Source organism: Paenibacillus sp. BIHB 4019, from assembly GCF_002741035.1.
Lineage (GTDB): Bacteria > Bacillota > Bacilli > Paenibacillales > Paenibacillaceae > Pristimantibacillus.
Window position 1 is genome coordinate 6,578,441 of sequence record NZ_CP016808.1, and the last position, 446,560, is coordinate 7,025,000.

The 446,560-nt window shown below is 49.0% G+C and carries 351 protein-coding genes, 4 tRNA genes, 1 rRNA gene, 6 pseudogenes, 2 CRISPR repeat arrays, 2 riboswitches and 1 other annotated feature (2 of these 367 cut by a window edge); of the genes and pseudogenes, 56 read left to right on the plus strand and 306 right to left on the minus strand.

Features of this window, described 5'->3' with window-relative positions:
* Positions 1–948, minus strand: the 5' portion of a protein-coding gene (locus BBD42_RS28595; RefSeq protein ID WP_046230396.1) for a PhoH family protein. Its footprint begins 384 nt before the window's first position; 948 of the gene's 1,332 nt are visible here — the first part of the coding sequence; the start codon lies at positions 946–948; its stop codon lies off the left edge, out of view.
* A gap of 115 nt (positions 949–1,063) precedes the next feature.
* Here BBD42_RS28595 and BBD42_RS28600 point away from each other — a divergent pair, with 115 nt between their 5' ends.
* Positions 1,064–1,687: a YhcN/YlaJ family sporulation lipoprotein gene (locus BBD42_RS28600; protein ID WP_099520918.1), complete on the plus strand. Its 624-nt coding sequence runs from the start codon at positions 1,064–1,066 to the stop codon at positions 1,685–1,687.
* Positions 1,688–1,690: 3 nt separating this feature from the next.
* Here BBD42_RS28600 and BBD42_RS28605 read toward each other — a convergent pair whose 3' ends face one another.
* The 13 genes from BBD42_RS28605 to BBD42_RS28665 form a co-directional block, all read right to left on the minus strand.
* Positions 1,691–1,900, minus strand: coding sequence for a hypothetical protein (locus BBD42_RS28605; RefSeq protein ID WP_099520919.1), 210 nt, complete (start codon positions 1,898–1,900; stop codon positions 1,691–1,693).
* Between the two features lie 81 nt (positions 1,901–1,981).
* Positions 1,982–3,040 carry an LCP family protein gene (locus BBD42_RS28610; RefSeq protein WP_099520920.1) on the minus strand — a complete coding sequence of 353 codons (1,059 nt, stop codon included), beginning with the start codon at positions 3,038–3,040 and terminating at the stop codon, positions 1,982–1,984.
* 130 nt (positions 3,041–3,170) lie between these two features.
* Positions 3,171–3,494 (minus strand): YlaH-like family protein, encoded by a 324-nt coding sequence (locus BBD42_RS28615; protein WP_056041674.1) that lies wholly within the window; start codon positions 3,492–3,494, stop codon positions 3,171–3,173.
* 32 nt (positions 3,495–3,526) lie between these two features.
* The gene (typA, locus tag BBD42_RS28620) at positions 3,527–5,368 is read right to left on the minus strand and encodes a translational GTPase TypA (protein ID WP_099520921.1); all 1,842 of its coding nucleotides are present in this window, start codon (positions 5,366–5,368) and stop codon (positions 3,527–3,529) included.
* A 58-nt stretch (positions 5,369–5,426) separates the two neighbouring features.
* Positions 5,427–5,909, minus strand: coding sequence for a hypothetical protein (locus BBD42_RS28625; protein ID WP_099520922.1), 483 nt, complete (start codon positions 5,907–5,909; stop codon positions 5,427–5,429).
* 202 nt (positions 5,910–6,111) lie between these two features.
* Positions 6,112–6,789 carry a TerC family protein gene (locus BBD42_RS28630; RefSeq protein ID WP_099520923.1) on the minus strand — a complete coding sequence of 226 codons (678 nt, stop codon included), beginning with the start codon at positions 6,787–6,789 and terminating at the stop codon, positions 6,112–6,114.
* 179 nt (positions 6,790–6,968) lie between these two features.
* Positions 6,969–8,198: a tRNA uracil 4-sulfurtransferase ThiI gene (gene thiI, locus BBD42_RS28635; protein ID WP_099520924.1), complete on the minus strand. Its 1,230-nt coding sequence runs from the start codon at positions 8,196–8,198 to the stop codon at positions 6,969–6,971.
* A 1-nt stretch (position 8,199) separates the two neighbouring features.
* The gene (locus tag BBD42_RS28640) at positions 8,200–9,354 is read right to left on the minus strand and encodes a cysteine desulfurase family protein (protein ID WP_099520925.1); all 1,155 of its coding nucleotides are present in this window, start codon (positions 9,352–9,354) and stop codon (positions 8,200–8,202) included.
* A 189-nt stretch (positions 9,355–9,543) separates the two neighbouring features.
* A complete protein-coding gene (locus BBD42_RS28645; RefSeq protein ID WP_056041684.1) occupies positions 9,544–10,218 on the minus strand; it encodes a lytic transglycosylase domain-containing protein in 675 nt (224 codons plus the stop codon).
* A gap of 234 nt (positions 10,219–10,452) precedes the next feature.
* Complete coding sequence (locus BBD42_RS28650; protein WP_099520926.1) at positions 10,453–11,052, minus strand: nitroreductase family protein; 600 nt, start codon at positions 11,050–11,052, stop codon at positions 10,453–10,455.
* Between the two features lie 197 nt (positions 11,053–11,249).
* Positions 11,250–12,875, minus strand: coding sequence for a DUF2339 domain-containing protein (locus BBD42_RS28655; RefSeq protein WP_099520927.1), 1,626 nt, complete (start codon positions 12,873–12,875; stop codon positions 11,250–11,252).
* A gap of 85 nt (positions 12,876–12,960) precedes the next feature.
* Positions 12,961–13,653 (minus strand): response regulator transcription factor, encoded by a 693-nt coding sequence (locus BBD42_RS28660; RefSeq protein ID WP_099520928.1) that lies wholly within the window; start codon positions 13,651–13,653, stop codon positions 12,961–12,963.
* Between the two features lie 86 nt (positions 13,654–13,739).
* The gene (locus BBD42_RS28665) at positions 13,740–15,149 is read right to left on the minus strand and encodes a sensor histidine kinase (protein WP_099520929.1); all 1,410 of its coding nucleotides are present in this window, start codon (positions 15,147–15,149) and stop codon (positions 13,740–13,742) included.
* A 291-nt stretch (positions 15,150–15,440) separates the two neighbouring features.
* On the opposite strand from BBD42_RS28665, the gene BBD42_RS28670 reads away from it, so the two are divergent.
* Positions 15,441–15,809 (plus strand): DUF6713 family protein, encoded by a 369-nt coding sequence (locus tag BBD42_RS28670; RefSeq protein ID WP_099520930.1) that lies wholly within the window; start codon positions 15,441–15,443, stop codon positions 15,807–15,809.
* Positions 15,810–16,727: 918 nt separating this feature from the next.
* Here the strand turns inward: BBD42_RS28670 and BBD42_RS28675 are convergent.
* The 5 genes from BBD42_RS28675 to BBD42_RS28695 all read right to left on the minus strand — a co-directional run bounded on the left by BBD42_RS28675 (position 16,728) and on the right by BBD42_RS28695 (position 21,705).
* Positions 16,728–17,897: a sn-glycerol-1-phosphate dehydrogenase gene (locus BBD42_RS28675; RefSeq protein ID WP_099520931.1), complete on the minus strand. Its 1,170-nt coding sequence runs from the start codon at positions 17,895–17,897 to the stop codon at positions 16,728–16,730.
* A 102-nt stretch (positions 17,898–17,999) separates the two neighbouring features.
* Positions 18,000–18,743, minus strand: a complete 744-nt coding sequence (locus tag BBD42_RS28680) for a hypothetical protein (RefSeq protein ID WP_099520932.1) — start codon at positions 18,741–18,743, stop codon at positions 18,000–18,002.
* A complete protein-coding gene (locus BBD42_RS28685) occupies positions 18,740–19,438 on the minus strand; it encodes an ABC transporter ATP-binding protein (protein WP_099520933.1) in 699 nt (232 codons plus the stop codon). The genes BBD42_RS28680 and BBD42_RS28685 overlap by 4 nt, the downstream gene beginning before the upstream one ends.
* A 19-nt stretch (positions 19,439–19,457) precedes the next feature.
* Positions 19,458–19,832, minus strand: a complete 375-nt coding sequence (locus tag BBD42_RS28690; protein ID WP_099520934.1) for a GntR family transcriptional regulator — start codon at positions 19,830–19,832, stop codon at positions 19,458–19,460.
* A gap of 166 nt (positions 19,833–19,998) precedes the next feature.
* Entirely contained in the window at positions 19,999–21,705 is a 1,707-nt protein-coding gene (locus tag BBD42_RS28695; protein ID WP_172455663.1) for a methyl-accepting chemotaxis protein, read from the minus strand.
* 153 nt (positions 21,706–21,858) lie between these two features.
* Positions 21,859–21,942: riboswitch (cyclic di-GMP riboswitch) on the minus strand.
* Between the two features lie 164 nt (positions 21,943–22,106).
* Here BBD42_RS28695 and BBD42_RS28700 point away from each other — a divergent pair.
* The 3 genes from BBD42_RS28700 (at position 22,107) to BBD42_RS28710 (ending at position 22,589) form a co-directional block, all read left to right on the plus strand.
* Positions 22,107–22,316: a YrzA family protein gene (locus BBD42_RS28700; protein WP_056041703.1), complete on the plus strand. Its 210-nt coding sequence runs from the start codon at positions 22,107–22,109 to the stop codon at positions 22,314–22,316.
* 114 nt (positions 22,317–22,430) lie between these two features.
* Positions 22,431–22,506, plus strand: a tRNA-Thr gene (locus BBD42_RS28705).
* 9 nt (positions 22,507–22,515) lie between these two features.
* Positions 22,516–22,589, plus strand: a tRNA-Pro gene (locus BBD42_RS28710).
* Between the two features lie 132 nt (positions 22,590–22,721).
* On the opposite strand, the gene BBD42_RS28715 is transcribed toward BBD42_RS28710, so the two are convergent.
* From BBD42_RS28715 to BBD42_RS28765, 10 genes are read right to left on the minus strand one after another with little or no spacing between them, the layout of a single operon-like run.
* Positions 22,722–24,200, minus strand: a complete 1,479-nt coding sequence (locus BBD42_RS28715; RefSeq protein WP_099520936.1) for a phytoene desaturase family protein — start codon at positions 24,198–24,200, stop codon at positions 22,722–22,724.
* Positions 24,197–25,393 carry a glycosyltransferase family 2 protein gene (locus BBD42_RS28720; RefSeq protein WP_099520937.1) on the minus strand — a complete coding sequence of 399 codons (1,197 nt, stop codon included), beginning with the start codon at positions 25,391–25,393 and terminating at the stop codon, positions 24,197–24,199. Before BBD42_RS28720 ends, BBD42_RS28715 begins: the two co-directional genes overlap by 4 nt.
* Entirely contained in the window at positions 25,369–26,061 is a 693-nt protein-coding gene (locus tag BBD42_RS28725) for a lysophospholipid acyltransferase family protein (protein ID WP_099520938.1), read from the minus strand. The genes BBD42_RS28720 and BBD42_RS28725 overlap by 25 nt, the downstream gene beginning before the upstream one ends.
* Positions 26,062–26,092: 31 nt before the next feature.
* Positions 26,093–26,818: a carotenoid biosynthesis protein gene (locus BBD42_RS28730; protein WP_099520939.1), complete on the minus strand. Its 726-nt coding sequence runs from the start codon at positions 26,816–26,818 to the stop codon at positions 26,093–26,095.
* A complete protein-coding gene (locus tag BBD42_RS28735) occupies positions 26,815–27,687 on the minus strand; it encodes a phytoene/squalene synthase family protein (protein WP_099520940.1) in 873 nt (290 codons plus the stop codon). The genes BBD42_RS28730 and BBD42_RS28735 overlap by 4 nt, the downstream gene beginning before the upstream one ends.
* Positions 27,671–29,194 carry a phytoene desaturase family protein gene (locus BBD42_RS28740; RefSeq protein ID WP_099520941.1) on the minus strand — a complete coding sequence of 508 codons (1,524 nt, stop codon included), beginning with the start codon at positions 29,192–29,194 and terminating at the stop codon, positions 27,671–27,673. Before BBD42_RS28740 ends, BBD42_RS28735 begins: the two co-directional genes overlap by 17 nt.
* On the minus strand, positions 29,191–30,690 hold the full coding sequence (locus BBD42_RS28745; protein ID WP_099520942.1) for a phytoene desaturase family protein: 1,500 nt from the start codon (positions 30,688–30,690) through the stop codon (positions 29,191–29,193). The genes BBD42_RS28740 and BBD42_RS28745 overlap by 4 nt, the downstream gene beginning before the upstream one ends.
* 49 nt (positions 30,691–30,739) lie before the next feature.
* Entirely contained in the window at positions 30,740–31,327 is a 588-nt protein-coding gene (locus BBD42_RS31930) for a glycosyl-4,4'-diaponeurosporenoate acyltransferase CrtO family protein (protein ID WP_172455664.1), read from the minus strand.
* Positions 31,324–32,493, minus strand: a complete 1,170-nt coding sequence (locus tag BBD42_RS28760) for a glycosyltransferase family 2 protein (RefSeq protein ID WP_099520945.1) — start codon at positions 32,491–32,493, stop codon at positions 31,324–31,326. The genes BBD42_RS31930 and BBD42_RS28760 overlap by 4 nt, the downstream gene beginning before the upstream one ends.
* Positions 32,490–33,905, minus strand: a complete 1,416-nt coding sequence (locus BBD42_RS28765) for an aldehyde dehydrogenase family protein (protein WP_099520946.1) — start codon at positions 33,903–33,905, stop codon at positions 32,490–32,492. Before BBD42_RS28765 ends, BBD42_RS28760 begins: the two co-directional genes overlap by 4 nt.
* Before the next feature lie 242 nt (positions 33,906–34,147).
* Here BBD42_RS28765 and BBD42_RS28770 point away from each other — a divergent pair, with 242 nt between their 5' ends.
* The 3 genes from BBD42_RS28770 to BBD42_RS28780 all read left to right on the plus strand — a co-directional run bounded on the left by BBD42_RS28770 (position 34,148) and on the right by BBD42_RS28780 (position 38,270).
* Complete coding sequence (locus BBD42_RS28770) at positions 34,148–35,662, plus strand: phytoene desaturase family protein (RefSeq protein WP_099520947.1); 1,515 nt, start codon at positions 34,148–34,150, stop codon at positions 35,660–35,662.
* Positions 35,663–36,298: 636 nt separating this feature from the next.
* On the plus strand, positions 36,299–37,228 hold the full coding sequence (locus BBD42_RS28775; protein WP_269467258.1) for a tyrosine-type recombinase/integrase: 930 nt from the start codon (positions 36,299–36,301) through the stop codon (positions 37,226–37,228).
* 43 nt (positions 37,229–37,271) lie between these two features.
* Positions 37,272–38,270, plus strand: coding sequence for an ATP-binding protein (locus BBD42_RS28780; protein ID WP_099520948.1), 999 nt, complete (start codon positions 37,272–37,274; stop codon positions 38,268–38,270).
* Between the two features lie 5 nt (positions 38,271–38,275).
* Here the strand turns inward: BBD42_RS28780 and BBD42_RS28785 are convergent, their stop codons facing one another.
* From BBD42_RS28785 to BBD42_RS28855, 15 genes are all read right to left on the minus strand, one after another.
* Complete coding sequence (locus BBD42_RS28785) at positions 38,276–40,777, minus strand: tetratricopeptide repeat protein (RefSeq protein ID WP_099520949.1); 2,502 nt, start codon at positions 40,775–40,777, stop codon at positions 38,276–38,278.
* 413 nt (positions 40,778–41,190) lie between these two features.
* Positions 41,191–43,965, minus strand: coding sequence for an alpha-mannosidase (locus tag BBD42_RS28790; RefSeq protein WP_099520950.1), 2,775 nt, complete (start codon positions 43,963–43,965; stop codon positions 41,191–41,193).
* Positions 43,965–47,261, minus strand: a complete 3,297-nt coding sequence (locus BBD42_RS28795) for a beta-galactosidase (RefSeq protein WP_099520951.1) — start codon at positions 47,259–47,261, stop codon at positions 43,965–43,967. Before BBD42_RS28795 ends, BBD42_RS28790 begins: the two co-directional genes overlap by 1 nt.
* Positions 47,258–48,577 carry a glycoside hydrolase family 125 protein gene (locus BBD42_RS28800; protein ID WP_099520952.1) on the minus strand — a complete coding sequence of 440 codons (1,320 nt, stop codon included), beginning with the start codon at positions 48,575–48,577 and terminating at the stop codon, positions 47,258–47,260. The genes BBD42_RS28795 and BBD42_RS28800 overlap by 4 nt, the downstream gene beginning before the upstream one ends.
* 27 nt (positions 48,578–48,604) lie before the next feature.
* A complete protein-coding gene (locus BBD42_RS28805) occupies positions 48,605–49,522 on the minus strand; it encodes a carbohydrate ABC transporter permease (RefSeq protein WP_056041728.1) in 918 nt (305 codons plus the stop codon).
* Positions 49,523–49,593: 71 nt separating this feature from the next.
* Complete coding sequence (locus BBD42_RS28810; protein ID WP_056042068.1) at positions 49,594–50,502, minus strand: ABC transporter permease; 909 nt, start codon at positions 50,500–50,502, stop codon at positions 49,594–49,596.
* A 108-nt stretch (positions 50,503–50,610) separates the two neighbouring features.
* Complete coding sequence (locus tag BBD42_RS28815; protein ID WP_056041730.1) at positions 50,611–52,086, minus strand: ABC transporter substrate-binding protein; 1,476 nt, start codon at positions 52,084–52,086, stop codon at positions 50,611–50,613.
* A gap of 127 nt (positions 52,087–52,213) precedes the next feature.
* Positions 52,214–53,740, minus strand: coding sequence for a response regulator transcription factor (locus BBD42_RS28820; RefSeq protein WP_099520953.1), 1,527 nt, complete (start codon positions 53,738–53,740; stop codon positions 52,214–52,216).
* Entirely contained in the window at positions 53,733–55,553 is a 1,821-nt protein-coding gene (locus BBD42_RS28825; protein ID WP_099520954.1) for a sensor histidine kinase, read from the minus strand. Before BBD42_RS28825 ends, BBD42_RS28820 begins: the two co-directional genes overlap by 8 nt.
* 314 nt (positions 55,554–55,867) lie before the next feature.
* Positions 55,868–56,569, minus strand: coding sequence for a class I SAM-dependent methyltransferase (locus BBD42_RS28830; RefSeq protein ID WP_099520955.1), 702 nt, complete (start codon positions 56,567–56,569; stop codon positions 55,868–55,870).
* A 74-nt stretch (positions 56,570–56,643) separates the two neighbouring features.
* Positions 56,644–57,414: an ATP-binding cassette domain-containing protein gene (locus BBD42_RS28835; protein WP_099520956.1), complete on the minus strand. Its 771-nt coding sequence runs from the start codon at positions 57,412–57,414 to the stop codon at positions 56,644–56,646.
* On the minus strand, positions 57,407–58,474 hold the full coding sequence (locus BBD42_RS28840) for an ABC transporter ATP-binding protein (RefSeq protein WP_099520957.1): 1,068 nt from the start codon (positions 58,472–58,474) through the stop codon (positions 57,407–57,409). Before BBD42_RS28840 ends, BBD42_RS28835 begins: the two co-directional genes overlap by 8 nt.
* 5 nt (positions 58,475–58,479) lie before the next feature.
* Positions 58,480–59,298: an ABC transporter permease gene (locus BBD42_RS28845; protein WP_099520958.1), complete on the minus strand. Its 819-nt coding sequence runs from the start codon at positions 59,296–59,298 to the stop codon at positions 58,480–58,482.
* Positions 59,295–60,236, minus strand: coding sequence for a nickel ABC transporter permease (gene nikB / locus BBD42_RS28850; RefSeq protein ID WP_099520959.1), 942 nt, complete (start codon positions 60,234–60,236; stop codon positions 59,295–59,297). Before nikB ends, BBD42_RS28845 begins: the two co-directional genes overlap by 4 nt.
* A 1-nt stretch (position 60,237) precedes the next feature.
* The gene (locus tag BBD42_RS28855; RefSeq protein ID WP_237163264.1) at positions 60,238–61,866 is read right to left on the minus strand and encodes an ABC transporter substrate-binding protein; all 1,629 of its coding nucleotides are present in this window, start codon (positions 61,864–61,866) and stop codon (positions 60,238–60,240) included.
* Between the two features lie 168 nt (positions 61,867–62,034).
* A riboswitch (cobalamin riboswitch) is annotated at positions 62,035–62,232 on the minus strand.
* Between the two features lie 129 nt (positions 62,233–62,361).
* Between BBD42_RS28855 and BBD42_RS28860 the strand changes: the two genes are divergently transcribed.
* The gene (locus tag BBD42_RS28860; protein WP_099520960.1) at positions 62,362–63,480 is read left to right on the plus strand and encodes an NADH-dependent flavin oxidoreductase; all 1,119 of its coding nucleotides are present in this window, start codon (positions 62,362–62,364) and stop codon (positions 63,478–63,480) included.
* A 145-nt stretch (positions 63,481–63,625) separates the two neighbouring features.
* Here the strand turns inward: BBD42_RS28860 and BBD42_RS28865 are convergent, their stop codons facing one another.
* Positions 63,626–63,919, minus strand: coding sequence for a hypothetical protein (locus tag BBD42_RS28865; RefSeq protein WP_099520961.1), 294 nt, complete (start codon positions 63,917–63,919; stop codon positions 63,626–63,628).
* Between the two features lie 149 nt (positions 63,920–64,068).
* On the opposite strand from BBD42_RS28865, the gene BBD42_RS28870 reads away from it, so the two are divergent.
* Together BBD42_RS28870 and BBD42_RS28875 are read left to right on the plus strand one after the other, a co-directional pair.
* Positions 64,069–64,380, plus strand: coding sequence for an ArsR/SmtB family transcription factor (locus BBD42_RS28870; RefSeq protein WP_099520962.1), 312 nt, complete (start codon positions 64,069–64,071; stop codon positions 64,378–64,380).
* 86 nt (positions 64,381–64,466) lie between these two features.
* Positions 64,467–65,570, plus strand: coding sequence for an NADH:flavin oxidoreductase (locus tag BBD42_RS28875; protein ID WP_099520963.1), 1,104 nt, complete (start codon positions 64,467–64,469; stop codon positions 65,568–65,570).
* Positions 65,571–65,914: 344 nt separating this feature from the next.
* On the opposite strand, the gene BBD42_RS28880 is transcribed toward BBD42_RS28875, so the two are convergent.
* Genes BBD42_RS28880 through BBD42_RS28905 form a run of 6 tightly spaced genes read right to left on the minus strand, consistent with a single transcriptional unit; the run spans position 65,915 to position 77,846 of the window.
* The gene (locus tag BBD42_RS28880) at positions 65,915–66,655 is read right to left on the minus strand and encodes a nucleotidyltransferase family protein (RefSeq protein WP_099520964.1); all 741 of its coding nucleotides are present in this window, start codon (positions 66,653–66,655) and stop codon (positions 65,915–65,917) included.
* 27 nt (positions 66,656–66,682) lie between these two features.
* Positions 66,683–67,867 carry a GHMP family kinase ATP-binding protein gene (locus tag BBD42_RS28885; protein WP_099520965.1) on the minus strand — a complete coding sequence of 395 codons (1,185 nt, stop codon included), beginning with the start codon at positions 67,865–67,867 and terminating at the stop codon, positions 66,683–66,685.
* A gap of 52 nt (positions 67,868–67,919) precedes the next feature.
* On the minus strand, positions 67,920–68,786 hold the full coding sequence (locus tag BBD42_RS28890; RefSeq protein WP_099520966.1) for a hypothetical protein: 867 nt from the start codon (positions 68,784–68,786) through the stop codon (positions 67,920–67,922).
* Positions 68,776–74,349, minus strand: coding sequence for a non-ribosomal peptide synthetase/MFS transporter (locus tag BBD42_RS28895; RefSeq protein WP_172455665.1), 5,574 nt, complete (start codon positions 74,347–74,349; stop codon positions 68,776–68,778). Before BBD42_RS28895 ends, BBD42_RS28890 begins: the two co-directional genes overlap by 11 nt.
* Positions 74,342–75,673, minus strand: a complete 1,332-nt coding sequence (locus BBD42_RS28900; RefSeq protein WP_099520968.1) for a glycosyltransferase family 4 protein — start codon at positions 75,671–75,673, stop codon at positions 74,342–74,344. The genes BBD42_RS28895 and BBD42_RS28900 overlap by 8 nt, the downstream gene beginning before the upstream one ends.
* Positions 75,674–75,680: 7 nt before the next feature.
* Entirely contained in the window at positions 75,681–77,846 is a 2,166-nt protein-coding gene (locus BBD42_RS28905; RefSeq protein WP_099520969.1) for an HAD-IIIC family phosphatase, read from the minus strand.
* A gap of 297 nt (positions 77,847–78,143) precedes the next feature.
* Between BBD42_RS28905 and BBD42_RS28910 the strand changes: the two genes are divergently transcribed.
* Positions 78,144–78,533 (plus strand): VOC family protein, encoded by a 390-nt coding sequence (locus BBD42_RS28910; protein ID WP_099520970.1) that lies wholly within the window; start codon positions 78,144–78,146, stop codon positions 78,531–78,533.
* A 2-nt stretch (positions 78,534–78,535) separates the two neighbouring features.
* Here BBD42_RS28910 and BBD42_RS28915 read toward each other — a convergent pair whose 3' ends face one another.
* The 15 genes and pseudogenes from BBD42_RS28915 to BBD42_RS28985 all read right to left on the minus strand — a co-directional run bounded on the left by BBD42_RS28915 (position 78,536) and on the right by BBD42_RS28985 (position 102,384).
* On the minus strand, positions 78,536–80,203 hold the full coding sequence (locus BBD42_RS28915; RefSeq protein WP_099520971.1) for a pectate lyase: 1,668 nt from the start codon (positions 80,201–80,203) through the stop codon (positions 78,536–78,538).
* Between the two features lie 119 nt (positions 80,204–80,322).
* Positions 80,323–80,509: pseudogene (locus tag BBD42_RS32435) on the minus strand (DMT family transporter); the annotation flags it as partial.
* Positions 80,510–80,539: 30 nt separating this feature from the next.
* Positions 80,540–81,487, minus strand: a complete 948-nt coding sequence (locus BBD42_RS28925) for a glycoside hydrolase family 43 protein (RefSeq protein ID WP_099520972.1) — start codon at positions 81,485–81,487, stop codon at positions 80,540–80,542.
* Between the two features lie 631 nt (positions 81,488–82,118).
* Positions 82,119–82,238, minus strand: a pseudogene (locus BBD42_RS28930) (MGMT family protein); the annotation flags it as partial.
* 154 nt (positions 82,239–82,392) lie between these two features.
* Positions 82,393–82,674: pseudogene (locus BBD42_RS28935) on the minus strand (sigma factor); the annotation flags it as partial.
* A 52-nt stretch (positions 82,675–82,726) separates the two neighbouring features.
* A complete protein-coding gene (locus tag BBD42_RS28940; RefSeq protein ID WP_237163265.1) occupies positions 82,727–84,433 on the minus strand; it encodes an RICIN domain-containing protein in 1,707 nt (568 codons plus the stop codon).
* Positions 84,434–84,526: 93 nt separating this feature from the next.
* Entirely contained in the window at positions 84,527–89,413 is a 4,887-nt protein-coding gene (locus tag BBD42_RS28945; RefSeq protein ID WP_099520974.1) for an S-layer homology domain-containing protein, read from the minus strand.
* A 223-nt stretch (positions 89,414–89,636) separates the two neighbouring features.
* The gene (locus BBD42_RS28950; protein WP_237163266.1) at positions 89,637–90,527 is read right to left on the minus strand and encodes a carbohydrate ABC transporter permease; all 891 of its coding nucleotides are present in this window, start codon (positions 90,525–90,527) and stop codon (positions 89,637–89,639) included.
* Positions 90,524–91,408: a carbohydrate ABC transporter permease gene (locus tag BBD42_RS28955; RefSeq protein WP_216364889.1), complete on the minus strand. Its 885-nt coding sequence runs from the start codon at positions 91,406–91,408 to the stop codon at positions 90,524–90,526. The genes BBD42_RS28950 and BBD42_RS28955 overlap by 4 nt, the downstream gene beginning before the upstream one ends.
* Before the next feature lie 84 nt (positions 91,409–91,492).
* Entirely contained in the window at positions 91,493–92,785 is a 1,293-nt protein-coding gene (locus BBD42_RS28960) for an ABC transporter substrate-binding protein (protein WP_216364891.1), read from the minus strand.
* Positions 92,786–92,907: 122 nt separating this feature from the next.
* Positions 92,908–94,425, minus strand: a complete 1,518-nt coding sequence (locus BBD42_RS28965) for a response regulator (RefSeq protein ID WP_099520975.1) — start codon at positions 94,423–94,425, stop codon at positions 92,908–92,910.
* Positions 94,422–96,176, minus strand: coding sequence for a sensor histidine kinase (locus BBD42_RS28970; protein ID WP_172455666.1), 1,755 nt, complete (start codon positions 96,174–96,176; stop codon positions 94,422–94,424). Before BBD42_RS28970 ends, BBD42_RS28965 begins: the two co-directional genes overlap by 4 nt.
* Positions 96,177–96,305: 129 nt before the next feature.
* Entirely contained in the window at positions 96,306–98,315 is a 2,010-nt protein-coding gene (locus BBD42_RS28975; RefSeq protein ID WP_099520977.1) for a glycoside hydrolase family 31 protein, read from the minus strand.
* Positions 98,316–98,326: 11 nt separating this feature from the next.
* Entirely contained in the window at positions 98,327–99,271 is a 945-nt protein-coding gene (locus tag BBD42_RS28980; RefSeq protein WP_099520978.1) for an aldose epimerase family protein, read from the minus strand.
* 329 nt (positions 99,272–99,600) lie between these two features.
* A complete protein-coding gene (locus BBD42_RS28985; RefSeq protein ID WP_099520979.1) occupies positions 99,601–102,384 on the minus strand; it encodes an adenosylcobalamin-dependent ribonucleoside-diphosphate reductase in 2,784 nt (927 codons plus the stop codon).
* 417 nt (positions 102,385–102,801) lie between these two features.
* Here BBD42_RS28985 and BBD42_RS28990 point away from each other — a divergent pair, with 417 nt between their 5' ends.
* From BBD42_RS28990 to BBD42_RS29000, 3 genes are all read left to right on the plus strand, one after another.
* Entirely contained in the window at positions 102,802–104,544 is a 1,743-nt protein-coding gene (locus BBD42_RS28990; RefSeq protein WP_237163570.1) for a DEAD/DEAH box helicase, read from the plus strand.
* Positions 104,537–105,736 carry a YqhG family protein gene (locus BBD42_RS28995; protein ID WP_237163267.1) on the plus strand — a complete coding sequence of 400 codons (1,200 nt, stop codon included), beginning with the start codon at positions 104,537–104,539 and terminating at the stop codon, positions 105,734–105,736. The genes BBD42_RS28990 and BBD42_RS28995 overlap by 8 nt, the downstream gene beginning before the upstream one ends.
* 157 nt (positions 105,737–105,893) lie before the next feature.
* A complete protein-coding gene (locus tag BBD42_RS29000) occupies positions 105,894–106,811 on the plus strand; it encodes a hypothetical protein (protein WP_150131616.1) in 918 nt (305 codons plus the stop codon).
* Here the strand turns inward: BBD42_RS29000 and BBD42_RS29005 are convergent.
* Complete coding sequence (locus BBD42_RS29005; protein WP_056041798.1) at positions 106,802–106,996, minus strand: YqzE family protein; 195 nt, start codon at positions 106,994–106,996, stop codon at positions 106,802–106,804. The genes BBD42_RS29000 and BBD42_RS29005 overlap by 10 nt on opposite strands.
* A 194-nt stretch (positions 106,997–107,190) precedes the next feature.
* Here BBD42_RS29005 and BBD42_RS29010 point away from each other — a divergent pair, with 194 nt between their 5' ends.
* Positions 107,191–107,928: an N-acetylmuramoyl-L-alanine amidase family protein gene (locus BBD42_RS29010; protein WP_237163268.1), complete on the plus strand. Its 738-nt coding sequence runs from the start codon at positions 107,191–107,193 to the stop codon at positions 107,926–107,928.
* On the opposite strand, the gene BBD42_RS29015 is transcribed toward BBD42_RS29010, so the two are convergent.
* Positions 107,893–108,663, minus strand: coding sequence for a divergent polysaccharide deacetylase family protein (locus BBD42_RS29015; protein WP_099521857.1), 771 nt, complete (start codon positions 108,661–108,663; stop codon positions 107,893–107,895). The two genes, BBD42_RS29010 and BBD42_RS29015, sit on opposite strands and share 36 nt — an antisense overlap.
* A 365-nt stretch (positions 108,664–109,028) precedes the next feature.
* On the opposite strand from BBD42_RS29015, the gene BBD42_RS29020 reads away from it, so the two are divergent.
* The 3 genes from BBD42_RS29020 to BBD42_RS29030 all read left to right on the plus strand — a co-directional run bounded on the left by BBD42_RS29020 (position 109,029) and on the right by BBD42_RS29030 (position 110,876).
* Positions 109,029–109,859 carry a hypothetical protein gene (locus BBD42_RS29020; RefSeq protein WP_099520982.1) on the plus strand — a complete coding sequence of 277 codons (831 nt, stop codon included), beginning with the start codon at positions 109,029–109,031 and terminating at the stop codon, positions 109,857–109,859.
* A gap of 60 nt (positions 109,860–109,919) precedes the next feature.
* The gene (locus BBD42_RS29025; protein WP_099520983.1) at positions 109,920–110,678 is read left to right on the plus strand and encodes a hypothetical protein; all 759 of its coding nucleotides are present in this window, start codon (positions 109,920–109,922) and stop codon (positions 110,676–110,678) included.
* A gap of 114 nt (positions 110,679–110,792) precedes the next feature.
* Positions 110,793–110,876, plus strand: a tRNA-Leu gene (locus tag BBD42_RS29030).
* 81 nt (positions 110,877–110,957) lie between these two features.
* On the opposite strand, the gene BBD42_RS29035 is transcribed toward BBD42_RS29030, so the two are convergent.
* Positions 110,958–111,971 carry an LLM class flavin-dependent oxidoreductase gene (locus BBD42_RS29035; protein ID WP_099520984.1) on the minus strand — a complete coding sequence of 338 codons (1,014 nt, stop codon included), beginning with the start codon at positions 111,969–111,971 and terminating at the stop codon, positions 110,958–110,960.
* A gap of 366 nt (positions 111,972–112,337) precedes the next feature.
* Between BBD42_RS29035 and BBD42_RS29040 the strand changes: the two genes are divergently transcribed.
* Positions 112,338–112,754 (plus strand): MarR family winged helix-turn-helix transcriptional regulator, encoded by a 417-nt coding sequence (locus tag BBD42_RS29040; protein WP_099520985.1) that lies wholly within the window; start codon positions 112,338–112,340, stop codon positions 112,752–112,754.
* Positions 112,755–112,935: 181 nt separating this feature from the next.
* On the opposite strand, the gene BBD42_RS29045 is transcribed toward BBD42_RS29040, so the two are convergent.
* The 16 genes from BBD42_RS29045 to pelA (BBD42_RS29120) all read right to left on the minus strand — a co-directional run bounded on the left by BBD42_RS29045 (position 112,936) and on the right by pelA (BBD42_RS29120) (position 129,982).
* Entirely contained in the window at positions 112,936–114,126 is a 1,191-nt protein-coding gene (locus BBD42_RS29045; RefSeq protein ID WP_099520986.1) for a Ger(x)C family spore germination protein, read from the minus strand.
* The gene (locus BBD42_RS29050; RefSeq protein ID WP_099520987.1) at positions 114,119–115,222 is read right to left on the minus strand and encodes a GerAB/ArcD/ProY family transporter; all 1,104 of its coding nucleotides are present in this window, start codon (positions 115,220–115,222) and stop codon (positions 114,119–114,121) included. The genes BBD42_RS29045 and BBD42_RS29050 overlap by 8 nt, the downstream gene beginning before the upstream one ends.
* A gap of 26 nt (positions 115,223–115,248) precedes the next feature.
* Positions 115,249–116,931 carry a spore germination protein gene (locus tag BBD42_RS29055; protein WP_481855903.1) on the minus strand — a complete coding sequence of 561 codons (1,683 nt, stop codon included), beginning with the start codon at positions 116,929–116,931 and terminating at the stop codon, positions 115,249–115,251.
* A 120-nt stretch (positions 116,932–117,051) separates the two neighbouring features.
* Complete coding sequence (locus BBD42_RS29060) at positions 117,052–117,234, minus strand: hypothetical protein (protein WP_056041814.1); 183 nt, start codon at positions 117,232–117,234, stop codon at positions 117,052–117,054.
* Between the two features lie 192 nt (positions 117,235–117,426).
* The gene (locus BBD42_RS29065; protein WP_099520988.1) at positions 117,427–117,735 is read right to left on the minus strand and encodes a hypothetical protein; all 309 of its coding nucleotides are present in this window, start codon (positions 117,733–117,735) and stop codon (positions 117,427–117,429) included.
* A gap of 251 nt (positions 117,736–117,986) precedes the next feature.
* Positions 117,987–119,183 carry a staphylopine family metallophore export MFS transporter CntE gene (gene cntE, locus BBD42_RS29070; RefSeq protein ID WP_099520989.1) on the minus strand — a complete coding sequence of 399 codons (1,197 nt, stop codon included), beginning with the start codon at positions 119,181–119,183 and terminating at the stop codon, positions 117,987–117,989.
* A 62-nt stretch (positions 119,184–119,245) separates the two neighbouring features.
* Positions 119,246–119,989: an ABC transporter ATP-binding protein gene (locus tag BBD42_RS29075; RefSeq protein ID WP_099520990.1), complete on the minus strand. Its 744-nt coding sequence runs from the start codon at positions 119,987–119,989 to the stop codon at positions 119,246–119,248.
* Positions 119,976–120,797, minus strand: coding sequence for a staphylopine uptake ABC transporter ATP-binding protein CntD (gene cntD, locus BBD42_RS29080; RefSeq protein ID WP_099520991.1), 822 nt, complete (start codon positions 120,795–120,797; stop codon positions 119,976–119,978). Before cntD ends, BBD42_RS29075 begins: the two co-directional genes overlap by 14 nt.
* 4 nt (positions 120,798–120,801) lie before the next feature.
* The gene (cntC, locus tag BBD42_RS29085) at positions 120,802–121,695 is read right to left on the minus strand and encodes a staphylopine uptake ABC transporter permease subunit CntC (protein ID WP_099520992.1); all 894 of its coding nucleotides are present in this window, start codon (positions 121,693–121,695) and stop codon (positions 120,802–120,804) included.
* The gene (opp1B, locus tag BBD42_RS29090; RefSeq protein WP_099520993.1) at positions 121,696–122,628 is read right to left on the minus strand and encodes a nickel/cobalt ABC transporter permease; all 933 of its coding nucleotides are present in this window, start codon (positions 122,626–122,628) and stop codon (positions 121,696–121,698) included. It abuts the gene before it with no gap.
* Positions 122,629–122,651: 23 nt separating this feature from the next.
* Positions 122,652–124,286, minus strand: coding sequence for a staphylopine-dependent metal ABC transporter substrate-binding lipoprotein (gene cntA, locus BBD42_RS29095; protein WP_099520994.1), 1,635 nt, complete (start codon positions 124,284–124,286; stop codon positions 122,652–122,654).
* A gap of 31 nt (positions 124,287–124,317) precedes the next feature.
* A complete protein-coding gene (locus BBD42_RS29100; RefSeq protein ID WP_099520995.1) occupies positions 124,318–125,631 on the minus strand; it encodes an opine metallophore biosynthesis dehydrogenase in 1,314 nt (437 codons plus the stop codon).
* Between the two features lie 166 nt (positions 125,632–125,797).
* Positions 125,798–126,640, minus strand: coding sequence for a methyltransferase domain-containing protein (locus tag BBD42_RS29105; RefSeq protein ID WP_099520996.1), 843 nt, complete (start codon positions 126,638–126,640; stop codon positions 125,798–125,800).
* Between the two features lie 27 nt (positions 126,641–126,667).
* Entirely contained in the window at positions 126,668–127,501 is an 834-nt protein-coding gene (locus BBD42_RS29110) for a histidine racemase CntK family protein (RefSeq protein ID WP_099520997.1), read from the minus strand.
* Positions 127,502–127,795: 294 nt separating this feature from the next.
* On the minus strand, positions 127,796–128,815 hold the full coding sequence (locus BBD42_RS29115; RefSeq protein ID WP_237163270.1) for a DMT family transporter: 1,020 nt from the start codon (positions 128,813–128,815) through the stop codon (positions 127,796–127,798).
* Between the two features lie 216 nt (positions 128,816–129,031).
* Complete coding sequence (gene pelA, locus BBD42_RS29120) at positions 129,032–129,982, minus strand: pectate lyase (protein WP_099520998.1); 951 nt, start codon at positions 129,980–129,982, stop codon at positions 129,032–129,034.
* Between the two features lie 269 nt (positions 129,983–130,251).
* On the opposite strand from pelA (BBD42_RS29120), the gene BBD42_RS29125 reads away from it, so the two are divergent.
* Together BBD42_RS29125 and BBD42_RS29130 are read left to right on the plus strand one after the other, a co-directional pair.
* Positions 130,252–131,043 carry a helix-turn-helix domain-containing protein gene (locus BBD42_RS29125; RefSeq protein WP_099520999.1) on the plus strand — a complete coding sequence of 264 codons (792 nt, stop codon included), beginning with the start codon at positions 130,252–130,254 and terminating at the stop codon, positions 131,041–131,043.
* 50 nt (positions 131,044–131,093) lie between these two features.
* Entirely contained in the window at positions 131,094–132,098 is a 1,005-nt protein-coding gene (locus BBD42_RS29130) for an alpha/beta hydrolase family protein (RefSeq protein ID WP_099521861.1), read from the plus strand.
* A gap of 107 nt (positions 132,099–132,205) precedes the next feature.
* Here the strand turns inward: BBD42_RS29130 and pelA (BBD42_RS29135) are convergent, their stop codons facing one another.
* The 7 genes from pelA (BBD42_RS29135) to BBD42_RS29165 form a co-directional block, all read right to left on the minus strand.
* The gene (pelA, locus tag BBD42_RS29135) at positions 132,206–133,156 is read right to left on the minus strand and encodes a pectate lyase (RefSeq protein WP_099521000.1); all 951 of its coding nucleotides are present in this window, start codon (positions 133,154–133,156) and stop codon (positions 132,206–132,208) included.
* A gap of 161 nt (positions 133,157–133,317) precedes the next feature.
* A complete protein-coding gene (locus BBD42_RS29140) occupies positions 133,318–133,815 on the minus strand; it encodes an EVE domain-containing protein (RefSeq protein ID WP_099521862.1) in 498 nt (165 codons plus the stop codon).
* Positions 133,816–134,024: 209 nt separating this feature from the next.
* Entirely contained in the window at positions 134,025–134,630 is a 606-nt protein-coding gene (locus BBD42_RS29145; protein WP_099521001.1) for a pentapeptide repeat-containing protein, read from the minus strand.
* 21 nt (positions 134,631–134,651) lie between these two features.
* On the minus strand, positions 134,652–134,972 hold the full coding sequence (locus BBD42_RS29150) for a hypothetical protein (protein ID WP_099521002.1): 321 nt from the start codon (positions 134,970–134,972) through the stop codon (positions 134,652–134,654).
* Positions 134,973–134,976: 4 nt separating this feature from the next.
* Positions 134,977–137,514, minus strand: a complete 2,538-nt coding sequence (gene uvrA, locus BBD42_RS29155) for an excinuclease ABC subunit UvrA (protein WP_099521003.1) — start codon at positions 137,512–137,514, stop codon at positions 134,977–134,979.
* Between the two features lie 153 nt (positions 137,515–137,667).
* Positions 137,668–139,095, minus strand: a complete 1,428-nt coding sequence (locus tag BBD42_RS29160; protein ID WP_237163271.1) for a DHA2 family efflux MFS transporter permease subunit — start codon at positions 139,093–139,095, stop codon at positions 137,668–137,670.
* Positions 139,096–139,158: 63 nt separating this feature from the next.
* Positions 139,159–140,010, minus strand: a complete 852-nt coding sequence (locus tag BBD42_RS29165) for an SDR family oxidoreductase (protein WP_099521004.1) — start codon at positions 140,008–140,010, stop codon at positions 139,159–139,161.
* 141 nt (positions 140,011–140,151) lie between these two features.
* On the opposite strand from BBD42_RS29165, the gene BBD42_RS29170 reads away from it, so the two are divergent.
* Positions 140,152–141,096 carry a helix-turn-helix transcriptional regulator gene (locus BBD42_RS29170; RefSeq protein WP_099521005.1) on the plus strand — a complete coding sequence of 315 codons (945 nt, stop codon included), beginning with the start codon at positions 140,152–140,154 and terminating at the stop codon, positions 141,094–141,096.
* 94 nt (positions 141,097–141,190) lie between these two features.
* Here BBD42_RS29170 and BBD42_RS29175 read toward each other — a convergent pair whose 3' ends face one another.
* The 5 genes from BBD42_RS29175 to BBD42_RS29195 all read right to left on the minus strand — a co-directional run bounded on the left by BBD42_RS29175 (position 141,191) and on the right by BBD42_RS29195 (position 145,561).
* On the minus strand, positions 141,191–141,742 hold the full coding sequence (locus BBD42_RS29175) for a methylated-DNA--[protein]-cysteine S-methyltransferase (protein ID WP_099521864.1): 552 nt from the start codon (positions 141,740–141,742) through the stop codon (positions 141,191–141,193).
* A 90-nt stretch (positions 141,743–141,832) separates the two neighbouring features.
* Entirely contained in the window at positions 141,833–142,237 is a 405-nt protein-coding gene (locus tag BBD42_RS29180) for an Rrf2 family transcriptional regulator (protein WP_099521006.1), read from the minus strand.
* A gap of 94 nt (positions 142,238–142,331) precedes the next feature.
* Entirely contained in the window at positions 142,332–144,098 is a 1,767-nt protein-coding gene (locus tag BBD42_RS29185; RefSeq protein ID WP_099521007.1) for a sensor histidine kinase, read from the minus strand.
* Positions 144,095–144,775, minus strand: a complete 681-nt coding sequence (locus BBD42_RS29190) for a response regulator transcription factor (RefSeq protein ID WP_099521008.1) — start codon at positions 144,773–144,775, stop codon at positions 144,095–144,097. Before BBD42_RS29190 ends, BBD42_RS29185 begins: the two co-directional genes overlap by 4 nt.
* A gap of 234 nt (positions 144,776–145,009) precedes the next feature.
* Entirely contained in the window at positions 145,010–145,561 is a 552-nt protein-coding gene (locus tag BBD42_RS29195; RefSeq protein WP_099521009.1) for a hypothetical protein, read from the minus strand.
* A gap of 163 nt (positions 145,562–145,724) precedes the next feature.
* Here BBD42_RS29195 and BBD42_RS29200 point away from each other — a divergent pair, with 163 nt between their 5' ends.
* Positions 145,725–146,255 carry a TetR/AcrR family transcriptional regulator gene (locus BBD42_RS29200; RefSeq protein ID WP_237163272.1) on the plus strand — a complete coding sequence of 177 codons (531 nt, stop codon included), beginning with the start codon at positions 145,725–145,727 and terminating at the stop codon, positions 146,253–146,255.
* A 71-nt stretch (positions 146,256–146,326) separates the two neighbouring features.
* Here the strand turns inward: BBD42_RS29200 and BBD42_RS32925 are convergent, their stop codons facing one another.
* Both BBD42_RS32925 and BBD42_RS29210 read right to left on the minus strand, forming a co-directional pair.
* Positions 146,327–146,656, minus strand: coding sequence for a ClbS/DfsB family four-helix bundle protein (locus BBD42_RS32925; protein WP_481855904.1), 330 nt, complete (start codon positions 146,654–146,656; stop codon positions 146,327–146,329).
* 90 nt (positions 146,657–146,746) lie between these two features.
* Positions 146,747–147,322, minus strand: a complete 576-nt coding sequence (locus BBD42_RS29210) for a GNAT family N-acetyltransferase (protein WP_099521011.1) — start codon at positions 147,320–147,322, stop codon at positions 146,747–146,749.
* Between the two features lie 244 nt (positions 147,323–147,566).
* Here BBD42_RS29210 and BBD42_RS29215 point away from each other — a divergent pair, with 244 nt between their 5' ends.
* Complete coding sequence (locus BBD42_RS29215; RefSeq protein ID WP_172455667.1) at positions 147,567–147,797, plus strand: hypothetical protein; 231 nt, start codon at positions 147,567–147,569, stop codon at positions 147,795–147,797.
* Between the two features lie 57 nt (positions 147,798–147,854).
* Here BBD42_RS29215 and BBD42_RS29220 read toward each other — a convergent pair whose 3' ends face one another.
* The 5 genes from BBD42_RS29220 to BBD42_RS29240 all read right to left on the minus strand — a co-directional run bounded on the left by BBD42_RS29220 (position 147,855) and on the right by BBD42_RS29240 (position 150,180).
* Positions 147,855–148,280 carry an Rrf2 family transcriptional regulator gene (locus BBD42_RS29220; RefSeq protein WP_099521865.1) on the minus strand — a complete coding sequence of 142 codons (426 nt, stop codon included), beginning with the start codon at positions 148,278–148,280 and terminating at the stop codon, positions 147,855–147,857.
* A 14-nt stretch (positions 148,281–148,294) separates the two neighbouring features.
* Positions 148,295–148,867 (minus strand): xanthine phosphoribosyltransferase, encoded by a 573-nt coding sequence (locus BBD42_RS29225; RefSeq protein ID WP_099521012.1) that lies wholly within the window; start codon positions 148,865–148,867, stop codon positions 148,295–148,297.
* A 3-nt stretch (positions 148,868–148,870) separates the two neighbouring features.
* The gene (locus BBD42_RS29230) at positions 148,871–149,095 is read right to left on the minus strand and encodes a hypothetical protein (RefSeq protein ID WP_099521013.1); all 225 of its coding nucleotides are present in this window, start codon (positions 149,093–149,095) and stop codon (positions 148,871–148,873) included.
* A gap of 112 nt (positions 149,096–149,207) precedes the next feature.
* Positions 149,208–149,528, minus strand: a complete 321-nt coding sequence (locus tag BBD42_RS29235; protein WP_046229684.1) for a hypothetical protein — start codon at positions 149,526–149,528, stop codon at positions 149,208–149,210.
* A gap of 82 nt (positions 149,529–149,610) precedes the next feature.
* Positions 149,611–150,180, minus strand: a complete 570-nt coding sequence (locus BBD42_RS29240; protein ID WP_056041884.1) for a xanthine phosphoribosyltransferase — start codon at positions 150,178–150,180, stop codon at positions 149,611–149,613.
* Between the two features lie 231 nt (positions 150,181–150,411).
* Here BBD42_RS29240 and BBD42_RS29245 point away from each other — a divergent pair, with 231 nt between their 5' ends.
* Positions 150,412–151,125: a hypothetical protein gene (locus tag BBD42_RS29245; protein ID WP_150131617.1), complete on the plus strand. Its 714-nt coding sequence runs from the start codon at positions 150,412–150,414 to the stop codon at positions 151,123–151,125.
* Between the two features lie 2 nt (positions 151,126–151,127).
* On the opposite strand, the gene BBD42_RS29250 is transcribed toward BBD42_RS29245, so the two are convergent.
* Entirely contained in the window at positions 151,128–152,417 is a 1,290-nt protein-coding gene (locus BBD42_RS29250; protein ID WP_172455668.1) for an ArsB/NhaD family transporter, read from the minus strand.
* A 123-nt stretch (positions 152,418–152,540) separates the two neighbouring features.
* Between BBD42_RS29250 and BBD42_RS29255 the strand changes: the two genes are divergently transcribed.
* Positions 152,541–153,584 carry a YkvI family membrane protein gene (locus BBD42_RS29255; protein ID WP_099521866.1) on the plus strand — a complete coding sequence of 348 codons (1,044 nt, stop codon included), beginning with the start codon at positions 152,541–152,543 and terminating at the stop codon, positions 153,582–153,584.
* A gap of 55 nt (positions 153,585–153,639) precedes the next feature.
* On the opposite strand, the gene BBD42_RS29260 is transcribed toward BBD42_RS29255, so the two are convergent.
* Complete coding sequence (locus tag BBD42_RS29260) at positions 153,640–154,773, minus strand: glycosyltransferase family 4 protein (RefSeq protein ID WP_056041890.1); 1,134 nt, start codon at positions 154,771–154,773, stop codon at positions 153,640–153,642.
* A gap of 227 nt (positions 154,774–155,000) precedes the next feature.
* On the opposite strand from BBD42_RS29260, the gene BBD42_RS29265 reads away from it, so the two are divergent.
* Both BBD42_RS29265 and BBD42_RS29270 read left to right on the plus strand, forming a co-directional pair.
* The gene (locus tag BBD42_RS29265) at positions 155,001–156,170 is read left to right on the plus strand and encodes a GGDEF domain-containing protein (RefSeq protein ID WP_099521016.1); all 1,170 of its coding nucleotides are present in this window, start codon (positions 155,001–155,003) and stop codon (positions 156,168–156,170) included.
* Positions 156,171–156,345: 175 nt separating this feature from the next.
* A complete protein-coding gene (locus tag BBD42_RS29270; RefSeq protein ID WP_099521017.1) occupies positions 156,346–156,939 on the plus strand; it encodes a YdeI/OmpD-associated family protein in 594 nt (197 codons plus the stop codon).
* Between the two features lie 101 nt (positions 156,940–157,040).
* Here BBD42_RS29270 and BBD42_RS29275 read toward each other — a convergent pair whose 3' ends face one another.
* From BBD42_RS29275 to BBD42_RS29310, 8 genes are all read right to left on the minus strand, one after another.
* Positions 157,041–158,315: a rhamnogalacturonan lyase family protein gene (locus BBD42_RS29275; RefSeq protein ID WP_099521018.1), complete on the minus strand. Its 1,275-nt coding sequence runs from the start codon at positions 158,313–158,315 to the stop codon at positions 157,041–157,043.
* Positions 158,316–158,320: 5 nt separating this feature from the next.
* Positions 158,321–159,136 carry a polysaccharide deacetylase family protein gene (locus tag BBD42_RS29280; RefSeq protein ID WP_099521019.1) on the minus strand — a complete coding sequence of 272 codons (816 nt, stop codon included), beginning with the start codon at positions 159,134–159,136 and terminating at the stop codon, positions 158,321–158,323.
* A gap of 2 nt (positions 159,137–159,138) precedes the next feature.
* Positions 159,139–159,813, minus strand: a complete 675-nt coding sequence (locus tag BBD42_RS29285; RefSeq protein ID WP_099521020.1) for a DUF1961 family protein — start codon at positions 159,811–159,813, stop codon at positions 159,139–159,141.
* Positions 159,810–162,635: an exo-rhamnogalacturonan lyase family protein gene (locus BBD42_RS29290; protein WP_237163273.1), complete on the minus strand. Its 2,826-nt coding sequence runs from the start codon at positions 162,633–162,635 to the stop codon at positions 159,810–159,812. The genes BBD42_RS29285 and BBD42_RS29290 overlap by 4 nt, the downstream gene beginning before the upstream one ends.
* A gap of 305 nt (positions 162,636–162,940) precedes the next feature.
* Positions 162,941–165,292, minus strand: a complete 2,352-nt coding sequence (locus BBD42_RS29295) for a helix-turn-helix domain-containing protein (protein ID WP_237163274.1) — start codon at positions 165,290–165,292, stop codon at positions 162,941–162,943.
* 327 nt (positions 165,293–165,619) lie between these two features.
* Positions 165,620–167,212: an extracellular solute-binding protein gene (locus BBD42_RS29300; protein ID WP_099521021.1), complete on the minus strand. Its 1,593-nt coding sequence runs from the start codon at positions 167,210–167,212 to the stop codon at positions 165,620–165,622.
* Between the two features lie 120 nt (positions 167,213–167,332).
* Complete coding sequence (locus tag BBD42_RS29305) at positions 167,333–168,217, minus strand: carbohydrate ABC transporter permease (RefSeq protein ID WP_099521022.1); 885 nt, start codon at positions 168,215–168,217, stop codon at positions 167,333–167,335.
* 66 nt (positions 168,218–168,283) lie between these two features.
* The gene (locus BBD42_RS29310; RefSeq protein ID WP_099521023.1) at positions 168,284–169,243 is read right to left on the minus strand and encodes an ABC transporter permease; all 960 of its coding nucleotides are present in this window, start codon (positions 169,241–169,243) and stop codon (positions 168,284–168,286) included.
* Between the two features lie 311 nt (positions 169,244–169,554).
* Between BBD42_RS29310 and BBD42_RS29315 the strand changes: the two genes are divergently transcribed.
* Entirely contained in the window at positions 169,555–171,594 is a 2,040-nt protein-coding gene (locus BBD42_RS29315; RefSeq protein ID WP_099521024.1) for a beta-galactosidase, read from the plus strand.
* 350 nt (positions 171,595–171,944) lie between these two features.
* Here the strand turns inward: BBD42_RS29315 and BBD42_RS29320 are convergent, their stop codons facing one another.
* The 6 genes from BBD42_RS29320 to BBD42_RS29345 form a co-directional block, all read right to left on the minus strand.
* Complete coding sequence (locus BBD42_RS29320) at positions 171,945–172,634, minus strand: YjjG family noncanonical pyrimidine nucleotidase (RefSeq protein WP_099521868.1); 690 nt, start codon at positions 172,632–172,634, stop codon at positions 171,945–171,947.
* Between the two features lie 45 nt (positions 172,635–172,679).
* Positions 172,680–172,946, minus strand: coding sequence for a DUF2164 domain-containing protein (locus BBD42_RS29325; protein WP_099521025.1), 267 nt, complete (start codon positions 172,944–172,946; stop codon positions 172,680–172,682).
* Between the two features lie 3 nt (positions 172,947–172,949).
* Positions 172,950–173,750: a PhzF family phenazine biosynthesis protein gene (locus tag BBD42_RS29330; RefSeq protein ID WP_099521026.1), complete on the minus strand. Its 801-nt coding sequence runs from the start codon at positions 173,748–173,750 to the stop codon at positions 172,950–172,952.
* Positions 173,751–173,861: 111 nt separating this feature from the next.
* Positions 173,862–174,314: a GyrI-like domain-containing protein gene (locus BBD42_RS29335; protein WP_099521027.1), complete on the minus strand. Its 453-nt coding sequence runs from the start codon at positions 174,312–174,314 to the stop codon at positions 173,862–173,864.
* A 96-nt stretch (positions 174,315–174,410) separates the two neighbouring features.
* Positions 174,411–174,935 (minus strand): peptide deformylase, encoded by a 525-nt coding sequence (gene def, locus BBD42_RS29340; protein WP_099521028.1) that lies wholly within the window; start codon positions 174,933–174,935, stop codon positions 174,411–174,413.
* Between the two features lie 4 nt (positions 174,936–174,939).
* Positions 174,940–175,182 carry a helix-turn-helix domain-containing protein gene (locus BBD42_RS29345; RefSeq protein WP_099521029.1) on the minus strand — a complete coding sequence of 81 codons (243 nt, stop codon included), beginning with the start codon at positions 175,180–175,182 and terminating at the stop codon, positions 174,940–174,942.
* Between the two features lie 174 nt (positions 175,183–175,356).
* Here BBD42_RS29345 and BBD42_RS29350 point away from each other — a divergent pair, with 174 nt between their 5' ends.
* Positions 175,357–175,929 carry a GNAT family N-acetyltransferase gene (locus BBD42_RS29350; protein ID WP_172455669.1) on the plus strand — a complete coding sequence of 191 codons (573 nt, stop codon included), beginning with the start codon at positions 175,357–175,359 and terminating at the stop codon, positions 175,927–175,929.
* A gap of 64 nt (positions 175,930–175,993) precedes the next feature.
* On the opposite strand, the gene nrdF is transcribed toward BBD42_RS29350, so the two are convergent.
* The 3 genes from nrdF to nrdI form a co-directional block, all read right to left on the minus strand.
* On the minus strand, positions 175,994–176,950 hold the full coding sequence (gene nrdF / locus BBD42_RS29355; RefSeq protein ID WP_099521031.1) for a class 1b ribonucleoside-diphosphate reductase subunit beta: 957 nt from the start codon (positions 176,948–176,950) through the stop codon (positions 175,994–175,996).
* Positions 176,951–177,042: 92 nt separating this feature from the next.
* Entirely contained in the window at positions 177,043–179,127 is a 2,085-nt protein-coding gene (gene nrdE / locus BBD42_RS29360; RefSeq protein ID WP_099521032.1) for a class 1b ribonucleoside-diphosphate reductase subunit alpha, read from the minus strand.
* Entirely contained in the window at positions 179,114–179,473 is a 360-nt protein-coding gene (gene nrdI, locus BBD42_RS29365) for a class Ib ribonucleoside-diphosphate reductase assembly flavoprotein NrdI (protein ID WP_056041929.1), read from the minus strand. The genes nrdE and nrdI overlap by 14 nt, the downstream gene beginning before the upstream one ends.
* Before the next feature lie 266 nt (positions 179,474–179,739).
* On the opposite strand from nrdI, the gene BBD42_RS29370 reads away from it, so the two are divergent.
* Positions 179,740–179,961: a hypothetical protein gene (locus tag BBD42_RS29370; protein WP_099521033.1), complete on the plus strand. Its 222-nt coding sequence runs from the start codon at positions 179,740–179,742 to the stop codon at positions 179,959–179,961.
* Between the two features lie 213 nt (positions 179,962–180,174).
* The gene (locus BBD42_RS29375; protein WP_099521034.1) at positions 180,175–180,807 is read left to right on the plus strand and encodes a thymidine kinase; all 633 of its coding nucleotides are present in this window, start codon (positions 180,175–180,177) and stop codon (positions 180,805–180,807) included.
* 147 nt (positions 180,808–180,954) lie between these two features.
* Here BBD42_RS29375 and BBD42_RS29380 read toward each other — a convergent pair whose 3' ends face one another.
* From BBD42_RS29380 to BBD42_RS29500, 25 genes are all read right to left on the minus strand, one after another.
* On the minus strand, positions 180,955–181,719 hold the full coding sequence (locus BBD42_RS29380) for a class I SAM-dependent DNA methyltransferase (RefSeq protein WP_099521035.1): 765 nt from the start codon (positions 181,717–181,719) through the stop codon (positions 180,955–180,957).
* Between the two features lie 14 nt (positions 181,720–181,733).
* On the minus strand, positions 181,734–182,696 hold the full coding sequence (locus BBD42_RS29385) for a CvfB family protein (RefSeq protein ID WP_056041938.1): 963 nt from the start codon (positions 182,694–182,696) through the stop codon (positions 181,734–181,736).
* Positions 182,693–183,040: a ribosome silencing factor gene (gene rsfS / locus BBD42_RS29390; RefSeq protein ID WP_056041940.1), complete on the minus strand. Its 348-nt coding sequence runs from the start codon at positions 183,038–183,040 to the stop codon at positions 182,693–182,695. The genes BBD42_RS29385 and rsfS overlap by 4 nt, the downstream gene beginning before the upstream one ends.
* A gap of 3 nt (positions 183,041–183,043) precedes the next feature.
* Positions 183,044–183,616, minus strand: a complete 573-nt coding sequence (gene yqeK / locus BBD42_RS29395) for a bis(5'-nucleosyl)-tetraphosphatase (symmetrical) YqeK (protein WP_099521036.1) — start codon at positions 183,614–183,616, stop codon at positions 183,044–183,046.
* Positions 183,594–184,196 carry a nicotinate-nucleotide adenylyltransferase gene (gene nadD / locus BBD42_RS29400; protein ID WP_099521037.1) on the minus strand — a complete coding sequence of 201 codons (603 nt, stop codon included), beginning with the start codon at positions 184,194–184,196 and terminating at the stop codon, positions 183,594–183,596. Before nadD ends, yqeK begins: the two co-directional genes overlap by 23 nt.
* Before the next feature lie 55 nt (positions 184,197–184,251).
* Entirely contained in the window at positions 184,252–184,566 is a 315-nt protein-coding gene (yhbY, locus tag BBD42_RS29405; RefSeq protein WP_099521038.1) for a ribosome assembly RNA-binding protein YhbY, read from the minus strand.
* A gap of 43 nt (positions 184,567–184,609) precedes the next feature.
* On the minus strand, positions 184,610–185,488 hold the full coding sequence (aroE, locus tag BBD42_RS29410; protein WP_237163275.1) for a shikimate dehydrogenase: 879 nt from the start codon (positions 185,486–185,488) through the stop codon (positions 184,610–184,612).
* A gap of 70 nt (positions 185,489–185,558) precedes the next feature.
* A complete protein-coding gene (gene yqeH, locus BBD42_RS29415) occupies positions 185,559–186,686 on the minus strand; it encodes a ribosome biogenesis GTPase YqeH (protein ID WP_046229654.1) in 1,128 nt (375 codons plus the stop codon).
* Positions 186,683–187,207, minus strand: a complete 525-nt coding sequence (locus tag BBD42_RS29420) for a YqeG family HAD IIIA-type phosphatase (protein WP_099521039.1) — start codon at positions 187,205–187,207, stop codon at positions 186,683–186,685. The genes yqeH and BBD42_RS29420 overlap by 4 nt, the downstream gene beginning before the upstream one ends.
* 149 nt (positions 187,208–187,356) lie before the next feature.
* Positions 187,357–189,600 (minus strand): DUF4129 domain-containing transglutaminase family protein, encoded by a 2,244-nt coding sequence (locus BBD42_RS29425; protein WP_099521040.1) that lies wholly within the window; start codon positions 189,598–189,600, stop codon positions 187,357–187,359.
* The gene (locus tag BBD42_RS29430; protein WP_099521041.1) at positions 189,597–190,844 is read right to left on the minus strand and encodes a DUF58 domain-containing protein; all 1,248 of its coding nucleotides are present in this window, start codon (positions 190,842–190,844) and stop codon (positions 189,597–189,599) included. Before BBD42_RS29430 ends, BBD42_RS29425 begins: the two co-directional genes overlap by 4 nt.
* 1 nt (position 190,845) lies before the next feature.
* Positions 190,846–191,805, minus strand: coding sequence for an AAA family ATPase (locus BBD42_RS29435; protein WP_099521042.1), 960 nt, complete (start codon positions 191,803–191,805; stop codon positions 190,846–190,848).
* Between the two features lie 150 nt (positions 191,806–191,955).
* On the minus strand, positions 191,956–192,306 hold the full coding sequence (gene spoVAE / locus BBD42_RS29440; RefSeq protein WP_056041954.1) for a stage V sporulation protein AE: 351 nt from the start codon (positions 192,304–192,306) through the stop codon (positions 191,956–191,958).
* 4 nt (positions 192,307–192,310) lie between these two features.
* Entirely contained in the window at positions 192,311–193,324 is a 1,014-nt protein-coding gene (spoVAD, locus tag BBD42_RS29445) for a stage V sporulation protein AD (RefSeq protein ID WP_099521043.1), read from the minus strand.
* A gap of 1 nt (position 193,325) precedes the next feature.
* On the minus strand, positions 193,326–193,817 hold the full coding sequence (spoVAC, locus tag BBD42_RS29450; RefSeq protein WP_099521044.1) for a stage V sporulation protein AC: 492 nt from the start codon (positions 193,815–193,817) through the stop codon (positions 193,326–193,328).
* Between the two features lie 425 nt (positions 193,818–194,242).
* A complete protein-coding gene (locus BBD42_RS29455) occupies positions 194,243–196,273 on the minus strand; it encodes a beta-galactosidase (RefSeq protein ID WP_099521045.1) in 2,031 nt (676 codons plus the stop codon).
* 114 nt (positions 196,274–196,387) lie between these two features.
* On the minus strand, positions 196,388–198,082 hold the full coding sequence (locus BBD42_RS29460) for an ABC transporter substrate-binding protein (RefSeq protein ID WP_099521046.1): 1,695 nt from the start codon (positions 198,080–198,082) through the stop codon (positions 196,388–196,390).
* Between the two features lie 101 nt (positions 198,083–198,183).
* A complete protein-coding gene (locus BBD42_RS29465; RefSeq protein WP_099521047.1) occupies positions 198,184–199,074 on the minus strand; it encodes a carbohydrate ABC transporter permease in 891 nt (296 codons plus the stop codon).
* A 12-nt stretch (positions 199,075–199,086) separates the two neighbouring features.
* Positions 199,087–200,049, minus strand: a complete 963-nt coding sequence (locus BBD42_RS29470) for an ABC transporter permease (protein ID WP_099521048.1) — start codon at positions 200,047–200,049, stop codon at positions 199,087–199,089.
* Positions 200,050–200,359: 310 nt separating this feature from the next.
* Complete coding sequence (locus BBD42_RS29475; protein WP_099521049.1) at positions 200,360–201,007, minus strand: cyclase family protein; 648 nt, start codon at positions 201,005–201,007, stop codon at positions 200,360–200,362.
* Positions 201,008–201,051: 44 nt separating this feature from the next.
* Positions 201,052–202,620, minus strand: a complete 1,569-nt coding sequence (locus tag BBD42_RS29480) for a response regulator transcription factor (protein ID WP_099521050.1) — start codon at positions 202,618–202,620, stop codon at positions 201,052–201,054.
* Positions 202,613–204,421 carry a sensor histidine kinase gene (locus BBD42_RS29485; RefSeq protein WP_237163276.1) on the minus strand — a complete coding sequence of 603 codons (1,809 nt, stop codon included), beginning with the start codon at positions 204,419–204,421 and terminating at the stop codon, positions 202,613–202,615. Before BBD42_RS29485 ends, BBD42_RS29480 begins: the two co-directional genes overlap by 8 nt.
* 371 nt (positions 204,422–204,792) lie before the next feature.
* On the minus strand, positions 204,793–207,690 hold the full coding sequence (locus tag BBD42_RS29490) for a glycoside hydrolase family 3 C-terminal domain-containing protein (RefSeq protein ID WP_099521051.1): 2,898 nt from the start codon (positions 207,688–207,690) through the stop codon (positions 204,793–204,795).
* A 55-nt stretch (positions 207,691–207,745) separates the two neighbouring features.
* Positions 207,746–210,154 carry a glycoside hydrolase family 95 protein gene (locus BBD42_RS29495; protein ID WP_237163277.1) on the minus strand — a complete coding sequence of 803 codons (2,409 nt, stop codon included), beginning with the start codon at positions 210,152–210,154 and terminating at the stop codon, positions 207,746–207,748.
* A 257-nt stretch (positions 210,155–210,411) separates the two neighbouring features.
* Positions 210,412–212,733: a beta-galactosidase gene (locus BBD42_RS29500; protein ID WP_099521052.1), complete on the minus strand. Its 2,322-nt coding sequence runs from the start codon at positions 212,731–212,733 to the stop codon at positions 210,412–210,414.
* Positions 212,734–212,908: 175 nt separating this feature from the next.
* Between BBD42_RS29500 and BBD42_RS29505 the strand changes: the two genes are divergently transcribed.
* Positions 212,909–213,793 carry an AraC family transcriptional regulator gene (locus tag BBD42_RS29505; protein WP_099521053.1) on the plus strand — a complete coding sequence of 295 codons (885 nt, stop codon included), beginning with the start codon at positions 212,909–212,911 and terminating at the stop codon, positions 213,791–213,793.
* A gap of 359 nt (positions 213,794–214,152) precedes the next feature.
* On the opposite strand, the gene BBD42_RS29510 is transcribed toward BBD42_RS29505, so the two are convergent.
* The 14 genes from BBD42_RS29510 to BBD42_RS29575 form a co-directional block, all read right to left on the minus strand.
* On the minus strand, positions 214,153–215,721 hold the full coding sequence (locus BBD42_RS29510; protein ID WP_099521054.1) for a M56 family metallopeptidase: 1,569 nt from the start codon (positions 215,719–215,721) through the stop codon (positions 214,153–214,155).
* On the minus strand, positions 215,718–216,086 hold the full coding sequence (locus BBD42_RS29515) for a BlaI/MecI/CopY family transcriptional regulator (RefSeq protein ID WP_099521055.1): 369 nt from the start codon (positions 216,084–216,086) through the stop codon (positions 215,718–215,720). Before BBD42_RS29515 ends, BBD42_RS29510 begins: the two co-directional genes overlap by 4 nt.
* A 159-nt stretch (positions 216,087–216,245) precedes the next feature.
* On the minus strand, positions 216,246–217,754 hold the full coding sequence (locus BBD42_RS29520; protein WP_099521056.1) for a DHA2 family efflux MFS transporter permease subunit: 1,509 nt from the start codon (positions 217,752–217,754) through the stop codon (positions 216,246–216,248).
* Positions 217,755–218,032: 278 nt separating this feature from the next.
* Positions 218,033–219,334, minus strand: coding sequence for a pyrimidine-nucleoside phosphorylase (locus tag BBD42_RS29525; RefSeq protein ID WP_099521057.1), 1,302 nt, complete (start codon positions 219,332–219,334; stop codon positions 218,033–218,035).
* 54 nt (positions 219,335–219,388) lie between these two features.
* Positions 219,389–220,096 (minus strand): purine-nucleoside phosphorylase, encoded by a 708-nt coding sequence (gene deoD / locus BBD42_RS29530; RefSeq protein WP_046233744.1) that lies wholly within the window; start codon positions 220,094–220,096, stop codon positions 219,389–219,391.
* A 30-nt stretch (positions 220,097–220,126) separates the two neighbouring features.
* Positions 220,127–221,332, minus strand: a complete 1,206-nt coding sequence (deoB, locus tag BBD42_RS29535) for a phosphopentomutase (RefSeq protein ID WP_099521058.1) — start codon at positions 221,330–221,332, stop codon at positions 220,127–220,129.
* 116 nt (positions 221,333–221,448) lie between these two features.
* The gene (locus tag BBD42_RS29540; protein ID WP_099521059.1) at positions 221,449–222,630 is read right to left on the minus strand and encodes a NupC/NupG family nucleoside CNT transporter; all 1,182 of its coding nucleotides are present in this window, start codon (positions 222,628–222,630) and stop codon (positions 221,449–221,451) included.
* A gap of 152 nt (positions 222,631–222,782) precedes the next feature.
* Positions 222,783–223,451 (minus strand): deoxyribose-phosphate aldolase, encoded by a 669-nt coding sequence (gene deoC, locus BBD42_RS29545; protein WP_099521060.1) that lies wholly within the window; start codon positions 223,449–223,451, stop codon positions 222,783–222,785.
* 350 nt (positions 223,452–223,801) lie between these two features.
* Positions 223,802–225,544 (minus strand): phosphoenolpyruvate--protein phosphotransferase, encoded by a 1,743-nt coding sequence (gene ptsP / locus BBD42_RS29550; RefSeq protein ID WP_099521061.1) that lies wholly within the window; start codon positions 225,542–225,544, stop codon positions 223,802–223,804.
* A complete protein-coding gene (locus BBD42_RS29555; RefSeq protein WP_099521062.1) occupies positions 225,541–225,810 on the minus strand; it encodes an HPr family phosphocarrier protein in 270 nt (89 codons plus the stop codon). The genes ptsP (BBD42_RS29550) and BBD42_RS29555 overlap by 4 nt, the downstream gene beginning before the upstream one ends.
* A 31-nt stretch (positions 225,811–225,841) precedes the next feature.
* Positions 225,842–226,297 carry a PTS sugar transporter subunit IIA gene (locus BBD42_RS29560; protein ID WP_099521063.1) on the minus strand — a complete coding sequence of 152 codons (456 nt, stop codon included), beginning with the start codon at positions 226,295–226,297 and terminating at the stop codon, positions 225,842–225,844.
* Positions 226,298–226,322: 25 nt separating this feature from the next.
* The gene (locus BBD42_RS29565) at positions 226,323–227,702 is read right to left on the minus strand and encodes a PTS fructose transporter subunit IIC (RefSeq protein WP_099521064.1); all 1,380 of its coding nucleotides are present in this window, start codon (positions 227,700–227,702) and stop codon (positions 226,323–226,325) included.
* Between the two features lie 42 nt (positions 227,703–227,744).
* A complete protein-coding gene (pfkB, locus tag BBD42_RS29570) occupies positions 227,745–228,686 on the minus strand; it encodes a 1-phosphofructokinase (protein ID WP_099521065.1) in 942 nt (313 codons plus the stop codon).
* Between the two features lie 4 nt (positions 228,687–228,690).
* Positions 228,691–229,479 (minus strand): DeoR/GlpR family DNA-binding transcription regulator, encoded by a 789-nt coding sequence (locus BBD42_RS29575; protein ID WP_237163278.1) that lies wholly within the window; start codon positions 229,477–229,479, stop codon positions 228,691–228,693.
* A 368-nt stretch (positions 229,480–229,847) separates the two neighbouring features.
* Here BBD42_RS29575 and BBD42_RS29580 point away from each other — a divergent pair, with 368 nt between their 5' ends.
* On the plus strand, positions 229,848–230,396 hold the full coding sequence (locus BBD42_RS29580) for a GNAT family N-acetyltransferase (protein ID WP_099521066.1): 549 nt from the start codon (positions 229,848–229,850) through the stop codon (positions 230,394–230,396).
* Between the two features lie 110 nt (positions 230,397–230,506).
* Here the strand turns inward: BBD42_RS29580 and BBD42_RS29585 are convergent, their stop codons facing one another.
* The 6 genes from BBD42_RS29585 to BBD42_RS29610 form a co-directional block, all read right to left on the minus strand.
* The gene (locus BBD42_RS29585) at positions 230,507–230,917 is read right to left on the minus strand and encodes a hypothetical protein (RefSeq protein ID WP_099521067.1); all 411 of its coding nucleotides are present in this window, start codon (positions 230,915–230,917) and stop codon (positions 230,507–230,509) included.
* A 226-nt stretch (positions 230,918–231,143) separates the two neighbouring features.
* Positions 231,144–234,179 carry a beta-galactosidase, LacZ type gene (lacZ, locus tag BBD42_RS29590; protein WP_099521068.1) on the minus strand — a complete coding sequence of 1,012 codons (3,036 nt, stop codon included), beginning with the start codon at positions 234,177–234,179 and terminating at the stop codon, positions 231,144–231,146.
* 93 nt (positions 234,180–234,272) lie between these two features.
* The gene (locus BBD42_RS29595) at positions 234,273–235,097 is read right to left on the minus strand and encodes a carbohydrate ABC transporter permease (protein WP_046233755.1); all 825 of its coding nucleotides are present in this window, start codon (positions 235,095–235,097) and stop codon (positions 234,273–234,275) included.
* Entirely contained in the window at positions 235,090–235,986 is an 897-nt protein-coding gene (locus BBD42_RS29600) for a carbohydrate ABC transporter permease (RefSeq protein WP_046233756.1), read from the minus strand. The genes BBD42_RS29595 and BBD42_RS29600 overlap by 8 nt, the downstream gene beginning before the upstream one ends.
* Before the next feature lie 131 nt (positions 235,987–236,117).
* Complete coding sequence (locus BBD42_RS29605; RefSeq protein WP_099521069.1) at positions 236,118–237,413, minus strand: ABC transporter substrate-binding protein; 1,296 nt, start codon at positions 237,411–237,413, stop codon at positions 236,118–236,120.
* Positions 237,414–237,920: 507 nt separating this feature from the next.
* Entirely contained in the window at positions 237,921–238,592 is a 672-nt protein-coding gene (locus BBD42_RS29610) for a TetR/AcrR family transcriptional regulator (protein ID WP_099521070.1), read from the minus strand.
* Between the two features lie 170 nt (positions 238,593–238,762).
* On the opposite strand from BBD42_RS29610, the gene BBD42_RS29615 reads away from it, so the two are divergent.
* A complete protein-coding gene (locus tag BBD42_RS29615) occupies positions 238,763–239,704 on the plus strand; it encodes an aldo/keto reductase (protein ID WP_099521071.1) in 942 nt (313 codons plus the stop codon).
* A 124-nt stretch (positions 239,705–239,828) separates the two neighbouring features.
* Here BBD42_RS29615 and BBD42_RS29620 read toward each other — a convergent pair whose 3' ends face one another.
* From BBD42_RS29620 to BBD42_RS29630, 3 genes are read right to left on the minus strand one after another with little or no spacing between them, the layout of a single operon-like run.
* Entirely contained in the window at positions 239,829–241,631 is a 1,803-nt protein-coding gene (locus tag BBD42_RS29620) for a sensor histidine kinase (protein ID WP_099521072.1), read from the minus strand.
* A 3-nt stretch (positions 241,632–241,634) separates the two neighbouring features.
* On the minus strand, positions 241,635–243,206 hold the full coding sequence (locus tag BBD42_RS29625; protein WP_099521073.1) for a response regulator transcription factor: 1,572 nt from the start codon (positions 243,204–243,206) through the stop codon (positions 241,635–241,637).
* Between the two features lie 49 nt (positions 243,207–243,255).
* Complete coding sequence (locus BBD42_RS29630) at positions 243,256–244,158, minus strand: ArsR/SmtB family transcription factor (protein WP_099521074.1); 903 nt, start codon at positions 244,156–244,158, stop codon at positions 243,256–243,258.
* A gap of 161 nt (positions 244,159–244,319) precedes the next feature.
* Here BBD42_RS29630 and arfA point away from each other — a divergent pair, with 161 nt between their 5' ends.
* A complete protein-coding gene (gene arfA, locus BBD42_RS29635; protein ID WP_099521075.1) occupies positions 244,320–245,831 on the plus strand; it encodes an arabinosylfuranosidase ArfA in 1,512 nt (503 codons plus the stop codon).
* Between the two features lie 192 nt (positions 245,832–246,023).
* On the opposite strand, the gene BBD42_RS29640 is transcribed toward arfA, so the two are convergent.
* Positions 246,024–246,299, minus strand: coding sequence for a hypothetical protein (locus tag BBD42_RS29640; protein ID WP_099521076.1), 276 nt, complete (start codon positions 246,297–246,299; stop codon positions 246,024–246,026).
* A gap of 287 nt (positions 246,300–246,586) precedes the next feature.
* Between BBD42_RS29640 and BBD42_RS29645 the strand changes: the two genes are divergently transcribed.
* Positions 246,587–246,985: an SET domain-containing protein gene (locus BBD42_RS29645; RefSeq protein WP_099521077.1), complete on the plus strand. Its 399-nt coding sequence runs from the start codon at positions 246,587–246,589 to the stop codon at positions 246,983–246,985.
* A gap of 89 nt (positions 246,986–247,074) precedes the next feature.
* On the opposite strand, the gene BBD42_RS29650 is transcribed toward BBD42_RS29645, so the two are convergent.
* On the minus strand, positions 247,075–247,608 hold the full coding sequence (locus BBD42_RS29650) for an HPP family protein (RefSeq protein WP_099521078.1): 534 nt from the start codon (positions 247,606–247,608) through the stop codon (positions 247,075–247,077).
* A 166-nt stretch (positions 247,609–247,774) separates the two neighbouring features.
* Between BBD42_RS29650 and BBD42_RS29655 the strand changes: the two genes are divergently transcribed.
* On the plus strand, positions 247,775–248,752 hold the full coding sequence (locus BBD42_RS29655) for a GntR family transcriptional regulator (RefSeq protein ID WP_099521079.1): 978 nt from the start codon (positions 247,775–247,777) through the stop codon (positions 248,750–248,752).
* 37 nt (positions 248,753–248,789) lie between these two features.
* On the opposite strand, the gene pflA is transcribed toward BBD42_RS29655, so the two are convergent.
* The 8 genes from pflA to BBD42_RS29695 all read right to left on the minus strand — a co-directional run bounded on the left by pflA (position 248,790) and on the right by BBD42_RS29695 (position 258,319).
* Complete coding sequence (pflA, locus tag BBD42_RS29660; protein WP_099521080.1) at positions 248,790–249,578, minus strand: pyruvate formate-lyase-activating protein; 789 nt, start codon at positions 249,576–249,578, stop codon at positions 248,790–248,792.
* A gap of 16 nt (positions 249,579–249,594) precedes the next feature.
* Complete coding sequence (gene pflB / locus BBD42_RS29665) at positions 249,595–251,868, minus strand: formate C-acetyltransferase (protein WP_099521081.1); 2,274 nt, start codon at positions 251,866–251,868, stop codon at positions 249,595–249,597.
* 69 nt (positions 251,869–251,937) lie between these two features.
* Complete coding sequence (locus BBD42_RS29670) at positions 251,938–252,567, minus strand: hemerythrin domain-containing protein (protein WP_099521082.1); 630 nt, start codon at positions 252,565–252,567, stop codon at positions 251,938–251,940.
* A 37-nt stretch (positions 252,568–252,604) separates the two neighbouring features.
* Positions 252,605–252,973 carry a nitrite reductase small subunit NirD gene (nirD, locus tag BBD42_RS29675; protein ID WP_099521083.1) on the minus strand — a complete coding sequence of 123 codons (369 nt, stop codon included), beginning with the start codon at positions 252,971–252,973 and terminating at the stop codon, positions 252,605–252,607.
* Between the two features lie 15 nt (positions 252,974–252,988).
* A complete protein-coding gene (gene nirB / locus BBD42_RS29680; protein ID WP_099521084.1) occupies positions 252,989–255,415 on the minus strand; it encodes a nitrite reductase large subunit NirB in 2,427 nt (808 codons plus the stop codon).
* A 196-nt stretch (positions 255,416–255,611) separates the two neighbouring features.
* Complete coding sequence (locus tag BBD42_RS29685; protein WP_099521085.1) at positions 255,612–256,622, minus strand: Gfo/Idh/MocA family protein; 1,011 nt, start codon at positions 256,620–256,622, stop codon at positions 255,612–255,614.
* A 42-nt stretch (positions 256,623–256,664) separates the two neighbouring features.
* Complete coding sequence (locus tag BBD42_RS29690) at positions 256,665–257,513, minus strand: sugar phosphate isomerase/epimerase family protein (RefSeq protein WP_099521086.1); 849 nt, start codon at positions 257,511–257,513, stop codon at positions 256,665–256,667.
* A gap of 164 nt (positions 257,514–257,677) precedes the next feature.
* Positions 257,678–258,319 carry a carbohydrate-binding family 9-like protein gene (locus tag BBD42_RS29695; RefSeq protein WP_172455670.1) on the minus strand — a complete coding sequence of 214 codons (642 nt, stop codon included), beginning with the start codon at positions 258,317–258,319 and terminating at the stop codon, positions 257,678–257,680.
* A 172-nt stretch (positions 258,320–258,491) separates the two neighbouring features.
* Here BBD42_RS29695 and BBD42_RS29700 point away from each other — a divergent pair, with 172 nt between their 5' ends.
* On the plus strand, positions 258,492–259,397 hold the full coding sequence (locus BBD42_RS29700; RefSeq protein ID WP_099521088.1) for an AraC family transcriptional regulator: 906 nt from the start codon (positions 258,492–258,494) through the stop codon (positions 259,395–259,397).
* A 113-nt stretch (positions 259,398–259,510) separates the two neighbouring features.
* On the opposite strand, the gene BBD42_RS29705 is transcribed toward BBD42_RS29700, so the two are convergent.
* The 6 genes from BBD42_RS29705 to BBD42_RS29730 all read right to left on the minus strand — a co-directional run bounded on the left by BBD42_RS29705 (position 259,511) and on the right by BBD42_RS29730 (position 266,797).
* Positions 259,511–260,551 (minus strand): LacI family DNA-binding transcriptional regulator, encoded by a 1,041-nt coding sequence (locus BBD42_RS29705; protein ID WP_099521089.1) that lies wholly within the window; start codon positions 260,549–260,551, stop codon positions 259,511–259,513.
* A gap of 223 nt (positions 260,552–260,774) precedes the next feature.
* On the minus strand, positions 260,775–262,280 hold the full coding sequence (locus BBD42_RS29710; RefSeq protein ID WP_481855991.1) for a right-handed parallel beta-helix repeat-containing protein: 1,506 nt from the start codon (positions 262,278–262,280) through the stop codon (positions 260,775–260,777).
* A 238-nt stretch (positions 262,281–262,518) separates the two neighbouring features.
* Positions 262,519–263,883, minus strand: a complete 1,365-nt coding sequence (locus tag BBD42_RS29715) for an ABC transporter substrate-binding protein (protein WP_099521090.1) — start codon at positions 263,881–263,883, stop codon at positions 262,519–262,521.
* A gap of 58 nt (positions 263,884–263,941) precedes the next feature.
* A complete protein-coding gene (locus BBD42_RS29720) occupies positions 263,942–264,784 on the minus strand; it encodes a carbohydrate ABC transporter permease (protein WP_099521091.1) in 843 nt (280 codons plus the stop codon).
* Between the two features lie 10 nt (positions 264,785–264,794).
* Positions 264,795–265,688: a carbohydrate ABC transporter permease gene (locus tag BBD42_RS29725; RefSeq protein WP_099521092.1), complete on the minus strand. Its 894-nt coding sequence runs from the start codon at positions 265,686–265,688 to the stop codon at positions 264,795–264,797.
* An 8-nt stretch (positions 265,689–265,696) separates the two neighbouring features.
* Positions 265,697–266,797: a Gfo/Idh/MocA family protein gene (locus BBD42_RS29730; protein WP_099521093.1), complete on the minus strand. Its 1,101-nt coding sequence runs from the start codon at positions 266,795–266,797 to the stop codon at positions 265,697–265,699.
* A 657-nt stretch (positions 266,798–267,454) separates the two neighbouring features.
* Here BBD42_RS29730 and BBD42_RS29735 point away from each other — a divergent pair.
* Positions 267,455–269,449 carry a DUF4832 domain-containing protein gene (locus BBD42_RS29735; RefSeq protein ID WP_099521094.1) on the plus strand — a complete coding sequence of 665 codons (1,995 nt, stop codon included), beginning with the start codon at positions 267,455–267,457 and terminating at the stop codon, positions 269,447–269,449.
* 179 nt (positions 269,450–269,628) lie between these two features.
* Here the strand turns inward: BBD42_RS29735 and BBD42_RS31645 are convergent, their stop codons facing one another.
* The 14 genes from BBD42_RS31645 to BBD42_RS29800 all read right to left on the minus strand — a co-directional run bounded on the left by BBD42_RS31645 (position 269,629) and on the right by BBD42_RS29800 (position 290,327).
* The gene (locus tag BBD42_RS31645; RefSeq protein ID WP_150131618.1) at positions 269,629–269,916 is read right to left on the minus strand and encodes a hypothetical protein; all 288 of its coding nucleotides are present in this window, start codon (positions 269,914–269,916) and stop codon (positions 269,629–269,631) included.
* A gap of 186 nt (positions 269,917–270,102) precedes the next feature.
* Positions 270,103–270,730: a CRISPR direct-repeat array (repeat unit 32 nt; unit sequence GTTTCAATCCACGCTCTCGCACGGAGAGCGAC).
* A 261-nt stretch (positions 270,731–270,991) separates the two neighbouring features.
* Entirely contained in the window at positions 270,992–271,285 is a 294-nt protein-coding gene (cas2, locus tag BBD42_RS29740; RefSeq protein ID WP_099521095.1) for a CRISPR-associated endonuclease Cas2, read from the minus strand.
* A gap of 12 nt (positions 271,286–271,297) precedes the next feature.
* Positions 271,298–272,326 (minus strand): type I-C CRISPR-associated endonuclease Cas1c, encoded by a 1,029-nt coding sequence (cas1c, locus tag BBD42_RS29745; RefSeq protein WP_099521096.1) that lies wholly within the window; start codon positions 272,324–272,326, stop codon positions 271,298–271,300.
* A gap of 23 nt (positions 272,327–272,349) precedes the next feature.
* A complete protein-coding gene (cas4, locus tag BBD42_RS29750) occupies positions 272,350–273,066 on the minus strand; it encodes a CRISPR-associated protein Cas4 (protein ID WP_216364894.1) in 717 nt (238 codons plus the stop codon).
* A 21-nt stretch (positions 273,067–273,087) separates the two neighbouring features.
* Positions 273,088–274,002, minus strand: a complete 915-nt coding sequence (gene cas7c / locus BBD42_RS29755; protein ID WP_056042045.1) for a type I-C CRISPR-associated protein Cas7/Csd2 — start codon at positions 274,000–274,002, stop codon at positions 273,088–273,090.
* Between the two features lie 57 nt (positions 274,003–274,059).
* Complete coding sequence (gene cas8c, locus BBD42_RS29760) at positions 274,060–275,964, minus strand: type I-C CRISPR-associated protein Cas8c/Csd1 (RefSeq protein ID WP_099521097.1); 1,905 nt, start codon at positions 275,962–275,964, stop codon at positions 274,060–274,062.
* On the minus strand, positions 275,961–276,671 hold the full coding sequence (gene cas5c, locus BBD42_RS29765; protein WP_237163279.1) for a type I-C CRISPR-associated protein Cas5c: 711 nt from the start codon (positions 276,669–276,671) through the stop codon (positions 275,961–275,963). The genes cas8c and cas5c overlap by 4 nt, the downstream gene beginning before the upstream one ends.
* Positions 276,652–278,991: a CRISPR-associated helicase/endonuclease Cas3 gene (locus tag BBD42_RS29770; RefSeq protein WP_099521099.1), complete on the minus strand. Its 2,340-nt coding sequence runs from the start codon at positions 278,989–278,991 to the stop codon at positions 276,652–276,654. Before BBD42_RS29770 ends, cas5c begins: the two co-directional genes overlap by 20 nt.
* Before the next feature lie 760 nt (positions 278,992–279,751).
* Positions 279,752–282,513: a CRISPR direct-repeat array (repeat unit 32 nt; unit sequence GTTTCAATCCACGCTCTCGCACGGAGAGCGAC).
* A 240-nt stretch (positions 282,514–282,753) separates the two neighbouring features.
* Positions 282,754–283,572, minus strand: a complete 819-nt coding sequence (locus BBD42_RS29775) for an SPL family radical SAM protein (RefSeq protein ID WP_099521100.1) — start codon at positions 283,570–283,572, stop codon at positions 282,754–282,756.
* Between the two features lie 85 nt (positions 283,573–283,657).
* Positions 283,658–284,353, minus strand: coding sequence for a DNA alkylation repair protein (locus BBD42_RS29780; RefSeq protein ID WP_099521101.1), 696 nt, complete (start codon positions 284,351–284,353; stop codon positions 283,658–283,660).
* Positions 284,354–284,804: 451 nt separating this feature from the next.
* Positions 284,805–286,064 (minus strand): tyrosine--tRNA ligase, encoded by a 1,260-nt coding sequence (gene tyrS, locus BBD42_RS29785; RefSeq protein WP_099521102.1) that lies wholly within the window; start codon positions 286,062–286,064, stop codon positions 284,805–284,807.
* Positions 286,065–286,383: 319 nt separating this feature from the next.
* Positions 286,384–286,606: a binding site (T-box leader), on the minus strand.
* A gap of 245 nt (positions 286,607–286,851) precedes the next feature.
* The gene (locus tag BBD42_RS29790; RefSeq protein ID WP_481855992.1) at positions 286,852–287,730 is read right to left on the minus strand and encodes a carbohydrate ABC transporter permease; all 879 of its coding nucleotides are present in this window, start codon (positions 287,728–287,730) and stop codon (positions 286,852–286,854) included.
* 51 nt (positions 287,731–287,781) lie between these two features.
* Complete coding sequence (locus BBD42_RS29795; RefSeq protein ID WP_099521104.1) at positions 287,782–288,723, minus strand: ABC transporter permease; 942 nt, start codon at positions 288,721–288,723, stop codon at positions 287,782–287,784.
* Positions 288,724–288,818: 95 nt separating this feature from the next.
* Entirely contained in the window at positions 288,819–290,327 is a 1,509-nt protein-coding gene (locus BBD42_RS29800) for an ABC transporter substrate-binding protein (RefSeq protein ID WP_099521105.1), read from the minus strand.
* 181 nt (positions 290,328–290,508) lie between these two features.
* On the opposite strand from BBD42_RS29800, the pseudogene BBD42_RS32450 reads away from it, so the two are divergent.
* Both BBD42_RS32450 and BBD42_RS29805 read left to right on the plus strand, forming a co-directional pair.
* Positions 290,509–290,748, plus strand: a pseudogene (locus tag BBD42_RS32450) (IS1595 family transposase); the annotation flags it as partial.
* A 67-nt stretch (positions 290,749–290,815) separates the two neighbouring features.
* Positions 290,816–291,136, plus strand: a complete 321-nt coding sequence (locus tag BBD42_RS29805) for a hypothetical protein (RefSeq protein WP_099521106.1) — start codon at positions 290,816–290,818, stop codon at positions 291,134–291,136.
* Positions 291,137–291,151: 15 nt separating this feature from the next.
* Here BBD42_RS29805 and BBD42_RS29810 read toward each other — a convergent pair whose 3' ends face one another.
* From BBD42_RS29810 to BBD42_RS29865, 12 genes are all read right to left on the minus strand, one after another.
* Positions 291,152–292,723 (minus strand): response regulator transcription factor, encoded by a 1,572-nt coding sequence (locus BBD42_RS29810; protein WP_099521107.1) that lies wholly within the window; start codon positions 292,721–292,723, stop codon positions 291,152–291,154.
* On the minus strand, positions 292,698–294,536 hold the full coding sequence (locus BBD42_RS29815) for a sensor histidine kinase (RefSeq protein WP_099521108.1): 1,839 nt from the start codon (positions 294,534–294,536) through the stop codon (positions 292,698–292,700). The genes BBD42_RS29810 and BBD42_RS29815 overlap by 26 nt, the downstream gene beginning before the upstream one ends.
* A 121-nt stretch (positions 294,537–294,657) precedes the next feature.
* Positions 294,658–297,456 carry an endo-beta-N-acetylglucosaminidase gene (locus BBD42_RS29820; RefSeq protein ID WP_099521109.1) on the minus strand — a complete coding sequence of 933 codons (2,799 nt, stop codon included), beginning with the start codon at positions 297,454–297,456 and terminating at the stop codon, positions 294,658–294,660.
* Positions 297,457–297,819: 363 nt separating this feature from the next.
* Positions 297,820–300,396, minus strand: coding sequence for a glycosyl hydrolase (locus BBD42_RS29825; protein WP_099521110.1), 2,577 nt, complete (start codon positions 300,394–300,396; stop codon positions 297,820–297,822).
* Positions 300,397–300,825: 429 nt separating this feature from the next.
* A complete protein-coding gene (thiM, locus tag BBD42_RS29830; RefSeq protein ID WP_099521111.1) occupies positions 300,826–301,662 on the minus strand; it encodes a hydroxyethylthiazole kinase in 837 nt (278 codons plus the stop codon).
* A 190-nt stretch (positions 301,663–301,852) separates the two neighbouring features.
* Positions 301,853–303,025 (minus strand): benzoate/H(+) symporter BenE family transporter, encoded by a 1,173-nt coding sequence (locus tag BBD42_RS29835; RefSeq protein ID WP_099521112.1) that lies wholly within the window; start codon positions 303,023–303,025, stop codon positions 301,853–301,855.
* Between the two features lie 98 nt (positions 303,026–303,123).
* The gene (gene ptsP / locus BBD42_RS29840; protein WP_099521875.1) at positions 303,124–304,836 is read right to left on the minus strand and encodes a phosphoenolpyruvate--protein phosphotransferase; all 1,713 of its coding nucleotides are present in this window, start codon (positions 304,834–304,836) and stop codon (positions 303,124–303,126) included.
* Positions 304,829–305,101, minus strand: coding sequence for an HPr family phosphocarrier protein (locus BBD42_RS29845; protein ID WP_056035297.1), 273 nt, complete (start codon positions 305,099–305,101; stop codon positions 304,829–304,831). The genes ptsP (BBD42_RS29840) and BBD42_RS29845 overlap by 8 nt, the downstream gene beginning before the upstream one ends.
* 35 nt (positions 305,102–305,136) lie before the next feature.
* The gene (locus tag BBD42_RS29850) at positions 305,137–306,594 is read right to left on the minus strand and encodes a glycoside hydrolase family 1 protein (RefSeq protein WP_099521113.1); all 1,458 of its coding nucleotides are present in this window, start codon (positions 306,592–306,594) and stop codon (positions 305,137–305,139) included.
* Between the two features lie 38 nt (positions 306,595–306,632).
* Positions 306,633–307,469: a BglG family transcription antiterminator LicT gene (gene licT, locus BBD42_RS29855; protein ID WP_099521114.1), complete on the minus strand. Its 837-nt coding sequence runs from the start codon at positions 307,467–307,469 to the stop codon at positions 306,633–306,635.
* 32 nt (positions 307,470–307,501) lie between these two features.
* A complete protein-coding gene (locus BBD42_RS29860; RefSeq protein WP_099521115.1) occupies positions 307,502–309,430 on the minus strand; it encodes a beta-glucoside-specific PTS transporter subunit IIABC in 1,929 nt (642 codons plus the stop codon).
* A gap of 255 nt (positions 309,431–309,685) precedes the next feature.
* Entirely contained in the window at positions 309,686–310,573 is an 888-nt protein-coding gene (locus BBD42_RS29865; protein ID WP_099521116.1) for a glycoside hydrolase family 43 protein, read from the minus strand.
* Positions 310,574–310,818: 245 nt separating this feature from the next.
* Here BBD42_RS29865 and BBD42_RS29870 point away from each other — a divergent pair, with 245 nt between their 5' ends.
* Positions 310,819–312,120 carry a hypothetical protein gene (locus tag BBD42_RS29870; RefSeq protein WP_099521117.1) on the plus strand — a complete coding sequence of 434 codons (1,302 nt, stop codon included), beginning with the start codon at positions 310,819–310,821 and terminating at the stop codon, positions 312,118–312,120.
* A gap of 124 nt (positions 312,121–312,244) precedes the next feature.
* Here the strand turns inward: BBD42_RS29870 and BBD42_RS29875 are convergent, their stop codons facing one another.
* The 3 genes from BBD42_RS29875 to azlC all read right to left on the minus strand — a co-directional run bounded on the left by BBD42_RS29875 (position 312,245) and on the right by azlC (position 314,593).
* Positions 312,245–313,318 (minus strand): hypothetical protein, encoded by a 1,074-nt coding sequence (locus BBD42_RS29875; protein ID WP_099521118.1) that lies wholly within the window; start codon positions 313,316–313,318, stop codon positions 312,245–312,247.
* Positions 313,319–313,553: 235 nt separating this feature from the next.
* Positions 313,554–313,880, minus strand: a complete 327-nt coding sequence (locus BBD42_RS29880) for a branched-chain amino acid transporter permease (RefSeq protein WP_481855993.1) — start codon at positions 313,878–313,880, stop codon at positions 313,554–313,556.
* 2 nt (positions 313,881–313,882) lie between these two features.
* Entirely contained in the window at positions 313,883–314,593 is a 711-nt protein-coding gene (gene azlC, locus BBD42_RS29885; RefSeq protein ID WP_099521120.1) for an azaleucine resistance protein AzlC, read from the minus strand.
* A gap of 109 nt (positions 314,594–314,702) precedes the next feature.
* On the opposite strand from azlC, the gene BBD42_RS29890 reads away from it, so the two are divergent.
* A complete protein-coding gene (locus BBD42_RS29890) occupies positions 314,703–316,097 on the plus strand; it encodes an aminotransferase-like domain-containing protein (RefSeq protein WP_099521121.1) in 1,395 nt (464 codons plus the stop codon).
* 22 nt (positions 316,098–316,119) lie between these two features.
* Here BBD42_RS29890 and BBD42_RS29895 read toward each other — a convergent pair whose 3' ends face one another.
* The gene (locus tag BBD42_RS29895; protein ID WP_099521122.1) at positions 316,120–316,632 is read right to left on the minus strand and encodes a GNAT family N-acetyltransferase; all 513 of its coding nucleotides are present in this window, start codon (positions 316,630–316,632) and stop codon (positions 316,120–316,122) included.
* 135 nt (positions 316,633–316,767) lie between these two features.
* Between BBD42_RS29895 and BBD42_RS29900 the strand changes: the two genes are divergently transcribed.
* On the plus strand, positions 316,768–317,685 hold the full coding sequence (locus BBD42_RS29900) for a LysR family transcriptional regulator (protein WP_099521123.1): 918 nt from the start codon (positions 316,768–316,770) through the stop codon (positions 317,683–317,685).
* 96 nt (positions 317,686–317,781) lie between these two features.
* On the opposite strand, the gene BBD42_RS29905 is transcribed toward BBD42_RS29900, so the two are convergent.
* From BBD42_RS29905 to BBD42_RS29925, 5 genes are all read right to left on the minus strand, one after another.
* Positions 317,782–318,924, minus strand: coding sequence for a Gfo/Idh/MocA family protein (locus BBD42_RS29905; protein ID WP_099521124.1), 1,143 nt, complete (start codon positions 318,922–318,924; stop codon positions 317,782–317,784).
* A gap of 83 nt (positions 318,925–319,007) precedes the next feature.
* Positions 319,008–319,892, minus strand: coding sequence for a TolB family protein (locus BBD42_RS29910; RefSeq protein WP_237163280.1), 885 nt, complete (start codon positions 319,890–319,892; stop codon positions 319,008–319,010).
* A 64-nt stretch (positions 319,893–319,956) separates the two neighbouring features.
* Positions 319,957–320,469, minus strand: a complete 513-nt coding sequence (locus BBD42_RS29915) for a VOC family protein (RefSeq protein ID WP_099521125.1) — start codon at positions 320,467–320,469, stop codon at positions 319,957–319,959.
* 289 nt (positions 320,470–320,758) lie between these two features.
* Entirely contained in the window at positions 320,759–321,772 is a 1,014-nt protein-coding gene (locus tag BBD42_RS29920) for a LacI family DNA-binding transcriptional regulator (protein ID WP_172455671.1), read from the minus strand.
* An 83-nt stretch (positions 321,773–321,855) separates the two neighbouring features.
* Positions 321,856–322,710 carry a helix-turn-helix transcriptional regulator gene (locus BBD42_RS29925; protein WP_099521127.1) on the minus strand — a complete coding sequence of 285 codons (855 nt, stop codon included), beginning with the start codon at positions 322,708–322,710 and terminating at the stop codon, positions 321,856–321,858.
* A gap of 169 nt (positions 322,711–322,879) precedes the next feature.
* Here BBD42_RS29925 and BBD42_RS29930 point away from each other — a divergent pair, with 169 nt between their 5' ends.
* The 4 genes from BBD42_RS29930 (at position 322,880) to BBD42_RS29945 (ending at position 333,785) form a co-directional block, all read left to right on the plus strand.
* The gene (locus BBD42_RS29930; protein ID WP_099521128.1) at positions 322,880–324,607 is read left to right on the plus strand and encodes a glycoside hydrolase family 2 protein; all 1,728 of its coding nucleotides are present in this window, start codon (positions 322,880–322,882) and stop codon (positions 324,605–324,607) included.
* Between the two features lie 251 nt (positions 324,608–324,858).
* Positions 324,859–325,647 carry a class I SAM-dependent methyltransferase gene (locus BBD42_RS29935; RefSeq protein ID WP_216364895.1) on the plus strand — a complete coding sequence of 263 codons (789 nt, stop codon included), beginning with the start codon at positions 324,859–324,861 and terminating at the stop codon, positions 325,645–325,647.
* A gap of 195 nt (positions 325,648–325,842) precedes the next feature.
* On the plus strand, positions 325,843–332,472 hold the full coding sequence (locus BBD42_RS29940) for a DUF7507 domain-containing protein (protein WP_237163281.1): 6,630 nt from the start codon (positions 325,843–325,845) through the stop codon (positions 332,470–332,472).
* The gene (locus tag BBD42_RS29945) at positions 332,469–333,785 is read left to right on the plus strand and encodes a DUF11 domain-containing protein (RefSeq protein WP_099521130.1); all 1,317 of its coding nucleotides are present in this window, start codon (positions 332,469–332,471) and stop codon (positions 333,783–333,785) included. The genes BBD42_RS29940 and BBD42_RS29945 overlap by 4 nt, the downstream gene beginning before the upstream one ends.
* 113 nt (positions 333,786–333,898) lie before the next feature.
* Here BBD42_RS29945 and BBD42_RS29950 read toward each other — a convergent pair whose 3' ends face one another.
* The 28 genes from BBD42_RS29950 to BBD42_RS30085 form a co-directional block, all read right to left on the minus strand.
* Positions 333,899–334,798 carry a nicotianamine synthase family protein gene (locus BBD42_RS29950; protein WP_172455672.1) on the minus strand — a complete coding sequence of 300 codons (900 nt, stop codon included), beginning with the start codon at positions 334,796–334,798 and terminating at the stop codon, positions 333,899–333,901.
* 123 nt (positions 334,799–334,921) lie between these two features.
* Positions 334,922–336,427, minus strand: coding sequence for an ABC transporter substrate-binding protein (locus tag BBD42_RS29955; RefSeq protein ID WP_099521132.1), 1,506 nt, complete (start codon positions 336,425–336,427; stop codon positions 334,922–334,924).
* Between the two features lie 56 nt (positions 336,428–336,483).
* Positions 336,484–337,365, minus strand: coding sequence for a carbohydrate ABC transporter permease (locus BBD42_RS29960; RefSeq protein ID WP_099521133.1), 882 nt, complete (start codon positions 337,363–337,365; stop codon positions 336,484–336,486).
* Positions 337,366–337,385: 20 nt separating this feature from the next.
* Positions 337,386–338,318, minus strand: a complete 933-nt coding sequence (locus tag BBD42_RS29965) for an ABC transporter permease (RefSeq protein ID WP_099521134.1) — start codon at positions 338,316–338,318, stop codon at positions 337,386–337,388.
* 205 nt (positions 338,319–338,523) lie between these two features.
* Positions 338,524–340,125, minus strand: a complete 1,602-nt coding sequence (locus BBD42_RS29970) for a helix-turn-helix domain-containing protein (protein ID WP_172455673.1) — start codon at positions 340,123–340,125, stop codon at positions 338,524–338,526.
* Positions 340,126–340,142: 17 nt separating this feature from the next.
* Positions 340,143–341,873 carry a sensor histidine kinase gene (locus BBD42_RS29975; RefSeq protein ID WP_099521136.1) on the minus strand — a complete coding sequence of 577 codons (1,731 nt, stop codon included), beginning with the start codon at positions 341,871–341,873 and terminating at the stop codon, positions 340,143–340,145.
* A gap of 104 nt (positions 341,874–341,977) precedes the next feature.
* On the minus strand, positions 341,978–344,359 hold the full coding sequence (locus BBD42_RS29980) for an alpha-L-arabinofuranosidase C-terminal domain-containing protein (protein WP_099521137.1): 2,382 nt from the start codon (positions 344,357–344,359) through the stop codon (positions 341,978–341,980).
* 257 nt (positions 344,360–344,616) lie between these two features.
* Positions 344,617–346,632 (minus strand): amino acid adenylation domain-containing protein, encoded by a 2,016-nt coding sequence (locus BBD42_RS29985; protein ID WP_099521138.1) that lies wholly within the window; start codon positions 346,630–346,632, stop codon positions 344,617–344,619.
* A gap of 204 nt (positions 346,633–346,836) precedes the next feature.
* Positions 346,837–347,721 (minus strand): cysteine peptidase family C39 domain-containing protein, encoded by an 885-nt coding sequence (locus BBD42_RS29990; RefSeq protein WP_099521139.1) that lies wholly within the window; start codon positions 347,719–347,721, stop codon positions 346,837–346,839.
* Positions 347,718–347,978 carry an acyl carrier protein gene (locus BBD42_RS29995; RefSeq protein WP_099521140.1) on the minus strand — a complete coding sequence of 87 codons (261 nt, stop codon included), beginning with the start codon at positions 347,976–347,978 and terminating at the stop codon, positions 347,718–347,720. The genes BBD42_RS29990 and BBD42_RS29995 overlap by 4 nt, the downstream gene beginning before the upstream one ends.
* A gap of 40 nt (positions 347,979–348,018) precedes the next feature.
* Positions 348,019–349,083: a phosphotransferase enzyme family protein gene (locus tag BBD42_RS30000; protein WP_099521141.1), complete on the minus strand. Its 1,065-nt coding sequence runs from the start codon at positions 349,081–349,083 to the stop codon at positions 348,019–348,021.
* Positions 349,080–350,123 (minus strand): hypothetical protein, encoded by a 1,044-nt coding sequence (locus BBD42_RS30005; protein WP_099521142.1) that lies wholly within the window; start codon positions 350,121–350,123, stop codon positions 349,080–349,082. Before BBD42_RS30005 ends, BBD42_RS30000 begins: the two co-directional genes overlap by 4 nt.
* The gene (locus BBD42_RS30010) at positions 350,101–351,165 is read right to left on the minus strand and encodes an LLM class flavin-dependent oxidoreductase (RefSeq protein ID WP_099521143.1); all 1,065 of its coding nucleotides are present in this window, start codon (positions 351,163–351,165) and stop codon (positions 350,101–350,103) included. Before BBD42_RS30010 ends, BBD42_RS30005 begins: the two co-directional genes overlap by 23 nt.
* Before the next feature lie 5 nt (positions 351,166–351,170).
* Positions 351,171–351,437 carry a phosphopantetheine-binding protein gene (locus BBD42_RS30015; RefSeq protein WP_099521144.1) on the minus strand — a complete coding sequence of 89 codons (267 nt, stop codon included), beginning with the start codon at positions 351,435–351,437 and terminating at the stop codon, positions 351,171–351,173.
* Positions 351,424–352,719: a UDP-glucose dehydrogenase family protein gene (locus tag BBD42_RS30020; RefSeq protein ID WP_099521145.1), complete on the minus strand. Its 1,296-nt coding sequence runs from the start codon at positions 352,717–352,719 to the stop codon at positions 351,424–351,426. The genes BBD42_RS30015 and BBD42_RS30020 overlap by 14 nt, the downstream gene beginning before the upstream one ends.
* Entirely contained in the window at positions 352,716–353,810 is a 1,095-nt protein-coding gene (locus BBD42_RS30025) for an NAD-dependent epimerase/dehydratase family protein (protein ID WP_216364897.1), read from the minus strand. The genes BBD42_RS30020 and BBD42_RS30025 overlap by 4 nt, the downstream gene beginning before the upstream one ends.
* A 7-nt stretch (positions 353,811–353,817) precedes the next feature.
* Positions 353,818–354,612 carry a glucose-1-phosphate cytidylyltransferase gene (gene rfbF / locus BBD42_RS30030; protein WP_099521146.1) on the minus strand — a complete coding sequence of 265 codons (795 nt, stop codon included), beginning with the start codon at positions 354,610–354,612 and terminating at the stop codon, positions 353,818–353,820.
* Positions 354,613–354,753: 141 nt separating this feature from the next.
* Complete coding sequence (locus BBD42_RS30035) at positions 354,754–355,557, minus strand: ABC transporter permease (protein ID WP_237163282.1); 804 nt, start codon at positions 355,555–355,557, stop codon at positions 354,754–354,756.
* A 5-nt stretch (positions 355,558–355,562) separates the two neighbouring features.
* Positions 355,563–356,372, minus strand: a complete 810-nt coding sequence (locus BBD42_RS30040; protein WP_099521147.1) for an ABC transporter permease — start codon at positions 356,370–356,372, stop codon at positions 355,563–355,565.
* Complete coding sequence (locus BBD42_RS30045) at positions 356,359–357,351, minus strand: ABC transporter ATP-binding protein (protein WP_099521148.1); 993 nt, start codon at positions 357,349–357,351, stop codon at positions 356,359–356,361. Before BBD42_RS30045 ends, BBD42_RS30040 begins: the two co-directional genes overlap by 14 nt.
* Before the next feature lie 14 nt (positions 357,352–357,365).
* Positions 357,366–358,400: a Gfo/Idh/MocA family protein gene (locus tag BBD42_RS30050; RefSeq protein WP_172455674.1), complete on the minus strand. Its 1,035-nt coding sequence runs from the start codon at positions 358,398–358,400 to the stop codon at positions 357,366–357,368.
* A 14-nt stretch (positions 358,401–358,414) separates the two neighbouring features.
* Positions 358,415–359,605: a radical SAM/SPASM domain-containing protein gene (locus BBD42_RS30055; protein WP_099521150.1), complete on the minus strand. Its 1,191-nt coding sequence runs from the start codon at positions 359,603–359,605 to the stop codon at positions 358,415–358,417.
* A gap of 79 nt (positions 359,606–359,684) precedes the next feature.
* The gene (locus BBD42_RS30060; RefSeq protein ID WP_237163283.1) at positions 359,685–360,794 is read right to left on the minus strand and encodes a radical SAM protein; all 1,110 of its coding nucleotides are present in this window, start codon (positions 360,792–360,794) and stop codon (positions 359,685–359,687) included.
* Positions 360,791–361,960, minus strand: a complete 1,170-nt coding sequence (locus BBD42_RS30065; RefSeq protein WP_216364899.1) for a UDP-glucuronosyltransferase — start codon at positions 361,958–361,960, stop codon at positions 360,791–360,793. The genes BBD42_RS30060 and BBD42_RS30065 overlap by 4 nt, the downstream gene beginning before the upstream one ends.
* Positions 361,961–361,987: 27 nt before the next feature.
* Positions 361,988–363,322, minus strand: a complete 1,335-nt coding sequence (locus BBD42_RS30070; protein WP_099521153.1) for an ATP-grasp domain-containing protein — start codon at positions 363,320–363,322, stop codon at positions 361,988–361,990.
* Positions 363,319–363,558 (minus strand): acyl carrier protein, encoded by a 240-nt coding sequence (locus BBD42_RS30075; RefSeq protein WP_056035458.1) that lies wholly within the window; start codon positions 363,556–363,558, stop codon positions 363,319–363,321. Before BBD42_RS30075 ends, BBD42_RS30070 begins: the two co-directional genes overlap by 4 nt.
* Positions 363,559–363,560: 2 nt before the next feature.
* Positions 363,561–364,403 carry a class I SAM-dependent methyltransferase gene (locus tag BBD42_RS30080; protein WP_237163572.1) on the minus strand — a complete coding sequence of 281 codons (843 nt, stop codon included), beginning with the start codon at positions 364,401–364,403 and terminating at the stop codon, positions 363,561–363,563.
* Positions 364,404–364,599: 196 nt separating this feature from the next.
* Positions 364,600–365,631 (minus strand): hypothetical protein, encoded by a 1,032-nt coding sequence (locus BBD42_RS30085; RefSeq protein WP_099521155.1) that lies wholly within the window; start codon positions 365,629–365,631, stop codon positions 364,600–364,602.
* A 254-nt stretch (positions 365,632–365,885) separates the two neighbouring features.
* On the opposite strand from BBD42_RS30085, the gene sigK reads away from it, so the two are divergent.
* Entirely contained in the window at positions 365,886–366,584 is a 699-nt protein-coding gene (gene sigK, locus BBD42_RS30090; RefSeq protein WP_046234276.1) for an RNA polymerase sporulation sigma factor SigK, read from the plus strand.
* Positions 366,585–366,623: 39 nt separating this feature from the next.
* Here the strand turns inward: sigK and speE are convergent, their stop codons facing one another.
* The 13 genes from speE to BBD42_RS30155 form a co-directional block, all read right to left on the minus strand.
* On the minus strand, positions 366,624–367,451 hold the full coding sequence (gene speE, locus BBD42_RS30095) for a polyamine aminopropyltransferase (protein WP_099521156.1): 828 nt from the start codon (positions 367,449–367,451) through the stop codon (positions 366,624–366,626).
* Between the two features lie 30 nt (positions 367,452–367,481).
* Positions 367,482–367,796, minus strand: a complete 315-nt coding sequence (locus BBD42_RS30100; RefSeq protein ID WP_099521157.1) for a DMT family transporter — start codon at positions 367,794–367,796, stop codon at positions 367,482–367,484.
* The gene (locus tag BBD42_RS30105; protein WP_099521158.1) at positions 367,797–368,141 is read right to left on the minus strand and encodes a DMT family transporter; all 345 of its coding nucleotides are present in this window, start codon (positions 368,139–368,141) and stop codon (positions 367,797–367,799) included. It lies immediately after the preceding gene.
* A gap of 1 nt (position 368,142) precedes the next feature.
* Positions 368,143–368,823, minus strand: a complete 681-nt coding sequence (locus tag BBD42_RS30110) for a TetR/AcrR family transcriptional regulator (protein ID WP_237163284.1) — start codon at positions 368,821–368,823, stop codon at positions 368,143–368,145.
* A 110-nt stretch (positions 368,824–368,933) separates the two neighbouring features.
* Complete coding sequence (locus BBD42_RS30115) at positions 368,934–369,530, minus strand: hypothetical protein (protein WP_099521159.1); 597 nt, start codon at positions 369,528–369,530, stop codon at positions 368,934–368,936.
* A gap of 17 nt (positions 369,531–369,547) precedes the next feature.
* Entirely contained in the window at positions 369,548–372,223 is a 2,676-nt protein-coding gene (locus BBD42_RS30120; RefSeq protein WP_099521160.1) for a YhgE/Pip domain-containing protein, read from the minus strand.
* 635 nt (positions 372,224–372,858) lie between these two features.
* Positions 372,859–373,599: an oxygen-insensitive NADPH nitroreductase gene (nfsA, locus tag BBD42_RS30125; protein ID WP_099521161.1), complete on the minus strand. Its 741-nt coding sequence runs from the start codon at positions 373,597–373,599 to the stop codon at positions 372,859–372,861.
* Between the two features lie 114 nt (positions 373,600–373,713).
* Complete coding sequence (locus tag BBD42_RS30130; RefSeq protein WP_099521162.1) at positions 373,714–374,301, minus strand: TetR/AcrR family transcriptional regulator; 588 nt, start codon at positions 374,299–374,301, stop codon at positions 373,714–373,716.
* An 86-nt stretch (positions 374,302–374,387) separates the two neighbouring features.
* A complete protein-coding gene (locus tag BBD42_RS30135) occupies positions 374,388–376,007 on the minus strand; it encodes a response regulator (RefSeq protein ID WP_099521163.1) in 1,620 nt (539 codons plus the stop codon).
* 2 nt (positions 376,008–376,009) lie between these two features.
* Positions 376,010–377,815, minus strand: coding sequence for a sensor histidine kinase (locus BBD42_RS30140; protein ID WP_099521164.1), 1,806 nt, complete (start codon positions 377,813–377,815; stop codon positions 376,010–376,012).
* Positions 377,816–377,853: 38 nt separating this feature from the next.
* Positions 377,854–378,696 (minus strand): carbohydrate ABC transporter permease, encoded by an 843-nt coding sequence (locus BBD42_RS30145; protein ID WP_099521165.1) that lies wholly within the window; start codon positions 378,694–378,696, stop codon positions 377,854–377,856.
* A gap of 3 nt (positions 378,697–378,699) precedes the next feature.
* A complete protein-coding gene (locus BBD42_RS30150) occupies positions 378,700–379,629 on the minus strand; it encodes a carbohydrate ABC transporter permease (RefSeq protein ID WP_099521880.1) in 930 nt (309 codons plus the stop codon).
* Positions 379,630–379,726: 97 nt separating this feature from the next.
* Positions 379,727–381,070: an ABC transporter substrate-binding protein gene (locus BBD42_RS30155; protein WP_099521166.1), complete on the minus strand. Its 1,344-nt coding sequence runs from the start codon at positions 381,068–381,070 to the stop codon at positions 379,727–379,729.
* 864 nt (positions 381,071–381,934) lie between these two features.
* Here BBD42_RS30155 and BBD42_RS30160 point away from each other — a divergent pair.
* On the plus strand, positions 381,935–382,630 hold the full coding sequence (locus tag BBD42_RS30160; RefSeq protein WP_099521167.1) for a uracil-DNA glycosylase: 696 nt from the start codon (positions 381,935–381,937) through the stop codon (positions 382,628–382,630).
* Between the two features lie 381 nt (positions 382,631–383,011).
* Here the strand turns inward: BBD42_RS30160 and BBD42_RS32705 are convergent, their stop codons facing one another.
* From BBD42_RS32705 to BBD42_RS30205, 10 genes and pseudogenes are all read right to left on the minus strand, one after another.
* Complete coding sequence (locus BBD42_RS32705) at positions 383,012–387,598, minus strand: rhamnogalacturonan lyase family protein (protein ID WP_099521168.1); 4,587 nt, start codon at positions 387,596–387,598, stop codon at positions 383,012–383,014.
* A gap of 1,055 nt (positions 387,599–388,653) precedes the next feature.
* Entirely contained in the window at positions 388,654–389,781 is a 1,128-nt protein-coding gene (locus BBD42_RS30175) for a response regulator (RefSeq protein ID WP_099521170.1), read from the minus strand.
* A gap of 16 nt (positions 389,782–389,797) precedes the next feature.
* Complete coding sequence (locus tag BBD42_RS30180; RefSeq protein WP_099521171.1) at positions 389,798–392,887, minus strand: hybrid sensor histidine kinase/response regulator; 3,090 nt, start codon at positions 392,885–392,887, stop codon at positions 389,798–389,800.
* Positions 392,888–393,082: 195 nt separating this feature from the next.
* Positions 393,083–393,868, minus strand: coding sequence for a cellulose binding domain-containing protein (locus tag BBD42_RS32470; RefSeq protein WP_237163574.1), 786 nt, complete (start codon positions 393,866–393,868; stop codon positions 393,083–393,085).
* A pseudogene (locus BBD42_RS32475) lies at positions 393,854–394,996 on the minus strand (glycoside hydrolase 5 family protein); the annotation flags it as partial. The pseudogene BBD42_RS32475 and the gene BBD42_RS32470, both read right to left, overlap by 15 nt.
* A gap of 197 nt (positions 394,997–395,193) precedes the next feature.
* Positions 395,194–398,136, minus strand: coding sequence for a cellulose binding domain-containing protein (locus BBD42_RS30190; protein ID WP_099521173.1), 2,943 nt, complete (start codon positions 398,134–398,136; stop codon positions 395,194–395,196).
* Positions 398,137–398,385: 249 nt separating this feature from the next.
* Positions 398,386–399,084, minus strand: coding sequence for a vWA domain-containing protein (locus BBD42_RS32480; RefSeq protein ID WP_481855994.1), 699 nt, complete (start codon positions 399,082–399,084; stop codon positions 398,386–398,388).
* 159 nt (positions 399,085–399,243) lie between these two features.
* A pseudogene (locus BBD42_RS32485) lies at positions 399,244–399,843 on the minus strand (TerD family protein); the annotation flags it as partial.
* 66 nt (positions 399,844–399,909) lie between these two features.
* Positions 399,910–401,196 (minus strand): cellulase-like family protein, encoded by a 1,287-nt coding sequence (locus BBD42_RS30200; RefSeq protein ID WP_099521175.1) that lies wholly within the window; start codon positions 401,194–401,196, stop codon positions 399,910–399,912.
* Between the two features lie 208 nt (positions 401,197–401,404).
* A complete protein-coding gene (locus BBD42_RS30205; RefSeq protein WP_099521176.1) occupies positions 401,405–402,316 on the minus strand; it encodes a LysR family transcriptional regulator in 912 nt (303 codons plus the stop codon).
* A gap of 105 nt (positions 402,317–402,421) precedes the next feature.
* Between BBD42_RS30205 and aroA the strand changes: the two genes are divergently transcribed.
* Positions 402,422–403,774, plus strand: a complete 1,353-nt coding sequence (gene aroA, locus BBD42_RS30210; protein WP_099521177.1) for a 3-phosphoshikimate 1-carboxyvinyltransferase — start codon at positions 402,422–402,424, stop codon at positions 403,772–403,774.
* A 19-nt stretch (positions 403,775–403,793) separates the two neighbouring features.
* Positions 403,794–404,849, plus strand: a complete 1,056-nt coding sequence (gene aroC / locus BBD42_RS30215) for a chorismate synthase (RefSeq protein WP_099521178.1) — start codon at positions 403,794–403,796, stop codon at positions 404,847–404,849.
* Between the two features lie 118 nt (positions 404,850–404,967).
* Here the strand turns inward: aroC and pckA are convergent, their stop codons facing one another.
* The 23 genes from pckA to BBD42_RS30335 all read right to left on the minus strand — a co-directional run bounded on the left by pckA (position 404,968) and on the right by BBD42_RS30335 (position 431,366).
* Positions 404,968–406,536: a phosphoenolpyruvate carboxykinase (ATP) gene (gene pckA, locus BBD42_RS30220; RefSeq protein ID WP_481855995.1), complete on the minus strand. Its 1,569-nt coding sequence runs from the start codon at positions 406,534–406,536 to the stop codon at positions 404,968–404,970.
* Positions 406,537–406,541: 5 nt separating this feature from the next.
* Positions 406,542–406,763, minus strand: a complete 222-nt coding sequence (locus BBD42_RS30225; RefSeq protein WP_172455675.1) for a GapA-binding peptide SR1P — start codon at positions 406,761–406,763, stop codon at positions 406,542–406,544.
* On the minus strand, positions 406,745–407,776 hold the full coding sequence (gene gap, locus BBD42_RS30230; RefSeq protein ID WP_099521181.1) for a type I glyceraldehyde-3-phosphate dehydrogenase: 1,032 nt from the start codon (positions 407,774–407,776) through the stop codon (positions 406,745–406,747). The genes BBD42_RS30225 and gap overlap by 19 nt, the downstream gene beginning before the upstream one ends.
* A 452-nt stretch (positions 407,777–408,228) precedes the next feature.
* The gene (locus BBD42_RS30240) at positions 408,229–409,899 is read right to left on the minus strand and encodes a ribonuclease J (protein WP_099521183.1); all 1,671 of its coding nucleotides are present in this window, start codon (positions 409,897–409,899) and stop codon (positions 408,229–408,231) included.
* Between the two features lie 121 nt (positions 409,900–410,020).
* Positions 410,021–410,656 (minus strand): spore coat protein, encoded by a 636-nt coding sequence (locus BBD42_RS30245; protein WP_099521881.1) that lies wholly within the window; start codon positions 410,654–410,656, stop codon positions 410,021–410,023.
* 256 nt (positions 410,657–410,912) lie between these two features.
* The gene (locus tag BBD42_RS30250) at positions 410,913–412,583 is read right to left on the minus strand and encodes a glycoside hydrolase (RefSeq protein WP_099521184.1); all 1,671 of its coding nucleotides are present in this window, start codon (positions 412,581–412,583) and stop codon (positions 410,913–410,915) included.
* Positions 412,584–412,592: 9 nt separating this feature from the next.
* Complete coding sequence (locus BBD42_RS30255; RefSeq protein ID WP_237163285.1) at positions 412,593–413,588, minus strand: carbohydrate ABC transporter permease; 996 nt, start codon at positions 413,586–413,588, stop codon at positions 412,593–412,595.
* Between the two features lie 41 nt (positions 413,589–413,629).
* Positions 413,630–414,529 (minus strand): carbohydrate ABC transporter permease, encoded by a 900-nt coding sequence (locus tag BBD42_RS30260; protein ID WP_099521185.1) that lies wholly within the window; start codon positions 414,527–414,529, stop codon positions 413,630–413,632.
* Positions 414,526–417,087: a DUF5696 domain-containing protein gene (locus BBD42_RS30265; protein WP_099521186.1), complete on the minus strand. Its 2,562-nt coding sequence runs from the start codon at positions 417,085–417,087 to the stop codon at positions 414,526–414,528. Before BBD42_RS30265 ends, BBD42_RS30260 begins: the two co-directional genes overlap by 4 nt.
* A 16-nt stretch (positions 417,088–417,103) precedes the next feature.
* Complete coding sequence (locus tag BBD42_RS30270; protein ID WP_099521187.1) at positions 417,104–417,727, minus strand: YIP1 family protein; 624 nt, start codon at positions 417,725–417,727, stop codon at positions 417,104–417,106.
* Positions 417,705–419,153, minus strand: a complete 1,449-nt coding sequence (locus BBD42_RS30275; protein WP_172455676.1) for a gluconolactonase — start codon at positions 419,151–419,153, stop codon at positions 417,705–417,707. The genes BBD42_RS30270 and BBD42_RS30275 overlap by 23 nt, the downstream gene beginning before the upstream one ends.
* A gap of 19 nt (positions 419,154–419,172) precedes the next feature.
* Entirely contained in the window at positions 419,173–420,036 is an 864-nt protein-coding gene (locus BBD42_RS30280; protein WP_099521189.1) for a carbohydrate ABC transporter permease, read from the minus strand.
* Positions 420,037–420,041: 5 nt separating this feature from the next.
* Entirely contained in the window at positions 420,042–420,914 is an 873-nt protein-coding gene (locus BBD42_RS30285; RefSeq protein WP_442952539.1) for a carbohydrate ABC transporter permease, read from the minus strand.
* Positions 420,915–421,029: 115 nt separating this feature from the next.
* Complete coding sequence (locus BBD42_RS30290) at positions 421,030–423,894, minus strand: extracellular solute-binding protein (protein ID WP_099521884.1); 2,865 nt, start codon at positions 423,892–423,894, stop codon at positions 421,030–421,032.
* Between the two features lie 161 nt (positions 423,895–424,055).
* Positions 424,056–425,465: an ABC transporter substrate-binding protein gene (locus BBD42_RS30295; protein WP_237163577.1), complete on the minus strand. Its 1,410-nt coding sequence runs from the start codon at positions 425,463–425,465 to the stop codon at positions 424,056–424,058.
* 37 nt (positions 425,466–425,502) lie between these two features.
* The gene (locus BBD42_RS30300; protein WP_099521191.1) at positions 425,503–425,700 is read right to left on the minus strand and encodes a hypothetical protein; all 198 of its coding nucleotides are present in this window, start codon (positions 425,698–425,700) and stop codon (positions 425,503–425,505) included.
* 30 nt (positions 425,701–425,730) lie between these two features.
* A complete protein-coding gene (locus BBD42_RS30305) occupies positions 425,731–426,780 on the minus strand; it encodes a LacI family DNA-binding transcriptional regulator (protein WP_099521885.1) in 1,050 nt (349 codons plus the stop codon).
* Between the two features lie 192 nt (positions 426,781–426,972).
* Positions 426,973–427,054: transfer RNA gene (locus tag BBD42_RS30310), tRNA-Leu, on the minus strand.
* Between the two features lie 113 nt (positions 427,055–427,167).
* Positions 427,168–428,625: a DHA2 family efflux MFS transporter permease subunit gene (locus BBD42_RS30315; protein ID WP_099521886.1), complete on the minus strand. Its 1,458-nt coding sequence runs from the start codon at positions 428,623–428,625 to the stop codon at positions 427,168–427,170.
* Between the two features lie 67 nt (positions 428,626–428,692).
* On the minus strand, positions 428,693–429,277 hold the full coding sequence (locus tag BBD42_RS30320) for a TetR/AcrR family transcriptional regulator (RefSeq protein ID WP_099521192.1): 585 nt from the start codon (positions 429,275–429,277) through the stop codon (positions 428,693–428,695).
* Positions 429,278–429,413: 136 nt separating this feature from the next.
* The gene (locus tag BBD42_RS30325; RefSeq protein WP_099521193.1) at positions 429,414–429,965 is read right to left on the minus strand and encodes a nucleotidyltransferase family protein; all 552 of its coding nucleotides are present in this window, start codon (positions 429,963–429,965) and stop codon (positions 429,414–429,416) included.
* 271 nt (positions 429,966–430,236) lie between these two features.
* The gene (locus BBD42_RS32595) at positions 430,237–430,371 is read right to left on the minus strand and encodes a hypothetical protein (protein WP_257790757.1); all 135 of its coding nucleotides are present in this window, start codon (positions 430,369–430,371) and stop codon (positions 430,237–430,239) included.
* Between the two features lie 38 nt (positions 430,372–430,409).
* The gene (locus BBD42_RS30335) at positions 430,410–431,366 is read right to left on the minus strand and encodes a carbon-nitrogen hydrolase family protein (protein WP_099521195.1); all 957 of its coding nucleotides are present in this window, start codon (positions 431,364–431,366) and stop codon (positions 430,410–430,412) included.
* Between the two features lie 140 nt (positions 431,367–431,506).
* Between BBD42_RS30335 and pdxR the strand changes: the two genes are divergently transcribed.
* Positions 431,507–433,003, plus strand: coding sequence for a MocR-like pyridoxine biosynthesis transcription factor PdxR (pdxR, locus tag BBD42_RS30340; RefSeq protein ID WP_237163287.1), 1,497 nt, complete (start codon positions 431,507–431,509; stop codon positions 433,001–433,003).
* A 76-nt stretch (positions 433,004–433,079) separates the two neighbouring features.
* Here the strand turns inward: pdxR and BBD42_RS30345 are convergent, their stop codons facing one another.
* The 8 genes from BBD42_RS30345 to BBD42_RS30380 all read right to left on the minus strand — a co-directional run bounded on the left by BBD42_RS30345 (position 433,080) and on the right by BBD42_RS30380 (position 441,941).
* A complete protein-coding gene (locus BBD42_RS30345) occupies positions 433,080–434,162 on the minus strand; it encodes a diguanylate cyclase (protein ID WP_099521197.1) in 1,083 nt (360 codons plus the stop codon).
* Between the two features lie 61 nt (positions 434,163–434,223).
* On the minus strand, positions 434,224–435,237 hold the full coding sequence (locus tag BBD42_RS30350) for an HD-GYP domain-containing protein (RefSeq protein ID WP_099521198.1): 1,014 nt from the start codon (positions 435,235–435,237) through the stop codon (positions 434,224–434,226).
* Positions 435,238–435,363: 126 nt separating this feature from the next.
* Complete coding sequence (locus tag BBD42_RS30355) at positions 435,364–436,521, minus strand: GNAT family N-acetyltransferase (RefSeq protein ID WP_099521199.1); 1,158 nt, start codon at positions 436,519–436,521, stop codon at positions 435,364–435,366.
* A gap of 31 nt (positions 436,522–436,552) precedes the next feature.
* A complete protein-coding gene (locus tag BBD42_RS30360) occupies positions 436,553–437,866 on the minus strand; it encodes a F390 synthetase-related protein (RefSeq protein ID WP_099521200.1) in 1,314 nt (437 codons plus the stop codon).
* Positions 437,863–438,708, minus strand: coding sequence for an MBL fold metallo-hydrolase (locus BBD42_RS30365; protein WP_099521201.1), 846 nt, complete (start codon positions 438,706–438,708; stop codon positions 437,863–437,865). The genes BBD42_RS30360 and BBD42_RS30365 overlap by 4 nt, the downstream gene beginning before the upstream one ends.
* Positions 438,705–439,703 (minus strand): NAD-dependent epimerase/dehydratase family protein, encoded by a 999-nt coding sequence (locus BBD42_RS30370; RefSeq protein ID WP_099521202.1) that lies wholly within the window; start codon positions 439,701–439,703, stop codon positions 438,705–438,707. Before BBD42_RS30370 ends, BBD42_RS30365 begins: the two co-directional genes overlap by 4 nt.
* 17 nt (positions 439,704–439,720) lie before the next feature.
* Entirely contained in the window at positions 439,721–440,932 is a 1,212-nt protein-coding gene (locus BBD42_RS30375) for an ATP-grasp domain-containing protein (protein WP_099521203.1), read from the minus strand.
* Positions 440,922–441,941, minus strand: a complete 1,020-nt coding sequence (locus BBD42_RS30380) for a beta-ketoacyl-ACP synthase III (RefSeq protein WP_099521204.1) — start codon at positions 441,939–441,941, stop codon at positions 440,922–440,924. The genes BBD42_RS30375 and BBD42_RS30380 overlap by 11 nt, the downstream gene beginning before the upstream one ends.
* Before the next feature lie 789 nt (positions 441,942–442,730).
* Here BBD42_RS30380 and BBD42_RS30385 point away from each other — a divergent pair.
* Positions 442,731–443,510: a YheC/YheD family protein gene (locus tag BBD42_RS30385; protein WP_237163288.1), complete on the plus strand. Its 780-nt coding sequence runs from the start codon at positions 442,731–442,733 to the stop codon at positions 443,508–443,510.
* 34 nt (positions 443,511–443,544) lie between these two features.
* Here the strand turns inward: BBD42_RS30385 and BBD42_RS30390 are convergent, their stop codons facing one another.
* Positions 443,545–444,816 carry an MFS transporter gene (locus tag BBD42_RS30390; protein WP_099521206.1) on the minus strand — a complete coding sequence of 424 codons (1,272 nt, stop codon included), beginning with the start codon at positions 444,814–444,816 and terminating at the stop codon, positions 443,545–443,547.
* Between the two features lie 361 nt (positions 444,817–445,177).
* Positions 445,178–446,560 (minus strand): 23S ribosomal RNA (locus BBD42_RS30395) (it continues 1,550 nt past the right edge of the window).

Genomic DNA, 446,560 nt, shown 5'->3' on the forward strand with positions numbered 1-446,560 from the left:
CTGCATCCAAGGCCGCAGCTTCTCCTCCTTCTCCCCTGGCAAATACCCGATATCTTTGCCCATTGGAACGACCGGACGGGCAATTAACAGTTTTTTGTATTTATGCTCATCTTCTACCTTGAGCAGGCCCGAAGCCAGAGCAAGCAATGTTTTGCCTGTGCCAGCTTTACCCGTTAAGGTGACAAGCGGAATTTCATCGTTAAGCAGCAATTCCAGCGCCATGCGCTGCTGCGCGTTGCGGGCCGTAATGCCCCATACCGGATCATTGCTGAGGAACAGCGGCTCCAGCTTAACCCCATCCTGCGACACTTTGAGCAGCGCGGACTTGGAGGTGCCCATTTCATCTCGCAAAATAACGAATTCATTCGGATTCAGCCTGCTGCCAAGCTGCAAATTTTTCACCGTCAAAAACCGGTACGAATAAAACTCGTCGATAATCGAAGGATGAACGAACAACGTCACATACCCGGCGTATACGTCAGAAGGGGCTACAATGCGGTCAGACATATAATCTTCTGCCATCAGGCCGAGCACATCGGCTTTAATGCGAACGAGTACATCCTTGCTCACCAGCACGACAGAGCTTATTTCCTGACGATCCAATTGCTCCAAGTGATAGTTCAGTGCAACCGCCAATATTCGGTTGTCATTAGACATCTCGCCAAACATTTCCTGCACCCGCACGAAGCTGCGGTGATTTAATTCTACCTTGAGAACGCCGCCGCCAGGCAGCGGAATACCTTCGTGAAGCCGTCCTTGCTCACGCATTTTATCGAGCGTACGCGAGATAGAGCGGGCGTTGCGGCCAAGCTCGTCTGCCAATCTTTTCTTGGAGTCAATCTCTTCCAATACCACCGCGGGAATGATTACTTCATTATCGCCAAAGGCGAAGATCGCTTGCGGATCATGAAGCAGTACATTTGTATCGAGCACGAATATTTTTTTCATGAAAAACCCTCCCGGCGTGGACATTCAATTGAAAGGCCTATACATAGCCATACTATACTGCGGGTACACTAGGTTCTGAATAACGATCTGCAACAAGAAAGACGAGGTGGCTCACGTGTATAAACGGTTATTGGTTTTGATCGCAATCGCTGTTATTGCGGCTGGTTGCAGCACCGTCAAGCGAAACGAAATGGCATCACCCTCTCCACAGAAAAATCATGCGAATGGCGCTGTAAGGGCGCAGCAGCTTGCGGAAAAATCCGTTAAACCATTGAAATCGAATAAGGAAGTTGCTGATCATCTTGAAAAGCTTGCAAAAGGCGTCCGCGGCGTAAGCAACGCGCATTGCGTCGTCCTCGGTAAAACAGCCGTTGTCGGCATTGATGTCGACAGCAAGCTGGATCGCGCTCGAGTCGGTACGATTAAATATTCCGTGGCCGAAGCTTTCCATAAAGATCCTTACGGAATGGACGCTGTCGTGACAGCCGATATGGACGTCTCACAGCGCCTGAAGGAAATGGGAGCCGATATTCGGCGCGGAAAGCCGATCAAGGGCTTCGCTGAAGAAATGGCTGATATTATCGGCCGTATCGTGCCGCAAATCCCACGCAATGTGACGCCTCATCAGCCGGAGCTGCCACAGACGCAATCGCACACCCAGTCTCGCATGCAGGAGCAGGAGCATCAGCTCCATGAGAAGCAAATCCAAAAACACGCAACGCATGTGGACAAGCATTAACCGCTAGCGCAAACGCACAGAAAGCCTGACGACCCTATGATCGTCAGGCTTTCTTATAGGCGTACATACTTGTTCACGAGAAGTACAGATAACCGAAATGACGTTTGGACAAGCTTCTGCCGTCATAGCCACACCAGCAAAACCACGTTTAAAACGAGGCATGCAATCAGCTTCGATGAGTTGCTCGAAATTGGCGGCTAAGAATACGGTCATCAGCATGACCTCCTTCTAACAGGAATAGCATTCGGTATCCTTAGCTCCTATTATAGCCATTATTGAATCCAGCGTCTATGGTTATTCAGCCATTTTTGCCTGAAGTACCGCACGCGCCTCCTCAAGCGATGTGGAATCAACATATACATATGGGCTCTTCCACGTTCCGTTTAACGCTTGGAACGTAATATCGGAGCTGCCCATACCCAAATATGTACTGAGCATATTTTTAATTTCAGACGGAGGCATATCGAGCGTCAAATTGCTGCCGACTGCGCCGATGACCTTATCGTATTTCGTAACGCCCTCAAACGATTTCATTTTATCAAAAATCGCCCCAATGACTTCCATTTCCCGACGATTGCGGTCGAAGTCGCTGGATTCGGCTGTTCCCTGATTCGATTTGCGATAGCGCACATAATCGAGGGCATTTTTCCCATCCAGCACCTGCTGGCCCTTGCTCAAATTAATGTTAGTGCCATCGGCTGTATCCCGGTAACGCATGTCCATCTCTACATTCACCTCAACGCCATCAAGCGCATCAACAACATCGGTGAAGCCTTTAAAGTTAATAATACCGGTATACTTCAAATCAACGCCAAAATATTTGGACAGCATTTCGCGAATTTCCTTTTTTGCTTCCTTCTCTGCCGTTTCTTTGTCCATATTTTTCTCAGAACGGGCATTGTTGAAAAAAGTGCTGTAATTCGCATTCGCCTTCCGCTCGCGATAACCATCTACCTGCAGCACCGAATCCCGTGGAATCGAGATGACGGAGGCTGATTTTGTATTTGGATTAAAAATAGCGACCAGCATCACGTCGGTATTTAAACCGCCGCCTTTTTCACGCGAGTCAATACCAAGCAGCACCATGCCTGTAGGCTTTTTCTTAACAGATTCTTCTTCCGGCACGACAATATTGTTCGCCGTTCCAATCGTATCAACCGCATTGGTAGCCACGTAAGCGAGATAACCGACATATAGCATAATTAAAATAAGAACGGAAAGCACAGCAAACATAATTTTAATCCAAACGCTGCCTTTTTTCTTTTTCTTCTTAGGCTTTGGAGCTGTTTTCTTGGCCCCGCCCGGCCTGCTTGCAGCCGTTCTAGGGGGTAATCCTTTAGAGCCTTCGCTCATAGCAACCACCTTCAAATCCTTTGGATTTCGTTTCTGTCCTCATTTACGCAAAGAAGCAGCGATACCCACGAATTCTCGCGGATATCGCTGCTGCAGAAGGCAGATCCGATCTTAAGAACACGCTAACGTCTCATATGCCGTTACTTCCGGAGTCTGATTCCTTTACAGCGTGCTTGCCTGCCCGTTTACTTTGCAGCTTGTCATACAGCTGGCGACCGCGAAGCATAAGCATCATTAATACAGCAATTCCCATACATTGAATAATCGGCAGCGAATCCACCTGTAAAATCCAAAGTACGAAAGAACCGAATACGATCAAAATGTAAACCAGTACTTCCTTTAGAATTGGCAGCTTCGCATTATTCGCCCGAAACACGGTATTGAAAATATAGATCGTGAATCCTAAAATGAGCAAATAAGAAACGACCCAATGATCACTAAACCATTGCTGCATGCCGTTAAACCTCCAATCAGGCGGCTAGCGCCTTAAACGCCAGCTTGTGATGTTTTGCGTTGTTTTTCTGCACGCTCGCGCTCGCTTTTGTTCAAGATCTTTTTGCGAAGGCGAATCGTCTTCGGCGTAATTTCGCAATATTCGTCATCGTTCAAATACTCAAGCGCGCTCTCCAGGGAGAACAGACGAGGTGTTTTAAGCTTAACCGTATCATCTTTACCAGCGGAACGAATATTCGTCAATTGCTTTTCTTTACAAATGTTAACGACGATGTCGTTGTCACGCGTATGCTCGCCAACGATCATGCCTTCGTAAATTTCTGTACCTGGCTCCAGGAACTGAATACCACGATCCTCCACGCCCATCATGCCGTAGAAAGTCGTTACGCCGTTCTCAGTAGCGACCAGCACGCCTTGGTGACGTCCACCAACGCCAGCACCAGCAAGCGGACCATAGCTGTCAAACGCATGGTTCATAATGCCGTAGCCGCGTGTAAGCGTAAGGAAAGAAGTACGGTAGCCGATCAAGCCGCGAGCTGGGATAATGAACTCCAAGCGAACTTGGCCTGTGCCGTTGTTCACCATGTTGACCATTTCAGCTTTACGGGAGCCAAGGCTCTCCATAACCGCGCCCATGCTTTCTTCCGGCACGTCAATGATCAGACCCTCGTAAGGCTCTTGCTTCACGCCGTCAATTTCCTTAACGATTACTTCCGGTTTCGATACTTGCAGCTCAAAGCCTTCACGACGCATGTTCTCAATCAGAATCGTCAAGTGAAGCTCACCGCGTCCCGATACGATAAAAGCATCCGGGCTATCGGTTTCATCTACGCGCAAAGCAACATCCGTCTCAAGCTCTTTGAACAGACGCTCACGGAGTTTACGGGAAGTAACCCATTTGCCTTCGCGGCCAGCAAAAGGACTGTTGTTGACAAGGAACGTCATTTGCAGCGTCGGCTCGTCAATTTTCAGAACCGGCAATGCTTCCGGATTTGCTGGATCAGCAATCGTCTCGCCGATGTTAATATCTTTAATACCTGCAATCGCTACAATGTCGCCAGCGCCTGCTTCTTCGATTTCAATCCGTTTCAGACCTTGGAAGCCGAACAGCTTCTCGATTCTAGCCTGCTTCTTGCCGCCATCACGCGTCATAACGGCAACGGTTTGTCCTTGGCGAACGATACCACGGTTTACACGGCCAACCGCAATACGACCCAAGTATTCATTATAGTCAAGCAGCGTCACCAAATATTGCAGCGGCTCCTCTACATTTTCTGTTGGCGAAGGAATATGGTTGATGATCGTTTCATACATCGCTTCCATGTTCTCATCTTGTTTGTCAGGGTCAAGGCTGGAAGTACCCATCAATGCGGAAGCATAAACGACATTAAACTCCAGTTGCTCATCACTTGCACCCAGCTCGATGAACAGGTCAAGCACCTCATCCACAACTTCTGATGGACGAGCATTAGGACGGTCAATTTTGTTCAATACTACGATTGGCTTCAGGTTCGATTCCAATGCTTTGCGCAATACGAATTTCGTTTGCGGCATGCAGCCTTCGAAAGCATCAACGACGAGCAATACGCCGTCAACCATTTTCATAATACGTTCAACCTCGCCGCCAAAGTCAGCATGTCCTGGTGTATCAACGATGTTGATCAAATAATCCTTGTACGTAATCGCAGTGTTTTTCGCCAAAATGGTAATGCCGCGCTCACGCTCTAGATCGTTGGAATCCATCGCACGCTCCTGAACCGCTTCGTTCTCACGGAAAGTTCCTGATTGCTGAAGCAGTTTGTCAACCAATGTTGTTTTGCCGTGGTCAACGTGCGCGATAATCGCGATGTTCCGAATGTTCTCTCTTGCTTGCATAACTAATAATCCACTCCATTTGTCTAATTTTGTATAATCCTAACCGATTGCTTGCCGTCTACCAGCGGGATCGTTTCCCCATCATCATCCATGCTCCGGCCGCAATCAGGATAATAGCAATCGCATATATCCCCCAGCTCCAAACGAGCGCCAAAATCAGCAGTACAGCCGATGTAACAGCGAGAATGGCGGAGGCGTTAAAAAAAACGCGTTCGCGGGATGCGCCGAACAAGTGGTACTCGTACAGCCCAACCGCTACACCCGTTATAAACAGCGGCCAAACATATTTGAGCGTATCCCATCCGAACATGATACAAAGCACGAACAAAATCGAATAAACGATCAGCATGCCTCCTGGAATAAGCACAACTGCCGGAAACAACCTGCCGAAATACAGCACATGCAGCAGAATTCCCGGAATAAGAACGAGAAGCGGCCAAAAATTGGATCCCAAAAAGCTGAACACACCCAGTTTGCCAAGCAATATTACGATACCAGCCAGCAGCACAATAATTCCAGCGGAATATTTGTTGTTAGGCATCCGCGCTTCCGCTCCTTACAACGCCTTACGCATATCCTGACGAAAGACGACAGTTTTTATCTTTACTAGTTTAAAGGAAGTGAAGTAAAAATACCAGTGCAACAAGTGCAACATGAAAAAAAAATTAGCAAACCGCTTCTATTAGCCGCTCGAAGCCTGATTCTAGCACGCTTCATTGCTGCCTATCGACAGGGATGGAAGCTTAGGCCAGCGCCGATCGGCGCATCAGGATGCCGATAATAATGACGAACGGGATGCTGAGCAGCGGAATCGCTTCAATTGCGGTTGCTGAACTGCTGAACAGCAGACGATGCATGCCCGGGTCATGGACAAGCATGCCGCCCGCCGCAAAGCCGAGCAAGCCCGCTCCAATATATATAAGTGAAGGGAATTTTTGCAACAGCTTCGTCAGGATTTGGCTGCCCCAAATAATCATCGGAATGCTTAGTGCAATGCCGAGCAGCAGCAGCAGCGTCTGCCCTTTGGCCACAGCGGCTATCGCCAGCACATTATCCAGGCTCATTACAAAATCAGCCGTCACAATCGTCCATATCGCAGCAGGCAGCGATGTTGCCCGCTTCACCTTATGAGAGGCCGCGCCTCCTCCGCCGGACTCGCCCGCATCGGCCAGCAATTTGACAGCAATATAAAACAGCAGCACGGCGCCAATCGCCTGCAAGAACGGCGTCTGAAGCAAGGAAATTGCCGCCAGCGTCAGCACGCAGCGCAGGACAACAGCAGCCGTTGTCCCCCACCAGATCGCCCGTTTGCGCTGATGCTCCGGCAGATGCTTGCTCGCCATTGCGATTACAATAGCATTATCGCCGCTTAGCAGAAGATTAATCAGAATGATTTGTATAAATATGAAAAAGCTGTCCATAGTACTCGCCCCCTATACTACCACCTGTATGTCCAAGCTGGGGCGAATATGCCGGAAAGGATAGTGCAGGGTACTGCCCTCTCTTCACTTTTACGAAAAAAAAAGGCCGCCCACCATTTCACATGGCAAGTCGGCCTATGTCTTAAAGCGGCTTACAGCAAGCCGTTAATCGTTGCTTTTTAGAACCAGCGGTCTTCACCGGCACTTGCTTCCGGCTCAGGATCTTCCGGCGTCAGCAGCAGCACCTCTGTTTGCTGAACGGCCTCATCCAACAGCTGCTCCAGATTTTTTTGCTGATTCAGGTAGCCTTCCACCTTTTCTACAAACCGCAAATTCGGTTTAATGCTTGGGGATTTCGGCAAAAACAGCGTACAGCAATCCTCATATGGCAAAATCGACGTCGCAAACGTGCCCAAACGCTCCGCTTCATTAATAATTTCCTGTTTATCCATCATAACAAGCGGCTTCAGCAGCGGCAGCACAGTCGCACGTCCAATGACATCCATGCTGACGAGCGTTTGGCTCGCTACCTGGCCCAGGCTTTCGCCCGTCACGATTCCATGAGCTCCGTTCTTCTCGGCAAGGCTCTCCGTAATGCGAAGCATCGCCCGGCGCATCAGCGTAATAATAAGCGGGTCCTGTCCCGACTGGGCAAGCGTCGTCTGAACTTCCGTAAAAGGCACCAGATGCAGCCTCAGCGGAGCGCCGCTGTAATAGGATAACCTTCTCGCAAGCTCGATCACTTTCTCCTTCGCCTTCTCGCTCGTAAACGGGTAGCTGTGGAAATGGACCGCTTCCAGCTCCAGCCCTTTGCGCATCGCCATCCATCCCGCTACTGGACTGTCAATGCCGCCAGACAACAGCAGCATCGCCTTGCCATTCGTGCCGAACGGGAAGCCGCCGGGGCCGTCAACAACCTCGTTGAAAATATAAGCCGCTTCCTCCTGAATATCGACCTTCAGCTCCACCTCGGGCCTTCGCACATCAACCTTTAAGTTGTCCATCGCACGCAGGACGTGGGCCCCAACCAAATGATTCATCTCCTGCGACGTATGCGGGAACTTCTTCCATGCGCGCTTTGCGCTCACTTTAAAGGTAGCGGGCTCCTGCGGGATCGCCTTCATTAGCGCAAGCGCTGCCGCCCGAATTTCCTCCAGCTCCGGTTGAACGCTTACGACGGGACTAAAGGTAGAAATACCGAAAACGTCCTTGACCTTCTCAGCGATAAGCGAGTAATTTTCCCCATTCAAATTAATATAAAGCCGACCGAACATTTTTGAATACGTCAGCGCGGAAAAATCCTTCAATCGCAACTGAAGCTGCTGGAGCATCCGCTTCTCAAACATTCCGCGATTGCGTCCCTTCATTGCCAGATCACCGTAGCGAATAATAATTTTATCATACATCACTTTACCTTGCGCTCCTTTCAAGCGGCTTAAGCTTGCTTATTGTAAGGCGCAGCATTTCGCACAGCTGCAAAATATGCTGCTCCGTATGCTCGTCGCCCAGACTAATTCTCACGCCGCTGGCTGCCCGTTCCTGCCCCAGTCCCATTGCAAGCAGCACCCGGCTTGGCTTATTGTCGCGCGAGGAGCAAGCCGACTTCGTAGAAGCGATAATGCCATGCTGCTCCAGCATATGAACGACAACCTCCGGCTTCATGCCTGGATAGGAAAAATGGACAATATGCGGCGCCATGCTTTCCGGCGCCCCGCCATTCAATACCAGCTCCGGCGCAGCCTCAATGAAATCCGTCAATTGCTGGCGCAGGCGATACATCCGCTCGCGCCGCTCCGGTGCCGACTGCATCGCCATGCGCAGCGCCTTGGCCGATGCCACGATGCCGGGCACATTTTGCGTTCCTGCCCGCATGCCATGCTCCTGCGAGCCGCCGGTAAGCAGCGGCGTCAAGGTTACGCCCTCTCGGACGTACAAATAGCCGATCCCTTTAGGCCCGCGCAGCTTATGCGCAGAGCCGCTAAGCAGATCAATGCCCCAGCCTTGCACATCAATCGGCAGCTTGCCGATGCTTTGCACGGCGTCCACATGCAGCAGCGTGCGCGGGTACCCTTGAAGCAGCTTGCCAATATCTGCGAGCGGCTGCACGCTGCCAACTTCATTATTCACATGCATAATGCTGACGAGAATGGTGTCGTCCCGCAAAGCCAATCGCAGCGCTTCCAGCACTACCTGCCCCTTCTCGTCAACGGGCAAATAAGTAACCTCGTAGCCTTCCTGCTCGAGCTGCTTAAACGTATCGTAGACGGAGGCATGCTCCATTTGGGTCGTAATCAGATGCTTTCCCCGGCTTTGGTACTGCTTTGCCGCTCCTTTAATCGCGAGATTGTTGCTCTCCGTGCCGCCAGAGGTGAACAGCCACTCCTCAGCCTTCACAGCGAACAGCTCGCCAAGCAGCGAACGCGAGCGGGAAATGAGCTTATCTGCATCTGCGCCGGCATGGTGAATCGATGATGGATTCGCATAATGCGCCTTCATCACCTCAGCCAGCGTATCAATAACCTCCTCGTAAGGCGGCGAAGATGCGCAATGATCGAAATATAACATGAGCCAAACGTTCCTTTCCTACTAGAAAAAATAAAAAGATCAGCGACGGCAAGCTTAGTTGCCATTCGTGATCTAAAAGAAGTGCTTTTACAGCCTGCGACGGAATAAAGTACCGCTAATTTGTTGACAAAACTCCCAAAACCGTGGAGATGTTGCCAACAAAAGCGGTTCTAATTTCCTCGCAGTTCCTTAATAACGCGCTGCTTGTACTTTCACAATATAGCGCTGCGTTTCCTCAGGAAGCTTGTCCAAATTCGCCATCAGCTCGCTGTCTGTCGTAATACCGAGGCGGTCGATACGGCCCGGACCGGCATTGTACGCGGCTAGAGCTACTTGCTCATTGCCATTGTACTTGCGAAGCAGAAAGGATAAATAACGGGTTCCGCCATCGATATTTTGCTGCGGATTTAACGAATCTGTCACGCCAAGGCCGCGTGCCGTGCCGTCCATCAGCTGCATGAGCCCTTTGGCTCCTGCGCCGGAAACGACATCTGGCTGGAAGCCGGACTCTGTGCGAATGACGCCGCGGATCAAGGCGGGATCTACGCCATATTGGGCTGCAGCCTGGGCAATCATCGCATCATAGTCGGTGGAGCCAGCTGCAAACGTCTCGCCCTCAGCCTGATAAGCGTTATTCAAGCTGGCAAGCTGCGCCAGCGCCTCGGACGCTTGAGCGGATACATCCGTGCCTTCACTTGAGCCGTTCGAAGCTTCATGCATATATTGGGACAGCAGCATGTCGAACAACGAAGTTACACTTTTGTCCTTATTCGTGCCTAGCGGGTTCGCTACTGTCTTAAAGTCAAGATTAGGAGCAAGCTGCGTCTTGATCATTTGCTTCATAATGCGCGGATCGATACTCATAATTTCCTCCTTGAACCAAATCGCTTGGCTCTGCTGGTCTAAAAAAGCTCTATAATGATGTATCGGTTTTTATTGTACATGTTTTTACCCCTATTCGCCAGCAAATCGTAAAATACGGAAGTTTATTCGGTTCGAGGAGTAAAAAACAACACAAAAAAACAACCTCCGAAGCTGCTTCGAAGGTTGGTCGGTTCTATTTAAACGATTTATTGCTTATCCGTACTATATTAAAGCTTATTTGAATACTTTAACGCGTTCTTCAAGCGGCTGGAATGTTTTTTCGCCTGGCTCTGCTGTCGGCTTGCCGAAAGGCATTTGGGCAATCAGGCCCCATGATTCTGGCAGGCCAAATGTCGCTTTTACTTTTTCGTCGATAAGCGGGTTGTAATGCTGCAGGGAAGCGCCGAAGCCTGCCTCTTCCAGCAGATTCCATACTACAAATTGCAGCATGCCCGAGGATTGGTGCGACCAAAGCGGGAAGTTGTCGGCATACGAAGGGAATTGCTGCTGCAAGCCTGCAACCACATTGTGATCCTCGAAGAACAAAATCGTGCCGTAGCCATTATTGAAAGAAGCAATTCTGCCTTCTGTCGAAGCGAATTGATCAGCAGGAACGATTGCGCGAAGTGCTTCGAGCACAATGCTCCACAATTTATCATGATTTTCGCCGAGCAGGACAACTGCTCTAGCACTTTGAGAGTTAAAGGATGAAGGTGAATGCTTAACGGCTTCGTTAACCAATTCTACGATTTTCTCATCAGAAACAACGGATTCTTTGCTAATTCCGTAGTAAGTACGTCTGGCTTGCACAGATTCCAAAAAGCTTTGTGACATAATCAAATACCTCCAGTTAAATGGTTTAGTTCAATGCTTGATTAGATGCACACCAAAGTAATATTAATTACTTTACGTAAGTAACAATAATATATTACTTCTCATTTTGTCAAGCTTTTCCGCTGGCTTTTTATCAAAATAAGCCTTTCGCACCGCTTTATTCATTCCCCAATTGTTCCTCTTTCATTAGCCGAAATTTACACCTTATCTTTCTTCATATCCGTATCTGTACCATGCTGCTCCCAAGACTGCTCGCCAAGCTCTCTCACTTTATTCCATTTGCCATTGATCCAAGCGATGAGGAAGGAGATTCCTCCGAGCAATAGCAGCACCAGCACCTTGTATAAGCTTTCCTGGCCGTTCAGGTCGAAGAAAATCGCTTTAATCGCCGTCAGTCCCAAAACCGAGAAACCGAACCAGCGGAACACCGATTGCCCGCGATTAACGCCCCACAATACGAGCAGCAAAGCATATACGCCCCATGAAGCCGACAGGCTGAGCTGCACATAGAAGCTTGGAAGATCGTAAAGATGCTCCTGAAACAACCGAATCATTTGGACGGTCAACAAGCCGCCAATGATTAGATGCGAGCACAACGCATACATATTCCCCATCACGCGATTGCCTGCATCGCCCAGTGACGCAAACTTCTGCCTCGTCGAATAATAGAAGCCCAATGCGGCGAGCGCCAGCCACGCCATTGCCCCCCAGTTCAGAAACGGAATGAAGACGCCGAACCATTCGCCGCGCGGTGTAAACCATGTAATGACGTACCAATAACATACCGTCGTAAACCATATAATGAGCGAGGCCAGATTCAAAGCTTGCCAGCGAAATCTTTTGCCCACTAAGACAAGCAGCGCGGCCACCGCCGACCATAGAAATACATTGAAGATCGGTTTGACCGCGAGACCGCTGCCGACCTGATTAAGCGCAAGCAGCATCAGCAGCACACCAGCAGAACCATACGTAGCCGAAGCCGGCTCCATGCGCTTCACATGATAGTGGATAAACCAGCTGGCAAGCAGCAGCACAAAGCCGATAAACGCCAGCGGATAAGCATAATGCAATTCACCATGAATGAGCAGCAGCGACCAGAAGCCAAAAATAACGCCATTGGACAGACCCGCATACATGTTCATCCCGTCAAAGCTTTGTTTATTGGCCCGCGAGGCAAGCAGGAAGCCGATCTGATAAAATAGGAATGCAGCAAGCGCGTAGCGCAGCGGCAAATTCCATACACCCTCCACCACGGGATCGAAGGTAAAAAAGTAGACGATATACATGATCCAGCTTCCGATAAACGATGTCAGTCTGAGCTCATTCCAGCTCTTCACCGTGCTGAGCCAGAAAAAAGCGGAATTGAGCACGAGCATATACAAAAATAAAGTAAATACTTGATCCGTTTCCGGACGCATCAGCAGCGGCGACAGCAGGCCGCCCGTCAAAGCAATGTTTATGAGCAGACGCGATTCAAAGCGGTAAGCATAAACCGTAAGCGCCGCAGTAACAGCCGTCATGCCCAGCAGCACCGTCATCGAGTCCCACATTTCATAATAGACACCGGCAAAAGCGGCCGTCGTATATAGCAGGCAGGCGCCTAGTCCGATTAAAAGCTCGCCGACGAGCGGCCATTTTTCCCGCTTAATCAGCGAAAACCCTGCTGCGGCAAAGCCTGCACCGCTCAGCAGTCCCAGCCCGATTTTCATCGCATTCGTTACCCAGCCCTGCTCCACCGTATATTTGAACAAAGTGATGAATGCTGACAGGACAAATAACACGCCGAGCAGCAAAGTCCATTGTTTGCGAATCCATATATTCATTGGTTGTACCTCCGTTTAGCTGCATTTTTATGACTTGGTCTTAGTTCTATTTTAGAAAAATAGGGCAAAAAAAATAGTACCAAATTTACGTGGTACCATTTCCATCCTTATTTTCTTTTTCTAATAGGCCAAGTGCTTTCACCTGCTGCGCAGCCTCTTTCGAACCGCCCAGCTGCAGCTTCTTGAGTATATGGTTAATGTGGTTTTTGACCGTTCGAATGGAAACGAACAGCTTATCGGCCATCTGCGACTGCGAATAGCCTTGATCGACAAGCTCCAGCAATTGCAGCTCCGCAGGCGTAATCAGATCGCGAACCTTCTTCACTTCAAAATCCCGTTCCAGCTGCTTCAGCCTGCGGAATTCCTCGCGCATCTGCTCCGCCGCCGCCGCGCTGATCGGGGACTGGCGCTTCGCCGCCGCCGCAATCGCCGCTGGCAGCGCTTCAAAGTCGGATTTGATCTGGTAATCGATCGCTCCCACCTGAAAAGCTTGCAAAATCAGCTCCTTCTCCTCCATCGACGTCAGCATAATGACCCTCGCGCCCGTCGACATCGCCGTCGCCTCCGCCAGCTCAATGCCCGCCGGCTCGTCACCGAGCATAATATCCATGAGTACAACATCTGGCGCTTGGCGCTCTCCAGCAAGCGCTTCCCGCACTTCCTGCGGATTATCCGAGGTAAATACGACTTCAATGTTCGGCTGGGCTGCCAAAAAAGCTTTCAGTCCGCGCAGCCAGTCCTTGTCGTCCTCTACGATCCACACTTGTATGTTATCCATCGGCATGTTCCCCTTCTCTCAGCCTTATCTCTCTTTATATCTCTGTCTCTTTCTATTTCTGTATCTATTTCTGTTTCTAATTCTCTTTATCCCTCTGCCGTTTTGTGCTCGTAATTCGGGCTTGCTCCCGCAGTATACTGCGCCTGAATCGCCTTTTTCTTGAATATCATCGATACGAGCGTGCCTGCTCCCAGCCTGCTCTGAATATGCAAAGAGCCGCCATGCTTGCGCATCACATGATACGCATACGGCAGTCCAAGCCCGAAGTTTGTACTGCCCCCGCGTTTGGTCGTATAAAAAGGCTCAAACGCTTTGGCTGTCTGCGTACGATCCATACCCGGCCCCGTATCGCGCACCTCGATCATTATATCCCGTTTCGTCTCTTTCATTATAAGGCTCAGCGTGCCTTTGCCGTCCATTGCTTCAATGGCGTTTGAGATTAAGTTGCCAAGTGCCTCGGTAACTTGCGCACGATCAATCATACAGCTCCAGCCCTCCGGCAGGCTGCTTGAGAAACGAACGCCTTCAGCGATCAGCTTATACGGCTCAAGCGTCATGAGCAGCAGCTCGCCAAGGTCTTCCCGCGTAGGCTTAAGCGCCAAATCCTCGGTGCCGTGATGGACACGGCCAATCATTTCCTGGATGTGCCGCGTCGTCCGCAGCACGGTCTCCGCATCGGCAAGCAGCTCCTCCTGGTTCGTGGATGCCGCGTATGCGCGCATCTTCTCGCCGAAGAGCCGCATTTTGCCGACATCATTTTTGATCGCATGGTTGAGAATAGCTGTACCCGATGTAACTGCCCGCAATGTCGAATCAAGGCGGCGACGGTCGATAAATACACGTACCCCAAGAAAGCCGTAGGTGAACAAGCCTATGACAAATACGAGTGCTCCTATGCCTACGAACCATGTATTGTACACCCACATCCGCAGGAAACCGAGGCTTGGCAATACATAATTCATCGTGGCGCTAAACAGCACCGGTGTCAGCACAGATGTGCATACGATCCAGTGGCGTCTCGCCTGGGCCAAATAGCCTGGATTTTTAAGTAAAATATTAACCGCTCCGACCGCTACATAAGGCATTGCCCACCAGACGACTACCGAAAATGTAATCGGATACGTTTCATTATAACCCGGTGTAAACAGCAGGCAGGCCGCAATCGGAATAAACAGCAGCAGCGGCAAAATACGCTCATAAGGCTGCAGTCGGTCGATAGGGCGATAAGCCAGCGCAAACAATAGGAAGGTGTATGGCAAACCGTAGTAGGACAGCAGCGAACAAAATGCTTGCAGCATATACAGCAGCTGATCTGCCGTTTCGTTCATATAATGCTGGCTCACATAAGGAATAATTCGCTCATCCAGCACGACCGACATCGCGCCGGCTCCGCCCGTAAAAGGTACCCCGCTGAGCCGCCTGCTCACAACCGAGCGTGGGTCGGACAGCATCAAAATAGAAGCGATTCCCCATAAGGCAATTAGGACAAATAGCACGCCGCAGCCCTCTTCTCTCTATATACTCTCTTTAATGCTCTGCTCTAACCATATAGCGGAGCGCGGAAAGCGTCAACCCTCTGAGAAAATATGTGCGGCGAATGGCATAGGACTGCCCGCCTATTCATGAGATTAGGAGTTCCGCTAATGATTGTACATACCTCAAAATGGTTATTTTGCAACGTTGTCGTCATTTATACGTATATGGAAGGCGGAATTTTTATTTTTTACATAAAATAAAGCTGTAGTATCTGGAATACCGTACTGTTATCAAATTGTAGGGGGCTGCCTATGCCGGATTTTTTACTTGTGCTATTTTTGTTCAATTTATGTTTATTTCTGTTGCACGAAATGGATGCGATCCGCCATTCTGAATGGAGATTGTTTATCTTTCTTAAGGATATGGAGGATTCGAAAGCCTATAAGGTGTTCACCTTTATCCATCTTCCGATGTATACGGTTATACTCGCTCTGCTTTTCAGCGATTATCAGACGGTTACGTTTTGGGTGCTGGATATATTTTTTATTATCCATGCCATTCTACATCTCTTTTTTGAAAAGCATCCCCGCAATGGCTTCAAAAACACGTTCTCCCGATCCTTTATTTATCCAATGGGAATGATTGCGGCGATTCATTTGTTGCTGATGGTTATGAAGTGAGCGGCGAATACGTCCGGCTAGGCTGGGACAGAAGGAATCGATTATGTCTCAGACGAAGCACATGGGAACTGTTTCCTTTTTCTAAGGACTGAGGTTCCGCTGTTTTAGCCTTTTATACGATTTCAGCCCGTAAGCGGACAGGAGAACCGCTATTGCCCTCATAATCGCGTCAAAATGGCGAGTGGCGGAGCATTAGCGGCTCCTGTGTCCGCCTAATTCTCAATTAACCGTTATCCGGTTAAATAGCGGTTTCTGTGTCCGCCAAGTTTCTAACACTCCATTATCGTTTGCATACTCTCCCTGGTATAACAAACCATGCAATAGCTCCAACGCCCCAACAAAGCGCCATCATTCGAAACCAGTGTGGCTTATTGCCCAAAATCCCCCCTCCAGCTAGCTATTAATTTAATAAGAAAGTGTCATCTATTTGAGATGCAAATTTCGGCTGCTAGTCGTGTTACAAAAACAAAAAAAAGCCTTATATTCCAAGGCTTCTTGCGTTCTTAAATATGGAACTGCACTTAGTTCGTAGACTCCCTACTCTTCAAAATAGTGCTCTTTTAAAGTACGGCCTCGGTCTGCCGCATCAACTTCTGCCTTCCCCTTGTTTCCTTCCACACACTCATATAGAGTTCCACAACAATTTCAAATGTTGGACTTTATCAAAGATTGGTTTCAATCCACGCACCCACACAGAGTACGAAGGCGAAAAATAGATAAATAAGTGCCATTACGGCATTCATTTATCTAAATCACACGAAAATAATATTATAACGTCAGCAGAAAATGATTAACTTTTAAAGAATTTACTCATTTTATGTATGATTCAACAAATTTCGAGGTGCGAATCTCCTAGGCTTCTTATGGGAGCTTCACATTCGCACCACGACCCAACTCTATTCTCTATCTATAAAAATATTACTTTCCCGCCCCTTCGTTATACGCTCTCAGCAGCGTGTAACGATTAGGCCGCACTAAATGCGCCTCACTCAAGCTGCGGGCCAGCAGCTCGTCGCTCACACCTAGCTCATCCGTGGTCGATGGCCCACCAACTTGCTTCAGCCAGCCGCGAATGGTGTCCTCATTCGGAATTTCTGCGATCAGCTGGCTGATGCGTTCCGCATGCTCTGTTCCGCTAATGGCAGGCACCTGCCCATCCGCCAAGCGATGATACAGCCCCGAAATTTCCGCACATGCGACGCCAACCTTCGCTCCATGCAGCAGCTGGCGGTTGCCGAGGCGAATATATTCCATTTCCCAGTAATGGGACAAATGATGCTCTGCGCCCGAAGCCGAATGGGATTGCCCGAACAGCAGCATCGCAAGGCCCGATTCGATCAAAGCGCTGATCAGCGCGCGAATGCCCTCTTCGCTGCGCGAGGCAATCAGCTCTACATTTTCCACACACTGCATTAAAGCATCACGCGTAATCGTCGCTACGATATCCGAATAAGCTTCCTCTCCCGCAAGCGAGCCGTAGGACCAATCGAACAGGGACGTATATTTGCCAAGCATATCGCCAAAGCCAGCGGCGACCATGGCGACAGGAGCCTGCGTCAGCACATCGAGATCGGCAAAAATCGCGTCTGGGCCAATCGCGGCGATCGTAATCTTTTCACCCCGAATAATAATCGGTGCTCCCTTGGAATTGAAGCCGTCTACGGACGGAGCGGTCGGCACGGATACAAACGGTATGCCCGCCGTATAAGCAGCATAACGCGTAATATCATGAAGCGTGCCAGAGCCAGCCGCTATGACTACTTCCGCAGCGTAATGCTGAATATCAAGCAGCAGCTGCACTATGGATACTTCGTCCGCAATGACGTCTCCCTGTTGGTTAGGCTTAATGAGCGTTGCCTTAACCGCAATATCTTGCGCAGCAATTGCCGCTTCCAATTGTTTTCCAGCTATTTCATATGTGATGCTGTCGGACACGATTAAAACGTTGCGATAGCCCTTTTGTACCAAATAAGGTGCGACCTGCTGAGTGGCTCCACGTTCAATAAGCAGCGGTTCAATTACGATGGACTGGACGGCGGAGGCGTCATAGCCTGCGGCAGCCAGCTTGAATTTTTCCATTAGCGTCATGAGTTCGTTGTCCCTTCTATCTTCAAAGTTATACACGAACATTGTCACGCGCTATTGGCAGGTTTGTCAACCTTTGGCTAGCAGGCTTCGCCGCACCTTCCTCTAAGCATCCAGCTTTTTGTTCAGCAAGTACAGCATAATGCTCACAAGAATAGCACCGATCGCGATTTCAAACGCCATAACGCCCCAGTTTCCAATCGAAATATCGCCTGTTGGAGACATAAAGAAAGACAAGCTTGAAGAGCTAGGCTCTGAGGCCATCGTGCCGAATAAATCATCGTTAAACAAAAATTTTTCCGCATAGCTAATGACAAATTGCATCAGAACGAACACCGCTATTGCCACCCATGGAAAAAGCTTTTTATTAAATAGATGCCCTACTGTTATCGAAAAATAGACCATCAGCATCAAAAATAGGAGCATCCAAAATATTAAAATAAAAAACAGGACGCCCGTCTCGAAATTAGGCGGACCCACTGCATCCAGCGAGGCGCTTGGAGACAGCCATTTAAACAGCCCGACATGAAGCAGCACGAGCCCACTCAGCGCAGCCGATAATACGAATTGCAGCAGAAGCGGCGAAGCGATTGTTTTCCACGTGGCCAGCGGCAATAAGCGGCGACCGTACGATTTGAGGTTGTGGGAGTACGTCTTTGAGGAAAATATGATCAACATGAGGGCAACGAATAAATAACCCATGAACATTAATGTAAGCGACAATGCAGGCTGCCAATTGCGAGCTGCACTAAAAAAGGAAAGTGCTCCCTCCAAAATAATAAGCGCAGCAGCCGAGCCCATAATTAAATTCGCATTGCGTTTCCAGTCATATTTCAATAAGTTTATCATTCTGAAAATACCTCCCTGAATAGTTCATCTACACTTTTGCCATGCTTGGAGCGTATGCTCTCCACATCCTGACGCAGTGAAACTTCACCGTTTTGAATAAAAATGACTTCATCGAAAACCCGTTCAATGTCGGTAATTAAATGCGTCGAGATAAGCACGCAGCTGTCTTCATTATAAAACTTAACGATGGCGTCCAAAATTTTGCCCCGCGCGACGGGATCAACACCGCCTATCGGCTCATCGAGCAAATAAAGCTTAGCTTGGCGCGACATCGCCAGCGTGAGCTGCAGCCGCTCATTCATCCCTTTGGATAAGGAACTAATGCGATCATTGCGATCCAGCTTCAAAAAATCGAGCATGCTTCCCGCTTTCTCCTGATCGAAGTCCTTATAAAAGTCACTGAAAAAACGAAGGGCATCCTTCACCCGCATCCACGACTCGGTTACCGGCTGATCCGGCATAAAGGACGTAACGGCCTTCGTCCCGATGCCAATCGGCTCTCCGCAAATTCGAACGCTTCCTGAGGTTGGCTGAATGAGTCCTGCCGCCAGCTTCATGAGTGTACTCTTGCCGCTGCCATTGCTGCCTAGCAGACCTATTATTTTGCCAGCTTCCAGGTTTAAATTAATATTATGCAGCGCTTTTCTCGATCCGTAAGTTTTCGTTACGCCTTGCAGTTCAACAATCTTCTTCATTCGTTTATTCTCCCCCCGCCTATTTGTGCTCTTCCTTGCTAACCGCTTCCGTAACAATCGCTACAATGTCATCCTTCTTAAAGCCCAAATCGCGCATCCCCTGAATGAAACGTCCGAGCAAGTCAGCTGCCATTTCTTTCTTAATGCTCACTATCGCCGCCTCCTCGCTCGTTACATATCTTCCAAGTCCCCGTCTTGTTTCGACGATGCCTTCACGCTCCAGCTCCTGAAAAGTACGCTGGATCGTATTCGGATTGATTTGCAGCTCCACTGCAAGCTCGCGCACCGAATCGATTTTATCGCCGGGATTAAGCTTCCCGCTAATAATTTGCTGTTTAATATAGTTCATGATCTGGATGTAGATCGGCTGGTTGTTGTCAAATTCAATCGGCATAAGTCACCTCCGTGTTAATGTGTTAGTGTCATATTTAAATAGTACACTAACATTCTGTTGTTGTAAAGAGCTGGATAAAAAAAGGCTGCCTCCAATCGCCCACGGGCGCTGAAAGCAGCTATGCCATTGTTGCTATTCCCTTTTCCAAGCCGCTCTAAAGGCTAGCTTACACCTTGAATACAGCCGCTTTTTCGCGCAAATTAGTGGAAGAACCCTGCAGTTTCTCAGCCAGCTCTTGAAGCTGGATCGATACCTCGAACTGATCTTCGGACATACCGCTCATCTGCTCCATTTTGCCATTTACCTCGGAGGAGGTTTGCAGCAGCTTGTCAACTGAGCCAACAATATCGGTAATGCCTTTTGTAATTTCATCAATGCCGACCGAAATTTCGCCCATTTGCTCGGACAATACGCTGCTTTGGTTTTCCAGACCATTAAACATTTCGCTAGCTGTCACCGATGCCTGCTTCGTCGTTTCAATCACTTCCGAGAAGCTGCTCAAGCTTTGGCTGCTGTCTGCAAAATCGTTCTGAATAAGCTTAAGCTCCTTCGTAATATCTTTGGAAATGATATCCGTCTGGCTCGACAGCTTGCGAATTTCCTCCGCTACTACAGCAAAGCCTCTGCCATGCTCGCCTGCACGCGCCGATTCAATCGAAGCATTCAGCGACAATAAATTCGTCTGTGTGTTCAAATCCTGAATGCCGCCCAAAAACTTCGTTACATTATTGTAGCGTTCATTGATTCGGTCGAAGGACTCGGTAACACGGGCAAATTGCTGCACCGTCTGATTCACCATCTGCACAACGCCCTTCATATCGGTGGAGCCAGTGCGCGATGACTCTCTCATTTCTTTCATATCGCGATTAATATATTCGGTTGAAGCCGCAATTTGCTGCGAGCTTGCCGATATTTGCTCCGTTACGGCCGAGATCGAAGTTGCATCATCATACTGGGTCATCAAAATCGTTTTGCCGTTTCCGATCTCCTCCTTCACCTGCTCGGAAGCGTTCTGATTGCGAACAATCATATCGCCCATATTGCGCGAGGCTTGCAGAACAACCGTGCTTACATCCATAGTCGAACGAAGGGTGTCACGAAGCGCACTACCCATTTGCGCCAGCGAGCGGTCAATTTGACCAAATTCATCTTGGCGATCCAGCTTCTCATCATAGGTGAAATCGTTATTCTGATACGCGGCAATACGCTTCGTTAAACCAACGATGCCTTTTTTTACGTTCCGGCTTAATGAATACGACATGAGGAACGGCAGTACTGCCAGCAAAACAATATTGATGATAATGATCGTATTTGCAGCTGCGATACTTTTATTTAATGTCTCCTGTGTAGCGACCGTATCTACTTCCAGCCAATTTTCTACTGTTTCATTCGCAAAGCTAAGAACAATCGTATATGTACTGACAAGCTGTTTGACCTTGGCGGAGCGGTCTTCAATGGTGAGCAGGCTGTGATTGCCGTTTTCTTTATTAAGCTGCTCCAGTGCAAGGCCAAACACATTGCCTTGGTTCGAATAGGCGGTGCCGTTATCCCCATGAGGATATTTTTCATCCAGGTACGCTAGTGTAACCTTCAATTTTTCTACCCGCTCGGGCATCGACTTAAGTGCCAAGTTGATTCCATCGTCGCCGGTGCTGCCGTTTTCTACGGCATCAATCATCGAAAGCAGCGTGCGCAGCATCGAATCCGATATCCCTTGATATTCTTTTTTGGCCTCCTGAAGCTCATTGGAAGCTTTCACTGCACTTCTAACCGAAGCATTTTGCATAAAAATCCACCCGCCAGCGACGACGTTGAACAAGGTGATTAATGAAGTGATAAACAACAGCTTCGTTGTAACCTTTTGTTTCTTCAAGAAATCAGAAATCCTTGATGTCCATTTTAACCATTTTGCCTCTCTCAATCGGTTAATCATCATTTTCTCTCCATCTCTCCTATTACACTGAAAAAACAAAAGCTATCCAATCACCGCCACGAATTGAACAGCTGAATCAGCCTATAGTCCTGTACCGGTGGTTTGGCTGCCATAGTTCAATACCTTAGGCCCATAACTTTGCGCCCTTATTTTTCAATAAGTTTGCCTTTTTCAGTATGTAATTTTCTATTTATTTCGACACTTTTAAAGTATAATTTAGGAAAACCTTTTTGTAAATTATAAAAAGCGAGATTATCTGACATGATACTTTGAAACTAGTGCCTAACAACGTTATAATATTAGCGAATGCTAGCTATTAAAGAGATTTTAGGGGGGACAAGATGGATTTTCGACTGGATTTAATTGAGGATAAAATCGAATTTTTTGAGGCTTTTGACTTACGAACGCTGGAAAAGCACATTGACCAGCAAATTGAAGCGAATAAAGCACTGCTATTACAAGTTCATGCGATTAGTCATCATGCCGTGTTTCATCCCGATCGCGGGAAAATGCTGTACAGCGCAGTCGTTCATTTTAAAGTTAAAAAATAGGCCAATTCGGGCATTTGACCGCTGCCCGAATTTTTTTCAAAAAAATTTAAAAAAGGTATTGCATCCTCCTAAAGTTCTGTGGCATAATACATCTTGTGTCCGATACATAACCGCGCCGTTGTAGCTCAATTGGTAGAGCAACTGACTTGTAATCAGTAGGTTGGGGGTTCAAGTCCTCTCGACGGCACCATTTTTTTCCCGGGACGTAGCTCAGCTTGGTAGAGCACCTGGTTTGGGACCAGGGGGTCGCATGTTCAAATCGTGTCGTCCCGATATTTCATAAGTTGTTTCAAGCAGGCCCTCTAACTTAGAAGGGTTTTTTATTTTTTTCATTTAAGAAAAGCCGCGCTTAGCTGGAAGTTTTGCTGCCCCCGCTAAGCGCGGCTTTTCTTTTGCCCAATAGATTCATGAATGATGCTGCCGAATCATCGCCTCTGCGGTGAGCAGCCCCGACAGAGCAACCATCGGCGTTCCCCCGCCGGGATGGGTCGTTCCGCCCGCAAACCATAGTCCGCGCAAATCCGCACGATTGGACGGCCGCAAAAATGTCTGCTTTGCTGAGTTCGAGGAAATGCCATAGATCGCGCCGCGAAATGCCGACGTATCCCGCTCCAAATCCTCCGGTGTATACGAAGCAAGCTGCTCCGCTTCCCGGTCCAGTCCCTCCAAGCCATAGGCAGCCAGCTGCTTCAATAGACGGCCCTGATAGCGCTCCGCCTCCCTCTCCCAGCTCCAAGCGCCCGACGTATACGGGGCATTCGCCAAAATAAACAGGTTGCTGCCCCCTTCCGGCGCCAGTTCCTGTTCCGAATAGGCGGAGCAGCATACATAAATCGCAGGATCGGCAGGAGCCTCGCGGCGCGCGAAAATCGCCGAAAATTCCTCCCCATACCTTTCCGGATAAAATACAGTATGATGCCGCAGCTTATCGTAACGTCTGCGAATGCCTGCAAGAATGACAAAGCCGGACAGAGAAGGCTCGTAAGTTGAAATATGGCGATTCGTCATGGCAGGCCGCAGCTGCTCGCCGAGCAAATCGCGGCATACGGACAGCACATCTCCGTTCGCGAGCACCAGATCGGCTGGCACAAAACCGCATTCCGTCTCTACTCCGCTTACGCCGCCGCCTTTTGCAGCAATCCGCTGCACACGCAACGAGGTGCGTATTTCCGCCCCCATTTCCTCCGCAAGCTGGCGCAGCCCTTCAACGATGCTGTAGGTGCCGCCTCGAACACCAAAAACGCCAAGCTCTGTCTCGACATGCGGCAGCATCGCGAAGATTGCTGGCGCCCGATCAGGCGCAGATCCGACATAGGTCGCATAACGTCCAAACAAGGCCAGTGTGTTGGGATGGCTAAAATAGCGGCGCAGCAGCACGGACAGCTTTGTCAGCGGGCGAATGCGGATGAATGCCGCAGCTAGCGCAGGACTTAGCTTATCTTTCCAGGAAACCAGCATTTTGTTCATAAAATGACGCTCCGCCTGCCCATACAACGCCGCGGCCTCGTTCATAAACGCCCGATACCGCCGGGCATCCTCCGGGCTGTAACGGGCAATTTGCTCCTCCATCTCAGCCGGATCAGCGGATAAATCCACGACCGAGCCATCTGCAAAGCAATTGCGCGTCCCATGCTCCAGCCGATAAAAATCGATATAGTCCTCGATGTCGCGGCCTACAGAAGCAAACACTTTACGAAAAGCATGCGTCATCGTAATCGTGCTTGGTCCCCGGTCGAAGCGGTATTCCCCCAGCTGAATGCGCTGGAGCTTGCCTCCTACTTTCTCCTGCTGCTCCAGCACGGTGACCGCATAACCTGCATGCGCAAGGCGCGCTGCTGCGGATAAGCCGCCGATGCCGCCGCCAATGATGACAACCCGCTTCATAGGTAACGCCTGCCTTTCCATATGTATCCTTCTCCGCTAGCAGCCGCACGCCACGATGCCGCCGCAATGCCCATAAGCATAACAATGCCAGCCGGCAGCAACAAAGCATGCCATAACGGCAAGCGTCCGCGATGATCAATTGCTCCTTTAATGATGATGGCGAGCAGCCAGCCTATCGCCGCCGGAAGCAAACAGGCGGCAAGCGTGTTTGCCAGCTCCCCCGCCGGAAAAGCTGCATAAGCAAGCAAAGCTGCGATGAACATAACAGGCGGCAGCAAATAAACGAGCGCATAAAATAAACCAAGTGCCGCGAGCAGGCCTATTTGGCGACCTGTCCCGGCAAAAATATTTTTCTTGTAGCCGTTCCATACACCTGCTGCATCCGTATACATGCGCATGCTCACCTGCTGCGATACGTCGGCGAGCGTCATCGGCAGGCCCGCCCGCTTCACCGCTCGCGCCAGCTCCATGTCATCGAGCAGCTTGGATTTGAAGCTCTGGTGTCCGCCAATCGCCGCATAGCTGCCGGCATGGATCAGCAGAAAAGCGCCATGCGCCGCCACGAATTTGGCGTCGGCAGAGCGGCGTACCAGCCGGATCGGCAAATGGCAGGCGATGGTGAAGTTCATGAGCGGCACGATGAGCCGCTCCAGCCAAGAGCCCGTCTGCTGATGGGGGAAGCCCGTTATCAGCCCCTTCCCTTGACGCAGCGCCGTGTCCAGCGCGGCAGCCAGCGCTCCTGGCCGCAGCGTCGCATCCGCGTCCAGAAACAGCAGCCATTCGCCGCGCGCCTCCTGCGCCAGCTGCTGGCAAGCATGCGACTTGCCCAGCCAGCCGTCTGGCAAGTCCGCTCCCCGCAGTACGCGCAGCCGCGCATCTCCTTGCGCGGCCAGCATCGCCACGTCAGCCGTGCCGTCGGCGGACTGATCATCCAGCACAAGCACCTCAAGCAGCGGCGAGGGCTCCGCTGCCAGCACGGCCTGCACGCAGGCCGCAATTCGCTCCGCTTCATTGCGCGCCGGAATGAGCACAGACAGCCTTGGCGGCGAATCAAGTGCTGCCCCATCGGCTCCATCAAGCCAAAGCCTGCCTGCCCCTGTGCCGCCAAGCTGCGGCAGCTGGCGCAAATTCCAGAGCACGAACAGCAGCTGCAGCACCAGAATGGCCGCTATCGTCCAAAAAAAGATTTCCATCTCGCCGCCCTCCCCTTCATCTGGTCGAACGTCTCATTGACCGAGCGTCCGGTTGCCAGCAGCGGCCGGAAGCCATCCCGCTCGCCGTCTGCACCGGCAATAACGGCCAACCGGTGCTCGTCCAGCTGCTCCTCCAGCTTGCGTTCGAGCAGCATGGCCGCTTCCTTGCGCCCCAAAGCGCGCCAGTCGTCCTCGATCCTGCTGCCAATAGAGAAGGTCGCAGACGCCTTCTGATGCAGCCCCATCGTATAATACAAGCTGACTGGCAGCACAGCAGCGTCCGGGCAGCGCTCCAGCAAATAGCCGATTCCCGTCTGAAATTGCAGCGGACGGCTTTCCAAATGAAAAATATCGCCTTGCGGAAACAGCCAGACCGCCCCGCCGCTGCGCAGGAGCCCTGCCGCATAACGCAGCGAGGCCGCCATCTCCCGCAAATTTTCCTTATTGACCGAAAAAGCGCCAATGCGGCGAAAAAAAGCATATCGCTTCATCTGCCGCTCATCCATCATCATATAATGGCGCCGCTGCGACTCGCTCCGAATCATATGGTAGACGAGCAGCCCGTCCCACCAGCAGCTGTGATTCATAATGAGCAGCAAAGGACGATCGGCCGGAACTTGGTCCAGCTCCCCTCGCATCGATACGGCATGAAAATGTCGTTTCAGCAAATAGTGTTTATTGTAGCGGGAAAATACCGCCTCAAACCACCTGCTCTTTTGCGATGTAATGATAACGAATCACGGCTCCTTCCAGCACAGCTGATGCAGCTGCGGCTATGAGCATCGGCACATACAGCCCTTCCTTCATGCCAAGCACCCCGAACATGAGCAGCATGAGCTGGCCCAGTCGAGCCGCTTCCCGGCGCACGGCATATGTCGTCTCGCGAGCTGGAAACAGCAGGGAAAGCGCCGCTGAGATCATAAACCAGCTAATGAAATTCGTCGCTGGAATGCCAAAATAAGCACCGTCTCCTTCCCACAGCCAGTAGCCCCTCGCATAAGAAACAGGATCGAGCACCAGATCCAGCGTGACGGTGAACAGACCGATTTGCAGCGCCCGCAGCCAGCGATTACTGCCCCTTGCCAGCAGCATGCCGTTCAGAAACACGCCTACCCAAGCGCAGGCAATCGTTACAGGCACGCTGCCAAGCAGAAAACCGAGCACCGGCGTATAGCTGTATTCGCCAAACGGCCACCCTGTTGTGACGCTCAGCCATTCTACGCCGAACGTCGAGAGTCCAACCAAGGCGATGCGCCCCCAGCCCCAGTAAGTTCGTTCCCGCAAGCCTTGCTCCAAGCTGACCGCATACATCGCATAAAAGACGAGAAACAAGCCGTTCGAGAAGGCCAGTGGCGCCGGAACGCCGATCGTCAGCATAAGAAGGATGCCAACCGCATACCAGAATAGAAACAGCTTTCGCATCATAATGATACAGCCCCGCTCTCCAGCACAACGTCCGCCATATATTTTTCTTTGATCGATTTGTATATTTTCAGCTTCGCCAGCGGCCCAACGACCGCCCGCTTCGCAAACACCTCATAACGGTTAGCGATCACCTGATCCAAAATAGCCCCGTAAAAACCAGCCGCAAGTTCTACCGCAAACGCGCTTGCTGGCGGATAGCTGCTTATATTCGCCAACCCTTTGAGAAACCAATCCTTCGCTTGGCGCTCCAGCGCATGAATAAGCGACCGGAAATGATCGTCAATGACGCCAGCCTCGAAGCTTTGCTCGCTGTAGCCATGCTGCTGCAGCAGTTCAAGCGGCAAATAGCGGCGGCCCAGGCCTTGATCCTCGCCGACATCGCGCACGATGTTGACGATTTGCATCGCCTTGCCCAAATAAATGCCAGCCTCTACAATTTGCTCGTCAGGATGGTTGTGCAGGACGGGCAGCAGCATTTCGCCAACCGTACCCGCCACCAAGTAGCAGTATTCCTCAAGCTGCTCCATCGTCTCGTAATGCGTCAGCACCAGATCGCGGCGCTGTCCTTCCATTTGGCGGAAAAACGGCTGCTTGCTGACCGAAAAATGATGAAACAGCCAGCGCAGCGCCGGCCATATGAAATGCCCGTCCGCCTGCTCCAAATGGGTAAACTGCTCCTCCAGCTCGTCTATCGTGTACGGAGACTGCTCCGGCTCATCGACTGCGTTGTCTATCATCCGGCAAAAGGCATAAATGACGTAAACCGCTTCTTTCCGCGGGCTTGGCAAAAATCCAAACGCCTTATAAAAGCTGGATGAACCTTTGCGAATCATCGCCTCGCATTGATTTAGGCTAAATGCTGCTTCCATCCGGCACCTCCTGAATCATGGCGGGTTTTGCTGTTGCTGCTTGAACGGCCACGGCGGCAGATAAATGCTGGGCGAGCAGCCTTGCGCCCTGCATAACAATAGGCACGCCGCCGCCGGGATGAACCGAAGCACCTGCGGCATAGAGTCCTTCGATGCCATACGGCACAATTTGCGGACGGAAGACGGCGGACTGAAGCAGCGTCGGCGCAATACCGAAGCTGCCTCCCTTGTACAAGCCGTCAGCCTCGGCATCTGCAGGCGTGCGGACCTGCTGCCAGCGAATCGCTTCCCGCAGCCCAGGAAAACCGCGCCGCTCCGCTTCGCGGAGCACCTGCTCGACCAGCTTAGGCGTTTCCTGCTCCCAATCAACATGCGGGGCGGCTGGCGATGGAATCAGCACATACATCGCGCTCTCCCCCGCTGGCGCAGCGGTATCATCGAAGGCGGTCGGATAAAAAATATAAAAAGACGGATCATCCGGCAGCCGATTTTCCTTGAAAATTTCTCCAAGCCCCTTCTCCAGCGAAGGCGGCAGAAAAAACTGATGGGCCACCGCTTCCGGCCACTGCTTGTTCAAACCCAAATAGATGAGCACGCAGCCGGATGAAGGCTTGTAGTCCTTCCTTTTATTTTTCGGTCGGGCCGCCTCTCCCACCGGCAATACGCCAGCAATAGAGGGAAATTCGCCATTGAAGACAACCGCATCATAGCTCGTCTCCCCTTCGGCAGTCCGTACGCCATAGCAGCGTCCATCGCTAATAAGAAGCTCTTTTACGGCCGCCTTCTTTTTCACAGTAACGCCTTGGCGCGCAAGCTCCTCCTCCAGCAGCGGAATGAGGCTTGCATAACCTCCCTTCAAGCACCAGACGCCAAACTCATGCTCGGCATACGGCAGCAGCGAATACAATCCCGGCGCCTCGAACGGCGCGCCCCCGATGTACAGCGTTTGCAGCGAGAAAGCATCGTGCAGCCGCTTATCCTTAAAATATTCGGCAGCGAGGGAGCGCACGCTTTTGTAAGCCCGCAGCTTGGCCAGCAGAGCAATATTGCGCACGGTGAAAAAATCGCGTTTGCGCAAAAACGGCCGCTCCAGAAAAGCTTTTTTCCCCTGAACGAAGGAACGCTTCATCTCGGCCATATAGCGAATAAAACCTTCCTGCTCGCCCGGGGATAACCGTCCAAGCTCCTCCAGCATGCGCTCTCTATCGCTCCATTTATGCAGCACAGTGCCATCCGCATAATGGATGCGGTACATCGGATCACAGCGCACGAGCGGGACCCGCGAGCGGTCAATACCCGCCTCGGCCAAAATGTCGAGCAGCATTTCCGGCAGCAACACAATCGTTGGCCCTTGATCGACACGGTATGTCCCATTTTGCTCGAAAGCGAGCCTGCCTCCGAGGCGGTTCATCCGCTCATAGATCGTTACAATCTTGCCTTGGCGACTGAGCAGCAGCGCCGCAATAAGGCCGCCGATTCCACCGCCTGCAATAGCAACCTTGTTCATATAGCCCCCTCCTTCAGCCGATCCTGCTCCATAAGCAGCCTGGTGCTGATTCGCGCGGATTCAAAAATCGTCGGCAGCCCGCTGCCGGGATGCGTACCGCCCCCAACGAGCCAGCAGTTGCCATATTCCTCGAAGCGGTTATGCGGACGCAGCATCATCATTTGATTAAAGGAATGCGCCAAATTAAATGTGGCCCCCTCATAAACGCCATGGCCCTGCTGCCAATCCTCTGGCGTAATCATCGCTTCGGTTTCAATATGCCGGGAAAGGCCGCGCATTTCCGGCTCCTGCTCCATGCGCTGCAGCATTTTTTCCCGTATGCGCGCGCCCTGCTCCTGCCAGTCGATGCCGCTAGTCATATTCGGCACAGGCATGAGAGCGTACAGAGCTGTTTTGCCCTTCGGTGCGAGCGTCCGGTCATGAATGCCGGGATTATGGACATAGATCGACGGATCTGCGGAAAGCCTCTTCTGCGCCATCATTTCATTGACATTCGTTTTATAATCGCCGGCAAACAGCACCGTATGATGAGGCATATGGATTTCTTTATTGATGCCAAGGTAGAGCATATACGTTGAGCAGGAATACTTTTTCTTGGCAAGCTTCTGCGGCGTATATTTCCTCAGCTCCCCCGGCTCAAACAGCTCGTTCATTGCCGTAGCAAAATCCGCATTCAAAATCACATGATCAGCAGCTATCTTCTCGCCATTATCCAGCCATACGCCGTTTGCCTTCCCGCCCTTCGTCAGCACACGCTTGACGCCCGTTCCAGTCGAGATAACGCCGCCATACTCCCGAATCACCTCGCCCATCGCCTCGCAAAGCCGGTTCAAGCCGCCTACCGGATGAAACAACCCATATTTATGCTCCATATAGGATAAAATCGTGAAGGTGCCCGGACATTCCCATGGCGACATCCCTAAATATTTCGCTTGGAAGGTAAAGGCGTATTTAAGCCGCTCATCCTTAAAATATTTGGATAACCGGTTATACACCGTATCCGTCGCATGCAGGCTGGGCAGCGCAGCAAGCACATCGCGGGCCATATAGTCGCGCGGCTTGCTGAAAGGACGCTGCAGCAGCGGGGACACGCGGCCAAACTTGAGCTCCTCATCGCGCATAAACCGCCTATAGCCAGCTCCGTCACCGGGAAACAGCCGTTCAATTTCCGCATGTGTCTGCTCCATATTGCGTGAGGGCTCAAATGCCGAATCACCAAACTTCAACCGGTACAGCGGGTCCAGCTCAAGCAGTTCCACGTAATCCGCAAGCTTTCGGTTCACTGCCGTAAACAACTCCTCCAGCAAATGAGGCATCATAAAAAAAGTCGGGCCGCGGTCAAACTTGAAATCCCCCACCTGCAGCAGCGAAGTTCGGCCCCCAATGTAAGGCTGCTTCTCCAGCACCGTAACTTTATAGCCGCGACCTGCCAGCAGCATAGCAGCAGCAAGCCCTCCCGGTCCGGCGCCTACAACAGCAACATGCCTTGTCTTCATTTATAGTCTCTTCCTTCCCATGCTAGAATCAGCTTTCTATAAATGCCCGTCATAGACGGCTCGATCCGCAAATGCGCCTGAGCCGCAGCCGGTTATAACGCAAAATCGCTATAAACGGCAAATTGGCCGCCAGCGCGTAGCCTACCATTAAATAGCCATACAAAGGCTCGTTCCAGATGAAAAATAACGGCGCGGGCACGATGGACAGCCAGTGCGTCCATTCGCCTCTAAGCGTTTCCACCATGTACTCCTGGTAATAGGCTTGGCCTCGCTTAGCAAGCCTTTTCTTCTGGAATCCCCTGCGGAACAAAAAGCTGCCATCCGGCACGCTGTCCTTCCAGGAGCGGATGAAGAGCACCTGCTCGTAGAAACGCTCCTCGCCGCTTTTATCACGCTGCTTCGGCTCTGCTCCTCTGCCGAAGTGCTGCTTCTCCTTGCTGCGCTCCGCTTTGCGCACGGTCCCGCCTGCTCCTGCTCCTGCTCCTGCTCCTGCTGCTGTGCCTGCTCCTGATCCTAGTCCTGCAAACCAGCGCTGTGGCAAGCTCGTATGCAAATAGGAGACGCCGAGATGGACGAGCAGCCAGCCGCCAATATTCATAGCGAGCACAGCCAGCGACGGCAATGCCTGCGCGCTCATAGCTTGCCTCGTTCCCGGCTGCCTATGGAAACGACTCGCCCTTTCCAAGAAACCTTCCTCCTAATGAAGGTCGAGAACAGCGAATAAGCGAAAAATAACATAAACAAACTAAGCGGCAGCGGGTACAGCAGTGCCGTCCAGCCCTTAAAACTCCCCGTTTTGCGCAGCCATAGCGCAAGCTGCAAGCTGTACGCCGCATAGCTGGCGGCACCTGTCCCCAGCAGCCAGTAATCCGCTTCGCCCTGCCCCTTCAGTGAAGAGAGCATAAGAATTACAGCCGATACGGCCCCCGCCAGCCACAGCGATACAGCGCAGGCTACGAAGGGCGCGGTCGATGCAGCGCCTGCTGCGAAGCTTTTGCTCCAGCCGCGGAACATGCTGCCCAGGCCATCCGGGTACATTCTAAAGGAAATTTTTTCGCAGCCCATAAAATTGGACACCGGCATTTGATCAGAGCTAAAGGCTCGCCCCAGCTCGAAATGCTCCAACACTTTGCCGCGTACCGCCTCATGCCCGCCGATGCGGAAATAGTCATCCCGGCGGCATATGAGGCAAGGCCCAAACGCTCCCGCCCGGCTGTCGCCGTCGCCAACCGAAGCGATGACAATCAGATTAAAGAAAGCAGACAGCTGCTCATAAGCACGCTCCATTCGGTGGTAAGGCTGCACCGATACGAGTCCGCCAGCCTCCTTCTGGCTGGCGGCCAGCAGTTGTAAAGCATCCTTTTCCAGTTCCACATCCGCATCCAGAAAAACAAGCAGCTCGCCTTGCGCTGTTTTGGCTCCCGTCCAGCAAGCCCAGCTTTTGCCGATCCAGCCGTCTGGCATCTCCTCCGCCCGAATGACGAGGGCGCCATTCGCGGCAGCAAGGCTTGCCGTTGCATCCTCCGAGCCGTCATCGACAACGATCACTTCTGCATGACTTAGCATCTGATGGTTCAAGTCGTGCAGCAGCTTGCCGATATTAGCGGCTTCATTGCGGGCCGGAATAATGACAGAAATGGAGATCGGAACAGCGCTATTTTTCATGCCAGCTCCATTCGCATCATCTGCCCCATTCCATTCATCCCCCTCATGAATAAACCAATCCGGCAGCCGGCTTACCCGATTTTGCAGCAGCAGGCCGCACAGCCAGCCGAAAACAGCCCAAATGATCGAGAGACTCATCGCCTCCCCCTCCTTCTCCCGTACATATAGCCAATCGCCTGCTTGAGGCCGCTAAATGCCTGCTCCCGGTAAGGAAACCAATTGATTTGCGAACTGCTGCGCCCAGCATTGACCATAACCGACTTTGAGCGGCAAAAGGCAAGCAGCCCTTCTTCGCCATGCGCACGGCCGAAGCCGCTCGCCTTCACCCCGCCAAAGGGCAAATGCATGTTGCCAATATGCCTTACAACGTCATTAATCGAGCAGCTTCCCGTCTCCAGCCGGGCTGCGAGCGCTAGCCCTTTTTTTCGATTAGCCGTAAAAATGCTTGCGCTAAGCCCGTAAGGCGAAGCATTCGCCAGCCGGATTACCTCATCCTCTGACTGAAAGGCCATAATCGGCAGCAGCGGGCCGAAAATTTCCTCCTGCATAAGCTGCATCTCCTCCGTCACTCCGGTGAGTACGGTCGGCGGAAACAGCGGCGGCTCCGCTCCGGGCGGCAGCCCTCCTGCCGCAATGCTGGCGCCTTTGGCTACAGCATCGTCCAGCAGCCGTTTCACTTTATGCCAGCCTTCTTCCGTTGCTAATGCTCCAATCTCGGACCAAGAACCGCCTTCGGCCTGCCTTAGCTCCCGCGTATATGCGACGACCGCGGCCAGAAAGGCTGCATAAATGCTTTCATGAACGTAAACCCGCTCCACGCTAATACATACTTGCCCGCTGTGCAAAAAAGCACCCCATACAGCTGCGCGAGCGGCTCTCTCGATGTGGGCATCGGCGCATACGATCATCGGGTCCTTGCCGCCAAGCTCCAGCACGCAAGGAATGAGCTGCGCCCCTGCTCGCGCCAGCACACTTCGCCCGGCCGCTTCGCTTCCGGTAAACCACAGCTTGTCAGGCCGCGCATCAATTAAGCGCTCCGCTTCCGCCTGCCCGCCTTCAACCAGTTGCAGGACGCCTGGCGGAAATGCAGCCTCCTCGATAAGGGCCGCAATGCGCTTGCTTAACAGCGGCAGCTTCTCCGATGGCTTGAGCAGCACTGTATTCCCTACAGCGGCTGCCGCGAGTGCCGGAATGAGCGTCAATTGAAGCGGGAAATTCCATGGGGCAATGATAGCCGCCACGCCGCAAGGCTCATATGCAATGTGCGAGGAGGAGCCTGCGAGCCACAGCGGGGTGCGAACGCGTCGGGAGCGCAGCAGCTTGGCCGTATTTTTTTCATAATAAGCAATAGCTTGAATGACCGTCAGCAAATCCGTCGTCAGTGCATCCATCGGGGTCTTGCCTGCCTCTTGGCCAAGCAGCGCAATCCACTCGTCCAAATCACGAACGAGCAGCTGCCGCACAAAGCGGATAGGCTGCATTCTATCCCGCACAGGAAGCGCCCTCCAGCCCGGAGCCGCTGCGCGGGCAGCAAACATTTCTTTCATCATTCAATCCCCCCACAGCAAGGGCCGCCTTTATATGATTGGCAAAATGATCCTAGCAGGTTTTAATTCGCCAATAATGGGCAACACCTTAAATACAGGACATACAGGAATGTTACTGCTAGATTTGAAGCTAGCTAACTATTAATTAACCTTACGGTATATTATAAAACATCTTTTTCGTTTATATAACCAAGTTTTTAAAAATATCCATTTGGCTTTAGTAAACAGGGAGGCGGAAACGAGCGATGAGTAAAAAAATCGTAGTTATTGGCGGAGGCTTAGGCGGCCTATCCGCTGCCATCAGGCTAACCGTTGACGGCAATCATGTCACCGTCCTGGAACAGCAGGAACGTGCAGGAGGCAAGCTGAATATCCGCTCGGGCAAAGGCTTTTCCTTTGATACGGGACCGTCGATTTTGACGATGCCCTGGGTGCTGGAGCAGCTGTTTGCTAGTGCGGGCAGACGTTTGGAGGACTATATGACGCTGGAACGGGTAGAGCCGCAGTGGCGGACTTTTTTCGAGGATGGATCGCAGCTTGACGTGACTGGCGATCTGCCGATGATGCTGGAGCAGCTTAGCAGCGTATCGCGAGAGGATGCCAAGGGCTTTCTGGCCTATTTGCAATACTGCCAGCAAATGTATGAGCTCAGCATGAAGAGCGTTTATGGCAAAAGCCTCAGCGGCCTGCAGGACTTGCGGGGGCAGCATAGCATGAAGGAACTGCTGGCGATGGACCCGCTTCGCACGATGCATCAGAGCACGAGCCGTTTTTTCAAAGACAAGCGCTTGCGCCAGCTGTTTGATTTTTTCATTATGTATATTGGTTCATCGCCTTATGCAGCCCCAGCCGTGCTATCTCAGCTCATCCATGTGCAGCTTGGACTCGGCATTTATTACGTCAAGGGCGGCATGTACAATATTGCGCTGGGCATGCTGAAGCTGCTGGGAGAGCTTGGCGTGGAGGTGCGGACGAATACGCCTGTCGCAGCAATCAATACGCTGGGCAAGGCGGCAACGGGCGTTACCCTTGCAGATGGCACGGTGCTTGCCGCCGATCTCGTCGTCTCCAATTTGGAGGCGATTCCGACCCATCGCAAGCTGCTCAGCCATCATCCGGGCGCTGCCGCAGAGACAAGCGGCATGAGAAAATATGCCCCAACCGTATCCGGCCTCGTGCTGCTGCTTGGCATCGACAAAACCTATGAACAGCTGCGCCATCACAACTTCCTGTTCTCGCGCAATCCAGAACGGGAGTTTCAGGATGTGTTCGTCTCCGGCATCCCTTCGCCTGATCCGACCGTCTATATTGGGGTGTCCAGCATTTCCGACGCAACGCAGGCGCCAGCAGGCCAGCAAAATTTATTCGTGCTGACCCACGTTCCCCCGCTTAAGCCCGGCGAGGACTGGGAAATTTACAAAGAAACGTACCGCGAGCTTGTGCTGGATAAGCTGGAGCGAATGGGACTGGACGACCTGCGCTCGCACATAACGTTCGAATACAGCTTTACGCCAAATGACTTGGAGCAGCTCTATGGCGCTAACGGCGGTTCGATCTATGGCGTTGTCACCGACCGCAAGCTGAACGGCGGCTTCAAAATTCCGAGCAAAAGCGAGCTGCTGGACAACTTGTATTTCGTCGGCGGCTCCACTCATCCCGGCGGCGGCGTGCCAATGGTTACGCTGTCAGGGCAGCTTACGGCTGACCTCATTAAAGAGCAGGCGAATAGCCGCTCTGGGGGCAGGTTTACTGCGGGGTAGGCTTTTAGTTTTAGAGTTAACCTTCGAACATCGCAAACGAGGGGCGACAGGAATGCGTGAGGGGTTTATGCTAAACTGATCAGCTTCGATTTTAATAGCATATTGGCTAAAAGGTGGCGGCTCTGGACGGTGGCTACTGAACTTCGGCGGCCACAGGAGCCGTTATTTCCTTCAAATGTCGTTATTGGAGAGGCTGGCGGACACAGAATCCGCTAAGGGCTCCCGAATCGCCTTTTTATCGCGATGATTGAGGAAATAAGCGATTTCCAGTCCGCTCACCTGCCAAAATGGGGAAAAACGCTTCATTAGCGGAACGTCAGTCCGCCAAAAGCGAGGGCATCTCCTATCCATGCTGCCCCAAAGTCAGAGCTATTCTCTTTTTTGTCTACCTTATCGATCGTCGATCGTCAACCTGTGCTGATTCTTGATAAGGGTTCCCTTTCATCATTAAATTAATATACAAATAAGGTATTTCCCTAGTGAAAGCTTCTGGGGCAATACCTTTTTTCATGAGGAATCTATTCTATATGCACTGCTAAATATCTGCTTTAAGTAATACATTCCTAAGGCTAAACGACAGAACGCTATGCGGGGTGTTACAATAGCAAAATCGACAACTAGCGGAGGAATGCAACTTTGAACGTTACCGATCTATCTGCCTATGCACAATCTTATTTACAGCAAATCAAGATGGAACGCAATTTAACCGACAAAACGATAAAAGCTTATTATTATGATTTAAGCGACCTCATTAAATGGATTAGCGATACCGCTCAAGGCGATATTGAACCCCAGCATGTCAATTCGTATTTCCAATCGTTGCAGGCTAAGCAAATGAAAGAAACGAGCATTAAACGTAAGCATTTTTCCATAAAAGCTTTTATCAAATATTTGGCTACACAAGGCGTTGCCTTTGAATTACCTAGTGCCATTGGCAAATCCAGCTTTAAGCTATCAAAGCGGATTCCCAAAACGTTAACGATAGCAGATGTGACTACCTTACTACAGACGACAGAAAAAGAAATGCTGCATCCGCGCACAAATTATCGCAAAATTATGAGCAGTCGCAATTCCGCCATTATAGAGCTCCTATTTGCCACAGGAATACGCATTGGCGAGTTAGTTGGCATTCAGCTTGAGGATCTTAATCTTCAAGAGCAAACGCTGCTGATTTACGGCAAAGGTCGAAAAGAACGCCTGCTCTACATCGCTAGCCATGAGGTGATTCATAAGCTGGAGCGCTGGCTTTCGCTTCGATCACATCTGGAGCCAAAAGCAAAAGCTTTTTTCATTAACAAATACGGCAACGCTTTATCCATTTATGCTATTGAAGATATTTTTTATAAGTACCGGGATATAGCGAAAATCAACGAAAGAGCAACACCTCATTACTTGCGCCATACGTTTGCCACTCACTTGCTCAATAACGGCGCCGATTTGCGTTCCGTCCAAGAAATACTCGGCCATTCCAGCGTCAGCACTACCGAAATCTACACCGAAGTTTCAATCGAACGAAAAAAACAAGTGCTAACTAAATATAACCCAAGAAACAGCCTTGAAATCTGAGAAAAAACCTCCTAATAACTATAAATTATTTGGAGGTTTTGTTGTGTTTCAAATCGAACTAGTTTGTGATTTTAGAGAATCATTTCCTTCAAAATTCGTTGATTGTGTAGAAGTTTTTAATGATCATCCAAAAAAAGACAGTGTCCTTGAAATTCTAGATGCCATTAATGAGATAGGGTACCCTTGTAATATTTTCGGCGGAGTTCCTGAACTACTAAAAGCTAGTCAAAACAATAATCGTTATGAAGATAAAATATTTATCAATCTTTCTGATGGACTCAATCAATCCTACAGTCGAGTTCAGGTACCCATGTTGTGTGAGATCCTAAAAGTAAAATATAGTGGTTCTCCTCCCTTTGTAGCAGCCCTTATGAACAATAAACATTACTCGAAGCTTGCATTAAATGATCTTAATGTCCTTATACCAGCTGGTCTTCTCATAAATAAACATACCCAATTGAAGACTGAGCTTTTTAATCGCTTGAAATTTCCGATTATAGTAAAACCCAATACAGAAGGTTCCTCTCTAGGCATCACTTTAAAAAGTGTTTGCGATACTATTGAGGAAGCGCACTTGCAAATCGAAAATTTGTTAGCAGAATTTGAAGAGATTCTTATAGAAGAATATATTGCAGGATATGACGTTACTAATCTAGTTATAGGTAATAAAGATGATATCAAATTAAATGAAGTTATTGTCATTCAAACACATCAGGGACTTATTAATTATAGAGAAGTTTTTGGTATATATGAAAAAGCTAATAAGCTGTCCACACGCTTAATTGGAGAGGAAGTATTTTCTTCTGAACAAATCACAAAAATTCAATTAACGTCTGAAAAAATTGCTGCACATATTGGTGCTAGAGATATTTGTAGAATTGATTATCGTGTTACAAATTCAGGTGATATATACTTCCTAGAAATTAATTCAGTTCCAAGAATTAGTACAAGCAGTGAAGTTGGTTTTATTTGCAGTAAAAGAAACATTTCCTTTAAAGATGTCTTACAGTATTATATAGAATCAGTTTTAAGCAGGTTCTAAAAACTTTAATCATGTGTAAATGTAATAAACCAAGGTTCAAAAATAGCTTCTAGACAATATGTACCCCCAGTTTCACTGGTAGTGTTTATACCAGCAAAGTGGGGGGACAATTCTTTAATGAGTTGATTTGCTCTATAAGCTGTAGACGTGTTTTGCGCATATGCGTAACCCATTTCAATACATTCCTTAGCCAAATCAATTTTGCCTAACTGTTTATTTATAATCGCTAAGTTTATGCATATCTTTCTTATAATAGTAGAATCTATGACATTTCCTGATTTGATTATTTCATAGAGCTTATCGATCTCTGTACCAGCCTTTTCATATTCTTTCTCTTGGCTGTAACAAACAGCTAAATGAGTTTTTATAGTCAACTCGGCGTACTTTGAATTGTTCCAGAATTTTGCTTTATTCAAATACTTAATTGCTTCAGCATATTTCCCTTTTACCATTGAGCAAACAGCAAGATTGTTTAACGGGTAGGATATTTCATGAATTTTGATTGGCGAAAGCAGCTCAATTGAATTGTTAAAAGCATCACAAGCTTCCGTAGATTTGTTTTGTTTGAACCATTCAAATCCCTTATTGTTTTGTATAAATGCTTTCTCAACGCTATCTTGATTAAGTTCAGCAATCTTCTCAGCAGCCTCTAAAAAATCAATAGCTTTATTGCCGCTATAGAAGTTTATACATGTTCTTAATAAATAACCAGTTGCTCTACTCTGCATACGCTCTTCCGTTAAGTTTAATGCTATGTCATTAAATATTTTCAAAGCGCCTTCCCGACCATTGGGCGTCTCTAGTAATGCTAGTTGCTTCATGTTTAGTGACATGATTTCCTTTTCTTGTTCCCCTTCAGCATTATTTAAAGCTTGCTGAAAATAATTAATTGCTACTTGTTTATTCATCAGCATGTTTTCAGTTTTTCCATAAAAATAATAATAATTGTAACGAAGTTTTGTTTCCAGAGATTCTGCATCTATGAAATTAAAAATATCTTTTGCATCAGCATATTTACCATTTTCATAATAACAAGTAGCTATTTCAAGTAAGTTCTCATTCGTAAAGTTTCTAAAATGAGCTTTTAGTCTGTCAAATATTAATATAGCATCGTTAAACTGGTTATTTTGAAACCTGCTTAAACCATACTTAAGATTTATCTCCTCCCAATTGCTTACTTCGCCCCTAAATGCATGCCATGCAATTAGATAGCTAATATCGTCATTCGATAAATTATTTTCCTTCAAAAATACAACATTCATTTCTAAGAAGTTATATAAATAGAAATTTACTAGCGGTTGGTAAATAGGACTCTCTAATCGCATTATCAATGTTCGATAAATTAAATCATGTTCTATTCTAACTTTTTTAACATTATTTTCGATTGAAATATTTATAATTTTAGTATTGCTTAATTTTTCTAAAGACATCAAAAAATCTATATGTGTTATTTCACTCATTTTAAACAGTTTTTCGTTCAGAAAACGTGTAATTTCCTCTAACACGTTAGTATTAATTATTTTTCCAAACCCAAGAATCCCTCTTAAGATCATTTTTTCTACTTCTGATAGCTTATCTACATCAAGAAATGTAGTTTTCTTTGATATAATTTCTTTGAATTTATCAGCCACAATTCTTGCATTATTTTTCTCTACGGACCCTGTAATGCCATCATGATAATATAAATTGCGTAGTGTTGACCGTAATTTTTCCGGTGAACCTTCACATGCTGAAAAAAGAGCGGATAGATCTTCATCATCAGTATGATTTAAATCAAAAATATGAAGTAGTATCTCATTAAAATATTCTTGATTAGAGAACGGATTTATTTTTAAATGTTCAAGTTTAATTTTTTCAATTAGTATTTTGGAAATATCAGTTCTTTCATTGAATTTTTCGTTAGTTGTCGTGAGCAGGAAGCAAATCCCAGAATTACCTATGTATGAACCAAGCAATTCTGAGATAATTTCTAATGACTTACTATCACAATTCGTAAAGTTATCTATGTATATAATCATGTTTCCTTCAGAGAGGATATGATTTATATAATTTTGTATTACTATAAATCCTGATTGATGTTTTTGTTTTTCGTTTTCAACAAATGCAGCAGTTTTATCAAAAACAAAATTCAACAAACCATCTATATCTACGTCTATTCCTTTTGTTTTAAACAATATACTAATAACATTTTTTGTAATATCAAGGACGGAAGTATAATTATTTTTGATAAAATCCTTAAAGGACAGCTTTGTGCTATCTTGGAGTAAACTTAATAATTGTTTAAGACAGTTAATATTTTGGTCTGCACTAGATAGATCCAGCCGAATTATTTTTTGATTCGATACTTGCTTTAAAGTATGTTCAATTAAATAGGATTTTCCAACTCCGCTAGGTCCAGAAAGCCACATTACATTTGAGGATAATTCATGATTATAAAAAGATTTTAGTTTTTCTTGTTCTAATTTTCTATTTACAAATTTAAAATTAAAAAACTTTGTGTTATCCATAAAAACGCCCCTTAAACAATATTTTAAAAACTCAAAACCTCCAAATAATTTATAGTTATTAGGAGGTAATCAGCCCGACACCGCCTTAGCCTTCTCAACCTGTTAAAGTTAAAGGTAGTGAATTCGGCCTAATTACACCCAGCTTGTTACAACTAACGACAAAATTTACTCTTTATCCCTAGATTATAAGTCACAAATCTTCAATTGTTTGTCGCTTTTTGTCACATCATTAAAATATTCCTTATGAACGTAATCTGCTATCCCCACTCCTTTTCACCTATCTCATTCTTTTTCGTAAAGTTTCAGCTAAACTAATAGTTCTCTCAAAAAAGCACAAAAAGGCCCTTATGCCTCAACACTACAGGCAATAAGGGCCTTCCTTCTAATCTTTTTGAATCATACTTTCTGATTTGTTACAGCTTAAACCCAACCGTCACAATCTCACAAGGACCAACCGCCAAGGCTGCACCCTGCTCCGCGCTCACTTCGATTGCTTCTCCAGCACGCTCCAACACGTCGCTCTTATAAAGCTGCTTGAACGCATCAGCGTTGCCGCCGCCAAAGCCTGCATCCGACAAGCTAAGCTCTGCTACCTGCTGCTTCATATTAAACCAGCGAAGCACAGCATCACCAGACTGCTGGCTTACTTTCAGCGAGGAGAACGCAATGCTGTCGCCTTCCCAAGCAAGCAAGCCCCCAACTGGTGCAAGCACGCCTGCATGAACCGCTGTCTGGCTCGCCGTCCAAGGCACTTGGAACTGATAAGCCTGCGCATAAGCGCCTGATGAAGCGCCATCGCCGTTATGCGGAATGATCGACAAACGGAAGCTTTGCTCGCCCAGACACTGGGCTTCTGGTGTCGGGAATACGCCCCAGTCGCCAAGCTCGGAAACTGAACGAAGCAGCGTAACGGCAATCGTATTGCGGCCATCGCGCAGCACTTCGTATTCATTCAAGCCAAGGTTCGCTACAACAAGGCCGCCCTGCTCGCCGCTCACATCAACAAAAGCTTGCTGATGCTGCGTATTGCTCGGATTTTCCCACTCGGCCGAAGGCTCATTGTCACGCACAGCTACTTCAAAAATCGAATCCACATGATGAACCGCTGTCTCTACATCCGTCGGGAACAATACGCGCACGCGATGATCCTTCGCCTGATTATTGAACGAAGCTTGTAAGTCTAGGCTTCTGGAGCTGCTGGAAAGCGCAATAACCGTCTTAATCGTCAACGGTACCATGTCCGCAACACGCTGTGCTTTGCGCTCAGGGTAATAAACAGCCTCCTGCTTCTCGATCTCAAACGTTTCATCGGCAGAAGCCGGAACCGCCCATTCATGCACGATTTCATAAGCAGTACGGTAAGCGCTTTGCTCCACCAGACGAATCGCTGCTTTCACGCCTTGCGTCGTAATCGCCTGCTCGCCATCCGGCTGCTTGTACATATATTCATTGCCGATATCGCCTGTGTTCTCATACACGCCAAGACCGCGATACACTAGACCGCTCTGCTTGTCCGTCAAATCGAACGAGCCATCTTCACCGATGGCGACATGCAGCCATTCATTTTCCAGCACGACCGAATCCGCACGCTGAGCCGCTGCAACCGCAGCCGCTTCGCCTGCTGGTGCTGCAGCTTCTCCAGCGCCATTGCGAACCCATGCATAAGACGACAGTCCAAGCGCTGGCACGTTCACCGCATCAAACGTCAGCTTAACTCGGCGGCACATATAAGGCTGGCGGAACTTGTCATCCGGCAAGTCGTACCCAAATTGCAGCCCCAAATCCTCCACAGAGCAAGCAACCGCTTCGCCGTTATGATCGACAAGCACTCTTCCAGTAACATCGACGGCATTCATCCGGCGATTGACTTCTGGAAGCGGCAAGCCTTCGCGGAAGTACAGACGCTCGACATCAAGCTCGATTTCAACAACGCCGCTGCGAGCCCAGCCTGTCGTGTTATAAACAACGAACGGCAGCGCAGCTTCGCCATACGAAGCAAATACCGATGTATCCACCGCTTCGGCAATCGCCTGCGTGCTATCGGTAACGATTGTTTCAGCGACATGGCGGCTCTTGTCAAAACGAGTAACCATCTCGCGGTGAACCTCATCCACACTGCAGCCGCAAATGCTGTCATGCGGATGGTTTTGCATTAGTGTTTTCCACGCATACGTAAACAAATGATGCGGGTATTCCTGTCCAAGCTTGTGCGCAATCGTCGCAAGCGGCTCCGCTACCTTTTCGAGCATCGCTTGGCCAAGCTGATTCATTTGCTTCAAATAAACACGAGCCGAAGCCGTGTTCACAAGCGTAGACCAGCCATCCGTACGTTGGCTGCGCAGCTCGCCCTTCACGACCGAAAGCTCGCGGTCAAGTCCGCTGTTTACCGCTGCCAAATAATCCTCAAAGTTGGAGTGGATAAAATCCGTATCCGGATACAGCTTTCTTGCTGTCGCCAGCGCCGCAGACAGATCCTGCTGAATAGGCTGATGATCACAGCCGTTCATGAACAGCAGCTCGCCAGTAGCCGCATATTTCTCGGCTTCCTCCAGCTTTTTGTCCCAATAGATCTTCGCCTCTTGCTCGTCTACCGGAACCTCCATGCCGTTGCAATACCAGTTGGCAAAAAGAATACCCAACACGCGCGAGCCGTCAGGACCTTCCCATTGCAGCTCGGAGAATGAGGACTCATAGCCCGTATCCGCTACTGTATTGTTAAAGCCCGTCGGCTTCACGCCTCTGCCAAATACCGCATTATCAATGCCTGCTTGACGCAAAATTTGCGGCGCCTGGCCGATGTTGCCGAAGGTATCCGGGAAATAGCCGACCTTCGCAATGATGCCGTAACGGCTCGCATCCTGATGGCCGAGCTGCAAATTGCGCAAATTCGCTTCGCTGCTCGTCAGGAAGGCATCCTGCAAAATGTACCAAGGGCCGATCGGAATACGTCCTTCTTTAATATATTTTTCAAGGCGTTCCCGATTTTCCGGGCGAACCTGCAAATAATCTTCGAGAATGATCGTCTGGCCGTCCAAATAAAAGCTTTTGAAATCGGGGTCCGTATCCAGCGTATGAAGCAGCGTATCCATCAGTTTAACGAGGAGCACATGATGCTTCTCATACGGCAAATACCATTCGCGATCCCAATGTGTGTGGGAAATAATGTGGGCCTTTCTTTTAGAAGCCATTACTGCGCACCTCTTCTTTCTTCATGTTGATCGGGCAGCGTAACCGCTACCTCTACTTGATGCGGGCGATAGACGGCGAGCAGCTTGCCGCTTGCATCCGTTGCGAACAGCACAGAGCGTTCCTTTTCCAGTGAAAAAGCGTACCGCCCCTCCGTCGCCGGGTCTTGCACTTCAATTCTCGCGTCGAATCCGGATTCGGATACGAATACGAATAGCGCGCCGCTCTTAAATGTAAGCTTGCGCCCATAAACGCCAGGCAACTGGCCGCCTTGCAGCCAATTCAGCTCCTGCTCGCAGCCTGCCGAGTCAAGCGCATAGCGATACAGCTCCTTAATCGGCTCCGTACGCTCGTTCAGCTCCAGCGGCAGCGGGCTCCATAACAGGCGTCCCTTGCCTACGGTCAGCTCAACCAGTTGGTCGCCATCATTCGCTGCTCGATGAACAGCGGAAGCATCAACGGCAGCCGCTTCACTCGAAGCAGCACTGCTAATCGGAACCTCTTTCCATACTTCGGCTATCCGGCGATTGCCATATGAAACAGGGAAAGTGGCTTCGCCAATGCGCAGCTGTTCCTCGCGCTGCACATTGCGCAGCTCCGCCCTGCCAAGCAGCCCAGAGCAGCGATCGCTCGCTTTCCAGTAAGCGTCCAAGCTTATTGGTCCCATCCATAATAACGTAACGCCCGCTCGCTCTACAAGTGCAATAAGGCGACCAAATGCCGCATCATCTAAGTTATGCGCACTCGGCACAATGAGCAGCTTCGGCGGATTCGCCTCCAGCTCCTGCAGATGATATTCCGATGCGCCGCGGAATGGCGTATTTAGCTCATAAGCCAGTACCCGCGTCGCGCGCGTTGTCGCATCAAACGCCAGCTTGCGATTGGAGAAATCGTTGGAATACGGGAACAATACCGCCGTATTCTCCAGCTGGCGATCCTCGAATAAGTCCCGAATTTGCTCCATAAAGCTGCCAAAATCATACGATACATCCGCTTCCGGCTTTTCCGTTCCATCTGCTCGCAGCGCGCCGATATGCGATTCATTGGCATTGTCCATATAGAAGTTCGTATTCCAAATCCACTGCACTGCCCCAGCTCCGCCTGTCGCAAAAGCATACGCATATTTGCGCTCCAGCAGGCTGTGAAGCTCAGCTTCCGAACGCTTCGCTCTGCCATCTGGCGTCTCCACATACATAATGCCGGTTTCCTGAACGACATTTGGTTTGTTTGCTGTTTTGGCAAACAAGCTGTCCCACACGAGATTGTCGTTGAGCCACCAGGAGTGGACTGTCGTATAATCAGCGGCTTCCTCGTAGAAAAAGGGCGAAGGACGCTGTGCGCCAAGCGCCTCATCCTGGCCGACCGTTACCATATGGTTCGGACATTCGTCTTTAATCGCCTCATACAATTGCTTCGCCCAGCGATTGTGCATGTCCATCGAGAACAGCACATAATCGAGCCAGCGCGTGCCATTTTTCCCTTGGTGCATATCCTGCACATCGAAGTTGATTTCTTCCGGCTCTGGCGGTACAGCCGCTTCATAGCTAGGCAGCTGCTCCGGGGACATATTCCACAGCTCTTGAAGCTGTGCAAGCGATCCATGGCGCTTTTTCAGCCAAGCGGTATAGGCCTTCTGTTCAAAAGGGTCGCGCGCTGAACGAGGTCCATTCGAGAAAATGCGCGGCGGATCAAACATCGATGGCTCATTGATCAAATCCCAGTCGACATTCATCGTCTGCTTGTGGCGGGAAACGATCGCGCGCACGAAGCGCTTCTGCGCCTCGACGCTGCGCGGATCGAGATAAGGGTTTAACCCTTCCCACGTTTCCGGCGTAAAGGAGAAGAAGGTAAAGGTTACCTGCAAGCCATGACGTTTTGCCGTCAGCAGAAAAGCATCAATCGAACGCAGCGCCTCTTCTGACGCATGCCCATCCACCTGCATCACATTGCGGTACGCGGTCCAAATGCCCGTGCGAATCCAGTTGATGCCCGCTTTGCGCATTTGCGCCATGTCGCGGTCCCATACTGAAGCATTCGGCAGAAACAGAAATTTCCGCGCCACGTCCGACGTCATATACGTCATGCCGACTACAGGCAGCGGACGCCCATCCTTCTGAAAATAATCCCGTCCGCTCGTCACCGGGCTTCCCTGAGCAAGCAGCTCCTGGTCAAAGCCCCAGAAGCCTTGGCGCAAAATCCGCACCTCGCCCAAAGTCGATTCTGCTCGGCACACAACCCTATAGTAGCCGCTTTGCAGCTCAAGCGGCACGGGCAGCCTTAATATCTGCTGCTGCTTGCCTGCCCTCTGCTGCAAGCGGTATGCCCATTTCTGCTGCGAGTTTTCATGCTCGACCGTTATAGCAAAATCCCACTCCGCGGCTGGGTACAAGTCAGCCTGTCCAACACTAGCCGCTTGCTGCCTTGGAGCAGCCTCATTATCAGCTGGCTGGAGCTTTGTCTCCTCAAATGCCGAAACCTCGCCGCACTCAAGCTCGCGGCGAAGCTGCTGCACCTGCAGCGTCAGCATCGCCCGCTCGCCAGGCTCGAAGGAAGCATAGTTCGGCTTCAGCCACAGCTCTGTTACGCCAGCGGCACAAAAAGCGGCCCAACGGCCCAGCTCGGCTGCTCCGCCTTCCTGCCAGAACGCATTCGTCAGCGGCTGGTTAACGAACAGCCAGCGTGCGCCAGCGAATGCTCCCTTCGTATTCTCCCACAGCACCACAGGCGCTGCTACCTCGCGCCCTGTGGCGGAAATGCCTTTCAGCAGCGGATAAATATGCGCGTCCATCGGCCCGGCAGAGCCCATTTGATGCGGCAAATCGCTGCTTTTTGTCACATGCGGCACCAGATTCCAGGTTGGCGTCACACTAAACAGCGCTTCCCTGCCTGCCAGCAGAGGAAGATCCTCCGCGGCTGCAAGCGCAGCTATCGGAGCAGCGGCCACTGGCAGCATTTCATGAATATGAAGCTCGCGGTGATAGGCTGTCTGCTCCGACTCTACCAGCCACTCGCCTGCCTCGCCGCGGCGAACGGGGCGCTTGAACGGCGCGCCGCCCAAGCTGATCAAGCTGCCGCCGCGCCGCAAATAGCCGATAATCGCGCTCCATGCTTGTTTTGGAAAATAAGGGGCGTGCATATTAATGAAGCAGCCTTCTTCCGCAGTACCAAGCGCTTCCGCAAGCTCGTCTGCCCGGACAACGCGGCCTGCTCCTGCGAGCAGACCATCTAACTGGGCAGAAGGTTCCAAGGCTATCGGGAAGGACGAATCATAAAAAATGATGGCATGGCGCTTGCTCATAGCAGTCCATCCTTCATCGCCCGATAAACGAGCTGCGAGAACAAGCTGTTCGACCAAGCGAACCATTTCCGCGTGAATATGGCTGGATCGTCCGAATGGAAGCCTTCATGCATAAAGCCGGTATCGGCATCAGTTGCTTCCAGCATGGCAATCATGGCCAGCTTTTCCTCGTCGTTATCCGCAGTAATACCCTGCATCGAAAGCGCCATATGCCAAATATAGCCTGGCGGCGTATGCGGGCTTCCGATGCCTTTGGCGATTTTCCCTTCATAATAAAAAGGATTTTCTTTGCTCAGCGCGAATTTGCGCGTGTTTTGGTAAATTGGATCATCAGCGGTCGTGTAGCCCAAATAAGTAATCGAGAGCAAGCCCGGCGTTCCAGCGTCATCCATCAGGCAATAGTTGCCGAATCCGTCCGTCTCATAAGCATAAATAGGGCCAAACTCCGGGTGACGGTAAATGCCATACAGCTGAATGCCATGCTCGACATCATCTTCAAGCTGCTTAAGCTCCTTCACAAAGTCCATATCGCGGAATACCCACTCGGCCATCTCTCTCATCTGCCGCAGCGTTACAACCGCAAACATGTTCGCCGGAATGTTGTAGTGGAAGTCGCAAGCGTCGTCGCTTGGGCGGAAGCCCGACCAGATCATTCCGGTATAATTGACCGGCATGCCCATTCCGCTATTGCGCAGCGAATCGGTAGGAATGCCATTGTCCCTTACAAAACGGTAAGGGGAAAGCTCGAAGTGGCGCTGCTCGGTTTTCCACAGCTCCACAATGCGGCGCATCGCTGCCTTAAAGCCCGAGTCAAAAATATCGGTCAGCTCTGTCTCTTTCCAATACGCATAAGCTAGGCGCATCGAGAAGCAGATCGAATCCAGCTCGAACTTGCGCTCCCATACCCAAGGCGACATGTCCGTCTCATCCGTCGTATTCCAATGCCAGTCATTGGCCGACTCATTAAAGGCATTCGCATAAGGATCAATCTGAATATTGGCCATATGGCGCTTGATCAAGCCGCTAATGATACGCTGCAGCTCCACATCATTTTTCGCCAGCGGCACATAATGAATGACCTGCTCGACCGAGTCGCGCAGCCACATCGCGGGAATATCTCCCGTAATGATGAAGGTTGTGCCATCATCCATTTTTTTCGTCGTCGTTTCCAGTGTGTTAGGAAAGCAGTTTTTGAACAGCTGAAGCAGCTTCGGGCGGTGCGCCAGCTTCTGCTCGGCTTCTTGCAATACCTCTTGAACCGCTTGCGGCAGAGCAAGCTCTGGCAGCGGGATTTTTGGCAATCTGAATTGTTCCATGGTGGGTGTAGCTCCTTTGACTATTATTTATTCCTTAACAGCGCCTACCGTCAAACCTTGAATGAAATAACGTTGGAAGAACGGGTAAGCGAATACGATCGGTCCGGTTGCCAGCACAACCATCGCCATCCGCGATGTATCCTGCGGCATCGATTGCAGGACGCCTACGCTTAGCGACGCATTTTGTGAGTTTTTCATAATAAACTGCATGCTGTTCTCAATCCGCATTAGCATCGATTGCAGCGGCACCAAATTTGGCGAATCAATGTACAAGAGCGCATTAAACCAGTCATTCCAATAGCCTAGTGTACAGAACAGGCCAATGGTCGCAAGACCTGGCAGCGATAATGGCAGAACAAGGCGGAAGAAGATGCCGAACTCGCCCGCGCCGTCGATTTTGCCTGATTCAATAATCGCATCCGGCACCATCGTCGAGAAAAATGTCCGCAAAATCATAATATAAAAGGCATTGACCGCAAGCGGCAAAATGAGTGCCCACAAGGAATCCTTCAGCCCCAGCAGCTGCGTCATGACGATATAAGTAGGTACAAGACCGCCATTAAACAGCATCGTGAAGAAGGCAAAGAAGGCGAAAAAGTTGCGATATTTAAAGTTGCGCCGTGATATCGCATAGGCAAACAATGCTGAGCATACGACACCGATAATCGTGCCTACAATTGTAATCGTAATCGTCACGCCATAGGAGCGGAGCAGTTGGTCGCCTGCCTTGAATAAATAGCGGTAAGCTTCCACACTCCATTTCTCCGGAATAATCTGATAGCCATTGCTTGCCAGCGTCGCCTCATCCGTGAAGGAAATAATCGTCACGAACAGGAAAGGAAATACGCATAACAAGGCAAAAATACCGGCCACGGCATGAAAAATAAAATTCCACGCTGGCGAGAGCTTATGAAAATCACGGCTCTTAATCGTTCCAACAGACACAGCCGTTTCCCCCTTTTGTTTTGGACTTCTGTTCCGAGAAAATTTGTTAAGCAAGGTTGCTGACGTCCATCCTAAAACAATGCGTTGTCTTTATTGAACTTGCGTACAATGCCATTGGATGTAATAACAAGAATGAAGCCGATAATCGACTGGTACAAGCCGGCAGCCGTCGTCATGCCAATTTCTCCCGTCGATTTAAGCCCGCGGTAAACATAAGTGTCAATAACGTTCGTCACGCTGTAGAGCGTACCCGAATCGCGCGGCACTTGGAAAAAGAGGCCAAAATCGGCATAGAAAATTTTCCCGATCGCCAGCAGCGTCAGAATCGTCATAAGCGGCATCAGCATCGGAAGCGTCACATTGCGAATTTGCTGCCATTTGTTGGCCCCGTCAATCATCGCCGCTTCATAAAGCGACTTGTCGATCCCCATAATAGCGGCCAAATAGATGACGCTGTTATAGCCGACCGATTTCCATAGGAAGACGACGACAATCATAACCGGCCAATAACCCGGGCTCGAATACCAGTTTACCGGGTCCATGCCCAGCATCTCGGCGATTTGGTTGAACACCCCTCTGTCCAAGCTCAGAAAGCTGTAGACGAAGTAGCCTACGATAACCCACGATAGAAAATAAGGCAAAAACATGCCCGTTTGATAAAGCTTGGCGAGCCGCTTGTTCGTAATTTCGGCAAGCATAATCGCCATCGCTACCGCAATGACAAGGCCCAGCACAATAAACACGACATTGTACAGCACCGTATTGCGGGTAATGATATAGGCGTCATTCGTGCTAAACAGAAACTTGAAGTTTTGAAAGCCGACCCATTTGCTCTCGATAATGCTGGACAGAAAGCCGTTACGGCTGTAGCGGTATTCCTTGAAGGCAATAATCATGCCCGCCATCGGCAGGTAGGAAAATAGAATAAACCAGGCTGTAGCTGGAAGCACCATTAGCAGCATAGCGGTATTTTTGTTCATATCCTTGAAAAAACGTCCTATAGCTCCCACTTTCTTCACCTCTTCGCAGTCGGATTAATGAGAGAAGGCATGAAGCGAATACGATCCATTCGCCCCACGCCTTCCGCTTTACTTGCCGTTCGCGGCTCTCCACTCATCAAGCTGGCGCTGCGCTTCCTCAATAATTTTATCCAGGCCTGCCGCTTTAAACTTCTCATTGGCACGCGGCAAATAAACTTCAGGGTCAACCGTACCGGTCATTAGAGCTGCCCAGTACTCTTCTTTTACGTTTTGTACGGAAGCAATTTCGGTTGTCACTTTCGATGTATCAAAGTTGAAGCCAAGCAGCGGGGCTACTGTACCCGCATCATTAAATTTCTTGAACTCTTCCCATTTGTTCGTCGGATCTGTCGTATTCAAATACGTAATCATCAGATTGCCGAGCGAGAAGGTTGGCATATCGTAGTTTTTCGACTCGTCCAAATTGTCCATGACGGTGTCGCTTACTTTTTTGTAATGCACGCCTTCAATACCGGAATCGATCATATTGCGCAGGACAGGGTCCGTATTAAGCAGGTTTAGGAACTCCATCGCTTTTTCTGGGTAAGCCGAGTTAGCCGAAATAGCTTGCATCGAGCCCATAACCGACCAGTTGTAAATGAGCGCATCGCTCGCTGGCGTCGATACAACCGGGTAGCCGTAGCTTGCCGACCATAGATTGTCCGCGAATGGCTGCGAAGTGGCACGGTCTGCAAACCATTTGCCCGTCGTTTGCGCATCCGTCATGGAATCCATCGTTGCGGCTTCCGTCGGAATGTAGCCTGCTTTGTAATATTTGTGCATCGTGCCGAGAATTTGCTTCATCTCTGGCGTGTCGAGCACGTTTACGATTTTGTAATCTGTCGTGTCCAGTGCAACCGCCATTGGCAGCTTCTCAATAATGTAGTCATACTTCACATACGGCATTTGGTTCTTATCTACCGCAAGCGCGTATACGTCTGGTTCATTTTCTTTAATCGTTTTCAGCAGCGGCTCCAGGCTTTCCAGCGTGTACACGCCGGACATGTCCAGCTTGTACTTGTCGAGCAGCTGTTTATTGAAGCGCCATACTTCCTGTGCTGGCAATTCTTTATTGGCAGGGATGCCGTAATTGTGGCCATCCACCTTCGAGCCTTCCAGGAAAGCCGGGTCCAATGCGCTAACGATGCCTTGGCCTTTCTCCTTCAGCAAATCGTCGATTTGCAGGAAAGCGCCTTTTCTCGCATTTTGCACATAATCAAATGCCCATGACGCTGTGAACATAATGTCAACCGGATCGCCGGACGCTGTCATGACTTGCAGCTTCTGAGCGTAATCGCCCCAGTCCACCATATTCATTTTAATCGTAACGCCAATTTTCTCAGCCGTGTATTTGCTCACCTCGGCCATAACTTTATCTACATCTTTTTGCGGCGTGCCAATGGTGTACCAGATGAGTTCAACCGGCTTTTCAGCTGTTCCCTCTTCACCGCTGCTTTCGTTTTTACTTCCGCAAGCGCCAAGCACAAGCGATGCAACCATCAGCAAGGCAAGCAGCGGCATAAATCTTTTTCTCTTGTTACTCATTATGTTTCCTCCCCAAACTATGTTCTGTACTCTATGTTTTAAATTAACGGATGCGGCTATTTTCATATAGACCACAAACTAAAGGTATGATGTACAAATTAAAGAAAAAAACTACTCCATCCAGCGATTAGAGTAGTCCTTTGTATTCCGTCGGGGAAATTCCGACGTATTTCTTAAATTGTTTGTAGAAATAGCCTGTCTCCCAATAACCGACGGTTGCTGCAATTTCCTGCACCTTGAGCTGCGTCTCCTTCAGCAGCTGCTGGGCTTTGCCAATACGGTATTTATTAATATATTCGGTGAACGTTTCATTCGTTTCCTTCTGGAACAGATGTCCGAGGTAAACCGGATGAATATTATATTGCTGGCTCAGCAGCTTAAGCGACAACGGCTGGGCGTAATGCTCATGCACCTCGCTCAGCACCAGTTGAATGACCGGGCTTTTCACATCCTTCAGCAGCGATTCCACCGTCAAAGTCGCCGCTTCCTTCACAACCGCCATCAGTCCGTCAATCGAAGGAAGCTGCATAATTTTCGTGAAGCCCGCCTCATAAAGCTCCGGCTGATCGGCTTGCTTGATTTCCTTGAGCTCCATCTTGAAGCGGATCATCAGCTCAATCGCCATGCTTTGCATAAAAGCAGGGGTAATGCCCTCCCTGGCGTGGCAGCGCTCGAATTCGGCCTCAATGGCCTCATGCAGCTTCTCTACATCCCTTCCCTTAATCAGCTTCGCAAAGGTTGGCCAATCGAGCGGTGCAGCGGCCTCATTCGCCGTCCCCGGCGGCCCTGCCTGCACAAGCAAATCGTAATCCAATATTTCAGGGTCATCATATAGCAGAAAATATTCCTGCGCTTTCTTCGCATTCGCATAGCTGCGCGGTGCTTCTTCCCCCATCGGTTCAGCGCTGCCGATGGAGAGGCGCATGGCGCTATGTGCCAGCTTCGGCTGCATGCCGCGCAGCTTCTCTATCGCCTCGCGCTTGCCCGTCTCTGGCTCATCGAGCATAAATACGATGACCAAGTCGCCATCGATATCGACAAACGGCAGCATCGATGGGTCTTGCACAGCCAATCGCTCAGCCGCTTCATACGCTGGCGAGGCCGTCTCGTCCGTCCGCACTACAGCGGTTACCACATAGGGCCGGTCAAGACTGAGCTGCAATAATTCCATTCTCTCCTGCAGCTCACTGGGCGCAATGCGTCCCGTCAACCAGCGATACAATATATTATCGCGCAATATACGAATATCGTATTCGCTGAACAACCGATCCGCCTTGCTTGCATTCAGCTTGTCAATCGTGCCGGCGAGCGTTTCCTGCAGCTCGTCGAGATTAATCGGCTTGAGCAAATAATTTTCAACGCCAAGCTTGAGACCCTCTTTTATATAATCGAATTCATTATAGCCGCTTAAAATAATAACTTTAAGATCCGGGCGAAATTTACGCGCTTCCCGAATGAGGGCGAGGCCATCCATCGTCGGCATTGAAATATCTGTCAGCAAGATGTCTGCGGGCAGATCCATTAAAGCCGCCAGTGCCTCCTGGCCATTTTCCGCGCTGCCGACGATTTCCAGGCCGAAGGCCGACCAGTCAATAATGTCATATAGCCCATCAATAATGAACGGTTCATCATCCACAATGAATACTCTATACATGCTCTGCCTCCTTGTCATAGGGAAAGGACAGCGTGACCGTCGTCCCCTCCCCTTCTTTGCTGTCGATATCGAGCCCGTATTCGCTTCCGTAGAGCAATTGCAGCCGCTCATGCACGCTTCTAAGCCCGAAAGAGCCGCCTCCGGCTTCCTCTGGCAGCGCCAGACTTTGCCTGATTTCTTCCAGGCGCTTGCTGCTGATGCCGCTGCCGTTATCGGCAATCGTCACCCAAATGCGCTCCTCCTTGCGCCGCACCTCCAATTGAACTTCATTATCCATGCTGCGCGGCCGCAGGCCATGTACGACATAATTTTCAATAAGCGGCTGGAGCGCCATCCGCATCACCTGTTTGTCGCCGAGCCCCTCCTCGCAGCTGATCGCAAAGGAAAGCCTGTCTTTATAGCGAATGCGAAACAGCTCCAAATAAAGGCGCGCCGTTTCCAGCTCATCCTTTAAGGTGTTGCTTCCCTTCGGCTGCACAAAGCTCTTGAACAGCACCGACAAGCTGTAAATCATCTCTCCCACATCCTTCGCCCCTTGCGAGACGGCCCGCATGCGAATAACCTCCAGCGTATTATATAGAAAATGCGGATTGACCCGCGCCTGCAAAGCCGCAAGCTCCGTATGCTTTTGCTTGATTTCCGCCTTGTACACCGTGTCGATATGGCGGCTCAGCTCATCGAGCATATCATTGAAGCTGCGCGAAATTTGCCCCAGCTCATCGCCCCGGTCATCCTGGATACGCGCGGTAAGCTCGCCGCTTTCCACCTTGCGCATGAAGCGAATAATTTTATTCGTCCGTTTGGCAAAATTGACGACGGCTAGCGTCGGCACCAGCAGTACGACGGCAATGCAAAGCGCGCTGATCAGCATAATCATCTGCTTCAGCCCGTGGGCCGCTGCCGCGACCTCGGCCTTCGGCGCGACACCGACGACGATAAAACCCGCCTGATTTTGCGTCAGCGTCGTGACATAAGACTCCTGCTCCAGCATCGCCGTTCCATAGAGCGTGTCCAGCTTATCCATATAGGGATATATTTTTCCATAGTACGTATCCGAGGAATCAAACAGCACTTCCCCAGCCGGGTTCAGTACAACAATGTAGCCTTTTAGCTGGCCCTCATAATTTTTCAGCGCCTGCCTAATTTGATCCGATTTATAGTAGACGAGCAATTGGCCTAGCCCCTTCAGCGTCTGCTTGTCATTAATCGGGAGCCGAAAGGCATACAGCTCGGGATCACTTTGCTCAATGGCGCGCCGCACCCAAATATTTGGAACGGACACACGGGTGTCTTCCTGTGCCATCGCATCGGGAATATAGGAGCGCGAGGCGTTGGACGAAATCAGCTTCGTGACATGATTTTTCTTATACACATATAAAAACTGCCGATTGGAGCTATACAGCAGCAAATTTTCGATATCCGGGTCGTCTTCCAGCTTATTATCAAAATAGTCGAGCCCTTTCGGCAAACTTGTACTCGTCTCATCGATATTTTGGTCGAGCCTGAATTTCATATAGTCATCGAAGGGATTTTGCAAAAAATAAGATAAGTTCAGCGACAGCGGCTCATTGCGGTATACATCCACCATCATCGACTGGACAGAATCATATTTGCGGGTCATATAGCTGTTTACGCTGTCCATCGCTTTTTTCTGGTTTTCCAGCTCATTGCGGACGATCGATTGCGACATAAAATCATACATAAAATAGGCGAAGGTGACAATCGTCCCCGTCGTAATCAAAACAAACAGCAAAATCATTTTCATAAACAGATTATTTCTGACGTATTGGTCGTACAGCCGTTGCAGCTTCAATAGCAGGCTCCCTCCTTGCGCAGCACTTGAGGAGCCTGCACATGCATTATAAGTTATTACTATACTCTGAGTTGCAAGAAATCGACAAGTACCCGGGTGCAAAACGGAATAGATGCTTTCGTACTAGCGTAAACGGCTTTCGCCATCCTCTGGCAGCAAAGCTAACGTTTCGTGGTGAAATATAAGCCCATTATAAGGGTTCAGCTTATCACTTCTTATATTTTAAAAAAAGCAGCAGATGCTAGCGATATTCGCTCACATGCTGCTGCTTCTTCAACTTGAACTCTATGGTATAGTATGCAATGTCTGGTACGCTACGTATCCCAGGAAATCAGGGCAACATCATGAATCGCCCCGCTTTTGCGCTGCACAGCGAACGTGTCCATTTGATGGGCGATTTCCATTTCCTGCAAAATATCGCAAAGCACCTGTGCGCGGCTGCGTTCCAGCTGCTTTCCGCCATACATAACCCGCAGCGGATGGGCAAAAGGCAGCCCGATCGACTGCACGAGATAGACGCGCCTCCTCGCAGTAAGATTCATCTGGGCAAGGCTCTCCTTCATATCGCGTATCCGGTAAAAAGCATTGGCGCTGAACAGCACATCGCAAGCCAGCCCCGAAGACTCTTCCCACTTCGCATGTATCGCCTCCGGCACAGCTTGCGCCAAACCAGACTGCTCCCAGCTTCTTGCCAGTATTTCATACATCGCCGCCGAAGGCTCCACAACAGTAAGCTTGCCCACATATGGAGCAAGCAGCTGCGTAAATCCGCCCGTTCCCGGGCCTACTTCAAGAAGTTCATCCCCGCTCCGCAAGCTTGCTATAACGGTGCCCATCAGCTCCGCCGTATACGGAGCAAGCGGATTGCGTTCATCATAAACAGGCGCATGCTGCTGCCAGTAGCTTTCCTCCTCGGCATCATTGCCGACGCGGGAATCGCTTTGGGCTGCCTGCTCCCAAGCGAGCGTCCAGTAGGCTGCTGGCGTCAAGCCAGCTTCGCTGTACCATTCCTTCATCCCGCACACGCTCCTTTCCTTATGCAAAGTCTATATATAAGTTGAACGATTGATTAGCATGAGGGCTATGGTCATCACTGCGAGAAAGCTTGAAAAGCATTCACCAGCTGCTGCGTATAAGGATGCTGCGGGCGCTCCATGATACACTCGCTCTCATTAAGCTCAACGATACGTCCCTCTTTCATAACCGCAATTCGGTCGCACATATGCCTCACCAGCGCCAAATCATGCGAAATAAACAAATAAGTCAGCCCATATTCCTTGCGAATGCGCTGGAGCAGTTGGGCAACCTGCGCCTGCACCGAAACGTCAAGCATCGATGCCGGCTCGTCCAGCACGAGAAACTTCGGCTCCAGCATCAAGGCCCGCGCAATGACGATTCGCTGAATTTGCCCGCCGCTTACCTGATGGGGATACCGCGTCAGCACCTCTGCCCGCAGCCCGACAACCTCCATTAGTTCAAGTGCCTTCTCCCTGGCTGCTGCCTTATTCATGAGTCTATGCAGCAGTACTGGCTCAAGCAGGCTTTCCAGCAGTGTCTGCCGGGGATTAAGCGCGGAGTGCGGATGCTGAAACATGATTTGCAGCTCCCGGCGCAGCGGCCTCATCTGCTTCATGGAATACCCGCTTATATCGGTTCCTCTATATATAATACGGCCGCCATCAGCCGAAATCAGCTTTAGCAGCAGCCGCGCAAGCGTTGATTTACCGCTGCCGCTTTCCCCAACTAGCCCCAGCGACTCGCCTTCAGCGATATGAAAGGATGTTGGCTCCACCGCCTGATGACCTTTGCCTGTTAGCCAGCTGCTGCGATACCGTTTGTGCAGCTCAATGATTTCAAGCATACAGGAAGCACCTCGCTTTGTGCTGGGAGACTGCTTGCGGGACGGCTGCATGCAGGGCGGTTGTATGCGGGGCTGCCGCATGCTGGCCCTCAGCATTGCCGCCTACTTGGTCAACTGCCTTATTCGTTATGTTGGTGTGAGCTGCCTTGTATAAGCCAGGCCGCTCGGCTTTGCAGCGCGGCATCGCAAAACTGCAGCGCTCATAAAACTTGCAGCCAGCAAGCTTATCCGTCAAGCTTGGCGCTGTTCCAGCTATCGGTATCATTCCTCTGCTCGGCATGGATGCGATTAAGCCGCGCGTATAGGGATGCATCGGCTGTGCAAACAGCTCCTTCGCTGGTCCCTGCTCAATGATTTGACCAGCATACATGACGCCCACTTCATCGCAAAGCGCCCGCGCTGCATCCAGATCATGCGTAATGAGCAGCAGCGCCGCACCTGTGCGCCTCGTTATATTGGCCAGCATGTCCGTCACCTGGACACGGATTAAAGCATCAAGCCCTTTCGTCGGCTCATCGGCAATAAGCAAAGACGGGCTCCCGGCAAGCCCCATTGCCGCCAGCACTCGCTGTTTCATTCCACCGCTCAGCTGAAAGGGATAACGCCGCAGCTGCTGCTCGGCATCCGGCATATGCATGGCATGCAATAGACCAGCAGCCTGTGCGTTAAGCTGCTTGTTCCCCGCTCTGCCTGCATAAGCGCGAATCGCCTCGCGCAGCTGACTGCCGAGCGTCATCACCGGATTGAGCGAGCTTGCCGGATTTTGCGGGATGAGGGCGATTTCCCTCCCCCGTATTTGCCTCATTTCTTTTGGGCTCAGCTTTAGCAAATCCATGCCTTTATACAGAATGCTTCCACTGACGGAAGCCTGTGCGGGAAGCAGCCTCACCAGCGACAGGCCTAGCACCGACTTGCCGCTTCCGGTCTCGCCAATCAGTCCAAAAATGCGGCCACGCTTCAGCTCAAGCGAGGCCCCATCTACTGCCTGAACCAGCCCTTCCCTTGTCTGAAAGGATGCATTAAGCTGCTTGATTACGATAAGCGTTTCGCTCAATTTCATTCCTCCTACAGCAGTGAATGCTCTTTCTCCGTCCGTGTATCCAGCTTATCCCGAAGGCCGTCACCCAGCCAGTTGATACATAGCGATACAGCGGCTATACAAAGTCCGGGAGCGATCATCAGATGCGGATAGCTGCGAAAATACGGCCGGGCATCATTCACCATCACTCCCCAATCTGCCGCTGGCGGCTGCAAGCCTAGACCGAGAAAGCTAAGCGAGGCGATAGATAAAATAACTCGCCCAATTCGAATGGTGAACAGCACGATGAGCGGTCCTAACAAATTGGGCAGCATATGCCTGGCGATAATATACGCATGGCCCGCTCCTAAAGCACGGATGCCTTCCACGTAGCTTTCTTCGCGAATTTTCATAACCTCGCCGCGCACGACCCGGGAGAAATCCGCCCATGAGGTGAAGAGCAGCGCGATAAACAGGCTTTTCACCCCAGGACCGAGCGTACCTGCAATGGCCAGCATAAGGGCAAGACCCGGCAGCCCCTGAAAAATGCTCACGACAATTTGAATGGCTTCATCAATCCAACCGCCAGCATAACCGCTAATGGTGCCCAGCAGCAGGCCGACGAGCATTGTAGCGAGCGTAACAGCGGCCGCGAGCAAGATCGACACCCTTCCGCCATACAAAATGCGGCTCAGCACATCCCTTCCCAGTGTGTCCGTCCCTAGCCAGTGTGCGGAGGATAACGGCGCAAGCCTTTCTGCCATATTTATCTGATTCGGGCCATAAGGAGCAAGCAGCGGTGCCAGCAAGCTGACAAGCAGAACGAAGGCAAGCAGACCCGCGGCTACCCTATAGGACATCTTCATCGCAGCTTCCCTCCCAGCCTAATTTGCGGATGGGCAAGCCCATAACATAAATCCGTTGCCAAATTAAACAGGACGTAGATGAGACCGGTAAATACGACATAACCCTGAATGACCGGATAATCTCTGCGAAAAATACCGTCCATTGCAAAGCGCCCGATGCCCGGCACTGCAAATATAACTTCCACGATGACGGAGCCGCCAACAATCGCTCCAAAATAACTGCCGATAACCGTGAGCAACGGAATACAAGCATTGCGAAGCGCATGTCGAAGCACAATAAAGCTCTCACGCAGCCCCTTCGCCCGGGCTGTCAGCATATAATCTTTATTCAGCTCCTCCAGTAGCGCCGCACGCGTCAGCCGCATCAATATGGCGCCTGTACCGGAAGCAAGCACCGCCGCTGGCATAAGCAGATGCTTCCAGGTGCCATAGCCGCTAGTTGGGAGCAGCTGCAGCTTCTCCGACCATAAGGCAATGAGCATGATCGCCAGCCAAAATCCAGGAATCGAAACCAAAATCAGCGCAAGCGCCCTGCCGATATGATCGAATAGCCGATTGCGCCGGATCGCCATGAGCATGCCGGATGGCACTCCAAGCAGGACGGCAAACAGAACAGCTAACAAAGATAGGCTTAATGTTGCTGGCAGGCGGCGCAGCAGCTCGCCGCTAACCGATTCCTTCGTCATATAAGACGTGCCAAGATCACCTTGCAGCGCCTTTGATAACCAATGGCCATACTGAATGAGCAGCGGATCATTCAGCCCCATCTCTTCTCTTTTCAAAGCCATTTGCTCTGCTGTCGGCTGGCTGAAGCCGTTCATGCTGAGCAGCTCGACAGCCGGGTCACCCGGAGAGGCGACGCTTAAGGCAAAGGCTATAAACGTAATGCCAATCAGGACGGGAACCGCCGCCGCCAACCTCCGAATGAAATAGGCCATCTTATTGCACCCGCTCCAGCTGCGGCAGCGTTGTACCATAGACAAGTGCCCCATATCCGGTAATTTCTTTGCTGTACGCAATTAAGCTCGCATCATTAAACAGCGGAATCGTCGGCAATTCCTCGGCTGCAATGTCCTGCAGCTCGTTATAAATCGCACCGCGGTCATCCATATCCAGCGTCGTCTTCACCTGCTTCAACAGCTCATCCACACGGTCATTGCTGTAACCAAGCGTATAACTGATATTGCTTGAGCCTTCGCTCGCCATATAATTGTTCAAAATCGAATATGGATCGCCATTCGGCAGCCCCTGTATGGCCAGTGCCAGATCGAAGTTTCCTTGTGCCTGTGCTTCCTTGTAAGCCGCACCATCCAGTATTTGAATCGTCACGTCCAGCTGCAGCTCTTGAAGCACAGCCTGGAGCAGCTCGGCTTGCGCTTTATACGGATAACGATCGAGCCCATAGGTAGGCACAATTAGCGTAACCGCCTGCCTGCTGTCGCCAAGCACTTCATGCGCCAGGGCGATTGCCTTTTCTGAATCATGGACGACTGGAATGTCTTTGTAAAAAGGCGATGTTGCATTCAAAATGTTCGCCGTAGCGGTCGGATAGCCCAAATAGAGCTCCTTCACCAGCTGCTCGCGGTCAATCATCAGGCTCAGCGCCTGACGCATTTTCACATCATTGAATGGCGCTTTGGCACCGTTCGGATGCAGGTAATGGGAAATCGTCGATTTTGCCGTCGATACAGCAAAGCGTTCATCCTTCAGCAGCTCCTCGGCAAGGGCAGGAGGAATTGCGCCCAAATCCATAACGCCCAAAATCTCCCCAGATTTCAGGGCAGCAAGCCTTGTATCAGGGTCCGGTATGACGCGGACGCGGATTTTTTGGGCTTTTGCTTTTTCGCCATAATAACCATCGTAAGCCTCTAACAGCGAAAATTGATCCTTCTCATGCTGCACAAGCTTGAAAGGGCCTGTCCCTTGCGGCAGGCCGTTAAAGTCGCCATTTTCGTCAAAATTATTCGGGCTGTACATCGGGCTTGAGAAGTTGATCATCGAATACAGCAGCGTCGGCTGCGGATTGTCGAAAACAAGCTTAATCGTGCTATCATCAACCTTCACGACTTCCTGAAGGCTTGGGTATGAATGGTTGATGTCGAGCGTATAGAACGGCGAGCTTTTCGGGCTCACTTGCTTGTAACGGGCAAAATTTGCAAGCACCGCGTCCGCGTTGAATGGCGCGCCATCATGGAAGGTGACGCCTTTGCGCAGCATGAAGGTCCATTCCTTGGCATCAGCAGACATTTCCCACGCCTCCGCCAGCTTTGGAGCAGGCTTGCCATCCTCGGAAGCGGAAATCAACGGCTCCCATACATACAGAATGGTGCTCGTGTAATAAGCATCCTGCGGGCCCGGTGCCAAATCCCGCGGCGCAGCCAGCACGATTTCTTCAGAAGCAGCTGCTGTAGAGGCGGACGGAGATGCAGACTGCTGCGACAGCTTATTATTGCTGCCTGATTCATTGGAACCGTTAGCACCACTGCACCCCATTAGCGCCAGCAGCAAGCATAGGCTAAATAAAATACCTATTGTTTTTTTGTTTTTTGCCATTTGTGTACGTTTCATTTTCTCTATTTCCTCTCCCTCTAGCAAAATCATCTTCCTGCAATAATCCGCAAAAAAAAGACAGCTCTACCTCCAGTTATAGGAAAGATAGAGCTGCCTGTTATTGTTATTTTTCATCATAGCAAATAAGCATGCGCGCTAACACTTCCCTATCCTCCGTAGGTTACAGCAGTGTTGTCAGAACAGGCAGGTCTCCTGGCTACCGGAAATTGTGCTGGAAGCTGCCTTCCCAATCCCGCTAAGCGAAATCAGTGGCCTTGTAGCTTCAGCTAATCCGTAACAGTGGCGGGACCGCGTCGGTTTTGCACCGAACTTCCCTTTTAAGCTCCAGCCGCAGCTGTTGCACCTTATTCCCACAATTTTTCAGTTGTTTGCAAATCTGGTTGATTATATACCAGCCCTTTCATTTAAGCAACCTTTCCACTCCACTTTCCTTTCGTAATTATCTGATATAAAATAAAGCACATAGCATTTCGTAACTGGAGGGAACTACTGATGAAACCACAATTTCAGCCTTTATTTGAACCATTCACTTTCGCAAGCGGCATGTCCGTGCATAATCGAATTGTCATGGCGCCCATGACAACCTGCTCGTCCAATCCGGACGGCACCGTGCCTGATGAAGAGCTTGCCTACTACAGCCGCCGCAGTGCTGGGCCCGGTATTGTCATTACAGCGTGCGTCTACGTGAGCCGCAACGGCAAAGGCTTTCCCGGCGAATTTGGCGCGGATACCGATGCTATGATTCCAAGCCTCAAGCGTCTGGCCGATGCTATTAAAAGCCAAGGTGCGAAAGCGATTTTGCAAATTTTCCATGGCGGAAGATCATGCTTCCCTGGCCTAGTGCCCAATGATGATTTGGTGAGTGCCAGCAGCATTGCCCAGCAGGAGGGCGGAATTGTGCCACGCGAGCTGACCGAGGAGGAAATCAAGTCGATTATCGCCGACTTTGGCGAAGCGACACGCCGTGCGATTGAGGCTGGTTTTGACGGCGTTGAAATTCACGGTGCCAACGGCTACCTGCTGCAGCAATTTTATTCCCCGGCTTCCAATGTGCGTACCGACGACTGGGGCGGCTCTGTTCATAAACGTATGGCGTTCCCGCTCTACGTCGTTGAAGCTGTTAAGAAAGCAGCCGCTATGGCGCCGCAGCCGTTTCTTGTAGGCTATCGCTTCTCGCCGGAGGAGCCGGAAGAAGAAGGATTAACGATGGAGCATTCGTACCATCTGGTTAACGCTCTAATCGAGATGAAGCTGGATTATTTGCATGTGTCGCTTCAAGATTTCTGGTCGAAGCCGCGCAGAGGCGAGCAGGATTCGCAAAGCCGGATGGCTTGGTTCGTCGAAAAATACAGCGAGCACATTCCGTTCATCGGTGTCGGCAGCATCACAACCGCAGAAGAAGCGCTTGAGGCGAAAAACTCCGGCGTGCCGTTTATCGCTCTTGGCCGCGAGCTCATTATGGACCCGGATTGGACGGAGAAAATCAAGCAAGGCAATGAGCAGAATATTGTGACTACGCTGTCCAAGCAGGATCAGGAGCGCCTCGTCATCCCGAATGGCTTATGGGGAGCCATTACCCACGCGCCAGGCTGGTTCCCGATTACGGAATAAGCGCTAAAACCCATGCTATTGCTTTACTAGGTTACTAGGCTCTAATAGGCATAAAAAGGCTCCAGCTTATCATTCATGAGGCTGGAGCCTTTTTATGAAAAGAGAGGTTTAACCACTTGCTTGCAGCATGCAATGCTTCAAGCAACTACTCTTGAGAAGCAGCGAGTGCTATCGCTTCTTGAGCCAGCAGCTTTAATTGGGCAATTTTCATCGGCGGTTCAACGATTGGCGTTGAATGATCTGCAAAAAAGCTCCAATCGTTATTTTCAGCAATAGCATGAATTTCTTGCACTAGCTCCCGCAAGGCTTCGATTCCCTCAATATGAAGATAGGTTTGAGCAAGCTCCCGAAATCCTTCCTGATCCAGGCTGACATGAGAAGTACCTGCACAAGCGATATAATGCTCAAAATAATGTTCCGGATATTTTTCCTCAGTCAAATGAATACCTCCTGTTTTCTAGTTCATAAAATAACCATTCGGTTGGACAACTTTGTTGTTATTATAGCATCCCATGTATATTTTGCTCATGAAAACCATCGTCCAAATAACAATTTGACATTTCTATAAAAATAGATATACTAAGCCTCATGGATACTTTGTCAATACTTAAAGCTGTGTCTAACGAGAAACGGTACCATATTTTAAAATGGCTGAAAACGCCTGAGGAGCATTTTGGGCCTCAATGCCATCTAACCGATGCGTGTCAGTTTGCTGGAGGCGTATGTGTCGGTTCGTTTGCAGAAAAAACGGGACTTGCGCAATCCGTTATATCCGGCTATTTAGTGAAAATGCATAAAGCAGGCTTGCTAGAGTCGAAACGGATCGGGCAGCACACCTATTACAGGCGTAATGAAGCTAACATTCAGTTTTTCAAAGAAATGATTCAGGATGAGCTGTAACCTTGCTTAATCCTGCTCATTTCATGCTTTTATATCTATTTTTATAGAATTATAGATTTTTTATTCAATTAGGAGGTATTTTATTCATGAGCTCAATTCAATCGTTGTTCAAGCCTTTCACAGCAGGTCCGCTTACACTGCCTAACCGTATTGTAATGGCACCAATGACCCGCGGTTTTTCTCCAAATGGCGTTCCGGGCGAAGATGTAGTTGCCTACTATAGACGCCGCGCCGAAAACGGCGTTGGCTTAATTGTGACAGAAGGTACGCTGATTAACCATCCGGCTGCCACTGATAATCCAAACATTCCCAACTTTCATGGCGAAGCTGCATTAAATGGCTGGGCAAAAGTCGTTGAAGCCGTTCACCAAGCTGGCGGCAAAATCGTTCCGCAAATTTGGCATGTTGGCACAACCCGCAAGGTCGGCTCCCATCCGAACCCGGAAGCACTGCCGATTGGTCCTTCAGGTGTTACCGCCGAGGGCGAGGTTGTTAATGAGCCTTTGACCGAAGCCGAAATTAAAGGCCTTGTTGCAGCTTACGCGCAAGCTGCTGCTGATGCAAAACGGATTGGCTTTGACGGCATTGAGCTTCATGGCGCACATGGCTATTTGATCGACCAATTTTTCTGGGAGAAAACGAATAAACGGACGGATCGTTATGGTGGCGACATGCTGTCCAGAACACGGTTTGCGGTCGAGATTATTGAAGCTTGCCGCCAAGCTGTAGGTCCTGATTTCCCGATTATTATCCGCCTGTCGCAATGGAAATCGTCCGAGTACACAGCGAAGCTTGCGAGCACTCCTGAGGAATTGGGACAGTTTCTTGCTCCGCTTGTTGAAGCTGGCGTAGATATTTTCCACTGCTCAACCCGCCGCTTCTGGGAGCCGGAATTTGCAGGCTCGGACCTAAACTTTGCAGGCTGGACGAAAAAGCTTACCGGCAAACCAACGATTACTGTTGGCTCCGTAGGTTTGGACGGCGACTTCATGAGCCTCTTCACCGAAGGCAAAGGAGCAGAAAATGCCAATGTGGATGATTTGGCCTCACGCCTGGATGCAGGCGAATTTGATCTCGTAGCTGTCGGCCGTGCCCTGCTCGTCGATCCTGCCTGGTCCGATAAAGTCCGCGACGGACGGCAAGATGAATTAATTCCGTTTACGCCGGCTGCTTTGCAGACGCTGCATTAAGAACCTATTGCTCACAACCTAATAAATCCCCAGCTCCTCCTTTTTCACGGATTGGAGGAGCTGGGGATTTTATTGTTTCTACCTACACAAAGCTAGACTTGGCGGACACAGCAACCGCTATTCCAACGGAATCACGGGTTAAGGCGCAGGACGCGGACTCAGGAGCCGCTAATGTGCCGCCAATAGCCATTTTGACGGGATAATGAGGGTTATAACGGATTTCCTGTCCGCTCACCTCACGGCCTGGAATTGGCTCAACAGCCAGAATAGCGGAACCTCAGTCCTCCAAATAAGGAGTGGCAGGGCGACTGCGGCTTGCATTCACACCCTAGCTATTTTATCTACTAATTTTGCCTCGCGAATAACGCTCTAGCCTCTTGATAGCTCTCCAATGTCCCGATATCAAAGCGCTTCCCTTCAAACTTGTAGGCATGAACCTCTTTATGCCGAATCAGCCAAGGCACAAAATGGCCCGGTGCATCAGCGTTGCTGCCCTCCGCCAAATATTGCTTGATTAATGGCAGTGTGGACTGCCCGTAAATATAAAACGGCGGACATGCCAAATTGGATTTGGGCTGTTCGGGCTTTTCCTCAAAAGCTATGACTTTTCCATTGCCATCGGTTTGTATGACACCTGTGCGCCTCAGAAAATCGATATCATCCATCTCATGGGCTGCAATCGTATCTGTCCCTGAGCTTTGATAGAAATGAACCATTTCGGTTAGTTCAAAGTCGAACAAATTGTCGCCCGCCATAACTAGAACATCATCGTCCAGCTTTTCCTGTTCCAGAACAAACTGCAAGTCGGCAATAGCCCCTAAACGGTCCTCATTGCTTGTCGTCAGATCATCAATGACTTTAATCGGCTTGGAATAGTCTGATTGGCTCTCCCAATGAACAAAGTGCCCATAAAAACGATGGTTAGTCACAATAAAAATCTCGTCAATCAAGCTAACTCTTTCAATCTTCTCCATAATATGATCCATGATTGCTTTCCCTCCAACCTCCAGAAGAGGCTTTGGAAAGTCCCTGGTCAAAGGATACAGGCGAGTTGCGTAACCCGCCGCTAAAATAATGGCCTTCATTCGTATTTCCCTCGCTTCTAACCCCTGTTATATAATTCGCGCGCCATCATCGGTTTTGCTGAAGCTTACCTGATATAAATCCTTATACGCTGGATGCTGCTTTGGATATTGTGCATCAATGGCGGCTTTGATCTGCTCCTTATATGCGGGATCTACGAGCCCAATGCAGCAGCCTCTATAGCCCGCTCCGCTGAATCTGGCTCCATATACGCCTTCTGTATGCTTAAGGATACGGAAAATGCTAATCAGCTCGGGACAGCCGCAATCATAATTATGAATGGAGCTTTCCCCTGATTCAAGCATCAGGCTGCCGAATTTTTGCAGGTCCCCCTGTTTCCACGCCTCGGCGCCTTGCCTTACACGTTCATTCTCGGTGAAAAAATGCTCCGCCCGCTTTTGAAATCTGCCTTGCAAGCCTGACTTATGCTCCCGGTAAACCTCATGCTCAATATCTCGGAGCTGGGTCCCTTTCAGATTTTTCATCGGCAACCCGGCCATCTCGTGCAGGAGCCATGCGGCCACTTTGCATTCATCTACACGGTTGTTATAGTCGGTTCCGATTAAGGCTTTGCTCACACCGGAATAAACAATAACAACTTCAAATTCCGGCATCGCTTGCGGCCTTTCGATTAATTCATAGCTTTTGGTTTTCGTATCCATTACGGTCAAATAGCCTTCGCGGCTTAAAATATTGATCGACTGGTCCAGTATGCCATTGTTTAGCCCAATAAAATGATTCTCCACCCAGTGGCTGTAGTTAATGAGCTCAAGCGAAGGGAGTTTGATTCCGTTCACGTCGCAAAGGGCCAGCAAATAGGCGGTAGTTACCGCTGCTGAAGAGCTCAAGCCGCCAATCGGATGCTTGCCTCTAACCAATGCGCAAATGCCGTACTTTAAAATATTTTGCTTTCTTAAAGCCAGGACGGCTCCCCTTAAATAATTGCCCCAAAATCCCGGCACCATCGCCGGAACCTGATCCAGATGAAAATATTCCTCGTCGGGGAAATCCAAGCTTTGCACTCTTATATATTCTTCTTCATTCTGAACATAAACCATATCCACAGAAATATCCAGCGTCATCCCGGCTACCAGCCCGGCTTGATGATCGACATGAGCCCCGAAGGGACAAAAGCGAAGCGGCGATTTAATCGTTTTTACCTGATTTTTAAGATGGGGATATTTAAGCTTTAACCGCTGTTCCAAATGGTCCATTTCCTACACTCCCTCTTTTTGTGAAGGCAACGTATATCGTAAATATAGGCAATCAGCCCTTCTTCAGCCGTTTTAGCAGCAGCGCTCTTTTCTCGGGCGAAATGCTGTCCAAAGCAGAGACGCGCTCCTTCCCGGCACCTTGCTCGGGCGCCGCCTCCGCAGCCGTTTCCCGAAACATCGCTTCGAACGCTTCCCCAACGGCAGCGAGAGGAATTTTCGTCAAATACTTGTCCTTATAAGCTTTCAAATGGGGCTGGCTAACTCTCTGCTCGACCGTCCGCAGCCCTCTTGTCGACTTCATATGGGCAATGGTTACATCTGCCGTCAATTCTATACCGGTGTAGGATACCAAATCTTCCTTAATTGCATAGACCTGATAGCTGCCCTTATTGATTAAACGCGACAATGCCGGGCTTTCCTTATGGTTTTCCGTCCCGTAATACATTTCCTCGCGCCATTCCCGTATGAATGCAGGAGCCTTGGCGATGGAATTGATCACAAAGAAAGAGGCGATATATTCACAAAAGGCTTCCTGCTCTTCGCGGCGGCAGGCGACGAAATCAACGTCTTCCGGTATTAAACGGGTGAAATCGGCAAGGAACAGGCAATCGGAATCGATCATGACGGTTGGCAGCGAATCCTTTTCAATGACCTGCAGCAGAAAAGCGGTTTTGGAGTATACATTTTTGCGCCAGTCCTCATCGTGAAGCAGCACATGCTTCGTGTTCAGCTCGGTTGATACAATTTCCATCTGCGGAAAAACAGACAAATATTTTTTATCGTCCTCGGATAGTCCCGTATCGTAAACGTACAGCTTATGAATCCGGCTTAAATCGACATTGTCATAAAAGGAATTGACAAACAGCTTTCCAAAGTCAAAATAATCACTGTTCAATACAGTCATTACATTAAATATCATAGCTCTTCCCCCTGCTAAAAACTTTCTTACTCGCCAGCTGTTTATTTATCCGCTCCAGTTCCCGATCTTCCTCCTGCTGGATGCGATCCTTATCCCTTATAAACAGCGGCCCCGGAATGGCATCGGGCAAAATATCGTCCATATACCGGAGCGGATTATACCTTAGTCCGAGGAAGCTCCAGGCCGCCATAAACAAGCCGATTAAAATAAACAGCAGGCCGATTCCCCGTGTCGGTCCCGTGCCTACGAGCCAGCCCAGGCGATTCACAAGCTCCGGATGATCGACAAACAGCGGCTTGAAAATGTTGTCCGACAGCAGGCCGCCAATATAGTAGCCCAGCGGAATGGTAGGCAAAGCGAACAGCTGATTGATCGAAAAAACCCTCGCCAGCAGCTCGGCCCGCACCTTGGATTGGATCAGCGTCTGCCAGTGGGCATTTGTCATCGACAGGGAAACACCGTAAGCGAATACGCCCGCCATAACCAGCCCAACGATCGGCGTTAGCCCCATTACGATGTAGGAAAGGCCGATTAGCAAGCTAAAACCAATCATGCCCTCCGCCCTTCTGCGGGTACCGCCCCATAAACCCATAGCGATTCCGCCTGCCAGTCCCCCTATGCCGATGGCCGAGGTCACCATTCCGAGTACAACGGTAGAGCCAAAGGTTAATACGAGCGGAGTAATAAGGACGTTGGCCATGCCCAGCATCAAATTGGAAACCATAAAAAACAAAATCAATGCCACGAAGCTTTTGCGCTTCCTTATAAAATTCCAGCCTCCGGCCATTTGGGCCCAAAAGGGCTCTTCAATTTTGCGGAATAAGGAATTTGGAAATCGAATAAAGAGCAAAGTCGATATCGCAAACAGAAAGGATAGGAAGTCGATGAAAAGAATGCCCGGCAGCTCAAAAGTCAATACGAGAACGCCCCCAAGCAGCGGTGCCAGCACCTCACTTGAAGAGGTAGCCAGCTGCACAATTCCATTGGCTTGGCCGAGATAGCGCTTTGGCGCAATTTGGGCAACTGCCGCCAAGTAGGCCGGACGCTGAAAGGCATTGGCGATCGATATAGCCGCCACCGCGACATAAATATGCCAGGTCTGCAGCGAGTTGCTGTAAAAGAACAAAGCAATCATAATCGTGACCAGCGCGGAGCAAACATTGCTCCAAATGAGAATCAGCCTGCGATCCTGCTTGTCCGCTAGAGTACCCGCGAAAGGAAGCATTAGTATCCCGGGCAGGCGATGGAACACCAGCGTTGCGGCAAAATCCATAATCGCGCCTGAATGGCTGTAAACCCATAAGCCCATCGCAAAACCTGTCAAGCTGGAGCCCATCATCGAAATAAACTGACCAAATACAAAAATGAAAAGCGTTCGCAAATTCGTCAGCACTTCCGGCGATGATGCCGTTTCCCGGGTATTTGGGTTATGGTTGTCCTGGTCCCCTCCGTTCTCCTGGTTCTCCTTCTGCTGCTGCCACGCTTTCAGGCCGGCTCCAATGCTATCCGCTACGGCATGGGACTGGTGCTTGAAAAAATAATGTCCCGCATTCGGGATCAGGTCGATATCCACATGGCTGCTGAAAAACTCCCAGTCCTTATACTGCTCCTCGTAAAACTCGGTCGTCCTGTCCCGCTCGCCGACAATGCAAAGCAGCGGCGCCTTTAATTTCGCGGGCTCAGCAGCGGCATACCGATCCGAGTAATACCGTTCGCTTTCACGACGGTCATGCCTGAGGCTGCGGATAATAAAATCCCGCTCTTCCCCTGAGAGCGTCTCGCTGAAGCCGCCCAAAGAACGGAGCATATCCATATAGGCACGGTTTGAAATACGGCGGTCCCGTGGCAAAAGCTTGTTCCAGAGCTTGAACAGCTTGCCCGGCAGCTGCGATACAGGAAAATTCCCTCCCATCACGACACCAGCAAGGCTCATATTCTCTTGCTCCAGCAGTCTAGCTATTTCAATAGCTAGAGCGCCTCCAAGACAATGCCCGTAGACAACGATGGAGGGTGCTGCCACTTTGTCCTTTATTTCCTGCACACAGCGCCTTGCAACTTCTTCCAAGGGCTCAAGAGCTTCATCTTTTTTGCTGAAGTCATGCCCAGGAACTTGAACCGCGTACAGTGCGTATTGATCCGCCAGCGCATCCGCTAGCGGCTGATAGGAAATCGCGCTCCCCCCGGCAAACGGAATACATACGATGGCCACCTCCTCGGAGGCGTCCTTGTCTCTCGAAAGACGGTGGAGAACATCCCCGCTGTCCGTACTGCCCCGAGAAACGATAGCAGACAGTTCCCCAATCGTCGGATATTTGAACAGATCAATAATGCTCAGCGCATGATCGATTCCCCGAACGACCTGGACCGCCTTGAAGGAATCCCCTCCCAGACTAAAGAAATCATCGTTAATTCCTATTTTCTCGACGTTCAAAACCTCGGACCATACAGCGGCCATTCTCGCTTCCAATTCGTCCCGCGGCGCTTCATAGTCGCTTTCCGAAGCTGCTTCTACGGCATTCGGAGCAGGCAGAGCGCTGCGTTCCACCTTGCCGTTAGCGTTCAAGGGCATTTTATCCAGTTCCATAAGTACGGCAGGAATCATGTAGCCTGGAAGCTTTTCCTTCAGACTGTTCCGCAATGCGGATAGGCTAACCGGCTGTGAGCCGTCCTGCACATAATAGGCAACGATCCTTTTGTCGCCGCTGGCCTCTTCACGGACGGTCACAAAAGCATCCTTGATGCCGGGGTATTCGAGCAGCGAGGATTGAATTTCTCCTAGCTCAATTCGGAATCCCCTGATTTTCACCTGCTCGTCAGCCCTGCTCAAAAACTCAATATGGCCGTTTTCCAAATAACGCACAATGTCTCCAGTCCGGTAAAGGCGTCCGCCCTTCTGCGCGTCAAATCGATTCGGAATAAACTTTTCAGCGGTTAACTCCGGCCTGCCTAAATATGCTCTGGCAACACCAGGTCCGCCAATGAATAGCTCGCCGGGAACTCCTATAGGCGCGAGCTGCAAATGTTCATCCAGCACATAGATGGATACATTCGCCAGCGGACGGCCCAGCGGCAAAACCGATGTATGCTGCACGGGCCTTTTGTCGGTTACGGTATAGGTCAGCATGGACACCGTCGTTTCAGTCGGCCCGTAATGGATCTGGATCTGCGTTTCAGGCTTCGCTGCCCTGATGTCATCAATCATGTCCCAATAGGAGGGCTCGCCAGCAAGAATAAGCCGTTTATTAGGAATGATATCGTGAAGGTTCGCCCGCTCCCGCAGCGCCTTGAAATGGCTTGGCACCATTTTGATGACATCGATTCCGTGTTCCCTGAAATATTTGGCATATTGCTGCGAGTCAACGGATTGGTCATAGGTCAATATATGAAGCTGCCCGCCCGTATTTAAAGCAGCCCAAACGTTAATGGTGGCGAGGTCAGCCGCAAAGGTGGAAGCAATCGCGTATTTAAGCCCGGGCTCCACATCCAGCCGCTGCATCACGCCAAAATAGTAATTGAGAAAATTCCCATGCTCGACCGCAACCCCTTTTGGCTTGCCTGTAGAGCCAGATGTATAGATGATGTAAAACAGATTGGCAGGCTGCAGCGGCACCGCCATATTGTCGCCGCTTTGCCCAGCAATTGCAGGCCAATCGGCATCAAGATAAACCCATTCAGCAGTTGCTGCATCGCCTAAAGAAACCGTTAAATGCTCCTCTGCAACGATAATATCAATAGAGGCATCGTCCAGTATGTACTTGATGCGGTCAACGGGAAACAGCGGATCGAGTGGAACGTAAGCTCCGCCTGCTTTCAAAATGCCCAGAATGCCTACTACGGTTTCCAGTGAACGCTCCGCAAACAAGGCGACTCGTTTCTCAGCGCCAACTCCTTTCGCGGATAAATAGCGGGCAAGCTTGTTGGCTCTTTGATTGAGCTCCTCGTAAGTGTAGGATCTGCCCTGGCAAGCTGCCGCTATCGCATCTGGGCTTATCAGCACCTGCTCCTCAAAGAGCTTGTGAACATACGGAACATCAGGATGATTTTTGTATTCGGAAAAGCTCCATTCTGAGAGCAGCGTTTGTTTTTCAAGTGGGGTAAGCGTCTCAAGTTCATGAGCCTTTAAGCTTAAGCTGTCAGCCATAGAGGAAACAATCTCCATGTAATGGCCGGCCATGCGCTGTATCGTTTCAGGAAGGAATAGATCGGTGTTGTAGGTCAAGAAGCAGGTCATTTCGCCTTCAATGTATTTGACGGCAAGATTCAAATCAAACTTGGTCGTATTGTTGCTGCGCAAAAAAGGACGGACTTCCAGCTCACTCAGCTGAAGAACGGTTTTCTCCATGCTTTGATAATTAAACATCGCCTGAAAAACCGGGGAATAGCTCAAATCACGCTCAAGCTGCAATTCCTCCACCAGCTTTTCAAACGGAAGCTCCTGGTTTGCGACTGCACCCATAACCGTTTTTTTGACGGTTTGCAGCAGCTCCCTCATTCGGGGATTGCCAGACAATTGAATTCTAATCGCAAGGGTATTGATGAACAAGCCCATTAGGCCTTCCACTTCTTTATGGGTACGCCCCGCAATCGGCGAGCCAATAACAATATCATCAGCCTGCGTATAGCGATTAAGCAGGATAGCAAAAGCCGTTAATGAAAAAACAAAAGGGGTTATCGCTTCCGCACTTGCAAGCGTATGGATTTTGTCCGCTATTCCCTCTGGAATAATAAATTTATGAACTTTCCCATTATAGGTTTGAACATCTGGACGGGGAAAATCCGTCGTCAATGGCAGACACGGAGGCGCTCCTGCGAGTGTCTCCTTCCAGTATTGAACCTGTCTTTCTGTTACTTTTCCCTCTAATAGATTCCTTTGCCATACGGCATAATCCATATATTGTACGGGAAGCTCTGGAAGCTCCGGCTGCTGCCCAGCAGCATAGGCATTGTACAGCACTTCAATTTCCTTGTTCATGACACGGAGGGACCACATATCCGACACGATGTGGTGAACGACGATAATGAGATAATGCTCCTTTTTTGAGGCAGACAGCAAAGTTACCCGTATAGGCAAATCGTTGGCCAAGTCAAAAGGGTTATGGACCTCATCGTGGACAAAGTCCTCGATTTCCCCCTCCAGCTTCGTTCTGGTGAAGGCCTTCACGGATTTCTCAGCAATCGTCATAACCGGCTTGGGGTGACGGCAGCAATAAACCTCATCCTCATGATTTTGGTAAACCATTTGCAAAATCTCATGCCTGTCCATAATCGCGTCAAAGGTTTGCTGGAGCGCCTTCACGTCCACCCTGCCCATCAGCTTGGAAACGAGATGGGTATTATAGGCGGCCTTGTTCGTATGCCACATGTCAAGAAACCAGAAGCGCTTTTGCGCATAGGAGGCGATAAAACGGTCTTCGCCGTTCCTCTCCAGCCGGGTTATCTTCAAGCTTGGCGCCGGCTGCTCTGTACTTTGTTTTTTCATCCTCAGAGCGAGCAATGCCTTCTGTTTGTCCGAAAGGCCACTCCATTTATCAGCAAGCGCTTCGTTCTCCAATCCTTTACTCATGGTCATTACCCCGGCTTTGATTTTTTTTATTTAACCTTAAGGCGAGCAGCGCCTTCTGCGCAGGAGTAAGCTTGTCGGTCATTTGGGCAACGGCATTCTCTTTGAAGGCAGGGACGAGCTCTGGCTGCTGCGTATTTTCCGCTCCGACTTGCAAATTCAGCAAATACGCTTCAACCTGCCTGCTGCCTCCCCGATTTTCGATGTAATCCAGCGCCGCCTCTCTGGAGCGCCGAGATATATCCTCATAGTGCTCCCTTTCATGCAATAAACGCTCCAATGCTTCTTGCCAAGGCTGTATATGCTGCTTCGGAATGTCCGATACGGGCAGGCTTCGCTCATCAACGGCTTGCTTATAGCCCTTAATCGGATTTACCGGAAGCACATACTCCACTCCCAGCTTGGCTTCTGGATTTCCTCCGACGTCACTTGCCAAAACAGGGATGCCTCGCAGCATAGCTTCTACGATCGTTCTTGATTTGGCCTCAGCCCACAGCGACGGTACGAGCATAACGCGGGTTTGGCAGAAAAGCTTGTTCATATCGTCTACTGGATCAAATATCCGAACATTTTTGAGCTCCATTAGCGCTTTCATATCATCGGAGGTTGTACCCCAGGTCGGTATGGCCGCAAATGCATCGTTAGGAAACGCACGCGCCAGCTCCAGAAAAATGGAAATCCCCTTGTAGGCACACGGATTAACCATCGCAATATAGCCTTTATCGAAATTTCCAAAGTCGGGAAAAGGACCATCGCCAAACAAAGAAATGGGCAGCACCTCTGCTTTGAGCTTGGCCCATTGCCACATATAGTCCTTCAAATAATCGCCAACGACAACAATGGCAGCCGCTTTCCGCAGCAGCTCTGTTTTATCAGGCCCCTCCAAAAAACAATCCGGCCCAAAGGGCAAATAAAGGGTTGTCCTGGCAAGGTACACGACTCTGGAAGCCGCATAGTTCACGGCGGCCTCCAGCAGTAAATGCCCAACGTCCTCTGTCGAAATTAAAATTCTGTCGGGCGCAAATTCGTTCATTTGCCGAATCAAATAATCCCTCAACCTTGCGCTGTCCATCGCTGCTCGTACTTTCACAGCATGAATAGCGACACCTTTAAGGTTGAAAACGGAAACTTCGGGGCTCGAGGCTATAACCTCAAGCTCGTCAACACCCCGCTGGTCTTGTTCTGAGGCACTATTGACCAAAGCTGTAGAAACGACGCGGCAATCGTGCCCTAAGCGGCTTAACGCTTCCATCAGCGTTCGATTGGACTTATTGGCTCCGCCAAGTGCAGGGTAATAGGATGCATTTTGAGCTAGTAAAAGCTTCATCTTTGCCTCACTCGCTCTCTTCCCGAAGCAGCAGCTCGATTTCTTCTTCTGTCAGGTTTTCCAAGGCCGCTAATTGTTCAGCAATGGCGTCCTCATCAAAGCTGCTGAGCAAGCTCGTTTCGACCGCCTCGGCAAGTCCGGCAATCGTAAGCGACCCTTCGAACAGCACCGTCATCGGCAAATCCACTTCAAATTCCTCCCGAATTCGGGACAAAATCTGAATCGCTTTGATCGATTCGCCGCCAACCTCAAACAAATTATCCATTACTCCGATTTGCTCAATGACTAAAACATCTTCCCAAATGGTTAATATTCTTTTCTCAAATTCATTCCTTGGAGCTACGTATTCTGCCCGTTCGCCAGTCTTGCCCTGCGAGGCCGCTTCTACTTTCGCGTGGATGCTTCTAGAAGTATTCAAGTGCCGACCAATATCATCCAGCACATCTAAAATAGCCGTATCCGCCCCGCTCGCCGTTTGCTCCGCAGCTGCATGTACCTCCTCGCGGTAGTGGTCGGCTTTTTCCAGGTAGGACGCAAAGTTTATGGTTCTGGCAAACTCCGCCGTGAACGCATATACTTGGTGATCAGTCGAAGCCGTGACGTCCTGTTCTCCGATTAAGCTTAAAAATTGACCAGCTGGCTGGTTTTTGGAGGTTGGAACAAAAATGACCTCCACTTCACCCAGACCATTGTCCGCCGCCCATTCGCCAAGTCTAGCAAGCATCATATATTCTATCCCTTTGCCTAGAGCTCTACAGCTAAGAAGGAAGCTGTCCACCCTAAGCTTTGAACCCTGCTTGCGGCAAACGGCCAAGCCGACCATTCCATAGTCTCCAAATCTATCACTTGCGGTTACCGTGAAGCAGCTTACATGGTCTTCGCTGCACCGTTTTCTGAGCTCGGCTTCCGAATGCCTGATTGTAGTGAAATTAAATTGATTCACCCTTTGAGTCAACTGAGCGGCTCTTGCCAGCTCCTCATCAACCAATGGGGCAATGCTTACGTTCAGCTCCAACCCGCTTATAAACGCTTCGTAGGACAGCATTTCCTGCTGGAACTTATTCCGCTCCGTATTTTGTTTAACCTGTTCCGTACGGCTTTCGTCTGCCGCAGTCGTGTTTATACGGTCAAATGCCCAAACGTTGCTTAAGTAAAGCGGAATGTCCTCGTCCTTTTCAGGCAAGCATAACGTCAGAACTTGGGGACACCGCGCTTTAACCTCCATACATTCGACAGGGTTGTCGTCGATAAAGATGAAGCTGTCGAGGCCCAGATTCAGCTCTTTAGCCAATGCTTCCAAATTATCCGATTTGCGCTCCCAGTTGATTCTCGAAGCCGCAATGTGTTCGGGTTTGATCAGCATATCAGGCCGGCTCAGCGCCTCTATGACATCGCTTTCATTGTTTTTGCTGCAAAGACATAGAAGCATCCCTAAGCGCTGCTGCTCCAGCATAAATGCCTGCAGCTGCTTCCGATAAGGGTCCACCGCTATCCCTTCAACGCCGTCTTCCCCGCAAATGCCCTTCCACAGCGTCTGGTCGCAATCCAGCACGATTACTTTATAAGGCAGGCTCACAGCCGAATAGATTTTTCTGGCAATGACCGTACCTAACGCATCAAAGAAAATTTGTTTGTATGGAATATGTCCCATTTTATCTGAATGAAAATCATAATAATCCGCTACGGGATAGAGATCCAAAATGTCAGAAGAAGCCACCGGTAAAATGCCGTTCAGTCCTTGAAGCCCTTGATATAGTCGGCCCTCTATTTCCTTATAATCACAAGCTGTCTCGGAGCTCCATTCCATCAATGGCGAAGGAGGGCAAATACACACAATATGAATGGCTGATGTGCTCTCTACTGATGTTTTCAATGCATTCAGCAGATCAACGATGTTACGGTCAAGCTTGGATTGTATTAAAGCATCCTTCCTGATCTCCGTTTCCAAGCCGTCCTCCACCCTGAACCAATCATCAAAACGAATGAGAATAACGTTGATCCCGTTGTTTTGGCGCATAGCGCTATAAGGATCTAGCAGCTGCTTGAAAACCTGATTCTCATATTGAATGGCAGTGTTTATTCCGAGCTTGTCCAACCAAAAAACGAGTGATCTTCTGACGGGTTCTGCGGTAAACGTTGCCGAAAATACGAGATTTAAATCACGACTGATCATATTCACGAAACTTCTCCCCTTGCTTAGATTTAGGATAGCATTTTTACAGCCTTCTCTAGCTTTAAGCCGCTACATCTGGGAGTTTATAAATTTTTACAACAAAGTCAATTTTATCGTAGACTATCGTCGAATCGTTGTCAACGAATTCCCTTTTTTTGTCGAGTATGCCAATTATCTTGTTTATTTGACAGCAGAGGATTATATTATATTTGTGAAGTGGGCGATGAGCTTATAAGCCGCAGCATGTGATGAAATGTGTGGAATAGAGCAGCTAAACTTTATTAGGAGTTGAATGATATGAAGGTACATCACATAGGGTATGTCGTAGAGGATTTAGATAAAGCTTTACAGGAGTTTATCGCGCTTGGGTACGAGGCAGATGGCGAAAAATGCCATGACGATCAACGGAATATTTTAATTCAATTTATTAAAAATGGCAGCTATTTGGTAGAGCTGGTCTGTCCGCTGAATGACAATTCTCCGGTTAAAAATATTTTGAAAAAGGTTGGCAGCACACCCTACCATTTCTGTTATGAAACGGCGAACCTCTTGGAGAAGACCGAGCAATTGAAGAAGCTGGGCTATCTAGTCATAGCCGAGGCTTTGGCAGCTCCGGCTATCGGCAATAAGAGAGTCGTATTCTTATTCAAAAATAATATGGGCATTATAGAATTGGTCGAGGAATAGACTCAGATCGTTTCCTTGTACAGCTGAGGGGACTTCCACGATTTGACGGAGCCATCGCCAGCTTCCATATTGGCATGAAAAAAACCTTTACCGTCTATGAATGCTGGGACACCGTGCTGCTTTCCCTCAATAGCAGCCTGCAGCGCTAGAAGGGCGAGCGGTTCGGCTGTATCGAAATTCGCATACTTGCTGTTTCGGGCAGGGAGAAAATAGCCGAAATGAAATTTTTTCGCTATGATATTGTCTCCTATTTTTCTAGCCATCTCCAAGTATTTCGGATGTCCGAATGTTAAATATACATCAAGCATCGCATAAAGAGCTCTTGGATCATCACATGGCGACCTGAAATCCATATCGGCGTCCACTCCAGGCTCACGGCCTATATCGCCAAGATTATTCCCTTTAGCCATGCTTCTTGCCGCTTCCCACAGGCTTTCATCACCCGTATGTATAAATGTCCTTACATAGGCGAGTAAAAATTTGCTGGATGCAGGGAATGGGCATAGGACAGAGGATTTTTTCCCATAATAACCGTCCCGTTTAAGCTCGTAGCCAGATAAATCCGTGCCATCCGTAAGCATCGGCCTAAAGCTGTTTGATTCGGAAACATAGCCGTATTTCAACAAAGCAGATAGACCTTGTCTTGACCATTGTGCAAGCTCCTTCACGACTTCCCCAAGCTCACTTGCAAGCTGAAGCTGCATAATGGGATTTTCATAATAGACGGTATTGGCCTGCTCCTCCAGCAGCATTTTCCCTTCCAGCGCCGCCTCGCCAAACTCGGGACCAAATTGCCGCTTCGCCCGATCCCCGAATCCGGAGAGCGTATTGCTGTCATCCTCCGTATGCTGGACTTTCTTAGCCTGGTTGAACTGATAGGCGCCAAGTCCAGTGATTGGATTTCTCGCCTTGTTATACTGGCGTGCGAGCCTTTTCAGCCACAGCAGTGCGCCCTTCTCGCCAGCGAGCTTGTACAGCATGCCCGAAGCGTAGATCAGGTCATTGCCCGCATTCAGAAAGGATAGTCCCTTAACCTCTGAGAAAGGCTCGGCTTCTTGAAACGGACTTGCCCAAAGCCTGCTGCTCTTCAAGCCATAGCTGCCATGGCGGCTAATTTCTAAAGTATTCCAGTTGAATACATGCGCATTCCATAACGCTCTTATATATTTGACGGTTGCTGCAGGATTAACCTCATACATGAATTCATAATAGGGAAAATGGTTTTTCAGCTCATGCACCATTCCGCTTTTTTCTATTGCCCCGGAAATATTTAGCGTTTTTAAATCAATAAATCGGTGCCCTCCCCACTGCATGAGGCCGCACTCGCTTTGAAGATGGTCAAAATGGTACTGAATGGCTGCCTTGCCGGCCTGTTTATATTGCTCATCTCCTGTAAGAAACGTCAGGGCTGCAAAGGTGCGAAAAAGATTTTGCTGGCTCGCAAGGTTGGATAACACCGCCTCAGAACCTCCGGGAAACCGCCATTTGATATGCTCCTTTGTCCTTACATTGATTCCGTCCGCAAATAGAGGACTAGGCTCGGACCGATAGCAGTCCCGTCCCTCCTTAAGCACATTGTCTGCAAACGCTATGACCGCGTTCAATCTATGCTGATCTCTCGCACTATCTTCCACCGATTCACACCATCCTCTTGGATTTTCGGTATTCAAGCTTCGATCCCCACTATCCTTTTCTCTAGGGTCAAAACAGCTTTTTTAGCAGGTTCATAGCTAATATACCATAAATTTACCAAATTTGTGATGGAGCAAGCTTCAACCCACACGTGTGACTACAGTGCTAATTTCATAGTATTGCAGGAGCTAAAGTGATATTTTGCCGATCCAAGCACTCTGACTATAAACACAATTGTCCGAATATTTCTTGGTTCACCATAAAAGATCATACCGAAAAATAGCTCCTCCCGATGCTCCTATTCCTGTCCATACGGCATAGGCTGTCCCCAATTGCAATCTTTTTTATCATATAAGCTACCACTATTTTTTTCGTCATCCCCACTTAGCCAGGATAGCATCGTACTCACTCTTAGTGACCGGCATCACCGTTCCGTGACGTTTCTTTAAACGACCAAAAGAATATTCATCTGCCGCCGGCTTACGCCAGCATTTTCCGGTTGTATCGCCGATATTCGTTGTGACGAGTGGCAAGTAGCCGCGATTCGTTCCATACTGATCAACCAGAAGCCCCCACTTCTCTTCGCCGTTAAACTTGAAAAACTCTGGACCTTCCACATCCTTTCCAGTTAACCCCAACCCTAATGACTCAAGTGTCGAAATAATTTTCCACTCCCCCATAAGGCGCTCGCTGGATTCAATCGTGATTTGCCCATCGCCCGAAGCTCGATAATACATACCGCCTGCTTTCATAATCGTGGTGTCGATAATCGTACGATGTTCACCTCGAGTGATGTACAGCTCAGACGGTGTAAAGGTTCGAAAATCCCGTGTTTTGCTGGCGTAGATGTGCAAGCCCTTTTCCTTGCCGTTACTGGCCACTATGCTGGAAGCCCAGAAAACCAGGTAATCATCTTCCTCTTCATCATAGATCGCTTCCGGCGCCCAGGCACAGCCCGTTTCCTTTGGAGCGACCTCAACCATTCGAGGCTCAGACCAATTTATCAGATCGGACGACTCCCAAATTATGAGGGAGTGGCTTCCAGTAACCGTTGCTTGAGACTCTTGCCAACCGCCGCGATGATAGATACTAAGATCAGTAGCCATTAAATAGAATTTGTTGCCGTCGTTGCTACGAAGCAAATATGGATCTCGAACTCCCTTTTCGCCGATTGTTGAGCGCAAGACGGGTTGATTTTGATGTAGATCCTGCCAATGAAGCCCATCTTGGCTCAAGGCGAAATAGATCTGCTCCCCGTCCTCTTGTTCACCGATAAAGTGTGCAAATAAATAGCCGTAAAATGGCTCTTTCGTATTTTCCATGTGACCCCCATCTTGTTCTTGGCTCCCCTTGTCCTTGGACAGAACTCAGAATTACGCCTTTAATAAAAAATCTCTTTGCAAACGGATACATAAAAACCGTTGGAATCGATGCAATCACCAAAGAAGCCTATTCTGGCATCTTCATTGTAATCATACCTCTGTCTTGTGTCTGAGACAATCGTTCAGAAATTGCAGAGTTCGTTATTGCGACCATGCTAGATATCTGGTCTGCCGCGTAACTCGTCTGAAGTGGTTTTAGAAATATCTTCATCCATGCGAAAAACAAGGGGGTACCTCCGCCAAGAAGGAGGGAAAACCTAGCATACGCATGTTTAATATCACCGTCCACTTCACTAGTCACCATAAATAATCGGGTGAAGGATGCCCATGATTAGCAGAGGTACCAACGTTAAGCACACTGTGCCAATCCAGACACCCCCGTCAGGTACATGATCCCGTATCACAGCTTGACCCCAAATTAAAAAGAATCATGGAAATATACGGCTTAAATGAAAACCGTATATAACCCGACTCTCTTTATTAATGTGATTTTTCATTTTAATTGAGAAAAAGCGCATTTTAGAAATATACAGAATTTATGCATAATATACACTTGTTAAAATTCAAAACGCATAATCGAAATTGGATTATGACCGACTGCACCGCCTACTGCCTGACTTGACGTGCTTTCTTTATTCGTATTAAAAGCAATTATCTTTGCTATATCACCATAAGTTATATATTCACCGTACTACGAGGTTACTCCCGTCACTCGCTATTGTAATTAAACCTATGGGCGACGCATATTGTGTTGAAAAGTATTATATAAATCCAATTCCAGAGTCGATTCCCGCACCTAGTCGATTCATAATATTTTCTACACCAACGTTATCAAATCGCCCGCATACACTGTCGGCCTCCGTGCCGAGGTTGTGGATCAATATCATCTCATTGCCAACTTTGAATCATGCAAGGATATATCCTTGCAGGTCTTCTTTAAGGAACGCAAATGCATAAGAATTTCGTTTTCAATACAACGGGCTGCTAATGTCGTGAGCTTCGTCCCCTTACCAGTCTGGAAAATTTCAATCGCTTTAATAAGCCCCATTGATCAAGATCAGATCCTCCTTCTCCTTCCCTATATTGTCGAATTTTTTACATTGTGAGCACAACCCGATGTCATTTATTTATTCTTAGCGCTCTGATTAATCTTCAGAAATTCTAATAATGAGATTTATTTCAATTCACTCTTACAAACTTCCATTGCTGACTCGTATTCCCCAAGTATCCGTATTGTATGAGTTGTGCACTATCGTCAAGTGAACCAGCAAAGAGATCAATTGCTTTATTACTTTTTGTATTAATAATGCTCCAATATCCATTACCAAGTGTGTTAATTTTAAAGCGCTGGGCTGAGGTCCCATTGTCGGTCATTAGCTGTATTTTTTCCCAATCATAATTTGTGCTGTTACGGACCTCGATCACCTTATTTGTTGCTGAAGCACTTTTAATCATGTAATTTCCGCCGCCCATATTAGTTACGATCCACTGCTGAGCTTTACCGCCAAGATCGCTCCATTGCTGCAGTTGTACTCCATTAACATCTTGCCCCCAAGGAATGTCTATGACCTTTCCTGAACTTCTGGAAACAATCTTGTAAGTCTCTCCAGATACTATGCCGTTTGATATTCCATTAATTGGGTATGACTGCGCACGCTCATAAAACCATTCAAAGATGAACCTCGACATTCCATCTCTTGCTGCATTTCCATCCCACTTTAATCCCCCAGTAGGATCACCATTCGAGCTTCTTGGACCAGGTTCGAACAAGTCACCACTAGTACCACCAACCATATTTACATTACCGGCGGCAGTGAAAATGGCTTTTGTATTTTTTCCAAATCCTTCAGAAGATCCATTAAACAACCCCCAGTACTCATCGTCCCCAGAGAGCTTCTTCCACCATGCTGTTTCCGAAATAAGGATGGGATACGCTGAAGCACTAACGGCTATGTTTTGATTCCATATAGCCTGCAGCTTAGCCCGATCATCAAACGCTCCTCCGTAAGCGGGGTACCAGTGAACCGCATACCCATAATTGTTAAGAGGATCCGTAATGGGATAATTGACGGTTTCATTATAAAACTCATCATAACCGAGACCAGCTGCCCAAATGACGTTATCCGCACCTGTATTTCGAATGGTAGCAATGATTTCATTCTGGAAATCCTTTAAAACGTTCCAATGATCCACAAAGTCTGGATCTGATGTGTTATTGTAATCTCCTCCCCAATGTCCGTTTGCATACGATTGAATAGGCTCATTAATGAGTTCGAACATCACATTGTCTGCACTTTTAATACCGGTTTGGGAAGCAAGATAACCCCATATTTCTTTAAATTTTGCTAAGTTCTCACTTGTTGTACTATGTCCATTATCGAATGTTAGATTAAAATCGATTGCTACATATACTCCTTTTGTTCTCGCATAATTAATAAATGGGATTACGATGTCCTGTGTTGCTGCCTGTAAACCGGCAAAGTTATAGGTACCCGCTGCGACGTCACCTAAATAGTCCGTGTCTATGCAAAGGCGAACAAAATTTGTATACCAACCATAACTGTTTCCATACTTGGGTGAGGTGTTCGTCAATGTGTCTGTCACGTCCTTAAGATAAGCCAGCACAGAATAATGGACATTATTATCATTTAAATTTAAATAGTAATTACTGCTACCGTAAGTGAAATAACCTGCCGTTGGTTGAAACCATCCACTTAAAATTACAGGTTCACCGTTACTATTAACCAATTTATTTCCGCTGACATGAAGCTTTGATATAGGAGGCATACCCTGCCACCCATAAGTAGGTGTATTAGAAACAAAGACTTGAGCGAACAAAACTATCGAGAAAATTGAAAACATAAATCTTCTATAAGGCCTATTCACAATCTCATCTCCTTTTATGTTAATTAGTAAAAAACAAGAACTAAGGAGCCTCCATTAAAAACAGGTGACTCCTCTTCGTACTAAATTTTTCAGTTAGAGTCGATTAAACGTCGTTAAAACACGATAAAGAATAACTGCCGCTTCCGCTCTTGTTGTGCTGCCTTGCGGATTAATTTTCCCGCTTCCACTTCCCTTGACGATTCCCTCGCTTACCAATGCTGCTACTGCTTCTGCCGCATAGGATGCGATATTCCCCTTATCGGAGTATCCATTCAAATCAGACTCATTTCCATTTCTCGTCTCTATGCCTGCAATTTTTAAAGCACGCGAAACGAGTACCATCATATCTTGCCTGGAGATCTTGTGGTTTGGCTGGAACTCATTTGCCCCGGATCCAAGCGTCATCCCTAGTTGTTTGGCAATGCCCAAAGCCTCATAGTAATACGCATCTTTTGACACGTCATCAAAGTTGTCCGTTACGGTTGCCTTTAATTTTAAAGCGCGAACTATCAGTGTAACGAACTCAGCTCTCGTCACGCCTTGTCCTGGCTCAAACGTTGTCTCGGAGGTCCCCTTAATGATTCCGTGTTGTGCCAATGCTCGAATCGCTTCCTCTGCCCAAGCATAGCCGCTCAGATCGGTAAATACAGAGGAGCCCGGTTCGGTCCCATTGTTGTTTCCGCCATTATTATCAGTGCTATTCCCGTTGTTCCCATTGCCTGTACCTGTTCCACCATTGTTATTGCCATTACCGCTTCCACTATCGCTTGTCACGGTTACAGCGGCTTGTGCCGTTTTACCTCCAACTGCTGTTTTCACCGTTACGGTAGCTGTTCCCGGTGTAATGGCCGTTACTTTCCCGCTACTATCTACCGTTGCAACACTTGTATTGCTTGATATCCATGTTACTTGCTTGTTGGCAGCATTTGCTGGCAGCACGGTTGCGGTAAGATTTCCAACAGTCCCTACTGTCAGATTCATTGCGCTCTTATTCAATGTCACACCAGTTACTGCTTCTGCATTTGAGCTTGTTAACGTTACGCTTCGCTCATTCCAAATCGAGCTCTCGCCACTTGCGTTCTCTGCAACCACTGCAAAATAATAGGTTCCATTTGGCAATCCTGCTACTTCGTATGGGCTTCCCGTTACGTTAGAGATGGTTCTGTCATATTGTCCTGATTTTGTTCCGTACTTAATCTTATATGAAGCAGCTCCAATAGAAGGTTGGAAACGAAGCTCTACTTTCCCTCTATTCTCCCTTTCCGCATACAATAGTGGGGAGCTTGGCACTGCTTCCGTTTTAAAGGAAATAACACCACTCGTTGCTTCTGAGGAGTACACTAGATCCTTTGTATACGCCGTTACTCTCCAATAATAAGCCATGTTTGGAAGCAACACATTCGGCTCCGTCGTATACCTGTTATAGATCATCCGGTCTCTTACGATAACGGGATTAGACATATCCGCATTTGGCGATACTTCAAACTTATAGAAGAACGCATTTTTCGATGGCTGCCACGAGAATACCGCGCGCGTGGACACGTCCTCCGCACCGTTTGCCGGCTCTGTCAAATTAAAGCTAGTTGGAGAGTTTCCAGGTGCTTTTGTTGTAAAGGTGTGAACAGGACCGTTCATTGGACGCTCTCCGCTAGCATTGGCAGCAAAAACGGCCCAATAGTAGGTCGTATCGTAATCCAATCCCGTTTCAGGCTGATAGTAACCTTGTGAATTTGGACCGAACATCCCGGTGCCTCGCACATTCGTAATCCCCGATTGATTAATGACAGGATTGGATAAATTCTCATTCTTTGAAACAACCACCCGGTAAGATGTTGCATGGTACGCCGAGGACCAGGTGAATTCAGGTGTAATCGATTCATTTGGCGCGCCTACGGATGGCATATATGGACCAAACTGACCCGGTACATCTGCATGTTCACCAACAATGAAGGCATACTTCGTGTCATAGGAGACAGCTGTACTTCCTTTCTCATTCTCGGCTGTAGCACTCCAGTAGTACTTTTGACCAATGCTTAGAGGCGATTCCACCGTGTAACTTGTTCCCGTAATTCCAGATTGCTCAATAACCGGATTCGTCATATCTTGGTTTGCCGATACGGAGACCGTATAGCTCTCTGCTCCCTGTGAAGTCGACCATGTCAGAGTAGGAAGGGTGATCGCCACTTCACCATCATCCGGTGTTATAGGGAAGAAGAAGCTTGGTGGAGCATCTAGTTTCTTAATTACAGCCATCCAGGACTCGTTTGCGGCAACATCATTGATTGTTATATACAAATCCTCTTTGGACTGGGGTGTAATGCTGTATTGATACTCTAAGCCGTTCGTTTCTGAGGAGGTAATTTTATATAAATCCACTTGGATAGGCTGACCGCTATACGGCTGGTTACTCATGTCTAGATTTACTGAACCTGATGTATTGTTTTTAACGAAAATAACTTTTGATTCCTCTTTATCTTTGCTGGCAGCAGCCGTGAAATCTTCTGTATAGTCCGTGGAAACGCTTACGTATTTCCCCGACATTTGAGAGAACATATAGTAAACCCACCATATTTCTCTTCTTGCCGCAGGATTTTCCTCATTGACATTAGTCGTAAGCAAATCACTCATCCCGTTGGCGTTGCCTGCTTCCATTGTGCCTTTAATATTTTGCGTAATTCCTGTGCGAATGACATTAGCCATACTTCTTGTCCAATCATCAGATGCCTTGGAACCTGCATTATTTTCTTCCCAAATAATATATTTGCCGTTCGCTTCAGGATATTGAGATTGGTACGCCGCCACTTTATCTTTCCAGTTCTGCATGACACTAAGAGGGGCATATGTGTCACTTGTCCAGTAAGCATGCCAGGAAGGCCCTTCTAAACTCAGATTATTATCGCTCACGTAAGGAATATAGAAATCAGGAATGCCATCAAAACCTACCGCTCCTGGACCAACAATAGGAATATACTCTGAAAATACCTCTCTGACGGCTTCCCAATTTCCTTTGAATGTTTCTTCCGTTCCCGTCCAGTATTCATTGGTCAGGTCGGCAAAATCAGGAGTAACTCTGTTGTCTTTGTAGTATTGAAGGACATCTTTTACATATTGCTTAAAGCGTTCTTGCTGAAGCTCTGTCTTAATCGGTTTATTCTCAAAAGTATCAATTGGACCACCACTGCCAGTTGCCCATGATGGATTCATGCCAAGTAGGAAATACCACTTGTGTCCCAGCGGTGCTACGCGTTTATATGATTCTAAACTTCTCTGAAGAATGCTGCTTTCATAGGGATAATAGGATCCGTCCAAATCACCAATGGCTTGGAAGTTCTGCGCTGGGATCGTTTCCCTGCTAAGTAGTGGGCCAAGCAATGTTAATCTGCTGTCAGGCACATCATAATTCGGAGTAAGAATATAACCGAACATACTTGGATCGGCTTCCCGTTCCTCTGAGTCAAAATCAACGGTTACGGTAGGATTGGCTTTAACGGTTACGGTTACAGTAGTAGAATGGCCACCGCTTTCAGCTGTAATCGTTGCTTCCCCGACTTTTTCACCCGTAATAACACCAGTAGCATCGATTGCTGCCACTGCGGAATTTGAAGAACTGTAAGTAATTGCTTGATGATTAGGGAACTGTACGCCGTTAGAATCCACCTGCAAAATAATGGTTTGGATCGTGCTATTTTCACTTACCGTATAATTATTGGATTCGAACATAATGGTATCAATCGTAGGATTTGCGCTATATGCCCATACAGACAATTTGTCAAGATTAATCGCATCGGAATTGTCATTATTTGTAAGGCATTTGAAAGAGACCGTGTTTTCACCAGTATGCAAAGGAACCTTTATAATCTTTTCATCCCATGTGTTCCAAGTGGAATCTGTCCCTTTGAAACTCACATTGGAATTTGCGCCTCCGTTCACGGAAAGCCCTACCGTTCGATCATTTGGCCATCCGCCAACTTCTCCCGCGCTGTATCTTAGCGCAACAAAATACTCTCCGTCTGTGGGAACATGAATCGTAAATGTCGTCGTTGCCGTGCTGCTATTATCGTATCCCCCTACAAATCCGGTACCAGTATAGCCCGTATGCCCTTTATCAAATCGCGCTCCACCTGACAGGCTGGCATCTTCAGCTTGATAAACAACAGCATTAGGGTGAGCTTTCGTAGGCATGGTTATTTCTGCGGATACAACAACCTCAATTGTTGTCTGTAAAGTACTGTATTGGGCCGTTACAATCGTTGTCCCTTCAGCCACTCCAATTATCTCGCCAGTATTCGCGTCCACTTTGGCTACGCTTTCATTTTCAGATGAGTAAACAATACCCGAAGTTAACGCATTGGTAACTCCATTATCATAAGTTGCTTGTACTTCAGCAGTCTGCTTCCCGCCTACACTAACCGAAAGGGACTGGCTGGAAAATTGGACTGAAGTTATTGTTGTTGGAGCTCCATCCATCCAGTAATAAAAATAGTCGATACATATCCCATTTCCTGCACCGTTCGTTTCAATGGCAATTGAATTTGTTCCGGGCTTCAGCTCTGCATCCGTATTAAAGTATTGCCAGTCGTCCCATGAGCTAGTCCCGGGGAAGGTAACCGTTGATTTCTCGCCATTGACGTAAACATTGATAGATCGGTCATTGTTCCAACCGTTGACTGGTCCAGCGATATAGTTGAAAGCAAGTTTATACTGACCTGCGGTTGCTGCCGATACCGTGTACGTTATTTTAGATGCATTTCCACCATCGAGCACTCCGAAACCAGTACCAGAGTATGCATGATCTGTAGCGTCACCTGCATTATTCACAAATACGCCATTCTCACCTTCTACGAGTACTGCACTTGCTGCTGCATCAACAGGCGGTACTGCTGTTCTTGAAGCTGCCGCAAATACCACATGGGTTGGCAGCATCACAAGAAGCATCGACATGACCATAAGTGTAGATAAGGTTGATCTTAATTTTTTCATAATTCTGCGCTCTCTCCTGTCTAATAGACTCTTACCATAATGAAAAAAAACGGCCCTCCTTCGGTACTCTAATGCTTTCTTAATTCAGTTTTGATTGTAGCACTAAAGAAAGCGCTTTATTATCCCAATAATCTAAGATCATTGGACTTATATAAGGTAATTTCTGTACTCTTACAAACAAAAAGCCTAGACCGATTAATATCAGATCTAGGCTTTTTGTGAACTATCCTTTTACTGCACCATTGGTCAATCCACTTACAATATACCTTTGTACAAAAAGGAAGATAAGCACTACAGGTAAGATGCTGACTGTACCAAATGCCATAGTGTTGTTCCAAGAAGTGCTCTGGAATCCTAAGAAGGTATAGATGCCAGCCGTAATCGGCCGCATGCTTTCCTTACTAATAAATGTCATGCCGTAAGCCAGATCTCCCCATGCAAACAAGAAGGAGAATACCATTGCCACAACTACGCCAGGTATCGCAATAGGAAGCATAATACGATAGAAGGTTGTGAAAATATTACACCCGTCAATTTTAGCCGACTCTTCAAGCTCTTTAGGCAAAGTTACAAAATAGGTGCGTAGAGTCACGATCGAGAAAGGAATACCTGCGGTTGCATTGGCCAATATGGTGCTCCAATAGCTTGCTCCTAAAAGTCCCATATGCTTGAATAGGATAAACAATGGCGTTAATAGCAGCGAGGCCGGTAGCATCTGCGTAACCAGAAACAGGAGCAAGAATAAATACCTTCCTGGGAATCTAAATCGGGCAAGTCCATATGAAGCAGGAATAGCTAGTAGAGTAGAAATACAGAGTGCACCACTAGCAATTATCCCACTGTTTCTAAATCCTTTAAACAGATCATAAGAGGATCCAGACAATTGATCTAAATAAGAATCAAATTGAATATGTTCTGGAAACCAACTAGGGTGTGTCTGGAAAATTTCAGCTTCTGTTTTGAGTGAAGTTATGATTAGCCAGTAGACTGGGAACAGGAAAAAAGCAACGATTACCATACTGAGGACAGGCACCAGCCATCTCCTCGACCTTGGTGTTCTATTTGCTTTAGGCTTCGCTGGCAGAGTTAAGGTTGCTTGGCCGGTGCTCTTCACGAACGTTCCTCCTTATTTACAATTCGAAGATAAAGAATGCCAACGATAAGAAGGACCAAGAACATAACATTGGATACTGCTGCACCTTGACTATATTTAAATTCGTCGAATGAAAGCTTGTAGGCATACGTCGACATCATTTGTGTTGCATTTACTGGTCCACCGTGGGTCGTAATAAGAACCAATTCGAAAACCTTAAACGTATAGATGAAACCTAATACAAGCAACGACATGATTGCAGCCTTGAGCAGTGGTAGTGTAATTTTGTAAAATCTCTGGAAAACGTTAGCTCCATCAATGGCAGCACTTTCATAGATATCGCGAGGAATTGTCGTAAGACCCGTTGTCAGCAAGATCATGTTGAAGGGAATACCAATCCAACTGTTTGCCAATATAAGAACAATCATCGCTGTGACTGAATTAACAAGCCAATCAATCGGATGATTGATAACGTGCAATTGCATCAAAAGTGCATTAGCTATACCATCTGAGCTAAACATGAACTTAAACATCATTGCTGTAATCGTAGCTGGCAGCAACCAGCTTATCATAACAAGTCCTCTTAAACGCGGCGCCAACCGGAAGGGAAGCGAGAATAACAAAGCCAGTCCCAATCCGATAATAAATTGAATGATAATACTGCCTAATGTGTAGATCAATGTATTTATTAATGATTTGCCAAGAATACCTTCTTGAAATACTTCACGATAATTATCCCATCCAACGAAAGGTTGGTCGCCTGATGCGATATTCATTACGTTGACATCAATAAAACTCAAGCGAACATTATCAATGATTGGATAGCCAACAAAAAACAACATATAGATTAGGGCGGGGAGTACGAATAGATATCCCGCTATTCGTTCTTTGGACATTGCCATCGTTCATTACACCTTCCGGTTATAAATCGGAGTACATGAAGTACATACATGTACTCCGTTGTTAAATGGTTTATTCGTGAATTTTTATTTCCCTAAAATCTTATCGATCTTCTCTTGAACCTTCTGAGTAATCTCATCAATGGATCCATGCAGCGTCAACGATTCGTTCAACGCTTCCGACAGTGCATTGGAGATTTCCGGCCATTTAGGATGAGGACCACGCGGCTGAGCATAGTTCATATTTTCCGTAAACACTTTGAGCTGCTCGTTCTCCGACCAATATGGATCTGCAGCGACATCTTTACGGGGCGGGAAGTAGCCAAAGCTTTCATCGAACGGCTTCATTACTTCTGGTGAAGCTACGTATTTGATGAATTCAATTGCCTCTGCCTCGTTGTCACCTTTAACAACGCCAAGATTTTCTCCACCTAATACGGATGCGAACTCCTTATCTTTTGGAACCAATGCAAGTCCAAATTTCAAATCAGGAGCTGTAGTCTTTAATTCGGGCAACTGCCAAGGACCATTAATCATCATCGCAACTTTACCTGTTGCAAACTTCTTCATCAGATCGGATTGCGTCCAGTTAATGACTTCTTTACTCATAGATCCATCTTTAACAAGGTCAGCCAAAAAGCTATAAGCATTTTTGCCTTCAGGAGTATTAACATTATTAAAGCTTGCACCTGCTGACAACAACCACGGGAGAAATTGGAATGTACCCTCTTCATTGGCTGGTGCACTAATCCCAAATCCGGTTACATCGCCCTTAGTAAGGGTTTTCGCAGCCACCTTGAGTTCGTCCCATGTTTGAGGAGGCGTGACACCTGCATCTGCCAACAGCTTCTCATTATAAAACAGTGCAAGGTTATTGCTTCCAAGCGGAATGCCGTATTGTTTGCCATCATAAACCGTCGAGCTCCAAGGACCCGGGAAGAATTGATCCTTGTCCGACCAATCTGCAAGTCGATCTGTGATATCCGCAAATAATCCCATTGCAGAATATGCTGCCGTATCAGGGTTATCAATAATCACCAAGTCTGGAAGATCAGAAGATGCCAATCCAATAGACAGCCGTTTTTTGAAATCTGCAAATGGAACATATACAGGATCAATGACAACTTCAGGATGTTCCTTATTAAAACCATCTGTAAGCGTTTTAATTTTATCAAAACGTTCTTTACCTTCGAAATAGAACCACAAAGTCATCTTTTTCGTTTCGGCAGACGATTTCTCGCCTGAAGCCGCTGCCGAAGGCGTAGCTTGTTGATTGCTTGTGTTACTAGTTATTTCATTGTTGTTGCCGCACCCGCCAAGCAGAACCGATGTTGCAAGAACCATTGTAAGACCCATTGCTCCGAACGTCTTCTTTCTCACATTTCTTCCCCCTTGAACAATTCGTTATGTGATTAACTACACTCTTATTGTAGAATTTTGAAAGCGTTTCGAAAATTTTAAATAACTAATAATGGTGGACTTATATAAACTACATTTGAACCTTATTTCTTATTTATTCGCTGATATTCGACAGGAGAAATCCCCATACTATCCCTAAATACACGAGAGAAATACTTAGCATCCGGATAACCGATTTGTTGCGCAATCTCGAATACCTTCATCTCTGAATGGATCAGCAATTGTTTCGCCAGATTGATTCGCATTTCTTTCATGTATGTGGAGTAACTTTTCCCAACTTCCTTGTTGAAAAGCGTACTTAAATACTCAGGTGTTATTCGAAGCAGCGAAGCAATCTCATCTAATGTAATTCCTTCCATGTATCGGCCATGAATGAGCTGCAACGCTTTATTCACACTTAAACTGTACACCTTATCTTTTTTAAAGAGAGCTGCTGTTTGATCTTCTATGGACAAAAGTGCATGAATAAATTCCGATTTCATCTGTACGCTCTGTATCCTATCAAGCCATTCATTCTGCCTTTTAAAAGCAACCTCATCACCGTATTCAGCAGCGAGTAGGCTCAACAAAGTAGAAATAAACCGAACAGTCGCATCAATGATTTGCTGTGGATGATATAGAGCGGAGTAACAATAATGATTCCAATCCCTGAAAACTTGCTGCAGCAACTCACGATTAGAATCGGTGATGGCCGATTTGATCCGATTATCCAACTGCTCGGGATAATGAAAAGGCTTTCTTTTCAGTCTTTCAATCTCGTTTTCACTATAAACCGCGATATCGGTATCTATGATTGACCATTTTCGATTGTGCCGTAACTTTCTATAACCGTCTCGCAGATCAATTAGGTGCCCAATCTGTACCATGCTGATAGTGACTTGCGATTCCATCTTGATCGAAGCAAGTAATTGTTCTATTAATAAGTCATTTTGTTCAATTAACAAATTAACGGATTGATCTGGGGCGTTAACAAACAAAAGCCAGCTTGCTGTATTCCAAAGGGACAGCTTCTCTTTCAATGTGCTCTTAATTTCTGCAGAAACCTCCAGAAAGCTAGAACCGGCATACCATTGAATGATTTGAAAAGAACGATTAGGATTAATCGAGATGGTTCGCTCCAAATATCGGCATACAAGATAGGGATCCACATCGTCATGCGTAAGAGTTTTAACAATTAAATATTCCGCTTGATCAACTAAGGGGAGATTAGGCAGTCCCAGCAATTGTTGATCGAGTAGCTCTTGCTCGATTTTCAATAATGAAGATCTAATATCACTGGCTGTGATCGGTTTTTCCAAATAATCGACGACACCTAATTGCAATGCCTTTTTGGCATATTCAAACTCTGAGAACCCGGTCAGAACAATGGTTTTATGCGTATGCCCCTTCACCTTTAGTTTATCGAGCATCTCGATACCCGACATGACGGGCATTTTAATATCCGTAATGACCAGATCCGGTCGCATACGATCTATACATTCGTATCCTTCTTGCCCATTTTCGGCTTCTGCAACGATTTTATAGGTCGGACTTATTTTTTCAATCAGGCGAACAATGCCTTCCCTCGAGTTAGCTTCATCTTCTACCACAATGATCTTCATTTTACGTCCTCCCTCAAGTTCCAATTCGGTATTTGAATGGTGACTGTTGTTCCTTCGCCTTTGATACTGTCCACGTGGAACATGGCATGATTTGCGTAATAAATCTCAAGACGATTCATTACATTTTGCAAACCGATTCCCTTTGAATCCGTTTGCAAAGAATCCAATGCCGCAGTGTCCATACCAGTGCCATTATCCGTTATTGCTACGGTGATATACTTATATTCCGTAATTGAAATCGTAATTTCGAGAAGCCCCCCCTGCTTGCGTCCTTCAAACCCGTGAATAATGGCATTCTCAATGATGGGCTGTATTAGCAATTTGGGGATAGGGTATGACATTGCTTCTTCCGGACATTGCGTTACACAACGAAAGGATGAACGAAATCTATATTGCTGCAGATAAATATATTGATCCATCCATTGAAGCTCCTCACGAATGGTCACCAATTTATTACTGTCTTTAATACTATAGCGAAGAATTTTCGCCAATCCCTTTAGCATTTCGCTAATTTGATGCTCTTCTTTTTCAATGGCTAACCAGTTGATCGAATCAAGTGTGTTATACAAAAAATGCGGGTTGATTTGAGCTTCTAGAGCTCGAATCTCCGCTTCCTTTTGCTTATCAACCGCTTCTTTCGTTTCAAGCATTGACTCGTTAATTCTTTGCATTAATTTATTAAATCCAAAGGCTATATGTGAAATTTCATCCTTCGATTGGTTGCTATCTACTTGGACATCTAATATACCTTGTTGGGCAGTCCGCATCCCTCTAAGAATATTGCGAATGGACGAGGAAAGACGACCTGAAAAATAATAGATTAGAATGACGGTAATGAACACGGCTAACACGCCAATAAAGATGCTCAGTCTCCTCATAACATACATTTCATTGAACAATTCATTTTCATCAATGAGGTTATAAATGATCAGTCCACTCTTAGCGTTTTCAAACTCATTCTCAATGGTGGAACTGGTAGTCACATTAAGAACCGGATTACCAATAGCAGCTTTATCCGGTGACGATACGATAATCCCCTGCTTGTTAACCAAATAATTCCGGTTTTCAATAGCAGCAGAAGTCTCTGAACTGACCTCTGTCAGATTAATCGCTTGGGCAAGTACAGATTCATATATGGTAATGACTACAACGCCGATTCCACTCAGATTTAAGCTGTTATAGTCGATTAGCTTATGAGCCATATGGAAACCGTATTTTTCATTATTATTAATGTTGTCTATTTTCTCTGGCTCATAAATTAAAGTTTTAGAATGATCTATCGCTTGATAATAGATCGGTAAAGTTCTAACATCATCCACGTTAGACCAAAGATTATCAAAAGGTGACCCTGTCTGCCGATCGTAGCTAATATTCGATCCGCCCGCTGTAAAGATAGACACACTGCGAATAGCAGATTTTGCATACGAATAACTGGCCAGCAGATTAATTAGCTGCCGTTTATTAATTTCTAGATTGGCACCTGATAAATTTATATTATTTACCAATTGAACAACTTCGTCATTCGTTATAATTTGTTTAATAATATCATCGTAAGCCTGAATGGAAGTGTCCATATTCTTGGATGTCTGTAATAGATTAGCTTGGACAAGGACATCAATTTTGTTCTTCATTGCTGAACTTGAAACGTAATATGATATGATTTGTACGAGAATAACGGGTAAGAGACTGACCAACATGAAAGAAACAATTAATTTATTTCGAAAACTAACTCCTCGAAATGCCAGCATCATTTTCATCTCCAATTATAGTGTCTATGCATCTTTTCCATCACTATACGACAACAGCTATCAAAAAGCATAGTAGCCAAAGCAACTGCGTTGCTGCAGATGCTTTGGCTCATTATTTTCTGCTATCAAGTTTTATGCATTAATTAGGAAATGAGCATCGTCTCTGAAGAAGAGTGGCATCCATTCAATTGGAGCTTTACATTCTATCCAATTTCCGCCTTCGTAAATTTTCCCGCTTCCCACATCTTTCCATACAGCTCCTGCAGGAAGATAAATTTTTCTGCTTCTTGCCCCTTGTTCAAGAATTGGAGCAACGAGAATATCCGGTCCAAACATATATTGATCCTCTATAGACCAGGCTTCCATATCAGAAGGGAACTCGTAAAACATCGGCCTCATGACAGGTGTGCCTTTTTCACTCGCCTCCTTCATAAGTCCTCTAATATATGGCCGAAGTGTCTCTCGAATCCGCATATATTTCGTGAATATTTCATAGGCCTCATCCCCGTAGCTCCAGACCTCGTTCTCTGCACCGCTCCAGCACATGCCTCCGCCTGTGATGCCAATCGGTGCGCCAGCCGGTTCACGATCACCATGTAAACGAAATACCGGAGAAAATGCTCCATATTGGAACCATCTAATCAGGCATTCCCGAAAATCTGGATCATTGGGATCGCCGCCATGGAATCCTCCAATATCCGTCGTCCACCAAGGGATGCCAGCTATCCCCATGTTAAGACCAGCTTTTAGCTGATTATGCATAGAGGTGAAGCTAGAATCGATATCACCTGACCATACAAGAGCACCATAACGCTGGCTTCCTGCCCATGCACAACGAACCAGATTCACAATACCTTCCTGTCCCTCAGCTTGCATACCTTCATAAAAGGTTTGCGCATAATTCAAAGGATAAATATTACCTACCTGCATATTAGTTCCGGTATGATAACGGTAATTATCAAAATCATAAACGGAATACTCAGGCTCTGCTTCATCCAGCCAGAAGATTCGTACACCTTTGTCATAATAGTTCTTTTTAGCAATCTTCCATACATGATCGCGGGCACCTGGATTGGTCGAGTCATAAAACACGGTATCTCCAAGGAAATCCATCGTAGTTCGAATACCCCGATCCGTTCTGACTAGGTAACCTTTTTGCAACATTTCGGCGTAATTCTCGCTAGTCTTGTCCACTGTAGGCCATATCGAAACCATTAATTCGATATCCAATTCACGCAGCTCTCGTATCATTCCTTCTGGATCGGGCCAGTATTCAAGATCAAACTTCCACTCCCCTTGCTTCGGCCAATGGAAGAAGTCTACGACAATCACATCGATTGGAAGACCTCTCCTTTTATATTCATGGGCAACCACCAGCAGCTCTTCTTGCGTTTGATAACGAAGCTTGCATTGCCAAAACCCAAGACCATATTCCGGCATCATTGGAACAGTACCCGTTACACTCGCATATGCCTCTTCGATTTGAGCCGGTGTATCGCCTGCTGTAATCCAATAATCCACCTGTTTAGTTAACAGTGCCTCCCATTCTGTCATATTCTTTCCGAAAGTCACTCTCCCTATTGCTGGATTATTCCACAAAAATCCATAACCATTGCTCGACAACGCAAATGGAACACTTGCCTGCGAGTTTCTCTGAGCCAGCTCGAGGGTACAATTCTTCATATCCAGATAAGGATGCTGATATTGCCCCATACCAAATATTTTCTCATCCGGATCGGACTCAAAGCTTAATTTTAACTGATAATCCCCGCCAGGAATCGCTTTAAACTCACGGGCATTAATCATCAATGCACTACAAAATTGTTTGACATCGTTACGATTGCGAACATATTCTTCCAATAAGACCTTATCGTCCTGATTGTAAAAGGTAATCTTGCCTCCAGCTGTCGATACAACTGCACGAATTTTGCCATTTGTGATGGAGGCTGAATCTTCATTAATCTGAATGGCTGACAGTGATTCTTCCACAGGTGCCAGCAGCGCCCATAACTCCGATTGCATCTCTGAATGCCTTGTAGCCCTAATGCGTAAACTATTTGCTCCCCACGGCTCTATCCAAAGCTTCTCTGCATCGAACTGCCATATTAAACGATTGCCTTCTTTCTGAAATAAACCTCGCATATTATACACTCCTATTCAATAATGCCATCTGCATGAATTGCTTTAATCGTTCCTTGCTTGTTACCGATTGTAATCGTAAGATACCAGTCATAATAAGACTTCGGTTGTATAGCCCTTATGCTTTTCCATTGCATGGCTGTGTCAAGCGAATCAAAAGCCCCGGTGCATGGTTCTAGAGCTGTTACATACTTTCCGTTCATTATTCCTTCCCATACACCTAGGTAAGGTACTTCATTAATGGGGTATGCCATCCCGATGGTATACCCTGACTCAGCGCCTTGTAGAGCACACCAGCCCTCTTGTATATGACCAAGTCCATAATACTTCTCGCATTTCCCTTCATATTTCGGATATAGGCGATTAATATCATAATCTAGCCCATTCACCGTTGTCTTTGGCCAGTCATGAATAGTCCCAAACAACCCCAGTCGATTCTCTATGCTGCACGTGGACATGACCTTTTGTATAGAAGAAGGAAGCACTACACGCATATCTTTATCACATACCCATAAGGCGTGAGGAGCCCAAATAAAGGGCATTTCATACTCCGAAAAATTATGCACACGATAGGAAATACGAATGGCATTCTCATTCACAAATTGAATCGTTTTCTCCAGCTTGTAAGGAAATCGGACACCATGGACACTTAAATTAATCGCAAAATCGGAAATATGCTCTTGCTCCCATGAGAGTGACCAAACCTCCCCGTGATCAGGAATCCGAGTCCCTTGCCAAGGCGGAGAGGGATAATAACAGGATTCAATGGATGGAAATACTTCATCAAATCCACTGACATCTCCTGATGCGTAAGAATCGTCATATTTTGAACGCTTATACGGCACATCTGCATCATTTTGATATAATAGTTCTTGATCTCTTTTTTTATCGTAAATACTTTGAATTTTTCCGCCGCAGTCTGGTAAAATAGTCATTCGCAAAGCTGTACTTTCCATCATTATTGCTTTAATCCCTTTATAATCGGAATAGTAGATTGAAATAATCCGTTAACCCCCTCTACACTTACGTCCTTCTTGCATTTATTTTATCTATTATGAAAGCGCTTTGAAATTTCAAATAATTAATAAAGGTGGAGAAATATAAGATGATTATTGAAACTAAAATACAAAAACAACCCTTCTCCATCTGCGGAAAAGAGTTGTCTTGTTCTGTTTCTATAAATGAAGTATTCTATCAATTAAAATAAAACATTTCTCAATTAAAATAAAACATTTCTCAATTAAAATGAAAAATCACAATAAAACATGACTTTCCCTATAAAGAATCTTTAATTACATCGGCTGTACCCGCAATTGCTGCACTGCTTGCAGCCTTCTATATTAATCAATGATGCTGAACCGCAAGAAGGACAAAGGTCGAGCGAGCTTGCGCTGCTGCTGCGGCTTTTTGCTGTGTCTGAAATGACGTTAATTGCCACTATTGATGCAGCTGTTTTTGATGCAGCTGTTGCGGATGAACCTTTATTCAAGCCCTTGCCAGCATCACCTGCTTCAGTTGCATCCCCGCTTTCCTCCCGCTGTTCAACTTCTGCCTGCTGCAAGTCAGCCGCCGCTATATGCTGCTCCAACGCTTTCGCTACGGCATCAGCGATCGATTCCACGCGGTTTGCGCCAAAGCCAATCGCACCTGTGCCGCCGATCCCCTTCAAGTGCTTGATCAACAGCTCCACCTTATGACCGTGATCCCCATAACGAAGAAATAAAGAGCAGACCCGGCCCAGCGCTTCCGCCATGGCGAACACGTCGGAGCCAGCTTTGCCGACATTCAGAAAAATTTCACCCGGCGAGCCGGAGAGATCATTGATCGTAATATACGCCATGCCGAATGGCGTATTTACTTTGTAGGTGGCACCGCGCAGCACCTGCGGGCGATTTTTGTACGCTTTGTCCAGCGTTTTCGGACTAACAGCAGTTGTAGCTGTAGGAGTTGTTGGCCCTGCTGCGTCCTGTACATTCTCAGCATTTGGAGCATCTGGAGAAGCGATTGCCTCCATAATAGCATCGGCACCACGATCATCCAATCGAGCTGCTTTATCCTCGCTATCCGCCGCAGATGACGGCTGAGGCTCCACTTCTTGCTCTTGTTTTTTCTCCTTCTCATCCGTCGTCGACAGCACCTGCACATCCCTGCTGCCGTCGCGATAAATGGTCACGCCCTTGCAGCCAAGATCGAACGCCAGCTCATAAAGCTCCTTCGTCTCTTCCACCGTAAAGTCATTCGGGCAGTTCGCCGTCTTCGAGATCGAGCTGTCCACCCAGCGCTGGATTGCTGCCTGTACCCGAATATGGTCCTTCGCAGACAAGTCCATCGCGGCTACAAAATAATCCGGCAGCTCCTCGCCAGGATGCGAATCCTTCCACTGCTGGGCAATCGGAACGAGCTGCTTGTCATAGCCAAGCCTGCTTTGGCGGAAATATTCAAAAGCAAAATACGGCTCAATGCCCGTCGAGGTGCCGACCATCGTTCCCGTACTGCCCGTTGGCGCCTGCGTCAGCACGGTTACATTTCGAATGCCATGCTGCTCTATAGCAGCTCCAATCTCAGGATAATGCGACGTCAAGCTTCGCATAAAGCCGCTTTGCAAAAATTTATCTGCCTCAAAGGCTGCAAAAGCGCCTTTCTCCGCCGCAATTTCCGTAGAAGCGAGATACGCCTCGCGGGCCATAAACCCGTACAGCTTATCGAGAAAATCGAGCGATTCTGCGCTGCCATAACGGATTTGCAGCTTAATTAGCAGCTCCGCAAGCCCCATCGTGCCGAGCCCGACGCGGCGCTCGCGCTTCTGGTTCGCTTCATTTTCAGGAAAATGATACGGTGTGGTGTCAATGACGTTATCGAGGAAACGTACCGACCAACGCGTCACCTTCGCCAGCTCCTCCCAGTCGACATCATGCTGCTGCTCATTATAGAAACGCGACAGATTGACCGCTGAAAGATTGCAGACGCCCCAGCCGGGCAGGCCCTGTTCGCCACATGGATTAGTACTAGTAATCCGATTGAAATACCAACTATTCGACATCTGATTATAATATTCCATAAAAACGACGCCGGGCTCTGCCGACTTCCACGCTGATTCAATAATCATGTGCCAGATTTCGCGGGCGCGGACTGTTTTGTACAAAATCACCTTTTTGCCGAGTGCCCGCCAAGCGTCCATATCTCCAGTCCAAAGCTCGTTGTACTGTGCATCCTTCGTATCGGGGAATACGAGCTCCCACTCTAAATCTTCCTTTACGGCTTTCATAAAAGCGTTGCTGACGCATACAGATAAATTCGCGTTCGTCACCTGGCCCATCGTCTGCTTGACAGTAATAAAATCCAGCACATCGGGATGCCAGTCGTTGATCATCAGCATTAAGGCGCCGCGGCGGCTGCCGCCCTGCTCAATCAACCCCGTCGTATAGCTGAACAGCCCGCCCCATGATACCGCTCCGCTAGAGGCGCCATTAACTCCTGCGACAATGGCGCGGCGCGGACGAAGCGACGATAAATTAATGCCAACGCCGCCCCCGCGCGCCATAATTTCCGTCATTTCCGTCAACGTCTGCATGATGCCGCCGCGGCTGTCTGCCGGAGAAGGCAGCACATAACAGTTAAACAGCGTCAACTCCTCGCTTGCACCTGCTCCCGCTGCAATTCTGCCGCCCGGCACGAGCTTCCAGTCATCCAAAATATAGCGAAAACGCTCCGTCCATTCCGCCTGCTTCTGCTCGCTGCCTTCGACTCCGGCCACCGCCTTCGCCAGACGATCCCACATTTCGTCCGGAGTCTGCTCAATGGTCAGCGTCAGCTTCTCAACCGCCGCCGTTATACGCTCACCGTTTCGGAGCTGCACCTCCACCTGGTCCCCCTCACGGGCAACGATCTCTCCGACTTCCTTCGTCGGAAACTTTGGATCATCTTTTGTCAGCACCAGCACGATATCGCCAGGCTTTGCGCTGCTGGAATCAGCATTTTTCCAGGCATAACGATCGAGAAAAATTTTCTCGCTGAGCCCCTCCAGCCTGCCGCTGCCTCTCCTATTTTCATTCAAGGTTTGTTTCTTCTCCATAAGTAACGCCGCCTCTCCTCGCATTTGCAAAAACCCGCCTATTTGCCTCCTAACACGGTGTCCCACTCTAGGCTAAATCCGATATATTGTGTCTAATTATCATTATAACATACTACATATTGTGTTTCTCCTTCGTTTCCAGCCAAAAACGCCCAATTTTCCCGTTGACCAAAGCCTGCGCTTTCCTTTGCTTGTCCTCACGCTTTTTTTGGCCCTTTCTTATGAATAGGCGATGAAAGGGCCATACTAGAAACAAAGATTTCAACCTACTCATTTTGTTCGATTGGACGATGATGATTGGCTTAAACGATGAAAGGAGCTGCTCCCTTGTCTTTAGATAATAAACAACCGCTACACGGATCTTCCGCCGCTCCAGATGCTGCTCTCGTCACCCGCAAGCTTCATCCGCTCGTAGATTTGCAATATGACCGTTCGACCTTTGACGAGCTGCAAAACCGTATCGCCAAAAACGGGCCATGGGACGACTGGACCTTATATCAGCTATCGATGGAGGCGGAGCAAGCGAAGCGAATTGAAAGCTTCGAGCAGCTGCAATGCTTGCGCAGCCTGCCGATGCTTGAGCCGATGCCCCATCAAATCTCGACCGCGCGCAAGGTGCTGCATGAAATGGGCGGACGCGCCATTCTCGCTGATGAGGTGGGACTCGGCAAAACGATCGAAGCTGGACTCGTGCTGAAGGAATACATCGTCCGCGGGCTCGTGCGCCGTACGCTCATTCTGGTGCCAGCCTCGCTTGTGCTGCAATGGGTGCGCGAGCTGAATCAGAAATTCGGCATTTCCGCCGTTGCCCAGAAAAAAGCCCATACGTGGCATTATGACGTCGTCGTCGCTTCGATGGATACAGCTAAACGCGATCCGCATCGCGACGTCATTCTCGGCACTGACTACGATATGGTCATCATCGACGAGGCGCATAAGCTCAAAAATAAAAAAACGACCAACTACCAGTTCGTCACCGAACTGCGCAAAAAATATTGCCTGCTGCTCACCGCAACGCCGGTGCAAAACAATTTGGACGAGCTGTACAATTTGATCACTCTGCTCAAGCCCGGCCAGCTCGGCCGCCAAAGCGAGTTCGCCGCCAACTTTGTCGTGGACAAGCGTCTTCCCAAAAACGAGGAGCAGCTGCAAACGGCACTGTCCAGCATTATGATCCGCAATCGCCGCGGCGACGGCGGCATTTCTTTTACGAAACGTTTTGTGAAAAATATTCCGCTGCAGCTGTCAGCTGACGAGCAGGCGCTTTACGACGCCGTGACTGCCTTCGTGCATGAACGCTACGATGAGAGCGGCCCCGACCTGAGCAGCATGCTGTCGCTGGTTACGCTCCAGCGCGAAGTTTGCAGCAGCCGCGACGCTGTCTTCCTGACTCTCGTCAATATGTTCAAAAAGACGGCTGAGGATTCGCCCGTCCGCGCAAAAATATGGGAGCTCGTCGAGTTTATCAAAAAAATTGAAGCCAATACGAAGGCGGAGAAGGCGCTTGAGCTCGTTAAAGGCATGAATGATAAAGTCATTATTTTCACCGAGTATCGGGCTACGCAGGAGTATTTGCTGCAATATTTCCGTTCTCACGACATGATTGCCGTCCCTTACAGGGGCGGGATGAACCGCGGCAAAAAGGATTGGATGATGGACTTGTTCCGCGGGCGGGCCCAAGTATTGATTGCAACAGAGGCGGGCGGCGAAGGCATCAACTTGCAGTTTTGCCACCATATGATCAACTTCGATCTGCCGTGGAACCCGATGCGCGTAGAGCAGCGGATTGGCCGCGTCCACCGGCTCGGACAAACCGAGGATGTCAAAATTTACAACCTATGCACCCTCGGGACGATAGAAGAGCATATTGTGCATTTGCTGCATGAAAAAATTAATATGTTTGAGCTTGTTATTGGCGAGCTGGATCATATTTTGGAGCGTTTTGAGAAAAAGGATGGCTCGCTGGAGCAGCAGCTTGCCCGCATGCTGCTTGAATCAGGCGGCAGTGAAACGGAGCTGCGCGAGAAAATCAGCGATCTCGCCTCCTCGATTACGCAAATTCGCGAAGAGGTGCAGCAAGGCCCTGAGCTTCAGGCAAGCGCGCAAATAGTGTCACAAATGACGGCCCTCGGGCAGACGGTGGAGATTAGACATGAATGAGAAGCAGGTACACAAGTTTGTCCAGCGATATTTGGAGGCGACGCAGTGCCAGGTTTTGGAGAAATCGCCCTGCCATTTCACCGTAAAACTGTCTCCTGATGCGGATCGGGAGCTGACGAACCGCCCCTACTACTGGAGCTTCGTTGACCGTACGAATGCTGCTCCCGAGACGATGACCTACCTGCTCGTAACCGACCGCGAAAAATATGACGCCGCTCAAGCCGGGACATTGCCCGCGCAGCAGCGCTTGCCAGGCGGCGCCGTTGGAGCGGCGGACATAGTAGCGGGCGCACAAGGAAACGCAGGTGCAGCAGCGCTTCCCGGTGCAGCAAGCAGCGTGAGGCCTGATTCGGGCATTGGCAGCGTCTCCGCCAAAGCAAGCCCAAGCCCAGCCGCACCCGCACACGGAAACGCGGCTGGTTCAGCATCGGCGTCGCCAGCCGTCTCTTCATCTGGCGCTGCCGAAAGTGCCGATAGCAGCGCAAATCCAGCTGCTGCTGGAACGGGCCAAGCGGCAGCAGCTGATGCTGCGCTTGGCCGCTCGCTCGGCTTCGTGCACGGCAATATCAATCAGACGGGGCTGCGCATTCCGCGCGAGGAAATGTATTTTGGCTCGCGCAAGCTGGATCAGCTGTTTGGTGCGGCAAAATCGAAGGGCAGCTACGTCTTTCTTTTTCAAGAACCGGAACGTGGTGCCGCCTCGCCCTACAGCTCTACCCCTTACACCGCCTGGCTCGGCATCAATATGCGCGTGGAGTTCGCCTGCGACCGCAAGCGCGAGGAAATACACAGCTACGGCATTTCGCTGGCAACGGGGCATTGCACCGAGCAGTTCCATGATCGGCTTCAGCGCCTCAGGCTCACGCCGCGCCTGCCCGCGAACATTCATTTGGCGAAAAACGGCCTTTCCTTTAACAAGGCGCTGTCTATTATGGAGCAGGCGCTCGAACGCAAGCTGAGAAGCTACGATTATGAATGGGCAGGCGCCGCAACCGAGCGGCTGGAAGAGGAGCTGGAACGCATCCGGCTGTATTATGAGCCGTTAATTGAGCATGCGGCTGACGATGAGCTGAAGCAAAGCGTACGCGAGCAGTACGAACAGCGCCAATCGGAAATCCGCTGGCAATATGAGCCTCGCGTGACGGCTTCCGCCATTAACTGCGGTATTTTCCACCTGGAAGGTATCGAATAGACGAAGATCAGACCCGATCCGCACCATTGTGGCAAAAAAAGAACGGGACAGGCTGCTGCATGCCTGACACATTCCAACAGCCTTCTCCCGCTCTGCCTTTTATAATGAAGCTGCGAGTTAATAATAGGCAGCATTCGCCACTTTAGCGATCTGCCTCATGAAGAAAAGGGTGAATTTATTGCTGAGCCAAATTCGGAAGCTAATGATCGGCGCATTATTATTAAGCGCTTTATTATGGACAAGCAGCCTCCAGCCCCCGCAAGCTGCCGCCATGCCAGAGCAGGAACAAGCAGGCCAATCGTCCCTCCTCGCCCATGTTCAAGCTTGGACCGAGCAGCTCGCAGTTCAGCCTGCTTTCAAAAGCTGGCAAGGGGCAACGCTCAGCATTTCCGCGCTTGGCCCTGGCACACACAGCTGGATGGCCAGCGTTATTCAGCACAAAAAAACCGTCGGCTACCTCGTTGTCCATGCAACGGAGAGCGGCGGGTTTGTTTTAGGCGAATATGGGCTTGGCGACTACCTATATAATTTAACGACGCTGCAGCAATCGCTTCAGCGGCTCGAACTCATACCTTCTGCCATTACGAGTACGCCGCTATATGTTCATCCACTGCTGTCCGTATGGAAAATTTCCGGCAAGTCCACTGCATTTACCGATGCCATGAGCGGTGAAGCGCTCCCGCTGACTGCTTCTCTCTGGAGCGCCGAGGCAAGTCAGGAGCTTAAGCTTATTCAAGTACAAACGCCCATGGCCGCCACTGCAGGCATTGCCAAAGCGGTATCCAATGCCTCATTCAGCCCTTACGAGAGGCTGCAATGGCTGACAGATGCTCCTGTAGACAAGGCTGAATCCAAAGGCTCTATAAAGCTGCTGAACATTTTGGACAAAAAGAAACACCTTACCTATACTGCGGCAAGGTTTAATGGCGACATGCTGTATGTGTGGTCGGCAACGGGCTATCACAGCTGGAATAACGGCGCTGTCTACATTGCCCTTGAAACAGATGAGCTGGGCGAAAGCCAGCGTTATGTGCCGCTCACCCTGCTTGTTGAGCTAGGCGACTTTTACCGCTGACGCTCGCTTTTTCCGCGCCACCACATCATTAGACTGACAGGTCCCCAGCCGAACCAGCGCGTCAGCCATGGCTCCCTAATCGCCTTCGCTGACGCTTTCATTTGCTTGCGTTCCCCTTTTGGTTTCTCCATATATTCCACAACCTGAACGGTCACATATTTGATTAAATCATCCCCGCTGGCCATTTGTGTCGCACTCCTTTTTGCTTAAGAATTAAGACATTCGCTTGTGCAGACAAATGCTTCTTGAGCCTGTTGCTTCCCAGAACAATTGATGATATCAGTTTGCCCTGTCATCTCCAAACATAAACATGCATGAGATATCCTCCATTGAGCCACGATATAGCTAAGACCAAAGCCTTTCAAAAGGAGGATGGCATGTGCTTGCTTGCTTTCGATGTTTGATCATTACACTGCTTTTCTGCCTTCCTGCCCACTCCGCATCAATGGCAGCAGGAGAAGATAACGCTTCAAAAGATGAAGCATCTCCCCCCTCCCAACAATCCGCCCCGCATGCTGGGCATTGGACCATGCCCTCTTCCGTCGTACTCATTGATGCAGGACATGGCGGCATAGATGGCGGGGCAACAGCTGGAGGCGTAGTGGAAAAAGACATTAACCTTGCTGTAGCCAAAAAGCTTTATTTGCTTCTTAACAGCCAAGGCATTACCGCCGTGCTGAATCGCACGGACGATTATGCGCTTAGCGACGATAATCGCTGGCATGTTAGCGGTTCCCGGCATAGGCGCGATCTGTCGCAAAGACGGCAGCTGACCGAGGAAATTCCTACGCAGCTGCTCGTCAGCCTGCACGTCAATTCGACACCCGACCGCTCGGAACGCGGACCGCTGGTGCTGCATCAGAGCAGCGGAGAAAGCGCGCTGCTTGCTTTCTGCATTCAGGATACGCTTAATCGCCAGCAGCGTACGCGCTTTCTTCCAAGGGAGGGCAAGCCGTTTTATTTACTTAGACGCGTATACCAACCAGCCGTTATTGTAGAAATGGGCTTTGTCAGCAATAGCGATGATCGAACGATGCTGACCGACCCCCGCGAGCAGCTTCATATCGCATCAGCAATCGCTTCAGGGATTCGGCAATACAAGCTGATCACCAAATGATTGCAGCACCATATCCGATAGCTTGACGAAGGAAACAGCGGCGTTCATGGCAGGTATCGACTGTCTAAGAACAGCCGCTGTTTTTTTGCCTGGAGGCCCCACATGACCGATTACGACGCAGGTAACATGCGTAGCAAGATGCTTTTGCACTTCATTCATCTGCTTGCTAATATGCTGCATCGTATACACATCATCGAGAAAAACATCGTTGGACAGCAGCGGTACGCCAACCTCCTTGGATACCTTCGGTACAACCGTCTTATAGGTCGTCCGGCTATCGAGGAAAAACAACCCGCGCTGCTTGCAAACGTCAAGCACGATACGCATAATCCGCTCATCCGCAGTCACCTTGGACCCCATATGATTATTCATGCCAATCGCATGCGGCACATTGTCAATGGCCGCATTGATCCGCTTGCGGACTTCGTCATCGCTTAGATCTGCCGTAATGGCTCCGGGACCGAGCCATTTTTTCAGACCCTTATTTGGCTCCATTGGCATATGCACAATGACATCATGCCCAAGCCGGTGCGCCTCCTCTGCATCTTTTTGCGTAGAGGGCATAAACGGCATCACTGCCGCAGTAAACTTGATCGGGAGCTTCAGCATTTCCTCCGTCCCATCCATATCATTGCCGAAATCGTCAATGACGATGGCAAGGTGCCGCTGCTCCTGTGCAGGAGACTGTGCTTCATTCGATGGTTTTTGCGGAACGGGCTGCGTCTCCAAGACCATTTGCTGCTGGGTCTGCTGTTGTTGCTGCAATGCAGGCGAATGCTGCTCGGCAGCAACAACAGAAGCCGTTCCTGTCCCATTACTCATAGACAAAACCAGCATCGTAAGTCCGAGCAGTTTAACCGCCTTCTTTTTCCATAAATAGCTTCTCTTCACGTTCACACTTCCACACTCCTCATTCGCTATCTACGCGTCATCACTCATTCCCTTTCATTGTTTGTGAACTTGCGCCAAAATATGCTGAATGCTGGAAATTAATTCGCCGTTATTCTGCTTCCTTTGTCACATATCGCCAAAATCACCAATTCCATAGTAAAATAGCTAGGAAGGATGCTGGATATTCATTTATGAGGAGGCGATTCGTTATGCTCGCTTTAAATAGCTTGATTTGGTCGGAACTGGAAGGTCCTTATGGCTTCGCCGATGCTGTACCGGAAATGCTGCAGCAGCTAGCGCAAAATTATGGCTCAGAGGTCAAGGACGAGCTTTACTGGGAACAGCTTTATCATCAAAATACGATTTATTCGTGCACTTACGCTGCGGTGCCTTATTTGGCGGAAATCGCCCTGCGCTCGAACGACCCGGAGGTGAAGCTGGATATTTACATGACCTGCGGCTTATTTGAAGCAAACAATAGTTGCGAGTTTACATCGGAAATGCCTGCAGAATTTGAGCAATTAGTACCCTCTATTGATGCAAAGGCACGGGCTGATATTTATCTTTCTTATTATGATGCTATCAATAAGCTTGGTGAAATGTCCGAGCAGCTTGCCGCCTACGCCGAGCCCAATAAAGATGATTCCGAGAAACGTTATATCGCAATCGCCGATGCTGCCTTTCACGGAGAACGAGCCGCAGCAAATATGCTGCAAACCCATAGCATCGGTGATGAATATGTCGCTTCATGCCCTTCTTGCGAGCATGAAACATTCATTTGGCCGGATGAGAGCGGGGAGAAGCTTGTCGCGTACAAGGCAGATCCCGTTTTCAATGGCAAGGATGCGCCTGTGAATATTACCCCTGCTGATCCTGCAAGCTCGGAGGAATCCAGCCTTCGTTATGTATACAGCCGAGCTGAGCGTTTGGGGGATGAGCAGCTTAAGGCACAGCTGCCCTATATGGCCGGACATACGAATTGCCCTGCCTGCGGCGAGAAATTTCATATTTGGAAACAGCTGCTTGCCCTCTATAACTAAAAATAAAGCTCTTTCTATTTCATTTTTCCACCTCATTCTACATAAAGGCAGCGTGATCTTTTGCATAAATCATTTTATATTATTTGGACGATCATCCTATTATTGATTGGCTCTATTTTACTTGGCTATTTAATAAACAAAACGTTGCTAGGCTACTTCTCGCCAATGAGGACTTTTCCGACCGAGCATGCCGCGAATACAGAAGTAAGTATAGAAGCAACTCCAGCATTTGAAGAGGAAGCTTCCGCTTTCGAAGATGAAACTCACTCCCCATTGTCTGAAAAAGAGTATTGGGACAATGAAGCAGAAGAAGAAGAACTGCCCGAACAAATAGCGGAAATGGAGGGCGAAACAGGAACCTTCAAAATTTGGGATGACTTGGATGATTTGCAAGCGACATTTAATGAGGCCGCTTTGCTGATGTATCCTTCGATTCAATTAGGTGAAATAACCGTTAAAAAGGGCAGCGCTGGAAGCTTATTTTATAATTATTATTTCTCGGATACTCATAAGCTAGACGGAATAATTAATCCAGTAGACGGTAGTATCGGAAGATTAACTATCCATATCCCTATCGATGCAACACCTGAAACGTTAGATTATTTTCTAAATACTATACACATTGCTATAGCGGCCGCTAATCCGCTTTCGAAAATTAATACGAATGTTGAGGACATATTAATTTCTCTTTTATATGAGGATTCCGATTTTGATTACTACAATATGGATAATTGGGTTGAAGAAGAAGGAATAACCTACTCCATTAGCAGCGTAGACGGTCATGGTATTTGGTTTAACATATATGAGAGCCCGAAGTAATGGGATACACGCCAGTGATTACGCAGTTCATTAATCTGAAAATTTCAAATTCTTAAAGCCAACTTGACTTCCCCCATGACAACATGCTAAATTAAAAATGTAAATTTTGCATGTGCGGTCGTGGCGGAATTGGCAGACGCGCTAGATTCAGGTTCTAGTGGTGTAACAGCCGTGGAGGTTCGAGTCCTCTCGACCGCATTAAATTTTCAACTAACAGGTTCGTGAAATGGCTCTTAGAGCGATTCACGAACCTGTTTTTATATGCTTTTGAAATTCAAGCTATTGCACGCTCATCCCAAATGCATCTGCAATGAGCCTATAGGAATGGATTCGCGCTTTCTCATCATAAATCGGGCTATTAATGAGAATCTCGCCAGCATTGTATTCCTTGCCCATCTGAAGCAGTTGTTTCTTTACCTGTTCCGGCGTACCGATAACCCGCCGCTGGCGGGTTTGCACAATATGAAGCCGATCCTGCTCCGTATACGGATAATCGGCTGCCGTCTTCACAGAGGGCAGAAATGGCACCTCCAGACCTGTTTGAATACCGAGGAATAACAAATCGCTGCTCATCGCCAAGCGATTCGCTTCTTCTTCCGTTTCAGCGCAAATCACAATAGTTGCAATTATTGAACGTGGATGATTTATTAATACGTTGTTAGATTTAAAATGCTCGTTATAATGCTGCATCGCCTCTTCTCCGCCAGGCGTGCCGAAAAACTCCGCGAACGCATAAGAAGTGCCCAGCCTTGCCGCTATTCTTGCACTCTCACCACTGGAACCAAGCAGCCATATTTCAGGTGCCGTCGAAATAGCAGGTGCAGCGAGCAGCTTCTCAAACGGATGCCCAGCAGGTATTGAACCATGCAAATAGCCGATAATATCCTGCACCTGCTGAGGGTATTTATTCACATCAACGAATTTATCCTGTTGTAGCGCTCTGGTCGCAAGCGGCATGCCGCCCGGTGCCCGACCCAAACCTAAGTCGATACGGTTTGGATGAAGCGCCTCCAGCAGCCGAAAATTTTCAGCAACTTTGTAGGCACTGTAATGAGGAAGCATGATACCGCCAGAACCGACCCGAATACGGGAGGTAGCAGCTGCCAAATGGGCGATCAGCACCTCCGGACTTGAGAAAGCAAGCGCACGCATGGAATGATGCTCGGACACCCAAAAACGGGAGTAGCCTAGTTCCTCCGCCGCTTGTATGAGACGAGTCGATTGCTGCAGTCCTTCTGTGGCTGTTTGGCCTTCAGGGACAAGTACTTGGTCAAGCACACCTAATTTAATCATATTGATCATTCCTCCTATTCCCTGTGGGCTTACGGGTAAGATCCAAGACAGAAACGGGTATATTTATATTTCCATTACTATCCACTCGACGATCCGCCACGATGACAAAAAAATAAATGCATTCGCACGCATATATTATTGCACGCCAAATATTGCATGTCAATATCATGTAACTCTCTTAAAAAACTACCTATTACAGGTTACACGGTCTCCATGAGCCCTAATTTCTTATTATGTCCTTTTCAAATTAAAACAAAATGGACTTGAAACAAAACAAACGTTATCATAGATTAAATGGATTTATGTATAACCCCTTACCATACGATAATCACAGGGCTTCATTTTATAGAATAGGAGAATCTTATTATGAATAACGAACTTTTAGATAATTGGTTATCCCTTTCGCATATTCAAATGAAAATAAATAATAAACTCGAAATTGCATTTCAAGATAAACATAATATAACCTTGAAAGAGTTTTATGTGCTCTATCATTTATTACTAGCAGATGATAAAAAATTGAGACTACAAGACCTACCTGATTTGGTTGGGCTAAGTCAAAGTGCTGTATCCAGACTTGTGACCCGGCTAGAAGCAAAAAATTGTAAGGGCCTTGAACGGGATGTTTGTGAGGGCGATCGCCGCGGTGTTTACACTCGTCTATCTGCAAGAGGTGAAGAAGAAGTAAGGAAATGTATCGATACCTTTCATCAAATTTATGTCTCTGCTGCTTCTGAACAGAACATTAAACAAGAATTACAAATACTCATTAAAAAAATATAACCTTATCCGTAACTATTCAAAGCCTATTACTATGGTGGCAGATCATGCACCCTAAATCATTTAAGTCCAGATTAGTATTATTACCTCCCTCTTCATTAGAGGGAGGCTTTTTCATGACCTTCATTCACTATGAATGAACCGCTTTTTATCGTTTGTATATACGCCCTAACTGGGCATAAGGTTATTTCGTCGAAGAACCAAAATCAGTAATCTTCAATTTTATTTCAAAGGTTACGGGAACCTGGCTGAACACTTCGTCCCAGTTGTCCTTAACCTTTTTCCATTTATGCGGATATTTAATAGCGAGAGATTTCCCAAATCCAGCTACGTCTACTTTGTATTTCGACTGCATTTTCTCCATCACATGATCAATCATCGTCGTTAATCTTTTTTCAAAAACCTTCTCTGTTTCCTTTAAATAAGTTAGCTTGGATGGATTTTCTTCCGTATCCCAATTTTCAATCAATCTCCCGTCTGATTCAATCGCAACGTGAAAGGAAATATCATCCCCCTGTAGTTTTGCAGTCATTTTACTTTTCATGGATTTAATCTCATAGGTAATGATTTCATTTCTCCAATTATAACTTTTGATTACTCCTCCTTGGCCTGTTCCTTGAATCCAGGATAAACTTTCCACATTTTCTTGATTCAAATCGCCAATCCATTTGCTTGAATCGCCCTTAATGATACCTGCACCTGAGAATTCTATCTCCCCCTTAGAACTAACGATATTTTGCAGCAAGAAGCTTTGTTTGGAATGAATCAATCCATCAATCCGAGTCAGATTGACCTCTTTCATTACCTTATTGGTTCTAAAACTATTATTGATCATCGAGTTTATCCGAAAAGCGGGAACTTCTTCCGGTTGATTACTAATAAAGGTGTCATAAGCCCTCTCCTTGCTAAAAAATACCCGGCAGCTTGGACGAATATCATTATCACGCAGCACGAAATCCATTAATTGGTCCATCTTTTGCTGTTGTGCCAATTTTGTCGATACTACAATGACCTTGAGATGATGCCCGATGACTGGACGCTCCCTTCTTGTTGAGTATTGGCGCATAATTTCAAAGACAGAATCCCCTGTCAGGCGCAAATTTGAATATTTCAATAGCTGCTTCTCTTTTGACTTTTCTTGCCGTTCGAACGATTTTATCGGCACAATTTGTATCGTAGCTGTAATCAGATTTTTTTTATTATAATTGGCGCCTTGTCTTTCCAAATCGCGTTCAACTTTAGGCCGTTCACCTACATCTAGAGCCAGGCCTGCATAGACGCTTAAATCCTCAATTTCTTTACTGCTCCAGCAGCCTAGAGTGAAAATAAGCGACGATAATAGAAGGAGAGCTAGCCATTTTTTAACTCTATACATGATGATTCAAAACCTTCTTCCTAAAGAACAATATGACAGTAAGCAAGACAGGCACGAGAAAAAATAAAAAGATCCCTATTTTGCCTATCGAATCTCCCAGCTTAAACACTTCATTTATTCGCTTAGGCAGCATCGTAGTGATAAATATAACGGGTATTAATCCAAATATCACCGGGTGAATTTTAAGGTTAAAGACCTGAGAGATCCCTAACGAAGCATTAAAATAAAAGCTGGTGAAATTGCAAAATAACTGCATCATCCAGATGACCAAAAACGGAAACTCAAAACGTTCAAAAATTAACCCGGTAATTTCAAAGCTTCGCAAAAGGTCGATGGTAGGCCATGTGCTATTCATTACCGAATCTACAGACATTCCTCCTATGACGACAACTACGGTCATAAGATACAGCACAAAAGGAACGCCTATGCCTGCGAAGGTCGCTCTGACTGCCCGCTCAGGATGCTGCATATGGGCAACGAGAGTCATAATGACTTCACATCCTGTAAAAATAAGTACAGTTGATTTCAACCCCTTAAATACGGGAACGACGCCTTCACTCAAAACAGGGCGCAAATTGTTAATATCAAACAAGCGGATACTCAGGAAATATGAAAACACCAATATTAGAATGCTGATCGGGAAAATAATTTGAAAAACCCGTGCAATGGAATTAATCCCTCCAAAACAAATATAGGTACCCACCCAAATAAAGGGAATGACAATGGCCCAAATCGGAGTTCCTTCCAGCAAATAATACAAGGTTACCTCTGCAAGTACCCTTATTTCAAAACCAGCAATAATAATATAATAAATAATTAAGCAGATGCTTAAAACTCCGCCAGGCACTGAGCCTACAATTCGTTTAGAGTATTGATATACCGTATCATTAGGAAATTTCTGACTTAATTTTACCATGATCATCGTTACTAAAATAACGATAATGCCGCCTAGCAGCACAGATAGCCAGACATCCGGTGTTTGTGCAGCTTCGATTACACCTCGGGGCAAGGTCAAAATACCAGCCCCCAGCACTGAATCCGTAATAAAGATCGAGGTTTGTGTGGTGGTGATTTTATCATCGTTGCGAATAAACACGTCTGCGCCTCCTCTCTAAGCCGTTACTATCTTCGCTTCTTGTCTTGCGTCTTCATCATGTCCGGTCGTTTATTCATAAATGGCAGCGGGGCACGCAGAAATAAATCCTTCCAGTCGTTAAAGCGAAACGGCGAGATCGGTGTTACATAAGGAACTCCAAAGCTTTTCAGCTTGCTTAAATGACCGCAAATAATCAAAAAAAACAATATAGTTCCAAACATCCCTAGCACTGCTGCACATAACATCCCAGCGAAACGTAAAATACGTAATGTAATGCCTGCGCTATATACGGGGATCGAAAAAGAGGAAATAGCCGTCACAGCTACTACGATTACTAAGAAAGGGCTGACAATGCCTGCCTGTACCGCGGCCTCGCCAATGATCAAACCGCCAACAATGCCCATTGCCGGTCCAATAGGCTTGGGCAATCGAATGCCCGCCTCACGCAATATTTCGATCGATATTTCCAAAATCATCACTTCTATTAATGAAGGAAAGGGGACGCCCTGCCTTGTTTCTATGATCGTAACGGCAAGCTCGGTCGGGATTAAGCCCGGATGAAAGGAAATAAACGAAATATATAAAGCTGGTGCCATTAATGCCAAGAACGCTGCGAAAAATCGCAGCATGCGCAAAAGGGTCCCCGGCAGCCAACGATCATAATAATCCTCAGGCGATTGCAGCAGCATGCTAAACGTTACTGGAACAATTAGAGCAAAAGGAGTGCCATCTAATAGAATGGCTATCCTGCCTTCCAATAATCCGCTAATGACCCGATCCGGGCGTTCGGTATTTTGAGCTTGCTGAAATGGGCTTAGGTAATCATCTTCAATGAGCTGTTCCACATAACCAGATTCAGCGATGAAATCCATATTGATTTTACCAACTCGATCTCTTACCTCCTGAAGCAGGTCTGGATTAACAATTTCCTTCATGTAAGCAATAACCAGCTTCTTCTTAATTCGAGTTCCTACCTCGTACATATTTATTTCCAGATCTTCACTAAAGCCTTGTCTGCGCAGCATTGATGTATTCTCACTTAATAACTCGGTAAAACCGATTCGAGGACCACGAAGCAAAGCCTCAGAGCTCGGTTCATTGATTGCCCTGGTCTTCATGCCTGATGTTCCCATAAGTAGCGCTTGAGGCATGCCTTCAATGAACAAGGCTGTAAACCCCATCAAAATGGATTGTTTTAAATCATGAAATTCAGCAGCTTCGTAAACTTCGCAAACAGGCAGTACTTTATTTTGAAAATAAGAGGAGAACTCCAATGGATTAACTAAATGGCTCCCGTCTGTCATATCCTGCTTAACATCTGCCATCAAAATTTTCATTATATGCTTACTGATCAGTTCTTCATTTTGCATCCCATCTATAAAAACGAGCGTAGCCCGAGCATGAAATTCTGTTATTTGAAATTCACGAAAATGGACATCACTGTTACTGCCAATGGCTTGTTTAATTGCATTCAAATTTTCTTCATAATCTTCGGACAAATTCGAAGGAGCGGCATGGTGTTGATTCTTTCGTTCTTTTTGAATAGGAGCATTCTTATTTATAACTAATGACCGCAAATATGTATTCAGATAATAAAGAGCAATGGCAATGATCAGGCTTAAAATAGCCTGCGCACAAATTTTCCAATCAGGAAGGTGCGAGATTATAACAGACCACACGCTATTCCATCCTTTCTTAATAAAGCTCAATTTTAACTTGTCCCTTTATTTTCTTTTCATGCACCATTTTTTAGAAAATCAAAAAGCCCGATTTAGATCAAAGTTGACGATCTAAATCGGGCTAGCGTTCATTTTTTTTACAAATTCAGACTAATGGTTGATATCACATTTGTTCAATATGAACGAAATTTGATTTTCAAGTCGATTGATCGCTTCTTGTGCTTCTTTGTCTTCCGCTTGCTGTTCACGAAGCGATTCAAGCTCCTGCTTGAGTTGATGCAGATCATCTCCCGCATTTGCACAATCATAATTGCTCTCGAGGCTGTCGAGCATGTTTGATCCCCCAATCCATAGGTAAGTGTACTTGAGTATTATGATTAATTTCCATTCATTTATTCATCTCCCTCAAATTTCACTATCGCCTACCGAGTCAAAGAAGCCTAATTCTATATAAATAAAGACCCGCAAGACGGTCGCTTGGCTCACCAAGCGGCTGTTCTTACGGGTCTTTGTTTACTATTCAGCCTATTTTTTTGAACGTTTTTTTGCAGATGCTTTAGCCCGCTTCGCGCGTTTCATACTCGAAACCATAACATTTTTCTCCGTATGCGTGAAATGCTGTTGGTAGACAGGGCAACAATGATGCTGCTTCACCGTTTCAATGTTTTGAACGACATTCACAAGCTGCGGGTGGTAGTAGTTCTCGTATTGTACGATCGGAGGATCATAAATCGTCTGCGTTGGACAATCGGGACAAAAGTTCATGTCATTCATGCCGCCTACATTACCCATACTCATACCCATATTCATATTATAGTAATTATTTCGTTTCAAAATAATTATCCCCTTTCGGTTTTGGAATACACGTTATTGTATTCGCAGAAAGAGAATGCGGCTTGTATGTTTGACATGGAAGGCTATCGCCTCCCCTGTTTCTGCGGCTTGGAGTGCGTGATACGAGCTCAAGCCTTGCTTTTACGCAGCTGCTTTATTTTGATTCCAAGCGTACACGGCTGCCGCCTTCCACTGGCGGCAAAGCTGCCGTTTCGCGTTGAAATATAAACCCATTATAAGGATCGTACTTATCATTTCTTATATTTAACAAAAATTTCACGTCGCTCATAAGAAAAAACAATCATCGACACGCCTAAAATCGCGCAAAGCATATACATAAAGGAATAAGAGAAAATATCCGCTACCGGCCCCATAATAACTCCGCCAAGCGAAACGCCCAAATCCGCCGTAGCAATAAATAAGCCAATTAGTACATTACGATTCAATTGCGGCAAAACAAAAGTTAAGTACGTCGTTAATGTTGGATAGAGCAGTGCTTGAGCAATCCCCATCAAACCTGCGCCAGCATAGAAAAAGACGGCTCCGCCCATTGCAGAAAAACTGACACATAACGCTGCTGCAGCTAGCATCAGCATAATGACCATGACAAAAGCAGAATGCCATTTGCCATCCGAAGGAATTTTCTTTCGTAAGGTAAATCGGGCCACTACTACGGCTCCCGCCTGCAGCATGAGATAAATCGCCGCATTTCCGCCTTCGATTTGTGAAGCATATAGCGGTATGAAGGTGGTCACCGCTCCAAATACAAGGGAAGCGATCAGCATCAGCACGCTGCATTTGAACAAATGCGGGTTTTTGAATAACTGGCCAAAGGACTCGGACATCGTACTGCCCTGCCCTTTCTGACCCGTATCAGGCTCAGCCTCGGCCGCTTGTTTGTCCATTTTGGCGCTATAGCCTACAATCCCAGTAAGGATAGCAATCGCGATCATAGCCACTGTGAAATGATTCATATTTCCTGCTTGCCAAATGCCTAAAGCCAATAAGGGACCGATTATACCCGGCATCGAAGCACATAAGGAATACATGGAAATCCCCTGTGAACGGTCCTTTTCTGGCAGTGCATCAATAATGCCCAGTTGCAAAGCCATGGAGAAAAAGGCCGTACATACACCTTGCAGCATACGGGCGACAAAATAACCCTCTAATCCTGTAAACGTGTATAGAACTAAAGCAAAGCCATTTATGATAAGAATCGTGCGCAGCACACGGATAGGGCCGTACTTTTGAATCATTTTGCCCGCCCATGGCCGAAAAAACATCGTAGTAAACAAATACGCCCCCATAATGATACCAATCGTTGTATTGGTAGCGCCAAGCGATTCGCCCTTCAAGGGAATGATGACATTAAGTATGGAGTTTGCACTAAAATACAGCAGGGTCAAAATATATAATCGTACAAAAGGCCATGATAAAGCTCCTCTCACCACTTCTGCTCCTTCCTCTATTCTCCTTGTGACTGACTCTGGAACTCTCTTCGCTGCTAGCGTCAGGTAATAATCATCTGCAGCAATCTCCTTGCATACGCTGACTGGACGTCTTTTATTTGTTCTATATGGACCATTTCTTCGATTCGGCCATTTCTCATCATCAAAACTTTATCGCAAATATAAGCGGCAGCCTGAATATCATGGGTGATGAAAATGTAGGCCATGTTGTAAATTTTCCTCAAGCTTTTTAGCAATTCAAGCACCTGCATTTGCACGGAGCCGTCCAAAGAGCTAATCGCTTCATCAAATACGATGCATTTGGGTTCTGTTGCAACGGCTCTTGCGATGCATATGCGCTGAGCTTCCCCACCCGATAGCTCATGCGGGTATTTTTTTCGATAGGACGGGTTTAAGCCCACCTGCTGCAGGAGCAAATCCATTTTGTCCTGAGCTTCAAATCGACCTCTTCTTTGCTGTTTTAAAGGCTCCATCAGTGCCTGTTCTACTGTATAAAAGGGGTTAATCGAGGAGGAATAGTCCTGAAATACGGCGCTAATCTGTCCCCTTCTCGCTCGTCGATCCTCTACGTTGTTCCCCTCAAATAAAATCGTTCCGCTATCAGGCTTTTCAAGCCCCAATAATAATCGTCCCAATGTCGATTTGCCGCTTCCGCTTTCCCCGATAATGCCCAGGCATTCACCCTGCCCGCATTCGAAGCTAATGTCTGTCAGCACCTGCTGTATTTCCTTTGAGAAAAATCCGCCTTTTATATAGAATTTATGAACATGGTCAACGCTGAGCAAGGCTAACGCCTCCCATTAATCGCTTGAAATGATCATTCAGAGCTTGCTTCGAGGATACTAAATATCGGGTATAGGCATGCGCAGACTCCGAGAAAATAAACGGGCTCGTCCCGTGATCCACAATTTCCCCTTCTTTCATAACCAGAACGTCATCCGCTATTTTTCGGACGATGCCTAAATCATGAGAAATAAAAATCATCGAGCAGCCCATTTTCTCCCGCAATTGAATAAATTGTTCAACGACCTCGAACTGCGAGATCGTATCAAGAGCCGTCGTCGGCTCATCCGCGATAACGATAGCAGGCTCTAGCACCAGGGTGAGCGCAATCATAATCCGCTGCAGCATGCCGCCGGACAACTGATGCGGATACATATTCATCACCGCGATCGGATCTTTCAGCATCACGCTTTCCATAGCGCATTTCATTCTAGCCGTTATTTCTTCGCGGCCCCAACCGAAATGGCAGGCCAGCGTTTCCCGCAAATGAACGCCGACCACGCAAGAAGGATCAAAGGCACGCATCCCATTTTGCAAAATCATACACAGCTGCTTGCCTCGTTTTTTCCTCATTTCCTTTTCCGAAAGCTCGCTGAGATTGACCCCGTTAAACAAAATGTCCCCGGCTTGACGGATGCCAGGCTTGTTTAATCTCATGATGGCTCTGCATGTGAGGGATTTCCCGCTTCCGCTTTCGCCGACAATAGCTAGGCATCGGCCTTGCTTGACATGAAAGGAGCTGCCCGGAACAATGACTTGCCCCGTCTGGCTGTCCCAAATTTTCAAATTCGCCACTTCTAAAATAGCCATAAAATCAAGCCACCTCCTTGCCTTGAAGTCTAGCAATGGAAGCAAGTCCCCGTGCTTGCTGCTTATATTTGGCGGCCGACAATTTAGGATCTAAAGCAATCTGAAGCGCATCTGACAAAAAGTTGATCGCCGATACGACTATAATAATCGTTAAACCGGGCGCGAGCATAAACGCCGGCTTCGAAAACATCACTTCCCTCGCCTCATTCAACATCATGCCCCACTCTGCATTCGGAGCCTGAATGCCTAAGCCCAGAAATGAAAAGCCTGATAATTGCAAGATCATGGAACCGAAGGAGCTGCTTGCAATGACCGCAATTTCTGGAAGCGATACTGGAACAATATGCTTGGCTATTATTTTGAAGTTGCTGACACCGAGCACTTTGGAAAACTTCACATAGTCGGATTCGGCATATTGCATCACAGAAGTTCTAATGATTCGCGCAAACCATGCCCATTTCATCAAGACAAAAGCGAGCAAAATATTTTCAAGGCCTACCCCCAAAATACCGATCACGGCCAACGTCATGACATAACCAGGGAAAGAAAGCATCACATCACAAATTCTCATCACAATAGCATCTATGATCCCTCTAAAATAACCTGCTATAAAACCTAAAACCGATCCAATTCCGACTGATACGGCCAATGCAGCAAGCACCCAAAGCACACTAGGACGGATTCCAAAAATTAATCTCGATAAAATGCAGCGCCCAAGATGATCGTTGCCTAACAAATACTCCCACGATGACGTTGCATATCGAAGCTCCATATGCACTTCTTCCGGATCATGCGGAGCAAACAAAGGAGCGAATATCCCGGCAGCCAGGGTCAAAACAAGAATCGATAAAGATGCTGCGGCCAGCTTATCTTTCAACAGAAATCGCAATCGTTTCATTTAGTGTCCCTTCCTTAATTTAGGGTTCATCGCCGCATTCATAATGTCAGAAACGGTGTTGAACAGCACAAAAGCCATGGCGAGTACAAGGACATACGCCTGAATGATCGGGAAATCCCTGCTAAGAATGGCTTTAACACTCAGCGTTCCTAACCCCGGCCAGGCAAAAATATTTTCCACAACGACCGTGCTGCCTAAAATAATCGGGATCGCCATACAAAACACAGATACAGCAACCTGCAACGAATTTCTCAATATATGCATCGTTATTTTCTTCTCTGGCAAACCGCTTGCCCTGCCATACAGCACGTAGTCTTCATTCATATTACTTAACATGGAGCTTCGAACGATTCGAAAATAAATGCCTGTATAACTGATCGTGATTACAAGGACAGGTAAAATATAGCTTTCGTACGAGTCCATCCCGCTTGTCGGCAGCAAATCCAATTGCACGGAAAAATACCACACCATGAGCGCCGCGAGCCAATAAGGCGGCATGGAGGTTAGAAAAAAGGAAACGCCTCTGATCGATTTATCGGTCATTTTCCCTTCTCTAAGGGCACTAATTACCCCTAATCCAATGGACAGCGCAATAATGGCAGCCGCCGACACCAACGTCAGCTTTAACGTATTTAGAAAAGCGGGAGCCAGCAAGGACCACACGGTTTTGCCGGTAACATACGAGTTCCCGAAATCAAGCTGCAGGCATGACACAAACCAGCTCAAATAGCGGATTAGAAATGGCCGATCCATCCCAAGTGCTGCTTTCGTTTCCGCTATTAATTCATCTGTTATAGCCGGCACGCCTTGCGCATGCAATATGACTTCAGCCGGATCTAACGGGGACAGATTGTTCAAGCCAAACGTTAAAAAAGATATGATAACAAGCAAAGGAATCGAAAGGAGTGACCGTTTGATAATATAGCTGACCATAGCAAGCTCCTTGTTTTGGTTATCTATTCAAAATGCATTTGCTCAAAGGGCAGTTCAAATTGGGTTTGCTTAAATGAAATACCCTGCAAGTCTTTGGGAGCTACAATCGTAACGCTGCCATTGGTAATGGGAATAAAGACGGCTTCATCATGAACGATCGTTAAAATATCCGCATACAACGATTTCCGTTTTTCCTCATCTTGCGTGACCATTACTTCATCTATTTTCTTGTACAGCTCATCCGCTTGGGTGATGCCGCTTGTCGTGTGGTAATAAGCCGACTCGGAAGTAAAAGCAGAAATGGTGCTTTGCGGGTCGTAGGCGAGTCCCCATGTTTGATTGAACAGCAAATCATAGTCTCCCGTCGCTCTTCTGCTTGCAATGGAGGAAGATTCTTCGCCGATAAGCTCCAACTGGACCCCGATCTTTTTTACTGTGTTTTGAATGAACTCGGCCTCTGTTTTTTGCGAGGAGGAGCTGACGTCATAATAAAGCTTCATCGCTAATGGCTTGCCGTCCTTCATTCTAATCTCGCTGCCATTCTCCTGCATCCAGCCTGCTTTCTCCAGTAGCTGCTTCGCTTTATCCAAATCAAAGCCGCGTTGCTTTAGCTCGACATTTGCATAATTGACGTTAGCGGAAAATAGCGTATGGGCTGCTGTTTCCGTACCGCTAAAAATTTGCTTGCTGATCGTTTCTCTGTCAATCGAATACCAAATGGCTTCACGAACAGCCGTTTCAAGGGCGGGATTATCCGCTTTGCTGCTGTTGGCAACGATCATCTTCGTATTCATCGCTTTGCTTCTGACAAGCTGGAAGTCGCCCGAATCCATTAACTGATTCATCGCATCCACATCAATGCTGTCTGAGCCCCGATCATCCGTAAATATAAAGTTGACCTCTCCCTTTTTCAGCGCCAAAAAGGTCGTCTCCCCTGCCGGAAGCACCTTCGCTGTAATGCTCTTCACCTTTGGCGCACCGCCCCAATAGCTATCATTCGCTTTGAATGCCGCATATTGATCGGTTTTATGTTCGGTTAACTTATAGGGCCCCGTGCCGTTATGGCCGCTTACGCCATCTTTCGTTTCCCCATTAACAAAATCTTTGGGCGAGATGAATACATAGGGCCTAGTCATTGATAATTCAAGCAATGCCGGGTAATACGGCTCGGACAGCACCATTTCAAACGTATACTCATCGAGTACGCTTACGCTCACAATTTTCGTCGAAAGCTTGATCCAGGCATGCTTGCTTGCATTGCTTTGCACCGCTTCTATATTCTTCTTTACCGCATCGGCGTTAAATGGCTCGCCATCGTGGAATTTCACATCTTTTCTTAAATGAAAGGTGTATACTTTGCCATCGTCAGACACGTTCCATGATTCGGCAAGCAATGGCTTAATACCATCCTCCGTGTTTTCAACTAATGATTCGTACACCATCCCTTGCGCTGGCAATGAGCCGGGATACAAATGGGGGTTCATATCATTAATATCCTTTGCTGTGGCGTATACCAGCACCTTGGCTTGATCCGCTGCTTCTTTTTTTGCAGCATTTCCAACATTTCCAGCATTACGTTCATTACCGCCACTGCAGCCTGCCAATAATACAATTGAAACGAGTAATGCCGATAATAAAACAACGATTTTTCTTGTCATGTCATATCCTCCTGTATAAGTGCGCACTCCATCACCTGTGTCCTATACTGCTGCTAATTTCACTACAAATCATCTTCAAATCTTCTTCAAAGCTTTGGACAACGAAGGCATCCGATATTTTTTCGCCTTTAAGCGCTTGGGCAGCTTCCTCGATTTTATGCTCATAGGCTGCAATGAATTTATCAAGGGTTGGGCAGCTTGAGCCTGCGAATCTCGCAATGCCCTGAATGATTTTTATCCGATAATAATCCTCCTTGGGCATTCGCGGAATATCCCAATATTGCTCTTGGTTGACGAAGATTTGACGAATGGGGACGGCGGAAAAATCGAAATATTTCCCGTCCTGATCCGGCTCCGAGAATGGATCGATTAACAGCGACGTATAACGTATGTACAATAAATACTCTTGATGAATCGTCTCCAGCTGATTAAAATAATCGATATCATGACGCGATAAGCTCTCTAATCTAACCGGATAATTGTCATCGGTCATGAACTTGAGCAGATTTACACCATTCAAATTCAGCTTTTCGATCACATTCGTCATCTCTTTCCACCCGGCCAGCATATCGCGAATTAAATATTGCGTAATAGGTCCTTCGGGAAACATTTTATATACATATTTCCTTACAGCTGAATGGCCGAATATAACGTTGAGTGAAAAAGGGTTCATAAACAATGGCGGATGGACATAGAGAGAGATGTTTCTCGTCTCCGCCTCTATGGGACTGCCCATGGCTTCAAGCCTAATGCCCAATCGTTCAAATAGTGCACAGAGCCTTTCTACATTCGGTGATGCATCGTTCGAGGAGCCAATGAAAACCTTTTTCTTAACTCCTGTCGTCAACACATGATTGGTTGGCTCGCCGCTCTTCCAGCGTGTATCGCCAAGGTAGGTAGAAAAGCTGATGATGTCCACATTTACATTTGGCAAAATCGTATTCATATAATGGCGTACTAAGCTGTTGGAGCCGAAGGTGGGCGAAATTAATACGATGCACCTTACTTGTTGGAGCAGTTGATCACTAAGCTGCTTCAAAACCTCCATATACGCATCGGTTGTGACAGAAAAGATCAGCGTATCCCATTCTCCCGTTATGCTGCCATATCCATCATAAACATGATCGATAATACAGCTGCCTTCCATCGGCTGATGCTTTTTATTTTGAACGTCTACCCTCACTTGATTTTGGCTGTGCTTAAGTGCCGTAAAAAACCGTTCCGAACGGGCCGACTTTCTGCCAACAATGCCAATGCGGCTGTTCAAATCCTTTTTTAGCGTGACGGCAAGCTGAATAGCAGCGGGCCCCGTGCCTACGATTAACACGCGTTGGAATTCACTCATATAAACCTCCTTTTGATTCATGATGAAGCCTGTGCTTTTTTTAAAATCTAAGAATTTAGTAGTTTCACTCTTATATCATCGCGAAACGGCAGCTTGGCCGCCAGAGGATGGCGAAAGCGGTTTACGCTTGAAATATAGGAAAGTATATGTTTATTTTATCCTTTCTCTATATTTCTACGCGAAACGTAGCTTTACCGCCAGAGGATGGCGAAAGCGGTTTACGCTTGTACAAAGCTATATCAAACACATGGTCAGGACGCAATATGGTGTCAACCAGCCTCCACCTTCCTTCTTTCACCGCTTGCATAGGGTAATTGAATAAGGACTTCAGTTGATCGCCGTATCTCATCGCCACGACCACTTGCTCGTTCGTTAAGTCATATAATTGCTCCAGCAGCTCGTACTTATTGGAAACGGTTGAGCTGAAAATGATATGGGTCACATCCTTGATGACATCAAGCTGCTCTATGAACGCTTTTTCTAACCGAATGTTTAATTCGCTTCCTAATTTATGTATGACTTTTCGTCCTAGCTCGATAGCTTCCTCATCGATATCAATGCCGACTACTTGTGCGCCCGTCCGCTTTGCGATAAATAATGGCGTCATGGGGAACGAGCCTGAGCCAATCAACAATACGGTGGAATCCGCCGTGACTTGAAAGCTGCCAAATTCTTGTTCAATGCAGGACTCGATATTTTTAAAATAATCGGTATTGTCCACTTCTCCATCCAGCAGCTTCAAGGCGCGATATTTTTCCATAATAGCGACGCATAACGAAGACATCTTCCTTAGGTCAGCGAGAAGCAGAGGAAGCTCATTACCGGCTTGCTGCTCAAAGGTTTCCCATGATGCTTTGTTCCCCTCGTCTAGAATGAAAGCGGAATAGTCATCTATGACCCGCTCTAGGTCCGAGCTATTATGAGACGTGCCGTCATATCGCTTTACTAAATCCGTAAACCGATCTAGAAACAAGGTCAAGCTTTGTTCAAATGTTGTTAACTGATTCATTCCCTTCTCCTCCATACCCATTAATCGTTATACAGAAATAAATGCTTTGCCTTGTGCTACGATTCCAACAGATCCTTCAATTTTCAAGCTTGTTACCTCATCTTTATAGCAATCAGCCGTTACATGAATCGTGCCGCCGGGCTGCTTAACTGGCGCAGCAATAGCCCCTTTGTTTTTCCATGACAGATAGGCGCCAAGTGAAGCCGTCCCTGATCCGCAGCCTCGCTCCCATATCATGCTGTCTAAAGGAGGAACGTAAATGAGCGGAGCCATTTCATTAGAGTCAGATTTAAACAATAATATGCCGATCAAGTTGGCTCCTAACGTTATGCCGAGCAGCTTGGCTAATGATTGGGCTCTCGCCTTCTCAGCCCTGTCGAACTGCTCTACTTCAATGACAATATGAAAAAAATCATCATAGCGCACAATGACCATATTCAAATCGTCGCCTTCATACACAACGGTCTTCTGCTCGATTTTTCGAGGCATAGGCATCGCCACTTGGCAAAAATACTCTTCTTGTATTTTTTTCACTTGGCATGTCACTAATTGATCGGTTCCCGACGCTTCTAATACGATTTCCATTAAATCGCTTTGCTTGATTCCTTGTTCAGAAGCAATAAAAGCAGCCAGCGCCATACACGCATTTCCGCAAAACTCACCTCCCGCCATTTGCAAATAGGCAGCAGCTCCGTGTTTGCTGGGCTGTTTGATAAAGCCTACTTGTTCAGCATAAACATTGTCATAAGACATCATCTTTGAAGCAATGTGCTTGTACTCGGAAGCCGCATGATTGGTTTTCACAAGAATGGTCATATTTTGCGTGGGGTTGAACTTTACAAAATCGATTTCTCGTTTCATCATAACTACCCTCTAATTCATTTTTTTTGATCCAGCGCTCCTCCTGCTTTATCTCCACTTAATAGTAATGATTACTATTAACATTCGAGTACATCATAACCATAATTTGGAGCACTGTCAATGATGAAAATAGACAGATTGTGCCCGGACTAGCAGGCTTCAAAATGGAACAATCAAAAAAAACCCGTCAAGAGCCTTGATCTTACAAGGCTCTTGACGGGTTTTAACTCCTGATGCATTTGCGTATTTTACGCTGAAGCATCGACTATTAACGACTACTATTAGCGGCTGCTATCAACGACTGCTTCGCAAGGCTTCTGAGCCTTGCGGGACTATGGCCTCTTTCCGCGTCCGATTGACCATGTAAATGCCAAAAGATACGAACAGCAGGGCCACGAGATTTTTAAACTCCATAATCTGTTCACCGAGAAACAACGCGGACAGCAAGGTCCCGAACACAGGAATAAGGAAGTTATAAACGGACACCTGCCCGACTTTGTTATATTTAAGCAGCAAATTCCACAGGCAAAACGCGGCTGAGGACAGCAGCGCCAAATAAATAAGGTTGCCTGTCGACTCCGGTGTAAAATGCGTCACACGGCCCCCAAGTCCAAGACCCAGCAAGGTTAGAGCCAAGCCGCCAATGAGCAAGCTGTAGCCTGTCACTAGCAAAACATCAATGGTCGCTGTCAGCTTTTTGGCATAAATGGCCGTGATAGAGAAGATGAGGGCTGCCACAATGACGAACCCCTCCCCTTTAAAGGAGAAGGAAAACTCCAGCAAATCCGTATGGAAATTCACAACAATAACGCCGATAAACCCGAGCAGGCAGCCGAAAATTTTATTTTTGCCCAGCTTGTCATTTTTATAAAGGTAATGGGCCAAAATGACGCTGAAAAAGGTCGTCGTTGCATTCATAATCGAGCCTTTGACGCCTGTTGTATTGCCTACTCCCACATAAAAAAATATATATTGGAGACCTGTCTGCAGCAGGCCCAGAACGAGCAAGCTTGTTAGCTGGTTTCTCGATAAGGAAAGCACCTGCTTGCCCGTTGCCCGGAATAACACGAGCAGCACCAGCCCTGCCAGCACAAAGCGATAGCCGGCAAAAACATATTTTGAAGCGATGTCCTCCGGCATAATGTCAAAGGCGAGATAGCCCAGCTTAATAGTCGGATAGGCACTCCCCCACAATAAGCAGCACAAAGTAGCAATTAACGCTACAAATTTCGGATCGCTAAACCTGCTCCGATTACTTTGCAGCATTTCATTGCGTTGTTTCTGTTGATTCTTTTGTTCCTTCTGTTCCTTCACAGCCAACCTTCTCCTCATCCTTTATATCTCAAGCGGCAGCTCCAATGGCGCGCCTCCAACGACCATATCATAATTCGGCACAGCTTGTAAGGAGAAAAATCGAATAAGCCCGGAAAAACCTTTTATAATCAAGGTCTTCCGGGCTTATTGAACAAACAAGAAAGCGCTTTCAATTTAGATCTCCACATTAGCCATTTCGAAAGAGCATTACTCTAATTACTTGGATGGCCAGTTGCCATACCAGGCGTAGCCTGTTCTTCTTTCCTGGTCGATATCGCTGAGCTTGTACTTCACTATACCGTCGCGGCCCACAAAGATTGGCTTGTTGGTACCAATCTCATAGAACCGCGCCCAGATTGGGGTAGTGGCGCTCGGACCGCTGATTACAACAACATCATTGCTCGTTTTCTCGACCCGGATTCCCGTAATTTGTACCGCTTTGAACCAATCTTCAGCCCCTTTAATCGCAGCGGCGATTTTCGTAGTGGACGATCTCGTTTTCAAAAACTTCACAATGTTTACGCTCTCTTGCGCAGTGAGTGACGGCACTTCATAAATTCTTGCCCCCGCCGGCTTCAACGTGCTGGTGTCATGCTGCTGGCCCCATGCTGTCAATTTGCCGCTAACTGTAACTTGCGTGTTCAAAATGCAGTCAACTCCTCTGTCTACCGCCTGCTTGCTTTTGGCAGCAAGCGTGCTGTCGATAAAGGAGAAATCCTCTTTTTTATTCGCAATCTCATCCAATAAAATCAGGACATTAACCATTGCATTATCATTATAGGTAATATGTTGATGATAGCCAGAGCTTTGATAAACTTGCGGGAATCCCCCATTCGCATATTGCATATTGATTAGAAAATTAATGCCCTTGATCGCTGCTGTAGAATATTTGCTGTCCTTCGTTTTCTGATATTCGGTCGCCAATCTGCGAATTTCCGAGTAAGTTGCCTTATTGTCGATTGTTGACTTGGACCACTCGCCACTAGTTTCTGAGTAATCCTTTCTCCAGCCTCCATCCGCTTGCTGGTTTTTCAAAACATCGGAGAGGCTTGCTGTCGTGCCCGAAGCATCTGCCGCTATCACCATTGTAAGCGGTTGCATGATTACGGCTGGAACAGAGAGAAGCATGCTAAGAGCTAAAGCTGCGGATACTGTACTTCTTTTCATTGAACAAAATCCCCTTTCGTCTTTTTGAAATAATTGTAATTATTGATATTTAATTACTTTTTCAGTTTACTGATCCTCGATTCAATTGTCAATAATATTCTTGTAAAAAAATGTATTTTTATGCAGAAAGCTGTCTGTCGCTGGCGATTTTCTAACCATCCATATGCCAAATGAAAATAAATGGAGCACAGGCTTGACCTTAGGACTGACCTAAGGTATATAGTGAAGCTAATGACGGTGTTCCCCCACAAAATAGTAGGAGCGGCATAATGAAAAATGATATTACAATTAGCAATCTCGCAAAACTCATGCATGTATCTGTTCATCAAATTCGTTATTTTGAAGAAAAAGGAATTCTTCAGCCTGCGTATATCGATAACAACCAGTATAGAATGTACGGAATAGATCAGATATATCGGTTGTCCCATATTTTGCTGCTGCGGAGGTTCGGTGTACCTGTCTCGTCTATTAAGGACTGCTTCTCTACCTTTTCTGCCGAGCAATATGAGCAATTGCTGCATACGTCTTTGCTCGAAACCGATCAGGAGATTGCCAGGCTTCAGGAGCTCCAACTTTTAATTCGCAAAGTGCTGCATGAACAGCAAGCATTTAGCACACAGAACAAGCCCTATCAAATCAAGTGGCAAAAATCAGTTCATTTGAAGTGCTGGTTCGCCAAGGCGGAACAAACTAAGCTTCATGCTAGGCTGCTGGCTGAGCAGCCTGCCCCTGTTCCGGACTTGTTCGAGTCAGATATTTATTATGTGTATGAACAATTATCTACTCTTAAGCTATGCACCGAAACAACCGAACCCAGCGACCTTGTGCTGTCTTCAGGAGACTATCTTTCCGCCCATTTTCAGGTAAACGACGAGGAGGAGCTTGATCAACGAATTGAACAGCTATACGGTCATGCAGCAGCACAAGCTTATGATACGAAGGGACCGTTAATTCTTATTGAAAAATCCTATTTATCTTTGTTTAGCCACGACAAGCTCCATTATGAGCTGCTCATTCAAGTTGACACAGCCTTGCCTGCCGAACAGGAGGCGAATCTATGAAGGCTTCTCCTATCACAATTGAGCCGATGCAGGCCAAATATAATGGAGCTATGAAAAAGAAAATGGGCATTGTCCTTATCGTTATTTTATTGATTATAAGCAGTTCGAGTTTCTATGTATTGCAGCAATATAGCTTTGACATTGTAGAGCAAACGATCCAGATTGCCAGCCCAGAAGGCCAATTAACAGGCATACTCGCCATGCCCAAACACGCTTCAGGAAAGCTTGGGCTTGTATTGTTCGTGCATGGTGACGGCCCGATTAATGCCTCTCATAATGACGGATACAAGCCGCTTTGGGAGCGGCTTGCTGCCCAAGGCTACGCTTCTTTGTCGCTCAATAAGCGGGGAATTGACGGCTCTGCCGGCAATTGGCTCGATCAGAGCATCGATGACCGGGTAGAAGAGGCGCGGCAAGCTTTAGCCTGGGCCAGAACACAGCCCATGATTGATCATACAAGAATCGGTGTATGGGGTGCCAGCCAAGCCGGATGGGTCATTCCAAAGCTTGCAGGGGAAGAACAGCTTGCTTTCAGCATTTTGGTATCCCCTGCCATCAATTGGCTGTCTCAGGGTCAATATCATACACGCGAACAAATGAAAAAGGATGGGTACTCAGAGGACGATATTACAGCCCGCCTAGCCTATGAGCAACAAGTCAATGCGCTGTTAAAAAACAATGCCCCTTATGAGGAATATGTAAAAACAGCGCATCAAGGCGATATGATGTCACAGGAAAGATGGGCCTTCGTTAGCAAAAACTTTTTATCCGACGCTGCGGGCGATCTGGCTCATTTCCGTTCCCCCGTGCTTCTGCTGCTTGGAGAGGACGATATTCACGTAGATGTAAAAGAGACTGAACAGGTGTACCGCGAGAACGCGGCCCCTTCGCTGCTCACTGTCGCGGTCTTCCCGAATACAGAGCATTCGATGCTGAGAACGAGCACGGCAAATTCGGAGCTCAAAGCAACTTTTATTAGTCTGTTTGCGCCAAGAAAAATAACCGTCAGCGAATATATGAATCAAATCGAGCTTTTTATAAAACAGCTCCCCTGACTTGAACTGAATATCAGGAACGAAACCAAAAGGATACAGCAGTAAAATAGGAACCAGTTGCGCAATCTCGCGGCTGGTTCCTATTCCTATGCCAAGACAATTGCCCTTTACTTAGCCGGCCAGTTGCCATACCAGGCGTATCCTGTTCTTCTTTCTTTCTCGATGTCGCTAAGCTTGTACTTCACTATGCCGTCACGTCCTACAAAAATCGGCTTGTTGCTGCCTATTTCGTAAAAACGTGCCCAGATCGGCGTCTTCACATTCGGATCGTTAATGACAACGACATCGCCGCTCTTTTTCTCGACCCGGATTCCCGTAATCTGCGACGCTTTGAACCAGTCTTCAGCGCCCTTGATGGCCGCAGCGATTTTAGCATTGGATGCTCTTGTTTTTAGAAATTTTACAATGTTTACACTCTCCTGAGCGGTGAGAGAAGGCACTTCATAGATTCTAGCTCCGGCTGGCTTCAGCGTGCTGGAATCATGCTGCTGTCCCCATGCCGTCAATTTGCCATTGACTGTAACCTGTGTTTTCAGGATGCAGTCTACTCCTTTGTCTACCGCTTGCTTGCTTTTGCTAGCCAAAGTGCTGTCGATAAAGGAGAAATCGCCTTTCTTGTTCGCAACCTCATCCAGCAAAACCAGCACATTAATCATCGCATTATCATTATAAGTAATATGTTTATGATAGCCGGAGCTTTGATACACTTGCGGAAATCCGCCATTGGCATATTGCATATTGAGCAGAAAGTTAATGCCCTTGACCGCTGCTGCCGAATACTTGCTGTCCTTCGTTTTCTTATATTCGGTCGCCAATCTGCGAATTTCCGAATAAGTTGCCTTATTATCAATTGTAGACTTCGCCCACTCGCCACTATCCTCTGAATAATCTTTTTCCCAACCACCATCGCTTTGCTGGTTCTTCAGAATAGTAGAGATGCTTGCTGTCGTACCCGACGCATCTGCCGCCATAACGGTTGCAACTGGCTGCAGCAGCACCGCTGGCCCCGAGAGCAGCATAGTAAAAGCTAGAGCTGCGGATACCGTACTTTTTTTCATGGAACAAATCATCCTCCTAATTTTCAAATAGTTGTAATTTTTGTATCATAATTACCTTTCGAATTATACTTAGACCTTAAAAATTTGTCAATAATATCCTTGTAAAAAATTGTCGTCCGATGTAGAAGGATGTCTAAACATGGCGTTATATGACTTTCGCTTTACACCTGTAAAGCATGCAGCTCTTCCTCTATGCTTTCCCCTAGCATTTTTATGGCAATCTTCAAAAAATCCGCCTCGCTAATTTTAAATTGTCCGAAGCGAAAGCAGTAGCCCCAGTTGCGCTTGCCACTGGTAAACGTCAAGTCGTCCAACAGACCCGCGATTTTCACGGTCCGGCAAGGGAGAAAACGAACGGCCCGCCGAAAAGGAATGAACGATTCCGTCATTTGATGCGGATAAATCCGGTCATCCATCATCTGCCCAATGGCGGTAAACGCCTGCAGCGATTCTCCTCCATTCATCTCCGTCCGCGGCGAATAATAAATGAGCCAATCTCCCGCCCGCATCCGCTTCAGCGCAGCTTCTTTACCGTTGCAAAGCTGGGCAACGCCCTCCTCCACACCGATCCGCACATGCGCTTCCGAAACGACGCCTATCCAATAGCGGCGTTGCTCCAGCGAATCGCTTGCTACCACGTCTAAACTGTCCTGCTCCATGGACAATGCAAGCTGCGCCGGCTGCTGGGTATGGCCCATTTGCGTCAATTGCTCTAACTTCCTCATAATAGCCTTCGCATCATATGCTTCATTCCGTGACATGTTTGTTCTCTCCTCAGCCTTTTATTAAGCTAACTATACAAAAACACTACTGACAACAGGTTGTCAGTAGTGTTGATCCCCTTCTCAAGCTCGCCTTTTCCTTCAAATTAATTGATGATGGCTCCATAGGATCGCAAAAAAATAACGGCCTGTTCGCTATCCATACGTACCCCTTTCAAATCAAGGCCCTTTAAATCAATCCCATCCAGCTTGGCACCTCTTAAATCCGCTCCTTTAAGTCTAGCTTTGCTTAAAGAAATTCGGGTCAGATCGGCATCTCTTAAATCCGCCTTCTCCAAATTAGCATCCGTAAAGTCAGCCTCCAAAAAACGAACGCCTCTTAAATCTTGTTTGGAAAATCGGGCATGCCTTAAGTTCGTGTAAGCCCAGTCTCCTTGAGCAATCGTAATGCCGTCCATTTGGGCACTCGAAAAGTCGGAGCCTGTCATTTTGCAAGCGTTGAATGTGGAAACAAATAGGTTTGCATCGTTGAAATTGCAATTTTCAAAGGCTGTCCCCGTATGAACGGAGCCGTTTAAGGATGTTCCGCGAAAGCTGCATTCGACAAAACGACAGTTAGTCGTAACTACTTCCTCCATAGAAGTGTTCGTAAACGTGCATTTAGTAAATGTACAGCGAAATAATTCGCCATAACGCAAATCACGCCCATCAAACTCAACCTCATTATAGGACTGCTCCTTGTATTGGTACATAAATAATCCTCCTGCCCTATTTTATCGCTTCTTTTTGGACTCAGTCTTTTTCTTCGATGACTTTACTGGTTTTTCTGGCGTTTTTCGCTCGGCTAGTATAACAGCCAATTGCTCCGCCTCTTCTCTGAGCAGCTGTTCTTGCTTCGATTGATATTCCGATACAATCAAGTCTTGGAGATCGGGGCTGTCCATTTGCAGAAATTGAGCAAAGGCTTCGGGATATTGGAACGATTTTTCCCCAATCTCACTTGAAAACAAAACGTTGATTTTCCCATCCTCCTTGCCTACTACACGCCCGCTGCCAAATTTAATATGGGTAACTTGTTGATCCATCACATTCATAGGTTTAGTTTCCTTTCAGCTCAGCTCGCAAATATTGGCCGGTATAGCTTGCTTCGCAATCGGCTACCTCCTCTGGCGTACCTGTGCAAACGATGCTGCCGCCATGTGTGCCACCTTCGGGGCCTAAATCGATAATATAATCAGCATTTTTAATCAAATCCAAATTGTGCTCAATAACAACTACCGTATTCCCGCCATCGACGAGCGCATGCAAAATATGAACCAATTGATGCACATCCGCCACATGCAGCCCTGTCGTAGGTTCATCCATAACATATAGGGTTGAGCCTGTAGCCGGCTTCTGCAGCTCTGCTGCAAGCTTTACTCGCTGCGCTTCCCCTCCTGACAACGTCGTGGAGGATTGCCCCAGCTGCACATACCCCAGTCCTACCTGGCAAAGCGCTTCGATCTTTTTGCGAATTTTAGGAACGTTGCCGAAAAACGCGGCCGCTTCATCCGCTGTCATTTCTAAAACGTCGGCAATGCTTTTACCTTTATAGTGAACCTCCAGCGTTTCACGATTGTAGCGTTTCCCTTTGCATACATCACAGGCTACAAATACGCTAGGAAGAAAATGCATCTCCAGCTTCATCATTCCGTCGCCGGCACATGCCTCACAGCGGCCCCCCGATATATTGAACGAAAATCTTCCCGGACCGTAGCCACGAACTTTCGCTTCATTCGTCAGGGCGTATAGCGACCTGATTTGGTCAAAAAGTCCAGTGTACGTAGCCGGGTTGGAGCGCGGGGTACGCCCTATCGGGCTTTGGTCAATGTGAATGATTTTATCCAGAAAATCGATTCCCTGCATTTGCTGATGATTTCCCGCACTCGTGTGGGCACGGTTGAGCTCCGCAGCCAGCCTTTTATAGACGATTTCATTGATTAAGCTTGATTTTCCAGAGCCGGAAACGCCTGTCACACATGTCAATGTGCCCAGTGGGATGGAAACATCAATGTCTTGCAAATTATTTTCTGCCGCTCCTATAATCGTTAAAGCTTTCCCATTGCCTTTGCGCCTGTATTCCGGGACGGCAATTTGTTTTTTGCGAGATAAATATTGACCGGTTACCGAGCTTGGCTCCTTCGCAATATCGTCGAGCCTTCCTTGCGCAACAACATAACCGCCATTTTTCCCGGCGCCGGGACCAATATCTACAATCCAATCTGCCTGTCTGATCGTTTCTTCATCATGCTCAACGACAATGAGCGTATTCCCCATTTCACGCATGTCCCCTAATGCCGACAACAGTCGCGCATTGTCCCGTTGATGAAGGCCAATGGAGGGCTCATCTAAAATATATAATACGCCTGTTAAGCCCGAACCGATTTGCGAAGCTAATCTAATGCGCTGGCTCTCGCCCCCGGAAAGGGTGCCGGATGTCCTTGACAGCTGTAAATACTCCAAGCCTACATTGTTCATAAACTGAAGCCGGGAACCAATTTCCGCAACGATCAATTCAGCAATCGCCGCCTTCGCTCCAGGCAGCCTCAAATTCGCAATAAAATCAAGGGCAGCAGCAACAGATAACCTGCAAAATTCAGCGATGTTCATACCGCCAACCGTGACAGCAAGCAGCATGGGCGCAAGACGGTCTCCGTGGCAATCTGGGCATGGCGGCGCAAGCGTTTCATCCACAGCCTCCTGCTGCATTGCAGCAGCTCCCTTAAAAGAGGGCGCTTTGACTTGAAAACCTAGCCCCGAGCAGGTCCGGCATGCCCCTTCTTGGTTATTGAATGAAAACATGCGCGGCGTTAACTCGGCTAATGACACCTCGCAGCGTGGACAGCTGTAGCTTTGTGAGAAGGAAGTCTCTTCCCCGCTGCCATATTGATAAATAAGGACGATATCACCAGCTAGCGAAAACGCAGTTTCAAGGGAATCGGTCAGCCGCTGTGAATCATCTGCTTTCACCGTAAGCCGATCAACGACAATTTCTACCGTATGCTTCTCGTTTTTATGAAACGGAATATCATCATCCAGCTGATAAAAGGAACCGTCCACCCGGACACGCGCATAACCGCTAGCCTTGGCGTGCTCCAGTATTTTATGGTGCTCGCCTTGCTGATTTTGGACGATAGGGGCAAGCACTGCAAACCTCGTTCCTTGCGGCAAACTATAAATTTGGTCAACGATTTCATCAACAGATTGCCGGCTAATTTCATCGTTGCAAACGGGGCAATGCGGCGTTCCGACTCTGGCCCATAGCAAACGCAAATAATCATAAACTTTCGTTAGCGTCCCGACGGTAGAACGCGGGTTGTTGGAGGTCGTTTTTTGCTGAATGGCAATGGCTGGCGAAAGCCCTTCTATGGCGTCAACATCCGGCTTGCCGACTTGTCCCAAAAAATGCCGGGCATACGCAGATAATGACTCTACATAACGTTTTTGGCCCTCCGCATATAGGGTATCAAACGCCAAGCTGGATTTGCCAGAGCCGCTCACTCCAGTAAATACGACGATTTGATCACGGGGAATTTGAATACTAATGTTTTTTAAATTATTTTCTCGCGCACCGCTAACCTGTATAAAATGGTCCATCTGCTAACCTCCTAAACGAATCAAGCAGGTTGTAACAAGCTCAAATAACCGTTTCCCGCCTGCGGCATCTGTTCATGAAAAAAATCAACGGATAGCTCATTACAGCTGGATATCCGTTGATTAAGTCTCTATTTCATTTTTAACTAGAATGTACTAGGCAGCTTTTACACGTTTTATAAAGAGTCCAACGATGGCCCCCGCTACTGCAACGAAGAGGACAAATACAAAGGCATCCTGAATGCCTGCCGTAAGCGCGGCTGGCGTAAATGGCGAACCGCTTCCCCCAGCTGCATGATGCATATAGCGATTGGCGCCGGAAGCCATGACGCTGACCGCGACGGCCATGCCGATCGCGCCTGCAATCTGGATGAGCGTATTCATAATAGCTGTTCCATCTGGATGCATATGGCGCGGTAGCTGATTCATCCCATTCGTCTGGGCAGGCATCCACACTAATAAAACACCGATCATGAGACAAATATGCAGCATGACAATAAATGCAATTGTGGATACAGCCGTTACAGCCGAGAAGAACCAAATCGTAACCGCCGCTAAAAGGATGCCCGGTATCACGAGCCATCGAGGGCCGAATTGGTCAAACAGACGGCCAATAACAGGAGAAAATACCCCCAATATAATACCGCCCGGGAGCAGCGTGATCGCCGCCGATAATGTACTCATTTCAAATACCCGAATTAAAAGCATCGGCAATACTAACATGGAGGAGAGATTTACGATCATGCATACAAAAATTAATAAGGAACCGACAACGAACATCGGGTGCTTGAATGCTCTTAAATTCATTAATGGCTGCTTCATCATCAATTGCCGAATGACGAACAATACGAGTGAAAGCCCACCAACAGCTAGTGGCACAATGACGTTCATGCTGCTCCAGCCAGCCTCACTTTCACCGGCATTGCCAAAGCCAAACACAATGCCGCCGAACCCGGCAGTCGACAATACAAGAGATAACAAGTCGATGCGCGGTTTGGTAATGGCAGATACATTTTGCATATATATGAACCCAACGAGCGATGCAATTAGCATAAGAACGAGGGATAGCCAGAAAATCCAGTGCCAGCTTAAATGGGCAATCAACAAACCGGAGACGGTTGGACCTACAGCAGGTGCAGCCGTAAATACGAGTGTCACAAGTCCCATGGCAAAGCCACGCTTATGGGGCGGAAATATAATAAGCACCGTATTGAACATAAGCGGGAGCAGAAGTCCTGTTCCGATCGCCTGAAAAATACGGGCTGTCATCAGCACCTCGAAGCTGCCTGCCATTCCCCCAATACCAGCACCAATAACAGAAAAGATGACCGCGGTTAAAAACAGCTGCCTTGTAGTAAACCACTGCATGAGCAGTCCCGACAAAGGCACTAAAATGCCCAGCGTCAGCAAGTAGCCGGTTGTTAGCCACTGAACCGTCGTTTCAGTAACTTGAAACACTTGAATGAAGTTGCTTAGTGCGATATTAAGCGCCGTTTCGTTAAAGGCTCCGACAAAGCCGGCCAAAATCAACGAAATGACGATCGGAATTAATTTAATGCTTGGATTTGCTTGTTGTTGACCCATTGCCATGCCTGCTTGCAAATTGCTCACACTCCTGTTTATAAATACACGTTACTTTATCTTTATCTAGGAAATCAGTTTGCGAATCACTTCATGGAGCGGTGTCATGCTGCGGCCAAGCAGCTTGGGCAGGTCGTCGCTCTTCATCTCCAATAGTCCTTCGCGTATTCCGCTTTGAATCGCAACAAGAAACGGAATCACTGGTTCAGGAACACCAGCAGCATTCATAACGTTCCCATAGGTCTCGTCATCAACTTGCTGCACATTTACATCGTTTTGGATCACTTCGGCGACAATCGCCGCCAGCTCTTCCTGCTGCAGAGGCGTGCCTGACAGCTCATAAATCGTATGCTCGTGCCCTTCGCCAGACAGCACGCGGGCGGCTGCCTCTGCATAATCGCGGCAGCCGGCCCATCCGACTTTGCCATTTCCGGCTGATGTTACCCATGGGGCTCCATTTGCTGCAGCCTTGATCATGTCAGACTCATTTTCCAAGTACCAGTTGTTGCGCAAAATAGAATAGGGAATTCCGGCATTCACTATGGCCTCCTCTGTCTTGCCATGGTCTAACGCCACTATGAATTTGCTTTCTGCTGCGTTCGTTGAGCTCGTATAAACGAGGAAGCCAACCCCTGCTTGTTGTGCAGCTTTTATAGCGGTGTTATGCTGCTGAACACGATTGGCAATATCCGCTGTAGATACAATCAACAGCCTGTCGATGCCATCAAATGCCGAGACCAGCGATTCAGGCTTGTCAAAATCCCCATAACGGACATCTACCCCAAGAGCGCTCCATGCTTCCGCCTTCTTTGGACTACGCACGCTTACAGCCAAGCTATTTGCAGGAACTAGCTGCAGCAATGATTCGACGATCAATGATCCAAGTTGTCCCGTTGCTCCGGTTACCATTAACTTCATTTTTTAATACCTCCATATCCTTTTTAAATTTGGATTTGTTCGTTTATGTCCATCGACATATTTAAAGTTATCATATAGAATTATGACAACTGTATGTCATAGTTTTTTTCGCAAAAAAAATAAAAAAGAAGGATGGATCCCTTGAAGATTGATCGATTATTATCTATCGTTATGCTGCTGCTTGAGCGTGATAAGGTCAGTACTTCTACCCTTGCGAAAATGTTTGAAGTTACCCCTCGCACGATTTTTCGAGACATAGAAGCGATAAACCGGGCCGGCATTCCCATTATTTCTTATCCGGGTGTCCATGGCGGTATAAGCATTATGGAAGCCTACAAAATAGAAAAAAAGCTTTTTACCGTTTCGGATATAACAGCCTTATTAATTGGGCTTAACAGCATTCAATCGTCAATGTCCAGCGAAGAAATTTTAAATACGATTGCGAAAGTAAAGGGGCTCGTTTCCGAAGAGCAAATGAAGGATTTTGAAAGTCAAATTTCTATTGACCATACGCCTTGGCTAGGCAACCGGAACGTAAAGCCGAACTTCGAGGAAATGAAAAATGCGATTCATGAGAAGAAGCTATTGTCGTTTAAATATTCTGACCATAACAGCAAGCGGACGCTGAGAAAAATCGAGCCCTACCGTTTGGTGCTGAAAAATTCAAACTGGTATTTACAGGGCTATTGTATGGCCAAACAGGATTTTCGCACATTTAAATTATCTCGTATTTCAGCACTAAAACCATTAAATGAAAGCTTTGTGCCTAGGGAAATTGGGCCAGAGCTGTTCGAGATGGCCGAAAATCATACGATTACCATTAAACTTCTAATTGATGAATCGCTTCACGACTTTATGGCGGAATACTGCGGGGAGCAAAACGTCAAGCCTCATGACGGAAATAAATTTCTCGTTTCCTTTCCATTCAAAGAAAATGATCTTGGATATGGTTATTTGCTTGGCTTTGGCAATAAATGCGAGTGCCTGGAGCCTGAACATGTGCGGTTAGAGCTTATTAAGAGAATTAATCATTTAATGGATACTTACAAGCTGCGTACATTCCCGCAGGTGGACCATGAGAAATAAGCTTGTAACAGCTTTTCAAAGCAACATAACCTAATGAACCTTAAGCAAAAAAAAGCGTGAAGCTTGGACGAACTACGAATGTCCAAGCTTCACGCTAAAATTGAAATCTTGCATGCCCGCCGTCTGCTATGCCTTCAATGCGCTCCAGCTCCAGCAGCTTGCGCTTCATCTCCAGACCTCCGCGAAAGCCTGTCAGCTTGCGGTCCGCTCCAACAATTCGGTGGCAGGGCAGCAAAATCGGAATCGGGTTGGCGCCATTCGCAGCACCGACAGCCCGTACTGCCGTAGGCCGCCCGATGGCAGCCGCAATGTCGCCATAGGTTCGAGTTTCACCGTAAGGCACCTGGCCAAGCGCGGTCCATACTTGCTGCTGAAAGGACGTCCCGATTAAATCGAGCGGTATGTCAGCAAACGAGCTGCGTTCCCCGGCAAAATAACGCTCCAGCCATTCCACAATGCCTGTCCGTCTAATCGCCTCTGCATCTTCCCGCGGCTCCTTGCCAGGCGCTGCTTTGTTCATCCAATTGCGCCAGCCTTCCAGCTCCTCATGCGGGAATATTACACGGCACAGCCCCCGCTCGGTTGCAAGCAATAGCCACCTTTGATTGGCAAGCTCCAGCTCCATCCACATCATATCCGTTCTCATCAGCTCTCGTCCTTTCCTATCCCCTGTTATGAAAAAGAAACCCACAGCCTAAACGCTCCTAATCCAAGCGTCCAGTCTATGGGCATCCGTCTATGCTAAATGTACCGGCATTTTTTGAGCAAGCTCAAATATCGTTTGATTTCTTAGATGCTCCTCCATCTTCCCCTCAGCCGACACCATCACTTGTTGAATTAAACAAGTGGAACTATGATTCAGCGAGCAATCAAACAAGGAGGCGGTGCCTTCGATGGCATGAATAATATCCAGAAACGATATTTGTTCCCAATTGCGCTTTAGCTTGTAGCCTCCATTGGCGCCTGAAGCGGATTCAATCATGCCCGCCTTAACGAGCTTGGTCAATATTTTGGACAAATAGGTAGGCGATACTTGCTGCCTCTCTGCCAATTGCTGAACGCCAACCGGCTTATCCGGGCTGGTCGCCACAAGAAACAGCATCGTATGCAGAGCATAGTTAGTAGCTTTTGAATATTTCATGCGGGTCATTCACCTCAATACAAGACTTCATTTATCTATATTAGCGGTTATTAGCTTAGCTAGTCAAGCTTGACGGGTGACTAAAAAGCAGGCATCAGCCTTTAAAAATGACCGTGAATTTCACGCCTTTCTCGGTATTTTCAACCTGGTACTCGCTTTCATGGAGCTCCAAGATCCGTTTCACAATAGAGAGTCCCAGTCCCGTGCCTCCTGTTCGCCGATTGCGCGAGCTTTCGACGCGGTAAAAACGCTGCCATATTTGCTCCAGTTTTTCTTCGGGAATCGTATCGCCAACATTTTCTATAGAGAACATCAACCTGCTCCCTCTGCCCTCAATCTGAATTGTAATGTCGCTGTTTTCCTGTGCGTGCTGAATCGCATTGCCTATGAAATTTGATAGCACATGCTTCATCCACCTCGCGTCGGCATGCAGCGGGAGCTCATTGCTCGTCATAACGGTAGCTTCAAGCTGCTTGTCTTGCAGCATATGGACATAGTTTCCCGTCACATCCTCAAGCAGCTCGCTAAGCATAAATGTGCTTTTTCTCAGCTTGAACGTATCGGATTGCAGCGTGGCCAAATTGAGCATGTCCTCCACAAGCATTTCCATGTTCTGCGCTTCCTCCACAATCACCTTTAAATAGTGATCCTGCTTACCGGCTCCTACGCCATCCTGCAGCCCTTCGCTGAAGCTTTTCACAATACTAAGCGGCGTTTTCAGCTCATGAGAAGCATTTGCGAAAAACTCCTGCTGAGCCTGTTCCATCCTTTGCTTCTCCGCAATATCTTTAACAAGCTGCTGATTCGCCTTCTTCAGATCTCCTAATGCAGTATCCAAGCTGCGTGAAAGCGTATGGAGGCTGCTTGATAAGCTTCCCAGCTCATCGTTTTGCCGTATCGGCTCATGCACGCTGAAATCAAGCTGCACCATTCTTTTGGCCGCATTGTTCATCGAAATAAGAGGACGGGTAACCATTTTTGAAAAAAAGAACGATAGAATGATGATGAGGATAAATCCCCCTACACCTAAATAGACGTAAAACCAACGCAAAGCTTCATTCGTTTCGCCGATTTCCTGCAGAGAGGTGACGGAAAACAGCAAATCCACTTCCCCCGATTGCTGCTCAACGGGATAAATCATGATCGAATTGCGAACACCTGACCATGTTTGAGTCCACTTTTCCTCTACAACCTCCATGTTTTCGAGCTTTTCCTTCCGCTCGTCACTGAGTGGAAACCACTCGCTGATCGCATCCAGCAAAATGCCTTGCCGCGTCGTATACGTCCTCGAAACAGGTTGGATCAGTTCAGTGACCACGCCGGAAACCTTCTTATACTCGCCTCCAATCGTCACATTGGAGGTGTAGCCTACACTTGGGCGGCCCGTTTTGTGAATGCTTAACGGATACAGCACCTGATTCATCGCTTCTGTCCCAGGCTCCATCTCTCCTTCCACCGTTACAACATTCCCGGACTGAATGCCGGCTGCCCGGAATTCCGTTTCATAGCTATTCAAGAACAAGGACAAGGGAACGACATATAAACTTTGATCATCCGTTTTTAATGTAATGTGATATGGATCATCCATTCTCACTTTGCCGTCCAGCGTTAAAATAGCGAGCTGGATTTTATTTTGAAGCATAAAACGGGCAGCCTCATTGGACGTTTTGCTGGAGCTCCAGCCGGTCTGGGCATAGTTCTGGGCAAATTTCGCCAGCTGCTTTTCATTGCCGCTTATTTTCTGATTTTCATAAAATTGATCAAACAGCAGCAGCTGACAGAGGATCACCATGCCGTAAAAACAAAGAAAAAAGACAACGGTCATAATGAACAGCTTAAAAGTAACTCCCCGCTTTCTCATGGCTCCTCCTCAAATTTATAGCCCGTACCAATAACGGTGCGAATATGCCGAGCCTCAAAGCCGAGCTTGCTCCGAAGCTTCTTAATATGGGAATCAACGACACGGGAATCCCCTTCAAAATCCATCCCCCAAATTTGGTTCAAAATGACGTCTCTGCGCAAAACTATCCCTTTATTTTTAATTAAAAACAATAACAAATCGTATTCTTTAGGCGCAAGCACCACCTCAGTGCCGTTTACATCCAAGCGGTGAGCGGTCAAATTAAGCATCGCATCGCCAAATGTTAAAATATTCGGCTGCAGCACGACGCTGCCCTCCACCCGTTTCATCAAGGCGGCTGCCCGCGCCAGCAGCACCTTAGGACTGAAGGGCTTCGTTACATAATCGTCCGCCCCTAGCTCAAACCCCATAATTTTATCTTCATCGCTTGATTTAGCCGTCAATAAAATAATCGGAATAGCCAAGGTACTCCGTACTTGGCGGCATACCTCGAAGCCATCCAATTGCGGCATCATAATGTCGAGAATGATCAGATCGGGCTGCACAGTGCCCAGCCAAAGCAGCGCTTCCTTGCCATTTTCCGCCTCAAATACGCGCCAGCCGCTCATCTTGAAATAATCGGCTATCACTTCCCGAATCAAGCTTTCATCTTCAACTAGCAATAACGTTTTATTCATTATTTGAGTTCCTCTTCTATCCATAATGATCCTTACTTTAACAATCGACTATGGCTTTTATGTGCCCAATCCGCTCAGAGCAGATCGATCATATCTATTATACCCAATCTATTTTGAGGAGATAGGGCATGCTGCATAACCTTATAGCAAAAAGAACGAAGCAAAGCTGCTCTTCCAAAGGGAAGAAGCGCCTTCGCCTCATTCTTTTTTGTCCACCCTTAACCTTCTTGCTAGTCAACTGGCTTTCTCATTAGCTGCTTTAGCCTTTCTTGGCCAGATCGTATAACTAAAGCTGATCACAAAATCGATGCCGAGCACCCATGTCCACCACTCCATGACTTGCCTTAAAGCCGCTGTCTGGGACGGCTCGTTAACCATTATAATCATGCCATACAGCACTGCACATCCAATAGCCCAAGCAACGAGATGGCGAAGCCAGCCTAACCGCTCATTGCGGGCATGCTCTTCACCCGTCTTCGCTTTCTTCTGTGGTGCAGGGCCTCCGGCAAAGCGATGGGCAAACTGCGCATCTGCCCAACGGATCATCGCATGCCCATATGCGATCGAACAGCCGATATATATGGCAGCAAGCCCGTGAACGAAGCTCGCCTCTGCCCCGCCACGAAGATGAATAACTGTAGCGGCAAGCAGCACCAGATCAATGACAGGGGTGCAGTACAGCAGAAACGCTCCCAGCTTAGGGGCGCGCAGCATATAGCGGCTAACCAGACCAGCGAGCACAAACACCCAGAAAGCCATTTCACAGCCAATAATAAACACGGCCATTGTATCCTCCACCTTTTTTAGCACGAATGTATTATTTAAAATCCGTTGTTATTATAGCTCAATTGTATTAAAAAAACAACTGCGCTATAATACACTCATGCCAAAAATAGTCGATCACAACAAACGAAAAGAAAAAATCGCTGAAGCCGTGTGGCGCATTATTATGAGGGAAGGGCTGGACAGCGTCTCCGTACGCCGCGTTGCCGATGAGATGGCCATGTCGCTAGGAGCCATTAGACATTATTTTGTTTCGCAGGACGAGCTGCTGGTCTTTTCCATGCAGCTTGTTTCACAGCGTGTCAATGAGCGCATACAAGCGCTGCCTTTTACCGGAATGGTTCGCCACGATATGGAGCTGATCATCTGGGAGCTGATGCCGCTTGAGGAAGTGAGTATGCAAGAAGCGCTAATTTGGCTCGCCTTCGCAGGAAGGGCGTCCGTAAGCGAAGCGATACGAGCGATAAGCCTCAGCACCTATGAGGAAATATACAACGGCCTAAGAAGGTCGTTAGAGCATCTTATTCAGCAAGGCGTAACGATAGCAAATATAGATGCCGAATACGAAACGGCAAGGCTTCATGCCCTGGTGGACGGGCTTGTCGTGCATGGCGTCACCTATCCACAGCGGTTCAGCAAGGAAATGATGAAAAGCATCGTTAGCCGGCATCTCGATACACTGATGAAAATTCCCTGAATATCTGGATGTTTTCAAAAAATAGGAGCTGGCCAGTTGGCGAGCGCCTTGTATAAAAAGCTCGTCCTCGGTTAATGTGTCAATTCATTCCAGCCAGCGCTGCTCCTCTTTCCGGAATAAATCTCTAAGCTCAGACAGGGAATAGGCACTGTACCTCTCGTAAAAAGATTGGTACAGGCCACCGAGCTGGTTCCATTTGTGATCTGGAGATGGCATAATGACACGGCGCCTGCTTGCTCAGCCCTATCCCAGCCCATAACCAGACCAAGCCAGCCCAGCTGGGAGGCGATTATTTCAGCCGGCGTTTTATCCACGTCCGGTATTCTGTCATCTTTTTGACCATTGCTGCTTTCATCAAACTCCTTGTCGAGCAGTAAATAATTGGAGTGGATAGCTTCCAACAATTCCTTTTAGGATGTATATTCATTGCTCGCCACACTAACATCCCTCTTTATCATTTCGGCTATATCACATCCGTGTACAATGATAAATTAAAATTCATACCCTTTCACCTTCGCATAAACACAAGTATTAGCAAGCTCGCCTGTCTGCTCACGGGCGGACTTTCGCAAAATGCCCTCCAGCGTAAAACCGGCCCGCTCCGCTACCCGCGCACTGGCGTGATTCATCTCATTACAGCGAATTTCGATTCGGCTGGCTTTCAACTCTTGAATGGCAAAGGTGGTAATTCCATTTACCGCCTCCGTCATCAAACCTTGGCCGGAACGCGACGTTCTCAGCCAATAGCCGATTTCAAACCTCCGCACATCCCAGTCAAATCGGTGCAATCCGCTGCTGCCGACAAATTCGCCCGTCCGCTTATCAAACAAATGCAGGGGCAAATCGGTTCGCTCCAAAAAATTCAACCTAGCCTTCCTTACATAAGCTTCCGATTGCTCTACAGTAGGCATGGTTTGTGCAAATGGCATCCACGGCTTCAACTGGTCCAGGCTTTCACCAATCGCCTCATTGCTAAAAACACCGTCCCCCCACTGCGGAGCCCGAATGAGCAAGCGCTCGGTTTCAAACGATTCAGGGAAAGAAATTAAAATTGGATTTTCGCTCATTTCTTACAGCACCTCCTGAAGGATAATGAAATAAATTTTTTATAGTATAACGGTGATTCCATAATTTTACCAGCCTATTCTCGCCAGTGTTCCCCTCTATTCCTTTATGAGCCTATTAATCTATAAAACAATCAATTGTCTCGTTACAAACACTAGATTCGCCTCATATATTATCTTATGAAGTGGAAAGGGGAAATGCATATGCCTAACATCGAAAATTCACACCGTTCTGGTGGTAACCGTAGTGGCGGCAACCGTACCGGTGGCAACCGTACTGGCGGCAACCGTACCGGTGGCAACCGTACTGGCGGCAATCGTACTGGAGGCAACCGCACTCGCGGTAACCGTTCCGGCGGCAACCGTACTGGCGGCAACCATACTGGCGGCAACCGTTCCGGCGGCAACCGTTCCGGAGGTCGTTCTGGAGGCCGTTCCCGCGGAATCCGTTAATCGCCAAACGGCTTTGCTCCCTTGAGCAAAGCAAAAAAGACAAGAAGAGCTGCGCCTATGAAGGCCCAGCTCTTCTTGTTGATTAAATTTTACTCGCAATACTCTGTGTTACCTGCGACAGCCGTATGGATGCAAGCTTATCCTCCATCGCCTGCTGCGCTTCAGCAAACACCTCTTCCAGCGACGACTGGATGTTTCGTCCAGTCGGACAAGCCGGATTCGGCTTATCATGAATCGCAAACAATTCCTCCTGCGTCTGCGATTGAACTGCCCGATAAATATCGAGCAGCGAAATTTCGTCCAGAGGACGGGTAATGCTCGCTCCAGCCACTCCCGGACTAGTCTGTACAAGACCCGCTTTCGCCAGCATCCCGATGATGCGGCGAATGACAACCGGGTTCGTATTCACACTGCCTGCAATATGGTCGGACGTCAAACGCTCGTCCTTATCCAAATCCAGCAGGCTCATGATGTGTATGGCTACTGCAAACCGATTGCTAGTCACGATGACCACCCTGCTTTCTATTCGACAAATGCAACCTGCCCGTTCGAAAGTGAAGCAATTCTTGCCAGCGACTCCACTCGGTATCCCAGCTCAATCAATCGTTCTCTGCCCGGCTGGAAAGACTTTTCAATGACGATGCCGATTCCTGCAACTTTGGCTCCAGCTTGCTCTACGATGCGCGCCATGCCAAGTGCCGCCTCCCCATTGGCCAGAAAATCATCGATGACGAGAAACACATCGTCCGCCTGTACAAACTTGCGGGCAACGCTAACCTCGCTCTCCTCCTGCTTCGTAAAGGAATATACCTTATGCGTGTATAAATCATTTTGCAGCGTCAATGACTTGCGTTTCCGGGCAAAAATCAGCGGAACGTCCAGCTTCATTGCCGCCATCACGGCAGGCGCAATTCCTGATGATTCAATCGTTAACACCTTCGTCACGCCCGCAGCAGCAAACAGCTCTGCAAGATACTCCCCAATGGCAAACATCAATTTCGGATCAATCTGGTGATTCAAAAACGAATCTACTTTAAGCACCTGCTCGCCTAGCACGATGCCCTCTTCTCTAATCTTCTGCTTCAAAAGCTCCATCTGTCATACTTCCCCTTCCAAAATGCTGCCACGTTCCTGAGAGGCCAGTTCATACAAATACGTCCTGCTCAGCTTGACGACCCGCCTGTTTGCCCTGCGAATGACGACGGAAGCATCATCCCATGCTACGACGATGCCAATGACGTCATTCATCTCCAGCCCATCGCGGACAACGCGCACTTTCTCTCCGCTGATTCGGAACTGATCCAGCAATTCCTCACTAACCATGCACGAACGCTCCTTCCCTTAAGCCGCACTCCCCGTATATGGTGAAAAAAAACCTCAATAAACTGTAGAAACGTTTATTGAGGCTGATATATGCTATTGATCTGCGTATGCCTTAGCCAACATGTTCCTTGGAATCATTCGTTTCATACCACTCATCCAATACGCGCGAGGACATGACACGCTTGCCAATGTACTCGGCTTGACGCTCGCTAAACGGCTCACGCCATTCCAGATCCAGCTCTTCAAACAGCTTCACGATCGTAAGCAGCTCTGACCATGCTACATATCTTTTGTACCAGAAAAATTGCGGATGCTCAATCATATAAGGGTACAAATCATCAAATTCCGTATGTTTGCAATCTAATGCACGCTCAAAATGATTTTTCGCATCGGATAATTTGACATCCATGAATTCTGCTGACCAATTTCCCATTATTTCTGCCTCCCCTCGATCACTTACGTTTTATTATAAGCCAATTTCACTTGCGGGGAAAGAGCAATTGTTCTGGAACATCTTACTCAAATGTAATTTGGCCGCCTTCAAGCGACGAAATGCTGACGAGCGATTCCACTCGAACTCCTTGCTCCCGCAGCGTGCGCGAGCCTGCCTGAAACGATTTTTCCACGACAACACCCATGCCCACAAGCTTTGCGCCAGAGCGCTCAATAATTTTGAGAAGTCCTCGTGCTGCATCGCCATTGGCAATAATATCATCAATAAATAGCACCCTGTCTTCGCTTGTCAAATATTGCTTGGATACCATAATATCGGTAACCATCCCTTTCGTAAAAGAAGGGACACGCTCGCAATAAGCGTCATTATCAGCGATTAGCGTCTTTTTGCGTCTTGCAAAAACAAGCGGTACGCCAAGCACATAAGCAGCTGCAAAAGCAGACGGGATGCCTGAAGATTCTATTGTGATGACCTTCGTAATTTGCTCCCCAGCGAAGCGGTTTGCAAACTCATGGCCCATTTCCATCGTTAATGCAGGATCGACCTGGTGGTTGATAATAGAATCCAGCCTAAGCACATCCGTTGACAGTACCGAAGCCTGTTCCAAAATTCGTTGTTTTAAAATATCCATCGTATGCCATTCCCCCCACCAAAAATTCCTTTTGGATAACTTACCATAGGTATAGCCAGCAGCGCAATAAGAAACGCATAACTTGCCTCCTCGTTTCCGCCCATAGGAATTAATGGGGCATTTCCCCAACTTTTTTGCCCCTTAACAGAAACTTTTTCCCAATATCATCCGTTTTACCTTATAGTAGAATAAAAGCATCATCCAATGATGACAAGCGAGGAGCGCTGCAAAGTGACGAACACGAAGAAATCACCTTATCAACTTGCAAAATATGCCGCAGTTATAGCCATTGCCGTTGCAACAGCAGGCTGTCAAAGCATGGCCGGGCCAAGCGAAACGGCTCAAAGCGCAAGTACTCCCTTGACAGCTGACCAGCTGCTCACTCAATCGGACAGCCCGCAAAAAACCTATTTGGAAAACGTTCTGGAGCAGATGCAAACGCCTGTGCAAAATCATGCCGTTGAAGATAATGTAGATGCCAGTACCGAAGTAAATGCTGCAAACGGCTTATCGAGCAATAAAACAACACCAGCCAAAACAACGGATGAAGGAAAATGGAATGCCGCCAAGCCGGCACTTCTCGGGCTGGCAATCGGCGATTCCAAAGCAGCCATGACGAAGCTTTTTGGCACCGCGCTTGATTCCTACACGCTGGAGGAAGAACATCAGGTTAAAATTGAAGTCCACGAATATGATGGCTTCGCTATTGGCCTGAGCGACAAAAATACGATTCAATACATCGAAGTGTATGATAAAAAAGTAAAAACCGGACTGAGCGGCGTTAAAATCGGCGACCATTCCAAAACAGCCGTTAAGGCGCTTGGCAAACCTACATCACAAAGCGGCTTTATTATTGCATACGAGGGAACAAAGACGCTGCTCAAGCTCGATCTTGATCCCGATTTAAGCGAGATTGTGTCCATCAAGCTGCTTGCCCGCAGCTAATTTTAGTAATCCCCGGTCAGCCACAACACAATTAAAGCAACGAGCAAAATCGGAAACGTAAACAGCAGCCCATATTTTGTATACTCCCGCCATGAAACCTTTACGCCGCCCTGACTCAGCAGTTGCAGCCACAGCAGCGTAGCAAGCGAACCGATGGGCGTAAGCTTCGCCCCAATCGCCGTTCCTAGCAGGCTGGCGTAAGGCAAATAATCAGCCCCATTTACCTGAGTAATCGCAAGCGACGAAATGAGAACCGCGGGCAGGTTGTTAATAGCGGCCGCCAGCAGCGCAAACAACAGTCCCGAACCAAATATGCCAGCCATTGGCGAGCCGCTGGAAGCCGCAGCAATCAAGTCCGGAAACCACGCTACAGCCCCATGCACATGCAAACTGTACACAACCAAATTCATCGCCAGCGCAAATACGATGATGAGCCACGGTGCCCGCAGCACCGTCTGTTTGGCATCCACTTGTTTAAAAATAGCTGACGCCACCCCATGAAGCCCTGCACAACCAAGCGCAATCACACAAGCTGGAAGCCCGAAATGCTCCGACATCAAATAACCGGCCATCATAATGACGATAATGGCCCAGGAAAGCCTGAACAGCGTAACATGGCCCAGAACGGTTGCAGGCTGCGGAAATACGTTTGGCATGTCGCCCCTGCTCTTGTCATTTTTAATGATCCGGCCGAAATACGTTAAGGTAACTGCAATGGTCGCGGCAATTGCCGCAAGTCCAGGCAGCAGCATTTGCGAGGCATATTGATCAAAAGGAATATGAAAAAAATCGGCCGTCAATATATTCGTCAAGTTGCTCATCATCAGCGGAGCGCTTGCTGTATCCGCCATCAGCCCGATTCCGAGCAAGTAGGCGAGCCTTCCTTTACGGGACAGCTTCAGCAGCGCGGTTACTTCGAGCACAATCGGCACCATAATCAAAATCGTTCCATCGTTGTTGAAAAAAATCGTAATTCCCGCAGCAAGCAGCGACAGCATCGTAAACAGCAGCAGCGGCAGTCGGTTAAAGCGATGAACAATATGCAGCGCCGCCCAGCGGAAAAAGCCATTTTGATCCAGCAAAGACGTAAAAATCATTATGCCAATCAATGAAAAAGTCGCATTCCACACAAATCCCCAGATGTATACGACATCCTCCAGCTTTAGCAGCTGCAAAACAAATAAAATAATAGCTCCGGCAAGCGCAATTAAAGCTTCATTCATGCCTCTTGGCTTCACCAGTATAAGCGCCAGCGTGATAAGAAATACGATAATGGAAATAATCATAGTCATAGCCTTTATGCCAACCCGCCTTTGGTCAGATGAACTTGCAGTCATGCCCGTCCCGTTTTGGACATACCTTCTATAAAGCATGTGCAGAAGAGTTCGGAAACGGGGGAAGGGCAAATCATGATAATGAAACGAACAGGTAAGGTGCTGCAAATTGCATCTACCTATATGGGTACTGTTGTTGGAGCCGGCTTTGCGACAGGGCAGGAAATTTTACAATTTTTCACCCGTTTCGGCTATTGGGGGACGCTGACGATCGCTTTAGCGACCTTCCTCTTCATATGGCTTGGTACCAAAATGATGCTAATTGCCAGCGATATTCGCGCCAAATCGTATGAAGATCTGAATAAAGCGCTGTTTGGCGAGCAATATGGCCGTTGGATCAGCCACTTTATGTTCGTTATTTTGCTCGGTGTTACCGCCGTTATGCTAGCTGGAGCCGGAACGATTTTTTATGAAAATTGGAATATCTCTTATCAAACCGGCCTGCTCATTACGATTGTCGGCTGTTATTTCCTGCTGCGCAAAGGGATGAAGTCGATTTTGATGGTCAATGCGATCGTCGTTCCCGTCATGCTGCTGTTTACCATCCTCATCATTGTTGATACGTTTAATACACCAGGCGCCGGGCGCTTTATCTCGCTAGCCAGCGATCATTCGATCTGGGCCGCATGGGCCGCCCCTTTCCTTTATGCCGCCTTCAACCTCTCGATGTCCCAAGCGGTGCTTGTCCCGCTCGGGGCCGAAATCCGCGACCGCAAGGTAATCATCATCGGCTCGTGGCTTGGCGGCATTGGCATCGGTTTTATGCTGCTTGCCGGCCATATTGCTTTGTCCGTACATATGCCAGGCATTCAGCAATATGCCATTCCGATGGGAGGCATCGCCAAGCAACTTGGCCATAGCGTGCAATTTATTTATGTATTCCTGATTTTCGCCGAAATTTTCACCACCCTGATCGCCGACATTTACGGCCTTACCCTCCAGCTGCAGGAGCGGCTGAAATGGTCACGTTCCATTATTACAACGATCATCCTGCTGTTCTGCTATATGGCAAGCCAGATCGGATTCGGGCCGCTGCTATCCACTCTTTACCCGATATTCGGGCTGATCAGTCTCGGCTGGCTGTATTTAATTATCCGCAAGCGAATGGGCCGGAGCGAGGCTTAGGCAGCTTCTGCCCTTGGCCTTCTGCTCCAGCCCACTCCGAAATGACAGCATTTGATTATTCCGCTTGACGCAGCGTATTGACGTACACTTTTTTCAACTGCGCAATAACCCGTGTCAACGAATAAACCTGCTTTGCTTTATCCCAGCCTGAACGCGCCAAGTTGTAGCGATAAGAGGAATCCGTAACCAGCTTCTCCAGCGCCTCAGCCAGTGCAATCGGGTCCTCTGGCGGTACGAGCAATCCATTGACGCCATCGTCAATTTGCTCCGAAATGCCCCCGACATTCGTTCCGACAAGCGCCAACCAGCAGAGCGCGGCCTCGGCAAATACGGAACCGAACGCCTCCGCCCGCGAAGGCAGCACGAAAATATCAAAAAACGGCATAAATTCCTCAGGATGCAGCATGTAACCGTAAAAAATAATATCGTCATATAAATCCAGCTCGACTGCTAGCTGCTCCAGCTCAAGGCGAATCGGCCCATCCCCAATAATATGCAGGACGAAGGGATGTCCCCTGCGCTTCAGCTCGGCACAGCCATGAAGAAGAATGTCAATGCCTTTGGCCGGCACTAGGCGGCATACAGTAATGAGCTGCGGAACTTCATTTTCATGGGCAATCGGCTTAAAGCGCTTCTCATCAAATCCGTTCGGAATGACCTTAATCGCCGCTGCGTCCAACACATAAGGAGAAATATACGTGCGGAATGATTCCGACACCGTCAGCAGCTTGTCAACACGTGCTTCCAGCTCGCCGTAAATAGCAGTCAAAAATTGATGCACCTTGCCATTCTCTTCGATCTTGCCATTCAATATTAGCTCGCGTTCATAGCTGGAGTGAATCGTCATCATGACGGGCGTGTCTGGATAAAGCTGCTTCATAACCAGCGCCGCAATCGGATGATGCGCATGAATAATATCATAGGACTTCTTCAGCCGCAGCTTCGTCCACCAGACGTAATCGCGGTACGTTTGAATATATTTATCGACAAGCGGATCCCCTTCAAAAGCATGGTAATCGAATGTTTCGAATACCACTTCCTCCTGCCCTTTTCCTCTTACTCGCTTCGGAATCGAGAATAGCTCCATTTCCCATCCCATTTGCTGAAAGCGGTCCTGAATATAAGGAATCATGGAAGAAACACCACCCGGCTGCTCCGGCGGGAAAAATAAAGCTTGTAAGATGTTCATAACTTCAATCTCCTCCAAATTTGCGCTCAAAGCCTCAATTACCCGTATTCGATTGCTTGCAACGGATTACACATTTTGGGCAACGATGCCGATACTACTTATATTGGCGTTGTTCATCTGCCATCAAACATGATATAGTAGAACATATGTTTCTGTAAAGAAGACGAATGTTGACAAGCGCAATTGTTTTTCAAATTTTTATATTTTGAGCATATGGTGGTCTTACAATGACAATCCTTTCCTGGTTAGCAGGACCTAATGGTCAACTGCTCGCATCTTCATGCGTTATTCTCATCCTTATTCTTATGTTATTCATGTCTGTGCGCCTTAGCGCCAGCTACAAGAACAATCGAACGTATGGGCTGCTCAATGCAACGCTGCCCTTCTTCATGATTCAACAGGCGCTGCTGGCCATGCTTGCTTATGCAGGCACCGCTATTCCGCCATGGATTCATCTGCTGGCTACAACACTGCAAATCATTTCTTTTATCATTATAAACCTTGTTTTCATGAAATTATATACTCATCGGGGAACCCGCCTGAAAGTGACGCCTTTTGTCGTCATGCTCGTTCTTACTTTTGTGATTGCTGGGCTGCACATTACGTATATGTCCTTTGCTGGAGCAGAGGCTGCCTCAGGCAGAGCAGGCAACTTTATCGGCCTTGATTTTTATGCCTTGATCGTTACGTTTCTGGTTTTGCTCGATACGAAGGGTATCGATATGAATACGAAATATTTCGCCAGCCTCGTCACCTATTTCATCTACGAGCTCGCTCATCTTGCTGATGCTTACGCTTTTCACGGCACGATGCCCGGGATGCAAATTTTCGCCTATTTGCTGTCGGTCGTCTATTTTGTCCAGCTGTTTCTGCTGTTGTTTGATTGGGTTATTGAGCGGCTTATTGCAACCTATCAATCGTCGATTACCGATGGTTTGACGGGGCTGTATAATCGCCGTACCTTCAATATGAAGGCGGGCCAGCTGATGAAGCGCGGCAAAGGCGTGGCCGTTATTTTCTGCGACATTGACAACTTCAAGCAGCTTAATGATACGCAAGGCCATCACAAGGCGGATATTGTGCTAAAGCAGGTGTCGGAAATTTTGAAAGAGGAATCGGCGGGAATTGGAACGGCCGGAAGATATGGCGGCGAGGAGCTGCTCACCTGCATTACCCTCGACAAGGTGAAGCCGGAGCGGGTAGCTGAATCGATCCGCAAGCGCGTAGAGCTGGAGACGATCGTGACGATCAGCGTCGGCGTATGCATCGCGAAGAAAAACGCAGACATTCAGGAGCTGGTGAAAGCCGCTGATGAAGCGATGTATACATCCAAAAAAAGCGGTAAAAACCGCGTCACCGTAGCTCCCGCCTCTGCGGCTATGAAGCAGTCGCTTTAGCTTTAGCAGCCATCCCCTTTGGAGCATAAAGGGAATTAATAAAGACGCATTAGCGGAAGGTTCATCTTATCGCTAATGCGTCTTTTTGTGTGCAGCTGTACAATCCATAAAAAATCATTACAATTGAACCTATGTGATGCAAATACGAAATAAGCGAAGAAAAGAGTGTGCCTTGATGACAGAACGTGCGATGAATGCTAAGGTGGATGCATTTTTGAGCAAAGCTAAAAAGTGGAAGGAAGAATATGAGAAGCTCAGAACGATCGTTCTTGACTGTGAGCTGACCGAAGATTTTAAGTGGATGCATCCTTGTTACACGCTTGATAATAAAAACATCGTTTTAATACATGGCTTTAAAGAATATTGTGCGCTGCTGTTTCATAAAGGCGCCTTGCTGCAGGATACCGATGGCCTTCTCATTCAACAAACGGAAAATGTACAGGCTGCGCGCCAAATTCGGTTTACCAATGTTCAACAAATCGTTGAAATGGAAACGATTTTGAAAGCCTATATTTATGAAGCTATTGAAGTTGAAAAGGCTGGTCTGGAAGTGGCATTTAAAAAGACTACAGAATACGCCATGCCTGAAGAGCTTCAAAATAAACTCGATGAAATTCCTGCCTTGAAGACGGCTTTTGAAGCATTGACGCCCGGACGGCAAAGAGCGTACATTTTTTATTTTTCTGAACCCAAGCAATCTAAAACGCGGCAATCACGGGTTGAAAAATATATGCAGCAAATTTTGAATGGTCAAGGATTAAAGGATTAATAGATTAAATAGAAGGAACCTCTAAGTAGCAGAAGCTCCTTCTCTCTTAACATGCAGTATAATCTTGGAGTAAAGCCTAATCTAAAGAAAAAGGATAATGGCTATGCTTCAAAAGGAACCTCTCCGCCGGGATACAGCGTCGAGCTGTACAGCCGCTTAGGCTGTGCAAGCGCTCCGCCCTGCCCCGCCGTCCGCTCAAGCTCCTTCGGCTTGCTCGCATAGATCGTCGCCAGCTCATCATTATAAATAACTACCTGCTCCGTCCCGCTTCCTAGCAAATCCGCATGTACCGCGTAGCCTTCCATAGGAAACTCTGCAACGACTTCTCCATAACCGTCATACAGGGCAGGAAATACGCCGCCCCCACGGCGGTAGCCAAGAATATAGTCAGGCGCCTGCTCGCGCCAGCCGCTCACCGTCTCAATGATCGTCAGCCAGCCAGCCGTACTGCGTTCCTCCTTCCACAGCTCTTGTCCTGTGGCATCAAGCAAGAACAGCGCGTCTTTCCCTTTCAGGCCTTTGCCATCATCCTCGCGAACGAGCCGGTCGAGCCCGGCCACTTGCAGACCAGGCGAGTCGCTGCGAAAACGTCCTAGTGCGATGTGCTGCGATTCAATGGAGCCTTCATAACGCCATAACTCCTCGCCGCTGCGGCTGTACATGACCGTAACGCTGCCGCCAATGACGAGCTCCGGCTCTCCGTCGCCATTCACATCGCCGACCCATATACAGTCGGCATGGTCATCCAGATCCGCGCAGCTCCAGCGGAGCTTGCCCGCCGCATCCAGCAAATCATAGCCCGCCATTACTTCATCCTTGCCGTCGCCATCCAAATCGTACACCCATGGATAATGCCCCGGATTGCCTTCATGCGTCCACAACAGCTCGAAATGCCGATTAAGCGCCCACAGCTTATGGTAGCGGTCTTTCAAAATAATGTCGGAGGCGTGCTCGCCGCCTGATAAGTTCGCAATAATGATGCAGTCATGGGCATGCGGATCCGGCAGGTCATAGCTTTCCTTAACCGTCCCGGTCGCGCCATCGAGCAGCAAAAAACGGTCCTCCATAATGCATAGCACCTCCAGCCTGCCATCCCCATCCAAATCATAAATTTGCACGGGATAATCCGAGCCTTGTTTGCCTGCGTCTGGATCTGGCCTGCCATGCTGCCACAGCAGCTTGCCCTGCAAATCATAGGCGGTCAGGCACTGTACCTGATGGGGAATATAGCGAACATCCTGCCGATTGTCCGGCTGTACGAGCAGCAGCTCCATGCGGCCATCACCATCCAAATCGCCGATCAGCATTTTGCAGCGCGGCCCTGCCTCCCTAATATCGATGCTTCCGAGCGTATATACCGATTCCGTTCCTGACATAATCGTTATTCCTCCTTGCTTCCTATAAGGGATACGCGGCTGCCGCCTGCAACTTCGAGCTTTACGCCATCTACGCTAAGCCAAATGCTTTGCGCATTCGGATTTTCCACAAACGTTAAAGCAGCTGAAAATTGCAGCCGCTCATACGCTTTTATATAATCGACAATCTCCTTATTCGTTGCGTACCAAATATCATCCCGGCCCCCGATGAACTCGCAAAACTGCTCCATCAGCTCCCAATTGCCTTGGTCATCAAACTCGTAGCTGTGCCCCCATACGTACATGAGATACAAATATTGCGTTTTGTGCAGTCCCGCAAACGTCTCCGCATGCTCCATCAGACGATCATTATGGTGGCAGGTTGCCTTCCATTCATGCCAATCGTCTGGCAGGCCAAAGCCTCCTGTCGTCTGTACAACCCGCGCATATTCAATGCCTAGCGAGGGCAGCATCGTCTTAATCGCTGGACTGAACGAACCATTCGGATAAGACATCCCTCTAACGGCATACCCGAACAATTGCTCCAGCCGTTTGCGGTCCTCCATCACCTCATGCACAATCTGCTCAGCCGGGCACCGGGCAATCGTCGGATGGGTCAGCGTATGAGCGGAAACCTCGTGCCCGTCGTAAAGCTTCACCGCCTCCTGCTCCGTCAGCCTGCGCCCCGTGCCGAACAGCCCGCCATTGATATGAAACGTGCCTTTAATGCCATGCTGGTTAAAAATATTGACGAGGCGCTTATCCGCGCTCACGCCATCGTCATAGCTCATTGTCAATGCTTTATGCTTGCCCTGTGGAAAACAAAGCAGTATAGACGGCATCGTCATTCCTCCCCATATACTTTCAAATTGGTATATTCCGCAACGAGCGGCGCCATTTGCCGAAATCCGATTTTGCCAGCTCCGAGCAGCGGGCCATAAGCTACGCCGTCATCCTTCCATTCCAGAATAGGCAGCTCATTCATGGAAAAATAAATGCTCCCGCCCCGCTTCACAAGCAGCATGCGATAGCTTTCTGCGCAGTCTGCCGTCCCCGGCAGCGGATCAGCGCCTTGCGCCACGAGATGAAAGCCGTAGCTTTTGCGCAAATTGCAAGTATGGAACTGCCGTTCCTCCGGCCAGCGTCTGCGAAAATAAGCCAAATGCAGCGCATTTATATCGCCGTGATGATATTGCTCATAGGGGCCGTTTCGCGCGGCAAGCGCACAATCGAACAAATCCTCCCCGCTGCGCCCCTCCGCTGCAAAAAACAATATCGCCAGCCCCGGCTCCGCAATCGGGCGAAAATCCCAAGCAATCGCCACATCCGCCGGGAAATTATGCGGGCACCACAACACAAAGTTCGCCTGCTGGCCTTCTGCTGCATCCCGGGCGCTGGCTAGACGCAGCCGCTGCTGCGGAAAGGAGAGGACAGCATCCCCCTCCGCTCGGAAACCATTCATATCCTCCGCGCAGCTCAGCGGATTGTCATAGAGCAGCTTCCAGTGCGCTGGAATCATCGCCCGCTCAGCTCCTTCTGCTCTTGCGCCTGCGCTTCTGCCGCTGCATCAACCTGCTGCTTTTGCTCCTGCTGTCCTTGCTTGGCCGCTGCGCCGATCTGATCGGCCTGGCCATCGCCGCCTGTTCCTGGAGGAGCCGACTCCATAGCAGGCAGCGCCTCCGGGATCAGCTCCAGGCTAATGATCGTATTCAGCGACCACTGCGACGCCTCATTCGTATTAATCCAATCGATTTCCTTCATGCTGCGGATGTTTTGGACAAGGGCAGCCTCGCCCAGCAAGTCCGTGCGGGCAAAAGCATTGCCCAGCAGCGTCTTCCAGGCAAAGGCTGCTGTTGCCGCATCTTGGCGGCGGAAAGCGCCGTAAGCGGTAATTGCAATGCTGAGGACCGGATGCTCAAAATGGCTGTCGCTGATTTCCCCGCCCGTCAGCTCATCCTTTTGCTCCTGCGTCCAGTTGTAATAAACGCCTAATTCACCCATCATATCTTCCCATTCCGGGTCCTTCAGCATCATCGCCAGCTCAAACCATACCTGCGGCGCACCCATGCATATGGCCAAATGGCGGCCATAATTGTCCTCGCCAAACGGCGTAAGCACATTGGTCGCCGGGTCATAGCCATATGTCGGCCCTGAGATGAGCCGGTATTTCGCCTGCTTGACGCTGTTAATGCCGGTGACTATTTTATCCCGGTACACCGTATCCTCGAAGCGCTCCCAGCGCGTCATCCAGTTTGAGCTGAACGCGGCCCAATCCGGCCCGACACGAATATGGGCCGGATGCTCGTCTTTCGGAAAATAAGCGCGCATCGGGTCCAGCACCACCGTGCTGAAATCGGCGTCCTTCACCTCATCAAGCATATCGCCAATGCGCTCATCGGCGGTCAAATAATAGTAATAGCGGTGCAGCCCCGCCATCGCAATGCGCGCCTCCTTGCAGCCGCAGCCCCAATGGACCACGTTATGCCGCGAGCCAAGCCCGGCATACTCTCCAAAATGATACACATCCACCTCGCTCGTATGCCGCGTCATCGCCTCAGCCAAACGGAAAATATCCTCGCGCCCGCTGCGCATGAACATAAGCCACAGCCACATATTCGGCACCAGCTCTGAATTTTGCCATGCACAGCCGCCAAGATCATAGTTCCACACATGACGGACCGGGTCATAGCTGTGCATGAAATCGCCAAAATCCCAAAAACCGTACCAACGGCGCTGCTCCACCTCAGCCTGGTAAAAGGAGACAATGCCGTCCAGCCGCTCCTCTAGCTGCGCCTTTGCAGCGGTGCTGCGATCCGGCAAGCTCCAAATGCCGAAGGCGCGTGCCTCATGCAAATGCTCCGGCTCGCATACAAGCTGGGAAGGCGACTGAATTTCCGCCAGCATATGCGCCAGCTCCTCTTCATTTGGCGTTGCCGCCGTGCACCAAAGCGTCAGCTCGCTCGTATTGGCAATGCCGTACGGCGTTGCCCGCAGCTCCTCCGAGCCCTCATAAGCCGATTCCACATACGTTTGGGTATCGTAATGCCGCAAATCCATCGCCGGCGCATCCGGCGACCAGAACCACACCTTCAGCTCGGCCGAAGACGAAGCTGTATGGCGAAGCTCCAGCGAGGCCGGATGCTTTTTCCAAAAATTCCGCATACCTGCAGCCAGGCCGCCGCCCTCGCTTCCGATATAGGCAAGCCCCTCCGCACGGCTTCCCTCACCCGCCTTCAGCCAGCTGCACTCCGCCTTCGTCCGTTTCGTCGCCACATAGTGATCCGCTGAATGCTGCACCAGCTTGAAATCATCCCAGACCGCCGAATTTTCCAGCAGCCCGAGAAAATAAGCATCCTCGTTCGCATCAAAAGCAACAGCTTCCCCCGCTGCTTGCCGTTCAAACAGCTCGCGGTATTTGCCTTTCGTCCGCCGCGTATGCAGCGATTTCGGCGATTCCCGCAAAAAACCGCCGTCATTGCCCGCCAACCGGACATGCCGATTGTAAAGCGGCCCCCGCATCGGTACAGCGAGCGACAGCCCGAGCCCTTTTATGTAATCTGCATGCGGATTGCCGTCATAGAAAAACGTATGGACGAGGCGAACGGCATCCAGCCCCGCATACAAATAAAAGCGCAGCGTAAACGGTATCCATTCTCTGCTTGGACTGACTCTGACTACATTTTGCTGATCGGGCTTGTTCGGGTCAGCCGTTTGGCTTAAATTGTAGCTCGCGCGATGCTTGCCCGTCAGCTTAATGACCGCCCTGACCGGGCCCTCCTGCTCGACAGCCGCCGTATGAACAAAGCCTAGAAACGGCTCCTCGCGCAGCGTTAAAGCGCCGTGCAGCTGGTTGCGGCTTTCCTTCAAGCACACCAGATCTCCGCCGCTGCACAGCTCCTGCTCCCCGCGCTTAATGCTGCGGACGACTCCCCTGCCGCTTCGCGCGAACGTACAAACGATAACACCTGTATCTACGATGATCGACTCATCGGTTGTCACGATTTTAAGGACGGGCTGCTTGCCTTCCGCAGCCGCATCAGCAGTCCTATCAAGCTCCTGCCTCGCTGGCGCTGCCAGCTTAGCCAGCTGAAAGCTGTCCGCGGCGCCTGAGCTGACCGCCGCATGGGCGGACCATTTGATGCTGCCATCCGGCCAAAAGGCGGTAGGCCAGCTTTGCATCGGCAGCGCTGAAGCGCTTGCCACCTTTTCCATGCCTGCTGCCTCGCTATGCAGAACAAGCGAATCGCCGCGCAGCAATTCGCCTTCCTTCCAAGGAACACCCCATGTTAAACCGACAGGCGCAGCCGCCTGTTTACCTAGCCATTTAAGCTTGACACTCATTGCCAGCACCTCTTTCTTCTAAGCTGCTTTCTATACTAGAAGGATGATCGTTTGCGGGCAATGGCACTTTTTTGCTCCGAGATTATTTTGCAGTAAACAACACTTAGCACCCCAGATCGGGCATCCAAAGCAGCCCTTTCAAGGCTTGCACTTTCTTGCAAAGGCTTGAACTTTATTGCTGCAGCTATAGGCAGCAGCTGATGCCCGTTCCAGCATTGCGGCCGCCACCTAACTAAATCTCTAGCTACGACTCTAGCTACGACTCTTGCTACTTCTCTTGCTGCTTTTTTACTGCTCCTACCAGGCTACTCCGCCTGGCTCAGCTCGCGATAGCGGCTTGGCGTCATGCCCTCCAGCTTTTTGAAGATGCGATTGAAATAGCTGTGCTGATAGCCGACGCGCTCAGCGACGTCATTAATTTTCAGCACGGACTCGCGCAGCAGCTCCTTCGCTTTGTCCATGCGCAGCCCAGTCAAATAGTCGATGAAATTTTTTCCCGTCACCTGTTTAAACGACTTGCTCAGGAAAAAAGGATTCATGCCGATATGCTCCGCGCAGCTGTCGAGCGATATATCGCTCATATAATGCTGCTGCAAATACAGCATTGCATGCTCGATCTGCCGCTTCACTTGGGCATTTGTCCGCTCGCCCAGCTCCCTGAGAAACGGAGCGGCAATCATGCCGCGGAACCAGTCCAGCAGCAGCTCCGGCTCGCGAATTTGCGACAGCTGCTCGTAGCGGTTCGCACCCTTGAACAAGCGGTTCGGGGCGATGCCCGACACCATAATCGCATGCTGGACGGCGCCCAGCAAATGCAGCATGCCCTGCTGCACATCCATTTCCTTGGCCTCGGCGCTGGACAACGCTTGCAGAAACTGCTCCAGCAGCTCGTAAGCCTCCGCTTCACGCCCCGTCCGGAGCGCCTGTATAAACTCCCGCTCCAGCGTAAACGGATAGGCAGGCTCCGCTGCTGCGCTGCCCTGCTCCTCCAGCTGCTCCATATCAATGATTTGATTTTCCTGATCGTAGCGGCGGAAGCTGACCGCATGCTTCGTTTCTTCAAACAAATGCGGAATCTCTGTAATGCTCGCCGTATCCGGGCTGATCGCAATCGTCGCCCTCATATTAAGAATTTGGTTGAACGCCTGCATCGCCGCTTCGCTGAATGCATGCAGCTCCTCGCGATACGAGCGCCCTTCCGGCACAATGATGAGCAAGCCCGCTGCTAAATTATGAAAGTTAATCGTATTGCTCTGCTCAAAATAGGTGGCCGCAAGCTCCTCCATCATATTGACCGCCGCAAACGTCGCCAGCCCCTCATCGCCGTATTTGAATTTGCCCTCCAAATTAGCGATGCCGGTCAGCTTCATATATAGCACCATATAATGTGTGCCCGGCTCTATCTGCCATTTGTAACGCTCCATTCGGCGAAGCAGCTCCCCTTCGGAGTAATCCGCCAAATAGCCTTGCAGCAGCTGATGCAGAAAGCTTTCCTTTACATGAGGCAGCTGCTCCGAAAGCTTCGCATGCAGCTCCTCGCTTTCCCGGTGCAAATGCTGCCACTCCCGCTCGATCCACGTAAACTCGCAATCCGGCTTGCCTGCTGGCGCGCTTCGCTCCCGCAGCACCGTCATCAGGCGATTGACCGGGGAATATATGCTGCGCGAGGCAAGCCACGCTAGAATGGCCGCAAGCAGCAGCGCGCCAAGGCTGGCCGCAACAATGCTTTTCGAGACGACCATAACCGGCTCTGTAATGCCTGTAATCGGCGAAGCAGAGACATAAGTCCAATTGTCTGAAATTCGTGACAGCTTGCCGTAGGAAACTGCATACGTCATGCCGCTCTCGCTGAACCGAAACAAAAACGAACCTTTATTCGAGCTCTCAGCAGCAACCGCTTCATTTAAAGCGCTTACAAATTCAGAATTCCTGTCATTCCCGCTTGTGGATGCGTACAGCTCTCCATTATCCTGCATTAAATACGTTTCTCCGCCTTCACCGGGCGTCATCGTCCGCAGCATATCGCTAACCTTGTCGTTATCAAGCCTAATAAGCAGCGCTCCGAACGGATGCAAGCTGCCTCCAGGAACGTAATGCACAAGGGTCAGCTCTTTCTGGGACGGACGAGCCGTATCAAAGGCCACCTGTGTCCAATAAGCTACTTTATCCGATTGGAGCAGCCCTTCATAGGCTTCTGCCTGTCCATCCCCTTGCAGCACGCCATATTCCGGCCCGAACAGCACATGCTGATCCCCGCCAAGATACAGCCCGACCTGCTTGTTCATCGTATTGGAGCCCTGCATGACCAGCAGCGTCTTCGTAATGTCACGCGCCTTCTCGAACTGCTGCACATAGTCCCGATTGCCGAGCGTATAATCAAATTTGGAATCGAATGCCCAGTGCGACAGCATCAGCTCCAAATTCGTCAGCTGCTCGTCAATGCTTTGCGCCCGCTGCTTAATTTGCTCATTATGCTGCTCCAGCAAGCGGTCCTCCAGTATGCCCCCAGCCAAAAAATAAACGAGCGCCCCGGTAATCAGTCCCGGAATGCTGCAAACGACGAGCAGCAAAATAAGATTTTTGCGATAAAATCTTCCTTTCGGACCCGCTGCTTTCCCCGTCCCCGGCATAAGCCTGGCTTTCATTCTTTTGATCATGAGCTCACCCACTAGCTGAAAATTTGGCGATTGCAACGAATCCCCTTTGTAAACGCATTCGCTAGGCAGGCTGAATTTCCTGCCAATCACGCTTCAATTTATTTATTTGTTACATATAATGGAATCGCATGGAACAGGAATAGACAGAAGACCGCTGTTATATGCGGTTCCTCTGCCTATTGCCCTGCCCGATCAGGCTATCAGCCTTGTTGCGCGGCAAGCGTAAACGGCTGTCGCCGTCCTCTGGCGGCAAAGCTAGCGTTTCGCGCTGAAATATAAGCCCGTTATAAGGGTGTAACTTATAAATGCTTATATTTCATAAAGCTCTTATTTACTTGCTGCATACAGCTCGTTCATTTCCTTGCTCAGATCATCGCCGCCACTCGTTTTCCACAGCTTGATCGCGTCTTTAAAACCAGCCTCGTCGATTTGACCGACGATAAATTTAATCCGGGCATCATTCATAATATTGTCCAGCTGTGCGCCTTTTTGCGTATAAACGTCCGAGATGAAAGGCTCTGCCGGATTCGTCACGATAAGCTGTTCATTTTCCTTCTGCACCTCAGTCTGCTTAATGCGCAGCGGCGTCTGCTTCACTTTCGTCGACTTGTCCTCTGGAATAAAGCTGAGCATCTGATTGAGCCCCTCGACCTCGGATTCCAGCAGCGCTGCATCCTTGCTCGGCTCAAGCGCGCCATCCACGATCGTATGATGCTTGTTTTCAATGCCATACCCTAGCAGCGTCTGCATTTCCGGTTCGCTCAGTTGATCCATAAACGTGAGGATTTGCTTCAGCTCCTCCTCGGTTTTAACGGACGATTTAGGGAAGGCCAGCAAGCCGGCAAAGCCGGACGTTGGCAGCGTATGAACCTGTCCATCCGTTCCTTTCACCCCGCCAAATACATCCATATAATGCACATCCGGCTGGTCCTTGCCCGCTGCCGCAAGCGCAGCATGAATTTTATCATCGGCCCGCGCCGCGCCGTCTACGACGTCCACAATGACGCCTGCCTGATTATTAACAAGCGGATCATTCCATTTCGCCGAATCCATAATGGCAAAATCCTGATTAATCAGCTTTTCATCGTACAGCTTTTTCATGAATTTAAGCGCTTCCAAATACTCGGGCGTTTCATAATCGACAACGAGCTTGCCGTCCCGCTCGCCCCATTTGTTCGGTGACCCAAACCAAAGCTTGATCGTATCGAAGCCGCTTGCCCACTGCCCGGTCCACTTGACCATGACCATGCCGTACGTATCGTCCTTGCCATTTTTGTCCGGGTCCTTCTCCTTGAACGCCTTCAGCATATTGTAGAAATCATCAATCGTTTGCGGTGTTTGAAGGCCGACGGCATCGAGCCAGTCCTTGCGGTAAAATACGCCATTGCGACCAAGGGCGCGTCCGCGGTACAGACCGTAATTTTTGCCATCAACCGAGGAGTTGTTTAAAATGACCGGGTTCGCCTGGCTCAAATTTTTGTAATCCTTCAAATAAGGCCCGATTTCCCAAAACGCGCCGGACTTCGCAGCATTAACGAAGCTCGGTGACTTCACATCCGGCACATACATAATATCCGGCAGCTTGCCCGAGGCGAGCGTAATATTAAATTTATCCGTATAAGAGGCGTTCGGCACCCACTCAAAATGAATGTCGGTATTTGTCCGTTTCTCGATTTCCGCTGCTACCGGACTGTCATCCTTCGGGAAATTCGTTTTAAAAATCGGCAGCATAATATTGAGCTGCAGCGCCTTCTCGGCTGCCGGGCTCTCACCTGCTGCAGTCGGTGCGGCAGACGAACCTCCCGTACTGCCTTCCGTGTTGCCTCCCTGCTGCGAGCAGCCTGCCATTACGGCTCCCGCCATTGAACCAACGAGCAGCATAGGCAGCAAACGCTTTCTCTTTCCTTCTTTCTTTCTCATCGCTGACGCCTCCCTTAATCATTTATCATATATGGTAAAATACCAAACCGCCAGCTGCTTGCGCGCTAAATCGGCTTGTTTGTGTTGCCTCACGGAAACAGCTCTCAGATGCCTTCTCCATTAGCCCTTGATGGAGCCAATCAGCACGCCTTTGGCAAAATGCTTTTGCAAAAACGGATACACGAGCAAAATCGGTACGGTGCCGACGACGATAACTGCCATCTTGATCGATTGGTCGGGCGGCTTGACGAAGGACGGGTCCATCGCATTAATATCGCCTGCCGCTGCCTGAGACAGCAGTACAATTTGGCGGAGCAGCACTTGAAGCGGCCATTTTTGCGGGTCATTAATATACAGCAGCGCCGCGAAAAAATCATTCCAATGCCCCACCGCATAAAACAGCGTGAAGGTCGCTAGCACCGGCTTTGACAGCGGCAAAACGATGCGCCACAGCAGCCCCAGCTCCGTACAGCCGTCTATGCGGGCCGCTTCCTCCAGCCCCGGCGGCAGCTCTTGGAAAAAGTTTTTAATAATGATCAGGTTGAAGGCGCTAATCGCCCCCGGTATAATGAGTGCCCAATAGGAATCGAGCATCCCCAGCTCGCGAATGACCAAATAGGTTGGGATCATGCCCCCGCTGAACAGCATCGAGAAAATAACGAGATTCAGCACGGCATTGCGGCCCATCAAATTGCGGCGTGCCAGCGGATAAGCCATCGTGACCGTAAAGAACAGGTTCACCAGCGTCCCGAATGATGCGATAAACAAGGAAACGCCAATGCTTTTCATAATCGTATTCGTGGAAAAAATAAATTCATACGCCGCCAGCGAAAATGTCCTCGGGATAAGAAACACCGTACGCTGGGTCAGCTCCGCATCGGTGGCAAATGAGCCCGATATGACGAAAATAAACGGCAGCACCGCCGCCAGCGCACAGACGCTGAGCACGATATAGTTCGCAGTATCAAACACTCTGCTGGATACGGTATTGTAATGCTTAGCCATTTTTTCAAGGCCCCCTTCTTCCATACTGTTGAATTTTCCGCTACTCCTTTTTCACCATGCTTTTAGCTAGTACAGCCCCGACTGACCAAAGCGCTTCGCCAAATAGTTCGCTCCGACGACAAGCACGACGCCGATAAGCGATTTGAACAGCCCAACTGCGGTACTGTAGCTGAATGCGCCTTGGGTAATTCCCATCATGTACACATACGTATCGAATACTTCTGCCGCCTGCCGGTTGAGCGGGTTCAGCATGAGATAAATTTGTTCAAAGCCATTTTCGAGAATGTTGCCCATGCGTAAAATAAGCAAAATCACAATCGTGCTGCGCACTGCCGGCAGCGTAATATGCCAAATTTGACGCCAGCGATTCGCGCCATCCATCGTGGCGGCCTCGTATTGCTCCATATCTACACCTGCAAGCGCAGCGAGAAAAATAATCGTCCCCCAGCCGCATTCCTTCCAAATGGTTTGCATAATGATCAGCGGCTTGAACCATTCGGGTGTGGCGAGAAATTCGATTTTGTGCCCGGTATACTGCTCCAGCACTTCGTTGACAGGCCCTCCGGCCGTCGTCAAAAATACATACGTCATACTCGCCACAATAACCATGGAGATGAAATGCGGTACATAAATCATCGTCTGCACCGTGCGTTTGAAGAGCGCGAAGCGTATTTCATTCATCAATATCGCCAGCACGATCGGTGCCGGGAAGAAAAATACTAAATTGTATAAGGAAAGCAGCAGCGTATTGCGCAGCAGCATAAAAAACTCGGGATTGGCAAAAAACAGCTTAAAATGCTCCACTCCCACCCACTCGCTTTTCAAAAATCCGGTAAACGGCTGGAAATTTTTGAATGCCAGCAGTACGCCCCACATGGGCACATATTTAAATACGATAAAATAAAGCAAGCCTGGCAGCAGCAATATGTACAGCCATTTGTCTTTCTTAAGCCGCCCCAGCACGCTTGGACGATAGTCCCGGGACGGCTGCTTGCCAGCTTCCGGCATAACCGCTATTTGTTTCATCCTCGCTCACCTCCAGCTTTCATTCGTTTACTTTTGTCCTGCCGCGTCGTTAGCCTCACTAATCACACTAGTCACGATCGGCCTCACTCACTTGCGGTGTAGCCTTAGTATGGGGGCAGCTCGCATTTTCCCGCAATTAGACATTCTTGAACCGCGCTGCTGCGGGGTTTATGGGCGTTTCGCCAAGAAAGTGCAAACCTGTGCAAAAGGTATTAAACCCGAATATTAGCCCTGTTAAAAAGTCCGATTGCCAGTCGGCAATCGCGCCTATTAAAGTACAAAGTAAGATTAACGGAAAGGCGTGAGTTTAAATGAAAGGACCGCTGGAAGGAAAGCTGTATCATGGGGCGGCACTGTATCCTGAGCTTTGGAATGCCGATGTGCTTGCGGAGGATATGGCTTTAATGAAGCAGGCTGGCATTAATGTTGTGCGAATGGGCGAATTTATTTGGTCCAAGCTGGAGCCAGAGGAAAATCGGATTGACATTCGGTTTTTGGCTGAAATTATCCAGACGCTGCATGAAAATGAAATCGATACGATCATGTGCACACCGACAGCGACTCCACCGATTTGGCTATCGCATGGCCATCCGGAGCGGCTGTTCGTCAATGAGAAAGGCGAGGCGCTGGGACATGGGTCGCGGCAGCATGCGTGCACGAACAACGCCTACTTTCGCGGGCGCTCGGCAATCATTATTGAGCGGCTCGCTCAAGAGCTGGGCGGGCTGCCGGGCTTGATCGGCTGGCAGCTCGACAATGAGTTCAAGGCGCATGTAGCCGAATGCATGTGCGCAGCATGCTTGCAGCTGTGGCATAGCTGGCTGGAGCAGCGGTATGGAACGATTGAGCAGCTGAATGAAGCGTGGGGCACCCATATTTGGAGCGAATATTATAATCGCTTTGATCAAATTCCACAGCCGGGCGCAACGCCATTTCTGCATCATGCGTCGCTGCAAACGATGTATCGGCTGTTCTCGATGGAGAAGCTTGCGGAATTCGCCGAGGAGCAGATCGCTGTCATCCGGCGACACTCCGCGCTGCCGATTACTCACAACAGCAGCATCGCCTTCCATGTGGATATTGAACGGCTGTTCCAGCGGCTGGATTTCGGCGCCTATGATACGTATGCGTCCAGCATCAATTGGCCTGCCTACTTGATCAACTGCGACCTATGGCGCAACGTCAAGCGCGGCAAGCCGTTCTGGGTTATGGAGACGAGCGCCAGCTACAGCGGCTCGCTTGAGAGCTATGCGACACCTCACCCGGATGGTTATGTGAAGGTGGAAGCAGTCGCCGCTTATGCACTGGGCGGGGGAGGCTTCTGTTATTGGCCTTGGCGGCAGCAGCGTGCAGGCAGCGAGCAGCCGCATGGCTCAGTCGTAAGCGCTTGGGGCAAAAAGACGATTGGCTACGCCAATGTCGTGCAGGTTGAGCAGGCGCGGCGCGAGCTGGAGGACATTTTGCTTGCAACCTCGCCTATGCAGGCTGAGCTTGCGATGACGTATTCGGACCGCGCCAAAGCCTACTTGCGTACCGAGCCGCTGCGCAAGCTGAACCATCGCGGGCTCGTCACCGATTTTTATGCCCGGCTGGTCGCGCTCGGCATTCATCGCGACTTAATTATGGAGGGCAGCGAGCTCGGCGGCTACAAGCTACTGCTTACGCCATTCGTGCCCTACTTGCCGCCGGACTACATCGACCGGGCCCTCGCCTTCGTTCGGGAAGGCGGCATTTGGCTCGTGGGCCCGCTTACGGGCGGCCGGACGGAGCATCATACTTGGCATACCGATGCCGCTTTAGGGAAGCTGGAGGAGCTGGCTGGCGTGGAGGCTGCGTTCGTTTATCCGATGGACGGGACAGATGCCTACGGACAAGCATTCGGCCTCCGGGCCCCGCTTGGCATGTGGAGCTCGGTGTTTGAGCCACGGGGAGGCAGTGACCTCTCTGGCGCATCTGCATCTGACAACGATGGCCGGGCAACCGCAATCGGCTGCGTCCAGAGCGGACTAACACCCGGTGCCGCTTTTATTACCGAGCGCCGCATCGGTCAAGGCAAGCTTGTCATGCTCGGCTCCATGCCGCAGGGCGATGAAGGGGATGCCCTGCTGCGGCGCATGCTGCTGCATTACGCCGATGAAGCGGGTGTCACGCTTCGGTTTGAAGCAACCGAAGGCACCATTGTCGCCCCTAGGCAGGGAGATGGTTATGTCATCTGGGTCATTATTAATATGGACGGTGCTGGCGGTACGGTTACACTGCCGCGTGCAGGCGTAGATGCCTTGACTGAGGCTGCCATTGCCGCTGGTCGGCTTACGGTAGGACGATATGAATATAGGGCCGTTCGTTTTTAATAAAATCAAGCTATCTCTAATAAATCTTCACAAAATAATTGATATAAATGCACAAAAAACAGCAGCGGAGTAAGGCAGAAACTTGTGTCCTACTCTGCTGCTGCAATTAAATAGGAGCCTCTACCGAAAGACAGCTTCTTGCATAGTCTTGGCGGACACAGCAGCCGCTATTTCAACCGAATTAAGGGTTATGGCAGGGGCTGCGGACTCAGGAGACGCTAATGCGCTGTAAATGATCATTTTGACGGGATAATGAGGGCTATAACGGCTTTGCTGTCCGCTTAAAGCCTCAAATCATCTCAAAAACCAGAATAGCGGAACCTCAGTCCTCTGAAAATCTGTCATTTGATTTATCCATATACAATTGAAAGCAGCTCAGACAGCTGCTGAATTTCAAAATCCGGTTTAACCGCGGTCGTATTGCTCTTCTGGTGCGGATTAAACCAGCACGTAGCAATGCCACTGTTGATGCCTCCCTGCATATCGGAGGTCAAGGAATCGCCGATAATGATAATTTTGGACGGGTCAGTAGCACCCAGCTTCGCAAACGCATAGTCAAAAATGCCTTTATGCGGCTTCTGATACCCCGTCTCCTCCGATACGATAATATGCTCAAAAAAAGGATTCAGCCCCGCTTTGCCAATACGCGACAGCTGCACCTCAAGAATGCCGTTCGTAATAACCGCCATTCGGCAATTCCCATGCAGACTGCTGCACAGCTCTACAGCACCTTCAATCAGAAAGCTGCCCTCGCCTAAATAGCCCAAATAGCAGGCGCTGAATTCATCTGGTGCGATGTGAGGATTATTTTCAGCAAAAAGCTGTCTAAAACGCTCCTGTTTCAGCCCCTCCAGCGTCACCTTGCCCTGCTCAAAATCCAGCCACAGCTGCTGGTTAATCATGCGATAGCGTTCTACGTAGTCGCTGCCTTCCAGAGTAATGGCATAGTCCCGGCAGGAGCTTGTGAAGGCATGGGCCTCCGCCTGCCCATAATCGAGCAGCGTATCGTCAATATCAAACAAAATAATGTCGTATTTCATATTCGCTTTGCTTATTTCCATCTGCATAAACACTCCTTCGGCTTGTTAGCGGGAGCCGCTGCGGGGAGCAGAAACATTTTTCTCCAGCGCATACAGCTCGTCTTCCATCGCTTGCATACGTTCGACAACCGTCTTTCTCGCATCCTGAATCGCCTGATTATACACATGCGGACCGAGCAGCGCAACCATATGGTCAAGCAGCTGTTCCGCTGCTATAGTACCGATTTCCTCCGAACGCTCCAGCTCAAAATAGTGCTGTACCTGCTCAATCAGCTGCTGCTTCTGCTCTCTTGGCATTTTTAGCTTCATCATCGCTTATATCTCCTCCAGCTCGCCGCGCATCATTAGAACGGCTTGTCCGCTCAATTGAACGCGATCCATAGTATTTTTCACCTTTACAAAACCGCCGCGAGCCGACGCTTGATAACCGACCAGCTCGTCCTTGCGCAGCCGCTTCGCCCAGTAAGGCGCCAGCGCGCAGTGCGCCGAACCTGTCACCGGGTCCTCCAGCACGCCCATATTCGGATAAAAAGCCCGCGATACAAAGTCGTATGCTGCCTGGCCTTCAGCCCGAGCCGTCACCACAACACCACGCCCATCCAGCAGGCGAAGCTGTGAAAAATCAGGCTTCAGTGCGCGCACGGTCTGCTCGCTGTCCACTTCAACGACATAATCCATACGATTGCGTCCCGTATATCGCGGAATGAGCCCAAGCCCCTCAATGAGCGCCTCGGGCGCTTTGGCCGGAGCTGGCGGCTCTGAAGGGAAGTTCATCGTCATTTCCGCTCCATCTTCCCCTAGCTCTACAGTCAGCACGCCGCTTCTCGTCCAAAAGGCTGCTGCCTGATTCGGACTTAGCCGCTCCGCCTTCCACAATACGAAAGCGGCAGCGAGCGTAGCATGCCCGCATAAATCGACCTCGCTCGCAGGCGTAAACCATCGCAGCTCATAACCGCCCTCGCGCGGGGCCACAAAAGCAGTCTCGGACAAATTCATCTCCGCCGCCACTTGTTGCATCCACCGTTCATCGCTCAGCGCCTCCAGCAAGCATACCGCTGCCGGATTGCCGCCAAATGCTTCGCTCGTAAACGCATCTACTATATAAATAGGCACCATGTACGTCCCAGTCCCCTTCCTGCTCGTGTTAATCACCAAATAAAAAGGAGGCGTCCCGCTGAGGACTCCTCTCCTATTATAACGCATCAAATATGTGCGGCACAGCTTGTTCTAATCGGCAAGCGGAATAAGAAGCTCAACCGCTTCCTCCTCCAAATGCTGCTCCTGAATATAAAAAACTTCAAGCGCGACAGCGCTCTGATGCTTCTCAAGCTCCTGCTCGTTCATCCAGGCGAATAGCTGCTCGTAGGCTTCTCCAATTCTCTTGTTCGTTGATGCAACCATCGCATAACGATGGGTTGGGATGGTGAACTGCACCATGCCAACCGGCACGTCCTCTGACGGCGGCATTTCGTAGCAGGCCCAATAAGTGGCAAATACCTCGTTGCCAAAATACGGGCTGTACAGCAGCGGCGCCTTCGACGTGGTATTCAGCTCATGCTTGCGGGCTAGAAATTCGCTTTGCAGGCGAATCGCCTCATCTGGAAAAGTAGAATACGGACCACAATAACTAATCCCTACTAAATGAAGCGTTGGCTTCGTAATAATTGAGCAGTTGTCCACGCGAATTCCCCCTTTTCATCGGTCAGAACAGTTGCGTTAGGATGAGCTTTCACCCGCCAATAGTGTAACATGATTGCCCTAGAGAGCGGTAGCCCTTTATCCCGAATGGTCAGCATGGCTCAGCTGCAGCACAGGCAGCAGCTCTATCCGCTCATGGGTATGCTCGTGCACCAGCCATCGCTCCTTCATATGGTCGATGAACAGCACGCCGTCCAAATGGTCCATTTCATGCTGCATGCAGCGGGCGAGAAAGCCTTCACCGTGAAAAATAACAGTTTCGCCCGCTCGGTTTAAGCTGCGCACCGCCACCTTCTCTGCTCGGCTCACCCGCCCATAGTAGCCTGGAAATGACAAGCAGCTCTCCGCTCCCGTCTGCTCGCCCTCCATCGAAATCATTTCAGGATTAATGAGCTCGATTAGTCCGTCCCCGCAATCCATAACAACAACTCTTCTTAAAATGCCGATCTGGGGAGCAGCTAATCCCGCCCGTCCTTCACTTTCATATAACGTATCTGCCATATCACCGAGCAGCTTTAGTATTCTCGCATCTACCGCTTCAACAGGGCGCGCTTTTTTTCGCAATATCGGGTCACCGAACGGCAAAATAGCTTTAATGGTCATTTGGTCAAGCTCCTTTCGTTTTGGCAGGCGGCGTATGCACCCATAGCACACTCGGCGAGCAATCCAGCGCCGTGCAAAGGGCATCCAGCGTATCCGCCTTCATTTGTTTGGGCTGCCCGGTGAGCAGCGCACTAATCGAAGGGGCGGACAGGCGATAGTCCGCTTTCTCCTCAAGCAGTCTCGCCAATGCCGCACCAGACCAAATGCCCCGCTCTGCCATGGCCTGCCGAAGCATCCACTCTAGCATATGATTCTCCTCCTTTTATAGGTATATAAATGTAGGCAACAGCTTATTTTATTAGGTATTGCCTAATATATCATAAAAGCAATCTGGCTGCAGCTGCTTTTTCATTTTCGTTTAAGCAAGCTAGTATATGATAGGCACGCTCCCCTACCTTCTATGAAAAGGCGTGTGAACCGCATGGGCATCGACGATTTGTTTTCCTCTTTCCCTTTTCTACATACGAAACGATTAACGCTGCGCCAAATGGCTGTACAGGACGCCGAGGATTTGCATGCTTTTTATTCTGATACGAAGGTGACACGGCATTTGGACTGGCTCGGGCCAGACTCCATCGAAGCCTCCAAAATGCTAATAGACTCCTGGAACGAAGCCTACGCAGAGCGCAAGCTCATTCCATGGGGCATTACGCTGCAAGACAGCTCCCCTATTTTGGGAACGGTAATGCTCATGCCGACAAGAGGGACGTTTGAGGAAGCTCCCCGTTATCCGCTCACACTAGGCTATGACCTGAATCCCGCTTATTGGAATCAGGGCATTATGTCCGAAGCGCTACAGGCTGTTATGCATTTCAATAATAAGCATATTCACGCACGCCGCATTCAAGCCGAGGTCCATCCTGAAAATGCTGCTTCGCTGAACGTGTTGAAAAAGCTTGGCTTTCAGCAGGAGGGCGTGCTGCGGCAGTATTTAATGCATGAGGCTACTAAAAATTTTCTCGACGTCATTGTTCTGGCCATGCTGTTTAGTTAATTTATCAATGAAAAAAAGCATTCGGTCGCAATAACCGAATGCTTGATAAATGATAAGAATAGGTTTAGAAATTGAAAACAAAATCATCGTCATTGAGCTGCTCGACGTGAATCGTCCGTACGTAGCCATTGCCTTTTTTGGAGAAGAAATCATGCTGCTTCGTGTGTGTGCTAATGCCGTTGAATACGATTGGATTGACCGGCTCATCCGGGAACACGCCGTCAAAGCCAAGATTCATTAGCGCCTTATTCGCATTGTAACGCACATAAGTTTTTACTTCTTCCTCCAGGCCAAGCGGCGAATATAGCGAGTCGGTATAAATAACCTCGTTCTCGTACAGATCGTTAAGCAATTGATCCAGCTCAGCCTTAAGCGAAGTTTGCTCCTCTGGCGTAAAGGTGTTAAACAGCTCCTGTGCCAGCACGCCAACGTACAAGCCATGGATGCTCTCGTCACGCAAAATAAGGTCGATAATTTCGCCGCTGCTCGTCATTTTGCCTTGACCTGCCAAATAAAGCGGATAGAAGAAGCCGCTGTAGAACAAGTAGCTTTCCAAAAATACGGAAGCTGCCATTGCTTTATACAGTTCTTGCTTCGTGCTAATGCCTTCATACCACGAGGAAATAAGCTCCGCTTTGCGCTGTAGTTGCTCGTTATTCTCCACCCATTGGAAAATCTCGTCGATCTCCTCAGTAGACGCAAGCGTTGTGAAAATGCTGCTGTATGATTTCGCATGAATTTGCTCCATCATCGACATAAAAGACAGCACTGCTTTGCGCTGCAAGCCATCCACATGCTCCAAAATCTTCGGCATGCCAATACCGCCCTGAATCGTATCCAGCAGCGTCAATCCGCCAAGCACGTTTTTATATAAGCTGCGCTCGGCATCGCTCATTTCCATCCAATCCATTTTATCGTCGGACAGAGGGATTTCTTCGTCCGTCCAGAATTGCATTACGTTCTGCTGCCAGAACGTCAGCGTAAAATCATCATCCGGGCGGTTCCAGTTAACTGCCTTCATTATTTATTAGGCTCCTTTTTAAAAGGCTGCGTGACGGCACCTAGAGCGGCCGCCCCGCAACCTTATCTTTTTGCGCAAATCTATTTTCTTTGTTAAACCGCGCAGCTTGTGCACTCTTCTACGGATAGACGTTTCGTTCTTGTGTAATAGAGCGACTTCAATCCTTTATGCGCTGCATAAATGTAGAAGCGGGCAAGCTCACGAGTAGTCACGTTGCTGTTGACATGCAGAACCGTCGAAATGCCTTGGTCCACATGCTGCTGAATTTCTGCAATCAGGTCAATAAGCTTGAACTGATCGATATTGTAAGCCGATTTGTAATAGAAGAAATTGTCCTGCGACAAAAACGGCATTGGATAATAAGTGGTCGAGTTCGCATACGTCCGCGTCTCGATATGCTCAACGATCGGCATAACGCTCGATGTCGCATTTTGAATGTACGAAATGCTTTGCGTTGGCGCGATAGCCAGACGGTAAGCGTGGTACAGGCCGTGCTGCTGTACTTTCGCCTTAAGGGCAGTCCAGTCCTCAGGGGATGGAATTTCCATGCCTTCGAACAAAGCTTTCACCGCAGCGCTGACCGGACGGAAATCCGTCTCTTCATAACGCGCGAAGTAAGTGCCCTTCGCATATTCGGAACGGTCAAAATCTTTGAACGTTTCGCCGCGTTCTTTGGCAATTTCCATACTTTGCTCCAGCGAATAGTAGTTCATCATCATGAAGAACGTGCTAGCGAACTCCTTCGCCTCATCGCTTTCGTAAGCAATGTGGTTTTTCGCCAAATAGCCGTTCAAGTTCATTGCGCCAAGGCCGACGGAATGAAGCTCTTCATTCGCTTTGCGCACGCCTGGAGCGTTGTCGATTTTCGAAAGGTCGCTGACTGTCGTAAGCGCCTCGATCCCCACATGAACCGATTCCTTGATCTTCTTAAGCTCCATGACGTTTACGATGTTCAGCGATGCCAAGTTGCAGCTAATATCGCGCTGAATCAGGTCATCCGTGCCGTAGTCGTTAATAACCGAAGTCTCCTGCAGCTGGAAAATTTCCGTGCACAGGTTCGACATCTTAACGCCGCCTACATCTTTAAGCGCATGAACGCGGTTCGCATTCGATTTGTTCATAATGTACGGATAGCCGGATTCCAACTGGATCGAAGCGATCTTGGTCATCATGTCGCGTGCGTTCATGACGATTTTCTTTTTCACTAAATCGTTCGCAAGCAGTTCCTCGTACATTTCATCCATGTCCATATCGTCCAAATATTTGCCATAAGCTTTGTGGACGGAATGTGGCCCGAAGACGTACAACGGCTTGTTTTGCGCAGCAAGCTCATAAAATTTGTTCGGTATAATGAGGCCGATCGACAGCGTTTTGATCCGCGTTTTCTCATCGGCGTTAATTTTTTTGCAATCCAGAAACTCAATAACGTCCCAGCCAAAAATATTATAATAGCCTGCGCCAGAACCTTTGCGCTGTCCCATTTGATCAGCATAGGAGAATGCATCCTCCATCAGCTTAAGGACAGGCATAATGCCTTTCGCCGCACCTTCGACGCCTTTGATTGGCTCGCCGCGTCCGCGCAGCTTCGAGAGGTTGACCGCTACGCCGCCGCCGATTTTGGACAGCTGCATGCACGTGCCAATAACATAGTTGATGGAATTGAGCGAATCGTCCATTTCCAGCAGGAAGCAGGATACCATCTCGCCGCGGCGGCTTTTGCCCGCATTAAGGAAGGTTGGCGTTGCCGGCTGCAGCCGCTGCTCAATCATCGCTTCAGCAATGCGCAGCGCTCTCGCTGCGTCGCCTTCGCCCAAATGAAGCGCAACAATCGCAACGCGGTCTGGATATTGCTCCAAATATTGCAGCTTGTCGTTCGTTTTCATGGCATAGTCTTTGTAGAATTTGGAAATTGCCATATACGACTGAAACTGGAAGCTGCTGTTTGCCGTTAAATCAAATACAGCCTCAACTTGCTCATATGTATAATGGTCAAAAACGTTATCGTAGTAGTCATTGCCGATCAAGTAGTCAAGCTTCTCCTGGAGCGAGGCGAACTTCACGCTCTTCTGCTCAACTTCCTCCATAAATGCTGCTACTGCCTCTTTATCCTTGTCCAACTGGTAAAAGCCGTCAGCTCCGCGCTGCATCAGCTCATTATTCAACTCAATATGCTTCAATGGTTCGCACCCTTTCAACAAAGTTTTCCGTATCGTATTTCGTTCCGGACAACTCAAATTTAGAAATAACAGGGACATTGTATAGCTCGGCAATCGTATCTGCGCTTTTGGCAAAGCCCGTTCCCCAATTGCGGTTGCCGCTGGCGGATACGCCGCGAAGATGTTTGCTGTTGCGCTTCAGGAACGACATGACCCGTTCTGGCACCTGTCCGAAACCTGTTGTATACGTGATGAGAACGAACGGCTCCTGGACCGCTTCCTGCTCTTCAATCGGCATAACGCGCATATTCAATTTGTTGATAAATCTTTTGACGTTGCCCGTCTTGGAATCATAGACAACCAGCATATATTTCTCTCTCCCCTACCGGATATCAGCAATAGAAAAGCGCTTCTGACCCTGAAAAAGCGTCAAATGCGCTAGTAGACTTAAAGTGTCGATTTCCGTGCTACACAACAAGATGTAGTTGCTGAATTTGATTCTACATCAATATATAGGTGGAGTCAAATGAAAAAATACGCCTATCTATGAGACCCGGTTTTAGGCCACTCGACTATTTTAACAGATACGGATATGATGTGGTAGAGTCATTTTTAATTGATACGGAGGTTAATATGAACGAAATTTTAACGCCTGAACAGCTCCGCGAGGCGGTGCATAAGCTATTTAAGGATGCCGGATATACGAATCCCGAACTGCTGGAAAGCATCGAATTATTAGCGGCAGAGAACGATCGCTTGAAGCAGGAAGTTAAAAAATGGCGGCTCGCTGCTGCACGTGGGACAGCCGCAGGCACTTCCATGAACAGCCGTTTGAAGGACGCGCTTCGAGAATGATTTTTAATAAAGTAATTCAAAAAGAATACATTCTTCACATTGCATCGCAGGGTAATCCTGCTAAAATGATACAGGCACACATGGACTCAAGGTGAAACGGCTATCGCCGTCCTTTGGCCGCGCTGTGCGTTTCAATCCGAGAAATATAAGCCTATTGATAAGTGCAAAACTTATACATTCTTATATTTCAAGTGTAAGGGAGAAATAGGCCATATGGATAGAGGTTGGATTACGGTCATTATTGGCCCAATGTTCTCGGAAAAATCCGGCGAGCTCATACGGCGCTGTCATAAATTGCTGCAATATGGCCGCAAAAAAGTAAGAGCGTATAAGCCTGCGGAAGATAACCGGTTCGGCAGCGAGGAAATTGTAAGCCGCATTGGCTACCGGCTGCCAGCCTTCAACATTCCGAAGGAGCTTACGCCCGAGATGGCAGAGCGCATATTGCAGGATACGAAGCAGGCCGACGTCGTCGCTTTCGACGAGGTGCAGTTTTTCTCCAAAACGATCATCCCTCTTGTAGAGGAGCTTGCCTATAACGGCAAACAGGTCATTGTAGACGGCCTTAACATGGATTACCGCGGCAAAGCCTTCGGCTATATCGGCGGGCTGCTGGCCATTGCAGACGAAATTGTAAAGCTGACTTCCTTCTGCGCAGTATGCGGCGATGCAAACGCAGCGTTCACGCAGCGCGTCATTAACGGCCAGCCAGCGACGCTGGGGCCGGTCATTTTAATCGGCGATACGGAGAGCTACGAGCCCCGCTGCCGCCATTGCTTCGTCCCTCCGCATAAAGCGGTGGAAGAAGCGAGCGAAGAGCATACAGACGCTGCTGCGAAGCTCTGATTGCAGCGCAACATACTGTAGCGAAAATGCGACAGCAACTCCCAGGGAACTGTAATATGAGCACAAAAAGGCTTGCACGGCCGCTCTGCTCCTGTTGAGCATGACGGCCGCGCAAGCCTTTTGGCGTTCCAGCAGAACGCCGCAATATCATTTTACCGCTGCAAAAAAAAGCCGCTCGGAGTGCTCGCCTTGGGGCTGCAGCTTGAAATCGGCAAAACGCTCGACCTTGCTGAATCCGGCTGCGTGCAATTGCTCCGCTATCCAGTCCGCCTCATAAGCCCGCTGCACATGCATTTCTTCAAAGCGGCGAAACCGCTCGCCGCCTTCATGCGCAAAAATCGTCAAATGATGCTCAATTTCGCAGCGCTCCTCATCCAGCTCGCATGTCCAAATGTAGGCCGCCCCGTCCTCGTCCAGCACGAATGGCTGCTCCTCCGCATAACGAATGAGCTGTGCTTTCGGATGCACATCGAACAGAAACACGCCGCCAAGGCGAAGCGCCGCATATACCGCCTCGAAAGCGGCGATTACATCCGCTTCCTCCGTCAAGTAATTGACGCAGTCGCAGAACGATATAACCGCGTCCACAGGCGCGCCCAGCTCCAATTCCCTCATATCCTGCTGCAGCCAGGTTGCTGAGCCTGCACGTGCGCCTTGGACGGCAGATAGCGCCTCATCCCATTTGCTGCGTGCCACAGTCAGCATATCCTCAGATAAATCGATGCCGTACACTTGCATGCCGGCCAAAGCAAGCGGTATCGCAATAGAGCCTGTCCCACAGCCAAGATCGGCAATAACAGAAGGCTTGCCATAACGCTCCCAGCATTGTTCTGTGAACCACAGCCAATCCTCGTAAGGCATGTCGCTCATAAGCTCATCGTATACCGCAGCGAACTCGCCATATGACTCCACCTAGAAAGCCCTCCTTAATCCTCTGATGAGCCTTCGGAAGCAGAAGCTTCGCCATCGTTCGACTTGGCAGCATCGCCCGCTGCGCCATTGTCTCCTGTCGCTTCCACTAGATAGGTCCAGTTGCCCTTCTGGGTAATCAGACGCTCGCGCATCAACTTGCCGATTGCACGCTTAAATGCCGATTTGCTAATGCCGAATTTTTGCTTAATAATGCCTGCTTCCGTCTCATCGGAATAAGGCATGCCGCCGCCCGGACGCTCCTTCAAAAAGGCAAGCAGGCGATCGGCGTCTTCAAGGCGGCCCACTTCCTTCTGCTGGCCCATCGACAAATTCACCCGTCCATCCTCGCGGATAAAAGTAATCCGGGCCGAGACACGCTCGCCAAGCCGAAGCGGACGCAAGCGGTCCGGTGCCGGAATAAGACCGTAGGCGCCGAAGCCGACAACACCGCCATCAATTAGGACAAACGACCCCATTTGCAGCGATTTCGTTACCCAGCCTTCGATCCACTGGTTGCGCCAGGAATCTGGTGCCGCAAATACGAGCGGCCCAAGCTCATCCTCGCCCGCAAGCCGGGCAATAAGCCTGCCGCTTTTGTCATGGCCCAGCACAATGTGAACCTCATCGCCCGGCAGCGGGCGATAATCGATATTTTCCGGCAGCTCCGAAAGCGGCAGCAGCAGCTGGCGGCCAAGACCGATTTCAAGGAAGCAGCCCAGCCGCGGATGGACATCGGCCACCTTAAGCCGGGCCATCTCGCCGAGCTTCACCAGCGGACGCTTCATCGTCGCCGCCAGCCGATCCTCGGTATCAAAAAATATGAATACTTCAACCTCATTGTTAACTTTAGGCTTGCTGCCGACCAGCTCCGTATAATGCATCAGCACCTCGGATTCGCCATCGGTCAAAAAATAGCCGTAGGGCGACACTTCGCGTGCCACCCTTAGCGTTATTGTCGTACCGGCAATCAAGCTCATGCGAACTCCACAACTTTGGCGTCAGACCACAGCTTTTCAATGTTATAATACTCACGCTCATCGCGGTGGAATACGTGAACAACAACATCGCCAAGGTCAATCAGCACCCAGCGTGCGGAATCCATCCCTTCAATGCCGCGTACGCGAACGCCGCGCAGCTCAGCCGATTTGCGGATTTCCGTCACAATCGCCTGTACCTGTGTATCCGAATTACCCGAGCAGATTACGAAATAATCCGCTACCAGGGAAATTTCCTGCAAATTCAAAGCTACAATACGCATAGCCTTCTTATCTTCCGCTGCAGCAACCGTTGCTTGCAGAAGCTCCTCCGAATGTACCGTCATAACTCAGCCTCCTGTTTTTAACTCTTCTATTAAACCATTACGTGCTTCTATTGTCAGTGGAAAAATGGCCTTGCCTTTTTTGAGCAGCAGCAGGATGGTCGAATCAAACCCCGCAAGCAGCGCTTGCTCCAAGCTATCCTTGCTCAGCCTGCGAATGTCGTCAACACCGGGAAAATCGCGCCCAGGCTCCATATAGTCCGCGAGGCATACGACCTTGTCCAGCCGCGTCATCGCAAGGCGTCCCGAAGTATGGAAGCGAATGGCATCCAGCACCAGCGTATCTGTCACGCCATATTCATGCTCCGCCACCCAGGCGCCCACTTCGGCATGCCATAAATTTTTATCCTGGTCAAGCAATTCAGGCGCAAGCTGCTGATCGCGCAGCACCTTCTCCATGCGGTCGACCGGCCAATATTTCGCCACATCATGCAAAATCGCCGCCAGCTCAGCCTGTTCCGGGCTTTCCCCGAACCTTACCGCCAGCTGAACCGCCGTTGCCATCACGCCTTCGGTATGCTTCCAGCGTTTCTCGGGCATTTGCGCTTTCACCGACTCAATCATTTGATCGCGCTCCATAAAGGCCCCTCCCCGTAATAAAATGAAACACAGCTTCCGGTACGAGATAGCGGAAGCTGCCGCCAGCTTGAATCGCTTCGCGAATCGCCGTAGATGAAATGCCGATTGGCGGCATATTGATATATGTCAGCCGCTGCTGCAAGTAGTCCGGCAGCTCGCCGGCTTCCGATTCCGTGCCTTCCCGATTAAGCCCGATGAAAGCAACCCGCTCCGCCAGCTCCTCAATCCGGTGCCACCCGGACAAATCATTGATCCGGTCCGTTCCAATAATATAGGAGAAGGAATCATGCGGATGCAGCTGCCTCAGCTCTAGAACCGTATCAATCGAATAGCTGAGCCCGCCTCTTGCAAGCTCTATATCCATTGCCCGAAAATGCGGATTGCCTTTAATAGCTTCCTGCACCATCTGCAGCCGCAGCTCGCTGTGCTCGCCAGGCTCATGGCTTTTAAGCGGAGGCAAAAACGAGGGAATAAACCACACCTCATCCAGCCCGCAGCTTGTGCGCGCTGTTTCTGCGGCAATGAGATGTCCGAGATGGATCGGGTCGAACGTTCCGCCCATAATGCCGATTTTACGCATAGCCGCAGTCCTCCTTATCTGTAAACTTCACAGGCACTCATTTCCTCGCAAGCCTTTAGCGTCCCGCTTTGACAGCTGGCAATTCGATTTTGCGGTTTTTCTCTTCCGATGCGCGTTTGTAAAGCACAATCGTTTTGCCGATAACCTGTACCAGCTCGGCTTTAGCTGCTGCTGCTACTTCAACTCCGATTTCCTTCGGATCATCCATGCAGTTGTTCAGCACAGACAGCTTGATCAGCTCGCGAAGCTCAATCGACTCATTAATATGACGTACAAGATGGTCATTCGTTCCACCTTTGCCGACTTGAAAAATCGGCTGTAAATGATGCGCCATCGCGCGCAAATAACGTTTTTGTTTCCCTGTAAGCATCGCTCTATGTTCCTTCTTTCAAATAGTAATAAGAAAAATGCTGCTAGCCCTGAAGAGCAGCGAGTACCGTCTCGCGCATCGCTTGAACAGGCGCAGGCTGCCCTGTCCAATATTCGAAAGCATATGCGCCTTGATAAATAAACATGCCCAGGCCGCCATGCGTCCGGCAGCCATGAAGCGCAGCTTCCTGCAAAAACTTCGTTTGCAGCGGATTGTATATTAAATCGCTGGCCACACAGCCCGCTTTCAGCCATGAAGCATCAAGCGGACTTTCGTCCACATTCGGATACATGCCTAGAGAGGTCGTATTGATTACGACATCCGCGTCCGCGCATACCGTGCGCAGCTCATCATTCGTGACAGCTGCAATGTCGGCACGGTGGCGCAGTGCTGCTGCAAGCTCCTCAGCCTTGCCGAGTGAGCGGTTAGCGATTGTGATGCGCTCCGGCTGCTCGCCTGTGAGCGCATAAACAATGCCGCGCGCAGCTCCGCCTGCTCCGATCACGACGATCTTCTTCCCGGCAAGCTCCGGCTCCGCCTCTTCCTTAAGGGAACGGACGTAGCCGATGCCGTCAGTATTGTAGCCAATCAGGCGACCGTTATCATTGACAATGGTATTCATCGCCCCTACCGCTCGCGCGCTTTCGTCGATTTCATCCATTTCCTTCATCATATCCAATTTATGAGGAATCGTCACATTCACTCCCCGAATGCCCATCGCCCGAACGCCGCTAACGAAAGAGGACAGCTCGCCTGCCGTAATGTGGAAAGCCAAATAAACGCCGTTAATGCCCGTTTCCTGAAAAGCGCGATTCAGCATAATGGGTGACTTGGAATGATGAATGGGGTCACCAATTACACCGTAAAGCACCGTATGGCTGTCTATGCGCTGCATAGCTTTATGGATTTCTCCCGCACTCATTTCTGCCAATATCCCCTCTCAGCTGCTGTGAAGTGTAAAACGCAATGATGAGCTTTCCCCATCATGGCCGTTAAATCAATGAATCCCTAAGCAGCACCTTGATGCCTTTCGGAGCATATAGATCGAGCAAGGCGCCAGCCTCGCCGTTCACCTGAATCCAGCCTAGGCCAGAGATGAATACATCCTTCTTCGCTCCCCGAGGCACGCGCAGCGAGTGGCGCGTCCATGCCGGCATCTCCGCTAGCTCTTCGCGAGATGGCCCGCCGAGCAGCTCGCCCTGATGATCCTCATAAAGCGCATCCGCGCGCTCCATCTTCGTCCGGTGCACATTGAGGGCATTAGAAATGTACAGCGTAAACGATTGGCGCTCGCCCTCTACAAAATCAAACCGGACTAAGCTGCCGATAAACAGCGTCTGCTGGTCATTGAGCTGATACACAAGCGGCTTGATCGGCTTGTCCGGCAGCAGCGACTGCAGAAATCCGCGCGGCACAATTTCCGTCATCCGCGTCGGATAGACGATGCCGGGCGTATCGATTATGAACTTGTCATCATCCAGCGGAATGTGAACCGCATCCAGCGTCGTTCCCGGATAGCGGGACGTCGTCAGCTCGCGCTCCAAATCGCTGTAATCTTTAATCAGGCGATTAATGAGTGTAGATTTGCCAACGTTGGTGGCGCCGACCACATACACATCGCGCCCTTTACGGTGACGATCAAGCGCCTCAATGACATGCTCGAAACCGATGTTGCGCTTCGCGCTGCACAGCACGATATCCAGCGTCCGCAGCCCTTCGCTCTTCGCCTGCTGCTGCACCCAGTTGCGCAGCCGGTTCAGGTTCATTGATTTGGGCAGCAAATCGACTTTGTTGACGACGAGCAGTACGGGATTGTTGCCTACAAAGCGCTGCAAGCCCGAAATCAAACTGCCCTCAAAATCATATAAATCGACAATATGCACAACGAGGCTGTCGGTTGTTGCCACACTGCTAAGCAGCTTCAGAAACTCATTTTGATCCACCGTCACCGACGATGCTTCATTGTAATTGCGAATACGGAAACAACGCTGGCATATGGCCGGCTCCCTTACTACTGCCTGCTCTGGCACAAAGCCAGGAAGCTCTGCATTTTCCGTTTGCAGTTTTACGCCACAGCCCGCACAAGACTGTGCGGCCAGACTAAGCTGCTCTTCCTTCACTTCTTCTCCCCCTCATTCCACAACCCGCTTTTGCCAAGGCTCGATTTCGCGATACGCTCAATTCGGCGGTTGACCCGGGTCATGATTCCTTCATCAGCAGGAGCAATTGGCGCTACAAGAATCGTATATAATCCCATTCGATTGCCGCCCAGCACATCCGTCAGCATCTGATCGCCAATGACTACCGTCTCTTCCGCTTTCAGCTCCAATACCTTTAGCCCTTTGCGAAACGACGTATTAGCCGGCTTGCGCGCAGCATGAATAAACGGAATGTTCAAAGGCATTGCAAATTTGGACACTCTGGTTACATTATTATTCGATACGATAACGACTTTAAAGCCGCGCTCACGGACATCGTCCAGCCATTTGACCAGTTCGGGCGTTGCAAGCGGCACCCGCGCTCCCACAAGCGTATTATCCAGATCCGTAATAATGCCGCGAATTCCCTTCTTATGCAGCTCATCTAATTGAATATCATAAACCGTATCCACACGCATATGTGGCAACAGTTTCTTGAACATAAGCGTTAAACCCCTTTGCTTTTCTCCTGCTATCTTACGAAACTATAACATAAAAAACGATTTTGTTGCAAAAAAATACCGCCGTCCATTGTTTGGACAGCGGCAGGCTGATTTTTTCCTTCTATATATAGTCGGATAAAAGCTATTCATTATAATAGCGAAATAACATGCTTAACTTTGTTCACAAATTGCTCAGCCTCTTCTGGCGTCGCCTCGGCTCCACTATATTTGGCTCGTTCAAAATCGTTCAGCACCTGAGTCAGCTCGCTGTGAATATCTGTGCGATGCTGGGCAAACCGCTGCACCGCTTCCCGCAGCGTCTCATGCTCTGAGCGCTTTAGCCCCTTTCTCCGGCACACTCGGAGCAGGCGCTCCGTTTCCCATACGATCCGCTCATTCGCTGTATAGGAGCGGAACCGGAAGCGAAGCCATGCCGCCTTCAGCTCTTGACGGCGTACAATCAAGCTAACCGCGAGCAATAATGCAAGCAGGGAAATGCCAACTATATAAAAGCCTTTGTACGAAACGTCGGTTTTCTCGGCAGCTGCCGCCTTCACTGCCTCGTCTGTGTCCTCTTCTACTTCCGGTGTAGGAGCCGCTGCATCCTCTCCGGCAATCGTATAAGGGAATGAAAATCCTGCTGTCGGCTCAAAGGAAACCCAGCCATAACCTTCAAAATAAATTTCCACCCAAGAGTGGGCATCGGAATTGCGCACGGTATACGTGCCTTCCCCTTGCAAGAACGTATCGATATCAAAGCGATCCGCTGCATCAACACCGAGGGCAGGCAATGCGCCTGGCGCAAACCCCTTCACCCAGCGGGTAGGCAGGTCAACGGAACGGGCCAGCACCGCCATAGCTGTAGAAAAATAATCGCAATAGCCTTCCTGAATTTCAAACAGAAACTGGGCGACAAAATCATCGGACTCTCCCGTCAGCTTGCCCAGATCAGGCTCATTCGTATAAACAAAATTCAAACGCAAATACAATTCCAGCATTTTTGCCCGATCATAGTCATTGGTCGCAGTTTTGGTCAGTTCCTCAGCAAGCTGCTTGACCTCGCCTGGCAAATTATCGGGCAGCTGTGTATAATGGTCATTTTCATTCGAGCTGTACAAGCGCGCATGCGTACTGCGGAGCTTCGCTTCATCCAGCACGGGAACGGTGGACACGACGGAGTATGATTCCGGATAGGGCTGCCTTCCCCTTCCTTGCAAAGGAAAACGCAGCTCCTGGTCATCAGGTGCCCAGGTGAGCCGGTAGGATAAATTCGCTTCCGGGTCATTAATCCAGTGAATGCGATTAATCGGAGCGGCAGCAAATAAAACGGGATACTGGTCCTTCCGAATCATCGTCACCGTCTGCTCCACTTCAATCGTGTCTGCCAGCTTGCGATCATATGGCAGGGAAAGCTCCTGCTCCTTTTTCAGCTGATTGACGTTGTTCGGCTCCGTTCCTTCATCGAGCTCCAGCCAGCCGCTGCCGGTATAAAACGATTTCGTCTCCCCTCTCCAGTAGCTCCGATGGGAGCTTGCAACCGTCATGACTGGCGAATAATCGAAGTTAAAGCCGCCGCCAAGCTGGTCGTCATCACGCCCATAGCCGGAGCTTGTGTCCAGCGTTACACCACCCGCGTCCGAGCCTTTTTCACCTAAAAAAACATTGACCTTCTCACCCTTCGATTCTTTCCAAATCGTATACGGGTCACGAAGCACAGGCGAAATCGATGGCATGAACAGGCCTGCCGCCATCAGCAGCGCAAGCACCGCCGCAATAGGCATAAATAATTGCAGAGGATAATGCAGCAGCTCCTTCCAGCTTCCTGGATGGTGACGCTGAAATTGGTGCAAATGCCCCGCTGCCAGCCATATGAGCCCTAGCAATACGACCCACGCCACATTGTCCCACAGCCAGATCGGCGTGAATGAATCGGCAACTGTCAAAATGAGCAAATTCGCCCCAATAAATCCGAATAGCCGAACGCGCGACGTCGTCCAGGCACTGAACAGCAAATACGTGGCAAGCATAGCCAAGCTAAACCAAATATACGGGTTGAACTGGACCAGCATACTCCATATCATAGCGCCGAATTTCCGCAAGCCTTCCTCTGAGCCGGTTAAGCTGGGAGATGCGCCTACTACTAGCCATGTTGAAACTACGACAAGCAGCAATTGGAGCGGCAGCCGCAGCCTGCGCCTCATCCCAGGAAGCAAGACGTCAACTGCCCCCGCAAGCAGCAGCGCCATATAAATGGAGGTAAATGTAGCTTGCCACCAATAGTTTTCAAAAACCGCAATCGCATTAAGCAGCGAAAAAATAATAATGATACGCGATATTCGGCTGTACCACTCAAACGCGGCATATTCTTTCAATCTTTTTAATGTGTTTTTCATGCTCCGCCGCCTCCTTCAAGCACAGCCGGCAGCTCAGGCAACTGCGTAAGCGTAAATACCGGCCAGCCCCGGGAGCGCAGCAGCTTCTGCCAGTCCTGATTCGTCGCGGCGGCCCGCCCGTCCACATTCGCAATATGGAGCAGGCAAGGCTGCAGCCCTTTGCGTGCGAGCCATTCCAGGCTGGCGCTCGCCTCCTTGCCCGAAGCTGTAGAAATAACTAGCGCGATTGAGCCCGAATCAAGCAGCGACTCCGATGCAAGCAGCGTCTGATATAAAGGCTGCTCCGCATCGGCATTTACCGCCGTTAAATGCTGCATAATCGCCCCCCGTTGCTCGGCCCCCGCCTTGGGAGGGAAGATGGCCCGCTGCGATCCGGCCGACAGCAGCCCCATAGCCGTCTCTCCTCGCCCGCTGCTCTCAATGAGCGAAGCGGCCGCTGATACCGCGAGTTCAAAGCGGTCTGCCTGCGCCCCGCTGTATGCCTTGGCATCGCGATCGATAATAATAAGCGTCCGGGGCAGCGACTCCCGTTCAAATTCCTTGGACTTCCAATGTCCCGTGCGCGCCGTCGCATGCCAGTGAATCCGCGACAAGCGGTCGCCAGGCACATATTCGCGCACGCCATTGATTTGCGTCGTCTCCTTCGCCGAGCGTGAAGCAATAGCGTGCGAGTATGGCCCGCGCGCGCCAAGCTGCAAACCGCGCTGCTGGCGAAGGGGGACGATTTGAGGCATGACGCTGAACACCGACTCCTCGGTAAAGCTGCCCGAATGCTCAAACAGCCCAAACACATCATGGGAGGAGCAGGCGGTAGCCCCGAAGCGATATTCACCCCGCTGCAGCGGAGGTGTCGTATACAGCACTTCGCCGGAACGCTTCAAATTCGGCACAAAGGACGATTCGAATTGCAGCGCTTGTCCATTGTTGCGCAGCAATTGATCGCGGACAAGCACAAACGGGATCGGATAATACCCGGGCACCTTCACCGAAAGCTTGACCGTTAGCGAGCTCCCGGCCGCCAGCGCATAATCGCCATCCGATTTGCGCAAGCTTCGGCTGCCGCTTACTTTGCTAATGCCGCTAAAGCGCCCCAGCAGCAAATAAAGCAGCAGCGCATTCATAATGACGAACAGCATGACGGCCGTTTTGCCGCCTTGAAATAATAAATAAAGCAGCGCTCCTCCGTACAGAAACGCGCTAATGAGCAGTCGTCTGCCTTGCAAGCTGAGCGTCAGCATTTCCATATCAGCGCTCCAATCTCACCGGCACTCTTACCTGTTCCATGATTTGATCGACCAGTTCGCTCGCTTTGAGGCCGTTCATTCTGGCCTCCGTATGCAGGGAGAGCCGGTGAGACAATACATGCGAAGCAAGCTTCTTCACATCATCAGGCGTAACAAAGCTGCGCTGCTCCAAATAAGCGGCGGCTTTGGCCGCCCGGGCAAACGAAAGGGCCGCCCGCGGGCTGGCTCCAAGCTGGATACCGGGATGCTCTCGTGTAGCCCTGACGATGCTGACCAAATATTTGGCCACTGCCTCATCCATATGAACAGCCTGCACCTGCTGCTGAATGCGGATAATATCGTCCACATCGGCGATTTGGGCAATTTGGCTCTCCGGCTGCAGCCGCGCTTCGCTGCCCATAATCATCTTCTGCTCATCTTCCTCGCTAGGATAGCCGAGCGAAAGCTTCATCATAAAACGGTCAAGCTGCGCTTCCGGCAGCAAATAAGTACCTTCGAATTCGATTGGATTTTGCGTGGCAAGCAGCATAAACGGATGAGGCAGCGCGTAGGTGTCGCCATCTACCGTAACATGGCCTTCCTCCATCGCCTCCAGCAGCGCAGATTGGGTTTTGGTCGTCGCCCGATTAATCTCGTCAGCCAGCAGCAAATTGGTCATGACCGGACCCGGCCTGAACAAAAACTCCTCCTGCTTTGGATGATAAATGGACACGCCTGTTATATCAGTAGGCAGCAAATCCGGATTGCACTGAATGCGCCTGAATTGGCCGCCGATTGAACGGGCCAGCGCCTTTACGAGCTGCGTCTTTCCCGTGCCGGGAACGTCCTCTAGCAGTACATGCCCGCCGCCGATCACTGCAATCATCAGTCTTTCGATTTGCTCTTGTTTTCCCAAAATACTATGATTTAGATTAGTAAGAATAGATGCGCATAATTGCATGTCAACCTGTCGCGTTTCCATATGAATAACCTCCCGCAGCGTATCAAGATGGATAAAGGCATATAGTTCCATTTTACAGTAGTCCAGCAAGTAAGTACAAATGCATCAATTTCCAAAAAAAACTGGAGGATCCCACAGGACCCTCCAGTTTTCCAATCTATTTCCCCTATATTACCCCTTAGGCCGAATAACCAATGCCGCCAGGAACGAAAAGATGATCGCAGCCGAGATGCCGGAGCTCGTCACTTTAAAGATGCCGGAAATAACGCCAATCCAGCCTTGGTCATGCAGCTCGGTCAGAGCCCCGTGCACGAGCGCATTGCCGAAGCTCGTAATCGGGACCGTCGCTCCCGCTCCGGCGAAGGCAACGAGCGGCTCGTATAAGCCGATGCCATCCACCACGGCCCCGATAACGACCAGCGTCGCCATCGTATGCCCCGGGGTCAGCTTAAACACATCAAACATAATTTGCCCTAGGACGCAAATAGCGCCGCCGACTAGAAATGCCCATAAAAAAATCATCGCCTTACCCTTCCTTTCCGCAAATCGCGACAGCATGCGCAATGCCGGGAATGCTCTCGCCCTGCTGGAATGACAGCGGCGACATCAGCGCTCCCGTCGCAACGACTAATATCCGCTTCAGCTCGCCCCTTGCGAGCCGCTTAAGCAAATGGCCATAGGTGACAACTGCCGAGCAGCCGCAGCCGCTGCCGCCCGCCTGCACCTTCTGGCGGTTCACATCGTACACCATTAGGCCGCAATCGCCAAAAACCGTGTCATCCATCGGCACGCCATTTTGCAGCAGCAGCTCATTGGCAAGCGGATGCCCGACACCGGCAAGGTCGCCTGTTACGATTAAGTCATAATCTTTTGGGGAACGTCCTGTATCGTTAAAATGCGCTTGAATCGTATCGACAGCCGCAGGTGCCATCGCAGCGCCCATATTAAATGGGTCGGTGATGCCGAGATCGACGATTTTCCCGATCGTCGCGCATTCGATGGTCGGACCGTCCCCCGATGCGGCAACGAGTCCGGCACCAGCGCCAGTAACGGTATATTGTGCCGTCGGCGGCTTCTGCGAGCCGTATTCGGTCGGGTATCTGAACTGCTTCTCCGCCGTGCAGTTATGGCTGCATGTGCCGGCCAGGACATAATCGGCAGAGCCGGAGTTGACGAGCATTGCGGCAATCGACAGCGACTCCATCGATGTGGAGCATGCGCCGAAGACGCCAAGATAAGGCACGCCAAGCGACCGCGCTGCAAAGCTGCTGCTTATGATTTGGTTCATTAAATCGCCGCCCACAAAAAACTGCACCATTTCCTTGTCAATCCGGGCATGCTGAAGCGCGAAGTCCGCTGCCTGCTCCAGCAGCAGCCGCTCGGCCTTCTCCCAGCTTTTCTGCTGCATATCCAGCTCGGGATGCACCAGGTCAAAATCCTCGGCCAGCGGGCCGTCGCCTTCGTCTGGCCCTACAACCGTTGCCGCGCCGATGATGACGGGGCGCTTCTCGAACCACCAGGTCTGTTTGCCGCGCAGCATATTATTGCCCTCCTGTGCCGAGAATGAGATGGACGATGCCGACGAAGAAGGCCGCCACGACGCCGAACACGATGACAGAGCCGGCCAGCTTGAACATATTGGCGCCAACGCCAAGGACCAGCCCTTCAGCACGGTGCTCCAGCGCCGCCGAGCACATCGAATTGGCGAAGCCTGTGACAGGCACGGCTGTGCCGGCTCCTGCCCACTGGGCGATTTTATCGTACACCCCAATGCTCGTCAAAATCACTGAAATAATAATGAGCACAGCAACCGTCGGATTGCTGGCATCCTCCGCTTTCATATGAAGCAAATGCATAAACAGCTCCTGAATCACTTGCCCAAATACACAAATTCCGCCGCCAATAATGAAGGCTTTCAAACAATTCGTTCCTATGGAGCGGGCAGGCTCCCGCGTTTTGGCAAAGTTCTGGTATTCCTTTGACGACATCGCCATCTTCTTATATTTCCCTTTGTCTGAGCTGCTTGCTGTCATAGCTTGCCCCCCTTTCCGTTATACGCTGCTGCAAAATGCTAAACACGAGATGCGCGGACGCATCAGTTCTTGATCATTATTTGCCAACTAAGGGGCTATTATGTATGCAGCATATCGTTTTCCTTTCAAATGCTTATATTCGGAAAAAAAGAGCATTCGCCCGCTTTAGCCGCAGCCAAAACAGTCGAATGCCCTTTATATTCCTGGTCCGTGAGCCTGCACGGACACCCAGCTTAAAATAATAGCAAAATCAACAGCAGAACGAGCAGCACATACAGCGCCAGCACGAGTAAAATCAGCTCCAATTGCTTGCGGCTGCTTAATGCATTGGCTTTCCTCACAGGCGGCCCTCCCTTTAGCTATGCTTCTATACGTTCAGCATATGCGGGCAGGGGCAAATGCGGAGCTTGTCCGCAGCGGTTCTTCTAGCTTTCCAAAATCGCTACGCCTTTCGCTGCGATTGCAAGCGATCCGTCTACAGCTTCCCCGCTCAGCAGCTCTTTCGTGAACGTGCTAGGCAGCTCCGAAAGCTGCACCGCTTCCGCATTGTGATTCAAAATGAACGTAAAGGTGCTGCCGTTAATGGCCCGCTGCGACACTTCAACGCCGTCTGGAGTCGCAAGCAGCGGTTTAATGCCGGCAGAACAGCATAAATGGGCCATGAAGCCTTCGAGGAACGCTTTGTCGGGGCTGGTCGCCACATACCAGGCATTGCCTTCGCCAAACGAATTAACCGTTACCGCAGGCATGCCTTTATAGAAGTCAGAGCCATACTCGGCAACGACTTCAGCGCCCTCCGTATGAATCAGATCGCATAAAATGCTGCCGGAGTATGTCCCGCTATCAAGCGCGCCGAGCGGTTTATTAAGGATAATATCATTTTGCTTGCCCGGCAGCAGGGCATCGATTTCCTCCGCCCAAATGCCCAGCACCTTGCGCAGCTTGCCCGGATATCCGCCCAGCGTTACAATATCATTTTCATTGACGATGCCGCTGAAAAACGTCGTGACGAAAGTGCCGCCGCGCGCAACGAAAGCTTCAACCTTCTCCGCAAAGCCAGGCTTCACCATGTACATCACAGGAGCGATGACAAGATCGTAACGATCGAGCTGCTCCTCCACGCTGATCATATCCGTCTGCACGTTCATTTGGAACAAGGCATCATAATATTTATGAACCTCATCGAGATATTTAAGCGCGACAGTCGGACCGCTCGACAGCTCAACCGCCCAGCGGTTTTCCCAATCGTAGACGATCGCTACCTTAGACTCGACACGAGAATCGAGAATCCGGCCAGACAGCTGCTGCAGCTCAGCGCCCAGCTCGGCGCATTCGCGGAATACGCGGGTATTTTCATGGCCGACATGCTCAATAACGGCGCCATGGTATTTTTCACAAGCACCAACAGAGCGGCGCAGCTGGAAAAACAGCACCGTATCCGCGCCGCGCGCCACCGCCTGATAGCTCCATAGCTTCATAACGCCAGGACGTTTAAGCGAGTTGTACGGCTGCCAGTTTTGCTGGCTTGGCGTTTGCTCCATCAGCATAAACGGCTGGCCGCTTTTGAGGCCGCGCATTAGATCATGCGTCATTGCTGTCAAGCTGAACGGCGTATCCATCGCAGGATAGTTGTCCCAAGAGACGACATCCATATATTTTGCCCATTCAAAATAATCAAGCTCGGAGTAAGTACCCATTAAGTTCGTTGTCACTTGCAGATTCGGCGAATGCTGCTTAATCGCTTCATATTCCAGCTTATAGCAAGCAAGCATGCTTGCCGACTGAAAGCGGCGGTAGTCGATGGAAATGCCCTGGAAATTGGTCCGGTTGTGGCCCCACTCCTCGCTGAGGGCATTAGGAGCAACGATCTCATCCCAATCGTAAAAGGTATGGCCCCAAAATGCGGTATTCCACGCCTTGTTCAGCTTCTCAAGCGTGCCATATCGCTGCTCCAGCCAAACGCGGAATGACGCCTCGCAGTTGTCACAGTAGCAATAGCCGCCGTATTCATTCGATACATGCCATACGAGTACAGCGGGGTGATCTTTATAGCGCTGTGCAATCGTGCCAGCCAAGCGCTCGGACAGCTTGCGGTAAGCCGGGCTGTTCGGACAGGAATTGTGGCGTCCGCCGAATTTGCGCTTGCGTCCGTCGTAATCGACACGCAGCACGTCAGGGTGCTTTTTCGCCAGCCATGCCGGGTGTGCACCTGTGCTCGTCGCCAAACAGACGTAAATACCGTCCTTGTACAGACGGTTAATGATGCGGTCCAGCCATTCGAGATCATAAGTGTTCTCATCCGGCTGAATGCGCGCCCACGAAAAAACGTTGACGGTCGCTACATCAATGCCCGCCAGCTTGAACATCCGAATATCCTCTTCCATAACAGACTCATCCCACTGCTCCGGATTATAGTCGCCACCGTACCAAATTTTCGGCAATTTTTCATTAATCACTGTAAAACAGCTCCTCTTCCATTTTGACTAATCTTTTATTACCATAACATGCCGATTGACAGAAATGAAGGAGAGAACTCAATTAAGAGTCCTCCCCTCCTCCATAGCAGTCCCTTACTTTTGCGACCAGAACTCCACGCGGTCTTTAACCATTTGCGTAAACTGTTCATTCAGCTTGCTAGCGCCTGCTTTGTCCAGATCCGCCATGAAGTCATCCCATATTTTATCGAAGTTTTCCGGCTTCGCCAAAATGGCTTCTGGTACACGTTTCTTCATAATATCTTGTGTTTTTTGGAAAATAACATCCGCTTCCGAGCCTGTTTCAAAATTCAAGTTCCATGCTGCGCCGTAAGGACGCTCAGGGAAAGCATCGTCTGCAGGCCAGAATTCTTTGTACATTTCCACTTTGTAAGCCGCAAGCGTCTTTTTGTCCGCTTCCGAATATTCAGCTTTGAACTGCTCTGGGAATTTCGTCGTAAAATAGTTGCCTGTGGAATCTTTAACGCCATCGCCGTAGCGAGCCGATATCATGTAATTTTCAATACCTGTCGTTTTCTTGAATTTGTTGCCATCGTTTGTTTTGAGATCTTGAATTTCTTGCTTGAATACGCGTTTGCCGTCCACAACCTCGTAATGCTTGCCTTCAATGCCCCAGTTAACGAGAATTTGACCTTCTTCAGAAGCCAGGTAATCCAGGAACTTAATCAGACGGACAGGATCTTTGGCCGATTTCGTAATCGCAATGCCATGTCCTGCCATATAGCCTGTGCCTTGGTAAGAATGATCTTGATAGTTTTCATCCAGTGTTACAGGGAAGCGCGCATATGTCGCACCGAATTTGCCTTCTGCTTTCAGCGAGTTTTCCGCTTGAACATAGTCCCACTTCTGGTCGATAATGCCGACTACGCGGCCTGTTGCGATTTTAGCTTTATATTGGTCATATTTTTGAACGAAGCTTTCTTTATCCAGAAGGCCGATGTCATTCATATGGTTCAGCCAGCGGAAATATTCTCTTTCTTCCTCACGTTGGTAGTGAAGCTTCGTTTCGAATGTTTTCTCGTCGATCGCGAACTCGCCATTATCCGGCAAGCCTGTTGCATAGAACGCCGGGTTTGTTACGGAAATCAGAATTTGCCATTCGCCGCCGTTAAGCGACAAACCGATTCTTTTTTGTCCATCTTCAGTCGTAGGATTTTTCTCAATGTACGATTTAATGGCATTTTCGTAATCTTTAACGGTTTTGATTTCAGGGTAGCCCAGCTCCTCAAGCGCCTGATGCTGAATTTCGAAGCCGCCTTCGGCATCAAAATAAGTTTGGCCTACACCGGAAGAAGGAAGCTCATAAATAGCTGGATCATCTTTGCTGTAACGAAGGCGGGTTAAATAATCGCCATACACTTTTTTAATATTAGGAGCATGTTGTTCAATGAGATCCGTCAGGTCAAGAAGCGCGCCAGCGTCAACCAAGCTTTTTACGCTGCCCTTCGCCATAACCATATCTGGATACTCTCCGCTTGCTGCCATCAGAGCGAACATGTCGGTATCTGATCCGCCAACCGGGAACTCCTGCTGCATCGTAATGCCTGTTTTTTCTAGCAGGAATTTACCGATGTCGCTTTCCATATTGTCCCAATCCGGGTTGAGGTCGCCTGATACCAATCTTACCGTAATAGGCTCAACGGAATCTCCCTCCCCTATATTGCCTGTATTTCCAGTACCTGCTTCGTTATTGCTGCCAGAGCCGCATGCTGTGAAAGTCAAAGCCGTTGCAAGCAGCAAGCCCATTAGAGCGGTTTTCTTTTTCTTCATCTTCGTGTTGCCTCCCTTTTAATCGGTATTAAATATGAAGCGATAAACTTGTATATAACAGGGAACCTGCTATTACCATATGGAAGCTAGAGGCTTGTCCACTAGCTTTTGACGGAGCCGAGCGTCATCCCTTTGACAAAATATTTTTGCAGGAAAGGATAGACGACTAGAATAGGCAGTGTAACGACCATTGTAATGGCCATCCGGATCGACTCCGGCGATACTGCCGCAAGGTTCTGCTGCACACCAGCGTCACGATAATTGGTACCCGACTGCGTCGATTGCAGCACCTTCATCAGCTCATACTGCAGCGTTGTAAATTGGGCAGCCTGCTGGTTGTACAAATACGTATCAAACCAGGAATTCCAGTGCTGCACCGCAATGAACAGCGCGATTGTTGCCAGCACGGGCTGGCAAAGCGGCAGGATGACCCGCCAGAAAATCGTAAAGTCATTGGCGCCATCAATTTTTGCCGACTCCTGAAGGGCGTAAGGCAGTCCATCAATGTAGGAGCGAACGACGAAAATGTTCCAAACGCTCAAAATAAGCGGAATAATGTATACCCAGAAGCTGCTCATCAAACCAAGATTTTTAATCAGCATATAGATCGGAATCATGCCGCCGGAGAAATACATCGTCATCGCGAAAAGCGGCGATAAAAGCTTGCGCGCCTGAAATTCGCGGCGGCTAAGCACAAACGCCATCATCGAAGCCGACAGCACCCCGACAACCGTACCGATAATGGTACGCAGCACCGAGTTTTGGAAACCGGTCAGCAATGTTTTATACTGAAAAATCGTAATATAGTTTTGCAAGGTGAATTTTCTAGGCAGCACCGTAATGCCGCCCTTCACCGTATCCATCGATTCATTGAATGAAATCGCGAGCACGTTCAAAAACGGGTATATCGTTATTAATCCAGCAAGCCCCATCACAATATATATGAGGACGTCTGTAATGATTTCTGATTTGGGTCTAATCGTTCCCTGCATGCTTGTCTCCTCCTAAATAACCGATTCTTTCGTTATGCGTTTGTAGATGGCGTTGGCGCTAAACACGAGTATAATGCTGACGACGGAGTTGAATATGCCGATCGCCGTACCGTAAGAGAAGCGGCTCATTTGAATGCCATACTTCAGCGCATATAGATCGAGTACCTCGGAATAATCGACAACGAGCGGGTTGCCGAGGAGGAACTGCTTTTCAAAGCCGATGCTGATTAAATGCCCGATGGACAAAATAAACAATACCATAAAAGTGGTACGAATACCTGGTAATGTAATATTCCACATTTTACGGAATCTTCCTGCTCCGTCAACGGTTGCTGCTTCGTATTGCTCGGGATCAATGCCCGCCATAGCTGCTAGGAATATAATCGAGTTCCAGCCCGTTTCCTTCCACATATCGGACATCGTTACAATGCCCCAGAACCAGCTGCCTTTTGCCATAAATTGAATCGGCTCGTCGATGATATTAAGCCACATCAGCAGGTCATTAATACCGCCGCCATCCGTGGACAACATTTTGCTGACTAGGCCAGCGACGACAACCCATGATACAAAGTGGGGCAAATACGAAATCGTCTGGATAGAGCGTTTGAAAAATTGGCCCCTAATTTCATTGAGCAATAGGGCAAAAATAACGGGAACGGTAAACGAGACGATCAGTCCCATAATACTCATGCCCAGCGTATTGCGCAGGACGAGATAAAAGCGTTCATCTCCAAACAACATAATGAAGTTGTCGAAGCCGACCCATTTTTGAGCAAAAAATCCTTTGGCCGGTTTATAGTTCTGGAATGCCATCAGCCAGCCCCAAAGCGGCACATAGCTGAATACGAAAACCCAGATGACGAACGGGACGGACATAAAATACAAGTATTTCTGCTGCTTCATTCGGTCCCAGAAACGATTGGCTTTGCTTTTGTTCACATTAAGCGGGTGTTCTACGGTTGGTAACGATTTCATCTCTGCTCCTCCTAAAAACTTCACTTTCACTCAACCTATCCGTGAATTTCTCTCTTTATTATGTTCCCATCATAACCGAAAGCATTTTCAGCTAGGCACCCGACAAATTCCACCTAAAATCATATAAAAATACGTACAGGCTGCTATTTATGTGATTTTGATATGATTTTTCTGCAAAAAATGAGGGATTTCGGCCGGATCATTAGCTAAAAATGACGGATTTCGCAAAAAAATGCCCTCCGCTTGAAAACAAGCCGAGGGCATTTTTGGAAAATAAAATATGTAATTGGAAGTTTATATACCCGCTTCGTTATGATTCTACGATAGCAATTGCACGCGCCGGCGCGCCATCGGCATTCCGAAATTTGAGCGGCAAAGCGCAAAAGGTAAATACCTCGCCGCCTATTTGATCCAAATGAATTAAATTTTCGACGATGACCATTTCGGATTGCGAAAAGATTTTTTTATGGATGGTCAAATTCGCATCCGAAATCGGGTCAACGCCAATAACGTCGAGGCCAACGCCTTTTTTCCCGCTGTTGATCATATAGTCGGCTACTTCCTCCGTCATATAGGGATAATCTCCAAAATATGAATCCGTTCCCCAATGCTTCGACCAGCCTGTGTAAAAAAGCAGAAAATCAACCGAATCGGCAAGCGCGCGCACCCGCTCAATATAGTCCAGCGTAATTTGCTCGCCAGCCTGCAAATCGCAGCATGAAATGACGAGCGCCGTCCCGATGAACTGCTGCGCTGGAATATGCTCCAGCGTCGTTCCGCCCGCAAATATATGCGCAGGCGCATCCATATGTGTGCCGGTGTGAGATGCAAGCGCCAGCAGCGTTTCTCTAAAGCCGTCCTTCTCATACGTGCTCAGCGTTTCCAGCGTTGGCTGCGGCGTGCCGGGATAAACGGGCGTCTGTTCAAAAATGGTATGCGTCAAATCGATGACTTTCAATCCACGTTCCCCCTTTCAATCTCGCTTTTGCTTTATCATTCGATTTAAGACTCCTGCCGCTCGGCATCTGTCTTCACCATCCCTTTAAACGACGAAGGCGACATGCCCTTATATTTTTTAAATTTAGCGTGAAAATAATCGACGTTCGCATAGCCGACCAGCTCGGATACTTGATGGACCTTAAGCCCTTGCTGAAGCAGCTCTACCGCATGGCGCAGCCGCACCTGATCGAGATAGGTGTTAAAATGCTCGCCGGTGAAATTTTTAAACATTTTGCCCAAATAGCCGCTATTGTAATTAAACAGCTCTGCCAGCGTTTCCAGCTTTAAATTTTCCGCATAATGGCGCTCAATAAAACCGGTAATTTGCTTAATGACCGATACATTGCTGGAATTTCCGAGACGGAACGCGAGCTGCGACAGGCGGTCCTCCAGCAGCGCCATCATCTCGTCATAGTTCGTCTGTTTGTATAAATCCGTTACAATGCGCAGCTCGTCCTGAATTGCCAGCTGTACATGAACCGCCGTCAGCTTGTTCAGTACAATCGTCAGCATTTGCGCAAAGCTGGTTTTAATGCGCTGCTCGGAAAGCCGGCTCGTGCTCGCCAGCTCACTCGCTTCCTGCAGCATCAGCCGTACGCCATCCTGGCTGCCGATGTCGAGCATATAATACAGCTTCTGGGCCAGCTCCTGGAGCCGTAATTGGAGCTGCTCCTCATCCGCCTCTGCATGCAGAGCCTGCTCCTCGCCGCTGACGAGATGAAGCTCGCCGCTTGACAGCCGGAAGCTATGCTTAATCGCCTCAAGTATGGCTTCATAGCTGCTCGGAAGCTGTACAAGCGCCGGCACCGCCTCGCCTACGACAGCGATATAACGCTGCTCCTGCGCCGCCTGCTGAACCCACTGCCGAAGCAGCTCGCCCGTGCCTTCCTGCACGACATAATCTTTCAGCAGCACAGCGGTATATGCGCCCGAGCTAAACGTCCAGCCTGCCCGGTTGCTCTGTACCGCACTAGTCAATCTGCGCCTCGCCGCAATGCTTGCAGCAGACGTATGCTCCTCCGTTCTTGACCACTCAATGAGCAGCAGCTGGAAGCTCTTCGCCGAATCGCCAGTAAGCTGCTCCAGCTCCTTCCATATTTCCGGATAACTCGCCGCGTCGCCCGATACAGCAAGCTGCAGCAGCTCCTCCCGGCGCAGCGTCTCCCTATGGCCAAGACTGGCCGCCTGCTCGGAACGCTTGTCCAAAACCCCCGCTATACGCACAACGTTCTCATAGAGCTCGTCATCGTCAACCGGCTTTAATATATATGCGTCAATGCCGAACTGGATCGCCCGCTGCGCATAGCTGAAATCAGCATGCCCGCTCAAAACAAGAAAATGGCAGGAGGTGTCGATTTTGCGAATTTCCTCTATCACCTGCAAGCCATCCATTCTCGGCATGCGTATATCCATTAAAATTAAATCAGGCGCCAGCTGGCCGTGCTTAATAAGGGCTTCTGGGCCGCTGGCCGCTTCCCCTACCCAAACAAACCCAAGACTTTCCCAATCAATAATTGTGCGCAGACCTGCGCGAATCATCGGCTCATCATCAACGATAAGCAGCTTATGCATCTTCTTGCCCTCCTTGCGCTTGCGGGATTTGAAACGTAATGGTCGTTCCTCCGTCTTCCCCGCCGCTCATAATCTGCAATCCGGAAGCCTGTCCATAGAGCAGCACCAGTCGCTGATGGACATTGCGCAGTCCAATGCGATATTCCTGCTCATCGTCCATATCCCCCAGCGCCAGCATAATTTCATCCATTCTAGCCTCGTCAATGCCAATGCCGTTATCCGACACTTTCACATGCAGCACCCGATCCCGAAGCAGCGTCGTCACGGTCACGCAGCCGCCTTCATCAATGTTTTCCAAACCATGAATGACCGCATTTTCGATCAACGGCTGAATGATCAGTGGCGGAATATCCAATGACTGCGCATGCGGGTCCAGCTCCAAATTAAAGGTGAGGCGGTCATTGCCGTAGCGAAACTTCTGGATTTCCAAATAACAGCGGACAATTTCCAGCTCATCCTTAAGTCTTATTTTACCAGCGCCAATTTCCAAATTGCGGCGAATGAGCTTGCCCAGCATATGGACAATCGAGGAAATTTCCGTCTCGCCGTTTATATGCGCTTTCATGCGAATGGACTCCAGCGCATTAAACAAAAAATGGGGATTGATTTGGCTCGCCATCATTTTAAGCTTAATATCCTTCTGCCTCAGCTCCAGCTGATCCTGCTGCCGCTGGGACTCGGAAACCTCGTCCATCAGCCCGCGAATGCTGACCACCATATTGTTGAACTGCCGCGAGAGCAGCCCAATCTCATCATTGCCGTCCACCGTAGCCACCGTCGTCAAATCGCCCATTGCTACTTTGTTGAGGTTTTTATGCAGCAGCAGCATGCGCGTCGCGAGCAGTCCCGAGAAAAAATAAATGAGCAAAAACGCAATCGCCAAACTAATGCCCATAATCGTCAGTCCCAAAATGCTAATACGATTCGCTTCACTGACGATGCTGTCGATCGAAAAGACGGATACGATGCGCAAACCATTGCGGCTTGATTGCGGGATAAGCTCCTCCATGACAAGCCGCGAACGCTTGCCTTCATACAAAATTTCAAAGGTGCCTGGCCCTTTCCCCGACAATTGGCTGGAAAAATCGAGATTGGATAAATTCAGCCCTACCTGCTTGGGGTTGCTGGCCGCCACAATATAGCCGGAATCATCAAAGATCATCGTATCGAAAGGCTCCTGGCTAAGCAGCGCATTCAGCTTCCCTTGATTAATGCCAATGACCAGCACGCCGCTTGTCCGATAAGTAGGAAACGGTATTTTTCGAACTAGGCTGAGATAATTTTTATTTTTCTTCGTCTCATCCTTGATGTACATCCAGTGGATGCCGACTTCCCCCATCGCACTTTTGTACCAGGATGCCTCTGCGGTGGCTTTGCTTGTTTTGATAAATTCCCAGTTATCGAGAATCGTTTCGTTCGTCGTATAAAAGCGGATATTATTGATTTCCGAATACAGCTGCATATAGTCTTTAAACGCCCGAAATTCCCACAATGCGCTTACAGCCTCAAACGTAGATTCATAATTGGTGTTCACCGTGCTTCGCAGCGCATTGTCAAACAGCATTTTATCCGAAATTGTGATGGGCATCCGAATAATGTCATCCGTCTGCTTCTTGATTTTCTCTACGTTGTTCAGCGTCTGCTGCGTCGCCTGATTCAGCACATTTTGACGAAAAGCCGCCGTTAAAATAATGCCGACAAGCAGCACCGGAATGCAGACGACAAGCAAAAATGAAATCACCAGCTTATGCTTAATGCGAACATCGTTCATCTTTCTGACGAAGGCAGATTGTTTCTTCACTCGGCAAATGCCCCTTCTTCTGTTACTTCTTATATTTGCAGCTTCAATTCGTGGCAAAAATGTAAGAAAGCGTTCTCGAAAGCCCAGCTTCTATTATAAAATGCAGCACCCCAGATGTATACCCTGCTCCTCCCGCTCCGGGAACGTGCCAAATAAGCCTGCCTGCCCGCCGGCAGCAAACTAAGGGTTTGGCTTGCGCATGCTTATGCCCAGACTGGCAAGGTGAAACGGCTTCCGCCGTCCTCTGGCGGCGCGGCGCGTTTCAGTCCGAGAAATATAGAGAAAGGATGGCGAAAGCAGATCCTTTCCTATATTTAAAAAAGACCGCAAGTTCATAAAGAGCCTGCGGCCTAACGATCCTTCATATGCTTTTAGGAAAAAATAAAGCTGCTCAACCGCACGCTGCCGCTCAGCGCAATATAAACGTCCGCCTGCGGGGAAATGCCCGCTGCAAGCGATGCCGAAACGCTCTGCCACTGCTGCTCGCCGCCAGCGGGCACCGTCAGAACGGCTGCTTGTTCAGCCTCAGCAGCGCCTAAGCGCACCGTCAGCGTGCCGCCAGCCGGTCCGCCGCTAACCCGCGCCTCGATGGCTGCTGGAGCAGCGCTCCATTGCACATCTGCAAGGCGTATCCAGCCAGCGTTTGATGCATCCTTCAGCCGCACGCAGGTGCCGCTTTCCTTGCTCTCATCAAGCAGCACGCCGGAGTAATCATCATAGTTTTCCGCGCGCGTCAGCTGCGTCAGCAATCTTGGCGGAATGCTCTCGCCTTCGATGGAAAGCTCGGCTGTCAAGCGGATGTCGCTTGACGAGCTGCCGGCCATCAGGCTGTAAACGCCTGACTCCAGACAGAAGCGGTCCCGCGTCACATCCCACATGGAAAGCTCAGCTGCGCTAATCGCGATCTGAACCGTAATGCTTTCCTGCGGCTGCAAGTAAACGCGCTCGAACCCAACGAGCTGCTTCACCGGACGTTTAACTCGCGAGGCATTCGCGCGGGCATACAGCTGCACGACTTCGCCGGCCTCCACACTGCCCGTATTCGTTACTCGAATGCTGGCTGTCCAGCCTTCGCCCGTTTCAGCCGGGGAAATTTGCAGGCTGTCGAAGGAGAATGGCGCATACGTCAGCCCATGGCCGAATGGATATAGCGGCACATCCTCGAAATACATATAGGTACGTTTTCCTTTAATAATGTCATAATCCAAAATATCGGTTAGCTGCTGCTCCATTTGGCTGTACCAAGTCATATTCAGCTTGCCTGCCGGCGCAAAATCGCCAAACAGCACATCAGCGACCGCATTGCCAAGCTCTTGCCCGGCATGCGCCAAATAGACGACCGCTGGAAGATGCTCCTGCGCCCAGTTAAGCTCAAACGGGTAGCTGCCGATGACGACGGCGATGACGTTCGGATTAACCGCGTATACCTCCCTCAGCAGCCGCTCTTGCGCTGCTGCAAGCGTAAAGCCCGGACGGTCTGTTTCTTCCTTGCCGTTAATAAGCGGGTTGTTGCCAACGAATACAATCGCCGTTTCTGCTTCGCGGGCTGCCGCTACTGCTGCGGCAATTCCGTCAACGGTAACGTCCAACCTAAAGGCACCTTTATGCTCTTTATCACCATTGCTGCCGCTTCCGCTGTTAGCTGCGCCGCCCGCGTTGTCTCCACCTGCTTCTGGCGTACGCTCTTCTTCGGTAACTTCCTCGGATATAGTCAGCAGCTGCTTGCCATCCTGCTCCTTCAGTACAACCGGTTTATCATCCCAGGTAACAATGTCCGTCGTGCCATCCGCTTTCTCATCCAGGCGCAGCACTTCCTTCACATACCAGCCGTAAGCTTCATCCGCTGCAGCCGCAATGTGGACATCATCCGCGCTCGTCGCGAATTTGCCCGTCGATTGGCTTTGCAGCGTCAAGCTGTTCCAACCCCAATCGCACACCTCAAACGTCTCCGCAGCGCTGCCAGCGGCGACCTGCAGTACACCGTTGTCACCAAGCGAGACAGGTGCTCCATCTGCGGCAGATCTCAATTCCACCTGATTGCTGCCGCTCGTAAACGTTACCTTTTTGCCAGCCAGCTTCTGCTGGATGGCGGCAAACGGCGTAACCGTATAAGGGAAAGTGCCGGAGTACCAATCGCGATATACGACATCGCCGAGCGGCCCGATGACCGCTACGCTGCCCAGCTTGCTGCTGCTCAGCGGAAGCGTGGCCTTTTCATTTTTGAGCAAAACGATCGACTCGCGGGCGGCCTGAAGCGACAGGTCGCCGTGAGCTGGAGCGCATAAGACGGAATCTGGCACATTCGCATACGGATTATCCGCATCAAATTCGCCAAGACGGAAGCGCACGCGGAACGTATTGGTCAGCGCTTGGTCAAGATCTGCTTCCGCAAGCAAGCCTTCGGACAATGCCTCGCGGATCGCCCCGCAGCTAATTTCCTTATCGTCGGTAATGCTGTCGATTCCCGCTTTAATCGAATGGGCTACCGCTTCCTTGTACGTATCATAATAATGATGATCCTTCACCAGGCCGATCAAATCGCCAGCATCGCTGACGATAAACCCGTTCATGCCCCATTCGCCCTTAACGACCTTGTTCACATCCTCATGCAAAATCGTCGGGATGCCGTTTACCGAATTGTACGACGTCATCATCGATTGAGCGCCGCCCTTGACGAACGCAGGCTGAAAAGCACGCTGGTAATATTCCTTCATATTGCGCGGATCAATGCTCGCTGAGCAGCTGCCGCGATCAATTTCATTGTTGTTGGCGATAAAATGCTTCAGCGTCGCAACCGCTTTGAAAAATACCGGATCGTCGCCTTGTATGCCTTGCACGAGAGCCGTAGTAAGCTCGCCCGTCAGCTTCGGGTCTTCGCCATAAGCCTCCTCCGTCCGTCCCCAACGCGGATCGCGTTCCATATCGACGGTAGGCGCCCACAGCGTGAGGCCGTTTACTTCAGGGTCGCGCTGATAATAGACGCGGGCTTCATCACCGATGACAGAACCAATAGCTTTCAGCAGCTCCGGGTTCCAGGTGCAGCCAAGACCGAGGGGCTGTGGGAACGAGGTCGCTTCGCCGAGCCAAGCCAGACCATGCGCCGCTTCCGTTCCATGCTTGTATGGTTTTACGCCGAGCCGCTCAACGGCAGGCTGATATTGCACCATTAGCTCTACTTTTTCCTCCAGCGTCAGCCGCGATACGAGATCGCGCACACGCTCCTCTATGTCCAGCTTGCCGTCTAAAAATGGATACTGCTGTTCTGTCATGGTTTTTCCACTTCTCCCTTATGCTATATCTTCTATATAGGTGTATGATTTAAGCTTACAGTGCTTCCTTCGGCCAGACGGTGTATACAGCGCCAGCCGACGTTTCAAACCTCTCTCCCTGCATTGCGACAAGCGTACCTTCGCCTTCCGTTTGTACGGACAGCTCCAGATCGCCGCTGCGCAGCGTGCATGGCGAGCCTGCCAATGATTCGATGCGGGCAGACGCCAGACGTCCATTTTTCCATTCCATATCGATAATGAAGCCGCCGCGCGCCCGGAGCCCTTGTACGGAACCGTCCGGCCATGCTTGAGGCAGTGCAGGCAGCAGCGCAAGCTCCTGCGTATGGCTTTGAAGCAGCAGTTCAGCAATGCCTGCTGTCCCGCCGAAATTGCCATCAATTTGGAACGGCGGATGATCGTCGAACAAATTCGGATGCGTCGAGCGGGAAAGCAGCGTCTCGATAAAGTGATGCGCCTGCTCCGGCTCGCCCAGCCTTGCATATAAGTTAATCAGCCAAGCGCAGCTCCAGCCCGTATGGCCGCCGCCGCTCGCGATCCGCTGTCTCAGCGATTCCCGGCCAGCCTCCAGCAGCTTTGGCTCCTTCTCTGCATTAATCAGAAAACCCGGGTACAGGCTAATTAAATGCGATACGTGGCGATGTCCCGGCTCATGATCCTCATATTCCTCAATCCATTCCATCAGCCTGCCATCCGAACCAACCTGGAATGGGGGCAGCTTCACAAGCGCCTCCTGCCACTCGCTGCGCAGCGCTTCATCCTCGCCTAGCAAATCGGCTGCGTGCAAGCAAAGCGTGAATAGCTCTTTAATAAGCGAAATGTCCATAGTCGTTGCGAGAGATACGCTGCTTGTGCCGCCGCTGCCATCCGGCAGCTTGTACATATTTTCCGGCGAGGTTGCCGGAACCGTTACGAGTACGCCATCCTCTGTCTCCTGCAGCCAATCCAGACAAAACAGCGCAGCTTGCTTCATGACTGGATACGCACGTTCGCGCAAATAAGCCAGATCCGGATTAAACGCATAATGCTCCCAGAGATGCAGACAAAGCCAAATGCCGCCGAATGGCCAGAAGGCCCAGCTTGGATGCCCGCCCGAAGGAGTCGAGGCCCGCCATAAATCCACATTGTGATGGGCGACCCAGCCGCGCGCATTATAATGAATAGACGCCGTTCGGCTGCCGGTCTGGCTAAGCTCGCCAATCATATCAATCAGCGGCTCATGGCATTCGCCCAGCCCGCAAATTTCCGCATGCCAATAGTTCATTTGCGTATTGATGTTCGTCGTATAGTTGCTGTTCCATGGCGGCTGTACCCGGTCATTCCATATGCCCTGCAAGTTGGCTGGCTGCGTACCGGGCCTTGAGCTCTGCATTAGCAAATACCGGCCATATTGAAAATATAAAGCCTCCAGCTGCGGATCGGTTTCGCCAAGCTTATAGCCTGCAAGCCGCTCATCGGTTGGAAGCAGCGCATTTGGGCTAGTACCGAGATCGATAGCTACCCGGCGAAAAAGCCGCTGATGCTCGGCAATATGCTGGCTGCGCAGCTCCTCATAGCCGATCGACGCTGCAATCGCAAGTGGCTGCTCATTTTTAAGCGCCAATGCCGCGGAATCATTAACCGGCATCGCCTGATAGCCGGCAAAGTTGGAAGCAGCCGCAAGCAGCAGCGTAACCGTGCCGTGTCCGCTTACAGTAAGCGAGCTGCTGGCGCCATCTACCCCACCTATGATGTTAGTCGCGCCTGCACCCAGCAATTGCAGCCTTGCCTCGAAGGAAACTCCGCGGCCCTGCTCATAAAGCACCGACTTCGGATGATCCTGACGATAGTTGTCGGCAATATGGGATGGGCATGTCCCGCTCAGCACGAGCGCGCCGCCGCTGCCTTCCGCCAGCTGTACCGGATGCGGCGACTCCAGCCCTGCCGTTAGAGAAATCTCCCCGCCGTCCAGCGCCTCATAGCGAATGCACATCACTTGATGGACGGAGCTTACGAATATTTCGTGGCGAAACGATCGGCCATCTACTGTATACGCAGACGAAGCAATTCCTGTATCAAGGTCAAGCTCACGGCGAAAAGCAGACGTTCCGCTATCGCTTCCTAGCTGGCGATGCTCCATATAAAGATCGCCCAGAGGCTGGTAAGCCTCCGTGTTCATGCCTAGCATTTTATCCTGCACAAGCGTCTCGGCCTCGCCGTATTGCCCAGCAAAAATAAGCTCGCGCGATTTTTTCAAATACCGCAATGCTTCATAATTGTTGGTGTCGCGCGGAAATCCAGACCATAACGTATCCTCGTTAAGCTGCACTCTCTCCTTGCGCGCATCTCCAAATACCATGCCGCCCAATCGGCCATTGCCGATCGGCAGCGCTTCCTCCCAACGGCTTGCTGGCTGCTTGTACCATAGCTTCCATGGCTGAATATTTTGCTGTTGCTGCGTTGTCACTGCGATGGTCACTCCTTTAGTTTTTATGGTTCGTCGCTCTTGCAGCGCCGTGGCTCAAATCCGTCGCCAAGCTTATATATTCATCATAAGCCAGACCTCTTCCTTTGCAGTACCCTCAATATTGCAGACAAAGTCATATATAAATTAGTACCTTTCCCGTCAAAAAACGCAAAAAAACGACAGCAAACACGCCAGTTTCCCGGCGCTTGCTGCCTGCCGGGCACTGGCGTACCTGCTTATCCCCTTCAATTAGCGGCTTATTTGAACACTTGAGACAATGCCGTCACATAATGCGGCACCGCCTTGATCTCGTGAAACGCTGCGATTTCCACACCTTCAAAGCGCTCCACGAACGCCTGATTTACAAACGTATGCGTCGTACCTTTTCGAATCGGAGTAATCGCGAGCTGAAGCTCATTATCCATTAGTACATTTTGGAAACCCTTTAGCCCAATCGGCCAAGCTTGGCCATAATGGATATGGTCCGTCAGCAGCTCATTATTCAAATAAGCAGCCGCTACATCTCCATCATATTCAATATGAAGAAACAAGTCTGCTACCTGCTCTGGCCAAAAAGCATCGATTTGCACGGCCGCATGACGACTTGACGTCTTCTTGATGAGAAGCTGAGGTTCATAGTCCGCAACCTTCACCGTATACGTTTGGAGCAGGCCTCCCGCTGCAGGAGAAAGGCTGCCTTGGCTTGATTTGAGCTCGGCTTCAGCTGCCGGATACATGGCAACTTGCCATTCCGCCTTGCCTGGCGAGGTGCAAATGAGCCGTCCGCCCGCTGCATAGAGATGGCTGTCGCTAATCAGCAGGCGTTCTTCTCCCCACACGCGGAGGCGATAGGTGTTCAGCGCTTCTTCTCTGGATAGGACGAGTATACGAACGACGTTTCCGTCTTTACGCTTCACTTCAGCGACATGCTGCTTGCCCACTGGAGGACGCACTATATAAACCCCGTCCTGCTGCTCCACAGCGCCGCCACCATCGCTAGTGATGCCCGCGACCGTATCCTCAGCTATAACAAGCTCTGGGCTCATTCCCTCATGCGCATAAAAGACAAGCAGCGGCTCCTCTAAATCCGCAAGCTTCGTCAATGGCTGAACCGTGGCGGAAACGATGCGGATGCCTGCTGCTTCCAAGTGGAACGGCAGCACCGCGCTAATTCCCTGCTTGAGCCGCAAGCTCCCGGCATGCGGAAATCTCGCCTGTCCTTTGGACGTACCCAGCGTCACCGACACCTCCTCCCGGTCTGGCATGTCCACATGGTCCTGAAAATTGTTCAGGAACAAGAAGCCCGAGCCGTCCTTCTGCCGCAGGCAATAGCGCAGCGCCTCCGTATTTTCAGGCAGCAGCTCCGCTTGTCCTTCCGGCAGCACCGTTCCCATCGGTGCCAAAATCGCACCGTAAGCTTCCATAAACAAGCTAAGCGTACGGATACGGTCGTACGATTCGCCAATGCGTCCAAACTCGCCCAGCGGAGACTGGTAATCATACGTTATTTTCGGCAAGCCGTATTCGTTGAGAAAACCATTTTCCCCGCGCGGATTCGAGCCGCCATGATACATATAATAGCCAAGCAGATTGCTGCCGCTAGCCAGCTTCACAAGCGTCATCGCTTCCACACTGTCCGGGCTCACATGCGGCCTTGCCGTATAGCTGACCTGCATGCCTCCTGCCATCTCGCAATATGCGACGGGATAGTGTGCAGAGGGATAATTGACTTTCTCCATCGGTGTTACATGAAGATCGCGAAAAATATATTCGCCGCTTGGCGGCTGATTAGGTATCCAAGGCGTATACGCATAGCCTGCAAGCATCGGGAGCGTGTCCGTTTCCGGCACCGCCGCTCCTCCCCATGCTGTTGCCGTAAAGAACAGCGGGCGAATGCCCGCTTCTGCCGCAATCGCTTTAAGCTTGTCCAAATGCGCATTGCCGCCCGTGCCCGAAGACATGAATATTCCGGTTTTGTAGCCCCATGAGTCCAGCGGAGCGCCGCAGTGCATAAATTCATTTTCGAGCTGAATTGCAATAACCGGGCCGCCTTCTTGAAACAGCGAGCCTTTCATCTGCCTTGCAATTTCGCGGTACAGGCGCGCTGCGTATTTCAAATACAGCTCATCATTCGAGCGAATGACGAGCGGCTTGTCGAACACCCAATCCGGAATGCCACCATTACGCACCTCGCCGTGGCAGAAAGGGCCGATTCGAAGCACGAGCGGCAGCTCCAGCTTGGCGCATAAATCTATAAAATGGCGGAGATTGCGGCTGCCATTCCAATTAAAGCGCCCTTCCTTCTCCTCGTGGTAATTCCAAAATATATAGGTAGCGATTACGTGCACCCCGCCTGCCTTCATCTTGAGCAGCTCTTCCTCCCAGTACAAATAAGAAAATCTGGAAAAATGAAACTCACCGACGACAGGAATAAAAGGCTCGCCATTGCGCGTCATGTAAAAATTCGTAAAACCGAAGCTTTCGCCTTTCGGATTGCTTCCTTTATTGCCGGACAATGTGCCTGTCCTAATCTCCTTATTGCGCTCATTCAGTTTTACAGCTATATGGTGCTTACTCATAAAGCCATTACCTCCTTTATCTTCCTCCACTGTACCGCGCCTATGCCCGCTTTTCCATTGACAATCATCTGTTCCTAATGGAGCATATTCTGATTTTGCGCGAATGCATCACTTGCGGCCGGAAGCTCCAACCGCTTACAATATAGCCATAAGAAATGAGGAGGCTTGCTTCGCCATGCTCAACAAAAAAACACAAGGCTTCGAGACGGAGAAGCTCATTGTTTTGCCCTCCTACCAGCTTGAGGAGATGACCAGCCACCCGATTATTCGCCAAGCTTATGTAACGGATATTGGCTATTTTCACCGGGCCAAGCACCATTACCGGGAGCGGCCCAAAGGCTGCGATTCTTATATTTTCATCTATTGCACGAACGGGGAAGGCTGGATCAAGCTCGGCGGCGAGGAGACGATTCAAGTAACGGAAAAAACCGTCTCCATCATTCCCGCCTTTACCCCTCATAGCTACGGGGCCAACACAGCGAATCCATGGAGCATCTACTGGTTTCACTTTCGGGGCGAGGAGCTGGTGCAGCTGCTGGAAAGCCTTGGCCTTGAGGCTGAGCTGCTCCACGTCTCCCTGCCGGAGGCGGAGAAAATCGTCGAGCTATTCAACCAATGCTACGAACTGCTTTCAGCCAAGTCCTATTCGGTCATTCATCAGCTGCATATTTCGCAAACGGTTCGTTATTTGCTCAGCTTCATTTCGCTCATTCCAAAGCGCAAGCAGGACGAGAAGATGCTCGCTTATATTGAACAGGCTATACAATTTATGAAGGAACAGCTGGAGGGCCATTTGACCTTGGACGATTTGGTTACGCGAACGCGCATATCCAAGCAGCATCTTAATCATCTTTTTAAACAATCTACCGGCTACGCTCCCATTGACTATTATTTGCGGTTGAAAATGCAGCGCGCCGGACAGCTTTTTGACCTTACCGACCAAAGCGTGAAAGCGGTCAGCCTGTCGCTCGGCTTTAAGGACCCGTATTATTTTTCCCGGCTGTTCAAGAAGATTATCGGCGTGTCGCCCACGGATTATCGCAAGCAGCTGAAGGGCTAGATCGCTATAGTCCATTGTCCTTAACCGGTATATTCATCAACTTTCGACTGATAGATTAAGAGACTAGCACATCTCTCTGGCATTTTAATAGAATATATGAACCGAAGCAGAAGGGGGATTGCATTTATGGAGCTTAACCGGGAGCTATTGCGAGCACGTGCCGCTGCTTTGCTCTCGCAGGCATCCAATCGGGCAAAAAAAGAGGTTATTGCGGGAACCAGGGCAAAACCGTTAGGCTGAATGGGAGACAACCAGCGGGAAAAGCGCCTTGCCCTGCGTTATGCAGGCAAGGCGCTTTTGGTATGGCTATTTGCTAACGCTTCACTCCCTGTAACATTACGTTTAGATTAAAATTCCGTTCAAATTTCTATTTTTTCAAGCTTTTCAAAAACACCATCAACCCACACTTGGTCATCCCATCGTTTTGGATCATGAAGTTTTCTATCAGCGGGGTGTCCTGTTACAATCGTATCTACACCATCTTTGTTTCCAAAGTAGAAATCAATGATTTTTAATGCCTTGTCTTCAGCTTGAACTAGCATCTTAACGTTCATTCCAGACCCTTGATTCGAGAAAGGCAAACTTACGTAATAGAGATTTCCATCCATTTTCTTGAACTCTGCTTCTTGGAATTCATTTTCCAAACCGAAATGGACACGGATTGCTCCCTTTAATTCTTTTCTTTGTTCAAGCTCTAACATTGTATTTGTGTATTTGAGAAGATTCTCATTAGATATGTAATTTCTAAAGGATACTGTTTCTTGTTCTGCAACAGCACCGGTATACAAATTCACAAAAGCTTTTCCAAATGCGGCTACCGTTTCTTGATCGTCCTCACTAATGTGATTCCCATTAATTGAAAATCGTTGATTGGCGAGGTCTTTTAATAGTTCTGCTGCTGATTTCTCTGGTCGTGCCAACGAAACTTCTTCAGCTGATGGTATATTCTCTGAGCCAGTTATTTGTTCTAATGCATCTCTCCCCTTTATTACAGGATTTGCTATCAATCCAATCCCAACTGTTAGCATAATGATGATTGAGAAAACAAATAACCAGAATTTTGGCTTTCTATAATGTAATACGTTTTTAATCCTCCCCTTCACATTTCCCTCGCCAAAAGCAAGCGGATTTCCATTCATAATAGGTTTATCCGCAGCAAGTGATAATAAGGATTTCGCGTAAGATTTTTTTATAGCCACATCAAAATCCATTTTTTTCAGTACACGCTCATCACAGGAAAACTCCATATCCCTACTCATTAATATGAATGCTACCCATACTAGAGGATTAAACCAGTGCACGGATAATAGTAAGAAGGCTGCTGGCTTAATGATATGATCCAATCGTTTAATGTGAGTCTGTTCGTGCAGCACGATGTAGCTGCGCTCCGTGGCATGGAGTCCAACAGGCAAATAAATGTTGGGTCGTATAATGCCAAGTACAAAAGGTGTTTTCAAATTCGCAGCTTCGTAGATATTCCGCTCTACCCGTTGGGCATTTCTGAGCTGTTTTTTTAAGACGAATACAGATGCAAGACTATAAATAAGCAAAACCAGCATACATAAAACCCAAATATATGATCCAAGCTGTATGTAAATCTGTAATGGATTCACGCTATCCTGGACAGCCATTGCTGGTATTGTTCCGCCTGCAATGGCATCGACCGCTTCGATCCCACTATTAATCTGCGAACTTTGCTGAGGCATACTAGCTTGAGGTATTGGATTTCGATCCCCGTTCCTTGGCAACAGACTAAATACACTCTCAAATGTGACTGGAACGACAAGCCGGAAAGCTGCCACTCCCCATAAAGCATAAGAGATGACCTTCGGGGCTTTTTTAAGCAGCAGCCTGATTAATATGACAACAAGAATGACATAGCTCGCTGTAAGGCTCATGTTTAAAACAGACAGAAATAGCTCGCTCATGATTCCCCCTCCTTGTGCTCATCAATCAGCTTTTTCAGCTCCTCTGCTTGGCGGTTATTTAATTTTTTGCCTCCCATAAAAGCTGTTAAAAATTTAGGCAATGACCCTCCATACGTATCTTCAACAAAACGCAGGCTTTGATTTGCATAATATTCATCCCTTGTAATCAAAGCAGAAACGACTGAATTTTCATTTTGCAATAAACCTTTTTCACACAATTTTTTCAGTACGGTATAGGTTGTGGACTTCTTCCAATTCATTTCCTCTTGACATCGCTTCACAAGATCACCAGAAGTTATAGGTTCGTTTTTCCAAATTAAATCGGTAAACTTAATTTCGCTTTCTGTAAGCTTGTAGCTTTTCATCTTCCCACTCCTTGGTCTATAAGTTATCGACCCCATATCTGTAGTCTATAACTTATAGACCAAATGTCAATAGTAAGCTGACCTAAACAACAAAAAAATACGCCAGACTGCCGCTGGCGAGCCAGGCGTCTGACGTAAGCTTGATTAAATGGAATTAAATTAATGCAGTCCTTCAAGCCCCAATTCCTGCTTGCCCTGCTGCTCTTCCGCTCCCGCCTGCACTTTGCCTCTGCGCAGAAACAAGCCGAGGAAAATGCCGACGATGGCAATAACGAGCATAATGCCGAACGTATAGCCAAATGCTTCTGGCGCTACCGCAAGCGTCGCTTTCTGCACTTCGGCAGGCGTCGTAAGCGGCAGCTGCTGATCCACAATGAGCGTCTTCACTCGTGACGAGAGCACCGTAACTAAAGTAGCAACCGCGAAGGAGCTGACAACCTGCTGCAAAGCGCTTGTTAGCGACGTGACCCGGCTGACGAGCTCGCGCGGCGCTTTTTGCAGCAAATGCGAGTTGAGCGGCATCATCATGAGGCCGGAGCCCATGCCCGCCATAATGAGCGGAAGCAGCAGGTCGCTGCCTTCTGTCGTCAAATCGACCTGCGTATACTGAAAAATCGCACCGGATACAAGGCTGAGGCCAATAACGACAAGCCAGCGCACCCCGATTTTATCGAACAAATAGCCGCCAATCGGCATCATAAACGCAGAAGCTAGCGCCTGCGGGAACAAGGTCAGCCCCGTATCAAAGGCGCCGTAGCCGCGAGCCTGCTGCAGAAATTGCGGAAGCAGGAAAATCGCGCCGAAAAGCGAAAATTGCAGCAGCCACTGCACAAAAATGCTGAATGAAAAGTCCACGGAGCGGAACACGCGAAGCTCCAGCAGCGGTGTTTTTGACCGCAGCTCTACGATAATAAATGCGATGAGCGCAATGCCGCCGATAACGAGCCCGCCAATCGTTTTATCCGACGACCAGCTTTCTGCGCCTTGCGTAACCCCGTAGGATAAGGCGGCAAATGCAAGCGGCCCTAAAATCATGCCCGGAATATCAATGCCGGCAACCTGCTTGCGCTCCGTCTTCGGCAGCTTCCAAAGGCCAAAAATAATGCTGAAAATGCCGACCGGAATGTTAATCAGGAAAATCCAGTGCCAGGAGTGATATTCTACGAGCCAGCCCGCCAAAATCGGGCCAACCGCAGGCGCGAGCAAAATCGGCACGCCCATCATCCCCATGACTTGCCCTACCTTATTCGGCGGGCTTAAACGAAACACATAAGCCATAGCGACCGGCATAACGAAACCGCCGCCCAAGCCTTGAATAATCCGAAATACGATGAGCCACTCGGCGCTGCTAGGCAATGCGCATAGCAATGATGCCAAGGTGAAGGCTACAACCGAGCCTAAAAATATATTTTTGGCTCCAAAGCGATCCGAAAGCCAGCCTGAAAGCGGAATAACCGCCGCCGTCGCCAGCATATAGCCCGTTACCGTCCATTGAATCGTTGGCAAATCGGTTTTAAAATCAATGACGAGTCTAGACAACGCCACATTCATCGCTGTTGAATCCAAAATAACCATAAATATGCCTGAAATAATGGCGATCATCGGTACGATAATGCTTGCCAAGCGGAATTCAGGCTCTGCGCCGCCTTTCGATGCTGCTTGCGACATTTGTTCTCCCCCTGCCTATCTACACAAGATGACTTACTTGCCCATTTCCCAATGGACAGCTGTCCCATCACATATAATAAGGGCATTTTACCTTATTGTCAAATATTTTAGTTGTTAAGTATTTGTAGGTTAAGCATTTCAGTTTCATGACCTTATAAACCTTTTATAAACCCTATTTAAACCTATGCCAGCCGTTTCCTTGCAGCACAAAAACCGCCATCCCGGCAGCAGCTGCATCCGGATGGCGGCTTGTATTTTATACCCAATCGGCTTTTTTACTACTCGGTTACCGTTCCGTAAATCAAGACAGGAGCTTCGACTTTGTCGCCGATACGGATATTGTCATAAATTTTCGCGAGCACATCGTCCACATTTTCACGATTGGCATGAATCGTTACGAGCGATTCGCCGGCTTTGACGGTGTCGCCAACTTTTTTATTCAGCATCAAGCCTACAGCCAAATCGATTTCCGAGTCCTTCGTTGCGCGTCCTGCACCCAGCAGCATCGCTGCTGTACCGATTTCGTCGGCAACAATCTCCGCTACAACACCGTCGGTTTTCGCTGGCACTTCAATTAAGTAAGCCGCTTGCGGCAGCTTCTCTGGATGGTCAACAACCGATGGGTCTCCGCCCTGATTGGCAATAAACACTTTGAATTTCTCCAGTGCTTTGCCATTGCGAATGACTTCCTTCAGCATTTCCTCCGCCTCTTCCAGCGAGCTTGCTTTGTTCGCCAAATACACCATTTGACGCCCTAACGCCAGACAAAGCTCCTCCAAATCTTTTGGACCTTTCCCTTGCAGCGTATCAATCGCTTCCTTCACTTCCAAGGCGTTGCCGATTGCAAAGCCCAGCGGCTGGCTCATGTCGGAAATGACAGCCATCGTTTTGCGACCCACGTTGTTGCCGATGCTCACCATCGCGTGCGCAAGCTCCTTCGCATCGTCCACCGTCTTCATGAAGGCGCCTGCGCCTGTTTTCACGTCAAGCACGATAGCGTCGGAGCCGGCAGCGATTTTTTTGCTCATAATCGAGCTTGCGATAAGCGGAATGGAGTTAACGGTAGCTGTAACATCGCGCAGCGCATACAGCTTCTTGTCAGCTGGCGTCAGGTTGCCGGATTGGCCGACGACCGCGATTTTATCCTTGTTCACGAGACGAACAAATTCTTCCTTCGCAAGCTCCACGTGGAAGCCAGCAATCGCCTCAAGCTTATCTGTCGTCCCGCCGGTGTGGCCGAGGCCTCGTCCCGACATTTTGGCAACCGGAATATCCAGCGCTGCAACGAGCGGGGCTAGAACGAGCGTCGTCGTGTCGCCAACACCGCCAGTGGAGTGTTTATCTACCTTCACGCCTTCAATGGCAGACAGATCGATCGTATCGCCGGAATTCACCATCGCCATCGTCAAATCAGCGCGCTCCTGCTCCGTCATATCCTTAAAGAAAATCGCCATTGCCATTGCGCTGGCTTGATAATCAGGAATTTCGCCCTTCGTATACCCTTGAATGAAGAAGTTAATTTCTTCAGCGCTCAGCACTTCACCATCGCGTTTTTTCTCAATCAGGTCTACCATTCTCATGCTGCATTCTCCTCACGGTTTTAAATAAATTTATAAGCTAGGCTACCTTGCCTATTACAAGGAAGTTACCGTTTCCAGTGCTACTTCCATCATGTCATTGAATGTGCTTTGTCTTTCGGCAGAAGTCGTTTCCTCGCCGGTCAGCAGGTGGTCGCTTACGGTCAAAATCGTCAGGGCATTGACGCCATATTTAGCAGCGAGCGTATAAAGCGCCGTCGTTTCCATTTCAACGCCAAGCACATTGTGCTCCATCAGCTTCTCGACAATGGACTTATCATCCCGATAAAAGCTGTCCGAGCAAAAAATATTGCCGACATGCAGCTTGAGGCCTTTGGCTACGCCGCGCTCGTAAGCCGCCTTCAGCAGCTCGAAGCTGGCAATTGGCGAGAAGTCATAGCCGCCGAATACGTGGCGATTCATGCTGGAATCTGTACAAGCCGCTTGCGCCAAAATAACCTCGCGCACGTTTACGCTTTTTTGCATCGCGCCGCATGTGCCGACACGAACGAGATTTTTCACTCCATATTCGCGAATGAGTTCATTGACGTAAATGCTGATGGACGGTACGCCCATGCCTGTTCCCTGCACCGAAATACGCTTGCCTTGGTAAGTCCCTGTAAAGCCCAGCATACCGCGCACTTCGTTGTAGCACGTTACATTTTCCAAATACGTATCCGCAATGTATTTCGCTCTTAGCGGATCGCCCGGCAATAAAATCGTTTCGGCGATGTCGCCTTGCTTTGCATTAATATGAACACTCATTGAAGGATCTCCTCTGCTTCTTTAATTTAGTTAGTTAGTTGATGCGTTCATTGGTTCGTTTAATGATGGCATGAAGCTGGTTCCATGATCAGGCAGTGTAACGCCGAAATTATCGGCAATGGATGCTCCAACATCAGCGAAGGTGCTTCTCAGCGCGAGCTGCCTGCCGCCTTGCTTGAAACGCGGCGAATAGACGAGCAAAGGCACATATTCGCGGGTGTGATCCGTTCCTTCATAAGTCGGATCATTGCCATGATCAGCCGTAATGATGAGCAAATCCTGCTCCGTCAGCTTGGCGAATACTTCTGGCAGTCTGGCATCATATTGCTCTAAAGCCTGTCCATACCCTAGCGGATCGCGGCGGTGGCCGTACAGCGCATCAAAATCGACAAGGTTTAGAAAGCTGAGGCCCTTGAAAGGCTCATCCAGCACCTCAACAAGCTTATCCATGCCATCTTCATTCGAGATGGTGCGAACGGCCTTCGTAACCCCTTCTCCATCAAATATATCGGCAATTTTGCCAAGCGATATGACAGCTAGCCCCGCATCCCTCAGCGTATTCATTACCGTTGGCTGAAAAGGCTTAAGCGCGTAATCATGGCGATTAGCGGTACGCTTGAAATGTCCGATTTCCCCTACAAACGGACGGGCAATAATCCGACCCAGCATATACGGGTCATCCAGCGTAATTTCCCGGCAGTATTCGCATATGTCGTACAGCTCTTTAAGCGGTACAATTTCTTCGTGCGCAGCAATTTGCAGCACCGAATCCGCCGAGGTGTAAATAATGAGCGCGCCTGTCTTCACATGCTCTTCGCCCAGCTCTTCAATAATTTCCGTTCCACTAGCCGCTTTATTGCCGATGACCTTGCGGCCTGTCTTCTTCTCAATACGGGCAATCAGCTCATCTGGAAAGCCATCTGCAAAGACGCGGAATGGCGTCTCGATATGAAGGCCCATCATCTCCCAGTGCCCTGTCATCGTATCCTTGCCGCTGGACGCCTCCTGCATTTTCGTATAAAAAGCAAGCGGATGATCCGCAGCCGGAACCCCGGCAACCGGTTCAATATTCGACAGTCCAAGCGCAGCCATATTCGGCATATGCAGTCCGCCCATCTCGCGGGCAATATGCGAGAGCGTATGGACGCCAAAGTCTCCGAACGCGGCAGCATCCGGCGCTTCGCCGATGCCTACCGAGTCCATTACAATTAAATGTATCCGTTCAAATGCTGCCATGCCTGGCACCGCCTCTCCTCAAGCGTAAACGGCTTTCGCCATCCTCTGGCGGCAAAGCTGCCGTTTCGCGTTGCAATATAAAGAAAAGATAGAAAAATCATATCCTTTCTTATATTTTAAATGAAAATTCCTGCAATCGTCGCCGACAGCACGCTGACCAGCGTTGCACCATACAGCAGCTTCATGCCGAAGCGTGCAACGGCATTGCCCTGCTTCTCATGCAAACCTTTGACCGCGCCTGCAATGATGCCAATGGAGGAGAAATTAGCGAAAGAGACGAGAAACACCGACACGACGCCGACTGCTTTAGCCGAAAGATCAGGATATTTGCTAATTTCCAGCATCGCTACAAATTCATTCGAAACCATTTTCGTGGCCATAATGCTTCCCGCATCAACGGCATCTTTCCACGGCACCCCCATAATAAAAGCGAAAGGAGCGAAAATAAATCCAAGTATTTGCTGAAAGGAAATGCCGAGAATGCCAAGAAACAATCCATTAATCATGCCGATGAGAGCAATAAAACCGATCAGCATCGCCGCGACAATAATCGCAACCTTGAAGCCGTCCATAATATATTCGCCCAGCATTTCGAAAAAGGTCTGCTTCTCCCCTTCCTCCTGTACTTGCAGCACGTCTTCGCCTTCCTCCACCGTATACGGGTTAAGAATAGAAGCGATAATAAAGCCGCCGAACAGGTTGAGGACGAGCGCGGTCACCACATATTTCGGGTCTAAAATTTGCATATACGAGCCGACAATCGACATCGATACGGTGGACATCGCCGAGGCGCACAGCGTATACAGGCGATGCTTCGGCAGCAGGCCAATTTGTTTTTTGACCGAAATGAATACTTCCGATTGGCCCAAAATGGCTGATGCGACCGCATTATACGACTCCAGCTTGCCCATGCCATTGACTTTGCTTAACACATATCCGATGCCCTTAACGATAAAGGGAAGGATTTTCAAATATTGCAAAATGCCAATTAGCGCGGAAATGAAGACGATTGGCAGCAGAACCGACAGGAAAAAGGAAAATTGTCCTTCATTTAAAATGCCTCCAAATACAAAATTGATCCCTTCCTGCGCGTAGGAAAGCAGATGCTCGAACACGCCGGAAAAACCTTTAATCAAGGTCGCGCCCGCAAACGTATTTAATAGCACAAAGGCAAGAACCACCTGCAAAACGATCATGATGGCAATCGGCTTGAAACGAATATTTTTCTTATTGTTGCTGACGATATAGGACAATCCTAGCACAACAAGCAGGCCTAATAAAGCTACGATGTATTTCATAGTTGCCGCCTCCTATTTTTTCATCATTATGGAAGTTGATTGGCTGAATAGAGCGCTTACAAATCTATGCTGATGCCGCCGCTCTTTCGTTTATCGAGAAAAGCGGGCCGCTCCTTCGAAAAGGAGCCGCACCGTGTTCTATGGTTACTTCATTAATAAGCGGCGCTGGATTGCTCGCCCTGCATGATTTTCACGCCGGAGCTTGCTCCGATGCGCGTTGCGCCTGCTTCGATCATTTTTTTCATATCATCAAGTCCCCGTACACCGCCCGATGCTTTCACTCCGAGCTTGTCGCCAACTGTTTTGCGCATGAGCGCTACGTCTTCAGCTGTTGCTCCGCCAGTAGAGAAACCCGTCGAGGTTTTTACAAAGTCAGCTCCGGCTTTCACTGCAAGCTCGCAAGCACGAACCTTTTCTTCATCGGTGAGCAGGCTTGTCTCAATAATGACCTTCACAATTGCTTTGCCTGCTGCCGCATCAACAACCGCTTTAATGTCCTGCTCCACGTAATCATCGTTGCCGTCTTTTAAAGCGCCAATGTTGATAACCATATCAATTTCGTCGGCACCATTTGCAATCGCATTGCCCGTTTCAAACGCTTTAACGGTGCTCGTCGATGCTCCTAATGGAAAGCCGATAACGGTGCAAACTTTGGACTTGCTTCCTGCCAGCTGCTCAGCGGCAAAAGCGACCCAAGTCGGATTTACACAAACCGAAGCAAATTCATATTGTTTCGCTTCCTCCGTCAGCTTAGCGATCTCTGCTTTCGTCGCGTCAGCACGCAGCAGCGTATGATCAATCATTCCAGACAAATTTAACATGACCTGTTCCCCTTCCCCATATACGAGTTCCTCAAATACACACTCAGTTTAACACGCATTTGGTCATATGTAAACATTAGCTTGGACTTATGTTCACAAAATAAAGCATTAAAATGCTGATATTCCGTTTTACCGCCAATTCCTTTAATAAATTACCCATTTTCGCTGTCTATCACTCATCAAATAATGAACATATGTAAAATTTATTTTTTAACAAAAAGAAAAACGCCTCCGCAGCTTCGTTCCTGCTGAAGGAATCGAAGATTACGAAAGCGTCCTAAATGGCTTCTTACTGGTCAGTATGGGTAGAATGGGCGGCATCATGCCCAAACCTATTTGCCACACCTATGCTAATCACTAAATTTGGAAGCATGGAAAGCTTTAATGTGCTGCCGAACTTCCTCAGCTGTGTCAAGATCAAGCACAACGCTTAGCAACTTGGCGCTATCCTGCACATTTAGTCTAGACAGCGTAAACTTTTGCTTCGCCAGAGAAGCCGCATCCATACTCCATTCATCCAGCTCCATTCCGAGCAGCAGCGGTGCTGCGAGCGGATCGCCCGCCATTTTACCGCACATGCCAACCCATTTGCCTTCCTTGTGCGCCGCTAGTATCAAGCTGCGAATCGAGCGGATAACGGCCGGATGGAAATAATCATATAAGTGCGCGACCTTCTCGTTCATGCGGTCAACGGCAAGCGTATATTGCACCAAATCGTTTGTGCCAATGCTGAAAAAGTCAACCTCTTTGGCGAAACGGTCCGCCAGCTGAATGACAGACGGAACCTCGGCCATTATACCGATTTCCAGTTTTTCATCAAAGGCGATGGCCTGCTCCTTCAGCTCGTCCATAATTTCAAGCGTCAACTGCTTGGCAGCGCGGAACTCCTGCATGGAGGATATCATCGGGAACATGATTTTAACGGTGCCGAAGGCGCTGGCACGAACAATCGCCCGAAGTTGGGTGCGGAACAGCTCCCGCTCATTCAGACAAAGGCGGATAGCGCGATTGCCGAGAAATGGATTGTCCTCGTGCGGCAAATCCCAATAGGACAGCTCCTTGTCTCCGCCAATATCCAGCGTGCGGATAACGATAGGCTTGCCTTTCCAAGCTTCAGCAAGCTGTTTATATACAGCAAATTGTTTTTCTTCGTCCGGGAAGGAGTCAGCGTTCATGAACAGAAATTCCGTTCGGAACAAGCCGGTCCCATGGGCCTCGTCCACTAGCCCTTCACGCATTTCCTCCGGCATGCCGACGTTGACAGCGAGCTCGATCAGCTTGCCATCCTCCGTCTGTGCTGGCAGCAGCCTGTATTTCTCAAGCTTCACTGCTGCGGATTGCTCCTCCTGCTGCCGGCCTTCATATTCCGAGCGGGTAGCCTGATCGGCATTCAGCACGATAACGCCCTCCGTACCGTCCAGAATCAGCTCCTCACCATGGCTCAGCTGCTCGAAAGCAGCACCAGTGCCCACAACTGCAGGAATGCCGAGCGAGCGGGACAAAATCGCTGTATGCGTCGTTTCTCCGCCAACCCGTGTCACAAAGCCAAGCACAATGCTGCGATCAAGCTGCACGGTAACGGAAGGCGTTAAATCTTCCGCTACTAAAATAACAGGCTCTGTAATACTCGCCAGATCCGGATAAAAAACCTGCTGCAAATGGCTCATGAGCCGATCCGCAACGTCCTTCACATCATGAATGCGTTCCTTTACATATGCATTGTTCATCTTCTCAAACAGCGCGGAAAGCTGGGCCAGCACGGTTTGTACCGCTTGTTCAGCGGACGCCTGCTTGCGCTTAATTTGACCGCGAATATCGCCGTAAAAGGCGGGATCATCCAGAAAGCTCAGCTGTCCCTCGATAATTGCCGTTTTGTCCTTCCCTAGCTTCGCCTCGGTTTTGGCAATGATCGCATTCAGCTCTGCTGCCGACTGGCGCTTCGCCTGCTCCAGGCGTTCAAGCTCCGCCTCCACCTGCTCCGGCTCAATCCGCTGAGGATAAGCCGCCTCTACAGCAGGCGCGCCATAGATGAATGCTTTCCCGAAGCGGATACCTTCCGAAACGCCGATGCCTTTGATGCGATGCTCGCTCATTGCTCTCCGAAACCTTGCTCGAATAATTCAGCAAGCTTGGCGACAGCCTGCTCCTCATCTTCGCCGTCTGCCGACAGCTTGACTTCAGCCCCTTTTTCCAAACCAAGCGCAATGATGCCAAGCACGCTTTTCGCATTTGCCTCCCCGCCGCCAACCACCTCTACGTAAATATCCGCTGTGAATTGTCCTGCTGCATTAGCTAGCACTTGGGCCGGGCGCAAATGCAGCCCTTCTACATTTATGATCGTTAATACACGTGTTTGCATCTCTCTGTCTCCTCCTTTAATCCCGCTGTGCTTACAGGGCGCTTTCCAATGTTTTCAAAATATCTGCTGCGTTTTGGCCATCCAGCAGCTCTTGACGGAAGCTTTCGTGTATCAGCTTGCGCGATACCGAAGCCAAAATCCGCAAATGCTCCTTGCCTGCATCCGATTCCGGAATGGCCAGCAAAATAATCGAAGTGACCGGCTTGCCATCAAGGGAGCCCCAGTCAATTGGCTGTGAAAGACGGGCAAAAGCTAAGCCCGGCTTGCTGACACCCGCGGATTTGCCATGCGGAATCGCAACCCCAAAGCCGATGCCTGTTGACGCATGCTGCTCACGCGCCTCAACCGAAGCTAGAAAAGCAGCCTCATCGTTCAAATAACCAGCCGATTGCAGCCGCTCAGCAAGCTCTTTAATAACGGCTTGACGGTCACCAGCGGATGAATCGAGAATGATTGTTTCAATATTTAATAAGGTTTGGGATGACATGTTCATTACCTCCATGGAGTGGGATTTAAGCTGCTGCCAGCTTATTTTTTTTGAGCAAGGATACCGTTACGGCTGTAACAACAGAACCGATGACAATAGCTGCGGCATAAGCGCCGAGATGCGTTACTGCATTTGGAATAGCGAGTACGAATGCCCCGCCATGCGGCGCTTGCAGCGTCGCCCCAAACACCATCGACAGCGCGCCCGCTACTGCGGAACCAAGCACCGTACCTGGGATGACACGAAGCGGATCAGCGGCTGCGAAAGGAATAGCTCCTTCGGTAATAAAGGCCAGCCCCATGACTCCTGCTACTTTTCCCGCATCGCGCTCTTCTTTGGAAAATTTGTTTTTGCGAATGACGGTCGCAAGCCACAAGCCAAGCGGCGGAGTCATTCCTGCTGCCATCACGGCAGCCATTGGGCCGTACACATGGCTTGCAAGCAAGCCGACAGCAAATGTATACGCTGCCTTATTAAGCGGACCGCCCATATCGAACGCCATCATAGCCCCAAGCAGCAAGCCGAGCAAAATCGCATTCGTTGAATTCAGGCCTGTCAGCCATGTCGTCAAAATATCCATCAATGTCTTCACTGGCGTTCCTACGACATAAATCATAATCAGCCCGACTATGAGCGTCGACAGCACGGGGATAATAAGAATCGGCTTAATGCCTTCCAGCGATTTCGGCAGCTTGATCGCATGACGCAGCCATTTTGCCACATAGCCGGCAAGAAAGCCTGAAATAATACCGCCGAGGAAGCCGGCTCCCAGCTGGCTGGCCAGCATTCCGCCTACAAGTCCGGGCGCAAGGCCGATCCGGTCTGCGATAGAGAAGGAAATAAAGCCGGATAAAATCGGAATCATTAAAGCGAATGCCGCCCCGCTCCCAATGTTCATCAGCGCTGCTGGGAGCGTACCTTCCTCTTGGAACGCTTTTATACCGAAAATAAACGAAATCGCAATAATGATTCCCCCGGCGACAACGAGCGGCAGCATATTCGACACACCAGTCATCAAGTGCTTGTAGGCACCCGTTCGCACAGAGCTGCCCTCTTTCTTCGTCTGCTCCTGTGCAGGTGCGGCCGCCCCAGCTTGAGCCGCTTCTTTCGCCAGCGCCTGCTCAATCAAGCCTGCCGGATTGCGGATGCCTTCGGCAACGCCAACTTTAATAATCGGCTTGCCTGCAAATCGAGATTCCAATACATCGGTATCCGCTGCCAAAATAATCGCGTGCGCTTCGGCGATTTCCTCCGGCGTAAGCTCATCCTCTACGCCAAGCGCGCCGCGCTTTTCAACCTTCAGCGGAACACCTTTCTCCTCTGCCATTTTAAGCAATGATTCCGCGGCCATATACGTATGGGCAATGCCAGTCGGACAAGAAGTTACAGCCAGCAATTTCTTCATGTCAATTCCTCCCTTATGATGTCGCCAGTCTCTTCAATATAATCACAATGCCTGAATATTTATATCGCCCGCCCGGCTGCGAATTTCCTCAAACTCGCATACTTGGGTACCTGCTTTGGAAGCTGTTATCGTTCCAGCGGCCGTACTCCACCTTGCCACATTTTCGAGGCTGCTATTTTGCAATAGCGCCTGTGCAAGTACGGCTACCATTGAATCTCCTGCGCCAACGGTGCTCAGCGCCTCAATGGGAAACGGCTTTGCCAAGTAGGCTTCGTTGCCGCTCATGACGATAGCCCCATCTGCGCCCATCGATATCATAACGAGCGTTATCCCCTGAGCAAGCAGCTGTCTTCCCGCCTGAACGATTTCCTCTTCCGAGTCCAGCTTGCGCTGAGCAAGCTGCTCCAGCTCATAAAGATTCGGCTTGACCGCGTAAGGAGTCGCTTTGATTCCAGAAACCATCGCCTCGCCATCCGCATCCAGAATCGTACGTACGCCTAGCTTGCGCGCTTTCAAAATAAAATCATGATACAGCTGCGGCGGCGCCCCCTTCGGCAGACTGCCTCCAAGGACGAGTACCGACGCTTTCGGCAGCAGCTCATCGAGCAGCTGATCCAGCTCGGCAAGCTGGCTTTCGCTGACCGCAAAGCCCGGCTCATTCACCTCGGTCGTCGTTCGCTGCTTCTGATCTACAAGCTTCATATTCGTCCGCGTCTCGCCCGGTACTTCAACAAATGCCGTATGAATGCCTGAACGATCCAGCTCATCTTTAATTCGTTTGCCTATGCCGCCAGCGATAAATCCTGCGGCGGTAACGCTGGCTCCAAAGGTGTGCACGATTCGCGCCACATTAATGCCTTTCCCGCCGGGATCAAGGCGGATGTCCTCCGCCCGGTTGAGCCCGCCCAGCTTCAGCTCCTGAAGCATAATCGTCTTGTCCATGGAAGGATTCAAAGTAAGTGTAATGACTTGCTGCTTGGACATGCTGTTACGCCTCCTTTCCTGCCGAGGTTCGATACACCTCGACGCCTCGCTCTTCCAGCTTCCGGGCAAATTCCTCCGGCATATCCGAATCGGTAATGCACACGTCAATATCGCTCCAATCAGCGAAGCGCGCGAAGCTGATCTGATTCACCTTGCTGCTGTCGCTGAGTAAAATAATGCGGTCAGCGCGCTTGATCATTTTGCGCTTGATGTCTCCCTCGACCACGTTCGGCGTGCTAAGTCCTTCCTCCAAATCCATGCCGTTCGTCGCCATAAACGCCTTGTCAACCTTAATGAAATCCAGGCTGCGCTCGGTAATCGGCCCGACCAGTGACAATACGCCAGGCCGGTAAGCCCCTCCTAGTACAATGACATCAATGCCTGGCGGCAGCTCCAAATCCTGCGGAAGCATGAGCGAATTGGTCACAACCGTCAGCTTCGTAAACGCTGTCAATTGCTGCATCAAATAAAAAGTAGTTGTGCCGGAGTCCAGCAAAATCGTATCCCCATTGCTAATCCATTGAACCGCTTTAGCTGCAATCGCTTTCTTTTGCTCCGTTGATGTAATCTCCCGCTCGGAAAAGCTCGGTTCAAAGTTAACGCTGCGAATGGATATCGCTCCGCCATGCGTGCGCTTAAGCAGCCCGGCTTCCTCCATCTCCCGCAAATCCCGGCGAATCGTCGACTCTGATACTTGAAACTTTTCACATAGTGCCTGCAGGTCAACTCGCTTCTGCTCTTCTACTAAAGCTAAAATTAAATTTTTGCGTTCTTCACCAAAAATGTTCCTCACCGCCTATTTGATCGTTTATGAAATCATTCAGCCATTCAAATGAATGATTATGAACGTTTTATTTATAAACCGATTATATTCAGTCAAAGACGTGATGTCAATTGGTTTATTTAACTATTATTTTCATAAACGGTCATACTCAGTCATTCCCTGAACTTATTCAAGGCAAATGGTCTGCGCATGCCCATGACCATTCACACATTGCTATTTAGAAGGTTAAGCCTATAAAATAGGATAAGACAAGCGTAAACGGCTTTGCCGTTCTCTGGCGGCACAGCGCGTTTCAGTCCAAGAAATATAGAGAATGGATGGATAATCATATCCTTTCCTCTATTTCAAAAAAATCAATTATTGCGAGGTGTTTTCTTATGCAGCCAACACTAGAAACAGAACGATTGATTTTGAGAGCGTTTAACTTAGACGACGCAAGCAGAGTCCAGAAACTGGCCGGCAATATTGAAGTAGCAAGTACAACACTGTCTATTCCTTACCCCTATCCTGATGGGGCAGCCGAGGATTGGATTAGCAACAATACAATTAGAGCAAGCAATGGAGAGGGCTTCCCTTTCGCAGTGACCCGCAAAAAAGACAATGCCTTAATCGGCTGCATGAGCTTAAATCTGAGCAAGCCCGATCAGCGAGGCGAACTGTCTTACTGGTCAGGTAAGCCTTATTGGGGGCATGGCTACGCCACAGAAGCGGCAAAGCGTGTCATCCAATTCGGCTTTGAGCAGCTGGCTTTGAATAAAATTATGGCAGCAGCTATGGCCAAAAACCCTTCTTCCTCCAATGTCATGAAAAAAGTTGGCATGAAATATGAAGGCGAATTCAAGCAGCATATTTTCAAATGGGGCGAATTTGAGGACCTGGTCTTTTACGGATTGACAAGGGCGGATTATGAGGAGCTTAATCGTTGATTTTGAATAAAAGCAAGTTTGCATGAAAAGCATGTCTGCAACAATAAAAAATCGTGCATGAATAGAAGGAAGAGGAGGGCAGCTGCCCTCCTCTTCTTCTGCTTATGAGCTTATGATTTATGACGGCTTTTTAAAATTTCAATCTCTTCTTCGACCTTCGCAATCATGTTCCGATGGGCGTCAAGCCGATAAACGATTACAGATGATACCACCTCGGTAATGCGCGCTGTCTGCTCAAAGGTCGCTTCAAGCTTTAATTCCATACGCTCCAGCTGCTCATTCACTTTTCTAAAGCCTTCGCGCTGACTATCAGCAAGCGCTTGATGACTTTCAGCAAGCGTCTGGTGACTTTCAGCAAGTGCCTGATGACTTTCAGCAAGCGATTGTTGACCACTAACAAGCACCTGATGACTTTCAGTAAGTGCTTGCTGCCCTTCTTCCAACGTTCCTACCCGTTCGTTGATGATCTTAACGACAGAAAGCAATTCCTTCAAAGTAGATTCAATAATGTTGTTTTCCATCAAGTCAACCAACCTTTCGCTTTAATTACGGTTAGTATGATGGAAGATTTGGAAGACGTCAAATTGCCACTGCCTCTGCAAATTTGACAAAATATCTTTAATATGCTTGCGTGATTTATAAGCTATGAAGACCCGACTATAAAAAAATAGGAGGGCAGCTGCCCTCCTATTTTCCCCACTCTCGTTGTACAGCCATTCAAGCACAAAATGCTCTTTACTTTATCGCTTATACCCGGCTGATAAGGAACTCAAAAGCCAGCTCCTGATCCGCTGGGATCAAATATTCATCATGGACAGGAGCGCCCCAGCTGTCGTCGCCGCCGACACCCATTTGTCTGCCTGCTACCGTCACGACTGTATAATGAACGTTTGGAAGCTCATGGTGATGCTGCGCGCTCTCCAGCTCAAATGCAGTATAAGGCGCAATGTTGCATTCTACAGGCTGAGTTGCCGGCGCTGAAATGCGAATGCCTCTTCCGAGATCATTCGTAATGCTTACACGGCGGACACCTGTACGATTGCCCGACTCTTGCGGCACAACATAACCGGATACATTATCTGCGGCAACGTTTTGGAATTCGCCAAGACGCGCCCCAAACGCACGGTCAATGTAGTTTTCATCCGGACCCATTGCATACCAGTCCAGATGCTGATAATCAGCAGGCACCTTGAACGAAAGAGCGAAAATCGGCAGCTTCGGCAAGTTCGCTGCTCCCTCATAACGCGATTTCACCTGTACGCTTCCGTCACCCAGCACCGTATAGGCTACTGTCACCAATACATCGGCACTAATGCTAAGGCGATATTGGAACGTTACCGTTGCCGTTCCCTCCTGCTCGGTCAACACAACACTAATGCATTTGCGTGTCAAGCTGGCAGCAAACCACATGCCGGAATCAAAGCCAAGTGAAAAACCTTTGTCATTATCCGTCGTTGCCCGCCAGAACAATGGAGCTGGCGGCAGTGCAATCATCTCTTTGCCCGAATAGTTGACCGAGGTCAGCGTACCCGCCTGCTTGGAGAACATAATGCTGAAATCGCGCCCATGTACGCCGATGTTGACATCGCCTTCTACGACGCGCAGTTCTCCTGCCGGAAGCGAAGCTGCTACCTTTTGCTCCACTAAAAATACGAATTGTCCAAACGACAGCTCATGTCCTGCATCTGCCCAAAGCGTGCTTGCTTTCAGCTGCAAGGACGCATGAATAACATATTCGCCCGCTTGCTCTGCCGCTGGAAGCACTACCGGAACATAAGCTTCGCTTTGTGCAGCTACTTGAACTTCGCTTACGCTGCGGAAAATTTCTGCACCTTCCAGATGCAGCTTAATGACCAGCTCATAAGCATCTGTTCCTTCAAACAGATTTTCATTGACGATTTTCACGCCTTCGCGGTCAGGAAACAGCTTAATGTTCTGATAAAGGAACTTCACTTCCTGCATTTTCGGCGATACTTTACGATCAGCATAGACGATACCATTCGTACAGAAATTATAATCGGTCGCACGGTCGTCGAAGTCCCCGCCATAAGCGAGGAATTCCTTGCCGAAGCGGTCTTTTTTCACAATGACCTGATCGATGTAATCCCAAATAAAGCCGCCTTGGTACAACGCATATTTTTGCTCAAGCTCTGTATATTTGTGCATGCCGCCAACCGAGTTGCCCATTGCATGCATGTACTCGCAGCTGATGTACGGCTTTTGCGGATTATCGTTCAAATAAAGCTCGATATCTGCCGGCTTCGCATACATGCGGCTTTCCATGTCGCTCGTAGCATCATAGTCGCGATTATGGAATACACCTTCATAATGAACGAGGCGGCTAGGGTCAGCGCTGCGGAAATAGTTCGATACGTTCAGCAGCACCTCGCCTGCATAAGCTTCATTGCCGACCGACCAGATTAAGATGGACGGATGGTTTTTGTCCCGCTCGACCATAGAAATCGCCCGATCCATTACGATATCCTGCCATTCCAGCTTATTGGCAGGAACGTTCCACGACGGCTCCACTGCGCCCATTTTTTGCCATGAGCCATGCGTTTCCAAATTCATTTCATCAATGACATACAATCCATACACGTCACACAGCTCATACCATAACGATTGGTTCGGGTAATGGGAGGTGCGAACCGCATTCAAATTGTTTTGCTTCATCGTCTTAATATCCCACAGCATATCGCCTGCCGTAATGGCACGCCCTCTGCGAGGATTAAATTCATGGCGGTTAACGCCTTTGAAAACAATTCGTTTGCCGTTAATATGCATGACTTTGTCGATCATTTCGAATTTGCGGAAGCCTACGCGCTGCGGAACTACTTCAAGAAGTTCGCCTGCCGCATTATAAACTTCTACATACAATTTATATAAATACGGATTTTCCGCATTCCACAGCGACACGGCTCCAGCATCAAGCGACGCCGTCCATACCCCAGCTTCCGTTGCCTCTGCAGCTCCAGCCACAACCGCCTGTCCAGCTGCGTCCTTTAGGACAAGCTTGATGCTTGCGCTGTCAACCGCACCGCTCAGCTTCAAGTCCACCAACAGCTTGCCTTGCTTATAAGCCGCATCCAGCTCTGTTTTTACGAACAGATCTCGAACATGAATCGCTGGAACGGTATACAAATACACATCGCGGAAAATGCCAGAAAAACGCCAAAAATCTTGATCCTCGAGCCAGCTTCCCGTGCTGCGCTGATAAACCTCAACGGCTAGCCTGTTTTCACCCTCCTGCAAATAAGGAGTCAAATCAAACTCGGCCGGTGTAAAGCTGTCCTCGCTATAGCCAACGAACTTTCCGTTCAGCCATACGTAGAAGGCAGATTCTACGCCTTGGAAGGAAATATATACGGGCTTGTTAAGCATGTTTTGAGGCACGTTAAAATGCTTCACATAGCTTCCTACCGGATTGTCATTTTCCGATATAGCCGGCGGGCGCAGCTCATGATGTCCATCCCAAGGATACATCGTATTGACATATTGCGGCTTGCCATAGCCTTGAAGCTGAATGTGGCCTGGCACCTCAATCGACTCCCAAGTGTCGCTATTAAAATTTTGCTCATAAAAAGTAAACGGACGATCAGCAGGTCTTACGGCATAGTTGAACTTCCAGCTGCCATTCAGGCTGTGGCGCAGCTTCATGCTGCCAGCTGCCTCCGCCTCTGCTGCAGTTTCATAATAACGGTGATCGGAATGAGCTGGCACTCGGTTAACAGCAAATACACTTACATCAGTTAGCCAGTCGAGGCTCGGCTTTGTAGTAGTCATAAAATAATTCCTCCATAACGTAGATGATAAGTCAGGCGGCTGCATGCATGGCATGCAGCCGCCTATCCCTTGCTTATTTTGCAATCGAAATCATTATTTGACCGAACCGGTCATACCCGCTACAAAATGTCTTTGCATCAGGAAGAACACAAGCGCTGTCGGAATCGTCGAAATCACGATTGCCATCATGATCATGCCGTAATCCGGCGTGTAGCTGGAGCCCAAATTGGAGATCAGCATTGGAATCGTACGCTTGTCTGGCGATTGCAGCACGATAAGCGGCCACAAGTAGTTGTTCCAGCTCGACATAAACGTAATAATTCCCGCTGCCGCATACGTCGTCTTCATCGTCGGCACATAAATGCGGAAGAACAGGGCCAGCTCGTTCAAGCCATCAATACGGCCTGCTTCAAGCAGCTCTTTCGGGAACATTTTAGTGTTTTGACGGAAAAAGAAGATGAGAAACGCTGTCGTCATCGTCGGCAGCACGACGCCCGATAGGGTATCAAGCCCTAAAAACGGAACGCTGCTCGAAATTCCTGCGAACATTTGATACAGCGGAACCATAATCGCCGCGAACGGAATCATCATCGACAGCAGCAAAATCGTGAAGACGATGTCCTTCGCCTTGCTTTTATAAATTTCAAAGCCGTAACCTGCAAGCGAAGCAATCAGCATCGCCAGCAGCGTCGTCGAGATCGAAATTTTAGCCGAGTTCATGAGCGCCGGCACAATGTCGACCGAGCTGAACAAGTTATTAATATTTTCAATAAGCTTGCTGCCTGGAAGCAGTCGCCCTTGAGTTACATCTGAGGAGCTGTTCGTCGCGCTGACGATCATCCACAGAAACGGGAAAATGGAAATGAACGCTGCGACGCTGAGAAAAATATAAACCGATACCCGTTTTAGCTTATCCATTTTTATCACCTGCCGCTTTAAACTGAACAAATGCCAAAATAATAATCATAATTACGATAGAATAAGACACCGTTGCTGCATATCCGAAATCTGCGGAATATTTGAAGGACAGATTGTAAATGTACTGGGAGATGGACATAGACGCGTTGCCCGGACCGCCCTTCGTAATGTTCACAACCTCGTCGAACAGCTGCAGTGTACCGATAGTCGATGTAATGGATGTAAATAAAATAATAGGCTTCAGCAAAGGCATCGTTATGCCGAAAAACTGTCTCGTCGAAGAAGCTCCGTCGATTTTGGCAGCCTCATAAATCGAATGGTCAATATTTTGCAGAGCTGATAAGTAGAAAATCATGTTATAGCCTGTCCAGCGCCATGTAATGGCAATAATAACCGTAATTTTAGCCCAAAATGGATCTGTTATCCATTGAATAGGCGTGCCAATCAGATGCAGCTTGAGCAGCAGTTGGTTCACAAGGCCGTCGCCTGCAAATAAGTATTTGAAAATAACCGAGTAGGCAACAAGTGAAGTAACCGCCGGCAGAAATATTGCTGTACGGAAAAAGCCCTTCAGCTTCAGCTTGCTGTCATTGAGCAGTACGGAAATAAACATGGCTAGCACAATCATAACCGGTACTTGAATGATCAGATAAATAAATGTATTCTTTAGCGCCACACGGAACGTCTGATCACTGAATAGACGAATGTAGTTGTCAAAGCCAACGTAGTGGAGGTTCATCCCTTTGCCGGATTTGAACGAGAGAAGAAGCGCTTGAATCATTGGATAAAAATAAAAGGATGCGATTAGCACGACGGCAACGATGACGAACAGCCATCCCGTCAAGTTAGCTCGATTACGAATTTTTATGCCAGGCTGCGCTGATTTCACGAAAGCCTAACCCCTTTCTTCACGGAAATAAAATCTCGGGGCAATCGCCGCCCCCGCCAATCCAAGCACGAGCTTTTCTGGCGAGGGCTTGTGATCACCCAAGATTTTATTCATCTGCCGTATGGTCGAATTTATTTAACTTGTGTTTCTGCTTGAGCTTGAGCATCAGCCAATACTTGGTCGATTGCTTTGCCGCCCATGAAGTTTTGCATTTCTACAACAAGAATGTCCTCGATTGCATACGTATGCATACCGTAGTTAACTCTTGGAATTTCAGCTGTCCATTTTGCAAAATCAGCTACAACTTTTTGTCCGCCGAAGAAATCATCAGCTGCTTTGTAAGCTTCGCCGTCAGCTGCTGCTTTCAGTGTGCCGATTGCGCCGATATCTGTAGCAAGCTTCTGGTACAGATCCACATCGGAACCGAATGTTTCTTTCAAAAATTCAGCTGCCGCTTCCTTGCCATCAACGTTCATTACATACCACGAGCTGCCGCCAAGGTTCGAAGCGCGAACGGAATCAGCGTTGTTCGCCAGTTTAGGGAACGGTACAACCGCCCATTTGCCGGACTGCGATGCTTCTGCTTTAACCGAAGCGGTAATCCAGTTGCCCGTTGGAACGCTTGCTACTTCGCCGCTGTTAAACGCGCCTACAAACTGGCTCCAGTCGGAAGTTACTTTTACAATGTCCGCTTCCATCAGTTTTTTGTACGTTTCAAATGCTTCTTTCAAAGCCGGGTTGTTTGCCAGGTCTGGCGTTACGCCGTCTTCTTTCAAATACCACGAGCCAGCGGATTGAATCATCATCCGAATAAGGCCAAGATCGTTAGGATCTTGTGTCAGCAGCTGTTTGCCTGTTTTGGCTTTTACTGCTTTGCCGATTTCGATAAATTTATCCCAATCCAGCTCTTGCAGATCAGCTACTTTGTAGCCTGCTTGCTCCAAGTAGTCTGTTCTTACATAAAGACCCGTTACACCGGAGTCGAATGGTACGCCGTATTGCTTGCCATCAAGGCTTGTCGGCCCGATTTTGTAATCGGCGAAGTCTGCCGGTTTGATGTAATCCGATAGGTCAAAGAATGCGTCCGGGTAAGCTTGCAAGAAGCTTTGTGCACGGTAATCTTCAATCAAAATAATTGTTGGAAGACCTTTTGTCGTGCCCGAGTTAAGACCTGCATTCAGCTTTTGGATAATGTCAGCTTGTGCATTTTCAACAATGTTAAGCTTTACGCCAGCATCAGGGTGCTTAGCGGCATAAGCCTCACCCGCACGCTCCATAGCGCCGATGTTAAACGTTTTGTCCCAAGCCCAAACGGTAAGTTCTTTTGTAGCTTCTCCGCTGCCTGTGTTTGTAGAATCATTTGTTTTAGCTGAACATGCTGTGAGCAGCACGAAGCTGGCCAATAGGATGGCAAGCATTTTTTTCACTGAACCCAACCCCTTTTTTATTGTCTGCGTAACTGAAAGCGTTTGCCGGCTAACATTATTCATTATAACAATCTGTTTATTCCATTCGATAGCAATATCTTTATAGGGATTTGTCATTCTTTTATTTGATGTACAACAGTGATTTTTTACCAATAGTAATTAATTTGCTTATTGGTAATATATTTAGACGCTTGATGGTAAGGAATTGATGCATATGGTAAATGTTGGGTTGACCATGTACACAAGCGCTTCTCCTGCCAAATCCTATTTACACCGCTTCGCCTCACTCCCTCCGGTTGCTCTTCACTACTACATCGTTCTTTTTCTTTGGACAATCATGCCTTGTATATGAATTTTGCTCCATCGACAGTCTGATTATTCACGCCGCAAGCATTCGCCAGCGCTATTGAAAAAAAACAGTGGCTGATGCAGGTTTAACCTGACAGCCACTGTTTTACAATCATGAGCAAGCGCACCTTTCTTCTTTTGCAGGACGAATTCGGCATTCTAATATAAACTTTTGTTTATTTTCTGAACCAAATAGTCAAACCTAGGCGACATCAGCTCATCGTCTACGACCTCCAGCTTTTCAGGCTTGAACAATTGGAGTTTTTTTAAGATGTAATAATCAGAGAGTACCTGATGGACCGACAGCTGATTCTCCACTAAATATTTAATATCAATCATGCTTTGCAATAGCTCATCCTGCAAAATCAACAGCTTGCCGCTGATTTTATTAAATATACCTTTATGTATCCCCTCTGCATAAAAGTCCAGCAATTGCTGCTCCCGTTTCTGCATCGCATTTTTTAGCCGCTCGTAACCGTCTGGATAGCTGTCCGCCAGTTCCTTTAAGAACACATCTGTGATGTTTACTGCAAGCAGGACAGACTGCTCAAAAAGCAGTTGGAAGCGGATCCCATAGCTTCGTTCACTTTCCATCTCATCCCCGACAAGCTCATTAATATAGGTTACAAAACCCTCTACAAGTCCCCCAATAATCTCTTCTTTAGCGGAAAAATATTTATAAAGAGTGGCTCGGCTCACATCCATAATTTTTGCAATATCATCCATCCGCAAAGCTTGAAAACCGTTTTTAAGAACATACGGCATCAATTTTACGATTAGTCTCAATCGGGTCTCGTTTAGTTTATCATTGACTTTATTCTCATCGTGCATTTCAAATGCCTCCTCATATTTGTTTAGTATACCTGATCCCACCTCTAGAATAAACACGGTTCACGAATGAAGTATATAAAATAGACAAAAAGAATATATTTTGTTTGAGTTGTATACATTCTTGTGCTATGATGATTTCGAATCCGAGAAACGAAGGAGAGATACTTATAATGAAAACACGTAAGCTGGGCAATAGTGACTTGGTTGTTTCTTCAATTGGCCTAGGTTTAATGGGCATGTCCCCCGGTATTTATGGAGCAACCGATGATGAACATTCCATTCGTACGATTCACCGTGCCTTGGAGCTAGGTGTTACATTATTGGATACTGCAGATGTTTATGGCAATGGTCATAATGAACAATTACTGGGACAAGCTCTCAAGGGCCGTCGTGAACAAGCTGTCGTTGCTACAAAGTTCGCTTTCGCACCTAATTTCGGCGTCATTAACGGTCATCCCGATTATGTAAAAAAATCAATAGACGAGAGCCTGCAACGTTTAGACATTGATTATATTGATCTGTATTACCAGCACCGTGTAGATCCAAATGTCCCTATCGAGGAAACAGTAGGTGCGATGGCTGAACTGGTTGCTGCCGGTAAAGTTCGTTATTTGGGCTTGTCTGAAGCAGATTCCGCTACCATTCGCCGAGCTCATGCCGTCCATCCGATTACGGCTTTGCAAACCGAATATTCGCTTTGGAGCCGGGAAGTGGAGGATGACATTTTACCTACCGTGAACGAGCTGGGTATTACGTTTGTAGCTTACAGTCCGCTGAGCCGAGGCTTTATTTCTGGCGAATTGCAGAAGTTTGAGGATCTGGAAGCGAATGACGTTCGCAGACATTTGCCGCGATTCCAAAAGGAGAACTTCCAAAAAAATGTGGAGCTTGTAAACAAAATCAAAGAAATTTCCATTGAAAAAAATGTCACCGCTTCGCAACTGGCACTATCGTGGACCATTGCAAATGGTACACTTCCGATTCCGGGAACTAAACGCTTGAAATATATCGAGGAAAATGCAGGAGCGGTCGATATTGAACTAAGCGCCGAGGATCTGGCCCGCATTGAAGCTGCTAGTCCAAAAGATACAGTGCACGGTACTCGCTACTAATGAAATGCAGAGCTGCAATCCAGCCTGCCTTTTGCAAAAAAACAGCAGCTCTCCCATGAGGAGAACTGCTGTTTTTATTTTTAATGCTCATGCTTCAGATTTCATCCTTCTTAAGTCGTGTCCGTTACTCAAACAACAACGGAAGCTTGATTTTCACGCGTGTCCCTTGGCCCGGATCGCTGACTATCGTCACCCCGTAGCCTTCGCCATAAAGCAGCATCAGACGGTCATGCACATTGCGAATGCCAATGCCCGAGAAAAAATGGCTGGCCGAATGCACGCCGCGCTCACGATCCGTCTCAGCTGCTCCTAATTCATCACCGGATTTACCGAGCCCGCTAATGCCGACGCCATTGTCAACGACCTCACAAATAAGCGAATCGCCCTCACGGGAGATGAGTACATAAATATAACCTTCGCTGCGCTCATGAAAGGCATGGAAAAAGGCATTTTCCATAAATGGCTGGATGACCAGCTTCGGCAAATGCGCCCCCATACAGTCCTTGTCCGCAAAATAATTGACCCGAATCTGCTCGCCATAACGCACATGGTTAATAAATACGTAATTTTTCAGGTTGACGAGCTCCTGCGAAACCGGAATTGTCTCGCTTATGTTGCTCACTGTATTTTGCAGCAAGGAAATCAGTGCGTTTATCGTGTCCGCAGCCTTGTCCTTGTTGCCCTGCTGCACCAAAATTTTAATCGACGCCAGCGTATTATATAAGAAATGCGGATTGATCTGCATTTGCAGGGCAGACAGCTCGGCATTGCGCTGATCCTTCTGCGTCTGAATAAGCCGCTTAATGTAATCGTTCAGCTCATCCAGCATATAGTTGTAGGCATTGCCCAATTGCTTGATTTCATAGCTTCCGGTTACCGATGTATAATTGTTGAAATCATTTTTCGTCACTCTAGAAATTTGCCGCGCCAGCAGCGTAAGCGACCTCGTTAGCCGCCTTGAAATCACAAAGACGATAATGAGCGCCAGCAGCACGATCGCAAGGGAGATGAGGGCAACCATTTTGAAATCAACCATTTGGCTCATGACCTGCTGCTTATCAATCAAGTTCACCAAATAAAAGTCATAGGTCGGCAAATATTTTGACAGCACGAGGCTGCTTTTTCCCAATGCCGTTGTATCCATAACGTCCAGCTGCTGCTCTTCAATTTTCTTGGCATAGGTCAAAAGCTCTGGCACCGTCGTCCCTACAAGCTGCTCCTGGTTGCTCGAAACGATCATGCCCGCTTTATTTATAATTACAACATCATTTCCGATGCTCGTAAAGCTCGTATAAAACTTCCGAAAATCCTTCTCTTTTATGGCAAAATAAAGCTGGCCGTAAGGCTGGCCGCTCGTCCGCTCCAGCAGCGTTTTCGAGGCTACAACAACCGCATTTGAGCTGTCTTCAGGCTTCATGCTTTCCTGATCCAGCTCATATAAAATACGCCGCGGCTCCTGCAGCGCATGCTCCGTAAGCTCGCTGCTGCGAAGCTTTTCGATAGAGCGAGGCCAATAGGTGCTGTCAGACGAATGGCTGCGGCCATTAATGCCTGTGATCGTAATGTTCACCGAATATGCGGAAACGTTCGATTGAATCCGCTTCATCTGCGTATTGGCTTCATAATACCTTTTCAGCGACTGAGCGGTGCTCTGATCGGGCTCCTTCAAAAACGATTTGAGTGTTCCGCTTTGCTGCACATCATTGGTCGCGGTCACAATGGAATAGCTGAACGACTCGAAATTGGTCTGGACCTGATTAATGATTTTTCCATTCGTAATGCTGAACGTATCCATGAACAGACGCTGCGACATCTGCATCATCACAAGCGTAGTAAGCAGCGAAACGGTAATTATGCTGACTAAGGTGACGGTGAACATTTTAATAAACAAGCCGTGATATTTAAATTTTGCTAAAAATGCCTTCATGCATTAGTCCCTTTTCTGGTTGACATATTGTTTGCGGTAATGGCTGGGCGACAAGCCGGTTATTTTTTTAAACACTTTTGTAAAATAGCTGTGATCCGAGTACCCTACCATGCCGCTGATTTCCGAGATGGACGCCGAATCGGCAAGCAGCAGCTCCGCCGCCTTCTCCACCCGGATTTTGTTCAAATATTCGCTAAAGCCCTCATTATTATGCGCACTGAAATACGTAGACAAATACGACGGGTTAAAATGAAAATGCTTCGCCAGCTCCGTCAGGCTAAGCGGCTCGGCATAATGCTCGCCAATATAGGCAAGCAGCATCGCCATATTCGGATTGCCCGCTCCCTGTTTTCGAGTCGCCAGCACAGCCTCTGCATCGCTCACGAATGCTTCCATTAAAACAATCGCTTCGCTTATATGCGCTGCATCGCCAATTTCCTTGAAGTAGCGGTATTTCGCCTCCTCCAGATGCGATGCATCCACCTCCAGACGGCCCAATACAATTGTCATATTAAAAATAACATTGCTAAGGAACGATTTAAACTCAAATACATCCTTCTTATAAAAATGCGAAGCGCCCTGCACATAGGCGAGCAGTTCGCTAAAAGCGCTCTCAAACTGCTGCTTGCTCAGCTGCTCGGAAAACCGCGGCAAATCAAACTTATCCTCTACTGGCGGCATATAGGGCAGTTCCCCTGCAATAAGCAAACGATCCGGGTCCGCTAGAAAAAAGCGGTAGTCGCTCATTTTGAGAAAATGAAGCTTGAAATGATCCCCCACCTCGGTATAATCGCTGAACGGCTCGCCCAGCGTCCATCTCGCCTCAAGCTTCTGCTCGCTTGTCCAGTCATCAAGCCTGCGTGCGGCGGCAGCAAGCTGCGAACTCTCCTGCTCGTTCAAATTAATGAGCAGCACGACGCGTCCGGCCTCCGACCTAAGCGGAAAATAGACCGACTGCTCCAGCGAAACATCGAGCTCCGCCTGCATTCTTTTTTTCAGCAGCTCGGCTGTAGCAAGCACCGCATTTTTGTCTCCAGATGGCTTGCACTCTGCACCGAGCATTCGAAAGCTGTCGTAAGGAAAAGTTGCATCTTCCTCATCAAGCTCTACGCCAAACCCATCCATCAGCATATCCAGCAGCACCTGTACCGTTGTATTTTTATCAGTCGGGGCAAGCTCCAGCTTTAATGAAGGAATTCGCTGCGCGGTGCGCTTCAAAACCTCAAGCAGATGGGTCGCCTCCAGCTTCGGCTTCAATATATAATCGGCAACGCCGCTTTGAAAGGTCGATCTGACATAATCGAATTCCCCAAAGCTGCTGAGCACAATGACTTCGATTTCCGGAAATCTCGCTTTAACGATCCGGGTCAGCTCCGCGCCATCCATGACAGGCATGACGATATCCGTTATGACGATATGCGGCTCCAGCTGCTGAATCAGCTCCAAAGCTTCCGTTCCGCTCGCAGCCTCGCCGACAATTTGAAAGCCTTCCTTTTCCCAATTCAATAAATGCTTGATGCCTTGCCTGACTAATAGTTCATCATCTACAATGAGCACGCGGCAAAAAGGCGCCATTACGATCCCTCCATTATCATCTTGCTATTCCCTTTGAAGTGTCTGGGGTTTATTCATAATAGGTGCGAATTCTTATATCCTGATTGTAATTGCCAAACCCCTTGCCGTACAAGGTTAATCCTCCCCTGCCCGGCACACTTTCCTCTGCGCTGATGCGCAGCGTCAAAAACGGGCTTTCCCAATCCAGATCATGAATGGTCAGCTCTGATATTTGCAAGCCATCTATAAAGGTGCCGTTCTCATTCAGGCGCAGCACCTTCAATAAGCCATATTGATTCACGTCGCCCCGCCACCAGTCTGGAGACAGCCTCCCGCGCACACGTCCAAAATCGCCCGGACTCGTCCACTCGCCTACATACAAGCCATTGATGAAAAAACGGATATCCGACGGCCAATTTTCATTAATTTGCGGCGCTTCCGAACCAATTTCCAGTGAAATTTCCAATTCCTGAACCCGTTGATCAACAAAAAGATGATTGGGCACCTTATACTCGACATACCCTCTGGCAAACCATAAAATGCCGGCATTCATCCGCTCCGGGTCCAAAAAATATTTAGGGTTATCATATTGTCCGATCAGCTTTTCCGTAGTGGCAATGCCGCAGGTCGGAAAGGCGGCTACATCGGTATAATGGCCGACTGGGAGCATCGTTTCGATGCTTTTCCGCTTCTGATCGTTTGGCCTCGACAGCCTGATTTGCAAATATTCCGCTGACAACGAGCAATATTTATAGGTGCCGCCGCCTACCCGTTTCATTTTGCTGGTCACAATGCCTGCCTGCTGAAGCTTGTTCACATGGGTGCTGACAATTGCGCTGCTCAAAAAAAGCTCCGCTGCCAGCTCCTTAATATGACGCTCCCGCTCGTCCAGCAAATCGATAATTTGCAGGCGAACCTCGCTTGCCAGCGCCTCATATACGCGAAGCGATTCCGCATTCGTCGTTAAGTACATTCTGTCACATCCTATTTACAGGATTATCAATTTAGCTAATCCTTCATTATTACGGGCCTTATTTATTGCTTGTATTTATTCATTATGTTAAAAATATAAGGAGATAGCAAGTACATGAATTCAGTTTTTGGCTAATTCATTAAACAGGAGGTTTTACCAATATGTCTTTGAAATCAACGATGCTTATTGATAAACATTTTAAAATTGCCGAGGTTGACCCGCGTCTATATGGATCATTCATCGAGCATCTGGGACGTGCCGTATACGGCGGCATTTATGAGCCAGGGCATCCAACCGCCGATGAGAATGGCTTCCGCCGCGATGCGCTCGAAGCAATTCAAGCGCTGAACGTTCCTATTATACGCTATCCGGGCGGAAATTTCGTCTCTGGCTACAATTGGGAAGATGGCGTTGGCCCGAAGGAAGAGCGCAAGCGCCTGCTTGAGCTGGCTTGGTGGACGACCGAAACAAATGAGGTCGGCACTAACGAATTCGCCGATTGGGCGAAGCTTGTAGGCTCCGAAGTCATGATGGCAGTCAATCTCGGCACACGCGGCGTCGATGCGGCCCGCAACCTCGTCGAATATTGCAATCATCCATCCGGCTCCTATTATAGCGATCTGCGTATTTCCCATGGCTACAAAGAACCGCATAAGTTCAAAACGTGGTGCCTGGGCAATGAAATGGACGGCCCTTGGCAGATTGGTGCCAAAACAGCAGTCGAATACGGAAGGCTTGCGAATGAAACAGCTAAAGTCATGCGCTGGGTTGATCCATCGATCGAGCTTGTTGCCTGCGGCAGCTCGTCGAGCGGCATGAGCACATTTGCCGATTGGGAGGCGACTGTACTGGATTTGACCTATGATCAGGTCGACTACCTGTCGCTGCATACGTATTACAACAACAATGAAAACAACTCGGAAAACTTCCTTGCGAAATCGCTCGATATGGATCAATTCATTTACAGCGTAACCGCAATTGCCGATTACATGAAAGCGAAGAAGCGCAGCAAGAAGAAGCTCATGCTGTCGCTGGATGAGTGGAATGTATGGAACTCCATCGGCACGAGCCGCGCAGAGGAACGCTGGCATATTGCGCCGCCGGAATTTGAAGATGTATATACACTTGAGGATGCGCTTGCTGTCGGCTGCTTCGTCATTACGCTGCTTAAGCACGCAGACCGGGTGAAAATTGCCTGCCTGGCCCAGCTCATTAACGTTATCGCTCCGATTATGACGGAAAATGGCGGCCCGCTTTGGCTGCAAACGACTTATTTCCCTTACAAGCACGCTTCGCTGTACGGACGGGGCACCGTGCTTCAACCGATTACTTCATCGCCTAAATACGATTCGAAGGATTTCACTGATGTGCCTTATCTGGAAGCGATCAGCGTTCACAATGAAGAACAAGGCGAAATTACAATTTTCGCTGTCAACCGTCATTTGAAGGAATCGCTTGATCTGGATGTTGATGTTCGCAGCTTCGGCGCGGTCAGCCTAATTGAGCATGTCGTGCTGGAAAATGACGATATTAAGGCTTGTAATACGAAAGCTCGCCCTAATCAAGTTCTGCCGCATAACAATGGCACAGCCAAAGTCGATGGCGGTCAAGTTAGCGCCGTACTGGGCAAGGCTTCGTGGAATATGATCCGCCTGAAAGTTACTGCTAACTAATTCGCTGCCAGCCAGCTGGATCAAAAACCCTCCGAAATTCGCCTGTATAAGGGATTTCGGAGGGTTTTTTATTGAAGCTTGTTATGTAATAATTACAGGCTCTAAGCTTGTATCTGTTCCTTTGGAAAACATGTGACTGCTGTTGTTCGTGAAAAAAGCGGGGAATGGACTGCCGTAATAGTTGCTGCAAATCTATGTAATTCCGTGCGAGGATGGTATAGCAGCAGATTTGCTAAGCAAGGAATGCTTCATGACGGCTCGTTTCGTTTGCAGCTTTTGCACAGGCTGTGGCTGCTCGAAAAACAGCCCATCCTGAAACAATTGTTTAAAAGCCTGCATCACTGCCTGAGCCGCCAGCGCTTCATCCTCCAGTATATAGCAGGCAACCTGATAACCATAAACCTCATATTGTTTGAGCACAGCAGCTTTATGCTGCAGCTCCTGCTGCCTTATCAAAGATGCGTTCATGGCGTCAAGTCACCTCCCTGCCCCTGGCGAATGTTCCTTATAACGATATACCTATTATTAAGAGGGGAAACAGCAGTATGTATGTTTGCCATATATGTCTAACTTAACTATACAAGAGGTTGCTTGCCTGCAATAGTACCATGTTTTTATAGTACCTCCGATAGTACCTTCGGCTGGGCGCCCCTGAGTCGCCAGGAAACAGCGGCATTGCTATTTTCAGCGAAAGCGGGCTATAATGTTGAGAAAAAGAATTCCATTATATGATTTAGTGGACAGAGGATACTTTCATGATTGAAATTCGTACTTCCCAGCTCAGCAATGGCGAGCTGAACCGCGGCGTATTCGCCACCCAGGACATTGCCGAGGGCGCGCTTATTCACGAAGCGCCGGTCCTTCCTTACGAGAACGAGGAGCACGTCCACCTTGAGAAAACGATTTTTGCCGATTACGCTTTTGAATATGGAGCAAACCATTCCGCTCTTTTGCTGGGCTACGGCATGCTGTTTAATCATTCGTATACGCCGAATACGTTTTACGAGCTTAATTTTGACAATTTGACGGTAGACTTTTTTGCCTTTTCCGATATTAAGGCAGGAGAAGAACTGCTGATTAACTATAACGGTGAAGTCGATTGCGAGGACCCTCTTTGGTTTAATGAGGAACAAGGCGCGGATAAAGCTGATTAGCTGAACGATGAATAGTAGAATTGAAGCCCGAAAGATAGGCACTATGGAATTAGTGCACGTCTTTCGGGCTTTTTATGCTTGAGCCAGGCTTACCTCCAAAAGGTCGGGTACTTCTTGGACTTGTCCAAATTGTTTATTACAAGGGCCATTCCGACAATGACGATAGTACCTAAAAGAACGGGGTTTATTAAAAAAGACCAGGTGCTGCCAGCCATGATGACAACTAGCGGATCGGCTCCTGCAGGAGGATGAGTCGTCTTGGTTACCATCATTAGTCCGATCGCAAGACCTACTCCAGCAGCCATAACGAGGCTCCCCTGCCCAAACAAATGATAAAGAAGCAAGCCAATGCCCGTCGATATCAAATGCCCGCCGATCACACTCCGCGGTTGCGACAGCGGGGAATCCCATATGCCAAAAACGAGTACACAGGTTGCTCCAAACGGTGCCATAATCCATACAAAATCCGACTTTTCAGTCAGCATGGATAGCAGAAAAATGACAGCAAAACCTCCAAAAACACCCCATGCCGCTTTGGGCAATGAAATGGTTAAAGGACTCCGCCTGCCACTTGCTTTCATCTCCTTCAGCTTCGTTGTTAACCGCACAAAAGACGTGTGCATCCTTCCACTCCCTTTAAATGAATAGTTGACTAGTTATATAGTCATTTATAAAGGAATCAACCGATATTGTCAACGTTACATTTCGTCTAATCAAACCGTAAAATTGTTATTCCTTTATCAAACAAGCTATAATATAACTAGTTGACTATGAAATGAGGTAAGCTCTATGCAGCATAAACGGCTTATTCTACGCGTCGATCCGACACTAACCTTTAATGTAAATACTCAAATTAAAGAGCAGTTTAAATGGCTCATTGGCACCGGGGAAATTCAAGTAGGCGAAATGTTGCCGCCTGCCGGCGAATTAGCCGAATTATTAGGCCTTAATCGAAATACGGTCAATTGGGTATACAGCCAGCTAAAAGAAGAAGGGCTCGTTTCCGTCCAAAAAGGCCGAGGCACTCAGGTTTGTTCTGGCCCAGAGGTTGAACGGCTGCAAAAGGAACGAATTCCGATGAAAAAGATGTTTACAGAGGCACAAAAGGAAGCGAGCCGCCATCAAGTATCGTTAAAAGAATATTTTCAGGCAGGCTTGGCCTATACCCTAATGCTAGAAACAGAAACGGCTAGACAGAAGAGGCTTATATTTGTGGAGTGCAAGGGCCATGATTATTTATTTTACAGCAGCGAGATTCGCCGGCTGACAGGCGCGGATGTGGAAATTTGTTTTTTAGAGGATATACGTTCAGAGAGCGGCCCGCTTAAAGAGGCAATCCGCCATGCGGATGCTGTTGTAACTACGCTGAATCATGCTGAAGAAGTAAAGCAATTGATCCATCCATTCGGGAAAAAATTGACCGTTATAGGCGCTATTATCGAGCAGGCTTCCCTATTGGAAATCGCGAAATTGCCCGCTGCCGCCTCTCTTGCTTTCGTTTGTCTAGGTAAAGTAGGCGGGGAATGGATGGCTGACCGCATATTAGAGGCTGGAATTGAACTCGCGAATTGCCGTACAGCGGGAACGGATGATTCCCTGCTGCTGGGCAAAGTGCTGAGCGAGACGGATCATGTGTATGCTTCATCAGCTGTATTCGAGTCTCTGAAGCATAAAACGCCCGCTAACGTTCATTTATACCCTATGCGGCTGGAGAAAAGCAGCGAATTGCTTTTACAAGAGTTGGCCGCTAATACATCCATTCGTTGAGAATACAGAGCGATTGCAAGAAAAAAAGAAGCATCCTTCAGCCGAGCAATCGGCCGATAGGCTGCTTCTTTTCTATGCTCCCCACTTCTAAAATGCTCGACGCTGCATGGACACCGCCCTCCTGCACAAGGCGGTATGCCCGCGCGACCTCTTGCTCCGTCGGGCTCGGAACGCCCTCCAGCGGATATGCCCGTCCGAGCTGCTGCCACTTGTACACGCCCATTCGGTGATAGGGCAAAATCTCAAACTTCTCAACCGATTGAAGCCCGCTAATATAAGCGCCAAGCGCGCGCAAATCGTCGCCGCCATCGGTCACCTGCGGAATGAGCACATGCCGAATCCATACCGGCTGCTTCCACGAGCTCAAAGCAGCCGCGAAACGCAAAATCCGCTCATTCGGACGGCTGGTCAACTGCTCGTGCTTGGCGGAATCAATCATTTTCAAATCCAACAGCACCAAATCGGTAACCGCCATAAGCGGCTCGGCGTGATTCGGTTCGCAAAAACCGGAGGAATCAAGCGCCGTATGCAGTCCCCAGCGCTGCTTGCACGCTTTGAACAGCTCGGTTACGAATGGCGCTTGCAGCGTCGGCTCGCCGCCCGTAACCGTAATGCCGCCGCCGGAGCGGCGGTAATACGGCACATAAGGCGCTATTTCCTGCAAAATTTCGTCGATCGTCACCTGTTTTCCCGTTCCAGTATCCCACGTATCCGGGTTGTGGCAAAACTGGCATTGCAGCGCGCAGCCCTGCATAAAAAGCACGAAGCGGATGCCCGGTCCATCGACGGTTCCAAACGTATCAAAGGAATGGATTCTGCCTAGCATGCGTGGGGCCTCCTTTCTATACTGCGCCGTGGAACGTACGGTTTATAACATCGAGCTGCTGCTCGCGGGTCAGCTTAATAAAGTTGACGGCATAGCCCGATACGCGAATCGTCAGCTGCGGATAATTTTCCGGATGCTCCATCGCATCCAGCAGCTGCTCCCGTTCAAACACGTTAACGTTCAAATGATGGCCGGAGCTGTCCGCATAACCGTCGAGCAGCGACACCAGATTGTTAATGCGCGTCTGCGGCTCCTTGCCGAGCGCCTTCGGAATGATCGAGAACGTATTGGAAATGCCGTCGAGACAATCCTCGTACGGAATTTTGGCAACGGATGCAAGCGAGGCAAGCGCGCCCTTGCGGTCTCTGCCATGCATCGGATTAGCGCCCGGGGCAAAAGGCTCTCCGGCTTTTCTCCCGTCTGGCGTGCTGCCCGTTTTCTTTCCATACACGACGTTCGATGTAATCGTCAGCACCGACATCGTTGGCAATGCGCCGCGGTAAGTGCGATGCTTGCGCAGCTTATTCATAAACGTTTCGGTCAGCTGTACGGCGATCCGGTCTACCCGCTCGTCATTGTTGCCATACATCGGATATTCGCCCTGAATGTCAAAATCGACAACGATGCCATTTTCATTTCGAATCGGTATAACAACCGCATGCTTGATCGCACTCAAGCTGTCTGCCACAACAGACAAGCCCGCAATGCCGCAAGCCATCGTACGCAAAATTTCGCGGTCATGCAGCGCCATCTCCAGCCGCTCATACGCATATTTGTCATGCATGTAATGGATAATGTTCAGCGTGTTCATGTAGAGACCAGCCAGCCATTCCAGCATAGCGTCGTATTTGCCCATTACCTCTTTATAATCGAGGCGCAAATCGCTCGTTATCGGAGCAAATGCAGGCCCAACCTGCGCACCGGAAACCTCATCCACGCCGCCATTAATCGCATAGAGCAGCGCCTTTGCCAAATTCGCCCGCGCTCCGAAAAATTGCATCTGCTTGCCGATCCGCATCGCGGAGACGCAGCAGGCAATGCCATAATCATCGCCGAACTGCGGGCGCATAATGTCATCATTTTCATATTGAATCGAGCTCGTTTCAATCGATACCTTGGCGCAATATTTTTTGAACGCTTCCGGCAGGCTTGCTGACCATAGTACGGTCAAATTCGGCTCCGGTGCCGGGCCTAAATTATATAGGGTATGAAGAATACGGAAGGAGCTGCGCGTCACCCTAGTCTGGCCATTGACCGCCATGCCGCCAATCGACTCTGTCACCCAGGTCGGGTCACCGCTGAACAGCTCATTATAGTCTGGCGTCCGCAAAAACTTCACGATCCGCAGCTTCATGACAAAATGATCCATCAGCTCCTGCGCCTGCTCCTCCGTCAGCCTTCCTTCCAGCCGATCGCGTTCGATATAAATATCGAGAAAGCTGGAGACGCGTCCGAGGCTCATCGCCGCGCCATTCTGCTCCTTAATCGCCCCCAGATAAGCAAAGTACAGCCATTGGAACGCTTCCTTCGCCGTAGCTGCCGGACGGGAGATGTTGCAGCCGTAGGCAAGGCTCATCTGCTTAAGCTCCTGCAGCGAGCGGATTTGCTCGGAAATTTCCTCCCGGTCGCGAATCGTTTCCTCCGTCATCGTGCCTGTTTCCAGCAGCAGCAGCTCCTGCTTCTTACCAGCGATGAGACGATCAGCCCCGTATAAGGCTACCCGGCGGTAATCGCCAATGATTCTGCCGCGTCCGTACGCATCCGGCAGCCCTGTAATAATGCCCGCTTTGCGCGCCGCCCGCATCTCTGATGTATAAGCGTCGAATACGCCTTGGTTATGGGTTTTGCGAACCTCGGTAAACATTTTGACCATTTCGGCGGGAAGCTCGAAGCCGTAGGCCTCGCACGCATCGACGACCATTTTGATGCCGCCGAAGGGCTGAATGGAGCGCTTCAATGGCGCGTCGGTTTGCAGCCCGACAATCTGCTCCTTCTTCTGGTCAATGTAGCCGGGCGCATGGGCGGTAATGCTGGAAACCGTATGCAGGTCAATATCCAGCACACCGCCGTTCGCCCGCTCCTGCTTGACGAGCTGTTGGATTTTTTGCCAAAGCTCGCCAGTAGCCTCGGTGGCTCCCGCCAAAAATTCCTCATTGCCTGTATAAGGCTGGATGTTATGATCCAGAAAATCCTTTACATCAATGCGTTCCTGCCATTTGCCTGCTGCAAAGCCCCGCCAAGCGCCCGCGGATTCTGCCACTTTAATGCGATCCGTTTGATTGACAGCCATCTTCTCCGCCTCCCATATCCTTTATAGCTTCAGTATAAAACCGGACTCTTTATTAAAATGTGAAAATTATCACAATCTATAAAATAAATAATGATTTTCCAGCCGGATATGCTCCAGCAGCTTCGCTTCCAGCTGCTTCAGCCTCGTGTACGTATAAGCGAAAGCCTCGCACGCATCATCCGGCAGCACATAATGCGCCGAAGCCAGCCTAAGATGCAGCAGCATATTGCCGATACGCCTATGGTCGCCTTCAAGCTTCTCGACCATTTGCTTCGCCTGCCTGAATGCGGAAGCGGAATTTCGCCGCTCATATTTCAGAATGAGCGGGAAAAAGCATTCCTCCTCGTCGATCAAATGCTGCTCCAGCAAAACCTTTAAAGCATGAAAGCGCTGCTGCAGCTCAATCAGCTGGCGGTGCTCGCTGCCATGAACGCTCGTAATAAGCGTGGTCAATTCATGCAGCAACGGCAGCTCGGCTCTGAGAAACAGATGGTAGCCAAACATGAGCTGGCGCACCATCCCGGCAATGGACTGCTTGCTCCAATCTGCCGGTTTCAGCTTCTCCGGCTGAATGCCGACGTCCTGCCTCTCCTTCTGCTCCAAAAGCGCATGCAATAGATGGTTGCCGCTGCAGCAAGCACATTCGCCAAAGCCCTTCTTGCCTTGACCGCCCTCCTTGTTAACCGTTGCCGTATTCAATAGATAAACCTCCTTTATTCGCTTAAAATACGAGCTTCTATCGTTCCAGTGCGAGCTGGCCCGCTTGCTCCAGCGTTAGCCCCAGTTGCACATCCTCGCCTTCTATCTTCAAAGGATAAGTTGGCACCATGCCAGTATCTGGCGCCTGCACCTGCCCGGTATCCAGTGCGATCTTCCAATCGTATAGCGGGTCCAGCACAAAATGTCCCGATACCATGCCTTCCGCCAGTGGGCCTCCCCTGCGATGAGGACTGCGATTGTCCAGTGCATACAAGGTGCCGTCCGTTGTACGAAACACAACAATTTCCTTCTCGTTCAAGCGGATGACCCGCCCCATCCGTTCGCGAAAATCTTCAAGCGTGCCGATTTTAATATAGGTCAAATCCTTGTTTACCTGTGTAGTCATTTGGCTGCTCCTCTCCTATTTCAATTGAATGGCTTCGAACAGATAGCTGCTTTCCCCCTGCTCCTCTAGAGCTGCGCTCCACGGCTCCTGAAGCTCGGCTAGCACGGCTAAAATATCCTGATACAGCTCGCGGCGGCGGTCCATATTGTCAACGACTTCTGCTTTAATCGCCTCAATGCCCAAACGCTCCACCCACTCCGAGGTGCGCTCCAAATAGTTCGCCGTCAACCGATAATATTGGGTAAAAGCGCCCACCATCTGCACAAGCTCTTCATCCGTTTTCACTTTGCACAGCAGCTCGGCGATGCGCGGCTTGATTCCGCCATTGCCGCCAACGAACATTTCCCAGCCGCCGTCATTGCCGACGATGCCAATATCTTTCGTACACGACTCCGCGCAGTTGCGTGGACAGCCGTTCACGGCCATTTTGAACTTGGCGGGCATATCGATCCGCTCGAACGTTTTTTCCAGCCGAATGCCCATGCCGATCGAGTCCTGCGTACCGAAGCGGCAAAATTGCTGGCCGACGCAGGTTTTCACCGTGCGCAGCGCCTTCGCATACGCATAGCCCGAGGGCATATCCAGCTCTTTCCATACGAGCGGCAAATCCTCTTTCGCGACCCCGATTAAATCAAGCCGCTGGCCTCCGGTCACTTTGACCATTTTCACCTCATATTTCACGGCTACATCGGCAATTTTCTTCAAATCCTCCGGCGTCGTCACGCCGCCGTACATCCGCGGCACGACGGTGTAGGTGCCATCCTTCTGAATGTTGGCGTTCATCCGCTCATTGACGAAGCGCGAATCCTTCTCGTCCTCATGCGCTTGCGGCCACAGCATGCCCAAGTAATAATTGACCGCTGGACGGCATTTCGAGCAGCCCTCCGATTGATGCCACTCTAGTACATGCATGACCTCTTTCACAGTCGTCAAATGCTTCTCTTTTATCGCAGCTACGATCTCATCGCGGCTCAGGTCGGTGCAGCCACAAATGCCAGTCTTGGTTTTCTGCCCAGCATATTCGTCTCCTAGCACATATTGCAGCAAATGGCTAACCGTCGGCACACAGCCGCCGCACGAACGCCCAGCCCCAGTGCATGCCTTCACCTCATCGACCGTGGTGAGCGAGTTGTCCTTAATCGCCTTTACGATGCTCCCCTTCGATACGCCGTTGCAGCCGCATACGATTTCATCGTCGGCCATTTGCGCTACGCGATCAGCGGCTGACAGCGCAGTGCCGGCCGTTCCCATCAGCTCCGCATAAATAGCGTCCGTCATCGCCGCCCCTTCGCGCACCCATTGCTGAATTCGGCTCGAATCGCTGACATCGCCATAAAGCACGCCGCCAACGATGGTATCTCCCTTAAGCAGCAGCTTCTTATATTGCTGTTTCCAGTCATCCTGCTTGCGAATAACCGTCAGCTCCGGCTGATCCAAAAATACGCCAGTGGAAAATACATCAACGCCCGAAATTTTCAGCTTCGTCGACAATTGCGTCCCCTCGTAAGGCTTCGTTTGCACGCCGCATAGCTGCTTCGCGAGTACAGCCCCCTGCTCAAACAGCGGGGCGACCAAGCCATAGCAAACGCCGCGGTGCTCGGCGCATTCGCCAACAGCGTACACGCCTTCCGCCGACGTTTGCATGTAATCATCGACGACGATGCCTCGTTTCACTTCAATGCCGCTCGCGCTAGCCAAAGCCGTATTAGGCCGTATGCCTGCTGCCATGACGATAAAATCCGATTCCAGCTTCGTTCCATCGCTGAATGCCAGTCCCTCTACGCGCTCGCCGCCATAAATTTCCGCCGTCTGCTTTTCCATAAGAAAATGCAGTCCCTGCCGCTCCAGCTCCGCCTTCAGCATCGCCGAAGCGCTCGGGTCAAGCTGGCGCTCCATTAAATCCGCCATCAAATGGATAACCGTCACGTTCATGCCCAAATTGAGCAAGCCCTTGGCAGCTTCCAATCCAAGCAGCCCGCCGCCAATCACGGCCGCATTGCGATATTGCTTCGCTGTCTCCAGCATGACGCTGCAATCCGAGATGTCGCGGAAGCCTACGACGCCCTGCTTCTGATGCCCAGGAACGGGCAGTATAATGGGATTCGAGCCTGTTGCTATAATTAGACAGTCATAGGCTGCGAACAGCCCATTGTCCGCAAAAACGATTTTTTGCTGCGTATCAATAGAGGTTATAGTCGTTCCCGTATGCAGCGTAATCTGATGCTCCTCATACCAGGTCCAGCTGTTCAAAATAATATCGTCCATCGTTTTGCTGCCTTCCAAAACATAAGAAAGCATGATCCGGTTATAGTTTGGATGCGGCTCGCTGCCGAATACCGTGATGTCATATTGCTCCGGGGACAGCTTGAGTATATGCTCCAGCGTGTTTATACCCGCCATCCCATTGCCAATCAGCACAAGCTTCTGCCGTGTGATTCCCATTGCAATCGCCTCCCTGTCCAGCTTTCATCGTACTCACCAACAGTATAAACAACAATGATCGGGAGTTATGTGATATTTTTCACAAAATCATCGATTAAAATTAAAATAGCCCCTTGCCGCCATTGTCTATAGCGTAAGGGGCTAGCCTATATTTTCATGGGCCTTCAAGCTAGCTGACTTGTCTCCAAATGCATGCTTACAGGCGGATTAACGCGCCGCGCTCATCAGCCGAGCGAAGCTCTGCTTCAATAATTTCCAGCGTGCCTACAGCGCTTTCCGGCATACAGACGGATACAGGCGTACCTGCGTTTACCGATTCAAGGAAATATTTGATTTGGCGGTAATAGCCCATGTCCGGCGATAGATCAGCTACAAAGCCCGGCTCGTTGTTGGGATTTACTTTAACCTGTCCGTTCTCAAACAGCAGATTGCCGCCTTCAAAATTGACGCGATACGTCATCGCAAAGCCGAAATCGCCTTCGAGCGTCCAGTCCGCTTGCGCATTCAGCACTTTGCCGTCCGGGTAGACGTAATTTGTCGATACCGTATCGTAGCCGCTGCCTGGAATGACGTTGCGAGCGAGCGTCGATACTTGCTCCGGCTTGCCGAACAGCCAGTGGATCATGTCGGTATCATGGATATGCATATCCAGTACAGCCCCGCCGCTCTTGCTGCCGTCAAGGAACCAGCCTTTAGGGGCGGCAGAGCCTCTGAAGAAATAACCGCCCGTTACCGCGCCAAAACGGTTATCGTCCACGACGGTCTTCAAATATTCATAGGCTGGCCAGAAGCGCAAGCATTGGCCGATCATCAGCGTTTTGCCTGTGCGCTCAGCTGCTTGCGCCATTTTCCAGCCATCAGCGGAATTTCCGGCTACCGGCTTCTCGCAAAGCACATGCAGCCCCTTTTCCAGCAGGGAGCAGGTCAGCTCGGCATGCAAATAAGTCGGCAGCGTAATGTCGACGATGTCGAGTTCCTCGTTTTCGAGCATTTTCTCAATGCTGTCATACAGGTTGTACGGCGATAGATCATAAACCTCTTGGCCCGTCGCCATATTGCCGGAAGCTTTGCCATTTTTCAATTCCTCGATCATCAGATCGCAAATCGCTGCCAATTGTACTGGCGCGCCCTCTTCTGTAAGACGAACATAGTTGTCGAAATGCATGCGTCCCATAAAACCGAAACCGATAAGACCTACTTTTAACATCGTGAATCCCCCTTATCAAATAAAAGCTTTTGGCGAAATGAGTTAGCCGTTTCCGCGGCCCAAAATCGCATCCATCGCTTTGGAAGTATTAAAAATAATTTGCTCCGCATGATGGGTATACGGCGGAATCATTTCGGCCGTGACGTAATTGTCATAGCCGATCGCCTGCAGCGCCTCCATGACAGCTGGATAATTCACATCGCCTGCAAGCAGGTCGACAAAACCATGCAGCCCGCCCGCTTGGCGACGGTAATCCTTGAAATGAACCTTCTTGATCCGATTGCCCAAAATGCGTACCCACTGCTCTGGATAACCGTTTTGCACGACGTTTCCGACATCGAAATAAGAGCCAACGTAACTAGAGCCGAATGAATCAATAAACCCGCGCAGCTCAAGCGGCGACAGCAGAAATTTATTCCATACATTTTCAATGCCAATCGATACGTTCGCGCTTTCGGCAAAAGGAACGAGCTTCGCAATCGACTCTTGGGCACGGTTATACGCATATTCGTAATCCGTTACTTCGCTGCCGGGAATAAAATCAACGCCAACCGCGCCAGGAATGACCAAAATCGTATCGACGCCAAGCGCCGCCGCAAGCTCCAGTTGTTTTTTGCATACATCTATCGCTTTGCTTTGCGTCTCCGGATTCACGCTCGTCATCGCATAATCCCAATACAGTCCCGTTGCTAGGCCCGCGATTTCCAGCTCCGCTTCCTCTAGACGCGCCTTAATGTCGCGAATTTCCTGATCCGTTGCCGCGAGGCTCAGCTCGCCTGTGCCGTTAAGCGACAGCTCGATGCCCTCGAAGCCGGCTTTTTTCGCCGTTTGGATGCAGCTGGCGATAGTGGTATTGCTGTTGAATGACCAAATATTAATCCCTTTTTTCATTTGAGAGGCCTCCTGTTAAATAAATTTAGATTAAAAGCTGGATGAACAAGGATCGGCGCTGCGTAAAAGATTTGGTTTTCGATCGCTATTGCCTGCGAACGCTCCGCTTCTCAAATCCAAACCTTTTACTCCGCTTGCCTTGCTCACCCAACTTTTAAGAAGCTTTAATTAAAAATGAGCTTGCCGAAATGCTGCGGCAGATGGAAATTTACCGCTCGCGTAGGTAGCCATGCTTGATACTCGCGTATCCCCTGAACATCTTGATCAATGCGGTATAGATTGATCCGCATCGATAAACCAGGGGCGAAGGGACGCTGGAAATTGGATGCTGGAATATCAATGTAATACAATAAGCTGCCTTGACCGTCTGATTGTACGGACGTCTGGAGGCGGGAAAATTGCCATTTTAAATCAGAGGAGCTGATGCCGCCTGAGCCGTCATTTTCGATGATGGCATCAAATACGACGTTATGAGGGCTAACCTCCAGCTCCATATAACGCCGGCCTTCCCCCTCCTCGTCAATAAACACCTCGACTACATCCTGCTCATAAAGCGGCTCATCCCGCTGCGTAAAATCTGAAACGATATGCGAATCCTTGCACGCAAAACGGATATGCAATTGCTCCGAACTCCAGCCTATCCTTACCTCTGTCCGCTCCCTTGGCGGCGCGCCCGTTACTGTATCTACCAGCTCCAACGCCTCACAACGGCCCCAATCCAGCGACGCGGATGAAGCGCCAGACTTAGCGGGCTCAAGCCGCTTGCAAATGTAGCTGCCTCCAATGGCTGCTATAGCGGAATCCATCAGCTTCATGCTCCTTTTTTAGCAAAATCCGTTATGTTGAATCCCTTTAGCAAACATGTGATAATACATTTATAATAGCTGATTTAATCGGTTTTTTATTTAGTCGAAAAAGAGATTATTTGCACAAATCCGTTTTATTGCACATACAAAAACAGGAAAGGCGGTTGACTCCGTGGACAACCTTGCTGCACGCTACCCTCTGCAAAGGATAGCTCCTTTTCGGGAATGGTCGCCGAGCGTCCATTACGCCCAATTTCAAAGCCTGCCGCCGGGCGCTATGCCGCGGCGAAGGCTGTATGATTTTGAGCTGCTGTATGTGACCCATGGAGAAGCAGCGACGCATATGCAAGGGCAGCGCTACACGCTTACAGCGGGCCAGCTTATTTTTTTGCCCTCGGGCGTCTATCACCAAAATGAGATTATATCGACTCCTGAAGCGAGGTTTCTCGGCATACACTTTGATTTTTTCGATGAGCTGGACGTTCAGACCGAGGCAGATATGGTCGTCTATACAGAGGAGGCTCAGGCAGATAAATTTGCGGTGGAGGCTTGCGCCGAGCAGCTCGCTCCGTTATCGGCAACCATTGTCTATACGCCTTCCCTCGTATGTGTCCAGCTTATGGAGCAACTCGTGCATGAGTTTACGATGCGTCCGCCCGGCTATGAGCTCGCCTGCAAAGCGTATATGCTGCAAATTCTCACCCATTTGCTGCGCTCCTCCTTATCCAGCTCCGCTACGCAGGGTTCTGTCCATGGGGACAAGCTGCTGGAGGTCATGAAGCAAATTGAAGAAGCACCCGCGGAGCGGTGGACGAATACAAGCCTTGCGAAACGGCTGAATTTGAGCGTCGATCATATGGCGAAGCTGTTTAAACAAATGGCGGGAATGCCGCCAAGCGAATTCGTGCAATCGATCCGCCACCGGGAGGCAAGAAGGCTGCTGCGCGAATCCGGTCTATCGATTGAAAGCATCGGCGAAAGCGTTGGCTATCCCGATATCCATTATTTCAGCCGTATTTTCCGCCGCCATGAAGGCATCTCGCCGCGCGAATACCGCAAGCTTTCGAACATTTTATAAGCAGCAGCCCCGTAACAAGCATGCCAAAAAGAGGACGCCTGATTTACATCAGAAGTCCTCTCATTGTTATTGCGGGCCCTAAAAGCTTAACTATAGGTGCTTGCAAAGCCGTGTTATGGGGTTGCATGCGTAAGCTTGCTGCTGGTGGAATGGCGGAGCAGACAGCGATAAGGTATGACCATTTTGACGGCGATTTCATATTGATTTTCCAAATAATCGATCAGCAGCTTGACTGCGAACATGCCCATCTCCAGCTTGGGCACATGAATGGTTGAAAGCGGCGGCGAAGTAAATTCGGATATTTCAATGTTATCGACGCCAAAAAAAGCAATGTCATCGGGAATTTTCAGCTCGCGCTCCGTCGCTGCGCGCATCGCCGCAATAGCCATCATGTCGCTGGCGGCAAAAATAGCCGTCGGCCGCTGCGCATTGTTCGCAAAAGCCTGCTTCGTCAGCTCGTAGCTGAGCGCCACATCCCATTTCACATTAATGACCCATTCATCGTCAATCGGCAAGCCCGCTTCCTTCAAGGCGCTTTGATACCCGAGAAAACGTTTTTCCGCACGGAAGTCATCCTTGTATTCCGAGCCGCCTATATAGGCGATATGGCGATGGCCCTGCGCGATAAGATGGTTCACCGCTTCCTTCGCAGCCGCCTCCCGGTCATAGCTGACCACGGGAACCTCCCGATCGGCAATATCGACGCCGACGACCGCCCGGACATTCGCTTTAATCCAGCGGTACGCTTCAGGATCGATCCGCTCCACGACGAGCATGCCGTCGATTTGATGCTCCTTCACGAGTGCCTGAAGCTGCTCGGTATCGGTTTCCTTCTCAATGCTGTATACGAATTCGAGGCGCATGCCCGAGGCGGCAAGCTCCTTCTCTATCCCTTCCAATATGACGGAAAAATAAGGGTTGTTGTATTTGTTTTGCGGAATCGCGACTACGCAGCCAATTCTATAGGCTGTTTTGGCTTCTGCCTTTTTCTTCTTTGCCGGTCGAAGCGTGCGATAGCCAAGCTGCTCGGCGGTTTCCCAAATTTTTTTACGGGTCTCGTCGCTAACGGAGCGATTCGCATCGTTCTTCATTACGCGTGAAACCGTCGAGATGGATACGCCAACGCGATCCGCTATATCTTTCAGTTTAGCCATTCCTGATTCCTCTCTTCACCCAAGCAATAGATATAAGCCCGACTATAATTGGGGCAAATTTTATTTGACTAACAATAATTTGCGGCAAATATAATTTTATAGCCCAGCCCCGGGGAAGTCAAGGAAATCGCCGTTTCTTAACCGCAAAAAAACACCAGGGAGGCTTGCTTTGCCCTGGCGTTTTTTGCGTCTTTTTAACCGTTTGCCTGCTCAAGTTCTGCCGCTACTCGTCTGCACCAATATTAACGGTCGCATCCTGCACACGCGGCTGCCCATCGATATCCAGTAAACCGATAATCGCGGTATCCGTATCGCCAGCATTAATAGCCGGGGAGGTCGCTTGCAGATGGAAGTCATTCAATGAGGCATTTACGAACTTAGGATCAACAAATAAGGAATGCGAGTCATTGCCGGAATTCGCTTTGTAGGCAGCGTAGCCGTCATACTCGACATTTTTCCAAACCCAATAGGCCTCCGAGCTTCTGCCTGCTGTAAAATACAAATTGTAATCGACGATGTTGCCGGCGTTTTGCGTATATTCATTATAGATGAGGACGCCTGTCGAGCTGGCCACCATAATATTGTTTTTAATCACGTTATTTTTCGTATCGAATTGAACGTAAAGCTGGCCGCTGCCATCGCCGAGCGTATCGTTTTTGTACAGCGTATTGTTGACGATTTTGCTGTCTGTCGTCGACCCGCGCTGCTTATCGTAGCCGCCCATAGCAATGCCGGTTAGACGGTTGTTGTAAATGATATTGCTGCGAACGGTAATATGGCTCGTTGATTTGCCTTTATGCTCGGAAGCGATTTCGATGCCAATATCATTGTTGTAGCTGTAGTTTTGCTCTATGATGCTGTCCTTGCCGCCATCGACATAAATGCCGCCAGCTGCGTTGCTGTTGTTTGGCAATTTCTTGCCGTAAGAAGGGTTGTTATTGGACGTAATGTTATAGACCCGGTTGCCCTTCACTAGACCGCCCCGAACCTGATCATAGGCTGCATTCGGGGCGGTTCCCTCAAAGCCGATCAGGTCGATGCCGATATTGTCATTGTCATGGATCAAATTATTCGTTACTTCGAACGTATCCACATTGCCATTGAGCACAAGCGATTCGCTGGAGCCGAGCACCAGATTGTACAGCTCATTGCCGTCGATCGTCAGATGGTTAAGCGAGGCCGGCGACTTCGTCCCATATACGGCAATGCCATGAGCATCACGGCCTTGCAGGCCGCTGCCTGTCGGCGTCACCGTATTTTTAATTGCATGAACTTTATTGTCCAGCAGGCCGATATAGCTTCCAGCTCCGCTTACATAGATGCCTATTGGCACCTTATTTTTCGATGTGCTTGTAAAATTGCGGATTTCCAAGCCTTTAATGGTCACATGGCTGACATCGGTCAAGTTAACGAGCCCTTCCGCCCCACTCGCCGTCAGACCCGCGCCGTCAATAACAGCCACCTCTTCTGCGTAGTTCGTGAAGAGGATTGGCCCTGCCGCAGCCGAGCCAGAGCGGGTTATGTTCAGCTTCTGGTTGTACACGCCGCCCCGAACGTAAACTGTGCTTCCAGCTGGCACCGCATCAGCTGCATGCTGCAGCGTTTTCCATGGCGCGGTTATCGTACCGGCATTAGAATCATTGCCCGTCGTTGCGACATAATATTCGGCTCCCTCCGCCGAAACGTCCGGTCCCGAAACACCGATGACGAGCAAGGTGAATACCGCCATGCCGAGCATGGCTGTTACATATTTATTCATTTTCATGACGAACGATCATCTCCTTGAGGAATGCTCCACTTTCGTAGCAGCCATTATGCTGTAGACCTCTGCTTATTTTGCCAGATAGATGGCCTCGTGGCTACCTTTTCTATTATATCGGCATTCTATAGGCCGTACCTTACACAATTACAAAACAACAGCAGCCCGGAACCGTAAGCTCGGTTCCAAGCTGCTGTTATTTTTCGTCTTAGTTTACTTTGGAAGTCAATTCCTTAATCGCCGCCATTAGATCGCCTTCGCCCGCAAGCGGAAGCTTGAGCGATTGCTCGCCATACGTCCATACGAGGTCGGTTTTCTTCGCCGTGAACGGCGATACGATGCCGTATTGCTGGGCGTCAAGGAAGATTTTGTTCGCTTCGCCCATCGTTTCGATATATGCGTCCGATGCCGCTTTATTAGCCGGAATCGAATACCCTTGCTTCGCCAGCTCCGTCTGCCCTTCTGGGCCCGCAAGCCATGCCAGCAGCTTGTAAGCTGCCGCTTCATGCTTCGTATTCGCGCTGATTGCCATGCCTGCCGGCTGGACAACCGTTTGGTTCGTCTTGAACTTCGGCAAATAAGAGATGCCGTAATCAATGCCCGCTTCTTTATAGTTGGCCGTATTCCAGCTGCCGCCCGGATTCATTGCAACCTTGCCTGTTGTAATCGCAAGGTTGACTTGGCCGCCAAGCCCTTCGATTTGCGCAGGCGTTGTGTTGATCTTTTTATTTTTCGTCAAATCAATAAAATATTGCAGCACTTCAATCGATTCCGGCGTATCGAGCGCAAGTGTTCCGTCATCATTGACGAGCTTGCCGCCATTCGACCACAGCTCAGGCTCCAGGAACCAGTCCATCGTCGAGCCTGGGGAAATCGAAAGGCCCCATTGCACGATGTTTTTGCCATCAAAGCCCGCTTCGCCTGCGTTTTTGCCGTTTTTATCAAACGTCAGCTTCGTTGCGATATCGGTAATTTCATCCCAAGTTGGCTCAAGCGATGGCACCGGCGCCTTCAGCGGGTTTGTTTTTTCATCAGAGAACAACGCTTTATTGTAGTACCATACGATGACGTTCGCATCAATGGGCAGCGACACCTGCTTGCCTTGATACTTATGAAGTCCCAGCAAGCTCGGATCCACATTGTTCAAATCAAATTTGTTGCCTTCGAGCAAGCCGTCCAGCTCTTTAAAAATGCCCAGCTCCGCATATTTCTCTACATAAGCATAGCTGGTTTTGAATACGTCTGGAAGCGTACCGCCTGCGGCATTCGCCGTCAGTCCGTCCCAGTAGCTGCCCCAGTCCTTGCCTTCCAGCTTGACGGTAATGCTCGGATTAGCCGTCATGAACTTGTTTAACAATTCCTGTGTGCGCTGAAGCTCCTCGGCCGTTCCCCATTGGGAATAGGTAATCGTTACAGCCTCTTCAGCTGGCGCGCTGGAATTGCCGCCGGCGCTTGCTGGATTCGCCGTATTCGTCTGTCCGCCTGCATTGCCGCCTCCGCAGCCCGTTACAAGAATAGACGTAGCCAACAACGTAGTACCTACACTCAACTTCCATTTGCTCTTCGTTTTCATATACAGTTCCCCTTTTACGTCATGTAGAAAGCAAGAAAACCAGAAACAGACCGCGCCATTACCCTTTGGAGCCCGTCAGCACCACCCCTTCCACAATGTAGCGTTGTGCGAAGAAATAAAGCAGGCCAATCGGAATGATGCTAATGAAAGCACCAGCAGCAAGCGCAGGGAAATCCTGGCTAGTTTGTCCAATCAGCAGCTGCAGGCCAACACTTAGCGTGAACAGCTCATTATTTTTGATATACAAAAACGGTCCGAGAAAATCGAGCCAAGAGTTGACGAAGGCGAAAATGATCGTCGTAATAATAATCGGCTTGGAGAGCGGCATAATGACTCGCGCATATACGGTCCAGCGATTGCCGCCATCGAGATAAGTCGCCTCATCCAGCTCCTGCGGAATCGTCAGAAAAAATTGCCGGAACAGAAAAATGTAATAAGCGCCTCCGAGCCATGCCGGAACGATCAGCGGCAGCCACGTATCGATCCACCCCAGCTTCGCAAACAGCACATACGATGGAATCATCATAATAGATGGCGGAATCATCAGCGTCAGCAGCACGATCGGAAAAAGCTTGTCCCGGTATTTCGTCGCAAAACGCGAAAAGCCATAAGCCACAATCGAGCTGGAAACGACAGCGCCCAAAGCGACGAAAAACGAAATTGCAAAGGAGTTTTGAATCCACTGCCACATCATCGGCTGGACGGCAAACAATCGCTCAAACGCCTCAAAGTTCATCTGTTCTGGAAAAATAGTCGGCGGCACCTTGTACGTCTCCGCCTTCGTCTTCATCATGGTCGAGAGCAACCACACGAGAGGCCCTACAAATAACACCAACGCTATGAGAAGCAATGCATATTTGGAGACCGCTGCTGTCATGCTGCTCTTTTGCCCGCCATTCATATAGATCCCCCTATCTCTCTCCTTCGTAATACACGAAGCGATTCGATATTTTCATCAGCACAAAGGTGACGAGCGAGATCAGCGCAAACAGAAAGATCGATTGTGACATCGCCATGCTGAACTTCAAGTCGGTAAAGGCCGATTTGTAAATATTGTAGACAAATGTATATGCTGCGTAGTTCGGACCGCCCTTGGAGAGCAGCAGCGCCTCCGTAAACATTTGAAAGTTGTACATCGTTTGAATAATGATGACGAATAAAATCGAAGGGCTAATCATCGGCAGCGTGATGGCTAAAAATTTGCGGACACCAGCCGCCCCGTCGATTTCAGCCGCCTCATACAAATGCCTTGGCACATTTTTGAGCGCCGCCAGAAAGATCAGCACTCCGCTTCCCGAAATCCATACTTGCAGCAGGATAATAACCGGCTTAATCGTATGCTCGCTTCCGAGCCAATCGGTTTTGTCGAAGCCGAGCAAACCTAACCCCGCATTCAAGATGCCAAATTCCGCATTGAAGACGAGCCGCCAAATAATGACGGTTGCCACAATTGGCACAAGCGTAGGCAAGTAATAGAAGGTACGGAACAACGCAATGCCCTTCACATTAAAATTAAGCAGCATCGCCAGCACCAGCATGCCCGCCGTTACGATCGGAACACCGAAAACGACGAAATACATCGTGTTGAGCAAGCTTTTCAGAAAAATCGGATCATCAATCATATGAATGAAGTTATCGAAGCCGACAAAGTTATAATTGACCGCGCCCGGCAGCTTCGCATCCGTAAACGCATAAAACACCGAAGTGCCGAATGGAATCAGGAAGAAAATCGTAAAGCCAATGATCCACGGCATAATAAATAGGAAAAACAGCAATGTGTCATATTTTCGCAAGCTATTCATCATGACACCCCTTAGCCAGTGATTTCTTCTAAATAGACGTACCGTTCTTCTAAAATAGATTTTTCGGCAGCGAGCGCGATCAGCAGCGCATTACGTCCAACCTGCGCCGTCGCAAACGGCTGCCTGCCTTCTCTTACGCATTTCAAGAAATCGATACGCTGCGTTTGGCCGCCTGTATGTCCGCCCATAATCGAATCCGACGTTACGTCAATGTCGAGATGGTCCTTCGTCCAATCCTCGCCGCCAACGATATCAATCGTCTTGTCATTGCGCGCAACCATCTGTCCGCCATTGTCGCCAATTAAGCCGATTTCAAGTCCTTCGCCAAGCAAGTTTCTTGGCTTCAAATACATGCAAAGACCGAGGTTCGCCTTGCTGCCATTGTCATAATCAATCGTAATGAAGGCGTGATCGACGATCGACGTATCGGAAATATTTTTCGCTGGATAATGGCTGTAGGAATTCGTAATGAGGTTCTCTTGCCCCTGCTTCATCACATGCTGGCCGCCGGAAGCAAATACGCGTACTGGATTCGCCTGAATCATCCAATTGAAAATATCAAAGTGGTGGCAATCCTTCTCGACGATCGCTCCGCCCGATCTCGACTTGTCATAAAACCATTCAGTTGGCGGGAACGGATCACGAAACTCCTTGCACCACATTAGCTTCACATCGCCCAGACGTCCATTTTCCAGCTCCTTGGCCATTCGGCGGTACAAGTTGGAATAACGGTAAACGAGCCCGATTTGCAAAATGCGCCCGGATTTTTCTGCCGCTTCAATGATGGCATCGCAATCCTCAATCGTGTGGGCAACCGGCTTTTCCAGAAAAACATGCTTGCCTGCCTCCAGAAAAGCAACCGCCACCTCGCGGTGCAAATAGTTCGGGACGCTGATGACAACCGCATCCACATCTTCTTTATGCAGCAGCTCGCGGTAATCCGTTACAATAACCGGGCTGCTGTTTTTAAGCTCAGCAACGGTACGCGCTACGTTAGCTTCGTTCATATCGCAGATATAACGAACGTCACTATCCGGCAGCAAATCAAAACCGATGCAATGATGCGATCCCATATCGCCGACACCGATAAAAGCCATTCTAATGTTCCCCATGTCTACACACTCCGTTGTCATAAATTTTGCGGCATTCGTTATTCACCGCGTCTCATGTCAGGTTATCTGACAAAGTTTTGTATCTGTTACGATAGTAAAACAGTTCGCCTATGTTGTCAATTAATTTTTGGCTAATTTTTCGCTATATTTGCGGCAAATAAATTGATATTTGCTAAAAACCTTGAATTGGCTGGGGTTTCATCAGGTTTTCATATTTATAAAACGCTTACAAGATGCTGTTTGTTACACCTCTCTTTTCATCTCGTTAAGTATTTGCCGCAAATTTATTTCATTTGATATAGATTATTACATGGAAATGAAGTTTGTCAACTGCTTTATATTTAGGCAAATTTCATGCGGGAATTGGAAATTTTCTCTTGTTCTGTATGTTCATATCGCCTATAATGCAACATATAACCGACTTCTGCATCATGAAAATCCCTCGAATTATTTGCCGCAAATTTTCATTTTTAAAAATCTATCATCTAGATGTTCCTGCTCACAATGCTCTCATGAAGGTAACAAATTAAAGGCAGATTTGGACAAGCCCGCTGTTCTGCTGAAGGGAGGTGATTTACCTGTAAAATGGAAGGATAGACGGCTATTCGTTCGCTTGAAAGTACTAGCGGGACAACCCTATACCCAAGGAGGTTTACCATGTTTAAAGCAGCCGGCAACAAAAAGCTATTGGTTCATTTATTTTTGATTTTTGCGCTCATCTTCGCGATCTTTCAACCGATTGGCACCGTTCCGGGAGCACAAGCCGCTACCATTACGGTCGATGGCAATGTCAGCGATTGGAGCAGCATTAACGCGCTCGCTACAGGTACGGGAGCCGCTCAAAGCTTCAAAATGACAAACGATGGAACAAATCTTTATTTGCTCATTCAAGGCTCAGGCTTAAGCACGGCAACGGGCAGCTTTTGGCTGAATATCGACAACAATACCGCGACGGGCTATCAGGCATCAGGCTGGGGCGCTACTGGCATCGAATGGCTGCTGGAAAATGCCGGGTTATACCGCTATGCAGGGACCGGAAGCAATTGGAGTTGGAATGCCAACACCACCCTTTCCTCCTCCCAATTTTTCCGCAGCTCATCGGTTATTGAAGTCGCCATACCTCTGGCCACTTTACAGATCAGCGCTGGCAGCACCATTCAAGCTGGCTATATCGATAACAACTCCACAACCTCGCGGCTGCCTGCGGCAAGCCAGACGCTGCCCTCTTATTTGCTTACTTCCAGCGGCGGATCCAGCGACCCTGGCGGAGCGACAACGGTCGCATACCCGCTTGAGCTCGACAGCCCGCTTAATAACCCGTTTAAAGGCTGGGCTCCATCGGCTAAAACGACTGGCTACCCCCAGCAGCACAAGCTCGTTTATGCCGGGGTAACCTGGAAGGAGCTTGAATCGACGAAGGGAACGTATAATTTCGCTGCCATTGAAGCGACGAACAATTTCGCTCATTGGAACAGCCTAGGCGTTAAAGTTGTACTGCGGTTTATTCTAGACAGCCCAACTGGCGCAGCGCACCGGGATATTCCCGATTGGCTTTATAATGATATGGTCGCCCTCGGCCAATCTCCAGGCACCGCTTATAACGATACGACAGGCGGAATGGGCACTGGCAACAATATGGGCTTTTCGCCCAACTACAGCTCTGCTTATTTAATTGAGCGGCATAAGCTCGCTATTGAAGCCATTGCCGCCCGGTATAATACAAATGAGCGTCCGGTCGCTTTTGTGCAAATTGGCTCGATTGGCCATTGGGCGGAATTTCACACTTGGCCTTATGTAGGGCCAAATGGCGAAGCTAATTACACGGGCGCTTTCCCTCCAAATGCGATTTCAAATCAATATGTGCAGCATTATATTGATGCCTTTGCCGGCAAAGAGGACAAAATGCAGGTGCTGATCAGACGCAGCATTGCGCTTGCCAAAACGAACAATAAGGGGCTAGTTATGGGCATGTTTAACGATGTGTTCGGACATAAAGACAGCTTCGATGCCGATTGGGGCTGGTATACCGGCACGCAAAATGGCTACTGGGACGACATCGGCCAGCAGCAGCCAGCGCACGCTAACTTTTGGGAGACGCGCATTTCAGGCGGGGAATTTTATGGCGGAGCGTCCGGCATGACTGCCGCGCTCACTACGGGCAGCGGCTTTACGGAAACGCAACGCCAGACGGAGCTGAGCAAGCCAAGCTGGCTCGGTCCCAACTCGCCAGCTTCGCTCGCGGTAGGCAATACGCTGCAAAGCAATATGGATACCTTGAAAAAACGGATGGGCTATCATTTTGTTGTGAAGGAAATTTCACATCCATCTGCTATAACCGGAAGCACGTTTGCGACAACGATCAAGGTGGAAAATAAAGGCGTTCAGCACTTCCCATTCGGCTGGCCAGTCGAAATCCAGCTGCGCAGCGGCAATACGATCGTCGCGAAGAAGACGACAACCGTCGATTTGCGCACGTGGAAAACAGGCACTTATACAATTTCCGATTCGATCCCCGTCACCGGACTTGCTGCGGGAACCTATGATATCGCAATTGCGATCATCAGCCCGCAAACGAATGCGCCGGGCGTCGACTTTGCAAATACGAACAGGCTCGCGGATGGGGCTTATAAGCTGAGCAGCGTGACGAAATAGTAGATGGATTGAGGAATGGAATGCTGTAATGAATGTTAAAACGGCTGCCGAGGATGCTCGACAGCCGTTTTTTTGTTTGTAGGGTTCTAATTGAAGCAGCATCTTTGAAGCATATCTATTAAGCTTCATGCTCTCGCATGGAAAACAACTTCCAAACTGCAAGAGAAATGGGTATCAAATTATCTATACCATACTGTCCACCAACGCGTGGAAGTGCTCAGGCTATCATCTATTTCCAAGAAACGGTAGGTATAACCGTTATATTGAATAGTTGCACCAATAAAATCAGAGCGGGAATAATCTTTCTTAGGATACGGAAGACCAATCATCGTACACGACGGACAATAGGCTGCAGGAGCAATGACATTGGAGTTGGCGTTAGTTACCGACTGGGCAGATACAGGGATAGCAGAAATCAAACACAATATAATAACCATACCTAATAAAACTAACTTGCTCTTCTTCAAAATCACAACACACCTTTCAATAATATAAGATTTGAAATATTGGAATACATTTCAACATCAAGTATACTATTGAACGACAAAATAATTCATGAGTCTCCATGACTAAAAACAATTTTTTCGTTTGTAAATTATTGTAGTTTTTTAAATTAAAATTTTTTCCGCTGATCAGGTCAGTCATTGAATTGCGTTTCATTCCACGCTCTTGCACGGAGAGCGACGCATGCTCGCAGAAGATTTAGAGTTTAGGTTACGTGTTTCAATCCACGCTCTCGTACGGAGAGCGACTGATAAACACAGGGATTTTTATGATGCGATTATGTTTCAATCCACGCTCTCGCACGGAGAGCGACGTAGCGCCTTATACGATGAATTTGAGCTTCTTTCTGTTTCAATCCACGCTCTCGCACGGAGAGCGACTGACGCTCGTTCCGCACGCTTCAAACCGCGTGTAAGTTTCAATCCACGCTCTCGCACGGAGAGCGACCCAGAACGGTCCTGGCGGCGGCCACAATATTGGACGGTTTCAATCCACGCTCTCGCACGGAGAGCGACGCGGATTTACATAAATAACCTTCCCGTCAACAAGTTTCAATCCACGCTCTCGCACGGAGAGCGACCAAGATGCGGCGTGAATATCAAACCACCGCTGGGTTTCAATCCACGCTCTCGCACGGAGAGCGACGCAAGCATAAATGTGACGCGCAAAATGATTGCACGTTTCAATCCACGCTCTCGCACGGAGAGCGACGGCAAATTGATGGTTTTAAGCTCACAAACAGCAGGTTTCAATCCACGCTCTCGCACGGAGAGCGACAGCATACCATGAAAAGCCTTCACTAGCGCGGGAAAAATACATATTTTCCGCGAACCTTATCTACCCAGTCTAATCAATGAGCTAAAATAAATACTATTATTGCAACCCGCCATATAAAATACAGTGTGCGAACCTCCTAGGAAATTCATGGGTGCTTAAGGTTCGCACAGCAAAAATTTATTCAGTAATTTCGACTTAAATATATTGTTCTAAATCAATACACCTAATCTTTCCCGTTTCATAATAAGTGTATCTTAACAACTAATCCACTATCAAAATCCCTTCAGGATCATAGCCTTCCTTGGCACCTACATGCTCCACACGCTTCTTCCAGTTGGCACCAAGCAAATAATAGCGCAGGCTATCTGTATTTTCATTAATTTCCTTAGATAGCTGATCTTTCAATTGCTTGAATTGCAGAGGGTCTACAATGCATTCAAAAACAGAGTTTTGAACACGCTGTCCGTAATTTAGGCAGCACTTCGCAACCTGTCGCAGCCGTCTTCGGCCTTCGGGCGTCGTCGTATTCACATCATACGTTACTAGAATCATCATTGAATTTATCCCCTACTTCCACAAAAATGGAGGATATTCCTCCAAATCTCCTCGAATCGTCCTTGCCAATAATAGTGCTTGGCTATAAGGAAGCAAACCAATTGGAATGATTTCATCCAAAAAAGGGTGACGAATTTCTTCACGCTTTCTTTTTTGCCAAGCCGTAATTAGCTCTTTCTTCAAATCCGGCTTTAGCAACACTGCACCGTTTTCTTTAATCGTAAAATCATTCGCATGAATCTGCTTACGGTTGATAAGGGAGAGCACTAAACGATCTGCCATATAAGCCCGCAACTCTTCCATTAAATCCAACGCAAGGCTTGGTCTCCCTGGACGATCACGATGGAGAAAGCCCGCCGCAGGATCAAGACCCACCGTTTCGAGTGCGGATTGAACTTCTAATCGAAGCAAGGTATATGTATAAGACAATAGCGCATTAACACGATCAAGAGGAGGCCGACGATTACGCCCCCTCAAATAAAAACTTTCTTTATCTGCCAAAATCAACTCATTAAATGCCGAAAAATAGCGGCGTGCTGCTTCTCCTTCAATGCCTCGTATATCATCCAGCCCAGGAACAGTTAACACCTTATTTAGATACCTTTTTAAGAAATCAGCTTCTTTGTTCACTTTATCTGATGCAATATTTGATCCATGATCGCGTATAGCCCGATTTAAAACTGTTCTTGAATTGGCGATTTTAGCAAAAATAAACCTCTTCGCATAAATGGCTGCTCTCTCACCGTCAGCCAGCCGATACTGTTTGCGTCTAAGCAGCACATTCCCAGTTGTCTTCCCATGTACACTTGCCATAAATTGCCCATTCTCTTGTAAAAACGATAAGGAGACTCCACGCTCTGCACACAGCTGCATCAAGGACGGACTTGCACCCGCATACCCCACTGTTACGATACTTTCCAAAATATGAATCGGCATTCGTAGAGGATCACGATCCTCCGCTTTGACGATTATATTTTCCCCTTCACGGGTTAAATAGCTGCTAGGCGATGTAATATATAACGTATTTAACAGCTTACGCATATGATGTTTACTCCTTTCTTCGTTTAACCCATCTCCTTGTCTAAATAGTGCTGAAGATATCCCCTAGTTTGCTTAGATTTTCGAGATAGGATTGCCGGCATACATATATCCAATAGCGAGCAATTTTTACATTTGGAGGAATACACAGCTGGAAGCGTTACTCCTGCTAAAAATAATCCATGCATTTCTTCAAACAAAGCATAAACTCGCCGCCTTAATCCTTCAGTTAGGGTAACGCTAACCCTTCTGCCGCGCTCACCATAATACAATGCTCCTTCCGTTAGTTGGACACCGAACATCTCTTCAAGCGCCATTGCCTGGGCACATAGTTGTACCTCGTCCCAATCTCCGCTTTTTGGTTTACCGCGCTTGTACTCTACCGGAAAAGGACGCCATAGCCCTTCCCGGCCTGGAAGAGCAATGGCGTCTCTTTCTCCTATAATGCTACCGCTTCTAGAACTTACTACTGCATGGAATTCAACCACATCCGCTTTACCATAAAACCCAATCGAATAACAAACGAGTGGCAGAGCCCTTGAGATGAGCACATCGCCGCGCGTTTCACTAAAGTAAGGATCATCCGCCCGGCCGTGCATTTGTTGACCTTCATAAGTAAGAACATTTTCGCTCCACTGCTGCTCGATGTGAATCAGACTCCACTGACGCTTGCAGAAAGCATAATGCTGAACACCAGATAGCATCAGCAAATTATCTTCCTGATACAGCAACTTCTTTGCCATTGCCCGCCCCCTCTTATTCGCCTACCATTCTAGTATTTTGATACCTTCAGGCAAATCATCCCTATTAATCGTAATCTCATATTCTTTGAAAGAACGAATCGGCTCTACTGGCAGACTCTGGTCTCTCACACGAATAGCATCAACACGTTCCAACAATTGGTGAGCGGGAGCATTACCAAGCCTTGTCTCATGCTGGAAAGCAACAAGTTTTCGAACCGTCATTTGTCCCCGTGATGCTGAGCGATCATGCTCAAACATATGAAGCAGAGCTTCCCATAACAATTCCAAATCATTGTTCGTAAATCCCGTCTTTTCTGCCAAATAACCTGAAATATACCCATCCATACGGTAGAGACCATATGGAACTATGTGTTTACGTCCCATTTCTCTTTCTTTAGCAGCTCCTTCTTGCGTTACTGCCTGACGAGTAATTGTTAGCTCCTGAGGAAAAATAGGATCAATGCTCCGGGCAAACGTAAACTGAATCGGCCCACGCACCTGTCCACAATTCACCTTAGTTGTCATAACTGCACCAAAGGTACGAATATCAAAGAAATTATCACACATCCAACGTGTTAATTGACGTGATTGTTCCTGACTTTTAGGCTTCAATTCCTTAGTATCAGCATCATCTGGTCGAATCGCTCGATATGCGCGGCGTTGCTGCTCATTAAGCACTGCGCCCTCTGTCACATAAATGTTAAAGCCTTCTTCCCCTTCCCTAGTCAGCTCAATATAATTGCGGACTTTTCGTTTAATACATACATCAGTCACAATACCATGACCTGTCTCTGGATCGGTACGCGGCATATTTCCTGCATCGGGATCACCATTGGGGTTACCATTTGTTACATCAAAAAAAATGGAGAAATCATATCTTTGAGCTAACGCACTATTTTGCCCGACTTTTTCCAATTCTGCTTGTTCAATTGCCATTTTCAATCATCGCCTCTCAAATCGTATTTTCAAAACATAGAGATGGATTATTATCAACTAAGCTTCTTCGCTATTAGATGACTGTTGATGGTCTTTTTCTTGTATTGATATTGGTTCTGCTTGCTGCTTTTTGCTGGTAAACAATTGTTGTTTTTGATGATAGTAACCAAGAATAAATAAACCCTGCTCTTGTTGATTTAAAGTTGTTGGGATAGGATATATTCCTTTTAAGATTTTCTGGTAAAGAATATCGTAGGTTACCGCCAAGCCACCGTTCCCATTGGAACGCATTTTTTTCAGATGATGGTTAGTCAAATTTTTGAATAAAAAAGTAAATACAGCTAGCGGTCTAGTAGCGGCCGATGCAAAATATTTATCCTTAATAGTTGCATTTAACTTATTATCCCCTACCGATTCGATCTGCACCTTCTCCAACACAGCAAATGCTCTTCCTAAGCGATAACCGACATCTTTACTTTCTTCATTTATACTCACAGATAAAGCCCCCTCTAATTGCAAATTATTATTCAGGCGAGCGTATCTACTCCAGTAGGCTTTAATAATGCCGACACGCAACTGATTAACAATTCCATCCACATGAATGCGATTAACAATGCTCATATAAAGTGCGTGTGGATAAGCGTTCCCCTGCACGATTGCACGCAAAACTGCTCCCCCTAGTCCAGGCGGCGAACCTTCCCCTACCTTTTTGCCTTCGATGCTTACGCGCCTCGTTTCTTCCATTATACGGTAAATTGGAGGAGTCTCCGCCCGGTAATCTTTTAAACCCGCTATGTCCATATCTGCACTGTGCGCATTTAGGTTTTCTAACATTTGTCCAAAATGACCTTGCCAGAACATCCGCACTGAAATTCTTGCCATATTTGGAGAAAGTCCAAGAACGTAAAATGGTGTCTCTTTAATCGACAACATATCTTCAGTTAGGTTTTTCCCTTGCTGAACGCGCTTTATAACATCCATAATCTGATCTGTTGCTTTATTTTCCAATGCTATAGCGCGATTTTGATTAAACGCATTCACAACAATTCTCTCCATATCTTCTCCAAACGGAGAAGCACCAGCCCAGAATACAACCGTCATATCGCCAATGCCTGTAATGGTATTCGTATCCGACTCTAACATATGATTTAACGCTGTCGTGTAGCCGAAGGCTGCCGTTTTGCTGACAGGCGCATTAAAGCTCTGTTTTTTGCCATACGATAGGAAAGAATCAACATTGAAGGATACAAGCGCCGCTCCAGATGACTGCGCCCCGCGAACGCCTTTAATTTTAATTTCATGAGTCTGGGCAATCGGCTCCCCCGCTTTACCCGTAATTAGACATTGCCCGATAAGCTCAGAGCTTGCTTTCTTACTTTCCATATAACGAATCCAACACGTTTTTACCGCTTCACGTTCATGAAGATATCCATCCGTATCTTCATCAAGTCGAAATACCATGTTGCAATCGAGCCCTTTATCTAAATCATCAATAAAATTTTGGAGCTTTGGATGCTCACGTACTGTTTCAATATTCCAATGGGAGAAGAATGCAAGAATGGCCTTGGCTCCATCGTCCTCCACTTTATGCAAAATATCGCGATGAAGCTCTACACAAGCTTCGTACTTTCTACGTGCATCCACTACCTTCTTAGTATCTGTCGCCGAAGCGTTTGCAACATTCGCGATAGCATGGTATCCTAGCAAATATTCTGGCTTGTCCGATAGAAAGAATGGCTTAATGCCACTACTTCTGCTGCCTTGTTCAGGAATATTTATAGCCGATGCTTTTCTTCTCTTCCCGTCTACTTCACGAATATCCACTATATTTAACAATTCACCTGTAGCTGAAATGACTAATACGAAAGAGATTTTGCCCATGCTGCTATACATTGGACTTATCTTTGATTTAGGATTTCTGATAAGCTGCTCATAACGTTCATATAAAGCTTGAATGATCATAGAAGCGGCTCACCTCCTCCTTTTGATCTAGGAACTTCTATCACTCCGCAACGCATGTTCGCTCGAAAAAAATGCGGGGTCATTTCATTGTTAAAATCAATGTCCCATAACATCCAACCTAAGTCCTTCTCTGCTACATCTGTATATGCGTAGGAATGGATGGCTTCCTCTACTTCTACTAATTCGAAACTCGCTGGAAATTCACGGCATCCTAAATATGGTTGTTGAAAGCACTGCCCTTTACGGGCTCTGCGAAGAAAAATATTATAATGCTTCTCTGGAGAATCCTCAGCTCCCGCCGCATCCGTCATTTCAAAATGAGCCTCTATTACATAAGCTACTTGCTTTAGCATAAGTGTCGCACGCTGCTGCCGTTCCTCCGTTACGATTTGCGCAAGCGTTATCGGTTTGCCATCCATAGCCTGTTGAACATTACGAGCGGAGATGATACCTTCCACTTCATTTCTGCGAATCGTTTCAAACTGAATGGGCTTTAATACATGAATACGATCAATGACCCAACGAATGGCAGGCTTCCAATGTATACTTTCCAGTATCCCTCGTGCTGCCGAAGGAGTAATGACATCATAGCTTACGCGCTCTGCCTTCATCTCTGGTCTTGTAAAACAAGCGTAATCTCCCCATACTCTTAAGCGAATACCATATCCCATAGTAAATCCTCCTCTCTTAAAAAATATAAATTTCATCCTCATGAAATTGCTGAGAATATGGAATTACACCGAGCTTATCGTCATACCATTTAGCAGGATTTTTAAGTACCCAGACCCCTTCTCGCACTTGCTCGATTTCCCCTGCCTTTTGAAACGCATTGAACTCATTAGGATAAAGCTGCACAACATACGGCTGGAGTTGCCTCAATATGCTAGTCATTGGAAAAGCAAATTGCAGTTGATCAATAAGCTTCCAGGCCTTACTGTTATTGCGCCCTCCTTGTTTATGCCCATGTTCATCTATATAAACCCCATCGTCTAAAGCATTATCCTTCTTCTCATCTCTCTCTTCGCATCTTTCATAAGGCACAATTACAGCCTTGGCAGCCGTCTCAATAAGCTGAAATCGCTGAGCGATTTCTCGAAACGGAAACTCCAGCAACGCACCTCTCCGCTCTATTAATTCTAATATTCCCTTCGAATCTGTTTTATCCACTTTGCCACTGCTTTGATAGAAATACAGCTCGTTAAAATATTTCCGCACTGCCTCCAAAGACAAGGGGTCATCTTTGTATTTCTCCAGCACAGATTGCGTAACTTCTGCTGTTGCGCTAAACCACCCTGGCGGTAATCCATATTCTGTTTCAAACACATAGGTATACCCTAGCAGAGCTTTTCCGTTACGATTACAGCGTCCTGCTGCTTGAGCAATAGAATCCAAGCCTGCCATTTCCCTATATACCGCAGGAAAATCAATATCTACACCAGCCTCAATAAGCTGCGTACTAATAACGGTACAAGGTAGATTTTTCTTATCATCTAACCTCTCTTGAATAAGGGCTAATGTTTCTGTCCGATGGATCGGACACATTCGAGCACTTAGATGAAAAAATCCCTCCTTCATCGCATCTTCACTACTACGCTTGAGACACTGAGCATAGATTTCCCGTGCTATTTTACGTGTATTCACAACACACAGCACCTGTTTATGAGAAGCAAGTTGTTCATCGATTTGATTCAAACTTAACGTTCCGACTTGCTTTATGCGCACGCGTTTGAACTGCTCGAATCTCAAGGGCACATCATCTGTTAACTCTTCTATTTGAATAGGCTCAGGAAACAGTTTCTCTATTTCCGGTTGCGTTGCTGTACACAACAATACCGTTGCCCCATAGTTCTGCGTTAACTCCTGCAAAGCATAAAGTGAAGGTTTGAACAAACCACCATTCATGAGTTGCGCTTCATCTAAAATAATGATGCTGTTTGCTAAATTATGCAGCTTGCGACAACGAGCACGTTTATTTGCAAACAAAGATTCAAAAAACTGCACATTAGTAGTTACAATAATAGGATAATCCCAATTCTCCTCCGCGAGTTGAAGCTTCTCTTTCAAATCAACGCTTCCATCCTCGCTTTCTTGTTTCTTCTCATGCTGCACGTTAGAATGATGCTCCAGCACATTTTTACTACCCACAATTTTTCGGAATATTCGCGCATTTTGTTCGATAATGCTTGTATATGGAATCACATAAATGATTCTTCTGATACCTTGATCGTCATTAGTTGAATGGTGAATGGCATGACGAAGTGCGTATCCGAGGGAAATAAGCGTCTTGCCGCTCCCAGTAGGTAGAGTAAGTGTCTTCATTCCTCTTGGGCTTTGCGCCCTAGTTATGCAGTGAGTTAGCAATTCTAAGCGATTAATATTAATTGATGACTTCGGAACACCAAACTCATCTTGTATGTAAGTTTCAAATTTTTTAAATAGCTTTGGAAAATCTGCTATTTTTCCTCGTTTGGCACTCTGCTTCTGATTCGAGAAAGCCTCAGAATTAAGCGAGTCCGCGTCAATTAAACAAGAGAAAATCATTCTTGTGAAAAAAGCGAGTTGAAACTCCGGCGATATTCCTGGCTTCAGAGAGAGCGAAAGTTTATTTAGGCCGAGCTGCTGTGGCAGCTCATTAAAGGCCGCTTCTTGATAAGGCTCGACCTCTTTTTTTAGTCTATTAAACAACGTCGACTCTTCACCCGCATCTGTACCGCAATCCGGAAGACCCGCATGGTGTCCTGCTATGATATAAGCCAACAGCAAGGCGTAATCGCCCTTTTCACGTTCCATCATATGCTGTGCCCCTGCCGTTGCGTGATCCACGGCTATTTGAGAACCCGCTAGCCTGAGCTGAAATTTCTTCGAATACTTGCCTAAATCATGTAGGATTCCAGCTGCTTTTCCCCAATCTCTTGCACCAAAAGCAGCCGCAAAATGTCCAGCTAGCTCAGCTACTTCTTGAAGATGTACAATAAGCAGCTGCCACGTTGCTTTATCCTCTGATTTTGTTCGATGCGCATAGTACATGAGAATCACCTCGACATTTTTCACTGAGACCTATATACCATTGCTTTCCATAAGTGTACGAGTTAACCTATTGGTTGTAAAGACATTTTTTACCTGAATTACTATTTTAAAAGTCGTCCTGAATCTAGTTGAGGATGTGGATTGAAACCCTATTTTAAAGATTCCGTTTGACGCTCCCCGTAAGGGGAGCCTAATCTCACTTATATTCATCACGCTAACTTTCTACTGTCCAACGTAACCCTAAAACTTCAATTTTTGTTTAAAATAAAGGCCGTAATCCACAGAGCACTTATCTGGCGGATTACGGCCTTTTTAGCTAAAAACATCTGGTTTTAGAATGGGCATTATTAAACCTATAGTTAGATGTTATTGAATGTGACTGCATTTTTACATCGTTTAAAACAAAACTATCTGATTGCCCAAAATCCAAAGCTGAATAATCGGGAGTTCTTGTACCTCAGCCGTGAAATTCTATCGTCGATCTTACTGTCGTTAAAATTTGTAAACGTTTTCATATAATCACCACCTCCTAAAAATCAAGACTTAACATTATATGAAAAAGTCTGAGGAGATATGCATGTGGGAAGAATAAAAACAAACTCAGGTCGCATAAAAGAATTTTTAATATAGAGAAGCACGAAAAAACATCAAGCCACTATATCAATGGAATAGTTCATTAGGAGATGTCTTACGTTTTCAAAAAACATTTGCACTGAGAGCAACATATCACCGCCACTACCACCTACATCATCCCCCATGTGATTGAATCCACGCTCTCGCACGGAGAGCGACGATAGCGGCAGCGATAGTGAAAATTGAAGCGACAGTTTCAATCCACGCTCTCGCACGGAGAGCGACGCTAGCCCCCGTCAGGATGTAAATATAGATCGGCGTGTTTCAATCCACGCTCTCGCACGGAGAGCGACTAGCAGTAAATACAGCGAAATGGGTACATGCTCGTTTCAATTCACGCTCTCGCACGGAGAGCGACCAGCGACGGCAGCGGAAGCGGCGGCCAAGTTGGAGTTTCAATTCACGCTCTCGCACGGAGAGCGACGTTTCCGCAGCGTGCGCAGCGCAGCACGCCAGAGTTTCAATCCACGCTCTCGCACGGAGAGCGACAATGATGACGGCCTGCTTGCCTATACTCGTTTTATGTTTCAATCCACGCTCTCGCACGGAGAGCGACCGTATCGCTAAACATAGAAATATGGTCTAGCATGTTTCAATCCACGCTCTCGCACGGAGAGCGACATTTGGTGGGCTCGCCTAGACGGCGGCACTGGCAGCGTTTCAATCCACGCTCTCGCACGGAGAGCGACCAAACGGCCCACGCCAGTTAAGATACAGCGGCATGTTTCAATCCACGCTCTCGCACGGAGAGCGACATGCAATGGCGGAAATGGCGGCAGCTGGTGAGGTGGTTTCAATCCACGCTCTCGCACGGAGAGCGACTCCAGTATTTAACGATTCCCAAAACAAGAGGCAGGTTTCAATCCACGCTCTCGCACGGAGAGCGACGTGGGAATGATTGTTACAACATTTTTAGGATTTTATGTTTCAATCCACGCTCTCGCACGGAGAGCGACTCTACTGGCGTACAGTCGCGCAGAACCAAACCGGTTTCAATCCACGCTCTCGCACGGAGAGCGACTATACCAGGTAGATATGTAGAGATAAACGGCAATGTTTCAATCCACGCTCTCGCACGGAGAGCGACCTCTAGCCGCCGTGATATCTTCCAGCATCTTCGCGTTTCAATCCACGCTCTCGCACGGAGAGCGACAATTGACACAACTGGCTTACCGTTTATTTGCTCTGGTTTCAATCCACGCTCTCGCACGGAGAGCGACCCCACGCCTTTGTCCTGCGTATCGGAGCCGGTACCGGTTTCAATCCACGCTCTCGCACGGAGAGCGACTCTCCGAAATCCCATCAGCTTGGTAGCCAGCATGGTTTCAATCCACGCTCTCGCACGGAGAGCGACGCGAGAGCTCGACGGAACGTTGAAGTACATTGACGAGTTTCAATCCACGCTCTCGCACGGAGAGCGACAAGAGCCTGTGGAAGAGGCTCTCGTAAACGACCTGTTTCAATCCACGCTCTCGCACGGAGAGCGACCCATCCTCAATAAGCTTCTCTGCTATATCTGCCGGTTTCAATCCACGCTCTCGCACGGAGAGCGACGCGTATATTTGACGGGGTTTTCAGATAGCTTCGTTGTTTCAATCCACGCTCTCGCACGGAGAGCGACCTTCACGTCGTCCGGGTCTTCTACTCCCGTCGCGGTGTTTCAATCCACGCTCTCGCACGGAGAGCGACCAGGCGAAGACGGAGCAAGCCCGAAATGCTGCATGTTTCAATCCACGCTCTCGCACGGAGAGCGACTCGTCCACTTCTGCGCCCAAGTCATGCGCCGTATGTTTCAATCCACGCTCTCGCACGGAGAGCGACATGGTCGTGTTTGGCGTTTTTGTTCTGATAATTATGTTTCAATCCACGCTCTCGCACGGAGAGCGACAAAGCCCCCTTAAGCCGCCGCCTTTTTGAGCCCACGTTTCAATCCACGCTCTCGCACGGAGAGCGACAAGCATAAGTTGTCAACGCAAACAAGGATTGCGCGTTTCAATCCACGCTCTCGCACGGAGAGCGACGCATAAAACGAGACAAGGGGTTGTGTTAATGTCGGTTTCAATCCACGCTCTCGCACGGAGAGCGACGAATTCTTTAGCGATTTTGGCAGACATTTCATGAGTTTCAATCCACGCTCTCGCACGGAGAGCGACCTAACATGCCTATGATAGATATATAACATCATAGGGGTTTCAATCCACGCTCTCGCACGGAGAGCGACTTTACTTTTCTTTTTCGCACCCTCTACCATGTTACGTTTCAATCCACGCTCTCGCACGGAGAGCGACCTTCATGAGCAAACGTCAAAGTGACGAATTCACTGTTTCAATCCACGCTCTCGCACGGAGAGCGACAAGCCCCCTTAAGCCGCCGCCTTTTTGAGCCCACGTTTCAATCCACGCTCTCGCACGGAGAGCGACGAGCAGCTTGTCCCAATATTTACGACGCAGCTTAGGTTTCAATCCACGCTCTCGCACGGAGAGCGACCGTAACAGTGTTGTGCTGAAGAATGTGTTTAAATTTGTTTCAATCCACGCTCTCGCACGGAGAGCGACTCTCAGCCTCAGCCTCAGCAGAATGTTTATAATCAGTTTCAATCCACGCTCTCGCACGGAGAGCGACGGTTTCTCTTGCTAGTATTAGCCGTATTTTTCCTCGTTTCAATCCACGCTCTCGCACGGAGAGCGACCTATACGTTTCAACGCCAACAACCGCGATAGCACAGTTTCAATCCACGCTCTCGCACGGAGAGCGACACTTTTGCCCGATCCTATTACCCCTATATACTGTTGTTTCAATCCACGCTCTCGCACGGAGAGCGACCTATCATAGACAATTTAACCCATGGTAGTCAATAGTTTCAATCCACGCTCTCGCACGGAGAGCGACAGCATATCTCATGAAGCCTTGCACAGCAAGGGGAAAATGGTATATATCCGCGAACCTCTTCATTCAACTCCATTTCCTAATGCCCATGGAAATAAAAATCCGAGTTTTCCCTGATCTGGCGCAGTGTGCGAAACTCCCGGGGTTTTCATGGGGGCTTAACGTTCGCGCGACACTTCTCTTTTATCCTAGCATTCAAACCTGCCACTTACAATCATTTCCTGCGAAACTCCACTCACCCGCTCAAGGCTCAAACCCCGCCTGACTTATAAAAAGCTGCTCTTCCCCAAAAACCTCACGGAACTGCCGATAAACAGCCTCGTAAGCCGAAGGCTCATTCCATTCCTCAGCTCCCAGCTGCGCATACAGTGTCTCCAGTCCAAGTCGCATAGTTCGTTTACCACCGCTTCCATCACCCATAAAATAATCGTCTATGCACACCCGATCCACGAGCGGAGCTAGCTTGCCTGCAAATGCCTCGCTGCTTGGCAGCAGCGGCGCAACCGCCGCCTGAGTCGGTACTCCTGCTTCCTTCAACAATTGCAAAGCTTTCAATCGCGCTTGAATAGGCGGAGCCATCGGTGAAAAATGCTTCCGAATCGCCTCCAAATCTGTCTCCACCGTCATACTGACGCGTACCCGACTTCCCAGGCGGTGAAGCAAGTCGATATCGCGAGTGACCAGCGGGCTTCTCGTCTGAACTAGTAAAAAGTCCGGCGGTTCCTCCGCCATCGCCTCCAGCAAGGAGCGCGTCACCTGCTCCTTATATTCGGCTGGCTGATACGGGTCTGTACTGGAAGACATAAAAATCGTCACGGGCCCCTTCGCCTTCGTTTTTCGCAGCTCTTTCTTAAGCAGCTCGGCAGCATTCAGCTTGACATCAACCCAGCTTCCCCATTCCTGCCCACGGAAAATGGACACCGGCATGCCGCGCACATAGCAATAAGAGCAAGCAAATGCGCAGCCTGTATAAGGATTGAGCGAATGGCTGTAGCCTGACAGAAAGCCGGTTCCTTTATTAAGCAGCGTCTTCGGCTGCTTATATAAAAGCACACTTTTCATCGTAACCCCTCCAGCTTGCAGAAAGCAGGCTTTGCTTTATTCAGCTTTGCTCTACTTTACTCCTCTATACTTTTCTTCTACAGTATTAGCTTTTCACGGCTTTCCGCTTCATGCTGCGGATAATCGCTTTCGCATCCGGATCGATGCGGTACGATTCGGTTATTTTTTGCAGCGCTTTGTTATAAGTGAAAGTGTCGAGCGCATTATTTTTCAAATAGGCCATCGTCGGCTCCGGTTGCTTGATATAGCAAATGGATAGCGCCCATGCGACGGCCATTTTCACATAATACGCAGGATGGTCAATCTGATCGAGCCGCTGAAGCACCCGCTCCATATATTCCTCCGTTACATAAAAATTAAGCAGCATAACCGCGGCAAAACGCAAATCGTACTCCTGCTCCGAAGCAAAATACGGCTGGATAAAATCCCATATTTCCTGTTCATGTTTTTTGGTCACCTTCAGCCCCGCACAGAAGCTGTCGCAGACGGACCAGTTATCAATTTTCGGCACAAAATCAGCGATATAGCGCTGAAGCTCCTCCATATCCGTCTTCACGAGGCCAATGACCATGCCTTGCAGCATGACCTCCTCGAAAAATTCATCGTCCGCCTCCGCCAAGTAGGCGCGCCAGCCGCCCTTCGCAATTTCCGCTGCAAGCTTGCGCAGCTCCGGCAGCCGAACACCCATTACATTGCTAATATTCGGAATCAGCGACGCAGCGAACTTCTGATAATCCGCCTCCGCACGCATAAGCAGCTCTTCCCTTATCGTTTTGACCATTTCTATCCCCCGCTATTCCATTTCGTTCGTCTTATCCTTACTATACCTCAAGCAGCCAAGGCTGTAAGCCTAAGAGAATGAAAGAGCAAGATAACGAAATTTCTCATAACTAGTTAAAAAATATAGCCAAACAGCGTAAGGATGCTGTTTGGCTATATTTACGCCGTCCCTTTTTGGCCAGGCAACGGTTCAATCTGAATCTTTGGCGGACAGAGATGCCGCTATTTTCCCAAAACAACGCTAGATGGAGAGGTTCGCGGACTCAGGAGCCGCTAATGGCTGCGAATACCCCGCTTTTGTGCAAAATTTCCACAGATAACGGATCTCCTGTCCGCTCAAGCGCTGAAATCAACCAAAAGCTTAAAATAGCGGATCGTCAGGCCGCGAAAAAGAAGTATGCTTCATGCTTCATGCTTCATGCTTCATGCTTCATGCTTCATGCTTCCTAATTCTAGCTCAGCTTTACTAAGCTGTAGCTTTTTTTGCCTTTGCGGATAATGATGAACCGTCCGCCAATCGCATGCTCGGCTGTAACGGTAAACTCCAGCTCTGTCACCTTCTCGCCGTTCATGGAGATAGCGCCCTTCGTAATATCCTCGCGCGCTTGGCGCTTCGAAGGCTCAATGCCGAGATCGACGAGCCAGTCGACGATGTTTTTCGGCTCACCGTCTGCTGTGAAGGTCGGCATTTCTTTAAAGCCCTGCTCAATTTCATCCGCTGTGAGCGAGCGAATGTCGCCGCTGAACAGCGCCGCTGTTATGCGCTTCGCCTGCTCCAGCATGTCCTCGCCGTGCACGAATTTCGTCATTTCCTCTGCCAGCGCCTTCTGCGCCTCGCGTTTATGAGGCTCGGTTTGCACCTTCTCCTCAAGCGCTTCAATTTCCGCCTTGCTCAGGAACGTAAAGAACTTCAAGTATTTCACGACATCGCGGTCATCGGTATTCGCCCAGAACTGGTAAAATTCGAATGGCGTCGTTTTATTCGGGTCAAGCCAGATCGCGCCGCCCGCCGTTTTGCCGAATTTCGTGCCGTCGGCTTTCAGCATGAGCGGAATTGTCAGGCCGAACGCTTTCGCTTCTGCGCCTTCTTTTTTCCGAATCAGGTCAAGGCCGCTCGTAATGTTGCCCCATTGATCGGAACCGCCGATTTGCAGCTGAACATCCTCGTTCTGGAATAGGTGCAAGTAGTCGAGCGACTGCAAAATTTGGTACGAAAACTCGGTAAACGAGATGCCGCTATCGAGTCTGCTCGAGACGACGTCCTTCGCCAGCATCGTATTGATGCTGAAGTTTTTACCGAAGTCGCGCAAAAATTCAATGACATTGATTTTGTGCGTCCAGTCGTAGTTGTTGACCATGCGCACCTGGTTGTCGCCGTCGGTCATAAAAAGCTTTTTCAGCTGGGCACTGAGTGCATCCACATTCGCCTGCACCTGCTCCAGCGTTTGCAGCGAGCGCTCGGTCTGGCGTCCGCTCGGATCGCCGATCGTTCCGGTCGCTCCGCCAATCAGAATGACCGGGCGATGGCCTGCCAGTTGGAAACGCTTGAGCATCATAAACGGAATCAAGTGGCCGATATGCATGCTGTCGCCTGTAGGATCAACGCCGCAGTACAGCGATACGGCCTTCGTATTCGTCAGCTCGCGAAGTCCTTCCGCATCCGTCTGCTGGTTAATAGCATCGCGCCATTCGAGTTCATCCATAATATTCAAAGCAAACAACCCCTTTTCTATTCGATAATAATGGTCATGATTTACGTTAATGAGCACAATAACGCACTGGGCTAGGCTTTTTCAAAATATAAGCATTTATAAGTTTTTCACGTATAAATAGGCTTATATTTCTACGACAAAGCTCTTCGCACGTCCCAGAAGGACGACGAAGTCGTTTTTGCTTGAAATATAAGCATTTATAAGTTTTGCACTTATAAATAGGCTTATATTTCTCGGACTGAAACGCGCCGCGCCGCCTGAGGACGGCGACAGCCGTTCCACCTTGGGCAACAAAAAATCGCCCCTCGTCTACTGGAGACATAGGGACGATTGAATAACCGTGGTACCACCCAACTTGCACAAACAGCTAGAAAAAAAGCTGCTCATACCGCTTTCGGCGAAATATCGTTCGCCCTGCCGCTTGGCATTACCCAAGATACTCCAGAGTGTAATTCGCAGCCCATGTATGTGTCAGGTCTCATCAACCCCTGACTTTCTGCAACAGGGACAAAGCTGCTACTGCGCTCTATCAACGTATAACATGTATTAGATTATAGACAGTATAGCGGAACGTGAAAATCATTGCAAGCCTAAACGTGAGGTGAAAACATATGATGAAAAAGAAGCTGCGCTGCATGAAAAGCTTGGCTTACGATCGCCATTCCCCTTGAAATTCTTTGAATCAGCCACAATAGGTTGAATTTCAAGGGTAAAAGCGAACGCTGACGCTTCTTCAGCTCAACCTTTTCATTTCGCTACGCTTTTTTCACCGCCCTTTTTTGCCTTCCTATTCCTTTACCGCCCCTATAGTCAGCCCTTGAACGAAATAACGCTGGAAAAAAGGATAAGCGAGCACGATCGGTCCCGTCGCCAGCACGACCATCGCCATCCGCGACGTATCCTGCGGCATGTTTTGCAATATACCGGTGCTGATCGCCGAATTGGTCGAATTTTGCATAATGAACTGCATGCTCGTCTCAATTCGCATCAGCATCGATTGCAGCGGCACCAAATTAGGCGAATCAATATACAAGAGTGCATTAAACCAGTCATTCCAATAGCCAAGCGTATTGAATAGGCCAATCGTCGCAATGCCGGGAAGCGACAGCGGCAGCACGAGCCGAATAAACGTTTGCAGCTCGCTCGCCCCATCGATTTTTCCCGATTCAATAATGGCGGTAGGCACCATCGTACTGAAAAATGTTCGCATAATGAGAATATAAAACGCATTGACGAGCATTGGCATAATGAGCGCCCATATCGTATCCTTCATATGCAGCAGTTGCGTAACGACGATGAAGGTCGGCACCATGCCGCCGTTGAACAGCATCGTAAAAATCGCAAAAAAGCTGAATAATTGGCGATATTTAAAGCTTTTCTGGGAAATCGCGTACGCATAAAGCGTAATGATGACAAGGCTTAATAGCGTACCGACAACCGTTACAAAAATCGTAACGCCATACGAGCGCAGCAGCGCCTCGCCTGTCCGAAATATATATTGGTACGCCTCCAGGCTCCATTCCTTCGGAATAATGCGGTAGCCGTTCGAGGCGAGCGATTTTTCATTCGTAAATGAAATAATGACGACGAACACAAAAGGAAAAACGCAAGCAATCGCAATGACACCTGTCAGCAGGCTCAGGAGAAAGTTGGCAGCAGGTGAGATTTGATCGAAACGCTTTGATTTTTTTACGGGCACCTATAGCTCCTCCTTCGTTTAAAACAAGGCATTATCCTTGTTTTTTCTTCTGACGATGTAGTTAGATAGCAGAACAAGCAGAAACCCGACGAAGGACTGATAAAGCCCGGCAGCCGTGCTCATGCCGATTTCGCCGTTCACCTTCAAGCCTCGGAACACATACGTATCAATGACGTTGGTCATCGAATAGAGCAGGCCTGAATCCCGTGGCACCTGATAAAAGAGTCCAAAATCCGCGTAAAAGATTTTTCCGACAGCGAGCAGCGTCATAATCGATATGACCGGAGCGAGCAGCGGAATCGTAATATTCGTAATTTGCTTCCATTTGCCTGCACCGTCAATCATCGCAGCCTCATAAAGCGAGCGGTCAATTCCCATAATAGCCGCCAAATACACGACGCTGCTGTAGCCAACGCCTTTCCACAGGTTGACCAATACGAGAATAAACGGCCATTTGGATGGCTCCGAATACCAATTAATTCGTTCCATTCCCATCCATTCGAGCGTTTTATTCATCAGCCCTTTATCAAAGCTGAGGAAGCTGAATACAAAATAGCCGACAATGACCCATGATAGAAAATAAGGCATAAACATTGCGGTTTGAAAAAACTTGCTCAGCCGCCTATTCTTAAGTTCGACTAAAATAATCGCCAGCGCAACGGCCAAGATAAGCCCTAAAATTATAAAGGCTGCATTATAAAGCACCGTATTGCGCGTAATGATGTAGGCGTCCGAGGTGCTGAACAAAAACTTAAAGTTGTCTAGACCCACCCACTTGCTATTCATGATGCTGGCAAAAAAGCCATCCTTGCTGTATCTGTACTGTTTAAAGGAAATAATCGTTCCCGCCATCGGCAGGTAGGAAAAAAGCAAAAACCAGAGGGCACCTGGCAGCACCATCAAGAGCATCGCTCGATTGCGCAGAATGTCCCGTGAAAATATTTTCAGCTTGTCGAACATGTCGTTCATCTCCTTAAGCGGGCAGCTTCCCAATGCTCGTTATCGTTATAAAAAAGAGAGGCAAATCCGAAAATTCGCCTCTCCCTATCCACAGATTATTTAGGATTAGCCGCTTTCCATGCATCAAGCTGGGTCTGCGCTTCCGCAATGACTTTATCCAGACCTGCTGCTTTAAACTTCTCAATCGCCTTTGGCAAATATTCATTCGGATCAACCGTACCCGTCATTAGCGCCGACCAAAACTCGCCTTTAACGTTTTGGATCGATGCCAGCTCAGTCGTGACGCTCGTTGAGTCAAAGTTGAAGCCCAGCGTTGGAGCTACTTTGCCCGCTTCATTAAATACTTTGTATTCATCCCATTTGTTCTCAGGATCGCCCGTATTGAGATACGTCAACGTTACATTGCCAAGCGAGAAGGTCGGCATATCATAGTTTTTCGACTCATCCAGGTTCTCCATCGCATTGTCAGCTGTTTTCTTATAATGCACGTTTTCAATGCCGGAATCGATCATATTGCGCAATACCGGATCGGTGTTCAGCAGGTTTAGAAATTCCATCGCTTTCTCTGGATGCTCCGAATTAGCCGAAATCGCCTGCATCGAGCCCATGACGGACCAGTTGAAAATCATCGATTCGCTCGCTGGCGTTGACACGACAGGGTAGCCATAGCTTGCGCTCCACAGATTATCGGCGAATGGCGTCGTCGCTGCGCGGTCAAGGAACCATTTGCCTGATTTTTGCGTATCATCCAGCCCATTGGTCGTTGCCGCCTCTGGCGAAACGTAGCCCTTCTTGTAATAGCTGTGCATCGTATCCAGCGCTGCTTTAAGCTCTGGCGTCTCCAGCACGTTTACGACTTTGTAGTCGCCTTTATCCAAGCTTACGACCATTGGCAAGTTGGAGATCAAATAATCGTAAGGCAGCACAGGCATATAATCCTTCGTTATCGCGAATGGAGTAATGTCCGGCTCGCTGTCTTTAATCGTCTTCAGCAGCGGCTCTATGCTTTCCAGCGTATAGATGCCGTCCATGCTCAAATTATATTTATCGAGCAAGGTTTTGTTAAAGCGCCACACTTCAAGCGCCGGCAGCTCTTTTTTCGCCGGAATGCCGTAGTTGTGGCCATCTACTTTAGAGCCTTCCAGGAAGGCCGGATCAAGCGTCTCCACAATTCCTTTGCCCTGCTCCTTCAGCAAATCGTCAATTTCATAAAAGGCTCCTTTACGGGCATTTTGTACGTAATCGAAGGCCCATGAAGAAGTAAACATGATGTCCATAGGCGTTCCTGATGAGGTAGCAATTTGCATTTTTTGCGTGTAGTCGCCCCAATCAATTTGGGTCATTTTGATCGTTACGCCAATTTTCTCTGCCGTATATTTGCTGACTTCCTCCATGACGCGGTTTACATCCTTTTGCGGGGTACCGATTGTGTACCAGCTCAGCTCCACCGTTTCATCTTTGCCCGCATTGCCGCCGCTGCCGCTGCTCTCCGCGGTTTCACCTGTTTCTTTCGCACCGCCATTTGTGCTGCATGCCCCTAGCAGCAGCGAGAATGAAAGCAGCACCCCGAGCAGCAGCATCCAGCTTTTGTTTTGTTTCATCAATCGTTACCTCCCTTATTTTGTAGCCCCTTTACTAACGCTTAACACTTACTTGTAGATTAACGGATGTAAGCACTTTCAAATAGAGAAGAAACTAAACAAACGCTGTTCAAAATAAACATATACAAGGCCTTTCTTTATGTATTTGGCTGTGTTAAACCTTAATGTTGATATTGGATGATTACGAACAGATGAAGCGATTGGCGGTCATCTATCGGATTTCAACGTGCTTTGTACGGATGCCTGGCGAGCAAAAACGCAAACAGCTATTACAGCCGATTGAAGAAATGGATGGACCACTTTAATGGAGTGGCAACCAAATATTTGCAACATTATTTGGCTTGGTTCCGTTATTTAGACAGCAAGGAGTATGATAATACCTCATCGAATAAAAAAAATATGTTGGTTAAATCGTGCTTGTTTACGGTGACCGGCACGAATGCCAAACTTCGGCTTTCTACTTACTAATGTTTATTCGAAAGGATGTTTAGATGAAGAAAATAATAATTTCATTCTTGATGTTACTTATTATTTGTTCGTGTAGTAGTCAGTTTGACAAAGAAACATGGTTAAAAGAACCAGAGAAAAGACAGGATATGGTAAGCAGTTTAACAAACAAGTTCAAACTTAAGGGTATGACTGAGAATGAAATTATTGACTTGCTTGGAGAACCAGCGGAAAAGTTATCTGAACCATCACGACAATTCTTGTACTACATCGGGAGTGCAGGATTAGGGATAAAGGTTACTTTATTACAACTTCAATTGGATGAAAACGGAAAAGTGGAGAGTCATGACATCATATATAAATAGGAAAATGATTAGAATTTAACATAGCCATGTATTTAAGTCATCGGGTTCGCTGCTTGCTTCAAATAACATGCTTTTATAATCCGCTGGCGTTACGCCAACATATTTTTTAAACTGTTTATGAAAATAGCCGCTGTCCCAATAGCCAACGTTTCGGGAAATTTCATGGACCTTCAGCGCGGTTGTGCGGAGCAGCAGCTTGGACTGCTCGATCCGGTGTTTGTTGACGTATTCCGTAAAGCTTTCCCCCGTTTCCTTCTGGAACAGCTTGCCTAAATAAACCGGATGAATATGGTATTTGTGCGCCAGCTGCTTGAGGGACAGATCAGTGGCAAAAAATTTCTCCACGTCATTCAGCACCAGCTTAACCGTGGGATTGGTCTTCTCTTTAATAAGCATCGTGGACATGCCACGGATCGTACTGGTCATAATGGCAAGCAGCTCCTCCCATTCGGACGCTTTCGCCGCCTTGTTAAAGGAAGCATTCATATGCTCCGCAATAATGACATTAACCGTATTGGCTCCTCCCATCTCCTGATGCAGCCAGAGCAGCATCTGCATCACCAACATGCGAAGCCTGCTAGGCGTCGCTGCGCTAGATGCTTGAATCGCCTGGAAATCGCCTGTCAGCTCAGCGACAAGCGCCTCCGTATCCGCAGCGGAAACCTTCTTCCTGTAGCTGGCCCAGTTTAATTCTGCATCAGGGAGCAGCTCACCCCTTCTTGCCGCATAATCTTCATACAAAGCAATTTCTTCCTTATGCAGCAGCAAAAAATACTCCTGAGCCCGCAGCGCATGCTCATAGCTGAGCGCCTCCTGCGCTCCTCTAGCCTGCGGGGAGCCGATCGAAATCCGATAAGGACGCGCCTCCTCCCTCTGCCTTAGCTGCAAGGCAAATTGCATAGCTTTGGCCGTGCAATCCGCTTCCTCCTCCGCCATAAACACAAGCACGGCATCGCCCTCCACATTTTGCAGAAACAGCCTGTCTTCGCTGGCATTTGCTGTTTGCCGCAGCTCTTGCATGAATCCATCCTCCCGCTCGCTGCCTCCTCTAAGCAGCATCGTGGAAATATAACGGCCGCTGAAAGAAATATCCAGCATCGCTGCCCGCTCCTGCAATTGAACAGCATCGATCGCAGCGGTCAGCCAGCGATAAAGAATCGTGTCTTTCAAAATATCTACTTTCTCAGCTTCGAGCGCGCTGCTCCTTCTCGTTTCATCCAGCTTCTTGACCGTATGGGCAAGCGTCGAGGTCAGCTCAGCGAAATTAAGCGGCTTCAGCAAATAGTTTTCAATGCCCAGCTGCATGCCTTCTTTTAAATATTCAAAATCATTGAACCCGCTCAAAATAATGACCTTCAGCTCCGGCCTGATCGCTCGCGCAGCCCGAATCAGCTCCAGCCCATTCATAATAGGCATGGAAATATCGGTAATGAGCAAATCAGCAGGAACCTGCTGCAGCAATTCGAGTGCCTTGCGGCCATTTTCCGCTTTTCCCGTCAGCTCCAGACCGTGGGCCGCCCAGTCTACTGCATCATATAGGCCCTCTAATATAAACGGCTCATCATCTACCAGAAATACGCGGTACATTTTCCATCTCTCCTTTCCTTAAAGCCGGGAAGCTGAAAATAATCTTCGTCCCTTTTCCTTGGACGCTCTCGATGTCGAATCTTCCGTCTTTGCCATAAATCAATTCAAGCCTTTCTTTCACACTTCGCAGTCCAAGCGAATCATCCTGCTCCTGAACCGCATACTTGCCAAGCGACCGTTTAATCTGCTCCAGCCGTTCCTTGCTAATGCCTGTTCCGTTGTCCTCCGCTACAATCGTCACCATGTCGTTTTCCAGAGTAGCGGTTACTTTAATCAAGTTGTCCTCCTCCTCCGAGCGCAGGCCATGGACAATATAATTTTCCACAATCGGCTGCAGCGACATTTTAATCATCATCCGGTCCTTCAGCTCGGGATCACAGGCAATAAAGTAGGCAAAACGATCCTTGTAGCGAATGCGAAACAGCTCCAAATAAAGACGGCAATTTTCCAGCTCTTCCTCCATCGTCACGACGGTCTGCTGCTGGACAAAGCTCTTGAACAATACGGCCAAGCTATAAATCATCTCGCTGACATCGGCGGCGCCATGGGAAAGGGCTCTCATCCGAATGACCTCAAGCGTATTGTAGAGAAAATGAGGATTAATTCTCGCCTGCAGCGCTGCAAACTCCGTATGCTTTTGCTTCAGCTCGGCCACATACACCCGGTCGATATGGCGCGAAAGCTCATCGAGCATTTTGTTGAAGCCTTGCGACAGCTGCCCGATTTCATCCTCCTTCTCGTCGACAATCCGAATCGTCAAATCGCCCGTCTCTACCCGCCTCATGGAGCGGATAATCCGGTTCGTCCGCCGTGAAAAATTAAAGACGACAAAGGACGGAATGGAAATCGTAATCATAATAAAAGCAAAGCTCGCTGCGATAACCGCATTTTTCATCGGCTCATAAATCGCTTCCACTTCCCGCTTCGGCATAATGCCAAATACGGTGTAGCCGAGGCTGCTGGACGGGAGCATGGAAATGTAGGACTCCTCCTCCAAAAAAGCGAGGCTGTCCACCGATTTGATTTTATCCACATAGGGATAAAGCTTGCCGTAATAGCGGTCCGAGGAGTCAAAAATGACCTGTCCGTCTCCAGACAAAATCAAAATATAGCCCCGCCGGTCCCGACCCTCGCTCGCCAGCGCCGTTTTTAATGCATCCGCTTGAAAAAAGACGAGCAGCTGCCCGACATTGCTCAGCGTGCCTACTTCATTAATATGTACTCTGACGGAAAAAAGCTTGTCGTCCCATTGGCCAATCGTCCTGCGAACCCACGGGTTGGGCGTAGATACGACGCTGCTTTCGAGCGCCATCGCATCCGGAACATAGGATTTAGACGCTTGCGTCTGATACAGCTTCGTCAAATTGCTTTGCCCGAACATATAAAGAAACTGCTTCTCGGAGCTGAACAGCAGCATATTTGCAATATCAACATCGTTTTCAATCATTTTTTTGAAAAAATCCAAATCATCGACACCGCTGCCCAAATTATTATAATAGCTGTCCATTTTGAAATTCATATATTCGGAAAAAGAGTGCTTCAGCAAATAGGATAAGGAATAGGAAAAGGACGGGTCGCGATAAATGTCCTGCACCTGCTGCTGAACGACGCCTACCTTGCCAGCAAGCTGCTGATTGACGCGCTCCATGGACATTTTCTGCTTCTCCAGCTCATTGTCAGCCACCGACTGGGACATATAATCGACTGTAAAATAAGCAAGAGTCGCCGTGGCGCAAACAATAATAACGGCAAAAACAAGCATAATTTTGACAAATAAATTATTTTTGATCGCATCTATATACAGCTTCTTCATCCCTTCCCCCTTGCCGCTTGCTTCTTCATCAACGTTAACAGGAAAAGGAAGACAGGGTATCGCCCTGTCCTCCCGCTTCTACTAGTATAAGATGATCTGATTAACAAATGAATTTATATTTTTAGCTGCGAACATAGAGCGGCTGCGATTTATTGCCCGCATAATCCTCCATTACAATATAGACAGTGGCAGCTGTCGACGTGAAGCTCAGGCTTGCCTTCGTCGTTCTGCCGCGAATGATTTTCGCAAAGCTGCCCGCGCTGCCGGAAATGTACGTGACCGGGAACGACTTCGCTACGCCATTTTCATATACATACATATAGCGCCAGTCCCTCGTATTTGGCATCGGCAAATTCAGCGTATTGCCGTTCCAGGACCATTGCTCGCTGTAAGGCTCGGCTATTTTATCAATAAAATGGCCGCTTTTGCTGACGGAGCTTCCGCCTCCCGTTGTAACTGTTACGAGAAAATCATCGCCGTTAATGGGCATATTGCTGAAGGTCACGCTAGTGGCTCCTGCCGCCGCCGTCTGCTGGGCAACAATAGGCTGCGCTGTCATAATCCAGTTGAGCGAACGCAAGCTTACTGTCGTATTTCCCGCTGCATTCGGCGGATTTACCCAGCTCACCGACAACTGGCCATTTTCCTGAGAATTCACGCTAATGCCGGAAGCCGCCGCATTCAAATTAAAAGGAAGCGTTGCGGCAAAGCCCTCCAATCCGTCCGCCCCGATCGGAACGACCTTCAGCGTGCCTGCTGTCGACGGAAGAGCTTTTATATAAAACACTTCATCATATTTGCCGCCTACATAGACGTCATTGATATAGATATCGTATTGCTTGACCTTGCTGTAGTCGGTATCCATATTCCACTTAATGTTCATTTCCCCTGTGTCCACAAAGGCTTCCGTAATGGCAAGGCCAGAAGGCGCAGCAGGCTTAATCGCCGAGCCGTCGAAAATGCGAATTTGCCCCACATTGAGCTGGTAACCCGCAATCGCGCTTGACCCTGGAGCAACGACAAGCCCGAAAGCGGCAAGCGATTTGCCCGCATAGGCGCCAAGCTCAAGCTGCTGTGTAATCCAGCCATTCGTCTTATTGCCGGCATTTGGAATGGCGACCTTGACGACCTGACTCGGATTATCTTTAAAAATAAGGCCGATATAAGCAGCCGATGCATCATTAGCCGATGGCTTGTTATAGGTGATCGACAGCTTGGAGTTTGCATTTACGCTCAAATCGGTTTTGAACAGGCGCAGGAAATTTTCGGCGTTTAGGTTGCCGTTTAGCACAAGCGAGCTTCCGCCTTTGTAGCCGCCCAGCTTTTCATATTGATAACGCTGCGTAGCCGAAAAATCATATTTTGTGCCATAGTCATAGTCCACGGTCAGACGATTGCCTGTCGTATCCTGCCACCACTGCCAGGTGACGGGCACATCCTGCAGGCTCATATTGGACCACTCGCTGTTACTTGAGACAGCACCATCCTTGTAATAGGAAAGGCCATGGCCCGTATTGAAATTCGTGTAAAAGTTTGTGCTGCCGATGACGGAGCGCTCCGCAATAACCGAGGCGATTCCCGGCCAATAGCGGTTGTCCGCATAGACGTCGGCTGCCGTGTTCGCTGCGGAAACCGTCGTATTTTTCGGATTCAAATTCGGGCCCGACCACCACAGCTGATCGCGCACATTCGTCATCCATTGGTAGTTGTTTTCCGATCGGTGGCTCACCGGCCAGCTTTGCCCCATATCCTCATCCAGGCCCGCATGGACAAAGTCCGCACCGAGCGTAGCTAGACTTAGACGGGGCAGCCCGCTGCTCAGCTTGCTCGAAAGTGCCGTTCCCTGTGCAGAAGAAAAACGGTCTCTGCCTGCCTCTAGACCCGCAAAGCCGATATCAAAAATCGTATAGGCTGTACCATTTGCAGCATTGTAGCTGGCCAAATAAGAGCTCGCGCTAGTAATTTGCGTATTTCCCACCCCGTAGTCAAAGAAAAAGGAATTGGTGACCGCTTGGTGATTCACCTTGTCATGCAGCATCGAAATATTGTTATTGTTGAACGTGCGGGCAAACGTATTTGCCCCTGTAGACGTACTCAGCGAGTCATACCATTGCACGTAAAGGCCGCCGCTTTGCAGCACTTTCAGAAATTCGATATACGCAGGAATGTCCGCTGTCGCAACGTTGGGCGACAATTCCTCCTGGTTCATAAAGTAGCCGTCGTAGCCGAAATAAGCGGCCATTTCAATCATTTTTTGGGCGACTGGAAAATTTCCGCTGCCGTCTTTTACAATCATTTGCTTGTAGGTCTGCTGGCCGCGGTCATTGTTGGAGAAAAAAACGCCAGCGAGGGAGAGGACGCCGTTTTTATGCGCGGCATCGGTATACGTAGGATTAGGAATGTTCAGCATGCCGAATTCAAACCATTTTTGCTGCCAGTCGGATTGGGCCAAATTATCATAATATTCAGGCGGAGTGTAAGCGCTTGCAGTTCCGTGCCAATAAGAATAATAATCGATGTATTGCCAGAAGTTGAAGTGATACTGGGCAAATTTGTTCGTATAAGGCGCATTTTCGATAAAAGCATTGCCGTAATCCCCTGCCACATTCATCATCTTCACATTGGTACTCAGCGTCGGCTTTGCCTGTGTGCTGGCAAACGGCAAAATCCGGTTTTGCAGCGGCACCTTCGATCGCAGCTTCTGCGCATATGGATCTGTTGCCGGACTCCAATTTGCAATTTGGCCACTCGTGTAGCCATGGACGCTTGGCTGATTGCTGCCATGCGCGCTTTCCCCTTTGAATGGCCATGTGTCGCCGGCATACGCAGCAAGCGGCATCATGGTGACGAGCATAGAAGCGGTTAAAGCAACGGCTGTCCATTTACGGACAGCAGCTTTTTTTCCTCCAGTTAATGCCATCGTTCCATCTCTCCTCGCATGATTCGATTTACAATGTAACCATAACCGATGAAAGCCCTTTCCATAAGCAGATAAATTAAACATTAGCTGTTCAAAATAAAGAAACAGCCAACATTTCACAAGGTGAAACGATTGTCGCCATAGTTTGGCGGCGCAGCTCGTTTCAGTCCGAGAAATATAGAAACAGAATGGAACAATCATATCCTTTCCTATATTTCTTAAAAAAGCTGGACTGTCCGTCGTCTTTCGACGACAAGACTGCTGAAAGTAAGCGTTACATCACGATGATGCTCGCAGAACCCCCTAACACAACAAAAAGGGTTCGAGCAGGGATACCCCCGATCCAACCCTTTTGTTACCTACTTACGGCTCAATTCCCCATACAAGCTGACCATTCATATAGCCGGGAACCTGTTCATTGTTGACGAACTGATTGCTTGATGCCTTGAACGAGTAATCGCCCGTTTGGTTGTAATTGGACCAGTCGGTTTTGGAGAAGCGCGCTTGAATTTCTGCGCTCTGGCCGGGATTCAGTGTTCCAGCCGAGGTCGTAAAGCCAATTTCCAAAGCATAATCAGCACCGGCAACCGGAGTCGCCAGTTTGACGAATTTACCGGTTACATTCGCATTACCGATACTGGCCCAGTCGATCCAGAAACTCTGATCTCTCTCCCCGTCAATCGTATAATAATACCGGAGCGACACATCACTGAGCTGAATGGCTGAATCACCGGTGTTAACTACTTTGAATTTGGGTGAAATTCCGTTGGTGGAGGCACTCGTATTGCCGTTAAAGGCTTGGATCGTCAGGTCTCCCGTAGGTGCGGGAATTCCGCTGTCCACAACATTTAGTGTTAGTACAGCTTGATTTCCTCCGCTGAAATGAAAGGTTATGACATTCTTGCCCAGCGGCAGTGTGGAAAGATAAGCTTTGCTCAGAACGACGCCAGCGCTTGATGCCGTATAATCCTGGCCCGATTGAAGGGTAGCATTTCCATTTGAGATACTTACAAGCTGGTGTCCGTTTAAGGTAAGGGCTACGATAATATCCTGCGCTAGCGTTGCCGCTTTATCAAATGCCGCGCTCACGGGTGCAATGGATGCGCTCGGTGTTGTATCAACAATTTTGACTTTTAATACGGGATCTTGACCTTGATTGAAATCAAAGACAATTGAATGCTCGCCAATCGGCAGCGTCGCCAGAAATGCTTTTTTCAGCAGCAGCGTATTTCCGCTCAAGGTATAATCCTGATTCGCCGATAAGGCATTGGCGCCTGCTCGGAGAGCGATTAACGTATTGCCCTTTGAATTCACGGTTATCGCTGGGTCGGTTTGATTGGGGGCATACTTGTCAAATTGGACGGTTGCTGGTGTGATGGACGCGTTTGGAATTGGATTTTCAACCTTTAAATCGGGCAGCTCATCGAGCGTAATGACATAGTCGCTTTGGTACAATGTTGTTAAGCTGGCTGGGTAATTGAAGGCAGAACTCATGAGATGTTCGCCATACCAAGGGCAGAAGTAGAGCCATCCGGCTTTCTCTTCTGTCAGATTCATTACGCTTGGGACGGTGTCATTCTCCGTCATGGCCACCATTTTCGTGCCGCCCGTCAAATCAACAAGCTGATAAAAAATGGAGGTAATCGCATCCTCATTGGGGACACCGGACAAGCCGTCATAGCGGTTGTAAATGGTATTGTATTTATCGTATCCAACAATATCCACCTGATCGCCGCCGGGATACCATGCGGGAGAAGTGCTATACACATAACTGTTGTAGGTCCATATCAAGTTGTGCAGGTCGTATGTCTCTGTAAGTTCGGTATAGAGCAGGTCCCAAAGCTGCTTGTACACCTCCGCCCCTGCCGAAGCCCACCAAAACCATGCGCCTTCCCCATTCAATCCGCCGTTGCCCTCCGCCTCATGGAAGGGTCGGAAAATGACCGGCACATTGTTATTTTGCAAAATCTCCAGCTGCTCCGCCAAATCCTCAATGGCCATCATCACGTATTGATATTCTTTCGTGCCGGGAATGACCGCATTCGCTGTATTGAAATTGGTTTCCGTCGGTTTGTAGGTAGCTTCCTTCCATTCCACAAACTGTCCGGGCTGATAGGCAGTGAAATTTCGGGGTACGGTGATATGCCAGCTGCTTGTCGCGATCCCGCCCCGGTTGTTCACCCAATCAATCATCCGGGCGGTTGTACCATCCTCCCAACCGTAAAGCGGATTGTAGTTCAAAAAATCGAACCCGCGAATGGCCGGATACTTTCCGGTTAAATTGTGAATCCAATCAAACTCCAGCTCGGAATTGCCGTCATTTCCGCCTCCGTATATCTCCTGCTGGCCGGAGATTATTTGATTGCCGTAAACCTCCGTTAAATAATTCATCAGAAGTTGAGTTTCCGGCGTGGCCCCAGAGTCGGCGAGGACAGGCTGTACATTCAAAGGATCAAGAGCCGCATAATCCACAGTGAAGGTATCAAAATAAGCGAATCCCCAACCAGCCTTCAACTGGATGGTGTTGCTTCCTTGGTTCAGCTTGTGATAGCCAAAACCGAAATCCGACCAATTGGTCGTATAGGGCAGCATATACGAACCCTTCGTAACGCCGTTAACGGCTAAAGATTGCAGCCTGCCGTCAGGACTGAGCTCCTGCATATAGCGGGTGGAGATCGTATACATTCCGGTTTCAGGGACAGTCACTGTAAAGGTAATGGTACCGGAATTCTGCATCCAGACAAATCCACTTCCAGAGTATCCGGGCTTTTGTTGTCCGTAAATTTGGGTCGTCACTTGAAGATCGGAGGTGAGCTGAGCATTTTCGCTTTCAATTGTGAAAAGTGCGTTGTCTGCATGAACGGGCGGTGCTGTCATTAATCCAAGCAGCAGAGCAAATGCCAACATCATTACGCTTGCCTTCTTGATTAAATTTTTCATCCTTGTCCTTCCTCCCCTGTCAAAAATGGTAATTGCAAGTTCAATATACAAGCTATTGAATGCGCTTTCATAGCAACCATATCATAAGCCCCATATTATGTAAATCCTATCTATATTGAAAATTTCTGGACATCATTTTTCCGCAATCCCTGCTCTTAGAGCATGCAACGATTGCTCATTAACGACAGAGGATTTTTGTCCTCCTGTTACTGGCAACGTTCTCTCTCTCTCTCCTTGCACGATTCGATTTACAATTCATCCATAATGGATGAGAGCCCTTTCCATAAGCAGATAGATAAAACATTAGCTGTTCCAAATGAAGAAAAAGCCCCTTTTCACAAAAAAAAGATGGACCGTCTAGCATCCTTCGACGCCAAGACTGCATCCATCCCCTTTTTATCTTGCCTGAAGCCGGTTAACAACCTTCTGTTATAGAGCAGCAGCTTCTATTTCTGCCCGGCCAGCAAGCAGCTCGCTGTCCATTCGGCTAACCGCATCGATAATCGCGATATGGAACGAGCCGCTGCCTTTGCCTTCCGCGGCTTCTGCGGCAAGCTCGCCGGCAATGCCCATCGCAGCTACGCCTGCCGCCGCCGCGAGCAGCAAATCCCCCTCCTGATTCGCACCGCAAAATGCGCCGATCAGCGTGGAGCACATACAGCCGGTGCCCGTTACACCAGACAGCTGCGGTACGCCGTTGCGGATAAGCAGCGTCCGCTTGCCGTCCGTAATAAAATCGGTCGCTCCGGTGAGCGCCACAATGCAGCCAAGCTTTCTCGCTGCACGCTCCGCAACCTCCTGCGCGGTCTCTTCGCTTCTGGCCAGGTCGGCCTCTGAAGCGTCGACGCCCTTCGTCAGCGATTCCAGTCCTGCAGCAAAGCGGATTTCCGATAAATTGCCGCGCAGCACGCTCATTTTCACCTCGCGCAGCAGCTGCTCCACCGCGGTATTGCGCAAGGCCGAGGCTCCCGCTCCCACCGGATCGAGCACAACGGGAATGCCACGCTCATTCGCCCGCTTCCCGGCAGCAACCATCGACTCAATCGTACGGCGGTTCAGCGTGCCGATATTGATGACAAGTGCCGAAGCAATGGCGACGATATCGTTCATTTCCTCCAGCTCATCTGCCATAATTGGCGAAGCGCCAACAGCGAGCGCAATATTCGCGCAGTCATTGACCGTCACGTAGTTCGTAATATGATGAACGAGCGGCTTATTGCGGCGCACCGCTTCCAGTGATCCAGCAATCGTTTGTATGATTTCCATGTAGAACCATCCCTCTCTGCCAAATAATTAAAGCGACTATTAATCTTATATATACCACAAAGCTGGGGCGAACACCTATGAGGAATGGCACAGCTGCATAAAAAAACGGATCGGCACGGAGCATCTGCTGCTCTCTCTGCCATCCGTTTGTAGCGGTGCTTTTTATTGCTGCTCTTTATTGCTGCTCGTTCTAAACGCTTGCTTCATTTAATGGTTTCGGCTTGCCTTCCTTCAATACATTGGCGATAAGACAGCCAATCAGCAAAGACCAGACTGGGGATGAAATGCCAAAAAAAGATACATTAGCAATCGCGATAATGAAGGCAAACAAGGTCGAAAACCGGTACGTCGTTTCGGAAAAAACAGCTTGCAGATTGCCAATCAGCACCCCAGCCAGCGAAAAGCCTGACAGCAGCACAATAAACGTCGATGGCAGCCGATTAATCAGCACAAGCATCGCTCCGGCAAAAAGGCCAAAAATAATGACCAGCACGCTGCATACGATCCCCGCCCAAATGCGGCTTTTTCTCTCGCCTGCTTCTTCGCTGCTGCATAAAGCGGTCATCATGCCTCCGACGTTGACGGCGTGCCCGCCGAAAAAGCCTACGAGCAGCGTACCGAGACCCGAAAAGACGACCGTCTTGTTCACTGGCGGATTGTAGCCATTTTTCTTTAGGGCAGCGAGCGATACCGCAATATCGTTGCTCAAAATCAATATCGCAACCGGGACGGATATAGAGATAAAGCTGCCCGTCGTAAAGGACGGACTAATCCAGTGCGGCATACTGAATTCAGCTGCCTGCGCCGCAGGAAAGTCATGCCAAATGAGCAGGCCGATGACCCCAAATGCCAGCATTCCTAGCAAGGGCGGAATTGATTTATGCAGCCTAGGCACGATAAGAAAGCCCAGAAAAGATACTAAGCCGATCATTGGAAGCTCTTTAATAGCCGGAATAATGGCCACAACGTAATGCAGGACAATTCCCGCCAGCATCGCGTCCAGCATCGGCTTTGGAATGAGTCCTAGAAGCTTGCCGAATAAGCCGGTGGCGCCAAGCACGACAATAAGCGCGCCTGCCATAATAAAGCTGCCCGCCAGCTCCTTTATCGGATAATGCAGCGCCGACGCGCTTAGAAAAGCGACCGCGGTCAGCGAATGGCAGCCCGCAAACGGCATTTTATAGCGGAGGATAAGCCATAAATTCAGCGCCCCGCCAATCACATAAACCGCAAACAGCCACGATAAAGCTTCCGCCCGGCTAAGTCCAAGCGCATCAGCAGCTTGTATAATGAGCACCGCGCCGCCTGTACAGGCCATAATCGCTGTCGCGAGTCCGCTCGAAATATTTTTTGTGTTCAGCATACGTTTTCCTTCATGCTCCCTTCCCTAACACTCCTGCTGCAAGGAAAAATAACAGCATAAAGCTGGCTGAAATGACAGCCAGCTTTACACACATCCTCTTATTCTAGTATTTCTTCTACTAATTGTACAACCTCATGTCCTGTCCCGCACATCAGCGCCTTCGCAGCTAGCTGCTTCATCTCTTCCTGATTCAGCTTCGCCATGAGGCTGCGAGCGGGAAGAATCGAGCTTGCGCTCATGCTGAATTCATCCAGTCCGAGCCCAAGCAGCAGCGGAATAGCGGTTTGATCGCCCGCCATTTCGCCGCACATGCCCGTCCATTTGCCTGCTGCATGGGCAGCATCAATGACATTTTTGATCAGACGCAGCACGGCAGGATTGTACGGTTGATACAGATAGGAAACCCGCTCATTCATCCGGTCCGCCGCCATCGTATATTGAATCAAATCATTCGTGCCGATGCTGAAAAAATCGACTTCCTTGGCAAATTGGTCTGCAAGTACTGCTGTTGACGGAATTTCCACCATAATGCCGACCTGAATGCCATCCGACACCGCTTTTTCTTCGGAAAGAAGCTTTGCCCGCTCTTCTTCAAGAATCGCCTTCGCTGACCGGAACTCCTCCAGCGTCGCAATCATGGGGAACATGATACGCAAATTGCCGAAGACGCTGGCGCGCAATAAAGCTCGCAGCTGCGTGCGGAACATATCCTGCTGCTCGAGGCAAAGCCTTACCGCACGGAAGCCTAGAAACGGATTCATTTCCTTCGGCATATTCAAATAAGGAAGCTCCTTGTCACCGCCAATGTCGAGCGTACGCACGACAACCGGCTTGCCTTCCATTTTTTGCAGCACAGCTTTATAGGCGTTAAATTGCTCCTTCTCCGACGGCACGCTTTCTCTGCCCATATACAAAAACTCGGTGCGGAACAGCCCCACTGCTTCGCCGCCGTTGCCTAGAACGGCGGCCACATCCGCCGGTGTTCCGATGTTTGCCGCCAGCTCGACATGAATACCGTCCTTGGTTACGGTTGGTTCATTCCGCAGCTTCGCCCATTCTGCCCGCCTCGCTTCATACTCGGCTTGCTTGATTTTGTAGCCTTCAATGGTGTCCGCATCAGGATTCAAAATAACTTCCCCTGCCAAGCCATCAAGAATGAGCAAATCTCCGCCTTGCACCTGCTCCATAATTTCCTTCGTGCCGACAACAGCCGGAATTTGCAGAGTTCGCGCCATAATGGCGGAGTGGGATGTCCTTCCTCCGATATTCGTTGCGAAGCCTTTAACGAAGCTTGGATTGAGCTGCGCCGTATCCGATGGCGTCAAGTCCTCGGCTACCAAAATAACCTCCTCATGAATGGCGGTCAGATCCTGAAGCTCTACGCCAAGCAAATGGGAAAGTACGCGTTTCGATACATCGCGCATATCAGCGGCACGCTCGCGAAGGTAGGCGCTTTTCATATTTTCGAACATCTGTACGAGAATCGCCGATACCTCTTGCAGCGCATATTCCGCGTTGACACGCTCGCTTTGGATTTTCTCCTCAATCGGGCCTACCAGCTCGGGATCGCTGAGCACAAGCAGATGCGCTTCAAATATTTCCGCCTTCTCCTCGCCCAGCTCTTCAAGCGCCCGCTGCTTAATTTGCTGGAGCTCGATCTTGGATTTGCCGAGCGCTTCATGAAGGCGGGTCATTTCCAAAGCCAGATCGTCCACCTTCCGCTTTTCTACAACGAGCGATGCTGATTTTAATATCATCGCTTTGGCGATAGCAATGCCATCCGCTGCCGCGATGCCCGTTATTTTAAGCATGAACAACACCAAGCCCCGCTTGCGTCATTACATCTTCCAAAGCTGAAATGGCTTCTGCCGCATCTGCTCCGTCTGCGCTAAAGGTAATCAGCTCTCCCGCTTCAAGATCGAAGGACAATAGGCCGAGAATGGATTTCAGCGTTACCTTTTTACCATTTGCCTCTGCGTATACTTCCGTTTCAAACTTGCTCGCCGTATTGACAAGCGCCGTCGCCGGCCTTGCGTGGATTCCGTCTTCGTCTGTAATTTTAAACGTTTTTTGCATGATTTCTCGCTCCTCATCCATTGTTTATATTTATATTAAAGCCCGTTATTCGAGATAACGTCTTTGTACCAATAAAAGCTTTTCTTCGGTGTTCTAGCAAGTGTTCCATTCCCGTCATTATCCTGGTCAACGTGAATAAAGCCGTAGCGTTTTTCCATTTCGGAGGACGAATAGCTGATCAGATCAATACAGCCCCAGCTCGTATATCCGATGAGTTCAACACCGTCGAGTATTGCCTCATGCATTTGCTCCAGATGCTGCTGGAAATAAGAAATGCGGTAATCGTCCTGAATGCTGCCGTCCTCTTCTACTTTATCGTGAGCGCCCATCCCATTTTCCACGATGAATAAAGGCACCTGATAGCGATTGTACAGGTCATTGAGAAAAATCCTTAAACCCACAGCATCAATTTGCCAGCCCCATTCACTCGTTTCCAAATACGGATTTTTAACCCCGCCGATTGTATTGCCGCTAACCTGCTCCATACGTTCGCTATCCACACTCGTTACGAGAGACATGTAGTAGCTGAAGGAAATAAAATCTACGGTATGTGCTTTTAGCAGCTCATCGTCGCCCGCATGCTTTTCAAGCTGTATGCCCTTCTCCCGGAACAAGCGCTCAATATATTTCGGATAAACGCCGCGCACCTGAACGTCGGTGAAAAATAAATTAAACTGGTTGTCCTGATACGCGACGAGCACATCTTTCGGATTGGGCGTATTCGGATATTTGATCAGGCAGGTCAGCATACAGCCAATTTGCGAGTCTGCCACAATCTCATGGCAATACTTGACGGCAAGGGCGCTGGCAATAAATTGATGATGCAAGGCCTGATAAACGGATTGCTCCAAATTTTCGAAACGGTCCGGAACCATTCCTCCGCTTGTAAATGGATGGCGGATAATGCTGTCAATTTCATTAAACGTAATCCATTGCTTGACCTTATGTTTATAACGCTCGAACACCACTTGGCAGAACCGGACAAAAAAGCCGACCACTTCCCGGCTCGTCCAGCCGCCATATTCATTGACGAGATAAAGCGGCATTTCATAGTGGGACAAGGTCACGAGCGGTTCAATGCCATGCTTGATCAGTTCGTCGAACAAATCGTCATAAAATTGCAGCCCCGCCTCATTCGGCTCCGTTTCATTGCCATTTGGAAAAATCCGCGACCAGGCAATGGATACCCGCAGCACCTTGAAGCCCATTTGGGCAAACAAAGCGATATCTTCGGGATAACGATGATAAAAATCAATGCCTCTGCGCTTCGGATAATCTGAGGCATCTGCCGTCTCCATCGCCTCTTTAATCTGTTCCTCGCTGATCGAGTTATGCTTCTTGTAATCCGCTTTGCTTAAATGCTTCCGATACATCGCTACATCGGCGGTCGAAAGCCCTTTGCCGCCTTCGTTCCAGCCGCCCTCGACCTGATTGGCGGCGATGGCACCGCCCCATAAAAAACCTTCAGGAAATTTGCGAAAATTGCTGCTCATCTGTTCCACTCCTATCTTGTATTGCCTGTTTATAGCGGCTAGCCTCTTGAAACGACCCGTTTAATATGCAAAATGAGATACATTTTCTCTTCATCCGAAATCGAATAGCCAAACTTCTCTTCTATATACTGCTTGATCTTCAGCACGCATTTATTCACTTCAGGGTACATGCCTACGATTTGGTCAGCCAATGCGTGATCGTCAGAATCGAGCATTTTGTTCTCTGTCAGCCGTTGAATGAAAAATTGCAAATGCGTCATAAATCGCGAATAATTGATCGACTGCGGCTCCAGCTCAATATCGAAATATTGCTTAATCATTTGGAGAATATCTTTATACGTATCCGTCATTAAAATAACCTGGCTCATATTATCTTCCGTTTGCTGGGCATTGACCAAGTGGAAAGCAATATTCGCCGCTTCCTCCTCAGGCAGAGCAACGCCGAGCCGCTGCTCTATCAAACCTAGCGCATATTCGCCAATGCTGAATTCAAACGGGTAAAACTTTTTCACTTCCCAAAGCAGCCGGTTTTGAATCGTCATATTAACCTTAAAGCGTTTGACCGCCATATGCAGATGATCGGTTAAAGCAACGTAGAGATGCTCGCTGAGCGGCTTGTTCAAACGCCCCTTCGCAAACGTTATAATTTCATCTGCCAGAAAAAGATAGTCCTCGGGAATTTCCTTCATCAGCTTGGACAGGTTCGCGAAAATATCATCGCTTTGCGGCACATAGATTTTTTCAATGTCGCTTTCCCTGATTTTATCGCCAGCCTTGCTGTTGTAGCCGATTCCCTTCCCGAGCACAATCACTTCCTTCTGATCGTCGCGTTTGGCGAGAACAACGCTGCTGTTGAGGATTTTGATTACTTTCATCTGCGAGCACCCCGTCGTTGATAATATTTAATTTATATAACGGTTACCAGCCGCGTATCGGGACCAGCCGGACTATTTTCATCCTGGGTCACAATTTCCAAATAATCCGCGGTATTCGTTACAATGACCGGAGTCGTCGTATCATAGCCAGCTTGCTTGATGGCCTCAAGGTCAAATTCAACTAGAAGCTGCCCTTGCTTAATGACGTCACCCACTGCTGCATGAGCCGTAAAATGCTGGCCTTTCAGCTTCACCGTGTCGAGGCCGATATGAATAAGCAATTCCACGCCGGAAGCAGACTTTAGCCCTAAAGCATGCTTCGAACGAGTCAGCGTCTCCAGCGTGCCGTCAAAAGGAGCGACTACCCTTCCGGCACTAGGACGAACGGCCATGCCTTTGCCCATCAGCTCTTTGGAGAACGCCTCGTCTTTAATGTTGCGAAGAGCGACGCTTGTTCCTTCCAGCGGGCTGTAAATATAGCTTTTCGCATTGGATTTGACCGTTTGCGGAGCCTGCTTTGCTTGCTCAGACGCTCCAGCCTGCTGCGTTAGCGTAGTGGAGGAAGCAGGTGGCACTACCGTTCCATTTCCAGCTGCAGCTGGTTGAGCCGTATCCTGAAAACCAATAAAATAAACCGCAAGGAACGTAATCACTGCCGAAATAATCAATGTGACAATTGCATTTATAATGTTAGCCGAAGAATCCGAGCTAATGTACATGGGAAGCGAAGCAAGTCCAGGACCGACCGCTGCATAAGCTTTTAGCTGGACAATACCGGAGTAAGCTCCGGCTATTCCCGCACCGATCATACAGCCGATCATCGTTTTCTTTAAGCGCAAATGGACGCCGTACAACGCTGGCTCGGTAATGCCGAACAAGCCTGAAATGCCTGCTGAAATCGCCAGCGACTTGAGCTTGGCATCCTTCGTCTTGAAAGCAACCGCCAAAGCACCAGAGCCTTGAGCAATATTGTAGGAAAGCATTGCAACCAGCAGCAATGTGTCATAACCCGGCGAAGCAAGAGATGTAAATACGACGGGATAAAATACTTTGTGCATGCCGAACATGACGATGAATGGCAAAATAATCGCCATAAGCGCAACCGTCAGCCACCCAGCCCGATCCTGAATCCAATAGACTCCCGTAGATAAGCCATTGCCCACATAAGTTCCGAGCGGCCCAATGACGATCAAGCCGACAGGCACAACGATAAGCAGTACAATTAACGGCTTCAGAAAAATTTTGACGGGTCCTGGCGATACCTTATCGGCAAATCGCTCAATGTAGGACATGAACCATACGATAAGAATAATCGGAATCACCGTCGAAGCATATTGGACGACAGGTATAGGCATGCCGAGAAAAGCAATCGGCACCTTGCTGTTGAACAACGCCGTCAAATTCGGATGCAGCAGCACGCCCGCAATCGATACCGCCACATACGGATTAACTTTGAACTTCTGCGCACTCGTAAATGCGAGTAAAATCGGCAGGAAATAAAACGCTGCATCGCCGACAATCGATAAAATCACATACACTTGATTTTCTTTAGCCAACCAGCCTAACGAAGTAACAAGCACTAAAAGCGCTTTCAACATCCCGGCAGCGGCAATCGCCGGAATGACTGGCTGGATAATGCCCGAAATGGTGCCGGCGAACAGGTTGAACCCCGCTTTAAACCCTTTTTCCCGTTTCACGCTGCCAGATTCTGCATCAATATTGGTCATTTGGGCTAGCTCCCTGTACACATAACCTACATCGTTGCCAATAATAATTTGATATTGCCCGCTGCTATTGACGACATCCAAAACGCCATCCAGTTGTTTAATCGCCTCTGTCTGCGCTTTCGCCGGTGTTTTCAAGGTCATTCTCAGCCGGGTCGAGCAGTGGATGACGCTGGAAATGTTGCTTTCGCCGCCAACCTTGTCCAGGATGGACTTCGCCGTCTCTTTGTAGTTCATAATGTTCCCTCCAGAGATTGTAAGCATGCAAATATAGGCAACAAAAAAAGACCTAAGACGGGCAGGTAAAAGTAAAGATTACCTACCCAATCTAGGTCTTGCCTGCCGAACAGTAACATGCCTGTATTGGATAAAATATGAAGTTATTGGTTGTGAAGCTTGATGGTTTAGTCTCGAGCTGTTTGGTAAATAAGCGCTTAGCCCTATTATAGCCAGATGTTTAGAAATTGCAAATCTTTTTTGCCTACATGCCGTTTATTCCATTTGATCAAGCAAAATAAATTGGCCATCCGCTTCTTCCAAGCGGAAAATGACGGGACGCTCCTGCGGATGCTTGTTAGGCGCATGAATGGTCAGGCATAGCTGGCCTTCAAACGTTCTAAACAGCATGCCATGTCCCCCATCCTTCGCGAACAATGGCTCGGCGTCCTGAATCCATGGTCCAGTAATTTGCCCGGAAGCCGAGCGGGCAATGCCCATCGTATAGCCTTCCTGACCAGACGTCGACCACATCATGACCAGCTCGCCATTTGCCATCCGGTGCAGGAAAGGGCCGTCCGTGACGTAGTTTTGCTGATTGTCGCCGCCGCCGACCGACCAAACAGCATCCGAAGCTTTGAACAATAAGACCGGATCGCCAATAGCTTGCTTGAAATCACGAGTAATCCGCACCGCATACATTTCGCCGTCCTGTACCTGCACCCACTCCTTGCAGAACACCATCCATGGATCGCCACCATTGTCGATGAACAGCGTGCCATCCAGGCATTCCCACTCCGGCGGGGTCAGCGCCCGGCTCCATGGCTCGAACGGCCCTTGCGGCTGGTCTGCCGCCAGAACGCCCGTCACCCGCGGAATGCCGTCTGCTTTGAAGCTGGCGAACATATAATAGCGGCCTTCCCACTCGTATACCTCCGGTGCCCAATAATGATGGTCCGACCAGAAGTCCGGCTCAGGCCGGAAGCACGCAATGGGCCCCTCCCACCCAACGAGGTCGCCGCTCTCATAAACGTCAAAGCCTAGCGCTTTGCCGCTCCATACATTTTGCCCGGTGGAGCCGTACAAATAATATTTTTGGCGTGTTTGGTCGACTAGTATATACGGATCGCGAAAATGAATATCTCCCAGCTGTTTTTTGCTCAAATGAAACGCCCCTTTGCGCTAATTTAATCGTATTCACAAATGAATTAATGAAATCATTAATTAAAGAGCATATGAATTAACCTTACCTCATCATATAATTTGAGTAGCCTGATCGCAATCTTTTTTTGAAGGAGACAGCTCTGTGCTAATGGTGGCCCAGCATGCAACAAATTGTGCGGATATTCGTCTGAAATGAAAATGCAGGAAAAAAAATTATCGTTCATTTCACTAAGAGGAGTGCAAACATGAAAGCAAAACATATAACCGTTCAAGGATGTATTTTATTCGGCCTCTTAATAAGTGGCTGTTCGAATGATAGCCAAATAGGGACACCCACAGCAACCGAGAAGCCCATTTCAACGGCTCAGCCTGCGGCTGCCGTTACGAATTCGGCTGCTGAACTGGGCAGCCTTAGCTTTACTACGAGCCGTAACGCCGATGGCAGCCTAAGTGCAGCTTTGCCCGCTTCTTTCGGCCATTATTCCATGAGCAGCAGCCCTCCTGTCGAGCTTCAAGGAAGCATCTATCACATGGTCAATCTGTACCGCGGCGACGATATCGTTACAAATGCGCTTCTTTCGCACCGCTCCGGACAGGACGAGGTAAAGGTCGAATGGAGCGAGACGATTACCGATTCCAACAATCGCTGGTACAATTCTTTTCATCCCGGGAAGGAGCGGCAGCTTCTCAAACTGGACGAGGAACGGCTCGTGTTTCTTGAACCGGAAATCATTGGCGACGGCGGTCGCTACCACCTGTCCGCTTTAAATGCTAAATCAGGTGAAATGGCGCGGATTAGAGAGGATTTTTGGCCGCTGGGTGACGACTACGACTACATTTATCAATATCAATGGAACGAAGAGAAGCAGCAATTGTTTATGCAGAGCTATTTGGGGAACGTGTGGGTTTTCGACCTGCAAGGCGAGGACAAGCAGGATCGGGTGCCGGAAAATAAGTTCCGCGTCATCCCTCATTCGACGACCGGAGCCCCTTCGTTGTTCGTGTCACCTGACTTTGAACGTTTCGTCCACAACGATGAAAGCGGGGAGGTTGCTTTTTACACGGCTGACGGACAACCGCTTAAAAGTGTTAAACTTCCGGAAAAACGCTATGTCGCCTCCGAATTGATGAAGTGGAATCCGGCAGGCACCGTGGCCTGGATGGATACGGCTCCAGAGCAGCGGCATCGCATCACAGGCATCGATATTGACTACTTAAAGCTGGCTCCTCAGCAAATTCATTTTTATGACCGTGATGGACTGCTTATTGCTTCGTTGAAAGCCTCTTCCGGCGATCATTCAGCGATAGAAGTCGTTCGGTGGCTTGATTCTAACGTCGCTCTCATCAAAGCCTTTACCTATGCACTAAAAAACACGACGAATTATGACATAGAAGAAACGGATATTAGCTACTACAGCTATGATGTCATTCATGAAGTGAAAAAGCCCGCTGAAGCAGCGCCAGCAGCACCGGTCAAGGATTCGGCCGCCAAGGAGGAACCGCGCATTTCCGAGGATGGGCGAACCCTTATATATGAACAAGGTTAAAAATGGGGCGTAATTAAGCGGGCACTCTGCAGCAGCAGAGCAGCCTCTCCATCTTTCTGAATTGCAAAAGGCTGGCGATGGATTGATGTCCATCGTCAGCCTTGCCTTTTTTCAAACCATTGCCTCAGCTATGCACGGAGGACGCTTCATCCAGCGTATCCTGCTTTAAATCGACGCTGCCCGCTTCATCCATGAGCCCAATCAGCTTCTCAAGCGCTGAAATTTCCAAAGCTTTAATCGTTTCCACACATTGCTTCATTTTGCCAATGAGGAGCAGGTCCTCGCTAATTTCGAGTTTCAGATAGAGATTGCGCAGCACAAGCGTTTTGTCGATTAATAGTGAAAATTCATCAGCTAACGCAGTTGAAGGCTTAATCCTTCCCGTCTTGCTTAAATAGTCAAAAAGTAAGCGCATGCATTTTTTATGCTCATACAAAATATGAAAAGGCAAGCTTGAATGCGCGGTGCTCTGTTGTTCAATCCGGTCAAGAAATTGCTGCAAATCCGTATAAACATCGATGCCGTATGAGGCCTGCTCCCTCGGCTTCGTGAATAAAGGCATTCGTTCGTATGAATTTCTAGCGTACAAATAATCCCTCAGCAGCTTGCTCGCTAACGAAAAATTAAATTCATAATGCTCGACTTGATTTAATTCAATGACCACGATTTTGGAGCGATTTAACGCTTGTCCATAAATCCCCTGTTTCGCAGCGTGAACAAGCGCCGGAATGGAAATGGTGACTGCCGTATACTGGGCGTTGAAATAATCCATCAGCGTAAATTCATTTTTCTCCAAATCATAGCCCGTAATAAGCAATTGGCTTCTTCTATTGACCTTCCCATAAAAATTCGAATAAGGCACATAAAAATAATCGCAATTTATATAAACATATTGATTGTTGTCAATGCAGCTTTTAATAAACTCCTCTAATGGAGTCAATTGGTTAATTAGACTCAATTCTATTTCTTGCGTATAAATCCACGGGTTATTGTTGTGCCTCCAAATAAGGGGCTCCCCTAAATAAAAGCTCAGCCAATGAATGTCTTTATCGAAGGGCTTATCTGTATACAGCTGTATAAAATGATTCAATATCCAGGCATGAGACTTTTCATCGTTGCTCATGACCGCTAAAAAATGGGAATATCTTTTGTACCCCACAACCATTGGTATCGTTACAGGCAGCATCTTTTTTGTCAAACGATCCTTCCTTTCTCATTATAATTGAGGGCTTGTCACAATTATTTTTTGAGAAACTCTAGATGAAGATGACGCAGTATGTAGACAAAACCGCAGCAAAACACCCCTTCTTACATCCTTATTTGTAATAATTATCCTATAATTGTAACGTATTCGTTAACAAGCTGCAATCCTTTTTGATCAATCGCCTCTAGCGCTTTGAGTTTTTGCCCATACTGAACCTTTGACCCTGGCACTAAAAAACCAGCTGCACGAATAACATATAAACGATCGTACCGCCCGCTATCGATAAAAGCATATTTCCACGCCAAATGTGAAGCAAAGCAACAATCGCAACGGAAATCAGCTCGGGTACACCGTGGTTACCGGAGAGCAGACTGACATCCTTTAAACTGTATATTACCAATAGCCCTAAAGCCGATGACGGAAGCACCGTTCCAAGATATTGGACATATTTCGGAGTGGAGCGCCCTGCCGGGAAGAGGAGAAAGGGCAGGAATCTTGTAGCCATCGTTCCCAAAACAACCATTGCGATCGTAATACACCGCTCTAATAATGTCATCGTCAAGCCTGTTCACCTGCGCTTTCAAGCTTTGTTCTTAATAACGTAAGGAAGAGAAGAATAGTAAGCATCGCTGGTAAAATGAAGCTGCTGCTATCGAAAAGAATCAGACTGAGAATCGATAATGCCAGCCCGATTAAAGCACTGTGGTGCTTCCTTTCCTTCTTCCACTGTTCAATAAAAATGACAACAAACAGAGCTGTCATGACGAACTCAAGACCTTCCATATTGATATTCACCAATGGCCCAAGGATTCCGCCAATAGCGGCGCCAAGCACCCAATAACAATGGTTAAGCAAGGTGACGAAAAACATGTACCATCCTTTGTCCACTTCTTTGGGGATATTCGCCGTGTAATTGATGGAGAAGGATTCATCGCAGAGCCCAAAAATTAAGTAGATCTTTTTCATGCCTGTCCCTCTATATTTTTCAAGCATCGATATGCCATAAAAAAGATGGCGAGCGTTAACCATTAACGCAAGAATTAATGCACCTAATGGATTAAATGCGGCAAGCAGCAAACCTACAGCGACAAATTCCATGGAACCAGCAAAAATCAATAGGCTCATAGCAATGGCATACCCGGCATGAAAGCCAGAAATATTCACAAAGATCCCGTATGCCACTCCTAAAAATAAAAACCCGGCAAAGATAGGGATGGTATGCGGGAAGGCTGTGCGAAATGCGGAATACATTTCTTTTTTGTTATTCATGAATGTTGTTTTCCACCTCAAACTTCATTATTTCTTTGCTAATCATAACGGTGCAAATCCATACAATCAACGGTATAATTGTATGCATTACAATTTTGCGAGGTATCGTATGCCGATTAATTCTTTCGTTGATTACCCTATGTCGTGGAGACCCGATAAAACGATATTGAATCGTCCCCTTTATTTATCCTTAGCCGAGTTATTAGAGCATGATATAGCAATCGGCCTATTAGCTCCTGGCACAAAGCTGCCTCCTCAGCGTGAGCTGGCTGATTTTTTAGATGTGAATTTCACGACGATTACGCGTGCATACAAAGTTTGCGAAACGAAAGGATTGATCTATGCCGTTACCGGCAGTGGCACATTTGTAGCTCCGAATGCTGCCCGTTCCATTACGATTTCAAAAGACAAAGTTGCGATCGACTGTATTGACCTTGGATTTGTCGCGTCCTTTGAACAAACGAATCGGCTTGTTGCATTAGCGGCTAAAAAAGTAGCAGAAAAAAGCTATATGGAAGGGTTGTTGAATTACAACGATCCAACGGGACTTCCTCACCATAAAATGGCGGGATTAAGTTGGATGAAGACGGTGGGAATCCACGCGAAAGCAGAGCATGTAGCGATCGTTTCGGGGGCACAGAATGCGCTGGCCATCACTTTATTGGCTTTATTTGAACCTGGGAACCGTATAGCTGTGGATGTATTCACCTATACAAACTTTATTGAAATCTCAAAGATGCATCGGATTCAGTTAGTTCCTGTTTTGGCTGATGAGGAGGGCATGCTGCCGAGCGAGCTGGAGCAGCATTGCCGCCTGCTAGACATCCATGGCATCTTTCTCATGCCTTCCTGCTCGAATCCTACGACGGTCGTTATGTCCGAAGCGCGAAAAAAAGAGCTTGCTGCTGTCATTCGCAAGCATCGCTTGATTTTAATCGAAGATGATATTCATGCTTTTTTAACGGCTGGCTTGATGGACGATTACCCAAATCCGATGTTTCAAATGCTTCCCGAGCAAGCCATTTACATCTGCAGCACCTCCAAGTCCATTTGTTCCGGGCTTCGAGTCGCTTATCTCGTGTATAGTGAGAATTTCAAAGAACGAATTGAAAAAGCGATATTCAATATTAATGTTAAAACTTCTTCGTTGAACGCCGAGATTACAACCGAGCTCATCTTATCAGGGGCAGCCTATGAAATTGTGGAGGAAAAAAAGCAGCTCGCACAAAGAGCCAATCACCTATTTGCAGCGTACTTTCCAGTACCTTCGTGCAAGGGCCATCCCTTAAGCTTTTACCGCTGGCTGCCAATTTCGAGCAAACAATCGGCCGTGCAAATCGAAGGCGCCTTACTGGAGCAAGGCATTTGTGTTTTCCATTCGGACCGATTTCTTAGCGGAGCAGGCATAAAGGACAAATTTCTGCGTATAGCACTTGCGTCAACAAATTCCTTTGAGGAATTAGAAAGAGGCTTGAGCATTTTGAGAAGCTCGGCAATTGTATAATTCACAGCTATCTTGAACGCTGCTATTTTTCATTTGGCGACTTAGGGCCGCTTAAATCCAATTGATAAAAGGCCAGGTCCAGCCAGTCGCCAAATTTATACCCTGCTTTTTTTATTATGCCTGCATATACAAAACCCAGCTTTTCGTGGAGCTTAATACTTGGCGTATTAGCTGCATCAATTCCCGCAACGATGGTCGCATATTCTCTTTTGTTAGCGGTATCAATAAGCTCTTTCATTAATTTTGAAGCAATGCCCAGATTGCGAAAATCCTTGCTAACATAAACTGAATGTTCAATTGCGTATTTATAAGCCGGCCATGGCCTGAATGGCCCAAAGGTGGCAAAGCCGGCAATTCTTCCCCCCTTCTCATATACGAGCACTGGATAACCGTCCTGTTTTTTATTGTTAAACCACTGTATTCTTCCATTCAGAGTATCCGCTTCATAACAATAAACAGCCGTTGTATGCAATATAGCATCATTATAGATATTTAATATTTCCGGCAAATCCTTGTTTAACGCTTCCCTAATCATTATCGTCATTCCTTTCGCACAAGCGTTGTTTTTCCTATCGTATCAATCCCAATAAAATTCGTAAAATTGAACTTTTCATTCGTTTGCCATAAAATAAAGTTATAGCAAAAAGCATGGCTGAAGGCAGGTATAACAATGACATTTCAACAATTACGATATTTGGTCGAGGTTTCTAAACACAGCTCTATTAGTAAAGCCGCCTCCGCGCTTTATATGACACAGCCGAGCATCAGCAAGGCCATACAGGATTTAGAAAAAGAGTTAGGGGTACTCATTCTTGATAGAAGGAATAAAGGGGTAACCTTTACTAAAGAGGGTACGGAATTATTGTTTTATGCAAAGATGCTCTTAGAGCAAATGGGTTCTGTTGTTGATCACTTTAACAAAAAAAATACGACCGAATTGAAGAAGCTCTCCCTTTCATCCCAGCATTACAGCTTTGCAATTGAAGCTTTTTCAAAATGGATGAATGATTTTGCTGGGCATAAATATGAGCTGACCATGCGGGAAGGAAAAACAATCGATGTTATTGAGGATGTTCACTTAGGCAAAAGCATCATTGGCATTTTATCGCTAACTCCTTTAAATAAACATTATTTTGAGCGCTACTTCCTCTCAAAATCTTTAATCTTTACTCCTTTGACTTCTATTAAGCAGCATGTTTTTCTACGTAATGAACATCCTCTAGCTTCATTTGAATCCATTGCTTTAGAGCAATTGAAGCCCTATCCTTATCTAACATACCAGAAGGATGACATGCTGCTTCATTTTGCGGAGGAAGCAATTAACATGAATACACTCGAAAAACTAGTTTATATAAATGATAGAGGAACAATGAATGATATTCTCTCCAATACAAACGGATACAATATTGGCACAGGCAGCATCGTCAAAAACAATTTAAACCCTCCCCTTATAGCGATTCCCTTGGAAAATGGACATCCAATTGAAATTGGCTACATAAGGCGCAATGATATTATTTTGCCAGAAGAAATTAAGGTTTACATTGAGCTTGTGTCAGAAGCATTGGAAAAAGCAAAACCAAAAAGTTGATACATAAGCTAATAAACAAGAAGGCAGCCGATTCCATTCTTCCTCAGTTGGAATCGCCGCCTTCTGCTTATTTCCCTTCATTCTCTGTACGATTGCTTAATAAGCAAGACCAGACTCGTCCTGAAATTTAAAATGGGAATTAGTCACATAGCCTCTCGGCAAAGCCGGCATATTGGTAAAGGTCGATTGCAGAGCGATGTGCTGCTTCGTCTCGCCGCTTTTTACGATGCTGTGTAAAATTTCCAGCGCATGATAGCCCATCTCCTTGCTGGCCCGGTTCGCTCTGCCCTTGCGCATGGACCATGCCATTTCTGCAACGCCAAGTCCTCTGCTCTCCTGCGTAAAGCTATGGGATTGCTGCATCACCATCGGCTCCGTGTTCCCCTTCAGTATAACTTTGACCTCCCCTCCAAAAAGGTTGGGATCTGACATATACATCACGCCATCCGTGCCGTACAGCACCAGCGTAGGCTTCTCTGGGACTATCAGTATGGAATTGGAGTCAAACAGCAAGCTGCCGACCGCCCCGCTCTCAAATTGCAGCGTGCCAGCCATTAGATTTTCACACTGGATTTCGTAGCACTCGCCGAGCTTTTCCATATAATAATGCTGCCGTTCCTTGTTCAGCGTCTTCGCAATTCCGGAAACCTCCGCAACAGGTCCCAAAAGGCTCAGCAAAGCGGTAATATAATAAATGCCTACGTCAAAACCGATACCCGCGCCGGGCTTAATCGCATTCGGGGACAGCTCCGCGAAGAGGGATACATCCCGGCTCAAGGCGCAGTGAGCGGATGTAATCGTTCCGATCATCCCGCTTTCGACTACATATCTGGCAGTCTGAATGCTGGCTCCGAGAAACGTATCCGGGGCGACGCCCAGGTATAGGTTTTTTTCATCCGCAATTCGCACAAGCTCGGCCGCTTCCTCCAGCTCCAGCGCCAGCACCTTCTCGGTATAAACATGCTTGCCAGCTTCCAGCAGCTGCTTGACGACACTGTAATGGGCGGTCGAAGCTGTCAAATTAACAACGAGCTCAATAGAGTCATCTTCCAAAATTTGCTGCATGGAGAGCGCTTTAATGTTGTATTTTTCGGCAGTGCGCTCGGTCTTGTCCAAATTACGATCATAGCAGCCGACAACCTCTAATATACGAAACTGGTTAATCATCGTGCTTAAATAGGCGTCGCTAATCGCTCCGCATCCAATAGTAGCTACTTTTACAGGTTTTAAAGCCGTCATCCTAGTCAACCCCTTCTATATTATAAAAAATAGCTCACGCCCCGAAAATGAGCATCGTCATTTGTTCATCCGGGATTAGAACGTTAGGCCTTCAAGCGGTACGAAACAAAGGCAAGCTTGCGGCTGTCCGGCGCCCATGAATTGACGTTGATCGTGCCTTGACCGCCGAACAGCTGGGCAATCGTGCGTGACGCTCCGCCTTCGGCAGGCATTAAGCGAAGCTCCACTTGTTTGTTCGGCGGGTGCTCGCCGGGGGCAACATCTTCGGTGCGGTAGGCCACATAACATACCCATTTGCCATCGGGAGACACATGCGGGAACCAGCTGTTTGCTTCGTCAAAAGTCATTTGCTCCTGATTTTCCCCGTCAGCATCCATGCGCCAAATTTGCATGAGGCCGCTTCGCGTCGAATTAAACCAGATCCAACGGCCGCATGGGGAATATTCAGGCCCATCATCCAAGCTTCCTGGAATATCGGTCAGCTGCGTTTCGCCGCCGCCGCTCACAGCAATCGTATAAATATCGTATTGACCCTTTCTTTCCGCACAATAAGCAAGCGTCGAGCCGTCAGGAGACCACCCATGCAAATAGCTAGGAGCATTCGGCGTTACAAGCTCCGGCGTGCCTCCCTCCAGTGGCAGCACATAAATTCGGGAGCTTGCATCCTCTTCCGTAAAATGGCTGACCGCAAGCCTCGTGCCGTCGGGAGAAAGCACATGATCGTTGTTGCAATCGATCGCAAATCCGGTTTCAATCTGCTTAACCGTTTGGCTGTCCAATTCGTAGGCGTACATGCGGCCATTGCCGTTATAAACTAGAAATCGGCCGTCCTGCGTCCAATTCGGAGCTTCAATGACATAGTCGAATTCTCGTAAAATCGTCCGTTCCCCCGTAACGATATCGAGCGTTTCCAATAGGCTGCAGCTATCCCGCTGCTTCATCAAAGCTCTGAGCGTATGAATGTCCACTGTCCCAATCCCCCTCTGATATTTAAAATGGCTTATGGTTTCATGTCTGATGCGATTAGTCCGCTTATTTCACTTCGTCTAAAGGCTTGGCCAGCCCTTTGACCAGAAGCTCCATTAAAGGGCTAGTGTCAGCCAAGTTGTTAATGCTGAGCTCTAGCCCAAGCTGCGCTTTCGTGTCCACATAGCTGTACGAGCCTTTGCCGAAATAGCCGACATGATACGGCTGTTCTGCTCCGATGCCCTCCAGCGTGTCATACATCGCCTTCCGGTCATCTACAAACAGGCAGAAATGGAATACGCCTTGTCCGTTGTTGTCCAAGAAGGTTCTCCATGGACTCGGCGTTTCCGCTGGCTGCATGAGCTCTAGTATGAAATGCCCCAGCTCATATTTGGCGACCTTGCAGCCGCTATATTCAGCGGCCTTCTCATGCGTATAGTGAAGCAAGCCTTCCGTCGGAAATATTTCTACAGGCGCCTGCTGGACGCCGAGCACCTTGGACCAATTGGCGCTGGCCTGCTTTGCATCATGAACGACAAGGCAGATCTGGGTCATTACAGGTGGCGATTGAGTCATCATTTTTTCCCACTCCTTCGATTTGTTTAAAAGCCATGCAGATGAATAATGATGCAAAACATGAAGCTAGCTGGTGTCCATACAATGTGTTAACGTTAACATATCACTCGCAATCATTATGTTAACGTTAACACATTGGTAATAAAACTAGGCAAGGCTTAACTAAGCTTACGCAAAAAATCTTCCAGCTAACGCGGTGCTGAGGCTAAAAAGCAAGGAGCACGGAGCCCGATGGGAAAACCCGCCCGGGCCGAAGGAAAGGCCGCCGTCTTCCTTTGCAGACCGTCTGGCTTTAGTCGCCCTTCCATTCTCGCACCGTATGGCGATCCATCAAAAACGGGTCTATCCCGATTGTGCAAGATGAGGCTGTCTGGTCATTCATTCGCTGCAAAAGCAGTTGCAAAGCATGATCGCCAATTTCCTTAAATGGCAAGCCGACGGAAGTAATCGGCGGTGACAGCAAAGCGGACAGCGTGTTGTCATATCCGATCAGCGAAAGATCATCAGGTACGCGAAGACCGCGTTCATACAATATCTGCAATACTCCGCAGGCGTAAATATCAGACGTCATAAAAATCGCTGTAGGCGGCTGCACGGCCCTTAAAAGCTGGTCGATTGCCATTCGGCCCGCCTCAATCGAATATTCGGGCATCACCTGCACCCACTCTTCATGAGGGGCAATTCCCGCCTCGTTCAGCGCATCCAAATAACCGGCATAACGATCCTCTTCCACCTGATGCCCCAGCTTGGAGCCGATAAAGGCAATTCGCCGATGGCCCTTTTGCAGCATATGCCGGACTGCACCTAATGAGCTCGCACGATCATTAACGACTATGCGGTCTACCATCGGCATGTCATAGGTTCGTTCGATCATCACAACCGGAATGTGATTTTCAATTAGACGCCCAATCAAGTCTTTGGAAATGGAATGATAGGAAGTCAGAATGACTCCGTCCACCCGGTGGCCGATCAAGTCGTTAATTTGCTGCTCTTCCTCGTCCAAGCCCATGTGGCTCGTCAGCGTCAGCACATGGTAACCGCTGCTTGCCGCTGCCGTATTAATCGCGGAGCTGATCTCCTTGAACTGCATATTGGTGTTGAATAGCGTCAAATGTCCAATAATGTTGCTGCGGCTGCTTTTCAGCCCCTGTGCAATTCGGTTTGGAATATATCCTAATTCTTTGATGATGCGTTCGATTTCCCGGCGCTTATCCTCAGACACATAACCGTTATTATGCAAAACTCTGCCGACGGTCGCAAGCGAAACACCAGCTGCCTTAGCCACATCCGACATCTTAATATTCATTTTCAGTCTCCAGATTCCCATATGTTATCGTTAACATATTAACATGTTATATTCGTCAGGGCAATATGATTGAAAACGCTTTTTTAATCTTTCTTTTCGGGATGCTGTTCTCCCCTTCTCTGCATCGCTCGGTAGGCGCTGGGTGAAACGCCATTTAGCAGCTTAAACATTTTGCTGAAGTGAAACTCCTCGAAATAGCCGCATAGCCTGCCTACCTCTTTAACCGGATAATCTGTAAATTGCAAATAGCCGCAAGCCTGCTGGTTGCGCAGATGGTTCAAATATTCTTTCGGTCCCATGCCTGTATATTTGAGAAAAAGCTTTCGCAGGTATGAGGCGGAAATGCTGTATTCCTTCGCCAGCTGCTCAATTCGCAAGTTTTCCCTATAGCTGCCCTCCAAATGCTTTTTTATTTGTTCAAAGGCGGCGAAAGCTCCCGATTCAGCCAAGTTCCAGTCCGGCTGTTCAATCTGGTGCAGCCTATGCAGCAATATTTGCAGTTTGGATTGGGCAATGCTAGCGCCAGCCGCAATTCCTGCGAACCAATCCTCATGTGCTTCACGAAACAGCTCCCCTAGCTCTTCCGCTTGCTTGGGCGGATATTGACTTAAAAAAGGGAGCGTAAGCTTGTTTATTGGTTTAACCTCCCCCCACATCACATCATAGATAAGCTCCGCACAATCAAAGAGAACCATCGTCATGCGGAGCGGGGCGTGCGGCTCTGAGCGCATGGACATTTCAAGACCGGGCTTTAAATAAGCGAGCATGCCCGCCTGTACTTTATGCTCCGTGTTCGTCAGAAAGGTCCCCTCTCCCCCATGAATCCAATACAAGCTGTGCACATTCACAAGATTGCGAACATCCTCCCAGCCCGGATACGTTATTTTATCGAGAACGAAATGAATGTGCAGCACTAGGTTATTCGTGTGATAGGGCATTAGCTCCAGCTCTATCCCCCCCTCTCCGATCTCGCTTCAATGAAGATCGATTTTTACATGCGATTGCAGGTTTATTCCATTCCGCCTCAAAACGCCGCATGCTATTATCCATATTATCAAACGATAGCCAAGCTGACTAATGCTTCATAGCGAAGAAGGAGGAATACTGTTGTTAAGGACTTTTCGCGAGCATCATATTCGCAAGACAGCATTATTGGACGGGCCATGGGACTTTGTGACAGATCCGGGCAATGAAGGACTCCATGGAAAATGGTTCGATCGATTTCCACATGATTCAAAATCTTTATACATTCCATCCTGCTGGAATAACGAGTTGTCTTTGTTCCATTACGAGGGCGTTGCCTGGTATAGAAAAAAGATTCGGCTTGAAGATGCGCAGCATGTCAGACTGATTTTTCATGCCGTGCTAGGCCATTGCGATGTTTATTTGAACGGACGTCATCTCGGTTACCACTATGGCGGCTACACCCCGTTTGACTTTGTCGTTCCTTCATTAAGTGAGGGAGAGCATGAGCTTATCGTGCGAACAGACAGCACATTGGATCGCCTTACCATTCCAACGGAGCACGTCGATTGGTTCCACTACGGCGGCATTATCCGTTCCGTTGAACTGCAGCTTTTGCCGGATCTGTATATAGAGCAGCTCAAAATCGACTACTTGCTGGAAGGAGCAGATGCGGACATTTGTATTCAGGTACGGCTTCACTCCCTCTCGCAGCAAGCTGTCACTACAACATTGAAGCTCTCCGAAGGCGGACATGTCTTTCACTCCGAGCACGTTAAGCTAGAGGCAGGCCAGTCTGTAGATTGCGAAGTGAAGCTGCATTGGAGCGACGTGCGGTTGTGGAATGTAGGTAAGCCGGAATTGTATAAAATAGAAGCTCGTACCGATTTTGACGACAAAATCGATCGAATCGGCTTCCGCCGAATAGAAACAAAGAACCACCGGATTCTCATTAATGGCACTGCGATTTATTTGAAGGGCGTGAACCGCCATGAGGAGCACCCGGAGTGGGGCTTTGCTTTTCCGCCAAAGCTGATGCAGAAGGACCTCGATATTATCCGGGAGCTTGGCTGCAACACGGTGCGGGGTTCCCATTATCCCCAAAGCCCTTATTGGCTTGACCTGCTGGATGAGCATGGCATCATTTTCTGGAGCGAAATCCCGATGTGGGGAGCCTTCCTGCCAAACGAAACGGTCTGCGAGCCTTTATTCCAGGATCGTGCGCTCACGATGATCTCAGAGATGGTTAGCATGCACTACCATCATCCATCGGTCGTATTCTGGTCGGTTCATAATGAGATCGACTCCCGTACGCAGGATGCCTATGAGATGACGGAGCGCCTCGTTTCCTTAGTCAAGCAGATGGATACGTCCAGACTTGTTACTTACGCCACGATGCATCCGCTGGAGGACGTTCTGCTCCCGCTATTTGATGTCATTGGCATCAACAAATATTATGGCTGGTACGAAGGCGATATAAGCGGCTTTCGGCAAATGCTCCAGCAGTTCCACGAGCGGGCAGAAATGCTTGGTGCGGGTGACCGGCCCGTGCTCATGACCGAGTTCGGAGGAGCGGGCATTTTTGGAGATGTCGGCTGGGAGCCACGATTGTTCAGCGAGGACTATCAGGCGCAAATCGTAACGGAGGCGCTGGACATATTCCGCAGCGATGCTAAAATCGGCGGCACCTATATTTGGCAATTTGCCGATATCCGGGGCGATCTGAAGAGCGACGGCAAGCATTTTCGCGACCGTGCGCGCAGCTTCAACAATAAAGGCCTGCTGAACGAATACCGCAAGCCTAAACAAGCGTTCCGCGAGGTGCGGCGCATCTACCAATCTTGGAACGATTTTGCGGATCTGCACAAATAGCCAAACGGTAACGTTCCAAGCTCTCCTCTATAAAAGCAGAAATAACTACCGCCGGACAATTCCCTGCCAAGCAGGAGTATTGTTCGGCGTTTTTTTTGCAGAGCGGAATATGGAGACCATAGGTATGTACCTTGCCTTAGTCTAAAGCTGTTCCCGCTTTGTCCGTGCTATCCTTCCAGTCACATCTTGACCTTCCCTAGGATACTTTATAGGGTGGAGCCGTTGAATTTACACATACCCAGGAGGGATCGATGATGAAACTGGATTTGGGCTGCGGCGCTAGCAAGCACCCTGACTTTTACGGAATTGACCGACGTCCTCTGGATGGCGTGGATTTGGTATGGGATGTGAACAACGGCATTCCTCTGCCTGATAATTCGATAGAATGGGTGTTGGCATCCCGCAGCCTGCCTTATGTACAAGATTTACATGCCGTATTGAAGGAAATCTATCGTATTTCTATTCATAAATCCGTCGTATGCATACTGGCTCCTTATGCCCACAGCTTCAGAAACGCGACAAATCCTCTGCTCCGGCATCGCTTTGACGAGCATACCCCTCGTTATTTAACGAAGCATTTTTATCAGCCGCCACACGGACCCGAATCTCCAGAAATCAAGTTTTATAATGACTTGGAGGAAATTCCATTCGATTTCCGCTTGCTTCGCATGGAATACTTCTACAATGAAACCTTTCGCTCCCCTATGTATGAATCGGAAGAACTGGAAGAGCTTCAACGGCTTCAGGCCAATGTCGTGGATGAAATCATGTATCATTTCGTCGTCGTCAAAGAGCACATCTCAGCATCCGAGCTTGATCAATTGTCACGGCAATCCCAAATGGAGCCCTTCTGCGTAAACGCATTGCGCAAACTTGAGCCCTCTGCGGATCCCATAGAAAAAGCCGAGCCTCGCTTGCCAGAAGAAACCGTTGCCGTTCCGCCAATCCCCCCCAAGCGTTCTTTGGCTCGGAGACATCTCCATAAAAAAGCGCCGCGATTTTTAAGCAATCCCAGAAAACGATCCCGTTATTATCGATAATTTATTTGCTTTGCCCGAATTTGGACAGACAAATTCCAGAGTTTAGGCTCATACTCATGAGTTGATAGAAACTTTTATGGAGTTGTCTTTCCGAAATGGAGGTGAATCAACATTCCACTTATCGTTCGGGCAACTGTTAATGCAACAGGCGCCATTACCTTTACGGGAAACACCCTCGGCCTCAGCCGTTCCGAGGTGTCTGGCATACCCGGAACTGCCGACAGCATCGGCGCATTCACTACAACCAATACCGCCCTGCGATATGGCACCTATCCTTTTGGCACCACGGATAATTATCTGCTTAACAGCTCGTCAGCCGTCCTGAATCTTCCCGCAGGAAGCACCGTGCTTTACGCAGAGCTGATCTGGGGCGGCACTTACGTCAACGGTACCACCAATCTGACGGCAGCCATTAATAATCCGGTGTCCTTCGCCACCCCCTTGTCCACCTCTGACGTATCGCCAGACTCGGCTACTAGCAACATTTTTGACTTTGGCGGAGGGGCGCTTGGGTATGTAAGAACGGCAAATGTGACCTCGCTGGTTCAGCAGGGCGGTGCAGGAACCTATACGACAGGACGGGTCGTAGGCACCCTGACGATCAGCAATGATCCAACCGCCAACAACGCCGGATGGACACTCGGCGTCATTTATCAAAATGCCACCCTTCCCTTTCGCAATATGTCTCTGAGGGCAGGGGCCATTCTCGTTCAAAGCACCTCATCAGCTGTTAATACTACACTTACTGGATTCTCTACGCCTGTATCTGGGGCTCTTGGAGGTAGAGCCTTATTCAGCGCTCAAGAGGGGGATGCCAACCGAAACGGTGATCAGGCGCTGTTCGGCGCTACAACTGCAACCTTGGTTGCTTTGTCGGGTACGAACAATTTCGCCAACAACTTTTTCGCCTCCCAAATCAATAATAATGCCGGCGCTTTGGATACAACGGGCACCTTCGGGAGCCGCAACCAGACCAACGGTGCGCCTGGAAGCAATATTGCGGGAGGAAGACAGGGCTGGGACATTACCAACGTGGATATATCGGCCAGACTGGTCAATAATCAGACCTCGGCTGTACTTCAATTAACGACCTCTGGCGATGCCTATGTCCTGAATGCCAATGCCCTGCAAATTGATATTAACGCGCCGAGAGTCGGTGTTACCAAATCGGCTAATGTATCCGGCTCCCTGACCGGTGATACGATTCGTTATACCGTTACCGTCACCAATACGGGAACAGCCAATGCCACCGATATGATTGTGACCGACAGCCTTCCGGCCGGATTAACCTTCGTTGCGGGCAGCGTCACGGTTGCGGGTGCTGCAAGGCCGACCAACGATATTACGGCTGGCGTACCGGTCGGTACTTTGGCGCCAGGCGCCTCTATTTCCGTGGCCTACAGCACACGGGTAACTTCCATGCCCGGCACACAGCTGCTCGTCAACACAGCCAGCGCCTCCTTCAATTTTCAAAGCGTAGCCGGAGGCCCGATCACCCCTGCCGTTATACCGTCAAACGGGGTCACTGTCCCGGTCTATTCGCCGATTTTGGCGATGAACAAAACGGCAAGCACGGCTAATGCAACTGTGGGAAGCACCGTCACTTACACGATTGTTGTGAACAACTCAGGCAATATCGCTGGCACGACAACCGTAACGGACCCGATACCTGCGGGCACCTCGTTTGTGCCCAACAGCGTGACTGTGGGAGGTGCGACCGTGCCGGGAGCCAATATTGCTGCCGGGGTTTCGGTTGGCTCCATTCCGGCAGGCGGCTCGGCCACCGTCACCTTTCGGGTATTGGTTCAAAATCTGCCCTCGCCGCCACAGCTGGTGAATCAGGCTGCTGCCGCGTATACGTTCACGGTTCCCGACGGCCGAACCTCTTCCGGCTCGGCAGCCTCGAACACCGTTACGCTGCCTGTTGCCCTGCCGAATGTAACAGTCGTCAAAAGCGCCAGCGTGCCTGATGCTTCTGTCGGAGAGGCTTATACCTATACCACAGTAATAGCCAACAATGGCACTGATCCCGTCACGAATGTAACTTTGACCGATGCCATGCCGAGCGGTTCTGTTCTTGTCGCCGGCAGCGTGACCCTGAACGGAGCCCCGCAGCCGTCGGCTAATCCTGCAAGCGGCATTGCTATCGGCACTTTGAATGCGGGCAGTTCAGCAACCATCACCTTCCAAGTAACGTCGTCATCGCTGCCCTCTCCGGCTCAATTTGTCAACAGAGCTTCAGTCGCGTACAGCTCCGGAGCATTCAGCGGTGTATCGCTGTCCAATACCGTAACCATTCCGGTCTATCAGCCGATTATGCGTACAGTGAAATCGGTGAACCGGAACGTTGCCACCGTTGGAGATACGTTAACTTATACGGTGTTCGTCTCAAATACTGGCAATTTGGCTGCACAAGCGACCTTAACGGATACGCTTCCGGCAGGCACCTCCTTTGTGCCTGGAAGTGTCACGGTTAACACGGTTTCCGTCCCGGGGGCTTCTCCGCTAGCGGGTATTTCTCTCGGCTTGATTGCGCCCGGCAGCTCCGTTCCTATTACATTTCAGTTCCTTCTGAGCACGCTGCCCTCACCGCCACGGCTCGTGAATCAGGCAACAGCGTCGTATTCGTATCAATTGCCAAGCGGACGCTCATTTACAGGCTTTACGGCTCCGTCCAATGTAGTCGATATCCCGGCTACCTCGCCTAGTGTAACTGTAACCAAAGCGGTTAACAGCACGATTGCCACCATAGGCGATATTTTGACGTATACGATATCCGTCACGAACAACGGTATAGAAGCGGTAACTAATGCTGTATTTTCGGATAACCTTCCCTCCGGAACGGTTTTTGTAGCGGGCAGTTTCGTCGTGAACGGCACAGCCCTGCCTAATGCAGACCCCAGCGGCGGCATTCTGCTTGGAACCATTAACGCTGGGAGTACCGTGCCGATTAGCTTCAACGTCCGTGTGGCAGCCGTTGCGTCAACTATCCCGGCGCTGCTCAGCAATCGGGCTAATGTGAGCTTTACTTCAGGGAGTTTTACCGGATCCTCCTCCTCAGCGCTGGTCACAACGGCCGCTTACCTACCCGTCATTAACGTGGTAAAAAGCAGCAGCGTCAGTACATTAACTGTAGGAGACACGTTTACGTATACATTAACCGTCAGCAATACCGGCAATTATCCGGCTGAAGTTCGATTAGAGGATGTGTTGCCTCCTGAGGTTGTGTTTGTACCCAATAGCGTTGTTATTAACGGATTTCCGAATCCGGGTGCCGATCCACTTACAGGCATCGCTTTGGACACGGTATCCGCAGCCGAAATTAATGTCGTCAGCTTCTCGGTTGTCGTCGTTTCCTTGCCGAATCCACAGCAGCTTGTCAATCAGTCGAATGCGCTATACACCTATACTCTGCCTGACGGCAGAATGTTTGCGAAAAATTCCTTATCCAATACAGTTACAATCTCTGTATCCACACCCAATGTGTCTGTGCTCAAAAGCAGCGGCAGCTCATCGGTAGCCAGCGGCGACACGCTCACCTATAGCGTTCTGGTCGCCAACAATGGTTTAGCTCCAATTCACAATGCGGTCATAAGCGACATGATGCCTCAGGGCACAAGCTTTATTACCGGGAGCGTGTTTGTAAATGGTGCGTCCGTACCGCTTGCAAATCCGGCTATCGGCATTCCAATCGGTACATTAGCCCCCAGTGCTTCTGCTACCGTAACCTTCGAGGTGATGGTCAACATGCCAGCTCCATCCGTAATTTCAAATCAGTCCACAGTCAGCTTTACCTCAGGCGCTTTCTCGTCAACGTCCCAATCCAACAACGTGAATACGCCAGTTACGCAGCCTGTCATCAATCTGGTGAAAACCTCGGATACGACCAACGCTTCTGTTGGAGGCTCAGTTACATATTCCGTCGCTGTATCCAACACAGGCAATCTGGCCGCACAGGTCACCTTGACCGACATCCTGCCTAATGGCACAACCTTTATTCCAAACAGCGTGGTGGTTGGAGGCTTGCCTGTAGCTGGAGCTGATCCTGCTACAGGCATTCCAGTAGGGTCTGTGGCTGCCGGGACAACGGTCCTTGTCACTTTTAGTGCGCTGGTGACTTCCCTGCCGAGTCCTCAGCAGCTTGCCAACCAGGCCGCAGCAGCCTACACCTTTGTTCCGCCAGATGGACGAACACTGTCAGGCAGCGCCTTGTCCAATACATTGACTATTTCTGTGTCCGCCCCCAATATTTCGATAGTCAAAAGCTCCACGACAGCCAATACAACAATCGGAGATACGGTTCCCTATTCCGTCAGCGTGACCAATACAGGTATTGCGTCAGTCACCAACACCATATTTTCGGATCCTACTCCCGCTGGCTCATCCTTCGTACCAGGCTCGGTTACAATCAATGGCGTACCAAGCTCTGCCGCTGTTCCAGCTGGCGGGATTCCACTCGGAACGATTGCGCCGGGAGCAACGGTTACCGTTACCTTTAACGTTCTGGTGGATTCACTCCCACCATCCGGCTCGCTCATTAACCAATCGTCTGCAACCTTTACTTCTGGAGCTTTTTCGGGGTCAACCTTCTCCAACGTCTCAGTAACACCAATTAACCAGCCGATTCTGACGGCCGTGAAATCAGCAGGTGTTGTCGCTGCAACAGTAGGCGATACGCTGAATTATACAATAGCCGTTACAAATTCCGGAAACTATAGCGCTTCGGCAACCGTCACGGACACCATCCCGACAGGAACCTCCTTCATTCCGAACAGCGTTATCGTGGGCGGCGTGCCTCAAGCTGCCGTTTCGCCCATAACGGGAATCCCTATCGGTGCCGTTGCGCCAGGAGCAACCGTTCAGGTCACCTTCTCTGTCCTGATCGAATTTCTGCCTACGCCGCAACAGCTTTTAAACCAAGCCACAACCAGCTTTAACTTTACGCTTCCTGACGGGCGTCCGTTCAGCGGATCGGTAACCTCCAATACGGTTGTAGTAAGTGTAAAAGCCCCCAACGTCTCTATAGTCAAAGTAACGACTACCACCGCTTCCACTGTTGGGGATACCATTGCGTACAGTATCAATGTAACGAATAACGGAATTGCCGCTATTAGCAATACGCTGCTGACCGACCCGCTTCCTGTAGGTACGGCTTTGGTCCCAGGAAGTGTGACAGTAAACGGAGTTTTGCAGCCTACGGCAGTTCCGGCTGCGGGCATACCGCTGGGCGATATTGCCCCTGGAGCATCTGTACCAGTCACCTTCAGCGTGACGGTTAATTCGGTTCCGAATCCAGCTTTCGTCAACAACCAGTCGTTTGTCAGCTTTACTTCTGGTGCGCTCTCGGCTACGGCCTTCTCGGACAATGTAGCCACGCCTGTGTTTCAGCCTGCTTTGTCCGTAGTCAAAACCGTCAGCAGCACGACTGCTACAGTTGGAGATACCATCGTGTATACGTCCACGATTACGAACTCTGGAAATATTGGCGCTACGACAACTTTGACTGACCCGATTCCGGCTGGAACGACTCTTGTACCGAACAGTGTATTGCTGAACGGCTCCGGCCTGGCTGGCGCTGACCCTTCTGCTGGCATACCGCTCGGCGTGATTGCCCCTGGCAGCCCTGCAACATTAACTTTCTCTGTTGTCATTACTTCACTGCCGCCAACCCAGCAGCTAGTGAACCAATCCACAGCCGCTTTCAGCTATACCTTGCCAGATGGGCGCAGCTTCACAGGATCTGCCTTGTCAAACACCGTCACCTCAAAGGTTTCCTCACCTAATGTGACTGCTGTGAAAAGCACAACCTTTACCGCAACGACAATTGGCGATATTGTACCGTTTACGATTACTGTAACTAACGCCGGGATTGAAAACGTTACGAATGCCATTTTGGTTGACCCGATTCCGGCCAATACCTCATTTGTTCCGGGCAGTGTTAGCGTCGATGGCGTTGCTCGTCCGAGCAGCAATCCGGCAGCCGGCATCCAGCTTGGAACGATAGCTCCTGCCGGCAGCGTTGTGGTCACCTTCAGTGTCACCGTCACAGCCTTGCCATCGTCTGGCTCCTTCAGCAACCAGGCAGCCATCAGCTTCACCTCTGGTGCATTCTCGGGCACATCCATGTCCAATATTGTCACACTGCCTGTAGTCCAAGCGATTATTGGCGTTCTAAAGGGCTCCAATGTGACTGTCGCTACGGTAGGCGATACCGTTATCTACTATTTGAACATTACCAATACAGGAAATACGAGTGCAACGGTTACGCTCTCAGACCCGGTACCCGCAGGCGCCGAGTTTGTTCCCAACAGTGTCATTATCAACGGTATGCCTCAGCCCGGAATCGATCCTGACCAGGGCATCGTTGTCGGAGTCGTTCCGGCAGGAGGTACGATTACCGTTACGGTAACCCTTCAAGTAACCATTGGCTCGCTGCCATCGCCGCAGCAGCTAGTCAACTCAGCAGTAGCTAACTTTTCCTTCCTGCTTCCCGACGGAAGGACGGCAACCGGCTCAGCACCATCCAATACGGTCATCATTCCGGTTTCTTCTCCAGATGTCAGTGTGGTCAAAAGTACGCTCGCCATTGATGCCGTTTCTGGGGATACCATCACTTATACGATTCTTGTGACGAACAACGGCATTTCTACTGTCAACAATGTCGTCGTTATTGACCCGATTCCAGTCGGCAGCACCTTTGTCGCAGGCAGCGTCAACGTGAACAACGTATCGTTTCCGTTGGCAAATCCTTCTGTCGGCATAGCCGTCGGTTCAATAGCAGCAGGTGCCACGTCTACCGTTACCTTCCAGGTGACTGTATCATGACGCCCGGCACGGCCAAGGAAGAAAGCCTGCTGAACCAATCCCGCATTCTATATAGCGCAGGTGGAACAGAATTTGTTACTTATTCCAATACGGTGAACACACCCATCGTAGGCCCTGTCATCACTCTGGTCAAAAGCTCTGAATCATCTCAGGCATTTCCCGGCCTCCCGGTCATTTTCGCTATATCCATTACTAATTCGGGCAATCGGGACGCCGATATTACCATCTATGATTTGCTGCAGGAAGGAACTGCTTTTGTCCCTAACAGCGTACACCGGGAGGGCATTCCGCTTCCGGGCGCCAATCCCGTGTCCGGTTTGCACCTTGGCAGGCTCCGCCCGCATCAGAACATTCGCATTACTTTCCAGCTTATGACCGCCCTGCAAATGACCAGCGAGCAGCTGAGCAACCGGGTGCGGGCCGATTATACTTTCCAGACGACCAATGGGCGGCTCGTCGAGGATAGCGTTTTTTCCAATACGGTCACACTTCCTGTAATCCGAATCGGCAAGCCGGAGATCACGATTACTTTGTCGGTGAACAAAACCCGCGCCAGTCCGGGGGAAACACTCCGTTACACCGCACGTGTAGCAAACAAGGGGGACGTCGCCGCAGATGTTCTCCTGCTATCCACTATTCCGAGCGGCACGCTCTTCGTCCGCAACAGCATTACCTTAAATGGAATCATGCAAAGCGGGGAGCCTGTGGACGCAGGCATCGCACTAGGATCAGTTGCCCCGAGAACGCAGTCTATCGTAACCTTTGAGGTGATGGTCACAGGCAGCAATGCTGTATCACCGGGGCAGCTTTTAATCAACGAAACCCGCACAGAAGGCACCTATAGAAGCTCTGACGGCAGCGTTATACGGCTGGAGCCCTCGGTATCAAACACCGTTTCAACAGAGGTATGCTATCCGCTCTTTCAGCTTGAGGTTAGCACGAATCCTTCTATCGTAGAGCCTGACGCTGTTGTTAATTATACCGGCCTGCTGACGAATTCCGGGAATTGGGCTGCTGATGTTACGCTGACCCGCCTTACGATTAGGCAAACGGTTCTCGTGCGCGGGTCCATCCTCATAAATGGGGTACCCGCCGCAGATCCGGACGCCTCTGGCTCCATTAATATAGGGAATGTATCGCCCGGAAGCACAGTTCAAATCTACTATCAGGCTAGGGTAAGCCCGCTGGTAACGAGTCCTGTACTGCAAGGAATGGCCACAGCCCAATATGCGTATGAACTGAACGGAGTTCAGCACAGCGGAGAAGTGGCCTCCAACAGTAATGTGATTTACATTGAATACTCGTATGAATGAGGAGCTTGGGCACATGAACTGATCCATATGTAGAACAATCTATGTAAAATAATCATTGAAAAAACAAGCTGGAATTCAGGCTATTGCCAGAATTCCAGCTTGTTTTAATGCAGCTACCGCTTCGCCGCTGCATCAGGAATAGTCGCACGATCCAGAAACAACGTTGAATTGATGACCAGATCAGCATCAGGCCAAGTCCGTGCCAAAATCCGCCAACCCCGCTTATTCAGCTGTGATTCATCAATCGCTTCATACATGATTTGCCTCATGCCAACGGCCGTACGAACAGCTATGAGAGGATTGGGGGATGTACGAGCTATTTGTTCAAGCACCGCCAGCTTATTTTGCACGAGACTAGCTACAAAGATTCGGCTATAGCAGCTATAATCGAACTCCGCCCCATCTTCCATCATGACATTCACTTTCGTCCCTAACCCCATTTTTTCGAGAAAAGAGCACGAGGTTTCACAGGCCGCTGGATCGATATCAAGGCAGATGACCTCCACATCAGCTAATAGATGAAGAATAATCGCGCTTAGCGGCATTGGCCCGCTGCCGACAAATACAATCGGCGAATTCTCTATTTCACCGTCTTGCCGAATAAACGCACGCAGCGTGGACAGCTCCTCGCTAACTAAAGCCATATAAATCGTCCAGTAAGGCAGCTGTGTGACGATATCCATTGCGGCAGCCTCTGCCCTGCAAATATGCTGAGAATCAGCCAGCTCCACTTGAAATTCGGCTTTTGACAGCTTATCCTGCAGCATTCGCTGGTTTTTGGCCATATATTCGTCGCTTAGAACAGCCTTAATTTCCTCGGGCGAGTAGCAAGTGCGCAGTTGCTGTGAAAGGCGCCCGATCATGCTCGCCACCCGTTGATTGGCAGGAGAAAGATCCTCTTCTTTTTGGAGAAGCTCATTTATTTCACGGATAAACGCAATAAACTCATCGACCTTTTGAATGTTTGGCATGCTCGCTGTATGAATGGTAGTATCGGTAGAAAAATCCTCCATTTGCCCAATTCCTCCTTCAATCTGCATCCGGGTTCCCACTTCGAATATATTCGAATGGCCTACAATGTAGACGAAGGTTAGGACTGGGTATTCGGCAAATCATCTTTAGCAAGTTTAAAATCTTTATTTGCCGTTAGCTGCGGCCCATTCGTCCAATTGCTTTTGCTTCTCGGCAATAATTTTATCAATGCCAGCCGCTTTCAAAGCTTTAATGAACTGTTCCAGCATGGCAGGGTCCAGCGTTCCCGTTTCGAAACCGACGCGGTATTGGTTTTCCACATTCGTGACAGCAGCAACCTCCGTTTTTATAGGAGATTGATCGAAAGTGAAACCGAGCGCCGGAGAAATTTTGGCGGCTTGGTTAAAAGCTTTCGTCTGTTCCCATATGTCAGGAGCGGTTCCTTCCCAAACATGGGTCATGAAGTTGTTGCCAATCTCCCATTGATTGAACAAATAACCCGTTTCAGTAACTCCGTCAGGCACTCGTACCGTACCATCTTCATTTTTAACATAATGGGTTCCTTCGATTCCAAGCGTCAGCAAGTTCATGATCTCCGCATCCGTATATAACAAATTCATAAATTCCATCGACCGCTCGGGCTGTTCGCTATTGCGCGCGATAGACATCATCCAGCCGTTCCCTGCATTGGAATGCATGACGACATCGCTTAAACGGACGCCAACCATTTCATAACCCGTCAGCTTCGATTCCTGTTTTTCAAACTCGGGTTTCATGTTGCTCAAATAGCCGAGTGCTTTATTCGCTTTCACCATATTAGGAGGCGTCTCCTGCGTCGTTGCTGCATCTTTCAAAATATAGCCTGCCTTATACCAGTCTCTTACCCTATTTATCGTATCCCTATATAAATCCATTTCATAAAGATTTTGCACCTTTAACTCCTGATCGTCGAATGAAATGACGCCAAGTCGATCTCCTAGGTGATCAACAAGCGGCATATAGATGGAATAGGCAGGCGTTGAAGATTGCGAAGCGGCCAATGGAACGATTTCCGGTTCATTTTCTTTGATGACTTTAAGAACCTTCTCCTCCAGATCATCCCACGTCTTTACGGCTGTCAAATCGATATTGTATTTGTCTATCAAATCTTTGCGCATGACCATACCAAAATCTTGTGCAGAGTCTTTAAGGCTCGGCACACCGTAATTCTTCCCATTGATGCGGGTGCTGTTATAAAGCTCCGGTTCCATAACCTTTTGGATATCGGGTCCGTTTTTCTCCAACAGCTCGTCCAAGGCAATCAGCTGCCCTTTGGCTACCTGGCTGCTGTAACCGAAAAAAGACGAGGATACGATCAAATCAAGCTTTTCATTTCCGGCCAACAGAAGATTGGTCTGCTGCTGCCACGCTGCGATGTCGATAGGCATCAAATGAACGGTTGTATTGATTTTAACGGAAGTAATTTTATTAATTTCATCCTCTACAAGTTGAACATCCGCAGCGTTGCCCAAATTCAGGTAAGCCATTGTAAGCTCAACCGTTTTTTTGTCGGAATCCACGCTGCCCTTCCCAGATCCTGTAGCTGTGTTGTCGGTGTTGTTTCCGCAAGCGGAAACCAACAAGCTAATGCCTAATAAAATCGATACTAGAAAACTGGTTTGTTTTTTCATCTGCCTATTTCCCCCTGATCATGTAGTTATATGCCAACCCAATTATGGGCAAAGGCCTATCCTTTGACTGCACCAATAGTCAGTCCTTTAACGAAAAACTTCTGGAAGAACGGGTATGCTAAAATGATCGGCACGATGCCTATAACAGCCATTGCCATGCGAACGGTATTCATCGGAAGCGCTCCCGCAGAATTCTGCCTTCCGCCAAGATTCATCTGCTGTAAAAATTGAATGTTTTGAAGCATTCGATTCAGCAGATTTTGCAAGCTGTACAGCTTGTCATCGGTAATATAAATCAGCCCGTTAAACCAGTCATTCCAATAGCCGATTCCTAGCATAAGTCCGATAGTAGCAAGAATAGGCAAAGAAAGAGGCATAACGATTTGATAGAAAATTTTAAACTCCGACGCGCCATCGATATAAGCAGACTCAATGATTGCGACAGGAATCGAGTTGCTGAAAAAAGTCCGAATCAGCAAAATATAAAATCCATTGGTCAAAAGGAGCGGTATGATCAAAGCCCACAACGTATCCTTGATATTAAAAATTTCCGTATAAATCAAATATGTCGGCACAAGCCCGCCATTAAACAACAAGGTGAAAAAAACGGCAAAGGACAAAAATCCTTTGAATGGCAAATCTTTGCGCGATAATGGATACGCCAGCAAAGAGGAGATCAACAAGCCAACCGCGGTGCCAACAACCGTTATTAATATGGTAATCCCATACGAGCGGCCGATGGATGCGGATTGCTTCCAGAGATATTGATAGGCATCCAGGCTGAGCTGGCTGGGAAAGAGGCTATATCCATCTCGGACCAGCGATTGCTCTTGCGTGAAAGACGACACGAGCAGCAGCAAAAAAGGAAACAGACACGCCACTGCCGTTAGTATAAATACAAGGTGTACAGCAAATTGATTGAGCTGATTGTTTTTCATGTTCATTCTCTCCTTCCTGTTTAAAATAATGCTTGCTCGCGATTTTTTCGACGCACAATAAAGTTAGAGACGAGTACCAGCACGAATCCGACCAAAGCTTGATACAAGCCGGCAGCCGAAGACATTCCAATATCTCCCAGCGTCATTAATCCGCGATAAACATACGTATCAATAACATCCGTCGTCGGCTGCAACGGTCCTGAGTTCAACGGAACCTGATAGAACAAGCCGAAATCCGAGTAAAAAATGCGGCCGATCGACAACAACGTCATAATAATAATCGTTGGCATCAAGAGCGGCATCGTAATCGCTCGAATTTGCATCCATTTGTTCGCCCCGTCTATCGTTGCCGCTTCATAATATTCCGGGTCGATTCCAACGATAGCCGCCAAATAAATAATACAGAAGTAACCTATATTTTTCCAAATGTTCACAAACGATAAAATGAACGGCCAGTACTTCGATTCTGTATACCAGGATATCGGATCCATTCCCAATAGCGGCAAAATTTCTTTATTAATAAAGCCGCTCTCAACGTTTAAAAATGCAAGCACCAAATATCCTACGATTACCATCGAAATGAGATAAGGAAGCAAAATAACGCTCTGATAAAATCGGGATGCGAATTTATTTTTCACTTCATTTAACAGGATGGCCACCGCAATTGCCAAAGCGGTGTTGATGATGATAAAAGAACCGTTATACAGCAGCGTATTTCGAGTAATGCGCCAAGCATCGTCCGTCATAAATAAATACTTGAAGTTTTCAATCCCGATCCAATCGCTTCCAAAAATACCTTTCTCATAATTGACCTCTTTGAATGCAATGACTGCACCGAACATCGGCAAATAATTGTTAATGACCAAATATGCGAGTCCCGGTACCATCATCAGAAACAAAGCACGGTAGCGCCTCAATTTCTTCCACATGCCGCCCCAGCTTTGCTGCTCCATAACAATCTCCTCTTCCCTTTTCGTTTTTTTCTAAACTGGATGTATATTTATCTTAACGGTTTCTGTCCAGCAGCACTTACCAACGAGCCGACTTCCCAGTTTAGATATTCCGACTAATTGTACGGAGCGGCGCAAAAAAAACTGCTCCCTGCAGTCATGGTTTATGACTGTCAAGGAACAGCAGCTTTTCTAAGTCATTTAGTGCTTACGTTTGTTTTCGAAATTCCACTGGATTGACACCAACTGCTTTCTTGAATGTCGTGGAGAAATAGGACAAGTTGGAATAGCCGGAGGCCAGCGCGATGTCGCTTACCGACTGACCTGTCGTGCGCAAAAGTTTTTTGGCGTATTCTAACCGTTGGTGCATTAAATAATCGGAAATCGACAAGCCCGTCTCTTTCTTGAATATTCGTGTCAAATAGTCAGGATTCAAATAGACCTGATTGGCGATATCCTCCCTGGTCAGATGATGCTCGCCAAACGATAGGTTAATAAATCTCCGCACTTTTTCCACGACGGAAAGATTTTTATCGGCCGCATGAATACTGCTATGGGTAATCTCGATCATATCGTAAATTCGCTCCTCAAGCTCAGCCAAGGAACGAAGGGAGTTGACCGATTTGGTCGCAAGCAATTGATCTGCAAACACCTGATTTGCTTGAATTCCTTTTGCTTGGAGGACTGAAAAAATCATTTGCAAAAAATCTTGATAGAACAAATGCAGCGCTTTGGCATTTAATCGTGACGGTTTTTGCCTCCACTCCTCCAAATAAATACCTATCTTCTCCATCAAACGTTCCTTTGAGCCCTGTTTCAGCAGCTCTCCCCATTCATTCGATAATGCAAATTCGATTGGTTCAGAACTTTGAGGTCTCGCTTCCAACAAGAACGTCATATTTTTTAACGCAATATTATTGTCGTCCATGTCCTTCAACAGCCCAACGTTTTCCGCCAAGCTTCCGAACCCGGAAGGTTTGCCAATATAGCAACAGATGTCGCAATAGAAATATTGATGGCAGTTGGCAATATAAAGATCGCACCAGCCTTTTACTTCTGAAAAACGCAAGTTATCTCTCACAGGCAAGATCAAAAGCAAAGAATGTTCATAAAGAGAGACAATAGCTGCTTGGGCGTCGTTTCGGGCAATCTGTTCCTCGGCTGCATTACGCAGAGCATATTCCATTATGCGCTCGTCCCGCTGAGACAGCGGCTGGTGCCAGCGCTGGACTGCTATATAAACCGGAAGAAACCGCATCCCGGCATGATAGGGCAGGCCTAGCATTTGAATATGCGCTAGCAACCGATCCTGCGAGGAAGGGATAGCTTTGCGGAAGAGATCTTGCCAAAACTTTTCCGCAACCAGCGGCTGATTAGATTCCCATAACCGCTGTGCCTTTTTATAAGCCTCTTCATAAGCATGCAGCTCATTTTCTTTGGTTACCTTATCCAATCCTTTTTGGATAACCGATTCCAGCTCCTCATAATCGACAGGCTTCAATAAATATTCGAAGCTGTGCAACCTTACTGCTTCCCGAGCGTAATCAAAATCCGAATGACAGGTCAGAAATATCGTCACCACCCGGGGGAAGGCCTGCCTGACCCATTGCAGCAGCTCCAAGCCTGATCCTTGAGGCATCTCGATATCGCACACCATAATATCCACTCGATGTTCGCGAAATATTTCCTGAGCTTGCTTCAAGCTATTTGCGGTAAAAACTTGCGTGATGTGCAGTTGCGCCCATTGGACGCCGGCCTGCAGCCCCCGTATGGAATGGATTTCATCATCCACTAGCAGTATATGATGCATCTGGGAACCTCTCCTTATCAAGCTGCACGTTTGGGAAGCCATAGTTCTACAACCGCTCCGCCATCGGGATGATTAAACAATCGCAGGCAAGCCTCCTCTTGATACAACAAGCGCAGTCTTCGCTGTACATTCCAAATACCGAGCTGTTCACTTTCTCCGCTTGACCAGGCCTCGCGTTTCAACAGCTCCAGCATGTCTTCTGGAAATCCCGGGCCAGAATCCTGAATCGTGAGCACGAGATATTTCCGGCCTTTTTCGTCGCATTCTTTCAGTTTCACTTGAATGTTTATCGACTTATCCATATCCACCGCATGCTTGATCGTATTTTCCACCATCGTCTGCACGATTAGCGGAGGAATTTCAATGCTTCGCAACGCATCAGGGACTTCTTGAACCTGATAGGACAAACTATTAGGAAAGCGCATTTGTTGAATCCGCAAATAATTCGCTGTATGGTCAAATTCATCCTTCAGGCTGACATAATAGGAATTGCTGCGAAACATATAACGGAAATAGATGACCAGACATTTTGCCATTTCTTGAATCAATAAATAATCCTTAACGGTTGCAAGATTATAAATGATATTTAACGAATTCAAGAAAAAATGCGGGTTGATCTGCAATTGCAAATGCTTGAGCTCCGCTTTCTGATGATTGAGCTTCTCTTCATAAACATCGATTTTCAGGCTGTGGATTTCTTTAATCATCCGGGCAAACGTTTGATTCAACATTTCAAACTCTGTGGAAGTTGGCTTCTGATCTAATTGAACGTTCCAATTCCCGTCCTTCAGCTTGCGCATGGCTACGATTATCTTTTTGAAAGGCTCCAAAAAAATCCGCCTCATCAACAGAAAAAACAGCAGCAGGAACAATCCGGCGACAATGGAAACGACGTTTGATATTCGCTGTAGAAACGGCAGATGCTCCAGGATCGAGCGCTCCGGAATGACCGTGACAAGATTGAAGTTGCCTTGATTCGAAGGCTCGCCCATTACGAGAAAATGAGAATCATGGCCTGTTTTCGAATACGACTGTGTAGGAAATTGAAGGTTAATCGCATTCTCTTGAATAAAAGCTGCATTACTAAGCGGCTTATTCTGGGTTGTTGTGAATAGAGATATGCCCGCTTCCCCCATTTGCATTAACTTTAGCGGCACCATCAGCTTGTTGCTGTTAATCCATGCACCCACATAAACCTCTCCGGTTTTGATGATATGGAAAAGATAATTCCCATCCTCCCCTTGCCACACATGCCATTTGGAATAGTCAAGCGTTCCGGCTTGCTTAAGGATCATTGTTAACAATTCATGACGGACTTTTTCCCGCTCCTCGGTACTGTTGCCAAAATCCTGCGTCATGATAAGTTCCTCATTCGGCTCGGAATATGCGAAAAACAAATCGGCGGAGGGATAATAGGTCTTCTCTCCGATCAATGTCTGGAACAGCCCAAGCTTGGCCAGCAAATAAGCGTCTTCGTCCCGCATTCGCGGATACGTGAGGGTAAGCACATCCCCATCCGTTTCGGAAAGATTAAACAAAAACTTGTCAATCTCCTCCAAATTCCGGTCGATTTGCCCCATATAAAGGCCCAGCATGTTTTTGTTTGACTGGGTAACCTGATTGCGAACGACGCGCATGGAATAGTAACTATTCAAGATGAGAATGGTGATTAGAGGGATAATAATCAGCAATATGGTTGCGAACAACTTGAAGCGCAAAGAGTTTAATAACAGCTTGGTCGTTCGCATGGGTGAGATTCGTTCCTTTCATTTCATGAATTAGCTTCATTCTAATGATATTCACCATTTAGAGCAACCCACACAGGTAAGCGCATTCTTGGCAAGCCAGGCCATTATAGTTTTATCTTCAAAATCACGACGGCGTACGCCGGTACAGTGTACAAGCTTCCATCATCCAGCAGCAACGGAGAGGACGCAGGCGACACTAGAACAGGCTGATCCATTGAATTAAACGCCTCCGGTTGTCCGGTCAAGACCAACTGCTCCCCTACTATTTTCACCATTTGGGAACCCTGTATATTCAGCTTGGTCTGAATGATTTCCGGCGACGGGTTAACCAGCTTCACAACCAGCTCGCGGCTGGCTTCGTCAATCGTCGCAACGGATGTCAAATACGGGATAGCTCCGAATTCATGTTCATGCACCAACTGTCCGTCCACAAAACAACGAACCCCGTCGCGTTCGACGACGATACGCAATTGCCTTTCCTCAGCTTCCTGTGCTATATCGACTTTTGCGTCCGCAGCCAGCTTGACCCGAGACCACCCTACAATACGCACGAGTCGGCTTTCTCCATCGGCATCCATTTCCCACAGGAAGTAATTTTGATCGTTCCATTTCTGATGGCGGTCAAGAAACCGAAGCTTCAGTCCCTGCTCATCCATCTTCACATTCATCGTTACCTCGTATTCCTGCCAGGAACTATCGCCAATCCACAACACGTCATGGAAAACATTACAGGCAGGCGACTCCGTCCCGACCTCGTCTAAATGCAAGAGCGTAACGCCTTTGGCCGATATAGAAATATCCTTTACTTGTCCGAGCTGATTCAGGCTTAATCCGAGCCCCCCGTAAATCGACGGCTTTTGAGACTCTGTTTCCACATCACTTTCGACCACCGCATCGCCCCTATTTTCCCCAAACATTTTTTGCACATAATACGAAGGCGTACCGTACGTGCGCGTACCGTCGAAATAAATGAGATTTGGCTCCCAAACCATGTGATGGATGTTGGACAGGAGAGGCGCATACGAAGACATGACTACAATATCCTGGTTTCGCTCCATCCCAATCATAAAAGCCGCTTCGCTTAATGCGCCCTGCAGCGTACCGTTTTTGTTATCGATGATCATCGCATATTCGCCAACATAAACCTTTGGTCCTTGGCGGTCGTAATGATCGTACATATCGTGATACAACTGGTAAAATTCATTGTCAGCATAAAAGTGCTCATCCACGATTTCAACCGGCAAGCCCTTCGTTTCCGTCCCTACCTCCCAATGGGTGTTCCATATGGTAAGCATTTCCGGATATGCCGCTTTGACCGCGTCATAAAATACCTTGTATCGCATGTTATATTCATGGCCGAAATTTTCGTTGCCGATCTCAATGTACTTCAGTCCGAAGGGCTCGGGATGACCGTTCTGCGCTCGCTTCTCCCCCCATCTGCTTGTGGCAGGCCCGTTGGCGTATTCAATGGCATCAAGCATGTCTTGAACCCATTCATCCAGCTGATCCATTGGAATAAGTTCGCCGGGTCTTCCTTGACATGTCAAACCGCAATTGACGACAAACATCATTTCGAGTCCCATATCCTCCGCCATTTGAAGATACTCATGATAACCAAGTCCATTCGTCGTCCGATAATTCCAAAGCGTCCAATGTGAGTCGCGTTCCGCCAGAGGGCCAATCGTCTTTTTCCACCTGTATGCGGTCTCCACCGAGAACCCTTCCACGAAACAGCCTCCCGGGAACCGCAGGAAGGTTGGCGCCAATTTTTGCAGCATGCTTGAGAGATCTGGCCGAAGACCGTTTTTCCGTCCATTAAACGTATCGCTCGGGAACAAAGAAACAAATTCAATCCAGAAAGTCCCTGCGCTCTTCGCAGAGATTACAAATCTAGCGTCCCGGTTCGTATCTTCGCTAACCAATGTCAGCTCAATCTTCTGCCATTCCGAAGAGTCAATATGAACGGTTTGGGCGGCGTGTATCATCGTATGGGAAGCATCGGTCAACGCAATCTCCAATAAACCGTCAAATGCAGAATCCTTTCTCGCATAAAAAGAGCATTCGTATTGAGCTCCTGCTTGTACGGGAATCCCCCAGAACCCGCAGTTCATAATTGCTGCGCCCCCACCTGCTGTACTCTCTATATCTACCCGCAGCGACAACGGATTGGCGGCATTGAGCGGCATTGACGAATCTAGTTCCATATGGGCTCGCGAGCCTGCTGGAAAATCCAATGTCCAGCCCGGAATCGGGTCCGAATTATCGAAAGGAGCCGACCATCCTGCAGGTGTATGCATGGTGCAATTATCAACATGACAGCGTTCGGGAATAATCGTATCCTCAAACGACCGGTTGCGAATTAACTCCGCATATAAGCCTCCGTCGCCAGCGCGGTTAATTTCCTCGAAAAACAGGCCGTACAGCGTCCTGCTGACCGGAAACCGTTTGCGGTCAGCATGAATCGTCACCTTTGCAGATATACTCATTGTTCAACATCTCCTTATACAAAATAATGAGTGACAGCATAAAATTGCAGTCTGTCCCCCTGTCCACTTCCTATACTGCATACATATTACAGAATAAATCTTCTTCTTCGCTCTCAATATTACGACTTTGTATTTTTCATATTTCGACTAATTTTGTTATGGCGCCGTTAAGTGAAGAAGGCGGAGATTAAAACAAAAAAGCAGCCCCTCCAAGGAAGGGCTGCCTTATCCAAGCCTATTAGGCAATATCATTGCACTTAGACGCACTCCTGCTTCGCAAGCAGTCGTTTTTTATCCACCTTCCCATTTGAATTAAGCGGGAATTCCTGGAGCTCGACAAAATGCTTAGGGATAATCGAGGGCGGCAGCCTCTGAAGCAGAAAAGCTCGCAGTTCGGTTGCCGAAACCTTTGCCGCACCCGGCTGCTCCAGGCGATAATAAACGATCAGCTTTCCTCCTTCATTATCTGGTGAAAAAAGGACAATGGCGGCTTGAATCGCCGGATGAGCTTCAGCCGCTTTACGAATTGTTTCAGGATGAACGAGTATGCCATTGATTTTCAGCTGATCGTCGACTCTGCCGGCATATTCCACTAGCCCTTCTGGAAGCCATTTTCCAAAGTCTCCGGTACGGTACAACCTAGCTCCTTGCTCGAAGGGGTTCGCAACAAATCTTTGCTTTGTCAGCTCCTCGCGCTGCAGGTATCCCTTAGCCAAGCCCTCTCCGGCGATGCAGATTTCCCCAATTACACCGATCGGACATAGCTGCATGTGTGAATTAACGATGTATATGCTTGTATTTCCAATCGGCTTGCCAATCGTTACAGGCAAGCCTTCCTTCAGCTCGGCGGTTACGGACACGACCGTCGCCTCAGTCGGGCCGTAGTGATTAAAAACCCGATATCCCTTGTGCAAAAGACGATCCTTCAGCCCCTGCTCAAGCGCTTCTCCTCCGGAAATGACAATTTGCACGCTAGCGAGCCGCTCTCCTTCCGACAGCAGCCGATTGAGCAGCGTAGGGACAAGATGAATAAGCTGTACCTGATGCTTGTCAATGAACTGCCGGAACGCGCGCTGATGCACCAACAGCTCGGTTTGAATCAAAACGACGCTGCCGCCCCCTAGCAGGGTGCAAAAGATCGACTCTACCGATGCATCAAACGTCAAGTTGGCGGCTAGAAGCACACGAAGCGGCCCCTCTGTACCATATTGGTCGTTAAACCAAGCTGCATAATTGACGACGTTCCGATGCGGGATCATCACCCCCTTAGAGGCTCCCGTCGTTCCCGATGTATAGATGATATACGCCAGAAGTTCTGAATCGGTCGACGTGTTAAAGCTCTTCTCAAAATCGGACTCGTCCGAGTAAGACGAAGCCTCATACGGATCGAGCATCTGAAGTCCCAGCAGCGGCGTGCGGGAGATCGCGATTTGGGCTCCACAGTCTTCCAAAATAATGCGGTTATGCGCCTCCGGTGCGCGGAGATCAATCGGCAAGTATGCGGCTCCCGCTTTCAATATCGCCAATAAACCGATTAGCATTTCCGGCGTGCGGTCGGCCGTAATAGCAACGATCTGTCCCTTGCCTGCTCCCCTCTTGTGCAGCGATGCAGCAAGTCTGCTGGATTCTCTCTCCAGCTCTCCGTAAGTCAAGCTGCCAGCATTTGAAACAACCGCTATGTGCTCCGAATGCAGCGCCGCGCGTTCCGAGAACAGTTCGTGTATCGTCCTCCCCCGTGGAAACGCAAGCGCAGTTTCGTTGAAGTCCCTTGTGAGCTGAATATATTCATCGGCTAGCAGCATGGGCACATCCCTAAGCAGTTGATTGCGCTTTTGAAACAACGCCTCCTCTAAACTGGCCAAATGGGACTTGAAACGTTCCATCGAAATATTTTCGTGCAAATGCCCATTCCATCTCGCATCGTCATACACGATTTGTTCTAGCTCATGCTGCCATTCCGAGGAACATCGCTGCGGAGAAGCTTCAATAACCTCGATTATTGAAGGAATGCCCAGCATGGCCTCCAGCCGCTGCAGCCATTTTTCAACCGTTTCGTCCACAGAGCAGTCCAGTTCCAAAAAAGTCCAATTGCCGGAGTCTGGTTCTTCTGGCGCTTTGCCAGTTCGCTTGCAGCTCCACACTGGCAGGCTCCCCTGCTCTTCCACGTACAGCTGAAGCTGTTCGGGCTCGTGGTATTTCACCAGCACAAGCCCCCAAGCCAGCCGTAAACTCGTTAATTGTACACGATCATGCCTAGCCAGCGTCATCGACATCTGCCCCTCCCTTGTAGAAGGTTTTTGTAGAATGTTTTTTTAGAAATATTTGTCAGCTTAATCTTCTTCGTTGCAAAGCTTCGAGCATGGAGGCAAGAACCTCCTTCACTAGCTTGCAAATCGTTTGCAGCCCATTTCCGAGTTCCCTTGAAATCACTGTCGGTCATAACGTGCCGTCACATCTATCGTCGCCATGCACGCCAGCTAACCCTTCGTCTCAGCTGCATGCAGCAGCTCAAGAAAACGATCAGCTGCATTCGGAAGCAGCGCCTCGCTCTCCTGATGGTTTTCAAGCCGGTTCTCGACACGATCCCATATTGGCAGCGCCGGCTGAAGCAAAACCCTTGTAGCGAGATTGACCGTCACTCTCCAGTCGTCTATATACTGAACGATGCTTTGCCTCAGCTCCGACACGGCCTCTCCTTCTCCTAAAGGAAGCGGAGCAGCATCCACCATTCGGATAAAGCCGTACAGCCGATGATGAAAATGGCGCGTTCCCTTCAGGATCATACATTTGCGCAGCACCGTCTCCTTCGAGGCCAATAATCGCCGTGCAAAGTCGCCTAAGTAAAAGGAATCCGCCTTGAGCATGCGGGACACGTAGCCAATCGCGGAAGCTTCCGTCACCTGAAGCATGCCTGGCACAAACCTCTGATACGGCAAGCCCAATGCATCATGGGCCGTCTTTAGTGCTGCCCGCTCCATCACCCCGCAAAACGCGGGATGGTCGTCGAAGATCAAGTAGCTTCCGTCCGGCAGAAGCTCACGTACAACAATGTAGTGCCCTGCATGCTCTTTGCCGTAGAACACCTTGGCATGCGGCATGTAGAACAGATCGCAAGGGAGCAGAACCAGATGCCCGCTTCGCAGTGCCTCATCGATCCAGTTGTTTTCATAACTCCGCTCAATTCCATAGTGTATAAGGAGCTGCTCCTCCGTAGCCAGCACCCGGCTCAAATCCACCTCCTCGGCTTCCCCGTCCCATACCGGCTTGAAAGCCCAGCGGTCTATCATTGCCGCATAAGGGTGAATGCCTGGATAGAGGGCAAGCAGCTTGTCGATGGAGCAATCCACCCACGCGAGATTCATGGCTGCAGCTTTCCGCAAATGCTATCAACCATATGCTGCAAGGTGGCAAAATTTTCGAAAAGCAATTCCTCGTCCTCAAAGACGATATTGTAATTCGTTTCAAATGCTACAACAAGAGTCATCGAAGCAAACGAATCCATCCCATAGCTTGCCAGCTCATCATCTGGCGCGACATCTTCCTCCAGTTGAAGCTGTTCCTTGATCTGCGACTGTACATAACCCGCGATATGTTCCTTGGTCCATTCCGTACGGTTCATAATGGATCTCCTTTCCAGGCTTAGAATGCGATTAGCTTGTTCATGCCAAATTCTCAGGCTTCCTGCCGAACAAGGTGCCTCCAATAATATCTTTCCTATAACGGCTCAAGGTCCATCTCTCCGTAATCCCAGCGGGCCGCTCGCCCCAAGACCGGAAATACGACATATAAAGCTGGATATGACGAAACATCATCCAATCGGGAATATGGCGCTGAAGCTCTGCTGAGACGGTCCGGCAAACGGAATAGCCCTCCAAAAAATCATGCAGGAATAATTCCGGAGACCAACTGCTCTCGCTCGCCCGGCTATGTTCCGCCAAACCGTAATATAAGGCAACCGCAATGTCGCTCGCATAATGATGATGCGTCAACCCGTCGAAATCGAACATTACGATGTCTTCCCCGTTCCAATGAAAATTGCGAGGATGCATATCGTTGTGGATTAAACCGAATTCCCCCGTACGCTCGGGAATCCGACTTACTTTGGTCATCCAGGTGTCAGCCGCCGATCGAAGCTCCGGGAGCGAGCTGAGGGCACACAACTCTAACGTTGGCAGCAGCTCAGATTCCTCCCATCTGGGACGAGCCCATTCGGGCTGCTTCGGCTCATACAGCGCCGCAAGGCTATGCAGCTGTCCCATGGCCATCCCCCATACTTTGTAAAGCTTGGAGCCATGGTGGCTGGGGCTGACTCGCTCGCCTTCCGCCCACTCGAAAGCATACGCCCAGTATCCCGAGCTTCCGCCACTTCCTTCGCCGTCCATTTTGCCGTCTATGTCAACCATTCCATCAATGCCTTCCATGCCTTTGATGCTGGAGCCGATGTTTTCTACGTATTGCCCGCTCCTTGCAACGATGGGCCTAGCCACGGAAACGCCATGAGAGGCAACAAATTGAACAAAATCGATTTCTCCCATCAGCTGCTCCCGAGTTCGACGGCTTTTCCGGGTCATTTTTAAAATAAATTTGCGACCCTTCCATTCCCATGCGTATACTCCGCTCTCATAGCTTTCCAGCGGAACGAAAGCGACCCGTTCTAGAGCGAAGCGTCCGATCGCTTCTTGAACGAGTCTATTGTCGTCTTGAACAAACAAATTAGCTTTCATCGGCAAGCAGTTCCTTGTCCCTCGTCTACCGCTTTCAGCAGATCGCACAGCAATTTTTCGTGCTCATCAAGAAGCAGAGAGAATCGATCCTGCAGCAGGCCGATCTTATCTCGCTGGACAGATAAACCAACCTTGTATAACTGCATCAGTGCTTTGCGCCATTTCTCCCGCAATCCTTCCACGCGGTATAGAAGCTCTTGGCCCTCTTGTGGCCATCGTCCTTCATAGCGCCCGATATATGCAGAAAGGTATTCCAGCTGATGAAGCATCCCCCCGACCCGGAAGCAATAATACACGTTCCGGCACACAGCAGAGAACGCCGGAGCATCTAACGCAGGCAGCTTAGCGTAGTCCCTTACGTATATACGGTAGGCAAGACTGCCTTGGTACCTTTGGCCAGGCAACTCTAAGCCTTGATTAAATGAGCGAATGTTTTGGAGCACCGCATTAAAACGTTCTGAGCCTGAGGAAGGCTTCCGCTCCTTGTCAGTCTCGAACCAAGCGTACCCCCATAATCCCTTTTGCAGCGCATCAACCGTCAACACTCCTTCATAGGTAGTGACGTGCCCCGCCTGATCGAGAAAGGAGCTGTCGCCGATCAGCACCGAATCGCTGCCATCGTCCCAGCCAAGCAGAAGGACAAGGTGATTCCTTTCTTCCCCATCTCTGAATACCTCATGGTAGTCAAGCGATGTCGTACGTATAAACAGCAGCGGCATGCGGCCTTGCAGCACAGCCTCCCGCAGGCGCAGCAGCGCGGCACCCGGATTCAGCTCCACCTCGAACGAGGCATGCGGCTTAAGTCCGTAAGTTTGGGCGAAGCGTTCTACAATGTCCTGCTGAGACGCAAGCCAAACCCTGTTCAGATCGCCGTAGTACTCCAAATTCAGCCCGTTCGTCTCGAAATAAATATCCGCTTCATCGCTCTCCGCTGCCGCTTCCGGCCGTTCTCGCTCGAGGATGTGGTACAAACCGGAAAACAAGCAGTGCAGGCCCGCACGTATGGCAAAAGGTTTTTTATGCGTAATTTCCATTTCCATTGGCTGTGGCCTCCTTTACCGCCGGCGAGAGTCCTTTGGGTTCCCCATTTCCTCTCACATAGGGAAGAATGTACTCGCCTATGCGCAATTGTTCATCGGGCCCTGCGAGCCCGCTCAGAATAAAATAGTCTACGCCTAGCTGCTGGAACTTCCGAATCGACTGCCGCACCTCCTCGTACGACCCGACGATGGAAAAGCCGTTTGATGTATTCAGCTGCACGAGTCCTGCCCATAAGTGCTCGGATACTTTCGCCATCGGGTCTGCATAATGCGCTTTGTAGCTCTGAATCCCTGCAGCATCGCAATTATTGCGGAACAGCCGGTTCGTGCGCTTCTCTAAAGCGCTCGCTCCGCCAAGAAAACGCTCTGCTGCGGACCAAGCCGATTCAGTCGTCTCCCTGGCAATAATATCGATCATTATGCCGCACTTAGGACGATGCAGACTTGCCTTCGGGATATATCCACGAAACGTTTCAAGCCGCTTGCTGACAACCGGATAATCATGCCCGTACGTTAAATAATGGTGCCCGCTGGCAGCCGCGATTCGCATCGCCTCTGGGGAGCTGCCGGAAATGAACACGCTGCCGCGAGCAGGCGGCTTCGGATACAGCTCTCCTTGATTCACCTCGAACCAAGAGCCTCTAAAGTGGACAGTCCCGCCTTCTTGCAGCCGGTGAAACAGCTCTACAAATTCCTTCGTCCGCTCATAGCGCTGCTCATGGCTAAGCGCTTTCGTCATGCGCCCCATCTCAATGGCCGAGCTGCCGGTTACTACATTTATATCTGCTCGGCCGCCAGTTAGCAGGTTTAATGTGCTTAGCGCTTTTGCTGCTGCCGTCGGCAGAATATAGCTCGTATTTTGCGCGATCAGAAATCGCAGCTTCCCGGTCCGCTCGGCCAAATACGCGGCAGCCAGCCATGGGTCCATATATTCGTTCGCGTTGATCAACAATACGGAATCAAAGCCATACCCTTCGGCGGCTCTAGCCTGCTCCGTTATCTGCTGAAGGTCACCCTGCGGAAGCATCCAGCAAAAAACCATTTCGCTCACTCCTTCGAAGGCTGCATCTGCTTATATTTTGAGATCAGCTCCCCGATTTTTCGCATCGTGGAGACATTTTCCGTCAATAAATCTTCATCATCGATCATCAGGTCAAAATATTGCTCCAGCTCTACCACAAGCTCGACCACGAGAACAGAGCTTAAATACTGCTCCGTTAAATCCGCATCCTCTCCAAGCGCCACCAGCAGCTCCGGCTCTAGGTTTAGCAGCTTCGCCAAAATATTCACGATATGTTCCTTATTGTCCAGCATGAACAATCACCCCGCTTTGCGCTTCCGTATATCTGCCGTCGATGACGAGCTTGCCCGAGAGCAGATGCCTTTTCTCTTTAAATTCCTCCCAGCTAGTCATGATCGCGATAACTTCGCTCCCCGAAACCAGCTCCTCCATCGTTTGCGCATAAGAAATGGGCAGTCCAAAAGCCAAATCAAATGCATTCATCGCTATCGGGTCATAAGCAGCGATGTTCAAATACCCCATCCCAAGCAATAGGCGAAGGATTCCGAAGGAAACAGCGCCGCGTACATCGTCACTTCCCGGCTTGAATGAAAGACCCAGAATGCCAATCTTTCGATTCTTATCGTTTCCGGCAGCAGCGGCAATCTGCTCCGCCATTCGCTTTTGTGCCTTTTCGTTCACGTCAACCGCAGCCTTCAGCAGACCAGCATATTCGCCAATAGCTGAAGCATGATGAATCATTGAAGCGATGTCCTTCGGCAAGCAATAACCGCCATAGCCGCAGCCCGGATACACATAATCGGTCATTTTGGCTGGCGTGCCGTGCCAGCGCTTGTCCTCGTGAAGCAAATCGAACGCCTGAGGAATATCGATGTCGCCAGTCCGCTCCGCAATCATCGCCATCTCATTCGCGAAGCTGATCAGCGTAGCAAGCAGCGAATTGGACATGTATTTAACAAATTCGGCGGCTGTGGCCGATACGCGGCGGATGGGAGCATCAAAGCCCAAAGCATACAGCTCCGCAAGCTTCCGTCCGCCGATTGGCTCAGCTTCCCCGATAACGATCCGGTCCGGCTCCATCACATCGCGCCACGCCGAGCCTTCTCTTAGAAACTCCGGGTTTGCTGCTAGGCCGACATGCTCCCCAGGAAGTAATCCGAACTGCTCGAGCAGAGGAGCAATTACGCGGGAGGTCGTACCCGGCGGAACTGTGGACTTGATGGCCAGCACGCGAAACTGTCCGTCCGATAACACCTCGTGGCTTGCCTTGATCCCATCCAGCAGAGCATTCAGGTCCGTGCCGCCATCGGCAAGAGCGGGAGTGCCAACGCAGTAAAAAATATATTCCGCCCGGCGCAATGCTTCTTCGAGCGTATCGCAAACTATGAATCGATTGCCCAAATAGCGGCCAAGATGCTCCTGCAGCTCCGGCTCGTGAAACGGGATCCTTCCGGCTTGGTACAGCTCCCTTTTGTTCGAATCGCAATCGTAGGCGAATAGCGTACAGCCGAGACGATGGGCAAGTCCAAGCCCGGTCGTCAGACCGACGAAGCCTAGTCCAATTACCGCGATCATACGGAGATCAGCTCCTTCTGCAGAAACCTTAAGTAGCGTCTGACCCCTTCGGACACTTCAATCTCGGGCAGGTAACCGAGCATACTTCGGGCTTTGGACAAATCTGGACAGCGCCTGGACGGGTTATGCAGCAGGTAATCCTTCTCCGGGGATGCAGCAAAGTGGATATCGCCCGTGTAGCCTTGCAGCTCGGCAGCAGCCTCACGGTATATGCCAGCCAACTGCTCAACGGACAGCTCGCCGCCGTCCATGCCGATATTAAAGCAGTCGAATTCGCCATGCAGCAGGACGCGGAGGTAGCCGTCAATCGCGTCGGAAATGTAGCAGAACGTCCGGGTCGGCTTGCCGTCCGAATGGATCACAATCGGTTCATCCCGGAGCACAGCAAGCGCAAAGTCGGCAGGCACCCTACGGTCCATAAGCGACATGCCCGGGCCGAAATTGTTGAACGGCCGCACAATGCGGACCGGCATGCCGAATGTGTGATGATAGACGTAGCATAACGTCTCGCCCATTCGTTTCGACTCGTCGTAGCATGCGCGCGGGCCAATGCTCGGCACATGTCCCCAGTAGGACTCAGGGGTCGGTATGAAATTCGGGTCCGGATCGCCATATATTTCACTGCTGGAAAAGAACAGAAAGCCCTTCAGCGGGCGACGCTTATAGAAATCGAACAGCCGCTGCAGCCCCATGACATTCGCTTCGATCGTTTCCACTGGAAACTGCCGATAAAAGGTGGGCGAGGCGATGGAAGCCATATGAATGACGTAATCCGCACACTCGGCACCCTGTACAAGCTCAAGGCTGTCTCTGGCAATATCGAACGTGTGCACCTCGATATCCTGATGCTCCGCCACTAGGGAGGAAAGCCACTCCGGGATGCCGGAACGGAATGTATCGAGCAGCAGCAGCTTGTCATAGGCATAGCCCTGCCGCTTCAGATGAACGAACAAGTGAGTCAGATAAAAGCCGATAAAGCCGCCGCAGCCGGTAATGAGAATCCTCATGCCGGCGAAGCAGGCAGGATTGACCATTTTATCCTGAATATACGCCATATCTTCCTGCATGATCGGGTTATTCATCGCATCCATAGACGCTTCAGCCCCTCCCTTCATTGTCGTGCCAGCGCTTCCAGGGGGCTTCCCCGGAAGCCCAAAGGCTCTCGAGATATTGCTTGTCGCGCATCGTGTCCATGCAGTCCCAGAACCCATCGTGTCTGTAAGCCATAAGTTGCCCTTCCTCGGCGAGCCGGGGAAGGACATCGCTCTCAAGCACATCCGTATCGTGACCAATATAATCAAGCACGCCTGGCTCAAAAACAAAAAAGCCGCCGTTAATCCACCCACCGGTATCGGCCTTCTCTTTGAAACAGACGACCTGGTCGCCTATTAGATCCACGGTGCCAAATCGGGCGCGGGGCTTGACGAGCGTAACCGTGGCCAATTTGCCATGGGATTTATGGTAATCGAGCAAGCTCTTGACGTCGATATCGCCCACTCCATCCCCATAGGTTGTCATGAAGGTATCATTGCAAAGCTGATCCCGAAGCCTGTGCAGTCGCCCGCCCGTCATAGTGCTCAGCCCTGTATCGAGCAGATGCACCGTCCAATCCGGCTGCCTGTGCCTGACGATATCGACGCTCGCTTGGCTCATATGGATGGAGAAATCGTTTTGCAAATACATATAATTGAGAAAATATTGCTTGATCATTTCCTTCTTATAGCCTAAAGCGATAATAAACTCATTGAAGCCGCAAGCATCGTAAATGTTCATAATATGGCATAAAATCGGCATGCCTCCGATCTCTACCATCGGCTTCGGCCGCAGCACCGTTTCTTCACCCAGACGGGTACCGAAGCCGCCGGACAATAAGACGACCTTTGTTTTCTCCATCTCCGACGCTCCTCTGCTATGAACTTATATCATGTAATTGTCATGCTTATGGCGTCCCCGCTGCTATGGCGGTTTCCTCTCATTCGCAGCGCTTAATCGGGCATACCCGGCTCGACTAGGCTTTGCACCGCACCCCCACCGCTAACTGCTAGCGCTGGAGTAATTGCGAATGGCTACGTTCCACAGCTTCCGCGAGAGGAATAAAAACAGCAGCGGGGCGAACAGGAACCAGACCATATGCACCCAGCCCAGCCGGTCGAGCACAAACAGCGGCGGAAAATTAGTAATGACAAACACCGGGAACAAAAACGTGCCTACATGCCGAACCGAACGGCCGTATATGTGCATCGGCACATGGTTCATATCCCATATGGCGGTTGACATCTGATTGACCGCCGCCGTCTGTACCGTCCAGAACGAGATCAAGGATGGCATCAGGAAGATGGCATATTTGAGCACGATGCCGAGGAAAATGAACAGCAAAAACATCACTACCCGCGAAAATGTGACAGGAATGCCCATGCGCGACCAGGCAAGGATAATCATCCCTGCCCCGGCCACCACGTTTGTAAAGGAAAAACCGAAGTCTACATTGCGAAGCGTAGCGATAAACTGCAGCGAAACCGGCTTTGTGATGAGCAGATCCAGCGTGCCGTTTCGAACATGATTGCTCAAATTCATAAAGTTCGAATAAAAGAAAAGACAATAAAAGCCCGTCATCATCGTAAAGGACCCGACAAACATCATCATCATATCCGGTGTATAGCCGTTAATGACGACCCCGACGCGGAACGCAACCATCACATAAAGCAGCTTGATGAATAAATAAGCGATTTCAATCGTGTTCGCGAACAAAAAATTGATCCGGTATTCCATCTGGGCGATAAAGCAGTTTTTGACGAAAACCTTGTAGATCAATGCGTATTTTTTTAATGTCTTTAACAAGGGGCCTACCCTCCCACCGCAATATACTTCGTGAGACCCTGCCTCCACAGCAAGGTCGAGAGCGCGGCGAACACCCCAATCCAGACCAGCTGCATCATTACCCCGGCAGCAATCTCCGGGCCGGTCAACATGCCGCTGAGCAGACGGATGGGAAAATAAATCACATAATTAAATGGCAGCGCCAGCAGAATAGCCTTGGTAACCGGGCCGTAAATATCCAACGGAAACAAACCCCCGCCCGCAATATTGGCGAGCAGCGCAAACGTCCGAAACGCGCCATTCGCTTCCGCAAACCAGAAAGCGACGGCACTTAAGCTATAGTAGATGAAGAAGTTCAGCATTAAGGCGCTGGGCACGACGCATAGAAACAGCAAAATATGGGACAGGTTGACTGGAAAATCCAGCCAAGCATTCAGCAGCAGCATGACGATTACGGAAAGGGCGAGTACAACGAGCATTTGCACGCTTTTTTCCCCAAGAAAACAAAATATCCGGTATGATAAATACCCTATCGGCTTGACGAGGTACTTATTCAATCCGCCGTCCTTGATGTCCCGGGCAATTTCGTACTGGAACGTGGTGCCGATCAGCTTGGACATCAAGACCGCCAGAACGGAATAAGCAATCATCTGGTTATACGAAAATCCGAATACGATTTGTTGGCCCGAGCTGGCAAACACCGCTCTCCAGTAGAAGTACTGAATTAAAATCGGAAAAACCGCGCCAAACAGATTCAGAAAAAAATTCGTGCGGTATTCCAGCGAATTTTGCACGCCCAGTGAGAAGGTTTTCGAATACATGCTATGCAGTCTCATGCTTCTCACCGCCACTTTGGTACAGCAGGGCGATGCCCTCCTCAATCGGGATATCTTCGATGGTAAAATCAATTACGGGCAGGTGGTCAAGCACCCAGCGCGACATTTTTTTAATTTCCGACTGCTCGAACACGAACTTCACATGCGTATCCTTGAATTCCTTGACTTCTCCAACCTGATTCAGCACCCATTCTTCAACGGGCTCGGAAAGCACCAGCTTCATTATTTTTTTATGCCCAAGCCTTTCATTGACCTCACTCAGCCCTCCGTCAAATACGATCCTTCCGTGGTTGATAATAATGGAGCGATCGCACAGTTCCTCAATATCGTTCATGTAATGGCTGGTCAGGACGATGGTCGTTTTTTTGTCGCGATTGTAATATTTGAAAAACTCCCTTATTTTGCGCTGCGAAATAATATCGAGACCGATGGTCGGCTCATCTAAGAGGAGGATTCTCGGCTTATGAATGAGGGCGGCAATCAGCTCCATCTTCATCCGTTCGCCTAGTGATAATCTGCGCACCTGCACTTTAAGCAGTTCCTTCACGTCAAGAAGCTCGGTCAGCTCTCCCAGCGTCCGCGCATACTCCGCATCGTCTACCTCGTAGATGCATTTGTTCAGAAACAGCGACTCATTCGCAGGCAGGTCCCACCATAGCTGGTTTTTCTGTCCCATGACGATGGAAAATTGCCGTTTAAATTCGTTTTTCCGCTCCCATGGCGTGTAGCCGAACACTTTGGCGCTGCCGCTCGTCGGATGCAATATGCCTGATAGCATCTTGAGCGTCGTCGTCTTGCCGGCACCATTGGGCCCGAGGAACCCGACGACCTCTCCCTCCTCGATGCTAAAGGAAATATCCGACACCGCATGTTTGGTTTGCTGCTCGCGGCGGAACAAATTTTGGATCGAACTTTTAAGTCCCAAATCCTTCTTATGGTAAGTGAAGGATTTGGATAAGCCGTCAACCTCAATGATCATGCCTGTTGTCTCCTTTACTTCATGCGTTCCTCGACATGGCGCTTGCGGTTTACAGCCGCCGCATGAATCCGCTCCTGGAGCCTGACCCGCTCCAGCGATTCACGAAGTAGCTCGCGACTGCCTATGCTAGTCCCTGTCAAGACGCTATCGCGGAAATACTCCAGCTGATTTTCGTAATAATGCTGCGGATCAAAGCTTATTCGGCCGAGCGGGCGGCCCGGTTCTCGCTCCTCGATCTTAATCGTGATTTTATATCTCCCGACGTTGGCGCGAAAAAAATCGTTTACTACCAGATCGGCATGCTCCAGCCTCAACACATGCCGCGTGCGGTAAGGGCGTTCGAAGGAAGCCGACAGTTCCGCAGCGACCCCGCTTTCATAGTTGAGCGATGCGCCGAACGTCCAGTCGCAGCCGCGCGGACCGTCAAACGCTGATTCCGCCGTCAGCTTCATGGGCTTGGCTGCCTCAAAGCCAGGCAGCTGCTGCAGCGTTTGCAGCCAGTAGCAGCCAAGGTCGGCGAAGACGCCGCCTCCTCGGCCCGGATCGCAGCGGTAGCTCGTCAACGGCAGATCACGCATCGGTATATGCATTTCCGTGCGCATCTGCAGCAGCTTGCCATAACGCTGCCCCTGAATCAGCTCCCGGAGGGCGCTTTGCCATGGGTGATGCTGGAGCATCAGCCCCTCCAGCACGACCGCCGATTGGCCGGCAAGCCGCTCCGCAAGCTTTGCGCACTCCGCCGCATTCATCGCGATCGGCTTCTCCACGAGCACGTGCTTGCCCGCCTCGACCGCGCGCAGTACCCATTCGGCATGAAGATCATTACTCAGCGCGATATACACGGCGTCTACATCCGGGCTTGCCAACACGTCCTCAAGCTGCTCAAATACACGCGGTATGCCGAATTCCACAGCTAGCGCCTCCGCTCGCGACCTGGTTCGGTTGGCAATGCCCACCACCCTAATGCCTTCGACGAAAGGCATCGGCTGGAATACCGCCCTGCGAACGATGGACGCGCAGCCGATAATGCCTAGAGCTAAAGTTCTCACGCCTGCATCAGCTCCTATATGTGCTTTAGCGCCGAGACGCCATGCAGATAAAGCACATTGCACTTGGAGCATGCCGGGGTCAAGCCGTTGTTGATGGTTTCCCGAAGCCGATCGTATTCCTCAGAGTTCCATATTTCCTCAAGGCTTTTTTCTTTTAAATTGCCTACCGTGAACTCGGAGAAAAATTTGCAGGCCGAAATGTTTCCCGTCGGCGTTACATCAATGCGTGTAGCCAGCGCCAGACAATCGGTCGCACAGCGGCTGGTCATGACCTCGCCTGTGACGAATCGCTCAATTTCGTCAAATTCGAGCCCCGGCTGGTAGCGCAGGCGGGTGTGCCAGACACGCTCGTTCATTTTGCGAAGCTGCTCCAGCAGGGAGGGGAGATGATGCGGCTCGATCCGGTATTTGAAGGCGTGCCAGCTGCTCTTCTCTCCCTCTTCAATATGGCGCAGCCAGTCAAACTGCTCGCGAAAATAATCGTCCATCGCAAGCGACGTATCCTGAGCAATGTACCAGGGGAACGTCAGCAGCACGAGATCAATTCCCCGCTGCTCGAAGCTCTCCATCAAGTCGTATAAATAATAGATGTTTGCGTTATTAATGACGCAATGGACCGAAATCCGTCCATGGAACCGGCCCTCCGATCGAAGCGCCAGCAGCTGGTCGATGCCTTTCATCACCTTGCTGTAAGAGCCCTTTCCCCGGATGAGATCGTGATCCTTCTCAAACCCTTCCACGGCGATAAGCAGCTCCAGCTGTTCAGAAATGCGCAGCATTTGCTCCATATATTGATCGAAGAGCAGGCCGTTCGAGCAAATCGTGACCTCTCGAGGATCCTCCTCCAGCATCGTCAAAATGTCGCCGAACTGCCGGTGGAACATCGGCTCGCCGCCCCACAAATACAAGCGGGATTTCGCCTGCCTCGTATCCTCGAACAACCGCTTCACAATGGCCACGTCGATATCCAAATTTTGCTCAGCCTTTTCCATCTGATGATGGTAGCCATCCTCGTTCCATTGGTAGCAATGCTTGCAGCGCAAATTGCAGCGGTTGGTCAGCTTAATGGCAACAACCTCGGGAAGCTCCGTCTTGTACTTCGGGTTTTCCCGCTTCTGCCTCATCGGGATTGCTGCGTTTCGGATCGTTCGCTTCAGGATCTCGAACGACTTCTCATCCATTCGGATATTTGTTTTAGGCTGCACGCTTACTTCCCTCCCCTTAAGCTCAGCAGAGTCTTCTGTGCGGAGCGAGCCTCTGCCGCCTCAACTTTGGTAAGGCCGCTCAGCGCGGCTTCTCGTTATAATACAAGCAGCAGCCCGGACAAATGGAGAACAGCTGCTTGCGCAAGTAATCCCTGTACTGCTTGTATTTCGTGCCGTTCCAGATCTCCTTTAAGCTGAGCTCATTGACGTTCCCGAGCGATAGATCGTAGAAATTGTGGCAGGAGGTTACCTCGCCTCTAGCACTCACCTCCGTGCTGATCCATGGAAAAACGCAGCGCTTCTTCATATTGGTAACCTTGGACCATTCCGCATTAAAATAATGGCGGATATTTTCCTCGCTGATTACCTTCGGATATGCATTAAAGTACATGCCGTGCTCCGCACAGTGGCGCTCGATCCGCTTCAACTGCCGGCATAGCTCCGCTGCATCGACTTCCGCGAACTGCGCAGGATCAGCAATGAAGCCTCTGGCAATCGGCGCGGCAGCAATATCAAAATGCTCCCGCAGCACGCCTGCGTAGTGATCGTAGCGCTCCCGTGTGACATACTGCTGCAGCTCGACGCTAATACAATCCAGCATCGCAAGGTCCACGCTTTCAAAGTAAAACCGCTCCAAATGCCTGTAATTTGTCGGCGTGACGGTCGTACTAATGCCAATTTTCGGGTACTCGCTGCCCCTTGCTTCCCGAAGCTCATAGAGCTTGCGGATGCCTTTCATGGCTTTGCGGAAGACTCCTGCACCCCGCTGTGCGTCATTAATTTCCTCGGGACCATCAAGCGACACCCAAATGCGCTCTGGCGGAAAGGCCATAATCATCTCCGCATGCCGCTCCAGCAAAGTGCCGTTGGTAGGAAAATGGGCTTTGCTCCCCGTTCTATGAATGAGCTCCAATACTTCGTCGATCCATGGGTAAAGCAGCGGCTCTCCCCCGTAAAGCTCATAATAGGGACGTGTATCCTTGCAATCCTCAATAATCTGTTTCACCACGCCGATATCGAGCTTTTTCAGCTCCGGCTTCTCCTTGTAAGAGCCGTTCTCCCCCCACTCGAAGCACATTTTGCAGCGCAAATTGCACGATTCGATCAGCTGCAGAAAAATCCACTTGGGACTGTGCAGGTCTAACGCTTGAGCCGCGGCAGGCGCGGACTCCGTTCTAATCGCCATCATGTCGCCCTCCTATCGGGATACCGTCCTTCACCCCAACCGATCCGTTCCAAATAGTCGTCTGTATACGTTCTTGCAGCCGCGCGTTTTGCGAGCAGCCGTTCATGAATCGTCGCTAACGCCTCCTCTGCAAAACCCGCACGCTCCCAATCCTCATAGGTGATTCCGAGACCGTGCTCCACCCATACTTCCAGGTTTCTCTTCTCATGCTCGCCGAACGGCTCAAGCATAATGACCGGCGTGGCCGAGGCCAGCGAATCCATCAGCGTCCCTGCACCGGGCTTGCTAATGATGCCCTTGGCTTGACGAATGACATCATAGAGACCGTGATGGGACGGCAAATTGGAAAATGACGGTGCAGTATCCGGCCTTATCTCGCCGAACCTTGGAAATTCATGCTCCCCGGATTCTCCTTTATTCCAAGCCGTCCACTCGGGATCATTCATGTAATAACGATTGCCAAGCTGCTGCCCCTGGGCCTCCGCCGGCTCATAAGCAACGACATCGAGGGCAAATCCCAGCTGCGCAAGCTCCGGTATTTTCCCTTGATAGGTCCCCATCCCCCAGCCTCCGCCGTGAATGACATACCGCGGCGCTCTGTCTGCGAAAGGCAGCGGTTCTTCGTCGCCAACACGAATTTGCAGATGAATAGACAACGTTGACGACGCATACAGCCACACCTCCCGGTAACGGGCTGGATAATCGGGCATATATTTTTTGAGGCTTTTCCAAGAAGGCGACAGATCCGAATCGACATACAGCAGATCGACCTCCAGCTCGGCAGCAGCGGCATCGAGCTTTTCTCTGTACAGCTCCAGAATGTACACCCAATGCCCCGATAAGGAAATAAACCTCTTTCGTCCCTCCGCCGCCCAGCTGTTTAGCAGGTCAATGATTTGCTCCGAATCGAAGCTGTCCCGAATATCCTTGGGCAGCTTCGTGGCAATTTTCGCAAGCTTAAAATTGTCATGATAAGCCTTCCTGCTGTCTACGATTTTTGCTTGCTTTTCTACTTGCATAAACCTTTCGAATACCAGCACCTCGGTCGGTATGCCGCGCTGTCTTAATTGGTAGTTCACAATTAAACCCGGATTATAAAAACCGAGACCAAAGCCTGAGCAAAGTATCGTGGTGAAGCGATTGTCCCGATTAGCCCCAATGCCCATCATATTTTCCTCCTCATTCCCTTTAGGCGCTTAATTGGTTACGGCTATACCGCGTGTGTTCAGGAGGGCTCGCATGCGGGCAAGCAGCTCGCTGCAGCGTTCTATTCGCCCCGCTGCAGCGGACAAATAAAGCCTTCCCTTGCGCTTTAATCCGGCGGCTTGATTAATCGTGAACGTACCCGCACTAAGCGGGAGAATTCCCTCTCCCCGTTCAGGCCGGAAGAGCAGCCCTTCGCGGTCCATAGCCGCAAGCAGATCGGCGTACTCCACGATGCCAGGACAGATGACGGATAAATAGGTAAGGTTGCCTTGAAGCGAAAATTCGGCTAAAAAATCGTCCAGACGTTTTTTGATCAGACTCATCGACTTGCGCGCGTTAATTTCTACAATTGGCACGAGACCGCCGTCCGCCAGCAGCATCGAATCGACACAGACGTGACCGTTGTAACCGTTCTCATAAAGCAGCTCTGCCGTTTTTTTCATCAGCTTGAAATAGCCCTCGCGCTCCAGCTTCTCTATGAGCTCCCCACTTGCACTAAACGTGCCCTGATAGGCAAATTCGGCGTTCAAAACCTGCTGTACGGAAATGAGCTCATAACCGCCATCCGCATCAATATGGAATTGGCATGAAAAATCAGCTTCCTTGTCCAGCAGCGGCTCGAGCAGAAACAAGGTTGATTTTCCCTTCTGCTCCTGGGCAGCGATATACCCGGCTATACGTTCCAGCGTCGCCGTGCTTTGGATCAGCAAGTTTCCCTTGCCAGATACCCCAAACGTATCTTTAACAAGCACGGGGCCAGCAATCAGCATAGCTTCGGCGGCGCGCCTCAGCTCCGTATGACTCCTCACCATCCTCGTAGGCGGGCCATACCCCAAACTTTCTCTCAGCTCGGCCGAATACAGCTTGGAATTCACGTGCCGAATCGTCTCCATAGCTGGATAACGCCCATCGAGCCGATAAAGCGAGGACAGCTCCTGCAGGCCGTCCAGTACGGCAAACGGCTCTATCACGCCGCCTGGCGGAAGCAGCTCCTTATACTTGCGCACCGCCCCCTTATTCAGCATTTGCTGAAAGGGATTTGCGTCCTGCGCTCCGCCGCTATCCTCAAGCGGCTCGTCGCTAGTCCTGAACGTCAAGCCAATGCTGCTCAAGTAGCCAAGCTGCGCCGGCGCCACCAGATTTCGGGTAAGCAGCACATCCGAGCCTTCGCAAAATAAAAACAACAGCTCGTCCATCGCGCCAACTATCGCCTTGGCCTGCGGGTCAGGCAGGGCTGGCAGCTTCGCCAGCGTCTCATCCCGCCACAGCGTCTCCGCATCGAAGGCGCCGCAATGGATTGTCGTTACGCCTCCAGCCCGCCTCATGCGCTCTTGGCTTGTATAAAGTCGCAAAATATATCGATAGACTGCAAGTGCTCCATATCAAATTGGTCAAAATCGATTTCGATTTCGAATTCGTCCTCGATCCGGAGTATGAAATTAATCAACTGGAGCGAGTCCAGCCCCGCGTCGTTCAGCATGTCGGAAGCTCCCGTCAGCGTAGCTGCCAGGTCGGGCTCGTTCTTGATTTCGGAAATAATCGTAATAATTTGCGTCTGCAGCATTACTTGTTCTCCCCTTCGTTTCGTTTTCGAATAACCGCCAAAATATCGGTTTGCGGGTATTTCAAATTATAATTGGTTAAGTGCGGCTGCCGATTTTCCGTGATCGAAATGAGCTCCAATTCCCCAGGTAGTGAAGCCAGCACGTGCTCGATGAACGCTTGCTTCGTAAAACGCCAAATGACGCCGTCAATAGACGAATTGGCCATATAACCCGCGCTCATTTGTTTGCCTGAGCCCTGCTCCTCCAAAATAACAGGGTCCAGAATCCACAATTCCCCTCCTTTATTTAGTAGTCTTGCACATTCCTTAAACGCTTTTTTATGATGCCGGATGTGATGGAAGCACCTGGCGAAGACGATCTTGTCAAAGCTTTCATCCTCCTTGTCCACCTGATAAATGCCAGAATGGATGCAATTGTGCAGCCGGCCCTTCTTCATGCCGAATTGCAGGTATTTTTCATTAATATCGAGATTAAAAAACTCGGCATGCCTCCATCCTTTCGCATGCTTGTTCAGAAGCCCCGTCCCGCAGCCAACCTGCAGCACTCTTCCTTGTAATTCAGGCAAAAAATGATAAACCGCTGTCGGTCTTGGAAAGTTCAGCACAAACATCGACAGCTCATACAGTCGGGGATGCTTTTCTACTAATCGCACGAGCTTGCTGACGTAGAAGGGATTTTTTTTCGTTTGTGTTTTGAAATCGCGTTTGTTCCAGAAATAATAAGGCGGGTACAGCAAGGCGTAATACATGAGGTAAATCAATCGCAGCAGCATAACGCCAAGCGGACTTGTGTGTCGACTGACCTGATGCTGAATCGGTGAGGTTGTAAGCGTTGTCTTCATTGCCAAGCGAGTGAACAACTCCTCTCATCTACAACATGGGTGAAGTAGCTTCTGTGAGTCAATGGCCTACTTCAACTTTATAGACATTGGTGTTCGCCGTGCAATAAGACTTTTTTGATGATCGGTTTCTTGCTTTGAATACGTGTTATTTCCTTGTATTGCACTTTTTTTAAACATTTGCACTTTTTAGAAATCGTTAAGCAATAACCAATTGATTCAAGCATTTTTCCAAAAATAACGCCTCGCTCCGCTTTAACTGCTGCGTGCAGCGAATGGCCTTAACGATGTTGCTCGGGTCCCTTCTGACCCGCTGCTTCACACACCATTGATGGAGGATCACGGTTTGCTTAAGCACATCCTGCCCCATCGCAAACAGGCCGTTATCGGAAATCAGCTTGTGAGCATGCAAGTACTCGATTCTTTTCATCATCCACTGCTTATGATTGACGAGCGTCTGGAGCGCTTTCATATGAATGAGCGGCTGCTCTGCTTCCAGCTCCCTTTCAAGGAATTGCTCAAGCAAATCATATAATCGCAGGCCGAACCAAAAATGGATTCTTTGCGGATTTTTCTCGGTCAACGGCTTGGACAGCAAATGCTCCTCCAATGACCTTGCGATAAAATGAACGTCCAGCTCAAAATCTGGCGTACTTATATCCCGGTATGGATACTGGATAATCTCTAGTGTCTGGCTGACACGCTGCCTGATGGGCCCTGCGTGCCGAAGCGATTCTCGCAGCAGATCGAAGCTTACCGGCCGACCCGAGTCATAGACCGGCGGATTCGAAAAGTAGCCTGCAACATAGAACAGCTGCTGCGAAACATCGACGCCGTGAATAAGCAAATGATGCACCTGCTGCTTGGTCTGGTAAGAGGAAGTGCCGGGAATATAATATTCGTCTAGCGCAATGGCTAAATATTGATTTTTGTGCAAGCAGTCGATAAAGAAGGATAACGGGTCATGAAACCATGACCTCAATTGATCGATATGCAGCTTTGACACAAAGGTATAAGGCAGTTCGTGAAAAAAAGAATAGGATGCGAAATGAATAAAGTTGCCCTTATCAAATTCGGGAACGCCAAACAGATGGATGTAGTGGCTAAAGAGACACGGCAGCGACAACGCTTCGTCCGTCAGCACAATCGCTTGGGAAAAAGCATGGTACGAATTGACCTCAATGACCGGCTTGCGAAGCGGAAGGATATGTGCGGTATTTACAGCTTCCAAATAGATCGCCTCTTTTCAATGAAATACTTCCACCATAGGTTATTATCCTTTTTCCTGCAATTGCACTTTTTTGAGCAGGCTTAAAAAAATTAAAAATACAACGAATGGATGCAAATCCCGATATGGGTTTGATTGCGTCTTTTCGAATGTACATGCACGTATAGGCCCCTGCCTACATACAATGTAAAATTGATGTTCGTGCACGCTGAGGCTGATTAAGAGGCCCGGCAATACTTCATGGGGGTGTCCTGACGATGGGATTATTTGCTGCAATCGCTTTGTTTATTAAACAGCTAACGCTGCTCGTGTCGTATGTAAAAAATAACGCTTTTCCGCAGCCGCTGCGTGAAGAAGAGGAAGCAAAGCATCTAGCGCTCATGGCGGAAGGCAATACGCATTCCCGAAATCTACTTATTGAGCATAATTTGCGATTGGTGGCCCATATCGTCAAGAAATTTGATAACACGGGAGAAGATCTAGAGGACTTAATTTCCATCGGCACGATCGGGCTGATTAAAGCCATTGAAAGCTTTCAGACAGGCAAAGGCACAAAGCTGGCGACATTTGCTGCCCGTTGTATCGAGAACGAAATTTTAATGCATCTTCGCTCCTTGAAAAAAACACGCAAGGACGTATCGCTGCATGATCCGATCGGTACTGACAAAGAAGGAAACGAAATAACATTGGTCGATATTCTTGGAAGCGATCCAAATGAAATCGTGGAAACGGTGCAGCTTAAAATGGAAAAAAGTAAAATTTATAAAAATTTAGTCATTCTGGATGAACGTGAAAAGGAAGTCATTATGGGCCGATTCGGCTTGGAGCATGGCGGGGAAGAACGAACACAGAGGGAAATTGCGAAAGAGCTTGGCATCAGCCGCAGCTATGTATCAAGGATTGAGAAACGGGCGCTGATGAAGCTGTATCATGAGTTTTATAAAGCAAAAAGATAATAAAAAGCAAGTGACTAAGCCGAGGCTAAGTCACTTGCTTTATTTACATAAATCCTTAACGAACCTAGGAAGAACAAATGATGCATGATGCAATTCAGGCGTGTAATACTTCGTGTTCAGTTCAAAGAAACGTGAGGCTTCTACTTCTAGTGGATCATAAGTCTTCGAACCGAGCGTAAACGTCCACATCCCGCTTGGGTACGTCGGAATATTGCATGTATAAAGGCGGGCGATCGGAAATATTTCTTTCGTATCCTGAACGGCGCTGCGTATTAAGTCGCCTTTAAACCATGGGTTATCTGTTTGCGCAACAAAGATTCCATCTTTTTTCAACGCTTTTGATATTCCCGCATAAAATCCTTTAGTAAATAAGCTCGCCGCAGGTCCGACAGGCTCGGTAGAATCAACCAAAATAATATCATATTCATCTGAACTATTTAATATATGCATAAAACCATCACCTATTATCAGTTCCGCACGCGGATTCCCATAGGCCGACGAGATGTGGGGCAAATGCTGCTTGGAATACTCAACCACTTTCCCGTCAATTTCCACTTGAACGACTTTTGTCACAGTAGGATGCTGCAAAACCTCACGGATGGTTCCTCCATCACCGCCGCCAACGACCAAAACCTTTTGCGGATTGGGGTGGGTGAATAAGGGGACATGAACAAGCATTTCATGATAGACAAATTCATCACGTTCAGTCGTCATAACCATTCCATCCAACAGAAGCATATTGCCAAACTGTTCTGTTTCAATCATGTTCAGCTGTTGAAATGCTGTTTTTTCATTATGCAATGTCCTTTTAACCTTTCCTGTAATGCCAAATGCTTCAGTCTGCTTCTCTGTAAACCATAGCTCCATATTCCCTGCCTCCAAATCTTTATAGTCAAGTTAAGTGAATAATTTCAAGCCTACTGCAGCGCTTAAAACCATGCCCATAAACAATATTCGTTGCCAATTTTTTGACTCCCCATAAAACCATATGCCTACTAGGCCAGAGCCCACTGTACCTATTCCTGTCCAGATGGCATACGCCGTGCCCATCGGCAGCGATTGCATCGCAAAGCTTAATAGCGTAAAGCTCATTGCGAGCCCCACGATAAATATGATGAACGACTTCGCATTTTTCTGTCTAGTAATCAAATTCATGCCAATGACTCCAACAACTTCAAACAACCCTGCGAAAATGAGGTAAATCCATGCCATTTATGCAGCACCGCCTTTTTGCTGTGGTGCTTTTGTAACTGCTTTAAGCCCAACTACACCAGCTAATAGGACGAGAATTAATGCTACTTTCACAATGTTGAACGCTTCCCCGAACACTAGCATTTCAACAAGTACCGTTCCCGTAGTCCCAAGTCCAGTAAAGACGGCATAAACAGTCCCTACTGGCAAATGTAAGGCAATGGCACGCATTAATAAATAAAACGAAAGCACAATCGCCAGCACCGTTCCAATCCATGTAAGAGCATCATGAGAATGTTTTAAACCCATTACCCATAACACTTCAAATAAAGAACCAAGTAATACAAACAACCATCCACGATTCATTTTAAGTTCCCTCACTACCCTGTTGTATTCCGCTCCAGTAAACAGACCAGGATGCATTCAGCCTTCTCATTGTCCGTTCCGCGTTTCCAAATAACATTTCCATGAACAATCCATCTAGTACAGCTATAAAAGCAATGGCAGCTGTATCTTCATCAACGGATAGACGCATGTTATTTTCCAAATTTGCCGCATTAAACAAAGGAATCAGCATCTCTTCTAGCTGGTCAATAAAAGAGTTGCCCTGTTCAACAACCTCGCTTTTAAGATGCAATGGCGCGAAAAACACCGTTCTTAGAAAAAAGTTCGTATTGCTATCCTGCTCATATCGGTCAAGATATTGCAATAAAAAGTTGTGAAGCACTTCTTTGAACGGGTCTTGCTGCTTACTTCCGAAATATTGATTTACGAATTGCAATTCCTTTCCGAATGAATCTTTGAAGACTTCCAGAAAAAGCTCATCTTTCCCACTAAAGTGTGTGTAAATGGACTGTTTCTTAATCCCTACCTCATTCGCAATATGAGCTAACGAGGCACCTTCGTAGCCATTAACTGCAAACTGGGTTAGTGCAGCCTGTTTAATGCGATTTAAAGTCATTTCATCACCCTTCCGAACGTTCGTCAGGTAATAATAGCACGCATTACTATTTATAGCAATACTTTTGATCGCCTTACCATTTTCCATCGCTTTATAGTTACGCCAAATAGCCGCCCCTACAAGGAAGGGCAGCTTTCTGCTAGCCGTTTAGACGATGGCCAGCTTCATTATTTTCACAAGAAATTTCTGCAAGGGTGCTACTGCGCATCTTTTTTGATAAACGGCAGCTCGCCAATTGCGATCAAAACATCATTAACCTCTAGCATAATCGGGCCAACACCGGAATCCGAAAGCAAGGGAATGCTCCAGTGCTGCTGCGCCGATATTTTAGAAATATGATTTTCGCCGCTGGCTTGAATAATTAGCTCCCATTTTATAACCGGAACGTTCGTATGGCCCATAGACTTGCGAAAAATCGTCAGCAGCTGCTGATTGATTTCATCCGTCATCGTTTGAAAATTTTCCGCTACCTCAAACTCATATTGAATGTGCAGCTGCGTACAAGGCTCATCCTTCACGGTTTCGTCATCGGCGCTGCGCATGACAGCGAGAATTGGCTGCTGCGCCGCCTCTTCCCTTTCGCGAAGCGATTCCGCCGTCAACACGCTGCTCCATTCAAAAAACATATAGGCGCTCGTCTGGTACGGCTGCTGGTGAGCCCTCGGCGTACAAAAAAACGAAAACTCGCGATCCAGCGACCTTGTCTCCAGCCGGTTTTTATTTTGATAAATATGCAGCCCCGCAGCCTGCGCCGCCGCAATCATTTCTCCCACGAACTGTTCGTATGTTTTCATACGTTTCCCCTTAATCTCTATGCTATAATTTTGGTCTTCTTCGCATTGTCGGACGAGCGCTTAATGATGCCGCTAAGCGGGCGTTTGAGCACGAGGGCAATGAACAGGCTAATGGCAATAAAGCCGAGCAGGAACAGCACATCCTTCAGCACCGTTTCCCACAAAATGCCCCCAACTGATTCGCGCAGCAAGCTAATCGCATACGTAAACGGCATAAACGGATTCAGCGCTTGGAAAAAAGGCGACGTCATGCTGATCGGAAAAGTACCGCCTGAGCTGGAAAATTGAAACACCATAAAAATAATCGCAATCCCCTTGCCCGCATTGCCGAACACCGACAGCAGCGTGTACGTAATGGTGACAAATACGATGCTGACGAGCATCGCAAATAAAACAAACCACAGCTTATCTGCAACATAGGCGCCTAATATAAAAAAGTCTCCCAGCGTTACGCATAATGCCTGCAACAATCCAATCGTTAAAAAAGTGCCGAGCCGCCCCAAATACAGCTGGTAGCCGCGATAGCTTCCACTGGGATTGTCTGCCTCTGAGCGCAGCATTGAAATAAGCAGCGTGGCACCTACCCAAAGCGACAGCACACCGTAAAAAGGCGACATCGCCGAGCCATAATTAGGAATCGCATACAGCTGGTTTTCCTTAATAAGCACGGGGCTCGCCAAAAACTCGCTTTCCTTCTCAATATCGCCGCGCAGCAGCTTCGCAAGCTCCGCAAAGCTGTTATCAGCCTTCACTTCGCGCAGTTTGTCGGCCGCTTTGCGAATCGCTTCCTCCAGCTGCGGCAAGTCGCTGCGGACAAGTCCGGCAACGCGTTTCACGCTGTCCGTAAGCTGAGGGAGCTGGTATTGGACGAAATCCGCCAGCTTTGCCAGCTCTTTTTCCGCCTCAGGCAAATCGTTCTGGACAAAAGCTGCGGCTGCGTCGATTTTTTTGCCGATGGCTGGCAAGTCATTGCGGATAAATGGCGCGGCCGTGTTAATCGCGTTCACGAAGGCGTCTGTCTTGCTTTGCAAAGTCGTCGCTATTTCATGCACCTTCGTGCGAATTTCCGGCAGCTCTGCCTGAATGCGGGCCAGCTCCTGCTGCCCAAACGCCAGCCCTTCACGCGCGGCCTTGAGCAGCTCGGCGATATCCGGCAGCTTGCTCTTCGCCGTTTGCAGCACATCGGACGATGCCGCCCCAAGCTGCTGCAATTTACTCAAGCCTTCGGTGATTGCAGGCACAATATCGCTGTCATAATGCTCCAGCACGTAGCCAAGATCGCTGCTCACCTGCTCCGTTGCCGTATGCAGCCGCGCCACAATCTCCTCTGGCGGCGCGGTTCCCCTGTCCATCGCATCCTTAATGATGCCGAGCAGCTGAATTTGCGTATTCAGCTTTTCGGTGAGACCGCTCAGCCGCTGAATGGTCCCGCTTAGCTGCCCATCCGGCAAATGGCTGTTAATTGTCGACAGCATATTGGTTATGCTGCCGATTACGCCTGCTGCTGTACTGAGCCGCCCGGAGAGCGCCTGAACTTCCGCCGCGGTCGGCAGCTTGGTAAGATCAGCCTCCTGCAGCCTTGCAGTCAGCAGTTCGGCAGCATCAGCAATTTGCTTGACCAGCAGCAAATTTTGCTTCAAAGTCGGGCTAATCGTCTGAAAGGCCTCCTGGCTCGACGCTAAAAACTTGTTCAGTCCATCCGCGAAAGCGATCGCGTCTCCCCCCAGCGCCTCAAGCTTCGGCAGCTGCTCCTCAGCCGCCGTCACAATGCCAAGCGCTGTATTCGTTTTGTCCAGCGCCGTGTCAACCACCTCGCTCACGCGGTCGAAATTGGCATCGACCTCCTGGATGCGCTGCGCCGCTTTTTGGATTTCAGGGAGCTTCTCCTGAATAATGAGCACCTCCGAAGCAGCATCGCTGATCTTCGGCCAATATTGCTGCAGCTTTAGCACATATAGCGCAGCTTGATTAATCTCCGGCAGCTTCTGCTGGAGCTCGATTATTTTTTGCGCCTTCTCGTTGATTTCCGGCAGCTTGCTCTCGATTTCCAGCACCTTCTGTCCAGCCGCTTCGATTTCAGGCAAATGGCTTTCCAGACTGAAAATGCCATTCTCGACCTTGCGTATCGTCGGCAGCTCCGCTTCCACTTCTACGCCCGCTTCCTTCAGCTTCGTCAGCACCGTTTCGCTTACAGCTTCTGTGAAGCCTTCGTTAATTTGCTTCGTGATGGCGGAAACGCCGGAGCCGGTTATTTTCGGCGCAATGGCATTCACCTTTTCATTGACCGTATAAACCACTTCCGGCCGCTCGATTTTGCCTTCGATAATGCCGGTTATTTTGGCAGAAAAATCAGCTGGAATAAGCAGGCTTGCATAATAGGTGCCTTTTTCAACGCCATCCATCGCTTCCTGCTCGCTTACAAACGTCCAGCCCAGCTTCTCGTTCGTTTGCAGGCTTGTCACTAGATCCTCACCGATATTAACCGCCTTTCCTTGAACGCTCGCTCCCGCATCGAGGCTTGTGACTGCAATTTTAATGCCCTGTGTGTTGTTGTAAGGGTCCCACACCGATTTAATATTGACCCAATCGTACAAGCCGGGGAGCAATATAATCGCTAAAATAAGAAAAATGCCGGTAGGCACACGTAAAATATGGAGCCAATCTGTTTTATAAATATGCCAAATATTGCGCATGAGTAGACCGCCTTTGCTATGTCATAAGATGTGGAGCGGCCTTTGCAACACCTGCTTGCCGCTAATCAGACCTTAGTTTAGCATTAACAGGGAAAAGAAGAAATATCATGATGATTTTTTTCATGGGAACTGGGTGGCACAGCCAAGAAAAAGGTGCTGGTCATTGCGGAGAATATGAAGGATATGCGCTGATTCCATGCGGATGGATTCGTATATTGGAGTTTTAATGAAGTAATTTACAATATCCAATTGGGCTGGTCATGTGATTGTTGCTGAGACTGTGCTGTGCAGTTCTGTTCTGTGAAGGTTCAGTGCAGATGCAGTCACCTCCTCCATTTTGGAGGACTGAGGTTCCGCTATTCAGGCTTTGAACACGATTTTGGATCGTAAGCAGACAGGAAATCCGTTATAACCCTCATACTCCCTTCAAAATGGCTTTGAGCAGCCTATTAGCTGCTCCTGAGTCCGCAGACTGTGCTCTAACCTATGTTGTGGATGAAATAGCTGCTGCTGTGTCCGCCAAATCTAGCTTTGTGCAGAGGGTATACTTTTAAACGGAGGGCGCTATTTTTAACCTTTTGCTATATCACTAAAGCCTTCAATAAAGTCTCCTCATGCACCGAGGCTGCTTTCCATTAATTTCGCGCCCATCCCCTGCCATTCAGAAAGCTTTTCATATAGCTTCGTGGATGACGAATGAAACTGCTGATCGCTGATTCCGACCAAGTATGCTTTCGTTTTTCGCCTGCACGAGCTGCATAATACAGCGTCATGGCCTCATCATACTGTTTAATCATATCCTTAGTATGAACATTGTATTGATTTTCATGATAAATGGCTTCAAATGGTATTCTAGGCTTTATTTCGTTACGCTCATTCGGATATCCCACAGCAATTCCGAATACAGGATAAACATAATCGGGAAGATTGAGCCATTCTGAAATTTTAATAATGCCATCTCTGACTCCACCAATGTAACAAACCCCTAAGCCCATAGATTCTGCGGCAAGCACTAAATTTTGAGCTGCCAAGGAAGCATCGATAGCACCTAACAGTGCAGCGTCTATCCCTTCAAGCGTTTTTGAAATATCCATTCCTAATTCCTCTGCAAGCTGTTGATGACGATTTACATCCGCACAGAAAACAAAGAAATGTCCTCCCTCAGCTATAAAGGGTTGATGGCCTGCTTCTTCTGCTATTTTCTTTAATAAATCGGGATCAGTCACACCGATTATGGAATAGGCTTGCTGGAAGCTTGCAGAGGATGCAGCTTGAGCAGCGGTTACTAACTGCCTAACTTGTCTCTCAGATAAGGTTTGCTTAGTAAACGAACGAACAGACACATGCTTCAAAATAGTTTCAATCGTTTGATTCATTTCAATCTCTCCCTTTAATCTCATTAGGATGCTTACTCAGCACGTTATAGCCTAAAGCCTATATTTGAATGATCAGTACAAAAATACAGTAAAAAAAAGAGCCGGTATTGTCGGCTATTTCATATTCACCATTGTACTCTCAACCAGTTGTTCGGCCATTTCCAGATTTCGTGTAGATGCATTGAGAATGCGAAGACCGTAGTAGCTGCATAGAAACGATCTCGACAAATCCAAAGCCGATCTGTCAGAAGTGATTTCCCCAGACTGTATACCTTGTTCTATCACACGACAGAGAACACTCTCCAAGGATTCCACATGAAGATTAGCCACCGTTTCGACTGTGGAGTCCATTCGACCACGCTCCATAGTTGCGTTAATGAGCAAGCAGCCCTTGCTTGAATCCTCAAAATCCTTTTCTACCGCCCATTCTAAAAAACCACGCAGCCTTTCCTTTACAGGAACAGGACGTTCCAAAAGGGCTGTTTGCTCCTGAATCCAATGCTCATGATAATGGCTAAGGGCTAGCTCATATAGCTCGTGCTTGCTTCCGAACGCGTTGTATAGACTTCCTCGACCAAGCCCTGTACTGGTGCATAAATCCTCAGTAGAGCAGCCTTCATATCCTTTCGACCAAAAGGCATCCATTGCCGCATTAATCACTTCTGGTTTATTAAACCCACGTGGCCTGCCACTCTTATTCATAGTATCACCTTTCTTAAAATGTGAGGCTGAGTACAGTATAGCTATTTTGTAACGTTCAGTCAAATTTCATTCTGCACTCGTTTGCCTCACATCCGAAAATAATCCGAAGGGCTTTTCCCCGTGCTCATTTTGAACACTTGGCTGAAATAGGTCGGATTATTGAAGCCGACCATTTCGCTGACCTCGTACACCATATGATGGCCCGACTGCAAATAGTCGATGGCTTTATGAATGCGGTAATCGTTCAAATAATGCACAAAGTTTTGCCCTGTTACCCGTTTGAACAGCTGGCTTAAATATTTCGGGTGCACGAACAGCTCCTTGGCAATGGCCGCAAAGCTGATTTCCTGGCTGAAATTCGCCGACACATACTGCTTCACGCTATCGACAAGCCGATTGCTTTTCCGGCCGGAAATTTCCTGCGCCGCGCTTTGCAGCCATTCCTCTACAAGCTCATTCATCCAGCGTGCCAAGTCGCCAAGCGTCAAATGCTGCTGGATGCCCTGCAAAAATTGCGACAGCGTGCGCGGTGGCTGATGCTGGGCGAATGCCTCATTCCAGAAAAAGGTCAGCGAACTGAACAAGCCGACGCAAATCGTCTGAATATCTGTCAGCGAGCCGCTCGCCTCCTTTTGCAGCTGATTATAAATCGCTTCCCACTGCTGGGCTGCCCGCTCCAAATCCTTGTCTGACAGCGCCTCATTCCACTGCTTGAGCAGCGGTGCATATTGGTCATACGTCGTATCCAGCTGTGCCCATTCCGCATAAGGATACACTTGGCTCGTCCCTTGAAATTCTGCTGCCTCCAGCGCCACGCGGCTTTCCAAATACGAATCGATCAGCTCATGCAAGCTGCTGCGTACTGAACCGATACCGGCGGTAGCCTCCAGCTTGAGCAGCGCCGTTATTTTCTCCGTTACGCTGTAAGCAAGCTCCTCGCATGCCTGGTACACCTCGCCCTCCTGCGCCTGCTCAGACAGCAGAACGAGCACGAACAGCCGGTCGGAATAATCAATCGCGTAGCCGTGGATGGGCGAGCCGCCCAATTTGCCTGCCAGCATTTCGCGAATGATGTTGTTCGCGCCGAATTTAAGCAACTGCCAGTCTCGCTCCTTCAGCTTCGTAAGCAGCGCAGGGCGCGTCATTTGCAAGCTCACCGCCGCCACGTGCTTTGGCGAAGGAATGTTCAAATAAGCGAGCCGCTCCTCATGCAGCTCATGCGGCTGATAGCGCGTCGTCAGCAGCTCGGTGAACAATCGCTCGCGCAAATACGGCAGCAGCCGGTCAAGCTCCAGCTTGTAATGCTCCTCCAGCCGCAGCTTCTCCGCCTGCAAATCGAGCTCGCCTATAATTTCAGCGAGTACGCCTTCAATTTCCGCCACAGCAGCCGGCTTCAGCAAAAAATGATGAACGCCCCAGCGCATCGCCTGCCGGGCATTTTCAAACTCATCGAAGCCGCTCAAAATAACGATCGGCAAGCCCGCATCCTCCTGCCGCAGCGCTTCGACAAGCGCAAGTCCATTCATCTGCGGCATATTCACATCGGTAATAACGAGATCCGGTTGAAGCTCGCGGTAGCTCGCCAGCGCCTGCACGCCATTCGCGGCGGTTCCAGCAATGCGCAGCCCCAGCCTCTCCCAGCCCACATGCCGCGTCAATGCCGCAATAATATGCGGCTCATCGTCTACAAGAAGCACTGATTTCATCCTTATTCACCGTCCAGCAACCGTTTTAATTGGGCTTCCGTTTCAATAATGGGCAGCTTTACTGTTACCTTCACGCCTCCATGCTCGCTATTTGCGAGCTGCAAGCCATACCATGGCCCGCAATAAAGCTGCAAGCGCGTATGCACATTGCGAATGCCGATGCCTGTCGCCTTATCCATATGCCAATCATCCGGCAAGCCCCGCCCATTGTCGGTCAGGCTCATTTCCAAATAAGGCGCTTGCCCCGGCACATGCTGCTCGCGAATATCCAATGCCAGCGCCAGCTCCGACGAGCTGTCCGCAGGGCTGCCGTGAATGACCGCGTTCTCAATTAGCGGCTGCAAAATAATTTTCGGAATATAATAGCCGCGGATTTGCGGGTCCATCACCTGCTCAGTATAAGCGATTGGAAACGTCATCCGCTCCTTCTGAATGCTTAAGTAGCAGCGGGCGTGCTCCAGCTCATCGCGCACGCGGATGAACAGCTTGCCGCCGCTCAGGCCAATGCGCAGCAGCTTGCCGAGCTGGGTAATCATAAAGCTGATATCCTCCGCTTTATAATCGAGCGCCCGCCAATGAATCATATCGAGCGTATTATACAAAAAATGCGGCTTGATCTGCGCTTCCAGCAAGCTTGTCTGGGCATCCCGCTTCGCCTTGCTCTCCGTCTTCACATCGTCCATCGACTCTTTCAGGCGCGACACCATATGGTTGAAGCTGTAGGAAAGCTGCACATATTCCTCGGTAAAGGCGCTTGTCGCTTTCGCCTGGAAGTCGCCGCGCTCCAGCCGCTTCATCTCCGCCATTAATCGGCGCAGCGGCTTGATGATGCTTTTCACAAACCAATAGGTCAAAATCGCGGAGAGCAATAAGCTTAATATGCCGATACCGAGCACATACCAGCCTGCCTGATAGGTTGTCGCCAGCAGCGTTCTGGTCGGGATTGTCTGTACGAGCCGCCACTGCACCGAGCTAGGCTTGGAGAACACGACCAAATACGATTGATCGTCCCTGCGCAGCAGTTCATATCCGTCACTGAGCGTTTTCGAGCGGTCAACCAGCCATTCGGCGTCAAGGATGACCTCCTCGCCCTCCACCTGCGAGTCGTTCACCTTCACAATAATGTTGCCCGCCGTATCCACGACAAGCACCTGCCCCTCCAGCACCATTGGCACATCGGCAAAATTGCGCAATACATCCTGCTGCGACATGCTGATGACCAAATAGCCCATCGTCCGCCCCTTGCTGTCGAACATATGCTGGGCATACCCGATCAACGACTTCGAGGAAGCGTTTTCTTCTTCCGGAATCCAAATAGCGTCGGCCTTCTCCAAAGCGGAAAACCATTTTTGATCGGCAAGCTTGCTGACCGGGAATACAAGATCCGTAGAATTGTAAGGCACGTCGTTAAATTTATCACTGTAAATTTCAATCGAGCTAATGCCGGAATTGACGACCAGTGTATGATGCAGCAAGTCGGAAATTTCCCGCCGTTTAATGAGCATGTCATATTTGGATTTGGCTCCCGCCTCCAGCTTGTCCTTCACCTCTTTGTTGCTGACGACGGAATAGGCCGTATTGGTCATATTCGTCATAAAATCAAAGCCGCGATTCGTGCTTTCATTCAGCAACGCCAGCCGTGCCTTGCTAATTTCGCTAAAGGTCACATTCGAGAAGGAGCGATAGGACAGCCAAATAATTACCAGCAAAAATAGCAGATTCAGCAGCACGAAGCAAGCGACCATCAAAGTGGACAGCTTGCTTCTACGCAATATGGATTGCCGCAAAGAAAAATCGATCGTACGCATCGTATGTCATCACCCTGACCGTTTGGAGTAAGTGAAGCTTACCCTTTAATGCCGGAGGTCGCAATACCTTCTACAAAGTATTTTTGACAGATGATGAAAATAATAAAGCAAGGCAGCAGCGACAGCACCGACATCGCGAACATCGGACCCCAGTCAGATTGCGAGCTGGAATCGAGGAATAGCCGCAGACCAAGCGGAACCGTGAACTTCGATACATCGCTCAAATAAATCAATTGGCTGAAAAAGTCATCCCATGTCCAGAGGAAGGTGAAAATCGTCGTCGTAATGAGCGCCGGTACCGCGAGCGGCAGCACGATGCGCCAATAAATTTGAATGAGCCCGCAGCCGTCAATCGTCGCTGCTTCATCGAGTTCCTTCGGCAAGCCGCGAATAAATTGCACCGTTAGAAAAATAAAGAAGCCATCGGTCGCCAGCCATTTTGGCGCGATCAGCGGCAGGAAGCTGTTAACCCAGCCGAGCTGATTGAACAAAATATATTGCGGAATGAGCGTCACATGATGCGGCAGCATAATCGTCAGCAGCATCAGTCCGAAGGCGAGCGCCTTGAAGCGGAAGCTGAGACGGGCGAAGGCATAAGCCGCCATAGAGCAGGACAGCACATTCCCGATTACAGCCCCGATAGACACAATCATCGAATTTCCAAGGAAATGTGAGAATGGATTGCCTTGAATCCCGTTCCACCCTGCAAAATAATTACCCCAAACCCATTCCTGCGGCCAAATGCCAATTTCAGAGAAAATAACATTGTTCGGCTTAAAGGAGCTTCCGACCAACCACAGCACCGGATACAGCATGACGAAGGCGATGAGCAAAATCGCCAAATGCCTGAGCCAAGCCGTTCTACGCAGCGTATCCACCATCGTCTATTTCCCCCCGTCTTCGTAATGCACCCAGCCTCTGCTGGAGCGGAATATGATGAAGGTGAAGCAGCCGATAATGAGCAGCAGCACCCAAGCCATCGCCGAAGCGTAGCCCATTTGGAAGAAAGCAAAGCCTTTTTTGTACAAATAAAGCGAATACATGAGCGTTGAATTCAGCGGCCCGCCAGACCCGTTGCTGATGACGAATGCCTGCGTAAACGATTGGAACGAGGTAATAATTTGCATAACGAGATTGAAGAATATGACCGGTGTTAAAATCGGCAGCGTAATGTTAAAAAACTGGCGAATTTTACCCGCTCCATCCACGGATGATGCTTCGTAATAATCGGTCGGAATTTGCTTAAGCCCCGATAAGAAAATAATCATCGAAGAGCCAAACTGCCATACCGAGAGCAAGACGATCGAATAAAGCGCATATTTCGGATTTGCGACCCAGTCTGGCGCGTGTATGCCTACCTTCAGCAGCACCTGGTTGAGCAGGCCATCGCCACCGAGCATTTTCCGCCATAACATCGAAATCGCAATGCTGCCCCCGAGCAAGGAGGGAATATAATAGATGGTCCGATAGATGCCTAGACCCTTGATTCCTTTGTTAAGCAGCAGCGCAACGCCAAGTGCGAAAATCAGCTTAAGCGGCACCGATGCGAATACATAAGTGAAAGTGACCTTGAGCGACGTTCCAAACAGCTTATCTGTTGTGAACATTTCCTTATAATTGCTGAGTCCCACCCAATTGGGGCTTGCCAGAATGCTGTAATCCGTCAGTGAAAAATACAGCGACGCCAGCACCGGGCCGAGCGTCAGGCAAATCAGGCCGATGAGCCATGGCGCGAGAAAAAGCAAGGCGGCGCGATTATGCTGGCTGCTTGTCGATCGTTTTGCGCGTTTGCTGCTTTTTGGCGGCTTCATCATAGATGGTGCTGTCATCGCGGATTCCCCTCTTCCCTTAATTCCGGCGGAGCCGCCGCTTATAGAAGGCGGCTCCGCTGGCTTTTATTTATTTTGTCTATTATTTGCTTTTGCTGAGCGCCGCATTGGCACTGGTCATAAACTCGTCGATGTTGCTGCCGAGCTCGCCTTGAGCGAACGCCATTTGCTCGCTGAGCGTTTTGAAGCTTTTGTCCACTTCCGAGAAGCCTTGCGGATACGGCGGATCAATGTCGCTTTTGTCTTTGGATACAGCGTCTACGAAGTTAAAAATCATTTTGTCCGTATCCGACAGCGTAGTTGCCATTTGCGTCCGAATTTCCGAATTGACCGGCACCCCGCGCTCCGAGCCAAGAATAGCTGTCGCTTCTGGATCATTGACAAGGAAATCGATAACCATTGCAACCTCTTTCGGATGGTCCGTCTTGGAATAGCCGGAGAGGAATTGGCTTGGCTTGAGATATTCCCCGCTTCTTGCTTCGCCTGCCGAATGCGGCAGCACTTGAATTTTAAGCTGATCGGTTGAATCCTTCAGTGCTTTCTGGAACGCAATAATTTGGTTGGACCATGTAAAGTCCATCGCTCCTGTACCTAAAGCGAGTGGGCGCGTTTCAAGCGCATTCGTCATCGCAGCCGTTGCTTCTGGCGAAGTAATGCTGCCGCTGCCGCGCATATCCTGCCATAGCGTAAACCATTTCGTGAAATCCTCTTTCGTCGCGCTTAGCTGCCCATCCTTGAACAAGCTGCGGCCGCTTTGACGAACCATAATTTCAAAAATGTTAAACGTTCCGGAGTTGTCAGCCGAGCCGACAAAGGCATCGCCCTTCGCCTCTCTAATTTGTTTGGCAATTTTGGCGAAATCCTCCCACGTCCAGCTTGCATCCGGGTCAGCAATATTCAGCTCTTGGAAAACCTTCGAGCTGTATACAACGCCAGGTGCATTCACCCCCATTGTGATTGCATAAAGCTTGTCATTCACTGTACCGGCTTTAATCATGCTCGGATCATGCTTGTCAATTTTCAGGTCGCCGCTTTGCGTATACGTATCCAAATCTAGCAGCGCATCGCGGTTCGCATAGTCCGTCAGGAAGGCATAATCCATTTGAATAAGATCAGGCGCATTCGCTCCAGCCACCTGTGTGGACAGCTTATCGAAATAACCATCCCATCCGGAATATTCCGGCTTTATTACGATATCAGGATGTTTTTGCTGGAACAGCTCCAGCGCTTTAATGGTCAGATCATGACGGGTTTGCGAGCCCCACCAGGTCATTCTGAGTTCGACCTTTTTGGTGCTGCCGCTACCGCTGCTGCTATCTGTGCTTGCCTCAGCCCCCGGCTGGTTATTGCTTCCTTGTGCCGAGCATCCCCCAAAGATAAGCGACAGGGAAAGGAGCGATACGATACCAATCTTGTTTTTAATCATGCTTGACCTCCTGTAACCATTCTGTTTTGTAAGTGCTTACAAAACCTATTGTAGACGATTTTTCCGCAACAAAGAATTAACTATAGTAATCTAAATCATCAAAAAGGTAATGCCCCTTTCCTAGATGCCCTGCTAGGACGTGTATGCAAATGTAAGCAAGCCTGAGCCTAATCGTGCTTTTACTACTGTTACTGCTGCTACTCCTGATCGAAGCCAGCATTAAACGGATTTCCTGTACTACCAGGAATGTCATCCCGCATGAATGTGAACCTACATCCCGAAATGCAGCTTCATGCTCTTCGTTTCAGTAGTATACTCACTGCACACAGAAAAATTTGCTGGACTCAGGAGACGTTATTTTAACGAATACACGGGTTAAGGGAGGGGTGGCGGACCCAGGAGACGCTAATGTGCTACCAAAAGCCATTTTGACAGAAAAAAGAGGGCAATAGCGGATTTCCTGTCCGCGTAAGACCTGAAATCGGATCAAAAGCCAGAATAGCGGAATCTCAGTCCGTCAAAAAAGGACGAGGGAGTGTGCCGAGCTGCGTGATCTCCGCAACAGCGTTCTCTCCAGCAGCAGCAATCTCTGCAACTGCAATCTCCGCAACAGCGATCTCTTCAACCGTGATCTCCGCAACAGCATTCTCTCCAGCAGCAATCTCTGCAACAATGATCCCAGCAACAACCGCATGCTGCGGTACCCAAGTCTTGAATTGTCAGATGAGACTGTCCTCAAATAAGTACTAAGCAAGGCGCATCAGGCAGACCTTAGTTTGCATAAACGATCTTCAATCGTTATTTTTATGCATCTATTCATTTATGCTAGAATAAGAATCATACGCAATAAAGGAGGATTTTACCTTGGCGGCTATTTTTCATAATGATTGGGCGGAGCTGCTGAACGCCGAGCTAGAGCAGCCTTATTACCGGGAAATGCGCACACAGCTCGCCCAGCAATACCGTACCACTACCATTTATCCTAATATGCATCATATTTATAATGCCCTTCATTATACTTCTTTTGAAAATACGCGGGTCGTCATTTTAGGACAGGACCCTTATCATGGCGCCAACCAGGCGCATGGGCTAAGCTTCTCCGTCCAACCCGGCGTGCGCATTCCCCCATCGCTGCAAAATATTTATGAGGAGCTGGCAAATGATCTCGGCTGCACGCCTCCCGCCCACGGCTATCTCGCCTCATGGGCCAAGCAGGGTGTACTGCTGCTTAACGCCGTGCTTACCGTAAGAGCCGGCAGTGCAGGCTCGCATCAAGGCTTGGGCTGGGAGCGATTTACCGACCGAATCATTGAGGTGCTGAACGAGCGGGAGCAGCCCATCGTATTTATACTGTGGGGCAAGCATGCTCAGGATAAAGCATCCCGTATTGACCGTTCCCGGCATCACCTAATTGCTTCTCCCCATCCAAGCCCTTATTCGGCGGATCGCGGATTTTTCGGGAGCAAGCCCTTTTCCCGCGCCAACGCCTTCCTTCGCAGCATCGGCAGCGAGGAAATTGACTGGCAGCTGCCCATGACGGCGGAGCAGCTGGAGCGTTAACCTTTTCGCCAGCACAACGAGCAACTTCAACAACAACATGCCTAAAAAACATAAAGCAGGCGCTTGTCCGGCCGTACAGCCAGCTGGAGCGCCTGCTTTATGCTTACATTACTATTGCTGCTTATCATGAATAACCGCACACCGCCTTCATATAGACAGCAAAATCAGCAGCGCAGCGAAAATAACCAGCACCATCAACAGCTGGGTTCCGCAGCCTACGCTCATCTCCCCATCCCCTCTCCTTCTATCGATTTAAGCTATTTTGAAAAAAACGAGAAAAGGCTGCGCATCGCTGCGCCGCCTCTTCCCCTTTTCTACTTTCTACTTTCTACTTTCTACAATCCATATCCTGTTTCCTGTTATTCCCTGCCCGCAGTCTGCTTAATTGTTCGCCCCAAGCAGCTCGTTAATGACAACCGCTGCTTGCGCCCTCGTTGCATGGCTTTTCGGCTCGAAGCTGCCATTGCCTGTTCCTTTAATGATGCCTGCGCTTTGCATCGCATCTACGGCCTGCTTCGCATAGCTGGAAATCGCCAAGCTGTCTTTAAAGGCAGTTGGCTGGCCTTGTGCATTCAGCTTCAGCTCAAGCTTCTGAATGACGCGGTGGGCCATAACGGCCATATCCTCACGCGTAATCTCATCATTAAAGCCAAAGGTGCCATTGGCTTTGCCTTCAACAATTCCGAGCGCCTGGGCGCTTGCCACGGAGCTGTAATACCAGCTGCCTGGCTGCACATCGCTAAATGTGCTTGCTGCATCCGCCTGCTCCAAATCGAACGTTTGCAGCAGCATTTTCAGAAATTGCGCACGCGTTACTTGCTGATCCGGCTTAAAGGCCTGATTGCCCATGCCATCAATAATGCCTCTGGCAGCAAGCGATTCAATGCTGTCCTTCGCCCATGCAACACGGTCAATATCTTTAAATTGAATGTTGACGTACGCTGCTGCATATTTGCTGAAATGCGCTGGTCTAAAGGTGACGAGGCCTGCCGCCGCATCATATTTGCTATTTTTCACAATTTGCAATTCGCCATTAGCATCCACGTAATAGACGACCACTTTATTCGGACTTTCTCCTGCTTGCAGGCTGTAGTCCAAAGCTACTTTAACATGGCCCCCAAAAGAAGAAATCGCTTTGCCATCAATCGTCAACGTCAAATCGTACACTTTTGCATTCCCGAGCTGAGCTTTCGCATCGGAGGAAAGCTTGCTGATATCGGCCTCAGCGGCGGATATTTCCAGCTTCCCTGCACCAGCCCCTATTTGTCCAGAAAGCCACGCTGTATCCAGCGCAAAACTCGCTAACCCTAGATTCACTTCTAATTGGCTCACTTGTTTGCCGGAAGCCGCTTTGAGCGCCTGCGCTGGAAGCGTTACTTGAACAGAGCTTGCTGCACCAGTTGGCACAGCGGTAATCGCAAGATTTTTGCCTGCTGCTTCGTCCAGTCCTTTCGTCAGCTCAGCCGAAGTCACTTCTGCCGATGCTTTGCCCCCAGCATCTACCGTTACGACAGGCTTAAGCTCAACATGGGCAGGAGCCGGAGTTGGCGTCGGTGGAGTCGTTGTACCCGTTCCGGAGCCTGATCCGGGGCTTACTGTTCCAGCCGCCTTAATCGTTACAACGAGCTGGCCGCTCACCGCTGAACCGTCATTTGCGGTCGCTGACACCTTCACTTTGCCTGCCGCCACTGCCGACAGCAAACCATTTGCATTAATCGTTGCAAGCCTTGTGGCTGAGCCATCTTCATTTGCAACGGCCCACATTACCGACTTGTTCGTCGCTCCGCCTGGCGAGAATACCGGGCTAAGCTGCAGCTGCTGGCCTGCCGTTACCTCCTGCGAAGGAGCGGAAATGCTAAGATTGGTTGCTGCAATCGCGTTCGTACGAATATTCGGTCTTGCTGGCATCTCCATATCTGTGCCTAGATAGAAGCTTGTATGCGGCGGCTGGTTGTAGCCCGTATTTTGCCAGGCGATGCCTAGTCTGTACACCGGATCATGCATAAGAGTATGAATCCGATGCTCCGTTACAGCAGTCGTTGTATAAATGCGCAGCGCGCTGCTGTCTTCCGTCCGCAGCACCACCTCTTCGCGCCAGTCTCCAAGTAGATCGGCCTGCAAGTTCGGATTGCCCTTCGTATCATTAATGGAATAAGTGCCTGTAAATGTTTCTAAATTAACGAGCGTCTCGTTCTCATAATCCCACTTGTCGATTTTTGGCACGCCTACGCGAGGATCGCCAAGCCAATTATGGTCAAGCAGCTCGCGGCTGAGGTCGCCATCCCACCAAATCGCAAAGTTGGAGGTCGGAATGTTGGAGGACAGCTTCTCCCCTTTCGCATTAAACAGCCCCCCTGTCGAGCTGTTCCAAGCACCGTCAATTGCCCATGATTCCGCACCTTTATGCCTTGGGTCAATATCGGCTGACAGACCGCGGCCTGCATCAATTCCGAGCTGAAGCTGTCCCCATAATACACGGCCTGTGCGCGCATCCTTCATATCGTAGGAATATTTAACAGCGGTATCCTCTTGCACCGCGAACAATTCAAGTCCCAGTCGATCCGGATTAAGATTGCCCAGATGCATCGCATCGCCATGGCCAAGCTTGGAGCTCCACAGCCCCTTTCCATTATCGTCAATCGCTGCCGCGCCTGTAATAATTTCATCCCGGCCATCATTATCCACATCAGCAACGCTTAGCTGGTGATTGCCTTGGCCGTAATAATCTTCATTGCCTGGCGTTTTAGAATCGAACGTCCATACCTTCGTCAGCTCGCCATCGCGATAGTTGTACGCGACAAGCACCATCCGCGTGTAATAACCGCGCTGCATGACGATGCTTGGACGCTCGCCATCGAGATAAGCAATCGCTGCTAGGAAACGGTCAACGCGATTGCCGTAAGCATCGCCCCAATCCGCAACATTGCCCCGCTCGGGCTCATAAGCATCGGTTGCCAGCGCTTTGCCTGTCGCCCCTTCAAACACCGTATGGAACTCCGGTCCGGTCAAAATATATCCGCTGGCGTTGCGGTGATCCGCATTGGCATCGCCAATGACAACGCCAGTTCCGTCAATTGTGCCATCCGCTGTACGGAACGTCACCTCGGCTTTGCCGTCACCATCCAGATCGTAGACCATTATGTCGAGATAGTGGGCGCCTGCGCGCATATTTTTGCCTAAATCCATTCGCCACAGACGTGTGCCGTCAAGCTTATAAGCATCAACATACACATTGCCTGTATAGCCAGCCTGCGAATTGTCCTTCGCATTGCTCGGCATCCAGCTCATAATAATTTCATATTGCCCGTCTCCGTCCAAATCGCCAACGGAAGCATCATTAGCCGAATACGTATAAGCTACGCCATCCGGGGTTACGCCGCCCTCCGGCTTCTCAAGCGGAATATTCAAATAATTCGTATCCCATACGTCAACCGATTCCGATTGCGGCTGCTCCACTCCACCCGTAATGGCCCGCACATAATACGTTGAGCTGCTGCTTCCGCTCGCATCCGCATAGTTCGTGCTGCCTGTAATTGGCGTACTGTTCAGCTTCGCGCCATCACGGTACAGGTTGAAGGCAATATCCTCTGCATCGGTGCCCAGCAGGCGCCAGCCTACATACACATGATCGGTTTCCTTTACCGCAACGAGGCCGCGGTCAAGCGCTTCCATTTGGCGAGGCGCCAGCTTGATTGGCGCTTCGCTTATTTCCACGCCGCTTGCCTCGCTAACCGCTTCACCCGCATATTCATAAGCGCCTTTGACCACGAATGAATAGGTCGTTCCATTCGATAGCCCCGCTATAGTCGAAATGTATTTGCCCGCTGGCACCGTATCGGCCAGTGTCAAGGAACCGTCTTCATTTTTCAAATAAATGCGAGTTTCCTTAAAAGCAGGGTCCCGAGGCTGTTCCCAGCCGATTTTGACTGTTTCATCATGCGCTTCGGTGACGACATACGTCACATTAGGCGACTTTTCCAGCTTATTGACTTTCACCTTGTACGTACGGCTAATGTCTGTAAAAGCAGACGAGCCTACCGAAATGCCAAACTCCGTCTCGTCGCCTGCCAAAGGTATGGTGCTCTGCTGTCCGCTGGCTATTGAATTGGCATCCAATTTTAGTCCAACAAATCCAGCGTTGCTTGCCGTTGGTGTTACATCCAGCGAAGTCGCCGAATACGGCACCTCTACCGAATAATCGTACACGCCTGGATCAAATGGCGGATTGAGCACAGGTGCAAAGTCGCCTGAGCCAAGCACTAGGCTAGCGAGCTTCACGTCAAGCGCGGTTACACGCACATTCGCCACATTGATTTGACCGCCATTCGGGTTGACATAAAAGCCAAAGCTGCTGATCCGCTCCCGATTGCTGTAAAAAGCAGACGGCCAATTCACCGTCTCGTCCGTCGTCAAATCGGTAACGCTTACATGATATTGCTTGCTTGGCACATTAAATACCATTTTGAAACGGTACCAATGCGTCACATCATAAGCAATCTGCTTATCCGCAGCTGCATTATGTTGCTTGATGACGCCAGCATCCAGCTGGTAGCGGGCAGCAGCGGCATTCGTTGCATTCACCTTGCCATCCATTACCCATAGCGAGCCGCCTTTACCCGTTGGCAGATTAACATCAAACTCAACGATCAAACCGCCGCTTTCTCCGGCAAAACGTTGGCCAATATATGAGGAGCCGGTCGATTCATTCGTAACCGCCCCATAAGTAGAACCTGTAACGGAATCCTGCTTAACTATAAAAGCTGGCGCAGCGCCTTCCTTCGTCCAAGTGTTACCGCTTCCAATTGTTAGATCGCCAAGCGCATAGCTGCTGAAATCATCGGCTACAAGCACCGAATCAGCTGCCGCGGCAGGCATAGAAAAGGCTGGGACTAAGAGAGTAAGTGCTAAAAGACATGACAGGAACTTCGACATCGCTGCGGTTCCTTTCCCCTTCTTGCGCATGAGCATTACCGTTATGACCTCCCTGAAATTAGGTTTGTATTCCGCTTTTCTCCAGCAGGGCTGCTATCTCCCTCGCGGAAATAAAGCGCTTTCCAAAATAGGCAAACCCGCCAAACGTAAACGGCTGTCGCCGTCATCTGGCGGCAAAGCTACCCACCATTGCCTGTCTGGAGAATACTTCTCCAATTATAGGGAATTTCCCGAAATAAACCACGCCAAAAAACAGAGCTGTTTGATTAAAAACTAGACATTTTATCCAATTGCATTTAAATTTTTATCTTGATTGTACCGATTCCAACTCCATCCTAGAGCGTGTATGCAAACGTAAGCGAGTCCGCGCCCGAACCTGAACCCGATAGATGCCAGCTTCAAACATACTCCTTCTGCTACTGGGAATATCACAACTTATGAATCTAAAACTACGTACCGAAGGTCTGCTTCATATCTTCGTTTCAGCGGTTCGCTCCCTGCACCTAGGACACAAAACATAAACATAAAAACACAAAACACAAAGACAAAGAAGAAGATGAAGTCCAAAGACGAAGACCAAAGGTAGACTTCGTGGGCACAATTTGGCGGTCACAGCAGCCGCTATTTCAACAGAATCAAGGGTTTTGCACAGACTGCGGACTCAGGAGCCGCTAATGCACTGAAAGTCGTCATTTTGAAGGGATTACGAAGGCAATAGCGGATATCCTGTCCGCTTAAGGCCCAAAATCGAAGCAAAAGCCAAAATAGCGGAATCTCTGTCCTAAAAATGGAGTTGTGCGTCCCAAGCTGCGTGTTCTCAACAACGGCGAACTCAGCCAACAGCAATCTCCGTAACGACAGTCGCAGCAACAGCCTCCTTACCCACAACGAACTCCATAACAATTGCATGAACTGGCGCCTTATGACTTAAATCAACAGTTGAGAGTCGCCTTGAATAAGCGCCAAGCTAGGTGCCGCAGCAGGAAGGGCTCCCGTTTGCATACACCTCCTAGTTCAAATTAAAAAAGCGGCCCAGCCGCGCTGCCCTCCAAAAAAAGGAAAGGCAAAGCCAGCTGAGCCAACGTTTTCTTTTATATAGTGCCTTTAAAATGCTTCATTACAAGCTGTGTCTCCGGCTCCGGCTCGCAATTTAATTCTTCATGAAGCAATCTTGCAAAATCATCATAATAGAGAACAAGAGCCTCCTGATCGCCCATCTGGCCTAGCAAATTTAATATTTGCCGGCACAGCTCATCCGAATATGGCTCCTGCTCATGCAGCAGCAGCAGCCTTTTGAGCGCCTCCTGCTCGTGGCCAGCATTCATCTCATAATGGATAAGGCTGCGGACAAGCCGCACATATTTCGCTCTAAGCTCATCCCGGCGCTGCCTCGCCCACAGAAAATCATGCTCTTCAAAATAGTCTCCCGCATACAGGCTGAGCGCCTGTTCCGCCGCAATACGCTGCTGCTCCGTCTCAATGGCGCGGATCGCGGCAGCTCCCTGCTCAAACTGCTCGACATCCAGCTTTAATCCATTGCTTGTCAGGCGATAGCTGTCGAGCGCAAACTCAACAAGCGCCTCTACTTTCCAATCTTTCATCAGCTTGCGAATTTGATAGACGGACGTATGCAGCAGCATCATCGCTTTCTCATAATCCGAATCGGGCCATAACGTGTCCAGAAGCTGCTGCTTGGCGACCCATTGATCTTTATAATGCAGTAAAAAAGCAAACAGCTCCTGCGCTTTCAGCGTCCGCAGCCGGAGGCTCGTATTCGTTTTTCCATCGTCATGAAACGCCAGCCGCTTGAAGCAGAGCACCTGCCTGCCGGGCAGCTTCTGCTGCTCCGGCTTGCCCCGGCTGTAATCTTCTATAATGCGAGTAATCGTCTTCTTAAACCGTTCCGGATGAACCGGCTTCAGCAAATAATCGAGCGCATTGAGCTCAAACGCTTCAATCGCGTATTCCGAATAGGCCGTTATGTATACGATGCGTATGTCAGGGTTAATGCTGCGGATATGCTCCGCCGCTTCAAGACCATTGAGCCCCGGCATATTAATGTCCAGAAAAACGATGTGTGCGGGCGTGGCCCGTACACTTTGAATGCCATCTCTGGCCGAAGTGAATTTTTCTGCCACCTGCAAGCGTCCGTCCCGCTCGAACAACCATTCAATGTGAGCGAGCGCCGGCTTTTCATCATCAATTAAAATGACTCTCATCGCCACCGACTCCCTTTTATGCTTCGTTATACGTGCCTGCCCGCAGTTCCTTCGGATAGCGGAAGCTTACCTCTGCGCCGAGCTGCCTCTGCCCATCAATAACCAAGCCGCTGCCGTACAAATTAACCAGCCTCTGGTGAATGTTGCTTAAGCCTACGCGGCCTGTCCCTTTGTCCGAGAGCACCTGCGATAATCGTTCTGGAGTAAAGCCTACGCCATCGTCCTCTACAAGAACCATAATACAGTTGTCTATTTCAGAAATTTTCAGCTTAATCGTGCCGCCTTCTTCTTTTTTCATGACACCGTGATTAACTGCATTTTCCACTATCGGCTGAATGGTCAGCGGAGGAATAAGCGCAAGCGCATCGCAGCTAATTTCGTATTCAATTTTCAGCCTTTCATCAAAACGCGCTTTTTCCAGCGTCAAATAGGACTTGACCAGCTCCAGCTCGCGCTCGATCGTCGTCATTTTGTCGCGATTATGGAAATCAAAGCTGCTGCGCAAAAACTGGCTTAATTCAATGAGCAGCTCCATCGCTTTATACGGATCTACCGGACAAATGGCTATAATCGTATTCAAGGCATTGTATAAAAAATGGGGCTTGATTTGCGCCTGCAAAAACGCCATTTCCGCCTGTACAGCCAGCTTAACTGACTTGCGCAGTGCCAGCAGCGTCTGAACGCGGGCACGCAGCTCGCCGGCATCAACAGGCTTGCCAATATAATCGTTGACCCCTGCCTCAAAGCCGAGCTTTATGTCCTCCGGCTTCGTTCTGGCCGTGAGCAGCAGTACCGGAAGCTCCGACAGCAGGAAGCGTTCGCGAATTTTGCGGCAAAGCTCAATACCCGACATTTTCGGCATCATCCAATCCGTAATGACCAAATCGTAACTGGCCGGAGCAGCAAACGCCTCTTCCAGCGCTTCATCTCCGCTTCTTACCGCCGTTACCTCGCAGCGCTCAATGGAAAGCAAGTTAATGAGCACCTGCAAATTAATCGGATCATCGTCAACTACGAGCACGCGGAATTCAGCTGCTGGCGGCGGCACATTCAGCATAGCGGTAAGCTCGATTGCAGCGGCCTGCTCCTGGTAGGCGATATCAGCCTCGTCTATTTGCTGGCCTTGGGCAACCGGAATGGTAAAGCTGAACGTTGTTCCTTGTCCCGCAATAGAATGGACGCTGATGGTTCCACCACCCAGCTCCACAAGCTGCTTTGTAATACGCAGTCCGAAGCCCGAGCCTTGAAAGATCGCCTGCCCCGCCTTTGTTTTTCGTTCAGATAGAAAAATCGTTTCGAGCTGCTCAGGCGGCATACCGATACCCGTATCCGCAATGTCCACCCTCACCTTATTTCCCTGCGTTACCGCACTGATGGTTATTTTCCCCTGAATGGTCGCCTTTGCCGCATTGCCAAGCAAATTGTACAAGATTTGCCGCAGCCGGTCTTCATCCGCATCAAGCAAAGGCAAATTGGCAGGCAGCCGCTGTTGAATCTGAACTTGCTTGTCGATGAGCAAATGCTCCACAACCTCTACAACCGCATGAAGCACGGGCTGAAAATAAATCTTTCGCTTCGCAAGCTTCATTACACCGCCCCGCAGCTCAGCAAACTCCAAAATATCCTGAATAAGGGCGGACAGCTGCTTTCCGGTCGAAACAATCATTGATAAATGCTCCGCCTGCTTCGTATTGTTGAGCGGTCCGGCAGCGCCTTCCAGCATGGAGGCCGCCATATTAATAATGCCATGCAGCGGCGTCCTCAGCTCGTGCGAGGTCATCGTCATAAATTCATCCTTGAGCCCATCAAGCGTCAATAGCTTCTCCGACAGCTGTTCCACCTCGCGAATCGATTTTGTAAAGCGTTTCGCGAACAAGCCCGCATGGGCGAACACAAACAGCAGCATTTCGAAAGAAATCAGCATTGCGCTTTCCATAAATCCGTATGCCCGCATCATGGAAGCCAGCATCATCATGACGATGCTCTGAAGACTCAAAAACCAGTAAGGGTCCGCATACACCTTGCGTCCGACACCCCGGATAATAACATAAATATAATAAACAATCATTACAAGGCCTTGAGCCATAATTAAAGTTTCCAGCTTCGAAATAAATAACGGCGTTGCCACCAGCTCCAGCACAATCGTAAATCCCGCAAACCATTTTAAAAACCGCATCACTTTGGAATGCACGATGCCTGGCAGCATTTCATTCACGATGCATAATAAAAAATAATACACAAACACCGATGAGATGGGCTGCAGCTTCAGCACGAAGGAATAAGGCAGATCAGGCAACAGCTGGACAATGATTCGTTCCCCTTGAGTCATCATAAAAATCATCGACGAGAGGCAAAAAAGCCCGAGGAACATCAGTCCTCTCTCCTGCCTTCTCAGTACGTATAACAGCAGGCAAAATAGGCCAGGGATTAGAAATCCGGAAATAATCAGCGCCCCGCGCAAAATATCCATTTCCCGGTTTTTAATAATCGTATGCTGATCTCCGAAGGTAATGGAATAAATGATGCCGCCTGTAGCATAGCTGTAATTGGCTACCTGCACAATAAGCTCGACCGAATCGCCCGCAACGGTGCCAAGAGCAATATAAGGCACATTGTTTTGAACGCCATCGTATTCATTAGTAGCTGGGGCGCCGCTGGCGCCAATCATTTGATTGTTCAAATAAATGCGATTGGCCATGCGAATGTTCGAGGTGTAGACCCCATATATTTCGCGCAAATGGCTGGGAAGCTGAATTTTCAAACGATATGTGCCGTAGCCAATACCTGAGCTGCTGTCTTCTCCAGACAAATACGCATTCCATTTCCCCGGTACATTCACCAGCTTTCTCGGTGGAGCCTGCTCCGCTGGCAGCTGGCTGGCGATCACAAAATCTTTCGGCGTCAGCAGCTGGTTCGGATAAAACTCCCACTCGCCGCCGAGCTTGACCGCCCCCTTTTCTGCAAAACTCCAATTACTCAAGTCCATTACGCCATTAACGGCGCGTATATCCTGTTTATCCGCCAGCTTAAGGAACATAAGCACAAAAATCGTGCCCATAATTCCTAAAATCATTAGGAACATGCCAATGTTCTTTCGATTAAGCATTCATAGTCTCTCCCCGCAGCGTTACGATGCTTCTTATGTATCGTCTATACAATATAAAAGCCTGCTGAGTCGTACTCACCAGGCACTGCTTATTCGTGCAAGCTATCGTTTTCGTTTCTATCTTCTATTATAACTTCTATTCTGAACCTTTTCTGAACATATTTCGAAGAAAAAATAGAAAAGAAAGAGCCGTCATTACGACGGCTCTTCCCCCCATACGAGCACCCCGCTGCGATACAAGGTGACGCGGCTGGCATCGGCAAAAGCTGTATTCGCCGCATGATACGAATAGTCATTGGTCTCATCATAGTTGGTCCAGCTATTTTTATGGATGCGGTTCTGCATTTCGCCGGTATGGCCGCCGCCAGCTGAAATATTCCCAGCTCCCGTGCCAAAGCTGATTTCCAAATAAGTGTCGGCATTTGCGCTCGACTTGCCTGACGCAGCAATGCTGCCACTAAGATTAGAGCAGCCTACAGTCGCATAGTCACATTCGAAAATTTGCGGCTGCGGGCCATCTGCCGAATACCAATAACGAATGGTAAGCTCATGAAGCGGCACCGCTGAGGTACCCGAATTGACGATGCGGAATTGCGGCTTCAATTGATTGTCCAGAGCGGCAGAATCGCCGTTCTTGTATTGGACCTTGAGCTCGCTTGGGCCTGTATTCGGGAGAGCTGGCGTTGCACTTGCCTGCAAGGAATTTACCGATTCGCCCACGGTGTTCACCGCGCTAACGGCATAATAATAAGTCGTCCCATTAACCAGCCCTGTGTTCACATAGCTGGTGCTGCTTGTCGTGCCTACTGTGGCAAAGGGACCCGCACTTGAAGCTGCGCGCTTAATGTTGTAGCTGATCGCACCGCTGACCGCCTGCCAGGACAGCGCCGCCTGGCTATTGCCTGCCGTAGCTGTTACGGCTTGCGGCGCAGCAGGCACTGTCGGTATCGGCCCAGCTCCCCCGCCCGATTTGGCATTCATCACATTTGCGTGATTAGTCAGCAGCGCAGCCGTCGCGCTTGGATATACGATGCGGAAGCCGTCATAATCGGGATACAGCGTATTATCATCCTGAATGCCTGTTAAAATCCAAAACTGGCTGCCCGCACCGCCATATTGCTCAACCGCACCGAGCCAAGCAGCATAAACCTGATTGCGGGTCGCTTGATTTTGATAGCCGAATTCCTCCAGCACGACTGGCTTCTGCGCCGCATTGCCGTCCTCGATATGGTCAATGATCCATTGCGTGCCCCATTCCGCTGTACGGTTCCAATGATCCGGATATAAGTGAAACGTGCCGTAATCAATATTCGGCAGCGCAATCAGCCTTTCCCAATCAACGCCTTCCCCGCCGCCATACATCCAATCCGAATGCCCCGGAATGTTATAAAATCCCTCATCCCCTACGGCGACCAAATGATTCGCATCGAGCGATTTGACATAGGTGCTCATCTCATCCGCCCAATTAACAAGCTTGTTGCCCGTTGTGTCGGATTGGGCCCGCGGCTCATTCGCCAGCTCCCATGCCATAATGGCAGGATCATCTTTATATATAACGCCTGTGTACGTATTCACCCGGTTGATCATGTAGTTTACATAGTTTTTATAAGCTTGTTTAATAGAAGCATTCGTATAGAAAGCATCATGCGAGCCAGCATTAAACCATGCAACATACTGATTCATGCCGCCAAAATCATCCCAGTTGTTTACGAATGGAATAACCAGCTTAACGCCCGATTGTCCAGCCTTATAAATCGCATAATCCAGCTTGGCAAATCCCGATTCGTCATATACGCCGGGAGTTGGCTGCAGCACGGCATTGTCCTGCGGCTGTCCATTATGAAAGCCCCAAATCCGAATAACCTTGAGGTTCATCGCCACCATGTCCGCAAATACGTCATCGACCATTTTTTGCGACTTATAGTGGAAATAATAGTTGTTCGTTCCGGCAAAATAAAAGTCTTCTCCGTCCAGCTGAAACTTGCTTCCTGATGTCGTAACGAAAGCATTGCTATCTGCGGCGCTGGCCTTCGTATCGGCCGTCATCCATCCGCAAACGATAGCTAGCGCCAGTGAAAAAATCATAAACCGTTTGAGCTGCTGCTTCATTCGAAATAGCCTCCTTTAGTTTTTTTCATCTGAAATGGAATCGTTATCCTTCTATTATCAAGCAAGGAGCCGCCGCGAAACTAGTCGAATCGTTACCTCTTTCCTATCACTTTAATGACCAAAAATAGCGGCAGCGCCAGCATAAAGGGCCCATGCACCTTCCAAACTGGCGCATGAGCCCTTTGCTTTTTTTCAAATTAAGATGGCTCTACGCCCCATTGCAGGATGCCCGCTGCATAGCCGGTTGTTTTGTTCCAGTCTACATAGCTTGTCGCGCTGGAATTGAATGAATAATCGCCTGTTTGTGTATAGTTGCTCCAATTGTTTTTCGAAATCCGCGTTTGCAGCTCAATGCTTTGGCCTGCTGCAACAGAGCCTGCGGCGCTGGCAAAGCTAATTTCTACGTAATAGTCTGCTCCCGTTACGGCTGTCGGCAGCTTGACGAAGGATGCAAGGACGTTGGCGCTGCCGACGGTCGACCAGTCGCACCAGAAGCTTTGGGCTTGCTCGCCGTCAATCGTGTAATAATAACGGAGCTTTACATCAGCCAGATTGAGTGAACTTGTTCCTGTATTCACCAGTTTGATTTTTGGACTTAGCGTGTTTGTCGTTGCCGCTGTACCGCCGTTGAACAGCTGCACTTTAAAGCTGCCTGCTGGGGACGGTGATGGCGTTGACGTTGGTGTTGGTGTTGGCGTCACTGTCGGTGTTGGTGTTGGCGTCACTGTCGGTGTCGGTGTTGACGTCGGCGTTGGTGTTGGTGTCACTGTTGGTGTCGGTGTCGCTGTCGGCGTTGGTGTTGGCGTTGGGCCATTCACTGTATCGCCGTAGACGATACCGCGGCCATTCGTGCCGATATATACGCGTCCGAAGATGCGCGGATCTCCCGTGATTGTTTCGCCTGTAAACGCATATTGATGCTGGTCATCATTAATTCTCACCCAATTTGCCCCGCCATTATCAGAGCGGAAAAATCCTCTGACTTGATCGATTTGCGCCGAAATATAAAGCGCAGGATACGTCTGGCCTGGCGCCGCCATACCGAAGCCAACAACATCTGCTTCCTCTACGTTGCTAAGCTTCGTAAACGATGCACCTGAGTTGGTCGAATGCCATAGCCCGTATACGCCGCTGGACTCGTTGCCGCCAGCCAGCCAAATATCGCCTTCCACGCCTGGAAGCGCTTTAAATTTCATGTTTCCTGCTGCTGGAAGCCCTGCTGCTGCAGACATCGTGAACGTCGCGCCGCCATCTGTGCTCACATAGAACTTGCCTGCTGCGGCCCCATAAAACTTGTTTTTGTTGACGCGGTCTGAGACCACTTTTGCACCGGCTGGAATGCCTGTGCTTGCTGTCCATGAGTTGCCGGTCGTTTTGGAATAATAAACGCCGACATCAGAGGTGCTCCATACGAGTGAACTATTGTCAGCCGCAACGGCTATAAAGCCGCCGCCCGTTGTTGCGGAGGGCTCTGCATTCGGGCTATACCAGTTCGTTCCGCCATCGTAGGACAGTGCAATCGATTTTTCATTAGGATATTTCGCCTTGTCTGCATTTCCAACGCGCGCAATAAATCCAGCGTTTAGTTCAGCGAAGTCTATGCTTGTGGAGCTGCTTGGACTGATGAACATTTTTGCAGGTGCCGCCGTTAAATCATTATGTCGGTAGCCTGATACATCAAGCATGGCGCTTAACAGGTGAGCGCCGGTCGGCGGGCTAATCAATTCTTTGATTGACGTTTCCTCAATGCCCTTGGCCATAACAGACAAAGCGACTTTGCCACCGCTATCCCAAGCCGTCAAGTTCGTCGTGCCATACACCGTAGCGCCTGTGCCATATAGCATGCGGTCAGAGTTGAAAGGATCAATTTCGATATCGCCAATCATCCAGCCGAGCTTAGGCGATACTTCCGGTGGCGCAGAGCTTACGCCCCAATCGAGCCATGGCGCTGCCGAAATATCCTGCGTGTACGAAAAGTCGCGGTTCGGGTACGAGCTATACTTCCATATCGGCTTCCACGTTGCGCCGCTATCCGTACTGCGATAAAGGTTGGCATCCGGGTACCATGAATTTAGCGTTGCGACGATCAGCGTGCCAGGGTGTTGGGCATCAACCGCAAGTCCGCCATAGCCGAAATAATTATCCGCGCTGCTTGAAGGGACGGGGCTAATGTTCGTCCACACGCCAGTGGCTGTATTCAGCCTCCAGACATCGCCCTTCGAACCGTTATATGGACCTGTGCCGTTGCTATATGTAACATACAGCTGTCCATTTGAATCCAGCTCGCCATGATGCGGCAAATAGCCCGTCGGCTGTCCTGCCACGGCAGACCAGGTTGTGCCGCCATTCGTGCTGCGGTAAATGCTGCTCGCTGTATCTGCTACACCGACATAAATCGTTTGCGTCGCCGTTCCAGGCGAGCCCGTCGATTGGTCAAACGTAATCCAAGCAAGCCCCATTTTGTCCGCCAAATAAGGATAGGTCGGGTCCTCCACAAAATTGCCCGGATTCGGGAATGCCGTTACTTTGCTCCACGTCACGCCATAGTCGGTACTTTTCCACAGGCCGTTGCCGCTGCGTGCCCCAAAATACAAAATGTTGTTTTTATTCGGGTCTACCATCAGCCGCTCGCCCATGGATCGCCCTGGCATATTGCCGCCAATTTTGAAAGGCAGCTGCGTTTCCTGCCAAGTGTCTCCTTTATCCGTGGAACGCATAATATAGCCGTTATGCGGGTCCCATTCATTCGTATAGGAGCCAGCCGCAATATATAGGCGATTCGGATCAATCGGATCGGTTGCCAGCGCATCCACGCCGGTCTTATTCCACTCATCCCAGCCCACGTGGTCCAGCAGCGCCTTCCAGCTGCCAGTTGCTGCGTTGTAACGATAAGCGCCGCCCACATCCGTACGGGCATACAGCAGCCCAGGCTCTTTTTTATTAAAAACAAATCCCGGAACGAAACCTCCGCCCCCGCCAGTCACTACATTTTTCCACGTGTACGCTTCACTTGGTGCCGCTTGCGCCTCTAGCGGGTTGCCGATTATTACGGTGCCGGCGACAACGGTGATCGCTAGGGCCAGCGTGCCCAGCTTGCGCATTGAATGTTTGATCAAATGAATACCCTCCTCAATTGGCATGATATAACGCAAACACCTAAAATATAAATATGGATGAGCACCCACTCCCTTCCAAATGTATACGCTTTCATTTTAGCACATAAATTTTAAGCCAAGCACTATATAAAATGGATATATTTTCATATGAAAATCAGTTATTTGAAGCTCGCCGCACGCAAAAAAAGCTCTGAACCCGGGCGCTCTAGCCAGCTGCGATAGCCTTTGAGCCGCTTCTCCCCGGTTTCAGAGCAGAGCATAATTTCTGTTTAGTTACGGCCGAATAATGCGTTGTTCCTTCGCTGCTTTTATCCACATTGGGAACTCATTCAGCAGCTGATCATACAAATTCTCATCCGACACGGCCGCAATATCATCCAAATGGAAGAAGCTCGCATTATCTACGATTCGCCCCTCCATCGTATCCAGGCGCTTTAATACTTCGAAATTGGAGTTGCCAATACCGACAAACTGCCAGAAAATCGGCTGCACGGCCGAATGGGTAATCGTATGCTTAATCGACTTGACTACCCCGCCGTCGTTAATAAAAATAATGAATACAGGCGTAGGATCATTTTCCTCCACCGTATATTTGCGAATGACATCCTCCATCACCGGAGGCTCATTATTGCGTCCAAACTTATGAATAAGGTCATTGTTTAAAATATGCTTATCGACATATTGGCCAAAATCGCGCTCCGTTACCGACGGCAAACGGCTGTATTCATTATCGTATACCCACACGTCGAGCGTGCCATTGTCATCGAACTTGCTGGCAACAGCCAAAATCCGCTCCACGACTTCCTGAACGGTGCCGTTTTTATACAGCGTCTGCATAGACCCGGAAATATCCAGCACGATGCCTACTCTGGCCACGACGTTTGTCAGCTGCTTTTTCTCCAGTGTGTATTGCACGAGCTTTTTGCGGAAATCGATTTTGCTCAGAGAGGCAGTTTGCACAGGCGCTTCCATTGTTGCAGCCGCAGCGGCCTCTTTCCGAGCTTGGCCAATAGCTGGAGCATGGGACGGCTCATCCTCGCCCGCTGCCGCATTTCCTTCCAGCTCCAGTCCATAATTCAGGCATAATGCGGCAAGCCCGCCGTTAAAGCCGCTGCCGATTGCGCTAAACTTCCACTCGCCATTGTGACGATACAGCTCCCCCGCTACAATCGCCGTCTCCTTCACCAAATCCGCACCGTATTCATAACGCAGCAGCTCTTCGCCCGTATCCAGGTTAACCAGCCGCACATAAAGCCCCGTTACATCCTGAAAAGCATGCCCGAGCCGCTCGCCATCATAGATCGTCACCGTAAAGGCTGCTTTTGCAATTTGCTCCGGCAGGCGCCCAAGCACAAGCTCAATCCCTTCTTGATCGCCGGCTTCCATGCCAAGCTGCTGGCTGCTTGATCTATGCTCGGCCGCGCCATTCGCCGCCAATGGATTGCCATAAAAAATAAAATCCTCATCCCGCTCGCAGCGGCCGCGCTCTGACAGCAGAAACGCCGCAGCATCGATGCCAAGCTCGCTTTTTCCAGCTTTCCAGCCAAACTGCACAGCTAGCTTGCCGAAGCTTTTCCCCTTGGTCACGTCCGCTTTTTGCCCTTTCAGCAATGGCATATATGTATCTTCCTCTCGCCTATTAGATTGGTAAATAAGATCATCTATACCGATTATAGCAAATAGGGCGGCGAATGGAGAAAAAAAGCCTCTTTCCCCGCACGCCCTCGGCATGCTCGAAAAAGAAGCTTTATCTCGGCTCTATGTGATTTCTGCTTGCGCTATCATTGCCTCTTGAATTTATTCCGATTCCAAAATAAACCGGTTCCACTTTTGCTGCCACGCTATATCGTCCCAAAACGGATGATGGGGTGCGCAATTGGAGCAGAGCACCATGCCCCAGAAGCCCAGCTTCATCCCTTTGCGAATCGCATATTCGGCAATAAATTTGCCGACCGGCCCTTCCTCAAAACCCGCATGCAGCGGCGTATACCCTACATACCCTTCGCCAATGACGATCGGCAGCGCCGTTTGCCCCGCCCATTCATGCAGCTCCTCAAAACGAAAATCCGCCTTCTGGAGCATCGCCTGCTTGTGGCTGCCATAATGGTCGTACAAATACAAATCCCATTGATCCGGATCGGCCCAATCGTGCAGATAAAGCAGCTTCATGCCGACAGGATTGCCCTGCATCCGCCATTCCTGCCCGGCCGGAAGCTGCCAGCTCTCAAACGGCGGCGCATCCTCCCGCAGCAGCGATTGCACCAGCTCATTGGGAAACGGCACCGCTTCATTGTCGATGCCTGCCTGATCCATCAGCTCCTGCAGCACGCCTTTAATGTACAGATGAAAATGGGCCACCTGCATATTTCGCGCCACATAAGCTTTCGGGTAAGCTTCATTCAGCGTATAGCTTGCCGTCATTAACAGCTCGGGATGCTGCTCGCGTAGAAATGCGACCGCTTCTTCAATATAGGGCTGCATTATTTGCACAAGGCCCGGCGTATTGGAGCCAGCAACGCCCTGCCCCGTTGCAATGTCGGTCAATTGTCCAAATTCGACCTCATTATGCAGCTCGGCATAAGCGATTTGCTCGCCATAACCCGCTGCCTTCACATATTGGATGAGCTGATCCATCGACTTCGCCAGCGCCATAAACCGCTGGTCCGGCGAAATATCCGCCAGCAAATCGCGCAAATAGGGCTCCGCCAAAAAGCTCGGACTTTGCTGGTATTCCCACGAGGAAAGAATAATATAGCAGTTGTGAGCCTTCGCTTGCTTGAACAGCTCCAATAGCTGCGCATGCCCGTCCAGCTCGGCCCCGCCTTTGCAATTGTACCAGCGCGTCCGCTGGCCCACCTCGCCCAAATTGCCGAAGCGCAGCGGTCCAGGCCGAACGCCCGATTCGGTAAACAGCATGAGCGGCATCGCACAAATGCGAATCGTATTGTAGCCCCGCTCTACCGCTTCTTTATATCTTGCAGCTAAATCGCTGTAAGGCTCCCCCGGCGTCGTCATCGTATACCAAGAGAAATCCCACATTGTAATCGTCAGTTTACGGGGCAGCTGCCTGCTCGCTGTGCTCATATGGCCACCTTTTCTGTCCTCTTTGGATAGGGTGATCTTCTCATCATCCGCTACCACACTAGGTTGTGCAGAGAACGCTTTTTCTTTATGGTACATTGTTCACACCAGCAGGTGCCATGAACAATGTACGGATGCTGATGGAACATATTCGGATTTACCGAGTGATATACCGGATAAGCTTGGCAAGCCTAATCTCATCAGAACTCATTTAATATCCCTCATCGCCAGCCGGCATAAACAGCTCGACGAAGCGCTCAGCCGCAACCGACAGCTTTCTGTCCTGACGTACGGCAAGCCCGATGCTGCGCGGTGGAAGCGGGTCCTCTACTAATAATTCAAACAGCATGCCATTATTTAATTCTTCCTGCACAAAAGAACGGCTAATGAAGGCTGCCCCGTAACCGAGCCTGGCGAACTGGGCGAGCAAATCAATGCTGCCAAGCTCGATATCCGGCTTTACCACCTGTCCCTTGCCCGCAAACCATTGTTCAATAAATTCCCTCGTGCTGCTTCCCGGAGATAATAACAGGAGCGGCAGCTCAGCCAGCTGCTGCATCGACAAAGCTCCACTTGCGGCCGAACGGCGGGCTAGCTCCGCATAAGCCTCCCCAACTACAAAACAATCCTCCAGCACCGCAAGCGTCTGAATATTCAGCTGTGAATCGTTTATGGGCAGATGGATAATGGCACAATCGATTTCTCCTTCCCTTAAGCGCTGCGTAATATCAGGCGTTTTCCCATGCGAAAGCCGGATGCGGATACCCGGATAATCGCGATGAAAGGTATTTAATTGCGGCAGCAAAAGATGCTTAATCAGCGAATCGCTCGCTCCGATGCGGATTTCCCCCTCATTCAGCAGCTTCATATTTTGCAAATGCTTTTGCGAAGAATCCAGCATGGAAAAGGATTGCTCTACATAGCCCAGCAGCGCTCGCCCTTCTTCGGTAAGCTCGACGCCCTTCGACAGTCGATGAAAAAGCTTGAGCTGCAAAGCCTCCTCCATCTGCTTAATCGCATAGCTGACCGATGGCTGCGTAATATGCAGCTCGTGCGCCGCTCTTGTTAAATTTTTGCAGCGTGCTGTATGCAGAAAAATGCGATACCATTCCAGATTGAACATTTGGTATAGACCACCTCTATATCATTTTCAATAAAATCCGATTTCACTTATTTCATTTTCTTCATTATAATCGGGTTTAGACAAGAAAACAAAAGAGGTGGAAATATGGACGGATTCCAGCCCGATTTAGCTGCACGCTCCCCTTGGTCGGCCCATAGCGATAAACAGCAGGTGACCCTGAATCCTCCAAGCGGAGCAATGGAAGGAACGGTGCGCATACCGGGAAGCAAAAGCTTAACTAACCGCGCCCTCATTATAGCCGCGCTTGCCGTAGGAAAATCGCAAATTGACGGTTTATTATTAAGCGATGATTCCTACTGGTGCATTGCCGCATTAAAGCAGCTCGGAGTAAAGATCACTATCGAAGGAGACACCGCTTATGTCGATGGCTGCGGAGGAAACTGGCCTATCTCATCTGGCGAGCTGTACGTCGGAGCTGCTGGCACGATTGCGCGTTTTTTGCCCGGAGCTTTAGCTATTGGAGATGGCGTTTGGGCGATTAAAGGCACTAGGCGGTTGCACGAGCGGCCGCTGGCTCCCTTGCTGGATGCACTGACGCATTTAGGAGCAGCGTTTGAATACGAGCAAGCCGAGCGTTCACTCCCCTTCGTCCTTCAGGCAAACGGATTGCAGGGCGGGACGGTGCTGCTGCCTGGCTCTACATCAAGTCAATTCATAAGCGGTTTGCTGTTAGCCGCCCCTTATGCGAAAGCGCCGATAACAGTGCGCATAGATGGGGAAGTCGTGCAAAAAGACTATGTCGAAATGACCGTTGCGATGATGGCTTTGTTTGGTGCAGCACCTGTTGCATCTCTGGACACAGACGCCCCCTGCATTACGATACCTACGGGAAAATATGAAGCACGCTCCGTTCTTCTGGAGCCTGATGTATCGACCTGCTGTTATTTCTGGGCGCTCGCCGCGCTTACCGCAGGGCGCATAAGAACGGAAGGCATTGACGCCAGCCGTACAAGCCAGCCCGATATTGCAATGCTCGGCGTGCTGGAGCAGATGGGTTGTACGATTGTCCGCGGCGCAAGCTTTGTTGAAGTCCATGGACCAGAGCGTTTGAAGGGCGGCTTTACCGTCAGCATGCAAAAATGGTCGGATCAGACGCTGACGCTCGCTGTCCTAGCTATTTTTACAGATGGTCCCATTACACTGAAAGATGCCGCTCATATTAGACATCACGAATGTGACCGGATAGCTGCTATTTGCACGGAATTGGGCAAACTAGGCATTCGCGTATTGGAATATGAAGACGGCCTAACCGTTTTTCCCGGCAAGCCGCAAGCCGCTTTATTAAATAGCCATGATGACCATCGCATGGCTATGGCCCTTTCTTTAATTGGTTCAAAAGTTTCTAATCTGCAAATTTCCGACCCGGGCTGTGTCTCCAAAACAAACCCGAAATATTTTGAGCAATTGGCTGCACTAGGCTTTCAAATAAACGAATAGACGCAGAGGATGATCGATTATGGCAGGAAACACATTCGGAGAAGCTTTTAAAATCACTACCTTTGGCGAGTCCCATGGCGAGGCGGTTGGTGTCATTGTCGATGGCGTAACGCCGGGCATCGAACTTGATGAAGCCTACATTCAGCGGCAAATGGACCGGCGCAAGCCCGGGCAATCGTCCGTCACCTCCCCGCGCAAGGAATATGATATCGTTCATATTTTATCGGGCATGTTCGAGGGAAAAACGACTGGAACGCCGCTCTTCGTTATTTTGCATAATCAGGATATAAGGCCGGATGCGTATAGCGATATCCAGCATTCCTTTCGCCCGGGCCATGCCGATTTCACTTATTTGCAAAAGTATGGCATTCGCGATCATAGAGGAAGTGGACGGGCCTCTGGCAGAGAAACGGCTGGAAGAGTAGCCGGCGGTGCCATCGCCCGCAAGCTGCTGGAGCAAAGGGGTGTGCAGGTGCTTGCCTATACGCAGGCTATCGGAGGCATTGAATGCGAAACCTTCGATGAGAGCATCATAGAACAAAATGCCGTTCGTGCCTGTGACGCCGCCGCCGGAGCGAAAATGATCCGCAAAATTGAACAGCTCGCAGCCATTGGCGACAGCTGCGGCGGCATTGTAGAATGCCGGATTCGTGGCGTAGTGCCTGGTCTTGGAGAGCCGGTATTTGACAAATTGGATGCGGAGCTGGCGAAAGCGATGCTATCGATTGGCGCCGTAAAAGGCATTGAATTTGGCGCTGGCTTCGCTGCCGCCTCCATGCTCGGCAGCGAGCATAATGACGGGATGAGCAGCGACGGATTTCTCAGCAATCATTCGGGCGGCATCATAGGGGGCATCAGCACGGGACAGGACATTATTTTTCGTATAAGCGTTAAACCGACCTCCTCCATTTCGGTTCCGCAGCAAACGGTCAACATTCACGGCGAGGAGCAGGAAATAAGAACCGAGGGACGGCATGATCCTTGCATTTGTCCGAGAATTGTCCCCGTTGTGGAAGCGATGGTCTGCCTCGTATTGGAGGATCAGTACAAGCGGCAAGCCGCCATGCTCGGCTAGACTTAACTAAGACAGAAATGAACTAGAATAGAACTTGACTGAAAAATAACAAGAGACTGCTTTAAGGCTTCTACAGCCTCAAAGCAGTCTCTTGTTTCACTACTATCCCGTTCTTCTATCAGCGCTCGTCTGGCAGTCCCACTGGACCAGCGGCGGCAATTTCCGCGCTTACGCCAACGAATTTGCGGAAATTATTTTCAAATTGTGCGGCAAGCTTGGCCGCCTGCTGATCATAGGCCGCCTTATCCTGCCATGCTTCACGGGGCAGGAGCACCGCATCCGGCACGCCTTCTACCGTGAGCGGGCAGCTCAGGCCAAATACCGGATCGGCGATAAATTCAGCCTGTTCAATGCTGCCATTAATCGCGGCCGTTACCATCGCCCGCGTATATCGCAGGTTCATCCGCTGCCCTATGCCGTGCGGCCCACCGGACCAGCCTGTATTTACCAAATACACTTTTGAATCATGCTGGGCGATTTTTTCACCGAGCATTTCCGCATATACACTTGGCTCAAGCGGCAGGAACGGCGCTCCGAAACAAGCGGAAAACGTCGCCTCCGGCTCCGTTACTCCACGCTCCGTACCCGCAAGCTTGGACGTATAGCCCGATAGAAAATGATACATAGCCTGCTCCTTCGTCAACCTGGAAATCGGCGGCAATACGCCGCAAGCGTCAGCGGTCAGAAACAAAATAACGTTCGGATGGCCTGCTTTTCCGGCCAGCACCGCTCCTGGAATATGCTCCAATGGATAAGCAGCGCGCGTATTTTCCGTCAGATGATTGCTGTTATAATCAGGCTGCCCTGTCTGCGCATCTAACGCTACATTTTCCAGTACAGCGCCGCTGCGGATCGCCTGCCAAATTTGCGGCTCCTTCTCTTCGCTCAGCCCAATGCATTTCGCATAGCAGCCGCCTTCGAAGTTGAACACGCCATCCTCCGACCAGCCATGCTCGTCATCTCCGATGAGGCGGCGCGAAGGATCGGCAGAAAGCGTCGTCTTGCCCGTGCCCGATAGGCCGAAGAATAGCGCCGTATCGCCCTGCTCGCCTACGTTCGCCGAGCAATGCATCGACAGGACGCCCTGCAAAGGCAGCAAGTAGTTAAGCACGCTGAAAATCGACTTTTTCATCTCGCCCGCATATTCCGTTCCGCCAATCAGCACGATTTTTTGCTCAAAAGAGATGCAAATAAACGTTTCGGACGCTGTCCCGTCACATGCAGGATCTGCCTTGAGCCCCGGAAGGGCGATGACGGTAAATTCAGGCTTATGGGAGGCAAGCTGCTCCTCGCTCGGTCGAATAAACAGCTGGCGGGCAAATAGATTATGCCAGGCATATTCATTAATAACGCGAATCGGCAGGCGGTACGCTTCATCCGCACCAGCATAGCCGTCAAAGATGAACAGCTCCTGCTGCTCCATATAACGCTTAGCTTTTTCATACAATTGGTTAAAATGCTCCGGCGAAAGCGGCTGGTTCACTTTGCCCCAAGCTACTTGCGGCAGCGAAGAAGGCTCGCATACAATAAACTTGTCTTTGGGCGAACGGCCTGTATATTGCCCCGTCAGCACCCGAAGCGCTCCCGATTCCAGCTTCGTTCCTTCGCCGCGTTTAATCGCTTGTTCCATTAGCTGCTCTGTCGTCAATTGATAATGTACGCCTTGCTGGCGCAGTCTCGATTCCATGATGCTCATGCCTGGCTTCCTCCCGTCCCTGTGTATCCGCCTGCCCCATTTCCACTTGCTTGCATATGCCCCGAGCTAACTAGTCCGCCCCCAGACCTCGCCTCCACACATGCCTCTTCCTTGCATTCCGAATAATAATTAGTTACCTTCTTCGTTGGTTGTGTATCAATCAGCGTCATGCAGTGCTTGCAATAAATGGCTCCCATTTCTATACCGTGATTTCGCATGAATCCTTCACCCTTTCCATCATTAGATTGGCTACATCCATTACGCGGCATGCATATGCCCATTCATTGTCATACCAAGCAATTACTTTAATCTGATTGTCCATGACCAGCGTCGAAAGCCCGTCTACCATAGCCGATTTCGAACAGCCAATATAGTCGGCCGATACGAGCGGCTCCTGTGCAAAGCCGATATAAGAAGACTTGCTGCCTTCTGCAGCCGCTTTCAAAACTGCATTTACTTCCACGGCTGTCGTATGGCGCTCCGTTTGAACGGTGAGGTCAATTAACGATACATCCTGCGTCGGAACACGCAGCGACATGCCCTGAATGCGCGAGGACAAATGCGGCAGCACATCTGCAAGCGCCTTGCCGACCCCTGTCGTCGTAGGCACAATAGACTGGGTGCAGGATCTAGCCCTGCGCAAATCCTCATGCGGATTGTCCAAATGATTTTGATCAGAAGTATAGGAATGCACCGTCGTCATCCAGCCAGACTGGACACGGAACGCTTGATCCAGTACATGAAGGACCGGAGCCACACAGTTTGTCGTACAGGAGGCGGCTGATAACAGCTGATGCTCCTCCGGGCGATAAAGATGCTCATTAACACCCATCACAATCGTCAAGTCCATTTGCTTGCCAGGCGCTGTAATGAGCACCCGATCAGCCCCTGAAGCAATATGCTTCAGCGCACCTTGCCGATCATTGAATTTCCCGGTTGCGTCAATGGCCAGCTCGACACCATAACGATGCCACATAATGTTCTCTGGCGCTCTTTCATATACGACCTGTATGGGATGTCCGTTAATGACCAGCTGCTGATCGCGAGTCCGTATATCAGCCTTCCAGCTCCCATGTACCGAATCGTATTTCAATAGATGAGCAATGGTCTCCACAGGATAAACGCTGTTAATAGCCCTCAATACAACTGCCGGATTCGGCTCAGACAACATTTTCCTAACGAGCAGCCGTCCGATTCTCCCCATTCCGCTAATGCCAACCCCGCGGTGCATTTCCTCATTCCCCCTTCGCTTATTTGCTAATAGCATACATCATTACACTTTTATAATACAACATAAATATTTTTATGACGCACTAAATAATTTTTTATCACCTTTAATTGTCACATATATGTCGAATTAATCAGGGAATACCGCTATATGATGCATCACAGAGATAAAGCTTTCGATGGCCACCAATCCCTTGCCTTTACGTACCTGTATCAAGAAATACAAATTAGCCCTTAGATCATTGCTGATCCAAAGGCTGCAATTGTTGTTTAATGGTCGATAGCAACTAAACTCTTCTTTCCTATGATTTATTTCCGCCTTTGCTCGCTTTACTGCCTTGCTTGTCCGAGGTGCGAGTAGTTGTATTTTGTGCGCCATGCCCTTGCTGCTTAGCCAATTCATATCCCTCCTTTCGAAAAACATCCATATATGATTTACAAAACAAGCATTATTATTCACACCTCTATAATGATCGGGAGAATCATTGGCCTTCTTTTGGTTTGGGCAAATAAGAAACGTCCCAAGGTGTCTCTTAACGTCTTCTTCATCATATTCCACTGGCTTCCGTGCTCCTCCAGCAGTTTTTCAACTGTCGCTTCCACAAGCTGATTGATCTCTTGCATGAGCGCTTCGGAGTCCCGAACATAAACAAATCCCCGGGAAATGATGTCCGGACCGGAAAGAATATGCCCTTCCGTTTTGCTAAGCGTGATGACAATAACAAGAATGCCGTCAGCCGAGAGCTGTTTTCGGTCGCGGAGTACAACATTCCCAATATCTCCAATCCCTAATCCGTCCACCAACATATTGCCCGCAGGGATTTTGCTTCCTTTACGTGCAATTTGGTTTTCGATTTCCACGGTCTCTCCATTGTTAACGATAAAAATGTTCTCCTCGGCAACTCCCACCGACCTCGCAAGCTGCTGGTGCTGATAAAGCATGCGGAATTCGCCATGAACCGGAATAAAATATTTGGGCTTCATTAAGGTAAGCATTAATTTCAGCTCTTCTTGGTTGCCGTGACCGGATACGTGCATACCTGTTGCGCTTCCCGAGCCATATATAACATTTGCGCCAAGCAAATAAAGATTGTCAATGATGCGCGCAACATTGCGCTCATTGCCCGGAATAGCGGTTGCGGCAATAATAACCGTATCGCCCGGCATAATTTCGATTTGCCGATGATTCGAGCTTGCCAAACGTGAGAGTACAGCCATAGGCTCTCCCTGGCTTCCTGTACATAGGACAGCAATATTTTCAGGGGCATAACGATCCGTATCTCCGGCATCGATAAGCATATCGTCGGGAATGGTTAAATAGCCTAACTCCTTGGCTACAGAAGTTACATTCACCATGCTTCGGCCAAGCAGGACAAGCTTTCGGCCCGTGTTAGCGGCCGCGTCAACAATTTGCTGAACCCGATGGACGTTAGACGCGAAAGTTGAAATAAACACCTTCTGCTGAGCTTTGCTGAATGCTTCTGTAATGTGATCCCCAACCAGCCGTTCCGATGGCGTAAAGCCAGGCCGTTCGGCATTGGTGCTTTCTGACAACAGCAGCAGCACGCCATTTTTGCCAATATCGGCCATTCGATGCAGATCAGGATATTGATGATTGACGGGTGACATATCAAATTTAAAATCGCCTGTATGTACAACCGTTCCTTCAGGTGTATGCAGGGCAATTCCCAAGCAATCCGGAATGCTATGGTTAGTGCTGAAAAATGACACCTGAATCGGACCAAAGGCGATACGCGAATTCGAATCAATTAAATTTAGCTGCGTTGTACGAAGAAGGCCATGCTCCTTCAGCTTTATTTCAATCAGGCCAATGGTTAATCTTGAGGCATAAATCGGGATATTCAGTTGTTTCAAAAAATAAGGAATGCCGCCAATATGGTCCTCATGTCCATGTGTTATGATTAGAGCCTTTACCTTTTCTGTATGATTTAACAAATAGGTTACATCCGGAATAATGAGATCAATGCCCAAAAAACTCTCGTCAGGAAATTTAGATCCACAGTCAATCACGATGATATCGTCCGCGTATTGTAAAATGTACATATTTTTACCGATCTCATTAACCCCGCCTAATGCAGCAACGGATAGTTTATTCCGCACTTTCACCACAATCAGCCTCCCGTTCTATTTAGTAAAAAGACGCCCGGAATGGGGACCGGGCGTCTTTTTAGTTGCATATGGGTACTTAATTCAACCGTAAACTTTTATTATTTTCTAAATGTTGCTGTTAATGAAGGGCTGTTCCTTTATTAGGCTCTGGCATTTGCGGTGTTTCGGCGGATGGTGAAAATGTATTCAAAATTTGCTGCATATCAGCATCATTTAATTGCGGCACCTGATAATAAGCGTTTTTATTTTGATACATAAAGAGCTCATAGGACATTTCAATAAAATTTTGCACTTGGGATGCGAGTACACGGCGGACAACCGGGTTCGTTGCTTCAAGAGCAGACGTCGTTAACAGCGAAGCATGCTTTTTAACGATGCCTTGCATAAAACTACATACTCCGGCATCATTGACATCGGCTAGTGATTGTATCGGTTTTTTCGGCGAGCTTTGCTTCATGCCGTATACCGTCGGTATTACCTCATTAATCAAATACGTTGATGTTTTTTGGCTTGGCGCCTGCCCGGTCTTAAAGCATTCAGCCGTCAAATTGTATTGCGATTGCATAAATTGATATTGCTTGTCGATAAGATTAAGCAGCTCCTGATCCTGTGCATATGGTCTGAAAATCATATATTGATCCATTGCGCTAATGCTGCAATTCAATACCTCCTGCAAATCAAAAAGCTCATGTCCTCCATGATTTTTGTTCATTGCCTTCTGTGTTTCGTTATTCGCTGTAGTTTGCTGCTGCATCATCAATTCTCCTCTTTGTTATTCCTTCATTTATAGTTGTTAATATGAAAGCTGGAGGCTGAATTTATACATCCCCGTTTTCTAAGAGGCATTTTTACCGATTCGATGGCGCGTTCTCCGTCCCGATTGGGACTTCCACCCTAGAGATGACGATCATGCTGGGCGTACTGCAAAAAAAGCGTTGATGAATGGCCATCAACGCCTACTGCTTCCTGCTTATTGTTTTTCACTAATTGTTTGGACTTATTATTTTGAGTTAATGTTCGACCGTGCCTTCTGCCCCGCCTCCCGTCAACGTGACGACAGACTTCGCTGGAATAATCGCTTCAAACGAATAATCGCCTTGTACAGGAATGCTCTCCCCGCGGACAAGATCTCGACCCGCCGACGTAATATACGGTTCCATGAATGCAATGGAATGGTGCCGATCCATGCCATTCAATGAAACCCGAATGCGCTTGTCATCCTCGCTGTCATTGACGAACACAGCTGTAACCGTCTGCTCTCCTTCATGTACATAAGCTGAACCCAGCAAGCCGCTGCGCGCCTCTTTATCCAGTCCTGCAAGCGAGATGCGCTGCGCACCCGGACGGATAAATTTGCTGTAATTGCCGAGTGCCCACATGATTTTAGAAGTCAGAATATTTTGCTCGTCACCCGCTTCGCTAAAATCAGTATAGATCAGGCCGTCCTTGTAATCGACCTTGGACACCGCTGTCCACCACTGCCAAGCAGCTGCATTTGCTTCAGTCAAATCAAAATGAATCGTGCGGGCCACATGCAAAGCAGGCTCCATGCCAAGGTCACGCCCGGGACCATATTCGCCAAGAATGCAATATTCCGTTACCCAATATTTAGCCTTTTCGTCGTATGTTTTCAGATTGGCAGCCAGCAATTGCCTCAGCTTGCCCAGCCGGTCATCGCCCGGATTGCTGTAATCGGACCAATAGGAATGCGAAGCGATTTTATTCCCAATCGCTTCCTTGAGCACGGGATCGCCGAGCAGCTCCTTAATATATTCCCGGTATTTCCCTGTTCCGAGACTATTGGCACCGCCCGAATAGGTCCCGCTCCCTGCATACTGCCCATAATATTCATCATCCAGCAGCGCTGTAATTTCTACGCCGTCTGGGGCGCTGATTTGCGCCTCAAGGCCGCTTGCTTTCAACTGCCGGTGCAATTCAAGAATGACACGCTTAAGATCGTCGTTGTTATAACGATTGCCTTCTTGCTGGGCCAAATTCCAATCCCAGGTCGGCTCATTAATCGGGCTAATATATTGGAATGCCAAGCCTTCCTTTCTAAAATGCTCTAAAACATCGATTAAAAATGCCGAAAATTTTTCCTCATAACCTTCTTTCAGATTGGTGGAGCCGACTTCTGAGTCCGGCTGGGCATGACCATTTTTAGTCATCCAGACCGGCGGGCTGTTTACGAATGCGATCAAAGTGTCCACGCCCCGATTTTTTGCCGCCTGAAGAAACCATTGCTGACCCGCCTGGCTGCTCCAATCATATTCCCCTTCCTCCGCAAGCTTGAACGATTCCGCCCGCCTCCATGGATCTGGAATACGCGTCTGGTCCGTGTCAATCGAGCCTGCACCGATATTGAAGCGCCAGGCCGACAGCCCAATTCCTTTCTCTCTTGAAAATAGCAAATCCGCAACGCGATTTTTATTTTCTTCCGTCCAATGCTTTCCCAGTGGCTCCATCGACCATGCGTCGGACGCCCCGAAATTATCGATCGTCTGATAGCGGACCGCTGCGTCGAGCGATACATTTACATCAGGCGGCGCCAGCTGCTGGACCTGTGCTTCCTCCTTTTTCGGGCTGCTTGCGCTATCCGAACGATTTGATGCGAAATTGAAATACAAGCCTACAGCTGACGTGAACGCCAAAACGATTACAACTGTCAATTTCTTTTTCATCCGCCTCTCCTATCCGACCAAGCCTGATCGTTCAACACTCTCTACAAAATGCCTTTGCACAAACAAATACAAAATAATAAGCGGCAGTATAGCCATCAGGACGCTGGTGTTCATCATCATGGACATAAAGAACGGATCCTGGACGTAGGAAGCCGTTTCCGCCTGCCCCCCTCCGCTCAGGAATGTAGCAATCGCATAGCCGGAAGAAGCCATCATCGACGACATCACCTTAGGCTCATTCAAATACATGTTCGTAAAAAAAGAATCGTTCCACTGCCACACAAACGAGAACAGCATGACGGTCACCATAGACGGGAGCGCATTAGGCAAGATGACGCTTCTGAAGGTTGTAAAGTAGCCAGCCCCATCCACATAGGCGGCTTCTTCAATCTCTCGCGGAATCCCTTTGAAAAATTGCCGAAAAATATACACATACAAGCCAGTCTTGACGCCCATGCCTAGCGCTGCCGAAATAATAAACGGCCAGTACGTGTTAATCAAATTAGCGGGCTCGCCTTGGATCAGCTTAATCAGCCCGAAAAGATCAAAATTTTTAAATTGCAAATAAAGCGGAACCATAATCGTTTGGGCCGGCACCAAAATGGTAAAAATAACACCTGCGAACAAAAAGCCGCTTCCTCTGAATTTCACCCGGGCGAAGCCGTAGCCAGCAAGCACGCACGTTACCGTCTGAAGCAGCATGACCGCAGAAGACAGCAGCAGCGTATTGAGCAGCACTTGCGGATAGTTCATCGCTTGGAATACAAGCTTGAAATTGTCGAGCGTCAGCGTATGCGGCACCCAAATGACCGTGGAATCATACAAATCATCCATGCTTTTGAATGCAATCGACAGCTTTAATAAAATCGGGTAGACGATGACAAACGATATGCCAAAAATGAGTACGAATCGGACGGCCATCCACAGCCATTTTTTTGCAAATTCTAGCCAATAGGCAGCGGATGCCATCCGATGATGCAATTCTTTTTTCGTTGACTGTTGCATCTCAGCGGTCTCCTTCTCCATGTCCTTCCTCCCTTAAACCGCTAATCTTGATAAAACACCTTGCGTGAAACAATCGATGTCGTTATCCACAGCACAAGTGCAATGACAGCAAAATACATCCACGCCATCGCCGCGCTGAGGCCAAAATCATAGCTTTTGAATGCCGTATCTACAACTAGCCGGCTTGTTTCATCACTAATGAAGCTGTCGATAATCGTATAAACGAGATTCGTCAAAATTAACGGGCTGATCATCGGAAACGTAATTTTCCAGAACGCCTCGTAGCCCGTTGAGCCTTCGATTTTAGCCGCCTCGTACAAAGAAGGAGAAATCGACTGCAGACCCGCCAAAAAAATCAAAATTTGGACTCCCGATTGGCTGATAATTTCATAAATTCGGCTAACGGCACCTGTCATATACTCCACAAAGGTTATACTCACCCCTGATTCGATGAGCAGGACAGCGAGCTCTAGATTTTTCATAATGGACAAGCCGCCGCCGGTTGTATCGTTTGCGCTGCGAACGACGGATTGCATCAAATCTCCGTTCTCGATGCTGGCGATAATGCCGGATGCCAAAATAACGGGGAGGAAGAAGATCGCCCGAGCCAGCACCCGTCCTCTGAACCGCTGATTAAGCAGCACCGCAAAAAACAAGCTGAATATGATGATGAGCGGTGTGTTGACGGCGATATCTACGACCGATTCCGTCAATATTCTGACGTACGATTCATGCGAGAACAAAGCTTCCCGGTAATTGGACAGTCCGATAAAGTCCAGGCTAAAGCCGTCATTCGTAACTTGCAGATTGCTAAAGCTGTACCTGAGCGATGACAGCAGCGGCACCATAAACAGGAACACAAAGCCTGCAAACCAGGGAAGAATGAAATACAGTCCGTAATACCTGTTTTTTTGTTCAAGCGAAAGCTTCCTGAACCTCATCGCTGTGCTTCACCCCCAACCCAATAATCCTTTGCCCTAACTGTAATTCCGCCCACTTGAGCTAGCGCATCAGTATAATTGACGATAATGGTTTTCCCTTGTTCGAAAGTGGTCTGGTACACTCCATCTGCCAGTGCCCGATGATCAACAATCGCTTGGTCTTGCACATCATGGAGAACGTCGTTAAGTTCACCGTATCTTTGCGCTGCTTCGTCGATCCAGCCCCGGTAATCGGCGGAATACAAATGGTCGAACTCCGTCATTTTGATCGCGGATGAATCAGCAAAAAACCACGTGTAATGCAATGAAGAGCCCGTTTCGAGCGCTTTTAGAAAGTTGTAGGTGGAATCTTGGTCATCTGCCATATTCCAGGCGTTTCCAGCGGTATGCACATAACCGTGATAAACCAGTTGAAAGAAAGGAACGCTCTCATCGGTAATATTAAAGCCGCTGCTCGTTATCGGCGCATTCACAATATGCCGCGCATAAGGGATCGAATAAGCGTTTCCGCCTTCCACCAGCACTTCCTTGACGGAGCCGCTCATTTGCTTCAGCTGCTGCTTTACGATCTCTTTCGCTTCCTCGCGATCGATAACCTCGGAACGATTGAAATCGGAGTTCAGCTCGCTGCCAAGATCCCTAAGCGACAAACCAGAGAGCTGCAGCTTCCCGTAATCGTCCATAAATGCTGCTGTCATTTTCGGCAGCAACTTCGGACTGACTACATAACCGGGCTCGCGTTCATCCTCTTGACTGAAGCTGGCCGCGCTGTAAGGATAAATTTCCGCCAGCCTGCCCGTAATGAATCGGGAAGCTTCACTCGACTTTTTAAAGCCTTCCGCTTGCGGAGCTGCCTCAAGAAAAGCCGCATCAGGAAACAGCGATATGCCATTCGCATCGGCATATGCCTTGAGCTTGCTTATACCTTTGCTTCCGCCGAGCTGCTTGTCAACGGAAATCGACTTCGGCAGGTTATGGTTTAGGCCCTCGTTAAACCAGCCTGTATAACGCAGCTTGATGCCGCTGATTTTCTTATCCAGCATTTGGCTCATAATAGTCTCCGCCTGATCGAAAGTCGTAAGCGGCTCATAGGCGTTATAAGGAATGCCTAAGAAAAATTTCTTTTTCGGTATGCCGCCAATCAGCTCGACATAAAACGGTACATCCCCTTCATCCGGCAGCTTCGTTAGGCCCGTTTGCTTAATCAAATATTGGCGATAATGCGCCGCCATGCCCGAATAGCTGGCCTCACCCGTGCCGAGAAAGCCGTAACGGACCGTCATATCCCCGGCAAAAGGCTCCGCTTGAAACTTTTTGACCGTGCTGGAGCGCCACCCGTTCGTCAAGGTAACCTCCTCCAAATTAGTCAGCGTAAAACTGGGAAATACGGTATTGTAATCGTTCAGCCTGCCGCTTACGTCCGCTTCGACCGCGGCAACCGCATCACCCTTTTCAATAATCCCAACAAATGCCCGGTTCTCATATTTCATTCCGAATACAGGCAAGCGCGCAGCTTCCTCTTTCTGAATTTTAATGAGCTGGCTAATGGATGCATCGGAACCATAAAGGGCCGTCCGGAACGGCGCGTCGTAGGTTTTGCCATTGTTGAAACGGATCAGCGAGCCCGATCCATCCGGCACGAACGTATAACCTTCATCCTCGCGTCCGCTTGCGCCAAAAAACGGAAGCAGCGAAAGCGTCTGAATTTTCATCGCAGCCGGATATTCGATCTCGCCCGCCGCAACTGTTGCCAGCAGATGCTCGCCATCCAGCCGATAATGCAAAGGAATCCGAACACTTGCGCTGCCGGTAGACGCTTCGCCATAAGCCGCCTTATCGATTGCTTTCTGCTCTTCGTCATAGCCGATCCGATTAAAGATTTCGGTAACCTTTGCTAATCCGATCCCTTTAAAGGAGGAGTCCCTTCGTTCATAACGCTGCTTTGCCTCATCGTATTTAAAGCGCTTTTCAACTTCTCTTTTGTCCACCGACTGTTCGATTTTATCCAAAATGACGGTTTGAAAGCGGTCCGCGCTAATATATTTAGGGATCGCATCCATATCGCTTTTGACCTCCCCTAGCGTATAGATAATGTCCAGTCCACCGCTTGCCTTCTCTATGGCATACTGGCCGTTCTGAACGCTATGGGTGTAATTGTCATACTTCAATGCATTTCCCGCGCTGTCAAAATAAGCGATCTCGACCTGCACGTTCAGCTTCGTCTTGTTATAGCCGGTTGCGACCGGATCGTCTTCGCGATTTTGCGGATTGGAATACCAAATCGCTTGGCTGCGCTTGTCCCGAACGGCAATTTCCGTCGTTTCGGGATTGACGTACAACGCTAAAAATTCATTTTCAGCTGCTGATTCCATCCCTTCAGGCAATGAAGGCAGCTTGCCGGACTGGCCGCTTGAGCCTGCAAGCCCGCTATGTTGTCCGTTGCTTGATACTGGCTCGGCTACGACCTCGGACGCATATTCTGCGAAATTGGTGCCTTGAGCTATAAGCAAGCAGCCAATAAAGACTGCCGTCATGATGATCGCAAGCTTCCGCTTCACCGTTTGGCCCCCTTTCTTATGCTCGCAATGAAAGTTCCTGATAAATCGTGTATACAAAACTAACGATTTGCTGGATCAGGCTGAAGAAGAGCAGCCCAAGAAAAATAATGACGCCCATCACTACAACTGTTAACAGCATCGTCATGATCGTCTTCGTCACCGTATATTGATGAACCGTCATCGTTCCAATAAACAGCAGCCAAACAAACCATAGCGCTGCCGCCGATTCCAGCAAGTAATAGAATGAAGCCTCGCGCAGCGTAATCACATTGCTGAGCAGCATATTGGGCAAATAAATCAAAATCAAAGGAAGCAGCGCATAACCCGTCGCGATGACAATCTCTTTGAATTTCCCTTCTCCATCCATCAGCGTAGTGAGCGACCAGTTCGCGACACACCACAGAAGGAAAGGAAGCACAATGTACTTTAATTCATCAAAGCTGTTTAATTCCAACGGATGATTATAGTTGACGACATAGCCAGCATACTGGCGTTTCAGAATCATCGTAACCGTCACGGCGAGCAAAATGGCAAGCGCGATCCGGAGCTTTCCTTTGTTCTCGTATTTCAGGTCCCAAAACCCGTCAAAGGGATGGAATGCAACGTGCAGCGAGTACCTAGCCTCCTTGAGAAACCGCATCCTGTTTCAGTTCCCCCTTTCTGAGCCTCATGCTTCGTCGAACGGCGATAACGACCAAAATCAGCGGGATCAGTATCGTCATATAGATCCCAAAGTGCTCGCGCATATATTCCCTGCGATATTTCGTTAATGCTTTGGAGTAATATTCCCTGTCGTTGCCCAGTTTTAGAAAAGTCATCGCTTGCTTATATTCGCCTTGGCGCAGCATCGACTTGCCGATGCCGATATAGGCCATTTCATAGTTCGCATCGAGCCGGAGCACTTCCTTCCACAGCTTTGCTGCTTCATCGTGCTTGCCTATGCTGTACAATCCATTGGCCTCATTAACGAGGCTTCCGAATTTGGTCGCTGCGAACTCGGTAATTCTACCCTGATCGCGGTCCAGAACATACACCCGATTGCCGGAGCTTTCAACCGCAACCGGATTTTTAAACGTGCCCTGCTGATTGCCCAGCTGGCCAAATACGTATAATAAATTGCCGTCTTCGTTATAAGTAAAAATCCGTCCCCGGGTAGAATCAAGCGTCCGGTAAACGCCATTGCCGCTAACATCGATGTCAATGAAGGCCGAGCGCATTCTGCTCAAATCTCCTACCGGGCCTATATTCCCGTTTATCCGAATAACGTCAATGCCCGATGGGTTCAGCCTTTTGACAGGGGCTGAGGTTTGCTTGTCGGCTGTAGTCGTAAAGATGAATCCGTCCAGATCAACATCTACATTGTTAAATTCAATCGGAACAAACCGGATCAGCTTTTCCCGCTGCTCTTTAGTCGATACCGTCTTCCAGAATAAATCTACAGGATCAAACTGCACCCGGTTCGTCCCCATAAAACCAGTAAAGCCGCCCTCGCTGTCAAATTCGATAATGCCCTCGAAGACGCCTCTGGCGACAACGTAAATGCGGCCGGCTTTATCCACAATGACCTTTCGCGGGAAATATTCAAAATTGCTGCTAATGACCTCCGACTTTGGAGCGGTAATTTCTCTGACGAACGCTCCGCTGCCTTCCAGCTCGACGACACGCCTATTTTCAGTATCCGCCACAAAAATATGACCGCCCTCTGTCACGAAAAGGCCTTCCGGATTATTGAAGCCGTCCTGCTTGCCGTTATTCTGAAATTTCTTAATTTCACGGACTGCCTTCCACTCGCTGTCAAGCACGACAATTCGCCCGTTTCCTGAATCCAGAACGTATAAATAACCGTCAGGCGCTGCAAACAGATCAGCGGGAGAGCTCCATGGCCCTACACCTATTTCTTGTCCCGTTATCGTCTTGGATGGAAGATACGCGATTGGCGAATGAACGGTCTCCCCCCAATAGGAATAGGTATACCCCTCATACGGCGACGCGTGGGCCAGCTTCGGGCTTAAGCCGGCGAAGAGCAGCACAGCTGCCAAAAACAAAATCGCTCGCTTTATTTTCAATCCATACGCCCCCATCGCTTTAGTCCTTCATTCCAGATGAAGCCATCGTCTGAATGACATTGCTCTGCGAAAAAACAAACGTCACAATTGGCACGGTCATCATAATCACCGCAACTGCGGCGCCCACCCCTGCGCGGGCAATACCGCCTTGAATGATTTGCCCCATCGCATAATGCATCGTCTTGAGCTGTTCGCTGTAAATAAAGCTGCCTCCATCCGTTCCCCAAAGCATTTGCATCATTAGGATTAGCAGCGTCAGCCAGGCAGGCTTGACGAGCGGCATAACGACCTGCCAAAATATCCGGTATTCGCTGGCGCCGTCGATCTTGGCAGCTTCCAGCAAAGCATCCGGTATTTGCTCCATGAACTGCTTCATTAAGTACAGGCCAAGCGGATAAGCAAATGCCGGAACGATTACCGCTTGATAGGAGTCCATCCATCCCAGCACGGACATAATCATATAATTGGGAATCGCCGTCACATGCGGAGAAAACATCAGCGACAGAACAATAACCGTGAACAGCACTTTGTGTCCGCGAAACTTATGCTTGGCCAGCGGGTAAGCTGCCGCCGATGCCAGCAAAATATGTCCTGCCGTTCCTGCCGCCGTAATAAAAAATGTATTGAAAATATATCTGGAAAATGGAACCCATGAATTTTTCATGACTTGAAACAAATCCGCGAAATTTTCAAGCGTTGCATTTCTGACAAGCAGCGTAGGCGGGAATATAAACAACTCATCAAGCGGCTTAAAAGCATTATTCATGACATAGATTAACGGAACTGCCATAAAGGAGCCAAACAAGCCCAGTACGAGGAGCAGCATCATATCCACCTGCCAGGACCGGTTCACTCTTTTTTTCAGACGCATGGCCAGCTTCATCTCGCCTATTCCCCCACCCTCTTCAGCAACTTTTGAACGGCCAGATTAGTGCCCAGCATGAGCATAAACAATACCGTTGCGATAGCAGACGCGTAGCCCATTTCAAAACGAATGGTCCCGTAATCGACCAAATGGGTCACGACCGTATGTGCCCCATATTGCACGCTTGGAAAACCAGCCAAAGCCATCGCCACATCAGCTACTGCCAAGGAAGACGTAATCTGGATGACGGCGCCAAACATCAGCTGCGGCCTCATGGAAGGAAGGGTAATAAACCACAGCTCCTGCCAGCGATTTTTCACCCCATCCACCGCCCCTGCCTCATACAATGTGCGGTCAACCGTCTGCAAGCCGGCAATAAACGCGAGAAAGCTGGTTCCAAGGCTGAGCCACAGCTGGACGATAATAATAATTTTGAGCATATAGTCAGGATTTTGCAGCCATTGAATCGGCTCGTAAATAAACCCGATCTTCATTAGAAAGCCGTTCATAATGCCATACGAATCGCTTGAAAAAATAATTTGCCAAATAAAGAAGACGTTGCCCGAAATCGAAGGCGCAAAAAACACGAGCGTCATAAATGCCCTAATTTTCGGATTAAGCTCATTGATAAGCCACGCGAATACAAAACAAGCGATATAGCTGACCGGGCCGGTTATGACTGCAAAAATAAGCGTATTTTTAAGTCCAATGAGAAACACATCGTCATTCCAAAGCAGCTTGGAATAGTTTTCCCATCCGACCCAGCGCGGAAATTCAAGCATATTAAAATGCGTAAAGCTGAAAAAGATTGAAATGACGACCGGCAGCACCGTAAATAACAGAAACAGCACCATATAAGGAGCCAGCAGGACAAACAAATGCTTATCCCGCTTCATATCCTTGATGAACAGCTCCCATTTCCGCTGCGGCCTAGCAAGGCGGCCCTTCGGCTGGAGCATGATCTCAGCCGCTATTTTCGTTTTCTGCAAAAGAGTCCCTCCTTAAGTCCCCTCATTTCAAATGAAATTCGTCTCTTTTTTGCTCAATTTCATAGTCGATTTCTTGGACATAATCGTATAAGGAGTCGGCTGTATTCGTACCATTGTTAATGACTTCCCGCAAAGCATTGTCTAAGTGCCTTCCTGTAAAATAGCCCCCCGGCACCTCCGGCACGCCCTGCACCCATTGCCATTGTTCTTCGAGGCTGCGATAATTGCGCGCCGGCCATGGCAGATCCTTGAGCGCTTCGATGTTTGCGGTCGGATAACGCGCCGCAGCGCCCATCAATCCTTCCATCTCTCTGCCGAAACGAACCTGGGCATCCTTGCCTACCCACCATTTCATAAATTCCCAGGCTGCGTCCTTGTTTTTAGCCTGTTTAAGCATAATGGCGGCCGTCCCGCCGCTAGCCACATCCCGGCGAATGGAACCGTCCTGCTGCACGGTGCCCGGAACGGGAACAAACTCCCATAAGCCTTTAATTTCTGGCGCGGATACGCTCAAATAATTGTAGAAGGTGTAATCCTGTATGCCAACCGGCATTTCTCCTGTGCGAAAGCGCATCGGAAAATCAAAGATAAGCGGCAGCTTGTAGCTCGTATAGAAATCGGTCCATTTTTTGAATGCATCTAGCCCGACCTCTGTATCGAGTCCGCTTTTGGCCCCGTTGTTCAAATAGAAGGAGCCGTCCATCTGGTACAAAAGCATGGCAAACGCCCGATTCGCCTCCAGCACAGGAACACCCGTCGTCTGGGCAATTGGCAGCGCGAAATCCATATGATGCTTTTGCAGCACCGGAATCATGGCGTACACATCATCCCACGTTTGCGGCGGCTCAAGCTTCAGCTCCTCGAGTATATCCTTCCGGTAAAAAAGCATATTGAAAATTTGCTGCTCCGGCAGCGCAAACACCTTGTCCTCATAGCGGTAAGGCACTATAGCGCTGTCCCTGAACTGCTGCACGACCGCCCTATAGCCTGAAAATTGCGATAAATCCTCCGCTGCGTTCCGCATGCCGAAATTTACCGGCACATCGTTGCCGACCTGCATAGCTACATCGGGTCCTTCCCCCGCCAGAGACGCACGCAGCAGCACATCCTGATTGACAAGCTTAAGGTTCACTCCCACACCGGTTAGCGGCGTAAAGGTATCGTCGATCATCGCTTTCAGCACTTGAGCCTGATCGCGGCCGGTTCCGATCCATACCGTTATCGATTGCTCATCCTGCGCCATGTTTCCAATCGTATCGTAATCTTCAAAGAAGGAATGAAAGAAGGAAGATACCTCATGAACGATTTTTTTAGAAGCTGAAGCATTCGCACCGGGCAGCTCTACATCAGACGAAGCCAAGGCGAGGTAATCGATTTCAAGCGGCTGCTCCCTCACTTGCAAAATCCAAGCTCCGATGCTGCCAACATTGATTTTGAATTGAGACAGCCGCTTTTGGACGGTTTCCGGTTTTTTGGCCAAATCTGCTAATTGATAGGCGGTTTTATCCAATATGGCCGTCTTGTCGCTCTTCTCTCCTGTCAGGCGCACTAGCTCCTTCGACACGGCATACAGAATGTCGCTTTGCTCCTGAAACACCCCGACCATGTCGGGTATTTGTTTATCTAATTGATAATCCCTGTAAGGATCCGGCACATTGCCGGTAATCATCAGGATTTTGCGATACATCGCATTGATGTCGAGCAGGCTTGCTTCTACTTGGCGAATCAAAGGAGCCATTGCGCCTAAGCTCACCTCAAGCTTCAGCTCATGCTTCCCTTTCGTCATATAAAATAAATAGGGCTTTTCCTCGCTGCCGAGCACATTCATCTGCCAGTCCGAATCATAATAAAACGGAATTTGCGTCATTTCTTGAAACGGAATGGCCCCATCAATCCATAGCGAGCGTGTGGAATAAATGCCCCGCAGCAATTCTTGCCTATTCTTGATCGCAATCCGGTATAATCCATCCTCTGGCGCTTCAATGTCCCATGCGATCCATTGGCCCGGCACCCGCCAATTGTTGCCGCCAATCGTATTCATCTTAATCTTGGATACGTCATATGGCTCTGTAGACGGACTTGAACGGTCGGAAATTGGATATAAGGTCGGAGACGATTTGTAAGCGGCATATTCGCCTTGCAGCTTAATCAAATGTCCGCTAGTCTCCGCATAGCCCTTGGATTTGTAGCCCAGCTCTATCTCCTCGTAAGAGGAAGGCTCCTCATAGCGGTACACTTTTAAATAGTCAATCGCCATCGGTTCTCTGGAAGATACCAGCGTCATCGTGTGCTTGCCAGCCGAAAAATAAAAGACGTAGGGCTCCTCGTAATAGCCCTCTGTATCCCGCAGCAGCGCTTCCTGCCACATCGGCGATTCTATCTGGCGCGGCCGCAGCTCATTTCCCCGGTTATCCTGCAAAATCTGATCACTTTCATTTTTCCATATGCGCTGGAAGGTCAAATTTCTGGCGCTGGCAAACGGCAGCACTCCGTCGATCAACAGCTCCCGCTCGATGGCCGAGCTTTTTCCTTCGATTGGAAAATAGCGAATGGCGATATGATACAGGCCGGATTTCGGCACCTCAAGTTCCCACTCCATGGAGCCGCTCTCTCCCGTCTTGACGAAGTCGCCCGGTTCGCCGCCGAGCTCATGCATAATTTCCGGTTCCATTTCGCTTGAGCTTGTATAATCCGCCCCTTGAATGACAATCTCCTCTTGAGGCCGTTCTTCATCCTTGTAGCGCTGCAAGTAATGGCCATAGCTGTTTTCCGATTCATTTGTCAAAAAGCTCTGGTCGCCGTTTGGATCGGCTGCTGTCGTTGAGTCAGCTTGAACACTCGCTGCGCCGGACTGAGATATAGGGAAAACCAATATCGAAATCAGCATAGCGATAACTATTATCCTAGCGGCCGTTTTTCTGGTAAATACGATTTCCACCTAATTCCCCCCATTTATAAACTGGCGAAATTTTGTTTGACGGCAACCGCCCGGTTTTCCCAATCGGAAAGCCGGGCAGGCCGCTTTTTTATGGGCAAAGCTTTCGGCATTTATTTTTTGTCGTCTTTCTTGTCTTGCTCGCCTTTAAGCACTTTTTCAGCAGCCGCTTGCGCAGGCCCAATGACTTGGGCGACGCCTGTTGCTGGCGTAATTTCGCCTTTGACGAATTTGCCGGTTACGGAGTCGAGCTGATCCTTAATGCCGAGCCCCCCGAAGCGTCCGCCGAACACACGCTGTACCTTTCCATCGTCATTCATGGCGTTAGCGATGGAGCTTTCATCCGGCAGCACATTTTCCTGCCATAACCTGCGATTTTCCTGCCAGTTATCGAAATCCTGAAGCTCCTCCCAAATTTTCACGATGACATCGGCATCCTTGACCCCTTTAGGTATGACGTAAGCTGCCGTTTGACCAAGCGGATCTAAATAGGTGTCTGCCTGCGGTCCCTTAGGAAGATAAACGTATCCCCACTCATCCTTCATCTTATCCTGGAGGCGTCCTTCGATTTCCCACAAGCCGCCCGGATACATCGCAATCGTACCTTCTGCAAAATATTTCGCCGGATCCTCCCAGTCGTTTCCTTCATTTTTCTTCACAACTTTATGCTCGTTATACAGGCTATACAGGAAGTTAAGCGCTTCCATAGAAGCGGGTGAATCAAAAGCTACTTTTTTGTTCGCCTCGTCGTAAATAATGCCGCCGTTGCTGGCAATGAGCAGCTCCGAGAACACATAATGCGCACCGGCAAGGCCATATTGGTCTGCTTTTCCGTCACCATTATTGTCTACAGTCAGCTTCTTCGCGGCATCCAGCATCGCCGTCCAATTCCAGTTGTCCTCGTCCATTAGCTGCTGCGGATCTTTTAAGCCCGCTTCCTTGAAAATCCTTTTGTTATAGAACATCCCGGTATCATTCGGGTTATACCAGCTTTCAAGTCCAAATACATGATCCCCGCCAAAGCGCATCGCTTCAACGACATCCGGTGCAATTCGCGTATCTTTAAGGTAATCTTCCAATGGCGTCAAAAATCCCCCTTGCATCAGGCCCCATATGAAGCCGTCAGGCAGTCGGACAATTTCAGCGAAAGGATCGCCCGACATTACAGAGGAAGACAGCTTCTCTGTAGTCGACCAATATTCCGTATTTAAGTATTTGATTTTCACGTTATATTTTTCTTCCACTTTTTTGATTCTTTCACGTGCCAATTCATCCGCTTCAGAATCTCCGTCAGGGGTAGCATCCCACCAATGCGAGATGCGAATTTCTCTGCCGCCCAAATCGGCAGCTGGAGGCTCAGGCTCCTGGCTAGGAGCAATCGTTTCCTCCGCAGCTGTTGCCGTTGCCGAGGCGGCAGGCGCTTGGGTAGCTATTGCATTTCCCGCATTGTTGCTACTGCAAGCAGACAGAATCATCAATCCAGCCGTTAATAAAATAAGCATCATCGATTTCATCTTTTTCATCTGTTTCACTGTTCAGCACGCTCCCCTTAATAGATGGTCATTTAAATGTAAAGGCTTTCATGAAACCCATTTCAGTATAGCTCGCATCCTTACTATGGTCAACATTAAAGTTTAGATCTTCCAGATATGGATTGATGCGAATATTCGCTGTCTCGCTCATTCCATTAGGCCTAAAAAAAAAAGAGCAGCAAGCCATAAACATCTGGCTTGCTGCTCTTTCAGGGCGTTGTTGCATCAGGCGCGGAAAGCTCCCCCATGCAGCCTTCTAATTCGAGCTGACCTTCTTTTGGCCGCTCCGCGCTTCCGTACTTTGCCGAACAATAAGCTGTGGAGCCAAAGAAGTAAGCTGCTTGACCTTTTCCTTCTTCATGATCGCTTTAAGCACTTGAACCGCCATTCGCCCAAGCTCATGCGCCTGCTGGGAAACGGTAGTGAGCTCAGGGATAAAATGATGCGCCAAAGGAATATCATCAAATCCAACAATCGAAATGTCAGTTGGAATGGTAAGTCCAGCCTCTGTCGCCGCCTTAATTGCCCCGATCGCGGTATAATCGTTGACGCAGAAAACAGCGGTTGGCCTCTCTTCCATGTCGAGCAGCTTCAGCATTTGGCGCTTGCCCGAATCAATGGAGAAGCTGTCCGGCAGCAGCCAATTTTCCCGAATTTCCAGCCCTTCATCCTTCATCGTCTTTCGGAAGGCCCGCAGCTTGATTGAAGTTGTCGTCATATGGCTTTCCCCGCCAATGAAGCCGATTTCGGTATGCCCCAGCTGGGTCAGGTGCCGGACCGCGAGAGCAGTACCTACCGCTTCGTCCGTAGCCACTCTAATCAAGTTCGTATTGCGCAGCCCGCCGTTAACGAGCACAGTCGGAATGATGCTGGCATGCTGCACGAGCTCCTGCACCAAATGCTCATCGCAGTTTTTTAAATTAATTCTTCCCCCTAGAAAAATAACACCATCGACGCGTTTCTCCCGCATAATGCTGAGATACTCCGATTCTTTCGCGTAATCCCCGATAGAATTGCTAAGCAGAAAAGTATGTCCCGACTGCTGTCCCTCCTCCTCCGCTCCAGCGAACACTTCCGGGAAAAAAGGATTGGTCAGATCAGGAACAATGACACCAATAATGCCGGTTTCTTTTTTTAGTAAGCTTCTGGCCATTGCGTTAGGCTGAAAGTTGTATTTTTGAATAAGCTCTTCAATCTTGGCTCGTGTAGATCCCTTTACCGGGGCGGTATCGTTCAATACCCTGGATACGGTGGCAACCGATACTTTGGCCTCTTTGGCAATATCATAAATGGTGACCTGTTTCAAGCCCAACGCTTCCCTTCTGCTATCATATATCGTCCCATTATAGCAAAATCGGACATGTTATGTAATGGATGGCATCCCTTGCAGCTAATAGAGAAAAAAGGGGCGGATAACAAATAAAAAACATATAAAGAAAAGGACTGTTTCTTAGTAGTTAAAAACTACTTGAAACAGTCCTTACTCTTCCATTCATAATGCGCGTGGAGGGACTTGAACCCCCACGTCGTGAAACGCTAGATCCTAAGTCTAGTGCGTCTGCCAATTCCGCCACACGCGCGCGATGTTCGCTAACAGCGAATAAACATAATATATCAGAAAACATCGCATCACGCAAGCATTTTTCAAAAAAAGTTTCAAAAAAATAATTTGGACTTCTATTTAGAGCCGGAATTAAGCTCCTTGTTCGCCTGCTGCCGTCACCTTCACTCGCTTAATAAAGAAAGCAATAGCAAGCCCAACAAGGGCAAGCACCATGGCAAATATAAATGCATTTTGCACGCCAACGGTCAATCCGCTAACCAAGTTGGCTGGCGATTCCGGGTTTCCTTCTGCTGACTTGAGGAATTTTTCCATTCCTGCTGTCATGATACTTACTGCCAGCGCTGTACCAATGGCACCCGCAACCTGCTGCAAGGTGTTCATAATCGCTGTTCCATGCGGATACAGCTCAGGCGGAAGCTGATTCAAACCATTCGTTTGCGCCGGCATCATAATCATCGAGATCCCGATCATCAGCAGGGAATGCAGCACGATGATCAATGCAGTCGTCGACGCGGTAGAAATATCAGAGAAAAACCACAGTACAACCGCTACAACCAACAGGCCCGGAAGAACGAGCCATTTTGGTCCATACTTATCAAACAGTCCGCCCATTACAGGAGACAAGAAGCCATTAATAAGCCCGCCTGGGAGGAGAAGCAGCCCAACGGTCAACGGGCTCATCATTAGGCCGCGCTGTAAATACATAGGCAGTATCAGCATGGACGACAAAATAACCATCATGCAAATAAACACCATAATTAAGCCGATCGTAAACATAGGGTATTTAAACGTCGTCAAATTAATCATTGGCTCTTTCATTTTAAGCTGGCGGATAACGAATAAAATGAGCGCAACGATACCTACGGTCATCGCGATAATGACCTTCGCGCTGCCCCATCCACCCTCGCCTTCTCCCGCGCTGCTAAAGCCGTATACGACACCGCCAAAGCCGAGGGTGGACAAGCAAATCGACAATATGTCGATACGCGGCCTAGTCAAAGTAGAAACATTTTGCAAATAGACAAGCCCTACAAATAAGGAAATAATCAAAAACGGCAAGGACACCCAGAAAATCCAGTGCCAGCTTAAGTTAGCGATCAAAATACCGGCAAAAGTGGGCCCCGTTGCTGGTGCGAACATCATAATGAGGCCTATAATCCCCATCGCTGCGCCACGCTTCTCAATCGGGATAATGACGAGAATCGTATTAAATAATAGCGGCAGCAGCAGCCCTGTTCCCGTTGCTTGAAGCACACGCGCAATAAGCAGCGTTTCAAAGTTCGGTGCAAGAGCCGCTACGAATGTTCCTATAATAGAAAAAATCAATGACCATACAAACAGTTGCCGTGTTGTAAACCATTGCAGCAGCATGCCTGAAACCGGCACCAGTACTCCCAGCGTCAGCAAAAATATAGTCGTAAGCCATTGTACAGTGGCCTCGTTAACGCTCAAATCTCTCATTAAATCAGTCAATGCTACATTTAGAGCGGTCTCACTAAAGAAACCGATAAATCCGCTAAGCAATAGCGAAATCATAATCGGCATGACTTTGTAAGTCTTATTGGGTGAAGTTGAAGTCTCCTGCATCGTTCCTGCTTGCACTTATGTCATCCTCCTGCGAATTAAAAATTCATTTGCTGTAAAACCTGTCGTTCTAGCTTGCTGCGCCACCATTAACAATTGACGGCACGAGACGCGAAATATGGACGAGCGGCTTCTCATCCCCATGAGTGATAGCCAAAATGAATGCACCTTCCACTAAGGAAAGAATAACATTGCTGATTTCAGCAGCGCTGCTGTCATTCGTGCCATTGTTAACGAGCTGCTGGGCAATGTACTGCTGCCATTCAATAAAAACGACTTGGCAAGCTGATCTCAGTCTTTCGCTAATGAGGCATGTCTCAGCAGCCATCCAAAAGCTGAACGGCATAAATCCTCTAAACTGCGATTGCTTCCCATCTTGAATGATGTCGGAAATATGGGCCTGAATGGCTGCTACCGGGTCAGAATTCTGCTCAAAATTTATCCGCCATTTTTCCAGCACAGAATTCTTAATCGTTGAAATACATTCAACCGCCAGTTCCTCCTTGCCTTCAGGGAAATAGTAGTACAAGGACCCCTTCGGACAAGAGCTTTCCTTAATAATTTGATTTAACCCCGTTGCATGATACCCTTGCACACAAAACAGCTTCATAGCTGTATCTATGATCTGCTGGCGGGCATTCGGCTTTGAAGCCACCTTTTCACCACCTTAATTATAGAGAACGGTCTATTTAATTAAACGTGAAAAAAGGCAGGCTGTCAATGCGAAATCTCTTATTTACAGCACTAATTTTTGTTAAGATTTAATGTTGTCGTCCCTACTGCTGCTCTGCTTAATTCACCTTTGGCCATGTCGCCTGCCAATTTTTCTTAACGATTCTTTGTTCGTATACGTGGTAATTGCCCGTCCCTTGCTCATAATAAACGGTAGGCCTAAGCACAGCTTGCAGGACATCAGATACTCCCCATGGAGCTGCTAGCTGAAGCTGCCCGCTCGCATCCAGTGCCACGCCAAGCGAAGTCGCCGTTTCAGGAAATTTGGAAATCGCATCCACGGAGCAGGAATAAGGCGGCAAGCCGCTGACGACATGCATTCTCGCCTGATTTTTCACTGACCAAGGAATTTCAGGTCTCAAACTCCGCAGTTGCTGCTCTAGCTGCTTCTCGATAGGCTCACTTAGAGAAGCCGCATCGTAATAAATAACATCCACATCCGCAAGCGGCGTCCGCTTCTTATAATCATGCAGCACATCCCACAATTTGGAACGCACAAACCCGGCGCATACCCACCAGTCCGGCAAATCGAGCCCCCTCACCGTATGCAAGATGTCCATCATCCAGTCGTCTTCCCGGATGATATCCATTATGTATGACTCTTCATTCATCAATCCGCCTCCAATACCGAACATATATTCTCATATTAACTGAAAAACCGCTTATTGGGAAGAGCTTTTACAAGATGAAACGGCTGGGATCGTCCTTTGGCGGCGTATTTCAATCCGAGAAATATAGAGAAGGTATCGCGCAATGCTATACTTTCCTATATTTCATAAATGCAAAAAAAACGCCTTGCCAGGCTGACTACAACCCGGCAAAGCGTTCGAAAAACTTGAAATATAGAAAACCATGTTCTGTTGAAGCTTTCGCTGCACTGCTTTAATTTTTCAGCTTGTCTTCGTCATTTTCATCCCATTTTCTGGAGTAAGCCTTATTCGTAATCCAAAAAGTAATCCATGCTAAAATGCCGACGATAACAACCGCTGAAATCCATACGCCAACTGGTACGTCCATAATACTGCTCCCTTCTGCTGTACAGCCGCTCTTTTCCTTTACAATGTGCTCTTAAAAAATACATTAGACTGCGTGGATTCATTAACATGCAGTTGAAACACGTCCGGCCGGCTGTAATGCCCGACCACATCAAAGTCAAATCGGCTTTCGGCGATTTTCGACATATCCAGCTCTGCCACGAGCAGCGCCTCCCGCCCATAAACAGGCTCTGCTATATATTCCCCTAGCGGCCCAACGATAGCGCTGCCGCCCCTGCTCAGCACCTCATCCATCTGCTCCAGCTCGGCAAAGCTTGCCAAATCCTTCGGATACAAGGACTTCGTAGCAAACTGATTACTCGACAGCACATAGCAGCGGCCTTCGCAGGCAATATGACGAATCGTCGATTGCCATGTATCGCGGGCATCCGCAGTAGGCGTTATAAAAATGTCTATACCTTTCGCATACATGGCGGTCCGAGCTAGCGGCATATAGTTTTCCCAGCAAATCAAGCCGCCTATTCGTCCAAAAGGGGTTGGGATAACCGTTAGCGTGCTGCCATCTCCTTGCCCCCAAAGCAGACGCTCCGCAGCTGTAGGAATAAGCTTTCGATGTTTGCCAAGCAGCCTGCCATCAGGACCTACATACACGATTGAATTATATAAAGTCGCACCGCTAAATTCCTGATCGCGCTCCAGCGCACCAACGATTAGATATAAGCCATTTTCGGCAGCAATTTCCCCTAACCGATCGGTATCCTCGCCCGGAATTGTTATTGCACTTTCCGCATAACGGCGAAAGTCTTCCCGTCCCTCTGCTGTTCGGCTTCCAACGCGATTCCCAAACGTCATGCCGCGCGGGTAACCGGAGATAAAAACTTCAGGAAACACCAGCAGCTTGACCCCTTGTCTGCTTGCTTCGCCGGCATAGGCAGCTATTTGCTTGAACGCCGATTGCTTATCCAATAAACTAGGCGCAGCCTGCACAACGCCAACTTTCACCTTGTGGTGCTCCATATGTTCATCCCCCGCCCTAAGACAACTGCCTCTACATGGGCAGCCACCTTTCTTATTAACAATCATAAATGGATTGGCTGATCATGTAACCATCCATTTATCAACTAAAATGACCATCCAATTCGCCAAAATGTACTATAATGAATGGAATAATTCGAATTAGACAAATCGATAATGAACGGGGTGTAGGCATGACGTGGAAGCTGGATCGAACATTAAAAACGCCTGTTTACTTGCAGATTGCCGAGCTGCTGGAACGCAGCATTGCCTCCGGCGAATATCCGCCAGGCAGCCCGCTTCCCTCCGAACGCAAACTGGCGGAGCAATTAGGCGTTAATCGCAGCACGATTGTACAAGCGTATGCCGAGCTGCGCTCAGCCGGCTTGGTGGAAAGCAAGGTAGGGAGCGGCACAACCGTGAGCCGCAGTAAATGGGGGATATCCCCCTCGCATACGCCGAATTGGCGGCAATATGCAGAAGGAGGCAGCTTCCTGCCTAATTTGCCCTTTATGAGGCGCATTCGTTCATCCATGCGGCATCATGGCCAAATGATTGACATGGCGAGCGGCGAGCTGGCGGAGCCGCTGTTTCCGAGCGGACTGCTCCAGTCCATTATGCAGGAGCAGCCATTCACGGAGCCGCTTGGCTATGATCATCCACAGGGCAATCCGCAGCTGCGGGTGGAGCTAAGCGCTTTTTTGCGGAAACAGGGCATTGCCGCTCCTGAAGCTTCTATTCTCGTTACTTCCGGCTCGCAGCAATCGCTCTATTTAATAACGCAATGTTTGCTTGCACCAGGAGATGCCGTTGCGATCGAAGATCCCTCCTACTGCTATTCGCTGCCGATGTTCCAATCTGCGGGACTGCGTATTTGCCGTCTTCCGGTTCATCATGACGGCATTGATCCGGATGATATTGCGCGATTGTACCGCGAGCATCGCATTCGCATGCTTTTTCTCAATCCGAACTATCAAAATCCGACAGGCACTTCTTTGAGCATGGAAAAAAGGCAGCGCGTATTAGCCATAGCTGCCGAGCTGCGTATTCCGATTGTAGAGGACGACCCGTTCAGCCTGACTTCCTTTCACCATCAGGCTTTGCCATCACTAAAAGCGCTGGACAAGGAGGATATCGTGCTCTATATTGGCTCATTATCCAAAATCGCGGCATCGGGCCTGCGAATCGGCTGGCTGGTCGCACCGCAAACGGTTGTGAGCCGCCTCGCCGATGCGAGGCAGCAAATGGACTTTGGCCTTAGCATTTTGCCTCAGTGGCTGGCTGGCCGCCTGCTCGCTTCAAACGAATTTCCGCTGCATTTGCAAATGTTGCGAAAGGCGCTTGAGGCCAAGCAGCAGCGAATGATCGGTGCGCTGGAGCATTATTTTTCAGAAAAACTCGCATTTACCGCGCACCCAGGAGGGCTAAATCTATGGTGTAAATCCAAGGAGAACATCAGCGATCATCGCCTGCTGGAAGAAAGTATTCAGAGAGGGCTTGTGTTCGTTCCTGGCAGTGTGTATGGCTCGGAGGAAGGCTTCATTCGTCTAAGCTATGCCCGGCCGGAGCCCGAGCAAATGGAAATAGGAATCGAGCGATTGGCAGCCGCACTGCGCGCCAGCTTGGCCTCGAAAAGCTGAAGCCATAAGGCTGGCGCCATGAAGCAAGGATATTTCAGGAGAGTAGGCAAGACGGTTAGCATGAAACCAGGCAGCTTTAAGAGCGCCACAATATCGTCTTGTTTCTGCCAGAGAGCTTAGCCTGATACAAGGCCTGATCGGCATAATCAATTAGAAACTCCTGTTCAACCTCCGGATAACAGGCAATGCCGATCGAGACGGTCACACCTACCGTTTCCTTGTCATTAACGGGAATACGGCAGCTCTCAATTTTGCTGCGCAAATTTTCTGCCAAAGCATAAGCGCCGGACGGTGAACAATTAGGCAGCAAAATGGAAAATTCCTCGCCGCCATAGCGCGAGGCGACATCCTCTGCCCTAACCGTGCGCCTTACAATAGCCGCGAGTTCGCGCAAAACAGCATCTCCTGCGGGGTGGCCGTACGTATCATTTATTTTTTTGAAATAATCAATATCCAGAAACAGGAGAGCAAGCGGCTCCTTTCCGCTCTCTGCCTGAATAAATAAACGGTTAAACTCCGCATCGAAAGCTCTGACATTAGCCAGCTGAGTGAGAAAATCCGTTGTCGCTTCCTGCTCCTTTTGCTGGAACATCTCATCGCGCTGCGTCAAATAACGCACGCAATATGCGACGACAAGGCCGCTCGATAGCATCGGCGGGAACAGATATTTTAAAATCGGGCTGGACCATTCCATTCCATATGTATAACAAGCATTTACATAAAGCAATGCCAGTAGCACCAGCAAAGAAATGCTCCATTTTGTCCAAAATCCGCCTAGGCGCTTGTTTACAAAAATAAGGCCTGTTAATACCCCTAGCAAGAAAATAAATGCCGCAGCGGCGATGGAGGCGTCATTTAAGCCGCCAAACAGCAGTATTCGTCCCCCTGCAATAAGAACAGATGCCAGCATAGAAGCATGCAGGCCCCCGTAATACGCAGCAATTATAATAAAGAAATATCTAAAATCAATGATGCCGTGCTCGGATACTGGCACTCCAAACCACATGATTAAGATGCCGCAAACGCCGTATACCACGCCAAACAAAAGTTTCTTTCTAACTTCGAAGCGAAATAAATCCATATGAAGCAGAGCATTTATGAGCTGCTTGCTGAAAAAAAACAATGTGAATGTAACGGATAAAATCGTTATTATTATCATAAATGTCCTTTACCTGCCTTGCTGCAACGGCGTTTTCCACAGAAATAGCATGCGGCTTGCCTTAAGGCGCAACTTTGAGAATATGCAAACTCGTATCTCTGCTTAAATCAATAAAGTCGTCATTCATTTTCACTAACGGTCTAAGCGCATTTTGCGGATTGATCAATACGATGGAGCCGATTTCATTGTTGGTGAGCAGCACTTGATGCCCTAGCATCGACTGCATCATTTTGTCCATAAACAGCTTGCTGATTTGCGGATCAAACTCGCCAAAAATATTATTGTTCATTTGGATAAGCGTCTCATAAAAGGGCAGTGCTTTGCGATATGGCCGATCAGAAGTCATTGCATGGAAAACGTCAGCTACTGCTACGATTTTGCTAAGCGGGGCGATTTGCTCAGAGCGCAGGCCGAGCGGGTAACCGCTACCATCTTGCCGTTCATGATGCTGAAGCGCTACCAAAGCTTGAATATGATTAATGCCAACCGTTTCTTTTAGCATCTCATAGCCAAATATCGTATGCTTTTTCATCAGGTCAAACTCTTTCGGATCAAGCAATGCGGGCTTGTTCAAAATTTCATTTGAAATTTTCGTTTTGCCGATATCGTGGAGCGTGGCCGCCATCGTAAGCTGCATGAGATCGCGTTCATCCATATCCATCCATTTTCCAATTAATGTAGATAATACACCTACCCCTATATTATGGCGGTAAGAATAATCATCTTTGGATTGCAAAGCTCCCAGCAATTCGTAAAAATCAGGAAGGTCCGTCAGCTCATTTATCGAAGGTATGATTTTTTCCCGGATCTGAAGCACTGGAATTTGCTTGGCATAACGAATTTGCTCAAATAGCTCCGCCATGTATTGCGTACAGTTGTCCATCTTTCCCTGCGCCTGCGATTTTCCCTTGTCCCGCTTAATATCTCTTTCTTCCAGTTCAATCGCATGACGATAAATCAAATCCAGCTGTTCCTGATCCAATACCGTATGGACAGGAGCAACTAGCACCCCGTTATGGTTAAATAAATCTAGAGCCAGCTGCTTTCCCAAAAACAATTGATTGCCGTTGTCCATCTTCAAAACACCTGCGCTCTCAAATGAAGAATATGTATTTATACCTACTCTTTCATTATACTTTACAGGTTTGAAACTTTTTTGAATTTTATTGCATTATCTCCTCAAGCAGCGAAAATTTTCTTCTTACAGCTTATATTTTCTCATAAGCGGAACGCCGGCCGCCAATAAAAGCTTGCTAAGACCGCTCCATACCGCTCTCCTCCCTGCCGAAAGATGCCTGATGTACACCGCACTGTATTCCATTTCCGCTTCCGCCCCGCGAATGCGCTTAAAATTAGCCGCCCCAGAGCTGAGATGCAGCAGCTGTCCGCGATCCGCAGCGGCTTGCATCGCCAAATGCATCAGTATTCGGTAAAGGCCATTATGCTGGGGAAGCGCCGTATTGTAGCCGACCAGCGGTACCGATATGACCTCCCCATGAATAAAACAGCCCATCACGCCTTGCAAAACCCCTTTCTCATCGCGGAGCCCGGTCATTTCCAGCAGACCTTTCTGATGGCAGTGGCGAATATATTCAGCGGTAAACTGGGGATTGAGCGCCGAATATTTGCCCACATACAGCAGGTCATACAGCTCCGCAATGCGCTCATAGTCCGGCTCGCCAAGTTCAGCATGGGGTACGATACGATAGCCAGACTGGGCGAGCAGCTTGCGGTCCCACTTCGTATTCTTTTTCTTCAAGTACAACGGATCGGCTCCATTGAAAAAATAAACCTGCCTGCTCGGGACCAGCACATAGCCCTGCTGCAGCAATTGCGCAAGCAGCTTCTCATTTGTGCGCCTGTTCAGCGAACGATAAATAATTGCATGCTTCGGATAGCTTGCTGTTAACGTCTGTGTAGCTCCCTCCAGCTCATACGAGCTTATTTCAGTGTACAAATTCGTTGAAAGCAGCCAGTTGTTCACATGGACGTTTCGATCAATTTGAGCCCAGCGGAGCAGCGGCGCAATCGCCTTAAGCAAGGAGCCGCACAGGAAGCGCAGCAGCGGATTTTCCAACAAATAAAGCTCTTCTTCCGCATACTTGACATACGTTCCATAAGGGGAGCACACATAAGAATTGTCATATTCCTGCTCATTAACCGTCAGGGGCAGCCATGCTTGGCCCGCCTGCAGCAGCCGCAGCTCCGTGCGCACGTTGCGGATAAATAATTTTACCCCGTTTTGCATCAAGGGAAGCATATAATCAGCCGCTTTATTTCGTTCCCCCTTTTTTGTTGCGGCAAGCGCTGTTATTTCTGTAAGGTCCAGCTCTTTAACGACCGTCTTAGTTAGGGGCAAAGCTGACCCTCCTTTCTTTCCTTCATCCGTTCTAAACCTTCCACTTTCGCTCTACCCGCCGCAGCTTGCGCAGCCCCTGATCCGCTTCATATGGGACAAATGCAATCAGCGGCGCCATGCAGCCGCGTGAAGTAAACAGCTTGGACAGCGCAGCGGCAAGCTCCGGGTGCAGCTCCTCTGGCGCTCCATCGACGCGCAGAGCTACTTCCAGCTGCCGATCCGATTGCTGAACGACCTTGTATTCCTTAATACGCTCTGAGGACATAATGACCGCCCGCCTTATAAAATCGGGAAAAATCGGCACAAGCCGCTGTGTATCCGCATCGCGTCCATAAAATAAATCATCCGTCCTGCCTTCAATGGAGGCAATCGCCGTAAAGCTGGAGCCACAGGCACAAGGCTGCGTCGCCTCCGTCAGCAAATCATTAAGCCGATATCGCACGATAGGCTGCGTTTCCCGTGAAAAGTCAGTAATGATTGGCGAGAAGATACGCTGCTCCTCGTCCACATATTCCTTCTCAATGACGAGTATATCCTCGTTCAGATGCAGGGTGCCCTGTGAGCAGGTAGCAGCGAGGAAGCCTTCTGTACATTGATAAATTTGATCGACGCGCACGCCAAAAGCCTGCTCAATAAGCTGCTTGTCCAGCGGCTCAAGCACTTCTGCAACCGAGATCACTTTACCCGGCGCAATGAACAGCTCTCCGGCAAGCTGCGCTTCAGCGAGCAGCCGCAGCATGGACGGCGGTGCAACCAGCAGCGTCGGCTGCTGCTCGCTTAACAATCGCACATTGTCCTCTACTGGATGGATCATGTCGTAAAAACGGAATTGCAGCCGCTTGGAGCGCACGCTTTGGTACAAATGGCTGTCCGCCCGCAGAAAAAAAGCGATCCGCTGCCGCACAAGCAGCGAGGCTGGCAGCGCCTTTGCCAGTACCGTTCCCGCCCATGCTGCGCGTTCCTTGGCACTGACCAGAAACAAGCCCCGGCTGCCTGATGTGCCTGACGACAGGCCGACCGCAATATCGCCGATCTGCGCGGAGAAGTCCCGTTCCCGCTCGGCGCGCAGCGCGATTCGGAATGCTTCCTCCTTCGTAATACCCGCTGTGTTCAGCTGGTCAAAATGGTCCATCATTACCGCTTTATCGATCGTTGGGAAGCTGCGCCAATTATGTGCATCCAGCCCTTGATAATAGCTTCGGTAAAAGGGCGATTGCTGGCGTACCCGCTTCACAAGTGCCACAACTTTGCGGTGCTGCCAGGCTTCCAGCGCCTTCCGGCTGCGAAAGCGCCGGGAGCGCACCCGTGTCAGCACATAATAGACCAGCAGCCTTAATACTCTCATGCTCTCGCCTCCTGCCACGCTGTGCAGCGTTTCCACGTTTCCCCGCAATGCGTGAAAATTTGCTGGAGCTCCGGATTTCTCCGTTTCAGCTCGACGAGCCGGTCGAACGTTTCCTTAAACTCCTCCCGGTTGTCGAACACGATGGAGGCTAGCGCATGAGGAGGGCGATTTTCCCGCACCGCCGCCTCCGACCAGCTGGCGTCTGCACCGAGCAGCAGCTCCTGCCCCGTATCGCCCTGCAGCAGCAGCCCGAATTGGTCGGCCGCATGGCCGGACAAACGGATAGCCGTTACGCTTCCATCATTAAATAAATCGTATCCCTTATGGAAGGGGGCATATTTCGCTGGCAGCTCCACCTCGTTTGACTGCTCGATCCAGCGTGTCCGCTTGGCAAAATCAGGCGGCAGCAGCTCGGGCAAAAAAGCTTTTTTTACCGCTGCAAATCCGTTCAGCGGCTGGACAGCCGCATATGCCTGCTGCGAGCAAATAAACGTCGCCTCGGGAAAATCCCGCAAGCCGCAAACATGGTCGGCATGGAAATGCGAGACGATAATATGCTTAACCTCGCGCAGCGAATAGCCTGCAGCCTGCACATGCTCCGCCGCAGAGCGTTCCCCGGCAAGCGTAACGGGGGTCGTCCAGCGGTAAAGCGCATAAGGCAGCCGCTTCGTCGCTTCGAGAAAGCGCGGCGAATAGCCGGTATCAAATAATACCGGCCCTAGCACAGGATGTTCCATTATAGCAAAAATACCCGGAAATGCTTGCTGCCGCCAGCGCCCCCCGCTAATCGCCAGCGCCTCCAGCTGCTTGCAGCAGCCCGTATTATGAAAAGTTATTTTCATCGTGTCTCCTCCTGCTCTTTCCACCAAGCTGCGAACCTCCTAAGCCCTTCCTCGACGCTCACAAGAGGCCGATAGCCCAGCTCCCGCTGTGCCTTCTCGATAGAAAGCGTTTGGCTGAACGCAAGAATGCCGACCGTATAACGGGTCAGCAGCGGTTCTTTGGCAAGCCCCGGCAGCTTCGCCGCCAGCTCCAGCAAAGAGGCCGCACTATACGCCGCGGGGTATGCAATCTTCTTGGTCCGGATCGGTTTATTTAGCATGTCAAACAGCCTCGCCATAGCTTCCCACAGCTGAATAGGCTCGCCATTCGTAATATTGTATTTCTGTCCAAGCACAATCGGATCGGCGTACAGACAGCGCATGAGCGCTTCCGTCACATTATCCACATACGTAATATCGACAAGCGGCTGACCGCTTCCGAACACGGGAATAAACCGTTTGTCATTTGCCCGCAGCAGCCTTGGAAAAATCGCCTTATCGCCAGGCCCGAACAACGCCCGCGGCCGGATCGTCACCACGCGCAATCCCTGCTCACGATAAGCGCGGTCAACCTCTTGCTCGGCAAGCAGCTTCGTCGCCGCATAATGATTGACCGCTGCTTTCGGCAGCGGCTCATGCTCTGCAATATTAAAGCGATGGCGATAGTCAAAATAGATCGAAGGCGTCGACACATGCACCAGCCGCTGGACGCCTTGCTCCAGGCAGCCTTGTATGACATGGCGCGTGCCCATAACATTGGATGCATAGAAGTCGCGATACTTGCCCCAAGGCGAAGACAAGGCGCCGCAATGAAACACGGCGTCATGACCGGCAATCGCTTCGCTCATTGCACGGGAGGCTAAATCCAGCTGTAAAAATGCCGCTCCCGCCTCGCTGAGCCGCCTGCCTGCCTCTTGATTACGCCCGGCTGCGGTCACCGTATGGCCTTCCTTCAGCAGCCGATATACCGCATTTTCGCCTAAAAATCCGGTAGCCCCTGTTACCAGTATGTTCATCCTCGCCTCCTCCTTTCTCATCCATTCCATTCAATATCAGCAGTTGTAAAAGCAATAAGCGGCTGCTCCGCCTTGCGTGCCCGCCGCCATAAATCAAACCAAACATAACCTTGCATCAGAAATGGACCAGGGTCCTTCCAGCTGAAAATAACATCCCGGCCGCCTGCCATGCACGCCAGCCAGTGCCAAGAGCCGCGCCATAGCCCGCGCTGGCGCCGCTGCTGCGAGAGCCCATAGGCCAGCATCGCTGCCGCGATCATTTTGCCCCGCGATTGCTGCGGCATAATGATGCTGCTGCGCTGGCCTGTCCCCCACAAGGCGCGGCCGAGCCGATCGCGCTTGTCGAACAGATGCAATCCGCTCGTCGCTCGCGGATTGCACTCAAGCGGCCATACCGCGCCGCTCTCGTCTATTATAAAATCAAAAGCGATTTGGCCTGTAAACTGCGTATGCGCGGCAAACGTCTCCACCCATTGCCGCAGCTGCGGCTGATGGCATGCCTGAAAGAAGGTGCTGGCTCCCCGTCCAGCAGTAAAGTCGACTGCGTAGTCGGAATAGGCAAGCAGCTTGCCTTCTTTTGCAATCGAATACGTGCAATATTCCTGTCCTGCTACGTAAGCTTGGGCTACCCAAGGGGAATCTGCGGATAGCTGCAGTTCCGCAGCAGGAGGCGGCGACTCGTTTGCATGCCATATATGCACTTTCGTTGCAAAGCGGGAATAGACCGGCTTCAGCACCCATATTTGCTCTGAAGCGGAATTATGCAGCTGTTTTAGCTCAGTGTAGCAACGCAGCTGCTTCGTCTCTGGGGCGGCAAGCCCCGCCTCCCGAACCATCTCAATAAACGCCCATTTGCTGTGCAGGGCGGTGAGCTTTTCCGCTTCATCGGTGAAAACCATGCAGCTTCCAAGCTTGCCGCGCAGCTTGGCAATATAATAAATTTCCTCGCAGGTTGGAATAAGCAGCTCGATGCTGTACTTTTCCACCATTGCCGCAAGCGCTTTGCCAAATGCCGCCTCGTCCACTCGTGGCGCTGGAAGCACCTCATAACGCTTAATGCAGGTTGAAAAGCGAATGAGCGGACTCGCCATGCTGTCCGCTGCATAAACCTCATAACCCTGCTCCGCCAGCTGACGGGCTAAATCCAGCGCAGCTGGCGCTCTTCCGCCCGTAATAAGAATGCGCCGCCCGGTGCGTATTTCCTGCTCTTGGCCTGTTTTAATATTCAATAATCATCCCGCCTAACGAAATGCCCGCTGAAATGCCAATGAGCGCAAAGCGGTCACCACGCTGCAAGCGGCCCTGCTGGATGGCCAGATGAATGCCCATCGGCAGAGAAGCCGCAATCATATTGCCGTGATTTTCAATAATGTTCATGAACTGCTCGGGCGCAATGCCAAGCTTTTTCTGAAGCAGCCGCATAGCAAGGGCGCTGCCTTGATGCGGAACTACGAGCTTCAGTTCGGACATGTCGATGCCCGCCTCCTTAAACAGCCGCTCGATAAAGTCGGGCAGCAGCTTAGACGTTTTGCGAAACAGCGCCTCGCCCTGCATCGCAAACAAATATTGCTCCGCATTTGCCGCCCCGTACTGTGTAGAAGGCAATCCTGATCCGCCTCCGCGAATTTCCGACAGCTCGCGTCCCGATCCGTACGTCTCCATACGGGAGGCGATAATGGATGAGCTTTCGCCTTCACCACTTCTGCCAATGACTACCGCTGCTGCCCCGTCACCGAACAGCGTAGCGCTTTCGGGATGCCTGTCATTAAGGCCGCTTGATGCAATTTCCGGCGATACAAGCAGCACTGTGTCGTATCTGCCCGCTTCTATCATATAAGACACCATATCAAGCGCCGCTAGAAACGACAAGCAGGTCGTATTTATGTCGAAACAAGGAATACCTGATTCGCCTGCCCACATCTCATCTTGAATGAGCGCCGCCGTGCAAGGGATAAGCTGCTCAGGAATCGCATTGGCACATATGATGCAGTCCATATCGTCAAGCTCAAGTCCTGCATCCTCCAAAGCGGCAAAGGCAGCCTTTGCGCCCATGACTGACGCGGCTTCGCCAGCTGCGTAATGCCTGATTTTCACGCCTGATTTTTTATATACCCAGCCTTGCGGCTTATTCAGTTTTTCGTCCAGCTGCTCCGCTGTCACCATTTGGGATGGCAAGTAGGAGCCCGTTCCCCATATTCGTACATTCCGTTGTTGCTTATGCTTGTTTCTTGCATGCATAACCCTCACCGCCATCTATTAGCTTGTTGTCTATCTTAAAGTGTATTGCTACTTTATCTTACTAGATGGTGCATAGCTGGACATAGTACCAAATTTTATTAGTACCTATTGAAATTCCGTTTAATTTACATATTTTCTTTTAAAATCCATTTCATTGCCTCTAAATACTGGGAGGGAGCTTTACCGTTCTTTACGAGCTTACCTCTATGCATGCGAAGCTTCGATATACCAAGCTTACTTTATTAATCACTCTCATAGTTGTGCTCTCCTTAGCTCATCCATTGAACTCAAGCAGCCTATTATTCCTTACTGAGGAAATTGAAATCATGAGCAGCTAGGTGATCAGCCAATCGTTTCGTTTCAAGGGATGGCTCAGCTACATAATAGATATTCCCTAACCCAGCCAGAAGACAGCACTGAACTTGAGCAACTGTTCGCAATCCAAAATATTGCCGAGGAAATACTTTCCGTTCCCCTATTCGGCGTAACGATTGTCAGCCCTCTGCTCATGCTTATAGAGGTGGATTTGGAGCTAAGCGCTTAACTTTTCATCTCTAACCCTAAATCGTCTGCTAGGCAGCTCCTATTTCCAACAACCCCAAGTGAGCTTTTCGTCATTCGGCCTATATGAGGATGAGCCTTGGCCCCTTCTTCCTTCAGGCAAAAGCCCTCCGTCGCTTGATACAAGCGATAGAGGGCTTTTGCTGATTTCATTATTTTTCGTAAACATTCTAGTTATCCGTACAATTTCGTTGTTTCCTGCTATCATACACTGGCTACGAGGTGACAATGATGTATACGAAAACGTATCGCAGCGCGACCATTCGCGGCAAGCTGAAGGTGTGCCGTTTTTTGCAAAACCATGCTTCAACTAAACCGCTCATACCAAGCACCACCAGTTTCACCTTATCCAATCTGAAGATGATGGCTGCTGCCCATCACGCGCTATACATTAAGCCAAATATCGGCTCGCTTGGCGTCGGTGTGCATAAGCTTGAGCCCCTAAATGACGGCTACAAGCTCCTTTATACAAAAAGCAAAGAGCAGCTTTCCAAATCTTTTCACAGTCTAGATGACGTTTATGATCATTTGCTGCCTGCCAGGCCTTCCCGCCTTATTATTCAGCAAGCAGTCAGCCTCGATCAAGTCGAAAATCGTCCCTACGATATTCGTGCCATGGTTCAGCGAAAACCGGGCGGCATATGGCATTTTACCGGCTTCCTTATTAAAGTAGGCGCCAAAGGTAAAATCGTCACCAACTACCATCAGGGCGGCGAAATTTGGACGATGAAGAAGCTGCTGCATCGCAAGGGATATAATGATGCCAAAGGCAGCGAGCTCATAAGCCATTTGACACAGCACTCATTGACAGTAGCCCGTGCCCTCAGCAAGCATAAAGCGGGCATGTATGAAATGGGCATCGATTTTGCCATGGACCGCAATACGCACCTGTGGATATTGGAGGTCAATTCCAACCATCCCCAATTCCGTCCGTTAAAATGGATTGATCGCCGCGCCTACAACCGGATTATGCGATTTGCCCGAAGCTATGGCCGTAAAGACGATTAGCTTATCCTGCGTTTGCCTGTTGTTGAAATGCTGTCTAGCCTCCTGCACGTTCAGATGCCTTTGCTTGATCGGGCTGCTTCTCGCTAATTAATAAAGATAGCAAATATTGTGCGAGTGCAGCCCCGAACAGCACAACCGGCAGCCAGACAGACGTCACATCGCCAGCAAACAAGATCAAGCAGCCAATCGACACCACTCTGCCGACATTCAGAAACAACTCACGCATAACGACGCATTCTACACGAAGTTGCCCTTTAAGAGGAAGTGTGCCAATTAGCCGGTAATAATAAGAGGTCAATGTATTGACCGCAAGCGGATTGCAGATGGAGAATAAAATCATAAACAAAAGCACGGACCAAAAATCAACTGCAATCAGCAGCAGCGCAGCCCCTATGGCGACTCCTGTTGTAGAAAATAGCACATACTTCTGGACTTGCTCCTTCTGTGCTTTCCTAGATATGACATACCCCGTCATTACGGTAAGTGCAGAAAAGGCTACGCCTAAGTAACCGACCCGATCCTCACGCCCCACCGTCTGAAACAATAAAATATTCGGTAAAAACAACATAATCCCTTGAAAAAGCCCAAGTATAAAAAAGCTGACAAGCGCCTTGAACCACCGCCTGTTTTTATTCATCGCAAGCCCCATAAATTTTAAATAATAAGCACGGTGATGCGATTTCACAATGGGAATCCGGAAGCTCACAATGGCCGCTATAACAAACATAACGAAGGCGAGTAAAAAAATAATAACATATCCCTGCAGCCCTTCATTACGGGAAATAATAAATCCGGCCAGCGCCGGGCCCAGCAATCCGGCCGTGTTGAACACAATCATATTCAGCGCTAGAAAACGAATCCGATTCGCCTCTGTAGAAACATCATATTGGATGACTAAATATCCGGTCCAATATAGTCCCCCTGCAATACCATTACATATGGCGAACAAAACATAATAATTAACGACCTGCTCACCCGTAATAACGACCATTAAATAAAAGACAGCTATTAAAACGATGCCAATCCTGTACGTCACCATTCGGTCTTTGCGTTTCGCGATCCAGCCTCCAACTGCAAACGTAATCGGGGTCATTAGAAATACAATAATGTTGTAGAGCGCATTTACCGTTAAATCCTGCGTTAACCGCCACAAGTACAAATTCAGAAACAATCCAGACATGGATGCGCCAAATTGAAAACAACCATGAATGACAATTGAGATAATGGCCTCCCTGCCTAGCCTTCTCTCTGGTGGAATAGCCGCTCCCCTGCTGAAAAAATAGTCCAATCTCGGCCATGTTCGCATATGTATACTGCCCCTGCCTCTCTCTATTTACATGAACTTCATCTTTCCCGTTCATTTTAGCACAAGGGCTAGACGATCAGCCGTTGCCTGAAAGCGTTAACGGTTTGGAAAACAGCCTTAAATGCTGTTGTACGCCCGTTTCAATGGGGTTTAAGCTATTTATTGAACATTAACGAGTGTTTTCATACAATATCGGCTATGTATAAAGTTAGGCAAATGATATATTCGTTTTTGTGTAAAAATAAACAAGCCTGCCACATGATTAGTGACAGGCTTGCAATATGAAGCTAAAGTTTCCTATGTGTGTTGCACACTGAAAACTGGATGCGAAAGACAAAGTCTGAAACTTTAGCGTGTTGTTTAGGATAAGCCCTCGACCGATTAGTATTCGTCAGCTGCACGCATTGCTGCGCTTCCACCCCGAACCTATCAACCTCGTCGTCTTCAAGGGGTCTTACTAATTGGGAAATCTCATCTTGAGGGGGGCTTCGCGCTTAGATGCTTTCAGCGCTTATCCCGTCCGTACTTGGCTACCCAGCGGTGCTCCTGGCGGAACAACTGGTACACCAGCGGTACGTCCATCCCGGTCCTCTCGTACTAAGGACAGCTCCTCTCAAATTTCCTGCGCCCGCGACAGATAGGGACCGAACTGTCTCACGACGTTCTGAACCCAGCTCGCGTACCGCTTTAATGGGCGAACAGCCCAACCCTTGGGACCTACTTCAGCCCCAGGATGCGATGAGCCGACATCGAGGTGCCAAACCTCCCCGTCGATGTGGACTCTTGGGGAGATAAGCCTGTTATCCCCAGGGTAGCTTTTATCCGTTGAGCGATGGCCCTTCCATTCGGTACCACCGGATCACTAAGCCCGACTTTCGTCCCTGCTCGACTTGTAGGTCTCGCAGTCAAGCTCCCTTATGCCTTTGCACTCTCCGAATGATTTCCAACCATTCTGAGGGAACCTTTGGGCGCCTCCGTTACATTTTAGGAGGCGACCGCCCCAGTCAAACTGTCCACCTGACACGGTCCCCGAACCAGTTTCATGGTCCTAGGTTAGAACTCCGATACGATCAGGGTGGTATCCCAACGTCGCCTCCACACAAGCTGGCGCTCATGCTTCAATGGCTCCCACCTATCCTGTACAGATCGTACCAAAGTTCAATATCAAGTTACAGTAAAGCTCCATGGGGTCTTTCCGTCTTGTCGCGGGTAACCTGCATCTTCACAGGTATTAAAATTTCACCGGATCTCTCGTTGAGACAGCGCCCAAGTCGTTACGCCATTCGTGCGGGTCAGAATTTACCTGACAAGGAATTTCGCTACCTTAGGACCGTTATAGTTACGGCCGCCGTTTACTGGGGCTTCGGTTCACAGCTTCGGGTTACCCCTAACCGCTCCCCTTAACCTTCCAGCACCGGGCAGGCGTCAGCCCGTATACTTCGCCTTACGGCTTCGCACAGACCTGTGTTTTTGCTAAACAGTCGCTTGGGCCTTTTCACTGCGACCCCCTCGGGCTATTCACCCTACCGAGGTACCCCTTCTCCCGAAGTTACGGGGTCATTTTGCCGAGTTCCTTAACGAGAGTTCTTCCGCGCGCCTTAGCATGCTCTGCTCGCCTACCTGTGTCGGTTTGCGGTACGGGCACCTTCACCTGGCTAGAGACTTTTCTCGGCAGCCGGAGTACATGACCTTCGCTACTGTAATTTTCGCTCCCCATCACAGCCCAGCCTTACGATGAGCGGAT

Coding starts and splice junctions, on each gene's coding strand:
- ptsP (WP_099521061.1), bottom strand. CDS start 225,544: ATGAGCGAGCATCGCATCAAAGGCATCGGCGTTTCGGAAGGTATCCGC.
- BBD42_RS29945 (WP_099521130.1), top strand. CDS start 332,469: ATGACGCCCGGCACGGCCAAGGAAGAAAGCCTGCTGAACCAATCCCGC.
- BBD42_RS30385 (WP_237163288.1), top strand. CDS start 442,731: ATGATGTATACGAAAACGTATCGCAGCGCGACCATTCGCGGCAAGCTG.
- BBD42_RS29045 (WP_099520986.1), bottom strand. CDS start 114,126: ATGTATAGAGTTAAAAAATGGCTAGCTCTCCTTCTATTATCGTCGCTT.
- BBD42_RS28900 (WP_099520968.1), bottom strand. CDS start 75,673: ATGAAGCTTTTACTAGCTCAAAATGCATCCTATTACCCTGCACTTGGC.
- BBD42_RS29500 (WP_099521052.1), bottom strand. CDS start 212,733: ATGAGTAAGCACCATATAGCTGTAAAACTGAATGAGCGCAATAAGGAG.
- BBD42_RS28735 (WP_099520940.1), bottom strand. CDS start 27,687: ATGGAAGCAGCATTTAGCCTAAATCAATGCGAGGCGATGATTCGCAAA.
- aroC (WP_099521178.1), top strand. CDS start 403,794: ATGGCAGGAAACACATTCGGAGAAGCTTTTAAAATCACTACCTTTGGC.
- BBD42_RS28885 (WP_099520965.1), bottom strand. CDS start 67,867: ATGGACCATTTGGAACAGCGGTTAAAGCTTAAATATCCCCATCTTAAA.
- arfA (WP_099521075.1), top strand. CDS start 244,320: ATGTCTTTGAAATCAACGATGCTTATTGATAAACATTTTAAAATTGCC.
- BBD42_RS29985 (WP_099521138.1), bottom strand. CDS start 346,632: ATGTCGATGACGCTGGCTAGGCATGATCGTGTACAATTAACGAGTTTA.
- BBD42_RS28970 (WP_172455666.1), bottom strand. CDS start 96,176: ATGATGCTGGCATTTCGAGGAGTTAGTTTTCGAAATAAATTAATTGTT.
- BBD42_RS29815 (WP_099521108.1), bottom strand. CDS start 294,536: ATGAAGAAGCTGTATATAGATGCGATCAAAAATAATTTATTTGTCAAA.
- BBD42_RS30080 (WP_237163572.1), bottom strand. CDS start 364,403: ATGAAGACAACGCTTACAACCTCACCGATTCAGCATCAGGTCAGTCGA.
- nirD (WP_099521083.1), bottom strand. CDS start 252,973: ATGACTACACAGGTAAACAAGGATTTGACCTATATTAAAATCGGCACG.
- BBD42_RS28880 (WP_099520964.1), bottom strand. CDS start 66,655: ATGAAGGCCATTATTTTAGCGGCGGGTTACGCAACTCGCCTGTATCCT.
- BBD42_RS28815 (WP_056041730.1), bottom strand. CDS start 52,086: ATGAGTAACAAGAGAAAAAGATTTATGCCGCTGCTTGCCTTGCTGATG.
- BBD42_RS29650 (WP_099521078.1), bottom strand. CDS start 247,608: ATGCACACGTCTTTTGTGCGGTTAACAACGAAGCTGAAGGAGATGAAA.
- BBD42_RS29710 (WP_481855991.1), bottom strand. CDS start 262,280: ATGGCGGTATTCACCTTGCTCGTCATCGGTGTTTCGGGACCGGACGTT.
- BBD42_RS29235 (WP_046229684.1), bottom strand. CDS start 149,528: ATGGGAAATTGGTCAGCAGAATTCATGGATGTCAAATTATCCGATGCG.
- BBD42_RS29315 (WP_099521024.1), top strand. CDS start 169,555: ATGAAAGGACCGCTGGAAGGAAAGCTGTATCATGGGGCGGCACTGTAT.
- spoVAC (WP_099521044.1), bottom strand. CDS start 193,817: ATGACAGCAAGCAGCTCAGACAAAGGGAAATATAAGAAGATGGCGATG.
- BBD42_RS29515 (WP_099521055.1), bottom strand. CDS start 216,086: ATGAAAAGCTACAAGCTTACAGAAAGCGAAATTAAGTTTACCGATTTA.
- BBD42_RS29345 (WP_099521029.1), bottom strand. CDS start 175,182: ATGCTAGAGTGGATGCTTCGGCAGGCCATGGCAGAGCGGGGCATTTGG.
- BBD42_RS30360 (WP_099521200.1), bottom strand. CDS start 437,866: ATGAGAGTATTAAGGCTGCTGGTCTATTATGTGCTGACACGGGTGCGC.
- BBD42_RS30325 (WP_099521193.1), bottom strand. CDS start 429,965: ATGAATGAAGAGTCATACATAATGGATATCATCCGGGAAGACGACTGG.
- pfkB (WP_099521065.1), bottom strand. CDS start 228,686: ATGTCCAAGCAGCAAGTCATTACACTTACTTTGAATCCTTCCATGGAC.
- BBD42_RS28765 (WP_099520946.1), bottom strand. CDS start 33,905: ATGATGAAAGAAATGTTTGCTGCCCGCGCAGCGGCTCCGGGCTGGAGG.
- pelA (WP_099520998.1), bottom strand. CDS start 129,982: ATGAAAAGAAGTACAGTATCCGCAGCTTTAGCTCTTAGCATGCTTCTC.
- BBD42_RS30315 (WP_099521886.1), bottom strand. CDS start 428,625: ATGCAGGAGACTTCAACTTCACCCAATAAGACTTACAAAGTCATGCCG.
- BBD42_RS29975 (WP_099521136.1), bottom strand. CDS start 341,873: ATGCGAACGACCAAGCTGTTATTAAACTCTTTGCGCTTCAAGTTGTTC.
- BBD42_RS29595 (WP_046233755.1), bottom strand. CDS start 235,097: ATGGATAAGCTAAAACGGGTATCGGTTTATATTTTTCTCAGCGTCGCA.
- BBD42_RS29240 (WP_056041884.1), bottom strand. CDS start 150,180: ATGGATATTTTAAAACAACGAATTTTGGAACAGGCTTCGGTACTGTCA.
- BBD42_RS29040 (WP_099520985.1), top strand. CDS start 112,338: ATGAATAACGAACTTTTAGATAATTGGTTATCCCTTTCGCATATTCAA.
- cntC (WP_099520992.1), bottom strand. CDS start 121,695: ATGAAACGATTGCGATTTCTGTTGAAAGATAAGCTGGCCGCAGCATCT.
- BBD42_RS29210 (WP_099521011.1), bottom strand. CDS start 147,322: ATGAGCGAAAATCCAATTTTAATTTCTTTCCCTGAATCGTTTGAAACC.
- BBD42_RS29265 (WP_099521016.1), top strand. CDS start 155,001: ATGACAATCCTTTCCTGGTTAGCAGGACCTAATGGTCAACTGCTCGCA.
- BBD42_RS29465 (WP_099521047.1), bottom strand. CDS start 199,074: ATGCAGGGAACGATTAGACCCAAATCAGAAATCATTACAGACGTCCTC.
- BBD42_RS28910 (WP_099520970.1), top strand. CDS start 78,144: ATGAAGGTACATCACATAGGGTATGTCGTAGAGGATTTAGATAAAGCT.
- BBD42_RS29720 (WP_099521091.1), bottom strand. CDS start 264,784: ATGAATGGCGGGCAAAAGAGCAGCATGACAGCAGCGGTCTCCAAATAT.
- BBD42_RS28985 (WP_099520979.1), bottom strand. CDS start 102,384: ATGGAGAAGAAACAAACCTTGAATGAAAATAGGAGAGGCAGCGGCAGG.
- cas4 (WP_216364894.1), bottom strand. CDS start 273,066: ATGGCAAAGAAGTTGCTGTATCAGGAAGATAATTTGCTGATGCTATCT.
- BBD42_RS29100 (WP_099520995.1), bottom strand. CDS start 125,631: ATGAGTGAATTCCAACGCGTGTTAATCGTAGGCACGGGGCCCGCTGCT.
- BBD42_RS29310 (WP_099521023.1), bottom strand. CDS start 169,243: ATGAAACAAATAGCGGTTATGCCGGAAGCTGGCAAGCAGCCGTCCCGG.
- BBD42_RS28650 (WP_099520926.1), bottom strand. CDS start 11,052: ATGTCACAAAGCTTTTTGGAATCTGTGCAAGCCAGACGTACTTACTAC.
- pdxR (WP_237163287.1), top strand. CDS start 431,507: ATGAATGGAATAATTCGAATTAGACAAATCGATAATGAACGGGGTGTA.
- BBD42_RS29425 (WP_099521040.1), bottom strand. CDS start 189,600: ATGAAAAACACATTAAAAAGATTGAAAGAATATGCCGCGTTTGAGTGG.
- BBD42_RS28830 (WP_099520955.1), bottom strand. CDS start 56,569: ATGAAGGAATGGTACAGCGAAGCTGGCTTGACGCCAGCAGCCTACTGG.
- BBD42_RS30370 (WP_099521202.1), bottom strand. CDS start 439,703: ATGAACATACTGGTAACAGGGGCTACCGGATTTTTAGGCGAAAATGCG.
- BBD42_RS29015 (WP_099521857.1), bottom strand. CDS start 108,663: ATGGTCTTGGAGACGCAGCCCGTTCCGCAAAAACCATCGAATGAAGCA.
- BBD42_RS30140 (WP_099521164.1), bottom strand. CDS start 377,815: ATGCGTACGATCGATTTTTCTTTGCGGCAATCCATATTGCGTAGAAGC.
- BBD42_RS28610 (WP_099520920.1), bottom strand. CDS start 3,040: ATGAGCGAAGGCTCTAAAGGATTACCCCCTAGAACGGCTGCAAGCAGG.
- BBD42_RS29715 (WP_099521090.1), bottom strand. CDS start 263,883: ATGAAAACGAAGAGCAAATGGAAGTTGAGTGTAGGTACTACGTTGTTG.
- BBD42_RS29900 (WP_099521123.1), top strand. CDS start 316,768: ATGACATTTCAACAATTACGATATTTGGTCGAGGTTTCTAAACACAGC.
- BBD42_RS30130 (WP_099521162.1), bottom strand. CDS start 374,301: ATGAATAAGAGTGGCAGGCCACGTGGGTTTAATAAACCAGAAGTGATT.
- BBD42_RS30000 (WP_099521141.1), bottom strand. CDS start 349,083: ATGAAAGCTAATTTGTTTGTTCAAGACGACAATAGACTCGTTCAAGAA.
- BBD42_RS30270 (WP_099521187.1), bottom strand. CDS start 417,727: ATGCGGTTTCTCAAGGAGGCTAGGTACTCGCTGCACGTTGCATTCCAT.
- BBD42_RS30245 (WP_099521881.1), bottom strand. CDS start 410,656: ATGCAGCAGCAAACTACAGCGAATAACGAAACACAGAAGGCAATGAAC.
- BBD42_RS29780 (WP_099521101.1), bottom strand. CDS start 284,353: ATGGTCAAAACGATAAGGGAAGAGCTGCTTATGCGTGCGGAGGCGGAT.
- nrdI (WP_056041929.1), bottom strand. CDS start 179,473: ATGCTGGTTGTCTATGATTCCAAGACGGGCAACGTCAAAAGATTTATC.
- BBD42_RS29725 (WP_099521092.1), bottom strand. CDS start 265,688: ATGATGAATAGCTTGCGAAAATATGACACATTGCTGTTTTTCCTATTT.
- BBD42_RS28655 (WP_099520927.1), bottom strand. CDS start 12,875: ATGAATATATGGATTCGCAAACAATGGACTTTGCTGCTCGGCGTGTTA.
- BBD42_RS29280 (WP_099521019.1), bottom strand. CDS start 159,136: ATGCCGTCTATACTGCTTTGTTTTCCACAGGGCAAGCATAAAGCATTG.
- BBD42_RS28860 (WP_099520960.1), top strand. CDS start 62,362: ATGAAACCACAATTTCAGCCTTTATTTGAACCATTCACTTTCGCAAGC.
- BBD42_RS29320 (WP_099521868.1), bottom strand. CDS start 172,634: ATGAAATACGACATTATTTTGTTTGATATTGACGATACGCTGCTCGAT.
- BBD42_RS29995 (WP_099521140.1), bottom strand. CDS start 347,978: ATGAACCGTACGGAATGGACCAAGGAACATATCGCGGGTTATGTACAG.
- BBD42_RS29850 (WP_099521113.1), bottom strand. CDS start 306,594: ATGAGCAGCAATTTTCGCAAATTTCCTGAAGGTTTTTTATGGGGCGGT.
- typA (WP_099520921.1), bottom strand. CDS start 5,368: ATGCAAGCAAGAGAGAACATTCGGAACATCGCGATTATCGCGCACGTT.
- BBD42_RS29805 (WP_099521106.1), top strand. CDS start 290,816: ATGAAGAAAATAATAATTTCATTCTTGATGTTACTTATTATTTGTTCG.
- BBD42_RS30060 (WP_237163283.1), bottom strand. CDS start 360,794: ATGATGGCGATTAGAACGGAGTCCGCGCCTGCCGCGGCTCAAGCGTTA.
- BBD42_RS28745 (WP_099520942.1), bottom strand. CDS start 30,690: ATGAAGACAAGGCATGTTGCTGTTGTAGGCGCCGGACCGGGAGGGCTT.
- BBD42_RS29730 (WP_099521093.1), bottom strand. CDS start 266,797: ATGGGGAACATTAGAATGGCTTTTATCGGTGTCGGCGATATGGGATCG.
- sigK (WP_046234276.1), top strand. CDS start 365,886: ATGGGATTATTTGCTGCAATCGCTTTGTTTATTAAACAGCTAACGCTG.
- BBD42_RS29430 (WP_099521041.1), bottom strand. CDS start 190,844: ATGGAAATGCTGACGCTCAGCTTGCAAGGCAGACGACTGCTCATTAGC.
- BBD42_RS30015 (WP_099521144.1), bottom strand. CDS start 351,437: ATGCTGGACAATAAGGAACATATCGTGAATATTTTGGCGAAGCTGCTA.
- rsfS (WP_056041940.1), bottom strand. CDS start 183,040: ATGACGGTACATTCGGAGGAGCTTCTGCAAGCAACGGTTGCTGCAGCG.
- BBD42_RS30040 (WP_099521147.1), bottom strand. CDS start 356,372: ATGAGACTGCATAGCATGTATTCGAAAACCTTCTCACTGGGCGTGCAA.
- BBD42_RS29350 (WP_172455669.1), top strand. CDS start 175,357: ATGGGCATCGACGATTTGTTTTCCTCTTTCCCTTTTCTACATACGAAA.
- aroE (WP_237163275.1), bottom strand. CDS start 185,488: ATGAGTGCGGGAGAAATCCATAAAGCTATGCAGCGCATAGACAGCCAT.
- BBD42_RS30200 (WP_099521175.1), bottom strand. CDS start 401,196: ATGAGCACAGCGAGCAGGCAGCTGCCCCGTAAACTGACGATTACAATG.
- yhbY (WP_099521038.1), bottom strand. CDS start 184,566: ATGCTTACAGGGAAACAAAAACGTTATTTGCGCGCGATGGCGCATCAT.
- BBD42_RS30190 (WP_099521173.1), bottom strand. CDS start 398,136: ATGCCAATTGAGGAGGGTATTCATTTGATCAAACATTCAATGCGCAAG.
- BBD42_RS29630 (WP_099521074.1), bottom strand. CDS start 244,158: ATGTACTTAACGACGAATGCGGAATCGCTTCGCGTATATGAGGCGCTG.
- cntD (WP_099520991.1), bottom strand. CDS start 120,797: ATGGCTATTTTAGAAGTGGCGAATTTGAAAATTTGGGACAGCCAGACG.
- BBD42_RS29330 (WP_099521026.1), bottom strand. CDS start 173,750: ATGGTGCCTATTTATATAGTAGATGCGTTTACGAGCGAAGCATTTGGC.
- BBD42_RS28730 (WP_099520939.1), bottom strand. CDS start 26,818: ATGATGCGAAAGCTGTTTCTATTCTGGTATGCGGTTGGCATCCTTCTT.
- BBD42_RS29165 (WP_099521004.1), bottom strand. CDS start 140,010: ATGAAGTTAATGGTAACCGGAGCAACGGGACAACTTGGATCATTGATC.
- nrdF (WP_099521031.1), bottom strand. CDS start 176,950: ATGAAGGCAGTTAACTGGAACCGCCCGGATGATGATTTTACGCTGACG.
- BBD42_RS29105 (WP_099520996.1), bottom strand. CDS start 126,640: ATGAATCAGTTAACAACATTTGAACAAAGCTTGACCTTGTTTCTAGAT.
- cas1c (WP_099521096.1), bottom strand. CDS start 272,326: ATGCGTAAGCTGTTAAATACGTTATATATTACATCGCCTAGCAGCTAT.
- BBD42_RS28810 (WP_056042068.1), bottom strand. CDS start 50,502: ATGAACAAAAATACCGCTATGCTGCTAATGGTGCTTCCAGCTACAGCC.
- BBD42_RS29145 (WP_099521001.1), bottom strand. CDS start 134,630: ATGTACCAATACAAGGAGCAGTCCTATAATGAGGTTGAGTTTGATGGG.
- BBD42_RS29385 (WP_056041938.1), bottom strand. CDS start 182,696: ATGAGCTTGATTGCCGGTACGACAATAACGCTAAGGGTGGCACGCGAA.
- BBD42_RS29990 (WP_099521139.1), bottom strand. CDS start 347,721: ATGAATCTCGCGTGGGTGGATTGCTCCATCGACAAGCTGCTTGCCCTC.
- BBD42_RS29580 (WP_099521066.1), top strand. CDS start 229,848: ATGCAGCCAACACTAGAAACAGAACGATTGATTTTGAGAGCGTTTAAC.
- BBD42_RS28840 (WP_099520957.1), bottom strand. CDS start 58,474: ATGAAATTGAGCGAAACGCTTATCGTAATCAAGCAGCTTAATGCATCC.
- spoVAE (WP_056041954.1), bottom strand. CDS start 192,306: ATGATTTTTTTATGGGCATTTCTAGTCGGCGGCGCTATTTGCGTCCTA.
- BBD42_RS29565 (WP_099521064.1), bottom strand. CDS start 227,702: ATGAAGAAATTGCTGGCTGTAACTTCTTGTCCGACTGGCATTGCCCAT.
- BBD42_RS28790 (WP_099520950.1), bottom strand. CDS start 43,965: ATGGCTTCTAAAAGAAAGGCCCACATTATTTCCCACACACATTGGGAT.
- yqeK (WP_099521036.1), bottom strand. CDS start 183,616: ATGGAGCGCGATCAAATGATTGAGTCGGTGAAAGCGCAAATGCCCGAG.
- BBD42_RS29835 (WP_099521112.1), bottom strand. CDS start 303,025: ATGCTGAACACAAAAAATATTTCGAGCGGACTCGCGACAGCGATTATG.
- BBD42_RS29510 (WP_099521054.1), bottom strand. CDS start 215,721: ATGAGCGAGCTATTTCTGTCTGTTTTAAACATGAGCCTTACAGCGAGC.
- BBD42_RS29895 (WP_099521122.1), bottom strand. CDS start 316,632: ATGATTAGGGAAGCGTTAAACAAGGATTTGCCGGAAATATTAAATATC.
- lacZ (WP_099521068.1), bottom strand. CDS start 234,179: ATGACTACTACAAAGCCGAGCCTCGACTGGCTAACTGATGTAAGTGTA.
- BBD42_RS30025 (WP_216364897.1), bottom strand. CDS start 353,810: ATGGATGCGATGAATAACCCGATCATGCAGGAAGATATGGCGTATATT.
- BBD42_RS28800 (WP_099520952.1), bottom strand. CDS start 48,577: ATGGAACAATTCAGATTGCCAAAAATCCCGCTGCCAGAGCTTGCTCTG.
- BBD42_RS29870 (WP_099521117.1), top strand. CDS start 310,819: ATGAAAGCAAAACATATAACCGTTCAAGGATGTATTTTATTCGGCCTC.
- BBD42_RS28690 (WP_099520934.1), bottom strand. CDS start 19,832: ATGCCGATTGAATTTGACAACAACCAGCCGATCTACATCCAGATCATG.
- cntA (WP_099520994.1), bottom strand. CDS start 124,286: ATGACAAGAAAAATCGTTGTTTTATTATCGGCATTACTCGTTTCAATT.
- BBD42_RS29130 (WP_099521861.1), top strand. CDS start 131,094: ATGAAAAAGAAAATGGGCATTGTCCTTATCGTTATTTTATTGATTATA.
- BBD42_RS29935 (WP_216364895.1), top strand. CDS start 324,859: ATGATGAAACTGGATTTGGGCTGCGGCGCTAGCAAGCACCCTGACTTT.
- BBD42_RS28685 (WP_099520933.1), bottom strand. CDS start 19,438: ATGAAGAAGATTGTTGAACTGCAAGGCGTAACGAAAACTTACGGATCG.
- BBD42_RS29005 (WP_056041798.1), bottom strand. CDS start 106,996: ATGGCCAGCGGGGATGATTTAATCAAATATGTGACCGTTCAGGTTGTG.
- BBD42_RS28855 (WP_237163264.1), bottom strand. CDS start 61,866: ATGAAACGTACACAAATGGCAAAAAACAAAAAAACAATAGGTATTTTA.
- thiM (WP_099521111.1), bottom strand. CDS start 301,662: ATGGAAATCATACAAACGATTGCTGGATCACTGGAAGCGGTGCGCCGC.
- BBD42_RS30110 (WP_237163284.1), bottom strand. CDS start 368,823: ATGGAAAATGGTAAGGCGATCAAAAGTATTGCTATAAATAGTAATGCG.
- ptsP (WP_099521875.1), bottom strand. CDS start 304,836: ATGCTTAAAATAACGGGCATCGCGGCAGCGGATGGCATTGCTATCGCC.
- BBD42_RS30070 (WP_099521153.1), bottom strand. CDS start 363,322: ATGAGGCGGGCTGGAGGCGTAACGACAATCCATTGCGGCGCCTTCGAT.
- BBD42_RS29955 (WP_099521132.1), bottom strand. CDS start 336,427: ATGAAAAAACAAACCAGTTTTCTAGTATCGATTTTATTAGGCATTAGC.
- BBD42_RS29200 (WP_237163272.1), top strand. CDS start 145,725: ATGAGGGAAGGGCTGGACAGCGTCTCCGTACGCCGCGTTGCCGATGAG.
- pelA (WP_099521000.1), bottom strand. CDS start 133,156: ATGAAAAAAAGTACGGTATCCGCAGCTCTAGCTTTTACTATGCTGCTC.
- BBD42_RS29020 (WP_099520982.1), top strand. CDS start 109,029: ATGCTCGCTTTAAATAGCTTGATTTGGTCGGAACTGGAAGGTCCTTAT.
- BBD42_RS30010 (WP_099521143.1), bottom strand. CDS start 351,165: ATGGTTTTTTGCTGGATGCTTCCGCAGGGTGACCTTCAGCAGATAACG.
- BBD42_RS30005 (WP_099521142.1), bottom strand. CDS start 350,123: ATGGAAATGGAAATTACGCATAAAAAACCTTTTGCCATACGTGCGGGC.
- BBD42_RS28890 (WP_099520966.1), bottom strand. CDS start 68,786: ATGATATTTAATGTAATGACTGTATTGAACAGTGATTATTTTGACTTT.
- BBD42_RS28955 (WP_216364889.1), bottom strand. CDS start 91,408: ATGGCAATGTCCAAAGAACGAATAGCGGGATATCTATTCGTACTCCCC.
- BBD42_RS29035 (WP_099520984.1), bottom strand. CDS start 111,971: ATGATTAAATTAGGTGTGCTTGACCAAGTACTTGTCCCTGAAGGCCAA.
- BBD42_RS30390 (WP_099521206.1), bottom strand. CDS start 444,816: ATGCGAACATGGCCGAGATTGGACTATTTTTTCAGCAGGGGAGCGGCT.
- BBD42_RS29925 (WP_099521127.1), bottom strand. CDS start 322,710: ATGCCCTATCACACGAATAACCTAGTGCTGCACATTCATTTCGTTCTC.
- BBD42_RS29060 (WP_056041814.1), bottom strand. CDS start 117,234: ATGCTCGACAGCCTCGAGAGCAATTATGATTGTGCAAATGCGGGAGAT.
- azlC (WP_099521120.1), bottom strand. CDS start 314,593: ATGAATAACAAAAAAGAAATGTATTCCGCATTTCGCACAGCCTTCCCG.
- BBD42_RS28680 (WP_099520932.1), bottom strand. CDS start 18,743: ATGATAAACTTATTGAAATATGACTGGAAACGCAATGCGAATTTAATT.
- BBD42_RS29325 (WP_099521025.1), bottom strand. CDS start 172,946: ATGATGAAGCTAAAAATGCCAAGAGAGCAGAAGCAGCAGCTGATTGAG.
- BBD42_RS28660 (WP_099520928.1), bottom strand. CDS start 13,653: ATGGATAACATACAAGTGTGGATCGTAGAGGACGACAAGGACTGGCTG.
- deoB (WP_099521058.1), bottom strand. CDS start 221,332: ATGGCAGCATTTGAACGGATACATTTAATTGTAATGGACTCGGTAGGC.
- BBD42_RS30335 (WP_099521195.1), bottom strand. CDS start 431,366: ATGGAGCACCACAAGGTGAAAGTTGGCGTTGTGCAGGCTGCGCCTAGT.
- BBD42_RS30290 (WP_099521884.1), bottom strand. CDS start 423,894: ATGCTGATTTCGATATTGGTTTTCCCTATATCTCAGTCCGGCGCAGCG.
- BBD42_RS28675 (WP_099520931.1), bottom strand. CDS start 17,897: ATGACGCTAATGGAAAAATTCAAGCTGGCTGCCGCAGGCTATGACGCC.
- cas2 (WP_099521095.1), bottom strand. CDS start 271,285: ATGATGATTCTAGTAACGTATGATGTGAATACGACGACGCCCGAAGGC.
- BBD42_RS29525 (WP_099521057.1), bottom strand. CDS start 219,334: ATGAGAATGGTAGACCTGATTGAGAAAAAACGCGATGGTGAAGTGCTG.
- BBD42_RS30150 (WP_099521880.1), bottom strand. CDS start 379,629: ATGATGAAGCCGCCAAAAAGCAGCAAACGCGCAAAACGATCGACAAGC.
- BBD42_RS28770 (WP_099520947.1), top strand. CDS start 34,148: ATGAGTAAAAAAATCGTAGTTATTGGCGGAGGCTTAGGCGGCCTATCC.
- opp1B (WP_099520993.1), bottom strand. CDS start 122,628: ATGGTCAGCTATATTATCAAACGGTCACTCCTTTCGATTCCTTTGCTT.
- BBD42_RS29810 (WP_099521107.1), bottom strand. CDS start 292,723: ATGTACCGCGTATTTCTGGTAGATGATGAGCCGTTTATATTAGAGGGC.
- BBD42_RS29585 (WP_099521067.1), bottom strand. CDS start 230,917: ATGGAAAACAACATTATTGAATCTACTTTGAAGGAATTGCTTTCTGTC.
- BBD42_RS29920 (WP_172455671.1), bottom strand. CDS start 321,772: ATGAATATTAAGATGTCGGATGTGGCTAAGGCAGCTGGTGTTTCGCTT.
- BBD42_RS28835 (WP_099520956.1), bottom strand. CDS start 57,414: ATGCTTGAAATCATTGAGCTGCACAAACGGTATCGCAGCAGCTGGCTA.
- BBD42_RS28870 (WP_099520962.1), top strand. CDS start 64,069: ATGGATACTTTGTCAATACTTAAAGCTGTGTCTAACGAGAAACGGTAC.
- BBD42_RS29490 (WP_099521051.1), bottom strand. CDS start 207,690: ATGACAGAACAGCAGTATCCATTTTTAGACGGCAAGCTGGACATAGAG.
- BBD42_RS29890 (WP_099521121.1), top strand. CDS start 314,703: ATGCCGATTAATTCTTTCGTTGATTACCCTATGTCGTGGAGACCCGAT.
- BBD42_RS29185 (WP_099521007.1), bottom strand. CDS start 144,098: ATGAGAAAGCGGGGAGTTACTTTTAAGCTGTTCATTATGACCGTTGTC.
- BBD42_RS30350 (WP_099521198.1), bottom strand. CDS start 435,237: ATGGACAACGGCAATCAATTGTTTTTGGGAAAGCAGCTGGCTCTAGAT.
- BBD42_RS29370 (WP_099521033.1), top strand. CDS start 179,740: ATGAACGAAATTTTAACGCCTGAACAGCTCCGCGAGGCGGTGCATAAG.
- deoD (WP_046233744.1), bottom strand. CDS start 220,096: ATGAGTGTTCATATTAATGCAAAGCAAGGCGACATCGCCGAAACGATT.
- BBD42_RS28995 (WP_237163267.1), top strand. CDS start 104,537: ATGAATGAGAAGCAGGTACACAAGTTTGTCCAGCGATATTTGGAGGCG.
- BBD42_RS29625 (WP_099521073.1), bottom strand. CDS start 243,206: ATGGCGCCTTTTTGCCGCGTGCTCATTGTAGATGATGAACTATTAGTC.
- cas7c (WP_056042045.1), bottom strand. CDS start 274,002: ATGGCAATTGAACAAGCAGAATTGGAAAAAGTCGGGCAAAATAGTGCG.
- BBD42_RS29420 (WP_099521039.1), bottom strand. CDS start 187,207: ATGTTCAAGAAACTGTTGCCACATATGCGTGTGGATACGGTTTATGAT.
- BBD42_RS28605 (WP_099520919.1), bottom strand. CDS start 1,900: ATGACCGTATTCTTAGCCGCCAATTTCGAGCAACTCATCGAAGCTGAT.
- BBD42_RS30205 (WP_099521176.1), bottom strand. CDS start 402,316: ATGTTCAATCTGGAATGGTATCGCATTTTTCTGCATACAGCACGCTGC.
- BBD42_RS29180 (WP_099521006.1), bottom strand. CDS start 142,237: ATGAAATATTCAAAAGCTACTAACTATGCTCTGCATACGATGCTGTTT.
- gap (WP_099521181.1), bottom strand. CDS start 407,776: ATGCACCGCGGGGTTGGCATTAGCGGAATGGGGAGAATCGGACGGCTG.
- BBD42_RS28845 (WP_099520958.1), bottom strand. CDS start 59,298: ATGAAGATGTCCTATAGGGTAGCCGCGGGTCTGCTTGCCTTCGTTCTG.
- BBD42_RS30380 (WP_099521204.1), bottom strand. CDS start 441,941: ATGCATGCAAGAAACAAGCATAAGCAACAACGGAATGTACGAATATGG.
- BBD42_RS30260 (WP_099521185.1), bottom strand. CDS start 414,529: ATGAGGTTCAGGAAGCTTTCGCTTGAACAAAAAAACAGGTATTACGGA.
- BBD42_RS28720 (WP_099520937.1), bottom strand. CDS start 25,393: ATGGAAATCTTTTTTTGGACGATAGCGGCCATTCTGGTGCTGCAGCTG.
- BBD42_RS29645 (WP_099521077.1), top strand. CDS start 246,587: ATGATTGAAATTCGTACTTCCCAGCTCAGCAATGGCGAGCTGAACCGC.
- BBD42_RS28615 (WP_056041674.1), bottom strand. CDS start 3,494: ATGCAGCAATGGTTTAGTGATCATTGGGTCGTTTCTTATTTGCTCATT.
- BBD42_RS32470 (WP_237163574.1), bottom strand. CDS start 393,868: ATGAATGCCAAATCGGGCGGGGGAGCTGGGCCGATACCGACAGTGCCT.
- BBD42_RS30285 (WP_442952539.1), bottom strand. CDS start 420,914: ATGAAGCGGGATAAGCATTTGTTTGTCCTGCTGGCTCCTTATATGGTG.
- BBD42_RS29160 (WP_237163271.1), bottom strand. CDS start 139,095: ATGGGTCAACAACAAGCAAATCCAAGCATTAAATTAATTCCGATCGTC.
- BBD42_RS28895 (WP_172455665.1), bottom strand. CDS start 74,349: ATGAGTAAAGGATTGGAGAACGAAGCGCTTGCTGATAAATGGAGTGGC.
- BBD42_RS28645 (WP_056041684.1), bottom strand. CDS start 10,218: ATGAGTATCGATCCGCGCATTATGAAGCAAATGATCAAGACGCAGCTT.
- BBD42_RS30295 (WP_237163577.1), bottom strand. CDS start 425,465: ATGAAAAAGATGAAATCGATGATGCTTATTTTATTAACGGCTGGATTG.
- BBD42_RS30225 (WP_172455675.1), bottom strand. CDS start 406,763: ATGCGAAATCACGGTATAGAAATGGGAGCCATTTATTGCAAGCACTGC.
- BBD42_RS30145 (WP_099521165.1), bottom strand. CDS start 378,696: ATGGTGGATACGCTGCGTAGAACGGCTTGGCTCAGGCATTTGGCGATT.
- speE (WP_099521156.1), bottom strand. CDS start 367,451: ATGGAGCTATGGTTTACAGAGAAGCAGACTGAAGCATTTGGCATTACA.
- pflA (WP_099521080.1), bottom strand. CDS start 249,578: ATGCTAGGCAGAATCCATTCCTTTGATACGTTTGGAACCGTCGATGGA.
- BBD42_RS28905 (WP_099520969.1), bottom strand. CDS start 77,846: ATGATCAGTCGTGATTTAAATCTCGTATTTTCGGCAACGTTTACCGCA.
- BBD42_RS29140 (WP_099521862.1), bottom strand. CDS start 133,815: ATGGAGCAGGACAGTTTAGACGTGGTAGCAAGCGATTCGCTGGAGCAA.
- BBD42_RS29290 (WP_237163273.1), bottom strand. CDS start 162,635: ATGAGTGTCAAGCTTAAATGGCTAGGTAAACAGGCGGCTGCGCCTGTC.
- BBD42_RS28875 (WP_099520963.1), top strand. CDS start 64,467: ATGAGCTCAATTCAATCGTTGTTCAAGCCTTTCACAGCAGGTCCGCTT.
- BBD42_RS29640 (WP_099521076.1), bottom strand. CDS start 246,299: ATGAACGCATCTTTGATAAGGCAGCAGGAGCTGCAGCATAAAGCTGCT.
- pflB (WP_099521081.1), bottom strand. CDS start 251,868: ATGGCTGTCAATCAAACGGATCGCATTAAAGTGGCAGAATCCGCGGGC.
- BBD42_RS29905 (WP_099521124.1), bottom strand. CDS start 318,924: ATGACGGCTTTAAAACCTGTAAAAGTAGCTACTATTGGATGCGGAGCG.
- BBD42_RS29000 (WP_150131616.1), top strand. CDS start 105,894: ATGAAGAAAAGGGTGAATTTATTGCTGAGCCAAATTCGGAAGCTAATG.
- BBD42_RS29460 (WP_099521046.1), bottom strand. CDS start 198,082: ATGAAGAAAAAGAAAACCGCTCTAATGGGCTTGCTGCTTGCAACGGCT.
- BBD42_RS30020 (WP_099521145.1), bottom strand. CDS start 352,719: ATGATCGCGGTAATTGGACTAGGCTTCGTCGGTCTGACGACCGGGCTT.
- BBD42_RS29470 (WP_099521048.1), bottom strand. CDS start 200,049: ATGAAATCGTTACCAACCGTAGAACACCCGCTTAATGTGAACAAAAGC.
- BBD42_RS29825 (WP_099521110.1), bottom strand. CDS start 300,396: ATGAAAAATTTAATCAAGAAGGCAAGCGTAATGATGTTGGCATTTGCT.
- BBD42_RS29860 (WP_099521115.1), bottom strand. CDS start 309,430: ATGAACTACAAAGAGACGGCGAAGTCCATCCTGGACAAGGTTGGCGGC.
- BBD42_RS29970 (WP_172455673.1), bottom strand. CDS start 340,125: ATGCATCATATACTGCTAGTGGATGATGAAATCCATTCCATACGGGGG.
- BBD42_RS29275 (WP_099521018.1), bottom strand. CDS start 158,315: ATGTCAGGAACGGAATCGGTATATACGCTCGGAAGCATCGATATTAGG.
- BBD42_RS29960 (WP_099521133.1), bottom strand. CDS start 337,365: ATGAAAAACAATCAGCTCAATCAATTTGCTGTACACCTTGTATTTATA.
- BBD42_RS29480 (WP_099521050.1), bottom strand. CDS start 202,620: ATGCATAAGCTGCTTATCGTTGATGATGAGCCGATGATTCGCGCAGGT.
- BBD42_RS29880 (WP_481855993.1), bottom strand. CDS start 313,880: ATGACATTATTAGAGCGGTGTATTACGATCGCAATGGTTGTTTTGGGA.
- BBD42_RS29845 (WP_056035297.1), bottom strand. CDS start 305,101: ATGCAAAAAACGTTTAAAATTACAGACGAAGACGGAATCCACGCAAGG.
- BBD42_RS29300 (WP_099521021.1), bottom strand. CDS start 167,212: ATGAGAAAGAAAGAAGGAAAGAGAAAGCGTTTGCTGCCTATGCTGCTC.
- BBD42_RS28670 (WP_099520930.1), top strand. CDS start 15,441: ATGCCGGATTTTTTACTTGTGCTATTTTTGTTCAATTTATGTTTATTT.
- BBD42_RS29195 (WP_099521009.1), bottom strand. CDS start 145,561: ATGGCCGTGTTTATTATTGGCTGTGAAATGGCTTTCTGGGTGTTTGTG.
- BBD42_RS29505 (WP_099521053.1), top strand. CDS start 212,909: ATGCTCAACAAAAAAACACAAGGCTTCGAGACGGAGAAGCTCATTGTT.
- BBD42_RS30300 (WP_099521191.1), bottom strand. CDS start 425,700: ATGCAACAACGCCCTGAAAGAGCAGCAAGCCAGATGTTTATGGCTTGC.
- BBD42_RS29560 (WP_099521063.1), bottom strand. CDS start 226,297: ATGTCATCCCAAACCTTATTAAATATTGAAACAATCATTCTCGATTCA.
- BBD42_RS29795 (WP_099521104.1), bottom strand. CDS start 288,723: ATGTTCGACAAGCTGAAAATATTTTCACGGGACATTCTGCGCAATCGA.
- BBD42_RS28785 (WP_099520949.1), bottom strand. CDS start 40,777: ATGGATAACACAAAGTTTTTTAATTTTAAATTTGTAAATAGAAAATTA.
- deoC (WP_099521060.1), bottom strand. CDS start 223,451: ATGTTAAATTTGTCTGGAATGATTGATCATACGCTGCTGCGTGCTGAC.
- BBD42_RS29685 (WP_099521085.1), bottom strand. CDS start 256,622: ATGTTAAAAGTAGGTCTTATCGGTTTCGGTTTTATGGGACGCATGCAT.
- BBD42_RS32480 (WP_481855994.1), bottom strand. CDS start 399,084: ATGGAAGCGCCTGTGCAAACTGCCTCTCTGAGCAAAATCGATTTCCGC.
- BBD42_RS29950 (WP_172455672.1), bottom strand. CDS start 334,798: ATGGAGGATTTTTCTACCGATACTACCATTCATACAGCGAGCATGCCA.
- BBD42_RS32595 (WP_257790757.1), bottom strand. CDS start 430,371: ATGGACGTACCAGTTGGCGTATGGATTTCAGCGGTTGTTATCGTCGGC.
- nikB (WP_099520959.1), bottom strand. CDS start 60,236: ATGGCCTATTTCATTCGGAGGTTGGCGGCGGCGGTTCCCGTCCTGATT.
- BBD42_RS28760 (WP_099520945.1), bottom strand. CDS start 32,493: ATGAGTCTCTCGATCATTTGGGCTGTTTTCGGCTGGCTGTGCGGCCTG.
- BBD42_RS28700 (WP_056041703.1), top strand. CDS start 22,107: ATGGATTTTCGACTGGATTTAATTGAGGATAAAATCGAATTTTTTGAG.
- BBD42_RS28795 (WP_099520951.1), bottom strand. CDS start 47,261: ATGAGCAAGCGCCATGCCATCATTTTTTATGATTCGTCCTTCCCGATA.
- BBD42_RS30345 (WP_099521197.1), bottom strand. CDS start 434,162: ATGATAATAATAACGATTTTATCCGTTACATTCACATTGTTTTTTTTC.
- BBD42_RS29295 (WP_237163274.1), bottom strand. CDS start 165,292: ATGATCAAAAGAATGAAAGCCAGGCTTATGCCGGGGACGGGGAAAGCA.
- BBD42_RS29735 (WP_099521094.1), top strand. CDS start 267,455: ATGTTTAAAGCAGCCGGCAACAAAAAGCTATTGGTTCATTTATTTTTG.
- BBD42_RS30250 (WP_099521184.1), bottom strand. CDS start 412,583: ATGAAAAAGAAATTGACAGTTGTAATCGTTTTGGCGTTCACGTCAGCT.
- BBD42_RS29820 (WP_099521109.1), bottom strand. CDS start 297,456: ATGGCATTAACTGGAGGAAAAAAAGCTGCTGTCCGTAAATGGACAGCC.
- BBD42_RS30255 (WP_237163285.1), bottom strand. CDS start 413,588: ATGCAACAGTCAACGAAAAAAGAATTGCATCATCGGATGGCATCCGCT.
- BBD42_RS30120 (WP_099521160.1), bottom strand. CDS start 372,223: ATGCGCAATATTTGGCATATTTATAAAACAGATTGGCTCCATATTTTA.
- spoVAD (WP_099521043.1), bottom strand. CDS start 193,324: ATGCTGCGCGGCAAACAGACCTGGTGGTTCGAGAAGCGCCCCGTCATC.
- BBD42_RS30100 (WP_099521157.1), bottom strand. CDS start 367,796: ATGGCATGGATTTACCTCATTTTCGCAGGGTTGTTTGAAGTTGTTGGA.
- BBD42_RS28640 (WP_099520925.1), bottom strand. CDS start 9,354: ATGTTATATTTCGATCATTGCGCATCTTCGCCGCCTTACGAGGAGGTT.
- BBD42_RS29190 (WP_099521008.1), bottom strand. CDS start 144,775: ATGAATAAAACGTTATTGCTAGTTGAAGATGAAAGCTTGATTCGGGAA.
- BBD42_RS29175 (WP_099521864.1), bottom strand. CDS start 141,742: ATGAGAACGGATATGATGTGGATGGAGCTGGAGCTTGCCAATCAAAGG.
- BBD42_RS29690 (WP_099521086.1), bottom strand. CDS start 257,513: ATGAAAAAAGGGATTAATATTTGGTCATTCAACAGCAATACCACTATC.
- BBD42_RS28630 (WP_099520923.1), bottom strand. CDS start 6,789: ATGGACAGCTTTTTCATATTTATACAAATCATTCTGATTAATCTTCTG.
- BBD42_RS29980 (WP_099521137.1), bottom strand. CDS start 344,359: ATGAGTATATCTGCAAAGGTGACGATTCATGCTGACCGCAAACGGTTT.
- cas8c (WP_099521097.1), bottom strand. CDS start 275,964: ATGATCATTCAAGCTTTATATGAACGTTATGAGCAGCTTATCAGAAAT.
- BBD42_RS29775 (WP_099521100.1), bottom strand. CDS start 283,572: ATGAAAAGTGTGCTTTTATATAAGCAGCCGAAGACGCTGCTTAATAAA.
- BBD42_RS28820 (WP_099520953.1), bottom strand. CDS start 53,740: ATGTATAGAGTATTCATTGTGGATGATGAACCGTTCATTATTGATGGG.
- aroA (WP_099521177.1), top strand. CDS start 402,422: ATGGACGGATTCCAGCCCGATTTAGCTGCACGCTCCCCTTGGTCGGCC.
- BBD42_RS28715 (WP_099520936.1), bottom strand. CDS start 24,200: ATGAAGCGGGTTGTCATCATTGGCGGCGGCATCGGCGGCTTATCCGCA.
- BBD42_RS29110 (WP_099520997.1), bottom strand. CDS start 127,501: ATGAAACGAGAAATCGATTTTGTAAAGTTCAACCCCACGCAAAATATG.
- BBD42_RS29965 (WP_099521134.1), bottom strand. CDS start 338,318: ATGGAGCAGCAAAGCTGGGGCGGCATGTGGAAGAAATTGAGGCGCTAC.
- BBD42_RS30280 (WP_099521189.1), bottom strand. CDS start 420,036: ATGAAGCTGGCCATGCGTCTGAAAAAAAGAGTGAACCGGTCCTGGCAG.
- BBD42_RS28925 (WP_099520972.1), bottom strand. CDS start 81,487: ATGGAAAATACGAAAGAGCCATTTTACGGCTATTTATTTGCACACTTT.
- BBD42_RS30365 (WP_099521201.1), bottom strand. CDS start 438,708: ATGAAAATAACTTTTCATAATACGGGCTGCTGCAAGCAGCTGGAGGCG.
- BBD42_RS30045 (WP_099521148.1), bottom strand. CDS start 357,351: ATGATCATTGAGGTTGACGGCTTATCCAAATCCTTCACTTACCATAAG.
- BBD42_RS29705 (WP_099521089.1), bottom strand. CDS start 260,551: ATGGCTAAACTGAAAGATATAGCGGATCGCGTTGGCGTATCCATCTCG.
- BBD42_RS29125 (WP_099520999.1), top strand. CDS start 130,252: ATGAAAAATGATATTACAATTAGCAATCTCGCAAAACTCATGCATGTA.
- BBD42_RS29915 (WP_099521125.1), bottom strand. CDS start 320,469: ATGATGACTCAATCGCCACCTGTAATGACCCAGATCTGCCTTGTCGTT.
- BBD42_RS30105 (WP_099521158.1), bottom strand. CDS start 368,141: ATGAATCGTGGATGGTTGTTTGTATTACTTGGTTCTTTATTTGAAGTG.
- BBD42_RS30065 (WP_216364899.1), bottom strand. CDS start 361,960: ATGATGGGCATTGGGGCTAATCGGGACAATCGCTTCACCACGATACTT.
- BBD42_RS28975 (WP_099520977.1), bottom strand. CDS start 98,315: ATGCGAGGTTTATTTCAGAAAGAAGGCAATCGTTTAATATGGCAGTTC.
- rfbF (WP_099521146.1), bottom strand. CDS start 354,612: ATGGAGAAAACAAAGGTCGTCTTATTGTCCGGCGGCTTCGGTACCCGT.
- BBD42_RS29620 (WP_099521072.1), bottom strand. CDS start 241,631: ATGAAGGCATTTTTAGCAAAATTTAAATATCACGGCTTGTTTATTAAA.
- BBD42_RS28965 (WP_099520975.1), bottom strand. CDS start 94,425: ATGAAGATCATTGTGGTAGAAGATGAAGCTAACTCGAGGGAAGGCATT.
- uvrA (WP_099521003.1), bottom strand. CDS start 137,514: ATGGACCATTTTATACAGGTTAGCGGTGCGCGAGAAAATAATTTAAAA.
- nfsA (WP_099521161.1), bottom strand. CDS start 373,599: ATGAATCAAACGATTGAAACTATTTTGAAGCATGTGTCTGTTCGTTCG.
- BBD42_RS30175 (WP_099521170.1), bottom strand. CDS start 389,781: ATGAGAGTCATTTTAATTGATGATGAAAAGCCGGCGCTCGCTCACATT.
- BBD42_RS29770 (WP_099521099.1), bottom strand. CDS start 278,991: ATGTACTATGCGCATCGAACAAAATCAGAGGATAAAGCAACGTGGCAG.
- nadD (WP_099521037.1), bottom strand. CDS start 184,196: ATGCGTAAAATCGGCATTATGGGCGGAACGTTCGACCCGATCCATCTC.
- licT (WP_099521114.1), bottom strand. CDS start 307,469: ATGAAAGTAATCAAAATCCTCAACAGCAGCGTTGTTCTCGCCAAACGC.
- BBD42_RS30155 (WP_099521166.1), bottom strand. CDS start 381,070: ATGATTAAAAACAAGATTGGTATCGTATCGCTCCTTTCCCTGTCGCTT.
- BBD42_RS29540 (WP_099521059.1), bottom strand. CDS start 222,630: ATGAAATACATCGTAGCTTTATTAGGCCTGCTTGTTGTGCTAGGATTG.
- BBD42_RS30180 (WP_099521171.1), bottom strand. CDS start 392,887: ATGCTTAATCGAAAGAACATTGGCATGTTCCTAATGATTTTAGGAATT.
- BBD42_RS28980 (WP_099520978.1), bottom strand. CDS start 99,271: ATGATGGAAAGTACAGCTTTGCGAATGACTATTTTACCAGACTGCGGC.
- BBD42_RS32705 (WP_099521168.1), bottom strand. CDS start 387,598: ATGCTCATGCGCAAGAAGGGGAAAGGAACCGCAGCGATGTCGAAGTTC.
- BBD42_RS29375 (WP_099521034.1), top strand. CDS start 180,175: ATGGATAGAGGTTGGATTACGGTCATTATTGGCCCAATGTTCTCGGAA.
- BBD42_RS28740 (WP_099520941.1), bottom strand. CDS start 29,194: ATGAACAAGGTTGCTATTGCAGGCGGTGGAATCGGCGGCCTTATTGCG.
- BBD42_RS29305 (WP_099521022.1), bottom strand. CDS start 168,217: ATGGCTAAGCATTACAATACCGTATCCAGCAGAGTGTTTGATACTGCG.
- nirB (WP_099521084.1), bottom strand. CDS start 255,415: ATGGGAATCACACGGCAGAAGCTTGTGCTGATTGGCAATGGGATGGCG.
- BBD42_RS29150 (WP_099521002.1), bottom strand. CDS start 134,972: ATGAATGTGATGGATCAACAAGTTACCCATATTAAATTTGGCAGCGGG.
- BBD42_RS29270 (WP_099521017.1), top strand. CDS start 156,346: ATGACAGAACGTGCGATGAATGCTAAGGTGGATGCATTTTTGAGCAAA.
- BBD42_RS29610 (WP_099521070.1), bottom strand. CDS start 238,592: ATGCACGATGAGAATAAAGTCAATGATAAACTAAACGAGACCCGATTG.
- BBD42_RS29520 (WP_099521056.1), bottom strand. CDS start 217,754: ATGTCGCAAGCAGCATCGAAAGGCGGCGCAGAGCCTGAATTCCGCTTG.
- pckA (WP_481855995.1), bottom strand. CDS start 406,536: ATGGAATCGAGACTGCGCCAGCAAGGCGTACATTATCAATTGACGACA.
- BBD42_RS28625 (WP_099520922.1), bottom strand. CDS start 5,909: ATGCCTAACAACAAATATTCCGCTGGAATTATTGTGCTGCTGGCTGGT.
- BBD42_RS28945 (WP_099520974.1), bottom strand. CDS start 89,413: ATGAAAAAATTAAGATCAACCTTATCTACACTTATGGTCATGTCGATG.
- BBD42_RS29655 (WP_099521079.1), top strand. CDS start 247,775: ATGCAGCATAAACGGCTTATTCTACGCGTCGATCCGACACTAACCTTT.
- BBD42_RS31930 (WP_172455664.1), bottom strand. CDS start 31,327: ATGAGCGCGCAGGCATTGCCGTCGCTGGCTGTGCTCGCTATGAATATT.
- BBD42_RS30135 (WP_099521163.1), bottom strand. CDS start 376,007: ATGAAATCAGTGCTTCTTGTAGACGATGAGCCGCATATTATTGCGGCA.
- BBD42_RS29615 (WP_099521071.1), top strand. CDS start 238,763: ATGAAAACACGTAAGCTGGGCAATAGTGACTTGGTTGTTTCTTCAATT.
- BBD42_RS29250 (WP_172455668.1), bottom strand. CDS start 152,417: ATGACTATGATTATTTCCATTATCGTATTTCTTATCACGCTGGCGCTT.
- BBD42_RS29285 (WP_099521020.1), bottom strand. CDS start 159,813: ATGATTCCAGCGCACTGGAAGCTGCTCTATGACAATCCGCTGAGCTGC.
- cas5c (WP_237163279.1), bottom strand. CDS start 276,671: ATGAAATTTATATTTTTTAAGAGAGGAGGATTTACTATGGGATATGGT.
- BBD42_RS29255 (WP_099521866.1), top strand. CDS start 152,541: ATGAAACGAACAGGTAAGGTGCTGCAAATTGCATCTACCTATATGGGT.
- BBD42_RS29260 (WP_056041890.1), bottom strand. CDS start 154,773: ATGAACATCTTACAAGCTTTATTTTTCCCGCCGGAGCAGCCGGGTGGT.
- BBD42_RS29435 (WP_099521042.1), bottom strand. CDS start 191,805: ATGGAAACGCGACAGGTTGACATGCAATTATGCGCATCTATTCTTACT.
- BBD42_RS30115 (WP_099521159.1), bottom strand. CDS start 369,530: ATGAAAACATACGAACAGTTCGTGGGAGAAATGATTGCGGCGGCGCAG.
- BBD42_RS29555 (WP_099521062.1), bottom strand. CDS start 225,810: ATGCAAACACGTGTATTAACGATCATAAATGTAGAAGGGCTGCATTTG.
- BBD42_RS29230 (WP_099521013.1), bottom strand. CDS start 149,095: ATGGTTAGTGAGGAATTGCTGGATCAGTTCCGAATCAGCGGAGAGAAA.
- def (WP_099521028.1), bottom strand. CDS start 174,935: ATGACCATTAAAGCTATTTTGCCGTTCGGTGACCCGATATTGCGAAAA.
- BBD42_RS29695 (WP_172455670.1), bottom strand. CDS start 258,319: ATGGATTCCGCTATAGCAGCCATTGGAGGCAGCTACATTTGCAAGCGG.
- BBD42_RS29225 (WP_099521012.1), bottom strand. CDS start 148,867: ATGGAGCTTTTGAAGCAGAAGATTAGAGAAGAGGGCATCGTGCTAGGC.